This window comes from Pseudomonas sp. HTZ2, from assembly GCF_033173945.1.
In the GTDB taxonomy this organism is placed as follows: domain Bacteria; phylum Pseudomonadota; class Gammaproteobacteria; order Pseudomonadales; family Pseudomonadaceae; genus Aquipseudomonas; species Aquipseudomonas guariconensis.
Genome location: NZ_CP137332.1, coordinates 2731764 through 3185472 on the forward strand (window position 1 = coordinate 2731764; position 453709 = coordinate 3185472).

Here is a 453709-nt window from a genome sequence, read left to right on the forward strand (position 1 = left end):
GCCGATGCCACCTGGTTCCACAACGAGGCCCAGCAGCGCCTGCGGGACTTTCCCGACAACCTGCTGGCCACCGCCACCCACGACCACAAGCGCGGCGAGGACTGCCGCGCGCGCCTGGCGGTGCTGAGCGAACACGGCCCCTGGCTGGCCAGCCGGGTGGAGCACTGGCGCGAGCTCGCCACACCACTGCGCCAGTCATTGAACGACGGCCCGGCACCGAGCCCGGCGGACGAACTGCTGCTGTACCAGACGCTGCTCGGCAGCTGGCCGCTGGAGCTGGACCTGCAGGACCTCGGAGCCTTGGGCCGTTATGCCGAGCGGGTCCGCCAGTGGCAACAGAAGGCCCTGCGCGAGGCCAAGCTGCGCAGCAGCTGGAGCGCACCGAACGACGCCTACGAGCAAGCCTGCGCGACCTACGTTGACGAGCTGTTGCTGGGGCCGCAAAACCAACAGTTGCGCCGCTCGCTTCACGACGCCGCGCAGCACATCGCCTCTGCCGGCGCACTCAACGGCCTGGCTCAGTGCCTGCTGCGCATGACCAGCCCCGGCGTACCGGATCTCTACCAAGGCAACGAGTATTGGGACCTGAGCCTGGTCGACCCGGACAACCGTCGCCCGGTGGACTACGCCGCGCGCCGCGCGAGCCTGGACGACAGCGTGCCGCTGGCCGAGCTGCTGGCGCATTGGCGCGATGGGCGTGTCAAGCAGGCGCTGATCGCCCGGGTTCTAGATGCCCGCCAGGCCCATCCGCAGCTGTTCCAACGCGGCGCCTACCTGCCTTTGACCGTGCATGGCCGGCACGCCGACAAGGTGCTGGCGTTCGCACGCCTGGGCGAGGATGCCCGGGCCATCGTGGTAGTGCCGCGCCTGTGCGCCCCCCTGCTCGGCGACGCCCCTGTGCCCTTGATCCCAGCGCAGAACTGGGACGATACACGGCTGATCTTGCCGTTTGCCTTGTCGTCTGCCACTTGCTTGGGACTTTTTTCCAGTGCGGCTGTCAGCCCTTCAAAGGAGCTGTATTTGAATACTGTGCTGGCGGAGTTTCCGGTCAACCTGCTGATACAACAATCTTGAACACCAGGAGCGTCATGATGAGTGCCGATGAAAAACGTATTCGCGAATTCGCCTACCAGATCTGGGAGTCGGAGGGTAAACCCGTAGGTCAGGAAGAACGCCACTGGGAGATGGCGCGCAAACTGGCCGAGGCCGAGGCGCTGGCGCCCAAGGCGACCCCGCGCAAGAAGGCGGCGGCCAAGCCCAAGGCAGCGGCTGAACCCAAAGCGCCGGCCGAGCCGAAAGTGGCTGCCTTGCCGGGGGTCAAGCCGGCTGCGGCGAAAAAGCCAAAGGCTGTGAAGAAACCCACTGCAGGCTGAGCCTGTACCGAACCCTTTCGCGGGTTTGCCCGCGAAAGGGCTGGCATAGATGCATCGGTACATCCGTCCACCAGGCCAACGAGGACTGTCATGAGCCCCCGCACCCCGAAGAAAACCCGCTCCGTCGCTCCCTCACGCATCCGCGAAGGCTTGCCCTTCCCTCTTGGTGCCACCTGGGACGGTCTGGGCGTCAACTTCGCCCTGTTCTCGGCCAATGCCACCAAGGTCGAGCTGTGCCTGTTCGACTCCACCGGCGAACAGGAGATCGAACGCATCGAGCTCCCCGAATACACCGATGAGATCTACCACGGCTATCTGCCCGACGCGCATCCCGGGCTGGTCTACGGTTACCGGGTCCATGGCCCGTACGAACCGGAGAATGGTCACCGCTTCAACCCCAACAAGCTGCTGATCGACCCCTACGCCAAGCAACTGGTGGGGAATCTGAAATGGTCCGAGGCACTGTTCGGGTACACCATCGGCCATCCCGATGGCGACTTGTCCTTCGACGAGCGCGACAGTGCGCCCTTCGTACCCAAGTGCAAGGTCATCGACCCGGCCTTCACCTGGGGCCGCGACCAGCGGGTGCAGATCCCTTGGGAGCGCACCATTCTCTACGAAGCCCATACCCGTGGCATCAGCATGCGCCATCCGGCGGTACCGGAAGAACTGCGCGGCACCTTCGCGGGCCTGGCCAACGATGAGCTGCTCAAGCACATCAAGGACCTGGGCGTGTCCTCCATCGAGCTGCTGCCGATCCACGCCTTCGTCAACGACCAGCACCTGCTGCAGAAGGGCCTGAACAACTACTGGGGCTACAACAGCATCGCCTTCTTCGCGCCTCACCCCAAGTACCTGGCCAGCGGCAAGGTCGCCGAGTTCAAGGAGATGGTCGCGCACCTGCACGATGCTGGCCTGGAGCTGATCCTGGACGTGGTCTACAACCACACCGCCGAGGGCAACGAGCTGGGGCCGACGCTATCCATGCGCGGCATCGACAACGCCTCCTACTACCGGCTGATGCCCGACGACAAGCGCTACTACATCAACGACTCCGGCACCGGCAATACCCTCGACCTGAGCCATCCCTGCGTGTTGCAACTGGTCACCGACTCACTGCGCTACTGGGCCGGCGAGATGCATGTCGATGGTTTTCGCTTCGACCTGGCGACCATTCTGGGGCGCTATCACGATGGCTACAGCGAGCGTCACAGTTTCCTGGTGGCCTGCCGCCAAGACCCGCTGCTGAGCCAGGTCAAGCTGATCGCCGAGCCCTGGGACTGCGGCCCGGGTGGCTACCAGGTCGGCAACTTCGCCCCCGGCTGGGCAGAATGGAACGATCGCTTTCGCGACACCGTGCGCGCCTTCTGGAAAGGCGATGAAGGCCAGCTGGCGGACTTCGCCTCACGCATGACCGCCTCGGGCGACTTGTTCAACAACCGTGGCCGGCGGCCCTATGCCTCGGTCAACTTCGTCACCGCCCACGATGGCTTCACGCTGCGCGATCTGGTGTCGTACAACGACAAGCACAACGAGGACAACGACGAGAACAACCAGGACGGCACTGACAACAACCTGTCCTGGAACTGCGGTGTCGAAGGTCCTACGGACGACCCACAGATCAACGCCTTGCGCATGCGCCAGATGCGCAACTTCTTCGCCACCCTGCTGCTGGCCCAGGGCACGCCGATGATCGTCGCCGGCGACGAGTTCAGCCGCACCCAGCACGGCAACAACAATGCCTACTGCCAGGACAGCGAGATCGGCTGGATCAACTGGGATCTGGACCAGGAAGGCACCGAACTGCTGGCCTTCGTCAAACGCCTGACCCGCCTGCGCCTGGCCTACCCGGTGCTGCGCCGTTCGCGGTTCCTGGTGGGCGACTACAACGAGGCGATCGGGGTCAAGGACGTTACCTGGCTGGCGCCCGATGGCAATGAAATGAGCGTGGAGCAGTGGGAAGATCCCCATGGCCGCTGCCTGGGCATGCTCATGGACGGCCGCGCCCAGGTCAGTGGCATTGCCCGGCCCGGCGGCGAGGCGACCTTGCTGCTGATCGTCAACGCCTACCATGACACGGTGCCCTTCCAGCTGCCCTCGGTGCCCGAGGGCGACTACTGGAGCTGCCTGGTCGACACCGACCGGCCACAGATGCGCAAGCCTCAGCACCTGGCCTTCGATACGCTGTTCGAGGTCAAAGGGCGCTCATTGCTGCTGATGGCGCTACAGCGCGAAGAAGAGTGATAGGCCTGTCTCACTGGCTTGCGAAAAGAGCCGCATAAGTATGTACACCTGATGGCTCTTCGAGAGTGAACCCAGGCAAGCAAGATCTGTCGGAATCAGTGTCTGTTTGTGCGAGTGGCCCTGACGTCGGCATGCCTGCGATGGGGCATTCAACCCCGCAGTCCTTGAGGAGCCATCGTGAGCCCCGAAGCCGGTAGTCCAGGTTTCGCCAGCGTCAGCCAAGCCCCAGCCGTTCATCGGCTGCGGGTGCTGACGGTCAATACCCACAAGGGCTTCACCGCCTTCAACCGGCGCTTCATCCTGCCAGAGCTGCGCGAGGCTGTGCGCAGTACCCAGGCCGACATCGTGTTTCTCCAGGAAGTGCTCGGCAGCCATGACCGCCACGCCGCGCGCTACCCGGGCTGGCCACAGACGTCCCAATACGAGTTTCTTGCCGACAGCATGTGGAGCGACTTCGCCTACGGTCGCAACGCGGTCTATCCCGATGGCCACCACGGCAATGCCTTGCTGTCGAAGTACCCGATTCTCGAACACCGCAACCTCGACGTATCGATCACGGGCCCCGAGCGCAGGGGCCTGTTGCATTGCATCCTCGACGTGCCCGGCCAACGCCAGGTGCATGCCATTTGTGTGCACTTGTCGTTGCTGGAAAGCCATCGGCAAAAGCAACTTCACCTGTTGCGCCGTTTGCTCGACAGCCTACCGGCCGACGCCCCGGTGATCATCGCGGGCGACTTCAACGACTGGCAGCTGCGCGGCAATCGCACCCTGGGGGCTCAGCGTGATCTGCACGAAGCATTCGAGCGCCACCACGGCCTGCTGGCACGCACCTATCCGGCCCGCCTGCCGCTGCTGCGCCTGGACCGCATTTACCTGCGCAACGCCGAGAGTCATGCCCCGCGAATCCTTGGGCACAAGCCTTGGACGCATCTGTCCGATCACCTGCCCTTGGCAGTGGAGGTGCGTCTTTAGCAATGATTCGGCATAGTCCAACCACGGCAAAGAACCAACCTCGATATCGATAGCTGAATTTCCAGCTAAATCATTCGCTTACGCCCCTCATCGACATACCGACAAGTCTTTCACGCTTTCTTGACGCAGGCGGCGACGTCTCCTTAGCTGAACTCTACAACGTGTCGTAAAAAATTCGCGCCGGGCCTCTAGCGTGCACCTTTGTGCGTACCTGCGAGCCCAGGCGTGCTGGTTTGGGTCGCCCTCTGTTTTTGTGTCGTACAGCTCGTGACATCAGGCCAGATCCTTGGGCTGTACCAACACACAACAACACAACAGAGGAGATCCGCCATGAAAAGAACCTCGAACCCCTGGCGCTTCGACGCGATTTTCTGTGCGGTTTCCACGTCGCTGCTCCTGGCAACCCCGGTGGAAACCTTCGCGTTCGAACTGCAGGAACAGGCCTCCTTCGCTGGCCTGTTGCAGCCGCCGGCCGTGCCGCAGCTCTCCCTCGATCCGGTGACCGCCAGCGGCCTGAGCCTGGGCACCCTGAGTGCATTTTCCGAGCGCATGAGCGAACGCCACGGCCAAGCGGCCCCGGACCTGGTCGCCAGCCAGTGGTCGCAGTTCTTCCCGGATGCCACAAGACCCGGCGCCCAAGTGCCCGCGCAACTGGAGGCGCCCAGCCAACAATTGACGATCGGCCCGGACCTGTTCGTGCGTGAAACCAACGGCAATGTGCATCGGGCGGGGATTTTCGTGGGCCACAACAACCTGCAAAGCAGCTTCAACGGCATGCGCCGGTTGCTCGGCGACAAGCAGAAGAATGCCGTTAACCTTAGCGGCGAAAGCCTGGGGGTGTACTGGAGCATGACCCATGAGCAAGGCTGGCACGTCGATGCCGTGGCCATGGGCACCCGCATCGACGTCAATGGGCGTGGGGAGAGCGGCCAGCGATTGGACGACAGCGGCCATGCGATGACCTTTTCGGTTGAAGGTGGATACCCCATCGGCCTGGGCGGTGGCTGGGTCATCGAGCCCCAGGCGCAGTTGATCAACCAGCAGTTCTTCCCCGGCAACCGGGCACAGGAAGAAACCCTGCAGGCATTCGACAGCCAGCCGAGCTGGAGCGGCCGGGTCGGTGCCAAATTGTCGGGGCGCTACACCGTACGCGGGATGCCCATCGAACCCTACGTGCGGACCAACGTGTGGTACGACTTCACCGATTCGGACACCGTAAAGCTGGACCAGGTCGACAAGATCTCCAGCTCCCGGTACTCGACCACCGTGGACCTTGGCTTGGGATTGGTGGCGCGGGTCACGCCGAAAGTAGCGCTGTTCGTCAGTGCCGACTACAGCAGCGATGTGGACGGCAATGACCTCAATGGCCTGATTGGCAGCCTGGGCGTGAGAATGCGCTGGTGAGACTTCGGGGCTGCCTTGCAGCCCCATGTCCTCAATCGATGGAACACCTCAAGACTTAAGGGGCCGCTTTGCGGCCCCCGGTACAGCTCAGGCCGGTTTCATCACCAGAACCCCCAACGGCGGAAGGTTCAAGGCCAGCGATAGCGGCTGCCCATGGCTGGCCACCTGCTCACTGGCCACCGCTCCCAGATTGCCCACATTCGACCCGGCATACAGCTCGGCATCGCTGTTGAGCAACTCCTGCCAGCGCTCGCCGAACGGCACACCGATGCGGTACCCCTCACGTGGCACCGGGGTGAAGTTGGCCACTACCAGCAACGGCTCCCCGGCGCTGCTCCAGCGCAGCCAGGCATACACGCTGTTGTGCGCGTCATCGCCGATCAGCCACTGGAAGCCCTGGGGCTGGCAATCCTGTTCGTGCAGCGAGGGCAGCTCGCGGTACAGGCGGTTGAGGTCGCTCACCAGGCGCTGCACGCCTTGGTGCTCGGGGTACTGCAGCAGGTACCAATCCAGCTGGTGGTCGTGGTTCCACTCGCGCCACTGGCCGAACTCGCAGCCCATGAACAGCAGCTTCTTGCCGGGGTGGGTCCACATGAAGGTGAGGTAGGCGCGCAGGTTGGCGAACTTCTGCCAGCGATCGCCGGGCATCTTGTCGATCAGCGAATGCTTGCCATGGACCACTTCATCGTGGGAGATCGGCAAGATGAAATGCTCCGAGTACGCGTAGATCAGCCCGAAGCTCATCTCGTTGTGGTGATACGCGCGGTGCACCGGGTCGTTCTGGATGTAGTGCAGCGTGTCGTGCATCCAGCCCATGTTCCACTTGTAGGCAAAGCCCAACCCGCCCTGCTGCACCGGCTGGCTGACCCCGGGCCAGGCGGTGGACTCTTCGGCGATGATCAAGGCGCCCGGTGCCTCGACGGCGGCGACGCCGTTGAGGTGGCGGATGAAATCGATGGCTTCGAGGTTTTCACGGCCGCCGTGGCGATTAGGCACCCACTCGCCGGCCTTGCGCGAGTAGTCGCGATACAGCATCGAGGCCACGGCATCGACCCGCAGGCCATCGATGTGGAAGTGTTTGAGCCAGTGCAACGCCGAGGCCATCATGAAACCGCGCACCTCGTTGCGCCCCAAGTTGTAGATCAACGTGTTCCAGTCCTGGTGGTAGCCCTCCAGGGGGTTGTCGTATTCGTAGAGTGCGGTGCCGTCGAAGCGCGCCAGGCCATGTTCATCGGTGGGGAAATGCGCCGGAACCCAGTCCAGCAGCACGCCGATGCCACCTTGGTGGCAGGCATCGATGAACGCCGCGAAGTCCTCGGCGCTGCCGTAGCGCGAGGTGGGTGCGAACAGCGACAGTGGCTGGTAGCCCCAGGAGCCCCCGAACGGGTGCTCCATGATCGGCAGCAGCTCGATGTGGGTGAACCCTAAATCCTGCACATAGGGCACCAGGCGCTCGGCCAGTTCACGCCAGTTGTAAAAGCGCGACACCTCGCCGGCGTCGTCCAGCTCGCAGCGCCAGGAGCCGGCATGCAGCTCGTAGATCGACAGCGGCGCGTCGTAGGCGTGACGCGCGGCGCGCTGTTGCATCCAGTCGTGATCCTGCCAGGCGTGCTTCAGGGGGCCTGACACCTTGGACGCGGTGCTCGGCGGCAACTCGGTGGCGCGGGCCAGCGGGTCGGCCTTGAGCGGCAGCACACCGTCCTGGCCGAGCACCTCGAACTTGTAGGCCTCACCGATACCCAGGCGTGGCACGAACAGCTCCCACACGCCGGCGTCGTGGCGCAGGCGCATGGGATGGCGGCGCCCGTCCCAGTTGTTGAAATCGCCCACCACCGACACGCGCCGGGCATTGGGTGCCCACACCGAGAAGCACACCCCATCGATGCCATCGGCACACATCGGCTGGGCGCCGAAACGCCCGGAGAGATCGCGGTGGTTGCCTTCGGCGAATAGGTACAAGTCCATTTCGCCCAGTTGCGGGCCGAAACTGTAGGGGTCCTCGGTGATCTGCTCACCTCCGGCCCAACCGATGCGCAGCAGGTACGGATGGGCTTCGTCCAGGTGCGCGGTGAACAGCCCCGGCAGGCTGCCCTGCACCATTTCGGCCAGCACACGCCCATCATGGCGCGCCAGCACCTGGACGTTCAGCGCAGTGGGCAGGAAGGCCCGGACGAACAGCCCTCCTGCACCATCGGCGTGGGGCCCCAGCACCGCAAAGGGATTGGCGTGCTCGGCGCGGGCCAGGGCGTCCAGATCCCGTTGCCGAAGGCCGCCGTTATCACGCGTGGTTGCATTCATCTCACTGCCCCTATCCGTTGTTGTTTGAAGTAAATAACCCGCTCCCACAGAGGAGGCCTATCGCCTGTCATGAGGCCTAGCCCTCCCCCCACGTACTGATCAGCCCATGCAGTCCATGCAAGGGCACAGCCAACCAGCCTGGCCGGTTCTCGGCTTCGTAGATGATTTCGTAGGCGGCTTTTTCCAGGCAGAACAGCTCCAGTGCGGCGCGCTCGCCCTCGGCCTGCTCCCAGGCGTGGGGCATGGCGGCGGTGGCCAGGCCATAGGCTTCGACGAAGGCATGACGCGACTGATGCAGGTACTGCCGGGCAACTCGCTGCCGAGCCTGGCGTGCAGCGTCGGAGAGGTCTACCGCCGAGGCGCTGCGCAAGATCATCGCTGCAGCATAGTCGAAGGAGCGCAACACGCCGCTGACATCCTTGTACGGACTGTGCTTGGCCCGTCGCTCCTCCAGCGGCCGGGCAGGCTCGCCTTCGAAATCGATCAGGTACGCATCGCCCTGCACCACCAAGACCTGGCCCAGATGCAGGTCGCCGTGCACGCGCATCAGCAGACCGCCTTGGGCCTGGCGGGCCAGGGTGTCGATGTGCTGGGCCAAGCCCTCGCGTTGTTGCGCCAGGTCGTCGACCAGGGCCTGGCTGTCAGGGTCCAGGCTGTCGCGGTGCCGGGCCAACAGGTCCAGGGCGTGGTCCAGTTGCGCGCTGACTTGCGTGCTCCAGCGGGTGCTGTCCTCGGTGGCGCTGGGGCGCGGCGCGAAAGCCTCGTCATCACTGGGTGCGGCCAGCAACAGGTGCATCTCGCCCAGTCGCTGGCCCAGCAACGCGGCAAAGCCTGTGAGTTCCACCAAGGCGTCGGTGTGCGCCTCGGGCTCGACGCTGGCCGGCTCCATCTCGTCGCGCACGGCGCGCTCCAGGGTGTTCTGGGTCCAATCCCAGGCGTCGCCCTGGTTGTTCAGATAGCCTTGGGCAATCATCAGCAGATGCGGCGTGCCTTGATCATCGACCCGGCTGACCCAGCCGAGCAACGGCGAAATGTTGGCAAAGCCGGCGGCCGTCAAATACGCGCTCATCTCGAGCTCCGGATGAATGCCTGGATTGACCCGGCGGATCAGCTTGAGCACCAGGCTGCCGCCCACCACCACCGAGCTGTTGGACTGCTCGGCGCTCAGGTAACGCACTTCGCTTTCTTCATTGAGCGCAAGGCTGGCCAGTTGTTCGGTGCAGTCGAAACGCAGTTCGCCCGTACCACACGGCAGACGCGTGCGGGCCTGGCAGTTGCTGAGCACGGCGCGAATGAACGGTTCGAGCACGAAGGCGTCGGTGATCAGCCCCACCTGGCGGCCACGGCGCACCCGCGAAAGCGCCAGCTGCTGGGGCAAGGCGCTGTTGATCTGCTCTTCGGGCAGCAGGCCGAACGGCAGCTGGTAATGCTGCACCACACCCTCGCTGTGCACCTGCAGCTCACTGAGCAGCACCGGCGTGGTGGCGGTGGCCAGGCGCACGCCATAGCTCAGGCGCACCTGGTCGATCGGCCCCTGCTTGCCGGCGAACCAGCGCCGCTTGGGCAGGTACTGGGGCAAGATGGTGGTTTCCAGGGTCTCGCTCGAGGGTGCGTCGAGCAGTTCCTCCATGCGCTTGCGCAGCACGAGGGTGGTCAGCTCCGGCAAGCCTTCGCTCGGCTCGATGTGCCAGCTGGGCATGCGATCACGCGAAGCCAGCAGGAACCAGTAGAAACCATAGGGCGGCAGGGTGAGCAGGAACGGCAACTGGCCGATGGGCGGGAAGGCACTACCGCCGAGCATCTCCACCGGTACTTTGTCGGCGTAGGCCGACAGCTCCAGCTCGGCAGCCTGGGCCGCACGCGAAACGTTGGCCACGCACAGAACGATCTCGGTGTTGCCCTCACCATCGGTGTACTCGCGCAAGTAGGCGAGGATGCGTCGATTGCTGGGGGTGAGCATTTTCAGGGTGCCACGGCCAAAGGCTTTTTGCTGCTTGCGCACGGCGAGCAGGCGGCGGTTCCAGTTGAGCAGCGAATGCGGATCGTGGGACTGGGCCTCGACGTTGACGGTCTGGTAGCCATAGAGCGGGTCCATGATCGGCGGTAGCACCAGGCGCTGCGGGTCGGCGCGGGAGAATCCGCCGTTGCGGTCCGGCGACCACTGCATGGGCGTGCGCACGCCATCGCGGTCGCCCAGGTAGATGTTGTCGCCCATGCCCAATTCATCGCCGTAGTACAGGGTCGGAGTGCCAGGCATCGACAGCAACAGACTGGTGAGCAGTTCGATACGCCGACGGTCACGCTGCAGCAGCGGCGCCAGGCGACGGCGGATGCCAAGGTTGATGCGGGCGCGGCGGTCCTCGGCATAGTAGTTCCACAGGTAGTCACGTTCGCGGTCGGTGACCATTTCCAGGGTGAGTTCATCGTGGTTGCGCAGGAAGATCGCCCATTGGCAGTTGGCGGGGATTTCCGGGGTCTGGCGCAGGATGTCGGTGATCGGGAAGCGGTCTTCCATGGCCAGGGCCATGTACATGCGCGGCATCAGCGGGAAGTGGAACGCCATGTGGCATTCGTCGCCATCGCCCTCGCCGAAATAGGGGCGGGTGTCCTCGGGCCATTGGTTGGCCTCGGCCAGGAGCATGCGGTCGGGGTAGTTGGCGTCGATCTCGGCACGGATCGCCTTGAGTACCGCGTGGGTTTCGGGGAGGTTCTCGTTGTTGGTGCCGTCGCGCTCGATCAGGTAGGGGATCGCATCCAGGCGCAGGCCGTCGACGCCAAGATCGAGCCAAAAGCGCATGACGCCGATCACGGCCTTCATCACTTGCGGGTTGTCGAAGTTCAGGTCCGGCTGGTGCGAATAGAAACGGTGCCAGAAGTACTGGCCGGCGACCGGATCCCACGTCCAGTTGGACTTTTCGGTGTCCAGGAAGATGATCCGCGTACCGTCGTATTTCTGGTCGGTGTCCGACCACACGTAGAAGTCCCGCGCCTTGCTCCCAGGTTTGGCGTGGCGGGCGCGCTGGAACCAAGGGTGCTGGTCGCTGGTGTGGTTGATGACCAGCTCGGTGATCACCCGCAGGCCGCGTTTGTGAGCCTCGGCGATGAAGCGCCGGGCATCGGCCAGAGTGCCGTAGTCGCTGTGCACGGCCTTGTACTCGGCGATGTCGTAGCCGTCATCGCGCCGTGGCGAGGGGTAGAACGGCAACAGCCACAGTGTGTTGACGCCCAGCTCGGCGATGTAGTCGAGCTTGCCGATCAGCCCGGCGAAATCACCGATGCCGTCATTGTTCGAGTCGAAGAAGGACTTGATGTGCAGCTGGTAGATCACTGCGTCCTTGTACCACAGCGGGTCGTCGATGAAGGCTTGTGGGCGGGAACGCTTGGCCATGGGCGACTCCTTTCAATTCGATTTCAGCGTGCAACGGTGTTGTCCGGTAGCGCTAAGACCTGTGGGAGGGGTTTACCCCACTGACGCATTCGCGGGTAAACCCGCTCCCACAGGGGACGCCGTTCTAACGGGCTTTTTCGATTCGCCAGATGCCGAACGGCAGGTGCCAGGGTTCGATGCGCATCCACTGGGTCTTGCCGTGCCAGGTCCAACGGTGGCCATTCATCAGGTCTTCGCCGAGGGTGTCGGCGTTGTCGTCCAGGCCCAGCTCCCACAGCGGCAGTTCGAAGTGCGCCTCTTGAGCGTTGTGCGGATCGAGGCTGATCGCCACCAGGATGTAGTTGTCCCGTTCCGGCGTGCGTTTGGCGAAATACAGGATGTTGTCGTTCCAGCAGTTGAAGAATGCGACGCCCAGGTGGGTCTGCAGGGCGCGGTTCTGCCGGCGGATACGGTTGAGCTGGGCGATCTCGGCGATGATGTTGCCGGGTTGGGTGAAGTCCCGCGGGCGGATTTCGTACTTCTCCGAATCCAGGTATTCCTCTTTGCCCGGCAACGGCGTGCCCTCGCACAACTCGAAACCCGAATACATGCCCCACAGCCCGGACCCCATGGTCGCCAGGGCAGCGCGAATCAAGAACCCCGCGCGTCCAGAGGTCTGCAGGAAATAGGGGTTGATGTCCGGCGTGTTGACGAAGAAGTTCGGCCGGTAGCAGTGGCACCAGGGCGGCTGGTTGAGTTCGAGGAAGTATTCGCGCAGCTCCTGCTTGGTGTTGCGCCAGGTGAAATAGGTGTAGCTCTGGGCATAGCCGACCTTGCCCAGGCGGGCCATCATCGCCGGGCGGGTGAAGGCCTCGGCGAGAAAGATCACATCGGGGTAGCGGCTGCGAACATTGGCGATCAGCCATTGCCAGAACGGCAACGGCTTGGTGTGCGGGTTGTCGACACGGAAGGTGCGCACGCCTTCCTCGACCCAGCCGATCACCACGTCACGCAGGGCCAACCACAGGGAGGGCACGGCCTCGGCGGCATAGAAGTCGACGTTGACGATGTCCTGGTACTTTTTCGGTGGGTTCTCGGCGTAGCGGATGGTGCCATCCGGGCGCCAGCTGAACCAGCCGGGATGCTCGGTCAGCCAGGGGTGATCCTGGGAGCACTGGATGGCGAAATCCAAAGCGATTTCCAGCCCATGTTCTGCGGCGGCGGCGACCAGGCGGCGAAAATCCTCGCGGCTGCCCAACTGCGGATGGATGGCATCGTGGCCACCTTCGGGGCTACCGATGGCATAGGGACTGCCCGGATCTCCCGGCTCGGCCTGCAGGGCATTGTTGCGGCCTTTGCGGTGCTTGGTGCCGATGGGGTGGATCGGCGGAAAGTACAGCACGTCGAAGCCCATGTCGCGGATCATCGGCAGGCGCTGGTGCACGTCGTTGAAGGTGCCGTGACGCTCGGCGCTGTCGGTGATCGAACGCGGAAAGAGTTCGTACCAACTGGCGAACAGCGCCTGCTCGCGGTCCACATCCACCGGGAACTCTGCGCTGCGGGTGAGGTAACTGCGGTGCTCGGCATCGACCATGAGCGCCGCGGTGCCCGGCTCGAGCAACAGTGCCACCTGATCATCGGTGGCGAGCGTCGGCAGGCGTTGCTGGAGCTGCTCGAGTTGCCCACGCAGTTGGCCGTTGCTGCGCTCGGCGCCCTTGCCCAGCAGCAGCCTGCCCTCCTCCAGCTCGAGCGTGACGTCGACACCGGCGTGGTACTTCTTCTCGAGGTCGTGGCAGTAGGTGGCGAAGGGGTCGATCCAGGCCTCGATGCTGAACAGGTGAAGGCCCAGTTCGAGCGGCGTGAACTCGGCCAGCCACAGGTCGTTGCCAGGCGAGTGCATGGGCACGGTATGCCAGCGGCGGCTGTGGGCCTGGCGCCAGTGCAGGACCACCGCCAAGCGGTCATGGCCGTCGCTGTAGACTTTGCTGCTCACCGCCACGCGCTGGCCTCGTACCGCCTTGGTGGCGAAGGTGCCAGCGTCGAGCACCGGTTGCGTATCTTCGACCACGATCCGCGGCGCCAGCAACGCCTGGGACAGGCTGATGGCCTGGTCCGGGTGATCATTGGCCATGGGCACGCTGTCGAACGGCTCATTTCCTGACATCGAACCTTGCTCCCTTTTGCGGTGGCGGTAAGGGTTCAGAGCCGTGGGCGCTGCCTGGGGTTCAAAAAAAATGAGCGAACGGTGCAGGGCCAAGTCAAAGCCTGCAAAGACGCTTGAATCCCAAAGGAGGCCTGGCCATGAACATTCCCATTCCACCGGAGACGCCCGACCCGAACATCGACGACCCTACCCTGCCGCCGGGCGTGCCAGAGGAGGAGCCGGACGAGCTGCCGATCAAGCCGACCGTGCCGCCGACCGTGGGGGATCCGCCGAGCGAGGAGCCACCGGTGAAAGGCAAAGGATAGACAAGGACCGTGACAAGCACGGGATGGACAGTGGGAGCGGCAGCGAAACTGCCGCCCCTTTCGCAGGTAAGCCCGCTTGTGTCTTCGCAAGCGCGTTTTTTGTGGGAGCGGGTTTACACGCGAAGGTCACCGCAGCAAGACCATGACTCCCTCGCAACCAGGTGATACCGAGGACTGTTCAGAGATTGATCTCGGCGATGCTGATCTCGCGCATGCGGAACTTCTGCACCTTCCCGGTCACCGTCATCGGGAATTCCTCGACGAAGCGATAATGACGCGGCACCTTGAAATGCGCGATACGCGCCTTGCACCAACCCTGTAGCTCCTCGGCCGTGGCGCTGTGCCCGGGGTGCAGCTTGATCCAGGCCACTACCTCCTCGCCATAGCGGCTGCAGGGAATGCCGATCACCTGGGCATCGGCGACCGCCGGGTGGGTATAGAAGAACTCCTCCAGCTCGCGCGGGTAGATGTTCTCACCTCCGCGGATAATCATGTCTTTGTTGCGCCCGACGATGCGCACATAGCCCTGCTCATCCATTACCGCCAGATCACCCGAATGCATCCAGCCAGCCGGGTCGATGGCATCCTGAGTGGCTTGCGGGTTGTTCCAGTAGCCGAGCATCACGCTGTAGCCGCGAGTGCACAGCTCGCCGATTTCGCCACGCGGGACGATGTTGCCGTGCTCATCCACCAGCTTGCTTTCCAGTTGTGGCTGGGTACGCCCGACCGTGGTCACGCGCAGCTCCAGCTCGTCGTCAGGACCGGTCTGCAACGACACCGGGCTGGTCTCGGTCATGCCGTAGGCGATCTGCACCTGGGCCATGTGCATCTGCCCGATCACCCGGCGCATTACCTCGATCGGGCAGGTGGCCCCGGCCATGATGCCGCTGCGCAGGCTGGAGAGGTCCAGCTCGGAGCGACCGGGGTGGTCAAGCATGGCGATGAACATGGTCGGCACGCCGTAGAGAATGCTGGCGCGCTCCTCGGCCACGGCGTGCAGGGTCAGGCCCGGGTCGAAGGCATCGTTGGGATAGATCATGGTGCTGCCATGGGTAACGCAGCCCAGGTTGGCCATGACCATGCCGAAGCAGTGGTACAACGGCACCGGGATGACCATGCGGTCCTGTGCCGTCAGGCCCAGGCTTTCACCAACCATGTAGCCGTTGTTGAGGATGTTGTAGTGGCTGAGCGTGGCGCCTTTGGGCGCGCCGGTAGTGCCGGAGGTGTACTGGATGTTTACCGGCTGGTCGAATTGCAGGCTGCGCTGGCGGGCGTCGAAGGCCGCAAGGTCGGTTTGCCCTGCCCGCTCGATCAGCCGAGTCCAAGGCAGGAAACCGGCCGGCGGGTTGACGGCCAGGCTAATCACCCCGCGCAGCGCCGGCAGCCGCTCGCTGGCCAGTTGGCCGGGCGCGTCGGTGCGCAGTTCTGGGGCCAGGTCCAGCAGCATGGCGTGGTAGTCAGAGGTCTTGAAGGCGTCGGCGCACACCAGCCAGCTGCAGCCTGACTGGCGCAGTACGTATTCCAGTTCACCGACCCGGTAGGCCGGGTTGATGTTGACCAGGATCGCGCCGACTTTGGCGCTGGCCAGTTGCAGGATGCACCACTGGGCACAGTTGGGCGCCCAGATCCCGACCCGGTCGCCGACCTGCACACCCAACGCCATCAGTGCCCGGGCGTGCTCATCGACAGTCTCGGCCAGCTGCCGCCAGCTGTAGCGCTGTCCTTGGTGGCGAACGACCAGGGCTTCGCCGTCGGGATAGCGAGCCACAGTCGCATCGAAGGCCTGGCCGATGGTCAGGGTCAACAACGGGCGGTCCTGGCGACCGCGGGTGTAGCTTGGTTGACTCATGGATGTCCCTTCTTGTGTTTGTTCTGGGCATGACTGAAGCAAGCGACGCTACTCTGGCGCAGATTTACGTTAACGTAAAGGTCACTAGCTGATTGACACCCTCAGTCGGCAGGTTTACGTTAACGTAAAGGTGAAAAATGACAACCGGCTTGTCGGCGTGACACCCATCCCGAGGGAGCGGTGGATAGCCCTTGAGCTACGGTGTAACCCAACTTCAATAACAAGAAGGTGCCCCCGCATGCATTACCCCACCCTGAACTTCGCCCTGGGCGAAACCATCGACATGCTCCGCGACCAGGTGCGCACCTTCGTTGCCGCCGAACTGGCCCCCCGCGCGGCTCAGATCGACCAGGACAACCTGTTCCCCGCCGACATGTGGCGCAAGTTCGGCGACATGGGCCTGCTGGGCATCACCGTGCCAGAGGAATACGGCGGCGCCGGCCTGGGTTATCTGGCCCACGTGGTGTCGATGGAAGAAATCAGCCGCGGCTCGGCCTCGGTGGCCCTGTCCTATGGCGCCCACTCCAACCTGTGCGTCAACCAGATCAACCGCAACGGCACCCATGAGCAAAAGCTCAAGTACCTGCCTAAGCTGATCAGCGGCGAGCACATCGGCGCCCTGGCCATGAGCGAGCCCAACGCCGGCTCCGATGTGGTATCGATGAAGCTGCGTGCCGAGAAGCGCGGCGATCACTACGTACTCAATGGCAGCAAGACCTGGATCACCAACGGCCCTGACGCCAACACCTATGTGATCTACGCCAAGACCGACCTGGACAAGGGCCCCCATGGCATCACCGCGTTCATCGTCGAGCGCGACTGGAAAGGCTTCTCGCGCAGCAACAAGTTCGACAAGCTCGGCATGCGCGGCTCCAATACCTGCGAGCTGTTCTTCGATGGTGTGGAAGTCCCGGAGGAAAACATCCTCGGCCAGCTCAACGGCGGCGTGCGTGTGCTGATGAGCGGCCTGGACTACGAGCGCGTAGTCCTCTCCGGCGGCCCGACCGGCATCATGCAAGCCTGCATGGACCTGGTGGTGCCCTATATCCATGACCGCAAGCAGTTCGGCCAAAGCATCGGCGAGTTCCAGCTGATCCAGGGCAAGATCGCCGACATGTACACCCAGCTCAACGCCAGCCGCGCCTACCTGTATGCCGTGGCCCAGGCCTGCGACCGCGGCGAGACCACCCGCAAGGATGCCGCCGGGGTGATCCTCTATACCGCCGAACGCGCGACTCAGATGGCCCTGGAGGCGATCCAGATCCTCGGTGGCAATGGCTATATCAATGAATTCCCGGCAGGTCGACTGCTGCGCGACGCCAAGCTGTACGAAATCGGTGCTGGCACCAGCGAGATCCGCCGGATGCTCATCGGTCGCGAACTGTTCAACGAAACCCGCTGAAGCAGCTTCAAGCAGCAAGACAAACAGCGATGCGCGCTTGCAGTCACAACACTGAACATTCTTGCAGCTTGAAGCTTGAGGCTTGATTCTGCGCGAGGAGTCATGATGATCCTGAAGTCACAGTTGAACGTTAAATCACCAGAGTTCGCGCAGAACTGGAGCGCCATGGCGGCCCAGGTCCAGGCTCTGCGCACCCTGCTCGCCCAGGTCAACCAAGGCGGCGGCCCCAAGGCCCAGGAGCGGCATACTTCGCGAGGCAAACTGTTGCCACGCGAGCGCATCGATCGCCTGCTCGACCCAGGCTCGCCCTTCCTCGAGATCGGCCAGTTGGCTGCCCATGAGGTCTACGGCGAAGACGTACCCGCCGCGGGCGTGATCGCCGGCATCGGTCGTATCGAAGGGGTCGAGTGCATGATCGTAGCCAACGACGCCACGGTCAAAGGCGGCTCCTATTACCCGCTGACGGTGAAAAAACACCTGCGCGCCCAGACCATCGCACTGCAAAACCGCCTGCCCTGCATCTACCTGGTGGACTCCGGCGGCGCCAACCTGCCCCGCCAGGACGAGGTCTTCCCGGACCGCGAGCACTTCGGGCGGATTTTCTTCAACCAGGCCAACATGAGCGCGCAAGGTATCCCGCAGATCGCCGTGGTCATGGGCTCGTGCACCGCAGGCGGCGCCTATGTACCGGCCATGGCCGACGAAGCGATCATGGTGCGCCAGCAGGCGACGATCTTCCTCGCAGGCCCCCCTTTGGTGAAGGCTGCCACCGGTGAGGTGGTCAGCGCCGAAGACCTGGGAGGCGCCGACGTGCATTGCCGCACCAGCGGCGTGGCCGACCACTACGCCGACAACGATGAACATGCCCTGGCCTTGGCCCGGCGCAGCGTGGCCAATCTCAACTGGCGCAAGCTCGGCCACGTGCAGCGCCAGGCACCGATCGCCCCGCTGTACGACGCCCAGGAGCTGTACGGCGTTGTCCCCGCCGATGCCAAGCAACCATTCGACGTGCGCGAAGTTATCGCACGTCTGGTCGATGGTTCGGTGTTCGATGAGTTCAAGGCCTTGTTCGGTACCACACTTGTGTGCGGCTTCGCCCACCTGCATGGCTACCCGGTGGCGATCCTGGCCAACAACGGCATCCTCTTTGCCGAGGCCGCGCAAAAAGGTGCGCACTTCATCGAGCTGGCCTGCCAACGCGGCATCCCGCTGCTGTTCCTGCAGAACATCACAGGCTTCATGGTCGGCAAGAAGTATGAAGAAGGCGGCATCGCCAAGCATGGCGCCAAGCTGGTGACCGCGGTGGCCTGTGCCCAAGTGCCGAAGTTCACCGTGATCATTGGCGGCAGCTTCGGTGCCGGCAACTACGGCATGTGCGGTCGCGCCTACGACCCGCGCTTCTTGTGGATGTGGCCCAACGCACGCATCGGCGTGATGGGGGCCGAGCAAGCTGCTGGCGTACTGGCCCAGGTCAAGCGCGAACAGAGCGAACGCGCCGGTACGGCTTTCAGCGCCGAGGAAGAGGCCAAGCTCAAACAGCCGATCCTCGACCAGTACGAACGCCAGGGCCACCCCTACTACTCCAGCGCACGGCTATGGGACGACGGCGTCATCGACCCGGCGCAGACCCGCGATGTGCTCGGCCTGGCGTTGTCCGCCGCCCTGAACGCCCCGATCGAACAGAGCCGCTTCGGCATTTTCCGGATGTGACCATGAACGATTTCAGCACCCTGGAAGTCATCAAGGACCCTCGCGGCTTCGCCACCTTGTGGCTGAGCCGCGAAGACAAGAACAACGCCTTCAACGCGCAGATGATCCGCGAACTGATCGTCGCCCTGGACCAGCTCGCCGAGGACGCCAGCCTGCGCTTTGTGCTGCTGCGCGGCCGCGGCCGGCATTTCAGCGCAGGTGCCGATCTGGCCTGGATGCAACAATCGGCACAGCTGGACTTCAACACCAATCTGGACGACGCCCGTGAGCTGGGCGAGTTGATGTACGCCCTGCACCGGCTCAAGGCTCCAACCCTGGCGGTGGTGCAAGGCGCAGCTTTCGGTGGTGCCCTGGGCCTGATCAGTTGCTGCGACATGGCCATCGGCGCCGAGGACGCACAACTGTGCCTCTCGGAAGTGCGCATCGGCCTCGCGCCAGCGGTGATCAGCCCGTTCGTGGTCAAGGCCATCGGCGAGCGCGCCGCCCGCCGCTATGCCCTGACCGCCGAGCGCTTCAGCGGCGTGCGCGCCCGTGAGCTGGGTTTGCTGGCCGAGGTCTACCCGGCCAACGAGCTGGACGCTCAGGTCGAGGCCTGGGTCGACAACCTGCTGCTCAACAGCCCCCAGGCCCTGCGCGCCACCAAGGATCTGCTGCGCGAAGTCGACGACGGCGAGCTGAGCCCGGCCCTGCGCCGCTACTGCGAAAACACCATCGCCCGCATCCGCGTCAGCCCGGAAGGCCAGGAGGGCCTGCGCGCCTTCCTGGAAAAACGCCGCCCCGCCTGGCAAGCCAACGAGAAGGAACCGCGCCCATGAGCCGTCCCACCCTGACCACCCTGCTGGTCGCCAACCGCGGCGAGATCGCCTGCCGGATCATGCGCACCGCCAAAGCCATGGGCCTGACCACGGTCGCCGTGCACAGCGCCACCGACCGCGATGCCCGCCACAGTCGCGAGGCAGATATTCGCATCGACCTGGGCGGCACCAAGGCTGCCGAAAGCTACCTGGTGATCGACAAACTCATCGCCGCCGCCAAGGCCAGCGGCGCCCAGGCCATTCACCCGGGCTATGGCTTCCTCTCGGAGAACGCAGGCTTCGCCCGCGCCGTCGAACAGGCCGGCCTGATCTTCCTCGGCCCACCGGCCAGCGCTATCGATGCCATGGGCAGCAAGTCGGCGGCCAAGGCGCTGATGGAAAGCGCCGGCGTGCCGCTCGTGCCCGGCTACCACGGCGATGCCCAAGACCTGGAAACCTTCCGCGCCGCCGCCGAGCGCATCGGCTATCCGGTACTGCTCAAGGCCAGTGCCGGCGGTGGCGGCAAAGGCATGAAAGTGGTCGAGGAAGAAAGCCAACTGGCCGACGCCCTGGCCTCGGCGCAGCGCGAGGCGCAATCGTCGTTCGGCGATGCGCGCATGCTGGTGGAAAAGTACGTGCTCAAGCCGCGCCACGTGGAAATCCAGGTGTTCGCCGACCAGCACGGCAATTGCCTGTACCTCAACGAGCGCGACTGCTCGATCCAGCGCCGTCATCAGAAAGTGGTCGAAGAAGCCCCCGCCCCAGGCCTGTCGCCTGAGCTGCGTCGGGCCATGGGCGAGGCGGCGGTGCGCGCCGCTCAGGCCATCGGCTATGTCGGTGCCGGTACCGTGGAATTCCTGCTCGATGCCCGTGGCGAGTTCTTCTTCATGGAGATGAACACCCGCCTGCAAGTCGAGCACCCGGTCACCGAAGCCATCACCGGCCTGGACTTGGTGGCCTGGCAGATCCGCGTGGCCTGTGGCGAACCTCTGCCGATCACCCAGGCTCAGGTGCCACTGATCGGTCATGCCATCGAGGTGCGGCTGTATGCCGAAGACCCCGCCAACGAGTTCCTGCCGGCCACCGGCACCCTTGCGCTGTACCGCGAATCGGCCCCAGGCGAAGGCCGCCGAGTGGACAGCGGCGTGAGCGAGGGGGATGCCGTCTCGCCGTTCTACGACCCCATGCTGGGCAAGCTGATCGCCTGGGGCGAAGACCGCGAACAGGCCCGTCTGCGCCTGCTGGCCATGCTCGACGAGTTCGCCATTGGCGGATTGAAGACCAATATTGCCTTCCTTCGCCGCATCCTGGCGCACCCGTCCTTCGCCGCGGCCGAACTGGACACGGGCTTCATTCCACGCCACCAGGCCGAGCTGTTGCCGGCCCCCGCTGCCTTGCCTGCGGCGTTCTGGCAAGCCGCCGCCGAGGCCTGGTTGCAGGGCAGTCCCACGCACCAGCGTCAGGACGATCCCGGCTCGCCCTGGGCCCGGCATGACGGCCTGCGCCTGGGCCTGCCGGCGCGTAGCAGCCTGCATCTGAGCAGTGGCGGACAGGACCAGGCCGTGGCGCTGGAATCCAGCGCTCCGTCCGCCTGGCAACTTCAGGGCGAGCAACTGTGCCATGAGCAGGACGGCCTGCGTCGCCGCTACCTGGCCATACGCCAAGGTGACGCGCTGTATCTGCAATGGAATGGCGAAATGCATAGGGTCAACGCCTTCGACCCGATCGCCGAGGCCGAAGCCAGCCATAGCCATCAAGGCGGCCTGAGCGCCCCCATGAACGGCAGTATCGTACGTGTGCTGGTGGAGCCGGGCCAGGCCGTGGAGGCTGGCACCGCGCTGATGGTGCTCGAAGCGATGAAGATGGAACACAGCATCCGCGCACCGCATGACGGCACGGTCAAGGCGCTGTTTTGTCAGGAGGGTGACATGGTCAGCGAAGGGGCGGTGCTGGTGGAATTGGCTGAGTAAACACAAAGGGGCCGCTGCGCGATGAATTGCGCAGCGGCCCCTGCCGATCAGAACTTGCCGTGCACGCGAACCACGACGCCGAGAAACTCGCAGCCCTCTTCGCACAGCACTGTGGGATACCGGGTATTGAGCGGCCTGAGCATCCGCTCTCCGCCTTCTTCGATCAATTGCCTCAACACCGCGGCCTTGCCCGGCTGACGAGCGATCACCAGCTTTCCAGGCGCCACCTCAAGCCCCGTATCCACGAGGATGAGCATACCCTGGGGCACACTCATACCGCTTGCGGCATTCATCGAATCGTTTTCAACCGGCAGCCAGAATGCATTACCGGCTGGCATGTAGTCACTCTGCTCGTGCACTTCGGCGGTTTCGGGCAATTTGCCCTGTAGATCGCTCCAGGCCAGTACCGGAAGCCGAAAACTGGCATAGCGCAACGCTTCGCCCGATATTGGCCGCCCTGGCGCGTAGACCCCAGGTGCTTCACGCAACAGGTTGCGCTCCACCACCATGACTTGGGCTTGCAGATACACCAGCCCGAGTTTTTCCAATTTTTCGTTGATGGTCGCCAGCGTGGGTTTTCGGGTACCGCGCAACCAATGGCCTACGCCGCCCTGGGTCATGCCCAGACGTTCAGCGAGTTTGAGCTGGTTGAGCTTGTGTTCACGCTTGTAGCGCGCAAGAAATTCGTTCCAGTTTTCCATGGCGGAGAACAATACGGACTGCATCTGCCGCATCAATACACATCCTGAATTATCTTCAATGAGATAAATAATACACACTGACCTATGCTGCGTATTCACCACTCCCAAGTGAATATCAACAGGTATCAGGATGAAACCATCGAAAAACGACGAAACAGATCTCGACAGCGAAGCAGCCCGCCGCGCCCTGGACTACTACCTTAATCCCACGCCGCCCCGCCCCAATCTGGACAACAAGATCTGGACGCTACATGAAGGCGTAAGCGCCGCACAGGCCCGGGATCATGCCCTGGCGCTGTTGCGCTGCGCGGCGGCCACCGCGCACGAAACAGCCACTCACCAGCCCCAGGGCATGACCCGGGAGGTAATGTTCGCATTGATGCACATGATGAACATGGCCAGGGCGTTGCTGGAGCACGAGCAAGCGTCAGGAAAGACCGAGAGATGAGCAAGACGTGATGGCCGACGAGCGGTGAAGAGCCCGTATTCCGGCTATCAGGGAGCCGCCCGGTAATATTTTTTTACCAGGAAGGGGAAAATTCATTTGACTGGCAAATGATAACGATTATTATTGCACTCAGCTGGTCGCAAGACCTGCTGGATAACCTGGAAGCCCTTAGGTCGGACTCTCAGATTATCTCCTCATCAGGCTAATCACGGTTTTTGACCCGGCTTTTTGCCGGGTCATTTTTTTTGGCTCTTCAGGCTAATGAAGATCGGTACCGCTTGATGGCCGCGAGGATAGCAAAGGTATGTCAAATCGTGAACGGGTGTTGCAGCGTTTTACGGAATCAGCACTTGAGAATCAATATCGTTAAAATTAATCTATTCGCGCATCACGGAAGATGCCCCCTACTCCATTTTGAGCAAGGAGCTGTCCATGAACCGTCTATTGCTGCCTCTGGAACATGACACCGCCTTGCAGACGCCAACCGGCGACGCCCTGCTCCATGGCCTGCAGCGCTTGCCACGGCGCGTGCAACAGGTCTTTCTGCTCAACCGCCTCGACCAGCTGGACCTTGCGAACATCGCCCAGCGTCTCGACCTCCCGCTATTGGCCATCGAGCGCCACCTGAATCAGGCCTTGCAAACCACCTGCACTCCAGGCGACGCCCTCGCTCGCACTGCGGGGCAATGGTACATCCACTTGCAGAACCCCGAGGCCACCGCCTGCGAACGCATCGACTTTCGCCGCTGGCTCGACGCCGCCCCGGAACACCTGCACGCTTTTCACGAGACCGAACTGCGATGGCGCAGCCTGCTCGCCCCTGCGCGCCAATTGGGCCATGACGGCTGGTACCGCCATGGCCGGGCAGCACTGTCGCTGGGCGGTTGTACGATCGTGGTCGGGTTGGGTGTGGCAGCCTTGGCCTTGCTCGGCTTCTTGACTTGAATCCCAGGCCATTGGAAAGCAGTTCTTTCCTACAGGATTTAGTCGCCCAGCCTTCTGGCCAAGCGGTGTACAGTAACGCCACAACAAAGCCACAGGAGTCTGGCAATGACCGTGACGCTGTCCCCGCTGCAGATCGACTGCGATTTCGATTCCGGCAATATCCAGGTACTGGACACCCGCGACCCGAGCCGCGTGCGCTTGGCCATCCGCCCCGATACCAACAGTGGCCATTTCCAGTGGTTCCACTTCAAGGCCAGCGGCCTGACCCCGGGCCAGACCCACCGCTTCAGCCTCGATAACGCCAGCCAGTCCTCCTACAACAAGGCCTGGCACGGCTATCAGGCCGTGGCATCCTATGATCAACAGCACTGGTTTCGCATCCCCAGCCAGTTCGACGGCCAAGCCCTGGTGTTCGAACTTCAAGCCAAGGCTCCGCAGGCCTGGTTCGCCTATTTCGAACCCTACCCCCGCGCCCGCCACAACCAACTGATCGAACGAGCCAAGCAACTGCCGGCCGTCGAGCTGCTGGCCTGCGGTCGTAGCGTGCAAGGCCGCGATATCCCGCTGTTGCGCGCAGGCGACGGCGCACCAGGCAAGCGCAAGCTGTGGCTGATCGCTCAGCAGCACCCTGGCGAGCACATGGCGGAATGGTTCATGGAGGGCGTCATAGACCGTCTGCAAGCCAACGACAGCACCGTCCAGTCACTGCTCGCGGCCGCCGACCTGTACCTGATCCCGAACATGAACCCTGATGGCGCCTTCCTCGGCCATCTGCGCACCAACTTCAAGGGCAAGGACCTCAACCGCGCCTGGCAGGACGCCAGCGTCGAGCTCAGCCCCGAGGTCTTCTTCGCCCAGAGCCAGATGAAACAGCACGGGGTGGATGCGTTCATCGATGTGCATGGCGACGAGGAAATCCCACATGTCTTCATCGCCGCCTGCGAAGGCAACCCGGGCTACACGCCCCGCCTGGCGAAGCTAGAGGAGCAGTTCCGCTCCACACTGTGCAGCATCACGCGGGACTTCCAGACCGTGCACGGCTATACCCGCGACGAGCCCGGTCAGGCCAACATGACACTGGCCTGCAACGCCGTCGGCCAAGCCTATGATTGCCTTTCACTGACGCTGGAGATGCCGTTCAAGGATCACGACGATGCGCCCAACGCCATTACCGGCTGGTCGGGCGAGCGATCCAAAGCGCTGGCTGGCGCCGTGTTGGAAACCTTGGAGAAGATGGTCAAGGAATTGCGCTGAAGCATTCTGGCCCTATCGCGGGACGAGCCCGCTCCTACAGGGAGCAGCCTTGTGCTTGTTCCGCGATGGCAGCCGGATAAGCGCCACGAGCCTCAATCGCTATACGAGCGAAAGACACTAGAAGACAGTGCGCCAAGGCAAAGAGGAATATCGAGAAGAGATGTGAAGAAATGGCAGGGGCGGCTGGATTCGAACCAACGCATGGCAGGATCAAAACCTGCTGCCTTACCGCTTGGCGACGCCCCTGTATCGGATGCGACGAGTGCATGAGCACTGTCGTTCTGACGGTTCGCTGACAACGACGTTGAGCCGCTGTGCTGGAATGGCCGGCACTATACCAACACTCGATTCACCTGGGAACCCCCGGAATGAAAAAAATTGCCTTAAAACAGCAAGTTAGTATTCCCCGCTGATTCCTGCCCTGGCCATCCGTCGTATTTTTTGCGCCTCGCTTTAACAACCGCGTGTTCGCCCCTTCCAATCAGGTAAGAAAACCTGCGCATTACAAGGAGGGCCCCATGCCAGTTTCCCACGACCTGTACCAGGACCTGCACTATCCCCGCGAAATCGTCCAGCAGCGGCGCCAACAGGACAAAGAGCTGGACCGGCTGCTGGATGAATATGTGGATATCGACAATCAGGTTTTGGCGGCCGAATCGATCTCGGCAGGCATTGCCGATGACGACGACCTGCGGCGCCTCAAGGAAAGGCGCCTGGCGGTCAAATACATGATAGAGCGACAACTCGAGCGTAAGGCGTGAGCCCTGTGGGGCTGCTTCGCAGTCCCTGCCAGTTGAAGACGGTCGCACCGTGCTCCTTACACGATGCAGAGAGTTGTCAGGCCGCTCATATCCGGAAGCGGCTGAGCAGGCGGTCCTGTTGACTTACATGGTCGACCATCACCGAGCACTGGCTGACTTGCTGCCGCGCACCGCCGGACACTTCCAGGCCGATGTCGCGAATGTTGGTGGTGTTGCGGTTGATCTCTTCGCTGGTAGCACTCTGCTGCTCGGCAGCGGCGGCGATCTGCAGGTTCATGTCGTTGATGCGGTAGATCGCCTCGCGAATGCGGCCGAGGGTCTCATTGGCCGCATTGGCATCCTCGGCAGTCTTGCTGGCGGCATCACGACTTTGCTGCATGCGCATCTGGGCCTGGCGCACACCCGCTTGCAACTGGTCGATCATCAGGCGGATCTCCTGGGTCGATTGCTGGGTGCGCGAAGCCAGCGAACGCACCTCATCGGCCACCACGGCGAATCCGCGCCCGGACTCCCCGGCACGCGCGGCCTCGATCGCGGCGTTGAGTGCGAGCAGGTTGGTCTGGTCGGCAATGCTGGTGATGACCGAGAGGATCGACTCGATGCTGTGGCTTAGGGTGGACAACTCGTTGATGGCCTGCCCGGTGGTGTTCATTTCCTCGGCCAGGCCGTTGATGGCCCCGGTCGAGCGCAACACCAGCGCCACGCCGCTCTCAGTCTGATCGTGTGCGGCCACCGCGGCTTGGGCAGCGGCCTGGGCATTGCGCGCCACGTCCTCGGCGGTGGAGGCCATTTCGTTCATGGCGGCGGCGAGTTGATCGAGCTCCTGCAACTGCAATTGCACGCGGCTGGCCGCCTGGTTTGCCTCGTGGGAAGTAGCCGAGGTGCTCTCGCGCACCTGTTGCGAGGTCTGCTGCACATCGCCGATCAACGTCTTGAGGTTGCCCAAAAATTGATTGAACTCCACCGACACCAGCGCCACTTCATCGTTGCCGGACACCGGTAGTTGACGCGTCAGGTCGCCGTTACCACGGTTCATGTCGGCCAGCGAGGCCTTGAGCCGATCCAAGGGTAACAACAAGCGCCGCACTAACAGGCCCAGCACCAGCAGGCTCAGAAGCACACCCAATCCGGTGCCGACTGCCGCTCGCCAGGTCAGTTGATGACTGGCGGCCATGACGATGCCTTCATCCAGTACCACGCCGATGTACCAGTGCATGCCTTGGAGGTTGGACAACGGAATGAACGACACCAGCAAGGACTTGCCATCCACCTCGATCGACTGAAGCTGGCTTTCCAGAGGCGGCTGTGCGCCGCCGAACAACGCGCTGTAGGGCTTGCCGTTAAGCTGGGCATCGGGGTGGGAAATGATGTTGCCGTTCTGGTTCAGCAAGAAGGCATAGCCCGCGCCGCTGAAGTCCAGGGTATTGATGGCCTCGGTGACGGTGTCGAGATGGATATCGCCGCCCAGTACCCCGGCAAACCGCCCATCATCTGTGATTCTGCTGACAGCCGAAATCAACACTTTCCCCGTTGAGGAATCCTGATAGGGCTCGGTCAGCACTGCCTGGCTGCTCCCCTCCCCGGTCGCATACCAAGGACGCGTGCGACCGTCATAACCTGGCTTGGGTTTCCAAGTATCCAGGTCGCCAATGGGTTTGCCATCGACCTGCAGGGCACCGAACACCAGTGCGAACTCCTGCTTCAACAAAGGTGAATCGGTGATGCGCTGGACGGTTTGCTGGCTGACGAGGCTGGCGATGGATTGGACCGTCAAATCCATCAGGTGCAGCTTGCCGTTGAGCCAGTTCTCGATCTGCCTTGCAACGGCCGTGCTTGATTCGAGGATGCTTTCTCCCGCTTGCGTGCGCAGCACCGTGCGCACCTGGCTGACCTGGGCCAAGGACAACAGGCTGGTGGTGATCAACAACACACAGGCAGCGGCGAGGCTGACCTTGTACCGGATTTTCATCAAGACTCCACGAGAAATCGTTAAGGCGGTGATAACTTTTTCGCGGGTAAACCCAGCCCCACAGCACAAGCACTGCAGAAGCAGGTTCACCCGCGAAAAAGGCAACGCGATTTAGAAGAAGCCCAGCGGATTGATGTCGTAGCTCACCAGCAGGTTCTTGGTCTGCTGGTAGTGGTCGAGCATCATCTTGTGGGTTTCACGGCCGACACCGGACTTCTTGTAGCCCCCGAACGCAGCGTGAGCCGGGTACAGGTGGTAGCAGTTGGTCCATACGCGACCGGCCTTGATGCCGCGGCCCATGCGGTAGGCGCGGTTGATGTCGCGGGTCCATACGCCGGCGCCGAGGCCGAACTCGGTGTCGTTGGCGATCGCCAGGGCTTCGGCTTCGTCCTTGAAGGTGGTGACGCTGACCACCGGGCCGAAGATCTCTTCCTGGAACACGCGCATCTGGTTGTTGCCCTTGAGCAGGGTCGGCTGGATGTAATAGCCGGTGGCCAGGCTGCCTTCGAGTTTCTCCACCTTGCCGCCGGTCAGCAGCTCGGCGCCTTCCTTCTGGGCGATGTCCAGGTACGAGAGGATCTTCTCGAACTGCTGCTGGGAGGCCTGGGCGCCGACCATGGTGTCGGTGTCCAGCGGGTCGCCGCGCTTGATCTGCAGGACCTTTTTCATCACCACTTCCATGAACTGCGGGTAGATCGACTCCTGCACCAGGGCGCGCGATGGGCAGGTGCACACCTCGCCCTGGTTGAAGAACGCCAGCACCATGCCTTCGGCGGCCTTGTCGATGAAGGCAGGCTCGGCCTGCATGATGTCCTCGAAATAGACGTTCGGCGACTTGCCGCCCAGCTCCACGGTGGACGGGATGATGTTCTCGGCGGCGCATTTCATGATGTGCGAGCCGACCGGGGTGGAGCCGGTGAAGGCGATCTTGGCGATGCGCTTGCTGGTGGCCAGGGCTTCTGGCCAGCGTGACCCAGCGCATCGGCGAGATCGACGGCATGAACCAGTCGGTGGCCACCGCCACCGAGGAGCAGAGCGCAGTGGTCGAGAGCCTGAACCTGGACATCACCCAGATCAACAGCCTCAACCAGCAAGGGGTAGAAAACCTCAACGAAACCCTGCGCCATTGCGATGCCCTGAGCCAGCAGGCGGGGCGGTTGAAGCAACTGGTGGGCAGCTTCAGGATCTGAGGCGGATCCTTCGCGGGTAGACCCGCTCCCACAGGTATCGCGCCGTTCTCAGGCTCGGCGCAGTACCCGTGGGAGCCGGCGGCAGCCCTGGGGGCCGCAGGGATCAGAATGTCTTGCTGACCGCAGCCACCACCGTGGCCGAGCAGACATCCTTGAAACCCAGGTAACTGGCGCATTCGTTTTCGGAAAGGTCGGTGTCGATGTAGCTGACCGACCAATCGAGCGACAGCATCGTGCGGGTCAGCTTAACTTCCCACTCGTGATAGTCGTCCCGGCTGGTCCCGTCATTGGCGAACCAGCTTGGGTCCTTGTAGTCGTTGCGCCCGTAGCGCACCAGCAGGTCGGTGTCGAACGGCAGCAGGGTGGTGTAGCCCACATAGCTGTAGAGCATCGACTGGTCGCCGTTGAAGTTCTCCGAGTAGTTACCACCGAGCAGCACACCCCAGGCACGCAGTTCGGTGTGGTACTCGCCATAGTTGAAGTTGCCCTGACGCGGGTACACGTACTTGATGTACGAAGTATCGAGGGTGACATCGTCGTTGATCTGCCAGAAGTAGCCGGCATAGTAGTCCAGCTCCTGGCGTGTGCTGCTGCCGAAACCGAAGTCGACGTTCGAACTCCATACGCCTGCGTACAGGCCGCTGGCGTGCGCCAGGGTCAGCGACCCCTGCAGGGCTGGATCGTTCTGGGTCTGGGAGATGCCACGGGTGCGGTAGTCGCTGAACACGCCAGCCTTGGCCTCGAGGCTGAAATCGTCATTGAGGTCGATGGCATGGGCCAGCGGGGCACAGGCGAGCAGGCCGCCTGCGATGAGGTTGCGTAAGGTCATTCGATGCTTTCCGTTTATTGTTGTTGTGCACGGGTGACGCGGGGTGTGGCTTTTTGCGGATAAAACCCGCTCCACAGGCGTCGGTGTTGCGCCTGTGGAGCGGGTTGGCCCGCCAAGCGATCAGCGCTGGTAGATCTGCTTGCCGGCGAACCAGGTCTGCAACACCTGGGTATCTCGCAGCGCCTCGGGGTCGACGCTGAGCACATCGCGGTCCAAGACGATCATGTCCGCCTGCTTGCCGACTTTCAGCGAGCCCACCTGCTGCTCAAGACGCATGGCGCGGGCGGCATTGAGGGTGTAGGCCTGGAACATGGTTTGCCGGTCGATGGCCTCGTCAGCGTTGAGCACCCCCTTGGGGCCCTTGCGGCTCACTGCCTGGTAGATCGCCTTCCACGGCTCCGGGGTAGTGATCGGCCAGTCACTTGCCCCGGCGATGGTCGCCCCGGCCTTGTACAGCGAGTGGGCCGGATAGCTATGGGCGAAGGCGTGTTCATCGACATACGGCTTGACCAGATCGAGGTTGGTCTCGTCGGCACTGGCCCAGTACAACTGCATCGAGGCGATCACATCGAGCTGCTTGAAGCGCGGGTAGTCCTGGGCGCTGACCATCTGCAGGTGGGTGATCGAATGGGGGACGCCGCTGTGACGGGCTCGTCGGGCTTGTTCTACGCCATTGAGCGCCTCGCGCACGGCGCGGTCGCCGATGGCATGGACGTGCACTAGCCAGCCGCGTGCATCGGCGGCATCGACCAGCTCACCGAAGTGTTTCGGGTCCAGCAGCAGTTCGCCGCGTTGGCCGGAGTTCTTGTAGGGTTCGAGCATCGCTGCGCTCTGCGCCGGCATCTCGGCCACGCCGTCGGCGAAGACCTTGATGCCGGGCAGGGTGAGGTTGCGCACGCCGAGGAACTGCTGGCGTACCTTGTCCAGCTCATCCAGGTCGGCCGGGCGGGCCTTTGAGTCGGCCATCAGCAGCGCGGCAATGTGGGCCGTCAGCTCGCCGCGCTGGGAGAGGTCCTTATAGACCGGCAGCACGCCGAGCGAGTCGTTCTTCACGTCCGCCCCGGGCAGTTCGTTGGCCAGTGGGTCCATCCAGCCGGTAATGCCGAGCTGCTTGGAGTAATCCAGGGCCATGCGGCCGGCGGTCATCAGGGTGTCGTGGGAGAGCGGTGGCAGCAGGTCGGTCACCGGGTAGTAACTGGCATCGGCCAGGAACCCGTTGGGTGTGCCGTCCTCATGCTGGCCTATGGTGCTGCGCGCCTCGGCAGGCAATGCCGCGATGGTCTTGGCATCGATCTTGGCGCGCTTGAGCAGGGCCAGGTTGGCCCAGCCGGTGTGCATATCATTGGCGGCCAGAAGGATCGGCTGCTCGGCCCATTGCCCGTGGTTGAAGCGCTGCTCCAGGGCTGGGATGTCATCCCAATAGGTCCCTGGCACGCCGCCGACGACCAGGAATTCGCCTCGCACGGCCTTGCCATCCTTGCGCCACTCGAGCAGGCGTCGTTCCAGTTCATCGAGCGGGATCTGCTCGCCCATCAGGTTGGCCAGTTCCAGTTGCAGGCCGCCCTTGATGGCATGGGAGTGAGAATCGAGCATGCCCGGCATCAGCACCTTGCCACCCAGGTCGATGACGCGGGTGGCGGCGGCCTTCAGGCGCAGCACGGCCTGGTCGGATCCCACGGCAACGATCTTCTCTCCCTCGACCGCCACCGCTTGCTGCAGCGGTTGGCCTGGCTCGGCGGTGTAGACCTTGGCGTTGTGAAAGATCACGTCCACTGCCGCGAAGCTGTGCAGGGAGGTGCAGGCCAGGCCCGCGCTGATCGCCATCTTCAGGAGGTGCTTCATTCGGTGCCTCGTTCTTGTTGTGATTGCGCCGCAGCCTAGCCAACGCGCAAGGCCGGTTAAATGCGACGACAGGCACAACTTTTTTCGCGATCGGGAAACAATCCCTGGCCTATGATTGCCATGGCGCAAGCCACACGCCGCTCGACGCCTATTCAAATCCGCGCTGTTTGCGGGTTTGATGGAAAGGCGTGGATACCCGCACGCGCTCTTCATTGCCTCGCTTGTGCCGAACAGGAAGAAACCATGGACAAAATGACGGCCCTGACCATCTTCGTTGCCGCCGCCGAACACGGCAGCTTCAGTCGTGCGGCCGAGCAGTTGGGTAAAACGCCTTCGGCCATCACCAAGGCCGTCGCTCACCTGGAAGCCGAGCTCGGCGTGCGCCTGTTCGAGCGCACCACCCGGCGTATGGCCCTGACCGAGGCCGGGACGGTGTATCTGGAAGGTGCGCGCCAGGCCTTGATGCATCTGCAACTGGTGACCGAGGAGGTGGAGCAGTTGCAGCACGAACTGCGCGGCACTTTGCGCATCACCGCGCCGCCTTCGTTCGGCCCGGCGTTTCTCAACCAGGTCTGCTTTCGCTTCATGCGTGAACACCCGCAGGTGCGTCTGGAGGTGAACCTCAACGATGCCAATGAAGACCTGATCGACGGCGGTTACGATCTGTCGCTGCGCGATGGCCCCACCGACCAGCCCGAACTGATTGCCCAGCCGCTGATCGAGAACCGCGTGGTGCTGTGTGCCAGCCCCGACTACCTGGCCCGACGTGGTGAGGCCATCACCCTGGAGAACTACGCCCAGCACGACTGGCTGCTGTTGCGTCATCCGCTGCTAAACCGCAGCTTCTGGTGGGTCGAGCATGAAGGCCAGACGTTGCGTGTGCGCCAGCCCACGCCCCGGCTGGTGAGCGACAATTTCGACTTTTTGCTCGCCTGCCTGCTCGATGGCCATGGCCTGCAGTTCGTGCCCACCTGGTGCGCCGCGCCTTATCTGGCCAGCGGGCAACTGGTGGAAGTGTTGCCGGACTACTGGCGGGCCTTGAGTGCTTTCGGGCCCTGGGTCCACGTGCTGTACCTGCCCCATCGGCGCAACACGCGCAAGGTGCAGGCGTTCATCGCCTTGCTGCACGAGCAACTGCGCAGCCAGGGGCTGTGATCGGGCTGCGGGGTGCAATTGTTCCGCCTGGGCACAAAAGTTGTGCGGGTTGTGGCGATGATCCACCGCGGGCGGCTCGCTAGGCTAGCGGTGGTTGCCTGAACACAGCGGCCACTTCGTGCCCGGTCCAGTACCATCTGCCACCCCCAGGCAGGTGCATGCAGCGGAGGTGCGAGGCGGCCCCACTCTTTCCAGAACAGCAACGATGCCCCGAGCCTGCTGTACCAGGAGTTCCCCGCAGTGAAGATCCATACCCTAGTCACCGATATCCGCACGCCTGCCGAGCGTGGTCGCCAGATCGGCGAGCGCTTCGCCGGGCAGATCCGTCATACCACCCAGCTCTATCTGGACTTCTTCCCTCGGGTTGGCGTGTCCGTGCGCGAGGCGCAACGTATCGGCGAAAACAGTCTGGCCGCCTTGGAAGCCTGGAGCCCGAATCTGGCGGCCGAGGTGATCGGCATGGCCAGCGGCGCCGACCTGCCGGTGTGGCAGTTGGCAAGCCTCAACGCGCGCACCGAGGTGCTGGCTGCACGCACCCGCCACAGCGAATGCTCCACCACCGTGCATGCCCCGCGCGGTCCGCGGGCGCCGCAGACCCTGCAGACCTGGGACTGGCACGACAGCCTTTGCCCTCATGGCCTGATGCTGGCGTTGCACACCGAACGTGGCATGAACGTCAAGCTGTTCTGCGAATTCGGCATGCTTGCCAAGCTGGGCGTGAACAGCGCAGGTCTGGGGCTGCACTTCAACATTCTCCACCACACCAGTGACAACGACAGCGGCGGTGTGCCGGTGCACGCCATTGCCCGTCGTCTGCTCGAAGAGGCCAGCAGCGTCGAGGAGGCCATCGAGCTGGCCCGTTCGGCGCGGGTCAGTGCCTCCACCGTGCTCACCGTGTTCTCCCGCGAGGACAGCAGCCCGCGCGCCGTCAGCATCGAGCTCAGCCCTGAGCGCACGGCGCTGGTGCTGCCGCGTGAAGACGGCTGGTTGCTGCACACCAACCACTTCCTCGACCCGCAACTGAGCCTGGGCGAGCAGGTTGCCGACCGTGCCGATACCCAGTGCCGCCTGGACCACCTGGAGCAGGTAATCGGCCAGATGGGCAGTGCCGATCTGCGCGCCCGCGCCGAAGCCATGTGTGGCGCACAAGGTGACAGTGCGCCGATCTGCTTCCACCCGGACATGGCCATGCCCGACACCGAACGTTGGGAAACCCTGCTGAGCGTGGGGATCGATACCGAGCGCTGCGTACTGGAATACGTGGCGGGCACGCCGCTGCAACTGGCCAATGCTGGCTTCGAACGTTTCTGAGCCCCACCCGGTGCCGCCTGAGCAGGGCGGCACCCGCTGACAACGAGAACAACAACAATGCATGCGGAACAATCCAACCCTGCGTCGTCCCGGTCTGCGCTGCGGACCTTCTGCGTCTCCGGCATGGGCACTGCGCTGGAGTTCTATGACTTCATCATCTACGGCACCGCGGCTGCGCTGGTGTTTCCCCAAGTGTTCTTCCCGCAGATGGATCACCTGACCGCGACCTTGGTGGCCTTCAGCGCCTTTGGTGCCGGCTTCTTCGCCCGGCCGCTGGGCGGCTTGGTGTTCGGCCACTATGGCGATCGCATCGGCCGGCAGAAGGTGCTGGTCGCGACCTTGCTGCTCATGGGTTTGAGCACTTTCCTCATCGGCTGCTTGCCAAGCCATGCCAGTATCGGCGTCGTTGCGCCGATCCTGCTGGTGGTGTTGCGTCTGATCCAGGGCTTCGCCGCCGGTGGCGAGTGGGGCGGTGCCGCGCTGTTCGGCATCGAGTCGGCGCCGCCGGGCAGGCGAGGACTGTGGGGTAGCTTTACCAGCATGGGCATCGGCGTCGGTGGCATCCTCGGCGCTGTGGTGTTCACCATCGTCAGTGCCGCCTTCAACGACAACCTGGTGGATTTTGCCTGGCGCATCCCGTTCTGGCTCGGCGGCACCTTGGTGCTGATCGGCCTGTACGCACGCTTGAAAGCACCGGCACCGGTCGCAGCCCCGGCGGTCAAGCCGGTCCGTGCACCCTTGGCCGAAGCCTTGCGCCAGCGTCCGCGCCAGTTGTTGCTGTGCACCGGCATTGCCTTCGGCTATTGCACCATCGCCTACATCGGCAGCACGTTCTTCCTGACCTACGCCACCCAGGTGGGCTTCGGCAGCACCCAGGCATTGATGTTCGACCTGACCTTGTCGATCGCTATCGTGTTCTCCGCGCCGCTGTTCGGCTACCTGTCCGACCGTTTGGGCCGGCGCACGGTGATGGTGTTCGGTGCGGTGGTCATGGCGCTCGGGCTGTTCGCCTTCTTCGAACTGGTAGGCATGAAGAGTTTCGGCATCGCTTTGTTCGCCTACAGCCTCACGGGCTTGCTGATGGGCGCGACCCAGGGGCCGATCCCTGCATTTCTGGGTGAGCAGTTCCCGCGTAGCATGCGCTATTCCGGGATCTCGGCCAGCTATCAGATCGGTGCCGCGCTGGGCGGTGGGACAGCGTCGAGCATCGCCACGGCGATCCTCATCCTCACCGACCACAACCCGTTGGGCGTGGCCCTGTATGGAGCTGGGGCATTGGCGTTGGTAGCGGTGTGTTCGCTGATGCTGCGCGAGACTTCGCGCCTGAGCATGGCGCAGATCGACGAAGCGCCTGCTGGTGTGGCGGGTGAAGTGGTGCTGGCCCGGCACTAAGAAGGGATGGCGATAATCCTGTATCGCCAGATCGGGCCCATCGCGGGTGAACCCGCTCCCACAGATGCAGCGGTGTTCCTGATGACACTGCAGAACTCGCTCCAACAGGCACAGCAGTGTTTTTGATGACACTGCAGCACTTGTGGAGCGGGTTTACCCGCGAAGCAGGCGCCACGTAGTCGTGCGTGCGCCACCCGGGACTTAGCCGATGAGCAGTTCGCGCAGGCCGTTGGGATGCTCGATGCGCTCACCCGGCAGGGCGATGCGCTGGTTGGCGCGGTAGTCGTGGAAGGCACGGGCCTTGCCGATCAGCGACAGATCCAGGGTCACGGTATGCCGTGACTCGCCCCGGCCTGCCTCGAACAGCGTCCTGCCAAAGGGGTCGACCCCCAGACTGTTGCCGACGAACATGCAGTCGTCCGGCCCATTGCCCACCCGGTTGGCCACCACGGCGAACACCTGGTTCTCCATCGCCCGGGCCATCACCGACACACGATGCACGTCATCCTCGGGCTCGGCCAAGCCATCGGTGATCAGCATCACCTGTGCGTCGAGTGCCGTCAGTGCCCGGGCCGTCTCGGGGAACTCGCTGTCGTAACAGATCAGCAGGCCGATGCGCACCCCACGCCACTCCACGGTGGAGAAGCGATCCCCAGGCACCACGATGCCATGCTCCGGCACCCACAGGTGGGTCTTGCGGTAAGTGAGCAGAATGCCTTCTGGCGCGATGAACAGCGTGGTGTTGTAGAAGGTGCCATGGGCATTTTCATAAAGCCCCAGCACCACCGCCACATTGCGCTGGCGCGCCGCTTCGACCACCGCCTGCACGGCTTCGCCCTCGACAGATTCCGAGAGCATGCCGACGTCTTCCTGGCTGAGAAACCCGGTCAGGTGCGACTCGGGGAACAACACGACGTCGGTGTCCGGCGCACACTGGGCGATGTCCTTGAGGATGCAACTGAGGTTGTAGGGCGTGTCGCCATCGCGCGTCGTGGTTTGTATGACTTCGATCTTCATAGGGCGTCCGTCTCGTGGTGTCCGACCGCTTTGAGGTCGGGTGACTTTTGCAAAGGGTGATGCAAGTATGAAAACAACGACTGTCAAAACAATCACGCCGAGTGGTTAACCCGGGGGTAGGCATGGGCCTGAGTCTGCAGGATCTTTCGTGGCACCAGGGCATAGGCCAGTGCATCGAGCACCTCGATCGACCAAGCTTCTGGCGCACGCTGGCCACGTTGCTGGGCGACTTCGTCGAAGTGGATTCCTGGGTTGCCTTGTTGTTCAGCCAAGACAAGCCACTGATCTTCGACCAAAGCCCCTATGACCGGGAGGGCATCGACCCCTTGGTGAGCGAATACGCCAATGGTCTGTACCTGCTGGACCCGTTCTACCTCAACAGCCGGGAGCAGGCGCAGACCGGTCTGGTGCGCTTGGCCGACATCGCCCCGGAGCACTTCCAGCAGACTGATTACTACCGGCTGTATTTCACCCATAACGTGGTCGCCGACGAAGTCCAGTTCAACGTGGTGGTGGGGCAGGGGCGCACGCTGTGCCTGTCGCTGGGGGGCTGCCGACGGTTCAGTGCCGAGCAGCTCGCCATGCTGGAGCTGATCCGCCCATGGCTGATCGGCCTGATGCGCCAGCGCCTGCATTTCGAGAGCCTGCCGGAGCGGGCACCTGCGGGCAAACCGGCGCTGGACTTTGCCCAAGGTCGCGATGAAGCGCGCCGGCAGCTGGAGTCGGTGCTCACCGCACGGGAACTGGATGTGGTGCGCTTGATCCTCTCCGGCCACTCCAACAAGGAGGCCGCGGCCAAGCTCGCGCTTTCCGCCGAGACGGTGAAGGTCCATCGGCGCAACGTGTACCGCAAGCTGGACGTGAACTCCCAGAGCGAGCTGTTCTCGTTGTTGTTCCTGACGGGCGAGGAGCTGGGTAGCCTGCGCTCTGTTTCCTAGTTTTTTCCGAAACGCACCTGCTTCAGGGGATTCGGGGCCGCACAGCAGCCCCCGGTTCCTAACCCTGCCACCCCACCTGGCGCAGGGCCCCCAGCAGCCGCTCGCCACCGAGCCCCGGCACCAGCACGCCGTCGGCGGTGTGCATGTCGACGCCTGCCAGCAGGGCATTGACGATCGCCTCTTCCACCGCTTCGGCCGCCGCCATGAACAATGGCGTGATGTGGTCGTTGTTGAGCATCTGCACCGGCAGGCTGAACGGGGTGCCCTTGCGGCCGTACTCGGCGGCGGGTAAGTGTTGCTCAGCACAGGAGAACGCCAGGAACAGGTCGCCACTGGCATCTTCGGTACCGCCGCCGGTGCGGGCGATGCCGATGGAGGCCCGCTGGGCCAGGCGTTGGCACTGATGTGGCAATAGCGGAGCGTCGGTGGCGATGATCACCACGATCGAGCCCATGCCGGGCTCGCCGCGCTCGTCGAAGGGCGACGGGATGCCATCCAGTACCCGGCCCACCGGATAGCCATCGACGCGCAGCTCGCGGCGTTGACCGTGGTTAGCCTGGACCAGCGCACCGACCGTCCAGCCGCCCTGTTCGGTCGACAGCTTGCGCGAGGCGGTGCCGATGCCACCCTTGAACTCATGGCAGATCATGCCCGTGCCACCGCCCAGCGCACCCTCGGCGACCGGGCCGGATTCGGCACGGGCCAGGGCTTCGTTCACGTGGTCCGGGCCAATGTGCTGGCCCCAGATGTCGTTGAGCAGGCCGTCATAGGTTTCCATGACCACCGGCATGCACCAGTACACGGCCGGGTCCGCCAGGGCATCGCGCTCGGCGGCGACCAGCGCGTCACGCACCACGCCAACGCTGTGGGTATTGGTGATGGCCAGCGGTGTGGTCAACAGGCCCGCTTCGCGGATCCACTCAAGCCCAGTGGCGTCGCCGTTGCCATTGAGCACATGGACCCCGGCAAAGCAGGGCGCCAGGCGGGCTGCGCCAGGGCGCGGCTGGATCACGGTGACGCCGGTGCGCACCTGCTTGTCGTCGCTATCGGCCATGAGGGTGCTGTGACCGACGCGAACACCGGGCACATCGGTGATGGCGTTGAATTGGCCGGGGGTGCCCAGGCCCAGGGTGATGCCAAGTTGACGCGCGCGCATAGGGACTCCTGTTGTTCAGCGTTTCTGGAAAGTGGGGCTGAGCTTGCCGTAGGTGCTGTAAAGGATCACCGAGACAGCCAGTATGCCGAGAATGATCAAGGTGTCGCGGACCGAGGCGTCGAGCAGGCCATTGAGCAGCAGGTAACCAGCCCCGATGGTGGCCAGCAAGGCGGGTAGAGGCCACAGCGGCATGCGGTAGGGGTGCTCGCGGTCGCTGCGCAGTACCCGGCTGAACAGGGCGCATAACGCCACGGCCAGGTAGACCATGACCAGCAGCAAGACCGTGAAGGAGGTCAGCCCCTCCAGGTTGGAGCTGAAGGTCAGGGCCGCCGAGGGCACACCGAGGAACAAGGTGGCCAGCCAAGGCGATTCCCAACGGGGGTGGATGCGGGTGAACAGGCGATTCAACGCGGGCGTCCACAGCTGGTCGCGACCGCTGCTGAACACCACCCGGCCAGACTGGATGACGATGGCAATGATGGCGTTGAACACCGAGAGGAAGATCCCGGCACTGACCAGCCGCGACAGCGTTTCGTTGCCGTGGGCAGTGAGCAGATAGCCGATCGGGTCGGGGCTGGCGAGCATGTCTTGCAGCGACGGCGCGCCGAGCAGTAGGGCGCCGATCGGTATCAGCTCGATCGCCACCACCAGTGCCAGCGACCAGAGCACGGCGTGGTGGTTGCTGCGCCCGCCGTCTTTCATGTCCTCGGCCAGCACCACGGCGCCGCCGAAACCGTTGTAGGAGAACAGCGCGGTGCCCATGGCGGCTATCACCAGGGCCCAGGGCGCGGCGGTGAGCAGGCCGTGGTCGATGTGCTGGGGTTGGGTCAGCACGCTGAGCGGCTGGCTGATGTTGCCGAAACCGAGCACCACGATCACCAGCAGGGCGGCAACCTCACACAGCAGGAAGATACCCGTGACCCAGGCATTGACGCGGATGTTGAGAATACCCAGGCCGTAGCTGGCGGCGACAATGGCCAGGGCGACAGTCTGGGTGTCGAATTGCGTGCCCAGGGCGCTGTTGAGGTAGGTGGCTGCGCCCGTGGCCAGCACGGGCGGGATGAACAGCAGCATCACCATCACGGTCAGGAAGGTGGCGTAGCCGGCCATGCCACCGAATACCCGCTTGGCATAGACATACTCGCCACCCGCCGAGGTGTGCGCCCGACCGAGTTCGGCGTAGCACCAGGCGAACATCAAGGCCAGCAGCGCGGCCAGGACAAAGGCCAGGAAGGCACCACTGCCGGCCTGGGAGATGGCAAAAGGGGCGATGACGAACACGGAACTGGCCGGCGTGACCGCCGAGACCGTGATGGCGACCACATCGAGCATGCCCAGGCTGGGCTTGAGCGCACTGTCGTGCATGTCGTTCTCCTCGAATTGTTATTGGTGGTTGAGGCAGTGACGAAGAAAGGGAGCGTGCCCTCGACGCGGGGCGTGGCATGGGCTGCAATCTAGGCGTGACGGGGCGTGCGGCCAATTACCCTATTGGGGTACGCCCACTTGACGCGCAGGCGGGAAAGACGGCAAATCCCATCACCTATTCAGGGGAGCCTGCGGATGCAAAGCCTGTTTCATGAAGTCGGCATTCACGCCAACCTTGGTCGCACCATCGAACAGATCGGTCAGCCCCGCTTATGGAAGCAGTTGATCCTGCTCCTGCACCGCTGGCTGCCGTTCGACAATGCCCTGGCGGTCTTCTACCCCAGCAACGCAGCTCCCTTGGTGCTCGAGGAATACGACGCCGCGCCCCAGGACGGACCGGCGGCGATGCCGCTGTACCTCAGTGGCCTGTACCAGCTCGATCCGTTCTTCCAGGCCTGCCAGGATGGCGTGTCCAGCGGGTTGTACCGGCTCGATGAGGTGGCGCCGGACCAGTTCCACCAAAGTGAGTACTACCTCAACTACTTCCATGCCAACGTGCTGGAGGACGAGGTGCAGTTCATCCTGCAGTTGCCGGGCCAGGGGGCATTGTCGTTGTCGTTGGGCATGCGCCGGCCGTTCAGTTCGCAGCAGTGCGGACAATTGGCGATGTTCTGCCCCTGGGTGCTGGCCCTGATGCAACAGCATTGGCAGTTGCGCAGCCAACGCCTGATGCCGGCGGGCGAGCCGGTGGCGGCCCAGGTGCGCGATGCGCTGAGTCATTTCGGGGCGGGGGTGTTGTCCGAGCGCGAGCTCGAGATCGCCCGGTTGATCCTGCGTGGCTACTCATCCAAGGCCATGGCCGAGCGTCTGGCGATTTCTCCGGAAACCGTCAAGGTTCACCGCCGGCACCTGTATGCCAAGCTGGATATTTCCTCGCAGCCGGAGTTGTTCTCGCTGTTCTTGCAGTCGTTGGGGCACGATCCGGAGCATCCTTGAGATCTACCGGGACACGCTCAGGGTTGCTGGGCAAACAGCGCCTTGGCCTCGTCGAAGCACTGCTCGGCAATCGCCGAGCGCGGCTCGCTACGGCGCAGCAGCAAGCCTACCGGGCTGTGGATGCTGGCATCGGCGATGGGCAGGATGCGCAAGTGCTCGGACAACTCTTCCAGCCCGCAATCGAGCGGCATCACCGCGCAGCATAGGCCGGTGTTGATGGCCTGGATCAGCTGGAACGTGGAGTCGCTCTCCAGCACCGCAGCTGGCTCCAGGCCCCGGCTACGCAGGCTCAGGTCCAACGACTGGCGGTAGTGCATGCCCTTGCTCAGCAGGCCCAGCGGCAGGTTGGCCAAGGCTTCCCAGCGCAGTTGCGGTCCGTCGAAGGCGAAATGCCGGGTGTCATGCAGCAGGCCCATGGTGGTGGTGCCTAGTTCGATCACCTCGAAGAAGCTGGTATTGACCTGGTCCAGGTAGCAGATCCCCAGGTCCAGCTGGTTGCGGCTCAGGCCATCGATGATTTGCTCGGAGCTCAGCGAACTGACCTGAAAGTGCAGCTCCGGGTATTTCTCGCGCAACGGCAGCAGCAGGTGCATGGGATTGAAGCTGGCCAGCGGCACGGTGCCCAGGCGCAGGCTGCCGACCACCTGTCCACGGCAACTGGCGGCCTCGGCCTGCAGGCCGTCGTGAGCGGCGAGCAGGGTGCGGGCCCAGGCCAGGATGCGCTCGCCGGCTTCGGTGAAGCCCTCGAAGCGCTGGCCGCGCTTGACCAGTACCAGGTCCAGTTCGTCTTCGAGATTGCGCAGGCGCATGGACAAGGTTGGCTGGGTGATGTGGCACAACGCGGCGGCCTGCCCGAAGTGTCGGGTCTGGTCGAGGGCGATGAGGAATTTGAGCTGTTTGATGTCCATGGCGCGGTCTGGCAGGCAAGGAGTCGATTGCGCGACCTTAACCAAGTCTGCCGTGGCTGGCCATTGTTTCGTGATGATAGAGCCGGTTGATGGTTTGGTTCGTCATATCGATTGGACGTCGCCCAAGGGTTGGCCCTAGCGTGATGTGACCATGCCCCATGCAGAGGAAACCAAGGTGAGTGTGAAACCGGATGCAGTGTTCGTACCGCTCAATGTCGCCGTGCTGACCGTCAGCGATACCCGCACCTTCGATAACGACACGTCGGGCGAACTGCTCGCCACCCGAGCGGTGGAGGTCGGTCATCGCCTGGTGGCGCGCGCGCTGCTCAAGGACGACCTTTACAAGATCCGCGCCCAGGTCGCCCAGTGGATCGCCGATGAACAGGTGCAGGTGGTGATGATCACCGGTGGCACGGGTTTCACCGGTCGCGACAGTACCCCCGAAGCGGTGGAGTGCCTGCTTGACAAGCGTATCGATGGCTTCGGCGAGCTGTTCAGGGCACTGTCGATTCTCGATATCGGCACCTCGACCGTGCAGAGCCGGGCCCTGGCCGGGCTGGCCAACGGCACCTTGATCTGCTGCCTGCCGGGCTCGACCGGCGCCTGTCGCACGGCCTGGGAAGGCATTCTGGTGGAGCAGCTGGATGCGCGGCACCGGCCATGCAACTTCGTCCCGCACCTCAAGGCGGTGGGAGCCTGCGAAAGCCGCGGCTAGACAAGCGCTTGGCAGGCACCCGCGAATGCGCTGGTGGGCCCACTGATGTAGTCACGCATAAGCCCACTGCGACAGGCCGCGCGGCGGTTGCTCAGCTCAGCACATGATCGACCGGCATCAACGCCGGCGGCAGTGGCTCGTGTCCCAGGGCTGAGAGCACGTCGCGCTCGACGGTGCGTACCAGAGCATCGGTCGGCAGATCGTTTTCATCGCGCCCGAACGGGTCTTCCAGCTCGTTGCCGATGGCGTCCAGACCGAAAAAGGTGTAACTGATGATGGTGGTGAACGCCGGGGCCAGCCAGCCTAGGGGTTCGGCCAGGGCGAAGGGCAACAGCAGGCAGAAGATGTAGCTGGTGCGATGCAACAGCAACGTGTAAGGGAAGGGCATTGGTGTGCTCTTGATCCGCTCGCAGGTCGCCTGCACCTGCGACATCCCCACCAGGCGCTGTTCGAGCAGGGTGTAACGCCATTCGCTGATGTGCTTGTCTGCGGCCAGGCGCGAGCACTGCTCGCCGATCTCGCGCAGGATGGCGTCGCATGGGTTGTAAGAGCCTGCGCGGGGAGCCTCGGCCAGCCAGGGGCCGGCAGCCTGCAGTTCATCTTCGTTGCGCAGTCGCGCATTCAGGGCGTGGGCAAAGCCGCACAGCCCGCGAAGCAGCCGGGCGCGCAGGTGCTCATCGTTGATCACCTGGCTTTCGCGGATGAACGAGCGCGCTTCGATGATCAGTTGCCCCCAGGCCTTGCGACCCTCCCACCATCGGTCGTAACAGACGTTGTTGCGAAAGCTCATGAAGATCGACAGCGACAGGCCCAGCAGCGTGAATGGCGTAGCACTGACCGGGTAGAAGAACGCCGGAAAGTGATGCTCTATCAGCACGATCAAGGCGGCCAGCAAGGTCACCATCAGGCAGCGCAGGGCAATGCGTTTGACGATCGACCCCTTGAGGGTGAACAGCACGCGCAGCACATCGGGGCGGGGATGGACGATCATGGTGTTCCAGAGGCGGCCGGTCAGCCGCCGGTCATGTTCATGAAACGCAGGATCTGCACCTCGCCACCGACTTCGAAGTGATGGCGGTAGGGCTTGAGCTGCATGGCGTCGCGAATGGCCCGTTCCAGGCGCTCGGCGTCGCCTGGATGGGCGCGCAGGATCTGCTTGAGGTCCATCGAGTGCTCGTTGCCCAGGCACAGCAGCAGGCGGCCCTCGACGGTGAGGCGTACGCGGTTGCAGGTGGCGCAGAAGTTGTGACTGTGGGGCGAGATGAAACCGACCCGGGTGTGTGGTGCTTCGGCCAGGCGCCAGTAACGGGCCGGGCCCTGGGACGACTCGGCCGAGTCGACCAGGGTGAAATGCTCGGCGATGCGTGCGCGCACCTCATCGCTGGAGCAGTAGGACTCGCCGCGCTCATGCTCGTTGATCACGCCCAGGGGCATTTCTTCAATGAAGGAGATGTCCAGTTCCCGATCGACGGCAAAGCGCACCAAGTCGATGATTTCATGGTCGTTGCGGCCTTTTAGCACCACGCAATTGAGCTTGGTGCGCTGGAACCCGGCGCTGCGCGCGGCGTCGATACCGGCGATCACCTGGTTCAAGTCACCCGTGCGGGTCAGGCTGCGGAAACGCTCGGCATCGAGGCTGTCGAGGCTGATGTTCAGGCGTGATACGCCGGCATCGAACAGCGGCTGGGCCAGACGGCCCAATTGCGAGCCGTTGCTGGTCAGGCACAGCTCGCGCAGACCAGGCAGCGCGGCAATACGTGCGCACAGCTCGACGATGCCCTGGCGTACCAGAGGCTCGCCACCGGTCAGACGGATCTTGCGGGTCCCCAGGGCGACGAAACGCTCGGCCACCTGGTACAGCTCCTCGAGGCTGAGGATCTGCTGGCGCGGCAGGAACTGCATGTCTTCGGCCATGCAGTAGACGCAACGGAAATCGCAGCGGTCGGTCACCGACATCCGCAGATAGTCGATGCGCCGATTGAATCCGTCGATCAGTGCCCGGGTGTTTTCTTCCACGATCGTGCTCTGCAGGTTAGGTGAAGCGGCGGGGCGCCGCGGACTAGTTCCAAGCTATAACCTGTGCGCACCCCCGTCAAATTGCTTTCCCCGACTAAACGATCAGTCTCCTCTATCATGGCCGCAGGCCAAGAAATACGCGGCTTGCCGGTCTTGATCGAAACCGTTTATCACACTGTCAGGCATATCGATTGGACGCGTTGGGGCCGCTCTTCATAGGCTGGAAAAAAGCCGGAGATTCACTGCCGGTGCATTTTCAAGCGCCCGAGGACCCCCATGAGCGAAGACAACCACATCAGGGATTACAACGGCCCCGCCGCTGGCTGGGGTGCGCTCAAGAGTGTGACCAAGGCCTGGCTGGGCAGCGAGAACGCCTTCAAGAACCTGCGCATGATGCTCAAGACCAACCAGAACGGCGGCTTCGACTGCCCCGGTTGTGCCTGGGGCGAATCGCCGGGAAGCGACATGGTCAAGTTCTGCGAGAACGGTGCCAAGGCGGTCAACTGGGAGGCCACCGGCCGTTCGGTGGACCCGGCCTTCTTCGCCAAGTACAGCGTCAGTGCCCTGGCCGAGCAGAGCGACTATTGGCTCGAATACCAGGGCCGACTGACCCACCCGATGCGCTACGACGCGGCCACCGACCATTACGTGGAAACCTCCTGGGACGACGCCTTCGCGCTCATCGCACAGCACCTGCAGGCGCTCGAGTCGCCCAACCAGGCCGAGTTCTATACCTCTGGGCGGGCCAGCAACGAGGCGGCGTTCCTGTACCAGCTGTTCGTGCGGGCCTTCGGTACCAACAACTTCCCGGACTGCTCGAACATGTGCCACGAAGCCAGTGGCGTGGGCATGTCCAGCACCCTGGGTGTGGGCAAGGGCACTGTGGTGTTCGATGACCTGGAGGAAGCCGACGCGATCTTCGTCATCGGCCAGAACCCCGGCACCAACCACCCGCGCATGCTCGAACCGCTGCGCGAGGCGGTCAAGCGCGGTGCCCAGGTGGTGTGCTTCAACCCGCTCAAGGAGCGTGGCCTGGAGCGCTTCCAGCATCCGCAGCACCCCTTCGAAATGCTCAGCAACGGCTCGGAGCCGACCAACACTGCGTACTTCCGCCCGGCGTTGGGCGGCGACATGGCGGTCATGCGCGGCATCGCCAAGTTCTTGCTGCTGTGGGAACGCGAGGCCCAGGCCAAAGGCGAGCCGGCGGTGTTCGACCACGCCTTCATCGAGGCGCACACCTCGGGTGTGGACGCCTACCTGGCAGTCCTGGATGCCACATCCTGGGAGCATATCGTCGAGCAGTCCGGCCTGAGCCTGGCCGAAATCGAGCTGGCCGCACGCATGTACCGCAAGGCTGAGCGGGTGATCATGTGTTGGGCCATGGGCGTGACCCAGCATCGTCACTCGGTGCCGACCGTCCAGGAAATCGTCAACCTGCAACTGTTGCGCGGTAACGTCGGTAAGCCTGGCGCAGGCCTCTCGCCGGTACGCGGCCACAGCAACGTGCAGGGTGACCGCACCATGGGCATCGACGAGAAACCCCCGGCCCGCTTGCTCGATGCCCTGGAAAAACGCTTCCAGTTCAAGGTCCCCCGCGAGCATGGCGATAACGCCGTGCTGGCGATCAAGGCCATGGAAGAGAAGCGGGCCAAGGTGTTCATCGGCTTGGGGGGCAACTTCGCCCAGGCCACGCCCGATACACCGCGCACCCATGCGGCGATGCGCAACTGCGAACTGACGGTGCACATCGCCACCAAGCTCAACCGCTCGCACCTGGTGACCGGCCGTGATGCGTTGATCCTGCCGTGCCTGGGCCGCACCGAAATCGACCTGCAGGCCGAAGGCCCGCAAGGCGTCACGGTCGAAGACACGTTCAGCATGGTGCACATCTCCCACGGCCAGCTCAAACCCCGCTCGCCGCACCTGCGCTCGGAGCCGGCGATCATTGCCGGCATGGCCAAGGCGACCCTGGGTAACCATCCGATCGATTGGGAATGGGTGATCGGCGACTACGGACGCATCCGCGAACTGATTGCCGATGTGATCCCAGGCTTTGCCGATTTCAACACGCGCCTGGCGCAGCCGGGTGGTTTCCATTTGGGCAACGCGGCCGCCGATCGTACGTGGAACACGGCGACCGGCAAGGCTCAGTTCACGCCCAGCGAACTGCCTGAGCAACTGGTCAATGCCAAGGTCCTGGCCCGCGGCGACCAGCCGGACCTGATCCTGCAGACCCTGCGCTCGCACGATCAGTACAACACCACCCTGTACGGCCTGGACGACCGCTACCGGGGCGTGTTCGGCCTGCGCGAGGTGGTGTTCGTCAACGAGGCTGACATCCGCCGCCTGGGCTTCGAGCCCGGCGAGCAGGTGGACATGGTCTCGCTCTGGGAAGACGGCCGTGAGCGGCGCGTATCGGGCTTCCGCCTGGTGGCCTACGACCTGCCCGAGGGCCAGGCGGCTGCCTACTACCCGGAGACCAACCCGCTGGTGCCGCTGGAGAGCTACGGCGAAGGGACCTACACTCCAACGTCGAAGTTCGTGGCGATCAAGCTTCAGAAGGCGCGTGCGGACAACAGAATCGAAGTCAGCCACGCAGACTGACTGAAGGCCGGGGCTGCTTTGCGGCCCCAGCGTTCAGCGGTGAACCGGGTACGCCGTGGTGTACTTCATCTGCTCCATGGCAAAGCTCGAGGTAATGTTCGAAAGGCCGTCGGTGCGGGTAATCAGCTTCTTGTAGAAACGGTCATACGCGGCGATATCGCCCACCACTACCCGCAGCATGTAGTCCCAGTCGCCGGACATTCGATACACCTCCATCACTTCCTCGAACCCGGTCACGACCCTGGCGAATTGCTCGAGCCAGGCGCTGTCGTGACGCTGGGTCTTGAGCTGGACGAACACGGTCAGTCCCAAGCCCAGCTTTTCGGGGTCGAGCAGGGCGACGCGGCCGCGGATGAAACCCTCATCCTCCAGGCGCTTGACCCGCTTCCAGCAAGGCGTGGTCGAGAGATTGACGGCTTCGGCCAGGTCCTTGAGGGAGATGGAGGCATCGCGCTGGAGCAGGGTGAGGATGTGTTGATCGAAACTGTCCATACCGTTATCGGGCGCCCGTTGAGAAAAAGTTTCTCGAGATTAGCGTGCTTGAAGAATAACGAGAATAGCCAAACAGCCCTGGCAGCAGATTCATCCCTCGCTCGGCGAAGGGCAGTGGATATGCCATAGTGGCGCCTTCCTTCCTCATCATCGTCAATGGACCCGACCATGTCCGACAACAAGCCGCGCAATTTCGCCACCCGTACCATCCACGCCGGCGAGCAGACCAGCGTCGCCGACAACGCCATCTTCCCGGCCATCGTCACCACCAGCTCGTTCATCAAGCGCGGTCTGGATGACTACCCCGAATACGCCTACAGCCGGGTCAGCAACCCGACCCGCCATGCCTATGAAACCTGCGTCGCCGCCCTGGAAGAGGGCGTGGGCGCGGTCGCCACCGCTTCGGGTGTCGGCGCCACGGCCACCGTGCTGGAACTGCTGTCCAAAGACGCCCACGTCGTGGTGATGAACGGCGTGTATGGCGGTACCTTCCGCCTGCTGGAGGACTACCGCAGCCGCACCTCGGGCCTGACCACCACCTATGTCGATCTCAACGACTTGGACGCCGTCGCCGCCGCCATCCGCCCCGAGACCCAACTGATCTGGATCGAGTCGCCAACCAACCCGTTGCTGCACCTGGTGGACATCCAGGCAGTGTGCACGCTGGCCCGTGAGCGCGGCATCCTCACCTGCATCGACAATACCTTCTGCTCGCCCTGGAACCAGCGCCCGATCACCCTGGGGGTCGATCTGGTGATGCATTCGGCGAGCAAGTACATCGGGGGGCACTCCGACCTGATCGGTGGCGTGGTGGTGGCGGCCAACGACGAGCTGCTCAAGCGCCTGCGCCGCATCAGCATGGCCGTGGGCGCGATCCAGGGGCCGTTCGACTGCTACTTGGCCCTGCGCGGGCTCAAGACCCTCGATGTGCGTATGGAGCGCCAGTGCGCCAACGCCCTGCGCGTGGCCCAGTTCCTGGAGGGGCATCCGCAGGTCGAGCAGGTGTATTACCCGCAGCTCGAAAGCCATCCGCAGCATGAGCTGTGCAAGCGACAGATGCGCGGCGGCGGCGCGGTGGTGGCGATGAAGATCAAGGGCGACCGCGCTGCGGTCAACCGCCTGGTGCAAGCGCTGTCGATCTTTGTGCTGGCCGATTCGCTGGGAGGGGTGGAGAGCATGATCAACCACTCCTGGAGCATGTCGCACAACTCCCTGAGCCCCGAGCAGAAGGGGCAGATGGGCATCAGCGAGAACCTGCTGCGCCTGTCGGTGGGTATCGAAGACTACCGCGACCTGATCGAGGATCTGGAGACCGGGCTCAAGGCTTCGGCCGGGGCGTAACGACAGCCGCTTGGGTCGTATGTCTGGCTTTCGCGGGTGAACCCGCTCCCATTGGCTTTTGCAGAACCTGTGGGAGCGGGTTCATCCGCGAATGTTTTTGAAGAGGGAATGTTATCTGGCGGGATGAACGATCCGTTCGATCTTGTCCTTGATCAGCAGGCGCTCCTTGCGCAAGCGATTGACCGCGTCGTCAGCGGTACCGTTGCCTTCGGCGGCCACCACTTCCTTGTCCTTGGCGTTGTACTCCTTGTGCAGTTGATGGAGCGTCTGGTCCTTGTCGATCAGCGCCTGGAAATCGTCAGCGGAAATGTGCAGGTCAGCGAGCAGATCATGCGGGACTGGCATTTCTTCACCTCGGGTCAGGGGTTGGCAAAAAGTCCTGAACCTTGAGGATAGTCGCCTTTGCCCGGTTGCGGGACTGGAGTAGGCTGTGGCACTCCCGCCATGACCTGGAACCCGCGCCATGCCTCATCTGAACCTGGAATACAGCGACAACCTGGCCGATCTGAATGTCGATCTGCTGCTGATGCGCCTGAACCACACCCTGGTGGGCAGCGGGCAGTTCGCCGACGAGCTGGATATCAAGAGCCGTGCCCAGGCCTTCGCCCATTACCGGGTGGGCACCGCACCGCTCGAACGGGCGTTTGCCCATGTACGGCTGGCGATTCTCAGCGGGCGTTCGGCGCAGGTGAAGAAGCAGTTGTCCGCCAGCCTGCTGGAGGTGCTGAGCGAAGTAATCGCCGCTCGCGAGGGGCTGGATATCCAGCTGTGCGTAGAGGTGCAGGATATCGACCGCGAGCCTTACGCCAAGCTACATCTGCCCGCCGGGGAAAGATGAAATTCATTTAATGTTAAAAAGATATCAGCCAACCCTTTGTTGGCGTCTTTTTCACAAATTCTTGATGGTGCGCTTTCTAGAGTTCGGTCAACTTCCCCGGTGCCCTGCCAGGTGCGTGGGCCGATCTTAATTCTCGACTGCGAACATCATCTTGAACGTAAAAACACTGCGGGCCGAATGGGTCACGTTGCTGGCCAGTCTTTACCTGTTGATCGGGTTCAATACCGCGCTCTGGGAGCACCTGGAAACCGCTGTACCTCCAGGCATGGTGGGTATGTGGCTGTTACTGGCCTTCGCCGTGATGATGCTGTTCGCGTTCAACCTGCTGCTGACGCTGGTGGCGTTCAGGTATGTGCTCAAGCCATTGTTGATCGTGTTGTTCATGAGCGGCGCGGGGGTTGCCTATTTCATGAACCAGTACGGTGTGCTGATCGACACAGGCATGTTCCGCAACATGGCCGAGACCAACGTCGCCGAAGTCCGTGACCTGCTGTCGATCAAGTTTGCCCTTTACATCGGCCTGCTCGGCGTCCTGCCGTCGGTGCTGCTGTGGAAGGCCAGGATCGCCTATCGGCCCTGGCATCGCGAGCTGCTGGGCAAGCTGGTGGTCAGCGGTGCCTGCGTGGCGGCCCTGGGCTCAGTGGCGCTGGTCAACTACCAGGGGCTGTCTTCGCTGTTTCGCAACCACCATGAAATCCGCATGATGCTCACCCCGAGCAACATCGTCGGCGCCTCGTTCGGTTATGTCAGCGAGCGCCTGGGCAGTGCCGCGCGGCCGTTCCAGCACTACGGTGAGGACGCCAAGCGTGACACCCATGCCTGGCAGCGCCACGAACGCAAGTCGCTGACCGTGCTGGTGGTGGGGGAGAGCGCCCGGGCCGAGAACTTCGGGGTACTGGGTTATGGACGCGACACCACGCCTCGCCTGAACCAGGAGCAAGGCCTGCTGGCGTTCAGCGATGTGCATTCGTGCGGCACCGAAACTGCCGTGTCGGTGCCGTGCATGTTCTCTGGCATGCCACGCAAGGACTACGACGCTCGCGTTGCCAAGAACCGCGAAGGGCTCCTGGACATCCTCCAGCGCGCCGGCCTGAGCGTGCAGTGGCGCGACAACCAGTCCGGGTGCAAAGGCACCTGCGACCGGGTGCAGTTCGTCGATGTCAGCAACCTCAAGGACCCTAAGCTCTGCGCCGATGGTGAATGCCACGACGAGATCCTTCTGCAGGGCCTTGGCGAGCTGCTGGACAATCTGACTCAGGACACCGTGCTGGTACTGCACCAGATGGGCAGCCATGGCCCGGACTATTACAAGCGCTATCCGGCCAGCGCCGAGCGCTTCACCCCGGTGTGCCAGAGCAACGCCCTGAACCAGTGCGACCAGCAGGCCATCGTCAACAGCTATGACAACACCTTGGCTTACACTGACCAGGTGCTGGGCTCGCTGATCGATCTCCTGCGCAGCCGTCAGGACAAGGTCGACACCGCGATGATCTACCTCTCCGACCATGGCGAGTCGCTGGGCGAATACAACCTGTACCTGCATGGCACGCCCTACATGTTGGCGCCCGAGCAACAGCGTCATGTGCCGCTTTTGGTGTGGTTCTCCGACAGCTACCGCCAGGACTTCGCCCTCGACACCGACTGCCTGGGCCGTCTGCGCGACGCGCCGCTGAGCCAGGACAATCTGTTCCATTCGATGCTCGGCCTGTTGCAGGTGCGTACCGAGGTCTACCGGCAATCGATGGATATGTTCGCCAGCTGCCGGCCGTGGATGACCGCCGACCGTTGATCAAACCAAGGATGGCGCAGGTTTCACCCCCAATGCCCGCGCCGTATATACTGCCCGCCATTATTTGTGGGAGAGCCTCGTGGGCATCGAAATACACTGGATACGAGATGACCAGACCCTGGCCGAACACTGCCGGGCCTGGCGCGAGCTGCCCTTCGTGGCGCTCGACACCGAGTTCATGCGGGTCGACACGTTCTATCCCAAGGCCGGCCTGATCCAGGTCGGTGAAGGCAACCGGGCTTTTCTGATCGACCCATTGCTGATCCGCGACTGGCAGCCGCTGGCCGAGCTGCTCGAGGACAACGGCGTGGTCAAGGTGCTGCACGCCTGCAGCGAAGACCTGGAAGTGCTCCTGCGCCTGACCGGCAAGCTGCCGCAACCGCTGTTCGACACCCAGCTGGCTGCCGGCTATCTTAATATCGGCTTCTCCATGGGCTACTCGCGCCTGGTGCAAGAGGTCCTGGGCATCGAGCTGCCCAAGGGCGAAACCCGTTCGGACTGGCTGCAACGGCCATTGTCCGAAACCCAGGTCAGCTACGCCGCCGAGGATGCCGTGCACCTGGCCGAGCTGTTCAGTGCCCTGCGCCCGCGCCTGTCGGACGACAAGTATGCTTGGGTGCTCGAAGACGGCGCCGAGCTGGTTGCCCAGTTGCGCCGCGAAGTCGAGCCGGAGCTGCTTTATCGCGACGTGAAGCTCGCCTGGAAGCTCAGCCCCCAGCAACTGGCGGTGCTGCGCGAATTGTGCATCTGGCGCGAGCGTGAGGCCCGCAGCCGTGATGTACCGCGCAACCGCGTGCTGCGTGAGCACTCGCTTTGGCCCATGGCCAAAAGCCAGCCGGACAACCTGTCGGCCTTGGCCCGGATCGACGACATGCACCCGCGCACCATCCGCCAAGACGGCGAGTTCCTGCTTGGCTTGATCAAGCGCGCGGCGAGCCTGCCGGCCGAACAGTGGCCGCAAGCCTTGCCCGAGCCGCTGCCGATCGAGGCCTCCGGCATCCTCAAGCGTCTGCGCGCGGTCGGCCAGGCCGAAGGCGAGCGTCTGGGTATCGCCCCGGAACTGATGCTGCGCAAGAAAACCCTCGAAGCCTTGCTCAAGAGCGGCTTCCCCAACGGCCCCTATCAACTGCCCGATTCGCTGCGCGGCTGGCGCCGCGAGCGCATGGGCCAGGCCCTGCTGGACAGCCTGGCAGGCGCCGGAGACTCCTGATGAAACGTATTTGCTCGATCTACAAGAGCCCTCGCAAGAACGAAATGTACCTCTATGTGCTCAAGGCCGAGGGGCTGGCGCGAGTGCCCGAGGCCTTGCTGCCCTTCTTTGGCACCCCGGTGCATGCCTTCGACCTGGTGTTGACCCCCGAGCGCAAGCTGGCGCGTGAGGACATCGCCAAGGTGCTTGAGAACCTCGACAACCAGGGCTACCACCTGCAGATGCCACCGCCCGAGGACGACTACATCGAGCACCTGCCCGAAGAGCTGCTGCGCCGCAACGACCCGGCCTGACCTCGGCCCGGTCCCCATCGTTCGTCAAGCGACCCGCCTGCCGGGTCGTTTTCGTTGTTTGCCAAGGTTGTCTTCTACATGCGCGTTCTGATCGCTGAACAGGATCATGCCAACTATGCCCGCCTGCTGGGCGAGGCGGCGCCAGAGCTGGATATCGTGACCAGCGGCGATTCCGCCGAATTATCGCGTCTGGCGCCTGACTGCCCGGTATGGCTGGGCCAGCCCGACCTGCTTGCCAGTCTGCTGCGCCAGGGCCATGCGCCCCGGTGGATACAGTCCACCTGGGCCGGCATCACGCCGCTGCTGGCCAAAGGCCTGCCGCGTGATTACCGCCTGACCCGTGCGGTCGGTATCTTCGGCCAGGTGATGGCCGAATACATGCTTACCTACATGCTGATTCACGAGCGCGACGTGCTGGCGCGTCTGGTCAGTCAAGTCGAGCGCCGTTGGGATGATCGTCCGGGGCGCTCCCTCGAAGGTCGTCGGGTGCTCGTGGTGGGCACGGGCGATATCGGCCAGCGGGTCGCCGAGTTTCTCGTGCCGTTCGGCGTGACCTTGTATGGCATTGCCAGCAGTGCCCGCGAGCAGGCGCCATTCGTCGAGGTGGCCGGGCTCGAGGACTTGCCGCGCATGGTGGCGCAGGCCGACTACGTGCTCAACCTGCTGCCGGACACGCCGGCGACGCATGATCTCTACGATGCTGCTCTGTTCAAGTGCTTCAAGCCCAGCGCTCTGTTCATCAATGCCGGGCGCGGCGTGGCAGTGGTCGATGCCGACCTGGTGGAAGCCTTGAAGCAGGGCCATCTGGCCGGGGCAGTGATCGATGTCTGCCGGCAGGAGCCGCTGCCTCAGCGCCATCCGTTCTGGACGGCCTGGGGCCTGCTGTTGACCGGGCACAGCTCGGCGCCCACCTCGCCGGTGGCGATGGTGCGGTTGTTTGTCGAGAACATGCAGGCGTATCAGGCGGGGCAGGGGTTGCGCGGGGAAGTGGATTTCAAGCGCGGGTACTGAGTCGGTCGCAGTTCGCGGATGAACCCGCTCTCACAAAGACCGCACGGTCTCTTGCAGGAGCGGGTTCATCCGCGCATCAGGGCCGGGAGAGCCTCAGAGGCTGAAGTCGCCCTCGGCCGCCAGTTCGCTCAGCGGACGGCGTGGGCTTGGCTCTTCACGCGCTTGCAGGGCCTCGGCCAAGGTGGCCTTGTCGCCGAGCTTGCCGATCGCCACCATCGCGTGCAGCGCATAGCCTTCGGGGATTTTCAGCTCCTTGCGAGCCAGCTCCTGATCGAAACCGGCCATGCCGTGGGTGTGCCAGCCGCTGATGCTGGCTTGCAGCGCCAGGTGGCCCCAGGCGGAACCGGTGTCGAAGGTGTGCCACAGGGCCGGTTTTTCCTCGCTGGAGCTGGGGGCGGCGAAGGTGGTCTTGGACATCACCAGTACCAGCGCCGAGGCCTGTTGCGCCCAGCTGCGGTTGAACTCGTTGAGGATGCCCAGGTAGCGCTCCCAGTTCGCCGTGTCACGGCGGGCATACAGGAAGCGCCAAGGCTGTGAGTTGTAGGCCGAAGGCGCCCAGCGCGCGGCCTCCAGGAAACTCAGCAGGGTCTGCTCGCTGATCGGCTCGGCGGTGAACGCCCGTGGCGACCAGCGGTTGATGAACTGCTCATTGATGGCGTAGTCGGCGATGCGTGGGTTGGCGCTCATGCGTGCTCCTGCAAATGGACGGGAAAGCGCGCACGCTACTGCGTCTGGTCGGCACTGACAAGCGGTCTGGCTTTGGTTCGGGACAGGCTCTAGACTGGCGCCGCCATGGCGGCAGCTGCGCGTTTGAAGCTGCTAGCCACAAGAAAAAGCCGTTACGCCCGCTCTTGCTTGAAGCGTGTTGTTTCAAGCATGCCGCTGGCCCAAGCAGGAACACGTGTGATGATCGCCGATACCGCGCCCTTCTGGCGGCGCAAGACCCTCGAGCAACTCGACCCGCAAGAATGGGAGTCGCTGTGCGACGGCTGCGGCCTGTGTTGCCTGCAGAAGCTCGAGGACGAGGACGACAACAGCGTCTACTACACGCGCATCGCCTGCAAACTGCTAGACCTCACCACCTGCCAGTGCAGCGACTACCCGAACCGCTTCGCCCAGGTGCCCGACTGCATCCAGCTCACCCCGGGCAAGGCCGACCAGTTCAAGTGGTTGCCCACCACCTGCGGCTATCGCTTGGTCAGTGAAGGCAAGGACTTGCCTGCCTGGCATCACTTGGTCTGCGGGGATCGCAACCAAGTGCATGAACAGCGTATTTCCCAGTCTGGGCGCATGCTCAGTGAGCACGATGTCGACGAGGACGACTGGGAAGACCACCTCATCTTCCGCGCCGGCTGATCACGTCGCGCATTTTTGTCTTTCGCTTCTGGGAACAAGGAGTTTCTGCATGCGTTGCCATTTGTTGTGGGTTCTGGGCCTTCTGGCCTGTACGCCGGCCTGGGCCAAGAAAGTCGATCTGGATTACCAGGTGCGCCTGCTGCCGGCGAGCGGGCAGGCCGAGGTGCATCTGACCCTGGCCGATGGCAGTGTGGTGCGCAGCCTGGACTTCGACCTGGGCAAGCACAGCGCGTACAGCGATTTTCACGCCGATGGCCAATGGCAGGTGCAGGGCGAGCGGGGGATTTGGCGCCCGGCCTCGGGCAAGACCCAGCTCAGCTATCGCGTGCAGCTCGACCAAAAACCACGGGGCGGCGCCTATGAAAGCCGCATCACGCCGCACTGGGCGTTGTTTCGCGGGGACCAGCTGGTGCCGCCAGCGCGCCTGGACCAGCAGGACGGCACCGAGCTGGTGGCGCGCCTGATGTTCGAGTTGCCGACAGGCTGGAAGAGCGTAGAAACCGCTTGGCCACGTATCGGCAAGCAGAAGTTTCGCATCGACGATGTCTCGCGCCTGTTCGACCGTCCGACCGGCTGGATGCTTGCTGGCAACCTTGGCAGTCGCCGGGCGCGGTTGGGCGAGACGGAGGTCACCGTGGCCGCGCCGCAAGGCCAGGGCTTGCGGCGGATGGACACACTGACTTTGTTGACTTTCGTCTGGCCGCAGGTGCAGGCCGTGTTCCCGCGCAATCCGCCCAAACTGCTGTTGGTGGGGGCGCGGGATGAAATGTGGCGCGGGGCGCTGGCCGGGCGTAATTCCATCTATCTGCACAGCAACCGGCCATTGATCGGTGAAAGTGGCGCCAGCCCTTTGATGCGTGAGTTGGTTCAGGTGTTCGCCCAGATCAACGACCGTGAGGGCAGCGACTGGCTCGGGGAAAGCCTGGCTGACTACTACGCCACCGAGCTGCTGCGCCGGGCTGGGGGGCTCAGTGATGACCGTTACGAGGCCTGGCAGGCGCGCCTGCACAAACAGGCTGCCAAGGTCACCCGTCTGAGAGGGGAGAGGGCTGATGCCGCCCAGGTTGCCCGAGGTGTGCTGCTGCTCCAGGCCCTGGACCGCGAGATCCGCCTGCACACCCAGAACAAACGCTCGCTGGACGACGTCACCCGTGCGTTGATGCGCCTGCCCAGCGTCAGCACGGCAGAGTTCATCCAGCTCAGCGAAAGCGTGCTGGGACGATCTTCCGAGGTGCTGGACAGCAAGGTTCTGCGCTGAAGTTCCGAGGGTTTGTCCGCGGGTAAGCCCGCTCCACAGATGTTTCGATGTTCCCACTGTGAGGCGGCTTTACCCGCGAATGCGCCACGCAGGCGGCTCAGCCTTTGGCCTTGAGCGCCTTCAACTGCTCCGCACTGCGTTCGATATCGTCGCGCAGGCGCAGGTACTCCGCCCTGTGACGTTGCCACCATGCCTTGGTCGAGCAGTGTCCGCTGATCCCGCGGGCCAGGGCCATGCCGCCTACCACGATCTGCAGCAGCCCGAGCGCGCCGCCATGGCGCAGCCCCTTGCCGATCATCAGCGCGCCGCCTGCCAGGGAGCTGGCACGCTCCCAGCCGTGGACATTATGGGTATGCACAAGCAAAGGGGTATCACGCATGGCTTGGTCTCCGTGTGGGGTGTAAGTAACTGACCCGCTACGGCTGCTGGCCGTTCAGTTCGATTGCCAGGCGGAACCTGTTGGAGAGCGTTTCAACCGCGCGAAGGCCCCCTCGCGAAGGTGGTGTTCATTTGAATTTGGGCCCCGAGCGGGTATTGAGCCCCTTGGCCATGCGGTCATACAGCACCACATTCACCGTTGCCGCCAGGTTCATGCAGCCTTCGGTGGGGATGTAGATGGTTTCTTCGCACCAGGCCCGGACATCGGCGCTCAGGCTGCCGTCTTCGGGGCCGAAGATGTAGAGCGCGCGGTCGGGATGGGTGTACTCGGGCAGGGGGCGGGCGCCTTCGACCAGTTCCACGGCCACCGGGGTGCAGCCCAGGGGGATGATGCGCTGCAGATCGTCGATACCGATCAGCGGGATGTCGTAGTGCACGCGTTTGGTGTCGGTGACGAAGTCGCGGGCGCGCTCATAACGCTTGCCGGTGTAGAACACCGAATTGACGCCGTAGCAACCTGCTGCGCGCATCACCGAACCTACGTTCTCTGCCGACTTGGGATTGAACAGGCCGATGCAGCTGTACCGTTTGTTTGCCACGTGCCGGGGTCCTTCGCAAAAAAAGCGCGATTATACGGACTCGCCGGCGGCAGCGGAGGCGATTCGACGATCAGTCTTTCTTGAGCAGGCTCGCAAGGCCGGCGAACGGGTTGTGGGTTGCCTTGGCGATGCTCGGGGTACTGGTGGAACCTTCGCTGAAATACTGCTGGTCGGTGTAGCGCGAGTGCTCGTTGTCGTGGCAGTACAGGCACAGCAGCTCCCAGTTCGAACCATCCTGGGGGTTGTTGTCGTGGTTGTGGTCGCGGTGATGCACGGTCAGTTCGCTCAGGCGCTTGCCGGAGAACTCGCGGGCGCAGCGGCCGCAGACGTGCGGGTACATCTTCAGGGCCTTGTCGCGGTAGCCCATTTCCTTGTCGCGCTTGGCGTCGGCGAGGATGCGGTCGAGGCGGGCAGTAGCGGCGGAAGTAGAGGCCGAGCTCATAGGTGTTACCTTTCTAGTGTTCAGGCGGATGACGGTTTTACCGTTGAGTCTAGCGCGCCTGCGCTGTCCTCGGACAGGCGAAAACGCAGGAATGGGCATAGCCTGTAGGTAGGTTCCAGACAGGAGGTTGCTGATGTTTCCTGCGATCCTCGCCGTATCGATCCTTGCTCTTGCGCCGTGCGCCGAGGCTGCGGGCCAGCCGACGCCGCGGATCAACACGTCAGTGCCAGGGGCGCCGGGCACGCCGACGCCGACACCTTACCCACAGATCACCCCGAGCACGCCGCCCAAGGCCGGCGACAACCGGCCCGGTGCGCCGCTGCTGCCGCCGATGCCGCTGCCCGGGCCGCGCAAAGACCAGCCTCTGCCAGGGCTACAGCCGGAGCCGCCGAAGGCGCCGATCAAGCATTAGCGGCTGGGTGAAATGCGGATTACATCACCCCCAGCTCGTTGAGCACGAAGGCATACTCCAGCGCCACATCGCGCAGCCCCTGGTAACGGCCGCTCATGCCACCGTGGCCGGCGCCCATTTCGGTCTTGAGCAGCAGCAGGTTGTCGTCGGTCTTGCAGGTACGCAGACGTGCCACCCACTTGGCTGCCTCCCAATACTGCACGCGGCTGTCGTTGTAGCCGGCGACCACCAGCATGGCTGGGTAGGCCTGAGCCTTGAGGTTCTCGTAGGGGGCGTAGGCCTTGATCCGCTGGTACACGTCCGGCTCCTGCGGATTACCCCATTCGTCGTATTCAGTGACGGTCAGCGGCAGCTCTGGGTCGAGCATGGTGTTGAGCACGTCGACGAACGGCACCTCGGCAATGGCGCAACGGAAGAGCTCCGGGCGCTGGTTGAGCACCGCACCTATCAGCAAGCCGCCGGCGCTGCCGCCACTGATGGCCAGGTGCGCGGAGTCGGTCACACCTTCGGCGATCAGGTGTTCGGCGCAGGCGATGAAGTCATCGAAGCTGTTCTGCTTGTGTTCCTGCTTGCCAGCCCGGTACCAGGCCTCGCCCAGCTCGCCGCCGCCACGCACATGGGCGATGGCGAAGGCCACGCCCCGTTGCAGCAGGCTCAGACGGGCATGGGAGAACCAAGGATCGAGGCTTTCGCCATAGGCACCATAGCCGTACAGGTAGAGCGGCACGCATTTGCCCAGATCGTCACGGCGGCGCACCAGGCTGATCGGTACCCGGGTACCGTCCTTGGCCACCGCCCACAGGCGCTGGCTGACGTAGTCGTCGGCGTCGAACTCACCCAGCACCGGCGTCTGCTTGAGCACGGCCTGGGCGCCGCTGGCCAAGTCCAGCTGGCGCACTTGGGCCGGCCGATTGAGCGCTTCGTAGCGCAGGCGCACGCGGGGGCTGACGAACTCCAGGCTGTCTTGCACGTACAGGCTATAGGCGGCATCCGGCAGCTCGACGCGGTAGGGCGGCAGGTCGCGCGGGTGCACTTCGATGATCGGCAGGCCGCCTTCGCGCAGGCTCAGGGTCAGCGCGCTGGCATTGAGGCTCAGGCCTTCGAGCATGATGTCGTCACGATGGGGGACCAGCACTTGCCATTGATCACGGGTCGGCACCTGCTCGGCCGGGGCGTGGAACAGGGCGAAATTGATACCGTCCTGGTTACTGCGGATGAACCAGCGCCACTGGCCGTCGAGCTGGCCGTGGTCGGGGTAGTACTCGTGATCCTCGACCCGGGGCGCCAGGCACGTGAACGCGGCCTGTGGAGTCGCGGCGTCCAGTACCCAGGCTTCACTGGTGGTCTTGCTGTTGAGCAGCAGCACCAGCTGTCGCTCGGAGCTGGTGCGATAGCAATGCAGGAAAAACCGCCCATCGGCTTCCTCGAACACGCTCTGGGCGGTGTCCTCACCGAGGGTGTGACGGCGCAGGCGCCATGGGCGGTGGGTGTCGTCCAGCTCGGCGAAGAACAGCGTGCGGCTGTCGTTGGCCCAGGTCATGCTGCCGTCGCAGTCCTCGAAGGGCAGGGTGGTGACCGCGCCGCTGGTCAGGTCCTTGACGTACAGGGTATAGATTTCGTCGCCGCTGGTATCGAGGCTGTAGGCCAGCAGGCGATGGTCGGGGCTGACGTTGAAGGAGCCCAGCGCCAGGAAGCCGCCAGCAGCCAGCACGTTGGGGTCGAGCAGCAGTTCTTCGCGGCTTTCATCGACGGTGTTGCTGTCGTCCGCCGGACGCGGGCAGCGGTAGTGGCGCGGGTATTCATCGCCTGCTGTGGTGCGGGTGTAGTACAGGTACGGGCCCCAGGGGGAGGGCAGCGACAGGTCGGTTTCCAGGATACGGCCCTTGATTTCCTCGAACAGTTGCTCGCGCAAGGGAGCCTGGTCGGCCAGGCAGGCCTGCTGGTAGGCATTTTCCGCGTTCAGGTAAGCCAGCACCTGGGGCGTGTCGCGCTGTTGCAGCCAAGCGTACGGGTCGGGGGCGTTGTCGGCGTGGGCGATCGGCGGCTGGGGCGTGTTGGGCATTGGCAGTCTCATGGCAAGGGGTGGGCTGCATGGGCCTGTTCGCGGGTAAGCCTGCTCCTACGGGTCGTCTGCATGGCTTGCGACCTGTGGAATCGGGATTGCCCGTGAAGAGGGCGGCGCGGTCCAAAAGTGTTTATCATAGGCGTCTCTTTACCTGGCTTGCACGAACACCATGACCGAGAACGACTATACGCTCGCCTGGGGCTTGTACGCCCTTGCCGCCCTGGGCTGCCTGTGGGTGGGTTTCAAGCTCACTGGCTGGATGTGGCGCTGGCTGCGCGAACCGCTGCGGGTGGTCATGGCGGTGCTGTTGCTGACGCCCACCATCGTTGACCCGGTCAAGGAAAGCTTCGCGCCGGCCATCGCCATCACGGCGCTGGACGTGGCCTTCAAGGTCGGCAACAACGCCTGGCGCGCTGCTTCGGACCTGGCTATGTACGGTTTGATTGCGTTCATCCTGTACGGGGTGTTCGTGGTGGTGCGCTGGCCGCTGGAAAAACGCGCCCGCGAACGCCGGGCCAACGCCGATGCCGCCGCCAAGCGCCAGGCTGCCGAGGATGAGCAGGTGATGGTCGAGGCCCCGGTCGCCGCCGACCGTCGCGACCGCTACCGCGACGATCCGCTGCCGGCGGCGCCTGTCGGCACCGGCCGTGGCCGGGTCGAGCCACGTCTGTAGGCAAGGGGCATCGAACATGTGCGAACTGCTGGGCATGAGTGCCAACGTCCCCACTGACATCGTCTTCAGTTTCACCGGCCTGATGCAGCGCGGTGGGCGTACCGGCCCGCACCGCGACGGCTGGGGCATCGGTTTCTACGAAGGGCGTGGCCTGCGGGTGTTCCAGGACCCGGCCGCGAGCAGCGAGTCGGAAGTGGCCAATCTGGTGCAGCGCTATCCGATCAAGAGTGAAGTGGTCATCGGTCATATCCGACAGGCCAACGTCGGCAAGGTGTGCCTGTCCAATACCCACCCGTTCGTGCGTGAGCTCTGGGGCCGCAACTGGTGCTTTGCGCACAACGGCCAGCTGGGCGATTTCCGTGGCCAGACCACCTTCTACCGCCCGGTGGGCGATACCGACAGCGAGGCGGCGTTTTGCGACTTGCTCAACCGCGTGCGTGAAGCCTTCCCGGAACCGGTTGAAATCGAACAGCTGCTGCCGGTGCTGGTCGAAGCCTGTGCCGGCTATCGCGGCCAAGGCGTGTTCAATTGCCTGCTGAGCGACGGCGATTGGTTGTTCTGCTTCTGCTCGACCAAGCTTGTGCACATCACCCGCCGTGCGCCGTTCGGGCCGGCGCGCCTGAAGGACTTCGACCTGAACGTCGACTTCCAGGCTGAAACCACCCCCAACGATGTGGTCACGGTGATCGCCACCGAGGCCCTGACCGAAAACGAGACCTGGCACCGCTACGAGCCGGGTCAATGGGCCCTGTGGCGGCATGGCGAGTGCGTAGCCCAGGGGCAGAGCTAGGGAAGCCATTGCATGTTCAGAGGTTACCTGCGGTTGCTGTTGTTCACCTTCGGCTTGTTGGTCGGTCTTCAGGTTCCGGGGCTGATCAAGGATTACAGCCAACGGGTCGAAGCGCACCTGTTCGAGTCGCGTGAGGCGCTCTCAGGGTTCGAAGAGACGGCGCAACGCTTCTTCAAAGGCGACCTGCAAGCCCTCATACGCCATTACCGCAGCAGCGATGACCCGGTGTTCAACAGCGATGCCAACAGCATCGAAAGCCTGCTGATCCGCAACCAGTTGCTGGAAAACGAGTGGCAGGCGCTGCAAGGCCCGTGGCTGAGCCGCACCTGGCATGTGCTGGTGCAGGCCGATCCTCAGTTGCGTGAGGAAACCCTCAATGGCTACAGCTATCAGATCCTGCTGGTGCCCGAGGCGATCGGCTGGGGTTTGGGCGCCGGCTTCGTGCTGGCGTTGGTGATCGAAAGCCTGTTGCTGGGGCTTGGTTGGGTGGCGCTTGGCGGGCGTCGCACGGCCGTCAAAGAGAGCTGGCGCTAAGGCCCGCGGGAAACCCGCTCCCACAGGGCCGGGGCAAACTTCACGTTCAGCGGCGTGCCTGTGGGAGCGGGTTTGCCCTTGTAGATGACACCGCCGTCGATTCAGACCAGCACGATCCGCTGCTCCCCCGCATCCTGCGCGTAGCGCTCCAGCACTTGCCGACACAGGCTCACCACTTCTTCCACCAGCTCCACCCCGGTCTGCCAGGCCACCACCAGCTCAAGGCTCGGCGGTGGCTGCAAGCCACCCAGCAGCACCAACTCGCCGCGGGCAAGTTCGGCATCGACCAGCGCCGGGGGCAGGGCGCCGATGCCGAAGCCATCGCGCAGCAGGCGGGTGATGGCTGCCACTGAATTCACGCAATTCAAACGAGGTGTCTCGGCGCCGGCCGCCTGCAGCAGGCTGAGCACCTCCTGGTGCGGACGCGAGTTCTTCGAGAAGGTGATGATCCGTTCGCGGGCAAGCTCGGCCAGCGAGGCATAGTCATGCTGCTGGGTCGAGCCCGCGGCAACGATCCAGCCCATGGGGTAGCGTGCCAGGTCCAGGCTGCGGATCGACTCCTGGCGCAGCAGGTCGGTCTGCAGGATCACGTCGAGAAAGCCCTTCTGCAGCTGCTCGCGCAGGTTCAGGGCCGTGTCGGCCACCAGTTCGATCTCTACCTGCGGGTAGCGCTCGGTCAGTTCGGCCACCAGGGCACTCATCCAGGTGTGGATGACCGTATCCATCACGCCGATGCGGATCCGCCCGACCTTGGCCCGGTCAGTGTCCAGCGACTGTTTCATGGCCTTGGCGGTGTCGAGCATGCGCTCGGCATATTCGAGCACCTTGCTGCCCTCCGGTGTCAGGCTGACTCCGCGCGAATCGCGCAACAGCAGCTTCACGCCCAGGTCCGCCTCCAGCGCGGCGATGCGGCTGGACACTGAGGCCTGGGTGGTGAAGAGCTTCTCGGCGGTGAGGCGAAAGCTCTTGAGCCGGGCAACCCAGACGAAGGTTTCGAGGAAGCGAAGGTTCATGATCAGTTTTTCTTGTTCCAGACCGGCGGTTTTTATCGTTGGACGCCCAGCGCACGGCCTCTGAACAATGACGCCCAGGCCGCGACGCAACGCGTCGCCCAGAGAACAATACCAACAAGCCGAGGCAATCATGAACCCAACCGGCGTGCAGCAGCAGGCTTCCCCCCGGCCGTCCAACGGCCCCTTCGCCTGGTACCGCGACATCGACCGTCAGCAACGACGCACCTTCTGGAGCTGCAAGATCGGCTACGGCCTCGATGGCATGGACACCCAGATGCTGAGTTTCGTCATCCCGACGTTGATCCTGATGTGGGGCATCACCACCGCCGAGGCTGGGCTGATCCATACCAGCACCCTGATCGCTTCGGCCCTGGGCGGCTGGATTGCCGGCATTCTCTCCGACCGCATCGGCCGGGTGCGCACCCTGCAACTGACCGTGCTGTGGTTCGCCTTCTTCACTTTCCTGTGCGGCTTCGCCCAGAGCTATGAGCAACTGCTGATCGCCCGGACCCTGATGGGCTTCGGCTTTGGCGGCGAGTGGACGGCCGGCGCGGTGCTGATCGGTGAGGTGATCCGCGCCCAGGACCGTGGCAAGGCCGTGGGCATGGTGCAGTCCGGCTGGGCCATCGGCTGGGGATTGACGGCGATCCTCTATGCGTTGCTGTTCTCCTTCCTGCCGCCGGAGCAGGCCTGGCGGGCGCTGTTCCTGCTGGGCATCGTGCCGGCAGTGTTCGTGATCTTCGTCCGCCGCCTGGTCAAGGACCCGGAGGTCTACCGCCAAGCCAAGGCTGTGGAAAAGGCCCAGGCGCCGTCGCATTTTTATGAAATCTTCGCCCCAGGCATGCTCTGGACCACCCTGCGCGCCTCGCTGCTGACGACCGGCGCCTTGGGCGGTTACTACGCGATCACCTCCTGGCTGCCGACCTTCCTCAAGAACGAGCGTGGCCTGAGCGTGCTGGGCACCGGCGGCTACCTGGCCATGGTCATCGTCGGCTCCTACGTGGGTTATGTGATCAGCGCGTACCTGACCGATCTGCTGGGTCGCAAGAAGAACTTCATCCTGTTCGCTGTCGGCTCGTTCGTCATCGTGCTGCTTTATACCCAGATCCCGGTCAGTGACGGCGTCATGCTGTGGCTGGGTTTTCCGCTGGGGTTCTTCGCTTCGGGCATCTTCAGCGGCATGGGGGCCTTCCTGACCGAGCTGTTCCCCACCCGCATTCGCGGTTCGGGGCAGGGCTTTTGCTACAACGTGGGGCGCGCCATCGCTGCGTTCTTCCCGCTGCTGATCGGCATGCTCAGCCAGAAAGTGCCTTTGGGCCTGGGCATTGGTGGTTTTGCCGCGGTGTCCTACGGTGTGGTGATCCTCGCGGCCCTGAGCCTGCCTGAAACACGCGGCAAACAACTCCAGGCACGGTAAGGTAGGCACATGAACAACCACAAGAGAGTTCGACCGGTGAAACGCCTGCTTCTCAATTGCGACATGGGCGAGAGTTTCGGCAGTTGGCGCATGGGCCTGGACGCCGAGGTGATGCCTTACATCGATTGCGCCAACATCGCTTGCGGCTACCACGCAGGCGACCCTGGCACCATGCGCCGCACCGTGGCCCTGGCACTGGAGCACGGCGTGACCATCGGCGCGCACCCGGCTTACCCGGACCTGGTCGGTTTCGGCCGCCGCTCCATGGCGTGCAGCAACGAGGAGATCCGAGACCTGCTGCATTACCAGATCGGCGCGCTGGAGGGGATCTGTAAGGTGCTGGGCAGCCGCGTGGCCTACGTCAAACCCCATGGCGCGCTGTACAACGACATGATGGCCGACCCACTCAAGCTGCGCGCAGTACTCGAGGCCGTGGCCGCCTATGATACGGGACTGCCGGTGATGCTGATGGCCACCGCCGACGACAGCGCCGCACGCGCCCTGGGCGAGGCGATCGGTGTGCCGTTGTGGTTCGAGGCCTTTGCCGACCGGGCCTATACCGCTAGCGGTCATCTGGTTTCCCGGCGCCTGCCCGGCGCGGTGCATCACGACCCGGCCTTGGTGATCGAGCAGGCCTTGCGCCTGGCCCGTGGTGAGGCGCTGGTGGCCGATGACGGCAGTGCTGTGCAACTGGATGCCGGTACCCTCTGCGTGCATGGCGACAATGACAGCTCCGTGGCGGCCGTGCGGCAGATCCGCCAGGCCCTCGATGCCTTGGAGCAGCCATGAACCCATGCATCGAGGTGGTGGCCATCGACAGCTTGATGGTGCGCCTGTTCGACGTCATCGATGAGGCCAACATGCCGTGGATCCTGGCTGCCAGCCAGCGCCTGCGCACAGCCTTCGGGGCGGGGCTGGTGGATTTGGTCCCCTCCTATACCACCGTGATGGTGCAGTTCGAGCAGGCACCTGGGCAGGCGCGCGCGCTGATCGACCAGGCATTGGCGGATTTGCAGCCGGATGCGGGCAACACCGGGCGTCGCCATGAGATCCCGGTCTGGTACCACGCCAGCGTCGGGCCGGAGCTGCCGGTGCTGGCTGCCCGCAGCGGCCTGAGCGAGGCGGAGGTGATCGGCCTGCACAGCGAGCGGGAGTACCCGGTGTTTGCCCTGGGTTTCGCGCCGGGATTCGGTTTCATGGGCTTGGTGGATGAACGCCTGGCCAGCCCACGCCTGAGTACCCCGCGCAAGCGCGTGGCAGCGGGCAGCGTGGGCATCGCCGAGCGCCAGACCGCCGCCTACCCGGCGGTCTCGCCAGGCGGCTGGAACCTGATCGGCCGCACCCCGGTGCGCTTGTTCGACCACGCACGTGAGGGTTACAGCCTGCTGCAACCAGGTGATCGGGTGCGTTTCGTGGCGGTGTCTCACGAGCAGTTCATGGCATTGGGCGGCGACGACAGCCCGTTGGAGGCCCTGGCATGAAGCGATTGACGATCGAGTCCAGCACCGCGCTGTGTCAGTTGCAGGATGCCGGGCGTTTCGGCGTACGCCACCTAGGCGTGACCCAGGGTGGGGCGTTGGATTGGGTGGCGATGTACTGGGCCAACTGGCTACTGGGCAATGCGCTGGATGCGCCGGTGGTGGAGGTGACGCTGGGGGGCTTCACGCTGGTCGCCGAGGACGATTGCACCTTGGCCCTGGCCGGTGGAGATCTGGATGCGCGTGTCGACGATCAGCCTGTCCAGCCCTGGCGCAGCTTGCGTTTGGGCAAGGGCCAGCGCCTGAGTCTTCGCCAACCTCGGCAAGGCGCGCGGGCTTACGTGGCAGCGCCTGGCGGGTTCCAGGCCGAGACGGTATTGGGCAGTTGCGCGACCGTGGCACGCGAGGCGCTCGGCGGCCTCGATGGGCGAGGGAAGGCGCTGGCCAAAGGGCAAGTGTTGTCGTTCGCCAAGGGGGCGCCTGCCTTGCGTGAAGTGGCGCAGCATTTGCGTCCGACCTACCCGCAAAAGCCCGAACTGGAGCTGGTCATGGGCGCACAGATCGGCGCATTCAGCGGCACCAGCTTGTTCGAGGCGTTCAATCGTGAGTGGACCCTGGACAGCCGCGCCGACCGCATGGGTATGCGCCTGCTCGGGCCGCAGTTGGTCTACCAGGGCGCGCCGATGATTTCGGAGGGTATCCCCTTGGGCGCCGTGCAGGTGCCGCCGGACGGGCAGCCGATCGTGCTGCTCAATGACCGGCAGACCATTGGTGGGTATCCACGGCTTGGAGCGCTGACGCCCCTGGCGCTGGCGCAACTGGCGCAGTGCCTGCCCGGGGCGGTGGTGCGCTTCAGGGCGGTGGTGCAGGAGCTGGCCTGGCAGCAGCAGCAGGCTTATCTGCAACGTTGGCGGTGAGGCTGCCGGCCCTCTGGCGGGGCAATCGGAGCGCCGGACCCCGGCTTGCACAAGGTACGTGCTTAAGCCGGTAGGTGCGGGCTGGCCTGCGACGGGCCTATGCAGGGCAGTTGCTCAGGTGCAGCACAGTCCGCAATGGATGTGCTGCACCTGTGGGCGCGGGTTTACCCGCGAAACGGGCAACGCCATTACTTGGACAGGTAACGCATCCCGTCTTCCAGCCCCTGCAAGGTCAGCGGGTACATCTTGTCTTCGATCAGCTCGCGCACCAGATGGGTGGAGGCGGTGTAGTCCCAGGCCTGCTTGGGATACGGATTGATCCAGATGATCTTCCTGAACTTCTCCATGAAACGCTGCATCCACACGTACCCGGCTTCTTCGTTCCAATGCTCCACGCTACCGCCCGGCTGGGTGATCTCGTAAGGCGCCATGGCCGCATCGCCGACGAATACCACTTTGTAGTCGTCGCCATACTTGTGCAGCAGGTCGAAGGTGGAGAAACGCTCCGATGTACGGCGCAGGTTGTTCTTCCACACCGACTCGTAGACGAAGTTGTGGAAGTAGTAGTACTCCATGTGCTTGAACTCGGTCTTGCACGCGGAGAACAGCTCCTCGCAGACCTTGACGTGGGCGTCCATGGAGCCGCCGATGTCGAACAGCAACAGCAGCTTGACCGTGTTGCGCCGCTCCGGGCGCATCTGGATGTTCAGCAGCCCTGCATCCCGTGCGGTGTGGTCGATGGTGCCATCGATGTCCAGTTCCTCGGCAGCGCCTTCGCGGGCGAACTTGCGCAGGCGACGCAAAGCCAGCTTGATGTTGCGTGTGCCCAGTTCGACCTGGTCGTCGAGGTTCTTGTATTCGCGCTGGTCCCATACCTTGACCGCCTTGCCCTGGCGTTTGCCGGCCTCGCCCACGCGGATGCCTTCGGGGTTGTAGCCGCCGGAGCCGAATGGGCTGGTACCGCCGGTGCCGATCCATTTGTTGCCGCCGGCGTGACGTTCCTTCTGTTCTTCAAGGCGTTTCTTGAATTCCTCGATCAGCTTGTCCAGCCCGCCCAGGGACTGGATCTGCGCACGTTCCTCGTCACTGAGCGAGCGCTCGAACTCCTTGCGCAGCCAATCTTCGGGGATCAACGCCTCCAGGTGTCGGTCGAGATTTTCCAGGCCCTTGAAGTAGGCGGAGAAGGCCCGGTCGAACTTGTCGAAATGCCGCTCGTCCTTCACCAGGATGGCCCGCGCCAGGTAATAGAACTCGTCCATGTCGGCGAACACCACCCGCTGCTGCAAGGCATTGAGCAGGTCGAGCAGTTCGCGCACCGACACCGGCACCTTGGCCGCGCGCATTTCGTTGAACAGATTGAGCAGCATGGCCGGCTCCTGTCAGCGGTTGCCGCGCCGGCTCATGAAGGCCAGGCGCTCGAGCAGTTGCACGTCCTGCTCGTTCTTGACCAAGGCGCCGGCCAGCGGCGGAATGGCCTTGGTCGGGTCGCGCTCGCGCAGCACGGCTTCGCCGATGTTGTCGGCCATCAACAGTTTGAGCCAGTCGACCAGCTCGGAGGTGGATGGCTTTTTCTTGAGGCCCGGCACCTTGCGCACGTCGAAGAACACATCCAGCGCTTCACTGACCAGCGACTGCTTGATGTTGGGGAAGTGCACGTCGACGATGCGCTGCAGGGTGTCGCGGTCGGGGAAGGCGATGTAGTGGAAGAAGCAGCGGCGCAGGAAGGCGTCGGGCAGTTCCTTCTCGTTGTTGGAGGTGATGATGATGATCGGACGTTGCTTGGCCTTGATCGTCTCGTCGATCTCGTAGACGTAGAACTCCATCTTGTCGAGTTCCTGCAGCAGGTCGTTGGGGAACTCGATGTCAGCCTTGTCGATCTCGTCGATCAGCAAGATCACACGTTCTTCGGCCTCGAAAGCCTCCCAGAGCTTGCCCTTTTTCAGGTAGTTGCGCACGTCATGGACCTTGTCCACACCCAGTTGCGAATCGCGCAGGCGGCTGACCGCGTCGTATTCGTAGAGGCCTTGGTGGGCCTTGGTGGTGGATTTGATGTGCCAGGTGATCAGGCGGGCGCCGAAGGAGGCGGCGAGCTGTTCGGCGAGCATGGTCTTGCCGGTGCCCGGTTCACCCTTGACCAGCAGCGGGCGCTCCAGGGTGATGGCTGCGTTGACCGCCAGCTTCAGGTCGTCTGTGGCGACGTAGTCGCGGGTGCCTTCGAACTTCATGAACCGATCCTCTGCGGGGTGTCATTCAAGACCCTTTCGCGGGCAGACCACTCCCACAGGAAGCGGTGACGCTGGCCCTGTGGCAGCGGATTCACCCGCGAAAGAGGCGATACGTGTTTGTCATTGCCAGCGACTATAACGCGGGCCCAGGCGAGAGAAAACGCAGACTGGTCATTCAGTCTCTGAATGTTGCGTCGCGCCCCGCTTCAGTCGGAATCGGGCGGCGGTTGTTCGTAGCGTGCATTGAATGCCTGGATAAAGCCGTTGCGCAGGATCTGCAGGAACGCCTCGAAGGCGCTGATGTTGCGCTGGTGCACGCTACCGCTCAGCTCCACGCGGGTGGCGAACTGGTTCTTAGGCTGATTCTTGAGCACCGTTTCGCTGGCGCCGACCAGCGCTTCCCAGATCGAACGGAAGAAGCCTTTGTCCTTGTCTTCCACGTCCTGCTGCCAATTGAACACATCCACATCCCGCAGCAGAGGCTTGATGTACCCGTGCAGACGGCCTTTCTCGGCCTGGGCTTCGATCACCAGATCGCCATGGCCTGCATTGAAGTCGAACTTGCCGTAAGCACTGGCGAAATCATTGAGCCGGCGCAGCTGGATACCGGTCGCGCGCAGGCGAAACTCGAAATCGTCGAAATCGCTGAACGGGTCGAAAGTGGCACGGCTTTCAACCCGGGCATCGCCCAGCAGCCGCGCTGTGCCGTCGAAATGGGCGTCGCGGCGGCCTTTTTCGTCGCGTACGTTGGTCAGGTTGCGGATGCTCGCGTCCAACTGGGTGGCCTTCAGATCGACAGGCGGTTTGGAATTGAAGTTGCGAAAGGTCAGGGTGCCGTTTTCGATGCGCACCTCGTTGAGGGTGATGGGCAGCAGTTTTTCTAGCTGCCGGCGCCAGTCGGTACCCTGGCCGGTCTGGGAGTTCTGCTTGTTGCCACCGTCGACGAAATTGAGCTCTGGGTGCACGAAGACGACCTCGGCGACCACGGCATGGTCGTACCACAGCGAACGCCAGCTCACCGAGAGGTCGATCAGCGGGGCATCGAGAAACGGCACCGGTACCTTGCCGCTGGTCTTGACGATCTTCAGCTCGTTGATCTGGTAGGCCCCGCGCCACCAGGCCAAGTCCACGTCGGTGATGTGCCCGCGGTAGTCGCCCATGTCCGCGAGCCGGTCGTTGAGGTAGTCACGGACCAGGTAGGGCAGGGCCAGGTGCAGGGCCAGCAACAGCGCGACCAGGCTGGCCAGGCCTATCAGCGGCCAACGATAGCGAGCTTTCATCGAGGACTCTCCGGGGCAGGTTGTCCGGTTGACCGCTATGGCCTGTGGGGAGTTCGAACGGGCTTTACTGCCCCCCGGGGCAGGCTTACCCTTGAAGCTTTCCCTGCTCCTACAAAGTTCAAGGACTCCTGCCATGAGCCGCATCTACGCAGACAACGCCCACTCCATCGGCAATACGCCGTTGGTGCAGATCAACCGCATCGCTCCGCGTGGTGTGACCATCCTGGCCAAGATCGAAGGACGCAACCCAGGCTATTCGGTCAAGTGCCGGATCGGCGCGAGCATGGTCTGGGACGCCGAGAGCAGCGGCAAGCTCAAGCCGGGCATGACCATCGTCGAGCCCACCTCGGGCAACACCGGCATTGGCCTGGCCTTCGTCGCCGCTGCCCGTGGCTACAAGCTGGTATTGACGATGCCTGCATCCATGAGCCTGGAGCGGCGCAAGGTGCTCAAGGCGCTGGGGGCCGAACTGGTGCTGACCGACCCGGCCAAGGGCATGAAGGGCGCGATCGAGAAAGCCAACGAAATCGTCGCCTCCGACCCGGCCAACTACTTCCTGCCGGGCCAGTTCGATAACCCCGCCAACCCGGCGATTCACGAAAAGACCACCGGTCCGGAAATCTGGAACGACACCGATGGTGCGGTAGACGTCCTGGTGGCGGGCGTCGGCACCGGCGGTACCATTACCGGGGTTTCGCGTTACATCAAGCACACCCAGGGCAAGTCGATCCTGTCAGTGGCGGTGGAGCCGGTGGCCTCGCCGTTGATCAGCCAGACCCTGACGGGTGAAGAGCTCAAGCCAAGCCCGCACAAGATCCAGGGCATCGGCGCCGGTTTCGTGCCGAAGAACCTTGACCTGTCCATCGTCGACCAGGTCGAGACCGTCACCGACGACGAGGCCAAGGCCATGGCCCTGCGCCTGATGCAGGAAGAGGGCATTCTCTGCGGTATTTCCTGTGGCGCGGCGATGGCCGCCGCCGTGCGCCTGGCCGAGAAGCCCGAGATGCAGGGCAAGACGCTCGTGGTGATTCTGCCGGATTCAGGCGAGCGTTACCTGTCGAGCATGCTGTTCAGTGACTTGTTCACCGAACAGGAAAACCAGCAGTAACACGCGGTCCTGGCGATACCGGGGCCGTGTGGCGGCCCCGCTTTTCTGATGCACCGCTGATCCGGAGCAATGCCGGGCAGCACTCTTTGTTGCAAGATCCTGAAAACTGCACTGCGTCCCTGGAGGTTTTTACCAGGGGCAGATGGGTTTATGATGGCCGGATGATTTTGAATGGAGCAGGCCACGGCCTGGTTTCTTCTCCAAGGAGTGTTGCATGACCTTTTCCTTCGCCGCTAAGGCAGGTGTCCTGCTGGTGTTCTTCTCCAGTGTGCTGTTCGTGCACCTGCGCGGCAAGGCACGTCTTCCCGTGCTGCGCCAGTTCGTCAATCATTCGGCGCTGTTCGCACCTTATAACAGCCTGATGTACCTGTTTTCCGGCGTGCCGTCCAAGCCTTACCTGGACCGTCAGCGGTTTCCCGAGCTCGATGTGCTCAAGGACAACTGGGAAGTGATCCGCGAAGAGGCCATGCGCCTGTTCGACGAGGGCTACATTCGTGCCGCGGAAAAGGACAATGACGCAGGCTTCGGCTCGTTCTTCAAGAAGGGCTGGAAGCGCTTCTACCTGAAGTGGTACGACAAGCCGCTGCCCTCGGCCGAAATGCTCTGCCCCAAGACCGTCGAACTGGTCAGCCGCATCCCCAATGTCAAGGGCGCCATGTTCGCCTTGCTGCCCGGTGGCAGCCATCTGAACCCGCACCGCGATCCGTTTGCCGGCTCCCTGCGTTATCACCTGGGCCTGTCTACTCCGAATTCTGACAACTGCCGCATCTACGTCGACGGCCAGCCCTACGCCTGGCGCGACGGTGAGGACGTGATGTTCGACGAGACCTATGTGCACTGGGTGAAGAACGAAACCGACGTAACCCGCGTGATTCTGTTCTGTGACATCGAGCGCCCGCTCAGCAGCCCTTTGATGACCCGCATCAACCGCAAGGTCAGCGCCTTCCTGGGCCGCGCCACTGCGCCGCAGAACACCGATGACGAGCGCGTGGGCGGGATCAACCAGGCCTATGCCTGGAGCAAGCGCTTCAGCAACAAGATCAGCACCCGCGTGAAGCAGTTCAAGCGCGCAAATCCCAAGGCCTACCGCATCCTGCGGCCAGTGCTGGCGGTGGTGGTGGCGTATCTACTGTACCGTTGGCTGTTCTGAATCACCTGTCATCGCATTCGCCGGTAAACCCGCTCTCATAGGCTCAGCGCAAACCTTGAGAGCGGGTTTTTCACTCCCACCGGCTCAACCTGGAACGTGCGGAAGCGGGTTTACCGGCGAAAGGGCCTGATCTGCCAATCCAGAATGCAGCTATTGCCCGGCCCGGGATTCGCCGTTATATTCCGAAACATTCTCTTCTCCGAAGACCCGATCATGCCTGCCATCCCTTCCATCACAGCTGTCGTCCTCGCGCCTGTCGCGGGCGTGGTTGTGCGTGGCAGTCAGCAGCCGGCCATGATCAGTCATTACCCACCACCTGTCAGTGGCGTGGTAGGCGGCGTAGCTCCGCCTCCTTGCGCAGTGGTGCTGGGCTGATCGGCCTCTGGCCGCCTCCCATCACACTCGCAACCTACTGAACACGGTCGGCTACCTCCCTCGCTAACGCGACAGCCTGCCGTTCGGCTCATTTGCCCTATACAGGTGGCAATACATGTCTGTCTTTTCCAAAGCATCCGTGGCCTCGGCGGCCACGACCAGCCTGTTCGTCCTGCTGTGGAGCAGCGGGGCGATCGTCTCCAAGCTTGGCCTTGCCCAGGCCAGCCCCTTTGCCTTCCTCCTGCTACGCTCGGCCCTGGCGCTTGCCGGCCTGCTGATGGTCAGCCCACTGCTGGGGCTGCGCTGGCCGCGTGGTCGTGGTGCCGTGCTACGCGCCCTGGGTACCGGTTGCGTGTTGTTGGGCGCTTACCAGATCTTCTATCTGCTGGCGCTCAACACCCACGTCACCCCTGGCATCATGGCCACGGTCATGGGTGTTCAACCGATCCTTACCGTTGTGCTGATGGAGCGCCAGCGTTCCTGGAGCCGGCTGTTCGGGCTTGGCTTGGGGCTTGGGGGGCTGGTGATGGTGGTCTACCAAGGCCTCAACCTGGGCGGGGTATCCCTGGCTGGGATGCTGTTCGCCCTGCTGGCGCTGGCCAGCATGACGTTGGGCTCGATCCTGCAAAAGCGCATCACCGACAACCCCATGGGTACCTTGCCGTTACAGTACATAGCCGGCTTTGCCTTGTGCGCAGTGTTCGCGCCATTTCAGCCGCTCCAGGTGCAATGGAGTGCAAGCTTCATCGGTGCGCTGGCATGGATGGGGCTGGTGGTCTCGCTGTTGGCGACTTTGCTGCTGTATCGCCTGATCGCCCGTGGCAACCTGGTCAATGTCACAAGCCTGTTCTACCTGGTGCCTGCGGTGACTGCCGTGATGGATTATCTGATCTTCGGCAATCGTCTGGCACCGCTCAGCCTGATGGGCATGGGGTTGATCGTCGTCGGGCTGCTGTTCGTGTTCCGCAAGCCGGTGTTGCGTACGGCTGAAGCCTGATGCCCGAGGGCCGCTTTGCGGCCCTCTTCGCGAATGGGTGTACGCCATTGCCAAGACGCAGGGCCTTGTCCCGTGATAGGGCCATGGCCCTATTTTTTGGCCGGACGCAGCACCAGCCACAAGGCCACACCGATCAGCACTCCACCATATAGATGCGCCATCGACAGCGGCTCGTCCAGCAGCCAGGCGCCCCACAGGACGCCGAATACCGGAATCAGGAAGGTCACGGTACTGGCCTTGACCGGTCCGATCTCGGCCAGCAGGCGGAAGTACAGGATGTAGGCGAACGCCGTGCACAGCAGGCCCAGGCCCAGCAACGACAGCCACACCGACCAACCGCCCCAGCTGGCCGGTGGCTGGGTGAGGGCACTCCAGGCGAACACCGGCGTCAGCAGCAAGGTCGCGCCGAGCATGCTGCCCAAGGCCGACAACCGACTATCCAGATCGCTCACCCAACGTCGCGCAAGGAACCCGGCAAAGCCATAGCAGGTGGTCGCGGCCAGACAGGCCAGGGCACCTTGTAACAAGGCTAGATCCAACGCCACCGGGCCCGCACCGCTCAGGATGCCGACGCCGAACAGCCCCAGGAATATGCCGCACAGCTTGGCCAGGGTCATGGGCTCGCGGAAGCAAAGCACGCCGATCAGCACACCCATCAGCGGCGTGGTGGCGTTGAAAATGGCTGAGTAGCCGGCTGGCAGCACCTGCGCGGCCACTGAATAGAAGGTGGCCGGGATCCCGGAGTTGATCATCCCCAATACCAGACAGGCGCCAAGCTTGCCGTTGAAGTCCCAGCGCACCCGCGCCGCGGCGAGAATGGCGATCAGACCCAAACACGCGATCGAGACGCGAAAGAACGCTGTCGGCACGGTGCCGAGTTCCGGCGCGATGATGCGCATGAACAGGAAGCTCGCCCCCCAGACAGCGGCAAGGGTCAGCAGGCGGGCAAGGGCGATGGGGCTCACAGCGGTCTCCAGCAATCGGCAAGGGCGCGAGTGTACGCCATCGACTGAGCGCGGTTCTTGTCCTTTCTTGCTGTGTGAATTTGTCCGTGGCCTTTCATGGGTACCCGCTCACAGGGCGGCGATTGTCCTGCAAGAGCGGGTTTGCCTGTGAAAAGGGCACGACGAAAGCAGGGGCAACTAAGCTTGCGTGTTGAACCCCCGCATGGAGTCCCCTGCATGTCCCAGTCATGGCCGGCGGCCGAGATCGCCCGGATGATCCTCGATGGTTTCGACGACTACCGCGAACATTTCCGGCGCATCACCCTGGGCGCGCGCGAGCGCTTCGAACAGGCGCTGTGGCAGCAGATCCAGCAGGCTGCGGCGGCACGCATCAATCTCTATGAAGAAAAGGTCGCTCAGGTCAATGGTTGGCTGCGCGATGGCTTTGCCGAGGCGGTACTGCTCGATGTCGAGCAATGGCCGCTGGTGAAGAATGCCTATATCCGCCTGATCGACCCGCGCCTTGACGATGAGTTGGCCGAGACTTGGTACAACTCGATCTTCTGCAGCCTGTTCAGCCACGACCTGATCAGCGATGGCTGCATGTTCATCCATACCACCCGGCCGTCGATGCGCGGACATGAGCGGGCTGCACAGACTCGTATCTATCGGCCTGACGGCAGCGTCCGGAGCCTGTTGCGCTCGATCTTTGCCGACTACCCGTTCAATGTGCCCTATGGCGACCTGGACGGGGACGTAGCACGTCTGGAGCAGCAACTGCGCGAATGCTTGCCTGATTGGGTCTGCAAGGATCCCGCGCTGGCCGTCGAGCTGTTCTCACCGGTGCTCTACCGCAACAAGGGCGCCTACCTGGTGGGGCGGCTGTACACGCCGGATGAGCAGTGGCCGCTGGTGATTCCGCTGCTGCACCGCGAGGGCCATGGCATCGAGGCGGATGCGGTGATCACCGACGAAGCCGAGGTGTCGATCATCTTCTCCTTCACCCGCTCGTATTTCATGGTCGATGTGCCGGTGCCGGCGGAGTTCGTCAATTTCCTCAAGCGCATCCTGCCGGGCAAGCACATCGCGGAGCTGTACACCTCGATCGGCTTCTACAAACACGGCAAGTCCGAGTTCTACCGTGCGTTGATCAATCACTTGGCCAGTACCGAGGATCGCTTCGTCATGGCGCCTGGGGTGCGCGGTATGGTGATGAGCGTGTTCACCCTGACCGGGTTCAATACTGTGTTCAAGATCATCAAGGACCGCTTCTCGCCGTCCAAGACCGTGGACAGGGCCACGGTGATCGACAAGTACCGTCTGGTCAAAAGCGTCGATCGGGTCGGGCGCATGGCCGATACCCAGGAGTTCGCCGATTTCCGTTTCCCCAAGGCCAAGTTCGAAGCGCAGTGCCTGGCCGAGCTGCTGGAGGTGGCACCCTCGACCGTCAAGCTTGAGGGCGACACAGTGCTGATCCGTCACTGTTGGACCGAACGGCGCATGACGCCGCTCAATCTTTACCTGGAACAGGCCAGTGAAGCCCAAGTGCTGGAAGCGCTGGAGGACTACGGCCTGGCGATCAAGCAACTGGCGGCGGCGAACATCTTTCCTGGTGACATGCTGCTCAAGAATTTCGGCGTCACCCGTCATGGTCGGGTGGTGTTCTATGACTACGACGAGATCAGCTTCCTGACCGAGGTGAACTTCCGGCATATCCCGCCGCCGCGTTATCCGGAGGACGAGATGTCCGGCGAACCGTGGTATTCGATCGGGCCGCACGATGTGTTTCCGGAGGAGTTTCCGCCGTTTCTGTTCGCCGACATCGGCCAGCGACGGCTGTTCAGCCGGTTGCATGGCGAGCTGTATGACGCCGATTACTGGAAGGGGCTGCAGGCGACGATCCGTGACGGGAAGGTCATCGACGTGTTTCCGTATCGGCGCAAGGCGCGGTGAGCGTTTGAGGCTGGCTTAGAGCCCATCGCAGGTTGTCGCCAGGCGCTACAGCCTATCTGGAGGCGGCGACAGCGCAAAGGTGCTACCCCTTCATGCACTTGAGTTCGGTGAAGTCGTTGCGCACCTTGCTCAGCCGTTCCTGGAGGTACTGCCGTTGTACCGGGGTGCTCTGCTTCATCAGGTCCACCAGCAGGCTGCGGGCCTGTTGTTCGGAATGCTGGAAGGCAATGCGGTATTCCGGGCTCCATAGGCTCTCCTTGCGTTGCAGCAACTGCGCGATGCGGGGCTCGAAGGCGGGCGTGTCGCGCTGAGCCATGACCAGCACCAGTTGCTGCTGCCAGTGGGCGCGGTTGGCGATCCACTGACGATTCTGGTCGCCGAGGGCCTGGGACCAGGTCAGCACGCGCAGGCGTTGGGACGCGTTGAGTTCGCCCAGCCAGGGTTCGAGGCGCTTTTCCATGCGTTTGGCGCGGTCGTTGATCTGCTTGGGCAGGGGCGTCTCGACATAGTTGGCCTGGCGCTCGCGGATGTCATCAAGAAAGGCCTGGCGCATCTGCGCGACCTGCTCGTCGCTCATGCCACGCAACAGCTGGGTGGCGGAGGGGGTGATCGCCTCGGCGACCCGGCCGATGGCCTGGCGAGCTTCGGTGGTGCGCTGCAGTAGTGCCTGGTCGGTGACTTGGTCGGTGACGACCATCTGGCGGATCTGGTCGAGCCACTCCAGGTAGCCGGGCAATTGCGTCTTGCAATGCCAGGCCAGGTGCTGCTTGAGACGCTCATCGAGCCAGGTTTTCTGCTGGCGGTTCATGTTCAGGTAGTCATCCAGGGACCAGGGCACCAGCACGTCGAGGTTGCGGTAGGCCAGGTCGATGCGGCTGCAGGCGGCCACTGCCAGGGTCAGGCACAGGACGATGATGAACACAGGGCGTAGGGTGACGGGCATGGGCGAATCCTTGCTGGAGCTTGCCAGGCAGTAGACGCAAGGGAGCTCCGTCGGTTCCTGGGCACGGACGGCCAGGCGGCGAAGGCTGTTCAGGTGTAGAATAGCCGCCTTGTCTTGAGGATCTTCGTAAATGGCTTTGCTTGGGCGTTACAACAGTTTGCAAATCGTGAAATACACGGACTTCGGCCTGTACCTGGATGGCGGTGCGGATGGCGAGATCCTGCTGCCCAAGCGCTACATCCCCAAGGACGTCGACGCCGAGATCGACGACTGGCTCAATGTGTTCATCTACCTCGACAGCGAAGACCAGCTGATCGCCACCACCGAAAAGCCCAAGGTACAGGTCGGTGAGTTCGCCAGTCTCAAGGTCAAGGACATCAACGGCGCGGGCATCTTCCTCGACTGGGGGCTGTCCAAGGACCTGTTGATGCCCTATTCGGAAGAGTCGCGTCCGCTGAAGATCGGCGACTACTGCGTGGTGCACGTCTACCTGGACAAACGTACCCGTCGCATCACCGCCACCGCACGCCTGGACCGCTACCTCGATCGCACCCCGGCCGACTACCAGGCCGGCCAGCCGGTGGAACTGCTGGTGGCCGGGCAGACGCCCATGGGCTTCAAGGCGATCATCAACAACCGCCACTGGGGCTTGATCCACAAGAACGAGGTGTTCAAGTTCCTGCGTTCGGGCATGCATGAGAAGGGTTACATCAAGGAAGTGCGCCACGACGGCAAGATCGCCCTGAGCTTGCAGCCGGTGGGCAAGGTCCTGGTCGACAGCCTGCCCGAGCAGATCATGGCGCGCCTGGAGGCTGCGGGCGGGATGCTCGAGGTGTGCGACAAGAGCGACCCTGAAGTGATCAGCCGACTGTTCAATGTCAGCAAGGGCAACTTCAAGAAAGCGATCGGCGCCCTCTACAAGCAAGGCCGCATCGTCATCCTTGACGATCGCATCGAACGGGCCTGATCAACCCTGCAGGAAGGGCGTGAAGTCCAGCTGCTCGCCACCGGGGCGGGTGTCGCGCAGCAGCGAGTCACGGTCGGCGCTCAGGGCCAGGCTGATGGTCGAGCGCCGCTTGCCCGGATGACGGACTTCCATCTGCTCCTGGTGAGCGCGCAGGAAGTTGGTCGGCACTTTCAGGTGCTGCAGCTCATCGGTCTCGGGGGTGTGCAGCAGCAGGTTGACCCAGTCGGGCTGGCCTTTGCGCAGTAGCGCCGTCGGCACATCGAACCACCACAGGTTGCGTTTGCGGTCCAGGATCGCGAGCAGGGTGTTGTCGCGGTTGAGCACCGGCCGCTCCAGCGCTTGGTTACGGCGGGCGATGGCGGTGGGTTTGTCGAGTTTCATGCAGGTTCCTGCGGGTTGACGCGAGATAAGGCCTGGTATTGTGCGGGGCCGGCTGCGGGCAAACAAGCCTGGGAGCAGCGGCCCGGTCCAGCAGCAAGGCGCTTACGGTTCAGCCCCGGTCGGTCTACAGGCATTTGTAGCTGTTTTCTTTTGTTGGCCTGGCGTTGAGCTGCAACGTGTCTGATGTGGTCTATTAGACTTGCATCATTGAAACGTGCCTGCCCGATTGGCTGGCCTTCACCTGACACGATCCTGCAGCGAAAGGAGACGCTATGTTTTTCCCCAACCTGCGCGGTTTGCCCCTGCACCGCGTGCTGGTGCGCACCGTCCGCGAGTTTCTCGATGACGAGATGTCCACTTATGCGTCCGCGCTCGCCTACCAAATGCTGTTTTCGTTGTTTCCCTTCCTGTTGTTCCTCATCGCCCTGATCGGTTTCCTGCACCTGCCGGACTTCTTCTCCTGGCTGCGCCTGCAGTCGGAGCTGGTGCTGCCGCCCCAGGCCCTGGAGCAGGTCAATCCGGTGATCGACCAGCTGCAGCAGTCAAAGGGGGGGCTGCTCTCGGTGGGTATCGTCATCGCCCTGTGGACGGCTTCGGCCGGCGTGCGCCTGATGATGAGCGCGATGAACGCCGCCTACGACGTACCCGAAGGGCGGCCGGTCTGGAAGCGCATCCCGCTGTCGGTGGTTTACACCATCGGCATCGCCGGTATGCTCCTGGCGGCGGCGGCGCTGATGGTGCTAGGGCCGCAGGTGATGGAGTGGATCGCCGCCCAGGTGGGCATGCAGGAGGTCATCGTCACGGTCTGGACCATCCTGCGCTGGCCGGCGATCATCATTCTGATGATGGTGGCGGTGGCGCTGATCTACTACGTCATGCCCGATGTGAAGCAGGAGTTTCGCTTCATCACCCCAGGCTCGGTATTGGCGGTGGTCGTGTGGATCATTGCTTCGCTGGCATTCGGTTACTATGTGAAGACCTTCGCCGATTACAACGCCATGTACGGCAGTATCGGGGCAATCATCGTCCTGCTGCTGTACTTTTACATTTCCGCCGCCGTGCTGCTGCTCGGTGCCGAGATGAACGCGGTGATCGAGCACATGTCGGCCGAAGGCAAGAACCCTGGCGAGAAGGAAGCCGCAGGTCATACCTCCAAGGAGACATTGACAGTGCTCGGCCATGAACATCCTGTCGAGCCCCAGCCGAGTGAGCCGAACCCCCGATGATCCGTGACATCCTCAAGATGGGCGACGAACGCTTGTTGCGCATCGCCCCGCCGGTACCGGCGGACCTGATCGGCAGCGAGCAGTTGCAGGCGCTGATCGACGATATGTTCCAGACCATGCGCCATGTGGGCGGCGTGGGCCTGGCCGCACCGCAGATCGGCGTCGACCTGCAATTGGTGATCTTCGGCTTCGAGCGCAGCGAGCGTTATCCGGATGCCGAACCCGTACCCCAGACCATCCTGCTCAACCCGGTGATCACGCCCTTGTCCCCGGAGGTCGAGGACGGCTGGGAAGGCTGTCTGTCGGTGCCGGGGCTGCGCGGTGTGGTGCCGCGCTTCAAGCACATCCGTTACGAGGGCATCGACCCCGATGGCAATCCGATCAACCGCTTCGCCGACGGTTTCCACGCCCGTGTCGTGCAGCATGAATGCGACCATCTGATCGGCCGGCTGTACCCGTCGCGCATTCAGGACTTCAGCAAGTTAGGCTATACCGAGGTGCTATTCCCTGGGCTCGATGCACGTGACGACTGATCTCGCACCATTGCCACCAGACGCTTGCTGCGCTGGTAGCGCGCCAGCCGTGAGGCCAGTGCCTCGGGCAGCGTATCTGTCAGGGTGAAGGCCTGGCGCTGGTAGAAGGCCTCCAAATCAGGATGGCAGAACAACCAGGTCGGGCCGCAGGTGACCTGCAGTGCCGCTTCGATCAACTGGGACGCGACCTGTTGGCCACGCCACGCTGGCGCAACGAACAGGCCTGTGAGCCAGTGCCCTTGGGCCACGGGGCTCAGGCTCATGCCCGCGACGATACCTCCCGCCCGTGCCACCCACCATTGGCCATCGCCCGCGGCGCGCATGCGAGAGTCGTGCTGGCGGTAGAAATGATCGAGTAGCTTACGTTCAAGGGGCCCCAGAGGGCTGCAATGGAGCGGATTCATGGGCGTGGACAAGGGTTTTCGTGGAGGCGTTTTTTCGCAGATTGTTGCAGGGTTCGCAAGAGTGATTGTCCGAGTTCGGGGTTCAACTATTCCAGGCGGGGAGTAGACTTTCAGACATCCCCCGGCAGTACGAAACGGGATCGGTACTTCGTGTCATCTTCGGAGTGATGACAACTTCTCCGCGCCATTCACGGCATATGAAGTCAATCGAGTTGATTGCTTTTAAGGCCAACCTCTCATGAAAGCTTTACTGATTCTCGCACTGGTCGGTATGTCCTCGCTCGCCTTCGCCGATGAGGTCAAGACCGCCACCAACCAACCTGCAGTCGAGCAGTACGACTATTCCACCAACCTGGACATCAAGCGGGTGATCAGCCTGTCGACCATCCCCAACGTCTGCGAGGTGGTGCCTGCGACCATGACCTACGAAGACCACCAGGGCCAGGTACACACCATCCAGTACCGCGCCATGGGCGAGGGTTGCAGCCAGGGCTGAAACTGTCGGTGGGCAGATAAGGTTTACCTCGGCGTCGGGTCGGGCTTAGGATCAATCTCCCTTTGATGAAGGAATATCGTCCATGTTCGACCTGCCCGCCCTGCGTGAAGCCGCCGACTTCGTCCACCAGCACGTTCCCGACACACCGCAGCATGCCTGGCCGCTTTTGGCCGACCGTTTGGGTTGCAAGGTCTGGGTCAAGCACGAAAACCATGCACCGACCGGTGCCTTCAAGGTTCGTGGCGGGCTGGTCTATGTGCGGTCGCTGTTGGCCAATGGCAAACCACCGCGAGGGCTGGTCACCGCCACCCGTGGTAACCATGGCCAGAGCATGGCGCTGGCGGCGCGTCAGGCTGGGGTGCCGCTGGTGATCGTAGTGCCGGAAGGCAACTCGCGAGAAAAGAACGCCGCCATGCGTGCCTTGGGCGCCGAATTGGTGGAACACGGGGTCGATTTCGATGTGGCCCGCGAAGAAGCCGCCAGGCTTGCCGAGTCGCTGGGTTACGCCATGGCGCCTTCATTCCATCCGGAGCTGGTGCGCGGCGTGGCCACCTATGCGCTGGAGCTGTTCGATGCGGTGGCAGACCTGGATTGCGTCTACGTGCCGATCGGCATGGGTTCGGGTATTTGTGGTCTGATCCAGGCGCGCAACCTGCTGGGGTTGAAGACCCAGATCGTCGGCGTGGTCTCCAGTGCTGCCGATGCTTATGCCCAGAGCTTCGAGCAGGGACGCATCGTCACTACCGAGACCGCCGACACCTTCGCCGACGGCATGGCCTGCCGAGTTCCGCACCCTGATGCCTTCGCGCTGGTTCATGAACACGCCGCACGCATCGTGCGCGTCACCGACGATGAAGTCGCCCAGGCCATGCGCCTTTACCACGAAGCCACCCACAACACCGCCGAAGGTGCCGGCGCAGCGGCCCTGGCGGCGTTGATGCAAGAGCGCGCGCGTCAGGCCGGCAAGCGTGTGGCGGTGGTGCTGAGCGGGGCGAACATCGATCGAGAGCGCTATGCGCGGGTGCTGCTCGGTGCTTGAGGGTATTCAGGCGATGTTTCATGCGCGAAAGATCTGAACAGGGCATCACGCGCTCAGGCACAATCGCCTTCCCTTGAACCTGCATGACCGAGTCTCCCATGCCCTTTTCGAATGGATTCCTCCTCAGCTTGTCCCTGTGCCTGGACATCGGTGTCGCCAACATCGCCATGATCACCCTGGCCATGCAACGCGGTTTCATGCAAGGCGTGTGGCTGGGGCTGGGGACGTGCGTGGGTGATCTGATCTATGCCGTTGCCGCGCTCGCGGGCATGACCGTGCTGCTGCAGTTCGAAGCGGTGCGCTGGACGTTGTGGCTGGGCGGCTCGGCCCTGCTGGTGTGGTTCGCGCTGAAGATGTTGCTGGCGGCCTGGCGCGGTGGGCATCTGGAGGCCAGTGGACAGGCAGTGGTGGAGCCGGCCTGGCGCGAATTCTTGCGGGGGATGTTCCTGGCCATGTCTTCGCCCAGTGCCATCCTCTGGTTCGCGGCAGTGGGCGGGGTGCTGATTTCCCGCTCCGGTGCCGGTGGGCCGCTGGAGGCCGGACTGTTCCTGGGCGGCTTCTTTGCGGCCGGGGTGGTGTGGTGCCTGGGCCTGTGTGCTATCGCCAGTCACGGCGGGCGTTTGCTGGGGGATCGTCTGCTGACGTGGTCGTACCTGCTTTCGGCGGCGATCTTCTGTTACTTTGCCGGATACGTGGTGCTTTCAGGGTACCGTGAGTTCATCCTTGCGAGCCCTGCCATGTGATTTTCCGGGGCTGTGATTTGTCCGTGAGCAACGATTTGGTATTCGCGGGTAAACCCGCTCCTACACGTCAAAGCTGAAAAGTCGCAGTGTTTGCTGCTTTGTTTTTTTTTTCGCCTGCCTTGTCGATTTCCCCAATCACCATTCGACCAGTCATGAAGGCGCCGAAACTTGAGGCGCCAACCGCTCATGACCGATTGGAGGAAACACCGATGAACACCGCCGAAACCCAACTCAACCAATTGATCGACCGCTGGATGCAGGCCGTGCGCGACCGCGACCTGGACGCCATCTGCGCGCCGTACGCTGACGACATCGTCGCCTTCGATGCCATCAACGCATTGCAATTCAAGGGTAAGGCCGCCTACCGGGCGCACTGGGAAATGTGCATGAGCTTCTGCACCGGGCCCATGGTGTTCGAACTGGCGCAACTGACCGTGCATGCCGACGGTGACCTGGGCTTTGCCCATTGGCTCAATCGCTGCGGCCCTTCGGATGACGAGAGCCAATGCGGCTTCATGCGGGCCACCGTAGGCTATCGTCGTAGTGGCGGGCAATGGCAGGTCATTCACGAGCACTGGTCGGCACCGTTCGACATGCAAACCCAGAAAGCCCTGTTCAACCTCAAGCCTTAACGACCCTGCCGCTCATCGGCAAACGCACCTTTGCGCAGCATTGGAGACGACCATGAAATACCTGTGCCTGGTCTATTGTGACGAAGGGCTGCTGCACAGCCTGCCCGACAGCCCTGAAGATGCCGAATGCATGGCCTACGCTGAGTCGTTGCAGGGGGCCGGGCGAATGCTTGCGGCCGAGGCGCTCAAACCTGTGCAGACCGCCACCACAGTGCGTGTGCGGGGTGGGCGCATGAGCCTGACCGACGGGCCGTTTGCCGAGACCAAGGAGCAATTGGCGGGTTTCTACCTGGTCGAAGCGCGCGACCTGAACGAGGCACTGAACATCGCCAAAGGCATTCCGGCGGCGCGAGTCGGTAGCGTCGAGGTACGGCCTGTACGTGAGTTGCAACCCTGACGACGGAGAACGACCAGCATGAGCCTTGCACAGCCCGGCCCGCAACAGTCGCCACACGAGTTGTCCATCACACGCTTGATCGATGCTCCTGCGGCCAAGGTGTTTCGCGCCTGGACCGAGCCACAGTGGCTGACACAGTGGTGGGGCCCCCATGGCATGACCACCCCCGAGTGCGAGTTGCAACTCTGGGTGGGCGGGCTGTTCCGGACCTTGATGCGAGCGCCCGATGGCGCCGAGTATCCCAACCAGGGGGTGTTCCTGGAGATTGTCGCGCCGCGGCGGTTGGTGTTTACCGATGCCTTCGGGCCGGGCTGGGCACCTTCGGACAAAGCGTTCATGACGGCCGTGATCACCTTCGACGAGGAACAGGGCAAGACCCGCTACACCGCACGCGCCTTGCACTGGAACGCCGCCGACTGCCGTGCTCATGAGGAGATGGGTTTTTACCAGGGCTGGGGTGAAAGCCTGGATCGGCTGGTCGACGTGGTGACCCAGCGGATGCCGGACTGATGCTCGAGGCTCAACAGGTGCGGCGGGAGGTCGAGGCGGTCTATCGGCAGGACTCCCGGCGTATCCTGGCGACGCTGATCCGCCTGCTGGGCGACTTCGATCTCGCCGAAGAGGCCCTGCACGACGCCTTTTTCATTGCGGTCGAGCGTTGGCAACGCGATGGCATCCCAGACAACCCGCGTGCCTGGCTGGTGTCTGCGGGCCGCTTCAAGGCCATCGACGCCTTGCGCAGGCGCGCCCGCTTCGACCGATCCCAGGCGGATCTGGTCATGTTGCTCGAGGACCAACGGCAGGGTCCCGGCGAGGAGGAGGACTTGGTGGATGATCGCCTGCGGCTGATCTTCACCTGTTGCCACCCGGCGCTTTCAGCCGATGCCCAGGTGCCGCTCACCCTGCGTGAAGTCTGCGACCTGACCACCGAGCAGATCGCCCGAGCCTTCCTGCAGAGCCCGGCGACCATTGCCCAGCGCATCGTGCGCGCCAAGGCCAAGATCCGCGATGCGCGCATTCCCTATCAAGTACCGGCGCTGGCCGAACTGCCAGAGCGCCTGGAAAGTGTGCTGCGAGTGGTCTACCTGGTCTTCAACGAAGGTTATTCGGCCTCCACGGGTGATGACCTGATACAGCGTGAGCTGTGTGACGAAGCGATCCGGCTCGGACGGTTGCTTGCCCAGTTGTTGCCGGATGCCGAGGTGCTTGGGCTGTTGGCGTTGATGCTGCTGCAGGCCTCGCGATTGCAAGCGCGCAGCGATGCGGCGGGGGAGTTGGTGGTTCTGGACCGACAAGACCGCAGCCTGTGGGATCGTGCCCAGATCGCCGAAGGTTGCCAATTGGTGCAACAAGCACTGCGCAGCCGGCAGTTCGGTGCCTATAGCGTGCAGGCGGCCATTGCCGCGGTGCATGCCGAGGCTTCCAGTCCCGAGCAGACCGACTGGCAGGAAATCGTAGGGTTGTACGATGTGTTGCAACGGCACTGGCCGTCACCGGTGGTCGAGCTTAACCGGGCGGCGGCATTGGCCAGGCGTGACGGACCAAGGGCGGGGCTTGTGGCGATCGAGGCGATTCTGCAGCGTGGCGAGTTGCGCGACTATCATCTGGCCCATGCTGCCCGGGCGGAGTTGCACCGTCAGTTGGGTCAGGACGAGCAGGCCCGCACAGCCTGGCAGCAGGCGCTGGCGCTTACCCGGCAGGGGCCGGAGAGGCGGCACATCGAGCGGTGTCTGCGGGAGCTGGAACGCTAGGCGGCGCGAGTGAATCTTTCGCAGGTGAACCCGCGCCCACGGTTTTCAGGGCAGCGCTGGCCTGGTAGGAGCGGGTTCACCCGTGAAGGCGTACTGTCGACGGGCTCGATCAGCTGGCAACGAAGTTCGGTGGGCTGACCAATTCGACGGTCTGCTGTTTGCGCGGAGCCAGGATCTCGGCGACGCCTTCGACCACCAACTCGTCGTTCTGGTTGTACACATTCGTTGCGATGCGCACCTTGAACTTGGGCAGCTTCTCGAGAATCTCCAGGCGCACGGTCAGGGTGTCGCCGATCTTGACCGGCTTCTGGAAGCTCATCTGCTGACCCAGGTAGATGGTGCCTGGGCCTGGCAGGGTGCAGGCAACCGCGGCACTGATCAGTGCACCGCTGAACATGCCATGGGCGATACGCTCGCGGAACATGCTCTTGGCGGCGAATTCGGCATCCAGGTGTACCGGGTTGTGGTCACCGGACATCGCAGCGAACAGCTGGATGTCGCGCTCTTCCACGGACTTTTCATAGCTGGCTTTCTGCCCGACTTCGAGGGCTTCGTAGGGCGTGTTGGTGACCTGGGACATCTGGGCTTCCTTAAGGGGCGGACGAGCAAGTGTACATCATTCACTGCGGGCAGGGCGGCCAAGGGCCAGCGCCTGCTCCAGCCAGCCGAGGATGTCGGCGGTGACCTCGTCGCGATTGGTTTCGTTGAGCACTTCGTGTCGCGCTGCAGGGTACAGGCGCAGCTGCACATGGCGGTTGCCGGTCGCGCGCAGGGCGTCGGCCAGATGCTTCAGACGCTTGCCGTCGCTGACCGGATCACATTCGCCGCCCAGGACTAGGATCGGCAGGTTCGGGTCGATCTGCGCGAGGTTCTTCGGCTGGCTGATCTGCGCCAGGCCCTGGAGCAGGTCGATCCACAGCTGGTTGCAACAGCGAAAACCGCACAGGGGGTCGGCGATGTACTTGTCGACCTCCTCGGCATCGCGGCTGAGCCAGTCGAAGGCCGTGCGGTTGGGCTTGAACGCTTTGTTGAACGAACCAAAGGACAGCCATTCGATCAGTGCACTCTTGCCCAGATAGCCCTGGCGCCAGGCCTCCAGGCGTGCAATCAGCGCGGCGGTGCGGTAGAGCAGCGGCGGCTGGAAGTTCGAGCCGCTGAGCACGGCACCCTGGAGGCTGGCGCTGTGGTGCATGAGGTAGGCCTGGGCGATGTAGCTGCCCATGCTGTGGCCGAACAGAAACAGCGGTGTGCCGGGAAACTGCTGGCCGATGTGCTGGGCCACCAACCCAAGGTCGTTGACCACGGTGTTCCAGCCATGATGGCGGGCGAATAGGCCGAGATTGCCGAGTTCCGCGGTGCGGCCATGGCCGCGTAGATCGGGGGCGAACAGGGCGAAACCTGCATCGGCCAGGGCATGCCCCAGGCGCTGGTAGCGACCGGCGTGCTCGGCCATGCCGTGGGCCAGCAGCACCACGGCCTTGACCGGTGTTGTCGGCAACCACTGATGGACATACAAGCTGCAATGCTCGCTGGCGGGCAGCCAGAAGGCGTCATGGGGCATGGCGAGTCCTTGGCTCATGGGTTGCAGACAGTGTATGCCCAATGGGCCTGATTGCAGGAAGGGCACAAATAAGATTCACAATGTTAATGGCGGCACTTGGCGTATATGCCGTCTCCTGCTTACCTGCTAACGTCGATTCAACGCCTTCTTGCCCCTTCGTGAGCTTGGGCAGGCAGGTCAGGGACAGCGCATGGCAGAGGAACAACAATAAGATGCAAGCCGACTTCTGGAACGACAAACGCCCGGCGGGCGTGCCCTCCACCCTCGAGATCACTGCTTATCGATCGGTCGTCGACGTGTTCGAGCGCTCCTGCAAGCGCTTTGCGGACCGTCCGGCCTTCAGTAACCTGGGCGTGACCCTCAGCTACAGCGACCTCGAGCGTTATAGCGCTGCCTTCACCGCCTGGTTGCAGCAGCACACCGACCTCGTTCCGGGCGATCGCATCGCGGTGCAGATGCCCAATGTCCTGCAATACCCCATTGCCGTGTTCGGCGCGATGCGCGCCGGGCTGATCGTGGTGAACACCAACCCGCTCTACACCGAGCGAGAAATGCGCCATCAGTTCAAGGATTCCGGTGCCCGTGCCCTGGTCTACCTGAACATGTTCGGCAAGCGGGTCCAAGAGGTATTGGGCGACACCGATATCGAGTACCTGATCGAGGCGAAGATGGGCGATCTGCTGCCGTTCGCCAAGGGCTGGCTGGTCAATACCGTGGTCGACAAGGTCAAGAAGATGGTGCCGGCCTACCGGCTGCCCCAGGCCATATCGTTCAAGCAGGTGCTGCGCCAGGGCCGGTCGGGGGTGCCCAAGCCGGTGCCCCTGAGCCTCGATGATGTCGCGGTGCTGCAGTACACCGGTGGCACCACGGGGCTGGCCAAGGGGGCCATGCTCACTCATGGGAACCTGGTGGCCAACATGTTGCAAGTGCTGGCCTGTTTCTCCCAGCACGGCCCGGATGGGCAGAAGCTGATCAAGGATGGCCAGGAGGTGATGATCGCACCGCTGCCGCTGTACCACATTTATGCCTTCACCGCGAACTGCATGTGCATGATGGTCACCGGCAACCATAACGTGTTGATCACCAATCCCCGTGATATTCCCGGCTTCATCAAGGAGCTGGGCAAGTGGCGTTTCACTGCCTTGCTTGGCTTGAACACCTTGTTCGTCGCCTTGATGGATCACCCTGGCTTCAAGTCCCTGGACTTTTCCTCGCTCAAGGTCACCAACTCCGGAGGCACGGCTTTGGTCAAGGCCACGGCCGAACGCTGGGAGAGCCTGACGGGCTGTCGCATCGTCGAGGGCTACGGCCTGACCGAGACCTCTCCGGTCGCCAGCACCAATCCTTACGGCGCGCTGGCGCGTCTGGGGACGGTAGGTATTCCTGTGCCTGGCACAGCATTCAAGGTCATCGATGACGAGGGCAACGAGCTGCCTCTGGGCGAACGGGGCGAGTTGTGCATCAAAGGCCCGCAGGTCATGAAAGGCTACTGGCGCCAACCTGAGGCCACCGCACAGACGCTGGATGCCGACGGCTGGCTCAAGACTGGCGATATCGCCGTGATCGACCCGGACGGTTTCACCCGGATCGTCGATCGCAAGAAGGACATGATCATCGTCTCGGGTTTCAACGTGTACCCCAACGAGATCGAGGAAGTGGTCATGGGCCATCCCAAGGTTGCCAACTGCGCGGCCATCGGTGTGCCCGACGATCGCTCCGGCGAGGCGGTCAAGCTATTCGTGGTGCCGCGAGAAGCAGGCTTGAGCGTCGACGAGCTCAAGGCGTACTGCAAAGCCAACTTCACCGGTTACAAAGTGCCCAAATACATCGTATTGCGTGACTCGCTGCCCATGACCCCGGTGGGCAAGATTCTGCGTCGCGAGCTGCGGGATATCGCCTGATTTTCACGCAGGTTTCTTCGAGCGGCAGAATAGGGTGGTTGTAAACCGCTCTATCCTGCCGTTTTCGGCTTGAATTGCGACGTTTTGGATAAATACTCTAAAAATGACCGATACATTTCTTTGAGTCATTTTTGTGACCGATTGGGCCGATTTGGGCTCTAGTCGACCCCTGGCAAAGCTGTTACTCTCGGCGCGCTTCCAGATGATCCGGTTTGCAATGAGCCGTCATCCCATATCAATAATAAACGCGTAATGCGTGACGAATTCGCTGTTGCTGAAGGAGCGGGCTTCCATGATCGAAAATTTTTGGAAGGATAAGTACCCAGCCGGGATAACGGCGCAAATCAATCCTGACGAGTTCCCCAATATCCAGGCGGTGCTCAAGCAATCCTGCCAACGCTTTGCCGACAAACCGGCCTTTAGCAACCTGGGCAAAACCCTCACCTATGGTGAGCTGTACACCCTGTCGGGCGCCTTTGCCGCCTGGCTGCAACAGCATACCGACCTCAAACCGGGTGATCGGATTGCCGTACAACTGCCCAATGTCCTGCAATACCCCGTGGCCGTATTCGGTGCCATGCGCGCAGGTTTGATCGTGGTCAATACCAACCCGCTCTACACTGCGCGGGAGATGGAACACCAGTTCAACGACTCCGGCGCCAAGGCCTTGGTGTGCCTGGCCAACATGGCGCATCTGGCCGAGAAGGTGGTGCCGAAGACCCAGGTCAAGCACGTCATCGTCACTGAAGTGGCCGACTTGCTGCCACCGCTCAAGCGCCTGCTGATCAACAGCGTAATCAAGTACGTGAAGAAGATGGTGCCGGCCTACAACCTGCCGGGCGCCGTACGCTTCAACGATGCCTTGGCGCTGGGCAAGGGCGGCGCGGTGACCGAAGCCAACCCACAGCCGAACGACGTCGCGGTGCTGCAGTATACCGGCGGCACCACCGGGGTTGCCAAGGGGGCCATGCTGACCCACCGCAACCTGGTGGCCAACATGCTGCAATGTCGCGCCCTGATGGGGGCGAACCTGCACGAAGGCTGCGAGATCCTCATCACCCCGCTGCCGCTGTACCACATCTATGCTTTTACCTTCCATTGCATGGCCATGATGCTGATCGGCAACCACAATGTGCTGATCAGCAACCCCCGTGACCTGTCGGCGATGGTCAAGGAGCTGGGCAAATGGAAGTTCAGCGGCTTCGTCGGCCTCAATACCCTGTTCGTTGCCCTGTGCAATAACGACGCCTTCCGCGCCTTGGACTTCTCGGCGCTGAAGATCACTCTCTCCGGTGGCATGGCCTTGCAACTGAGCGTGGCCGAGCGCTGGAAGACCGTCACTGGCTGCGCAATTTGCGAAGGCTACGGCATGACCGAGACCAGCCCGGTCGCAGCGGTCAACCCGGCCGAGGCCAACCAGGTCGGGACCATCGGCATTCCTGTGCCTTCAACCCTGTGCAAGGTGATCGACGACAGCGGTCGCGAGTTGGGCCTGGGCGAGGTCGGTGAGCTGTGCGTCAAGGGCCCGCAGGTCATGAAGGGCTACTGGCAGCGCGAAGAGGCCACCGCTGAAATTCTCGACCAGGACGGTTGGCTGAAGACGGGCGATATCGCAGTCATCCAGCCCGATGGCTACATGCGCATCGTCGATCGCAAGAAGGACATGATCCTGGTCTCCGGTTTCAACGTCTATCCGAACGAGCTCGAAGACGTACTGGCCAGTCTGCCGGGCGTGCTGCAGTGCGCGGCGATCGGTGTGCCGGACGAAAAGTCGGGCGAAGTGATCAAGATGTTCATCGTGGTCAAGCCGGGCATGACCCTGACCAAGGAGCAGGTGATGGAGCACATGCGCGCCAACGTCACCGGCTACAAGGTCCCTCGTCACATCGAGTTCCGCGATGCGCTGCCGACCACCAACGTCGGCAAGATCCTGCGCCGTGAGCTGCGTGATGAAGAGCTCAAGAAGCAGGGCCTGAAGAAGATCGCCTGACGTTGCTCATGCAGGGCTGCATTGCAGCCCTGCGCAACCAAGGTTCGGATCCTGGGGCTGTCACGCAGCCCTCAGTGATCAGCGCAGTTTCTCGAGCATCTGGTAGTACCACATACCTGCCGCCAACAGCGGATTGCCCAGCAAGTCCCCCATCGGCACCTTGATGTGCTTGCACGCCGCGAAGGTGTCGAACTTCTCCAACGTCCCGGTCAGCGCCTCGGCCATGATCTCGCCCATGATGTGGCTGGTGGCGATACCGTGCCCGGAGTAACCCTGGCAGTACCAGACGTTGTCCGACAGCTTGCCCAATTGCGGAATGCGGTTGACCACGATACCCATCGCACAACTCCACTTGAACTCGATCGGCACACCCTTGAGCGCTGGGAAGGTGCGCTCGATGCACGGGCGCAGCTCGGCTTCGATGTCCCGCGAATCCTTGCCCGAATAGTTGGCGCCACCGCCGAACAGCAGGCGCTTGTCGGCCGTGAGACGGTAGTAGTCGAGAACGAAGCGGCAGTCGTATACCGCCAGATCCTGGGGGTTGATCTGGTCGGCCAGCTCACCGAGCGGCGCAGTGGTGACGATGCCGCCCATGGCCGGGAAGATCTTGCCCTTGAGCTGGCGCTTTTCCAGCTTGTGATAGACATCGCCGGCCAGCAGCACCTGGCGCGCCTCGATCCGGCCTCGGGCGGTGACCACCGCCGGGCGTGGCCCATGGACGATCTCCAGCACCTCGGAGTTCTCGAAAACCAGTGCGCCCAGGCCATGGGCTGCGCGCGCTTCGCCCAAGCATAGGTTGAGCGGGTGCAGGTGCAGGTTGCGACGGTTCTTGAGGGCGCCCAGGTACAGCGGGCTTTGCAGATGTTCGCTGACGGCATTGCGATCGAGCAGGTGCACCAGGTCGCCCATGCCACGGCGCTGGGCTTCGTCGTAGCTCGCTTGCAGTTCATCCATGTGCGAAGGCTTCATCGCTGCGTGCAGGTGCCCGCGCTTGAGATCGCAGTCGATGCCGTAGCGCTCCACGCGCCGCTCGATGATCTCGTGGCCCCGCCAGCGCAGGTGCCAGATGAAATCGTCCACGTCTTCACCCAGGCGCTTGCGCATCTGCGTGCGCATGGCCTCGTCACCCGACAGGCTGCCGGTGACCTGACCGCCGTTGCGTCCGCTAGCGCCCCAGCCGATGCGGTTGGTTTCGACAATGGCCACCTTCAGGCCGCGTTCGGCCAGTTCCACGGCGGTGGCGACGCCCGTGAAACCGCCGCCGATGATGGCCACGTCGACCTGCTCGGTGCCCGTCAGGGTGGGGTATTGGGTCGGGTCGTTGAGCGTGGCGGTGTAGTAGGACGGCGCCCGTTGGGCCGGCCCGTTGTTCACTGCTGAGTTCATGTTCGTTCCTTACTGTGAATGGGGCTCAGGCCTGGTGCAGGTACCAGCGCCAGTCCTGTTCGCCGACTTCGGCCATGAACTGGCGATACTCGGCGCGCTTGACCTTCAGATAGACGCCGAGGAAGGCTTCGCCGAGTGCTTCCCGGGCCCAGCTCGAATGCTCCAGCGCCTCGAGGGCGGTCAGCCATTCGGTGGGCAGGTGTTCGGTGGCCTGGGCGTAACCGTTGCCCTCGATCGGGGCACCCGGGTCGAGTTGTTCGCGTACGCCTTGATGAGTCGCGGCGAGGATCGCGGCGGCAGCCAGGTAAGGGTTGGCGTCGGCGCCGCAGATGCGGTGCTCTACATGCCGGCTGTTGGCAGGCCCGCCCGGCACGCGCAGGCTCACGGTGCGGTTGTCCACCCCCCAGGTGGGCGCCAGCGGCGCATAGCTGTTGGCCTGGAAGCGCCGGTAGGAGTTGGCGTTGGGGCAGAACAGCAACAGCGACTCGCGCAGGTGGCGCAACATCCCGCCCACGGCCTGACGCAGCAGCGGGGTGCCGGCGGGATCATCGCTGGCGAACAGGTTGCGGCCCTCGGCGTCGGCCAGGCTCAGGTGCATGTGCATGCCGGTGCCGGCCAGGTGGGCGAAAGGTTTGGCCATGAAGCAGGCCTGCATGCCGTGGGCATGGGCGATGCCCTTGACCAGGCGTTTGTAACGCACGGCCTGGTCCATGGCCTGCAGTGCATCGCCGTGTTCCAGGGTGATTTCCACCTGGCCGGGCGCATATTCGGAGATGGCGGTGCGCGCCGGGATGCCCTGGGCTTTGCAGGCGGCGTACAGGTCGGCGAGAAACGGCTCGATCTGCTCCAGCTCGCGCAGGCCATAGACCTGGGTGGTGCGGGGGCGACCACCGTCATTGTCCAGCGCCGGTTGCGGACGCCCCTGGGCGTCGCGCTGCTGGTCGAGCAGGTAGAACTCCAGTTCGCAGGCCATCACCGGGTAATAGCCGTCGGCCTTGAGCGCATCGAGCGTGCGGATCAGCACGTGGCGCGGGTCGGCGACGCTGGCGGGCAGCCCTTGGCTGGGGTGCATGCTGACCTGCACGGCAGCCGTCGGCACGCGCCGCCAGGGCAGGCGCACCAGGCTGCCTTCCAGAGGGTAGGCGCGGCAGTCGATGTCGCCGACATCCCAGACCAGGCCTGAGTTTTCCACATCGTCGCCATTCAAGGTCAGGCCCAGGATGGTGCTGGGCAGCGGGCGACCGCTTTCATAAACGGCCAGCAGTTCGTCGCGGTGAAGCAGCTTGCCGCGGGGCACGCCGTTGGCATCGAGGATGAACAGCTCGAACAGTTCGATATCGGGGTTGTCGGCCAGAAAGCGACGGGCTTGCTCGGGGTTGGCAAAATGCATGATGTTCGCTCGCGCCCGCAGGCGCACAGGACCGGCCGCAGGTGGGCGGCGAGTCGGGCTGATTGATGTCGGCCAGGGATGGCCGAGGCTGGATCAGTGAGACGCGAACGAAGTATCCGGTGGGCGAGCGTGGCGGCAGTGCCACAGGGCCCAGAAGGCGAGGATGACATGTACCAGCGGGTTTTCGCCGGCGCGGGCCCGGGCCTTGGGAAGGGTGGGGCGCGCATTGCTCGGTCGGCAGGTCATCGGTGGATACTCACACGGGGCATAAGGTTGATTAAAGCAGTGAATGGCAACCTTCATTCCGTGATTGGCTAAACATTCGTGCTGGCGTCTTCGCGGGTAAGCCCGCTCCTACAGGACCGGGCAGCCTCCAAGTTCTGTGCAATTGCTGGGAGCGGCTTTACCCGCGAAGAGTCCCGCATAGGCAGCAGAGAACCGGCAAATCTGCGACAATCGCCCGACTTTCCGAATGACGATCATGAAAATGCAGGCTCACCTGCATCATCAAAAAGCCCCATGACAGACCACGCCATCGATCAACTGCTGAAGAACCTCGACCACGCCATGATCGCCGACCGCCATCGGCTACGGCGGCAACTGCACGAGCTGCGCAAGCGCCCCGACGAGGCCAAGCTTGCCCAATGGGTGGAGCGGGTCCAGGCGTCCTGTGCCCAGGTTGTCGCACGCCAGAACAGCGTGCCGAGCATCCGCTACGACGACAGCCTGCCGATCGCCGCCAAGCGCGACGAGATCAAGAAGGCCCTGGCCGAGCATCAGGTTCTGGTGATTGCCGGCGAGACCGGTTCGGGCAAGACCACCCAGTTGCCGAAGATCTGCCTGGAAATGGGCCGCGGTCAGCATGGCCTGATCGCTCATACCCAGCCCCGCCGGATCGCCGCGCGCAGCGTCGCGGCACGGGTGGCCGAGGAGATCGGCACACCGCTGGGCGCTCTGGTGGGCTACCAGGTGCGTTTCGAGGACCAGAGCGATGCGGGCACCCTGGTCAAGCTGATGACCGACGGTATCCTGCTGGCCGAAACCCAGCATGACCGCTTCCTCGAGCGCTACGACACGATCATCGTCGACGAAGCCCACGAGCGCAGCCTGAACATCGACTTCCTGCTCGGCTACCTCAAGACGCTCCTGCACCGTCGCCCGGACCTGAAACTGATCATCACCTCGGCAACCATCGACCTGGAGCGGTTCTCCAAGCATTTCGACGGGGCGCCGATCATCGAGGTGTCCGGCCGTACCTTCCCGGTGGAAACCTGGTACCGCCCGCTGATCAGCGAACAGGACGAAGAGGGCAACCGGGTCGAGGACGACCTGACCGTCGACCAGGCGATCCTCGCTACCCTCGATGAGCTGGCCCATCACGAACGCAGCGAGGGCAAGGGCCCCGGCGATGTGCTGGTGTTCCTGCCGGGCGAGCGTGAGATCCGCGATGCCGCCGAGATCCTGCGCAAGGCCCAATTGCGCCATACCGAGATCCTGCCGTTGTACGCGCGCCTGACGCCGGCCGAGCAGCAGAAGATCTTCCAACCCCATACCGGACGCCGGGTGGTGCTGGCCACCAACGTTGCCGAAACCTCGCTGACCGTGCCGGGCATCCGCTATGTGATCGACAGCGGCACCGCGCGCATCAGCCGCTACAGCTACCGCGCCAAGGTCCAGCGTTTGCCGATCGAGGCGGTATCCCAGGCCAGCGCCAACCAGCGCAAGGGCCGTTGCGGTCGGGTCGAACCGGGCATCTGCGTACGTCTTTACAGCGAAGAGGACTTCAACGCACGGCCCGCGTTCACTGACCCAGAGATCCTGCGGACCAACCTGGCCGCGGTGATCCTGCAGATGCTGCACCTGCGCCTGGGCGCCATCGATGCGTTTCCGTTCATCGAGCCGCCGGATGGCAAAGCCATCAGCGACGGTTTCAACCTGTTGCAGGAGCTCTCGGCGGTCAACCGCGAGAACCAGCTGACACCCTTGGGCCGCCAACTGGCGCGTCTGCCGATCGACCCCCGATTGGGGCGCATGCTGCTCGAAGGCGCTCGCCAGGGCAGCCTGCAGGAGGTGCTCATCGTCGCCAGCGCCCTGTCGGTGCAGGACCCGCGCGAGCGTCCTCCGGAACGCCAGCAGGCCGCCGACCAGGCCCATGCCCTGTGGAAAGATCCTGACTCCGACTTCGCGGCTTTGGTCAACCTGTGGCGCGGGTTCGAGGAACAGCGCCAGGCGCTGACCGCCAACCCGCTGCGCAACTGGTGCCGCAAGCATTTTCTCAATTACCTGCGCCTGCGTGAGTGGCGCGACGCCCATCGCCAATTAGCGCTGATCTGCCGCGACCTGCAATTGTCGGTCAACAAAGAGCCTGCGGATTTCCCGCGTATGCACAAGGCCATTCTCAGTGGCCTGCTCAGCCAGATCGGCCACAAGACTGAAGAGGGCGACTATCAAGGCGCACGCCAGCGGCGCTTCTGGATCCACCCGTCCTCGGGCATCGGCCGCAAGCGTCCGCAATGGGTGATGACTGCCGAGCTTGTGGAAACCACCAAGCTCTATGCGCGCATGGTGGCCAAGATCGAACCGGACTGGATCGAGCCGCTGGCTACGCATCTGGTCAAGAAGAACCATTTCGAGCCGCACTGGGAGAAAAAGCGCGGCCAGGTGGTGGCCTACGAACAGATCACCCTGTACGGGCTGATCCTGGTCGGCCGCCGGCCTGTGCATTTCGGGCCTATCGATCCGGTGGCCTCGCGCGAGCTGTTCATCCGCGAAGGCCTGGTCGGCGGCGAGATCCAGTCGCGGGCCAAGTGCCTGACCGCCAACAAGCGCCTGCTCGAGCAGCTTGACGAGTTGGAAGCCAAGGCTCGTCGGCGCGACATCCTGGCCGACGAAGAAACGCTCTATGCCTTCTATGAGGCGCGTTTGCCTGCAGAAATCCACCAGACTGCGACCTTCGACAGCTGGTACCGGATGAACAGCCAGAAGGATCCGAACCTGCTGATCATGCGCGAAGAGGACGTGCTGGCCCGTGAGGCCAGCGAGGTTACGGCCGCGCAGTATCCCGACAGCCTTCAGGTCGGCGACCTGCGCCTGCCGCTGACTTACCACTTCGAGCCGGGTCATCCGCGAGACGGCGTCACCATACGGGTGCCGGCACCGCTGCTGCCGAACCTGCCGGGCGAGCGCTTGGAGTGGCTGGTGCCAGGCCTGCTGGAGGCCAAATGCGTGGCCTTGGTGCGCAACTTGCCCAAGGCCCTGCGCAAGAACTTCGTGCCGGTGCCGGACTTCGTCAAGGCCGCCCTGGCGCGCATGACATTTGGCCAGGGGGCCTTGCCTCAGTCGTTGGGTCAGGAGCTGTTGCGCATGACGGGCGCTCGGGTGTCCGACGAGGCCTGGACGGAAGCTGCCGGGCTGGTCGAAAGCCACCTGCGCATGAACATCGAAGTGGTCGATGGCCAAGGCAAGTTCCTTGGCGAAGGTCGTGACCTGGCCGAGCTGACAGCACGATTTGCCGCCGCGAGCCAGGCGGCATTGGCCATGCCGCGCAACGACAAGGCCGAGCAACCGGTGCAGGCCAAGGCGTTCTCTGAAGTGGCGCAGACGGCGCAGCAGAAGATCGCTGGCCTGTCGTTGACGGTCTACCCGGCCTTGGTGGAAGAGGCCGGCACCGTGCGTGAAGGGCGATTCTCGACCCAGGCCGAAGCCGAGTTCCAGCATCGCCGAGCTTTGCAACGGCTGTTGCTGCAACAGTTGGCCGAGCCTGCCAAGTTCCTGCGGGGCAAGCTTCCGGGGCTGACCGAACTGGGTTTGCTGTATCGCGAGTTGGGGCGTGTCGAGGCGTTGGTGGAGGACATTCTGCTGGCCAGCCTGGACAGCTGCATCCTTGAAGGCGAGGCGCCGCTGCCCCGAGATGGCGCTGCCCTGGCCGGCCTTGCCGAGCGTAAGCGTGGCAACTGGGCCGAGCACGCCGAACGCTTGGCCCGCCAGACCCTGGAGGTGCTCAAGCTGTGGCACGGTTTGCAGAAGCGCTTCAAGGGCAAGATCGACCTGAGCCAGGCAGTGGCCTTGAACGACATCAAGCAGCAGCTGGCCAACCTGGTCTATCCGGGCTTTGTCCGCGAGACACCGGCTGCGTGGTTCAAGGAGTTGCCGCGTTACCTCAAGGCGGTGGAACTTCGTCTGGAGAAGCTTGGCGCCCAGGTGCAGAAGGACCGTGTCTGGAGTGGCGAGCTGGCCAATCTGTGGGCGCAGTACAAGGCCCGGGCCGACAAGCATGCCCAAGAGGGCAAGCGTGACGAACAACTGACGGTCTACCGCTGGTGGCTGGAGGAATACCGGGTGTCGTTGTTTGCCCAGCAGTTGGGGACCAAGGTACCGGTTTCCGACAAGCGTTTGAGCAAACAGTGGGGGCAGGTGGAAGCCTAAAGCCCGGGAAATGTGGCAAACTTGTGGGAATTTGGGCCGCTGTGCGACCCATCGCGGGACACGCCCGCCCCCGCAGGTTCTGTGGGTGCAGGTTTGCTCCGTGACCGAGGGGCAAACCCTTGCCTACAAATTGGCACTAAAGTGCCATTATGTTGCCCTTTTCCGGCCAGCGCCGTGTGGTGGTGGCCTTTGACCAGAGGAACGACCGTGCATAACGTCGTGATCAGCGGCACCGGCCTGTACACCCCGGCCCAGAGCATTTCCAACGAAGAACTGGTGGCATCCTTCAACACGTGGGCCCAGCAGTTCAATCAAGACAACGCGGCCGCCATCGAGCGTGGCGAGATCGAAGCTGCGCCGCTGTCCGATGCGGCCTTCATCGAGAAGGCTTCCGGTATCAAGAGCCGCTTCGTCATGGACAAGGCGGGCATCCTCGATCCCCAGCGCATGAAGCCGCGCCTGCCGGAGCGCTCCAACGACGAACCGTCGATCCTCTGCGAGATGGCCGTGGCCGCTGCTCGCCAGGCCCTGGAGCGCGCGGGACGCACAGCGGCCGATGTCGACGGTGTGATCGTCGCCTGCTCCAACCTGCAGCGCCCGTACCCGGCCATTTCCATCGAGGTGCAGCAGGCACTGGGCATCCAGGGTTTTGCCTTCGACATGAACGTGGCTTGCTCTTCGGCCACCTTCGGCATCCAGACCGCCGCCAACAGCGTGCAACTGGGCCAGGCGCGTGCGGTGCTGATGGTCAACCCTGAGATCTGCACCGGCCACCTGAATTTCCGCGACCGCGACAGCCACTTCATCTTCGGTGACGCAGCGACTGCAGTGCTGATCGAACGTGCCGACCAAGCCACCTCCAAGCATCAGTTCGACATTGTCAGTACCAAGCTGCTGACCCAGTTCTCCAACAACATCCGCAACAACTTCGGCTTCCTCAACCGCGCGGCGGAGGAGGGCATCGGGGCGCCGGACAAACTGTTCGTCCAGGAAGGCCGCAAGGTGTTCCGCGAAGTGTGCCCGATGGTCGCCGAACTGATCGGCCAGCACCTGGGCGAGAACGGGTTGCAACCCACCGACGTCAAGCGCTTCTGGCTGCACCAGGCGAACCTGAGCATGAACCACCTGATCGTCAAGAAGCTGGTCGGCAGTGATGTGGCCGAGGAAGACGCGCCGGTGATTCTGGATCGCTATGCCAATACCAGCTCGGCAGGTTCGGTGATTGCCTTCCACCTGTATCAGGATGATCTGCCCAAAGGTGCGCTGGGTGTGCTGAGTTCGTTTGGCGCAGGCTATTCGATCGGTAGTGTGATCTTGCGCAAGCGCTGATTCCTGCCCTGGTCTTTTCGCGAGTAAACCCGCTTCCACAGGTAGAGTGGCGCCCTCGACGGGCAGCGCCCAATTGGTGAGGGCGGGTTTATCTGCCAATGGCCTATAAAAAAGGCGGGAAGCGCCGGATGGGGTCGGCACTTCCCGCCTGAGCAACGCAGGGGAGCTCGCGCTTAGAACTTGGCTTCCAGGTCGACCTGCAGGGTGTCGACATCGGCATCGCTGTTCGGCAGTTGCGACAGGTCGGTCTTGGCCATCAGGTAGGCCGCGCCCAGCGAGAAGTTCTTGTCGATTTCGTAACCGACCTTGAACTTGTGACCACGGGAACCGGTGTAGCCGGCACCGAAGTCGGAGTCGGTGAAGGCACTGACCACCGCGTTACGCTGCACGTCGCGGTAGTTGTAATCCAGGCTCCAGGCGCCAAGCTTGGTCTTCAGACCGGCCAGCCAGGCCTTGTCTTCGCCGTCGGTGCTGTCGGTGTTCTTCACGTACTGGCCATAGGCGGACAGCGGGATGGCGAAACCGGTGAAGTCGACCTGGCCGAAGCCTTCCACCAGGTTGAACTCGTTAGTGGTGTTGCCAAAGGCCTGCAGTGGGGCTGCGTCCTTGTCATTGTCATAGCCGTAGATGCTGGTGCCCACGGTGACCTTGACGGTGTCGGCGGCATTGAAGCGGGCGCCCAACTGGCCGTGATAGAGCTGCGCGTCGTGCTTGAACTGTACGCCTTCGCCGTCGACGTTGTCCTTGAGGTTGTAGTGACCGGCGCTGCCGAACAGCTCGGCCGCGCCCAGGTCGGTCTTGTAGGTGACGGCCACGCCTTCTGGGTTGATGTCGCTGTCCCAGATGATGTCGCCCATGCTCACCCAGGGCTGCATCATCTTACCGCCGATCAAGTGCAGGTTCGGCACGGCAGTGGGGTGCCAGTCGAGGTAGGCCAGGTCGACCCACAACGATTTCTTCTCGAAGTAATTGTCCAGGCTCTGGTTGGTGGAGCGGGCATCGGCGCTGCTGCCGGTGGCCACGCGCACGCCGGCATCGACCTGCGGGTTGATCTCGCTGTAGAAGCCGACACGGGCACGGACGCGCTCGCGGTCCTGGTTGGGGCTCTTGCGGTTGGGGTCGTCGACGTTGACGTCTTCGTAGCGCAGGCGCACGTCGCCTTTGATCTGGGTCTTGGCGGCCCAGGCCACTTTCTGTTCGAAGGAGCTCAGGCGCTCGGACTGGGCTTTCTGCTCTGCCTTTTCCTTGGTTTCCTTGGCCAGATCGGCCTGCAGTTCGTTGTACTGCGCCTGGTTGATCGAGCCGTTGGCGCGGAGCATTTCGAGCAGCTTGGCGTCGACTGCAGCACTGGCCGGAGCACTCAGTGCCAGCATCATGCCGGTGAGGCTGACTCCGGTAAGTGTAGAAACAAGACGCATAAGGTTCTCCCTGTTGGAAAAAAGTGGGGAGGCTTTGGCGCCCACCCCCAAGTTGGCATGTCTTCGGAAAGGGCCTGAATAGACAGGTTGCTGGGGTTCCGAAAAACAGGCGCAAGTATTGCGAGGGGGAATGACAGAATGATGTCTATTTGGTGGCACTGCGGTTAAGTGCGTGGGATCCAAGCGCCCCTTCATTTGAGTGCGGGGCCCCATATCCGGGATACTGGCCATCTCTTTGCAGCGAGTCGAAATCGTGACCAGCCTGTACAGCCTTGCTCATTTGCACGATCTGCCGGCGGCGACCTGGGACGCCTTGGTCCCCGAGGGCCAGCCGTTCTTGCGCCATGCGTTTCTAAGCGCTCTGGAAGACAGCGGCAGCGTCGCGCCTGCCACAGGCTGGGCCACCGAGCACCTGGTGCTGGAGCGTGATGAAAAGGTGCGCGCGGTGCTGCCGGCGTATCGCAAATGGCATTCGTTCGGCGAATACGTGTTCGACCAGGGGTGGGCCGATGCCTGCGAGCGAGCCCGCATTCCCTACTACCCCAAGCTGCTTGGCGCGGTGCCCTTCAGCCCTGTGAGTGGCCCCCGCCTGCTGGCGGCAGACTGCGCCGATGGCCTGCTGTTGCTCCAGGCCATCCCTGAGTACCTGGTCAAGGGAGGGCTCTCAGGCGCTCACATCAACTTCACCGACCATGCCCTGGATGAGCAGATCGCCGATGTGCCGGGCTGGATGGAGCGCCTGGGCTGCCAGTTTCATTGGCACAATCGTGGCTATCGGGACTTCCAGGATTTCCTCGACACCCTCAGCTCACGCAAGCGCAAGCAGATGCGCAAGGAGCGTGAACAAGTGGCGGGGCAGGGGATCGACTTCCACTGGTACCGTGGCGATGAGTTGAGCCAGGTGCAATGGGACTTCGTCTACCTGTGCTATGCCAACACCTACGCGGTGCGCCGCCGCACGCCCTATCTGACCCGCCACTTCTTCAGCCTGCTGGCAGAGCGCATGCCCGAGGCAGTGCGCGTGGTCATCGCGCGCCAGCAAGGGCGGGATGTGGCCATGGCCTTGAGCCTGGTCGGTGGCGACAGCCTCTTCGGCCGGTATTGGGGCTGCCTGGCCGAGTTCGACCGCCTGCATTTCGAGACCTGTTTTTACCAGGGTATGGACTTTGCCATCAGCCAAGGGATACAGCGGTTCGATGCTGGGGCCCAAGGGGAGCACAAGCTGATACGCGGATTCGAGCCGGTGCTGACGCGCTCCTGGCATTACCTGTTGCATCCGGGGTTGCGTCGGGCGGTCGAGGATTTTCTCGAGCAGGAGCGGGCAGGGGTCAAGGCCTATGCCGAAGAGGCGCTGGGGATGTTGCCTTACCGCAAGGATTGAAAGCCGCCGCCTGGCCCTTTGTTCGCGGGTAAGCCCGCGAACGGGCGCAGTTGCGGCGATCAATCCACCCCGACGAACCCTCCGGTCTGGTGATGCCAGAGCCGGGCATAAAGCCCATGCTGGGCCAACAGCTCGGCATGGGTGCCGCTCTCGACGATGTGCCCTTTGTCCAGCACCACCAACCGATCCATGCGGGCGATGGTGGACAGGCGGTGGGCGATGGCGATCACCGTCTTGCCCTGCATCAGGGTTTCCAGGCTTTCCTGGATCGCCGCCTCGACCTCCGAATCCAGCGCCGAGGTGGCTTCGTCCATGATCAGAATGGGCGCGTTCTTGAGCAGTACCCGGGCAATGGCGATCCGTTGCCGCTGCCCGCCTGAAAGCTTGACCCCACGCTCGCCGACATGGGCATCGAAGCCGGTGCGCCCCTGGGCATCTGAGAGTTGTGGGATGAACTCATCGGCCCGGGCCCGGCGCACGGCTTCCCAGACTTGCGCTTCGCTGGCATCCGGACGGCCATACAGCAGGTTGTCGCGGATCGAGCGGTGCAGCAGAGAGGTGTCCTGGGTGATCATGCCGATCTGCGCGCGCAGGCTGGCCTGGTTGACCTCGGCGATGTCCTGGCCATCGATTGTGATCCGCCCGCCCTGTACGTCGTACAGGCGCAGCAGCAGGTTGACCAGGGTCGACTTGCCGGCTCCGGACGGGCCGATCAGGCCGATCTTCTCGCCGGGACGAATATCCAGGCTCAGCCCGTCGATGACTTTGCTGCCCTTGCCATAGTGAAAGCTCACGTCATCGAAATGCACGGCCCCACGGCTGACCTTCAGCGCAGGGGCATTGGGCTTGTCGGTGACGCTGACCGGTTGGGCGATGGTCTGCAGGCCGTCCTGGACCATGCCGATGTTCTCGAAGATGCCGTTGACCACCCACATGATCCAGCCGGACATGTTGATGATGCGGATCACCAGGCCTGTGGCCAGGGCAATGGCACCGACGGTGATCAACGACTGGCTCCACAACCACAGGGCAAGGCCTGTGGTCCCCACCACCAGAAGCCCGTTCAGGCCGGTGATGACGACGTCCATGCTGGTGACGACCCGTGCGGCCAGCTGGGTTTTTTCGGTCTGTTCGCTGATCGCCTCGCGGGCATACTGTTGCTCGTAGTCGGTATGGGCGAACAGTTTGAGCGTGGCGATGTTGGTGTAGCCGTCGACGATCCGCCCCATCAGCTTGGAGCGGGCATCGGAGGAAATCACCGAGCGCTCCTTGACCCGCGGAACGAAGTAATAGAGCGCGCCGATGTAGCAGACGATCCAGGTCAGCAGCGGCAGCATCAGGCGCCAATCGGCCTCGGCAAACAGCACCAGCGAGCTGATTGCATAGATCAGCACGTGCCACAGGGCATCGACAGCCTGGACGGCAGAGTCGCGCAGGGAGTTGCCGGTCTGCATGATGCGCTGGGCGATACGCCCGGCGAAGTCGCTCTGGAAGAAATTCAGGCTCTGCTTGAGCACATAGGTGTGGTTCTGCCAGCGGATCAAGCTGGTCATGCCGGGGCTGATGGTCTGATGCACCAGCAGGTCGTGCAGGCCGAAGAACACGGGGCGCAGCACCAGGACCACCACCAGCATCCAGATCAGCTCGCCGCTGTGCAGGCTGAAGAACTCGCTGCCCGGGGTGGCCTGGGCCAGGTCGATGATGCGGCTCAGGTAACTGAACATGGCCACTTCGATCAGGGCCGCCACCAGCCCGACGACCAGCAGTGCAAGGAAGCTGGGCCAGACCTGGCGCAGGTAATAGAGGTAGAACGGCCATACCTGGCTAGGCGGTGCTTCGCTCGGTGCCTCGCGAAAGATGTCGATCAATTGTTCGAAACGACGGTACAGCATGATGGGCACACTCCTGTTCCATCCGACCCTGAGGCGGTTTCACGTCCTTGTGAGACCTTCGGTCAGTCGATGCGTTTGGCGGACTTGATGTACACAGGGTCCGCCGGCACGTCACGCATGCCTTGCTTGATGGTGGTGGGTGAGTTGACGATCTGGTCGACCACTTCCATGCCTTTGGTCACCTTGCCGAACACGGCATAGCCACGGTCGCGGCCTGGGTTGAGGAAGTCGTTGTCGGCCACGTTGATGAAGAACTGGCTGGTGGCCGAGTTCGGGTCCGAGGTGCGTGCCATGGCGAGGGTACCGCGGGTGTTGGCCAGGCCATTGCTGGCTTCGTTGCGGATCGGGTCGCGGGTCGGCTTTTGCACCATCCGGTCGGTGAAACCACCGCCCTGGGCCATGAAGCCCGGGATCACGCGGTGGAAGATGGTGTTGTTGTAGAAGCCGCTGTCGACGTACTCGAGGAAGTTCTTCGTGCTGATCGGCGCCTTCTCGGCATTGAGCTCGATTTCGACCGGGCCGAAGCTGGTGTCGAGCAGGACGTGAGGGGTCTTGTCGGAGGCCATGACGCTGGTGGCGAAGGCGACCGAACAGGCGGTGAGCAGAAGTTTTTTCAGCATGGGCTCAAAGATCCTTGAGGAGTGGAGGCGGCTGCGAGAAAACGCAGCAGGGTCTGGTTGAAGACCTCGGGTTGGTCCAGGGGCGTAGCGTGCCGCGAATCCTCGATGACCGCCAGTGTTGCCTGGGGCATCAGGGCGACATAGCGCTCCTTCAGTTGTATCGGGGTGTAATCATGGTCGGCGGCGATCACCAGGGTGGGACAGTGGATCTGCCCGATGCGTTCCTGCACCCCCCAGTCGACAATGGCATCGAAGCTCTTGAGGTAGGCGCGCTTGTCGTTGCGTGCCCAGCGTAGGGCCATCTTGTGACGCAGCTCGGTTTGTTCGGGCTTGGGAAACAGGCGTTCGGCCAGGCCCTTGCCGATGGTCTCGACGCTCAGGATGCGGGCCAGGCTCCAGCGCTTGATCCACCAGATCCAGTGGGCGACGGAGTTGCGCCTGACCTCAGGTGCGCTGTTCACGATGCACAGACTGCGCAGCCAGGCGGGGTGGTCGACGGCGAACTGGAAACCCACCATGCCCCCCATCGACAGGCCGACGAAGTGCACGGGGCCGGTGTGCAGGTGCTCCAGCAGCGCCAGCAGGTCAGCGCTGAAGGTCGCGATCTGGTAGCCGTCACCGGGTTTGTCGGAGCGCCCATGGCCGCGGATGTCCATGAGGATCACCCGGTAGTTTCGGCTCAGCGTCGGGACCTGCAGCTCCCAATCCTGGCAGCTTGAGCCCAGTCCGTGTAACAGCACCAGGGGTTCGCCCTGGCCGTATTCCTCGTAATGCAGCGTGCATCCTTCGTGTTCGAAATAGGCCATGGGCGCGGTCCTCTCAGGCTTGCGGGGGGGCTGCGAAGGGCACGTCCAGTGGCGCGGTGTCGAAGTTGCGCAGCAGCTCGATGAGGATCTGCGTGGCCGGACCCAAGGTCTTGTCCTTGTTCGAATAAAGGTAGAACAGCGGATGGCGGCTGCCACCCTGATCCAGCGGCAAAGGCTTGAGCACGCCCTCTTGCAGCTCGCGCTCGATCATGTGCCGTGGCAGCCAGGCAAAGCCCAGCCCGCTGCTGACGAAGGTGGCGGCGGTGCCCAGGCTGCCGACGGTCCAGCGTTGCTCGGCGCCGAGCCAGCCGACATCCCGGGGCTGGGCGCGACCGGAGTCGCGGATAACCACTTGCAGTTGGCTTTCCAGATCCTGGAAGGTGATTTCCCGTCCCAGGCGATGCAGGCTGTGATCGGGGTGGGCAACGGCGATGAGTTCCACCGAACTGAGCTCGGCGCCCAGATAGCCGCCAATGCTATAGCTGCTGATGGCCAGGTCTGCGATTCCCTCGTGCAGGACTTCCTCGACGCCCGACAGCACCTCCTCGCGCAGGCGTACGCGGCAACCGCGGCTCTGCGGCATGAAGGCGCTCAGGGCACGGACCAGCCGGGCGCTGGGGTAGGCGGCGTCGACCACTACGCGCACCTCGGCCTCCCAGCCTTGCTCCATGTGGTGGGCGAGGTCCTCGAGCTGGCTGGCCTGCTTGACCAGATGGCGTGAGCGGCGCAGCAGCACGTTGCCGGCTTCGGTCAGTACCGCCTTGCGACCATCGATGCGCAGCAGTGGTACGCCCAGTTGCTCCTGCATCCGTGCGACCGTATAGCTCACCGACGATTGCGAGCGGTGCAGGGCCTCGGCGGCCTGGGCGAATCCGCCATGATCGACCACTGCCTGGAGAGTTCGCCACTGATCCAGGGTTACGCGTGGCGCTTTCATCTTCGGCTCCTGTTGTCCTAAGCTGCGCTCTGTCAAGGAGAGCGCCCTATGAAGAAATGTTGTGCGGCATTGCTGATGTGCCTGCCCCTCGGGGCGATGGCCTATTACCCCATCGATGTCGAGAAGGACTTGGAAGGGGTCAAGCTCGACTACACCACCTACGACACCGCGCGCAATATCGGCTCGATCACCCTGAACAACTATGGGCAGGTCCCGGCGGCGTGCAAGGTAACCTTCCGCAATGGGCCTGAAGCGCCGCGGGTGCGACGGGTGAACGTGCCGGCGGGCAAGAGCCGCGATGTCACGGCCACCTTCAACCGGGAGATCATCAAGCTGCGCATCGCATTGAGCTGCAAAGCCGAATGAACTGATTAATCGATAGATTGCACCCACTTTTTACGCTTTTTTATCGATAGGTCAAGTCTTAATCTCACCTCCATCGAATCGCATCCCCTTGTTTGCCGATGGAGGCTCCCATGTCCCGCGTACTGATCATTGAAAGCAGCGCCCGCCAGCAGGATTCCGTTTCTCGTCAATTGACCCGCGACTTCATCCAGCAATGGCAGGCCGCTCATCCGAGCGATGAAATCAGTGTGCGCGACTTGGCGGTTACCCCTGTACCGCACCTGGACGCGGACCTGCTCGGTGGTTGGATGAAGCCACAGGAGCAGCGCTCGCCGACCGAGCTTCAGGCTCTGGCTCGCTCCAATGAATTGACCGATGAACTGCTGGCCGCTGACGTGCTGGTGATGGCTGCGCCCATGTACAACTTCACCATCCCCAGCACGCTTAAGGCTTGGCTGGACCATGTACTGCGTGCCGGCATCACCTTCAAGTACACCCCGACCGGCCCGCAGGGCCTGCTGACTGGCAAGCGCGCCATTGTGCTCACTGCCCGTGGCGGCATTCATGCCGGTGCCAGCACCGACCACCAGGAACCCTACCTGCGCCAGGTCATGGCCTTCATCGGCATCCACGACGTTGAGTTCATTCACGCCGAAGGTTTGAACATGAGCAGCGATTTCCACGAGAAGGGCCTGAATCAGGCCAAGGCCAAGCTGGCGGCAGTGGCCTGACACGCAACGCATTCCCAACCCCTGACACCTGTCGCTCCTTTGGGTGTATCCGCCCGGCCATATGATGGCCGGGCTTTTTTTTGCCGCGTCAGCCGAGGCCACTGCCTTGTGTTCCCGGCGCTAGCCGAAGCCTTGATAGTTGAACGACGGCAGGCCAACCGGCTAAGGTCGCCGCCTTGATTCACGAGAGGCAATCATGGGCTATCTGATAATCGTCGCGCTGATCCAGGCGTTCTCCTTCAACCTGATCGGGGTCTACCTGGCCGGCAACGTGGACAGCTACTTCGCGGTGCTGGCACGGGTGGTGCTGGCGCTGCTGGTGTTCCTGCCACTGACCCGCTGGCGCCAGGTAGAGCCGCGCTTCATGCGTGCGATGCTGTTGATCGGGGCGCTGCAGTACGGCATCACCTATGTCTGCCTGTACCTGAGCTTCCGCGTGCTGACGGTGCCGGAAGTGCTGCTGTTCACCATCCTCACACCGCTGCATGTGACCTTGATCGAAGATGCGCTCAACCGCCGCTTCAACGCTTGGGCCTTGCTGGCTGCGCTGGTGGCGGTGGCCGGTGCCGCGGTGATCCGCTTCGACAGCATCAGTGGTGAGTTCTTCATGGGCTTTTTGTTGCTGCAGTTGGCCAACTTCACTTATGCCGCCGGCCAGGTGCTCTACCGTCATCTGGTCGCCCGGCATCCCAGTGATCTGCCGCACTACCGGCGCTTTGGCTACTTCTACCTCGGGGCGTTGATCGTCGTGCTGCCGGCCTTTGCGTTGTTCGGCAACGCCCAGCACCTGCCAAGCACCGACGTGCAATGGCTGGTGTTGTTGTTCCTCGGTTTGTTCCCGACCGCCCTTGGACTGTACTGGTGGAACAAGGGGGCGTGCCTGGTCAGTGGTGGCACACTGGCGGTAATGAACAACCTGCATGTGCCCGTGGGCTTGTTGCTCAACTTGCTGATCTGGAATCAGGACGAGCCGCTGGGGCGGCTGTTCATAGGCGGGGCGGTGATTCTGGGGTCGGTCTGGATGAGCCGGCTGGGCCAGCAGCGCCCGGCAACAGCATCTGGCTGACAGTGTCAGGGCTCGTTGGGGCCGCAGCGCGGCCCCGTTCTGCCGGCTTCAAGCCTCGGTGAGTTCACTCAGCCGTTGTGCGGAATGAGGCCTGCCAGCAAGACCCACTCGCATGTCGTTGCCGCTTGGCTGCTGATACAAGCTCAGGCCGAACTCCGGCAACACGGCCAGCAAATAGTCGAAGATATCGCCCTGGATCCGCTCGTACTCGCCCCAGGCAGTGGTGCGCGTAAAGCAGTAGATCTCCAGCGGCACGCCCTCGGCAGTGGCCTGCATCTGGCGGACCATGCAGGTCATGCCTTGCTGCACGTCGGGGTGGTTCTGCAGATAGGCCAGGGCGAAGGCGCGGAAGGTACCGATATTGGTCAATTGGCGACGGTTGGCCGACAGAGCGGCCACCGGGCCCAGCGACTCGTTCCAGGTGCTCAACTCTTTGCGCTTTTGCGCCAGGTAATCACCCAGCAGGCGGACCTGGCTCAGGCGCTGCTCCTCTTCCGGGGTAAGGAAGCGTACGCCCACAGCGTCGATGAACAGGCTGCGCTTGATGCGGCGCCCACCTGATTGCTGCATGCCGCGCCAGTTGCGGAAGGACTCGCTCATCAGGCGCCAGGTGGGGATGGAGACGATGGTCTTGTCGAAGTTCTGCACCTTGACCGTGTGCAGGGTGATGTCCACCACGTCACCATCGGCGCCCACCTGAGGCATCTCGATCCAGTCTCCGACGTGGAGCATGTCGTTGCTCGTCAGCTGCACGCTGGCGACGAACGACAGCAGCGTGTCCTTGTACACCAACAGCAGCACCGCCGACATGGCACCCAGACCGGACAGCAGCAACAGCGGCGAGCGGTCGATGAGCGTGGCGACGATGACGATGGAGGCGAAGATCCACAGCATCATCTTGGCCAGTTGCACGTAACCTTTGATGGAGCGGGTGCGGGCGTGCTCGGTTCGGGCGTAGATGTCCAGCAGGGCATCGAGCAGGCAGGAGACGGCCATGGTCATGAACAGCAGGGTGAAGGCCAGGGCGACGTTGCCGAGGAAATGCTGGGCGGTGTCGCCCAGCTCCGGCACCAGCTTGAGGCCGAACTGGATCACCAGCGAGGGGGTGGTTTGGGCCAGGCGGTGGAAGACCTTGTTGTGACGCAGGTCATCGAGCCACTTGAGCGGTTGCTGCCGAGCGAGCAACCGGCTGGCGTGCAGCATCAGAAAGCGCGCGAGGCGGCCGATGATCAGGGAAATCAACAGCAGCACCGTCAGGCCTAGCGCCGCATGCAGCATGGGGTGTTGATCGAGGGTGCCCCAGAGGTCCAGGGCGTCGTTCCAGAGTCGTTGTATATCCATGAGGGTAATAGCAGGGTCTGTGTTGCGAAAACGAGGCCCATTAGAGCGCGGATCGGCAACAAGTTGCCAAAAGAAATTCGGCGCCAGCGATGGAAAACGTTACCCTATGCAACTGAATTTCCAGCGACTGCCCGAGGTACATCCGTGTTTTCCCAATTCGCCCTGCACGAACGCCTGCTCAAAGCTGTGGCCGAGCTGAACTTTGTCGAGCCGACTCCGGTGCAGGCAGCGGCCATTCCCCTGGCCCTGCAAGGGCGTGACCTGCGGGTGACCGCGCAGACCGGCAGCGGCAAGACCGCCGCCTTCGTGCTGCCATTGCTCAATCGCTTGGTCGATCTGCGCGAGCGCCGCGTCGAGATCCGCGCGCTGATCCTGCTGCCGACCCGTGAGCTGGCCCAGCAGACCCTCAAAGAGGTGCAGCGCTTCTCCCAGTTCACCTACGTCAAGTCGGGCCTGGTCACCGGTGGCGAGGACTTCAAGGAGCAGGCCGCACTGTTGCGCAAGGTCCCGGACGTGCTGATCGGTACCCCGGGTCGTCTACTGGAACATCTCAATGCCGGCAACCTGGACCTCTCCCATGTCCAGGTGCTGGTACTGGACGAGGCCGACCGCATGCTGGACATGGGCTTTGCCGAGGACATGGAGCGCCTGTGCAAAGAATGCGAAAACCGTGAGCAGACCCTGCTGTTCTCTGCCACAACCGGTGGTGCAGCCCTGCGCGACATCATCGGCAAGGTGCTGAAGGATCCTGAGCACCTGATGCTCAACAGCGTGTCGCAGCTCTCCGAGGGCACCCGTCAGCAGATCATCACCGCCGACCACGACCAGCACAAAGAGCAGATCGTCCAGTGGCTGCTGGCCAACGAGACCTACCAGAAGGCGATCATCTTCACCAACACCCGTGCCCTGGCCGACCGGATCTACGGTCACCTGGTGGCCAAGGATGTGAAGGCCTTCGTGTTGCACGGCGAGAAGGACCAGAAGGACCGCAAGCTGGCGATCGACCGTTTCAAACAAGGCGGTTCCAAGGTCCTGGTGGCGACTGACGTGGCCGCGCGTGGCCTGGACATCGATGGTCTGGACCTGGTGATCAACTTCGACATGCCGCGCAGTGGCGACGAGTATGTACACCGCATCGGTCGTACTGGGCGCGCAGGTGCCGAGGGCTTGGCGATCTCGCTGATCTGCCACAACGACTGGAACCTGATGTCGAGCATCGAGCGCTACCTCAAGCAGCAGTTCGAGCGCCGGGTCATCAAAGAGGTAAAAGGCACCTACAGCGGGCCGAAGAAGGTCAAGGCCTCGGGCAAGGCCGCCGGTACCAAGAAGAAAAAGATCGAGAAGAAGGCAGGCGAGAAGAAAGGCGCCACCGCCAAGCGCAAGCCGGCCGCCAAGCCCAAGTCCAAGGCGCCTTTGGCCAGTGCCGATGGCATGGCCCCGCTGAAGAAACGCGCGCCCAAGGCGGAGTAAGCTCATCAGGGCCGCTGCGCGGCCCTTTGAGGATCAACCCGCTCCCACCACCTGAAGGGGCGTCATCCTTGTGGAAGCGGGTTTGCCGTGAAAGGGCCTTCAGCGGGTTAGTCTGCCTTTTTCTCCGCTGCTTTGAGTTCCTGGATTCGCTTGTCGATCAGCTGGCACTTGTCCGGCAGGTCCTTGCTGGCCGTGCCCAGATCCATCCCCTGCAACTCCTCGTTGATTTCCTTGGCCTTCTGCGGATTCTGCTCCGTCAACTGGGTCACCAGCCCGGCCAGCTCCTCGCGTTTCTGAGTCGCTTCTTCCGGTGTGCAGGCCCAGCCGGGCAAGGCGTAGAGCAATGCACTCGCGCACATGAAGGGCAGTAAGCGTTTCATCCATTTTCCTCCCGAGTGGGGTGTACGCGGTTGAAAGACGGGAACTCTGGAAGTTCAACGAGATGGCATGGGTGGCATTGACCCTGACAGAGCGCTGTATGTCCCAGCGGCTTTTTAGCCATCCGATTTCGCCGGAACACCCATCACCACTCACCGGTCCCATGCTGTGTACCCCACACGTTCACAGCAGGAGGCCACCACATGAGCACCTATGACTGGGACCTGATCGAACGCTTGTTGCATGAAGTGCAGAACAGCGCAGGCCACAGCTTCACGCCACGTCCCTATGCCGAGCAGCATGCGGCTGCCCTGGCCGCCGCCGGTCAGCCGGTGGGCGATCTGGATCATCTCAAGACGCGGGCCTGCGAGTACGAGAAGATCCTCTTCGAGCGCGGTTACATCGAAAGCCGTCCGGAGGAGGACGGCGGTAATGGCGAGAATTTCGTTCTCACCGAGCGTGGCTCGCGCCTGCTCAGCCTGATCGATAGCAGCATCCCTGGGGTCGAGCATCCGCGTCAGGTGCTGGACGAACAGGACGACGCCCTCGATGAGGCGACTTTCGAACAGGTGGCCACCAAGGCGCAAATCGCTTGAGGTCGTTTTGAGACTGGCATGGGCACCCTGGCAAACCCGATAATCGGCACTCAGTTGCCAGAGACAGGACCTCGCCCATGCCATCGTTAGACCACGGGGGTCGCCCATGAGCGCGGCCCGCAAGAACCCCGATGCTTTTGCGTTGCAGGTCATGCTGGGCCTGTGCCTGATCTGGGGCAGCCAGCAGGTGATGATCAAATGGGCCGCCAGCGACATTGCGCCCGTGATGCAGGCGGCGTTGCGTTCCGGGATCGCCGCGGTGCTGGTGGGGCTGCTGGTCTGCTGGCGCGGCGGCTGGTCCATGGTGGGCAGCACCTGGCGGGCGGGCATGTTGGCCGGCGCCTTGTTTGGCCTGGAGTTCTTGTTCATCGCCGAGGGGCTGAAGCTGACATCGGCGGCGCACATGTCGGTGTTTCTCTACACTGCCCCGGTGTTCACAGCCCTGGGGTTGCATTTCACGCTGCCAAGCGAGCGCCTGCGGCTGCTGCAGTGGCTGGGCATCCTGTTGGCTTTCGCCGGGATCGCCACGGCGTTCGCCGGCGGAATGTCGCTGAGCCAACTGGATGGGCGAATGTTGCTCGGTGACGCGTTGGGCGTGCTGGCGGGCCTGGCCTGGGGCGCGACCACTGTGGTGGTGCGTGGGTCGCGACTGTCGGAAGCCCCGGCCGATCTGACCCTGTTCTATCAGTTGCTGGTGGGCTTTGTCGGGTTGCTGCTGATTGCGCTGGTCAGCGGCCAGATCGGCAGGGTTGCGTTCACACCGGTAGCCGTTGGCAGCGTGTTGTTCCAAGCGGTGGTGGTGTCCTTCATCAGTTACCTGACCTGGTTCTGGTTGCTGCGCAAGTACCTGGCCTCCAACCTGGCGGTGTTTTCCTTCATCACGCCGTTGTTCGGCGTGACCTTCGGCGTGCTGTTGCTGGGCGAGCCCTTGAGCCTGAACTTCGTGTTGGGCGCATTGATGGTCCTGGGCGGGGTCATCCTGGTCAGCGCCGAACCCTGGGTGCGTCAGCAGTTACGCAGATTCGTGGGCTGATGGAACGAACACGATCGGACTTCAGGAACTGGTGCAGGCCCTTGGCGTGCTGACCTGCGCGGCGCTGAGGCCGGTCAGCGCCAATACACCGGCCAACCCCAGCCCGCCTGCGGCGAGCATCAAGGCAGGCTGCAGCCCGCCCCAATAGTGAGTGCTCGCTGCTGCCAGCAAGGGGCCGCTGAGCTGCCCCAACGCGAAACAGGCGGTCAACAGGCCGGCATTCCGTTGGGTCGCATAGGGCGCCAACTCCCGCGAGCGCTGCATTACCAGCTGCATGCATGCCAGGAAGGGGGCGCCACACAGCAGCACGCCCAAGGCCAGGCCAAGACCGTCGCCCAGCAAGCACGCCAGCACACCCAGGCCCTGCAACCACAAAGTCGCGCTCAGCCAGGTGGATGTCCGGGTGGGGCGCCGCAGATTCACCAGCACCACGCCCAATGCTGCCGCCAGGCCGAACGCCGGCCAGAACAGATCGGCCGCCCAATGTCCCTGAAACTGATGGCTGGCCATTTGTGACAGAAAAGTCGCCGGCAGGATGTAGCCGATGCCATACAGGGCGTAGATCACGCCCAGCCGTCCGATCCCGGTGGTGGGTACAGCTGCGCTGTCGGTCATGTCCGAGGGCACCTTCGTGGCCTGCGGCTGCGGCAGCCAGGGCAATACGGCCAACAGCACGACCAGCGCCGCCACCGCATAGATCAGCCAAAGGGCGGCCGACCCCAGCCCCAGCAAGTGTGCGCCCAGGGCCAGCAGGCCGGTCAAGGCGATACCCACGCCTGGCCCGGCGAATACCAGGGCGCCGAGGCGAGGACGGCCGTATGCGGTGGCCACTTGCTGACTGAGACTGGTGATCATCACCAACACCCAGGCGCTGGCCACCCCTGTGCCGAAGCGCAGGAGCATATGACCCCAGAAGCCATCGGCAGCCCAGGAGGCGAGGGTCAGCAACACGCATAGCCAGAGGCCGGCATGCAGACGCAGGCGCACTTGGCCCGGCTGATGGGCGAACATGCTGTCGACCGCGCCGAGAAAATAGCCCAGGTAGTTGGCCGCTGCGACCAGGCCGCCTGCGGTCAGGTCGAGCTGACCTTCGGTGATCAGGCGTGGCAGTTGCGGGGTGAGGGCGAAGCGGCCGATGCCCATGGCCATCATCAAGGCCATGGCGCTGGCCAGCAGTTGCACGAAGGGTGACATGGCGGCGTCTCCTGCCAGACGAAAATGATGAGGGCAGGTTAGAGGGGATTGACTTTCAATAAAATTGAATAATGATGATCAAGTTATTCTGTTTTGGAGAATGCCATGGAGTTCAGCCAACTGCGCATCTTCCAGGCCGTGGCCGAGGAGGGGTCGGTCACGCGTGCTGCCGAGCGCTTGCATCGGGTGCCTTCGAACCTGTCGACGCGCCTGCGTCAGTTGGAAGAGCAACTGGGGGTGGAACTGTTCGTGCGCGAGCGCCAGCGTTTGCAGTTGTCTCCGGCAGGCAAGGTCCTGCTGGACTACGCCAATCGTCTGTCGACCCTGCGCGATGAGGCGGTCGCTGCGGTGCAGGGCGGTCAACCGGCAGGCGACTTCGTCCTCGGTACCATGTACAGCACCGCGGCGACGCATTTGCCGCCGTTGCTGGCGCGTTATCACCAAACCTACCCGGCGGTGAACCTGCAGGTGCAAGCCGCGCCCAGTGGTGAATTGTTGGAGGGGTTGCTGGCCCACCGGTTGGACGCAGCGCTGGTGGACGGCCCGCTGAGCCTGGCCGGGCTCGATGGCGTGCCGTTGTGCGAGGAGGTGCTGGTGCTGATCACCCGCCCGGAACATCCGCCGGTTCACAGCGCGCGGGACGTCGCGGGGCGTGCAGTGTTCGCGTTCCGGCAGGGCTGTTCCTACCGCATGCGCCTGGAAGCCTGGTACGCCCATGACCACACCCCCATGGGGCGGGTGATGGAGATCGAGTCATACCAGAGCATGCTGGCGTGCGTAATTGCCGGGGCAGGGGTGGCATTGATGGCCCAGTCCATGCTCGACACCCTACCTGGTCGCGACCAGGTGCAGGCGCACCGTTTGCAGGCGCCGTTCGATCATGCAGTCACCTGGCTGATGTGGCGCCAGGGCATGCTGGGGGCCAATCTGCAGGCGTGGATCGATGTGCAACAACGGGAAACAATTGACCGACGGTCGGCACGTGCCATTTCCGCTTGATCCGCGTCAAACTCGCCCCTATCTGTAGGATCAGAGGCATGCGCGATGTAGGACATCGGGCTATGATCTGTATGAAGCATCGAAGGACTGAATCGCCGTGAGGTTGACCCGTTAAGGGGGCATTTATGAACAATCGAATGTACAACTGGCTCCATGACCTTGCCGTCGCCCTGGGCTTGCTCCCACCTCCGCTGCAACCGGTGCCGATTCCTACCGACGAAGAGCAGCGCAAGCGCCAACCGCGTCGCCGCTGAAACGAAAAGGCCGCCGCATCTGACGATGCCGCGGCCTTTGCTTTTTCTTGCCTGGCGCCCGTCGGGGCGCCAAGCGTTCGCTTTACATCACGCCAGGTTGACGGTTGCCACCGGGCGGCGCGACAGCAGGCTGACCACCACGAAGCTCACCAGGCCGATCGCCAGGCTGTAGTAGATCGGCGAGTTGGCATCCAGACCGTCCTTGAACATGAAGAACAGTGCGGTGGCGAAGCCCAGCGCCATGCTGGTGATGGCGCCTGCGGTGGTGGCGCGCTTCCAGAAGATCGCCCCGATCAGCGGAATCAACATGCCGCCGACCAGCAGGTTGTAGGCCAGGGTCAAGGCGCTGATCACATCGTTCACCGCCAGGGCGATGCCCAGTACCACCAGACCGGTGAGGAGGGTGAACAGGCGGTTGACGCCCAGGCTCGATTGCTTGCCGCCACGCAGTTTAGGCAGCAGGTCTTCGGTCAGGGTGGTCGAGGCCGCCAACAGGCCTGCGCTGGCGGTGGACATCATCGCTGCGAGGGCAGCAGCCATCAGCAGGCCACGGACGCCTTCTGGCAGTTGGCCCTTGATCATTTCGGCGAAGGCATTGTTCGGGTTGGCCAGGTCAGGCAGCAACACGTGGGCAGCCATGCCGATCAGGGCGCAGGCCAGGCCGTACAGGACGCAGTAGATACCGGCGACAGTACCGGCGCGCTGGCAGACCTTTTCGTCACGGGCGGTGAACACACGTTGCCAGATGTCCTGGCCGATCAGGATGCCGAAGAAGTAGATCAGGAAGTAAGTGATGATGGTGTCCCAGCCGATGGTGGTCCAGCTGAAGCTGGCCGCCGGCAGCTTGGCTACCAGGGTGTCCCAGCCACCGGCCTTGTACAGGCAGATCGGCAGCAGAATGAACATCAGGCCCACGGTCTTGATGATGAACTGGACGATGTCGGTCAACGTCAGCGACCACATGCCGCCGATGGTCGAGTACACCACCACTACGCCACCGCCGAACAGCAGGGCCATCCAGAACGGTACATCCAGCAGCACTTGCAGCACGGTGCCCATGGCTAGGGTCGAAGTGACCGCGATCATCAAGGCATAGGCGAGCATGATCGCTGCGCTGGCCTGACGGGCCATCGGATTGTAGCGGCGCTCCAGAACCTGGGTGACGGTGAAGATCTTCAGGCGCAGCAGGGGTTTGGCGAGGAACAGGTTCAGGGCGATGATCCCCAGACCCAGGGCCGCACACAGCCAGAAGCCGGAAATGCCGTGGACGTAGCCCAGGCGAACGGTGCCGACAGTGGAAGCGCCGCCCAGCACGGTGGTGGCCATGGTGCCCATGTACAAGGTAGGGCCGAGGTTGCGCCCTGCCACCAGGTAGTCTTCATGGGTTTTCGCGCGTCGCATGCCATACCAGCCGAGGCCGAGCATGCCTGCGGCATAGATCAGTACAACGAAGATGTCCAAGGCCATTGGGGGTCTCCCGATTATCTTTATTATGGCGAGATCGACCGTCCGGGCGGTTCATGGCGCCCAGCGGTCTTGTCTTGTGTTGACGGGCCTCTATGGCCCTTCCTAATGGCTCCTGCCGCAGGTATTGCGTTCACGTCCTTCGTCGGTGCGGGCTGGCCCGGCGATCACGGTCGCGAGGACTGCATGGCCGGTCATGCCATCGTCATCGCAAGGCAGCCTGCGCCTACAAAGGTGTGTGACTACTCGCTCAGCGGCGTACCACGCCCGGCAGAACGCAGAGCATCTCGAACAGCAGGTTCGCGCCGAGCAGTGAGGTGTTACCGGTGGTGTCGTAGGGCGGCGAGACTTCGACCAGGTCGCAGCCGATCAGGTCCAGGCCGTGGCAGCCACGGATGATCTCCATCGCCTGGATGGTGGTCAGGCCACCGATTTCCGGGGTGCCGGTGCCAGGCGCCCAGGCTGGGTCGATGCCGTCGATGTCGAACGACAGGTACACCGGACCGCCACCGACCTTTTCACGTACTTCGGCCATCAGCGGCTCCAGCGACTTGTGCCAGCACTCTTCGGCCTGCACGACGCGGAAACCTTGGCGACGGCTCCAGTTGAAGTCATCGGCGGTATAGCCCTGGGCGCGCAGGCCGATCTGCACTACGCGGTCGCAGTCGAGCAGGCCTTCTTCCACGGCGCGGCGGAAGGTGGTGCCGTGGGCGATCTTCTCACCGAACATATGATCGTTGACGTCGGCGTGGGCGTCGATATGCACCAGGCCGATCTTGCCGTGCTTTTTGTGCAGCGCACGCAGGATCGGCAGCGTGATGGTGTGGTCGCCACCGAGGGTCAGGGGGATGATGTTGTGCTCGAGGATCTCGTCGTAGGCCTCTTCGATGATGCGCACGGCGTCGAGCAGGTTGAAGGTGTTGATCGCCACGTCACCGATGTCGGCGACCGACAGCGAATCGAACGGAGCGGCTCCGGTCGCCATGTTGTACGGACGAATCATCACCGACTCGGCGCGGATCTGACGCGGACCGAAACGAGTGCCCGAGCGCAGCGAAGTGCCGATGTCCAGCGGTACGCCAATGAACGCGGCGTCCAGGCCTTCGGCGCTTTGCAGGTGGGGGAGACGGAGCATGGTGGCGATGCCGCCGAAACGCGGCATTTCGTTGCCGCCCAGTGGTTGGTGGAGAATCTTTTCCACGGTGGGCCTCATCAGTCGGTCGATTGTTTTGTTTGTTCGAACCTGTGCCGCAGCGTGCCAGGCAGGCAAGGAGACGCCGGCGGGCAGGGACATTGGGAGCCAGTCTGCGCAAGGTAGTGGGCAGGAGGAATCGCTACAGACAAATACTTACTTCAGGATTTTCTAAACTATCCGTTCACAGCGGGTTAGACTCTGGTGATTTCCACCCTGCGGAACCGTTGCACCATGGCTTCTTCACTGCCCGACCTGAAACTGCTGCGTATCTTCGTCAGCGTGGTACGCCACCAGGGCTTCGCCAATGCCCAGCGCGAACTGAACCTCTCTACATCGGCCATCAGCACTTACATGAGCCAGTTGGAAAGCGCCTTGGGCATCGTCCTGTGTCACCGTGGCCGTGGCGGTTTCAGCCTGACCAGCAAAGGCGAGCTATTCCACCAGGAGACCTTGCGCCTGCTGGCCGAACTCGATGGCTTCGAGCAATACGCCGCGGCGCTCAAGGGCGAGCTGCGCGGTACCCTCAATCTCGGGGTGATCGACTCCACCGTGGGCGACCGCGCCCTGCCGCTGGCCGAGGCCATCGGGGCCTATAGCCAGGAGCATCCGGCGGTGCATCTGCACCTGTCGGTCTCCAGCCCCTATGAGTTGCAACTGGGGGTACAGGACAACCGCCTGGACCTGGCCATCGGCGCCTTCTCTTCGCGCATGAGCGGTCTGGTGTATCAGCCGTTGTACCGCGAGCAGCACTGGCTGTACTGCAGCAGCCGGCACCCGTTGTTCGGCGAGCGGCGGGTGCCGGAAGAAGTGATCACCCAACAACGCATGGTGGGGCGGGGCTACTGGAGCCAAGCGGAGCTGGCGCGCCACGGTTTCAAGCACAGCGCGGCGACGGTTGAGAGCATGGAGGCCCAGTTGATTCTCATCCTCTCCGGCGCCTATATCGGTTATCTGCCCGAACACTATGCCCAGGCCTGGGTCGACAAGGGAGACCTGCGCGTCCTGTCGCCTGCCACCTTTGGCTATCAGGCGCCGTTTTCGTTGATCATCCGCCGTGGGCGTAGCCGCGAGCCCTTGATCCAGACCTTCCGTGACCTGCTCAAGTCGCAACTGAATGTCAGTTAAAAAACGTCGCTTTTAGAACATTGCGTCAGGCTGTGTAAATTTCCTGGGAGGCATGCGACTGGAGTGATGGCGTTCTGCTAAATATCTATTTGCTTTGATGAAATTTCCCATCATCTAACAAAGCAAGGACTGCCCAGATGCGCATGAATTTGCCCGTCACAGAGCAAGAAAGAACCTTCCCGTCCGACCAGCGGCTCATTTCCACCACCGACCTGAACAGCCGCATTACCTATTGCAATGACGCGTTCGTGGCCATCAGCGGTTTTACCTACGACGAACTGGTGGGGCAGCCGCACAACCTGGTGCGGCACCCCGACATGCCACCGTCGGTGTTTGGCCACATGTGGGAAACCATCAAGCAGGGCAAACCTTGGATGGGGGTGGTCAAGAACCGCGCCAAGAACGGTGATTTCTATTGGGTCAGCGCCTACGTCACGGCCATCTATGAAAATGGCCGGATCAGCGGCTACGAGTCGGTACGTTCGGTCCCGACCCGTGACCAGATTCGCCGTGCCGAGGCGCTTTATGCGCGTTTGCGTGGCGGACGTTCGGCAGTGCCTTGGGCCGCACGCCTCGGGTCCGGGCTGCAACATGGCTTGCCGCTGATTGGCGCAGGTCTCGCGTCGGCCGCCGCTTATCTCTGGTTACCGCAGTACGCGGCGCTGGGCGTGCTGATGGCCAGCATGCTGGGGGCCTGGTACTGGATCGAACACCGGCAGAACCAAGCCATTCGCCGGACCTTGGCCGAGCACCCCAAAGCGTTCACCAGCCCGTTGGTGGCCCTGACCTACAGCGACAACCCTGGTCTGCAAGGGCAGTTGGACTTGGCCATCATCAGTGAAGAGGCTCGCCTGCAAACAGCCCTGACCCGTCTGGTGGATGCCGGCGTCGGGGTCAAGTCGCGGGCGGCGGAGTCGGCCGGTTTGTCCGATGCCCAGGCGCAGATGCTCGACCGCCAGCGCAGCGAGACCGACCAGTCGGCCACCGCCATCGCCCAGATGGCCGCAACCATCCAGCAAGTTACCCACAACGTGCAAAGCACCGCTCACGCCGCCAGCGATGCCGATCATCTGGCCCAGCAAGGCAGTGAGCTGGCGCAACAGAGCCTGAAGGCCATGGGCAGCATGAGCGATGCGGTCAACGACATCGGGCAGGCGGTCAATGCGCTGGCCGAACAGACCCAGTCGATCGGCAGCGTGGTGGATGTGATCACTTCCATTGCCGAGCAGACCAACCTGCTGGCGCTCAACGCAGCGATCGAGGCCGCGCGGGCGGGCGAGCAGGGGCGTGGGTTCGCGGTGGTGGCCGATGAAGTACGTTCCCTGGCCCAGCGCACCCGTGCTTCCACCGACGAAATCCATCACATCATCGCCTCGCTGCGTTCGGGCGCCGAGCGGGCGGTCACCACCGCCAACCGCGGCGAGCAGATTTCCCGAGACAGCGTGCACAGCGTCGAAGCGGTCCAGGAGGCGTTGTCCGGTATCGTCCAGGCGGTCAGCCGTATCACTGGCATGAGCCAGCAGATGGCAACGGCCTCGGAGCAGCAGAGCCATGTCGCCGAGGACATCAATCAGCAGATCGTGCGGATCGCCCACTTGTGCGACGAGAGCGCCGGGCAGGCCAAGCAGGGCGCGCAGATCAGCCAGGACCTCGAACGCATGGCCGAGTACCTGCACAGCCTGGCCGAACGATTCAATCGCTGAAAATTCACTTCTCCCACAGGGATGTGGGGCTTTTCCGAGCGGCTGTGGCACACTGCGCCGGGTAAGGAGAAGCCGATGTCCAGACCCCGCTGCGAACGCTGCCAGCGTCCGCTCGATCACTGCCTTTGCCCATTGATTCCCAGCCTCGACAGCAGGACCCGCGTGGTCCTGCTGCAGCATCCCAGCGAAGTGTCCCATGCTTTGAACACCGCACGCCTGGCCGCGCTTGGCCTGGTGAACGCCGAACTGCGGGTAGGCGAGGTATTCGATGACCTGCCGGCGCTGCTCGCCACACCCGGGTACCGGCCGGTGCTGTTGTTCCCAGGGGAGCAGGCGCAGGTGTTGTCGGCTTACGAAATCGCAGACGATACGCCGCTGTTGTTGATCGTGCCCGATGGCACTTGGCGCAAGGCACGCAAGCTGCTGTATCTCAATCCGCTGCTCGACGCGTTGCCACGGGTGACCCTGGGTCAGGTACCGCCCTCACGCTACCGGTTGCGCAAGGCGCCGGAGGCGGGCGCCTTGTCGACCATCGAGGCCGTGGTCGAAGCCTTGAATGCCCTGGAGGGGGCAGGGCGTTTCGATGCGCTGTGCCGGCCTTTCGATGCCTTGATCGAAGGGCAAATCAAGGCGATGGGGCGGGAGACGTTCGAGCGCAATCACGGCTAGGCGGCGATCAGATCTGTTCCAGCAACCACCCCCGGAACGCCCGCAGCGAGGGCAGCGCCTCGTTGCGCGGTGGATAGATCAGGTAATAGCTGCGCTGGCTGGCGAAGGCGCCCCCGGCGCTGACCAGCTCACCGCTGGCCAATTCTTCTTCCACTAGGATCCGCGGTACCAGGCCGATGCCGATTCCCGCCCGTACGGCCTGGATCAGATGCGATGTCAGCTCGAAGCTTGGCCCCAGGCGCATGCTGCGATGGGGCAGGCCGTGGTGGGAGAACCACTCGCCCCACGCATGCGGGTTGTTGGCGACGTTGAGCAGCACTTGTTCGCTGATGCGCGCAGGGTCCCAGCCTTGGACATCGTCCGCAGCCGTTGGTGGCAGGATGACGACCAGCTCTTCGGCATGCAGCCGATGGCAAATCAGTCCCGGCAGGTCATGGGTGGCGACACCGATGGCGGCGTCGATTTCGCTGGTGTCGAAGTTGATCGCTTCGATCCGTGAATGGATGTGCACCAGCATCCCGGGGTGCGCGGTATAGAACGCATGCAGGCGTGGCAGCAGCCATTTGGAGCCGAAGGTCGGCAAGGTGGCCAGGCGCAAGGTACCGACGCCCGACTGGTAAGCCAGGGCCTGCAAGGTGGCGCTGCGGATGCGCCCCAGGGCTTCGCTGAGCTCGCGCTGATACAGGCGGCCTACGTCGGTCAGCTGGACCTGGCGCCCTTCACGGCGAAACAGCGTCAAACCCAGCTGCTGCTCCAGCGCCTGCACCTGTCGGCTGACCGCGCTCTGGGTCAGGGACAGTTCGGCAGCAGCGCGGGTGTAGCTCTCATGTCGGGCGGCGGCCTCGAAGGCCAGCAGTAACGACATCGATGGGGTCAGGTGGCGGTAATTCATTCGCAAAACTCATCGATAGCGGCAGGAATATCCGTTTGCCCTTGGCTGGAAACTACAGGAACATTGGCGCATTCGTCATCCCTGCGCAGTCCATCCATGCCGGAGTGACAGTATTTCCGTGAATTTGCCTATATAGAGGCCATCCTTCGATGATCGCCCAGCTGTCGACCCGTGCGCCCGCCGCCCACTACCCAGAATTCCTCGAAGCGCTGCGCAACAGCGGCTTCCGTGGCCAGATCAGCGCCGACTACGGCACCCGTACCGTGCTTGCCACGGACAACTCCATCTACCAGCGCCTGCCCCAGGCGGCGGTGTTCCCGATGGACGCCGACGATGTCGCCCGGGTTGCCACATTGATGGCCGAGCCACGGTTCCGCCAGATCAAGCTGACCCCGCGTGGTGGCGGCACCGGCACCAACGGCCAGTCGCTCACCGACGGTATCGTTGTAGACCTGTCGCGGCACATGAACAAGATCCTTGAGATCAACGTCGAGGAGCGTTGGGTCCGGGTCCAGGCCGGCACCGTCAAGGACCAGCTCAACGCTGCGCTCAAACCCCATGGGCTGTTCTTCGCCCCGGAGCTGTCCACCTCCAACCGTGCCACCGTCGGTGGCATGATCAACACCGACGCCAGCGGCCAAGGCAGCTGCACCTACGGCAAGACCCGCGACCACGTGCTCGAACTGCACAGCATCCTGCTCGGCGGTGAGCGTCTGCACAGCCTGCCGATTGACGATGCCACGCTGGAGCAGGCCTGCGCTGCGCCCGGCCGGGTCGGTGAGGTGTACCGCATGGCCCGGGAGATCCAGCAAACCCAGGGCGAGCTGATCGAGAGCACTTTCCCCAAGCTAAACCGCTGCCTGACCGGATACGACCTGGCGCACCTGCGCGACGAACAGGGCCGTTTCAACCTCAACAGCGTGCTGTGCGGCGCTGAGGGCTCGCTGGGCTATGTGGTCGAGGCCAAGCTCAACGTGCTGCCGATTCCGAAGTACGCTGTGCTGGTGAACGTGCGCTATACCAGCTTCATGGATGCCCTGCGCGATGCCAACGCGCTGATGGCGCACAAGCCATTGTCGATCGAGACCGTCGATTCCAAGGTGCTGATGCTGGCGATGCAGGACATCGTCTGGCACAGCGTCGCTGAATACTTTCCGGCCGACCCCGAGCGTCCGACCCTGGGCATCAACCTGGTCGAGTTCTGCGGTGACGAGCCGGCCGAGGTCAACGCTCGGGTCGAGGCATTCATCGCTCACTTGAAAGCCGATACCAGCGTCGAGCGCCTGGGCCACACCTTGGCCGAAGGCGCCGAGGCGGTGACCAAGGTCTATACCATGCGCAAGCGCTCGGTGGGCTTGCTGGGCAATGTCGAGGGCGAGGTTCGCCCGCAGCCGTTCGTCGAAGACACTGCGGTACCGCCGGAGCGACTGGCCGATTACATCGCTGATTTCCGTGCATTGCTCGACAGCCATGGCCTGGCCTACGGCATGTTCGGTCACGTCGATGCCGGTGTGCTGCACGTGCGCCCAGCCCTGGACATGAAGGATCCGGCCCAGGCTGCGCTGGTCAAGCCGATCTCCGATGCCGTCGCCGCATTGACCCAACGCTATGGCGGCCTGTTGTGGGGCGAGCACGGCAAGGGCCTGCGCTCGGAATACGTGCCGGAATACTTCGGCGAGCTGTACCCGGCGCTACAACGCCTCAAGGGCGCTTTCGACCCGCATAACCAGCTCAACCCGGGCAAGATCTGCACCCCGCCGGACAGCAGCGAAGGCCTGACCCCGGTCGATGGCGTGACCCTGCGCGGCGACCTGGACCGCACCATCGACGAGCGTGTCTGGCAGAGCTTTGGCAGCGCGGTGCACTGTAACGGTAACGGCGCCTGCTACAACTACGACCCCAACGACGCCATGTGCCCCTCCTGGAAAGCCACCCGCGAGCGTCAGCATTCGCCCAAGGGCCGCGCTTCGCTGATTCGCGAATGGTTGCGCTTGCAGGGCGAGGCGGATATCGATGTGCTCGCTGCCGCACGTGGCAAGGTGTCCTGGCTCAAGGGTTTGCCGGCACGCCTGCGCAATGCCCGCGCCCGTCAGCAGGGGCAGGAGGATTTCTCCCACGAGGTCTATGACGCCATGGCCGGCTGCCTGGCCTGTAAATCCTGTGCCGGACAGTGCCCAATCAAAGTCAACGTGCCGGACTTCCGCTCGCGCTTCCTCGAGCTGTACCACGGCCGTTACCAGCGCCCGCTGCGCGACTACCTGATCGGTTCGCTGGAGTTCACCATCCCGTATCTGGCTCACGCGCCTGGCCTGTACAACGCCGTGATGGGCTCCAAATGGGTGAGCAAGCTATTGGCCGATAAGGTCGGCATGGTCGACAGCCCGTTGATCAGCCGCTTCAACTTCCAGTCGACCTTGACCCGCTGCCGCGTCGGTGTGGCGAGTGTGCCGGCTCTGCGCGAGCTGACCCCGGCCCAGCGCGAGCGCGCCATCGTGCTGGTTCAGGATGCCTTTACCCGTTACTTCGAGACGCCATTGCTGGCGGCCTTCATCGAGCTGGCGCATCGTCTGGGCCATCGGGTGTTCCTGGCGCCTTACAGCGCCAATGGCAAGCCGCTGCACGTGCAGGGCTTCTTGGGGGCCTTCGCCAAGGCGGCGATCCGCAATGCCACGCAGCTCAAGGCGCTGGCCGAATGCGGTGTACCGCTGGTAGGCCTGGACCCGGCCATGACCCTGGTGTATCGCCAGGAGTACCAGAAGGTCGATGGCTTGGACGGCTGTCCGAAGGTACTGTTGCCCCAGGAGTGGCTGATGGACGTGCTGCCGGAGCAGGCTGCCGTCGACGCTGGCAGCTTCCGCCTGATGGCCCACTGCACCGAGAAGACCAATGTGCCGGCCAGCACCCGGCAGTGGGAACAGGTGTTCGCGCGTCTGGGCCTGAAACTGGTCACTGAGGCTACCGGTTGCTGCGGCATGTCCGGCACCTATGGCCACGAGGCGCGCAACCAGCAGACCTCGCGGACCATCTTCGAGCAGTCCTGGGCCACCAAGCTGGACAAGGAGGGAGAGCCATTGGCCACGGGGTATTCGTGCCGCAGCCAGGTCAAGCGCATGACCGAGCGTCAGATGCGCCATCCACTGGAAGTGGTGTTGCAGTACGCGCAGCGTTAGTCGTTCTGGCCTCTTCGCAGGTAAACCCGCCCCCACAAGGATCATCGCCAACCCTTGTGGAAGCGGGCTTACCCGCGAAGAAGCGGATCAGGCAGTGCAGGGCTCTCAGGTTTCGTCGGCGTGCTGGCGCGGGCGTCGTGCCTGGCGGTACAGATAGAGACTCAACACCAGCCCGCAAGCCGCCGCGCCGGCGGCGAACAGAAAGATCGAAGCAAAGCCGAAGCCCGACGCCACCGCGCCCACCAAGGGCCCGGTGATGCCCAGCGACAGATCGATGAATAGCGAATAGGCGCCCACCGCAGCCCCGCGGTTGGCAGCTGAGACTTGATTGACCGCCTCTACGCCCAGCGCCGGAAACACCAGCGAAAAACCGAAACCACTGAGGGCGGCGCCCGCCAGGGCCAGCTCCGCGCTGGTCGCCTGCCATAGCATCAACAGGCCAAGGGCTTCGACGGCCAGGCAGGCGATGGCCACGCGGAACCCGCCGATACGATTGATCAAGTGGCCGAACAACAAGCGGGCCCCGATGAAGCAGGCCCCGAACACGCTCAGGCACAGCGCTGCGTTGTTCCAGTCGCGGCTGGCGTAATAGAGCGTGATGAAGGTGGCAATGGTGCCGAAACCGATCGAGCCCAGGGCCAGCCCCGAGCCATGCGGGAATACCTTGCCCAAGACCCGTAGGAACGGTAGCCGCACGCTGGCGACGATCGGCGCGGCACGCTTGGGCCAGGCCAGCAACAGGCCGATGATCCCCAGCAGGATGATGCTCACGCCCATGCTCCACAGCCCCAGGCTTTCCACCATCAGCACTCCAAGCGGCGCACCAACCGCCAGGGCGCCATAGCTGGCGATGCCGTTCCAGGAAATCACCTTGGCGGTGTGCTCGGCACCGACCCGGCCGATGCCCCAGCCGATGGCGCCTGAGCCGACCAGGCTTTCTGCGCTGCCCAGCACCAGGCGTCCAATGAGCAGGCACGCCAGGCTCAGCCAGGGCAGGTGGGGGAAGAAGCTGCTGGCCAGCATCAGCACGCCGCTCAGGCCGCAGCCGAGCAGGCCATACATCACGGCCTTCTTGCTGCCGAGATTGTCGATGATGCGCCCGGCATGGGGGCGGCTGAGCAGGGTGGCCAGGTACTGCACGCTGATCACCAACCCCGCAACAATTGCGCTGAAACCCAGGTCGTTGTGCACATAACTCGGCAGCACGGCCAAGGGAATGCCGATGTTCAGGTAGCCGATAAAGGTGAAAAGGACGATGGAGACGACTTGCAGGGTGACCGCAAGGGGACGCGGTGAGTCGGGCATGGAGGTCTTTGGCGGGTAGAGGGTTCTGGACGGTGTGAAAACGCGATGACGGGCAAGTTCCCGCGAGTCAGCCGTTTTCACACAGTCTGGGGGATGCGCGATTTATTCCTGGTCAGCGCTGGATTGATCGTCGCCATCCTGTTCGACGGCAGGCGTCGGTTCGGTGTGGGCGGCAACGGTTTGCTCTTCGGGGTTCAGGCTTGGGAAGGGAAGATTCGGGATTTCATGCATCTCGTCGTTCCTCGCAAGTGTGAGTGAAAAGACTGCGCCAGGCGCGTGTGTGGCTTCGAAAAGCTGGGGCAGGATACAGGAGTCCGGATGACAGTTTGAGTTTTTTCCGCCCTGCGGCGCGGTTTTGCGGGCGGCTATCGGACAATCGGGGAAGCTTTTTCGCGGGGGTAAGCCCGCTCCGGCAAAGGCCTCGTGCAAGCCTTGGCAGAGCGGTTTACCCGCGAATAGGCACTTACCGGCAGACGTCGGCGATGGCCGCTGCCAGTTGCTCCAGTCGCTGCGCATCGGCCCCGGCGATATTCGCCCGACCTGTGCCGACCATGTACACACTGTGCTTTTCACGCAGCAGGCGGACCTGCTCCGGGTTCAGCCCTGTGTAGGAGAACATCCCGCGTTGCGCGGCGATGTGGGCGAAGCGCTCGGCCAGACCATGGGGGGCCAAGGCCTTGACCAGTCCCTCGCGCAATTCGGCGATGCGCTGGCGCATGGCGTTGACCTCTTCGATCCAGAGCGCCTTGAGGGCCGGATCGCCGAGGATCTGTGCGACCACCGCGGCGCCATGGTCCGGTGGTGTGGACCACAGGTTGCGGGCCAGCAGCGCCAGTTGGCTACGTACATCCAGGAGCTTTTCGGCGTCATGGCTGCAGACCAGCAGTGCGCCGGTCCGGTCGCGGTACAAGCCAAAGTTTTTCGAGCAGCTACTGGTGATCAGCAGTTCAGGCAGTTGCGCAGCGAACAGGCGAACCGCCCAGGCGTCTTCTTCCAGACCATCACCGAAACCTTGGTAGGCAAAGTCGATCAGCGGCAGCAGGTTGCGCTTGCGCACGACTTCGAGCACGGCGCGCCAATCGTCCTGGCTCAGGTCGAAACCGGTGGGGTTGTGGCAGCAGGCGTGCAGCAGCACGACGTCGCCTTCCGGAGCCTGTTCCAAAGCGGCCAGCATGCCGGCGACATCCAGGCGGTTGTCCGCACCCACGTAGGGATAATGGGACACCTTAAGCTTGGCGCCAGCAAAAATGGTCTCGTGGATCGGCCAGGTGGGGTCGCTGAGCCAGATGCCACGCCCCGGCAGGCAATGGGCGATGAACTCCGCCGCCAGGCGCAGGGCGCCGGTGCCGCCAGGGGTCTGGGTGGCGCCGGCACGGTGGCTGTCGAGCAGCGGCGAGGCGCTGCCCAAGACCAGTTCGCTGACCAGGCGGCCGAACTCAGCATCGCCATGGCCGCCCACGTAGCTCTTGGTGGCTTGATGCTCCACCAGGCGCTGTTCGGCCTGCTTGACCGCCGCGGGAATCGGGGTCATGCCCTGGGCGTCCTTGAACACGCCCACGCCCAGGTCGAACTTGGCCGGGTTGGTGTCGCGGGCGTAGGCTTCCATCAGCCCGAGGATCGGGTCGCCTGGGACCCGGCCAATGGCCGCGAAATGCATCACTTGCGCCCTTCGGCGGTCTTGGCGACTTCGTCGGTGCGGGCGCACATGATGAAGTCGTTGCGGTGCAGGCCCTTGATCGAGTGGCTCCACCAGGTAACGGTGACCTTGCCCCACTCGGTCAGCAGACCAGGGTGGTGGCCTTCGGCTTCGGCGATTTCACCGATGGCGTTGGTAAAGGCCAGGGCATGCTTGAAGTTCTTGAACAGGAAGACACGCTCCAGCTCCATGTGGCCGTCACGCACTTCAATGTTCCAGTCCGGGATCTCACGGATCAGTTCGGCCAGTTCTTCGTCGGTGACTTTAGGGGCGTCGGCGCGGCAGGCTTCGCAATGGGCTTGGTTCAAGGCATTCATGGGTGTTTTTCCGATTTGAGTTGTTATCGACAAGGCAGCTCAGGCAGCCGCCTTGGGTGGAAACTTCGGCGCGTGCAGGCCCAGTTTCATGGCCTGGTGGACCATGCCCATGATGTCTTCGTGGGCCAGGTCGAACAAACGCTTGAGGTTAGGCAGGACAAAGTACAGAGGCTGCAGGATATCGATGCGATAGGGCGTACGCATGGCTTCGATCGGATCGAACGCCTGGTGCTCTGGCTCGTCGGACAGGCTGTAGACGGTTTCCTTGGGCGAGGAGAGGATGCCGCCGCCGTAGATCTTGCGACCTTGGGCAGTCTCCATCAGGCCGAACTCGATGGTCATCCAGTACAGGCGGGCCAGGTAGACGCGTTCTTCCTTGGTCGCCGCCAGGCCCAGCTTGCCGTAGGTGTGGGTGAACTCGGCGAACCAGGGGTTGGTCAGCAGCGGGCAATGGCCGAAGATCTCATGGAAGATGTCCGGTTCCTGCAGGTAGTCCAGCTCTTCGGGGGTACGGATGAACGTGGCCACCGGGAAGCGTTTGCTGGCCAGCAGCTCGAAGAAGGTCTGGAAAGGGATCAACGCAGGGACGCGGGCGACTTGCCAGCCGGTGGTGGCGCCCAGGACCTTGTTGATTTCGCCCAGTTGCGGGATGCGGTCGTAGGGCAGCTTGAGCTGCTCGATGCCGTCGAGGTATTCCTGGCAGGCGCGGCCTTCGATCACTTTCATCTGTCGGGTGATCAGGGTGTTCCACACCGCGTGTTCCTGTTGCGGGTAGTCGATAAAACCATGCGCATCGGGCTCGCGTGCCACGTATTGCGTCTGTTTCATGTGGCTCTCCTGGTGAGGGCTTTCTTGTTATGTGCAGGACATGCCTTAAGGAATATCCCCTTGCCTGAGCCTTTGCACGGGGTGTGGCGCGTGGGTGGGCCGAATCGCTACGTAGTTTCTGTAACGTTAATTTTACAAAAAGGCCGGGATGCCGGAAAATCACAGGCGTCGAGCTGGCCTTAGCTGGGTTTTTGTCAGCTTATCTTTACGACTTTTCCACGCGTCGCTGAAATTTCTGCGCGCCTCGGGGCTTTTCCATGCGTATCAAAGTGCATTGTCAGAACCGCATCGGCATCCTGCGGGACATCCTCAACCTGTTGGTGGAATACGGCATCAACGTGTTGCGTGGGGAGGTTGGCGGCGATCACGGCAATGCCATCTACCTGCACTGCCCGAACCTGATCAACCTGCAGTTCCAGGCGCTGCGGCCCAAGTTCGAGTCGATCGCCGGTGTGTTCGGGGTCAAACGCGTAGGCTTGATGCCCAGCGAACGCCGGCACATGGAACTCAACGCCTTGCTCGGTGCGCTGGATTTCCCGGTATTGTCGGTCGACATGGGCGGCAGCATCGTCGCGGCCAACCGCAGCGCCGCCCAGTTGCTGGGGGTGCGGGTCGACGAAGTGCCGGGGCTTCCGCTGGCGCGCTATGTCGAGGACTTTGACCTGCCGGAACTGGTACGGGCCAACAAGTCGCGGATCAACGGCTTGCGCGTCAAGGTCAAGGGCGATGTGTTTCTTGCCGATATCGCGCCGCTGCAATCGGAGCACGACGACAGCGAGGCGCTGGCGGGTGCGGTGCTGACGCTACACCGGGCAGATCGTATCGGTGAGCGTATCTACAACGTGCGCAAGCAGGAGCTGCGCGGCTTCGACAGTATTTTCCAGAGCTCTCGGGTGATGGCTGCGGTGGTACGCGAGGCGCGGCGCATGGCGCCTCTGGATGCACCGCTGCTGATCGAAGGCGAAACGGGTACCGGCAAGGAGCTGTTGGCGCGTGCCTGTCACCTGGCCAGCCCACGCGGCCAGGCGCCGCTGATGGCACTCAACTGCGCGGGCCTTCCGGAATCGATGGCTGAGACTGAGCTGTTCGGCTATGGCCCGGGGGCTTTTGAAGGCGCCCGGGCCGAAGGCAAGCTGGGCCTGCTGGAGCTGACCGCCGGTGGCACGTTGTTCCTCGACGGTGTGGGAGAGATGAGCCCGCGCCTGCAGGTCAAGCTGCTGCGGTTCCTGCAGGATGGCTGCTTCCGCCGGGTGGGCAGTGACGAGGAGGTGTATCTCGATGTGCGGGTCATTTGCGCCACCCAGGTCGATCTCTCCGAGTTGTGCGCCCGGGGCGAGTTCCGCCAGGACCTGTATCACCGCCTCAATGTGTTGTCGCTGCATATCCCGCCGCTGCGCGAGTGCATGGACGGGCTGGACGGGCTGGTGCAGCATTTTCTCGACCAGGCCAGTCGGCAGATTGGTTGCCCGATGCCGCGTCTGGCGCCAGCGGCGATGGACAAGCTCAGCCAGTACCACTGGCCAGGCAATGTGCGCCAGTTGGAGAACGTGCTGTTCCAGGCGGTGTCGTTGTGCGAGGGCGGGGTAGTGAAGGGCGAGCATATTCGCCTGCCGGACTATGGGGCGCGGCAACCATTGGGTGAGTTTTCGCTGGAAGGGGATCTTGCGCAAATTGTCGGACGATTTGAAAAGGCCGTGCTGGAATCCTTGATGACGGAATATTCCAGTAGTCGAGCGCTGGGCAAACGTCTGGGTGTTTCACATACGACAATAGCCAATAAGTTGCGCGATTACTCGCTCAACAAATCGGCGGAATGAAGTAAGAGATATGAATTACTCGGATATTGAGTAAACACAACTTTTGGCGCTGCGCCTCGGGATGTTCGAGGCGCAGCGGGCGTTACTGCCAATGTCAGCCGTTGGAGCAGCCGTTGCCCATCACGCGGTATTCGAGGATGTGCTTCTGGCCCTGGGAATCCTCATACGTCATGCGGGCTGGAACCACTTCACAGACGTTCGGGACTTCGCTCATGGAGAGCACCCGGGCGATGTCCAGATGCTGCGAGTAACTGTACTGCTCAACCGGAATCTGCTCGACATCCTTTGCAACTTCGTCGGCCATCGCCGCGCTGCAAAGACCGCCAAGTACCAATGCCAGTAACGCTTTCATTTTCAATTTACCTATTTTAGGTCGTGAGGGGGCACGCGGCGCTTTTGGCGCCGCGAGTACAGCCAGGTCTTAACTATCGGATCAAGAGAGGGATCAACTTGCCTTCGTGGGGGCTGTTACTTGAGTTAATCGCCTTGCCGTTGTTGGCGAGATGAATTTTATGGCGGGGCAGTGCACTGAAACAGATGGACTTTTGATAAAGTTTTTTTGCCTTTTGACAGAATCTGTAACAATCCCCAGGATCGGCTCCTCGTTTTTTTTCTTCACCGCCCTGTGAGTGCTGGGTTAGAGCGGTTGTGTAAGTTTTTGTAGGGAATTCAGCGTTTCGCTACTACCAACGTCGAATGGCTTTTCGCGCTCTGGTACAGTTACAAACGATTCCATACAAAAACAACTATTACACCGAGGTAAAACAGATGAGTGCGGCTCCCCTGTATCCCGTTCGTCCCGAGGTTGCGGCCAATACCCTGACCGACGAGGCCACCTACAAGGCCATGTACCAGCAGTCGGTGATCAACCCGGACGGCTTCTGGCGCGAGCAGGCCCAGCGCCTGGACTGGATCAAGCCCTTCACCAAGGTCAAGCAGACCTCCTTCGACGATCACCATGTCGACATCAAGTGGTTCGCTGATGGCACTCTGAACGTTTCCTACAACTGCCTCGACCGTCATCTGGCCGAGCGTGGCGATCAGGTCGCCATCATTTGGGAAGGCGACGACCCGGCTGACAGCCGTAACATCACCTATCGCGAGTTGCACGAGCAGGTCTGCAAGTTCGCCAACGCCCTGCGTGGCCAGGACGTGCACCGCGGTGACGTGGTGACTATCTATATGCCGATGATCCCTGAGGCCGTGGTGGCCATGCTGGCCTGCGCACGCATCGGCGCGATCCACTCGGTGGTGTTCGGTGGCTTCTCGCCCGAGGCGTTGGCTGGGCGCATCATCGACTGCCGCTCGAAGGTCGTCATCACCGCCGACGAAGGTGTGCGCGGTGGTCGTCGTACCCCGCTCAAGGCCAATGTCGACCTGGCTCTGACCAACCCTGAAACCAGCAGCGTTCAGAAGATCATCGTGTGCAAGCGCACTGGCGGTGACATTGCCTGGCACCAGCACCGTGACATCTGGTACGAGGACTTGATGAAGGTCGCCTCCAGCCACTGCGCCCCGAAGGAAATGGGTGCCGAGGAGCCGCTGTTCATCCTTTATACCTCCGGCTCGACCGGCAAGCCCAAGGGTGTGCTGCACACCACCGGTGGCTACCTGGTGTACGCCGCACTGACCCACGAGCGGGTGTTCGACTACCGTCCGGGCGAAGTCTACTGGTGCACCGCCGACGTGGGTTGGGTCACCGGTCACAGCTATATCGTCTACGGCCCTCTGGCCAACGGCGCGACCACGCTGTTGTTCGAAGGCGTGCCGAACTACCCGGACATCACCCGCGTGTCGAAGATCATCGACAAGCACAAGGTCAACATTCTCTACACCGCACCGACTGCCATTCGCGCCATGATGGCCGAAGGGCAGGCCGCAGTGGCCGGTGCCGACGGCTCCAGCCTGCGCCTGCTGGGTTCGGTGGGCGAGCCGATCAACCCTGAAGCCTGGAACTGGTACTACCAGACTGTGGGCAAGGAGCTTTGCCCGATCGTTGACACTTGGTGGCAAACCGAGACGGGCGGCATCCTGATCAGCCCGCTGCCAGGCGCCACGGGCCTGAAGCCTGGCTCGGCGACCCGTCCGTTCTTCGGCGTAGTGCCGGCGTTGGTGGACAACCTGGGCAATCTGATCGAGGGCGCTGCCGAGGGTAACCTGGTGATCCTCGACTCCTGGCCGGGCCAGTCGCGTTCGTTGTACGGCGACCACGACCGCTTCGTCGATACCTACTTCAAGACCTTCCGCGGCATGTATTTCACCGGTGACGGTGCCCGCCGTGACGAGGATGGCTACTACTGGATCACCGGCCGCGTCGATGACGTGCTCAACGTATCCGGTCACCGCATGGGCACGGCCGAGATCGAAAGCGCCATGGTGGCGCATGCCAAGGTCGCCGAAGCTGCGGTGGTGGGCGTGCCGCACGACATCAAGGGGCAGGGCATCTATGTGTACGTGACGCTCAATGCTGGCGAGCAACCGAGCGAGGCGCTGCGTCTGGAGCTTAAGAACTGGGTGCGCAAGGAGATCGGCCCGATCGCTTCGCCGGACGTGATCCAGTGGGCGCCGGGGCTGCCCAAGACTCGCTCGGGCAAGATCATGCGGCGCATCCTGCGCAAGATCGCCACGGGTGAATACGATGCGTTGGGGGACATCTCGACGCTGGCCGACCCTGGGGTGGTGCAGCATCTGATCGACACCCACAAGTCGATGGCGTTGGCGTCGGCGTGATGGTTGTGGGGCGCTTCGCGCCCCTTTCGCTCGCGTTTTTCGAAACAACGAAACCCCGCTCGGGCAACCGGCGGGGTTTTTGCTTTACTGGAGGGATGTTACCCGACATTCATCGGTAACCTTTCCTGTCACCGGATTCGCACAAAAGCGGGGCGAGTCGAAACAGTTAGATACCTTTGTGGTGCTGCGCGCGGGCTTTTCTTGCAAGCTGGCACGCTGGACTTGCCGGAGTACAAGGCTTTGCCAATAATAGGCCCGCTTATTGCTTGGCTTATAGGTTATTTTTCTTTTGCTCTTGCATATTGCGCGGGAGCTGTCAATATCGCCCGCCGCGGTTCAAGGCGCTTCTGTAAGTAGTTGTCGCTTTGAAGAAATATCGGCCACCGGGCTGTCGTTAAAATGCCACTCACTCGCTTGTGGTCTGCGACCTTGGTCGATACCCCCGCGGCTCGCGTTGTACCCATTCGCATGTCGGGCAGTCGTTACACCTGCCTTGTATTGCCCTGTACCGATGGAGTTACCTGATGAAGAAGCTCGCACTGCTTGGCGCCCTGGCGCTGTCCGTGTTGTCCCTGGTATCGCAGGCCGATGAGAAACCGTTGAAAATCGGTATCGAGGCTGCCTACCCACCCTTCGCCTTCAAGCAACCCGACGGCAGCATCGCCGGTTTCGACTACGACATCGGCAACGCCCTGTGCGAAGAGATGAAAGCCAAGTGCACCTGGGTCGAGCAAGAGTTCGACGGCCTGATCCCGGCGCTGAAAGTGCGCAAGATCGACGCCATTCTCTCGTCCATGTCCATCACCGAAGACCGCAAGAAGTCGGTCGACTTCACCAAGCGCTACTACCTGACCCCGGCTCGCCTGGTCATGAAGGATGGCACTCAGGTCAGCGAAGACCTGCATGAACTCAGCGGCAAGAAGATCGGCGTGCAGCGCGGTTCGATCCATGACCGCTTCGCCAAGGAAGTCCTGGCGCCCAAAGGGGCCACCGTCGTGCCTTACGGCACTCAGAACGAAATCTATCTCGACGTCGCAGCCGGTCGCCTGGACGGCACCGTTGCCGACGCCACCCTGCTCGAGGACGGCTTCCTCAAGACTGACGCCGGCAAGGGCTTTGCCTTCGTCGGTCCATCGTTCACCGACGTGAAGTACTTCGGTGACGGCGTCGGCATCGCCGTGCGCAAGGGCGACAACGCCAATCGTGAGCGCATCAATGCCGCGATCGACGCGATCCGCAAGAACGGTAAGTACAAGGCCATCGAAGCCAAGTACTTCAACTTCGACATCTATGGGCCTGAAGCTCAGTAAGACGTCGGGTTTCACCTGTGCAATGGTGCAAACAGCAGAGGCTCTGAGGTTTGCACCATTTTTCATTCCAAGTCCCGAGGAATCCCAATCATGTTGAAAGGCTACGGGGCAGTCATCCTCGATGGGGCATGGCTGACGCTGCAGCTCGCCCTGTCGTCGATGGCCCTGGCTATCGTGCTTGGCCTGATCGGCGTGGCGCTGCGTTTGTCGCCAGTACGCTGGTTGGCCTGGCTGGGTGATATGTACGCCACGGTGATCCGTGGCATTCCAGACCTGGTGCTGATCCTGCTGATCTTCTATGGCGGTCAGGATCTGATCAACCGCATTGCGCCGCTGGTCGGCTATGAAGACTACATTGACCTCAATCCGTTAGTGGCCGGTGTGGGCACCTTGGGCTTCATTTTCGGTGCGTACCTTTCCGAAACATTCCGCGGTGCCTTCCTGGGTATACCCAAAGGGCAGGCCGAGGCGGGCATGGCCTATGGCATGAGCGGCATGCAGGTTTTCTTCCGCATCATGGTGCCGCAAATGATCCGTCTGGCGATCCCGGGCTTCACCAACAACTGGTTGGTGCTGACCAAGGCCACGGCGCTGATCTCGGTGGTCGGCCTGCAGGACATGATGTTCAAGGCCAAGCAGGCGGCCGACGCCACACGCGAGCCTTTTACCTTCTTCCTGGCAGTAGCGGCACTGTACCTGGTGCTCACCAGCATCTCGCTGCTGGCCCTGAAGTACCTCGAGCGACGCTATTCGGTGGGCGTAAAGGTGGCTGAACTATGATCTTCGACTACAACGTCATCTGGGAGGCCATGCCCCTTTACCTGGGCGGCCTGCTGACCACCTTGAAGCTGCTGGCGCTGTCGCTGTTCTTCGGCTTGCTGACGGCCATTCCCCTGGGCCTGATGCGTGTCTCCAAGCAGCCGCTGGTGAGCCTGGTCGCCTGGCTCTATACCTATGTGATCCGTGGCACGCCGATGCTCGTGCAGCTGTTCCTGATCTACTACGGTCTGGCGCAGTTCGAAGCCGTGCGCGAAAGCTTCCTCTGGCCCTGGCTGTCGAGCGCGACCTTCTGCGCGTGCCTGGCCTTTGCGATCAATACCAGCGCCTACACGGCCGAGATCATCGCCGGCAGTCTGCGGGCCACCCCGCACGGTGAGATCGAAGCGGCCAAGGCCATGGGCATGTCGCGCATGATGATGTACCGCCGCATCCTGCTGCCGTCGGCCTTGCGCCGGGCGCTGCCGCAGTACAGCAACGAGGTGATCATGATGCTGCAGACCACCAGTCTGGCCTCGATCGTCACCCTGATCGACATCACGGGCGCGGCACGTACCGTCAATGCCCAGTACTACCTGCCTTTCGAGGCCTACATCACGGCGGGCGTGTTCTACCTGTGCCTGACCTTCATTCTGGTGCGCCTGTTCAAGATGGCCGAACGCCGCTGGCTCAGCTACCTGGCGCCACGCAAGCACTGATCGCTCTGTGAGAACCGACAGCATGTACAAACTTCAAGTCCAAGACCTGCATAAGCGCTACGGCAGCCACGAAGTGCTCAAGGGCATTTCGCTCGAAGCCAAGGCGGGCGACGTGATCAGCATCATCGGCTCCAGTGGTTCGGGCAAGTCGACCTTCCTGCGCTGCATCAACCTGCTCGAGCAGCCGCACGCCGGGAAGATCCTGCTCAACAATGAAGAGCTCAAGCTGGTCCCCGGCAAGGATGGCGCCCTCAAGGCCGCCGACCCCAAACAGTTGCAGCGCATGCGTTCGCGCCTGTCGATGGTGTTCCAGCACTTCAACCTCTGGTCGCACATGACGGCGCTGGAGAACGTGATCGAGGCTCCTGTGCATGTGCTGGGCGTGAGCCGCAAGCAAGCGCTGGAAAAAGCCGAGCACTACTTGAACAAGGTGGGCGTGGCCCATCGCAAGGATGCCTTCCCCGGGCACATGTCCGGTGGTGAGCAGCAGCGGGTCGCGATCGCCCGGGCCTTGGCCATGGAGCCTGAGGTGATGCTGTTCGACGAGCCGACCTCGGCCCTTGACCCGGAGCTGGTGGGCGATGTGCTCAAGGTCATGCAATCGCTGGCTCAGGAAGGCCGCACCATGGTCGTGGTGACTCACGAAATGGGCTTCGCCCGTGAGGTGTCCAACCAATTGGTGTTCCTGCACAAGGGGTTGGTGGAAGAGCGCGGCAACCCGCGTGAAGTGCTGGTCAATCCGCAGTCGGAGCGACTCAAGCAGTTTCTTTCCGGCAGCCTGAAGTAAAGGCTGCACCTTGCACCAGAATAGGGCATGCTGCGCAGCGAAGCGCAGCCTGACCCGGCGCCACAGACACGAACGATCCCAGGTTTCGGACCACGCCCTATGACCACCCAGCGAATCGGATTTCTCATCTGGCCCAGTACCCGGCCGCTGACCCTGGCGCTGGCCGAGGAAGTGCTGCAGGTCGCCCAGCGGGTGCATCCGGATGTGTCTTACGAGTTGGTGTTTCTCCAGGCTGAAGTAGCGCCCGACGGGGCCTGGCGCTTGCCGGGCGAGCCTTGGAGCGGTCGTCTGGAGGGCTGTCAGAAGCTCTTTCTTCTGGCGGATGAGCCGCCAGTGGCGGTGGGCTCGGCCCTGTCGTCCGCGCTCAAGCAATTGGCGCGCAGCGGTTGCCTGATCGGTGGTCTGTCGGCCGGTGTGTACCCGCTGGCGGCGCTGGGTCTGCTCGATGGTTATCGCGCCGCAGTGCACTGGCGTTGGCAGGATGACTTTGCCGAGCGCTTTCCCAAGGTCATCGCCACCAGTCACCTATTCGACTGGGACCGTGATCGCCTGACCGCATGCGGTGGCATGGCTGTCACCGACCTGCTGCTGGCGGTGCTGGCGCGTGATCACGGCGCCGAGCTTGCCGGAGCGGTGTCTGAGGAGCTGGTGGTCGAGCGCATCCGTGAAGGAGGCGAGCGCCAGCGTATTCCGCTGCAGAATCGGCTCGGCTCCAGCCATCCGAAGCTCACCCAGGCGGTGCTGCTGATGGAGGCCAACATCGAAGAGCCGCTGACCACCGACGAAATCGCCCAGCACGTGTGCGTGTCCCGTCGGCAACTCGAGCGAATCTTCAAGCAGTACCTCAATCGCGTACCCAGCCAGTATTACTTGGAGCTGCGCCTGAACAAGGCGCGGCAGATGCTGATGCAGACCAGCAAGTCGATCATCCAGATCGGGTTGTCGTGCGGGTTTTCCTCCGGGCCGCATTTCTCCAGTGCCTACCGTAACTTCTTTGGGGCCACCCCGCGCGAAGACCGCAATCAGCGGCGCAGCGCCAGCCCGTTCGAGCTCAGTTCGGCGCCTGCCGAAAAGGGCTGAGTCTGATCGTTCGAGTCGGCCTTTTTCGCAGGTGAACCTGCGCCTGCAGGTCCCCGTCGGCGTTGGTGCCCGGCGTGGCCTGTGGGGCGGGCTCACCTGCGAAAAGGCCACCGCTCTTCTTATGTGAACACCCGTTCACCCATCCCTTTCTCTCCCGTACACTGCGCGATTGCGACAGTGTTTGTCGCATTGCCGAAAACCTGCCTGAAACAGGGTTTTGCGCTGTAACAAGTTGTCGCCTGGCAGCAAGGACAGGCGCCGATCAGTCCTTACAATCCCCCCATCGCTCGCCACTTCCAGGCCAGCGTTCCTCTTCAGGAGACTCAGATGTCCGTTGAGCAAGCCCCGGTGCAACGTGCCGATTTCGACCAGGTCATGGTTCCCAACTATTCTCCGGCGGCCTTCATTCCTGTGCGAGGCGAGGGCTCCCGAGTCTGGGACCAGTCGGGTCGCGAACTGATCGACTTCGCCGGTGGTATCGCCGTGAACGCCTTGGGTCATTGCCATCCGGCGCTGGTCAAGGCCCTCACCGAGCAGGCCAATACCCTGTGGCATGTGTCCAACGTCTTCACCAACGAGCCGGCCCTGCGCCTGGCCCACAAGCTGGTGGACGCGACCTTCGCCGAGCGTGCCTTCTTCTGCAACTCTGGCGCCGAGTCCAACGAGGCCGCTTTCAAGCTGGCCCGTCGCGTGGCCCATGACCGCTTCGGCCCGGAGAAGCACGAGATCATCGCCACCGTGAACAGCTTCCACGGTCGCACCCTGTTCACCGTCAGTGTCGGTGGCCAGCCCAAGTACTCCGATGGCTTCGGTCCGAAGATCACCGGTATCAGCCATGTGCCATACAACGACCTCGAAGCGCTGAAAGCCCAGATTTCCGACAAGACCTGCGCTGTGGTGATCGAGCCGATCCAGGGCGAGAGTGGTGTGGTTCCGGCTGACAAGGCCTACCTGGAAGGCGCGCGCAAGCTGTGCGACGAATACAACGCGCTGCTGATCTTCGACGAAGTGCAGACCGGCGTGGGCCGTACCGGCTCGCTGTATGCCTACCAGCACTATGGCGTGACCCCGGATATCCTCACCAGCGCCAAGAGCCTGGGCGGCGGTTTCCCGATTGGCGCCATGCTGACCACCACCGACCTTGCCAAGCACCTGGCCGTCGGCACCCACGGCACCACCTATGGCGGTAACCCGCTGGCCTGCGCCGTGGCCTGCGCCGTGCTCGACGTGGTCAACACGCCTGAGACGCTGGCCGGCATCAAGGCCAAGCACGAGCGCTTCAAGTCTCGCCTGGAGAAGATCGGCCAGCAGTCCGGCCTGTTCACCCAGGTGCGTGGCGTCGGCCTGCTGATCGGTTGCGTGCTCAGCGATGCCTGGAAAGGCAAGGCCAAGGACATCCTCAATGCCGCCGAGAAAGAAGGCGTGATGGTCCTGCAAGCCGGCCCGGACGTGGTGCGCTTCGCCCCGAGCTTGGTGGTGGAAGATGCTGACATCGACGAAGGTCTGGCGCGCTTCGAGCGTGCTGTGGCCAAGCTGACCCAGGGCTGATAGCCCGCGGTCACCTTCGCCGGCCCTGACTGCGGTCGGGGCTGGCGATACCCGAATTTCTGAGCGGGCGCCCGCTTTCCAACGAAGTAGCGCGCCCGTTGTTTTTCCGTGCCGATGCGTCGGCCTGTTTTCCCAAAGGAGTGACACCATGCTGGTGATGCGCCCCGCGCAAATGGCGGATCTGAACGAAGTGCAGCGCATGGCTGCCGACAGCCCCATTGGTGTCACCTCGCTGCCCGACGACGCCGGTCGCCTGGGCGACAAGATCGCCGCCTCGGAAACGTCGTTTGCCGCCGAAGTGAGCTTCAACGGCGAAGAAAGCTACTTCTTTGTCCTTGAGGACAACGAAACCGGCAAGCTCGTCGGTTGCTCGGCGATCGTCGCCTCGGCGGGCTACTCCGAGCCGTTCTACAGTTTTCGTAACGAGACCTTCGTGCACGCCTCGCGCGAGCTGAAGATCCACAACAAGATCCACGTCCTGTCGTTGTGCCACGACCTGACCGGCAACAGCCTGCTGACCAGCTTCTACGTGCTGCCGGAGTTGGTGAACAGCGCCTTCGCCGAACTCAACTCCCGCGGTCGTCTGCTGTTCATGGCTTCGCATCCGGAGCGCTTTGCCGATTCGGTGGTCACCGAGATCGTCGGCTACAGCGACGAGCAGGGGGAGTCGCCGTTCTGGGACGCCATCGGTCGCAACTTCTTCGATCTCAACTACGCCGACGCCGAGCGCCTGTGTGGCCTGAAGAGCCGCACCTTCCTCGCCGAACTGATGCCGCACTACCCGATCTACGTGCCGCTGCTGGCCGATGAGGCCCAGGAGGCCATGGGCCAGGTCCATCCGCGAGCGCAGATCACCTTCGACATCCTCATGCGCGAAGGCTTCGAGACCGAGCACTACATCGACATCTTCGACGGTGGCCCGACATTGCACGCGCGCACTTCGGGCATCCGCTCGATCGCCCAGAGCCGGGTGGTGCCGGTAAAACTCGACGATAGCCCGATCAAGGGCGGGCGCGCCTATCTGGTCTGCAACGGCCAGTTGCAGGATTACCGCGCCGTGCTGCTGGAGCTGGACTGGGTGCCGGGTAAACCGGTCAGCCTCAGCCACGAAGCCGCTGATGCCCTGGGGGTCGGTGAGGGCGGCAGTGTCCGCCTGGTCGCCGTCTAAGCCTGCGCCCGGCCCGCCCGTGTCGGGGCGCCGGTTCAGAGAGATTCGCGGTAGGCACGAGCCGCCGCACAAGGAGATAGCATGATCGTTCGTCCCGTACGCAGCAGCGACTTACCCGCGCTGATCGAATTGGCACGCAGCACCGGCACCGGCCTGACCACCTTGCCGGCCAACGAAGGTCGCCTCGGACACCGTGTCGGCTGGGCCGAGAAGAGCTTCCGTGGCGAGGCCGAGCGCGCTGATACCGACTACCTGTTCGTGCTGGAGAACGACGAAGGCCTGGTGGTCGGCATCTGCGCCATCGCCGGCGCCGTGGGACTGCGCGAGCCTTGGTACAACTACCGCGTCGGCCTGACCGTCAGCGCCTCCCAGGAACTGAAGATCTATCGCGAGATCCCGACCCTGTTCCTGGCCAACGACCTGACGGGCAACTCCGAGCTGTGCTCCCTGTTCCTGCGGGGCGACTACCGCAGCGGCCTCAATGGCCGCCTGTTGTCCAAGGCGCGCATGCTGTTCATCGCCGAATTCCCAGAGCTGTTCGGCAACAAGATCATCGCCGAAATGCGTGGCATGTCCGACGAGAACGGTCGTTCGCCATTCTGGGAGAGCCTGGGGCGGCACTTCTTCAAGATGGAGTTCAGCCAGGCCGACTACCTTACCGGTGTAGGCAACAAGTCCTTCATCGCAGAACTGATGCCCAAGTTCCCGCTGTATACCTGCTTCCTGTCGGAGGCTGCGCGCAACATCATCGGTCGTGTGCACCCCGACACCGAGCCTGCGCTGGCCATGCTCAAGCGCGAAGGCTTCAGTTACCAGGGCTATGTCGACATCTTCGACGCCGGCCCGGCCATCGAATGCGAAACCTCGAAGATCCGTGCCGTGCGCGAAAGCCAGACCCTGGTGCTGGCGGTCGGGACGCCAGGCGACGATGCGACCCCTTATCTGATTCATAACCGCAAGCGCGAGGACTGCCGCATCACCGCGGCGCCGGCACGCCTGGCGGCTGGCACTTTGGTGGTCGATCCACAGACCGCCAAGCGCCTGCGCCTGGGGGCCGGCGACAGTGTGCGCGCCGTGACGCTGTCCGCTAGCCGGGAGGCCAATTAAATGACGACCCATTACATCGCCGGCCAATGGCAGGCCGGGCAGGGCCAGGCCCTGCAATCGCTCAACCCGGTGACCCAGGCCGTAGTCTGGGAGGGGCAGGGGGCCGACGAGGCGCAGGTGCAGGCAGCCGTGCAGGCCGCACGCCAGGCCTTTCCAGCCTGGGCGCAGTTGAGCCTGGATGCGCGCATCGGTGTGCTGGAAGCCTTTGCCGAAAAGCTCAAGGCCAATGGTGACGCCCTGGCCCGCTGCATCGGCGAGGAAACCGGCAAGCCTCTGTGGGAATCGGCCACCGAAGTCACCAGCATGGTCAACAAAGTGGCCATCTCGGTGCAGAGCTACCGTGAGCGTACGGGCGAGAAGAGTGGGCCACTGGCCGACGCCACTGCCGTGCTGCGACACAAACCCCACGGCGTGGTGGCGGTGTTCGGCCCTTACAACTTCCCTGGCCACCTGCCCAACGGCCACATCGTCCCGGCCTTGCTGGCGGGCAATTGCGTAGTGTTCAAACCCAGTGAGCTGACCCCCAAGGTGGCCGAGCTGACCGTCAAGTGTTGGATCGAGGCGGGGCTGCCGGCAGGCGTGCTCAACCTGGTGCAAGGCGCCCGTGAGACCGGTGTCGCGCTGGCCGCCAATCCCGGTATCGATGGTCTGTTCTTCACCGGCTCCAGCCGTACCGGCAACCTGTTGCACCAGCAGTTCGCTGGTCGTCCGGACAAGATCCTCGCCCTGGAGATGGGCGGCAACAACCCGTTGGTGGTGGACGAGGTCCAGGACCTGGACGCTGCCGTCTATACCATCATCCAGTCTGCCTTCATTTCCGCCGGCCAGCGCTGCACCTGCGCTCGCCGCCTGCTGGTGCCTCAAGGCGCCTGGGGTGACGCGCTGCTGGCGCGTCTGGTCGAAGTCAGCCGTGACATCAGTGTCGGCGCGTTCGACCAGCAACCGGCGCCGTTCATGGGGTCGGTGATTTCGCTGCAGGCCGCCCGCGCACTGCTGGATGCCCAGGCCGAGTTGCTGGGTAAAGGCGCCGTGGCGCTGCTGGAGATGACCCAGCCACAAGCCGGCGCTGCCCTGCTGACCCCCGGCATCATCGACGTCACTGCTGTGGCTGACCGCCCGGACGAAGAATTTTTCGGCCCCCTGCTGCAAGTGATCCGCTACAGCGACTTCGATGCCGCGATCGACGAGGCCAACAACACCCAGTACGGCCTGGCCGCAGGGCTGCTGTCGGACTCCCGGGCGCGCTACCAGTACTTCTGGCTGCGCAGTCGCGCCGGCATCGTCAACTGGAACAAACAACTGACCGGCGCCGCCAGCAGCGCGCCGTTCGGTGGCGTCGGGGCCAGCGGCAACCACCGCGCCAGCGCCTATTACGCGGCTGATTATTGCGCCTACCCAGTGGCTTCGCTGGAGACCGCGAGCCTCACTCTGCCGGCGACCCTGACGCCGGGCGTCACCCTATAACAACAGGTCTCGGAGCCTAGCCGATGAAATCCTACGAAGTGAATTTTGATGGCCTGGTGGGGCCTACCCACAACTATGGTGGTCTGTCCTACGGCAACGTGGCTTCGCAGAGCAACAGCCAGCAGCAGTCCAACCCGCGTGAAGCGGTGCGCCAAGGCTTGGCGAAGATGAAGGCTCTGGCCGACATGGGCTTCAAGCAAGGCGTGCTGGCCCCGCAGGAGCGTCCGGACGTCGCAGCCTTGCGTCGCCTGGGCTTCAGCGGCAGCGACGCCGAGGTGATCCGCCGCGCGGCGAAAGAGGCCATGCCTCTGCTGGTGGCAAGCTGCTCGGCCTCGAGCATGTGGGTGGCCAACGCCGCGACCGTCAGCCCCAGCGCCGACACCGCCGATGGCCGCGTGCATTTCACCGCTGCCAACCTGAACTGCAAGTACCACCGCAGTATCGAGCACCCCACCACCAGCCGTGTGCTGGGCGCCATGTTCGCGGACGAAAAGCACTTCGCCCACCACCAGGCCCTGCCGGCAGTCGCCCAATTCGGTGACGAAGGTGCGGCCAACCACACGCGCTTCTGCCGTACCTATGGCGAGCCAGGCGTTGAGTTCTTCGTCTACGGGCGCAGCGCCTTCGACAGCCGGTACCCGGCGCCGCAGAAGTACCCGGCGCGCCAGACCCTGGAAGCGTCCCAGGCTGTGGCACGGCTGCACGGGCTCGCCGATGACGGTGTGGTCTACGCTCAACAGAACCCGGCGGTGATCGATCAGGGTGTGTTCCACAACGACGTGATTTCGGTAGGCAATGGCGAAGTGCTGTTCTATCACGAGGATGCCTTCCTCGAGACCGATACGGTGCTTGGCCAGTTGCAGGCTAAACTGGCCAGCAAGGGCGGCAACTTCCAGGCGATCCGTGTGCCGCGGGCCGAGGTGACGGTGGAGGACGCGGTGCGCTCCTACCTGTTCAATAGCCAGCTGCTCAGCCGGAATGATGGCTCCATGTTGTTGGTGGTGCCGGAGGAGTGCCGTAACAACGAGCGGGTATGGTCCTACCTGGGGCAGTTGACCAGCCAGGGTGGCCCGGTGAAGGAAGTCAAGGTGTTCGACCTCAAGCAGAGCATGCAGAACGGCGGTGGCCCGGCTTGCCTGCGTCTGCGGGTCGCTTTGAAGGACAACGAACTGGCAGCGGTCAATCCAGGCGTTATCATGACCGCGCCGCTGTACGATACCTTGGTCCAGTGGGTCGACAAGCACTACCGCGATCGCCTGAGCGAAGCGGACCTGGCCGACCCGCAACTGCTGGACGAATGCCGTACGGCACTGGATGAGCTGACCCAAATCCTGAAACTGGGTTCGGTCTATCCGTTCCAACGCCAACCTTGAGAGAGAACTTGTAATGTCCGATGCCCTGCGGCTGATCCTTGAAGACAACGATGGTACCCAGCTGGAAACCTCCTGCACTCGCTTTGCTGTGGTCTGGCAGGGCAAGGAAGTCTGGATCCAGCAGGATGGCCGCGGCCAGCTGCTGATCGGCGTCGACGTGGAGGAAGGCGATACCGAATACGCCAACCTGCTGCTGCGCCCCATGGCGACCAACCTGGTCAGCCTGCAACTGGAAATGGAGCCGGCTGAAGTCGGTGACGACGATCACGTGCATGGCCCGGATTGCGGTCACCATCACTAAGGAAACGCCCTATGCTCGCCCTCGGAAAACTGCTTGACCTGACCCTGGCCGATCATGAACCGGCCGAGAAAACGCAAGTGACGGTCGAGGGCGTGCGCTTGCGCTGGCTGGGGGAGGGCGCCCTTGAGGTACGTCCGCCCGAAGGCAAGGACAATGGCCTGGACCTGCTGCTGTCGGCCGGCATCCACGGCAATGAAACCGCACCCATTGAACTGCTCGACGAGCTCCTCCACGGTGTGGCCCGTGGCGAGATCAAGCCACGGGCGCGTGTATTGTTCCTGTTCGGCAATCCCGAGGCGATCCGCAAGGGCGAGCGTTACGTCGAGCAAGACATCAACCGCCTGTTCAACGGTCGGCATGAACTCTCCAGTGGCCCCGAGGCCTTGCGCGCGGCAGAGCTGGAGCAGTTCGCCCGGGTGTTCTTCAGCCTGCCGGGGCGTACCCGCCTGCATTACGACCTGCACACGGCGATCCGGGGTTCGAAGATCGAGCAGTTCGCGCTGTATCCGTACAAGGAAGGGCGTCGCCATTCCCGTCGTGAGCTGGCTCGCCTGAACGCCGCGGGGATGGAAGCGGTGTTGCTGCAGAACAAGTCATCGATCACCTTCAGTGCTTTCACCTACGAGCAACTGGAAGCCGAGGCTTTCACGCTGGAGCTGGGCAAGGCGCGGCCGTTTGGTCATAACCAGCAAGTCAACCTGGACCGCTTGCAGGCTCGCCTGTTGCAGATCATCGAAGGCAACGAGCCTGAGCGCGAAGAGAGCCTCGATGGATTGCAGCTGTTCAGCGTCGCCCGCGAGATCATCAAGCACAGCGATAACTTCCACCTGCACCTGCCCGCTGACATCGAAAACTTCTCTGAGCTCAGCAAGGGCTACCTGCTGGCTGAAGACCTGGCTGAAATGCGCTGGGTCGTCGAGGAGGAGGGCGCGCGCATCATTTTCCCCAACCCCAAGGTCAGGAATGGGCTGCGCGCTGGCATCTTGATCGTGCCTGCGTTGGCCGGTGAGCTTGGCTGACGCGTTCGCAGACTCTCATACTTCCAGGCCTGGCGCGTCCGCGCCTTTCTTTGGCCAAGCTCATACCCAGATCCTGAACCTTGCCCCAAGGCTAAAAGCGGCCTCAGGGCAGGGGTTTTCATTGTGTCCGGCGCCGGTCTCAGCCGGCCTTGAGGTGGTCAGTCGCCCTGCGTTGGGGCTGGGAACAACATGCCGGACGCCAGGGTGTCGTATGCGTGTTGCAGCATCCGCAGGAGCGTGGTGAGCCCGTCGAGGCCTTCTGCATCGTAGGGATCATAGAGCACGACCGTGTAGTTTCCGCTCAACAGATGGGCGTACTTGTCCGGCATCGCCCTGTGCAGGTCGAAGCCGGGGCCCTGTTGGGGCGGGCCTGCATGGCATTGCATCAATACGATGTCAGGCACCGTGGCGTACTGCTTGCGCGCCGTATCCAATAGCCGGCTGAGCTGCGGATAGCCTGGCAGCAAGGCCAACTGCTCAAATACCCTTTCCTGGAACTGCGGTGTGCCGTAGAGATACAGATGGTCGATCGCCGTGACCTCGAATTGCGCCTGCGCGCCTGCGTTGCCGTCCACGCGCAGAGGAAGGGTGACGCCCTCGGTGAGATGCGCCGGGGCTTCCGTGCCCATGAACAGCAGATGAATGCGCTGCTTCGGCGAGGCTTGTTGGATGGTCAAAGGCTGGCCATCGGCTTGCAGGGTGAAGGCGCCTTCCTGGCGCAGTGTCACGTCGGTGGTGGTGAGCCAGACCAGGATTTCGTCGAGTGTGCCGGCCACAGTCCCGGCGTCGATCGCTTCGATGAGCCTGCGCTGAACATGGACATTGCTTGCCTTGTAGAGATCAAACAGCTCGTAGTTGAAATAGACCCGTGCTGCGGTGAGCTGTGACTCGGTCGGATTGTCGTAGGCGATGGCCTCGTCCATCTCGCCGATAGCGACTTCCTGAACTTTGCCGTTGCCATCGATGATCTGTGCGTTTGCTGTTTGGGTTGTCATCAGCGTGACCTCCTTTGAGTGGGGAGGGCAGGCTAAGCCGGTAGAGGGCGGACGCGTCGCTATACATGTAGGGCCGAAAGGGTGGCCCCTGTGCTAATGGGGGGACAGTCCGATTCTGGCCGCCAATCTCTGATAAAAACCTTTTCATCACCGTCTGTTCCATTTTCCATTCCCTTGGGCGGTAATGGGCTTGCCAGTGGCGAAAGGCTGCATTTAGCATCCGGCCATGTCTTTTTAATTTGCAAGCGCCTTAAAAGCCGTCGAAACGACGCTTTCTATCGCATAAACACACTGCACCTTGCTTGCAGGACCGATATAATGCGGCCCTTTGCCGTCGTTTCGTCGACGTGTTTGCCCCTTAGGGCCGCCGTTTCCGTGGAAGAACCTATGAAAAGCGCCGAAATCCGTGAAGCCTTCCTTCGCTTCTTCGAAGAGCAGGGACATACCCGAGTCGCCTCCAGTTCGCTGATCCCGAACAACGACCCGACCCTGCTGTTCACCAACGCAGGCATGAACCAGTTCAAGGACTGCTTCCTGGGTGCGGAGAAGCGCGCCTACACCCGTGCCGTGAGCAGCCAGAAGTGCGTACGCGCCGGCGGCAAGCACAACGACCTGGAAAACGTCGGTTATACCGCTCGTCACCACACGTTCTTCGAAATGCTGGGCAACTTCAGCTTCGGCGACTACTTCAAGCGCGATGCCATTACCTTCGCCTGGACCTTCCTGACCTCCGATAAGTGGCTGAACCTGCCGAAGGAAAAGCTCTGGGTCACCGTCTACGCCAGCGACGACGAAGCCTACGACATCTGGACCAAGGAAGTCGGCGTACCGGCCGAGCGCATGGTGCGCATCGGTGACAACAAGGGGGCGCCGTACGCTTCCGACAACTTCTGGACCATGGGCGACACCGGCCCATGCGGTCCATGCACCGAGATCTTCTACGATCACGGCCCGGACATCTGGGGCGGCCCACCCGGCTCGCCAGAAGAGGACGGCGACCGCTACATCGAGATCTGGAACAACGTCTTCATGCAGTTCAACCGCACCGCCGATGGCGTCCTGCACCCGCTGCCGGCCCCGTCGGTGGACACTGGGATGGGCCTGGAGCGCATCAGTGCGGTCATGCAGCACGTGCACTCGAACTACGAGATCGACCTGTTCCGCAGTCTGCTGGCCGCCGCGGCCAAGGCCATCGGTTGCAGCAACGACGATCAACCTTCGCTGAAAGTTGTCGCCGACCACATCCGTTCCTGCGGCTTCCTGATCGCCGATGGTGTACTGCCCTCCAACGAGGGCCGCGGCTATGTGCTGCGCCGCATCATCCGTCGTGCATGCCGTCACGGTAACAAGCTCGGCGCCAAGGGCAGCTTCTTCTACCAGATCGTCGCGGCCTTGGTGGCCGAAATGGGCGACGCCTTCCCTGAGCTCAAAGCCCAGCAGGTGCACATCGAGCGCGTTCTCAAGACCGAGGAAGAGCAGTTCGCCAAGACCCTGGAACAAGGCCTGCGCATCCTCGAACAGGACTTGGCCCAGCTCAAGGGTGACGTAGTGCCAGGTGACGTGGTGTTCAAACTGTACGACACCTACGGTTTCCCCATGGACCTCACTGCCGACATCGCCCGTGAGCGCGAACTGACCATCGACGAAGCCGGCTTCGAGCGCGAGATGGAGGCCCAGCGCGAGCGTGCCCGCTCCGCCAGCGCCTTCGGCATGGACTACAACAGCCTGGTGAAGGTCGATGTAGCCACTGACTTCCTCGGCTACAGCACCACCGAAGGCAAGGGCAAGGTCGTTGCCCTGTACAAGGATGGTCAGTCCGTCGAGCGACTGGGCGAAGGCGAGCAGGGCGTCGTGATCCTGGATCGCACCCCGTTCTACGCCGAGTCCGGCGGCCAGGTAGGTGACACCGGTTATCTGCAGGCCGGCGACATGCGTTTCGATGTGCGTGACACCACCAAGACCGGTGGCGCCTTCCTGCACCACGGCGTTGTCGCCAGTGGCGCGCTGAGCGTGGGTGCCGAGGTCGCGGCGCAGGTCGATGCCGACGTGCAGCACGCCACCTCGCTGAACCACTCCGCCACTCACCTGCTGCACGAAGCGCTGCGCCAAGTACTGGGCGAGCATGTCCAGCAGAAGGGTTCGTTGGTCGACAGCCAGCGCCTGCGTTTCGACTTCAGCCACTTCGAGGCGGTGAAGCCTGAACAGATCAAGGCGCTGGAAGACATCGTCAACCGCGAAGTGCGCAAGAATACTGCGGTGGAAACCGAGATCACCGACATCGAAACCGCCAAGCGCAAGGGCGCCATGGCCCTGTTCGGCGAGAAGTACGGCGATACCGTGCGCGTGCTGACCATGGGTGGCGACTTCTCGGTGGAGCTGTGCGGCGGTATCCATGCCAAGCGTACCGGTGATATCAGCCTGTTCAAGATCATCAGCGAGGGCGGCGTGGCCTCTGGCGTACGCCGTATCGAAGCGATCACCGGCGCCGCCGCGCTGGCCTACCTGAACGCTGCCGAAGAGCAGGTCAAGGAAGCCGCGCAGCTGGTCAAGGGCAATCGTGACAACCTGATCGACAAGCTGTCGGCTGTGCTCGAGCGCAACCGTCAGCTGGAAAAGCAGCTCGAGCAGCTGCAGGCCAAGGCCGCCAGCGCCGCCGGGGACGATCTCTCCAATGCGGCCGTTGAGGTCAAGGGCGCCAAGGTTCTCGCCGCTCGCCTGGATGGGCAGGACGGCAAGGCTCTGTTGGCCCTGGTCGATCAGCTGAAGAACAAGCTCGGCCACGCAGTGATCCTGCTGGGCAGCGAGCATGAGGGCAAGGTCGTGCTGGTGGCCGGCGTGACCAAGGACCTCTCCAGCCAACTCAAGGCTGGTGACCTGATGAAACAGGCCGCTGCGAAAGTCGGTGGCAAGGGCGGTGGCCGTCCGGACATGGCCCAGGGTGGTGGCGTCGACGTCGCTGCGCTGGACGATGCCCTGGCCCTGGCCGTGCCGTTCGCCGAGCAGGGGCTTTGAGATGACCGAGGCCCACTGTCTAGTAGTGGGCCTTGGCGTGATGGATTGTTTATTGGGTGCCCATCGTGGGCTGAGGCAGCTTTGAAATGGCGTTGATCGTACAGAAATTTGGCGGCACCTCTGTCGGTTCCATCGAGCGGATCGAGCAGGTTGCCGACAAGGTCAAGAAATTCCGCGACCAAGGCACCGACCTGGTGGTAGTGCTTTCGGCCATGAGCGGAGAAACCAATCGCCTGATCGACCTGGCCAAGCAGATTACCGATCATCCCGTCCCGCGTGAGCTGGATGTGATCGTATCGACTGGCGAACAGGTGACTATTGCCCTGTTGACCATGGCCCTGATCAAGCGTGGCGTGCCGGCAGTGTCCTACACCGGCAACCAGGTGCGAATCCTCACCGATAGTGCGCACAACAAGGCGCGCATCCTGCAGATCGACGACCAGAAGATTCGCGCCGACCTCAAGGCCGGTCGCGTAGTCGTGGTGGCAGGTTTCCAGGGGGTCGATGAGCACGGCAACATCACTACCCTCGGTCGTGGCGGCTCCGACACCACCGGCGTGGCCCTGGCGGCAGCGCTCAAGGCTGATGAGTGCCAGATCTACACCGATGTCGATGGTGTCTACACCACCGACCCGCGCGTGGTGCCACAGGCACAGCGCCTGGAGAAGATCACCTTCGAGGAGATGCTGGAAATGGCCAGCCTCGGCTCCAAGGTGCTGCAGATCCGCTCGGTCGAGTTCGCAGGCAAGTACAACGTTCCGCTGCGCGTGCTGCACAGCTTCAAGGAGGGTCCGGGTACCCTCATTACCATTGATGAAGAGGAATCCATGGAACAGCCGATCATTTCCGGTATCGCCTTCAACCGTGATGAAGCCAAGCTGACCATTCGCGGCGTGCCGGATACCCCCGGCGTTGCCTTCAAGATCCTCGGTCCGATCAGCGCGGCGAACATCGAAGTCGACATGATCGTGCAGAACGTCTCGCACGATAACACCACCGACTTCACCTTCACCGTGCACCGCAACGAGTACGAGAAGGCGCATAGCGTGCTGGAGAACACCGCCCGTGAAATCGGCGCCCGTGAAGTGATCGGCGACACCAACATCGCCAAGGTTTCCATCGTCGGCGTCGGCATGCGCTCCCACGCGGGTGTCGCCAGCCGCATGTTCGAAGCCCTGGCCAAGGAGAGCATCAACATCCAGATGATCTCCACCTCCGAGATCAAAGTCTCGGTCGTCATCGAAGAGAAGTATCTGGAGCTGGCTGTTCGCGCGCTGCACACCGCGTTCGAACTTGACGCTCCTGCCCGACAGGGCGAGTAAGACGCTGCCTGGAGGGGCGCGGCTTGCCGCGCCCTTCGCGTTTCTGGCTGTTGCGCAGGTACCTGTCCTGCCTCGCGCGATGGCTCACCTGGGCCTGCTGCTTTCCCGGCCTAGGCCCTGCCCATTACAGACTGTTGTCCCTGATTGAATTGCGTGAGGAGAAAGTTATGTTGATTCTGACTCGTCGGTGCGCCGAGAGCCTGATCATTGGAGACGGTGAGATCACCGTGACGGTCCTGGGTGTGAAAGGCAACCAGGTGCGCATTGGTGTGAGCGCCCCTAAAGAAGTGGCCGTTCACCGCGAAGAAATCTACCTGCGGATCAAGAAAGAGAAGGACGAAGAACCAACCCTTTAATTTTTATCGATTTTTTTTCAAAAAAGGGTTTGCAAACGGGGAAGGGTCTGGTTATTATACGCCCCGTGTTGCGGTGAGGTGGCCGAGTGGCCGAAGGCGCTCCCCTGCTAAGGGAGTATACCTCATAAGGGTATCGGGGGTTCGAATCCCCCCTTCACCGCCATTTTTCGTGTAGGGCGCTGTAATTGGCAGATCACTTAAGTCGTTGAAATTAAACGAAAAAGTGCTTGGCAAAGCGATTCAGCGAACTATAATGCACGGCAAGACACGGACTCATAGCTCAGCTGGATAGAGTACTCGGCTACGAACCGAGCGGTCGGAGGTTCGAATCCTCCTGAGTCCGCCATTTAATGGGCGGTTTTGTTAAGTCAAAGCAGTTCATTCACCAGTGGTAACCTGGTCTAAAAAATACCACCTACGGACTCATAGCTCAGCTGGATAGAGTACTCGGCTACGAACCGAGCGGTCGGAGGTTCGAATCCTCCTGAGTCCGCCATTTAATGGGCGGTTTTGTTAAGTCAAAGCAGTTCATTCACCAGTGGTAACCTGGTCTAAAAAATACCACCTACGGACTCATAGCTCAGCTGGATAGAGTACTCGGCTACGAACCGAGCGGTCGGAGGTTCGAATCCTCCTGAGTCCGCCACTTTTGAGGCGGTTTTGCCAGTCAAGGCAGCTTCAGCAACCAGTGGTAATCTGGTCTAAAAATACCACCCTACGGACTCATAGCTCAGCTGGATAGAGTACTCGGCTACGAACCGAGCGGTCGGAGGTTCGAATCCTCCTGAGTCCGCCACACACCAAGAAGCCCGCTCGATTAGAGCGGGCTTTTTGTTTTTCCGTGTCGCTGAATTGTCAGCAATGTCGAACTAAGCTCATTCCAGGTGCGATGCCCTCAAGAACAGGTGTTGCACAGGTCTGACACATTCTGTCGTATGTGCTTTTTTCTTTTTTGCCGCCGTCGCACTGTTGGTTTCGAGCGTTGTCGTAGCTTTATCGCGCAAACGATTGTTCTGGCCAAAATTTTAAGCGATCTGACAGCTGATGCAGTGTATGATTGCGCCCGTCAGCCCCGCCGGGGCTAGTGGAATACCACCATGGACTTACCCAGTAGTTACTCGATAACACGATTTACCAAGCTAGATCTGACCGATTGATTCTCCCGGCGTGCTCCGCTGCTGGGAGTGGAGTTCGCCTATGACCGAAGTAGAAGTAAAGAAAGCCCAAGAGAGCCTGCAGGATCGCCTGGCCCAGGTGATCGAACTGTTGCAGCGCCAGCGGGTGGTCGAGGACCTGACGCACCGTCAGGAAGGTCACCACCACGATCTGGTGGAAAACCTTGTCCACCGTCAGAACCTGGTCGAGCTGCAGCGCAAGCTCGACGACCTGCACCCCGCCGACATCGCCTATATTCTTGAAGCTCTTCCGCTGGAAGACCGTCTGACGGTATGGCAGTTGGTGCGCTCCGAGCGTGACGGCGACATCTTGCTCGAAGTCTCCGACGCCGTACGCCAGACCTTGATCGCCGACATGGACGATCACGAGTTGCTCGCGGCCGCCAAGGAGATGGATGCGGACGAACTGGCCGACTTGGCGCCGGAATTGCCGCGAGATGTTGTCCATGAGCTAATGGAAAGCCTCGATGCGCAGCAGCGTGAGCGCGTACGCTCGGCCCTGAGCTACGACGAGGAGCAGGTCGGTGCGCTGATGGACTTCGAGATGGTGACCATCCGCGAAGACGTCAGCCTGGAAGTGGTGTTGCGTTACTTGCGCCGGCTCAAGGAGCTGCCTGGCCATACCGACAAACTGTTCGTGGTCGACTACGACGGCATCCTCAAAGGCGTGCTGCCGATCAAGCGTCTGCTGGTCAACGACCCGGAAAAGAAAGTCGCGGAGGTCATGGCCAATGACCCGGTGACCTTCCATCCCGAGGAAGATGCCTATGATGCCGCCCAGGCCTTCGAACGATACGATTTGATTTCCGCGCCAGTCGTGGACAAAAGTGACCGTTTGATCGGTCGTCTGACCATCGATGAAATGGTCGACCTCATCCGCGAGGAGAGTGAGAGCGAAGTGCTCAACATGGCGGGTCTGCGCGAAGAAGAAGACATCTTCGCTTCGGTCTGGCGTTCGCTGCGTAACCGCTGGGCATGGCTGGCCATTAACCTGATCACCGCCTTCGTGGCTTCGCGGGTCATTGGCCTGTTCGAAGGCTCCATCGAGAAGCTGGTCGCCCTGGCCGCCTTGATGCCGATCGTTGCGGGTATTGGTGGCAACTCTGGTAACCAGACGATCACAATGATCGTACGTGCCATGGCACTGGACCAAGTCTCGCCGGGTAATACCGGTCGTCTGATGCGCAAGGAGCTGGCGGTTTCGCTGCTCAATGGCCTGATCTGGGGTGGGGTGATAGGTGCAGTGGCCTTCTGGCTTTATGGCAGTTGGTCGCTGGGGCTGGTGATGACCGGCGCGATGACGCTGAACCTGTTGCTGGCTGCGTTGATGGGGGTACTCATTCCGATGACCCTGACCCGTCTGGGGCGCGACCCAGCGATGGGGTCGAGTGTCATGATCACTGCCGTGACCGACAGTGGTGGTTTCTTCATCTTTTTAGGGTTGGCCACCTTGTTCCTGCTCTAAGCATCCGGACCAGATCTGCAATAAAAAAGCCAGCATTGAGCTGGCTTTTTTATGGGTGGTGCAAAACTCAGGAAGCGTCTGCAGCCATTTCCACATCGTGAGCGATGAGGGCGACCAGCGCGTTCTGCTGGCGGTGGGAGAGTTGGCGGAAGCGCTGCAGCAGCTCGCGCTCATGCAGGCTCAGCTCGGGACTGTCCAGGCGCATGCTCAGCTCGTCGCCCAGCGCACCTTCCTGGATAAGGCTTTGTTCCAGGCGTGCGATGATCTCGGAGTTCATGCTGCGGTGGTGGTTGCGCGCTACCTCGGCAATGCGCTCACGCATTCCGTCTGGCAGGCGGACGACGAACTTGTCAGCGGTGCGGCTTGAATAGATAGCCTGTTTCATTGGGCGCATATACATTGACCGGTTTTTCTGGTTCAGGGGAAGCGGTTCTCAAATTGGCCGCACGGTGGTGGCTACGACCGTGGCGGTGACAAAATGTTCAACCGTGTTCTCAAATCTGGGTGCTCATCTTGCCCTATGGCCGCCGTTTCATTGGCGTCAATTCTGTGACAAATAGTGATCCGAATAAAGGCTTTTTGCCAGTACCAATTATCAGAAATGAGTACTGGTTTGAAAAGTTTTGCTTTTTTCGACTCGTGAGGCTGTCAGTTTATTGCCGCCAAAATCTGTCAAAAATCAGCAATGGCTATAGAAAATCCTTAAAATATGCAGGTTCCCTCATTTGAGCATAGTGGCTATGCGACATGACGCAAGCGGGACGTCCCGGCTGGGAGGTCGCCTGATATTTCTGATAGGACCGTCTGGATCGGGAAAAGATTCCCTTATTGATGCTGCGCGCGTGCATTTACTCGAAAACGGCGTCGAAGTCGCCAGACGCGTCATTACCCGATCGGCCGAGTCCAGGGGGGAGGCTGCCCTTAGCGTCAGCCCCGAGGTGTTCGAGCAGATGTGCGAGGACGGGGAATTTGCCATGCACTGGCAGGCCAACGGCCTGCAGTATGGGATTCCGGTGCAGGTGAATGAATGGCTGTCCAGTGGTCGCCATGTCTTGGTCAATGGGTCTCGTGGTTATTTGCCAGAAGCGCGCCGGCGGTATCCAAACCTGCTGGCCATTCGCCTGGAAGTGGCGCCCCAGGTGCTTCGTGAGCGGCTGTTGACCAGGGGGCGGGAGTCAGTGGAGCAGGTCGAGCAGCGCCTGGCGCGCAGTGCCCTGTTGCAGGCCGGAGATGACCCTGACGTGCATGTGCTGGACAACTCGACTTCCCTGGCCGATACCGTCAAGGCCTTGCTGCGCTTGCTGGTCGAGGAGGGCGTGATCGCGCAGCCGGCTGTCTAGGCATGACCCGCTTGGAGGTACCGTTCCTGCGGGCCTGAGCAGTCTTGCTTTGCTGAAAAGGGCTACGGCTAAAAAGCCGATTCAGGCATGACAAACGGTTGAACGCTGGTTAAGATGCTCGCCGCCTTCGCACACCAGTCTGGCTGCTGCGAAGCATCTTGAATGGAGCTCCCCGTGTGGGAGTCCAGCTATCCGTCCTCGTAGTTTAATGGATAGAACGGGGCCCTCCTAAGGCCTTGATGCAGGTTCGATTCCTGCCGGGGACGCCATCTTTCGGTAATGCTGCATTACCTTTTCGTCCCCCATCACCGATCATCAAGCAATCAGTCCCCCTTGGGATTTTCGATTGACGGAATTCCGTATCCCTGATTTATTGAAACCGTTTTCATAACCCTGCCCATAAGTACAGACAAGAAGGTCATAGGGTGAACAAGAAGCATGCGCCTGCCCGCGGGCGGGTCACCATCAGCGAGGTAGCCCAGGCTGCCGGCGTTTCCAAGGCTACGGTTTCGCGCTACATCGGCGGCGACCGGCAATTGCTCGCCGATGCCACTGCCCAACGTATCGAGGCGGTGATCGAACGGCTCGGTTATCGCCCCAATCGTATGGCCAGCGCGCTCAAGCGAGGCCGTACCGGCCTGATCGGCATGCTGCTGGCCGATATCCGAAACCCTTATTCCGTGGCGGTGATGCATGGCGTCGAGCTGGCTTGCCGCCAGCATGGCTACAGCTTGGTGGTGTGCAACACCGACTGCGATGACGAACAGGAGTGCCTGCACTTGCAGGCGCTGCAGTCGTACAACGTCGATGGTCTGATCGTGAACACCCTTGGCCACCATGCGGGTGAGTTGGCCAGCTTGGGCCGCGAGCTGCCGATGGTGCTGGTGGACCGACAACTGGCTGAGCTGCAGACCGACCTGGTGGGGCTAGACAACACCGACGCCGTCGAACAAGCATTGGAGCACCTGCAGCGGCAAGGTTATCGCGACATCCTGGCGGTCACCGAGCCCCTCGATGGCACCAGTTCGCGTCAGGAGCGGGTGTCTGCGTTCCAGGCGTCCATCGCACGCAGGCCCGGCATGCGCGGTCAAGTCTTGGAAGTGAGCAGTCGCCTGCCGGAGCAGTTGGCAGGATTTTTGGCGGGCGCAGGTTATGGTCCGCAGGCGCTGTTCAGCTGCAACGGTGTGGCTACCCTTGAAGTCATGCGGCATCTGCACCGACGTGCCGAGCATCCGTTCCATAATCTGGGCCTGGTCGCCCTCGATGATCTGGATTGGTACCCGTTGGTCGGGGGCGGCATCACTGCCCTGGCACAACCCACTGAGCGCATCGGCGCGGCCGCGTTCCAGTGCCTGCTGGAGCGTATGCAAGGCAGTCGATTGCCCGCCCGGCGCCTGGACCTTCGTGCTGAACTCATCGTTCGAGGTTCCAGCCGACCCATTGACTGAAAAACAGCGCGGCCTGCGTGTCGCGCTGTTTTTTACCTGGAAATGAAACCGGTTTCATTCGACAAGAACAAGGACTACAACGATGCACGCGAACCCTGTTTCCATCAGCCTGTCGAGCTTCGGCGCCGATACCGTACGCCACCATGGTCAGCTCGCTTACCTGCCTCTGCTGGCTGCGGCCGGTGCGTGTCGCGTGGAGTGGCGCGAGGAGTTGTTCGAGGCATGGCCTGACGCCGCCGAACTTGCCAGTGCCAGTGCGGCGCTGGGCCTGGAAAGCCTGTTCTCCACACCGCTGGAGCTGTGGCGCGAGGATGGCAGTTTGGAGCCGCACGTGGCGGGACGGTTGCAATTGGCCAACGAGGTTGGCGCTGTAGCCTTGAAGGTCTCCCTCGGCCACTATCGCGAGAGTTGCGACCTTCAGGCCTTGCGCCCATTGCTGGGGCAGGGGACAGCCCTCTACGTGGAGAACGACCAGACCGTTCAAGGCGGGCGTCTGCAGCCGTTGCTGAGCTTCTTCCAGCGTGCTGCGAACCTAGGCCTGGCACCGGGCATGACCTTCGATATCGGTAACTGGTACTGGCAGGACGAGTGTCCCCTGCAGGCCGCGCGGGCCTTGGGACCCTGGGTGCGTTACGTGCACTGCAAGGCCGTCGAGCGCCGCACCGATGGCCGCAGGGCGGCGATCCCGCCGCAAGCGAGCGATTTGGCCGATTGGCGTGAGCTGATGGCCTGTTTTGCCCCAGGCGTGCCGCGGGCAATCGAGTACCCCCTGGTGAGTGACGATCTATTGACGTTCACGCGTGAGCAGGTTGTGCAGTTGGCCGCGCTCGAGGCGGAGGTGTGCCATGGCTGACTGGGACGTGCTCTGCTTCGGCGAAACCATGGCCATGTTCGTGGCCGAGCAGTGTGGCGATCTGGCCCAGGTCGAGGGATTCGCCAAGCGCATCGCCGGAGCCGACAGCAATGTGGCCATCGGCCTGGCCCGCCTGGGTCTGAAAGTGAACTGGCTGAGCCGGGTGGGCGCCGACTCTCTCGGCGCCTTCGTGCTCGCCAGCCTGCGCCGTGAGGGGCTGAGCTGTGACGACGTCGAAATCGACCCTGAACATCCGACAGGTTTTCAACTCAAGGCCCGCTGCGACGACGGGCGAGATCCGCAGGTCGAGTATTTTCGTCGTGGCTCTGCGGCCAGTCACCTGTCATCCGCTGTGCTACGGCCAAGCCTGCTCAAAGCGCGACACCTCCATGCCACGGGTATCCCACCAGCCTTGTCGGCATCTTGCCGTGAACTTTCCCACAGTTTGCTGGATGCCATGCGTGCCTGTGGGCGGAGTGTGTCCTTCGACCCGAACCTACGCCCGTCGCTGTGGCCGAACTTGCAGACCATGGTGCAGGAAATCAATGCCCTGGCGATCAAGGCCGACTGGGTGCTACCGGGCCTGGAGGAGGGGCGTCTGCTGACCGGCAGGCAGTCACCCGAGGCCATCGCCGGCTTCTACTTGGAGCGTGGTGTGCAGCAGGTGGCAATCAAGCTTGGGGCACAAGGCGCGTACTACCGCAATACCGCGGGCGCCGAGGGCATGGTAGCGCCGCAGCCGGTGGCCCAGGTGGTGGATACGGTGGGGGCGGGCGATGCCTTTGCCGTCGGCGTGATCAGCGCCTTGCTCGAAGGCCACGACCTGCGTCGCGCCGTGACGCGCGGCAACTGGTGTGGCAGCCGGGCTGTGCAATCGCGCGGAGACATGGAAGGGCTGCCGCAACGCTTTGAGCTGGACCATTTCGAGATGCGCGCGAGCGCATGACGACCGAACCTGCCGGCCTGGCCGGCACCTGTTGCAACAAGAACAAAAAGCTCAGGAGACACACCATGCAGATCGACCGAATTGCTCCACGGCGTTGGTGGTACATCATGCCGATCGTCTTCATCACCTACAGCCTCGCTTACCTCGACCGTGCCAACTACGGTTTCGCGGCGGCCTCAGGCATGGCCGATGACTTGCACATCACCCCGGCCCTGTCCTCGCTGCTGGGGGCGCTGTTCTTTCTCGGTTATTTCTTCTTCCAAGTTCCCGGCGCCATCTATGCCGAAAAGCGCAGCGTGAAGAAACTCATTTTCGTCAGCCTGATCCTTTGGGGTGGGCTGGCGACGCTCACGGGCATGGTCCAGGACGTCTACCTGTTGATCGGCATCCGCTTTTTGTTGGGGGTGGTCGAGGCGGCGGTGATGCCGGCCATGCTGATCTACCTGTGCCACTGGTTCACCCGGGCCGAGCGCTCGCGGGCCAATACCTTCCTGATCCTCGGCAACCCGGTGACCATCCTCTGGATGTCGGTGGTTTCCGGCTACCTGGTCAAGCACTTCGACTGGCGCTGGATGTTCATCATCGAAGGGTTGCCTGCCGTGCTCTGGGCCTTCATCTGGTGGCGCCTGGTGGATGACCGCCCAGAACAGGCCAAGTGGCTGGCCGCGCAAGACAAGGCAGCGCTGCGCGAGGCTCTGGCCGCAGAGCAGCAGGGCATCAAGCCGGTGAAGAACTACCGCGAAGCCTTCCGCTCGCCCAAGGTGATCATCCTGTCGTTGCAATACTTCTGCTGGAGCATTGGGGTCTACGGCTTCGTGCTCTGGCTGCCATCGATTCTCAAGCAGGCTGCCGCGCTGGACATCGTTACCGCTGGCTGGCTGTCGGCGGTCCCCTACCTGGGGGCGGTGCTGGCCATGCTGGGCGTGTCCTGGACCTCGGACCGGATGCAAAAGCGCAAACGCTTCGTCTGGCCGCCATTGCTGATTGCCGCCTTGGCGTTCTATGGCTCCTATGTTCTGGGCACCGAGCACTTCTGGTGGTCCTACACGTTGCTGGTGATTGCCGGTGCCTGCATGTACGCCCCCTATGGCCCGTTCTTCGCCATCGTCCCGGAGCTGCTGCCGAGCAATGTCGCCGGCGGTGCCATGGCCCTGATCAACAGCATGGGGGCCTTGGGCTCGTTTTCCGGCTCGTGGTTGGTGGGCTACCTCAATGGCGCCACGGGTGGCCCAGGTGCCTCCTACCTGTTCATGTGCGGCGCGCTGCTGGTGGCTGTGGCCCTGACCGCCGTTCTCAACCCTTCGCAACAGGTGCAGCGCCCGCGCCTGGCGCCCAGTCAATAGGATCCGACCATGAAGAAACGCATCGTTCTCTACAAACGCCTGTCCGATCAGCTCATGCAGCGTTTGCAGGCCCACACCGAAGTGACGCTGGTCGAGGCGCCCGCGGCCGACGGTCTGGCCCGCCTGCGCGCGGCACTGCCAGGCGCCCACGGCCTGCTGGGTGCGAGCCTGCGCCTGGGCGACGAACTGCTCGACCTGGCGCCGGAACTGGAGGTGGTCTCCAGCGTTTCGGTGGGGGTGGACAACTACGACATCGCTGAGCTGGACCGGCGCGGTGTCTTGCTGACCAACACCCCCGACGTGCTCACCGAGACCACAGCCGACACCGGGTTCGCCCTGCTGCTGGCCTGCGCAAGGCGGGTCGTGGAGCTGGACGGCTGGATCCGCGACGGCCATTGGCGCGCCGGGATAGGCCCTGCGCAGTTTGGTTGCGACGTGCATGGCAAGACCCTCGGTATCGTCGGCATGGGTCGTATCGGTGAGGCCTTGGCGCGCAGGGCCAACGCTGGTTTTGGCATGCAGGTGCTGTATCACACCCGCCAGCCGCGCCCCGAGGTGGAGGCGCGTTACGGGGCACGCCATCGCAGTCTTCAGGCCTTGTTGGCCGAGTCGGATTTCGTCTGCCTGTGCGTGCCCCTGAGCGCGCAAACCGAGAACCTCATCGGTGCCCCTGAGCTGGCCTTGATGAAGCCTTCGGCGATCTTGGTGAACATCTCCCGTGGTCGCGTGCTGGACGAGCCTGCCGTGTTGCAGGCCTTGCGTGAGCGGCGCATTCGCGGTGCCGGGCTGGATGTCTTCGTGCAGGAGCCGTTGCCGGCGAACTCGCCGCTGTTGCAACTGGACAACCTGGTGGTGACCCCGCACATCGGCTCGGCCACCGAAGAGACCCGTGAAGCCATGGCGCGCTGTGCGGTGGATAACCTGCTCGCGGCATTGGCAGGCGAGCGTCCGGCGAACCTGGTCAACCCCCAGGCCTGGGAGCGCCGGGCAGGGTAATCCCGCGTTCCCCCCTCGCAGGCTTGCCTGCGAGGGCGTCGCTACAACCCCGATGTCTATGCTTTACCCAAAACAACAGCCCCGACCAACGGAGCGTATGCCTTGCACGACCTGATTGACCTATTGAAGAAGAGACCTGAGCCATGTCCAACGACGAACCTGCCTTCGCACAACCGGCGCGGCGCGAGTTCTTGCGAAAATCCCTGACGCTCATCCCGGTGGCGACCCTCGCCAGCACCGGCATGGGTAGCGTGGTGCTCGCTGAAACCGCCAAGCCTGCCGATCCCTCACCTGCCGCTGCTCCTGAACAGGGAAGGGCGCGTGCCTATCAGCCGACCTTTTTCACTGCCGAGGAGTGGGCCTTCATCAGCGCCGCCGTGGCCGTGCTGATTCCATCCGACGCACTCGGCCCGGGCGCCGCCGAAGCCGGCGTGCCGGAGTTCATCGACCGTCAGCTCAATACGCGCTATGGCAGCGGCGGCCTGTGGTACATGCAGGGGCCGTTCCGCCCGGATGCCCCGGCCGAACTGGGCTACCAGCTCAAGCTCAGCCCACAGGAGATCTACCGCCTGGGCATCCAGGAGACCGATGCCTGGTGCCAGGCGCAATGGGGCAAACCGTTCGCCGAGCTGGGCCCGGCCCAACAGCAGCAAGCCCTGGAAGCGTTGGACAGCGGCCAGGCAGCACTTGCCTCGGTACCGGCGGTGACCTTCTTCGCCATGCTCTGGCTCAATACCCGCGAAGGCTTTTTCAGTGACCCACTGCACGGTGGCAACCAAGGGCTGGCCGGCTGGAAGCTGATTGGCTTCCCTGGCGCGCGCGCCGATTTCATGGATTGGGTGGAGCGCGATGAGCGTTACCCCTTCCCGCCGGTATCGATCAGTGGCGAGCGAGGTTGAGATGGCCCAAGTGATGAAGAAAGTCGATGCAGTCATCGTCGGGTTCGGCTGGACCGGCGCGATCATGGCCAAGGAGCTGACCGAGGCAGGCTTGCAAGTGGTGGCGCTGGAGCGAGGCCCTGCCCGTGACACCTACCCGGACGGGGTCTATCCGCAGACCATGGACGAGCTGACCTACAACTCGCGCAAGAAGCTGTTCATGGACATCTCTCGCGAAACCGTGACCTTGCGCCACAGCGTGAACGACCTTGCCGTCCCGTACCGCCAGTTCGGCGCTTTCCTGCCTGGCACAGGCACCGGAGGGGCAGGGCTGCACTGGTCAGGCGTGCACTTTCGGGTCGACCCGATGGAACTGCGCATGCGCAGCCATTACGAGGAACGTTATGGCAAGGCTTTCATCCCTGAGGGCATGACCATCCAGGACTTTGGTGTCAGCTACGAAGAGCTCGAGCCGTACTTCGATTTCGCCGAAAAAGTCTTTGGCACCTCCGGCACCGCCTGGACGATCAAGGGCCAGGTGGTGGGCCGCGACAAAGGTGGCAACCCGTTCGCTGCGGACCGCTCCGATGACTTCCCGCTGCCGGCGCAAAAGAACACCGTTTCGGCGCAGCTGTTCGAGAAGGCTGCCCGGGAAGTGGGCTACCACCCCTACAACCTGCCTTCGGCCAATACCTCCGGGCCTTACACCAACCCTTACGGTGCGCAGATGGGGCCGTGCAATTTCTGCGGATTCTGCAGTGGCTACGCCTGCTACATGTATTCCAAGGCATCGCCCAATGTGAACATTCTTCCGGCCCTGCGCCAGGTGTCGAACTTCGAGCTGCGCAACAATGCCCATGTGCTGCGGGTGAACCTCAATGCCGAGAAGAACCTCGCCACCGGCGTGACCTACGTCGATGCCCAGGGCCGTGAAGTGGAGCAACCGGCGGACCTGGTGATCCTCGGTGCGTTCCAGTTCAACAATGTGCGCCTGATGCTGCTCTCGGGCATCGGCAAGCCGTACGATCCGATCAGCAATGAAGGCGTCGTGGGCCGCAACTTCGCCTTCCAGAACCTCTCCACCGTGACGGCGTTCTTCGACAAGAACAGCCACCACACCAACCCGTTCATCGGCGCCGGGGGCAATGGCGTGGCGGTGGACGATTTCAATGCCGACAACTTCGACCACGGCCCCGAAGGGTTCGTGGGCGGCTCGCCGTTCTGGGTCAACCAGGCCGGGACCAAACCCATCTCCGGTACCAAGGTGCCGCCGGGCACGCCCAAATGGGGCAGCGCCTGGAAAGCCGCAGTGGCCGATAGCTACAGCCACATGCTGTCGATGGATGCCCATGGTGCGCATCAGTCCTATCGCGACAACTACCTGGATCTGGACCCGGTGTACAAGGACGCCTACGGCCAGCCGCTGTTGCGCATGACCTTCGACTGGAAGGACAACGACGTGAAGATGAATCGCTTCATGGTCGAGCGCATGCGCAAGATCGCCGAGGCCATGGGGCCCAAGGCGATCACCGCGTCGATGAAGGCGTTCGGTCAGCATTTCGACGCCACGGTGTACCAGACCACTCATTTGAATGGCGGGGCGATCATGGGCACCGATCCGAAGACCAGCGCGATCAATCGGTACCTGCAAAGCTGGGATGTCCACAACGTGTTCGTGCCAGGCGCTTCGGCCTTCCCACAAGGGCTGGGCTACAACCCCACCGGTCTGGTAGCGGCGCTGACGTACTGGTCGGCGCGGGCCATTCGCGAGCAGTACCTGAAAAATCCCGGCCCGCTGGTGCAGGCATAGGAGGCCGACCATGAAACGTATTCTGATCGCCGCCCTGAGCCTGGGCGCCAGCACCCTGTTGCACGCAGCCCAGATGAGCGACCCGGCCTTGATCAAGCAGGGCGAATACCTCGCCCGGGCTGGGGATTGCGTGGCCTGCCACACCGCCAAGGGGGGCAAGCCCTTCGCCGGTGGGCTGCCCATGCAGACGCCCATCGGCACGATCTATTCGACCAACATCACCCCGGATCCGACCGGCATTGGCGACTACAGCCTCGAAGACTTCGAGCGTGCCGTGCGCCAGGGCATCGGGCTGAACGGCAGCACGTTGTATCCGGCCATGCCCTATCCGTCCTATGCGCGGGTCAGCGATGACGACATCAAGGCCTTGTATGCCTATTTCATGCACGGCGTGCAGCCGGTTGAGCAGGCAAACAAAGAGAGCGATATCCCCTGGCCGCTGAGCATGCGCTGGCCGCTGGCGTTCTGGCGTGGTTTGTTCGCACCTGAGGTCAAACCGTTCGACGCAGCAGGACGTGACCCGGTACTGGCCCGTGGCGCCTACCTGGTCGAAGGCCTTGGCCACTGCGGCGCCTGCCATACGCCCCGGGCTTTAACCATGCAGGAAAAAGCCCTGGATGCTGCCGGTGGGGATGCCTACCTCTCCGGCAGCGCGCCGCTGGAAGGCTGGATCGCCAAGAACCTGCGAGGGGATCACAAGGATGGCCTGGGCAGTTGGAGCGAGGCGCAAATCGTCGCCTTCCTCAAGACCGGGCGAAACGAGCGTACCGCGGTATTCGGTGGCATGAGCGATGTGGTCGAGCACAGCATGCAGTACATGACCGAGGCCGACCTCACTGCCATTGCCCGCTACCTGAAGTCCTTGCCGCCGGTGAATCCGGACGACAAGCCATTCCAGGAAGATCGCCAGGTCGCCGAGGCATTGTGGAAAGGGGACGATACCAAGCCCGGCGCGGCTCTCTACGTGGACAACTGCGCTGCCTGTCATCGCACCGATGGCAAGGGCTATGCGAGGGTGTTCCCGGCGTTGGCGGGCAACCCGGTGTTGCAGAGCGCTGATGCCACCTCGTTGATCCACATCGTGCTCGACGGCTATACCCTGCCGGCCACGGCAACTGCGCCATCGACGTTCACCATGCCGGGTTTCGCCTGGCGCATGACGGACCAAGAGGTAGCCGATGTGGTCAACTTCATTCGCAGCAGTTGGGGTAACCAGGCAGCGTCGGTGACGGCCAGCCAGGTGGCTGATTTGCGCACCGCGCCTCGGCCTGCACTGAAGGCGCAGTCGCTGATCGGCGATACCACAGGAGTGAAGGAGCCGTGAGGTGACAGGGGGCTGCGTTGCGGCCCATCCCAGGCGTGGCCAGCTCCCACAAGCGCAGCGCTAGCCTTGTGGGAGGTGGCTGCGCGCTTACAGCTCCACGTCCTGGCGCCCGGCCATCTTCGCCTGGGTCTTGAGCTCTACGTCTTCTTGCATTCGCTGGGCGATCTGCTGGTCGATCTTTTCCTTCTGCTCAGGCGGCAAGGCGTTGTATTCCTCCTCGCTCAGGCCCAGCTCGGCGAGGTACTTCTCCTTGATCTTCTCTTCCGGTGATTTGGCCATGTAGTCGCGGAACGCCTCCAGGGCACCGCTGGTGTCCTGCTCGTTGACGCTGGCCTGCTGGCGCGCGGCGACGTCCGGGTTCTGCAGCATCACCATGAGTTTGGCGAAGGCTTCCTTGCGTGCATCCTCGGCGTTCTGCCCGGAGGTGCTGCTCTGGCCGTTCTGCTGTGGCGTGGCGGTGGCAGGGGCGACGGGCAGGCGCATCGGCAGCACTGCGGCCAACGGCTGCTCGGCGCCGGTGCGGTTGTACTGCTGAACGGCAGTCTGCCAGCCCAGGCCATTAAGGGTGATCATCAGGTTTGCTCCTTGCGAATCAATGACGCCACCGAAGGGGCAAAACCTGTGCCAGCGGCTTAAAAAGGCATGAAAGCGGCCGCATCGGCTATCTGGAACCAATCGAGTTTGGCGCTAAGCTTGCCATTCAGAGGCACAGGTTTGCCGCTCGGCGGCAATCACCATGACCATCAGCAGCCCAGAAAGGCGCAGTTGCTGGACACCAGGAGAGAGCGTCCATGAGTCAGCAGTCCAGGCCGATGCCTGCCGGCTTCAGCGAGCAGCAACTGCATACCTTGTTCGACCTGATCAGCGACGGCATCTGGGATTGGGATGCCAACTCCGGGTACGTGTACCGCAACCCTGGCTGGTACGCCATGCTCGGCTACGAGAGCCACTCGATGGCCAACACCGTGCTGACCTGGGAGAGCGTGATCCACCCCGAGGACTACCCACGGGTGATGGCCCACTTCGAGGCTTACATCAACCAGCGCAACGAGCGCTACCGCATCGAATACCGCTGCCGCTGCCAGGATGGCAGCTATCTGTGGATCGAAGACAGCGGCCACATTATCGCCCGCAACGAAGATGGCTCGGTGGCGCGCATGCTCGGCGCCCACCGCAACATCGACGCGGGCAAGCGCTTGGTGATCGAACTGCAGCAGAGGAACCAGTCGCTGGAAACCCAGGTAGCCGAGCGTACCCGCGAGCTGTCCTGGGTCAATCAGCAACTGCAGCGCCAGCTTGACGAGAATCTCGAGCTCGCCGAGCGCGACGCCCTGACCCGCACCGCCAATCGTTATCGGCTGGAAAAGACCCTACGCCAGGAGTGCGAGCGTGCCCGGCGCTTCCGCCAGCCGTTGTCGCTGATCGTCATGGATGTGGACGATTTCAAGCCGATCAACGACCGCTACGGCCATGCCCGAGGCGATGCAGCGCTGGTCGAGGCGGTGGAGCGCGTCCGGGCGTGTTTGCGCAAGCAGGACCTGCTGGCGCGCTGGGGAGGCGACGAATTTGTCGCCGTCTTGCCCCAGACCCCGGTGGAGCAAGCGGTGGAGCTGGCCACGCAGATCCGCCAGGCGCTGGACGACATGGAGCCGATCGGCGATTGTCGCCTGTCCATGAGTTTTGGCGTGGTGCGCTGGCAGGACGATGAGGACCAGCATGGTCTGTTGGCGCGCGCTGACCAAGCGCTGTACCGGGCCAAGGCTGCGGGCAAGAACACCATCTTCGAGTGAGGGCCACCCCCTGTTCTTGAGCGTCGTGCGCACCTTGTGGGAGCGGGATTACCCGCGAATGCGTCGGTGAGTGCGCTGCCCTAGTCGCGGGTAAACCCGCTTCTACAGACATCGGCGAAATCCGGGGAATGAGGACAAAAAAATGCCCGCCGCGCCTAGGGCACAGCGGGCCAAATCGGCTGTCGCCGCTTCAGTGTCAGATATGCAGTGCGTGGCCCAGGGCTCGCAATGCCGCTTCCTGGACTGTCTCGCCCAGGGTCGGGTGGGCGTGGATGGTGCCGGCGATGTCTTCCAGGCGGGCACCCATTTCCAGGGATTGGGCAAAGGCGGTGGACAGTTCCGAGACCGCCACCCCTACGGCCTGCCAGCCGAGGATCAGGTGGTTGTCACGGCGGGCGACCACCCGCACGAAGCCACTTTTCGATTCCAGGGTCATGGCCCGGCCGTTGGCGGCGAAGGGGAACTGCGCGACGATGCAATCCAGGCCTTGCTGGCTGGCTTGCTCGGGCGTCTTGCCAACCACCACCACTTCCGGGTCGGTGAAGCACACCGCCGCGATGGCGCTAGGCTCGAAGCGCCGTGACTTGCCCGCGATGATTTCCGCGACCATCTCGCCCTGGGCCATGGCCCGGTGGGCCAGCATCGGTTCGCCCGCCACATCGCCGATGGCCCAGACGTTGCGCATGCTGGTCTGGCAGCGCTCGTCGATGGCCACGGCCGCGCCGTTCATCTTCAGGTCCAGGCACTCGAGGTTGAAGCCCTGGGTGCGTGGTCGACGGCCCACAGCGACCAGCACCTGATCGGCCTCCAGGCGCAGTTGGCCGCCTTGGCCGTCGTTGGCGAGCAGGCAACCGTTCTCATAGCCTTCGACGCTGTGGCCCAGGTACAGGGCGATGCCCAGTTTCTTCACCGAGTCGGCCACCGGCTGGGTCAGTTCGCCGTCATAGGTCGGCAGGATGCGCTCGCGCGCTTCCACCACGCTGACTTGGACGCCCAGTTTGCGGTACGCAATGCCGAGCTCCAGGCCAATGTAGCCACCGCCGACCACCACCAGATGACGGGGCAGGGCTTTCGGGGCCAGGGCCTCGGTGGAGGAAATCACCGCGCCGCCCAGCGGCAGCATGGGCAATTCCACGCTGGTGGAGCCGGTTGCCAGCAGCAAGTGCTCGCAATGGATTTTCTGGCCGTCGACCTCGACGCTCTTGCCGTCTAGGATCTTCGCCCAGCCATGGATCACCTTGACCCCGTTCTTCTTGAGCAAGGCGGCAACGCCGGAGGTCAGGCGATCGACGATGCCGTCCTTCCAGGCGATGCTGCGGGTGATGTCCAGGCGCGGCGAAGATACGCTGATGCCCAGCGCCGATTGCTCATCGTGGTGACAGGCCTGGTGGAACTGCTCGGCCACATGGATCAGTGCTTTGGACGGAATGCAGCCGATGTTCAGGCAAGTGCCGCCAAGGGCCTGGCCTTCGACCAGTACCGTAGGGATGCCCAGTTGGCCGGCGCGAATGGCGGCGATGTAACCGCCAGGGCCGCCACCGATGATCAGCAGGGTCGTGTTGAGGATCGGTTGCATGCTTACTCCACGAACAGGCAGGCAGGTTGTTCCAGCAGGCCGCGCACGGCCTGAATGAACAAGGCGGCATCCATGCCATCGACCACCCGGTGGTCGAAGGAGCTGGACAGGTTCATCATCTTGCGCACGACGATCTGGCCATCGACCACGACCGGCCGTTCGACCATGCGGTTGACGCCCACGATGGCCACTTCCGGTGTGTTGACCACCGGCGTGCTGGCAATGCCGCCCAGTGCGCCGAGGCTGGTCAGGGTGATGGTCGAGCCGGAGAGTTCCTCGCGGCTGGCCTTGTTGCTGCGCGCGGCATTGGCCAGGCGAGCGATCTCGCTGGCGTTGCTCCACAGGCTGCCGGCTTCGGCATGGCGCAACACCGGCACCATCAGGCCGTTGTCGCCTTGGGTGGCGATACCCACGTGCACCGCGCCGTGGCGGGTGATGACCTGGGCTTCGTCGTCATAGGTGGCGTTGATCTGCGGGAAGTCGCGCAGGGCCACGACCATGGCGCGCACGATGAACGGCAGCAAGGTCAATTTGCCGCGGTCTTGGCCGTGCTTGGCGTTCAGTTGCTGGCGCAGGGCCTCGAGGGCCGTGACGTCAATTTCTTCGACATAGCTGAAGTGCGCGACGCGACGCTTGGCATCCTGCATGCGCTGGGCGATCTTGCGGCGCAGGCCGATCACTGGAATCTGCTCGCTGTCGGTGCGCTTGCCATAGCCACTTGACGCCTGGCCGGCCGTGCTGTGCGGCTTGCTGATGAAGGCGTCGAGGTCTTCGTGCAGGATGCGCCCGGCCGGGCCGCTGCCGTGCACGTAGCGCAGCTCGATACCGGCATCCAGCGCGCGCTTGCGCACCGCTGGGGAGGCCAGGGGTTTTTCGCCCGCCTGGCGTGGCACGATCGGCGCGGCGACGCTGGCGCTGGACACGGGGCTGGCGGTCGGCTGCGGTTCGAGGCGCGGTGCGGCAGCAACCGGGGCGGGTGCGGCTGGCGCGACGGTTTCGACCGGCTTGGCGTGGGGTTCGTCCACGTGGTTGCCGCTGCCTTCGACTTCGATACGGATCAGCTCGCTGCCGACCGCCATCACCTCACCGGGCTGGCCGCCCAGGGCCAATACCTTGCCGCTGACCGGCGAGGGGATCTCCACGGTGGCTTTGTCGGTCATGACATCGGCTACCACCTGGTCTTCGGCGATCACATCGCCGACCTTGACGAACCACTCCACCAACTCGACTTGTGCGATGCCTTCGCCGATGTCCGGCATCTTGATGACGTGCGTGCCCATTCAGACCTCCATGACCCGTTTCAATGCCGCACCTACCCGCGAAGGTCCTGGGAAGTAGGCCCATTCCTGTGCATGGGGATAGGGGGTGTCCCAACCGGTGACGCGCTCGATCGGCGCTTCGAGGTGATGGAAGCAGTGCTCCTGCACCAGCGACACCAGTTCGGCGCCGAAGCCGCAGGTGCGGGTCGCCTCATGGACCACCACGCAGCGGCCGGTCTTCTTCACCGATTCGACGATGGTTTCCAGGTCCAATGGCCACAGGCTGCGCAGGTCGATGACTTCGGCATCGACGCCGGTCTCTTCGGCGGCCACTTGGGACACATACACCGTGGTGCCATAGGTCAGTACGGTGACATCGTTACCTGGGCGGACGATGGCGGCTTTGTCCAGCGGTACCTGGTAGTAACCATCGGGCACTGCACTTTGCGGATGCTTGGACCACGGCGTTACCGGGCGGTCGTGGTGGCCGTCGAACGGGCCGTTGTACAGGCGCTTGGGCTCGAGGAAGATCACTGGGTCGTCGCACTCGATCGAGGCGATCAGCAGGCCTTTGGCGTCATAGGGGTTCGAGGGCATCACGGTGCGCAGGCCGCACACCTGGGTGAACATCGCCTCGGGGCTCTGGCTGTGGGTCTGGCCGCCATAGATGCCACCGCCGCACGGCATACGCAGGGTCAGTGGAGAGATGAACTGGCCGGCCGAGCGATAGCGCAGGCGGGCCATTTCCGAGACGATCTGGTCGGAGGCGGGGTAGAAGTAGTCGGCGAACTGGATCTCCACCACCGGACGCAGACCATAGGCGCCCATGCCCACGGCAGTGCCGACGATGCCGCTTTCGGAGATCGGTGCGTCGAACACGCGGGACTTGCCGTATTTGTTCTGCAGGCCTTCGGTGCAACGGAACACGCCGCCGAAGTAACCGACGTCCTGGCCGTAGATCACCACGTTGTCGTCGCGCTCGAGCATGATGTCCATGGCCGAGCGCAGGGCCTGGATCATGGTCATGGTGGTGGTGGACATGGCGGATTCCAGATGGATGCTGTTGTTGTGATCGTTCATCTCAGACCCCCAGTTCCTGGCGCTGGCGGCGCAGGTGGTCGGGCATTTCCTTGTACACGTCCTCGAACATCGAGGCGGCGCTAGGAATGTGGCCATTGCCCAGGGTGCCGTACTGCTCGGCTTCTTTCTGCGCCTTGATGATCTCGGCCTCGAGCTCGGCGGTGACGGCCTGGTGTTCTTCTTCGGACCAGTGGCCGATAGCGATCAGGTGCTGCTTGAGGCGAGCGATCGGATCGCCCAGCGGGAAGTGGCTCCAGTCATCGGCCGGGCGGTACTTGGATGGATCGTCCGAGGTGGAGTGTGGGCCTGCGCGGTAAGTGACCCATTCGATCAAGGTCGGGCCCATGCCGCGGCGGGCACGTTCGGCGGCCCAGCGCGAGGCGGCGTAGACCGCGATGAAGTCGTTGCCGTCGACCCGCAGGGAGGCGATGCCGCAGCCCACGCCACGGCCTGCGAAGGTGGTGGACTCACCGCCGGCGATGGCCTGGAAGGTCGAGATCGCCCACTGGTTGTTGACCACGTTGAGGATTACCGGGGCGCGGTAGACGTGGGCGAAGGTCAGGGCGGTATGGAAGTCGGACTCGGCCGTGGCGCCGTCGCCGATCCAGGCCGAGGCGATCTTGGTATCGCCCTTGATGGCCGAGGCCATGGCCCAGCCGACGGCCTGGACGAACTGAGTGGCCAGGTTGCCGCTGATAGTGAAGAAGCCTGCCTCGCGCACCGAATACATGATCGGCAGTTGGCGCCCCTTGAGCGGATCGCGCTCGTTGGACAGCAACTGGCAGATCATCTCGACCAGGGACACGTCCCGGGCCATCAGGATGCTCTGCTGGCGGTAGGTCGGGAAGCACATGTCGGTGTATTGCAAGGCCAGCGCCTGGGCGCTGCCGATGGCTTCCTCGCCCAGGCTCTGCATGTAGAAGGACATCTTCTTCTGGCGCTGGGCAACGACCATGCGGTTGTCGAAGATCCGCGTCTTGAGCATGGCGCGCATGCCCTGGCGCAGGACCTGCGGGTCGATGTCCTCGGCCCATGGACCGACGGCATTGCCTTGTTCGTCCAGCACACGGATGAGGCTGTAGGACAGATCCGCAGTGTCGGCGGGTTCTACATCGATCGGGGGTTTACGGACTAGGCCGGCGTCGTTCAGACGCAGGTAGGAGAAATCGGTCTGGCAGCCTGGCCGGCCGGTAGGCTCGGGCACATGCAGACGCAGGGGGGCGTACTCGTTCATGCTTTTTACGCTCGCTCGAATGTTGTTTTTGTGAGCTTTGAAGCGGTCGCCGCTGAGTACCGGCTTGTGACTGGTAGGTCAGCGCTAACTACATCATAGGGGGACCGCTGAAGAATTTTTCTCTCAAGTTGATTGCCTTTGCCTGACGGCGCAGATAAACATTCCGCATAAACACAAAAAACCGGTGAATTTGTCTCATGCGCAAACTCGATCGCACCGATATCGGCATTCTCAACAGCCTTCAGGAAAATGCCCGCATCACCAACGCAGAGCTGGCCCGCTCGGTGAACCTGTCGCCTACGCCCTGTTTCAACCGGGTCAAGGCAATGGAAGAGCTGGGCGTCATCCGTCAGCAGGTGACCTTGCTCGCACCCGAGGTGCTGGGGCTGGACGTCAACGTGTTCATCCACGTCAGCCTGGAGAAACAGGTGGAGCAGGCGTTGCACCGCTTCGAGGAGGAAATCGCCGAGCGGCCTGAGGTGATGGAGTGCTATTTGATGACCGGCGATCCGGACTACCTGCTGCGCGTACTGTTGCCCAGCATCCAGGCGCTGGAGCGCTTTCTCGACTACCTGACTCGCTTGCCCGGAGTGGCTAACATCCGTTCGAGTTTTGCCCTCAAGCAGGTGCGCTACAAGACCGCGCTGCCGTTGCCGGCCAATGGCATGACCTTGCGCGAATAGCGTCGTATCGGGCTGATGGGAGCCCGAGGTTGCGCCAATCCGGTGGCGAATACAGCGGCGCGACCGCGGTGTTAATAAATTTCCACACTGCCGCCCATCCTCGCTTGATATTTTCAACAGCGGACGCCTATGTTGTGCCTAACGCCATTTCCGGCCTGCAAAACAACAAGAAGGACAGCGTCATGACGACCGAAGCCCCGCGTTCCCTCAGCGAACGTCTGACCGGCATCGACGAGATCGAATGCGTCACCCCCGACCTCAATGGTGTACCCCGCGGCAAGGTGATGACTGCCGAGGGCTTTCTGGAAGGGCGCCGCTTGCAGATGGCTCGGGGTGTATTGCTGCAATGCATCATGGGCGGTTACCCGCCAGCCCGTTTCTATGGCAGCGATGATGGCGACCTGGCCCTGGTGGCCGAACCTGCCCAGATCCATCGCCTGCCCTGGAGCGACGAGCCGCGGGCGCTGGCCATCTGCGATGCAGTCGAGCTCGACGGTGTGGCGTCCGGACTTTCCACCCGGGGCCAGCTCAAGGCCGTGATCGCGCGCTATGCCGCGCTTGGCCTTGCGCCGGTGGTGGCCACGGAGCTGGAGTTCTTCGTCTTTGCACCGAATACCGATCCGCACCAGCCGTTCTTGCCGCCGGTGGGCAAGGATGGCCGTCGCGAGCTGGGGCACTCGGCGTTCAGCGTCAGTTCCAACAATGGCCTGCGGCCATTTTTCAGCGAGGTGTATCAGTGCATGGCCGCCCTAGGCTTGCCCCGTGACACCTTCATGCACGAGATGGGCGTCAGCCAGTTCGAGATCAATTTGCTTCACGGCGATCCGTTGCTGCTGGCCGACCAGACTTTCCTGTTCAAGCACCTGCTCAAGGAAGTCGCACTCAAGCATGGCCTGACCGTGGTGTGCATGGCCAAGCCCTTGGCCAGAACACCGGGCAGCTCGATGCATATCCACCAGAGCCTGGTGCGCATCGACAGTGGCCGCAACGTCTTCAGCGATGAGGGCGGGCAGCCGACCGATACCTTCCATCACTTCATCGGCGGTCTGCAGGCCTGCATGGCTGACTTCACCGCGTTGTTCGCGCCCAACGTCAACTCCTACCAACGCCTGTGCCACCCGTACGCCTCGCCCAACAATGCCTGTTGGTCCCATGACAACCGAGCCGCCGGCTTGCGCATCCCGGCCAGTTCGCCTGTGGCTCGACGGGTCGAGAACCGGCTACCTGGGGCCGACGCCAACCCGTACCTGGCCATCGCTGCGAGCTTGGCCGCTGGTCTGCACGGCATCGAGCAGCGCCTGGAACCTACGGCCGCGATCCAGGGCGAGTTCGAAGTGCCGGAGCACCTGAACCTGCCTTGCACCCTGCATGGCGCATTGGAACGCCTCAAGCGCAGCGCATTGGCGCGTCAGATGTTCGGGAACGAATTCATCGATGGGTATGTCGCAACCAAGACCTTGGAGCTGACGGATTTCCTCGACGAAATCACCCCTTGGGAGCGGCGGGTGCTAGCCGCACAGGCCTGATCGCGACACAACCGACACTGGACACGCCCCCTGGCTGGCTATTTAGCCGATGGGGGCCTGCGCTGCGGCGAATTTGCTTTTATGCTTGCCTGCAAGCTAACGCCACCTGACCAGGGAGCCCGACGGGACGTATGCGAAACATCTGGAAGCCGTTTCAGTCGCTGTATTTCGCTGCCTTGATGATGCTGATCGGCTCGGGCCTGCTCAGTACCTACCTGGCCTTGCGCCTGGCCGCCGACCATGTGGACAGCCTTTGGGTCGGTGCCCTGATGGCCGCCAACTATTTTGGCCTGGCCGTGGGCGGCAAGGTCGGCCACCGGCTGATCGGCCGGGTCGGGCACATCCGCGCCTACGCCACGTGCGCGGGCATCGTCTGCGCGGCGGTGCTCGGCCATGGCATGACCAATTGGCTCCCGGTGTGGGTAGGGCTGCGGATGATCGTGGGCCTGGGGATGATGTGCCAGTACATGGTCATCGAAAGCTGGCTCAACGAGCAGGCCGATGTGAAGCACCGCGGGGCGGTGTTCAGTGGATACATGATCGCCTCCTACCTGGGTTTGGTACTCGGCCAATTGATCCTGGTGGTGCATCCGGAGCTCGGCCCTGAACTGCTGATGCTGGTCGCCATGTGCTTTGCCCTGTGCCTGGTGCCGGTGGCGATGACCCGGCGCATCCACCCGGCACCGTTGCGCCCGGCGCCGATGGAGCCGAAGTTCTTCCTCAAACGGGTACCGCAGTCGTTGTCGACGGTGCTGGGTTCGGGCCTGATCGTAGGTTCTTTCTATGGTCTGGCGCCGCTGTATGCGGCCAAGCAGGGGCTTACCACCGAGCAGATCGGTCTGTTCATGGGGAGCTGCATCTTCGCGGGCTTGGTGGTGCAGTGGCCGCTGGGTTGGCTGTCGGACCGCTATGATCGTGCGGTGCTGATCCGTAGCGTCTCGATCGGTCTGGCGCTGGCTGCATTGCCGCTGGCGGTGCTGCCCAGCGTGCCGCTGGAGTTGCTGTTCGCCGTCGGTTTCGTGATTTCGCTGTTGCAATTTTGCCTCTATCCGCTGGCGGTCGCGTTTTCCAACGACCATGTCGAAAGCGAGCGCCGTGTCTCGCTGACGGCCATGTTGCTGGTGACCTACGGCGTGGGGGCCTGTATCGGTCCGCTGGCGGCGGGTGTGCTGATGAAGGTCCTGGGGCCGCAAATGCTCTATGCCTTCTTCCTGTTCTTCGCCTTGGTGCTGGTGTGGCGGATCCGGCCGAAGGCCGTCACCGGCCTGCATCAGGTGCAGGACGCGCCGCTGGGCCACGTGGCCATGCCAGCGGCGGGCTCACCCTTGTCGGCAGCGCTGGACCCTCGGGTCGATGAGCAGACCGTGCAGGACGTGATGCAAGCGCCGGTGGCGGCCGAAGACACCGAAGCCGAGGAGCAAAAGCCCCGGGAAGAGGCGGGTGCACCCCAGGCCGAGGTCGACAAGTCGGTGTGAGCCGGTCTTCAGGCAGGCTGCAAAGCAATGAAAAACGCCACCCGATGGGTGGCGTTTTTCATTGGACATTCGACACTCAATAGTCGTCTTTGTCGAAGCGTCGTGCCTCGCGCTGCAACTGGTAGACGAAACTCTCGATCTTGCGCTGCATCTGGCCATTGAGGTTGTGAAAGCGCACGCCAGCGAAGGTGGTGTTCAGGCGCTCTTCGAAGTGCAGGTGACGCAGTTCTACCATCGCCTGCGACATGCCCAGCGGATTGCTGGCGGCGAAGCGCTCATACACCTCACCCAGTTGCAGGCGCTCTTCGATGTTGCCTTCAAAGCGCAGCTTGCAGCCTGTGGCGGAGATGTCCAGCAACTTGCCACGCAGGGCGCCCTTGCCCTTGAGTCGTTCACCGTCGAGCACGATATCGACCAGCTGCGACAGCTTGAGCGCGGCGCGGAAGGCGTTGCGGCGCTGGTGGTAGGTCATTTCGGTCGGCAGGGGGGCACGGTAGCAGCGATGGCCATCGATCTCGGTGATGGTGGTCGCGGTGTTGCATTCCCAGGCGATGCGCACGCCATCATGGAAACCTTCGATGCGGAAGGGTTCGCCATTCTCGATGTACTTTTCACCGTCGCGAGGGATCATTTCGTCCAGCGCCAGGGTATTGGCGTCACGGTCCACATGCACGACGTAACTTTGGAACCGCTGGCTGCGCTCAGGGAAGGTGATGATCAGCGGATCGTGGCTATCCAGCAATTGACGCAGGTTGGCTGCGATTTCCAAGGGTGTGGTGAGCACCTTGGGCGGCTGGGGAGCATCGGATGCATTGAACACGGGTAATCAATCTCCAGGCAAAAACGACACACGCAAGTAACGGCATTTTGCCAGTATGTTCCGTGCCTTGATAGAAATAATCACACTTGGCTGATGGCGCGGGCCTTAGCCATGGGCGAGGTGGCGCCGCGGCTGTCATAGAGCGACGGGGAATCGCCACCCATGAGGATTCTGATCTGATTGGCCGTGGCGTGTTGCTGCAGCTGGATGATCCGGCCGTTGGTCTCGTTGACCTTTTGGCAGGCATCCATCAATTGGGTGAGTACGTCGAGTTGTTGCAGCATGACCTCGCCCAGGGAGGATTGCGCGGCCAGGGCCTGCACACCGGCCCGGTCGGCGGATAAGCCCAGGCCGACCAGCAGTTGGTTGCGCCGCATGCCTTGCTGCTCGAGCAGGACGATCAGGGACTGCTTGCGTGCCAGGATGTTCTCCAGCACCTGCATGTCCCGGCCATGCAGGGCGTCGGCTTCTTTCTGAAGCAGTTCGAGCAGTTCCTGCGTTGGCGCGATGTCGTCTTCGATCAGTTGCAGCAAAGTGGTGTCGTGCATGGCTGGCTCTTGGCTTTTGCGTCCTTGAAGTCAGCGCCCCGGAGGGTTAGCGCTGGGCTTCGAAATCAAGCAGTTTGCTGGCGACCCGGCCGGCATCGACCTGATAGCTGCCGTCGGCGATCGCCTGTTTCAACTGGGCCACGCGGGCGCTGTTGACTTCTGGCTGGTCGCGCAGCTTGTCGCTGATCTTCTGCAACTGCTGGGCCTCTTGGCTGAGGTGTACCGCTTCTCCGCTGGCAGTCTGTGGCGCTTCGCTGGTTTCGCCGGCTTTCGGGGCGCTACCGGTCGCGGTATTGCTGCGAACCCCGCCCGTGACGGCCGGAGAATTATTCAAACGACTGAAGTCGATGACCATGATCAGAAACCTCTGGGAATTTGGACGCTTGCCCTGTTTTCGGCCAACCCGAAAAAAACTTTAGGCACGAATGTATCGCCACCTGTCGGCAAGCGCGCATGACCCGTTTTCTGACACAGTTTAGGAAAACCCGTTCCCCGTCGCTAGTTTTTATCCTGTCCCGCCTCGCGGGCGCCGCAAATGCCTTACATGGCCACTTCTACCTGTCCAGGCCCAATCACCCGTGCCTTGACCACGCGCTTGGAGTTCAGGTTGCGCACGCGAATCTGCTCAGACAGCCCGCCTTTGCTCAAGGCCTCGCCAGGCATGCGCACGCTAAGGCTGCCACTGCGGGCCGTGATCACCACATGATCGCCCTTGCGTACCACCTCGGCCTGCTCCAGATGCTGGGGCGTCAGGACCTGGTCGAGCACCGTCGGGCGCAGCAGCTTCATGCCCACGGCCTGTTCCAGGCTTGTGAGAAAGCCTTGATTGAGCGTGCCCACGTCGCGCTCACGCAGGCTGACATCGGCTTCGCCAATCACGCTCTCGCGCCTGAGCGGGCGGGTCATCACCACCACCTCGCGAAACAGCTTCACCTGGGCCGGGACGAACACGGTCCAGGGGGCGCTGCCGTTGCAGCGTACCCGCACCGTGACCCTGCCCAGCGGCTGTGCTGGACTTTCAAGCGAAGCGTCCAGTTGCTGACTGCACAGCGGCATGCGTAGGCGCGGGTCGAGCGGGTTGACCTGGATCTCGTAGCGACCAGTGGTCTGGGTGGTGGCCAGATAATCCTCCACGGTGAATTCAAGAAACCCCTGGGTGACGCCGATAAGTTGTTCAGGCAAGGTAACCGCATCGGCCAGCGCGCGTGTGCCGGGTGCCAGCAGGCATAGCGCCATTATCAAGCCGGTCATCAGGCGCGTCAGGCGTCGGTAAAATGTCGTTTTCGTGTACATGGCGCTCAAAAAAGCAAAGCCCGTGCCGAGTCGGTAAATGGGCCAAAACTAGAGGAGTCTGGCATGGCTGGAGTCATGGATTCGGTCAACCAGCGCACGCAACTGGTGGGGCAGAATCGTCTGGAGCTGTTGCTGTTCCGCCTCAATGGCGAGCAGCTCTATGGCATTAACGTGTTCAAGGTCCGGGAGGTGTTGCAGTGCCCGGAGCTGACGTTGTTGCCCAAGTCCCACCCGGTGGTGCGTGGGGTGGCCAACATTCGCGGCGCGACCATCCCCATCCTCGACCTGTCGATGGCGACCGGCTTGCCGGGGCTGCAGGAAGAGACGCGCAACAGTTTCGTGATCATCACCGAGTACAACACCAAGACCCAAGGTTTCCTGGTGCATTCGGTCGAGCGCATCGTCAACATGAACTGGGAGGAGATCCATCCGCCACCCAAGGGGACCGGACGTGACCACTACCTAACCGCTGTCACTCGTGTGGACGGGCGGATGGTGGAGGTCATCGACGTAGAGAAAGTTCTTGCCGAAGTGTCGCCATCGTCCGAGGACGTGTCCGTGGGGGTGGTCGATGCCGAGGTGCAAGACAAGGCGATGATGCTGCGCGTGCTGACCGTCGATGATTCGTCGGTGGCGCGCAAGCAGGTCAGCCGTTGCCTGCAGTCGGTAGGGGTGGAGGTGGTAGCCCTCAACGATGGTCGCCAGGCCTTGGACTACCTGAACAAGTTGGTGGAAGAGGGCAAGCGTCCGGAAGAAGAATTCCTGATGATGATCTCCGACATCGAAATGCCGGAGATGGATGGCTACACCCTGACGGCGGAGATTCGCAGCGATCCGCGCATGCAAAAGCTGCACATCCTCCTGCATACTTCGCTGTCCGGGGTCTTCAACCAGGCCATGGTCAAGAAGGTCGGCGCCGACGACTTCCTGGCCAAGTTCAAGCCGGACGACCTCGCCCAGCGGGTGGTCGATCGGATCAAGGCGACGCATTGAAACGGCCGGGGGGGGGCAACCCCTGGCACCAGGGATTTGAAAGAGGCGGCAGCATTGTCTACGGGTAATTTGGATTTTGAACAGTTCCGGGTCTTCCTGGAGAAAGCCTGTGGCATCTTGCTGGGCGAGAATAAGCAATACCTGGTCTCCAGCCGTCTCAACAAGCTAATGGAGCAGCAGGGCATCAAGTCGCTCGGTGAGCTGGTGCAGCGAATTCAGAGCCAGCCGCGCAGCGGGTTGCGTGAGCAGGTGGTCGATGCGATGACGACCAATGAAACCCTGTGGTTCCGTGACACCTATCCGTTCGAGGTGCTCAAGAACAAGGTGATTCCGGAGTTCATCAAGAACAACCCGGGCCAGCGCCTGCGGATCTGGTCGGCGGCATGCTCCTCGGGGCAAGAGCCGTATTCGATCTCCATGGCCATCGATGAGTTCGAGCGCAGCAACCTGGGGCAACTGAAGATGGGGGCGCAGATCGTTGCCACCGACTTGTCCGGGTCGATGCTGACCAACTGCAAGACGGGTGAATACGACAGCCTGGCCATTGGTCGCGGCTTGTCCCAGGAGCGCCTGCAGCGCTACTTCGACACCAAGGGGCCGGGTCGTTGGGCGGTCAAAGCGCCGATCCGCAGCCGGGTCGAGTTCCGTTCCTTCAACCTGCTCGACAGCTATGCGGCGCTGGGCAAGTTCGACATCGTGTTCTGCCGCAACGTGCTGATCTACTTCTCGGCCCAGGTCAAGAAGGACATCCTCATGCGCATCCACAGCACGCTCAAGCCGGGCGGGTATCTGTTCCTGGGGGCGTCCGAGGCGCTCAACGGGTTGCCGGATCACTACCAGATGGTCCAGTGCAGCCCGGGGATCATCTACCAGGCAAAATAAACCCAGATAGGGGCCGCATCGCGGCCCCTTTTTTTGCCGGTGCCCATTGCCGCTTTGCTGACGCCAAGCGGTAATCCATTGCCGCTTTTCTGGCATTGCCGCCGGCAAGCAGGGCCTCAGTGCCCGGTTTTACTGGGGCTTTATCGCTTGGCACAAACCTTGCTCTAGCTTGCTCACGATTCTTCCGGTCAACCTTCGAAGGTTTCCCAGACATGAGCATCAGCTTCGACAAGGCGCTCGGCATCCATGAGCAGGCATTGAGCTTCCGCGCCCAGCGCGCCGAGGTTCTGGCCAACAACATCGCCAACGCCGACACGCCTAACTACAAGGCGCGTGACATGGATTTCTCGGCGGTGCTCGCCGCTGAAGCCGACAAGCAGCAGAAAGGGCGCATTGCCCTGGATCGCACCAATAACCGCCACATCGAGGCCGAAGGCCTGGCCATGGGGGACGATACCCTCAAGTACCGCACGCCGATGCAGCCGTCGATCGACCAGAACACCGTAGACGCCCAGATCGAGCAGTCCAACTACGCAGAGAACGCCATCGGCTTCCAGGCCAGCTTCACCCTGCTCAACAGCAAATTCAAAGGGCTGGTTTCGGCCCTGCGCGGAGAGTGATCATGTCCCTTGCCAGTGTCTTCAATATTGCCGGTAGCGGCATGAGCGCGCAGAACACCCGCCTCAATACCGTCGCTTCCAACATCGCCAACGCCGAGACTGTTTCCTCGAGCATCGACCAGACCTACCGCGCGCGTCATCCGGTGTTCGCCACTACCTTCCAGCAAGCCCAGAACGGCGCTGGCCAGTCGCTGTTCCAGGATCAGGGCGAAGCGGGGCAGGGTGTGCAGGTGATGGGCATCGTCGAGGATCAGAGCAACCTTGAGGCGCGCTACGAGCCCAATCACCCGGCGGCGAACAAGGACGGCTACGTCTACTACCCCAATGTCAATGTGGTGGAGGAGATGGCTGACATGATCTCCGCCAGCCGTGCGTTCCAGACCAACGCCGAGCTGATGAACACCGCCAAGACCATGATGCAGAAGGTGCTGACCCTCGGTCAGTGATAAGGAGTCAGGATCATGGCAGTCAACAGCACCGGCGGTGTGAACCTCAACGACGTCCTCGCGGCGTCGGGCGTCAGCACTGGCACCACCAAGAAGCCCGCACCCGAGAACACTGACAAGAACGCCCTGGGCAAGGATGCGTTCCTGCAGTTGCTGGTCACCCAGATGCAGCACCAGAACCCGCTCGATCCTCAGGATAACAGCGAGTTCGTCGCCCAGCTGGCGCAGTTCAGCAGTCTGGAAGGCATCACCACGCTCAACAGCACGGTCAATTCCATTGCCGGTGCCATGGGTTCGTCCCAGGCCCTGCAGGCTTCGTCGTTGGTGGGTCGTTCGGTGATCGTGCAGAACGATAAAGCGGTTGTCGACACCACCCAGAGTTTCAATGGCCAGTTCATCGTCCCGCAAGGTATCAGCGAGGCGAAGATCACCATCAAGGATAAAGACGGCAACACCATCAAGACCATCGAGTTGGGCCAGCAGAAAGCCGGTTACGCCGACTTCATCTGGGATGGCACCAATGACAAGGGTGAAAAGGTCGACCCGGGCACCTATAGCTTCTCGGCCACCACCATGGTCGATGGCAAGTCGACGCAGATGTACACCCTGCTGCCAGCCAAGGTCACCAGCGTCAGCATCAACCCCAATGGCGAGATGATGCTCAACCTTGCAGGGCTCGGGAAAGTTTCTCTGTCCAGCGTGCAAACCATTGGTATCTAAGGCCGGCTAGAGCGGCACAAGGAGCGAATTCATGTCTTTCAACATCGGTCTTAGTGGTCTGTACGCTGCCAACAAGCAGCTGGATGTCACCGGTAACAACATCGCCAACGTCAATACCGTTGGTTTCAAGTCGTCGCGCGCCGAGTTCGCGGACGTCTACGCAGGTGCCAACCGCCTGGGTGTCGGCAAGAACCAAGTGGGCAACGGTGTGCGTCTGGCGGCCGTCTCCCAGCAATTCAGCCAGGGTGACATCAACAACACCGGCAACGTACTGGACATGGGTATCCAGGGGCAGGGCTTCTTCGTGCTGTCGGACAACGGCTCGATGGTCTATACCCGTGCCGGTGCCTTCCAGACCAACAAAGACAACTATGTGGTCACCTCGGACGGCCTGCGCCTGCAAGGCTATGCCGCCGACTCGACCGGCAAGATCCAGAAGGGCGTGCTGACCGATCTGAAGATCGACACCTCCGCTCTGGCGCCCAAGGCCACGTCCCTGATCGACCAGGGCATCAACCTGAATTCCTCGGCCACCGACATTCCGCTGATGGTCGACGACGGTACCGGTACCATGGTGCCGAACAAGCCGTTCGATCCCTCTGACGAAACCACCTACACCAAGTCGTTCCCGACCAAGGTGTACGACAGTCAGGGCAACGAGCACACCATGGAGCAGTTCTATCGCAAGACCGGTACCAACCAGTGGACCATGTACACCCTGGTCGATGGACGCAATCCGTTCGACCCGGCCAGCACCACGCCGCTGAGCGGCACCATCAGCTTCAACAGCGACGGTTCGGTCAATGCGATGACGGCCAACAACACCGGCCTGCCGCCTGGTTCGTCGTTCACCGTGAACAACAACACCTTCACCATGACTGGCTGGATTCCGGCGTCCAAGGATGCTTCGGGTAACTGGGCTGCCAATGGCGCGGCGGGCAATGCCGGTGGCATGCGTCTGTCGATGAACAGCACCACCTCGTACAACACCGAGACCGCGCGTATGTCGCAGTCCCAGGATGGTTACGCCACCGGTATTCTGTCGAGCCTGAGCATCGATTCCACCGGTGTGATGTTCGCCAGCTTCAGCAACCAGCAGTCCCGTGCGATCGGTCAGGTGGCCGTTGCCAGCTTCGCCAACGAGCAGGGCCTGCAGCAGATCGGTGGCACCCGCTGGACCGAAACCTTCTCCTCCGGCATTCCAGGCATCGACGCACCCAAGACCGGTACCTTGGGTAGCGTGGAGTCCAACTCGCTGGAAGCCTCCAACGTCAACCTGACCCAGGAGTTGGTCGAGCTGATCAAGGCGCAGAGCAACTACCAGGCCAACGCCAAGACCATCTCCACCGAAAGCACCATCATGCAGACCATCATCCAGATGACCTGATGGTCGCTGGTCGGTCGAGTGCGCACGAACCCCTTTCCCGATAAAGGGGTTCGTCGTTTTCGAGGTAAGGCTCATGAAGAAATGGATCGTGACGCTCGCCGCAGCGCTGTGCCTGCTCCAGGTCCAGGCGGCTGCGGCGCCGTGGTGGCGCTGGGAGAGTCAGGCCGACGGCCGCCTGGTGTGCTCGCAGTGGTCGCCGGGGGAGGGGTGGAAGCGCTTTGCCGGACCCTACAACAACGCTGGTTGCCGCGAGCTGTAGCTGATTGCCGTCAGCGGCAAGATGGCGCCGGATATCCGGCGTTGCCCATTACAAATGGCTTCCCTCAAAGCCCGTATTCACGGGCTTTTTCATGCTTTTCAAAAGTTGGTTCGGAACTTGCTTTAGTGCCTGCACAGCAACGTCGGCGGCAATCGCTCGTCAGTGCAGTGGAGAATGCAAAATGCTTTACGTGGCCATGATCGGTGCCAGCCAGAACGCGCTGGCCCAGCGGGCCCACGCCAACAACCTGGCGAACGTTTCCACCAACGGTTTTCAGCGTGACCTGGAGCAGGCGCGTTCGATGCCGGTGTTCGGTGACAGCTTTCCGGCGCGTGCCTTCGCCATGAGCGAACGCCCGGCCACGGATTTCACTGCTGGCGCGATGGTCGAGACCGGTCGCGAACTGGACGTGGCAGTCACCGGTGATGGCTTTATCGCTGTGCAGGCGCCGGACGGCAGCGAGGCCTATGTGCGCACCGGCAGCCTCAACATCGATGCCCTGGGCGTGCTGCGTGCCGGTAATGGCATGCCCGTGATGGGTAACGGTGGCCCGATCGCAATTCCGCCGGAGCAGAAGGTGGAGATTGGCGAAGACGGCACCATCAGCATTCGCGCCATGGGCGAGGACCCGCGGGTCATGGCCGAGGTCGACCGCATCAAGCTGGTCAATCCGGATACCAAGACCCTGACCAAGGGGCTGGACGGCATGATCCACACCAAGAGCGGCCAGCCCGCCGACGCCGACGTCAACGTGCGGGTGGTGTCGGGCTTTTTGGAATCGAGCAACGTCAATGCCGTCGAGGAAATGACCTCGGTACTGGCGCTGTCCCGTCAGTTCGAACTGCACGTCAAGATGATGAACGCGGCCAAGGAAGGCGATGAAGCCATGGCGCGTGTTTTGCAAATCGGCTAATCACTTTTGAACGGGTGCCGTAAAACAGGCGCACGAGGAGAACACTAAATGCTTCCGGCTCTTTGGGTCGCTAAGACCGGCCTGTCCGCCCAGGACACCAACCTGACCGTCATCTCCAACAACCTGGCGAACGTTTCGACCACCGGTTTCAAACGTGATCGCGCCGAGTTCCAGGACCTTCTGTACCAGATCAAGCGTCAGCCGGGTGCCCAGTCGACCCAGGACAGCGAACTGCCTTCGGGCCTGCAGGTCGGTACCGGTGTGCGTATCGTCGGCACCCAGAAGAACTTCCAGACCGGCAGCCTGCAGACCACCGAGAACCCGCTGGACATGGCCGTCAACGGTCGCGGTTTCTTCCAGGTCCTGCAGCCTGACGGCACTGTTTCGTACACCCGTGACGGCACCTTCCACCTGAACTCCGACGGCCAGATCGTCACCGCCAACGGTTTCGCCCTGGAGCCTGCGATCGTCGTGCCGCCGGATGCTCAGACCTTCACCGTCGGCCAGGACGGCACCGTGTCGATCACCACCGCCGGTAACCCGGCCGCGCAGATCATCGGCAACATTCAGACCGCCGACTTCATCAACCCGGCAGGCCTGCAGGCCATCGGCAACAACCTGTTCCTCGAGACCGCCGCGAGCGGTGCGCCACAGGTCGGCACCCCGGGCCTGAACGGCTTCGGCACCACCCTGCAGCAGACCTTGGAGAACTCCAACGTCAGCACCGTGGAAGAGCTGGTGAACATGATCACCACCCAGCGCGCCTACGAGATGAACTCCAAGGTCATCTCCACCGCCGACCAGATGCTGTCGTTCGTCACCCAGCAGCTGTAAGACCCAAGCCCGTTACACGTGAGGTAAGCGTCATGAATCGTCTGTTGTCCGTCTTCGCCCTGGGGGGCGCGGTGTTGTTGGCCGGTTGCGTCGCCCCGACGCCCAAGCCGAACGACCCGTACTATGCGCCGGTTCTGCCGCGTACCCCGTTGCCGGCGTCGGCGGCCAACGGTTCGATCTACCAGGCCGGTTTCGAGCAGAACCTGTACACCGACCGCAAGGCGTTCCGGGTGGGTGACATCATCACCATCACCCTCAACGAGCGCACCTCGGCGAGCAAGAACGCAGGCTCCCAGATCCAGAAGAACAGCAACGCCAACATCGGCCTGACCTCGCTGTTCGGCACCACGCCGAACACCGATAACCCGTTCGGTGGCGGCGACCTGTCCCTGGAGGCTGGTTATAAAGGCGAGCGGGCGACCAAGGGTGACAGCAAGGCCACCCAGGGCAACACCCTGACCGGTTCGATCACCGTCACCGTGGCCGAAGTGCTGCCCAATGGCATCGTCGCCGTGCGTGGCGAGAAGTGGCTGACCCTGAACACTGGCGAGGAACTGGTGCGCATCGCCGGCCTGATCCGCGCCGATGATATCGCCACCGACAACACCGTGCCTTCCACGCGTGTGGCCGACGCGCGCATCACCTACTCGGGTACAGGCTCGTTCGCCGATGCCAGTCAGCCCGGTTGGCTGGACCGCTTCTTCATGAGCCCGCTTTGGCCCTTCTGAGTCCAATGACCATGTTCAACGTAAGGCAGCTGATTGCCGCGACCCTGCTCTTGTCCTGTGCGTTCGGTGCCCACGCCGAGCGCCTGAAGGACATCGCCAGCATTTCTGGCGTGCGTACCAACCAGTTGATCGGCTATGGCCTGGTGGTGGGGCTCAACGGTACGGGTGACCAGACCACCCAGACCCCGTTCACCCTGCAGACCTTCAACAACATGCTGTCGCAGTTCGGCATCAAGGTTCCGCCAGGGTCGGGCAACGTGCAGCTCAAGAACGTCGCAGCCGTGTCGGTGCACGCCGACCTGCCAGCGTTCGCCAAGCCTGGCCAGGTGGTGGACATCACCGTCTCCTCGATCGGTAACTCCAAGAGCCTGCGCGGCGGCAGCCTGTTGATGACGCCACTCAAGGGTATCGACGGCAATGTCTACGCCGTTGCCCAGGGCAACCTGGTGGTCGGGGGCTTCGATGCCGAAGGCCGCGACGGCTCCAAGATCACCGTCAACGTTCCGTCGGCTGGCCGAATTCCTGGCGGTGCCACCGTCGAGCGCGCCGTGCCGAGCGGTTTCAACCAAGGCAACAGCCTGACGCTGAACCTCAATCGTCCGGACTTCACCACTGCCAAGCACATTGTCGACAAGATAAACGACATGCTCGGCCCAGGCGTGGCCCAGGCCATCGATGGCGGCTCGGTGCGCGTCACCGCACCCATGGACCCGAGCCAACGCGTGGACTACCTGTCGATCCTGGAGAACCTGGAGATCGACCCGGGCCAGGCCGTGGCCAAGGTCATCATCAACTCGCGTACCGGCACCATCGTCATCGGCCAGAACGTCAAGGTCTCGCCGGCGGCGGTCACCCACGGCAGCCTGACCGTGACCATCACCGAAGACCCGATCGTCAGCCAGCCTGGACCGTTCTCCAATGGCCAGACCGCTGTAGTGCCGCGCTCGAAGGTCAATGCCCAGCAGGAAGCCAAGCCAATGTTCAAGTTCGGCCCGGGCACCACCCTGGACGAGATCGTGCGTGCGGTGAACCAGGTGGGCGCGGCGCCCAGCGACCTGATGGCGATCCTCGAAGCCCTGAAGCAGGCCGGCGCCTTGCAAGCCGACCTAATCGTGATCTGAGGACGCCAGCCCATGAATTCCAAGAGCCTGGTTTCCGGACACGCCGACAGCGGTGCCTACACCGACCTCAACCGCCTGAGCTCGCTCAAGCACGGTGACCGCGACAGCGATGCCAACGTGCGCAAGGTGGCCCAGGAGTTCGAGTCGTTGTTCATCAGCGAGATGCTCAAGGCCTCGCGCAAAGCCAGTGACGTGCTGGCCGACGACAACCCGATGAACAGCGAGACGGTCAAGCAGTACCGCGACATGTACGACCAGCAGTTGGCCGTGAGCATGTCCCGCGAGGGTGGCGGTATCGGTCTGCAGGATGTGCTGGTGCGTCAGCTGTCCAAGAACAAGCCTGCGCCGGTCAACACCAGCCCGTTCCCACGTATCGAAGGGCATGCCCCGGCGCTGTGGGGCAGCAAGGTGGCCGAGCCCATGCATTTCAGTGAGACGGCCGGCACCCGCAATGATGTGGCCGCGCTCAACTCGCGGCGCCTGGCGCTGCCAGGCAAGCTGACCGACCGTTTGCTGGCCGGCATCGTGCCGTCGGCGACCACTACCAATACCGCTGCTGTGCCGGCCCGTGAAGGTCAGCAGGTGGCCAGTGCTGCCCGTGCCTTCGCCGCGCCGGATGGCACGCGCATTCTTGGCCGCGCTGTGGCCCAGCCACCACTTGCGCCGAAGAAGGCCTTCACCGACAGCGACCAATTCGTCGCCACCATGCTGCCGATGGCCGAACAGGCCGCCAAGCGCATCGGTATCGACCCCCGTTACCTGGTGGCTCAGGCCGCCCTGGAGACCGGATGGGGCAAGTCGGTCATGCGCAATGCCGACGGCAGCAGCAGCCACAACCTGTTCGGCATCAAGGCCACCGGTAACTGGCAAGGTGGGCAGGCGAGGGCGATCACCAGTGAGTTTCGTGGCGGGCAGTTCGTCAAGGAGACTGCGGCGTTCCGTTCCTACGATTCCTACCAGGACAGCTTCCATGACCTGGTCAGCCTGTTGCAGAACAACGCGCGCTATCAAGATGCGGTGAAGTCGGCCGATAACCCGGAACAGTTCGTGCGAGAGCTGCAGAAGGCCGGGTACGCCACCGACCCGAACTACGCCAGCAAGATCTCGCAGATCGCAAGACAGATGAAGTCGTACGAGAGCTACGCGATGCTCGGTACCACAACGAAACTTTAAGGGTTTGGAACCATGGCGAGTTTGATCAATATTGGCATGTCGGGGCTGGGCGCCGCGCAGTCGGGGATGTACACCCTGGGTAACAACATCGCCAACGCCGATGTCGACAGTTATTCTCGCCAGCAGATCGTGCAGAAGACCAAGGGCTCGCAGCAGTATGGCCAGGTCTTCATCGGCAGTGGCACTACCTTGGCCGATGTGCGCCGGGTGTATAACGCCTTCCTGGAAAACCAGCTGCGCACCACCACGTCGCTGTCGAGCGACGCCGCTTCCTACCTGAACCAGATCACCCCGCTGGACACCGCCCTGTCGAGCGCCGATACCGGCATCACCGCTGCGCTCAAAAGCTTCTTCGGCGCCATGCAGGACGCCTCGGCCAAGCCCAACGAGGACGCCTCGCGCCAGCTGCTGCTGACCAGCGCCCAGACCCTGGCCAAGCGCTTCAATACCCTGTCGGCGCAGCTGAACCAGCAGAACACCAATATCAACACCAACATGGCCTCGATCGCCGACCAGGTGAACAAGCTCACCGCGACGATCGCCGAGTACAACGACCAGATCTCGCGGATCTCGGCCGTGCAAGGCCAACCCAACGACCTGCTCGACCAGCGCGATGGCGCCGTGCGCGAGCTGACCGCGTTGATCGGTGCCGAGGTGGTGGAGCGCGAAGGCAACTACGACATCTATCTGAAGAACGGCCAGGCGCTGGTGCTGGGCAAGACCACCCAGACCCTGGGCGTCGAGCCGAGCCAGACCGATCCGACCCGCATGAACCTGGTGCTCAATCGCGGCACCACCAAGATGGACATCACCAACAGCACCACCGGCGGCGAGCTCGGTGGCCTGCTGCGCTACCGCAAGGAGACCCTCGACCCTGCGCTCAACGAGCTGGGCCGCGTGGCGCTGGTGGTGGCCGATGCCATCAATAGCCAACTGGCCCAGGGCATCGACAAGAACGGCGAGTTCGGTGCGATTCTGTTCGGCGACATCAACAGCGCCAAGGCCATGAGCGAGCGCAGCGTGCCCAAGCTGGGCAACAGCGCAGGCTCCGGCAACCTGGATGTGAACATCAAGGACACCGGCAAGCTCACCACCAGCGACTACCAGGTGACCTTCACCAGTGCCACGGCCTATACCGTGCGCAAGCTGCCCGAAGGCACCGAGATGGGCTCGTACGACCTTACAGACGATCCAGCCCCGGTAATCGATGGCTTCACGCTGTCGCTCAAGGGCGGTGCGGTGAGCGCCGGTGACAGCTTCAAGATCACCCCCACCCGTAATGCTGCCGCGGGCATGGAATCGGTGCTGACCGACCCCAACCGCCTGGCCATGGCTGCCCCGCTGACCAGCACCAACGGTGCCGGCAACAAGGGCACAGGCGCAGTCACTCCGCCGACCCTGACCTCCGAGCTGGACATCTACGATGCAGCCCAGCGCGCCGACCTGCAGACGGGCCTTAAGTACTCCACCCCGGTCAAACTGGTGTTCGGCGACGACAGCACCTCGCCCCAGGCCTACACGATGTACGACGCCAAAGGCAACAACATCGGTAGCGGCACCATCATTCCGGGCCAGGAAAACAAGCTGCAGCTGTCGGTGCCGATGGTCGATGGCAGCGGCAACCCGATCATGGACGGCGCCACCCAGAAGACCTTCACTTTCGAGATGAGCGTCTCCGGTGCGCCGAAAAGCGGTGACAACTTCACCGTGTCGCTGACCGGCGCGGGCTCTGCCGACAACCGTAATGCCCAGTCGGTGCTCGGACTGCAGACCAAGGGCACCGTGGGCGTTGGCGCCGACGGCAAGGGCATCAGCTTCACCGATGCTTACGCCAAGCTGGTATCCAACGTCGGCGGCAAGACCGCCCAGGCCACCATGGACGGCAATGCCACCAACGCCCTGCAGCAGTCCGCGTTGGACGGCCGCAACTCGGTCTCGGGCGTGTCGGTCGACGAAGAGGTCGGCAACCTGGTCAAGTTCCAGCAGTACTACACCGCGTCGTCGCAGATCATCAAGGCGGCCCAGGAAACCTTCGCCACCTTGATCAACAGTCTTTAAGGAGCCGTAGACCGTGCGCATCTCCACTTCGCAGTTCTACAACACCAGCAGCGCCAACTACCAGCGCACCTTCTCCAACGTCAACAAGACGAGCCAGGAGGCCAGCGACTTCCTGCGCATCCGCACCGCCGCCGACGATCCGGTGGGCGCTGCGCGCCTGCTGCAGTTGGAGCAGCAGCAGAACATGCTGGAGCAGTACAGCGACAATATCGTCAACGTGCGCAACGCCTTGGGCACCAGCGAAAGCACGCTCAATGCCATTGGTACCATCCTGCAGCGCGTCAACGAGCTGGCGGTGAGCTCCGGTAATGGTGGTTTCACAGATGCTGACCGCAAGGCCAACGCCGATGAACTGGCGTCGCTTGAGGAGCAACTGTTCTCGCTGATGAACAGCAAGGATGAGAACGGCAAGTACCTGTTCTCCGGCTCCAAGGGCGACACCCCGCCCTATGTGCGCAATTCTGACGGCACCTACACCTACCAGGGTGACCAGGGCAAATTGAATCTGCAAGTGGGCGACATGCTCAGCCTGGCGGCCAACGAGACTGGTTACGACGCGTTCGAGCAGGCGCTGAATACCAGCCGCAGCGAGACCCACCTGACAGTTCCGGCGATCGACGATGGCCGTATCAGCCTGTCCAATGGCCAAGTCTCCGGTAGTGCGACGTACAACGACCGCTTCCGCAGTGGCGAGCCGTACAGCATCGAGTTCACCAGCAGCACCCAGTTCAAGATTCTCGATGCCAATGGGACGGATGTGACCCTGGAAGCCAGCCAGGGCGGGACCTTCAACCCTAATGGCGATAACAGCAGCATCAGCTTCCGTGGTGTCGACCTGCGCTTGAAGGTCACCTTCCAGCCAGGTGATGAGGCGAACCCGGATGCTGCCTTGGCCGGTCATACGTTCAGCCTGAGTTCCAAGGCTGACTCCATTGCCGGCACCCGTAGCCCTGGCAATACCTCCTCGGCCCAGGTCACCGATGCCACCATCAGCGATCCAACCCTCTACAAGGCCGCCTTCCCTGGGGGGGGCGCAGTGCTCAAGTTCACCAGCGCCACGGACTTCGAGCTGTACGCCGCGCCCATGACCAGCGATAGCCGGCCGATTTCCACCGGCACGCTGAGCGGTACCACCGCCACGGCTGCTGGCGTCAGCTTCGAGTTGTCCGGCACGCCGAATGCCGGGGACTCGTTTGGGGTCAAGGTCGATAACCACCAGACTCAGAATATCCTCGACACCATCGGGCAGTTGCGTAAAGCACTGACCACGCCGATGGACAACGACCCAGCGGCCCGTCAGACCTTCCTGGCCTCGTTGGATTCGGCAATCGGCAACGTTGCCAGTGCCACCAATCAGGTGTCCGCTTCGATTTCCTCGATTGGTGGACGCGGTCAGGCGCTCGACGTCCAGGCAGAGACCAATGAAGCGCTGAGCACCGAGAACAAGAAGACCCAGAGCTCGATCCGCGAAAGCGATCCGGGGGAAGTGATGCTTCGGTTGGAGATGCAGAAGAACATGCTGCAGGCTTCGATGCAGTCGTATGCCAAGATCGCTGGGCTGTCGTTGGTCAACTACATCTGAGTATTTCTGTCGCGTGCAAGGCGGTTCGTATAGTTGCGCCGCCTTGCCTTCCACCATGGCGCACCGTCATTTGCGCCGCACGCCAGGTTCGTGGCGCTGGGCTTTATGGCAGGGGCTGACCCTCCATAGGGTGCGGGCGGTCATGAACACAACGCCCCATCGTGTAAGTGAGCGCCCGTGAGCATACATCCCCTCGTCAGCATTGCCATTCCAGCGTTCAATCCTGATTTTTTCCGTAGTACGCTGACCAGTGCATTGGCGCAGGATTACCCAAATCTGGAAGTCGTCGTCTGTGATGACAGTGCGGGTGAGGATATCGAGGCGATCTGCGCGGAGCTGGGCAGTGCGTCCCGCCACCCGCTGAGGTACGTGCGTAACCCACAGCGGCTGGGTTTTGCCCGCAACCTCATGGCGTGCCTGGCGCAATCGTCCGGTGTGTACATCAAGTTCCTGTGTGACGACGATACGTTGCTGGGCCATTGCATCAGCCTCCAGGCAAACGCCATCGATGCTTGGCCCCAGGTCAGTATGGTCATTTGCCAGCGCCTGGTCTGTGCCGCCGATGATGTGCTGCTGCCATCGCGTCCTCTGAACTTTGTCATTTCGCCTGAAAGTGCGGTGCTCAAAGGTACCGACCTGTTGGACAGCATCGCGGATAATGCACCGAATCTGTTTGGCGGCATCAGCCATGCCTTGTTCCGTCGTGCTCAGGTGGAGGAGTATCTGGCCTCGCTGGTGCAGGACGGCCAAGGGTTCATTGCCCGCCTGGATTTGGCCTTGTATGCCTGCTTGTTGCGGCGCGGCGACCTGTGCAGTTTGCAGGAGATCCTGAGTCTCGAGCGGGTATATCCCGGTAGGCTCAGCCATCAGTCCTTCATGACCGAGGCGTTCAAGGTCGAAACCGAATGGTTGCTGCAAATGTTGGCTGCGCGCACCGGCGAATCAGCACCTTCCGCGGGCTGGGTTCGCTACCAACTGCTCGCGCTGTATTCAGGCGAGGAGGGCCAGGCCTGGAAAGAAATGGACATGCGTGCCGCATTTTCCAAGCAGATGGGCAACCTCAACCAGCAGGTGGGTACCGACAGCCTCGATTTCGCCGAAATGTATGCCCAATGGCTGGACTGTAGGGAGCTGTCGCCTGGGCAATTGCGCCTGTTGCCCAAACGCATAGAGCAATGGCCCAGCCTGCCACGCATCGTGCCAGTGATCTTCTGTGAAGCAGGCGATGAGCGCGCATTGCGCGCCACGATGGACAGCCTGGCGGTGCAATCCTATGCTGCAAGCCAGGTTTTGATCGTGGGGCCGGCCTCTGTCCGAGACTTGGGTTTCAATGCCCAGCTCCTCGTTCGAGAGGGTAATGATTTTGTCCAGCTCAACCGTTGGCTGACGCATCACGAGCCAGTCGATTGGATCTACCTGCTACGGGCAGGCGACCGCCTGCATGCCCACGCCCTGTTGATCATGGCCGAGCGCATGGCATTGCGCACCGATTGCACGTGCCTTTACAGCGATGAGGGTAGCCACGACACGCTTGCGCCTTCGAGCCCGATCTTCAAGCCTGACTTCAACCTCGACTTGATGCGCAGCATGCCCTATGTGGGGCGGCTGCTGGCCTTCAGGAAAGATGCGTTGTGTATCGCAGGTGGTTTCGACCCGGTATTCGACACGCTGGCGCCCCTGGATTTGCTCTGGCGCATGGTCGAAGCCCACGGCTTGCAAACCATAGAGCACATTGCCGAAGTGTTGGTGCACTGCGAGGGCACCTTCGCCCATTGGCAGGACGACCCGCGTGGCCAAGCGCAGGCGGTGCGCGTCGTGCAGGCGCATCTTCAGCGCTTGGGTGTGGACGCTCAGGTGGAGGGGGTGGACGGCAGTTTGATGACGCATGTCACTTATCGCCATGAGCGTGCAGCGAGTGTCTCGATCCTGATCCACGCCGGTGTGGAGCTGGCAGCGTTAATACGCTGCGTAGAATCGCTCCTGGCGAACACGGCATACCCGGATTTCGAGGTATTGCTGGTTGCCGATGAGGGCACCCCCGCCGACGTGATCGACTGGCTGGCGGTGATGGGTACGTTGGAGAGTGAACAGCTACGCGTTGTCCAGGTTGCAGCCCAGGGGCAGGCGCAAAGCCTGAATCAGGCCAGCCTTCAGGCGCGTGGTGAGTACCTATTGCTTCTCAATAGCGGGTGCGTGCTGTTCGATAACCAGTGGCTCCAGGCATTGATGGGGCATGCCCAGCGCCCGGAAGTGGGCTTGGTGGGGCCGAAACTGTTCTCCAGCGACGGCAGGGTGCTCTGTGCAGGGTTGGTGCTTGGCCTCAACGGGAGTGCTGGCAGTCCCTTCATCGGCTGTGCGGTCAACGCTGACAGTTACATGAACCGGCTGAGCCTGGTGCAGAACTGGACCGCGCTGAGCCTTGACTGCCTGGTAGTGCGCCATCAGTTGTTCAGTGAGCTGGGAGGGTTGGATACCACCAGCCTGAAGCAATCGCTTTTCGATGCAGACCTGTGCTTGCGCGCGCGCGCGCAAGGTTTCCTGTCTGTTTGGACGCCCGCTTCGAAAGTTGTCATGACCCCTGTCAAGGAGGCCCCGGCACTTAACAGTCACGTCGAGACAACTGACAGCGACGTGTTCTTCGAGCGTTGGTTGGCGTGGAGCGCATGGGACCCTGCGTACAATCGAAACCTCAGCCTGAAATTGGCCAACTTCAATTTCGAGCCCGGCTTGTGCGCAGGGTGGGACCCTTTCATTGCGCGAGCCATGCCGTCGGTACTTGCCTTGCCGAGCAATACCAATGCGGTCGGGCATTATCGGGTTGTTCAGCCGTTCACCGAGTTGGAACGTGCTGGCTGGATCCAGGGCCGGATCAACTACAGTACGCCGGGCATCATCGAGTTGGAGCGGGAGAAGCCGGATGTGATCATCCTGCAGTGTCGCTACATGCATCACAACATTCGAGAAATCAGTCAGGTCAAGCGTCTCTCCAACGCCAGGCGGATCTACGAGCTGGATGACTATGTCGTCGAGCCTTCGAAAAAGAACGACCACGTACGCAATATGCCAAGCAATATTCGCGAAGTGCTGGGCGCGTGCATTGGCCTCTGCGATCGTGTAGTGGTATCCACCGAGCCTTTGGCTGATGCATTGTCGAGTATGCATCACGATATTCGTGTCGTCCCCAACATGCTTTCGGCGCCGCTATGGACAGGGCTTTCCAGTCTGCGTCAGGTCAGCGCCAAACCCCGTGTAGGGTGGGCGGGGGGCACCAGTCACCGAGGCGACTTGGAGCTGTTGCAGGGCGTGATCAAGACGTTGGCCGATGAGGTTGACTGGGTGTTCTTTGGGATGTGCCCGGACGTATTGCGGCCCTATGTGAAGGAGTATCACCCGGGCATCTCATTTGCCGTGTACCCCCGCAAGCTGGCCAGTCTCAACCTCGACCTGGCATTGGCACCACTCGAGCAGAACCTGTTCAACGACTGCAAGAGCAATTTGCGGCTTCTGGAATATGGCGCCTGTGGTTATCCGGTCATCTGTACGGATACCAAGGCTTATGCCGGCTACCTGCCTTGTACGCGCGTGAAGAACAACACGACTGAGCAGTGGCTGGAGGCGATTCGTATGCACCTTGCCGACCCGCAGGCCAGCTACCGCCAGGGCGATGCCCTGCGCGAGGCGGTGCTGCGCGACTATGTACTGACACCGCATCACCTGCAGCACTGGGCCAATGCCTGGTTGGCGGATTGAATCTGGGTACCCGGTACGGCCGGGGTTGAACCGATATTTTTGAAGAGGGCGTTATGGCCGACATTGCAACTGCACCCCGTAATGAGGTGACCGTCGTTCTGCTGGGGCAGGGCAAGGCCGATTACCGTTCACGTGCGCTGCACTATTACCAGCAGGCTGGTGTGCCATGCCTAGTGCTGGATGCGCTGCCGGTTGAGCGTGCTGGTCAGGCTTATCGTGAGTCGCTGTGCCACTTGCTGAAGCAAGTCGTTACGCCGTTCGTAACGCTGGCGCTGGAAGCCGACTTCGTGCTCGCACCAGCGCTGCGCGGGGCAGCAGCTTGCCTGCACCAGCAGCCACAGGCGATAGCGGCACAGGGGCACGCGTTGGGCTTTGTCGTGGGTAATGCCCAAGTGATGTATCACAAGCTTGGCGCGGCAACGCCTGTGCAGGAAGGAGAGGATGCGCGTTCGCGTCTGGACCAGCATGGCCAGGCCGAGCGCCAGGCGTGGCGTGCAGTGATTCGGGTGGCGGCCTTGCAGGAGGCATTGGCCAGCATGCCTGTTGCACCTGACTTCGCGGCGTTCTGCCTGGGCGTGTCCTACGCATTGCTCACGCAGGGCGTGGTCACCCTGCTCGAGCAGACTGATGTGCTCTGCACTTACGAGCCTGCCCCAGCTAACCCGGTTGTGCGTGGTGAGCAAGTGAACCAAGCGCTGCGAGACTTGCGCCAATGGGATAGCGAGCATCAGGCTGTGTGTGTCGACGATGCGGGATATGCCGTACTCAATCGCTTCGTTCGAGCCACTTACGACCACGGCAATGCGCCATTGCTGTTCGTCTCCAACTGGACCAGCGTGAATGATGATCCGAAGCGCCTGTTCGAGCCTCGCCAGTACGTCGAAATGCCCTACTACAACGGCGCGGTGTTCGCTCAACTGACGGCGCTGGAGTTTCTATGCCACGCATGGCCGGCGGGAGCGGCACAGCACCACGCTCTGGAAGGGGGCTGGGTAAGGCAGCGTCACCTGATGCAGGTTCACCCGAACGACACCGCCGAGAGTTTGCAATTGCGTTACTGGCAGGCCCTGGCGTTGGGATTGTTCGATCCTCGGGTGTGCCAACAGTTGATGGCGACGCTTACCAATCCGGATGACGCTGGCCGTGCCCGCGAACTGAGCGACTGGCTCAACCGCCTGGAGCAGGTCCCAGGTATTGACCAGCAGCCACGGCTGCAGGCCACTGCGTCGGGGCAACTGCTCGCCGCGCTCGATGCCGCCACACCTGATGGTGCCGCGCGCAAGCGAGTCCAGGCGTACCTAGGCAAGCGTTCTCCCGGTCAGATCGCTTTCGTGACTCTGGACCTGACCAATGATGATGTCGGGCTCCAAGCGACCTTCGACAGCTTGCTGGCCAGCGGTGTGAGCGATTTCAAGCTGGTCGTGCTTAAGAATGGCAAGCCGCCGGTCATCACCACCGCGCGCGATACCTTGCATTTCGTTCAGGTCAACGACAGTAACTGGGTGGCGCACCTGAATCAGGTGGCGCGCCAGTTGCCGAGCGAGTGGTTGATGTTGCTGCAGGCGGGTGATGAACTACTTGCTGGCGGCCTTTTGCATCTATTGGTCGAACTGTCCGAGTCGCCCGGGTGCCACGCCATTTGTGCCAATGAAGTGCAGCGCGATGAAGAAGGGCGGTTGCATGAGGTCGCCCGTCCTGGCGCTGACCTGAACCTGCTGCGTAGCCAGCCGGGGTTGATGTCCGGGCATTGGTTGATGCGTCGCCAGCAGGTACTGGAGCTGGGGGGGTATAGCGAAACCTACCGTAAGGCGCTGGAGCTCGACCTGCTGCTGCGCCTGGTCGAGGCCCAGGGGGTGGGCAGCCTGGGGCATCTGGATGATTACCTGGTCATCGCCGATCAGCCGTCCCCAGCATTGACTGAAGAAGCCGTGAAAGTGCTCAGTCGCCACCTGACGCAATTGGGCTATCGCGCCCAGGTTCGGGAGCAGCAGGATGCGGGGCTCTTGATCGACTTCCGGCATGCCGCTACGCCACTGATCAGTATTCTTGTGGCCAGCGAGGGTGATCAGGCGCAACTGGAGGCGTGCATCACCAGCGTCCTGCAGCGTACCCGCTACCCGCGCTACGAAGTGCTGGTGGCTTGCGCCGATCATGAACTGGCGGCGTTGCAGCACCTGGGTGGACGCGTACGGCTGGTGGTTGGAGAGGTCGGGGCCTCGCGCAGTGCCTTGTTGAATCAGGCCGCCGAGCAAGCGCGAGGCGAATACTTCGTGCTGTTGTCCGAGCGTTGTCAGGTCATTTCTCCGGCCTGGATCGAGGCATTGCTCAATGAAGCGCAGCGTCCGGAAGTCGGTGTGGTAGGCGCTTTGTTGCAGACCGCCGATGGAGCCTTGGCGCATGCGGGCTATGCCCTCGTGCAGGGGCCTGAGGTTTCGGCGCCCTGGCTTGGGCTGTCGGCTGAGGCTCGAGTCCAAGTGCGTTGGCCATTGGCCGCTCGCACTTGTGCTGCCGTTTCCGGCGATTGCTTGATGGTGAGTGCTTCGGTGTTCGAGCATTGTGGCGGCTTGCACGACCAGAAGGGCGGCGATATCGAGTTGTGTCTGGCGGCCGCCAAGGCCGGGCAATTGGTGGTTTGGACGCCTCAGGCGCAATTGCAGGTCGGTGAAGCGGTCGTTCCAGACGTTGGTGTGGCGCTGTCTCTGTCGGCATGTTGGCCGTCTGCGTTTGTTGGGCGCGCCGATTCGACGCCCACATTGGCGTGGTTGGATCAGTTGGCGTAGCGCGTCGAGGCAAATTATTGACGGGGCATGATGCGAGGCATCGTGCCCGGCGGCCATGAAGCGTTCTGGCTCCGGCCCTAACTTGGGCAATCCGAGTTGGGGCGATCGCTTCGCGCCTTGCGCTGTATTCGTTGTTTCCAGAGCGGCATGCCGAATCCGGTTATCCCACGAGCGAATTTTCCGACAATGCCTCGCAGGGAGCCGCCATTCAAATCCCCCCGGTCCCTTCAATTATTCTTGTTTTGCCGTATGCGCCCGGTGCCATATTGGCAATCTTTTTGCTTTGAAAGGCCAAGTTGCTGAATTGGTCAGTATTTTGTCAGCCCGACATGGGGCATCGGCCTCTTAAGGTAAGTCGACAATGAAAACAGTCATCCTGGCCGGCGGCCTGGGTACGCGCATCAGCGAAGAGTCGCATCTTCGTCCCAAGCCCATGATCGAGATCGGTGGCAAGCCGATCATCTGGCACATCATGAAGATCTACTCCCACTATGGGATCAACGATTTCGTGATCTGCCTGGGCTACAAGGGCTACGTGATCAAGGAATACTTCGCCAACTACTTCCTGCACATGTCCGATGTCACTTTCGACATGTCGGAAAACCGCATGCATATCCATAACCGCAATGCCGAGCCCTGGCGCGTAACGTTGGTGGACACCGGAGAAAACACCGCCACGGGCGGTCGGATCAAGCGCATACGTGACTATGTTGGCGACGAGACCTTCTGCCTGACCTATGGCGACGGTGTGGCTGACGTCAATGTCCCTTCGTTGATCGACTTCCACAAGAGTCACGGCAAGCTGGCGACAGTTACTGCGGTTCAGCCCCCGGGACGCTATGGTGCATTGGATATCCGTGGCGAGCGGGTCCACGGCTTCCAGGAGAAACCGCTGGGCGACGGCGGCTGGATCAATGGCGGATTCTTCGTGCTCGAGCCCGGGATCTTCGACTACATCGACGGCGACGAGACCACCTGGGAATATGATCCGATGCGCTCCCTGGCGCAGAATGGCCAGTTGATGAGCCACACCCACCGCGGCTTCTGGCAGGCCATGGACACGCTGCGCGATCGCAGCTACCTGGAAGAACGCTGGAAGTCCGGAGAGGCGCAATGGCGAGTATGGCCGTAAGCCGCAGCTTTTGGGCCGGGCGCAGGGTCTTCCTGACCGGTCACAGCGGCTTCAAGGGCGGCTGGCTGGCGTTGTGGCTCAGCGAACTGGGCGCTGAGGTGTATGGCTATTCACTGGCGCCCCAGACCACACCCGCACTCCACGACCAGGCCCGGCTGGCCGAGCGGGTTTTAGGTGAGTTCGCCGACATCTGCGATGCCGACAGGCTCGCCAGCAGCCTGGTGGCGTTCCGCCCGGAGATCGTCCTGCACCTGGCGGCCCAGCCGTTGGTGCGCGAGTCGTATCGCACGCCTGCACAAACCTATGCCACCAATGTCATGGGCACGGTGAATGTGCTGGAGGCCGTGCGCCAGTGTGACTCGGTTCGCGCGGTCCTGGTGGTGACCACCGACAAGTGCTACGAGAACCGCGAGTGGTTGTGGCCCTATCGCGAGCAGGATGTCCTGGGTGGGCATGACCCCTATAGCAGCAGCAAGGCATGCGTCGAGTTGCTTTGCGCGTCCTGGCGCGAGTCCTTCTTGAAAGACCAAGGCGTGGCGCTGGCCACCGCTCGGGCCGGCAACGTGATCGGCGGTGGCGACTGGTCTGCCGATCGCTTGCTTCCGGACATCCTGCGTGCCTGGGACGCCGGCGAGTCGCTGACCTTGCGCTACCCAGGCGCGGTGCGCCCTTGGCAGCACGTGCTTGATCCCCTGCAGGGGTACCTGCTGCTGGCCCAGGCGCTGATCGAACAGGGGCAGGCGGTCGCCCAGGCCTGGAACTTCGGCCCCGACAGCGAAGGCACCGCAACAGTCGGCGAGGTGGTAGAGACTGTGGCCCGGCTTTGGCCTGGCGAGGCGCGCTGGGCGGTCGAGCCATCCGCGCAGCCCCATGAGGCAGGTCTTTTGACCCTCGACTCTTCCATGGCACGCCAGCGCTTGGCCTGGCGTCCGAGCTGGGGCCTGGAGCAGGCCTTGCAGCGAACCCTCCAATGGCATTGCGCCTGGCGAGAAGGCCAGGACATGCAGCAATTTTGCCGCGCGCAGATCGCGGACCATGAAGGCGAAAACCGATGACTGATCAGACGGCGCAGCAGTTGCGCCAGCAAATTGCTGAACTCGTAGGCCGTTATGCGGAGCTGGAGCTCGCCACGCCCGGGTTCGTACCCGGCCAGCATGCCGTACCACCGTCGGGCAAAGTCATCGGCGCGCCGGAACTGCAAGCCATGACCGAAGCCGTGCTTGACGGCTGGTTGACCACCGGACGTTTCAACCAGGCTTTCGAAAAGCGCCTGGCGCGCTATCTGGGGCGTCGTGGTGTGTTGACCGCCAACTCCGGGTCGTCGGCCAACCTGTTGGCCTTCTCTGCGCTGACCTCGCCGCGTCTGGGTGACCGTGCCATTGGCAAAGGCGACGAAGTCATCGGCGTGGCGGCGGGCTTTCCCACGACCGTCAACCCGATCCTGCAGTTCGGTGCGGTGCCGGTGTTCGTCGACATCGAGATGGGCACCTACAACATTGACGCGAGCTTGATCGAGGCCGCGATCGGCCCGCGCACCAAGGCCATCATGCTGGCGCATACCTTGGGCAACCCGTTCAACCTCAAGGTGGTACGCGAACTGTGCGACCGTTATGGGCTGTGGCTGATCGAAGACTGCTGCGATGCCTTGGGCTCCACCTACGATGGTCGTCAGGTCGGCAGCTTCGGCGACCTGGGCACCTTGAGCTTCTACCCCGCACACCACATCACCATGGGTGAGGGTGGCGCCGTGTTCACCGACTCTCCGTTGCTCAAGCGCATCGTGGAGTCTTTCCGTGATTGGGGGCGCGACTGCTACTGCGGCCCAGGCGAGGACGACACCTGCGGCAAGCGTTTTTGCTGGCAGTTGGGCGACCTTCCGCAGGGGTACGATCACAAGTACACCTACTCGCACCTGGGCTACAACCTCAAGATCACCGACATGCAGGCCGCCTGTGCATTGGCGCAGATGGACCGTGTCGATGACTTCATCGCCGCGCGCAAGCGCAACTTCACTTGGCTCAGCGAGCGCCTGGCCGGGTGCGCCGAGCAGTTGATCCTGCCGCAGGCCACCGCCAACAGCGATCCATCCTGGTTCGGCTACCCCCTGACCTTGCGCGATGGCTGTGGCGTCGAGCGCCTGGACCTGCTGCGTCATCTGGATGCGCAGAAGATCGGCACCCGCCTGCTGTTCGCCGGCAACCTGACGCGCCAGCCGTACATGAAGGATCAGCAGTACCGGGTAGCGAGCGACCTGAGCGTGACTGACAAGGTCATGAAGGACACCTTCTGGATCGGGTTGTGGCCAGGGCTGGGCGAAGAGCACCTCGAGCATGCCGCCCGCAATATCAAAGATTATGTGCGCAGGCTGCGTTGATGCGGGCCTGTCTCCACGTGTTGGCTCATCGCTCCGGAAGGTAACCAATGGTCACTCACGCCCATCCTCCCTTGTATGCGACATCGCCTCGACCGTACTACATCGTCGCGCCGGCCTATCGTCAGAACTCAGCCGGCATACGTGTGATGCACATGCTTTGCCACCTGCTGAACCGGTGTGGGCAGGATGCGTATCTGTACCCAACTCAGACCAACCCGCTTTGGCATACGCCGCTGCTGACAGACGAGTTGGAGCGGCAGCATGCACAGGCTGGCCGACAACCCATCGTTGTTTACCCGGAAGTGGTTCCAGGCAATCCGGCCAATAGTCCGTCGGTCGTGCGCTATCTTTTGAACGTACCGGGTTTGCTGGGGGGCGATACCGAGTTTCCGGACTCGGAGATGATCTTTGCCTATGGGCAGCATTTGCTACCGGAAGGGGTGGGTACGGAGCGGCTGCTGTTTCTGCCACCTATCGACACCTCGATATTCAATAATCGAGACAACCCTTATGACACCCACCGGAAAGGGTGTTTGATCTATCCGGGACGCTATGCAGATGCATTGAAGAATCACCCAGAGCTCGCGGCGCGTTGCACGGTCATTACACATGAATGGCCAGCAACGCGTCAGGAAATGGCTGATATGTTCCGGCGCAGCGAGCGTGTTTATTGCTTCGCTTCCACGTCCATTGCCATGGAAGCGATGCTGTGTGGTTGCCCCGTTGTCGTGTTGAGGTCACCTTTCTTCGATGGTGTCCCGTTGAGCGTTGATGAATTCGGCACTTACGGGTTGGCATTCGAAGACACGCCCCAGGCGATAGAACAGGCCAGGCAGGGGCTGATCACCGTTCAGGAAAAATACCTTGCCCTGCAGAATCGCTTCTGGGACCAGCTTGCCCGGTTCATCGAGCTAACACAGGCGATGCCGTGCAGTGCGCCGTCTGTAGGGGGCTCCACTGAGGTGAGCGCCGGCCCAGGCAGCTTGCAGGTGGACACTCAGGCCATTGAGCGCTGGTTGCGCCAGCGCTCTCCCAGCGATATTCAAGTGACCTTGATGGCTCGGCGCCTCGAAGAGCACCAGCACGATCTGCCGCGCTTTGATTTCATCATTCTGCCCGGCAGACAGCCAGGAGCCGCCGAGGTCACTCGGCAAAGCCTGTTGACGCAAAGCTATCAGCACATCGAAGTCCACCTGCCAGCGGATGGGGAAGCGGCGACACTCAATGACCTCGTCATGCAGCGAGGGGCAGGACAGTGGGTCTGTTTCGTGCGTGCTGGGACGACGTTCACCTCGTTTGGACTATTGATGCTGGCGCTGGAACTGCTCGGTGCCTCCGGTGTTCGTGCTGTATATGCCGATGAGGTCAGTGTGTCTTCAACTGGCGAGCTGAGCACCTTGCTTCGACCTGACTTCAACCTGGATATGTTCCTCTCCTGCCCAGGGAAGATGGCTCGCCACTGGTTCTATCGCCGAGATGTCTTCCTCGAAGCGGGTGGTTTCGATCCGGATTGTGTCGGGGCCATCGAATTGGGGTTGCTGTTACATCTAATCGAAGACGCCGATGGACTGGACGGGCTGGCACATGTCAGCGAGCCGGTTTTCATCAGCCCGCAACCCGATGCCCTTCACAGTCCGCAGGAGCAAGCAGTCCTGACAAGGCACCTGCATCGGCGTGGTTACTTCCAGGCCCGGGTGCAGATGCACCGGCCAGGCATCCATCGCATTCATTATGGCCATGGGGATACCCCACGGGTGACGGTAGCGATTGCGGTAGGTAGCGGCTTGGAGCGCACTCAGCGCTGCGTCACTTCCGTAATGGAAAAGACCATCTATCCGCACTTTGAAATCCTGCTGGTGGACAATGATTCTTCGGACCTTGCCACCCGCGCCTGGCTCGATGGCCTCAAGGCGCAGGAGGTGCCGGGCATTCGTGTGCTGCGTGATGCCGGTCGGCTTAATCGTGCCGCTGCCAGCAACCTGGCGGCCCGTCACGCCAGTGGCGATTACCTAGTGTTGCTGCACAGCGATGCCGTCATCGTCCAGGGGGATTGGCTGGAGGCCTTGCTCAACCATGCGCAGCGCCCGGAGGTTGGCGTTGTGGGCGCCAAACTGCTGCACCCCAATGGGACGGTTGAGCAGGCGGGCTTGGTACTGGGCTTGGAAGGGCCGGCACGCTCTGCATTCTCAAGCCTGGCCGACAATGAAGGGTACATGCAGCGCTTGGAAATGGACCAGAACTACAGTGCTGTGTCCGATGCCTGCCTGATGATTCGCCGGGAGCTTTACGAAGCACTGGGTGGCATGGACAGCCCGCAGTTCAAAGATTCCTACGCGGATATCGACCTTTGCCTGAAGTCGGGACAGGCCGGTTACCTCACTGTCTGGACACCCCATGCGGTGGTGGTATTTGAAGGTAAAGGCATCCCGTCGGCAGAAGTGGAGCAGGATGCACTGTACTCCAAGTGGCTGCCGCTCATTGCGAGTGACCCGGCCTATAACCGTAGCCTGTCGCTGCGAGGGGAGGGATTCACACTGGAAGCCGACCCAGGCTTGGCCTGGAACCCTCTCTCGTGGCGGCCGCTGCCAGTGGTTCTGGCCATGCCTGGCAATCTTGAGGGCAATGGCTTACGGCGCATCATCGATCCGGCATTGTCCATGAGTGTTGCGGGAATGGCGGATATTCGCCTTGGACTGCGCGATTACCTGCCGGCGGAGTTGGAGCGGCTTCAGCCTGATGCCTGGATCATGCAGCCGCCCACCGCTGGGGGGCAGCTCGATGTGTTACGCCGTAGCGCCCGGTTCACCAATGCCATAAAGGTGGCGGATGTGTCTGCCGCGGACTTTAGGGCCGAGCTGCAGGTTGGCGCAGGCGCATTGCAGCGTTTCATCGCACTGTCAGACCGATTAGTGGTACCCACCGACGCACTTGCCGAAGCGTTGCGAGGTTCGAGTCAACAGGTTTGCGTATTGCCTGATCGGCTACATCCATCCCGCTGGGGTGCGGTGGCAAACCAGCGCAATCCGGGCAGCCGGCCGCGTGTGGGTTGGGTCGGCGGCGCTGTTGATGAAGCCATGCAGGCTCTGATGATGGAGCTCATCCAGGTCTTGCACCTCGAAGTGGACTGGGTGTGCCTGGGCCATTGCCCAGAACCGATCCAGCCTTACATGCGAGAACTGCACAATGCGGTGCCGTTCGACGAATATCCCCAGAAACTGGCGTCGTTGGCGCTGGACGTGGCCCTCGCGCCGCTGGGGGAAGGGCTGTCCAATGAGTGCTACAGCAACCTCCGTCTGCTGGAGTTCGGGGCTTGCGGTTATCCGGTGATCTGCAGTGATGTGCCTTCTTACCAAGATTTGCCGGTGACGCGGGTGAAGAACGAAGTCGTGGCCTGGATAGAGGCGATACGCATGCACCTTGCCGAGCCAGGGATGACTGCCAGCAATGCGGCTAGCTTGCGTCAAACGGTTTTGGACCAGTGGATGCTGGATGAACACCACATGCAACAGTGGCTCAAGACATGGCTCGAGGGGTGAGCTTTGGGCAAAACGGCTAGCGGCTGTGTTCTGCCGGGCATCGAATCTGCGAAATCAGGGCGGCCTGCAGTGATGGCGGCTTGAAATAAGGACTTGCGGCAGCCAGCGGCAGCGTCTGGCGCCACTTTCAATTGAGCAAGGCAAATGGGGAGTACTCGATGAAAACCATCAGCCAACGTGACAAAGATTTATTCGAAAACCTGTTCGTTCTCGAACTTGCCAATAACCATTGGGGCAAGCTGGAGCGTGGGCTGAAAATCATCCGTGACCACGGCACGATCTCGCGCTTCAACAATGTCAAAGCCGCCATCAAGCTGCAGTTCCGAGATGTGGACGAGTTCATCCACCCTGATTTCAAGGGCTCGACTGAGCTGCGTTATGTCAAGAAGACCGAGGACACTCGCCTGAGCAGGGACGAGTTCTCCCGGATGGTTGAAGAGATCCGCAATCTGAGCTGCATTCCAATGGCTACGCCGTTCGATGAGGCCTCTGTCGATCTGTGCGTCGAGTTCGACATGCCGATCATCAAGATTGCCAGTTCCGACATGAACGACTGGCCGCTGATCGAGAAAATCGCATCCACTCGCCGTCCGACCATCATTTCGACCGGGGGCGCGTCGGAGAAGGATCTGGATGATATCGTCCGCTTCTTTGAAAAGCGTGACATTCCGTTAGCCATAAACCACTGCGTTTCGCTATACCCCAGCGAAGACGACGAACTTCATCTCGATCAGATCGACTACCTGCGCAACCGCTATCCAGGTCATGTCATCGGTTTGTCCACCCATGAATACCATGACTGGCATTCCTCCATGCTGATTTCCTACGGCAAGGGTGCCCGCACATGGGAGCGGCATATCGACATCGAGTACGAAGGTGTTCCTGTCTCCAACTACTGCTCGCTGCCCGAACAATGTGACGCCTGGTACAAGGCCTTCCATAAGGCCAAGGAAATGTGCGGCGGCATCAGTGCCAGCCGACGCATCATTTCGCGCAAGGAAACCGAATACCTCAATGCTCTGGTGCGCGGTGCCTATGCACGTCGGGACCTGGAGCCCGGTTACGTGCTGAATCACGATGAATTCGAGAAAGATTTCTACCTCGCCATCCCCTTGCACAAAGGACAGTTGTCCTGCCGCGAAGTCATGAACGGAGAAAGGCTGATGCAGCCGATCAGAGCCAACGAGCGTCTGACCATCGATCATATCGACGGCCCTTACAGCGAAACCCCAGCGCTCAAGAACCTCATCCTCAACCGGGGGCTTTGAAACATGCGTACTTCCGAGCGGATCGCACAATGGTTGGTGCAGCAGGGCGTTGAGCAAGTCTTCACCGTCACCGGCGGAGGCGCCATGTTCCTCAACCAGGCCTTGGGTGGGCATGAAGGCTTGCGCTGCACGTTCATGCATCACGAGCAGGCCTGTGCCATGGCGGCTGAAGGCTATGCACGCATTACGGGCAAACCCGCTGTCGTGATGCTGACCACCGGTCCGGGTTCGATCAACGCGCTCAACGGTGTACACGGTGCATTTACCGACTCCATCCCGATGATCGTGATTTCTGGCCAGATCAAGCGTGAGACCTGCGTTTCATTCCAGGATGTGCCAGGCCTGCGTCAGCTGGGCGATCAGGAAGGTCCAACGATCGCCATGGCCAGCCCCGTGTGCAAATACGCGCAGATCGTACGCTCGGAAAAGGACTTGGAAGTCATGTTGCCCAAGGCTTATGCCGAGGCGGTAAGCGGTCGTCCTGGTCCTGTGTGGCTGGATATCCCGCTGGATATCCAGCAGTCGACGGCACCTATCGATATTCCCCCGCCAGTACTGGTCCGGGCACAACCTGCCGAAGGGCTGCGAGCGGCGTGCGTTGACATCGCCAGGCGGCTCGTGCAATCGCATCGCCCGTTGATCCTGGGAGGGACGGGAGTCCGGCTTTCGGGCACCGAGAAGCGCCTGCTGGCGCTGATCGAGCGCTACCGTGTACCGCTGGCCACGGCCTGGACGCATGACCTGATTGCCTCCGACCATCCGCTGTTTGCGGGGCGGCCGGGGACCATCGGCACGCGTGCGGGCAACCTGTGCCTGCAGGCGGCTGATTTCGTGCTCGTGCTCGGGTCCCGCCTGAACGTTCGCCAGACAAGCTACAACTGGCAGGCCTTCGCCAAGCATGCCTGGGTTGCCCAGGTGGATATCGACGCCGCCGAGCTGAGCAAGCCCACCTATCGAGCGGACCTTGGGGTTGCCACCGACCTGAACGACTTCCTGGATGTCCTGGAGCTGGAGCTGGCGCGCGCAAGCCTTCCTGACTTCGGTGCCTGGGTGCAGTGGTGCCAGCGTATCGGGACCACTTACCGCGCCTCGGCAGAGCACCAGCAGCGTCCTGGCGATGTGCTCAACCCTTATGTCATGGTTTCGCGTATTTTCAGCCAACTGCGCCCTGACGATATCGTGGTGTGTGGCAACGCATCTGCCTGCATTCTGCCGTTCCAAGTGGGGGCTCTGCAGAAAGGGCAGCGCCTGTTCAGCAACTCCGGCTCCGCCTCCATGGGCTATGACCTGCCTGCGGCCATTGGCGCTGCGACAGCGGCAGCGCTCGAAGGCAAGCGGGTGATCTGCTTTGCCGGGGATGGCAGCTTGCAGATGAACATCCAGGAGCTTCAGACGCTGAAGACCTTGGGCGCCAATGTCATCGTCATCGTGCTCAACAATCGCGGTTATCTTTCGATCTGGCAGACCCACGAGAACTTCTTCGGTCGGGTCATCGGCGCCACGCCGGAGTCGGGTGTGGAGTTTCCTGATTTCACGGCGGTTGCCCGGGCGTACGGTCTGCGCGCGGAGTCCGTGGCTTCGGAGCAGGACCTGGATCGGTTCGATGCACTCCTGGAGACCAATGGCCCGCTGCTGATCGACCTGCATGTTGACCCGCGGCAGGAGTTCGTGCCGCGTATCAAGTCTCGTGTGGATGCGCAAGGCGCCTTCGTCACGCCGGAGCTGGATGACATGCACCCGTTCCTGGAGCAGGCGACGTTGCAGCAAATCCGCGACGAGGCGCTGGCAATACGCTCGGTGCCTGTTGCCGATGCGCATTCTGGAAGCCGCTGCGATGATTGATAAGACTGTACGTTCTGCCGACTTCCTCGCTTTGCGTGATCGCGCAAGCGACCTGCCACCTGCAGAAATAGACCCGCAGCGTCCCATCTGGATTTTCGGGGCAGGGAATTTTGGCCGTAGCCTCGCGCTTGCCATGAAGGACCAAGGCCTGGCGGTGGCCGGTTTCGTTGAAACCTCGCCTCGAGTCGATTCGGTACTGGGTTTGCCCGTGCTGAATTGGCAAGCGCTGGCACTTGAGGCCCCGAATGCACAGTTGGCTCTGGGTATCTTCAACCGCGATACGCCCTACGATGCGTTGATGAGCCTCGTCGCCGCAGCAGGTTTCGCTCCGCCTTTGATGCCGTGGGACCTTTATGGGGTGTTTCGCGAGGCCCTTGGGTGGCGTTTCTGGTTGAGCGACCGCTCGCTCTTGCTGGCTTCGATGGAAAGAATCGCCCGGGTAGGTGATGTGCTCGCAGATGACCAGAGCCGATATGTGCTCTATCGAATCTGCGCATTTCGTCTGGGTCTGGACATGGCATTTTCCAGTTGCGTGTCCAACGAGCCCCAGTACTTCAATGAATTGACCCTGCCTGCCTTACAGGGGCGAGACATCACCTTTGTGGATTGCGGTGCCTATGATGGCGATAGCTATCGGGAGCTGGTCAATTGCCCTGGAATTACCTGCAAACAGGCATTCCTTTTGGAGCCTGACCCGCAGAATTATTCCAGGCTGGTGCAGCAGGTAACATTGCAGGGCGGGCCAGCCATCTGCTTGCCAATGGCGGCGGCAGAAACCTATAGCATCCTGACCTTCAATGCCGGTCAGGGTGAGGCCTGCTCGATCAGTCAGGCGGGGGGCGATACTTCGATCGCGGCGGTGGCGCTGGAGCAATTGCTGCCGTGTACCCATGTCGATGTCGTCAAGCTCGATGTCGAGGGGGCCGAGGCACAGGTATTGCGTGGGGCCGAGCGCATCATCCGAAACAGCAGGCCGGTATTGATCGTGTCGTTGTACCACAACCCCCATGACCTCTGGGCATTGCCGGAGCTGTTGTTCGAATATTGTCCGAACTACAGATTCTATGTTCGGCAGCACTCATCCAACAGCTTCGATTCTGTTCTTTACGCGGTCCCCAACCCATGAATGTGCTGCTGACCGGAGGTACCGGCTTCTTCGGGCGCGCGCTGTTGCGTCACTGGCTTGCTCGTGCCCAATCAGGGGAGCAGGTGCCGAAGGTCACTGTGCTGAGTCGTTCCCCTCACAGCTTTTTGGCGCAGTATCCGGAGTTCGAAGGGCTGGCGTGGTTGAAGCTGTACCAGGGCGATGTCCTGGATCCTGCATCGTTGCCGGCCTATGAGGGGTTCACGCATCTGCTGCACGGGGCTGCGGACTCCACGGCCGGACCTCGTCTCAGCCCATTGCAGCGATATGACCAGATCGTCGACGGTACCCGTCATCTGCTGGACTATGCCGCCGCGCAGGGTATCCGCCGCTTTTTGCTCACCAGCTCCGGTGGGGTCTACGGGCCTCAACCGGCAGATGTGCAGACCATTGGCGAGTGTTACAACGGGATGCCGGATCCGCTCGAGGCCGGGCATGCCTACAGCGTCGCCAAACGTTGTGCGGAGCACTTGTGTGCCTTGTACCGGCAGCAATACGGTATCGAGGTGGTGATCGCCCGTTGTTTTGCCTTTGTGGGACGTGACTTGCCATTGGATGTGCATTTCGCTATCGGTAACTTCATTCGTGATGCGCTCCATGCGCCGGTCATCACAGTGAACGGCGATGGAACCCCGGTACGGTCCTACATGGACCAACGAGACTTGGCGCAGTGGCTGGAGGTACTGTTGCGCCACGGTCAGGCGGGAGAGGCCTACAACGTTGGATCGGATGTCGCGATCACGATTGGCGAGTTGGCACATTTGGTGCGCGATATCCTGGCACCGCACAAGGCCGTTTCCATCGCAGCCAGGGCTGTGGGAGACGCAAGCTTTCGCAACCGATATGTCCCGTCCATCGAGAAGGCGCGAAACCAGTTGGGATTGTACTTGCAGCACTCCCTCAGGGAGGCGATTCAATATGCCGCCTGGTCTGTGTGATGAGGCCGCGCCATGTTGTCTTCGCAGTCTCCGATAACCTTTCATTCGTCGGACGAAATCATGCTCAATGACTATCCGTTCTCACCCCAGCGTGAGCGAGTTGCCACGCAATGTGTTTGCTGTGGCGGAACGCAGTTGCAAAAGTCCCCGGCGGTCCTCATGCCTTTTGTTTCGCACCGGGCGTTGGACTGGCCGCCGGTGTCCATTGATGCGCAGTGGGGGTTGAACACGATTCCCCAGGGCATGGCCTATTGCATCTGCAATACGCTTCACTGCGCCGCGTGTGAATTTCTGTTTTTGGATATCCGATTCTCGGACCGTGAAATGGAGCGTTTGTACGAAGGCTATTACGGCGAGGCATATGCGCGCTTACGTGAGCATTACGAGCCAGGATTTGTCGAGCGTAATAAAGCGCTGGCGGCACCTAGCGCACTGATCGAGCTGACGCGAGCCTACATTCTTCAGTTCCTTGCACCGACCCGGATTCTGGACTGGGGAGGCGGGGATGGTACCAACACGCCATTCAAGGGCGATGGCTATCAGGCAGATATTTTCGATATCGATAGAAAGTCCACAGTTGCAGGTACGCGCAGCGTCTCGTCAGAGGAGATTCAGGAAAGCGACTATGATCTCATCGTTTGTCGTCATGTCCTTGAGCATATCCCTTACCCGGCAGACACACTGATGAAGATTCGCCAGTGCATGAGTGATGACACCTACCTCTATATCGAACTGCCTCATGAAGCGCTGATGGTCGGGAACGATAACGTATGCCCGGAGCAGAAGCGGCACTGGCATGAACACATCAACTTTTTCTCGACGACCGCACTCGGCAATCTGTTAGGTGCTTGCGGTTTCACTGTTCTAAGCGTGCACTCAACGCCTGTCGCGGCTGATCCACGCCTTAGTTCTGCGTCTCGTATCCTTCAGGCGATGGTGAGGAAGGCGTACCCTTGATGCTTTCGTAAATCAGCGAAAAGGGCTGAATGCAGATGGCCTAGGGCCGGCTCTCTATACTCTGCCCGCGTGGCGTCTCGTTTTTAAGGCCCCAGGGCCGGATAGTTGGGCCCTTCGGCGGTGGTTGGGCCTGGTTGCGTTGCAGCATACGGCGCTTTGGTCGTATAACCGTGACTTGGCAGTCGAAACGTGCATCTCTAATCTATTCAGTCTGCGGGCAGCCACGTCGACGAGGCTCGCAAGGCCTGCATTGCAGCGCCCAATCCCGCACTATCCGCCATGTTTACCGGGAAGCCACAATGATTGGCATTAAAAGCATCGCCAGTTACGTACCTGTGGAGGGCGTCGACAATTACGCCCAGGGTGCGAAATTCGGCAAAGATCAAGATTTCATTTTCGGCAAGATCGGCTCGACCTTCTTGCCACGCAAGGACGCCTCGCAGGAAACCTCCGATCTGTGTGTCGAGGCCGCCAAGGCGTTGTTTGCTGCCAATCCGAGGTTCGACCCCGCTAGCATCGAAGCGCTGATTGTCGTCACTCAGAACGGCGACGCTGAAGGGCTGCCGCACACCGCGGCTATCGTCCAGCAAAAGCTCGGACTGCCGACCCACATCGCAGCGTTCGACATTTCGCTGGGTTGCTCCGGCTATGTTTACGGCATCTATGCCCTGAAGGGGTTCATGGAGGCGGCAGGCCTTAAGAATGGACTGTTGATCACAGCCGACCCCTATTCGAAGATCGTCGACCCGGAAGACCGTAACACCACCATGCTGTTCGGTGATGCCGCCACGGCGACTTGGATGGGTGAAGATGCGACCTGGCAACTGGGCAAGTCGCTATTCGGCAGTGATGGGGCAGGGGCAGAGCATCTGCGTACGACTGACGGCAAGTTCTTCATGAACGGTCGCCAGGTCTATAACTTCGCGCTGGTTAAAGTCCCGGCGCATCTGCAGCAACTGCTCGAGGCGAGCGGGTTGCATGCCGACGATATCGATCTCTACTGTTTGCACCAGGGCAGCGCGGCGATCGTCGATGCCGTTTCCCAGCGCTTCAATGAGGGCAAGCAGCGCGAGAAGTTCGTCAAGGACATGGCCGAGACGGGTAACACAGTTTCTTCGAGCATCCCGCTCTTGCTGGAAAAGTACGTGCTGGATTCCCATTGCAAGCGTGTCGCACTCAGTGGTTTCGGCGTAGGCCTTTCGTGGGGGTCCGCCATCCTCGAGCGTACCGACTAAGAGGTAGTGGTATGAAAAAAGCGCTGACCGGATCCGGTCGGCGCTTTTTGTTTTTTACGGCGATTTTCTGGCGCCAACTACTTGATTTCATTGGGCTGGCATGGTGCCAGCAAAAAAAAACGAAAAAGGCCCTAAAGCAAACTGCCCTGACGACGATAAACATTACGAAGGTTCTCTAGGCCACACCCCCGGCGAATTGCCAAGGCCGGAAGCCGTAGTACCCAATCCAACGAGGAATTCGTCATGGCTTTGACTGTTAACACCAACACTACCTCTCTGGGCGTTCAGAAGAACCTGAACCGTGCTTCCGACGCACTGAGCACTTCGATGACCCGTCTGTCCTCCGGCCTGAAAATCAACAGCGCCAAAGACGACGCCGCCGGCCTGCAGATCGCTACCCGCATGACCTCGCAGATCCGCGGTCAGACCATGGCTATCAAGAACGCCAACGACGGTATCTCCATCGCCCAGACCGCTGAAGGCGCGATGCAAGAGCAGACCAACATGCTGCAGCGCATGCGTGAACTGGCTTTGCAGGCACGAAACGACTCCAACAGCTACCTGGACCGTCAGGCTCTGGACGCTGAGTTCCAGCAAATGCTGAGTGAAATCAACCGTGTTGCTTCCAGCACCGAGCTGAACGGCAAGAAGCTGCTCGATGGTAGCTCTGGTGTCATGACCTTCCAGGTAGGTTCTAATACTGGTAGCGACAACCAGATCACCATTACCCTCAGTGCCGCCATGAAGTCCACTGGCACTGGCGCTGCCCTGTCTGCTCTGAACACCCAGACCATTTCGGCTGCGTCCGGCACTACTTCTGCCGCTTATGAAACTCAGTTCAGCAACGCCATCACCGCAATCGATGACGCTCTGCAGAACATCAACACCACGCGTGCTGCTCTGGGTGCCGCCCAGAACCGTCTGACCAGCACCATCAACAACCTGCAAAACGTTAACGAAAACGCCGAAGCCGCTCGTGGCCGTGTGCAGGACACCGACTTCGCTGCTGAAACTGCCCAGCTGACCAAGCAGCAGACTCTGCAGCAAGCTTCGACTTCGGTTCTGGCCCAGGCCAACCAGCTGCCGTCGGCAGTTCTGAAGCTGCTGGGCTAATCTGCCTGACAGTTGTTGGCGGGGAAGTGCAGATGTTGCGCTTCCCCGCTTTTCCATTTTGAGGTGGTAGCGATGGACATGAGCCTCAAGTTGAACCTGTCCTATCAGGCCGCGCGTTCGGCCGAGCAGGTCGCCGAAAAGCCGGTAATCCGGCCGGCTGAAGTTTCCGACGAAGGCAAGAAAGACGATCCGCTCAAGGTGGGTGGGGTCGACGAAGTCAAAAGTGCCGTCGCCGAGATCGAAAAGTTTTTGAAAGAGACCCGACGCAACCTGGAATTCTCCACTGATGAGGAATCTGGCAAGATCGTGGTAAAGGTCATCGCCAGCGATAGCGGTGAGTTGATTCGGCAGATCCCTTCGGAAGAGGCCTTGCGAATTGCCCATAGCTTGAGCGATGTCAAGAGTATTCTGTTCGACGCCAAAGCCTGATCGGTGGCGAACACCAATGATGTGAATCGTTTCGGTCTTGCAGGAGCGGGACTGGTACGTAGATAAGAGGGACAACAGCATGGCAAGCCCGATTACTCCTTCCGTTGGCCTGGGGTCCGGTCTCAATATTTCCGAGATCGTCAAGGCGTTGGTAGAGTCCGACACTGCAGCCAAGCAGGCGCAGATCAATCGCCAGACCAGCAACAACAGTGCGATGATTTCGGGGATCGGCGCGTTGCGCAGTGCTCTCACGGCGTACCAGGACGCCATGAAAAAGCTCAACGACACGAATGCCCCGTCCTTCAACGCCTATGCGGCGAAGTCGGCCAATGAGGCAGTGGTCAAGGTCACCTCGAGCAACAGTGCGGTTGCGGGCAGCTACGACATCGCTGTCAAGCAGTTGGCGACCAGCTCCAAGGTGGCCAGTCAGCGGTTCGTGGGCGGTGCCGAGAGCAGCATTGCGCAAGGCAACCTGACCATCAGCCAGGGCACCAAGACCTATAATCTCAGCGTCCCTACGGGTGCGACACTGCAGAGTGTGCGCGATCAGATCAACAAGGAAATGTCCGTCAACGGTATTTCCGCCAACATCATCAATGAGCAGGGTGGTTCCCGCCTGGTGCTCAGCTCAACCACGACTGGCGCCAATACCGATATCAAGCTGGGCGGCATTCCGGAACTGACCATTGATGGCACCACCCCGATGGTGGGTACTGGGGCGGGCTATATTTCGGCGCGGCCTCAGGATGCCGAGTTGACCATTGACGGCCTTACGGTCAAGAGCTCGACCAATACCGTCAAGAACGCCATTAGCGGTATGACCCTTGAGTTGACAGGTGTCAGCGGGATGGCAGCTGATGGTGTAACCCGTACGCCTACAGCGCTGACGGTAACTGCCGACAATGATGGCTTGAAGAAGTCGGTCCAGAGTTTCGTCGATGCCTATAACACATTGCAGCGTGCGATCACGTCGCTGACGACGTCGAGCCGCGACAAGGATGACAATTTGATCCTTGGGCCGCTGACTAACGACCCTACGACTCGCTCGTTGCTCGGCGACCTTCGTAAGGTGATGGCTGAGGTAGGTGCTGGTGACAGGCTGACCACGCTGGGCCAGCTGGGTATCAATACCCAGAAAGACGGTACCCTCGAGTTCAATGCCATCAAGTTCACCGCGGCGATGAACGACAAGAAGCTCGGCCCGGAGCTGCAGGAGTTCTTCACAGGCACCAATGGTGTGTTCGAGCGGATGAACAAGGCGATCGAGCCTTACAACGGTGCTGAGGGTAGCGTGGCCTCACGCAAGTCCAACCTCGACAAGACAGCCAAGAACCTCAGTGATCAGCAGGCGGCGCTGGATCGGCGCACTGTTTCCCTGACCGAATCCCTGACCAAAAAGTATGTCGCCCTGGACACCGCCCTGGGCAAGATGAAAGCCCAGGCCGACCAGATCACCTCGATCTTCGAAGCGATCAACGCCCAGGCCAAGAAGTCCTAATTCCGGCGTGTAGCTGAGATGCAAAAAGCCCGGTAGCGTCCTCTTGATGCCCCGGGCTTTTGGCTTTGTAGCTAAAGTTCTTTGACGCCGCGACGATACACAGGTATACGCAACCTTTTTCGCTGCAACGAGGTAGATCCATGAACCCGATGTTGGCCCTCCGGCAATACCAGAAAGTCAATGGTGTGGCGCAGACCTCCGTGGCCAGTCCGCACCGTCTGGTACAAATGCTCATGCAGGGTGGTCTCGATCGTCTTGCCCAGGCCAAGGGCGCCATGGCGCGCAACGACGTCCCTCAGCGCGGCATTCTGATCGGCAAGGCCATCGACATCATCGGCGGGTTGCGCGAAGGTTTGGACCTTGAAAACCATGCCGACAGCCTCACCGATCTGGACAACCTGTACAGCTACATGAGCCGTCGCCTGGTCGAAGCCAACGTCAAGAACGATCCGGCGATCATTGATGAGGTGGCGCGTCTGCTCATCACGGTCAAGGAAGGCTGGGACGCGATCGGCGATCAGCAGCCGGCAGACTGATTCGGGAGAGGTTGCAATGAGCGAGGTGATCGAGCGTATCGAGCAGACCCGTGAGGCGCTGCTGGCGGCGTTGGACAGTCGTGATTGGGATGCGATTGGCGAGCTCGACCTGGAGTGCCGAATTTGCGTCGATGACGTGCTGGCGGAGGCCTCGCTCAACGAAGATGCGGTAAAGGGCAGCCTAGAGCAGTTGCTTGGCGTTTATCGGCAACTTATTGATATTGCAAGTGGCGAACGTCAATCGATAGTCGACGAGATGACGCAGATTCGTCAGGCGAAAAATGCCGCAAAGGTATACCATCTCTTCAGTTGACGCTGGAGGGGTGCAAAAAATCGCGCGCCATTAATTTGACTGTGTGCGTTTTTTTGACTTAACTAGTGACTGTTTTCGCAAAATCAGACGTCCGAGCACTGATCATTCAGTCGGAATGATGTCGAGCACGCCTGCGGGCGTCGAAATGACTAGGGAAGTTGCTAACGCATGTGGCGTGAAACCAAGATCCTCCTGATCGATGACGACAGCGAACGCCGCCGCGATCTAGCGGTGGTCCTGAATTTTCTAGGCGAAGAAAACCTCTCCTGCTCCAGCCATGATTGGCAGCAGGCGGTTGCTTCTTTGTCGTCGAGTCGCGATGTGCTGTGCGTACTGATCGGGACCGTGAATGCTCCGGCGGGTGTCCTTGGGCTGCTTAAGACAGTGGCTGCATGGGATGAGTTCCTTCCGGTTCTGCTTTTAGGTGAAATTTCTTCTGCGGACTTCCCGGAAGACCTACGCCGTCGCGTTCTGTTCAATCTCGAAATGCCGCCGAGCTACAGCCAGTTGCTCGATTCGCTGCACCGTGCCCAGGTCTACCGTGAAATGTACGACCAGGCCCGCGAGCGCGGCCGCCAGCGCGAACCCAATCTGTTCCGCAGCCTGGTCGGCACCAGCCGTGCCATCCAGCATGTGCGCCAGATGATGCAGCAAGTGGCCGATACCGATGCCAGCGTGCTGATTCTCGGTGAGTCCGGCACTGGCAAGGAGGTGGTGGCGCGCAACCTGCACTACCACTCCAAACGCCGCGAAGCGCCGTTCGTGCCGGTCAACTGCGGGGCGATTCCGGCCGAGTTGCTCGAGAGCGAGTTGTTCGGGCATGAGAAGGGCGCCTTCACCGGGGCCATCACCAGCCGCGCCGGGCGTTTCGAGCTGGCCAACGGCGGGACCTTGTTCCTCGACGAGATCGGCGACATGCCGCTGCCGATGCAGGTCAAGCTGCTGCGTGTGCTGCAAGAGCGCACCTTCGAGCGGGTCGGTAGCAACAAGACCCAGAGCATCGACGTACGCATCATTGCCGCGACCCACAAGAACCTCGAGACCATGATCGAGGAAGGGACCTTCCGCGAAGACCTGTACTACCGCTTGAATGTCTTCCCCATTGAAATGGCGCCGCTGCGTGAGCGAGTCGAGGATATTCCGCTGTTGATGAACGAGCTGATCTCGCGCATGGAGCACGAGAAGCGCGGCTCGATCCGTTTCAACTCAGCATCGATCATGTCCCTGTGCCGTCACGGTTGGCCGGGGAACGTCCGTGAGCTGGCCAATCTGGTCGAGCGCATGGCGATCATGCATCCATACGGGGTGATCGGGGTTTCCGAGTTGCCAAAGAAATTCCGTTACGTCGATGACGAAGACGAGCAGATGGTCGACAGCCTGCGCAGCGATCTGGAAGAACGTGCGGCGATCAACGGTCACGCGCCAAGCTTCTCCGGCAGCGCCATGCTCCCGCCAGAAGGGTTGGACCTGAAGGATTATCTGGGCAACCTCGAGCAGGGCCTGATCCAGCAGGCGTTGGACGACGCCAACGGTATCGTCGCGCGAGCCGCCGAGCGCTTGCGTATCCGCCGCACCACGCTGGTGGAAAAGATGCGCAAGTACGGCATGAGCCGTCGAGAAGGTGACGATCAGGCAGAAGGTTGACGCCTTCTGCTTTTCTACAAGCGGGGCTGCTTTGCAGCCTTCGCGCCGGCAAGCCCTCTGCAGCCGGGTGGTGCAACGCCGCCTTGCGATGAAGGTCGCGGCATTTCCTTATACCCGGCACGGCTATTGCTACACCGCTGGCAACACACCGTTTTTATGACGGTCAGCCACGCGAGAGAGCATGATGCCCCAGGTCGCCCACATCTCCCGAACCCCCGACGCGCACGGCCGCACCTCGGTCGAGCAGGAAAGCCGTCAGGGCCTGGAGCAGGCGTTCGCCCTGTTCAATCAGGTTTCTGATCAGCTCAGTGAGTCCTACAGCCTGCTCGAAGCTCGGGTCAGCCAGCTCAAGGGTGAACTGGCCGTGGTCAGTGCTCAGCGCATGGCCGAGCTGGATGAAAAAGAGCGCCTGGCCAATCGTTTGCAGAACCTGCTCGACCTGCTGCCCGGCGGGGTGATCGTCATCGACGATCAGGGGTATGTGCGCGAGGCCAACCCGGCGGCATGCGAGTTGCTGGGCGAGCCATTGGTCGGTGAGCTCTGGCGCCAAGTGATCGCCCGCAGCTTCGCCCCGCGCAAGGATGACGGCCATGAAATCTCGTTGCGTGACGGCCGGCGGCTGTCCATCGCCACGCGCTCGCTCGATGCCGAGCCCGGGCAACTGGTGCTGCTCAACGACCTGACCGAAACCCGCCGCCTGCAAGATCAACTGGCCCGCCATGAGCGACTGTCGTCGCTGGGGCGCATGGTCGCTTCACTCGCCCATCAGATCCGCACGCCATTGTCGGCGGCGATGCTCTATGCCGGCCATTTGGCCGACGCAGAAAAAGAATTGCCCAAAGAAACCCGCCAGCGCTTCGCCGGCAGCCTCAAGGAGCGCCTGCACGAGCTGGAGCATCAGGTCCGTGACATGCTGGTGTTCGCTCGCGGCGAGCTGCCGCTGGGCGACCGCATGAGCCCCAAGGCTTTGTTCCAGGCGTTGCAGCAGGCAGCCCAAACCCATGTCCAAGGCCATAGCGTGCGCTGGCAATGCGACAGCCATCTCGGTGAGCTGCTGTGCAATCGCGACACCTTGGTGGGCGCCTTGCTCAATCTGATCGAAAACGCCTTGCAAGCCAGCACCGGGCCGGCGCGCCTGAAGGTGCACCTGTACCGGCGCGATCAGGCCCTGCACTTGTGCATCAGCGATGCCGGCTGTGGCATCGAGGCCGATCTGCTAGCGCGCTTGGGCGAGCCCTTCCTGACTACCAAGTCCACCGGCACCGGCTTGGGGTTGGCGGTGGTCAAGGCTGTCGTGCGGGCGCACCAGGGTAGTCTGCGGCTGCGCTCGAAGGTCGGCCGAGGAACGTGTGTGGACGTGGTGCTGCCGTTGATCGGCGGGCCGGCGATGGGGGAGGCGTGATGACGATCAAGGTGTTGCTGGTCGAGGACGATCGTGTCCTGCGCCAGGCCTTGGGCGATACCCTGGAAATCGGCGGTTTCGCCTACCGTGCGGTGGGCAGTGGCGAGGAGGCGCTCGAGGCAGTGGCTGGCGAGTCCTTCAGCCTGGTGGTCAGCGATGTGAACATGCCGGGCATGGATGGGCACCAGTTGCTGGCTCAGCTGCGTACCCAGCATCCTCAATTGCCGGTGTTGCTGATGACTGCCCACGCCGCGGTGGAGCGTGCCGTGCAGGCCATGCGCCAGGGCGCTGTCGATTACCTGGTCAAGCCGTTCGAGCCCAAGGCGCTGCTGAGCCTGGTGGAGCGTCATGCCGCCGGGCGCGTGGGCGGTGCCGATGAAGAGGGGCCGGTCGCCTGTGAGCCTGCCAGCCGGCAATTGCTGGAGCTGGCCGCGCGTGTGGCGCGCAGTGATTCGACCGTGCTGATTTCCGGCGAGTCCGGGACCGGCAAGGAAGTGCTGGCGCGCTATATCCATCAGCAATCGCCGCGCGCGGCGCAGCCCTTCGTGGCGATCAATTGCGCAGCCATTCCCGACAATATGCTCGAAGCCACGTTGTTCGGCCATGAGAAAGGCGCCTTCACGGGGGCCATTGCCGCCCAGGCCGGCAAGTTCGAGCAGGCCGATGGCGGCACTTTGTTGCTCGACGAGATTTCCGAAATGCCCCTGGGCTTGCAGGCCAAGCTTCTGCGCGTGCTGCAGGAGCGTGAGGTGGAGCGGGTGGGTGGGCGCAAGCCGATCGCCCTGGACATCCGCGTGCTGGCGACCACCAACCGAGACTTGGCCGAGGAGGTCGCCGCCGGGCGCTTCCGTGAGGACCTCTACTATCGCCTGTCGGTGTTCCCGCTCGCCTGGCGCCCGCTGCGCGAGCGCAGCGCCGACATTCTGCCGCTGGCTGAGCGCCTGCTGGCGCGCCATGTGGCCAAGATGAAGCATGCCCCGGTGCGGCTGTCCGCCGAGGCGCGAGCCTGCCTGCAAGGGCATCCGTGGCCGGGTAATGTGCGCGAGCTGGACAACGCTTTGCAGCGCGCCTTGATCCTGCAGCAGGGTGGGGTGATCGAGGCGGCGGATTTCTGTCTGGCCGGTGCCATTGCCTTGTCGGTACCTGCGGTGGCCGTGAGCGAGGTACCTGCCGAATCCGGGGGGCTGGGCGATGACATGCGTCGCCATGAGTTCCAGATGATCATCGACACCCTGCGCGCCGAGCGTGGCCGCCGCAAGGAAGCCGCCGAGCGCTTGGGTATCAGTCCGCGGACACTGCGCTACAAGCTTGCGCAGATGCGTGATGCGGGGTTCGACGTCGAAGCCAGCCTGTACGGCTGAAACCAGTTTTAAAGGTCGCATGCAGGGCTGGCACTCTTGTTGCTAGTTCCAGCCCATTCGCTGCATGAGCGTCAAAAAAATGCGGCCGCCGGAGAGAAGAAGTCCATGACCCAAGGTGTTGAATTCAATCGTCTGATGCTGGATATGCGGGCCATGCAGGCCGAAGCCATGTCCCAGCCCAAGGTCGCTGCCGCGCCTGAACTGGCCCCTGGCCAGAGCAGCTTTGCCGACATGCTCGGCCAGGCCATCGGCAAGGTCAATGAGGTACAGCAGGCCTCGACCCAGCTGTCCAACGCCTTCGAGATCGGCAAGAGCGGTGTTGACCTGACTGACGTTATGATTGCTTCGCAAAAGGCTTCCGTGTCGTTCCAGGCCCTGACCCAGGTCCGTAACAAACTGGTCCAGGCGTACCAGGACATCATGCAGATGCCGGTTTGAGGACAGAGTGAGCCATGGCTGAAGCAGTCGTCGACAATCCCCCCGCCAAGAGTGGTCCGCCAGCGCCCAAGCCGCCGCTGTTCGGCATGTCGTTCCTGGAAAACATTTCGCAGATGCCCATGCTGCGTCAGGTCGGCCTGCTGGTCGGACTGGCCGCGAGCGTGGCGATCGGCTTCGCCGTGGTGCTTTGGTCGCAGCAACCGGACTACCGGCCGCTGTACGGCAGCCTGGCGGGCCTGGATGCCAAGCAGGTCATGGACACCCTGGCCTCCGCGGACATCGGCTACCGCGTGGAGCCCAACTCCGGCGCCTTGCTGGTCAAGGCCGACGATCTCTCCCGCGCGCGCCTTAAGCTGGCTGCTGCCGGTGTCGCGCCAAGCGATGGCAACATCGGCTTCGAGATTCTCGATAAAGAGCAGGGCCTGGGTACCAGCCAGTTCATGGAGGCCACCCGCTACCGTCGGGGCCTTGAAGGCGAACTGGCGCGTACCGTATCGAGCCTGAACAACGTCAAGGCCGCCCGTGTCCACCTGGCCATTCCCAAGAGCTCGGTGTTCGTGCGCGACGAGCGCAAGCCCAGCGCATCGGTACTGGTCGAGCTGTATCCGGGACGCGCCCTGGAGGCCGGCCAGGTCATGGCCATCGTCAACCTGGTGGCCACCAGCGTGCCGGAACTGGACAAGTCCCAGGTGACCGTGGTCGACCAGAAGGGCAACCTGCTCTCCGAGCAGTTGCAGGACACCGCCTTGACCATGGCCGGCAAGCAGTTCGACTACAGCCGCCGCATGGAAGGCCTGTTGACCCAGCGTGTGCACAACATCCTGCAGCCGGTGCTGGGCAACGACCGCTACAAGGCCGAGGTATCGGCCGACGTCGACTTCAGCGCGGTCGAGTCCACCTCCGAGCAGTTCAACCCAGATCAGCCAGCGCTTCGCAGCGAGCAGTCGGTCAATGAACAGCGCTCCAGCAGCCAGCCCCCGCAAGGCGTGCCCGGTGCCCTGAGCAACCAGCCGCCGGCCGGTGCCTCGGCGCCTGAAAATGCCACCGCCTCGGCGCCGCCTGCCGGTGCGATCCAGCCAGGCCAGCCACTGGTGGACGCCAATGGCCAACAGATCATGGACCCGGCCACTGGCCAGCCGATGTTGGCGCCTTACCCGGCTGACAAGCGTCAGCAGACCACCAAGAACTTCGAGCTCGATCGCTCCATCAGCCACACCCGTCAGCAGCAGGGCCGCCTGACGCGCCTGTCGGTGGCCGTGGTAGTGGACGACCAGGTCAAGGTCGACGCCGCCACCGGCGAAGCCACCCGTGCCCCATGGGGGGCCGAGGACCTGGCGCGCTTCACTCGCCTGGTGCAGGACGCAGTGGGCTTCGATGCCAGCCGTGGCGACAGCGTGACCGTGGTCAACGTGCCGTTCTCCGCTGACCGTGGCACGGAGCTGGAGGACATTCCGTTCTACTCGCAGCCTTGGTTCTGGGACATCGTCAAGCAGGTGCTGGGTGTCGTGTTCATCCTGGTGCTGGTATTCGGTGTGCTGCGTCCGGTGCTCAACAACATCACAGGTGGCGGCAAGCAGGCCGCCACCGACAGCGACATGGAGCTGGGCGGGATGATCGGTCTGGATGGCGAACTGGCCAACGACCGCGTCACCCTGGGTGGCCCGCAAAGCATTCTGTTGCCGAGCCCGAGCGAGGGCTATGAAGCACAGTTGAACGCAATCAAAGGCCTGGTGGCCGAAGACCCGGGTCGCGTGGCCCAGGTCGTGAAAGAGTGGATCAACGCCGATGAGTGACAACCGAGCCGTTACCGCCAAGCTGAGCCGCGTCGACAAGGCGGCGATCCTGCTGCTCTCCCTGGGCGAGACCGACGCCGCCCAGGTCCTGCGACACATGGGGCCCAAGGAAGTGCAGCGGGTCGGTGTGGCCATGGCGCAGATGGGCAACGTCCATCGCGAACAGGTCGAGCAGGTGATGAGCGAGTTCGTCGAAATCGTCGGCGACCAGACCAGCCTGGGCGTGGGCTCCGACGGCTATATCCGCAAGATGCTCAACCAGGCCTTGGGCGAGGACAAGGCCAACGGCCTGATCGACCGCATCCTGCTGGGTGGCAACACCAGTGGCCTGGACAGCCTCAAGTGGATGGAGCCGCGTGCCGTGGCCGATGTCATCCGCTACGAACACCCGCAGATCCAGGCCATCGTGGTGGCCTACCTGGACCCGGACCAAGCCGGTGAGGTGCTGAGTAACTTCGACCACAAGGTGCGCCTGGACATCATCCTGCGCGTCTCGTCGCTCAATACCGTGCAACCGGCGGCGCTCAAGGAGCTGAACCAGATCCTCGAGAAGCAGTTCTCCGGCAACTCCAATGCCGCGCGCACCACCCTGGGCGGCATCAAGCGCGCCGCGGACATCATGAACTTCCTCGACAGTTCGGTCGAAGGCCAGCTGATGGATGCGATCCGCGATATCGACGGCGACCTGTCCGAGCAGATCGAAGACTTGATGTTCGTCTTCAACAACCTGGCCGACGTCGACGATCGTGGCATCCAGGCGCTGCTGCGCGAGGTGTCCTCCGACGTGCTGGTCGTCTCGCTCAAGGGCGCTGACGAGAAGGTCAAGGACAAGATCTTCCGCAACATGTCCAAGCGCGCCTCGGAACTGCTGCGCGACGACCTGGAGGCCAAGGGGCCGGTGCGGGTCAGCGACGTGGAGACGGCGCAGAAGGAAATCCTCACCATCGCACGGCGTATGGCCGAGGCCGGCGAGATCGTGCTTGGCGGCAAAGGCGCCGAAGAAATGATTTAAGCCGCAAGTGGCACGCTTGGAGTGGCAAGAAAAGCGTATGGCCTTTTCTTGCCGCTGCAAGCGTGCAGCTCGTAGCCATGAGGTTTTGACATGTCCACCAATGAACACCTCAGCGATCTGATCCGCGCCCGCGATCTTGAGGGCGTCGATGTCTGGGCGTTGCCCAGCTTCGACCCGGAGCCAGAGCCGGAGCCTGAACCGGAACCTGAGATCGTCGAGGAAGAAATCGAGGAGGTGCCGCTGGAGGAAGTCCAGCCACTGACCCTCGAAGAGCTCGAAGCGATCCGTCAGGAGGCCTACAACGAAGGGTTCGCCACCGGTGAGCGCGAAGGTTTCCACAGTACCCAGCTGAAAGTGCGTCAGGAGGCCGAGGTGGCTTTGGCGGCCAAGCTGGCCAGCCTCGAACAACTGATGGGGCAACTGCTCGAACCTATCGCCGAACAGGACACCCAGATCGAGCGTGGCCTGGTGCAGTTGGTGGCGCACATGGCTCGTCAGGTGATCGGTCGCGAGCTGCGCAGCGATTCGAGCCAGATAACCCATGTGCTGCGCGAGGCGCTCAAGCTGCTGCCCATGGGCGCCGAGAATATCCGCATCCATCTGAACCCTCAGGATTTCGAGCTGGCCAAGGCCCTGCGCGAACGCCACGAAGAGCGTTGGAAGCTGCTCGAGGACGAGTCGCTGTTGCCTGGCGGTTGCCGGATCGAAACGCTGCACAGCCGCATCGATGCGACCATGGAAACGCGCCTGGAAAAGGCGCTGGCGCAATTGTTCGACCAATTGCACGACCAGTCCCTGCACCCGGCCGCGCCGGATCTTGCCCTTGAGCTGGAAACAAGCATCCCGGAGCATGGCGATGCGTCTTGAGCGCACCAGCTTCGGCAAGCGCCTGGGCGGTTATGCGGCGGCGGTTAAATTACCGGACCAACCGGTGGTGGAGGGGCGCTTGCTGCGCATGGTCGGCCTCACCCTGGAGGCCGAAGGCCTGCGCACCGCAGTCGGCAGTCGCTGTCTGGTGATCAACGACGACAGCTACCACCCGGTGCAGGTCGAGGCCGAGGTCATGGGCTTTTCCGGCGCCAAGGTCTTCCTCATGCCGGTGGGCAGTATCGCGGGTATCGCGCCCGGGGCGCGCGTCGTGCCCTTGGACGACAGCGGTCGGCTGCCCATGGGCATGAGCATGCTCGGGCGAGTGCTCGATGGTGCCGGGCGTGCCCTGGATGGCAAAGGTGGGATGAAAGCCGAAGACTGGGTGCCGATGGACGGCCCGATCATCAACCCGCTCAACCGCGACCCGATCAGCCAGCCGCTGGACGTGGGTATCCGCAGCATCAACGGGCTGCTCACGGTGGGGCGTGGGCAGCGTCTGGGCCTGTTCGCCGGTACCGGTGTGGGTAAATCGGTATTGCTGGGCATGATGACGCGCTTCACCGAGGCCGAGATCATCGTGGTCGGCCTGATCGGCGAGCGGGGCCGCGAGGTGAAGGAGTTCATCGAGCACATCCTCGGTGAGGAAGGGCTCAAGCGCTCGGTGGTGGTGGCCTCGCCTGCCGACGATGCGCCACTGATGCGCCTGCGCGCGGCGATGTACTGCACGCGAATTGCCGAATATTTCCGTGACAAAGGCAAGAACGTTCTGCTGCTGATGGATTCGCTGACCCGTTTCGCCCAGGCCCAGCGGGAAATCGCCCTGGCCATCGGCGAGCCGCCGGCGACCCGCGGCTATCCGCCTTCGGTGTTCGCCAAACTGCCCAAGCTGGTCGAGCGCGCGGGCAATGGCGAGCCAGGCGGTGGCTCGATCACTGCTTTCTACACGGTGCTGTCCGAAGGTGACGACCAGCAGGATCCTATCGCCGATGCGGCGCGCGGCGTGCTCGATGGCCACTTCGTACTGTCTCGGCGGTTGGCCGAGGAAGGGCATTACCCGGCCATCGATATCGAAGCGTCCATCAGCCGGGTCATGCCCCAGGTTGTCGATCCGGATCACCTGCGCCAAGCCCAGCACTTCAAGCAGTTGTGGTCGCGCCTGTCTCAAAGCCGCGACCTGATCAGCGTCGGTGCCTATGTACCAGGCGGAGACCCGGAGACCGACCAGGCCATTGCTCTGCAGTCGAGCCTGGTGGGCTTCTTGCGTCAGGGCCTTCAGGAAAACGTCGGCATGGCCCAGAGCCGCGAGCAGCTCGGCGCCATCTTCGCTTCGCCTGCAGGCGGCTGATAGGTCATGGCCTTGCCCAGTCGAGCCGCGCGCCTGGCGCCGGTGGTGGAGATGGCCGAGGAGGCCGAGCGCAAGGCCGCCCAGCGCCTTGGCCACTTCCAGCAGCAGTTGGCCCAGGCCCACGCCAAGCTGGCCGAGCTCGAGCGTTTTCGCGAAGACTATCAGTTGCAGTGGATCAACCGCGGCGGACAGGGGGTCAACGGCAACTGGCTGGTCAACTACCAACGCTTTCTCGGTCAGTTGGAAACGGCGATGACTCAGCAGCGCCAGAGCCTGGCCTGGCACCAGAACAACCTCAACAATGCCCGGGGCATCTGGCAGCAGGCCCATGCGCGGGTCGAGGGGTTGCGCAAGCTGGTGCAGCGATATCTCGACGAAGCCCGGCGGGCGGAAGACAAGCGTGAGCAAAAGCTGTTGGATGAATTATCCCAGCGTTTGCCGCGTCATCATCACCTGTAACCGTCTTGCTGGCGTCTGCGCCAATTTGCGATTGCCGGTAGCGCCTGCTAAACCTACTAGGATCGCATTCGCCATCATCATCGAAGGAATCGCTGGCATGGCTGTCGAATCCGATTTTTCACAGGACGAGAAAAAACTCACGATCACCGTCAAAGGGCGGTTTGACTTCGGCAGGCATCAAGAATTTCGCAATGCCTACGAACGACAACCCGTCCGCCCTGACTCAGTGGTCGTGGACCTCAAGGACGCCACTTACCTGGACAGCTCGGCATTGGGCATGCTGCTGTTGCTGCGCGACCATGAGGGCGGTGAAGACGCCTGCATCAGCGTGATCAACACCAGCCCTGACGTGCGCAAGATCCTCGCCATCTCCAATTTCGAAAAACTGTTCGATATCAGTTGAGCGTCGACATGCCGGCCGAACGGGCGCTGAGCGTGCTGGTCGCCGAAGACGGTGCGGCAGACCGGTTGTTGCTGGCGCAGATCGTCCGGCGCCAGGGTCATGAAGTGTTCACTGCGGAAAACGGCGAGCAGGCCGTGGCGCTGTTCGCCGAACGGCGGCCGCAGCTGGTGCTGCTCGATGCGCTGATGCCGGTGATGGACGGTTTCGAGGCGGCGCGTCGGATCAAGGCGCTGGCCGGCGAAGCGCTGGTGCCGATCATCTTTCTCACCTCGCTCAACGAGCAGGACGCCTTGGTGCGCTGCCTGGAAGCCGGCGGCGACGACTTCATGGCCAAGCCCTACAGCGCGGTGATCCTCGGCGCCAAGATCCGCGCCATGGATCGGCTGCGTCGGTTGCATGCCACGGTGCTCGAGCAGCGAGACCAGATCGCCCGGCATCATCATCACCTGCTCAACGAGCAACGGGTCGCCAAGGCGGTGTTCGACAAGGTGGCCCATGCCGGATGCCTACGCGCGCCCAACATTCGCTACCTGCAATCTCCCTACGCGTTGTTCAATGGCGACCTGTTGCTGGCGGCCTATACCCCCAACGGCAACCTGCATGTGCTGCTGGGCGACTTTACCGGCCATGGCTTGCCCGCCGCGATTGGCGCCATGCCTTTGGCCGAGGTGTTCTACGGCATGGCCGCCAAGGGTCATGGTGTCGCAGAAACGCTGCGGGAGATGAACGCCAAGCTCAAGCACATCCTGCCAGTGGACATGTTCTGCTGCGCCCTGATGCTCGACCTGAGCTATCAACGTGGCACGGTGGAGGTCTGGAGCGGCGGCATGCCGGATGGTTACCGTTTGTCCGCTACAGGAGAGGTGCTGGCCACGCTGCAATCGAGGCACCTGCCACTGGGCATCCTCTCGCCAGAGCGCTTCGATGACAGCACCGAGGTGTTGCCGCTGGCGGTGGGCGAGCGGCTTTTGCTGCTTTCCGATGGCGTGGTCGATACCTGCGATGACCAGGAGCGGTTATTCGGCGTGCAGCGCCTGGAGCAGGTGCTGCGCGCCAATCGCGATCCGGCGCAGTTGCTGCCGGAGCTGATGCAAGCACTGGAGCATTTTGGCGGGCGCCCCCGGGACGATATCAGCCTGTGTGACGTGTCCATGGTCGAGCCCCAGTGGCAGGCGCCAGCGGCCGTGCCCGACAGCGAGGCCAGCCGATCTGGTCCGTTGCATTGGTCGTTGCACTTCGAATTGCGTGGCGAAAGCTTGAAACGTTTCAATCCCGTGCCATACCTCGTTCAACTGCTGCAGGAGATCCATGGCCTGCGGCCAAACGGTGGCCTGTTGCACACGGTCCTGAGCGAGTTGTACGCCAATGCCCTGGAACATGGGGTGCTTGGCCTGGATTCGCGTCTCAAGCACGACGCCCAAGGATTTGCCGACTACTACCGCGAGCGTAGCCTTCGCTTGGCGCGACAGGATGACGGCTTCGTGCGAATCGATCTGGAAGTTGAACCCTGGGCCAGGGGCGGGCGTCTGAAGATCGACGTACGCGACAGCGGCCTGGGATTCGACGTTGCCCAGGTGCTGTCCGGCCAGCGGCAGGCCCAGGGGTTGAGCGGGCGCGGACTGAACCTGGTGCGCAGCCTCAGCCAGAGCGCCGAGTGGCTTGAGGGTGGACGTTGTGCGCGGGTGGTATTCTGTTGGTGAGCAGCTGGCGCCGGACCCTGCGCAAGCAGGCCCCATGGACTTGATCAAAGGAGTGAGCAAGTGGCTGACATGCATATCGACCCGAAGATCCTCAGTGACCTGCAAGAGGTCATGGAGGAGGGGTATCTGCAATTGCTCGAGACTTTTCTGGAAGACTCCGAGCGCCGCCTAGACCAATTGCACGGGGCCCGCAGCGCCGAGGAGCTGGGCTTGGCGGCCCACAGCTTCAAGGGCAGCAGCGGCAACATGGGCGCGGTGGGTCTGGCCGAGCTGTGTCGGCAGTTGGAGGAGCGTGTGCGAAAGCATTCTCTGTATGGCATCGAGGACCTGATCAACCGGATCGATCAGGAGTATCTCGAGGTTCAGCGCTTCTACCGCGCCGAGCGCGCGCGTATTTCCGCAGGTTGAAGCAACCTGGCGCGACTTTTGCCTGTCTTTGCCTGGACGATTCACGATTATTCGGCGCGGAGACCTTTCAATGCCTGTCGCATCCAATCCTTTGCTGCAAGCCAGTGTGGTGAGCAAGCCATCGCGCGCGGCTGCTCAGACGGCGGACAAGCCGCAGGCGGCGGGCTCCCAGACGGGGGGCTTCGATCAGGTCATGGCCCGCCAGGGGCGTGATGACAAGGCGACCCAAGCCAAGGCCAAGGACAAATCCGACAGTGCGATCGACGGCAAGACCGAGCCTGCCGATACGCAGCCGGTTGCCGATGGCGGCAAAACCTTGCCAGTGGTCGATCAAACCAGCGACAGCAGCGAATCGAGCTTGCTCGATGCCAGCCTCGTGGCCGGGCAGGTCACCGATGCCCAGCCTGGCGCGCAATTGATTCAGGCGCAGGCAGAGGCAGTGGCGCCTGTGCTGCAGGCCGCGGTGCAGCCTCAGGCCGCGCCTGTCGAGACGCCGTCGGAGCAGGCGCCGGCCGTGGAGGATTTCGACCCTGCGGCCGATCCGTTGGCCAACCTGCCGACCTTGCGCCTGGCCCTGGAACAAAGTGCACAGGCCAAAGGGACGACCTCCGCCCATGCGGCGCCCACCAGTCAAAGTGACAGCGGCCAGCCCGACGATGGGCAGGTAGCCGTCAATACCTTGGCGAGCCTGATCGACAAACCGCAAGCCGAAGGCGACACCTCGCAGCCAGGTGACAAAGCCTTCAGCGAGCTGCTCGATAACGGCTTGAAGGATACCAAGAGCGCCAGCAGCGACACGCGGGTCGACGACTTCGCCAATCGCCTTGCCAGCCTGACCCAGGCCGCAACGCCCAAGACCGCCAATGCCGTACCGCCCAGCCCACTGCATCAGCCGCTGCCGATGAACCAGAACGCCTGGGCCGAAGGATTGGTGAATCGCGTCATGTACCTGTCCAGCCAGAACCTCAAGTCCGCAGACATTCAACTCGAACCCGCCGAGTTGGGCCGCCTGGACATCCGCGTCAATGTCGCGGCGGATCAGTCTACCCAGGTCACCTTCATCAGTGGTCACGCCGGGGTGCGTGACGCTCTGGACAGTCAGGTGCATCGCCTGCGCGAACTGTTCGCCCAGCAGGGTCTGGCCCAGCCTGATGTCAACGTTGCCGATCAATCCCGCGGCCAGCAGCAACAGCAGGCTCAGCAGGAGGGTTCGAACCTGTCCGGGGTCGCGGCGCGGCGCGCCACGGCCGGTGGCGAGGACGATGGTGAACTGGCCGATGGTGCACAGCCGGTCGAACATCAGGTGGTGATCGGCGACAGCGCCGTCGATTACTACGCCTGAGGGCTGCGGCGCAGCCCATCTCAGGCCGTCACCAACTCCTACGCTTGTCGGTTGCTCCCGCTCGGCTCAAATCTGGCATAACACTTGCTCAAGCCACGTCATCCTTCTTTGAAACCCCGATGGACGACGGATTATTGGCATGGCGAAGAGCGAAGCAGTCAAAGACCCCGCCACTAAAGGCAAACTCAAGCTGATCCTCCTGCTGGTGCTCGCATTGCTGCTGGCCGTAGGCCTGTCGGTGGGCGCCACGTGGTTCGTCATGCACAAGAGCGAGTCGGCACCCGCTGTCGATCCTGCCCAGGCCAACGTCAAGGCGGCGGCGATCTATGAGCCGCTGGCGCCGGCTTTCGTGGTCAATTTCAACCAGAACGGCCGCCAGCGCTACATGCAGGTGAGCATCACCATGCAGGGGCGCAACCAGGCCGACCTGGACGCACTCAAGGTGCACATGCCTGTGATCCGCAACAACCTGGTCATGATGTTCTCGGGACAAGGTTTCGACACCCTGGCCAGCAGCCCGGTAGGCCAGGAGATGCTGCGCCAGAAGGCCACCGCGGTGGTCCAGGAAGTGGCGCAGAAGGAAGTCGGCAAGCCGGTCGTGGACCAGCTGCTGTTCACCAATTTCGTATTGCAGTAGGAGCCCGAAATGGCCGTGCAGGACCTGCTGTCCCAGGATGAGATCGACGCCCTGTTGCATGGCGTCGATGATGGTCTGGTACAAACCGAAAGCGCCGCCGAGCCCGGTGGCGTCAAAAGCTATGACCTGACCAGCCAGGATCGGATCGTCCGCGGACGCATGCCGACCCTGGAGATGATCAACGAACGCTTCGCCCGCTATACCCGCATCAGCATGTTCAACCTGCTGCGTCGCTCCGCCGACGTGGCGGTCGGCGGCGTGCAGGTGATGAAGTTCGGCGAGTACGTGCATTCGCTGTATGTCCCGACCAGTCTGAACCTGGTCAAGATCAAGCCGCTGCGCGGCACTTCGTTGTTCATCCTCGACGCCAAGCTGGTGTTCAAGCTGGTGGACAACTTCTTCGGTGGCGATGGCCGTCACGCCAAGATCGAAGGTCGTGAATTCACGCCCACCGAGCTGCGCGTGGTGCGCATGGTGCTCGACCAGGCCTTCGTCGACCTCAAGGAAGCCTGGCAGGCAATCATGCCGGTCAACTTCGAGTACATAAACTCCGAGGTCAACCCGGCCATGGCCAACATCGTCGGCCCGAGCGAGGCGGTGGTGGTCTCGACGTTCCATATCGAACTGGACGGCGGTGGCGGCGACCTGCACGTGACCATGCCGTACTCGATGATCGAACCGGTGCGCGAGATGCTCGATGCGGGCTTCCAGTCCGACCTGGACGACCAGGACGAGCGTTGGGTCAAGGCCCTGCGCGAAGACGTGCTCGATGTCAGCGTGCCGCTCTCGGCCACCGTGGCCCGCCGTCAGCTCAAGCTGCGCGACATCCTGCACATGCAGCCGGGCGATGTGATCCCCGTCGAGTTGCCCGAGCACCTGGTGCTGCGCGCCAACGGCGTGCCGTCGTTCAAGGCGCGCCTGGGCTCGCACAAGGGCACCTTGTCGCTGCAGATCATCGACCCGATCGAACGTCGCTGACGGCGTGCCGGTCGCTCCTTCCGAATTGAATGCCTGTCGAGGACATCATGGCTAACGAAAACGAAATCACCTCCCCGGAGGAACAGGCTCTGGCCGATGAGTGGGCTGCCGCCCTGCAGGAAACCGGCGACGCCGGCCAGGCCGACATCGATGCACTGCTGGCTGCCGACAGCGGCAAGTCCGGCGCCGGCCGCCTGCCGATGGAAGAGTTCGCAAGCTCCCCCAAGCCCAATGAAAACGTCAGCCTCGAGGGGCCGAACCTGGATGTGATCCTGGATATCCCGGTGAACATTTCCATGGAAGTGGGCAGCACCGAAATCAGCATCCGCAACTTGCTGCAGCTCAACCAGGGCTCGGTGATCGAGCTTGATCGCCTGGCGGGCGAGCCGTTGGACGTGCTGGTCAACGGCACCTTGATCGCCCACGGCGAGGTGGTGGTGGTCAACGAGAAGTTCGGCATCCGCCTGACCGACGTGATCAGCCCCAGCGAACGCATCAAGAAGCTGCGCTGAGTGAAGGGGTCGATGCGGGCCGTGATGGCCTTCGGCGCATTGCTCGTCAGCGAGACGGTGATCGCGGCCACCCAGGCAGCGGCACCCGCTGCGGCCGCACCCGGCAGCCTCATCGGGCAGTTGGCACAGATGGTCTTCGGCCTGTTGCTGGTGGTCGGCCTGATCTTCGCCCTTGCCTGGTTGCTGCGCCGCATGCAGGGCGCGACACCGCGCGGTGGGCAGGTGATCGATATCATCGGCAGCCGGACGATCGGCCCGCGTGACCGCCTGCTGCTGGTGCAGGTGGGCAAGGAGCAGATCCTCATCGGTCACTCGCCCGGCAACATCGAGGCATTGCATGTGTTGGCCGAGCCTGTGGAGGTGCCCGCCAGTGCCCGCCCGGCCACGCCGGAGTTCGCCCAGCGGCTGCTCGAGCTGATGGGCAAGGATCAGAAGGACAAGAAGTGATGACCGGCGCATTGCGCTCATTGTTGACCCTGGCGCTGCTGCTGGCTGCGCCGATGGCCTTGGCTGCCGACCCGCTGTCGATTCCGGCCATCACCCTGTCCAATGGGGCGGACGGCCAGCAGGAGTATTCGGTCAGCCTGCAAATCCTGCTGATCATGACGGCGCTGAGTTTCATTCCGGCGTTCGTCATCCTGATGACCAGCTTCACCCGCATCATCATTGTCTTTTCCATCCTGCGTCAGGCCCTGGGCCTGCAGCAGACGCCTTCGAACCAGGTGCTGACCGGCATGGCGTTGTTCCTGACGCTGTTCATCATGGCCCCGGTGTTCGACCGGGTGAACCAGGACGCCATCCAGCCCTACCTGAACGAGCAGATGACCGCCCAGCAAGCCATCGACAAGGCCCAGGGGCCGCTGAAGGACTTCATGCTGGCCCAGACCCGGCAAAGCGACCTGGACCTGTTCGTGCGCCTGTCCAAACGCACCGACATCGCCAGCCCTGAACAGGCGCCATTGACCATCCTGGTGCCGGCGTTCGTCACCTCGGAGCTCAAGACCGCGTTCCAGATCGGCTTCATGATCTTCATTCCGTTCTTGATCATCGACATGGTGGTGGCCAGCGTGCTGATGGCCATGGGCATGATGATGCTCTCGCCGCTGATCATCTCGCTGCCGTTCAAGATCATGCTGTTCGTCCTGGTCGATGGCTGGGCGTTGATCATGGGTACCCTGGCCGGCAGTTTCGGTGGCGTCTGAGGCCATCAAGGAGAGCCCTGTATGACACCTGAAGTAGCCTTGGATTTGTTCCGCGATGCCCTCTGGATGACGGCCATGATGGTGGCCATCCTGGTAGTGCCAAGCCTGCTGGTCGGTCTGGTGGTGGCGATGTTCCAGGCGGCGACCCAGATCAACGAACAGACGCTCAGTTTCCTGCCGCGCCTGCTGGTGATGCTGGTGACCCTGATTGTCGTCGGGCCTTGGCTCCTGCAGCGTTTCATGGAGTATTTCAATCGCCTGTACACCAGCATTCCGCAGCTGATTGGTTGATGCGGCCATGCTGGAGCTGACCGACAGTCAGATTGGCACTTGGGTCGCCACGTTCATCCTGCCGTTGTTCAGAGTGACGGCGGTTCTGATGACCATGCCGATTTTTGGCACACGGATGCTGCCCGCGCGCATCCGCCTCTACGCTGCCTTGGCTATCACGGTTGTTATCGTGCCGGGATTGCCGCCATTGCCAGAATTCGACCCGTTGAGCTTGCGTGGCATGTTGCTGTGTGGGGAACAGATCATCGTCGGTGCAGTGTTCGGGCTTGCCCTGCAAATGCTCTTTCAGGCATTCGTGGTAGCGGGGCAGATCATCGCTGTGCAGATGGGTATGGCATTTGCCTCTATGGTTGATCCTGCCAATGGTGTCAACGTGGCGGTCGTCAGCCAATTCATGACAATGTTGGTCAGCGTGTTGTTCCTGGTGATGAACGGACACTTGGTGGTGTTCGAAGTGCTGACCGAGAGCTTTACTACCTTGCCGGTGGGCAGTGCGTTGGTAGTCAATCATTTCTGGGAGATGGCCGGACGGTTGAGTTGGGTGCTGGGCGCCGCCTTGCTGTTGGTGTTGCCGGCGATTACCGCGCTGTTGGTCATCAATATCGCTTTTGGCGTAATGTCACGCGCGGCGCCCCAACTGAACATCTTCTCCATTGGCTTTCCGCTGACCTTGGTATTGGGCATGGTCATCTTTTGGATCGCCTTGGCCGACATGCTTTCCCATTATCAATTGTTGGCCAGCGAGGCGCTGCAATGGCTGCGTGAGCTGGCAAGGGCGCGCTGAGCATGGCAGAGAGCGAAAGCGGTCAGGACAAGACAGAAGAGCCCACCGACAAACGCCGGCGCGATGCGCGTGAAAAGGGCGAGGTGGCCCGTTCCAAGGAACTCAACACGGTAGCGGTGACCCTTGCCGGTGCGGGCAGTTTGTTGGCATTCGGTGGGTTTCTGGCGGAAACGCTCATGGATCTGATGCGTTTGAGTTTTAGTCTCACCCGGGAGATGGTGGTGGACGAAAGCGCCATGGGAGGGTTGCTCCTGGCCTCGGGCAAGATGGCGATCTGGGCGGTGCAGCCAGTGTTGATCCTGCTGTTCGTGATTTCCTTCATCGCGCCGATCGCTCTGGGCGGTTTTCTGTTCTCTGGAAGTTTGTTGCAGCCGAAGTTCAGTCGCATGAACCCGTTGTCGGGTATCAAACGTATGTTCTCCCTCAATGCGCTGACTGAGCTGCTCAAGGCCCTTGCCAAATTCTTCGTGATCCTGCTGGTGGCACTGGCGGTGTTGTCCAATGATCGTGAGGCGTTGTTGGCGATCGCCAATGAGCCGCTTGATCAAGCCATCATCCATAGCGTCCAGGTGGTCGGGTGGAGTGCATTGTGGATGGCTGCCGGGTTGTTGTTGATCGCGGTGGTGGATGTGCCGTTCCAAATTTGGCAGGCGCATAACAAGTTGAAGATGACCAAGCAGGAAGTGAAGGACGAATACAAGGATTCGGAAGGCAAGCCTGAGGTCAAGCAACGGATCCGTCAGTTGCAGCGCGAAGCCTCGCAGCGGCGCATGATGGCGGCGGTGCCCGATGCCGATGTGATCATCACCAACCCCACGCACTATGCCGTGGCGCTCAAGTACGACCCGGAGTCGGGTGGTGTGGCGCCTTTGCTGCTGGCCAAGGGGACGGACTTCATCGCGTTGAAGATCCGCGAGATCGGGGTTGAGCACCAGGTGCAGATCCTTGAGTCGCCGGCGTTGGCGCGGGCGATCTACTACTCCACCGAGCTTGAGCAGGAGATTCCGGCGGGGTTGTACCTGGCGGTGGCGCAGGTGCTGGCTTATGTGTTCCAGATCCGGCAATACCGGGCGGGGAAGGGCAAGGCGCCGGAGCCTTTGAAGCCTGATTTGCCGATTCCGCCGGATTTGCGGCGTGATCGGTGAGTTGCTTTAGGTTGCATTGGTTGGTGTTGGGGCTTGTGGGCATATCCGTTTGATGTGTCGACGCTGATTCACCTTTGCGCCCTTACGGCGGGTCACTTGGTCTTGGTCAAAGTAACCAAAGCCGCTGCGCCTCAGCATTCGCCCCGCTCGTGGCGGTGAGCTGTTGGGCCTATTCGCGGGTTTACCCGCGAAAGGGCCGGAGCAGGCGAAAAGCGCCACCCCCAGAAAACTGGATACACACACGATCCAGAAAACTCCCCCAAAAAAGGCCCAACTCAAAAGTTGGAAGGCTTCTTGCAAAGGCAGCGCCAAACGCCCATTCAGGCGTCAAAGTTTTGCTTGAAGAGGATTTGCGGTGGATCGCACTCAGTTAATCAACAGCGCCCGAAACAACCTGGCTGGTCTCGGCCGGGGCAACCTGGGCGTGCCGCTGTTGCTGCTGGTGATGATGGCAATGATGATGTTGCCGATTCCACCGTTCCTGCTCGACGTTTTCTTCACCTTCAACATCGCCCTGTCGATCGTCGTCCTGCTGGTCTGCGTATACGCCCTGCGCCCGCTGGACTTCGCTGCGTTTCCCACCATCCTGCTCGTGGCAACCTTGCTGCGTCTTGCCCTGAACGTGGCCTCGACGCGTGTGGTCATGCTCCACGGCCAGGAAGGCCACGGTGCTGCGGGCAAGGTGATCCAGGCCTTCGGCGAGGTGGTGATCGGCGGCAACTACGTGGTCGGTGCGGTGGTGTTCGCCATCCTCATGATCATCAACTTCGTCGTGGTCACCAAGGGCGCCGGGCGCATTTCCGAGGTGAGCGCACGTTTCACCCTTGACGCGATGCCTGGCAAGCAGATGGCGATCGACGCCGACCTCAATGCGGGCCTGATCGACCAGGCTCAGGCCAAGGCCCGACGCGCCGAAGTCGCCCAGGAAGCCGAGTTCTATGGCTCCATGGACGGTGCCAGCAAGTTCGTTCGCGGCGACGCCATCGCCGGGCTGCTGATCCTGTTCATCAACCTTATCGGCGGCATGCTCATCGGTATCCTGCAGCATGGCATGTCGGCCGGCGAGGCGGGCAAGGTCTACGCCTTGCTGACCATCGGTGACGGTTTGGTGGCGCAGTTGCCCTCGCTGCTGCTGTCCACCGCCGCCGCGATCATGGTGACCCGAGCCTCCAGTTCCGAGGACATGGGCAAGCTGATCAATCGGCAGATGTTCGACTCGCCCAAAGCGTTGGCTGTTTCGGCGGCGCTGATGATCGTCATGGGCTTGGTTCCGGGCATGCCGCATATCGCCTTCCTGGGGCTTGGCGCGGCGGCCGGGGGCGGTGCCTACCTGGTCTGGCGTCGTCAGCAACAGGCCAAGCTCAAGGCCCAGGAAGAAGCGCAGCGCCAGCAGGACCTGCTGCCATCGCCCCAGCGTGCCTTGGAAACCAAGGAGCTGGGTTGGGACGATGTGACGCCAATCGACATGATCGGCCTTGAGGTCGGTTATCGCCTGATTCCGCTGGTGGACCGCAACCAGGGTGGCCAGCTGTTGGCGCGGATCAAGGGGGTGCGCAAGAAGCTGTCCCAGGACCTGGGCTTTCTCATGCCCACTGTGCATATTCGCGACAACCTGGACCTGCAGCCGAGCGCCTATCGCCTCACCTTGATGGGGGTGATCCTGGCTGAGGCGGAGATCTATCCGGACCGGGAGCTGGCCATCAACCCGGGCCAGGTCTTCGGCACGCTCAACGGTATCGCTGCGCGCGACCCGGCGTTTGGTCTTGAGGCGGTGTGGATCGATGTCGGGCAGCGTGCCCAGGCCCAGTCGCTGGGCTACACCGTGGTCGATGCCAGCACGGTGGTGGCCACCCACCTCAACCAGATCCTGCAGAAACATTGCCATGAACTGATCGGCCATGAAGAGGTCCAGCAACTGTTGCAAGTATTGGCCAAAGGTTCGCCTAAACTTGCCGAGGAGCTGGTACCGGGTGTCATTTCGTTGTCAGGCTTGCTCAAGGTCCTGCAGGCATTGTTGGCCGAGCAGGTGCCGGTGCGGGACATCCGCAGTATCGCCGAGGCAATCGCCAACAATGCTGGCAAGAGTCAAGATACCGCCGCGCTGGTGGCGGCAGTGCGCGTCGGATTGTGTCGCGCCATCGTGCAAAGCATTGTCGGCGTTGAGTCCGAGCTGCCTGTGATCACCCTTGAGCCAAGGTTGGAACAGATTTTGCTCAATAGTCTGCAAAGGGCCGGGCAAGGCCAGGAAGACGGTGTTCTCCTGGAGCCGAGCATGGCCGAGAAGCTGCAGCGTTCGCTGATCGAAGCGGCCCAGCGCCAGGAGATGCAAGGCCTGCCGGCCATTCTTCTGGTCGCCGGCCCGATCCGCGCCATGCTGTCGCGCTTCGGTCGCCTGGCTGTACCGAATTTGCATGTTCTGGCGTATCAGGAAATACCTGACAACAAGCAAGTCACCATCGTTGCCACCGTGGGCCCCAACGGCTGAGGTAGTGGGTTATGCAAGTTAAGCGTTTTTTCGCCGCCGATATGCGTCAGGCCATGAAGCTGGTCCGGGATGAGCTTGGCTCCGACGCCGCCATCATCGGCAACCGGCGCATCGCCGGCGGTGTCGAGTTGACGGCCGCGCTGGACTACAAGCTGTCCGCCCTGGCCCCACGCGTGCCGAACATCGAACTCGAGGACGAGCTGCGCAAAACCCAGACGCGCATCGCCACCGCCCAGGCCGAACTGAGCACACGCAACGAAAGCGACGAGATCGGCAATCGCCAATTGTTCGCCGGATTGTCGTTGACCGCCTCCGAGCCACTGGTCGAGCCACAGGTTGACGCGCCGGCGCAGGTTGCGGCTCCAGCGCCGGCACCGGTCGATCCGCGTCTGTTCGATGCCATGCGCTCGGAGCTGTCGGGCCTGCGCGAATTGCTCGAAGTCCAGCTCGGATCCCTGGCCTGGAGCCAGCTGCAGGGCAACAAGCCGCAGCAGGCCAACCTTTGGCGTCGCTTGCAGCGTATCGGCCTGTCGGGCCCGATCGCTCGCGAAGCACTCGAGCTTGCTGGCGAGATCGAAGACCCGCGCCACGCCTGGCGCATGATCTTGGCCCACCTGGCACGGATGATCCAGGTCCCCGAGATCGAGCCGATCGAAGAGGGCGGTGTGATCGCCATGGTCGGTCCGGCTGGTATGGGCAAGACCACCACGTTGGCAAAGCTGGCGGCGCGCTACGTGCTCAAATACGGCGCCCAGCATCTGGCGCTGGTGAGCATGGACAGCTTCCGCATTGGCGCCCAAGAGCAGCTCAAGACATTGGGGCGCATCCTCAATGTGCCGGTGACCTATGTCGACCCGGGCCAGTCCTTGGCCCAGGCGCTCGATCCGCTGTTGCGCAAGCGCGTGGTGCTGATCGACACCGCAGGCCTGCAGGCCAGCGACCCGGCCCTGCGGCTGCAACTGGAGAGCCTGGCCGGACGCGGCATCGCCGCCAAGAACTACCTGGTCCTGGCCACCACCAGCCAGAAGCAGGTGCTGACCGCCGCCTACCACAGCTACAAGCGCTGTGGCCTGGCCGGCTGCATCCTGACCAAGCTTGATGAAACGGCCAGCCTCGGCGAAGTGCTGAGCCTTGCCATCAGTCACGAATTGCCCGTGGCCTATCTGACCGATGGACCGCGCATTCCTGACGACCTGCAACTGCCGCGCAAACATCAGTTGGTCAGCCGTGCGGTCAGTGTGCAGATGCAGGACGAGCCCAGCGAAGAGGCGATGGCCGACATGTTCGCTGATCTCTACCACAACCCAGGCAAGCGTGCGGGTTGACGAATGGACAGCGCAAAGTACCTGCATCCTGAGCGTCGTGTTCAGCTCCTGATGTGGCCTGGGCCCCGAGACAAGGTAAAGAACAAACATGGGTAGCATGCATCCCGTACAGGTGATCGCCGTGACCGGCGGTAAAGGTGGCGTGGGCAAGACCAACGTTTCAGTGAACCTGTCCCTGGCGCTGGCCGAGCTCGGCCGCCGGGTCATGTTGCTGGATGCCGACCTGGGCCTGGCCAACGTCGACGTCCTGCTGGGGCTGTCGCCCAAGCGCACCCTGGCCGATGTCATCGAAGGGCGCTGCGAGCTGCGCGATGTGCTGTTGCAGGGGCCAGGCGGTGTGCGCATCGTGCCGGCCGCCTCCGGCACCCAGAACATGGTGCACCTGGCGCCAGCCCAGCATGCCGGGCTGATCCAGGCGTTCAGCGAGATCGGCGACAACCTCGATGTGCTGGTGATCGATACCGCCGCGGGAATCGGGGACTCGGTGGTGAGCTTCGTGCGCGCCGCGCAGGAGGTGCTGTTGGTGGTCTGCGACGAGCCGACCTCGATCACCGATGCCTACGCCTTGATCAAGCTGCTCAACCGCGATTACGGCATGAACCGCTTCCGGGTCCTGGCCAACATGGCGCAGAGCCCGCAGGAAGGGCGCAACCTGTTTGCCAAGTTGACCAAGGTCACGGATCGCTTCCTGGACGTCGCCTTACAATACGTCGGTGCCGTGCCTTACGACGAATGTGTACGCAAGGCGGTGCAGAAGCAGCGGGCGGTCTATGAGGCCTTCCCTCGATCCAAGTGTGCGCTGGCCTTCAAGGCCATCGCGCAGAAGGTCGACAGCTGGCCGCTGCCTGCCAACCCGCGCGGGCACCTGGAGTTTTTCGTCGAGCGTCTGGTGCAGCCTACCAGCGCAGGACCGGTACTATGAATGCGAGCGGTTTCAAGATGTACAGCCGGGCGGCGCGTGATGCCCAGTACGAACTGGTCGAACGTTATGCCCCTCTGGTCAAGCGCATTGCCTATCACTTGCTGGCGCGCCTGCCGGCCAACGTACAGGTCGAGGACCTGATCCAGGCGGGCATGATCGGCTTGCTGGAAGTGGCCAACAAATACGATGCCAGCAAGGGCGCGAGCTTCGAAACCTACGCCGGCATCCGCATTCGTGGGGCCATGCTCGATGAGGTACGCAAGGGGGATTGGGCGCCGCGTTCGGTACACCGCAACACCCGCATGGTCAGCGACGCGATACGCGCCGTGGAGGCCAGAACCGGTCGCGACGCTAAAGATCATGAAGTTGCTGCCGAACTCCAATTGAGTCTCGATGATTATTACGGGATTCTGAACGACACCCTGGGCAGTCGCCTGTTCAGCTTCGACGACCTCCTGCAGGACGGCGAGCACGAAGGGCTGCACGAGGATGGCGCCAGTGGCCAGCTGGAACCTTCGCGGGACCTGGAAGACGAGCGCTTCCAGGCCGCGCTGACCGAAGCCATCGCCAACCTGCCGGAGCGTGAGCGTCTGGTGCTGGCGCTGTACTACGACGAAGAGCTGAACCTCAAGGAAATCGGTGAGGTGCTTGGGGTCAGCGAGTCGCGTGTCAGCCAGTTGCACAGCCAGTGCGCCGCGCGCCTGCGCAGCCGTCTCGGGGAATGGCGGGCACGTTGAGCCAGGGTTCGCCACCGTCGTTGGATGTTGTACCGAATTGATTGAATGCGCGTCCGGGGGCCGGGCGCGTTTAAGACTGCTTGGAGGTCTAATTGAACAAAGACATGAAAATCCTCATCGTTGACGACTTTTCGACGATGCGGCGGATCATCAAGAACCTGTTGCGTGACCTGGGCTTCACCAACACCGAGGAGGCCGACGACGGCACCACGGCGTTGCCGATGCTGGAAAACGGCCACTATGACTTTCTCGTGACCGACTGGAACATGCCTGGCATGTCCGGCATCGACCTGCTGCGCAAGGTCCGTGCCCATGACCGCCTCAAGGGTATGCCGGTGTTGATGGTGACCGCTGAAGCCAAGCGCGACCAGATCATCGAAGCGGCCCAGGCCGGGGTCAACGGCTATGTGGTCAAGCCCTTCACCGCCCAGGTGCTCAAGGAGAAGATCGAAAAGATCTTCGAACGCGTCAACGGCTGAGTCACGTCAGGGGGCGCCATGGAGCAAATGAACACATCGTTGGGGGAGTTCGAGTCGACCCTGAAGAAACACGCCCAGGAACTGGTCGAGAGCCTCGAGCACGGCCGGTTCGGCGAGGCGGTGCAGCTGATCCACCAGCTGAACCAGACCCGCGACCGCGGCCTGTACCAGGAAGTCGGCAAGCTCACCCGCGAGCTGCACAGTGCGATCGTCAGCTTCCAGATCGACCCGCGCATGCCGCAGGCCGAGGAAGTGTCGCAGATCACCGACGCCACCGAGCGCTTGTCCTACGTGGTCAAGCTCACCGAAGGCGCGGCCAACCGCACCATGGACCTGGTGGAAGCGAGCACGCCGCTGCTCAACGACCTGCAGGCCGAGGCCCAGAATCTGAGCACCGACTGGCAGCGCTTCATGCGCCGTGAAGTCGCAGCGCCGGAGTTTCGTGATCTGGTCAAGCGCGTCGACAGTTTCCTGACGCAAAGCGCCGAGGGGAACCGCAAGGTCGCTGGCCATCTCAACGACATTCTCCTGGCCCAGGACTACCAAGACCTCACCGGCCAGGTGATCAAACGGGTGACCGCGCTGGTCACCGAAGTCGAAAGCAATCTGCTCAAGCTCGTGCTGATGGCCAGCCAGGTCGACCGTTTTGCCGGTATCGAACATGACCACCAGCAGCTGCGTGCTGAAAAAGATCAAGAAAAACATCCGACTCGGGGTGAAGGTCCGCAGATTCATGCCGATAAGCGTGAAGATGTCGTGTCCGGTCAGGACGACGTCGACGATTTGCTGTCCAGCCTGGGTTTTTAGGGAGCACGTTCAATGAGCTTCGGCGCCGATGAAGAAATCCTCCAGGATTTCCTGGTAGAGGCCGGCGAAATCCTCGAGCAACTGTCCGAGCAATTGGTCGAGCTGGAAAGCCGACCGGAAGATGCGGACCTGCTCAATGCGATCTTCCGCGGTTTTCACACTGTAAAAGGGGGCGCCGGCTTCCTTCAGCTCAATGAGCTGGTGGAGTGCTGCCATATCGCCGAGAACGTGTTCGACATCCTGCGCAAAGGTGAGCGCCGGGTCGATGCGGAATTGATGGATGTGGTGCTCGAGGCACTGGATACGGTCAACAGCATGTTTGGCCAGGTGCGCGAGCGCAGCGACATTACCCCGGCCACGCCGGAGTTGCTGGCCGCACTGTCGCGTCTGGCCGAGCCGGCCGGTACCGAGGCCCCAGCGCCTGCGGCCCAGGCTCCAGCCGTCGCCGAAGCCGAGCCTGCGGTCGAGCCCGACATCACCGATAGCGAGTTCGAACAACTGCTCGACTCGCTCGATGCGGTGAAGGCCCAGGCCGAGGCTACCGAACAGCTGCAGGGTGAGGTCGCGGGAAGCGACAGCGACGAGATCACCGATGCCGAGTTCGAGTCGCTGCTCGATCAGTTGCACGGCAAAGGCCAGTTTTCTGCCCAGACGCCTGCGCCTGTGTCGGCTGACAGCGTCGCGGCGCCGAGCAGCGATGAAATCACCGACGATGAATTCGAAGCGTTGCTCGATCAGTTGCACGGCAAGGGCACCTTCGCCGCCGATGCACTGCCCGGCGCCACGGCCCAGGCACCTGCTTCGGTCGAGGCGGGCGCCCAAAGTGGTGACATCACCGAGCACGAATTCGAAGCTTTGCTGGATCAGCTACACGGCAAAGGCAAGTTCTCCAGTGACGCGGCCGTGGCTGCGCCTGAGGCCGTGGCGGCCTCTGCCGTGGCCAAGGCCGACAGCAAGCCTGTCGCCAAGCCTGAACGGGCGCCGGTGGCCAAGCCTGCGGCTGCCAAACCGGCCGCGCCGGCCCGCGCAGCAGCCCCAGCCGCCGAAAAGCCTACGGCCAGCGAAGCGGAAACCACTGTGCGGGTCGACACCGCGCGCCTGGACGAGATCATGAACATGGTCGGCGAACTGGTGCTGGTGCGTAACCGTCTGGTACGCCTGGGCCTGAACAGCGGCGATGAGGCCATGTCCAAGGCTGTGTCCAACCTCGACGTGGTCACCGCCGACCTGCAGACCGCGGTCATGAAGACCCGCATGCAGCCCATCAAGAAGGTCTTCGGCCGCTTCCCACGGCTGGTTCGCGACTTGGCCCGCCAGCTCAAGAAGGAAATCAACTTGGAGCTGGTCGGTGAGGACACCGACCTGGACAAGAACCTGGTCGAGGCCTTGGCCGACCCGCTGGTGCACTTGGTACGCAACGCCGTCGACCATGGCATCGAAATGCCCGAGGAGCGCGAAGGCGCCGGCAAGGCACGGACCGGCCACGTGGTGCTGTCGGCCGAGCAGGAAGGCGACCACATCCTGCTGTCGATCTCCGACGACGGCAAGGGCATGGACCCTAACATCCTGCGGGCCAAGGCTGTCGAAAAGGGCCTGATGGACAAGGATGCCGCCGATCGCCTGAGCGAATCCGATTGCTACAACCTGATCTTCGCGCCGGGCTTCTCCACCAAGACCGAGATCTCCGACGTGTCCGGTCGCGGTGTGGGCATGGACGTGGTCAAGACCAAGATCTCCCAGCTCAACGGCTCGATCAACATCTTCTCGGCCAAGGGCCAGGGTTCGAAAATCGTCATCAAGGTGCCCTTGACGCTGGCGATCATGCCGACCTTGATGGTGATGTTGGGCAACCAGGCGTTCGCCTTCCCGCTGGTCAACGTCAACGAGATCTTCCACCTGGACCTGTCGCGCACCAACGTGGTCGACGGCCAGGAAGTGGTGATCGTGCGCGACAAGGCGCTGCCACTGTTCTATCTCAAGCGGTGGCTGGTCCAGGACCAGGTGCATGAGGAGCAGCGCGAAGGCCATGTAGTGATCCTGTCGGTCGGCACCCAGCGTATCGGCTTCGTGGTCGATCAGCTGGTGGGCCAGGAAGAGGTGGTGATCAAGCCGCTGGGCAAGATGCTCCAGGGCACCCCGGGCATGTCCGGCGCGACCATCACCGGCGACGGTCGCATCGCGTTGATCCTCGATGTGCCGAGCATGCTCAAGCGTTACGCCGCCCGGCGAATTTGATTTCGGTGGCGCACCTTGGCGGTTGCGCCGCCTAATGGAGTGTTTATGGCAGTCAAGGTCCTGGTGGTGGATGATTCCGGTTTCTTCCGCCGCCGCGTCTCGGAAATTCTCTCGGCCGACCCGACTATCCAGGTCGTGGGTACCGCGACAAATGGCAAGGAAGCGATCGACCAGGCAATCGCCCTCAAGCCGGATGTCATCACCATGGACTATGAAATGCCCATGATGGATGGCATCACGGCAGTGCGGCACATCATGCAGCGCTGCCCGACGCCGGTATTGATGTTCTCCTCGCTGACCCACGAAGGCGCCCGGGTCACCCTCGACGCCCTGGATGCCGGCGCGGTGGACTACCTGCCGAAGAACTTCGAGGACATCTCGCGCAACCCGGACAAAGTCCGGCAGTTGCTGTGCGAGAAGGTCCACACCATTTCGCGCAGCAACCGCCGGTTCGGCGGTTTCGCGACGGCAAGCCCGGCGCCTGCGCCTGCCAGCCATGCACCGACCAGCAGCTTCGCAAGCCCTTCGACGGCTCGCGTTTCGACCCCGGCTGCGTCTGTGGCCCGTCCGGCGTCCAGCAGCCATTCGCCAGCACCCAAGCGCAAGCCCTACAAGTTGGTCGCCATTGGCACGTCCACCGGCGGCCCGGTGGCGCTGCAGCGGGTGCTGACGCAACTGCCGGCCAGCTTCCCGGCGCCGATCGTGCTGATCCAGCACATGCCGGCGGCCTTCACCAAGGCCTTTGCCGAGCGCCTGGACAAACTGTGCAAGATCAGTGTCAAGGAAGCCGAGGATGGCGACATGCTGCGCCCGGGGTTGGCCCTGCTGGCCCCTGGCGGCAAGCAGATGATGATCGACGGCCGTGGCGCGGTGAAGATCCTGCCGGGCGATGAGCGCCTGAACTACAAGCCCTGCGTGGATATCACGTTCGGCTCGGCGGCCAAGTCCTATGGAGACAAGGTCCTGTCTGTGGTTCTCACCGGCATGGGCGCTGACGGTCGCGAAGGGGCCCGCCTGCTCAAGCAGGGCGGCAGCACCGTCTGGGCCCAGGATGAGGCCAGCTGCGTGATCTATGGCATGCCGATGGCCATCGTCAAGGCCAACCTGGCCGATGCGGTTTACAGCCTGGACGAGATCGGCAAGCATCTGGTCGAGGCGTGCGTCTGATGGATGTCCTGAGCCTGATTGGCCTGATCCTCGCGTTCGTCGCCATCGTCGGCGGCAACTTCCTGGAAGGCGGCCATGTCGGTGCCTTGCTCAACGGCCCGGCGGCGTTGATCGTGCTGGGCGGTACCCTGGCGGCGGCGCTGCTGCAGTCGCCGCTGTCGGCCTTCAAGCGGGCATTGCAGATCCTGCGCTGGATTTTCTTCCCGCCGCGCGTTGACCTGCCCGGCGGTATCGATCGGGTCGTCAACTGGAGCCTGACCGCGCGCAAGGAAGGCCTGCTGGGTCTTGAAGGGGTGGCGGACGCCGAACCCGACCCGTATGCGCGCAAGGGCCTGCAACTGCTGGTGGACGGCGCGGAGCCCGAGTCGATCCGCAGCATCCTCGAGGTCGACTTCCTGACCCAGGAGAGTCGCGACATCCAAGCGGCCAAGGTGTTCGAGAGCATGGGCGGCTATGCGCCGACCATCGGCATCATCGGCGCGGTCATGGGCTTGATCCATGTGATGGGCAATCTGGCCGACCCATCTCAGCTGGGCAATGGCATTGCGGTGGCTTTCGTCGCCACCATCTACGGCGTGGCCAGCGCCAACCTGATCCTGCTGCCGATCGCCAACAAGCTCAAGGCCATCGCGCTGCGCCAGTCGCGCTACCGCGAAATGCTGCTCGAAGGCCTGCTGTCGATCGCAGAAGGGGAGAACCCACGCTCGATCGAGCTGAAGCTGCAAGGCTTCATGGAGTAAGCCATGGCCCGCCGTCGTCACACCGAGGAACACGAAAACCACGAACGCTGGCTGGTGTCGTACGCCGACTTCATCACCTTGCTGTTCGCCTTCTTCGTGGTCATGTATTCGATCTCCTCGATCAACGAGGGCAAGTACAAGGTCATCTCCCAGGCTCTGCTCGGCGTATTCAACGACCCTGAGCGCAGCATGAAGCCCATCCCGATCGGCGATGAGCGCCCGCTCAGCGTCAAACCCGCCGAGCCGCTGATCAAGGACAGCGAGCAAACCGACGCAGGCCTTGCCCAGAGCAATGCCGACCCGTTGAAGACCATTAGCGATGACGTGCGCGACGCCTTTGGCGACCTGATCAAATCCGACCAAATGACCGTGCGCGGCAACGAACTGTGGGTCGAGATCGAGCTCAACTCATCGCTGCTGTTCGGCAGCGGTGACGCCATGCCCAGCGACACAGCGTTCTCGATCATCGAGAAGGTGGCCAACATCCTCAAGCCTTACGCCAACCCGGTGCACGTCGAAGGGTTCACTGACAACCTGCCGATCCGTACCGCTCAATACCCGACCAATTGGGAGCTGTCCTCTGCCCGAGCGGCGAGCATCGTCCGCCTGCTGGCGATGAACGGTGTGAACCCGGCGCGCATGGCCTCGGTGGGGTATGGCGAGTACCAGCCGGTGGCCAGCAACGAGACGGCCGAAGGGCGGGCGCGTAACCGTCGAGTGGTGCTGGTGATTTCCCGCAACCTGGAAGTACGCCGCAGCCTGACCGGGTCCGGTAGCGCCAATGCCACGCCGGACGCGGCCTTGCGGCGGGCTGGCACACAAACTGCACCGACAACGCCTGCACCGGCGGTTGGGGGCTGAGCCCGTCAATTGTCCGTCACTGAATTCAAACCGTTCCCGGCAGGGCAGGCGGCCATTGCGGGGGGAAGCAACGCACGATGAGAGTCTGGGCAGTAGCCAATCAAAAAGGTGGCGTCGGCAAGACCACCACCACCATCGCCTTGGCCGGGTTGCTGGCCGAAGCGGGCAAGCGCGTGGTCGTCGTCGACCTCGACCCGCACGGCTCGATGACCAGCTACTTCGGGCACAACCCTGATGCCCTGGAGCACAGCTGCTACGACCTGTTCCTGCACAAGGGCACGGTGCCCGAGGGCTTGCCAGGGCAACTGTTGCTGCCCACCAGCGACGAGCGTATCTCGCTGCTGCCTTCGAGCACCGCATTGGCCGTGCTCGAACGCCAGTCGCCGGGGCAGAGTGGCCTGGGCCTGGTGATCGCCAAGAGTCTGGCGCAGCTGTGGCAGGATTTCGACTTCGCCCTGATCGACAGCCCTCCGCTTTTGGGGGTGCTGATGGTCAATGCCCTGGCTGCCAGCCAGCAGTTGGTGATCCCGGTGCAAACCGAGTTTCTCGCGGTCAAGGGCCTGGAGCGCATGGTCGGGACATTGGCCATGGTCAACCGCTCGCGGCGCCAGGCGCTGCCCTACCAGATCGTGCCGACCTTGTTCGACCGTCGCACCCAGGCGTCTCTTGGCACGCTCAAGGTCTTGCGTGACAGCTATGGTGAGCAGGTCTGGCAAGGCTACATCCCGGTCGACACGCGCCTGCGCGATGCCAGCCGGGCGGGGGTCACACCTTCGCAGTTCGATGGCAAGAGCCGGGGGCTGATCGCCTACCGGGCATTGCTCAAGCATCTGTTGACCTACAAACCCGCATTGCAGGTGGCCTGATGAACCCAGCACGGCAGACCACCACCAAGCCGCAATTGGCCTTGCAGTCCTACCTCGATGGCCTGTTGCAGGACGCCACCGAGGAGCTCGATGCGCCCCAAGCGCCGGCTGAAGAGGCGATCGTCGATGAATTCGCCGCCGCGGTGCGTGAGGAGCAAGCCAGGGACGCTGAGCGTCAGGCCGCCCCAGCAGCAGTTGTTGCGCGACCCTTCGCCGAGCCCAGTGCAGTGGCCGTGTTGCCAACGGTCCTGAAACCGGTCGAGGTGACGCCGGAGCCTGCGGCCGTCAACGTCGAACCCGAAACTCCAGCAGTCGAGGCCCAGGCAATCGAGCCGGTGGCGCCACTGGTGGATGTCTACCTGCCGGCCGCCAATCCTCCTGTGCCACCGGCGACGGTGGACGGTCGCCCGGCCTGGGCGGCAGAGCCCTTCGAGTGCTTGCTGTTCGATGTCGCAGGGCTGACCCTGGCGGTGCCGCTGGTCTGCCTGGGCTCGATCTACAGCCTGGCGGGTCAGGAGTTGACGCCGCTGTTCGGCCAGCCTGACTGGTTCCTGGGCATCCTTACGTGCCAGGCGGGCAATCTCAAGGTCCTGGATACCGCGCGCTGGGTCATGCCCGACCGCTATCGCGACGATTTCCGCCAGGGCCTGCAGTACGTGATTTCCGTTCAGGGCTATGAATGGGGGCTGGCCGTGCATCAGGTCAGCCGCTCCCTGCGCCTGGACCCGGCCGAGATCAAGTGGCGCAGCCAGCGTGGCCAGCGGCCCTGGCTGGCCGGCACCGTGATCGAACACATGTGCGCCTTGCTCGATGTCGCTGAACTGGCCGAGCTGATCGCCAGCGGCGCCGTCAAGCAAATGCATGCCAAACACCAATGACTGAAGGCCACAACTGCCGTGGCCATAGCGAGCACACCGCCAATGGCGGATTTTGAGGGGTAGGGGAATGAAAAAGTCGTCTGCACAAGGTTCCGAAGATCCGATCCTGCAATGGGTGACCTTCCGCCTGGACAATGAGTCCTATGGCATCAACGTCATGCAGGTGCAGGAAGTCCTGCGCTATACCGAGATCGCTCCGGTGCCTGGTGCGCCGAGCTACGTGCTGGGCATCATCAACCTGCGCGGCAACGTGGTCACGGTGATCGACACCCGTCAGCGTTTCGGTCTGATGCCGACCGAAGTCACTGACAACACCCGCATCGTCATCATCGAGGCGGACAAGCAAGTGGTGGGCATCTTGGTCGACAGCGTGGCCGAAGTGGTCTACCTGCGTCAGTCCGAGATCGAGACCGCGCCGAATGTCGGCAACGAAGAGTCGGCCAAGTTCATCCAGGGCGTGTGCAACAAGAACGGCGAGCTGCTGATTCTGGTCGAGCTGGACAAAATGATGACCGAGGAAGAGTGGTCCGAGCTGGAGAACATCTGAGTTGATTTTCGAGGCTGCTGTCGTTTTCCTGGCGCTGCTCTGGGCCCTGAGCCTGTGGTTCTTCCTCAACTACAGCAAGCGCCAGCGTGAGCTGGCGGCCCAGCAGGCCCAGGGCGATGCGCTGCGAGACCAGCGCATCAAGGACCTGGCCAAGCGTCTGGATGACTACCAGAACGGCACGGTGCGCATGGGCGAGGCGATCCATGAATTGCGCGCAGTGCTCGCGCCGTTGCCGGATAAACTCCAGCAACTGGAGCAGCGCGACCCCAACAGCGTGACGTTCACCCAGGCGGCCAAGCTGGTGGGCATGGGGGCCAGCATCGATGAGCTGACCCGCACCTGTGGCCTGACCCAAGCCGAGGCGGAGCTGATGAGCAAGCTGCACCGCGGCGAATGACGGGTCGCCTCGCGCTTCAGTCCCGCGCCCAGGATTTGTAGCTGCCGACCCGGGCAATTCGATTGAGCGGCAGCAGCGTGCGAAGTGCCTGCCGGTAGGCGTCCAGGTCGATGAAAGTGTCCGAATCCACGGGCATGCCATGCAGGTGCATGACTTGGCGCAGGGTGCGCAGCGCGGGTAGGCGCTGGTCGACCACCTCGGTGAGCAGCGCCGGCCCCGTGAGGTAACTGAGGCGCTCGGCATAGCGGTAGAAGCCGGCCGGGTCCTCGGCCAGGCTGGGCTTGCGGTCGTAGAAGTCCGGTTCGGCCAGGTAACGGGCACGCATTTCCTCGGAGATCGCCAGCAAGGTCGGATTGCCCGCGTGGCTGCCGATCAGGCTGTTGGCGTACAGGCAGTACATGCTCATCTTCTCATTGGCCATTGGCGGCGCGAGCAGCAGGCTTTCTCCTGTGGCCAGCAACTCCACCTGGTCGATCGACTCCCCAGGCTTGCCGTTGAGGGTGCGCGGTTCACCGGGCGCCAACAGGTAATCGTCCACGTCCATGTACAAGCCACCTTCCTGGTACAGCAACCAAAAGCGCAGGACGTCGCAGGCCGAGGCATAGTGGCGGGCCACGCCGGCGTTGCCGCCAATGGCCGCCTGGTACTGGGCGTAGTAGTTGCCCTGGCTGAACGTGTAGAAAAACGGCTGCTCTTCGAGGGGGACGACCTCAAGCCCTGGCGCGTGCTCGGCGAGCTGGCGCAGGTTCTGGGCATAGGCTGCGGGTGTCGCCTTCGACAGGTACAAGCGCAGTGTGTATCGGCTGTCGCGAAGACGGGCGGCGTTGCTCGCGAGGTTGGTCAACAGCATGGGCTCGATGACCTTGTCGCCTAGCCAGATGCACGAGACCTTCGCTGGTATGGGGCTGGCGCCGGCTCCAGGCCCCGATGGCAGCTCGACCGGCAGCGGCAGGTCGACACCAAGGGCGCGCAGGGTGGCGGTGCGCGTGGCGTTGCTGACTTCCCGCCCGGGGGCGACAGGCACCAGGTCCGTGCTGCCGGTGCGGGCGACATAGCGGACCGGATCGACCTCGTTGAGGCTGTCGAGCTTGACGAAGGCATCGTGCTTCATGTCATAGATCATCTGCGTGCGATGGCCGTCGATGCGTGCGCTCAACTGGTCTGGGCTGCTGCTGTAACGGGGTGTCCTGGTGACCGCTTCGATGATCGCCGGGTCGCCGTCGGGCAAGGCAGGGATCGGCGCGGGAATGTGAAAGTACGGCCCCACGTCCGTCTGCGGCAGGTGCGGTGGTTCGATCGGGCTCAGCGCGTAACCCCATCGCTCATTGATCCAGCTGGGGGTAACGAAGCCTTCACTTTTCACGCGAAACAGCTTCGCACCCCGGCTCAGCGCTTGCGAGGCCAGCGGCAATGCGTTGAACAGGCCATAGGTGAGGGTCTGCACGCCACTGGCCTGTTGCTCCTGGGTTCGGCCGTGGATGATCTGGTCAAGGCCCAGACCGAACTGGGCGACACCCCCCACGGCCAGCATTGGGGCAAGGCCTGGCATCACGAAGGTCAGCGGGGCCAGCAGGTTCATGGCGCAGGTCAGGTAGTCGCGCCAACGGGCTTTGCTCACCTCGTTATCGCTGGTGATGATGAAATCGGCATCGGCGTAGCTGCGTTGGCGCTGCTGTTCGCTGAGCGCGGTGAACAGGTCACCGGTGATGACGGGGCTGTAGTGGTCCGGGCGATAGTTGACGTATTCGCGCGGGGCCCAGTAGCCGCTGCGGGTGAAGCCGGCGCGTTGCGTCGAGAGGCGATACATCGAGGGGTAGGCGCCGAGGCCGGCGAGTGCTGTATCCAGGCCACTGAAACTGAGCCCATCCGGTGTGTCCTGGAGCGCGAAGAACTGCCTTAGCGCCTGGCGTTTGGCTGCGTCCTTGCACTGATCGGCGAACCAATCCTGCATCAGGCCTTCGCTGGCGAACTCGAGCAGGGGCGCGCTGTTGCCTGGCATGTAGAGCAGGGTGAGGCCGCTGCGTGTATCACGAATGCATGGCAAGTGGCTCGCCACGTAGCCATAGACGTTCAGCAATCGCACCTGGGTCGAGTCTTTGGCGCACGCCAGCCCTGCCGCCTGCCAGGCCAGTTGACGCGCAGCGTCCGACAGGCTGCCTTCGGCCGCCTGTTTGTTGCAGGCGGCGATGAAGGCGATTTTCGCCGAGGTCCGGTGGCCTTCCAGGTGCGCGGACCAGTACCTGTCCAGCATCGCCCGGTAGCTGGCGTGGAAGTCCAGCGCCCAGATAAAACGTTCGAACGCCTCGGCTGGCAGCTGGATATGGGTGTCGCGGGAGTATTTCTGTGGCGTGGTCTGGCGAAACAGGCCGTTGTAGATGCCGTAGCCTGGGCCATTGGCAAGGGCGGAAGGCGGGCCCAGGTGATCGACGAGGGTGATGCGCTTGTCATCGGGGAAGGCGCCGGCCCATGGCGCGCCAATGGCGGCGCCGATCAGGTCGTTCGCCGACTCGCCTTGCCAGTTCGACAGCACGGCCTGGGTGAGGGTCATTTTCTGGGTGACGACAGCGACCCGACCGATGCCCGGTCGCCATTGATGATGAAGCACCACCACATCGCAGCGATCGGGGTTCACATCCAGCCCGCGATCGCCAGCCCATTGGCGGATGGCTTGGGCTGCGGCGCGGTCGGGGCGCGGAACGTTGGCCAGGTGGTCGCGCACAAATTGCACGCCGGCATCGTTTACATAAGAAGGGGTCATCGTAATGGCTCGCGTGGTTAGTCGAGGGTGCACGATGGCGTGGATGCGGGTGCCGGAGGGGGTAGTTAAATAGCGCCTGTTCGCCAAGGCGCATCGCTTGGCAAACGGGCCAGGCGCGGGGCGTTCCTTCAAGGCCCGCGAGATGATTCGACACGTTGAAGGCCATGCACTGCCGGGGCGCGAGGTTGCGGTAGCGTCGCGCCTCGTCGAACCCTCACATCTGCCGTGCATCGTTGCTGTTGCAGTTCGTCATCTCGACGTTTTGCGTGCCGACGGCACTAATGCACTGGCCTTCGCCAAGCGCCGATTGCAGCAGCACCGGAATCTCCCGATTCAGGCTCGATTCGAGGGGGGGCGAGTTCGGCCTCATAGGCGACCAGCAGGGTGCCGACGTTGCTGGTTTGGGGGGCTGCGTTGCGGGCCGGGGATGACGGCCTCTGCCGATCTGCCAGATGAGTTACCCAGGACTTGGTCGTTTTCTGAGCACGTGTCGGTGAATGTGACTGCGCCACGCAGTGTGTGGCTCAGGCGCGCTCATTGGGCAGGCGCAAGCGCAAGGGCGTGATGTCGCGCTCGTCGGCGGGCTCGTCGTCAAAGCCCACCGGTACCTTGCCGCGCAATTGCCAGGCGAAGGCGATGATCTCGGCAATGGTCAGGTACAGCGCTTCGGGGATCTGTTCGCCCAGCTCCAGGCGCGCCAACAGGCGGACCAACTCGGCGTTCTCATAGATCGGCACCTCGTGTTCGCGAGCGATGGCGAGGATGGCCTCGGCCAGCTCGTCGTCACCTTTGGCGCTGAGGGTGGGAGCCTGCTGGCCGTCGTAGGTCAGGGCGATGGCCTGGCGCGGTTGCTTGTCGGTCATGCGTTTTCGTCCACCCAACGTTGTTCCAGGCGCGTGCGTGCCCCCTGGGGCGGAATGCCCGGGTGACACTGCAGTTCGCCCACATCCAGGCCTCGGGCCACCAGGCGTTCGCGCAACTCGCCCAATTGGCGTTCGATCAACTGCGCAGTCTGCTGCTGCTCTGCCCACAGCTGCCCTGACAACCGGCCCTGGCTCAGTTGCGCCTGGACCTGCAGCGGGCCCAAGGGTGGCAGGTCGAATGCCAGCTCGATTCGCCACAGCGACTCCAGCGGATCGCGCTGACTGCGCTGCGAATCGGCCTGTTGCTCCGGGGTCTGCTCCTGCTGCAGCTTGACCTGCAGTGGAATGAACTCCTGGCCATGGCGGATGGGAATCTCGGTCTGCCAGGTGGTCTGCAGGTTGCCGTTCTCGGTGACACCGGTCTGCTGCAGGCTGGCCAGCTGATGGCTTTGCAAGCGCGAGATGGCGGCGGCGGCCAGACGCAGCAATTGTTGCAGGTCGCCTTCGGCTTCCAGGCTCTGGAGCAGGCGCGAGGGCAGGGGAAAGGTGCCAGGCTGGGGCCGTGGGCTATTTCTGTCGAGCATGCCCAGGGCGCTGCGGGCGATGGCCGGAAACGCCTGAGCCAGGGTGGCGGCGGTGGCGGGGCTGCTCAGCGCGCTGCTGGGCAGGTCGGGAAACGTTTGGGCCACCAGCCGGACCAGCTGTGCCTTGAGGTCCGGCACCAGGCCTGCACCGCCACCGCCGAGTAGCTTGGCCTCGAGGAACGCGCCACTGTTGTTCAATGCCTGGGCGAGGGTCTTGGCGTCGCCGAGCTGGCGGGCCTCGGGCAGGCTGGCCAGCAGACGTTCGGCGCTGGTCTTGAGCTCGGCATTGGCGCCAGGGTCGCGGGCGATCTGCTGCAGCGCAGTGAGCAGGCCCGATAACGAGGCTTGGCGACTTTGCTGGGTGCCGAGCTGTTGGGCAATCGCCAACTGGTCCTGACGGCCGCTCAGCGGCACGAAGCGCAACGACTGATCGCCTTGGACCTGCGCGCTGAGCAAGCTGCCCACCGGCAGGGGGCGTGGGCTGTCCACCGTCAGGGTGGCCCCGGCCTGGGCGCTGTTGAGCAGGCTGACCAGAGAGCGGAAGCTCGCCGCCTCGCCAGGTGCCACGGCCTGCGCCTGGCTAGTCAGCACCTTGCCTTGCAGCAGGGTGCCGACCGGTACTTTGTCGGTGTCCAGGCGAGTGAGGGTGGCGATGTTGTTGGCGTTGGCTTGCTGCAGGAGCACCGTCAGGCGGTTGCTGTCAGTTTGGGCGACGGTCACTTGGCTGCCTTGGGGCAGGGGCTGGCTGGCGCTGGCCTGCAGTTGGGTCTGGGTGCCATTGGCCAAAGTCAGGCGCAGCAGCAACTGGAAATCCTGGCCCACCTGGCGCAGAGAGAGCACATCGGCCCGGGCCGTCTCGCCTGGGGCCAGCAGGCCGGGCTGTGATTGCAGCAGACGCAGCAGCTCGCCGGTCATCGCAGCCTTGCCCGCCTGGAGTCCGAGCGTGGATTGTGCGCCGAGACTATTGATTTCAGTCATGATTGTATACAACCTGTCGGACCCGCCCTCTTGGCAGCGAGACGTCCCATGTAATAATGCCCGCCGTCCGCCACTGCCACTATAACGGCAGTGACCGGGGCGACTTGAGACACTGGGGTTCAGCGCGGGTTCGCGCGGACTACGGCGCGCGGCGCTGAACCCAACATTGATAAGGCGAAACCGTGACCCTTCATCTCCAAGCCGCGGGCCTGGCCTGCGAGCGTGACTGGCGATTGCTCTTCGAGCATCTGGACTTCCAGTTGCGGCCCGGTGACATGCTGCAGATCAGTGGCCCCAACGGCAGCGGCAAGACCAGCCTGCTGCGGTTGCTGGCCGGCCTGATGCAGCCTACCGCGGGTCGGATTCTGCTCAATGGCCAACCGTTGGCCGAGCAGCGCCATGCGCTGGCCAGCATCTTGCTGTGGATCGGCCATGCCGCCGGGATCAAAGACCTGCTCACCGCCGAAGAGAATCTCGCCTGGCTGTGCGCACTGCATCAGCCGGCCAGCGCCCGGGCCATCTGGCAGGCGCTGGAGGCCGTGGGGCTTCGAGGATTCGAAGATGTGCCTTGCCATACGTTGTCCGCCGGCCAGCAGCGCCGCGTGGCCTTGGCGCGGCTGTATCTGGACAGCCCGCCGTTGTGGATCCTCGACGAACCCTTCACCGCTCTGGACAAGCAAGGTGTGGCGCAACTGGAGGCCCACCTGGCGGCCCATTGCGAGCAAGGTGGCACGGTGGTGCTGACCACCCATCACAACCTCGAGCGCAAGCCATCGGGTTATCGAGAACTGAACCTGGGGCAGTGGGCGGCATGAGTGTATTCATCCTGTTGTTGCGCCGCGAGGCGCGTCTGTTGTGCCGCCGCCCGGCGGAGCTGGCCAACCCGTTGGTGTTCTTTGCGATAGTCGTCGCCTTGTTCCCTCTGGCGGTCGGTCCTGAGACACAATTGTTGCAAACCTTGTCGCCAGGCTTGGTCTGGGTCGCGGCATTGCTGGCCGTATTGCTGTCGCTGGACGGGCTGTTTCGCAGCGACTTCGAGGACGGCTCGCTGGAGCAGTGGGTGCTGTCGCCGCATCCGCTGGCACTGCTGGTGTTGGCCAAGGTGCTGGCACACTGGATCTTTTCCGGGCTGGCGCTGGTATTGTTGGCGCCATTGCTTGCCTTGATGTTGGGGCTGCCAGCTGGCTGCCTGCCGGTGCTGCTGGGGTCGCTGCTACTGGGAACCCCGGTGCTGAGCCTGCTGGGCGCGGTGGGGGCGGCACTGACTGTGGGCCTCAAGCGTGGCGGCCTGCTGTTGGCATTGTTGATCCTGCCGCTGTATATCCCGGTATTGATCCTGGGCAGTGGCGCCTTGCAGGCAGCATTGCAGAATATGCCGGCGACCGGCCATCTGCTCTGGCTGGCCAGCCTGACGGCCCTGGCGGTGACACTGGCACCTTTTGCGATCGCGGCTGGCCTGAAGATCAGCGTCGGCGAATAACGAGTCCCGGGCTTCCAAGCCCGGCAAATACCGTGGATGTACCTTGATGAAGATAAGCTGGACGTGGTTCCACAAGCTGGGCTCCCCCAAATGGTTCTATGCCATCAGTGGCCGCATGCTGCCTTGGCTGAGCGGGTGCGCCATTCTCCTGCTGCTGGTCGGTGTCATCTGGGGCCTGGCCTTCGCCCCGCAGGATTACCAGCAGGGCAACAGCTTCCGGATCATCTACATCCACGTCCCCGCCGCCATGCTGGCCCAGTCCTGCTATGTACTGCTGGCGGTGGCTGGCGTGGTGGGGCTGGTGTGGAAGATGAAACTGGCTGATGTGGCCGTGCAGTGCGCAGCGCCCATCGGTGCCTGGATGACGGCCGTGGCGCTGGTCACCGGGGCGATCTGGGGCAAGCCGACCTGGGGCAGTTGGTGGGTCTGGGATGCCCGACTGACCTCCATGCTCATCCTGCTGTTTTTGTACTTCGGCATCATCGCCCTGGGCCAGGCGATCAGCAATCGTGACAGCGCGGCCAAGGCTTGCGCGGTTCTGGCGATCGTCGGTGTGGTGAACATCCCGATCATCAAGTACTCGGTGGAGTGGTGGAACACCCTGCACCAAGGCGCCACCTTCACCCTGACCGAGAAGCCGGCCATGCCTTCTGAAATGTGGCTGCCGCTGTTGCTCACGGCATTGGGTTTCTACTGCTTCTTTGGCGCTGTGCTGCTGCTGCGCATGCGCCTTGAAGTGCTCAAGCGCGAGGCGCGCGCCAGTTGGGTCAAGGAGGAAGTGTTGAACAGCCTGGGTCGGAGGGCCGCGTGATGAGCTTCGCTTCCTTCAATGATTTTTTGGCCATGGGGCACCATGGTCTGTACGTCTGGTCGGCTTACGGCATCTGCCTCGCGGTGCTGGCGCTCAATGTCGCCGCACCGCTGCTGGCTCGGCGTCGTTACCTGCAAGAAGAGGCGCGTCGTCTGCGCCGGGAGAACAACCAGTGAATCCTCAGCGCAAGAAACGCCTGTTCCTCATCCTGGGCCTGCTGGTCGGTGTCGCCATCGCCGTGGGCTTTGCGCTGAGCGCCCTGCAGCAGAACATCAACCTGTTCTACACCCCGACCCAGATCGCCAACGGCGAGGCGCCGCTGGACACGCGCATCCGTGCCGGCGGCATGGTCGAGAAAGGCTCGGTGCAGCGCTCCCCCGATTCGCTGGACGTGCGCTTCGTGGTCACCGACTTCAACAAGTCGGTGCCGATCACCTACCGTGGCATCCTGCCCGACCTGTTCCGTGAAGGCCAAGGCATTGTCGCCCTGGGCAAACTGAATGCCGACGGCGTGGTGGTGGCCGACGAGGTCCTGGCCAAGCATGACGAGAAATACATGCCGCCGGAGGTCACCAAGGCCCTGAAAGAAAGCGGCCAGGCCGCGACCGGCACGGAGCCCAAGCCATGAACGCGGCATTGGTCATCCCGGAGCTGGGGCAATTGTCGATGATCCTGGCGATTTGCTTCGCGGGGGTCCAGGCCAGCGTACCGCTGCTTGGCGCCTGGCGCGGCGACAGTCTGTGGATGAGCCTGGCGCGGCCTGCGGCCTGGGGGCAGTTCGCCTTCCTGGCTTTCGCCTTTGCCTGCCTGACTCACGCCTTCATGACCGACAACTTCTCGGTCGCCTATGTGGCCAGCAACTCCAACAGCGCCTTGCCCTGGTACTACAAGTTCAGTGCGGTGTGGGGCGCCCACGAAGGTTCGCTGTTGCTCTGGGCCCTGATCCTCGGCAGCTGGACCTTCGCCGTTTCGGTGTTCTCGCGCCAGTTGCCGCAAGTCATGCTGGCTCGGGTGCTCGCGGTGATGGGCATGATCAGCGTGGGCTTCCTGTCGTTCCTGATCGTCACCTCCAACCCATTCGAGCGCCTGCTGCCGCAGGTGCCCACGGACGGACGCGACCTCAACCCGTTGCTGCAGGACTTCGGCCTGATCGTTCACCCGCCGATGCTGTACATGGGTTACGTGGGCTTCTCGGTGGCCTTCGCCTTCGCCATCGCCGCACTGCTCGGTGGCCGCCTGGACGCGGCCTGGGCGCGCTGGTCGCGGCCTTGGACCATCGTCGCCTGGGCCTTCCTGGGCGTGGGGATCACCCTGGGCTCCTGGTGGGCCTACTACGAGTTGGGCTGGGGCGGCTGGTGGTTCTGGGATCCGGTGGAAAACGCCTCCTTCATGCCATGGCTGGTGGGCACGGCACTGATCCATTCGCTGGCCGTCACCGAAAAGCGTGGGGTGTTCAAGAGCTGGACGGTACTGCTGGCCATCGCCGCGTTCTCGCTCAGCCTGCTGGGTACTTTCCTGGTGCGCTCCGGGGTGCTGACCTCGGTGCATGCCTTCGCCGCCGACCCTTCGCGCGGTGTATTCATCCTCATCTTCCTGCTCTTCGTGGTAGGTGGTTCGCTGGCCCTGTTCGCGTTTCGAGCGCCTGTGGTCAAGAGCCAGGTGGGCTTTGCCCTGTGGTCGCGGGAAACCCTGTTGCTGGCCAACAACTTGGTGTTGGTCGTGGCCGCCTCGATGATTCTGCTCGGTACGCTCTACCCTCTGGTGCTCGATGCCTTGACCGGCGCCAAGCTGTCGGTCGGTCCGCCTTACTTCGATGCGTTGTTCCTGCCGCTGATGGCATTGCTGATGGTGGTGCTGGGCATCGGCGTGGTGGTGCGCTGGAAAGACACCCCCGGCAAGTGGCTTGTGGGCATGATGACTCCGGTGTTGATCGGCAGCGCTATCCTGGCACCGGTCGCGGGCTTGATCGTCGACGATTTCGAATGGCCTGCCTTGAGCGCCTTCGCCCTGGCCGCCTGGGTGGTGCTTGCCGGTGTTCGCGACATCTTCGACAAGACCCGCCACAAGGGCCTGGCCAAAGGGCTGCGCGGCCTCTCGCGCAGCTACTGGGGCATGCAGCTGGCGCACCTGGGCCTGGCGGTTTGCGCTTTGGGCGTGGTGCTGGCGAGCAGCAACAGTGCTGAGCGCGACCTGCGCATGGCCCCCGGCGAAAGCGTGGAACTGGGTGGCTATCACTTCCTGTTCGAGGGGGCCAAGCATTTCGAAGGGCCGAACTTCATTTCCGACAAGGGCACTGTCCGGGTAAGCCGTGATGGCCGCGAGGTGACCGTGCTGCATCCGGAGAAGCGCCTGTATACGGTGCAGCAATCGATGATGACCGAGGCCGGTATCGATGCCGGTTTCACCCGCGATCTGTATGTCGCCCTCGGCGAGCCCCTGGACAACGGGGCCTGGGCGGTGCGGGTGCATATCAAGCCTTATGTCCGCTGGATCTGGCTGGGCGGTCTGCTGACCGCGCTGGGCGGATTCCTGGCGGCTCTCGACCGACGCTATCGCGTCAAGGTCAAGGCCCGGGTGCGTGATGTCCTGGGCATGTCTGGAGCGACTGCATGAAGCGTTGGATCATGGTGTTGCCACTGGCGGTGTTCCTGCTGGTGGCGGTCTTTCTCTACAAGGGGCTGTTCCTCAAGCCCGACGAACTGCCTTCGGCGATGATCGGCAAGCCCTTCCCGGCGTTCTCCCTGGCTTCGGTGCAGGGCGATCGTACGCTGACCCCCGCGGACCTGCAGGGGCGCCCAGCGCTGGTCAACGTCTGGGCGACCTGGTGCCCCTCGTGCAAGGTCGAGCACCCGTACCTGAACCAGCTGGCCGAGCAGGGCGTGGTGATCCACGGCGTCAACTACAAGGACGACAACGCCGCGGCGTTGAAGTGGCTGGCGGATTTCCACAATCCCTACCAGTTGAACATCCGTGACGAGCAGGGCAGCCTCGGTCTGGACCTGGGCGTGTATGGCGCACCGGAAACCTTCCTGATCGATGCCAAGGGCATCATCCGCTACAAGCATGTGGGCGTGGTCGATGCCACCGTGTGGCGCGAGCAACTGGCGCCGCTGTACCAGGGGCTGGTCGATGAGGCTCAGCCATGAAGCGCTGGCTTGCTGCTGCCGTACTGGCGTTGAGTCTGACGGGCGTGGCCAAGGCTGCCATCGATACGTATCAGTTTCGTGATGACGCCGAACGTGAGCGTTACCAACAGCTGACCAAGGAACTGCGCTGCCCCAAGTGCCAGAACCAGGACATCGCCGATTCCAATGCACCGATTGCCGCCGACCTGCGCCGAGAAATCTTCCGCATGCTCGGCGAAGGCAAGAGCAACCAGCAGATCGTCGACTTCATGGTCGACCGCTACGGTGATTTCGTGCGCTACAAGCCAGCGCTCACCGGGCGTACCTGGCTGCTCTGGTTCGGCCCGGGGATTCTCCTGGTCGGTGGCTTCGTGGTGCTGGCGTTGATCGTGCGTCGTCGCCGAAATACTGTGGCAAACCCTTGCGCGCAGCTGTCCGCCGAGGAACGCGAGCGTCTCGCCAAACTGCTGGATAAAGAACAGACCCATGACTGAATTCTGGCTTAGCGCGGGCCTGCTGTTGCTCGCGGCCCTGGCTTTTCTGCTGATCCCTATCCTGCGTGGCCGGCGTCGGCAGCAGGAGGAAGACCGTACTGCCCTCAACGTCGCCTTATACCAGGAGCGTGTGGCAGAACTGGCTGCCCAGCAGCAAGCCGGAGTACTCGACAACGACCAGTTGGCCAAGGGCCGCGACGAGGCGGCCCGTGAGCTGTTGGCCGACACCGAGGGCGCCGAGGCGCCACGTCAGGGCCACTTGGGCAAGACCTTGCCGCTGCTTGCGGCGGTGCTGGTGCCGGTGCTGGGCCTGGGCCTCTATTTGCATTTCGGCGCTGCGGACAAGGTCGAGCTGACCCAGGAGTTCGCCCAGGCGCCGCAATCGATGGAAGAAATGACTGCGCGCCTGGAGCGCGCCGTGCAAGCCCAGCCGGACTCGGCCGAAGGTCTGTACTTCCTCGCTCGGGCCTACATGGCCGAGCAGCGTCCCGCCGATGCGGCTCGTACCTTCGAGCGAGCCGTGACGCTCGCAGGGCGACAGCCCGAGCTGCTCGGGCAGTGGGCACAGGCCCTGTATTTTGCCGCCAACAAACAATGGAGCCCGCAGGTACAGGCCCTGACCGACGAAGCGCTCCAGGCGGACCCCAAGGAGGTGACCAGCCTTGGACTGCGTGGCATCGCGGCGTTCGAGGGCGAGCGCTATCAGGAGGCGATCGATTACTGGCAACGTCTGTTGGCCCAACTGCCCGAAGGCGACGCGTCGCGCGCAGCCTTGCAGGGGGGGATCGACCGCGCCGCCGAACGCCTCAAGGCTGCAGGGGGCACCCTGGCCGCTGCGCCTGAGGCTGCACGCCTGAAGGTGCGGGTGGCCCTGGCGGATGCGCTCAAGGACAAGGTCAGGCCAGACGACACGGTGTTCATCTTCGCCCGGGCCAGCAATGGCCCACCCATGCCTTTGGCCGCCAAGCGCGTGACGGTTGCCCAGCTGCCAGTGGAAGTGGAGCTTTCCGACGCGGATGCGATGATGCCGCAGATGAAACTGTCGGACTTCGCGCAAGTCCAACTCGTTGCACGCGTATCGCGCGCCGGACAACCGACCCGAGGCGAGTGGATCGGCCAGAGCTCGCCGCTGCCCAACCGAACCCAGGGCACCCAACAACTGACCATCGACAGCCCAGATCCTTAAGAGAGCGATTCAAATGAACAGCACTGTGCGCTTGACCCTGATCACCCTGGCATTGGGTCTTTCCGCGTGTACGGTGCAGCCGCCGAGCCAGGAGCGCTTGCCGCCGATAGAGGCCCCTCATCCCCGCCAGGGGCCAGCGGTCAAACCGTTGCCAGGGGGGCAGCCGGGCACCCAGCCGAGCAAGCCCGCCGCCACGCCCAAAGCAATGCCGCGTACCTCTGCCAGCTTCGCCCCGCCACCAGGCGGGGCCAGCCATTGGGACCCGCGCATGGGTGTCTATGTCCTGGAGAACAAGACCAATACCTTCTATCGCCAGCGCACCTACTACCGCTGGAACAACGGCTGGAGCTGGTCGCTCAGCCCTGATGGACCCTGGCAGGAAACCGACAGCAGTGGTGTGCCAGGCGGTCTGGGACGCGCCTTCGCTCAGTAGTTCATCCGACCGTTACAGTACAGTTTTGATCCTATCTTTCCATTGACTGTACTGGTGGGTTGCCACGCATAATCCCAGCTCACCGTTGAGCTGGGGGGCGTTCGAGCCCGACTGTCCTGTCGGACGCGTGGCGCGGCTATCGCCATTTTCCTGCCCCCGCTTGCAAACATTCTTTGCCGCTCGGCACTCACTGGCGCTTTTGCGTTCCTGAACGTTTTCCAGAACTCGCCCAGCCAGGTGCTGGGCTTTAGGAGTCTTTGCATGCAATTCGAAATTTTCCAGGTCGACGCGTTCTCCGCCACGCCGTTCGGCGGCAACCCAGCGGCAGTCGTCCCGCTGGAAACCTGGCTGCCCGACGAAACACTCAAGCGTATCGCCGCGGAGAACAACCTTTCCGAAACCGCTTACTTCGTGCGTAACGGCGAGGCATTCGACCTGCGGTGGTTCACCCCGACCGTGGAGGTGAACCTATGCGGGCATGCGACCTTGGCAACGGCGTGGGTGTTGTTCGAGCAGTTGGGGGAGCAGGCCGAGGTGCTGCGGTTCAATACCCGCAGCGGCGAACTGCGCGTCAGTCGAGGTGCCGATGGGCTGCTGGCGATGGATTTTCCGGCCAAGCAGCCGGTAGCGGTTGATATTCCTCAAGCGTTGCTCGAGGCGTTAGGGCTGACCAGTGCCCGGGCGTTGTATCGCACTGATGACTATGTGCTGGTGATCGACGATGCCGAGCTGCTCGGCACGCTGACGCCGGATTTCGTTGCGCTTTCGGCGTTTGACGTGCGAGGAATTGCGGTGACAGCACCCGGAGGTGGGTTTGATTTCGTTACCCGTTGGTTCGGCCCTCGGGTTGGGGTCAATGAAGACCCGGTGACAGGGTCGGCGCATACATCGCTGGCGCCTTACTGGTCCGAGCGGCTGGGCAAGCGCCGGTTGGTGTGCGAGCAGGGCGGGGCGCGTAAGGGGCAACTGGAATGTGAAGTGCCAGGGAATGGGCGGGTGATCATCAGTGGGCGGGGGGCTTTGTACCTGCGTGGGGTCATCTTTGTCTGAGTGGGTTGTGGGGTGAGCCTTTAAGCCTATTCGCGGGTAAATCGGGACGCCGAATAGGCCGGAACAAACACCAAAACAATTAACTTGTTTGCCGTTGCCGTTGCCGTTGCTTTTGATGCGCGTCGGTTCAGTCACCACCCATCGCGACCTCAGAAGGCCGAGTGGAGGTGTCTGTAGGGGCAGGCGCGCAGCGCCCTTCGGCGGTAGCCGAAGACGCGAGATGGAGGCTGGCGTAGCCAGCCGGAGGCCGCGGAGCCCCGCAAGACACCGCAGCGAGGGGACCCCGGAGCGCAGCGCAGGGGCCGGATGTGGGAGCCAGCGGTTTTTGCCTACTTTTGCCCAAGAGCAAAAGTAGGTCGCCGTAAAGGCGAAAAGCGCCGACCGCAAGGACGACCGCCAGCAGACCACCCTGGGCCTGGGCGTGCGCCGTTTCAACGACGGCTACATGCTCGGCGCCAATAGCTTTTTGGACTACGACCTGTCCCGCCAACACGCCCGTCTGGGCCTTGGGGTCGAGTACTGGCGCGACTTTCTCAAAGTCAACGCCAACAGCTACACCCGTCTGACCGGCTGGAAGGATTCGCCCGACGTCGAGGACTACCAGGAACGCCCGGCCAACGGCTGGGACCTGCGCACCGAGGCCTGGCTGCCGTCGATGCCGCAGCTCGGCGGCAAGCTCAGCTACGAGCAGTATTACGGCGATGAAGTCGGCCTGTTCGGCAAGGACAACCGCAAGAAAGACCCCAGCGCCGTCACCGTCGGTCTCACCTACACGCCCATCCCTTTGCTGACCCTCAGCGCCGACCAACGCAAGGGCAACGGCGGCAACGAGACCACCGTCGGTGCCGAGTTCAGCTACCAGATCGGCGAGCCCTGGGCCAAGCAGGTCGACCCCGCCGGCGTCGGCGCCCTGCGCACCCTGGCTGGCAGCCGTTACGACCTGGTCGAACGCAACAACCACATCGTCCTCGAGTACCGCAAGAAGCAGGTCATCCAAATGGCCGCCGCCGCCCACGTCAGCGGCCAGGGCGGCGAGACCAAATCCCTGAGCGTGTGGGTCAACAGCAAGTACCCGCTGTCGCACATCGACTGGACAGCCCCGGCGCTGCTGCAGGCCGGCGGCCGGCTCGTGCACGACGGCGGCCCCCACTACAGCGTGGTGCTGCCCGACTACCAAACCCAGCAAACCAACGTCTACACTCTCCATGGCGTGGCCGTGGACAGCAAAGGCAACCGCTCCGGGCGCAGCGAGACCCGCGTGACCGTCAACGCCCCCGCGGTCAGCGCGCGCCACTCGACCTTCACCCCTGCCCATACCGTGCTGCCGGCCGATGGCAAGACTCAGCAAACCCTGACCCTCGCCATCCGCGACGAGCAGCAGCAGCCGGTGGACATCGCCTTGGCGGATATTCAGATCGCTGTCGCCGAGACGCAAATGCGCGCCGGCGGCATCGTGGTTTCGAAGCCTGAGCGTGTTTCGGCGGGCAACTATGAAGTACGGGTGACCGCGGGCAGCGCGCCGCAATCGATTACCTTGACCCCATCCGTTCAAGGGACTGCGCTGTCGCAAGCGCAGGTCAGCACGGTCAGCTCTGTGCCGGACGACGGCAAATCCGCCTTCGCCGCAGACCGCAGCTCACTCCCGGCGGACGACAAAACCCATGCTGTACTCACCTTCACCGCTCAGGACGCCAATGGCGCACCGGTGGAGGGCATCGCCAAGCATCTGAAGTTCGCGGTGCACAGCGACAAGGGCAGCGCGTCGCCTCCGGATGTGACGGTGAGCCCCATCGTGGAAAGCGCCCAAGGCCGCTACACCGCGACGTTCAAGGGCAAATTGGTCGGCCGTTACACCGTCACCCCCCAGCTGGGCGGTAAGCCCATCGGCCGCCTCAACGCCGAGGTTGAGCTGCAGGCGTTGCGGCCCGTGCCGTCCACTTCGAAATTGGAGGCCAAGCCAGACATCATCCCGGCCAACGGCTCCGATCCCTCGACACTGACCTTCGTGGCCAAGGACATCAACGGTAATCCCGTCACCGGCCTGGGCAACCGGCTGGCAGTGAATGCCACCAATAGCAGCGGCCTGCCACCGGCACCTGACGAGCTCACCCTCGAGCCGATCCAGGAGAGCGGCAATACCGGCATCTACGTCACCACAGTGCGCGGCCTGCAAGCAGACACTTACACCTTTGTCCCGACCATCGGGCGCCAGCCGGTCAATGGCTTGAGTGCCACCGTGCAACTGAAGGCCTTGCCGCCTGCACTAGGCCGCTCGACGTTCGAGGCCGCACCGCCCAAGATCCCGGCAAGTGGCACCGACCCATCGACGCTGACTTTCACCGCCAGGGACGCAAACGACAAGCCCGTGGGAGGTCTCGCCGATCAGCTGAAGTTCGAACTGGCCAACGGCCCGGTCCCGGGCATTACGCTCGGCGACATTTCAGAAGCCAAGACCGGTGAGTACCGTGCGACGCTCCAGGGCACTATCCCAGGCCACTACACCTTCATACCGCACTACAACGGCGCCCCGTTCGGCACGCTGAAAGCCGACGTCGAGCTGCTGCCTCTGCCGCCAGCTGCAAGCCAATCGAAGTTTCAGATCAAGCCGGACACGATCAAGGCCAATTTGAAGGAGTTCTCCACCCTGAACTTCACCGCCAAGGACATCAACGACAAGCCGGTGAGTGGGTTGGCCGATGCACTGACATTCATCGTCCGGGACGCCAGCAACCAACCACTGCCACCTGAGGGCTTCAAGTTGGACCCTGTGCAGGAAACCGTGGAGGGCAACTACCGCACCACGCTCAAAACGAAGATACCGGGCGACCTGACCATCACCCCTCGCGTTGAAAACGACTCGATGGATAGCCTGACAGCGGAGTTGACCGTATTGACGTTGCTGCCATCAGAGGCGCACTCCACGATCACGCTGTCGAACTCCAAAATACTCGCCGATGACGTGCACCAAGCCGCCATTACATTTGACGTGCGCAACGAGCTCGATCAATCGATAGCCGACCTGCTCGATCGGGTCTCGTTCCTCGTGACGGACAGCGCTGGAAAGCCCACGTCCGATGTCACGCTAAGCGCAGTCACATCAACGGCCAAGGGCTATCAGGTGCAACTGCAAGGGCCGAAGGTAGGCCGTTATGAAGTTGTCCCACGCCTGGATGGCATCAACATGAACTCATTGAAGCGCCCCATCGAGCTGATGAGTACCGAGATCGTAGCGCTGAATGCCGGCCGGCCCCGGCATCGATTTCCTGTAAGTACCGGGTTCCCGACCACCGCTCATTTGGAAGCCAGTTTTGTGGTGGAATTGGCAAACGGCGCCGACCCAGTGGATTACACATGGACTTCAACGGCAAGTTGGCTAACGCCCTCAAGCAATGGATACTTCGAGTTCACTGCGCAACCCAGTGATAGCGACTCGGGCACGATAACGATTACCGGCGCTCGCAAGGTCAGCGCAGTGACACACCGTTATACCTTCAAGGTAAGTAACTGGTTCCATATGGCGCACGACTATATGGAACCTTGGAAGGACGCGATGAAAATCTGTAGTTCCTTGGGACTTGTACAAGCATCAAAAGCCGAAGCGACAAAAGGCGATAATGTTCGCGCCCTGGGCACCCCGACCTCAGAATGGGGCTATATGCAAATCAACTGGCTAACATATGAGGTCTGGCTACCTGATGCAGCGGGGCCAGGCATGCGTTGGATGCTGACGCCACAATATGCCGGGTTTCCAGTCGGGGGGACCCAGACGCGGCCTGATCATTGGTTCCGAGGCACCATCTGTCGCCAGCCAATAAAGTAATCGCGCCGTGGTGAGCGCCGCTTTCTATTAGCCCATTCCCTCGCTTACAGCGTCACCGCCCACTGTAAGCGAGGGCCCGCGCCCATACCGCCACGCCTTCAGCGCATGGCGTGATGCCCCCAACGCACCCCCACAATGCATTTGCCCCCGGCGGCGAACCCATGGCATAGATGCAGGTCCACCTTACGATGTGCCTACCTCGAGCCTTCAGGAGACTTCGCCCATGAGCAAACCCTACGTCCCGCCCAAGGTCTGGACCCACGAGGCGCCGTCCGGCGGTCAGTTCGCCAACATCAACCGGCCTGTCGCCGGCCCCACCCACGAGCGGGCGCTGCCGGTGGGCAAGCACCCGCTGCAGTTGTACTCACTGGCCACGCCCAACGGGGTCAAGGTGACCATCTTGCTGGAGGAGCTGTTGGCTCTCGGCCATGCCGGCGCCGAGTACGACGCCTGGCTGATCCGCATCGGCGAAGGCGACCAGTTTTCCAGCGGGTTCGTGCAGGTCAACCCCAACTCGAAGATCCCCGCCCTGCTCGATCGCAGCGTCGAGCCGCCCGTGCGGGTGTTCGAGTCCGGTTCGATCTTGTTGTACCTGGCCGAGAAGTTCGACGCTTTCCTGCCCAAGGCCCCAGCTGCCCGGACCGAGTGCATGAACTGGCTGTTCTGGCAGATGGGCTCGGCGCCTTACCTGGGCGGTGGTTTTGGTCACTTCTATGTCTATGCACCCGAGAAGTTCGAATACGCCATCAATCGCTTCACCATGGAGGCCAAGCGCCAACTGGATGTGCTCGACCGACGTCTGGCCGAAAGCGACTACCTCGGCGGCGAGCAATACAGCATTGCCGACATCGCCGTATGGCCCTGGTATGGCCAGTTGGTGCGCGGCAACCTGTATGGCGCGGCAGAGTTTCTTGCTGTGCATGAATACCCCCATGTGCAGCGCTGGGCCGAGGCCATCGCCCAACGGCCGGCTGTGCAGCGAGGTACCCGGGTGAACCGGACCTGGGGGGATGAGCAAAGCCAGGTGCCGGAGCGGCATTCGGCGGCAGACTTGGTATGAAATGCCTGGGCTGCCTTGCAGCCCATCGCAGGCTTGCCAGCTTCCACCGAGCAAGTGCCTACGGAACCTGTAGACGCTGACGAAGCCTGCGGATGGGGCGCGTAGTGGCCTTCGCAAACCAGAAAGAACGCCATTCGAGGCGGTCTGAGCCTCGACCTCGACACATGCACTGACGCACGCATGCAGCGCACGAGACTGCCGCCGTGCAAATGACCATTGCCACGCTGCATGCCTGCGCCGGGCAAGGGCTTCTTGCTACACTCGCGCCACGAGTTTCCACCTGCATAACTGGTGACAGCATGATCGAGGTAACTGAGGTTTCCATTGCCGAGCTGCGCGACGCGCTCGAGTCCGGCCGCACGACGGCGGTTGAGCTGGTCAAGGCCTACCTGGCCCGCATCGACGCCTATGACGGAGCCGACACCGCCACTGCCCTGAACGCTGTGGTGGTACGCAATCCTGAAGCGCTCAAGGAGGCCGAGGCCTCCGACGCTCGCCGAGCCAAGGGCCAGACGTTGAGCCCGCTCGATGGCATCCCTTACACCGCCAAGGACAGCTACCTGGTCAAAGGCCTGACCGCCGCTTCCGGCAGCCCGGCTTTCAAGGACCTGGTGGCCCAGCGCGACGCCTTCACCATCGAGCGCCTGCGCGCCGCCGGTGCCATCTGCCTGGGCAAGACCAACATGCCACCGATGGCCAACGGCGGCATGCAGCGTGGCGTCTATGGCCGCGCCGAAAGCCCGTACAACGCCGCCTACCTGACCGCGCCGTTCGCCTCCGGCTCGTCCAACGGTGCCGGGACCGCCACCGCTGCCAGCTATTCGGCTTTCGGCCTGGCAGAAGAAACCTGGTCCAGCGGCCGTGGCCCTGCCTCGAACAACGGTCTGTGCGCCTATACCCCCTCGCGCGGGGTCATCTCGGTGCGCGGCAACTGGCCGCTGACGCCGACCATGGACGTCGTGGTGCCCTACGCCCGCACCATGGCCGATCTGCTGGAAATCCTCGATGTCGTCGTTGCCGATGACGCCGACAAGCGTGGCGATCTGTGGCGTCTACAGCCATGGGTGCCGATCCCGGCTGCGTCCTCGGTACGCCCGGCTTCCTACCTGGATCTGGCCGTCGACGCCAGCGCCCTCAAGGGCAAGCGTTTTGGCGTGCCGAAGATGTACATCAATGCCGACCCTGACGCCGGCACCTCGGAAAAACCCGGCATCGGTGGCCCGACCGGCCAACGCATCAATACCCGCGCCAGCGTCATCGACCTGTGGAAGCAGGCGCGTCAAGCCCTGGAAGCGGCCGGTGCCGAAGTGATCGAAGTGGACTTCCCGCTGGTGTCCAACTGCGAAGGCGACCGCCCGGGCGCTCCGACGGTGTACAACCGCGGCATCGTCTCCAAGGAATTCCTGCACGATGAACTGTGGGAACTGTCCGGCTGGGCCTTCGATGACTTCCTGCGCGCCAACAATGATCCGAAGCTCAACCGCCTGGCCGACGTCGACGGCCCGCAGATCTTCCCCCACGACCCGGGCACCCTGCCCAACCGTGAGGACGACCTGGCGGCCGGCATGGATGAGTACGTCAACATGGCCAAGCGCGGCCTGAAGACCTGGGATCAGATCGAGACCCTGCCGGACGGCCTGCGTGGGCTGGAAAAGACCCGCAAGATGGACCTGGAAGACTGGATGGACAACCTGGGCCTGGACGCGGTGCTGTTCCCGACCGTGGCCGACGTGGGCCCGGCCGATGCCGACGTCAACCCAGTATCGGCAGATATCGCCTGGAGCAACGGCGTCTGGGTCGCCAACGGCAACCTGGCCATCCGTCACCTGGGTGTGCCCACTGTCACCGTACCCATGGGCGTGATGGCCGACATCGGTATGCCGGTCGGTCTGACCTTCGCAGGCCGTGCCTACAGCGACAATGCACTGCTGAGCTTCGGTGCCGCCTTCGAGGCCACCGGCTCGCGTCGCATGATTCCGCCGCGCACCCCGCCACTGGGCTGATCCAACGCCTGGCTGGAAACAGGTTTATCCGCAAGCACTGAATCGGTTGCTTCGCGGATAAACCCGCTCCCACTACGATCATCGCCAACGCGCAAACGGGCACCCCCCGATACACCTGAAAAAACGCCCTTGCCCCGCGATTGCGTCTGCCGGAACAATGAAGCATCCCTTTGGAGAGCCCACATGTCCCTGCACATCCAGACGCCCCTGATCGAATCCCGTCCTCTCTCGCTGATCGCCGGCCGCTCGGTCTGGCTCAAGCTCGAAGCCCTGCAGCCGTGCGGCTCATTCAAGCTGCGTGGCGTTGGCCATGCCTGCCAGGTCCATCATGCCCGCGGTGCGCGCCACTTCGTCTCGTCCTCCGGTGGCAACGCGGGGTTGGCTGTGGCCTATGCCGGGCGCAAGCTCGGCGTGCCGGTGACCGTGGTGGTGCCAGAAACCACCACCGAACGCGCCAAGGCGCTGCTGCGCCTGGAAGACGCCAAGGTCGTGGTGCACGGCAGCTCCTGGCAGGAGGCCAACGAACTGGCGCAGACATTGGTCGGGCCAGACGATGCCTTCATCCACCCGTTCGACGATCCACTGTTGTGGGCCGGTCATGCCAGCATGATCGACGAAGTCGCCCGAGCCGGCATGAAGCCCGATGCCGTGATGCTCTCGGTGGGTGGCGGCGGCCTGCTCAGTGGCGTGGTCGAAGGACTCGAACGCAACGGTTGGCACGACGTGCCGGTGCTGGCGGTGGAAACCGACGGTGCGGCCTCGTTGCATGCAGCCCTTGAAGCCGGACAGACCGTGGAACTGCCACGCATCACTTCGGTGGCCACCTCCCTGGGCGCCAAGCGCGTCGCAGAACAGGCGCTGGCCTGTGCACAGCGTCACCCAGTCGAAAGTTGCCTGGTCAGCGACCGCGCCGCGCTGCAGGCCTGCGAGCGTTTTTTACTGGATCACCGCGTACTGGTCGAGCCGGCCTGCGGCGCGGCACTGGCCTTGGCCTACCAACCCGAGGCCCTGGCGGCGTACCGCAATGTCCTGGTGATCGTCTGCGGCGGGGCCACCGCCACGCTGGAGCAGATCCAGGCGTGGCTGGCGGCCCAGGGCTGAACGGCGCTCAGCGATCGCTGCGCCGCGGGGTACCGCCATGGCTGTGCTGGCCACCGACCCGGGCCTTTTCTGCCCGGTCGGTCTTCACATCCTGGTTGGTGCCGCCCTTGCGGCCGGCATCGTGGACTTTCTGTGGGTCGTCGGCAAAACCGTGGGAGCTTTCGTGATGCTTGGTCATGGGGTTCTCCTCATGGATCAGTTCTGAAGATTCGAGCCCCACGGCACATGCCCTGCTCCCTCCTTCCGACAGATGGCGGCGCAAACCCTGTGATCGCAACGGTCACATTTATCTGCTCAACTGGGTCTGCCACGAGGCTGCAGATATCCTGATGAGGCTCCTCTGACCGAAGCGACCGATGCCTTGATGGCAAAGGGATAACAAATACACGTGCAACTCGGACGAAATGCGCCTTCGACCCTTTCGATCCGGGGCAAGTGAAGGCACAATGCGTGTCCTTTTTTTGGCCGGCCTGGCCGGGGGCCTTTAAATGATCAAGACGCCGTACTACCTCATCGATAAACAAAAGCTGCTGGGCAACATGGAAAAGATTGCCTACGTGCGCGAACACTCCGGGGCCAAGGCCCTGCTGGCACTCAAGTGCTTCGCCACCTGGTCGGTGTTCGACCTGATGCAGCAGTACATGGATGGCACCACTTCTTCGTCGCTCTACGAGCTCAAGCTAGGTCGCCAGAAGTTTGCCGGCGAAACCCACGCCTACAGCGTGGCCTGGGCCGACGACGAGATCGAGGAGATGCTCGAGAACTGCGACAAGATCATCTTCAACTCCATCGGCCAGCTGCAACGCTATGCCGAACAGTCCCAGGGCAAGGTGCGCGGTCTGCGCGTCAACCCGCAGGTGAGCAGCTCCGACTACCTGCTGGCCGACCCGGCACGCCCGTTCAGCCGTCTGGGCGAATGGGACCCTGAGAAGATCGAGAAGGTGATCGAACAGATCTCCGGCTTCATGTTCCACAACAACTGCGAGAACGGCGATTTCGGCCTCTTCGACAAGATGCTCTCGCACATCGAGGAGCGCTTCGGTCACCTGCTGCACAAGGTCCAGTGGGTCAGCCTCGGTGGCGGGATCCACTTCACCGGCGAAGACTATGCCCTGGACGCATTCTGCGCGCGCCTGAAGGCCTTCTCCGAGAAGTACGGCGTGCAGGTCTACCTGGAGCCCGGCGAAGCAGCCATCACCCAGAGCGCCTCGCTGGAAGTCACCGTTCTCGACACCCTGTACAACGGCAAGCACCTGGCCGTGGTCGACAGCTCCATCGAAGCGCACATGCTCGACCTGTTGATCTATCGCCTCAACGCCAAGATGGCGCCCAACAACGGCGAGCACACCTACATGGTCTGCGGCAAGTCGTGCCTGGCCGGCGATATCTTCGGCGAGTATCAGTTCGACAAGCCTCTGGCTATCGGTGACCGCCTGTCGTTCGTCGATGCCGCCGGTTACACCATGGTCAAGAAAAACTGGTTCAACGGTCTGAAAATGCCGGCCATCGTGGTCAAGCAGCTCGACGGCAGCGTCGAGGTGGTGCGCGAGTTCGGTTTCGAAGACTACGTTTCCAGCCTGTCCTGAGGCAGGCCCTTTCAGTAAGGAGCAAAAGGTAAATTGAAGAAGAACGTTCTTATCATTGGTGCAGGAGGTGTCGCCAAGGTGGTGGCCCACAAGTGCGCACAGCATAACGACGAGCTCGGTCGTATTGCGATTGCGTCACGGAACATCTCCAAATGCCAGGCCATCATCGACAGCGTCAAGGCCAAGGGTAGCCTCAAGGTACCCGCCGACATCCAGGCCTTCTCGCTCAATGCCCTCGATGTCGAGGCAACCAAGGCGCTGATCCGCGAGACAGAATCGCAGATCGTGATCAACGTCGGGTCCGCCTTCCTCAACATGTCGGTGCTGCGTGCCTGCATCGATACCGGCGCCGCCTACCTGGACACCGCGATCCACGAAGAGCCGGGCAAGATCTGCGAAACGCCGCCTTGGTACGGCAACTACGAGTGGAAACACCTCGAAGAGTGCCAAGCAAAGAACATCACCGCCATTCTCGGCGTCGGCTTCGACCCGGGTGTGGTGAACAGCTACGCCAAACTTGCGCAGCAACAGTATTTCGACCGCATTGACTCGATCGACATTCTCGACGTCAATGCCGGCTCCCATGGCAAGTACTTCGCCACCAACTTCGACCCGGAAATCAACTTCCGCGAATTCACAGGTCAAGTCTGGAGCTGGCAGAACAGCCAATGGACCAGCAACAAAATGTTCGAGGTCAAGCGCACCGACGACCTGCCGGTGGTGGGCTCGCAGAACCTCTACCTGACCGGCCACGATGAAGTCCACTCGCTGTCGAAGAACCTCGACGTGCCGAACATCCGCTTCTGGATGAGCTTCGGCGAGCATTACATCAATGTGTTCACCGTCCTGAAGAACCTGGGCCTGCTCTCCGAGCAGCCGGTCAAGACCGCCGAAGGCCTGGAAGTGGTGCCACTCAAAGTGGTCAAGGCCGTGCTGCCTGACCCGTCCTCGCTGGCTCCGGGCTACACCGGCAAGACCTGCATCGGTGACCTGGTCAAGGGCACCAAGGATGGCCAGCCGCGTGAAGTGTTCATCTACAACGTGGCCGACCACGAAGAGGCGTTCGCCGAGACCGACAGCCAGGGTATTTCCTATACCGCTGGTGTGCCGCCAGTGGCCGCGGCCCTGCTGGTCGCCCGTGGCGAATGGGATGCCAAGCGCATGGTCAACGTCGAGGAGCTGCCGGCCGAGCCGTTCCTCAAGGCGCTGGACGTGATGGGCCTGCCGACCCGCATCAAAGACGAAAAAGGCGATCGTCCTTGGGACGCTGAAGCCTAAGCAGCAAACAGAAGGGGCGCCAGATGGCGCCCCTTCTGCGTGTGGCCAGTGCCCACAGACGCCACACTGCGCACGGTGCTCCTTTTGAAGTCGCAACGCTCTCACAGGCTCGCCCGCTACTTGCGCGCCTCCAGGATCAGGTTGAACGGTGTCTGCGTCGCCCGCCGGAACCGCGTGAACCCCGCCTCCTCGAACACCGCCCGCAGCCGCGCCTCGCCGGCCTGGGCCCCCAGCCCCAACCCTACCTCCTGAGACAGCGAGTTGGGGGTGCAAATGAATGTCGAGGCCGCGTAGAACAACCGCCCCACCGGGTTCAGGTTGCCTTCCAGCGAATCCTCCGCATAGGGCTCGACCAGCATCACCGTGCCGTCGTCCTTGAGTGCGTGGTAGGCATGCCTGGCCGCACCGACCGGATCCCCCATGTCGTGCAGGCAATCGAAAAAGCACACCAGGTCATGATCATGCCCCGGATAGTCCTTGGCCGAGGCCTGGGCAAAGCTGACCTGCCCGGCTACGCCCGCCTCCTCGGCACGCGCAGTGGCGGTCGTGATCGAGGGCCCATGGTAGTCGTAGCCGATAAAGCGAGACGCGGGAAAAGCCTGGGCCATGACGATGGTCGAGGCGCCGTGGCCGCATCCCACATCGGCCACCTTGGCTCCGGCCTGCAGCTTGGCGGTCACCCCCTCCAGCGCCGGTAGCCACTCAGCCACCAGGAAGGTGCGGTAACCGGGCCTGAAGAAACGCTCGGTGCCGCTGAACATGCACGGATGATGGTCACCCCAAGGCAGCCCTCCATCGCCACGCATGGCGGCGATCAGCTTGTCTTTGTCATGAAACAGTGCCGCTACCACCGACGCGCCGCCGGCCATGTAGGCTGGCGACTCCTCGATGGCCAGGGCCAGAGCCTGCTCTTCGGGAAGACTGAACGTACCGTCGTGGTGAACCATGTAGCCGGCTGCTACCTGGGCGCTGAGCCATTCTCGCAGCAGCCGTGGATGACAGCCGGTTCGCTGAGCCAGCACCTCGGGGGTCACGGGTTGGCTATCGGCCATGGCCCGATACAGCCCCAGCTCATCGCCCAGGATCACGTTGGCCAGTGTCGCCGCCGCGCCCATGTCGCCCACCAGCTTGCCCATGAACTCGTGAAGTCTTGCCTCGTCCATGACCTGCCCTCCTCTGCAAGAAGGCCACCGTCGGCGACGTCCGGGCCGGGAGGCGGTGGTCGGATGGATGATTGCCGGGCCTGCGCGAAACAGGCCCGGGCTTTAAGTCTAGACGAGCATGGCAAGTGCCACCGCCGGCACCGAAGGCTTGGCCTTACTGCCTGGCACCGTCCAGTTTCTCCACCAATGCCTTGGCCAGCGCCTTGTCGGAGAACGGGTTCTGTCCGGTGATCAGCTCACGGTCGATGACCACATGGGGCGCCCAGGCCTTCGCGTAGCTCATGTCGCCGCCCGCCGCAGCCATGGCCTTGGCCGGGTAGAACTGCAGGCGTTGATCTTTGAGCGAACTTTCGAACACTTGTTCTTCCGGATCCGAGAAGATCGTCATGCGATAGCCCTGGTACACCCAGTCACTGGCGGCCGGCGTCTCGCCGCGTGCCAAGGCCGCGCGGTAGGCAACCGGGTCCTGCTGGGCCGACAGCAGGGTGATCGGGCCATGGCAGATCGCGGCGGTCGGTTTGCCTGCCTGATGGAAGTGGCGCAGCAATGCCCCGACGTCAGGGTTGTTGGCAAGATCGATCAGCGGCGCATGGCCACCGGGGATGAACAGGCCGGCGTAACGGTCCAGGTCACCCGCTAACACCTCCTTGACCGACAAGGTGTCGTCGATGCCCGGCAGATTCTGCACAACCTTGTGAATACGCTGCATCTCGGCCGCATCGCCACCGAAATACTGCGGGTCGACCGAACGCTCATCGACGCTCGGCGCATTGCCCTTGGGCGTCACCAGCACCAGCGTGTAGCCGGCCTTGAGCAGTTGGTCGGCCGGCACGCCGAACTCGTTGAGGTAATAGCCGGTCGGGTACGGTTTGCCGTCCTTGAGCTGCAGTTGATGCTCGCTCGACAGCAAGACCAGCACCTCGCCTTTGGACGCGGCAGTGGCCTGGCCGGCCAGCAATGCGCCAGCCACCGTGAGCGCCAGGGTGGAAATCTTGTTCATGGTCAGGTTCCTGTTCAGGCGAAGGGGACAATGTCGAGTGGGTGGGCAACGCGGACCTGGGTCGGTGCAGCCACCCAGTCAGCGGTGGCAGCGCGATAGGCCTGGTAATGAGCACTGTTGCGGTGTGCATCGATGGCCGCCGAGTCGACATACAGCTCGAACAGGTCGAAGGCCAGTTCGTCTGCTTCACGAACGAACAGGTCATAGCGCAGGTTGCCGGGCTCGGCGCGGGAGTGCTCCACCATCACCCGCAGGGCCTGTTCCACCGCGTCGCGGTGTTCGGGCTTGGGGAAAATAGTGGCGAAGATGCTGATAGGCATGACTGGACTCCAAGGTCGGTATCGGTCAGTGAGGCCATGCTATCGACTGCGCTATGATTCGATAATTCTAAAGATCTAATTTCAGCGATCCAAAATATGAATATCGTAAACAAGGACCTGAACCTGCTGCTGGTCTTCCAGATGCTCTATCAGGAACGTAACGCGTCCCTGGCCGCCGAGCGCATGGCGCTCAGCCAGCCGGCGCTGAGCCACAAGCTGAACAAGCTGCGCCATCAATTCGGCGACCCGCTGTTCGTCCGGGCGCCTCGCGGGCTGACACCGACACCTCGCGCCCATGAGCTGGCGCCTCAGGTTCAGCACTTGGTGGAGCAGCTGGAGCTGTTCTACGAACGTTGCGACGGCGCGGACATGCTCACCCGCCCTGCCCGCCTGCACCTGTATAGCACCGACTATCTGGAGCAAACCCTGCTGCCCCGTCTGCTGCCGATACTGCGCAGCCAGGCCCCCAACCTGGTGCTGGTCACCCACAACACCCGTGGCCAGTTGCCGCGCGAAGCCCTGGAGAAAGGCACGTGCGACTTGGCCATCGCCGGATTCTTCACCGACCTGCCGGACACCTTCCACCAGCAGCGTCTGCTCGGCGAAGAGTTGGTGGTGCTGGCCGCAAGGAGCAACCCACACCTGACCGACGGCCTGGACCTGGAGGCGTTTCTGGCCTGCGAGCATGTGCTGACCACCCTCACCGGTGACCTCGATGGGCTAGTGGACCGCGCGCTGCGCGCCCAAGGCCATCGACGACGTGTGATTGCGGGGTTGTCGAGCTTTCTTGCCCCAGCCCGCCTGGTCAGTGGCACCGACCTGCTGCTCACCTGCCTGCGTTCGCTGGCCGAAGATGCGGCGGCACGGGACCCGGAGCTTGCGGTATACCCGCTGCCCCTGGCGCTACCGAGGGTCGAATTGATGCAGATCTGGCACGAGCGCACGCACGCCGATCCATTGCGCAGGTGGTTTCGCCAAAAAGTCTGGGAGGTGGCCAATCACGTGGAGTAGAAGCCGCCGGGAGGCGCAAGGCCACCCGGGGCATCGTGCACACTACGGCGCTGCGATTTCGGTCTGCCCTGCGTGGCTCGACGGCGGCGCCAACTGGAGCAACTCGTTGGTGTAGGCCCACTCCTGTTCGAGCTTGTCAGGATGATCGTTCAGGCGAATCCCGTAGGACGGAATGATCTGCCGGAACTTCTCCTGCCAGGGCGCAGAGGCAGCCTTGTCCTTGAACACCTTGTGCAGCAGGTCGAGCATGATCGGCGGCGCGGTCGAGGCCCCCGGCGATGCGCCCAGCAAGCCAGCGATGCTGCCGTCCTTGGCCATCACCACTTCGGTGCCGAGCTTGAGGACCCCGCCCAGCTCCGGGTCCTTCTTGATGATCTGCACCCGCTGCCCCGCCTGCCACAGGCGCCAGTCCTCTTTCTTGGCGTGGGGGAAGTAGGTCTGCAGCGCCTCGAAGCGGTCATCGTCGGATTGCATCAATTGCCCGATCAGGTACTGCACCAGGTCGAATTCACGTACCCCGACGCGCACCATGGGCCAGGTGTTGTGCACGGACATGCTGGCGAACAGGTCCAGCAGCGAGCCCTCTTTTAGAAAACGCGTGGAGAAGGTGGCGAATGGGCCGAACAGGATCATGCGCTTGCCATCGAGCACGCGGGTATCCAGATGGGGTACCGACATGGGCGGCGCGCCGGTCGCGGCGATGCCGTAGGCCTTGGCCATGTGCCGCTGGGCGATGGCCGGGTTGTCGGTCACCAGGAACGAGCCGCCCACCGGGAAGCCCGCATAGTCCTTGGCTTCAGGGATGCCCGACTTTTGCAGCAGCGGCAAGGCGGCGCCGCCGGCGCCGATGAACAGGAACTTGGCGTCGGTGGCGGACGTGGTACCGTCCTTGAGGTTCTTGTATTCGACGTGCCAGGAGCCGTCATCGTTGCGGGTGATGTCCTGGACTTCGCTCGAGAGCTTCAGGTCGAAGTTCGGTCGGCCTTGCAGGTAGCCCACGTACTGGCGGGTGATCTCACCAAAATTGACGTCGGTGCCGATGGGGGTCCAGGTCACCGCGAGCTTCTGCGCGGGGTCACGGCCCTCCATCATCAACGGCACCCACTGCTTGATCTGTTCCGGTTCCTCCGAATACTGCATGGGCTTGAACAGGGGGCTGGCCTGCAGGGCCTCGTAGCGTTTTTTCAGAAACCGAATGTTGTCGTCACCCCACACGAAACTCATGTGCGGTGTGGTGTTGATGAACGAATGCGGGTCCTTGAGCACGCCCTGCTTGACCTGCCAGGCGAGGAACTGCCGGGTGATCTGGAACGACTCGTTGATCTCGATGGCCTTGGCGATGTCGATCTTGCCGTTCTTCTCCGGTGTGTAGTTGAGCTCCGCCAGGGCCGAGTGCCCGGTGCCTGCGTTGTTCCAGCCGTTGGAGCTTTCCTCGGCGACTTTGTCCAGGCGTTCGACCATTTCCATCGACCAACCCGGCTCTAGCTCATTCAGCCAGACCGCCAGGGTCGAACTCATGATCCCGCCCCCGACCAGCAGTACGTCGACCCGTTTGGTCTCGGCGGCCTGGGCACTGAGCATGCCGCACGTGAGGCCTACCAAGGCCCATCGCAACGTCTTCGTGGTGTTCATGTTTCCTCCTGCGAGACGTGATGCCTCGTTGTGTACTCCCTGTCGTGCGCAAGGCTCGTGCGGCGTATCTGTCTGCCGCCCCTGCGCCTGATCGGCCTCGCAAGCGAAGTCAGCCCTCTAGATAGTTAGCGCAACTTTCCCCAAGCCACCAGTTGGATTCATTCAGCCTGTCAAATGAATCTGAACATCCGGCCCTGGGGGTCGTCGGAAGTTTCACTGCTGTGACGGTTTGCATGGAGGTAGGAACGATGGCGAGCACCGTAGGCGATTTTCTGGTTGAGCGCTTGAGCCAATGGGGCGTGAAGCGGGTATTCGGCTATCCGGGCGATGGCATCAATGGCGTGTTCGGTGCACTGCGTCGGGCCGGTACGATCGAATTCGTGCAGTGCCGCCATGAAGAAATGGCGGCATTCATGGCCAGCGCCCATGCCAAGTTCACAGGTGAGCTTGGCGTGTGCATCGCAACGTCCGGGCCTGGCGCTTCGCACTTGCTGACAGGCCTGTATGACGCCCGCCTGGACCACATGCCGGTGTTGGCCATCGTCGGCCAGCAGGCCCGCACCGCGCTGGGTGGGCATTACCAGCAGGAGCTGGACCTGGTCTCGATGTTCAAGGACGTGGCCGGTGCATTCGTCCAGCAGGCCACGGCCCCGGCCCAAGTGCGCCATTTGCTGGATCGCGCCGTACGCACGGCGCTGGGCGAACGCCGGGTCACCGCATTGGTGCTGCCCAACGATCTGCAGGAAATGCCCTACGAGTCGCCTGCACGGGCCCATGGCACCTTGCATTCGGGCACAGGCTTCAACCCACCGAGGATCGTGCCCCACCCCGACGCATTGCAGCAGGCTGCGCAGATACTCAACGCCGGCAAGAAAGTCGCGATCCTGGTGGGGGCCGGCGCGCTGCAGGCCCGTGAGCAGGTGAGCGCAATCGCCGAAAAGCTCGGTGCAGGCGTCGCCAAGGCCCTGCTGGGCAAGGCCGTATTGCCCGATGACCTGCCTTGGGTCACCGGTTGCATCGGTCTGTTGGGTACCGAACCCAGCCTGAAGCTGATGAACGAATGCGACACGCTGCTGATAATCGGTTCAGGCTTCCCCTACGCCGAGTTCCTACCAGAGGAAGGTCAGGCCCGCGGCGTACAGATCGACATCGCTGCCGACATGCTCGGCCTGCGCTATCCCATGGAAGTGAACTTGATGGGCGATGCCGCACAGACGCTGGACGCCCTGCTACCGCTGATCGAGCATAAGACCCGCCGCAGTTGGCGAACCAAGGTCGAAGGTTGGCGCAAGGCGTGGGACAAGAAGCTGACGCAACGCGCCCTGAGCAAGGCTGCGCCGATCAATCCGCAGCGGGTCGTCCATGAACTCTCGCCTCGCCTGCCGGACGCCGCCCTCATCACGTGCGACTCGGGCTCCTGCGCCAACTGGTTCGCCCGCGACCTGCGGATCCGCACGGGTATGGAATGTTCGTTGTCCGGGGGCTTGGCCTCGATGGGCGCGGCAGTGCCCTACGCCATCGCAGCCAAGTTCGCTCACCCCGAGCGCTGCGTGGTGGCCCTGGTAGGCGACGGTGCCATGCAGATGAACAACATGGCCGAACTGATCACCGTGGCCAAGTACTGGCGACAATGGGGCAACGGACGTTGGATTTGCGCGGTGTTCAACAATCAGGATCTCAACCAGGTCACCTGGGAGCAGCGGGTGATGGAGGGAGACCCCAAGTTTGCCGCCAGCCAGGACATTCCTGACGTGCCCTACCACCTGTTCGCCCTCTCGATCGGTCTGAAGGGCCTGTATGTCGAACGCGAGCAGGACGTGGCCGACACCTGGGAGCAGGCCTTGGCCAGCGAGGTGCCCGTGGTCATCGATTTTCGTACCGACCCCGATGTCCCGCCGCTGCCGCCGCACATCACCCTGGAGCAGGCGAAGAAGTTCGCCGGCGCCCTGCTGCAAGGCGACCCGGACCAAGCCGGCATCCTGCGCCAAACCGCGCGCCAGCTGATCAGCGGGCTATTGCCAGGGCACGGCAAAGCATGATGCCGCTAACCTTTGAGCGCCGCCTCGATCCCGGCGATGTCGATCTTGCCCATCTGCATCATGGCGTCGAATGCGCGCTTGGCGGCGGCCCGGTCTGGGTTGTCCATGGCCTCGAGCAGCACCCGGGGCGAGATCTGCCACGAGATGCCCCACTTGTCCTTGCACCAGCCGCAGACGCTTTCCTGGCCGCCGTTGCCGACGATGGCCTGCCACAGACGGTCGGTCTCGGCCTGATCCTCCGTGCAGATCTGGAACGAAAATGCCTCGCTGTGCTTGAACGCGGTCCCCCCGTTCAGGCCGACGCAGGGAATACCGGCCACGGTGAACTCGACAGTGATGACATCGCCGGCCCTGCCCGACGGGTAGTCGCCCGGTGCGTGATGCACTGCCCCTACTGCGCTGTCGGGGAAGGTCTTGGCGTAAAAAGTCGCCGCCTCCAGGGCATCGTCGTCGAACCAGAGGCAGATGGTGTTTTTGCTGGGCATTGGAGCCTCCACGATCACATCGCAAAGGTTAGAGTCTAGACCTTCACCCCTGGCAGGCGATGGCCTGGGCCAGCGCTTCGTCGGTTGCAGACGCTTGCGGATGGGCCAGGCGATAGTCGCGCAGTCAGAGCGTGGTTCACGGTGGTTTCCTACATAATTGAAACGGTATTTGGCCTAGTCTCGAGCGCTTGGCGCTGCTTCACCAGCATCGGCTGCACAACGAGCCGGCGCAGCACAACTCAAGGTAGCCGCGCTTGTCGAAGCTTCTTTTTTCACGAGATAGACGACACACCATGCATTTCGACCTGATCCAAAGTCTCAACCTGGCCGGCAGGGCCGATGTTCCCAATGACGACCGTATTGGCTGTGCAAGCCGTCATGCTTGGGTCATCGACGGCGCAACCGATCTGGGCCCGCCTGGTCTGCTGGGTGAACAAGGGGGCGCGGCCTGGTTGGCAGCGGCAGCGCAGGCTGCCTTTGTCAGCGCAAGCGGGCCGTTGCAGAGCCTGTGCGAACAGGTGTTCGCTACCGTGGCCGCAGCCTACGAACGAGACCGCCGACGTGAGCCGGTCGCCGGCTGGGAGCTGCCCCGCGCGGCCTTTGCGGCGGTGGCGCTGGAAGATGACGAAGTAGTCTGCGCCCATCTGGCGGACTGCGTCGTACTTCACCGCAGCGAGCACGGCATTGCCTTCCTGACACCTGAGCCGGACCGCGAAACCGAGCGCGCCGAGGCGCTCGCCCTGGGCCCTGGCACCGGCGCCCATGGCGTGCGCACACCTGCCGTGCAGGCAGATCGGCGCATCGCCCGGGAGCGTCCCAAGGCCGTGCTCAGCGTCGATGCCGAAGTGGCCAGGGCTGGTACCGTATACACCCGCGCACCGGTAAGGCGCGGCGACGACCTGGTGCTGATGAGCGATGGTTTCGCGGCCCTGTTCGATACCTACCGGGCCTGCACGCCCCACACCTTCATGACCCAGCTGCGCGAGCAGGGCCTGGCAGAACTTGCGCTGCGACTACGGCAGATCGAGCGCGACGATGCCGCCTGCGTTCGTTATCCACGGTTCAAGATGAGCGACGACGCATCGGCGCTCTGGTTGCGGGTGGGCTGAAGAAGAAAAACGCCGGGCCGATGCGGTTCCGATGCCAAGACGACCCTTCGCTATGCCTTAGGCTGGGTGCGATCGACCAGGCGGATGCTGTCACGCCCGCCTCGCTTGGATTCGTAGAGTGCAACGTCACCCTGTTCGATCAGTGCCGCCAGGCTGGCAGGCGCCCGATCGAACAGGTTGACGCCGATGCTGAGGGTGACCGCCGCAGGCGTAGGGAACGTCTGCGCGGTCATCCGATGGAACTGCTCGCGCAAAGCGCTCCCCAACCCTTCGACTTTTTCACGGGTCGCGTTACCCAGCAGGATGACGAACTCATCGCCGCCCAACCGGGCGGCCAAGCCACTGGCGGGGGTCGAGGCGCGAATCATCTCGCCCAATGCAACCAGCAGGCGATCACCGGCAGTATGGCCATGCAGGTCGTTGACCATCTTGAAGTTGTCGATGTCGATCAGCAAAAGCGCACCGGGGCGGTCCGTTGCCACGTCATCCAGCAGACGCGGGGCGCGTGCCTCCAAGGCGCGCCGGTTATACAGGGCGGTCAAGGGATCGCGCGCCGCCAGCCGGGCGATCTGCCGTTCGCGTCGGTGGCGCTCGGTGCCAGTCATGGACAAGGCGATGAGCATGATCGCCATCGTGCCCTCGACCAGCGACACCTGGATGATCGCGCCACGCAAGGCCGCCAGATCGATCAGCGTCCCAGGCACCAACGGCGGAATCATCTTGGCCAGGTAGAAGATGCCGTGGGCCAGCAGCACATAACGCAGCTGCACCGCCCCCACGCGCAACGACTTGCCATGGGGCCGCAGCAGCACGCAGGCCCACAGGGTGGGCAAGGCCACCAGCAGCGAGTTGGCCAGCAACATCACCTTCGACCACTGCGGGCTTTCAGGCAGCAGCAACAGCATCAGCCAGACAACCGGCAACAGGTACCAGCCACGGGAAAGCCGCATCTCGGTAAACCGCGCCACACCCACGAGAAAGAACCAATGCGCCAACACCAGCAAGCCATTGGCGAACCACACCCCGACGAGCATCAGCCCACTGACGCGCAACAATGCCAAGGTCGACCCCACACTGATGGTGGCGAACCCAGCGGCCCAGAACAGCAGCGAGGTGGCACGCACGGTGCGCCACTCGACCGCCAGGTACAAAGCAGCCGCAGCCGCGAGGGCAATGCTGATGGTCAACATCGTGAGGGGGTCTAGAGCCATGAGCGGACAGGCCTGAGCGATCGTATTGAAGGGCGTGGATTGTAAGCGTTCGGATGCACTTTTAGCAGGTCGCTACCGACTGGAGGGTCTTTTCAAAAGCGCCTCGCGGGCGGCGAAACATCAACATGTCAGTCGCCGATCCGGTGGGCTCACGCCGTCGAGAGATAGCTGACCAATTGCCGACCATGAGAACTCAGGCACTCCCAGTCACGAAAACAGATACGCAGCTCCAGGGTGGCCCAGCGCTCCTCCAGCATCACCCTGCGAACCGCCAGCTCCTGCTCGGCGCGCACAGCGGCGGTTTCCGGCAGCATGGCGATACCCGCGCGCTGGGCCACCAATTGAGCGATGGCCTCGAAGCTCGGCGCACGCACACGCACCTTCAACGGCATGGCCAGATTCATCGCCAGCTCCTCGACGAAGCGCTGCATCGCCCGCTCTGCCGGCAGACACACAAACGGGTAACCCAGGGCATCAACCAAGCGCAATTGTTCGCGCCCGGCCAAGGGATGATCCACTGGTACCAGCATTACCAGGCGCTCGTTGCGAAACGGCAGCGAGACGATGCCTTCGTCGATCAGGTTGCCGTCATACACCCCTAACTCGCATTCACCGGCCAGCACCACGCGCAATACATCGATGCTCTTGTGCTCGACCAGTTGCAGGTCGACCTCAGGGTAGTCGGCCAGAAACGGTCCGAGCACCGCCGGCAACAGCGTGCTGTTGCTGACGGTGGAAGCCGCCAGGTGCAGCGTGATGCGCCGCTGCCCTGCCAACTCCTTCAAGGTGTCCTGCAGCTTTTGCGCCTCCCCCAGCACACCACGGGCCGCCTCCAGTACCAGCCGGCCAGCGGGGGTCAGTTGCATGCCATCAGCCTTGCGAACGAACAGGGCAAAGCCACAGCGAGACTCGAACAGGCGCAGGCGGGTGCTGGCGGCGGACACCGCCACCGGAATGGTCGCCGCCGCCTTGCTCAGGCTGCCGGTAACGGCAATGGCGGCAAACAGGCGCAGATCGGGCAAGTCGAAGTGCATCCTTGTGCGTTCTCCAAAAGCGAAAGCCATGTTCGAGAAAAAGCGATTCTAGCCACAACCCGTTCTGTACAGAATAAGTCCTGCCTTCAATTGCCTGGACTTTGCCATGACGCGTTTGCACCTTCGCCTTCAGACTGCGATCCACAACGGCGGTGGATATGCCGTGCTGGCGGCCTTGGGATTCAGCTTCAAGGCCATCTTCGTCAAGCTGGCCTATGCCGCAGGTCCGGTGGACGCCATCACCCTGTTGGCCATGCGCATGGGGTTGGCACTGCCGCTGTTCGCCTGGCTGACCTGGCTCAGCCGTGGCCAGTCCGCTGCGAAGCTGGGGCTTGGGGACGGCCTGCGCGTGGCCGGGCTCGGGTTGCTGGGCTACTACCTGGCGAGCCTGTTCGACTTCTATGGTCTGCAGTACATCAGCGCCGGCCTCGAGCGGCTGATCCTGTTCACTTATCCCACGCTCGTGCTGGTGTTCCAGGCCATCGCCCTGCGCGAGCGCCCTACCCTGCGGACCCTGACGGCCATGGGCCTGTGTTACCTGGGCCTGGGCATCGCCTTCGTACACGATGTCAGTGTGGCCGGGGTCGGCGAGCAAGTGGTGCTGGGATCGTTGTGGGTGGTGGCCAGTGCGGTGAGCTACGCGCTCTATTACTCGGGTACGGGCATCATGCTCAAGCGCATGAGCTCGATGCGTCTGGCTGGGCTCTGCGGCATCGCCTCGTCATTGATGGTGCTGGCGCACTACCTGCTGGTGGCGGACATCGGCCAGCTGTGGCAGCAGCCACTGGCGATCTGGATACATGCGGGGCTGATGGCGGTGTTTTCCACGGTGTTGCCGATCTACTGGGTGGCCCTGGCGATCCAGCGCCTGGGCCCCACCCATACCGCAGCGGTGGGCAATCTGGGTCCGGTGCTGACGATGCTCGCGTCGTGGGCGATCCTCAGCGAGCAGATCTCGGGGTATCAGTTGGCGGGTCTGGCGCTGGTGTTGTACGGCGTGACACGCCTGAAGCCTGCGAAGAAACAGCAAGCTTCGACGCAGCCCAAGCAAGCCGAAGCGTAGGGGCATCTGCTCACGCAGGCAAGGCGCCAGGCCAACCGGCGCCTTGCTTGTATCGATCAGTCCTCGAGCGGCTTTGGCGGTGCCGCCGGTTTTGCCGGCTTGGCAGGCTTGCTGTCCTTGCCCTTGGACTTGGGCTCAGCAGGCGCGGAAGCCGCCACCGGCTCCGGCGCGCTCACAGCCTTCTCGCTGGCAGGTAGTTCGTCCACGGCCTTGATGATCACCTGCGGATCGATCTTCTCGCCGCTGTCGTCGTCCTTGAGCACATGCCGCTCGCCATCCTTGCCCACCAGGATCACCTTGGTGCCCTTGCTGGCGCCGAGCTTGAGTTCGCGAATCAACGCCATGGTGGTCTGCTGTTCGAGGTTCTTGTCCTCGCGCTTGCCCATCATGTTGGCAACGCTGTACAGCACCAGGCTGCGCTCTTTGAAGGCGGCTTGGGTAGCGGGGTCCTGGAGTGCCTCGTTCAACCCGCGCAAGGTCGGGTCGGCGCTGCTGGGTGCGATGATGACCAAGGGCCTTGCCTTGCCCAGTTCTTTGGCCAGCGGAGCATCGCTGTCCGCAGCGAACACAGGGCTTGCGAGGGCAAGCAGAGTGGCGAGGGTCAGTGACCGGACGAGCATGCGCATCTCCTTATTTCTCGATAACTCAAAGACTACAGATCATTGAGAAAGATCCGACGTGCGAGCCTAAACCACCTGACAAGTCAGGTGATAAGGCGAAAGGTAACTGGCCATTACCAGCAGCGCGTCGAACCAGGCTTGCGACCTCTGCAGAAACCGCGGGCCCCCGAACTGAGCATAGTCCAAAGCCCTCCAGCCAGCGCGGCACCTGCAGGCAATACTTGCATCAACGGACATCGATGCCAGCACCGGCCGGGGCCGTCCCCAGCACCCGGTTGGTCAATACACGCATCTCGTATCGCTCATCAGCTTTTTGCAGCTTCTGGATTTGTTTCATCTGGTCTTCGATGTTTTCCACCTGTTGCAGAACTTGGGCCGATAAGGCCTGCGCCTGGGTGTCGCCCTGCGTCAACGCATCCCGCTGCGCCGTCAATTGCTCAAGCTGTCGGTGATGCCGTGCGTTGCCTTGGTCGAAGTGTCCTGGGTTTTCCGCCAACAGATGCTCACGCCAGAAATCCTGATCCACCATCCAGCTGGCCAGCGCTTCATGCTGTTCTGCGGCGCGAACCTGTGTACGGATCCGGTCGACCCGGGCCGGATCCAGATGGGCATACTCGGGAAACGCCATTTCGCCCGCCTCGATGGGTAAATCGAGTGATCCACGCAATGCCAGCTGATAGCCCAGCATTACCTCGACCTCATCTAGGGGGGTGCCGGCTTCAGCCTGGGCACGTAGGAAGCTCAAGATATGATCCTGGACCTGCGCCAGGCGCCACAGGCGCCGTCCGAGCCTAAGCAATGCCTGCGTCGTAGCGCCCTGCTCGGTGCCGGCCTGGGCCTTGGCCTGGACCGCCAACATCCGCACCTCCAGATTGTGAAACCGCAACGCCACACTGTCCTGGCAAGTCAGGTCATCGTCAGCATGGGTAAACAACTCTGTAAGCAAATCAGTCTGCTCGTGCATGTTTTTCAGCATGGTCAGCACACGCTGGGCCAATACCTGCGGTTGTTTCTGGAAATCCGCGGTATCGAGCAACCTGCGCAGAAGAGTCATGAGCCCAGCCGAGCCCTCGACCGCCTCGATCGAGTGCCACAGTTCGAGCAGCCGGTCCCGGTCAGCGCTCGCAACGGCATTGCTCCAGGCTATGGCATGGGTATTGGCTCCCCTGACGGACTGGAACGCCACGCGCAAGGCCTGTACATCGTCCTCGGCCAGCGGATTGCCCATCAACAGCACGCGATGCCTGAGCCATAAGGGGGCCTGATGGAACATCGGCGGTATCCGGGTGATTCGATTGTCGCTCAGGTCCGCATAGTCCAGCTCCGTGCACTCTAGCAATCCCGGAGGCAGCACATCGATGAAAGTGTTGCGCAGCAGCAGTCGCCTGAGCCTGGAAAATCCGCTGACGGAAAACACCAGCCCCAGAGGGTTGTGCGAAAGATTGATGTATTCCAGGCGGGAGCAGCGAGTCAGCTCAGAGGCTTGGCTGTCATCCAGGGCGATTTGGTTGTCGTACAGGTTCAGTTCACGCAGGCGCGGCAGTCGATGCAGGCGTGCCGGCAGTCGAGACAGTCGGTTGCCGCTGACCCGCAGCGTCCGGAGGTTGGGAAACGCCTGCAGGAAACCGTCCGGCACATGCGCCAAGTCCATATCCAGAATCGCCAGCTCAGAAACATGGGAGAAGCTGCGGGTAGGCAGAGGAGGCAAGAATCCTGGCCTCAGGCCGTTAAGTTCCAAGCGATAGTCGATCGCCAACGAATTGAGCTGCGAAGGCTCGTCGGTGACTCGCTGCCAGCACGCCAGCAATTGCCCCGTGACCCGCCTGCGGTCTGACCTTTCCAACAGCGCAGTGGTGGCTGTGAGCCAAGTATTGAGCGATTGTTCCAGGGTCTTGAGTTCGTGACGAAGCTGACGCAGTTCCTGCGCCATGTCCCTGCCGGTACGCTGCATTTTCACTTGCCAGGCACTGACCTGGGCGTCGGAGTAAGTGGGATAGATCCGCCGCAGTTCCGCCTGGATCATCCAGGGCCCTCCTCGGCTCCGGCTGCTACCGGACAGGCGCCCACTCAAGGGATAACCGAGCCGGCCATCGTCCTGGCGCAGCGGGGCCAGCCAGCGGTCCTTGCCTTGCCCTTTGTTCAACAGCTCCCCGACCTCGCTGGGGCGTTCGATCGCCTGGCGCGCCAGCAGCACGCGCAGGTTGTGGGCAAAGGGATCGGCAATGCCCATGGCCGCTTGCTGGCCTTGATAGGCGGTGGCCATCGCGTCGAACAACTCATGTGGCTCACTTAACAGGTTCGTTTTGGGATCGACGACCAGGAACTTACCCTCGACGTGTATCAGATCGCAGGCGGTGGCCCCCTGCTCGCTCGCAACGAGCAAGAGGCCGCTCGCACTGCCCTCGAACAAACGCCAGCGGATACCCGTGGCAGCACTGGGCAAATAGCGCAGCATGCCGATGGCGACCCGGGCCACATCAGCGTTTTGCGGCGTGTCCAGGTGCAGCGCTTCATACACGCGTGTCACACGCATGTTTTGTACATACGCTCTGGACGATTCCGCCAATTGCAGCGGCACCCGTCCACTGTCGAGTAAGCGTTGCCGGTCCGTAGTCGTCGCCGCGTCCACCAACCCCTGCGCAGCACGCCAATGCAGACTGGGAAACACCCGACGCAACATCGTGCTGGCGAGGTTCTCGCCGTTGGGCATGTGTTCGTAGAGATCCTGCAGCAACTCGCGCCGAGCCTTCCATGCCACCTCGGCCAATGCCTGGTCAGGCAGCCCGCCAGCTCCGGGAAGACGTTGGGCGCCTTGCAATGCGAAGGCATCCTCCACCTGTTTGCCCGAGCGCAAGCGCTCGACCATGTCGCGGATGCGCAAGTCCAGGTGGGCACGGACCGTGCTGTCCAGCAACCCGGAAGCCGGCGCGCGACCATACACGTGCAACCCCCGCAGATCATCCGCCTTTAGCCCGTGGAAACTAAGGACCAGATCGATCCGCTCGTCATCCAGCTCGCGAAAGTGCCCTCCCAATCGACGGAACAAGTAATGGACGTCTTCCCACTGGGCCGGCTGCTCGAACCACAACCGCCAGGCACCCGCACCGTTGTGTCTCAACAACGGCCCATGCCCAGCCTGCGGCAGCAGTTGCCATTGCCCGTCCTGGGTTCGCTGACGCACGCGGTAGTAGTGTCCGTCCATCTCGATCCAGGCCTGCTCCCCCAACCGGAAGACCCCGGCTGTATCGCTCGTCGCGCCAGACGGTGGCACGTCACTGCGAAAGGCTTTGACGTCCGCAGCCCACAGCTTTGCCGAACCGTCTTCCAGATAGGCCGGCAGCAGGTTGTCCATGATGCTCGAGCGCGCCGAGAGGGCCTCTACCCCAGCGACCGCCGCGGTGGTGGCGCCGGCCACCGACACCGCGGTAACGACATTGAGCAGGTGCTTGCATGCCTGGCGGGTGTGGTTGTCTTGCCAGGCCTCGATGCCGTGGTAGACCTCTGTGAGCGTATCCCAGGCGCTGACGGCCAAAAGCACCTCGCCAAGCACCGGCACAAACAGGCCTGCGGCGGACAACAATGCCTGGCCATCGGCAGCGAGGCGCTCGTCGTATTCGCGCTGCAGGGTGCGGTCCAGTTCTTCAACCGGCGCCACGAGCACCTTCGCGTCATCTTTTATCTGCTCGATACGCGCATGGGCCAGGCGTTGAAAAAACGGCGTGCCATAGGGCACGAGGCTTTCATCCAGGCTGATGTTGGCCCAGATGACCAAGTCTTTGTACGCGGGGATCACGATTGAATAGAACGCATGACTGTCGCGTCTGCGCACGAAGCGGCGAAAGAATGTCTGGTACGCCTGGCTGCGTAGGCGCCTACCCAGTTCGTTGGCGAGCTTGCGAAGGCTGGAGAACGCGCTCCAGGCCCCGTTTGGATCGCCAGGCACATAGAGCAGCAACCTTCCGTCGTTGTGCGACTCATCGATGACTACGATCTGCTGCAGGTCGCGGTCCAGCAGACGCAGACGTTGCGCTGTCACGGTCGAAGCCTTGTTTTGCGCGACCTGTTTCGCGCAGAGTTCGGCAATCGTCTCGAGCTCACGCTCGCTCAGTCCAGCGCGGTCACGGGCCTGGTAGGCATCAAACAGCATGGCATGGCGGCTCCAGTCAGCCAGCAAGCATGGGACGGTCCATGCCGGTTTGTCGTCTGTCACAGGTCCGCTCAAAACCTCGGCCAGATGCGCTTGGTACGCGCTGCCAAGATCGAGTTCACGACACAGCTTGGCAAACTCGGTTGCAGACGGCGCCTTGATCCTGCCCTGCCTGGCGCTGGTCAAGCGATTGCCGCGCGGTTGCCCGCCCGCTACAGCTTCCTCAGCGGTGAAGTTGCGTACTGCCACCTCCAGAAGCGAACGCTGGTCGTACTGCTGCTTGGTCAGGTGGACGCCAACGGGCTGGGCATTGATCACAGGCTCCGGGTACCCGCCGATAAAGCTCCACTGATGAAGATTGAACTGAGCCGAATAGCGCGCTCGCAATGCAGCCTGCAGCTTGGATTTGATAAAGCCGTCCAGCGCCTCGATCCGCCCCAGCACGTGTTTGAGATGCGAACGCAGCACCACGCTTTCGTCCATCGCATCTGCAAACCGAGCCCGTTGCTGCGGCGTCGCCGACTTCATCCACAGCGGCAGGCGTTCGGCGATGAAGCCATCCTGATAGGCACGCTCCGCTGCCAGCTGCGTTGCTTCGTTCACTTGCGGTTCATTGCGCTCGCCGCCCATGTCCATCTCCTGGTTGACTGGAGCGACGAGGCTAGGCGCCTGGCTTGGCGAAGGAACGCTAGATAGCTACCACCTCAAAACAACTGCAGTTGCCGACCGGTCAATGTGCCGAAGTCATCACCGACGAAAGGCAGGATCGCGTCGGCCACTGGCTGCAACTGACGCGACAGGTAATGATCGTGATCGATCGGAGACTGCTGGTTTTCCAACGGCTCGGGACCGGCCGTGGTGATGACGTAGCTGATCCAGCCGCCGTTCTGGTACTGCTGCGCTCGCCCCAGGCGGCTGTTGTACTCATCGGCCAAGCGCGCGGCGCGCACATGCGGGGGCACGTTGCGTTGGTAGTCGGCCAGAGGACGCCTCAGGCGCTTGCGATAGACCAACAAGTCATCCTGCTCACCGGCCAAAGTGCGTCGCACGAAATCGCACACATAATCCCGATAGGGCTGGCCGCGGAAAATACGTCCATACAGCTCCTGCTGGAACTGCCGGGCCAGCGGTGACCAGTCGGTGCGCACCGACTCCAGCCCCTTGTAGACCATCTCCTCCTGGCCCTCGGCGCGGCGGACCAGGCCGGCGTAGCGCTTCTTGCTGCCCTCGTCGGTACCGCGGATGGTCGGCATGAGAAAGCGTCGATAGTGGGTTTCGAACTGCAGCTCCAAGGCGCTGTCCAGGCCCATGGTTGTCTCAAGGTGCTGGCGCCACCACTGGTTGACCTCGTTTACCAGCTCACGGCCGATACGCGCGGCGGCCTCTTCGCTGTGCGCCCCTTTGAGCCAGACGAATGTAGAGTCGGTGTCGCCATAGATCACATCGAAGCCACGGGCTTCGATCAGCGCCCGGGTCTGACGCATGATCTGATGACCGCGCATGGTGATCGACGATGCCAACCGGGGGTCGAAGAACCGGCAGCCACTGGAACCCAGCACACCATAGAAGGCGTTCATGATGATCTTCAGTGCTTGGGACAACGGCGCATTGCCTGCGCGCTTGGCCGCCTCCCTGCCCTGCCAGACCCGCTCGACGATCGCCGGCAGGCTGTGCCGGGTACGGGAGAACCGGGCCCCGCGAAATCCCTCCACCGAATGCGCATCGTCCGGCTGGGCCAGGCCTTCGACCAGCCCCACCGGATCGATCAGGAAGGTACGAATGATCGAGGGATACAGACTCTTGTAATCGAGCACCAGCACCGAGTCGTACAACCCAGGGCGCGAATCCATGACAAAGCCGCCGGGGCTGGCTTCGTCCGGGCGGCTGCCCAGGTTCGGCGCGACATACCCCAGCCGGTGCATGGGCGGGATGTACAAATGACAGAACGCTGCCACCGAACCACCGCTGCGATCGACCGGCAGGCCCGTGACTGTGGCGCGTTCCAGGAGAAACTCCAGCAGACGGGTATGGGCGAAAATGCGCGTGACCAGTTCGCAGTCCTTGAGGTTGTAGCGCGCCAGCGCAGGCTTGTCCTCGGCGAACATGCGGTTGATTTCGTCCATGCGCTGGTAGGGCGAGTCGATGGCCTTGCCCTCGCCCAGCAGGGTCTGGGCGACACTCTCGAGACTGAACGACGGAAAGCTCCAGGTGGCCGAGCGCAGTGATTCGATGCCGTCGATCAACAGCCGGCCTGGGGCATCGGCGAACACGTGGTTGCGGCTGCCATGGGCGCGCAAAGTCAGCGGCGCACCGTTGCGTCCCAGGGTCAGTGGCACCTGCAGACGCGCGGCATGCTCATGCAGCAGGCGTAGGTCGAATTGCACCAGGCTCCAGCCGATGATCGCGTCCGGGTCATGGCGTGCGAACCACTGGTTGAGGCGCTCAAGCAACTGGGCGCGGTCCTCGCAGTATTCGAGGTCGAAATCCACTTCGCCGGTATCGCCGTTGGCCGGCCCCAGCATATAGACCTGCCGCTGGCCGCAGCCTTCCAGGGCGATACTGTAGAGTTCGCCGCGCTCGCTGGTCTCGATGTCCAACGACACCAGGCGCAACGCAGGGCGGTAGTCAGGGTTGGGTTTGAGATGGGCATCGCAGATCACGCCCTGGGCATCGGCTTGACCGCTGAACAGCACCGGCGCGGTGATGAAACGCTCCATCAGGTAGCGCTCCGGTGGGCGGATGTCAGCCTCGAAAACCTCGATGCCGGCGCTGCGCAGGCGCTGCTCAAGTTGCATCAATTGACGGTGCTGCCGGCAATACAGGCCCAATACCGGATGCTGTTCGAAGTCGCGCAAGCCAAGCGGGCGCAGCTCGACCCCTTGCTCGTTCTCCAGCAACAGCCGCGCGTGCTCGCCTTGCCCGGCTGCGATGAACGCCACCGACACCTGCGGCGCCAGACGCAACTGCCGTGGGCCCTGGTCGGTGGCCAGCCAGAACTCCACGCAGGTGCCCTCGGGCGTGTCATGCCAATGGCGGGTGAGGACAAAGCCCTGCTGCAACTGCACCGCGTCGACCTCGATCATGTTCGTTGGCAAAGCGTCATTCTACCGCGCCGGGACGGGAGCGACTGTCTTGATTGCATGGGGCCATTCAATCCAGGGCGCGCCCGATCCGTGCGCTGGGCTTGTCATCAGCCGTAGAGGTAATCGATGTCCTTGTGAGCCAGTGGCGGCACCTGGCTGAGCAAGTAGTCCCGCAGGCGCTGCATGTGGCGCGCCTTGGGGCTGGACTTGAGCCACGTCATGTAATAGCCATCACCCGTGGCCACCGCGTGCTTGAACGGCGTCACCAGACGGCCCGCGGCCAGGTCGGCGCTGACCAGCACCAGGTCGACCACCGAGATGCCCAGGCCCTGCTGGGCCGCCGAAATACCTTGGTCGAGAGTGTCGAAAACCTGCCCCTGGTCGATGCTGATGTCCTGGGCGTCCATCCGCGCCAGCCAGCGCCGCCAGTCGCGCCGATCCGGCGAGGGGTGCAACAGGTCGCAATGCTGCAGCGCAGATAGCCCCGGCTCAGCGCCTTGAAGATACTCAGGATGGCACACCGGGATCAGCCACTCGTCGAACAGTTTCAGGCTCTCGACATCCGCGGCGAAGCGTCCATTGCCCAACAGGATGGCGCAGTCGTAGGGCTCGGAATAGAAGTCCACCGTGTCGATGTCCATCCAGACGCTCGACAACTGCACAGTGCAGCTATTGTCGATTTTCTTGAAGCCATCCAGCGCCTTGAGCAACCAGCGCACAGTGAGCGTCGAAGGCGCCTTCAGACGAAGGCCGTAGCGGTCCTGACGCAGTAAGGCGCAGGCGTTTTCGATGATCTTGAAACCCACCTTGAGCTCCTGGGCCAGCAACCGGCCGTGCTCGGTCAGGCGCAGCTTGGGTCCGCGCCGCTCGAACAGGTCGCAGCCGAACATGGCCTCTAGGGTCTTGACGTGATGGCTTACCGCTCCCTGGGTCAAGGCCAACTCCTGGGCTGCTCGGGTGAAGGAGCCGTAGCGCGAGGCCACTTCGAAGGCGCGTAAGGCGTGGAGTGCTTGAATCCGTTCTGACATGGTCCTGCCCAAAGCATGAGTGAGACTAATAGTAGGTCATAGTTCCACACGTTTTACAACGTCGGAGGGTTCTCAGAAAATGCTGTTAAATCACAAATTTACAATGGAAACCGCATACATCTTGCTTAGATGTCACTGAATCTCTGGGGACACCATGTTTACGGGTTATGGAAATTGCTATCGCCTGGATGCGCTAGAGCTGGCCGCTGAACATATCCAAAAATGCCAACATTGGGCGTATCAAACCCTCGCACAGTTTCGTACCTTGCTCGGCCATCCCGACTTTCCCTGCCTGTTCGGCCGCAAGGCGGTCGCCGCCGGCACCTGCCATCTGGTCTTCGCGCGCGCGACGCAACTGGCGACAGACATTGCCCGAGGGCTCGCCGATTACGTGAGCATCCTCGAACCCATCCCGCTCAGGCAGCGCATCGGCAACCCCTTGCTGGTGTTTCTCGAAACCGAGCCAGACAGCACGCTGGCCGAACAGCAGGCGCTGGCCTGGTCGGTGCTGCAACAAGTCCATGAACTGGACCCGCAACCCTGGCCTCGGACGCTACCCACAGACCCTCATGACAGCGGCTGGTCGTTCTGCTTCGCTGGCATGGCGCTATTCATCAACATGAATTTCCCGGCCCACCGGCAGATGAAAAGCCGCAACTTGGGCGCGCACATCGCCTTCGTCATCAACCCGCGGGAGAGCTTCGACGAGGTCGCCAGCGCCGCCACCGAAAGCGGCCGTCGCATCCGTGCACGCATTCGCGAGCGGGTACGCCATTACAACGATGGCGTCGTACCCGATACCCTGGGCTTCTTCGGCCAGGAGGACAATTTCGAATGGCGCCAGTATCAACTCCAGGAACCGGGCTCGCTCAACCCTTCGCGCTGCCCATTCCATGCGCATGCAACACCTGAAACCCTGATCGAGAACTGACCGTGAACACCGCACTCACCGCCACCTATGCCCTCACCGTGCTGCTGCTGATCGCCACCCCTGGCCCAGTGGTGGCACTGATCGTCAATACCGCGGCTACCTCAGGCTCGCGCAAGGCGCTGTCGACCGCCATCGGCACCAATTGGGCTTCGCTTGTCCTGATCGCCGCCGCTGCCTGGATCATCATGACCAGCGCTGCGGTCGACAAGACCTGGCTCAGCGGCATGAGCCTGCTGGGCTGCCTGTTCATCGCCTACATCGCCATCACTACCCTTCGGGAAGCGCTGCAAGCGCCAGCCCTCGACGTGCCAGCGCAGGCCCCTGAACAGCCTGGACGCGGCGGGCTGCTCCAGGGGTTCATGGTGGGCATCTCCAACCCCAAGGACATCATCTTTTTCATTTCCTTCTTCCCGCAGTTCATCCAGATCACCGAATCGTTCGGCAAGAGCATGGTGGTGCTGTCGCTATTGTGGATTGCCATCGATTTCGCCGTGCTCAGCCTGTACATATTCGCCATCGGCAAGATCGCCTCGCAACGCAGCAACCGCATCATCACACTTGCCTCGGGCATTGCCCTGTTGCTGATTGCCCTTGCCGGACTGGCCTACAACATCAAGGAGCTGGCCGGCTGAACCGCGCCACCCTCGACCTCGCGTGCCAAAGGAGCGCCCATGAGACCGATCGACCATGACACGAACGTCCAGGGCAGCCCTCTTCCCCTGCAGCAGGACTATCAGCGCTTCCTGCTACTGGGCAGCCGTCGCGCACCGCACACCCTTTACATGCATGAACGAGGCTATCGCTCCGGCACCATCAACACCGACAGCCATGGCATGCGCTACAGCCATTGTGCCGACAGACGCTGCTCGGTGACCGAGCACAGCGGCGTCAAGCGGGTCAATCTGCTGGTAGGTGGTTCGACCACCCTGGGGATCGGCGCCAGCTCCGACAAACACACGATCGCCTCCTACCTGTCGGCGCTGACCGGCGAGGTCTGGCTGAGCCTGGCCGGCTGCGGCCTCAATGCCACTCAGGAACTGCTGATGTTCCTGACCCACCAACATCGCTTCACAGAGGTCGGCCACGTAGTCGTACTCAGCGGCCTGAACACCTTGGCACACGAGGCGTTGGGCGAAGTGCTGGCGGGCGATCACGAACAAGGGCACGCCCTGGCTTACCAGGACCTGCTCAACAGCTTCAACGAAGGCGTGCACACCGCCCATCCACCACCCGGCGAGTCGCTCTGGCGCCGCCTGGGCCAAGCCCTGGCGCCTCGCAGACAATCGCCGGCCCCCGCCTGGAAGCTGTCGCCCCCCGACAAACGCCTGGCACGCGCCGCCGACACCATCGGCCGCAGCCTGCAGCAGTGGGACCGCCTGCTGGGCGGTGGCTATGCCACCCTCACCTTCATCCTTCAGCCCCTGTTGCCCTGGTGCCGGGAGGCCATTCCACAGGGCGAGCAGCTCATGCTGCAGCACCTGCAACGCCAGCCGACGAACTTCGACCGCCTGCTGGCCGACGTCTTCGACAGCCAGTTGCACACGGACTTCTTTCGACGCATCAAGCAACAGGCCGCGCAGGTGCCCTGCTATGACATGAACTGCATGCTCAGCAGTTGCGCGATGTTCGACCAACCGTTGTTCGTCGACCGCCTGCATTTCAACGACTTGGGCAACAGTGCACTGGCCAAGGTGATCACCGCCAAGCTCGGGCTGGCCCAGGAAAAGCACGCCAATTATCGACCACCGCCCGTCAGGCTAGTCTGACAAAACAGGATTGGCCTTTCGGCAGGCAGCGTTGGGTGGCTAGAATACGGCGTCGTCGCTCTTGATTCGCTTGAGGTACATGCGTAACTGCCATGATGATCGAAGCCGTCCTGCCGTATCTGGCCCACCCTGGCCAGTCCGCCTGCGAGGCCTACCTGTGAACCGCGCCTTCTTCTGGTCGCCGTTGTTCATGGCCGTGCTGGCGCTCGACGCCCAAGCGCTGGAAGTACAGATCGACCCCCATGCCGATCTGCTCTACCGCCAGGCCCTGCCCCTCTTGGAGCAGGCCGACCTCCAGGACGACAGCCCCAGCCCACTGCGCACCTCGATTGGCAGCGACCCGGAACTCAGCCGCCAAGGCCAGGCCCTGGCGCGAACCCTACCCACCGCCGTGGCCTTGCTGAAAAAATCGGTGGCACTCAACCATCCGGTCGCCCAGTACCGCCTGGCGCTGTACTACATGACCTACCTGCCGACGGCGCAAATTCCGGATGCGGCCTGCCCGCTGCTCGAAGCCAGCCTGCAACAAGGATTCGCGCCACCCGCCCCGGCGATCGCGACCTGGTGCCCGCCTTACAACGCAAGCCCCGCCTACCGTCAGGCGCTGGAAGCGATCCCCAGCATGGCCACCCGTTATGCCGCCTATTACCCTCAGCCTGCGATACGGCTGGCCTGCAACCGCAGTCAACCCCAAGGCCTGGAAATGCAGTGGGGGCGCCAGCGGGACTACCAGGCGGAGGTGTATCGTCTGCTCGGCGACCTCGATCCTCAACAACGCCAGACCTTGCTGCAAAAGGCAGTGGACATCAATGGCTGCGCCGCAGCCCAACGACACCTGACCAGCAAACGCTAGACTCGCTTAGCAAGGGGCAGGCAGCAAGAATGTTCAAGCCATGCCCCATCCGCTCTGGCATGCTGGACTGCCTTGCCGATTCAAGTCACCACCATGCCCTGCAGCCCACCTGTCGCCCGCCAAGCATTCCTCCATGGCGCCATCGCCATCATGCCCTTATCCCTGGCCGTAGCCCCCTGGGGCCTGCTCGCCGGTTCCATGGCCATCGAGGCCAACCTCAGCGCCTGGGAGGGCCAAGGGCTGTCGGCCATCGTTTTCGCAGGGGCCGCGCAATTGGTAGCGATCGGCATGCTCAAGGGCGGTGCCAACCTGTTCTCGATCCTGCTCACAACCTTGTTGCTGACTTCCCAACATTTGCTCTACGGCCTGAGCATGCGTCCGGTGCTGTCCGGCCAGCCGCTGCGCTGGCGCCTGGGGCTGGGCTTTCTGCTCACCGATGAATTCTTTGCCCTGACCAGCCGCTACGACCAACAGCAGTTCAACCGCTGGTACGCCCTGGGCGTCGGCCTGACGTTCTATGTGGCCTGGAATCTGTTCACCCTGGCCGGCATCCTGCTAGGCCAGAACATTCCACACCTGGACCAGCTGGGCCTGGACTTTTCCATCGTCCCACGTTCGTCGCGTTGATCGCACCGCTGGTGCGCAACCTGCCGACAGTGGTGTGCGTGGCGGTGTCGCTGTTGTGTTCGGTGCTGTTCAGCCACTGGCATTGGGAGACCGCTCTGGTCGCCGCCGGCCTGCTGGGCATGAGCGCCGGCTTCGCTTGCCAGAAACTCACCGGAGGCCGCTCATGACCTGGCTGCTGATCTTCGCCATGGGCCTTGTCGTGTTTCTTAACCGCTACGCTTTCCTGGAACCGCGCCTGCCCCTGCGCCTGAGCTCCAATGCCCGGCAATTCTTGGGCTTCGCCGTACCTGGCATGCTGACGGCCATCTGCGGGCCGATCATCTTCCTGCCTGGGCATCAACTGGACCTGAGCCTCACCAACCCCTACCTGCTCGGCTCACTGGTGGCCATCGCCCTGGTGCTGTTGACCCGCAGTGTGTTGCTGAGCATGCTGGTGAGCATGTTGATCTTCTTCCTCCTGCGCAGCTGGCTGGCATGAACACGCCCCCGCGCGAACAGACCCACCTCTGGCAAGCCCCGGCACTGGGCGATGTGGAAATGCTGCACGCGCGGTATTTCCAGCAACGCTTCGCCCCCCATGTGCATGAAGGCTACGTGTTCACTGTGATCGAGTCCGGCGCCCAGCGATTCTGGCATCGTGGCAGCGAGCACCTGGCACCGGTGGGCAGCATGGTGCTGATCAACCCGGACGAGTTGCACACCGGCGCCACGGCACACGAGGCAGGCTGGCGCTATCGTGGCTTCTACCCCGAGCACGAACGGGTCACCGGCGTGCTCGACGAGCTGGAGCTGGGTCGCCATGGCATGCCGCACTTCAAGGACAGCGTGATCCAGGACCCCGCCTTGGCCGCCCTGTTCAGCGAGTTGCATCGGCTGTCGGAGTCCGACGCAAGCGCCTTGGAACAACAGACCGCCTGGCGCCAGGCAGTCCTGGCGCTGGTACAACGCCATGGCCACGGCGCCGAGGCGCCCGCCCCCGGCAACGAACCGCGCGCTGTGGCCCGCGCCCGCGAACTGCTCGAAAGCCAGCTGGCCGACCCACCGTCGCTCGAAGCCTTGGCCGCAGCGGTCAACCTCTCCCCCTTCCACTTCGCCCGGGTGTTCCGCCAGGCCACCGGCCTGCCACCCCACGCCTGGCTCAAGCAGCGCCGCCTGTCCCGCGCCCGAGAGCTGCTCAAGAGCGGCCTCCCCGCCTCAGAAGTCGCCTTCACCCTGGGTTTTGCCGACCAGAGCCACCTCAGCAGGCAATTCAAGCAGGCCTATGGCGTGACGCCGGGGGCGTATCGGCAGGCGTGTCGGTTCGTTTAGCACCCGGTCACACAGTTCAAAAAGGCAGCTCCAATTGCAGGCGGGTCAATGCCTTGCGTCGCCCCCCAATAGCGCAACACAAGACGCACCGAGGTGTGTCGATTGAACCCTGGTGTAGAGCAGGCCGCCCAGCACGGTACCCGTGGCCAGCAGCGAGAAAACGTAGCCAACCGCCGCCTCCGAGGAGAACCACGCGCTCAAAACATTGTAAACAACATCTGCCCCACACCACTTCCTACAGACGCCTCGCACTCCGAACAAGACCCATATAGAGAGGATGAAGACCGTCTTACCCAAGCCGTGTATATATGCCATTCAATGGATAATGCAGTCGTTGTGCATCGCGCGAGACGTGAGGGTGATGCGCAGTGAGTACCTAGCCCCCACATCAGGCAGGAGCCCCACCCCCTGCTACACTGAAAGGGCTGAACGGAGGAACCTGCCATGTCCGATAGAGAGCTCACCACCCTCCTGACGCTGATGAACCAGCGCCAAGCCTGTCTGAGCAGTGCCTGCAAGGAGATTGCCGACTGGATCGACCGGCAGGGCGATGTGCCCGCGGCTGGCAAGATCCGCGCCAGCCTCAAGGCACTGGAGGCCGAAGACGCCCAGGTACGCAAGACCTTGACCTCGCTGACCATCGAGCGACCGTTGCCGAGGTTTCGTAGCTGAGCAGTATTTGTAATGTCGATCGGGGCGCTTTGGCGCCCCTTTTATGTAGCAAGGCCGCGCCCACACGGTGGGAGCGGCCTTGTGTCGCGTTGGGCTGCGCGACAGCCCATGCCACCGATCAGTGCATGTGCGCGTGATCATGCCCGGCTTCAGCCCCCAGCGGGCGAACCGGTGCCTGGATTTCCAGGGTCTGCTTTGTTCCCTTGGCATCTTCGATGGTCAGGGTCAGCGGCACCTGCTCGCCTTCCTTGACCTGCTGGGTCAGGCCCATGAGCATCACGTGGTAGCCGTTAGGATCGAGGGAGACCGCTTTACCGGCGGGCAGGTCGACGGCCTTGACCTCCCCCATGCTCATCACGTCGCCCTTCATGCTCATCTCGTGGATCTGCACGGTCTTGGCGACCGGCGAGGCCACGCTGAGCAGCTTGCTGTCGGTGTCGGCAGTCAGCGTCATGAACGCGCCAGTGGACTGCTGGTGCGGCACGCTGGCGCGAACCCAGGCATCACTCACGGTGGTCTGGGCCAGGGCCGGCAAGGCCAGGCCCATCATGGCCAGAACGGCCAGCGCACGTTTGGCAGGTTGCAGTGAAACAGCCATTAGCAAATCTCCATCAGGGTGACCAGGTCTTCGGCGCATTCCTTGGCGGTCAGGGAATGGCCAAGACTCAAGCGCAGAGTGCCACGCGTGTCATAGACGTAGCTGGTGGACGAATGAGAGACGGTGTAGGTATCGCCGGCGGGGACCTTCTCGTAGAACACCTTGAATTCCTTGGCCACCTCGGCGATTTCCTCGGGGCTGCCGGTCAGGGCGGTGAACGACGGGTCGAAGGCCTTGACGTAGGCATCGAGCACTTCTGGGGTATCACGCTCCGGGTCCAAGGTGATGAGCACCACCTGGAACAGGTCGCGGTCGCGGCCCCTGAGCAACTTCCTGATTTGCGCCGCGCGCGCCATGGCGGTCGGGCAGACAGCCGGGCACTGGGTGAAGCCGAAGAAGATCATCGGCATGGAGCCATAGAAGCTCGACAGGGTGCGCTCGTTGCCTTGGGTGTCCTTCAGGCGGAATTTGCGCCCGAGGATTTCGTTGCTCATGTTCTTGCCGTACTTGAACTCGAGCCCCCGGGCCGGGTTGCAACCGGCCAGCAGGCCAAGCCCCAGAACGCCCATCCCGGCGACGACAGCACGCCGGGTCAGTAAATCAGTCATGGAACCATCCTTTATAGGGAAGGTGCCGGCCCCTGGGATGGGCCGACGAAAAAACCGAGGCATTCTGGCATGACACCCCAGGGGCATCCACCCGACGAAGGAGGGATCGGCCTGCAGCCCTTGAAATCCGGGCTGCGGCCTGTTGTCGCAGGGCTTGATTCCGTAACACTTTGTTGCTAGGTGCAACATCTTGCAAAGAGAACGCTGAATGAACCCACGCCAGGCAGCATGGATCAGTAGTAGGCGTTTTCCTTGTTGCTGTGGTCGGTCACGTCACGCACACCCTTGAGCTCCGGGATACGCTCGAGCAGGGTGCGCTCGATGCCGTCCTTGAGGGTGACGTCGGCCTGGCCGCAGCCTTGGCAGCCGCCGCCGAACTGCAACACGGCGATGCCGTCATCGACCACATCCACCAGGCTCACGGCGCCGCCGTGGCTGGCCAGTCCCGGGTTGATCTCGGTCTGCAGGTAATAGTTGATGCGCTCGTTGAGCGGGCTGTCCTCGTTGACCATCGGCACCTTGGCGTTGGGTGCCTTGATGGTGAGCTGACCACCCATGCGATCGGTGGCGTAGTCGACCAGCGCGTCCTCCAGGAACGGCTCGCTGACCGCATCGATGTACGCGGTGAAGCTCTTCAGGCCCACGGCCGTGTCGTCGGGCTTCTCCTCGCCTGGTTTGCAGTAGGCAATGCAGGTTTCAGCGTACTGGGTACCCGGCTGGGTGATGAAAATGCGGATGCCGATGCCCGGGGTGTTCTGCTTGGACAGCAGATCGGCCAGGTAATCATGGGCGGCGTCGGTAATGGTTATAGCGCTCATGGAAGTTCCTCACAGACTTGTCGGCAAGTGTACGCCAACCTGGCCCCCGAACAAAGTCCTAGTATTTGACTCGGGAAAGCGCCAGCACCTGGGCTGGCTCCCTGTCTTCACGCAACCAGGCCTGCATACGCCGGTACAGGCCGCGCTCCAGCCAGTGGAAGCTGAGCCACGACATTAGTCCAATGGACAGCACGCAGACGGCAAACACCGCATAGGGATTCAAGCCCAGGCGCTGACTGGCGAACCAGCCGCCATAGAGCACCAGCACGTGAATCAAGTACACCGAATAGGAGCAGTCGCCCAGTGCCTTGAGCACCCGGTTGCCATGGAAATACGGCTCCAGTGCGACAAACGCCAACACTACCAACGCACTCGGCACGCCCCAGTGCAGCAGGCGCACGGAGGCATCCAGCTGATACAAGGCATACCCCGCCAACCCCAGTACCATCAGCGGCAACCACAGCCCTTCGCGCACCAGCCCGCGGCGGTACAGCACGCCAATGCCGATGCCCAGCAAGAACTCGTAGATGATGCCGTTGCTGTAGAAGCGGCTCAGTACGCCCATGCGTCCAAGCACCTCACTGACTATCAACAGAGCTGCGCTCACCAGCAACAGATGGTGTCGCCGTCGCACCAGGAAGGCCAGGCCGAACAACAGGTAGAAGAACATCTCGAAGTTCAGCGTCCAGCCGACGTTGAGTGTCGGATACAAGCCGTAGCCGCCGGGGTTCTCCGCCGGGATGAACAACAGTGACAGCAGCAGATGCTGCCCGTCGAACACTTGGTGCGGCATCCAGCGACTGGCCACCAGCAACAGCAAGGCCATCAGCAATGTGTAGAACCAATAGGCAGGAACGATGCGCAGCACCCGATTGAGCAGGAACTGCCCGGGCGCGATAGGTTTGTCGCGGGTCGAGAGGTATATCACCAGCCCGCTGATGACGAAGAAGATATCCACGCCCACGGCGCCTCGTTCGGCGAGCAGTCGGCCGATCGGCCCGGTAGCGTGGAAGTCGAAGAAGATCTGCATGAAGTGGTGGCAGACCACCACCCAGGCGGCGAATGCCCGGAGAGCCTGAAGCGAATACAGCATGCCGGTTCCTGCGGTTTTCGGTGCATTGAGGCCCCGATCGAACGCAGCGGCGCGCACTGCGCGCTCGTCGAAGCTAAACCCGCTTGCGCACGGCTTGCGGCGAAACCGTGGGAGCGGGTTTACCCGCCAAGGGCTGCCACGCAGCCCCCGCGATGGATCAGGACCACCCGGCAGGTCCGACCGCAACGTATCCGAAAAGGTCAGCCCGACCCGATCAAAGGTTCTCGTAGCGGTTCATGTCCAGCACACCCGCTTCCACAGGCTCGGTCTCCTTGATGAACGTGTTCAGGTCATGGAAGTAGCGCCAGAACTCAGGGTGGCTGCGGCGCACGCCCCAGCGCATGACGATCCGCTCGAACTTGGCCGTATCGTCGCGGGCAGCCTCCATATCCTCGACGAACTCCGGTACATCCTGGGTCGGGATGTTGAAGATGAAGTTCGGGTAGCTGCTGAGCACGCCCGGGTACAGGGTCAGCGTGTCCAGGCCTGGCTGGTAGCGATAGGCCTCGCCGAGCAGGAAGGCGACGTTGCTGTGGGCGCGGTTGCGCAACAGGCTGTAGACCTGGCGCTGGCCGCCCTGCCCTTCGATGCGCAGCAGGGTCGCCTCGGGCAACTGGTTGATCACCTTGAGCCCGGCAGCCGGGCGTGAGACCAGGCGGCTAAGACTCTGCTCGGCATCTTGGAACTCGGCGCTCATCTGCGGACGCGAGCAATGGGCACCAGTGCAGCGGTTGATCGGATCGGGCGCCGCGTTGAGGCTACCAGTGCGTTGCAGCAATTTGAGGCCGAAATCACGCTTGGGATTTGCCTCGTCCAGCTTCAGCGCACTTGGTGTACTGGTGTCGATGTCCTCGTAGTCGAGCCACATCTTTACCTTGCCGCTGTTCTGGTACCAGTCGCTCAGGATCGCGCCGCGCTGGTCGGCCGGCATCAGGCGCAGGAAGTTGATCTCGGCACCATTGCGGATCAGGTCGAAGTACAGGCGGGTCTGCAACTGGTGCGAGACGTTGCCGAATACATCGAAGTTCACCGCCAATTGATAGTAGGTGCGCTCGAACAGCGGGTAGTCGAACAACCAGGTGGTCAGCGGCACGTCGCCGATCAGGCCCTTGCTCACCGAAGCGCTGTCGAAGTGGCGGAAGATGGTCAGCAGCGCATTGTCATTGCCCGCCCACAGGGTCGACCAGCTCGGTGCAGGCATCTGGGCATAAGCTTCGCGACGCAGCTTCTCGTACTCGTTGCGCTTGTCGCGATAGGCATGCCACAGACTCAGCACACTGCCCACGTCGTCGATCTGCCCAGGCATCGCCAGCAGCGGTGTCGCCTTGCCGCGGTACTCGGCATCGGTGATGTAGCGGTCATGGGCCGGCTCCTGGAACAGCGCCCAGAAGTTGTCGCGAATCACATCGGTGGCGATCTGCCCACGACACACCGGGCCACGGATGAAGGTGCGCACGAAGTATTCGGCGTTGTCCAGCATGAACTGGTAGCGCGCCACCGCCGGGATCGCCTCGAAGGTCTCGAACGGGTTGGAGCGGTGGCGCGGGCCGTACCCCGGCAGTGACGTGGCGTGCCAGTCGCCGCTGTAGAACAGTTGCTTGACGCGCTTGAGCTTCTGCGGGCCCATCGGGTAGGTGATGTGTGTCTTGTGCACGATCACACCCTGTACCGGGATCAGGCGGTAATAGAAGTCAGTGCCGGGCGGGTCGTTGGGCCTGCGGGTGGCGATGATGTCCACCGGCTTGCCGCTTGGGGTGCGCGAACGCACCCACTGGAAGAAGTGCCCCGGCTCGCCCCCGGTGAAATAGACATGCGCCAGGAACAGATGCTCGTACAGCCAGCGGCCCACCAGGGCCTCGGTGGAACCCGGACGGTTGAGCAGCTCTTCCCATTCGGCGATCTGCCGGGACTCGATGGCGCTGGGCTGGATCGGCTGGTATTCGACCGGCGCACCGGCCGCCAGCCAGCGCTGCAGGGTCTGGTACTCGGCATCGGTGAGCCCGGTGACAGCTAGCGGCATCCCCTCCTTGGGGTGGGCACCGGCGTAGGCGTCGAACTCATGGGGCAATGGGCACATGTTGTTACGGTTGAGCCCCAAGACGATCTCCTCGGGCAGCTTGGCGTTGGGCGTCAGCGGCGTCTTGTGACCCAGCTCGAGCATACGTGCCATCAACGCGGCCTGGCTGCCCTGGTTGTCGAGCACCGAATAAAAGCCCATCTTGCGCCAGGCCTGCTCGTCGTGGGCGTCATAGAACAGCCGCGTGGTGGGCACCGCCTTGCTGCGCTCCCCCTGGTACACCGGCGTCTTGGAAGCACCGCGCACCGCACCTTCTGGGCTTTCCAGCTTGAGCTGGCAGGCCGCGTCGTTGCATGCATGGCAGGCCACGCACTTCTCAGTGAAGATCGGTTGAATGTCCCGGGTGTACGAAATCGCCGGGCTCGATTGAGGGGCTTGCCCGAACGCCACGCCGCTGATGAGCAGGGCGAAAGCGCCAGCAAGTAAACGATGCACCATGTGCCGAATGTCCTGATTCCTGAAAGCCATCACGATTGCCTGACCGGTCCTTGGGTGCTTTGGCGCGCTCACCAACATGAAGGAAATTCATGCAAATGGCCGGCACGCCTAAAATCCGTGCAGCTTTGTTATTATTCAGCACCTTCCGAAATTCGCCCGACCAGGTAGTTCCTATGTCCGACCGCAGCGCTCGTTTCCAAGCACTCCAGCAAGCACTCAAGGAGCGCATACTGATCCTCGACGGCGGCATGGGTACTATGATCCAAAGCTACCGCCTCGAGGAACACGACTATCGTGGCACGCGCTTCGCCGATTGGCCAAGCGACGTCAAGGGCAACAACGATTTACTGCTGCTCACCCGCCCCGATGTCATCGCCTCGATCGAGAAAGCCTACCTCGACGCCGGCGCCGACATCCTCGAGACCAACACCTTCAACGCCACGCAGATTTCCCAGGCCGACTACGGCATGGAAGCGCTGGTGTACGAGCTCAACGTCGAAGGCGCGCGCATCGCCCGCCAGGTGGCCGACGCCAAGACACTGGAAACCCCGGACAAGCCTCGCTTCGTCGCTGGCGTGCTCGGCCCTACCAGCCGCACCTGCTCGATCTCCCCGGACGTCAACGACCCGGGCTATCGCAACGTCACCTTCGACGAGCTGGTCGAAAACTACACCGAGGCCACCCGCGGCCTGATCGAAGGCGGCGCCGACCTGCTGCTGATCGAGACCATCTTCGACACCCTCAACGCCAAAGCGGCGATCTTCGCCGTGCAGCAAGTGTTCGAGGAAGACGGCGTCGAATTGCCGATCATGATCTCCGGCACCATCACCGACGCCTCCGGCCGTACCCTGTCGGGCCAGACCACCGAGGCGTTCTGGAACTCGGTGCGCCACGCCAAGCCAATCTCCGTAGGCCTGAACTGCGCCCTGGGCGCCAAGGACCTGCGCCCCTACCTTGAAGAGCTGGCCACCAAGGCCGACACCCACGTCTCGGCCCACCCCAACGCCGGCCTGCCCAACGCCTTCGGCGAGTACGACGAAACCCCGGCTGAAATGGCCGCGGTGGTCGAGGAATTCGCCGCCAGTGGTTTTCTCAACATCATCGGCGGTTGCTGCGGCACCACCCCGCCGCACATCCAGGCCATCGCCGAGGCCGTGGCCAAGTACAAACCACGCGAAATTCCGGACATCCCCAAGGCCTGCCGCCTGTCGGGTCTGGAGCCGTTCACCATCGATCGCCAGTCGCTGTTCGTCAACGTGGGCGAACGCACCAACATCACCGGTTCCGCCAAGTTCGCCCGCCTGATCCGCGAGGAGAACTACACCGAAGCACTGGAAGTGGCCCTGCAGCAGGTCGAGGCCGGCGCGCAGGTGATCGACATCAACATGGACGAAGGCATGCTCGATTCGAAGGCTGCCATGGTCCGCTTCCTCAACCTGATCGCGGGCGAGCCGGATATCTCCCGGGTGCCGATCATGATCGACTCCTCCAAGTGGGAGGTAATCGAAGCGGGCCTCAAGTGCATCCAGGGCAAGGGCATCGTCAACTCGATCTCCATGAAAGAAGGCGTCGAGCAATTCAAGCACCATGCCCGCCTGTGCAAGCGCTACGGCGCCGCCGTGGTGGTGATGGCCTTCGACGAGGTCGGCCAGGCCGACACCGCCGCGCGCAAGAAGGAAATCTGCCAGCGCAGCTACGACATCCTGGTCAATGAAGTGGGCTTCCCGCCGGAAGACATCATCTTCGACCCGAACATCTTTGCCGTGGCCACCGGCATCGAGGAACACAACAACTATGCCGTGGACTTCATCGAAGCCTGCGCCTACATCCGCGACCATCTGCCATTCGCCCTGTCGAGCGGCGGCGTGTCCAACGTGTCGTTCTCCTTCCGCGGCAACAACCCGGTGCGCGAGGCGATCCACTCGGTATTCCTCTACCACGCCATCAAGAACGGCCTGACCATGGGCATCGTCAACGCCGGCCAACTGGAAATCTACGACGAGATCCCGGCGGCGCTGCGCGAGAAGGTCGAGGACGTGGTGCTCAACCGCACCCCGCACGGCACCGACGCACTGCTGGCGATTGCCGACGACTACAAGGGCGGCGGCGCGACCAAGGAAGTGGAAAACGAACAGTGGCGCACGCTGCCGGTGGAAAAACGCCTGGAGCACGCGCTGGTCAAAGGCATCACCGCCTTCATCGTCGAGGATACCGAGGAGTGCCGCCAACAGTGCGCGCGCCCCATCGAGGTCATCGAAGGGCCGCTGATGAGCGGCATGAACGTAGTTGGCGACCTGTTCGGTGCCGGCAAGATGTTCCTGCCTCAGGTGGTCAAGTCCGCCCGAGTGATGAAGCAAGCCGTGGCCCACCTGATCCCGTTCATCGAAGCCGAGAAAGGCGATACCCCCGAGGCCAAGGGCAAGATCCTCATGGCCACGGTCAAGGGCGACGTGCACGACATCGGCAAGAACATCGTCGGCGTGGTGCTTGGCTGCAACGGTTATGACATCGTCGACCTGGGCGTGATGGTGCCAGCGGAGAAGATCCTGCAGACCGCCCGAGAGCAGAAATGCGACATCATCGGCCTCTCCGGCCTGATCACCCCGTCGCTGGACGAAATGGTCCACGTCGCCCGCGAAATGCAGCGCCAAGGCTTCGAGCTGCCGCTGATGATCGGCGGTGCCACCACCTCCAAGGCCCATACGGCGGTCAAGATCGAACCCAAGTACTCCAACGACGCGGTGGTCTACGTCACCGACGCCTCGCGTGCGGTGGGCGTGGCCACTCAGCTACTGTCGAAGGAACTAAAGCCGGCCTTCGTCGAGAAGACCCGCCAAGAATACGTGGAAGTCCGTGAGCGCACCGCCAACCGCAGCGCCCGCACCGAGCGCCTGGGCTACGACCAGGCCATCGCCGCCAAGCCTCAGTATGACTGGGCCGGCTACACCCCAGCGGTGCCCTCCTTCACGGGCGTCAAGGTGCTCGAGGACATCGACCTGCGCGTACTGGCCGAATACATCGACTGGACGCCGTTCTTCATTTCCTGGGACCTGGCCGGCAAATTCCCGCGTATCCTCACCGACGAAGTGGTCGGCGAGGCCGCTACCTCGCTGTACAACGATGCCCGCGAGATGCTCGACAAGCTGATCGACGAAAAGCTCATCAGTGCCCGTGCGGTCTTCGGCTTCTGGCCGGCCAACCAGGTCGAGCATGACGACATCGAGGTCTACGGCGACAACGGCGAGAAGCTCGCCACTCTGCACCACCTGCGTCAGCAGACCATCAAGCCGGACGGCAAGCCGAACTTCTCCCTGGCCGACTTCGTCGCGCCCAAGGACAGTGGCGTGACCGATTACGTCGGCGGTTTCATCACCACCGCCGGTATCGGTGCCGAGGAAGTGGCCAAGGCCTACCAGGACAAAGGCGACGACTACAACTCGATCATGGTCAAGGCCCTGGCCGATCGCCTGGCCGAAGCCTGCGCCGAGTGGCTGCACGAGCAGGTCCGCAAGCAGTACTGGGGTTATGCCAAGGACGAACACCTGGACAACGAAGCGCTGATCAAGGAGCAGTACAGCGGTATTCGCCCTGCTCCGGGTTATCCGGCCTGTCCGGACCACACCGAGAAAGCCACGCTGTTCCGTCTGCTCGACGGCACAGCCATCGGCGAGACCGGGCCGAGCGGTGTGTTCCTTACCGAACACTTCGCCATGTTCCCGGCAGCGGCGGTCAGCGGCTGGTACTTCGCTCACCCGCAGGCGCAGTACTTCGCCGTGGGCAAGGTGGACAAAGACCAGATCGAGCGCTACAGCGCGCGCAAGGGCCAGGACATCAGCGTCAGCGAGCGCTGGTTGGCACCGAACCTCGGTTACGAGAGCTGATCTGCTAGGCGGCCGCGCTGCGGCACTCTCGCGGGTAAACCCGCTCCCATAGGGTTCACAGTGATCCTTGTGGGAGCGGGTTTACCCGCGAAGACCTGCGCAGCGTCCACAGGCCTGTCTACACTGTCGTGTGATTGTCTCTGTTTTCAGGAGCCCTTCATGGATGACAACGACCCCGGCAAACCGCCCACCTTCTGGCAGATGCTTCACAGCATCCTCGCCGCCGCCTTCGGCGTGCAGAGCGGCAAGAACCGCGCGCGCGACTTCACCCATGGCAAGGCCAGTCACTTCATCGCACTGGGCACCTTGTTCACCCTGGTGTTCATCCTCGCACTGATCGGCCTGGTGCAATTGGCCATGCACCTGACCGCCCGCTAGAACGCAAGCCGCCCGCGGATATCCCTTCCGCGGGCGGTTCCGGTTTGCTCAAGGTCTGAAGATCGGCGCTATTGGTGGCTGACCCAATACACGGCGGCCACGACGACCAGGACGATCAGGCAGAGGATCGCCCAGGCGTCGACAGTGCTGTCAGCTTTGCGCAACTTGGTCGAGTTTCCCATTGCATTGCCTCTTGTAGTGGTTATGGGAATGCACTTCAACCAGCAGTTAAGCCCAGCAATGGCCTTCTCTCAAGCAAGGTCTTTCAATAGTCGACAGGCTTGGCCAAAAACGGATAACGAAAACCTTCCGGTCGCCCTTCTGCGCTGTAGCGCAGAAAATCCACCCCCATGTCGTCGCAGCTTTCAAGCAACTTGAGCCAGCGGCGGGCCTTGGCCTGGTCGAAGGACTGCAACACCGGCATCGTGTGCGCTTGCAGACCATCACGATTGATCGCCAGCCCCAAGGCATCGTCATGCAACATCACCATGGCCCAGCCGCCCAAAGTGAAATGCCCGCCCATCAGCACACTCAGACGCCCATCGATTCGCGCGCGCAGCGCTTCGGGAGAGCTGTTGATGGCGCCGAAGATCACATCACGCCCAGGCGTGCGTCCCTTCTCTTCAAATGCCTGCATGGCACCGAAAGCCATCTCGTCGTTGGCAGACCACACCAACTGCGTATCCGGATAGCGCTCTGCCAGCAACTGGGCCTGTTCATAGGCGCGCTTGCGACTCCAGCCGCCATAGACCACCTGGCGCAGGCGCACCTGGGGGAAGTCCGCCAGGGCTTGGCGCATGCCTTGCTCGCGCAATTGGGAGGCCGGGGTGGTCTTGACCCCGGCGAACGCCACCAGGTCCACCGGTCCCGGACCTGGCGGCAGCATGGCAACCATCAGCCGCAGCATCTGGTAGCCCGTCTGCTCGTCGTTGGCAGTCAGGGTGCCCAGCACCTGCGCATAGCGGTCCGGCTGAGCCTGAATGCTGCGCGCCTGGGTTTCGGTCAGGCCGTTGTTGACCAGGAACAACTTGACGCCAAGCCCCTGTGCCAGGCGGATGATTTCCGGGGCCAGGTATTGCTCGTTGACCAAGACCAGGTAGTCCGGGCGCTGGGGCCCGGTCAGCACCGCGCGGGCCTGGGCCAGCGCCAGGTCCGTGCGCCGCTCGCTGTATTCGATGCGCAAGTCCATGCCGAGCTCCTGCGCGGCCGCCTGCATGAAGCGCGAGTAGCCGACCCAGAAAGCCTCATGGGAAAAGCCCGGGTTGAGGAACACCACGGAGGCGGCCTGCGCGTTCGCTGCTGCCAGGAGCAAGCTCAGCGACAGGGCCTGGCACAAGGCCTTGAGCATTCGATGACATCCGTTGCGAAACAAACGCGCGAGTATAAACGGACGGGGCCTGAAGGCGGGCAAATGCCAGTGGATCTCACTTAGTCCTATTGGTTCTTTTCATATGCAAAAACATCACTTTAGCGCATAAACACAACCTGATATCGTGCTCCGGCTCCGAAGCGGAGTGCGCGGCCGTGCGCGCGAATAGCTGCCTGCAGCCTGAGACAGGACTTATATGTACGTATACGACGAGTACGACCAGCGGATCATCGAGGACCGCGTCAAGCAGTTCCGGGATCAGACCCGCCGCTACCTGGCCGGTGAGCTGAGCGAAGAAGAATTCCGCCCTCTGCGCCTGCAGAACGGCCTGTATATCCAACGTTTTGCGCCCATGCTGCGTGTCGCAGTGCCCTATGGCCAGCTGAACGCACGCCAAGTCCGCGTACTGGCGAAGATCGCCCGTGACTACGACAAGGGCTACGCCCACATCAGTACCCGCCAGAACGTCCAGTACAACTGGCCGGCACTCGAGGACATTCCGGACATCCTGGCAGAGCTGGCCACCGTGCAGATGCACGCGATCCAGACCAGCGGCAACTGCCTGCGCAACACCACCACCGACCAATTCGCCGGCGTCGCCGCCGATGAAGTGATCGACCCACGCCCGTGGTGCGAAATCGTCCGCCAGTGGACCACCTTCCACCCGGAATTCGCCTACCTGCCGCGCAAGTTCAAGATCGCCATCAACGGCTCGAAGGAAGACCGCGCCGCCATCGAAGTCCACGATATCGGCCTGGAGCCGGTGTACAACGAGGCCGGTGAGCTGGGCTTCCGTGTACTGGTCGGCGGCGGCCTGGGCCGTACTCCTGTGGTCGGCTCGTTCATCAATGAATTCCTGCCCTGGCAAGACCTGATCAGCTACCTGGACGCCATCCTGCGCGTGTACAACCGTTACGGCCGCCGTGACAACAAGTACAAGGCGCGGATCAAGATCCTGGTCAAGGCCCTGACCCCGGAAGTGTTCGCCGAGAAGGTCGAGGCCGAGATGGCCCACCTGCGTGGCGGCCCGACCACCCTGACCGAAGCCGAGTTGCAGCGCGTGTCGCGCCACTTCGTCGACCCGGCCTACCTGGCCCTGGACAACGTCGACTACGCCTCGCTGGACGAGCAATACCCAGGCTTCGCCCGCTGGCGCTCACGCAACACCCGCGCCCACAAGAAGCCCGGCTATGTCGCTGTCACCCTGTCGCTCAAGCCCACCGGCGTTGCCCCGGGCGATATCAGCGACAAGCAGCTCGACGCCGTGGCCGACCTTGCCGAGCGTTACAGCTTCGGCTTCCTGCGCACCTCCCACGAGCAGAACATCATCCTGGCCGACGTCGAGCAGCGCCAACTGCACGCCCTCTGGCTGGAGCTGCGCGAACAGGGCTTCGCCACGCCGAACGTCGGCCTTTTGACCGACATCATCTGCTGCCCGGGCGGCGACTACTGCTCGCTGGCCAACGCCAAGTCGATCCCGATCGCCGAATCCATCCAGCGCCGCTTCGACGACCTGGACTACCTGTTCGACATCGGCGAGATCGACCTGAACATCTCCGGTTGCATGAACGCCTGTGGTCACCACCACGTTGGCCACATCGGCATCCTCGGTGTGGACAAGAAAGGCGAAGAGTTCTACCAGGTCTCCCTGGGTGGAAACGCCGCGCGCGATGCGAGCCTGGGCAAGATCCTCGGTCCCTCCTTCGCCCAGGACGAAATGGCCGATGTGATCGAGAAGCTGATCGACGTGTACGTGGAACAGCGTACCGAAGACGAGCGCTTCATCGACACCTACCAGCGTATTGGCATCGACCCCTTCAAGGAACGCGTCTATGCAGCGAATCATTAAAAACAACCAACTGGTCGACGAAACCTGGCACCTGCTGCCCAAAGGCACCTCGTTCGACGAGCTGACCAACTGCGACGACTACATCGTCCCGCTGCAAATGTGGCGTGACCACGCCCATGCCCTCAAGGCACGCGACGGCGGCCTGGGTGTATGGCTGGACAGCGACGAAGAAGCCGAAGAGATCGGCGAAGACGTGGATGCCTTCCAGGTCATCGCCTTGAACTTCCCGGCCTTCACCGACGGGCGCAACTACTCCAACGCGCGCCTGCTACGGGACCGCTACAAGTTCAAAGGCGAGCTGCGCGCCATTGGCGACGTGCTGCGCGACCAGCTGTTCTATATGGCCCGCTGCGGTTTCGACGCCTTCGCCATCCGCGCGGACAAGGACCCAGAAGACGCGCTGCAGAGCCTGAAGGACTTCTCGGTGACCTACCAGGGCGCCACCGACGAGCCGCTGCCGCTGTTCCGCCGCCGCTGATCGTCACAGCCAGCACCGACCGGCCCGCCCTTTGGCGGGCCGTGTCGTTTTCGCCCATTGCCCCTGCCTCACGCACGCGCCACCGGCCATTGATGATTTGAAGTCAAATGACCTTGGTTCACCGGCGTCTTAATCAATCTTCGGTAAATCCGCACACTGGTCTCACTCGATCGATTCCGGGCCACACTATCTCTGGGTTCGATCCTTGCCACACTTACCAGGAGCAGATCAATGAGCATTCCCTCTTTCGGCCTCGGCACCTTCCGCCTCACCGGTCAAGCCGTCATCGACTCGGTCAAGTCCGCCCTCGAGCTGGGCTACCGCGTCATCGATACCGCGCAGATCTACGGCAACGAAGCCGACGTGGGCCAGGCGATCTTCGAGAGCGGCGTACCGCGTGACGAGCTGTTCATCACCACCAAGATCTGGGTCGACAACTATGCCGCCGACAAGCTGATCCCGAGCCTGCGCGAGAGCCTGGCGAAGCTGCGCACCGATCATGTCGACCTGCTGCTGATCCACTGGCCAGCCCCCGGCAACGGCGTCGAACTGCGCGAATACATGACCGCCCTGGCCGACGCCAAGAAGCAAGGCCTGACGCGTCAGATCGGCGTCTCCAACTTCAACATCGAACTGACCCGCCAGGCCATCGAGGTGGTCGGCAAGGGCGAGATCGCCACCAACCAGATCGAACTCAGCCCGTACCTGCAGAACACCAAGCTCGCAGCATTCCTCAAGGAGCAAGGCATCACCGTCACGTCCTACATGACCCTGGCCTACGGCAAGGTGCTCAAGGACCCTGTGCTGGCCGACATCGCCGCCAAGCACAAGGCGACCGTCGCACAAGTCGCGCTGGCCTGGGCGATGCAGCTGGGCTATGCGGTCATCCCCTCCTCCACCAAGCCCGAGAACCTGGCCAGCAACCTGCTTGCCCGAGACCTGCGCCTGGACGACGAGGACATGGCGCGCATCGCCAAGCTCGAGCGCAACGGACGCGAGGTCAGCCCTGACGGCCTGGCGCCGATCTGGGACTGAGCCACGGCAAACGTCTACCGATGCAAAAACAAAGGGCTGTTACGCAGCCCTTTCGTTCATCCCGCGCAAGAGTTTCTACTGAAGACGCGCCGAATAGGCCGTACGCAGGTCACCCGCCCAGCCATCGAGCACTGCCTTGACGTTGTGCGCGGTCAAGACCTGCTTGTCATTGTCCAGCGGTACACCCGTGCCCTTGCGCACCAGCTCGGCGACGACCGCGCCGGTTTCGCCGTCCTCGAAGGACACCTCGGTGGCGATCTCGCTGTCCTGGTCGCGTATCCCCGTCGCCGCACTCACGCCAGCGGCCACCAGCGTGACCGGCAGCCACTCATAGAAGCGCAGGCCTTGGGTGGAGGTGGCGATCCGGGTGATGGCAGGCCTGACGACCAACGTGTCCGGGCCAGGCTTGGAGGCCAGGGGGACGACTTTTCCCAACTCCAGCCTCAGCGCCGCATCGTAGTAGCCGGTGACGTTGATCAAAGTGCTGCGGGGGATCCGCTCGGTCGGCTCAGGCCGCGGATAGAACTGGCTCGGTTCCAGGTACACCTGTTTGTAGCGACCGGTCTTGAGCGCCGGGCTGACCCAGCTCGACACCTGCTGGCCCGAGGGTGATTGGTGCGGCGCCAACTGGCTGTAGTCCTTCAGAAACCCTGTGTACATCTTGGGGCTGACGGTCTTGCTGCTGCATGCCGACAAGCTCAGGGTGGCCGCCAGCACCAGCGGCAGCGAGCGATGCTTTTTCATCAATCAAAGGTCCTTGTTCTGCTCGATGGCCGGCGCCGCTCAGGCGTGGCCGTGGGTGTCCGGGGTGTTGTCCGAGCATTCGATGTGCAACTGGCCATGGGTCATGATCCAGTGGATGAAATCGGCCGTGGGGATCGAGTGGACGTATTGCACCCAATGTCCGCTGTCCGGGCTGTAGCGCTCGAAATAGCGACGCAGGACGATGCGCTCTTGATCCTCGGCCACGCCCAGGCAGGACTGCTGGAACAGAATCGGTGCATCCTGCCCTGGCGCGGTGGTGCGTTGGGCCAGGATCAACGGGCGTGCAGCCGCGCCCTGATCGGTGGTGTACCTGTTGCTCAAATCCTTCATGCAAGCCCCCAAAAACGAAGGCGTGCAAAGTACCCAAGGCGTTTTGCCAGAGGATGTCCGCTTGATGTCAGGCCTGAAGGAATGTTGCTCGATTGAAATAAATGACCCAAGCAGCAGAATGGTTTTAGATACCGCCCTTTCTAGCCCTGGACCCTGTGAACGTGAGCCGATTGCTGATCGTCGACGACGACGTGGAAATCCTGACCCTGCTGAAGAAATTCTTCGTTCAGCACGCCTATGAGGTGGACGTCGCAGCCGACGGCGAGGCCATGTGGGCGGCGATTGCGGCGCAGCGGCCCGACACCGTGATCCTCGACCTGATGCTGCCCGGGGAAAACGGCCTGAGCCTGTGCCAGAAGGTCCATGCCCAGACCGGTATTCCGATCATCATGCTCACCGCCATGGCCGAGCTGAGCGATCGCATCGTGGGCCTGGAGCTCGGTGCGGACGACTACCTGACCAAACCCTTTGCACCGCGCGAGTTGCTCGCCCGGGTTCGCGCGCTGCAGCGACGCATCGGCCAGCCAAACCTCCCGGCAGGCGAACCGACACGGCCGGTCATCCACTTTGCAGGTTGGCACCTGGATATCACCTGCCGCGAATTGCGCTCCTCCGAGGGCGTGATGGTGCCCTTGTCCGGTGGCGAGTTCGACTTGCTGGTGGTGTTTCTCGAACACCCCCAGCGCATCCTCACCCGCGAGCAGTTGATCGACCTGGCCCACGGCCAGGGCCATGAGGCGTTCGACCGCAGCATCGACGTGCAGGTCAGCCGCCTGCGGCGCAAGATCGAGCCGGACAGCAAACGCCCCGAACTGATCCGCACGGTGCGCAACGGTGGCTACCTGTTCACGGCCAAGGTCACCCGCTCATGATCGAGCCACTGCTGCGTCGCGACACCCTCAGGCGCCGCATCGCCCTGACCATCGTCGCCGCGATGCTCGCCTCGCTGGCCCTCAACGCCCTGTTCGTCCAGGTCGCCGGCACCTGGGCGCGCCCGCCCATCGAACGCACCGGCCTGCTGGAGCAGATCGCCTCGACCACCCGGGTGATCGAAGCTGCGCCTGCGCCGCTGCGAGCGCAATTGGCAAGCGCCGCCAGCAACCCCATGCTGCGGGTGGCCTGGAATGCGCAGCGCGCCGACTTCCAGCTGCCCAGCGACGGCGCACGGCTCGATGCAGGCCAGGTGCCGGTGCTGCACCGATTGCTGGGCGATGGCCGGGAAATCGACATCTTCACCCCCGACGACTGGCCCGGCGATAGCCCTCAGGCCCGTTACGTGGCGCTGGTTCAGCTTCAGGACCGCAGCTGGCTGTCCTTCACCCCGCCCGAACGCAGCTGGGGCTTGCGCGCTAACGTGCGCATCGCCGTGATCATCGCCCTCGGCCTGGTGGCCACCCTGCTGGTGGCCTGGATCGCCACGCGCCAGCTGGCAGGTCCCTTGCAGCGCTTCGCCAGCGCGGCGCGGCGCTTCGGCGATGACCTGCGCGCCCCGCCCATCGAGGTGCAAGGCCCCGAGGAAATCCGCCAGGCGATCATCGCCTTCAATACCATGCAGGCGCAGATCCAGCATTTCGTCGCAGAACGCACCCACATGCTCGCCTCGATCTCCCACGACCTGCGCGCCCCGCTCACACGCATGCGCCTGCGCAGCGAGTTCATGGAAGACCTGGATCACCAGCGCAAGCTCATTCGCGATGTCGAGGAAATGCAGTCGATGATCAACGCCGCTTTGGCGTTCTTTCGCGAAGACACCCAGCGCGAGCCCAGCACCGCGTTCGATCTCTCCGAGCTTTTGCACACCATCGTCGACGACTACCGCGACCAGGACATCGCCGTCGACTTCACGGGCCCCGCCCACCTGGTGCACTTGGGGCGTCCGCTGGGCATCAAGCGGGTGGTCGTCAACCTGCTGGAAAACGCCCTCAAGTACGGACGAAACCCGGCCATTACCCTGACCCAGGACGATCAGGCGGTGCGCATCGATGTCAGCGACGAAGGGCCAGGGATTCCCGAGGCCGCGCTGGAGCAGGTGTTCGCCCCGTTCTTTCGCCTGGAGGCCTCGCGCAACCGTGACACCGGTGGCGTTGGCCTGGGGCTTTCGGCGGCGCGGGCGATCGTTCGCGAACAGGGCGGCGAGCTGACCCTGCGCAATCGCGACAGCGGCGGATTGCTGGCGCAGGTGGTGCTTCCCGTGCGCCGCTGAACTGCGTGCTGCTCAGCGCCTGCTCAAGGCCAGACGCGCGGCGAAGGCAACGAAGATCAGCCCGGTGGTGCGGTCCATCCATTGGATCACCGGGCCCCGGCGCAGCACCGTCGCCAGCGGCTGGGTCGCGGCGATCAGGGCGCTCGCCCAGAGCAGCCCCAGCACCACATGGATCCCGACCAGGCCGAAGGTCCAGGCCACCAGCGGCTCGCCTTGGGGGATGAACTGAGGCAAGAAGGACACATAGAAGATGCCGACCTTGGGGTTGAGCAGGTTGCCCATCATGCCCTTGAGAAACCAGTTGGCCACAGGCCTGGCCTGTTCGCCGGCAGCCGAAAAGGCCTGGCGCGGGCGCAACAGCATGTTCAGCCCCAGGTAAGCCAGGTAGGCCGCGCCGCAGTATTTCAGCAGGTTGTAGGCCAGCTCCGAGACCGCAATCAGGGCCCCGAGCCCGAATGCCACCGCAGCGCCCCAAAGCAGGCAGCCTGCGTTGATGCCCAAGGCGGCGCGCATGGCTTGGGTGCGGCTCTCCACCGTGGCTGTACGCAAAATCAATGCGGTGTCCAGGCCCGGCGTGAGGGTCAGCACCGTGGCGGCGAAGGTGAAGGCGATCAGGTTGTCGACGACGGGCATGGGGCGAGGCCTGTGCAGGTGCAAGTGGGCACGTTAGCAGGCCAGTCAGCCCCCGCACAGCCCCGTCACAGGACGCGCTCGAACTTTTCCGCGCTGCGCTTGGCGCCGCCACTCCAGCGCATCGAGACGAAGCGGACGGCTTTGTTCCAGGCATAAGCCACAGCGATCCCGCCGACGATGGCCAGAACCACATCGAGCCCCGGCACATCGCCCAGACGGCGCGCGACGGACTGGAACTGGTAGTGGGTCAGGTAGATGAACAGCGTCGAGGATGCGATCAAGGCAGCCCCACGGGCAATGAGGTCAGGCAGGGGAACGGCGCGCCACCAAATCATCGTCAGCACCGCCGGGATGGCCACATCGACGTATTGGCTGAAGTCCACCCCATGCGCCAGCACATCCACCACACGCTGCCCGCCCAGCACGAGCACCACCACCGCGCTGGCCAGCCATTTCTGCGGCGTGGTCCGGGCAAAATGAATCGCCATGCCCAGCACCAGGACCGCAAGGTAATGCTGGGGCACGCGGTTGTAGAGCGCACTTGCATCGAAGATATAGGCATCGATCAACAGGCCCGCCACGGCCGCCGCGCAGGCACCGGCCAGCAGCACGCGAAACGGCGCCGCCATGATCAGCGCCCTGACCCGGGCGAACGACAGCACCACCGCCATGATCGCCAGCATCTGCACCAGCAGCTCGATGTACCAATACGAAAAACCTCCGGTGACCGCTGGCGGGTACCAGTTCGCGATCAGCAAGAAAGCCTGCCAGTGCACGTTGCCGAACACGACCTGGGTCAACAGCGTATAGAGCAGGGTCGGCACCACGATGACGGCGATCGAGCGAATCAGCGTGCGCACGCTGCCATAGTCGTCGATGGCCTTGAGTTGAAACCGCGCCAGGGCAAGCCCGGACACCGCGAACAACACCGACGTTTCGCCCACGATCGGCCAACCCGAGCCACCGTGAAAATGCCCGATGACGATCAGCAGGATCGACAGCACCCGCAAAAGCACCGGGATCTCCACGGCGCGGATCATAGGCCTGGCCGCTGGCCGCGTGGCACTTAGCTGACACAGCTCATGGATCGGCTTGAGCTCCCATTGCGCCGGTAGCGGGCCGATAAGCGTCTCCAGCACCATCGAGGCCTGGACGAACGACAGTGAATCGCCGCCCAGTTCGACGAATGACAGGTTCGGGTCGATCTCAGGCGTCTGCAGGATTTCTGACCAGGCGCTGACCAGCTTTTGCGCCACCGGCGACAGCACCTGGTTTGCCTGCACGGTGCTCGCCTCGATGTCGCCGCGCAGCGCCTGCAAGGCACGCTTGTCGACCTTGCCGTTCGGCGTGATCGGAATCGCCTGGAGCATCACGAACAACGCCGGCACCATGTAGTCCGGCAATTGGCTGGCAGCGTACTCGCGCAGCGCCTGGGAGGACGTCGCATCGTTGGCAACACAATAGGCCACCAGCTTGGTGCTGGGGCCTTCGGTGTCGGCCAGCACCACGCATTGCCTGAGCTGCGGGTGCTGGGCCAACACCGCTTCGATCTCCGCCAGTTCGATCCGGTGCCCACGTATCTTGACCTGGCTGTCTCCACGGCCAAGGAACGTGACGCTGCCGTCGGCACCGTAACTGCCCAGGTCACCGGTGCGGTAGCACAGGTCGTCTTCGGCCTGGGTGAAGGGGTTGGGCACATAGCGTTGGCGGGTCTGGACCGTATCGCCCCAGTACCCCTGGGACAGATAGGGGCTGCGGATCAGGATCTCGCCAACCTGCCCTTGCCCGGCCAGTTGGTTAGCGTCATCCACGACCAGCAGCTGCGCGCCATCGATGCCTTTGCCCAGGGGGATCCTGCTGTGGTCGGCGCCCGGATCGATCCGGTGGTACGCCATGGCCTGGGGCGTTTCGGTGGTGCCGTAGAAGTTGACGCAGCAGGCGTTGGGCGCGATTTCGCGTATTTGCCCATACAGGGCGCTGCCCAGCGCTTCGCCGCCCCAGAACAGGTAGCGCAGCGCATCGAGCCTGATGCCGCCGAGCCTGGCGCCGGTCTCGATCAGCTTGCCCAGGGGCGGTGTGAGGTGAACCACCGAGACCGCCTGGGCCTGCAGCCAGGCCGCCAGTGCAGTCGGGTCGATCACTGTGGTCTGTGCAGGGATCGCAACCCTGGCACCGATGGACAGCGGCGTGAACACATCCCGGTACACCGGGTCATGGCCCAGCCCGGAGAGCAGCGAGAAGCAGTCTTCTTGGGAAAATCCATGCTGGCGAACATGCCAGCCGATGAAGTGCACCAATGGCGCGTGGGTCGTCACCACGCCCTTGGGCTCGCCAGTGCTGCCGGACGTAAAGGTGATATAGGCCGGTTGATCAGGATCGACCAACGGCAACTGCTGTTGATGATGATGGGCAAAGCGCGCCAGGGCCTCACCTGCCGGCTCAGGCACCCGTTCCACCCGAATGGACGCGTCGTCGAGTTCAAGCTGCGCCGCCCCGGCCAACAAGACGAAGGCAGGTTGCAGCGTATGCAGGATCTGAGCGATACGCGCCTTCGGGTAGGCCGTGTCGGCCACCGTGAAGATCGCGCCCGCCCGCGAGGCACCGAGCATGGCGTAGACCAGCCCCGCGCACCGGCTCGAAACGATCACGACGCGATCGCCTTGATGCACCCCGCTTTCGATCAGCAACGCTGCAATACCCCGGCTGATCGCCTCAAGCTCAAGAAAAGTACAGATGCCATGCTCGGAAACAATGGCAGGCGCCTGCGGCGAGCGCTGAGCCTGCTGCAAAAAGTCCATGAAGATCGGCTGCCCAGCATCGTGGGCCAAGGGAAGACGCGGGTTCGGACGGACATCCTGCATTTGCTTGTCTACTCCGTAAGCCAAACGAGTGACGTCGTCCTGACAACGTTGATTCGTGGTCTGGGCATCAAAGAAAGCGATAAATGGCGCAGGCCCCGTTGCTTGAACGGTAGTGCACAGTGGCCATAGATGCCAACCAGAGGCTTGCAGGTCGTGCATTCGCTTTGGGCCGTGCCCTGTAAAGCTGTTAGCCTTGGCGGGCGAAGGTTGCAATGGACAGGCTATGACCAACCACAAGATCGAGATCCGTCGACGCAACGTCGAAAAGATCCTGCAGGCCGCCGAAAAGGTATTTGCCGAAAAAGGCTACGCCGGCACCTCCATGGGCGATATCGCCGAGCAAGCCGAACTGCCCCGCTCCAACCTGCACTACTACTTCAGCACCAAGGACGAGCTGTACCAGGCAGTGCTGCGCGATCTGCTGGAAGTGTGGAAGCAGGACGCCCTGTGCTTCGAGCGCTTCGAGGATCCGCGGGTGGTACTGACCAGCTACATTCGCGCAAAGATGGGTCATTCGCGCTCGCGGCCGCTGGGCTCGAAAGTCTGGGCCGAAGAGATCCTGCATGGCGCGCCCCTGCTCGGCGCCAGCCTGGACGACGACTTGGTGCCCTGGGCGCTGATGAAGGAAGCCAAGATCCGACGCTGGGTGGAGGAAAAACGTATCCTGCCGGTGGAGCCTTCGGCACTGCTGTACATGATCTGGGCCGCGACCCAGCACTACGCCGACTTCGGCTATCAGGTGACGCTGCTCAATGGCGGCGAGCCGCTGTCAGACCCGGCCTTCGAGCGGGCCGTGCAGACCGTGACCTGCGTGATCCTGCGCGGCATCGGCCTGGAGCCCTGATCCCATTGCTGCCCCTGGTGCCGATACGCGCCCCATCGCAGGCTGTCGCCAGCGCCCACAGATCTTGCTGTTTAACCGTGGGAACTGGCGACAGCCTGCGATGGGCTGCGCAGCAGCCCCAAGCTCACGTCCGGCCGGCCAGGGATCAACTGGCCTCGCGATAGGGATTGCGCGGATCCTGGGTCCAGTTGAGGTAGGGCTTGCCGGTGTCCTGCGCCACCATGTCGATGCAGCCCTCCACCGGGCAAGTGATCTGGCACAGGTTGCAGCCTACGCATTCCTTGTCGATCACGCTGTAGGCATGGGTGCCGTCGGCCTTGAGGGTGCTGGCGATGGCCTGGTGCGAGGTGTCCTCGCAGGCGATGTGGCAGCGACCGCAGCCGATGCAGGCCTGCTGGTCGATGTGGGCCACAACCTGGTAATTCATGTCCAGGTACTTCCAGTCGGTCGTGTGCCCCACCGCCAGACCGCGGAAGGCCTCCAGGCTGTGATGGCCGTGCTGATCCATCCAACGCGACAGGCCATCTTTCATGTCCTCGACAATACGGAAACCGTGCAGCATCGCTGCCGTGCACACCTGCACCGCGCCACAGCCCAAGGCGACGAACTCCGCGGCGTCCCGCCAGTTGCCGATACCGCCGATGCCGCAGATCGGCAGGCCGCGCGTCTGCGGATCCCGCGCGATCTCGGCCACCATGTTCAACGCAATCGGCTTGACCGCCGAACCGCAGTAACCGCCATGGGTGCTCTGCTCGCCCACGATCGGATGCGCGACCATCCGATCAAGGTCGACACTGGTGATGGAGTTGATGGTGTTGATCAGCGACACCGCGTCCGCTCCGCCACGATGGGCGGCGCGGGCTGACTGGCGTATGTCGGTGATGTTGGGCGTGAGCTTGACGATCACCGGCAGCGAGCAATGGGTCTTGCACCAGCGGGTGACCATCTCCACGTACTCCGGCACTTGGCCGACCGCCGCACCCATGCCCCGTTCCGGCATGCCATGGGGGCAACCGAAGTTCAGCTCGATACCGTCGGCGCCCGTGGCCTCCACCAGCGGCAGGATGAATTTCCAGGACTCCTCCACGCAGGGCACCATCAGCGACACGATCAATGCGCGGTCAGGCCAGTCTTTCTTCACCTGAGTGATCTCGCGCAAGTTGATCTCCAGCGAGCGGTCGGTGATCAGCTCGATGTTATTGATGCCCTGCACCTGGCGGTTGGGGCCGTAGTGCGCGGAGTAGCGCGACGACACGTTGACCGCCGCAGGGTCCTCGCCGAGGGTCTTCCATACCACCCCGCCCCAACCGGCCTCGAAGGCGCGCACCACGTTGTAGGCCTTGTCGGTGGGCGGCGCGGAGGCCAGCCAGAAAGGATTAGGCGCCTTGATGCCGGCGAAGACGATAGACAAGTCGGCCATTTACGCAGCCTCCACGTTGAGCATGAGTTCGGCATGGATGGCTTGGGCAGCCAGTTTGCCATGTTGCACGGCCTGGACAGTCAAGTCCTGGCCCAGCGCGGTGCAGTCGCCACCGGCATAGACGCCTGGCAGGCTGGTGCGCATCTGCGCATCGACGCGGATGCGCTCGCCGTCGCGCTCCAGCTGCGCCGCCAGCGGATCGGCCAGGCTTGCATCGTCGAAGCGTTGGCCAATGGCCTTGAAGATGGCATCGGCGGCCAGTTCGAATGTCTCGCCCGTGTCGGTCAGTCGCCCATCGACCAGCGCCGTGCGGGCAAAGCGCATGCCGCGCACCCGGCCGCAGTCATCGAGCAGCACCACGTCGGGGCGGGCCCAGGTGTGCAGGCGCACCTGGTTGGCCTTGGCGATGTCCTGCTCATGCCCGGTCGCGCCCATGTCGGCCTGGCCGCGGCGATACACCAGATTCACGTCCCGCGCGCCCAGGCGGCTCATCTGCACCGCCATGTCGATGGCGGTGTTGCCTGCACCGATGACCAGGCAGCGGTCGGCCACGGGCAGTTGCGTCAGATCGCTGGCCTGGCGCAACTCGCGGATGTATGCAGTAGCGCCAAGCACGCCTGGGGCCTCTTCATCCTGCAAGCCCAGTTGGCGCACGGCCCCAAGGCCCAGGCCGAGGAACACTGCATCGTACTGCCCACGCAGCTCCGTCAAGGTGAGGTTGGCTCCCAGCGCCTGGCCATGGCGGATTTCGATACCGCCGATACCGAGCAGGAACTCGACCTCGCGCTGGGCGTAGTCATCCACCAGCTTGTAGCGGGCGATGCCGTACTCATTGAGGCCACCGGCCTTCTCCCGCGCTTCGAAGATCACCACATCGTGGCCCTGCATGGCCAGGCGATGGGCGCAGGAAAGCCCGGCCGGCCCTGCGCCGACCACGGCAATGCGCTTGCCGGTAGCCGGTGAGCGCTGGAACGGATGCCCGGTGAAGCCTGCATTGTCCAGCGCGTAGCGCTGCAACTGGCCGATCAGCACTGGCGCGCACTCCTGGGCGTTGTTGCGTACGCAGGCCTGCTGGCAGAGGATCTCGGTCGGACAGACCCGGGCGCAGCTGCCACCGAGGATGTTGGCCGAAAGGATGCGCTCGGCAGCGCCCTGCAGGTTCTCGTCGGCAATGCGACGGATGAACGAGGGGATGTCGATCTCGCTGGGACAGGCATTGACGCAAGGCGCGTCGTAGCAGTAAAGGCAGCGTGCGCTTTCCACGGCAGCCTGGCGCGCCGTCAGCGCAGGTGCAAGATCGGTGAACGCCTCGGCCAGCTGCTCACGGCTGGCCCGGGGCTTGGGCAAGTGGTTCAGGGCATCGATCACGGTTGTAGCCTCTCTTTCTTATTGGCCGGGCGGCGGTCACCCGCCCGGCGTTCTCGGGATGGCAGTCAACGGCAGTTCGTGGTGTCTGAAGGGCTGCCAGCGCAGCCCTCAGGCTCAGCGGCTGACGGGCGTCGGCCGCTGCTGCTCGGCACGTCGGCCCAGCACTTCGTACACCGCTGGGTAGGCCGGACGCTCCACATAGCGCCCTGCCCCGGGCTCGGCGCGCAAATCGCCATCGGCCCAGCACACGCGGCCCTGGCTGATGGTGTGGCTGGGCACGCCACGGACCGTGCGCCCCTCGAAGATGTTGAAGTCCACTCGCTGGTGATGGGTCTGGGCGGAAATCGTGCGTGTGCCTTGGGGGTCCCAGAGCACCAGGTCGGCATCGGCCCCAACGCGAATGGCGCCCTTGCGCGGGAACAGGTTGAAGATCTTCGCGGTGTTGGTGGAGGTCAGCGCGACGAACTCGTGCATCGACAGGCGCCCGCTGTTCACGCCGGCGTCCCACAGCACCGCCATGCGGTCCTCGATGCCGGCGGTGCCATTGGGAATGCGGCTGAAGTCGTTGCGGCCCATGGCCTTCTGCTCGGCGCAGAAGCAGCAATGGTCTGTCGCGGTGGTATGCAGACTGCCCGATTGCAGCCCACGCCACAGCGCTTGCTGATGTTCGCGCGGGCGGAACGGCGGGCTCATCACGTAGCCTGCGGCCGTGGCCCAGTCAGGGTCGCGGTAGACGCTGTCGTCGATCAGCAAATGGCCCGGCAGCACCTCGCCGTACACCGGCTGGCCCTTGGCCCGGGCGTAGGTGATCTCATCCAGGGCTTCGCGGCTGGAGACATGCACCAGGTACAGCGGTGTCCCGAGCGTCTCGGCGATGCGAATGGCGCGGCTGGCGGCTTCGCCCTCGACCTGGGAGGGACGCGACAGCGGATGCGCTTCTGGCCCGGTCAGGCCTTGGGCAAGCAACTTCTGCTGCAAGTGGAACACCAGCTCGCCGTTCTCGGCATGCACCGTGGGCACCGCCCCCAGTTGCAGGCAACGTTCGAAGCTGGCCACCAGGGTGTCGTCGGCCGCCATGATGGCGTTCTTGTAGGCCATGAAGTGCTTGAAGCTGTTCACCCCGTGGTGGGCGACCAGTTCGCCCATTTCTTCGGCCACCTGCTCGCTCCACCAGGTAATGGCGACATGAAAACCATAGTCGGCGGCGGATTTCTGCGCCCAGCCACGCCAGGTGTGGAAAGCCTCCAGCAGCGATTGCTGCGGGTTGGGGATGACGAAGTCGATGATCGACGTGGTGCCACCGGCAAGGCCTGCGGCCGTGCCGCTGAAGAAGTCCTCGCTGGCTACCGTGCCCATGAACGGCAACTGCATGTGGGTGTGGGGGTCGATGCCGCCTGGCATCAGGTATTGGCCGCTGCCGTCGAGAATCTCGCAGTCGGCCGGTGGGTCGAGGTTTTCCCCGATGGCGCGGATCAGGCCATCGGCGCACAGGACATCTGCGCGATAGTGTTCTTCATGCGTAACCACGGTGGCGCCACGGATCAACAGGGACATGCCGTTTTCCTCGCAGGCTGACCGGTCAGGGCCGGTTCTTGAAATTGTTATGTGGCCTAGGCCTGGAAAGGAACATGCAATCCTGTCAGACCTGACAAGATTGGAATCTAGTTGCTGATCCGGGTTTGGTCAAAAAATTAATTGGCAAAACCGTCAATCATTAACATCTTGTTTTTATTAGTTTTTTATAAAAAACAGGAAAAACAGCGGACCTCGAACCAGCTTGACTCACTTGACAAGAAGCGAAATTGGTCGAGATTTTCCATGCAAATTCAGCTGTTTGAAATCTGGTCCGTACAACACGAAAACAGCGGGCGCGGCAGGTGCCGCGCCCGCTGTTGTTGTCGAGAAATGCTTTGCAGCGCATTACCTTCGGTCGGCGGCGGCCATCCGGGAAGGTCCAGGGCCAACCCGGCACGTTTGTTGAGTGCGGCCCCAACCGCCTGGCCGGACCGAAGGTGCAGTACTGGTGGTGTGTGTACTCCGGCCATCGCATCAGCCCGATGAGCGAACAACTACAAGAAAAACCTGGAGAGCCCCATGCAACAGAGCAGATCGCAAGTGATCGAGCAGGACGGGCTGTTTGAGCTGTCCGCCGGCAGCGATGTCCTGGACAGCCCGCGCTACAACCACGACATCGCACCGACCAAGGTGCATCAACGGACCTGGAACAAATGGCACATCACCGCCCTGTGGGTGGGGATGTCCATCTGTGTACCCACCTACACACTCGGTGGCGTGCTCACCGCCTATTTCGGTCTGAGCGTCGGCGAGGCGTTGCTGGCGATCCTGCTGGCCAACCTGATCGTGTTGATTCCCTTGACGCTCAATGCCTTTCCCGGCACCCAGTACGGCATCCCCTTCCCCGTCCTGCTACGCGCCTCCTTCGGCATCCTGGGCTCCAACGTGCCCTGCCTGATCCGCGCAGTGGTCGCCTGCGGCTGGTTCGGTATCCAGACAATGTTCGGTGGCCTGGCCATTCACCTGTTCCTCGGGTCGCTGTTCGAGGGCTGGAAGTCGTTGGGCGGCACCGGCGAGGTGATCGGTTTCATGGTGTTCTGGTCGCTCAACTTGTGGGTGGTGCTGCGCGGTGCGGAGTCGATCAAATGGCTCGAAACCCTGTCGGCCCCACTGCTCGTGGCGGTGGGCTTCGGCCTGCTGATGTGGGCGCTGCCGCACATGTCGATGACCGAGTTGCTGGCCCAGCCGCCCAAGCGTCCGGAAGGCGCCAGCGTGGTGGGCTACTTCTGCGCGGGTCTCACGGCCATGGTGGGGTTCTGGGCGACGCTGTCGCTGAACATCCCGGATTTCAGCCGTTACGCCAGGAGCCAGAAAGACCAGATCCTCGGGCAGATCTTCGGCTTGCCGCTGACCATGTTCCTGTTCGCCTCCCTGGGCGTGATCATGACGGCGGCCTCGGCGTCCCTGGTCGGTGAGACTGTGTCGGACCCTGTCAGCCTGATCGGTCACATCCAGAGCCCAGGCTGGGTGGCACTGGCCATGGCGCTGATCATCATTGCCACGCTGTCGACCAACACGGCGGCGAACATCGTCTCGCCCACCAACGACTTCCAGAACATCGCCCCACGGCTGATCGGCCGTAGCCGCGCCGTGTGGCTCACCGGTTTCATCGGCCTGGCCCTGATGGCTCACGAGCTGTTGAAAAAGCTTGGCTGGATCGTCTCGGACCTGAGCCTTGAGAGTGTCTATTCCAATTGGCTGCTGGGCTACTCCAGCCTGCTCGGGCCGATTGCCGGAATCATGGTGGTGGACTACTTCCTGGTCCGCCGGCAACGCCTGGACCTGGCTGGTCTGTACCGTGACGACGTTTACCCCGCCTGGAACTGGGCGGGCTTCGCCGCCTTCGCCCTGCCCGTGGCGCTGACGATCATGGCCATCGGCAACGACCGCTTCAGCTGGTTCTACGACTACGGCTGGTTCACAGGCTCGGTGCTCGGCGGCACGCTCTATTACGCCCTGGGCAGCGTGGCGCTGCGCAAACCCAGCCGACTGGTCAAACCAATACCGTGACGCAAGACCTGCGCCCAACCGGATAACAACAGCCTGAGGAGATACCCATGAGCACTCCCGCCCAGCATGTCCTGCAATCGAGCGAGCGCCATATCGACAGTGCGCGCCTGTGGCAATCCCTGATGGACCTGGCGCGCCTCGGCGCCACCGCCAAGGGTGGCGTCTGCCGCCTGGCCCTGACCGACCTCGACCGCCAGGCGCGCGACCTGTTCGTGCAATGGAGCGAGGCCGCCGGTTGCGACGTCAGCATCGATGCAGTCGGTAACATTTTCGCCCGCCGGCCAGGACGCAATCCGAAGCTGCCACCGGTGATGACCGGTAGCCACATCGACACCCAGCCCACCGGGGGCAAGTTCGATGGCTGCTTCGGGGTCATGGCCGGCCTGGAAGTGATCCGCACCCTCAATGACTTGGGTGTGGAGACGGAGGCGCCATTGGAAGTGGTGGTATGGACCAACGAGGAGGGCTCGCGCTTTGCCCCGTGCATGATGGGCTCAGGCGTGTTCGCCGGTAAGTTCACCCTCGAAGAAACTTTGGCCAAAGTCGATGCCCAGGGAGTGACCGTCGGCGAGGCGCTCGATGCTATCGGCTATGCCGGTCAACGGGCCGTGCTCGGTCACCCGGTGGGTGCCTACTTCGAGGCGCACATCGAGCAAGGGCCGATCCTCGAGGACCAAGCCAAGACCATCGGCGTGGTGCTGGGCGCCTTGGGCCAGAAGTGGTTCGACCTGACCCTGCGCGGCGTCGAGGCCCATGCCGGTCCAACGCCGATGCACCTGCGCAAGGACGCCCTGGTGGGCGCCGCCGACGTGGTGGCCGCGGTCAACCGCGCCGCACTGAGCCATCAACCGCACGCCTGCGGCACCGTGGGCTGCCTGCAGGCCTACCCTGGCTCGCGCAACGTCATCCCCGGCGAAGTGCGCATGACTCTCGATTTTCGTCACCTGGAGGGTGAGCAGCTGGATGCGATGATCGCTGAGGTCCGCCAGGTGATCGACAGCACCTGCCAGCGGCATGGCCTGAGCTACACGCTGACACCGACCGCGGACTTCCCTGCCCTGTACTTCGACACAGGTTGCGTCGAAGCCGTGCGCGACTCGGCGCGCAACCTGGGCCTGGCGCACATGGACATCGTCAGCGGTGCGGGGCACGACGCGATCTTCCTCGCCGAGCTTGGCCCTGCAGGGATGATCTTCGTACCCTGCGAAGGCGGCATCAGCCACAACGAAATCGAGAATGCCACGCCAGAGGACCTGGCGGCCGGCTGCGCGGTGTTGCTGCGCGCCATGCTGGCGGCTTCGCAGGCGATTGCCAGTGGGCGCCTGGCGGCCTAGCCAGACGGAAGACCATCGAGGCTGCTGCGCAGCCCGGCGCAGGACAAGCCCCCTACCCACAAGGACAGCACCACTGAGCCTGTGGATGGGGGGTTATCTAAGCGTCGAACCGCCGCGAAGCAGACCGTGCAGCGGTGGCCGGTATTCGCGAGTGAACCCGCTCTTACAGGGGCGAGGCCCTTGCCGCCAACGCGTCCGGCGTATCCACATCACGCAATACGCCGGCGTCGTCCACCTCGAGCAGCACGCAGCAATCCCGGTGTGAGCGCAGCACCGAGCGCGCACCTTCGTCGCCAGTAAGGCGCATCAGTTCCGGCCAAAAGGTACGGCCGAACACCACAGGATGCCCCTGTCGCCCCCCATGCGAGGGCAACAGGATGCTGGATGCCGAAGCGGCCTGCGCCATTCGCCGCAAGGTGTCCGGCAAGATCCAGGGCATGTCCCCCAACAAGATGGCGACCGCGTGGGCATTGCCGTCCTGAAGCGAGGCCACGCCCGCCGCGAGGCTGTGGCCCATGCCCAAGGCAGCATCCGGGCTGGGGACCACGCGGCAGCCGGCAGGCAGTCCCAACTCCTGCATGCCTTCCCCCTCACGCAGCACCACCCGCACCTCGTCGAACACGGCCAAGGCCTGCTCGACACTGTGCGCCAACAGGCTACGCCCGTCAGCCAGAGGCGCACGGCGCTTGTCGCTGCCGAAACGCGCACTGCGTCCGGCGGCCAGTACCAGCGCAACGACCGTCACAGCGCCTCGCGGGCGATGCCGCTGCGGGTACGCAGCACATCCGCAAGCACTGCCAAGGCGATTTCCGCAGGTGTCTTGCTGCCCAGGTTCAGGCCGATGGGAGCGTGAATCCGCCCCAGCGCCTGCTCATCCAGCTTGCCGATGCGCTGGAGGCGTTCGCGGCGTTTCTCTGAGGTGGTGCGCGAACCCATCACCCCAATGTAGAACGCCTCGGTGCGTACCGCTTCGAGCATGGCCAGATCATCAATCTTGGGATCGTGGGTCAGGGCCACGACCGCCGTGTCGCGGTGGCAGCCGCCATTGGCAATGAACACCGACGGCAGCTCGCGACGAATCTCGATGCCGTCGAGCTCCACGCCGTCGAGCACCTCCTCGCGGGGTTCGCAGAGGATGACTTCAAAACCAAGCCCCTTGCCAAACTCCGCACAGAAGTGCGCGACGCTGGAATACCCTGCCAGCAGCAAACGCTGGGCCGCGCCCACCCGCAGATGGACGGCGGCCTCGTCGTAGGCCACCCGAGGCCCCTGCTCGATATCGTCGCTCAACCGGCGCTGGCCATCGTGCAGGCTCACCTGGCGTAACAGCCGACGCTGGCCGAGCAAGGCCGACTCCAGCTCGCGCAAGTGCGCCTGCACGTCGCAATCCGCTGGCAGGTTCTCCACCAGGACATCGAGCACACCGCCGCACGGAAGCCGAATATTCGAGCGGCTGTCGCTACCATCGCCATAGCGCACAACCGCGACCGGCCCTGCAAACTCGCCTTCGCCGACCCGCGCCAGGAAGTCTTCCTCGACGCAGCCGCCAGAAAGCGACCCCACCCACTGCCCACCCTCATTGACCGCCAACAGCGAGCCCGGCGCACGGGGCGCCGAGCCGTAGGTGAAGAGCACGGTGCACAGCCACACACGCTGGCCCTGGCAGGACCATTGCAGCGCCTGTCGTACCACTTGCAGATCAAGATGCTGCACGGCTCACTCCGTCTTCAGGTTCGCCAGCTGCTGGGTACTCAAGTCCCCCGGCAGCCCGCCCCATGCTTCACGCAGGTAGTTGACCAGGTCGGTGACTTGCCCGTCGTCGAGCTTGTCGGCAAAGCCCGGCATGGGCTGCATGCGCTCGAAACCGGTGAACTGCTGCTCGCGGATGCCTTCGAGGATCACCTTGGCCAGGTTGCGCGAGTCGGCCTGGCGCAGCACGGTGTTGCCCTGCATGGCGACCGCGATGTGCGGCTTGCCCTCGCCCTCGACGCCATGACAGCCGGCGCAGACGTTGAGGTACTGCTGGCGGCCACGCTGGGCGCTCTCGCCGAGCTGGTCCACCGGCACGGCCTGCACGACCTTGGCCTTCGGTGGCTGGTCACCCAGCAGATAGGTCGCCATCGCGGCCAGGTCGGCGTCTTCCAGATGCTGGGTGCTGTGGTGCACCACCGGGAACATCTCGTTGAACATGCTGCCCTGGGCACTGATGCCGTGCTTGAGGAACGTGGTCAGGTCCGGCTGGGTCCAGCCGCGCTCGGCCAGGTCCTGGGCCAGCAGGCTGGGTGCCAGGTAGCCGGCCAACAGGCCGCCGGTCAAGCGCTTGTCCTGCTCCAGGGCGCCGATACGGTTACGCGGGGTGTGGCATTCGCCGCAGTGGCCGAGTACCTCCACCAGGTACTGCCCGCGCTGCCAAGCCTCGCTCTTGCCCTCGGTGGCCTGCAGCTGCACGCTCTTGCCATACAGCATGTTCCAGCCGGCCAGGCCCATGCGCACGTTGAACGGGAAGCTCAAGCTGGTTTCAGGCGCGGGCCGGTTGATCGGCGGCACGGTCATCAAGTACGCGTGGATGGCGTCGGCATCCTCGCGCTTGATCAAGTGGTACGAGGTGTAGGGCATCGCCGGATACAGGTTGGCGCCGTCCTTGCGCTTGCCCTCGGTGAGGGCGGCGAAGAATTCGTCGCGGCTGTAGTCACCGATACCGAACTGCTTGTCCGAGGTGATGTTGGTGCCGTAGATGGTGCCGAACGGAGAATGGATCGGCAGGCCGCCGGCGAACGGCGCACCGCCTTCGGCCGTGTGGCAGGCCATGCAGTCGGCCGCGCGGGCCAGGTATTCGCCACGCTTGACCTGCGCCTGGTCGGCTGCCTGTACACCGAGCGACAGCGCCGCACCCATGGCCAGCGCCAGGCCCGAAAGAACGTGCCTCATGCTCAACCCTCCTTGACCAGGCCGAGGTCACTGAGCACTTCGCGAGTGGCGTCGTAGTAACGCACATACCCGGTGCAGCGGCAGATGTGATGGCCGAGACTGGCCTCGATGGCCCCTTCGAGCTCGCTCTTTTTCAGCGGCTGGCGCTGGGCCTTTTCCACCAGCACGGTGGCGGCATTGACGAAGCCGGGTGCGCAGTAGCTGCACTGGAAGGCGAAGCGGTCGACGAACTTCTGCTGGATCGGGTTCAGCTCACTGAGGTTGCCCGCCTCGTCATGCTTGGCATGGCCCTCGATGGTGCGCACCTTCTTGCCTTCGAAGTAATGCGCGCCGGTGATGCAGGTGCGCACTTCCTCGCTGGTGCCGTCAGGGTTGTCGACGATCACCACGCAGGCGTGGCAGATGCCCTGGCCACAGCCCAGGCGGGAGCCGGTGAGGTTCTGGTATTCGTGCAGGTAGTCGATCATTGCCAGGTCTTCAGGCACTTCGGCCGGACCGACGGTTTGACCATTCAAGGTCATTTGAAGCGGGCGGTTAGCCATTGAGGGCCTCCTTGACGCGGGCGGGGGTGATAGGCAGGTCGCGAACACGCTTGCCGATGGCATGGGCCACGGCGTTACCGATCGCGCCGACCACCGGGATCATCACCACTTCGGCGATGCCCTTGGAGGGGTCGGTCGGTGACAGTGGCGGCAGGATCTCCGATGTCTGCTGCCACACTGCCACGTCCTTGGCCATCGGCAGGCGATAGCGGTTGAAGTTCCAGTCGCCCTCGCCCGGGCCACCTTCGTACAGCGGCATTTCTTCGGTCAGTGCATGGCCGATGCCCATGGCGATACCGCCTTCGAGCTGGCCCTTGACCAGTTCCGGTACCAGTACACGGCCACACTCCACCCAGCTGTGGTGGTTGAGTACCTGCACCTGGCCGCTGCCTTTGTTCACTTTCACCTGCACCAGGGTCGCCACCGGGCTGTAGTAAGTCACCATGGCGTTGTTCAGCTGGGTGGCCGGATAGGCGGCGTTCTGGCGGTCCAGCAGGTGGTAGCTGGCGCTGTTCATCTGCGCTTTCTTGACGTTCGGCGCACCGTCGCCGTACTTGACCGCCATCGCATCGAGCGGCAGGCGCTCACGCACGCCATCGATGACGAAATCGGATTCAGCCCAGCTCCAGCGGTTGAATGCGTGGACGCTGACGCCGGTCACCAGCCCCATCTCATGGGCTTTCTTGGCCAGCTCGGCGAACGGGATCGGGGCCAGGCCATTGCCGGTGAGTTCACCGTTGACCCAGACCGCGTTCTCGCGGCGCACCACCAGCGGGTTGGCCTGCCCTCCGAACGGGCCCTGGCGCCACAGCGACAACGCCGCCGGCCACAGGCCATGGTTGAACAGCACCCGAGCGGCTTCGCGCGTGGCGTGGCTAAAGTAGAAGGCCGAGTTGGTCGCCGAGGATGGCGAGGCCAGCTTGCCGACCCAGCGCGGGTCACGCAGGGCAGCGTCCTGCTCGGCCTGGCTCATCAGATAGGGGTTGCCGTGGGTGGCCAGTTGCAGCTCCGGCCACTCGGTCTCGGCGGTTTTCACTTCATCGGCCGGACGCCCCAGGAAGTCGCTGACCACGAACGCCTGGGAGGTCGACATGCCAGTGCCCAGTTCGGTGCCGATATGACGCAGGCTGATACGCCCGTCGGCCGTGAATTCGATGCTCGCCATGGGCGCTTCGGCACCCGTGCCAAAGTCCTTCTGGCAGATGGCAAAGCCCACGCCGTACCAGTTGTCGGCGTCCTTGGCTTCCATAGCCTTCTTGTAGGCGTCGCGGTTCTTCCACAGTTCGTGGGCGCTGGCCTTGTCGAGGATCTCATGCAGGCGCAAGGCCCCGGCGGGTACGGCGCCCTGGGTGTTCTTCATGCCCGACTTCAGGGCATTGACCCGGCGCAGCTCGATGGCATCCACACCCAGGCGACCGGCGATCTCGTCGACCATCATCTCGGTCGCGGCCATGGTCTGCAGGGTGCCATAACCCCGCATGGAACCGGCCTCGACACCGCGGGAGTGGTAGGCGGTCACGGCCAGATCGCTCTGAGGCATGTAGTAGATCGACTGCGCCGCGGTCGCGCCCACGGCGGCCACCGAGGAGCTGTAGTTGGCGCGTCCGCCACCGTCGACACTCATGTCGGCACGGAAGATCTTGAACGACATGTCTTTCTTGTCCACCGCCAGTTGGTAGTGGATGTCGAACGGATGGCGCTTGATGCCGCTCTGGAACTGCTCGTAGCGGTCGTTGGCCAGGCGCACGGGCACACCGTTGCCGTACAGGGCCGCGACGGCAGCGTAGAACACGAAGATGTTGTTGTCCTTGGAGCCGTAGCCGACCGTGTAGCCGGGGTGCATGTTCAGCGTCTTGAGGGCAAAGCGCGACGGTTTGATCATGTGCACGCATTCCTGTGCCACCTCGAAGGGGCACTGCGTCGCCACCACGAAATGCAAGGTGCCGCTTTGCGGGTCGTACCAGCCGTTGCCGCTGTCCGGCTCGAGCGCTGCCGGTTCGATCGAGGGCGTCTTGTAGCGCTCGTCGAACACCAACCAGTCCTCAGGGGCCTGCTTGAGCTGCTCGGCCATGCGATTGGCATAGAACAACCCTTGCTCGGTGAGGGTGCCGTGCTGCTTGGGCTCGTTGGTCCAGACCGGTTTGCGGTTGAGGATGGTGGGGAACAGCATGGAGTTCTTCAGGCTGGAGAACTCGTCCTCCTCGAACGGCGTCTTGCCCGCCACCCGCACGAAACGGAAGCTGCCATAGGGGTCGCCTTGATACAGCGGCGCCTGGGCGCCGTAGCGGATGGCCTTGTCGTTGAATTGCAGCTTGAGCTTGGCCTGGCGGTAACGCTCGAAGTCATTCCAGATCAGGATCGCCACCGGGTGGCCGATAAACATCGGCACCTTGCCAGGTGGCAGCAGCGGGTCCGGCGAGTGGGCCTCAGGCCAGGCGATGCCATCCTTGTGCAGGTCCTCGGCGGTGACGACGCGGTCCGGCTGCAGGTCGGCGCCCAGCCAGGCAAGGTCCAGGCCTGCATAGATGCGGTCGGCCTTGATGGTCTTGAGCAACAGGGCGTGGCCTTGCTGCTGCGGCCAGCCGGGCATGTCCTTGGCGCGGATGTCGCGGGCGAACACCTTGTTGCCGCACACCTTGGACAGCGCATCGTTGCGAAAACGTGTCTTGCCGTCATGGCTCATCCACTTCTGCGGGGAAGTGGTGACACTGTTTTCCATCAGGGCGGCGAAGGCCGGGCTGCCGAGCGGTGCGAGGGTCACCCCTACGCCCGCAATCACGCCGCCTTGCAGGAAGGCGCGCCGGGAAATATCACGGTGGGTCATGCTTCATCCTCTGGGCAGAGCGCGCCTGCCCATGACGTATTCTGGTACTTGATAGCTCGGAGGGCGGAATCACTGACGTTCCGAAAGCAAGGTCGGAGTGGAAATCACAAAAACTGACCTTGGCGTCAAGTTTAGCGCAACGACCGCGCCCCTGGCAAAGTCAAGCAGACAACTTGTCGCGCCGATGTACGAACTTTCGCCACAGGCATTAAAGATGAAGGTTTTTCGGTCACAGGGCTCGGGCCATCAGCGCTTGCACTTGGCCAACACCACCTGACAGGTATGCGGTGTACCGCCGGAGCGGCTTGCGTAGCGCATGCAGTTGTGAAGGGACTTTTGCCGGGCAATGCTCATGCTCGCCCCCCAGGCCAGACCGCCCTCGCCCGCTGTCGGCAAGGCCTTGGCATAGCAGTTAGACCCCGCCGTCGCTGCGGCATACTGAGCCGTGCTGGCTTTGCTGCTGCAGCCGGCGGCCAGGGCGAGATTGATGGCGAGCAAGGTGCACAAGGCCCATGGCGGGCTCTGGCGCGCAGGTTTTCCCCACATTTGGAGGACTCCAGAATCAAAAGCTGCAGAGCCTGGCCGGTCTGCCTGAAGATTTCAACCGCGACTATTGGCCCGTGAAACTCCAGACGATTTCGACCACCCGTAAAGCCAGAACCAGTTAAAGCACGCACAACACCACCTGCAGCACCGTGTGCTAAGGCAACTTGGCCAAGCGGTGCAGCGTATCGCTGACATTGAGCAACAGCAGCACCGCCGAGACCAGGATCAGGCTCCCGACAGAGCGGTGCCCGCATTAGCGAAATTCTAGAAGAACTTGAACGACTTGCCGGCCATCGCCAGCGAGGGTTTTCTTGCCCGCCCCAGTAGTGACGCAGGCATGAGCCTTGTATGCTGTCCTGCGCCGCGAACGCCCTTCTGCACCGGACTCCGCTGACCTATGGCCGTCGACCTCCAAGCGCTTTACCCCAAGTTGATCCACCTGATGCTGGACACGGTCTTTGTGGTCGACCGGGACAACGAAATCGTCTTCGTGAGTGACGCCTGCGAAACCCTGCTCGGCTATCGAGCCAGCGAGTTGGTCGGCACCCCGATCACCCACTACATGCACCCCGACGACCTGGAAGCCACCCGCGCCTCGATCATCCGCATCATGAATGGCCAGCCCCATGTGGATTTTCGCAACCGTTACATCCGCAAGGATGGCGGCGTGGTGCACATCCTGTGGGCGGCCTTCTGGTCCGATGAGGTCGGGGCTCGCATCGGCGTGGCGCGCAACGTCACGGCCCTGGCCCAGGCCGAGAAGGAGCTGCGCTTCCTCGCCCACCACGACCCGCTGACCCAGCTGGCCAACCGCTCGCTGTTCAATGACCGGCTGGAATCGGCCCTGCGCACGGCGCACCGCCAACAGAGCGCACTGGCGCTGCTGTTCGTGGACATCAACGACTTCAAGGGCATCAATGATGTCCATGGCCATGCGGCGGGCGACCGCGTGCTGTGCACGGTCGCCCGACGGCTCGAAGCCTGCGTGGGCAAGACCGACACCGTGGCACGCATGGGCGGTGATGAGTTCATCGTGCTGTTGACCGACATCCCGTCGCACAGCGCGGTGGCCGAAAAGATCGCGCAGATCCTCGCGGCCATGGCCGAGCCGTTGGGCGCCGAGTTCGGCGAGGTCGAGATGCCTTCTTGCAGCATCGGCGTGGCCTGCTACCCGGCGGACGGCGAGGATGCCGACGCGCTGCTCAGCCATGCCGATCACGACATGTACCGGATCAAGCGACAGCGTTCGGGCACACGCTGATACGCGCCTGAAATCAAGCGTTTGAGACAACCTGGCGCGATTGCGCGATACTATTGTGCCACCACTTTTTTTCTGGAAAAGGACTTCACCCCATGAAGCGTCTGTTTGCCTGCACCCTGGTCGCACTGGCCCTGGCCGGTTGTGACAAAACCGAGCAGAACAACGCCCAGGCCACCGTACCCGCCGGACAATGCGCCAAGGACATCGACTGCAAAGGCGATCGCATCTGCGAAAGCGGCCAGTGCGTCAGCCCGCAGACCCCGCAAGCCCTCGCCGCCAAGCCCCCGGTGGCGCCGGAACTGGCCCCCGCTGCACCGACCATGGCCTACGAAACGCTGCTGGTCAGCGGCGACAGCGCAGGTCCCTTCAGCATCCAGCGCATGGAACTGGGGACCGCGCTGATGTACCCGTCGCGGGCCGGCGTCGTGAACGTCATGGAGTCGGTCGTCGAAGATGTCGAAGCCACCGGCTATGTCACCATCGAGAAGGCCTATTCGTTCGGTCCCAGCAAGTACGTCGTGGTGGTGTCCACCGGTGAAGGTGGTAACGCCTGCCCCGCGTCCACCTATGTTTTCAGCTTCGACGCCAAGGGCGAGTACGTGGACGGCAAACAGGAAGTCGATGGCTGCTCCGAAGTGGTCAAGTCGCTGGCCGAGGGCAACAAGCTGACGATCAAGAAGGATGGCGTCGCGACGGTGGTGTACAACGGCGTCGTGCAGTAAGGAGAGGCCCAAGCCCAGCGCCAGCGCTGGGCTTTTTTTACGCTCGATTTTCGGGCCATGGCGGTGGATCATCAGTCGGTCGGATGTGTGGAGATGACTTCGATGGTAATGCCGGCCCTGATCAATGCCGACCTGCGGCAAACGGTGATCGTGCAGGGACATGCCCTGCCCTGGATTCCCAGCCCGCAAGCCGGGGTGGAGCGACGCCTGTTGTTCCGCATCGGACAGGAGCAGGCCCGCGCCACTTCGCTGGTGCGCTATGCGCCTGGCAGTCGGTTCAATGCCCACGCCCATCCGGGGGGTGAGGAGTTCTTGGTGCTGGAGGGGGTCTTCGAGGACGAACAGGGTCAGTATCCAGTTGGCAGCTACATACGCAACCCACCCGGCAGCCAGCACTCGCCGGGGTCTGCCCAGGGCTGCGTCATCTTCGTGCACTTGCGCCAGTTCCATCCCGAGGACCATGAACGCGTGGTCGCACAGGTGCCCGAGCAGGGTGACCAGCTACTGTGGCAAAGCATCCATGAACGGGTTTGGGTGCAGCAGGCCCAGCCCGGACAGACACTGAACATTGCCAACCCGCGAGGTCTGGAGCTGTTCGTACTCGACGGCCAGTTACAAGGTGACGACTTCGCGTTGCGGCCTTGGAGCTGGATGCGCCGACCGCCGGGGGCTGCGGTTCAGGCGGTGGCAGGCGATGCCGGGGCGCGGATCTGGATCAAGGATGCCGCGCTGGACCTCACGGCCTGTTGATTCAGCGCAAATCGCTACTTTTGGTATCACCGTATTACGGTATACCTAGAAACACGCCCCCGCTAAGCACCCCAAATGCCCCTGCAATGCGCCTTACGGCCAAAACGCCAATAATGGCCCGACGTTTGCTTTGCTCCTGCTCAACCGTTCCAAGGCGCACCTCACATGGGCACTTTTTTCACTCTCACAGGCAATCGTCGTCACGCTGCCCTCTGCAGGGCAGGCGTTGACAGACATGACCTGCCCAGTGCCATGCAAGGCTTCCTTCGCCATGGGCGCGCGCCCGCCCAGGTCACCCTGCCACGCCTGCCTGCCTGCGTGGCAGCCAAACAGAACGGGTTCTGGCAAATAGTCGCGTAAGTTCCCTTCGAGCGTCGTCTCGACCTTCCCACAAGCGCCCGGCTCGCCTGGACGCTGCGACTGTTCGTTCGCCCTCAAGGCGCCTCCTGCGACGGCGCCAGGGGCACTGTACCCGAGTGATTTACCATGACCTGTACCAGCGCACTTCTCGTGATCGACCTGCAACAGGAGGACGGCTTCCCCCTGGAGCGTTTCGACCAAGTCGTCGGCAACGCCGGCGCCCTCATCGGCGCAGCCCGCCGCCTTGCCATCCCCGTGATCTACACCCGCCACGTGAACAACGCCCAAGGCCACGACCTGGCGCACGGGGAGCCGGTGGACGAGCATGGCCAACCGACCAGCTACCGCGCCGGCACCTCGGCGGTGGAGGTCCTCGACGCCCTGGCGCCACACGCCGGCGACCAGGTGTTGGACAAGCACCGTTACAGCGCCTTCCATGGCACCGACCTGGCGCAGCGGCTTCGAAGCCAGGGGATCGAGCATCTGGTGGTGTTCGGCGTGCTGACCGATGTGTGCGTCATGACCAGCGTGTTCGATGCCTACCAGCACGGCTTCACCCTGAGCCTGGTCGCCGATGCCTGCACGGCCACGACGCTGGGTGCGCACTATTCAGCCCTGATGATCCTCTCCAACTGGATCTACGGGCTGGAGATCTTCTCCACGTCACAGCTGCTGCGCCATTGGCAGCAGCAGCCGGCAGGCTCGGTGCGCACCGATACGCCCGACCACCTCGCCTTCCACCCCGAGGCATTCGTCGACGCGATCCAACGCTTCGAACACCGCCTTGCCCATGATTGCTGAGTGTGGAGAGATCCTGATGAAAGTTGAAAATCGCAGCATCGATTTCATCCCTGAGGGCGAGCGCTACGGCCAGGCGCGTTCGCTGTTCTTCGTGTGGTTCGGCGCCAATGCCAACATCACCACGGTCGCGGCCGGCGTCTTGCCCATCAGCCTGGGCCTCAACCTGTTCTGGAGTGCGCTGTCGATTCTTTTGGGCTCGATGATCGGTGCCCTCTTCATGGCGTCACATTCTGCCCAAGGGCCCAAGCTGGGCATCCCACAGATGATCCAGAGTCGGGCCCAGTTCGGCGTCTATGGCGCGATCGTGCCGTTGTTGTTCGTCATGCTCATCTACCTGGGCTTCTTCGTCAGCAATACCTTGCTCGCCGCCCAGGCCGTCGCCAGCGCCAGCCCGATCGGCAATGGCGGCAACATCGTGGTGCTGGGTGCGGTGTGCTTCCTGGTCGCGCTGTTCGGCTACCAACTGATCCATCGCCTGCAAAAGCTGCTGACGCTGGCTTCGCTCGCGGTGTTCGGCATCGCGACCTGGCTGGCACTGAGCCTGCCGGTGCCCGCCGGGCAATGGTCGCTCGAGGGCTTCAGCCTGCCGACCTTCCTCGCCTCGGTGAGCATCGCGGTCACCTGGCAACTTTCCTATGCGCCCTACGTGGCCGACTACTCCCGCTACTTGCCTACCCAAACCCCGACGCAGCAGGTGTTCTGGTACAGCTACCTGGGCACGGTGATCGGCGGGAGCTGGATGATGCTGCTGGGTGCGGTGCTGGCCAAGGCGATGGCCGGGTTCGGAGACAACGTTGGCTTGAACCTGGTGGGATTGCTCGGCGGCAGCACGGTGTTGATGTTCGCCTTCGTGCTCTACGGTCAGATCGCCATCAACGTCTTCAACCTGTACGGAGCATTCATGTCGACAGTGACCGTGATCGAACCCTTCACCGCACTCAAGGTCACCGCGTGGGTGCGGGCAGGGTTGCTGCTGGTGATTGCCGCTGCGGCTACAGGGTTGTGCACGCTTGCCCAGGATGACTTCATTGCGTTCTTCCTGAACTTCATCTTCTTCATGAGCTACTTCCTGATCCCGTGGACGGCCATCAACCTGGTCGACTACTACGTCGTGCGCAAAGGGGTATACCGCATCGAAGACATCTTCCGGCCGAGCGGGATCTATGGACGGGTGAATGGCGTGGCGATCGGCGTATTCCTGGTCACCGTCGTGCTCGAGGTGCCGTTCATGAACACTTCGATGTACGCCGGGCCCATCGCCACCCACCTGCAAGGGGTTGACCTGGCCTGGGCAGTCGGCCTGATTTTCCCAGCGCTGACCTATTACTGGCTGATGGGCAGACGCAAGGCGCTGGCCGGCGCCTGCGCATAAGACCAGGCCCTTCTGCGGCGCGTTCTTCGCGGATGAACCCGCTCCTACAGGATCGGCGCCGATCCGGTGGGAGCAGGTTCATCCGCGAAAAAAAGCTGCGTGAGAGGGGCTACGGAGTTTGAGGGAGCGGCCGAAGGGCCGCGAAAGGGGCGCACCGCGCCCCCCGATAGCCGCCAAGGCTGGCGACTGGCTCAGCGCAGGGTCACCTTGGCCCGTGCGCTGTGCAGCTTCTTGTAGCTGTCGATCAAGCGCAGGTGGCGGTCGAGGCCTTCGAGCTTCATGCTCGTCGGTGTCAGGCCATGGAAACGCACGCTGCCGTCAACCGAACCCAGTACCGCATCCATGCGCGCATCGCCAAACATGCGGCGGAAGTTGGCTTCGTAGTCGGCCAGCTCCAAGTCCTGGTCCAGTTCCACTTCCAGCACCACGTTCAAGGCCTGGTAGAACAGCCCGCGCTCGACGGTGTTGTCGTTGAACTGCAGGAAAGTCTCCACCAGTTCCTTGGCCGCCTCGAACTGCTCCAGGGCGAGGTAGATCAGCAGCTTGAGCTCCAGGATGGTCAACTGCCCCCAGACCGTGTTGTCGTCGAACTCGACGCCGATCAAGGTGGTGATGTCGGTGTAGTCGTCCAGCTCGCTCTCTTCCAGCCGCTCGACCAGCGCCGCCAGGGCGTCATCGTCCAGGCTGTGCAAGTTGAGGATGTCGGCACGGAACAACAGGGCCTTGTTGGTGTTGTCCCAGATCAGGTCATCCACCGGATAGATTTCCGAGTAGCCCGGCACCAGGATGCGGCAGGCAGTTGCACCGAGGTGCTCGTACACCGCCATGTACACCTCTTTGCCCATGCCCTCGAGAATGCCGAACAACGTGGCGGCCTCCTCGGCGTTGGAATCCTCGCCGTGGCCGGAGAAGTCCCACTCGACGAATTCGAAGTCGGCCTTGGCGCTGAAGAAGCGCCAGGACACCACGCCGCTCGAATCGATGAAGTGCTCGACGAAGTTGTTCGGCTCGGTCACCGCATGGCTGGAGAAGGTCGGTTGAGGCAGGTCGTTCAGGCCCTCGAAGCTGCGCCCCTGCAACAGCTCGGTCAGACTGCGCTCCAGCGCCACTTCGAAGCTTGGGTGTGCACCGAAGGACGCGAACACACCGCCAGTACGCGGGTTCATCAAGGTGACGCACATCACCGGGAATTCACCGCCGAGCGAGGCGTCCTTGACCAGCACCGGGAAACCCTGCTCCTCGAGCCCCTGGATACCGGCCAGGATAGCGGGGTATTTGGCCAGTACCTCCTGCGGCACATCCGGCAATGCAAGCTCGCCTTCGAGGATTTCGCGCTTGACCGCCCGCTCGAAGATTTCCGACAGGCACTGCACCTGCGCTTCAGCCAGGGTATTGCCGGCGCTCATGCCGTTGCTCAGGAACAGGTTCTCGACCAGGTTGGACGGGAAATACACCACCTGGCCGTCGGACTGACGCACATAGGACACCGAGCAAATGCCACGCTCGACGTTGCCAGAGTTGGTGTCGTAAAGGTGCGAGCCACGCAGCTCGCCTTCAGGGTTGTAGATTTCCAGGCAGTACGGGTCGAGGATCTCCGCTGGCAGCGCGTCTTTGCGGCCCGGCTTGAACCAGCGCTCGTCCGGGTAATGCACGAACGGCGCGTTGGCGATGTCCTCGCCCCAGAACTGATCGTTGTAGAAGAAGTTGCAGTTCAGGCGTTCGATGAACTCGCCCAGGGCCGACGCCAGGGCGCTCTCCTTGGTCGCGCCCTTGCCGTTGGTGAAGCACATCGGCGAGTGGGCATCGCGGATGTGCAGCGACCATACGTTGGGCACGATGTTGCGCCAGGAGGCGATCTCGATCTTCATGCCCAGACCGGCCAGGATCTGCGACATGTTGGCGATGGTCTGCTCCAGTGGCAGGTCCTTGCCTGGGATATAGGTGCTCGCGCTCGGGTCGGTGTCCACCATCAGCAATGCCTGGGCATCGGCATCGAGGTTCTCCACCTCTTCGATGACAAACTCAGGACCGGTCTGCACGACCTTCTTCACCGTGCATCGCTCGATCGAACGCAAGATGCCCTGGCGGTCTTTTTCGCTGATGTCCGCCGGCAGTTCCACTTGGATCTTGAAGATCTGTTTATAGCGGTTTTCCGGATCGACAATATTATTCTGAGACAGACGAATATTATCGGTCGGAATGTTTCGTGTATTGCAGTACAACTTTACAAAGTACGCCGCACACAAGGCCGAAGAGGCCAGGAAATAATCGAACGGCCCCGGTGCCGAACCATCGCCCTTATAGCGAATCGGCTGGTCGGCCACGACCGTGAAGTCATCAAACTTGGCTTCAAGTCGAAGGTTGTCGAGAAAGTTGACCTTGATTTCCATGCGGGGGATACCGTGATAACGAGCAAAACGAAAATGGCGGCCATTATCCGGTTTTTCCCCGCGAAAGTCTTGTGCTTTTCGGCCGTGGGCGCGGCGCCCGGCAGGCCAGGCGCAGGGCGCCTCCCGGCTTGTTCAGGCTCGCTCCCGGGCCTGCATGCACCGTGCTTGGTCACCTGCGCAAACCCGACCAACCGGCCCGGCATAATGCTTTCCCGAAGAATTAACAGATTGTTTAAAAATACTTTTTCCCGAGAGTACGCCATCCGTGAGCTTATTCTTGCGACATTAACGACAGCCCCACCCATAGCGAATTTAATAACTTTCCGCACATTGGCAAACTGCCACGCTGGCGCTTAACATGGCAAAACTGATGGACCTGCCGCCGAGCCCAAAGGACTTCCCGTGCTCTTGAGTATTCCCACCCTCATTCTCGTCACCGTCTTCCTGCTCGGTCTGATGGGCACACTCACCCTGCACACCTGGGCGCGTGGCAAACGTGAGCGGCCGCTGGGTTATCTGGGCGCGATGTTGTTGCTGGCCTCGGTGGGCGTCGCCTTGATCAGCCTGCGCGAGCGCGGCTACGACCTCGTTCCCCTGGTGCTGGGCAATATCGTGCTGTTGTTGTCAGCCGCACTGGGCTGGACAGCCATGCGCACCCTGGCCGGGCGCGCGCCCTACTTGCCCGGCATTGCCATGGGTGTGGTGGTGTGGCTGCTGTTCTGCTTCACGCCGGTGTTCTACGACTCGCTGTCACTGCGCATCACGGTGTATTCGACCCTTGCCGCGGCCTACTCGGGCCTGGGCATCGTCGAGCTGTGGCGCAGCCGCAATCGCCTGGACATGGCGTACATGCCGGCCCTGTTGATCCTGGGCATGCACACCATCTTCTACATCGTGCGCCTCATCGTCGATGAAGGCCTCTCGCTGGAAAACGCCTTGTCCGGCAGTGGCGATGGCGCACGGTTCTTTGCCGTCATGCTGTTCGAGTCGATGCTCTATGCCACCGGCATCGCTTATATCACCCTGGCAATGGTCAAGGAGCAGGCCGAGAAGAAGTACAAGACGGCCGCCAACACCGACGAGTTGACGGGCATCGGCAACCGCCGGGCATTCATCACCCAAGGTGAGCAGATCCTGGCCGAGGCCAAACGCACCCACACCCCCATCACCCTGCTGCTGTTCGACCTGGACCATTTCAAACGCCTCAATGACAGCCTCGGTCACCAGGCAGGCGACCAGGCGTTGATCGCCTTCAGTCAGCTGGCGACCCGCAACCTGCGCCACGGCGATGTGTTCGGCCGGATCGGCGGCGAGGAATTCGCCTGCCTTCTGCCCGGTGCGGGGGAGCAGATCGCGACCCTGGTCGCGCAGAACATTCGTCAGCGCTTTCACAGCGCTGCGCTGCCCACGCCAGGGAGTCTGAGCGTCAGCATCGGCGTCGTCACCAGCGAGGCCGCAGGCTACGAACTCTCGCGCCTGCTGGCGCTGGCGGACGACGCGCTGTATGCGGCCAAGGCCGCGGGACGCAACCGTGTCCATGTGTTCGAGCACAGCGCAGCCAACGAGCCGGCCATCGAAGGCTAGGCCAACCCCGTGCGCTCCAGGTATGCCGCCAGGTACTCGATGAACGCCAGCACCTTCCCCGTCGCTCGCCGATGGCTGGGGTACACCGCCAGGATCTTCGGCCCGAAGGCGTCGGGGTCGATCGCGTAGTCTTCCATCAAGCGCACCAGGCGCCCATCGGCCAGATAGGGCGCGCCACTCCACAGCGGCACATGAAACAACCCGCCACCGGCCAGCGCGCTGGCCAGCAGCAGGTCGTAGTTGTCGCTTTCCAGTCGAGCATGGGTGGGCTGCAGCAGGCTCAGACGTTCGCCGTCCTTCTCTACCCACCAGTAGGTGCGGCTCAGGGCGGCATGGCGATACAACAGCCAGTCGTGCTGATCGAGGGTCTGGGGTGTGACCGGTATCGGGTTGCGCGCCAGGTAGTCGGGGCTCGCGCACAGCGTCAGGCGGTTGCGGCCGACCTCCCTGGCGATCAACCCGGGCAAGTCGTTGTGCCCTTCGCGCAGGGCCAGGTCGTAGCCGCTTTCCACCAGGTCGACGAAGTCATCGGAGAGGTCCACGCGCAGGCGGATCTGCGGATAGTCGCGCAGAAACTGTGAGCACACCTGGTCCAGAAAGGCCCGCCCATAGGCCAGCGGCGCCGTCAGCCGCAGGATCCCATGCAAGCCATGTTGCATCTGCCCCACCACTTCGCCGACTTCATGCATGCGCATGAGCACCTGGCGCGCGGTTTCCAGGTAGACCTTGCCGGCTTCGGTCAGCACCGTGCGCCGCGTGCTGCGCTCGAACAGCCGCACGCCCAGGTCATCCTCCAGATGGCTCACGGCTTTGGTCAGGGCCGACGGGGTCTTGCCCAATTGCTCGGCGGCGCGGCTGAAACTGCCGTGCTCGGCAGTGGCGACGAACATGGTGATGGCGGCGAACTTGTCCATGGTTTTTCCATTCAGGAAAAAAGCTTTTGCGCATTTCGGGCGTTCTGCCTGCCCGGGCCAGCCGTTAGTCTCGCCAACAGCCCCCAAAAAACAAGAGGTTTTGCAATGAGACGTTTCACGCCTACGTTGCTGTCCGTGGCGCTGGCCTTTGCCTCGATGGATTCGATGGCCGCTGTGGATCTGGTGCTGCTCAATGGCAAGCTGTACACCGCCGACCCCGCCCACCCGTCTGCACAGGCCATGGCCGTACAGGACGGCAAAGTGCTCAAAGTAGGCACCGATGCCCAGATCAAGGCTCTGGCCGGCAGCACGACCCAAGTCATCGACCTGGGCGGAAAGCGGGTCATGCCGGGGATGATCGACAGCCACTCCCACGCCATCTTCGGTGGCCTGGAGCTGTCGGCAGCCAGCCTGGCCGATGAGGAGAACGTGCCCACCGCGGAGCTGGAAAAACGCTTGCGCGCCTGGCGTGACGACGGCACAGCCCGCCAAGGCGATGTGCTGACCGTGGTCGGGGTGAGCTCCACCTACTGGGCCAAGGCCGAGGAGCTGGGCGCGACCTTCAACCACGGCGAGTGGGCAAAGGTCCCGGTGGTGTTCATTGGCAGCGACCACCACACCGCCTGGGCCAACCAGGCCATGCTCGACCGCGCCGGTATCGACGCCAGGCTCCTGGCCACCCTGCCCGCCGCCGAACGCGACACCCTGGGCAAGAAACAAGACGGCACACCCAATGGCTTTGCCGTGGATGCAGGCTGGGACCGCATCAGCGCCGCCATGCCCTCCCCCAGCGCCGACGCCCTGCTGCACGCCGCCGACGCTGCGGTGAAATACAACAACGCCTTCGGCATCACCGCCTGGATGGACCCGGCCGCCAACGCCGCACCTGGGGAGTCGGTGTTCAGCCTCCAGCCCACGGAAAAATCCATCGGCGTACTGCCGGCCTACAAGGCCCTGGCCGAGAAAGGCCAGTTGAATGCCCATGTCGCTGCGCTGCTGGTGGCCAACCCCAAGAGCCTGCCGGCCGATCTCGACACCTTGGACAAAGTTCGCCAGCAGTTCCAGGGCATCCCCAACCTGACACTGCCCGGCATCAAGATATTCGCCGACGGCGTGGTGGAATACCCGGCGCAAAGCGCGGCGATGCTCGAGCCCTACAGCAATTCCCACAAAACCGGAGAGCTCTTGATCGACCCGACGCATTTCGGCGAGCTGGTCAGCGCCGCCGACGCCCGAGGCTGGCTGGTACATATCCACGCCATCGGTGACCGGGCGGTACGCGAATCGCTCAACGGCATCGCCCAAGCGCGCAAGGACCGCCAGAGTGGCGTCACCCACTCCATCACTCATCTGCAACTGGTGAACCCCACCGAGTTCGCACGCTTCAAGCCCTTGAACGTGATCGCCTCGATGCAGCTGCTCTGGGCCTCGGGCGACGAATACACCTTGGACATGGTCAAGCCCTACGTCAGCCCCCATGTCTTCCCCTACCAGTACCCTGCCCATTCGCTGCTCAGCCACGGCGCCACCATCGCCGGGGCCAGCGACTGGTCGGTTTCCTCGCCCAACCCGTGGCTGGCCATTCACCAGGCCATCACCCGCGAAGGCCCCAAGGGCGTGCTTAACCCAAAGGAGCGCATCGACCGCCAGACCATGTTCCAGGCCTACACCCTCAACGCCGCACGCACCATTGGCCTGGACAAGCAGATCGGCTCGCTCACGCCCGGCAAGCAAGCCGACTTCATCGTGCTCGACCGCGATGTGCTCACCGTCGCCGACAATGACCTGGCCGACACCCGCGTCCTGCAGACCTGGTTCGGCGGCCGCGAAGTCTACAAAGCCGAACACTGACTCCCTCTGCACCACGCCAAGCTCCCGGGCTACCCGGGAGCCAGGCCGCGCTTTGCCCGCACCTGCCAGAACAATCACAACAAACAGGTACCTTCATGCGCCGCATCCTGCTCATTGCCTCGACCCTGGCCCCCTTGACCAGCCAAGCCGTATCCCTGAGTGATGACTTCTACCTGGAGATCGAACCCGCTCTGGTCAGCGATTACCGTACCCGCGGCATCTCCCAGACCCAGAACGACCCCGCCGCCCAACTCGCCATCACCCTGCAGCACACCAGCGGCCTCTACCTCGGCGCCTGGACCTCCAATGTGGACTTTGGCTTCGGCACCCAGACCCGCCAGGAGGTGGACTACTACGCCGGCTGGTACTGGCAGGCCACCGATGAAGTCAGCCTGGATGTGGGCTACCTCAAGTACACCTACCCCAAGTCGAGCCTGTACAACCTCAGCGACTACTACGCCGCCCTCACCGTCTACGGCGTGACCCTGGGAGCGAACTACTCCAACGACACCGGCAGCGCCCTGGGCGATGACCAGGACACCCTCTACAGCTACGTGGCCTACGAAACCGCCCTGCCGCTGGAGATCGGCTTGCAGCTGCGTTACGGGCGCATGGACTTCAAGGATCCGATGTACACGGCCGGCGATGGCAAGACATCGTCCGACCACCACGAATGGGAAGTGAAGCTGACCCGTGAACTGGCTGGGCTGACCTGGAGTTTGTCGTACATCGACACCGACCTGTCCAAGACCGAGTGCGCCAGCAGCTATGGGTTCGATGACCTGTGTTCGGCGACCTGGGTAGGAAGTGCGAGCAAGAAGTTCTGAATCAGGACTGCACAGGCAGCCCCGGCACCCTGTCGTTGCGTTGCCTGTAGCGACACTTTCGCCGGTGAGCCCGCAGCCGCACAGAGGCCTGCCTCTCGCCTGCGACTGTAGATACGCCGGCGCTTCGAAAAAAATAGCCAGGCCAAGAAGTGGGCTTCGGCAATTGCCGACGTATCGCTGCACAGCTCGGCCCAGGGCTCAGCCTGCGCTTTCGGTGCCAGCCCTCACTCGGCTGGGTCTACCTTCACCACCTGCCAGCTGTCGTCCGGGTCGAAGCGCTTCATCGCCTTGGCGACCTTCTCGCCATCAGGCCCCAGGTCCTTGTCGAACACCTGGCCGTCATGGCTGATCATGAAGCTCATCACCCCCGTCTCGTTGTACTTGGCAGGCCAGGCGATAAGCGCAAAGCCTCGGCTCATCTGGTCGCCGATCAGGTAGCTGTACGCGCCGCCAGGTGCCGACGGGCCCTGGCCATCGAGAATGCGAAAGTGGTAGCCATACCAGTCATCGCCGACTACGTCCTGACCGAACAGCGGGCCCAGCGGGCTGATCTGGCCGTCGCCTTCGTCCGCCCAGTAGAGGCCGTCGTGCTTGCCTGGGCTGCTGAAGATTTTCTGGGCGTACTCGAGCGCACCGTTGCCGTTGCGATCCTGGGTGGCGTAGTCCATCTGCGCGTCGTGATACGCCAGCACCGACTGCAAAGCCGCCAGCTCATTGCGGCCAATGCGCCGCGCACGGATCTCGGCGCTGCCGGCCTTCAGATCGAAGCGCCAACCGCCATTGCCTTTGACCAGCGGGATCGGCAAGGTCCAGGGGGCGTTGCCCACTGCCAGAATCGCCTTGCGCTCGCCGTCTGGCTCGATGCGGTGTCGTTCGCGGTACTGCTGCAAGAACGCATCCACGTCGCTGCGCTGCACGCCCCCGCGGGGAATGTAGTTACGCCAGTCTTCGCCGAGCAGCTGCGCCAGGCGCGCTTCGTCGGGGTGCTCCACACCCAGGGCCTGGACGAAGGCCTCGACGGCTTTTTCCGGCGTCGGGAAGGCCTGCTGGGCCGAGGCGATGCACGACCAGGCAAGGCCTGTGGCCCATAGTCCCATAAGCAACTTGAGGTTCATCGCCGCCCTCCTCCCCTGCGCATCGGCGCACTGACCGGTCTGGACACCGGACGTCCCGCCGCCCGCGCGGAACCGGGCCGCTGGGCGAACGACTGGCTCAACCGTCCACGGTTGGCCTGCACGTTGGCTCGCGACGGCGAGCGAACGCCATCGAAGGCATTGTTGCGGGCCCGCCCGGCCGAGGCCGTAGGCCGCTTGTGCGCAGCCTGGCGGAGCTGGCCATCGCCTTGGCGACGGTCGGCTACCCGGGGTGCGTTCGTCGCACCTTGCAGGCGATGGCCAGCCTGGGCTTCGCGTGCCCGTTCACGGGCCTCGCGGTTGGTGGTGGCCGGACGTTCGATGCCGTGCCGGTCCATCGAAGCCCGGGCGCGTTCTCGGGCCTCGGCGCGCTGGGCATCGTCACCCCGATACGCGGCGCGCTGGCGGGCGCCGTCCAGTTGCCGGCCGTATTGCTCGCGGCTCCTGGCATCGCGATAGGGCACACCATCGCGATGCACGGCGTTGTGCTGCCACTTGTTCTGGCTGTTGTCGATGCGGTTTTCGATGTTGTTGATGTTGTTGTAGCGATCGACATCGATATCGATGTCGTGATCGTCCCAGTCGCAGTCGCCCCACAGCGAATTGATGATCGCCACGCCAGTGCCGAAGGCCAACCCCGCCACAAGCGCTGAACCTGCGTAATAGGCCGGCGGCGGTGGGTAGTACACCGGCGCAGAGGCGGGGTACTGCCACGTGCCGTAGGTGGTGTTGGGGTTGTAGCTGGGCACGTAGACCACTTGCGGGTCGGCCGGCTCGATGATGATGGTGGTGTTGCCGGCCGCTGCGCTCTGGCCGGTACCGCCGGCGGAGGACGGCGCGGGCGCGGCCTGCACGGTCACGTTCTGGTACTGGTTGCTCTGCAGGTTGCCGGCTGCCTGAGCTTGGTGACGCAGGCGCTGCACGCTGTTCATGACGTCGTCGGGCTGGGCCAGGAAGGCATCTCCCAGACGCTGCACCCAGACCGGGTCTTGGCCCAAGGTCACCAGCACCTGCGGAAAGGCCACCAGCGCCTGCACGCTGGGGTCCCAGGTCTGCCCGGCCACCTGCTTGACCGCCTCGTCGCCCTTGAGCGTGCTGTTGGCCTTGGACCAGGTCACCGCCTCGGCGACCTCGCCCGGGTAGGTGGCCGCCATGAGCACCTGTGCCAGCAGCGCATCGGGGTACAGCGCGATGGGCGCGAGCATCTGATCCAACTGCTCCTGGGTGAACACGGCCGCCTTGGCGGCGCCCGTGCTCGGCGCCGGCTCGCCAGCCGGGGCAGGCGCTGTCGTCGCCGTCTGGGCGAGGCTCGCCGTGCCGCCTAGGCACAACATCATTGTGATGACGCCTAGCATTGGAACGCGCATTGCACCTCCCGCAAAGGCCTATCGCCTGAAATGACTGTGCGTTAAGGGTAGCGCTGCACCTGCGATTTACCACGTCGCGCACGCCGGCTGTCGATCCACACCAGCATGGCGCTGGCATACAGCGAAACCGCCAGGAACAACGCCATGCGCACCGCGAACGCACGGTACACGTCCTGGCCTGCCACGCTGTCCTGCACCGACTGCCCGAGCAAGATCAGCATGGTCGTCAGGCAACTGACCCAGAACGCCGGTCCATGCCGGCTGCCGATCACCGCATACAGCCGCCGGGCCTGCCACAGGGCAAACAGCAGCCCCCACAGAAAGAACATCCACAGATGGACGAACAAGCTGAGCGCACCCCACAGCACAATCGCCAGCAGCCCGGCCAGCAACGTCGAGCCAATCAGTTCGCGGGCGGCCTGGCGGGCATCGGTCTGGTCTGCCTGTTGGCCGAGGCTGACCGCCTTCATGATCAGCGGCATGAAGCGGTCCGGTGCGATCAGCGCCAGCACGAACGCCGGCATGACAATCAGCGTCGCGCGCAGGGCGATCCAGCTCGCCTCATCGGGGCCCAAGCGCGGCGGCACTGGCGCAGCCGCCACGTCGGCCGGCTCGGGGAACAGCACATGGGCCACCGCACAGCCGATGACCGCCAGCAGCATGCCCTTGGCCAGTGCCTCGACCACCGACAACGCCAGGGTGAAATCGCTGGCCCCTGCCGCGGCGATCATGGTCAAGCCGATCACCAGCAGGTTCGCCAACAGCCCGTTGCCGCCGCGCAAGGCGTAGCGGAACACCGCGAACAAACCAACACCCACCAGCAGGACGCCGCTCAGCGGCGCATGGCGCAGCAGCGGAATCAGCAACAGGCCACTTCCACAGCTGAGCAACACCATCAGCGCCAGCACCGGCGCCGCACGCAGCCCCAGTGCCTGGCTGCGCATGGCCAGCAACAGCACGGCGAACACCGGCGCCAGGATCGGCACCGGCATGTCCAGGCCGAAGCTCGCCGCCAGGCACAGTGCCGTGCCCCAGGCCAGGCGCAGCGCCCGCAGGCGACGCAGTTCAATAGGCATAGGACAACCAGCTCATCACCCACATGAACACCCGGCCCAGCAGGTTGAGTGGGTTGCCCTCCCCTGGCAGCGCCATGATCTCGGCCTGGCCACCGACCCGCAGGTTGCTCACGTTCAGCCGCCCATCGCGCTCCAGCTCGACGATCACCGGGAAGCGCTGCGCCGAACGCAGCCACTCGCGGCTGTTCTGCACCTGGGGCAGCGAACCTGGCGGCGGGCTCTGGCCGACGCTTACGCCATAGCCGATGCTGCGTACCCGTCCGTGCAGCAACTCGCCGGACAAGGCATCGAGCACCACCAGCACCGGGGTGCCCGGGCGCAGGTGGCCCAGGTTGTTCTCGGTCATGTCGGCGCTGATCCACAGGTCGTGGATGGCGATCAAGGTCATCACCGGGCTGCCGGCGCCGACATAATGGCCGACATCGGTGCGCAGGTCGGTGATCAATCCATCGGAGTCGGCCCGCACTGCGGTGCGTGCCAGGTCCAACCGAGCCTTTTCGACGTTGGCCACCGCGCTGCGCACCTGAGCGTTGTCCGCCTCTTGTCCGCCCTGCTGCTCGCGGGCGCGCTCGACTTCGGCGCGGGCTGCGGCCACTTGGCTGCTGGCCTGCTCGCGGCTGGCCTGGGCGCCCTCCAGGCGTCGCACGGACACCGTGCCCGGGTCTTCCCGATACAGGCGTGCCAGGCGCTCGGCGTCCTGGCGGGCCTTGCGCTCGTTGGCCTGGGCGGCAGCCAGCGAAGCCTGGGCGGCGTCGATGCCGGCCGTATGGGCGCCGATCTGCCGGCGCACCGTGTCGAGCTCGGCCTCGGCCCGCGCCAGGGCGATGCGGTATTGCGCCTGGTCCAGTTCGAACAGCACCTCGCCCTTGCGCACTTCCTGGTTGTTGCCCACCGCCACCCGCTTCACCTGCCCGGCCACCTCGGCACTGACCGGCACCACATAGGCCTGCAGCCGTGCCTGCTGGGTATAGGGTGTGAAACGGTCGGCGAGCACATACCAGAGTAGGCTCACGAGAATCAGCAGCAAGACCCAGCGCATGCCCCGGTCGGGCTTGGCGGGTGTCGGCGAAGGGGCTGGGGCATCGCTCATTTCGGCTCACCTGTGTCGTTGCGCGCTGGGGCGGGGTTGTCGAGCAGATCCCCCCAGTCGGTGCGTTGCTGCATGTGTTGGCGGGTGTCGGGGGCGATGGGCGCACGGTGCGGATCCCAGCCGCCACCGAGGGCTTTGTACAGGGCCACCAGGCTGCCGACCGCATTGCCACGGCTCACCAGGTAGCTGTCCTGCTGTTGCAGCAACAGTTGCTGGGCATCGAGCACCCGCTGGAAATCGGCAAAGCCCTCACGGTACCGGGACGTGGCCAGTTCCAACGAGCGTTGCGCGGCCTGGGAGGCCTGCTGGCGAACCTCGGCACTTTGCAGCGAGCGCACCAGCCCGCTGGCCGCATCGTCGGCCTCGCGAGCGGCCTCGCGCACATCGCGCTGGTACAACTCGATCAACTGCTGAAGGCGCGCATCTTCCACGCGCACGGCGTTCTTGCGCCGGCCATAGTCGAACGGGTTCCAGATCAGGCTGGGGCCGGCGGCGAGCTGGAAGCTGTCGGGCAGATGGCTGGCCGAGACGAACGTCCAGCCAATGCTGCCCAACAAGCTCAGCGATGGGTACAAGTCGGCCTCGGCCACGCCCACCAGCGCCGATTGCGCCGCCACCGCCTGTTCGGCAGCGCGGATGTCCGGGCGGCGCTGCAGTAGGCTCGCCGGCACGTCCTGCAGGATCGCCCGGTCAGGCAGCGGCAACTGCCCGTGGCCGCTCGCCAATTCAGGCAATGGCCCAGGTGGTCGGCCCAGCAATGCGCACAGCACGTTACGCAGGGCGTTGAGCTGGTTTTCCAGCTCCGGAATGCTGGCCTGGGTGGCCAGGAACTGGGTGCGGGCTTGCTGCCAGTCGAGTTCGTCGTTCTCGCCATGGCGGAACAGCCGTTCGGTGATCTGCAAGCTGCGCGCCTGGCGCTGGGCGTTCTCCTGGGCGATGTCCAGGCGGGCCTCGACGGTACGCAGGCTGAAATAGGTATCGGCCACCTGCGCCCGCAACAGCACCATGGCATCGGCGTAGTTGGCCTGGGAGGCAAAATACAGCGCGTCGGCCGACTCGATGGCGCGGCTGAAGCGCCCCCAGAAGTCCACTTCCCAGGCAATGTCGAAGCCCAGGCTGGATTGCCAGAACACCGAGTCCCGGGCCGTGGGGGTACCGGACTGGTCCTGTTTGAGGTAAAGGCTCTCGCCACGCAGCTGCTGCACCTGGGGGTAGCGCCCGGTCTGGGCGATGGCCAACTGCGCGCGCGCCTCAGCGATGCGCAGGCCGGCCACGCGCAGGTCGGTGTTATGTGCATCGGCTTCGGCGATCAGCGCATCGAGCATCGGGTCGGCGAATACCGCCCACCACTGGCGCAGGTCCGGCGATGCCGCCGGGTGGGTGGCCTGCTCCAGCAAGGGGGTATTCCAGGTGTCCAGCCAGGGTGTCGGCACGGGTTTGAAATCCGGGCCGACCTGGGTGCAACCGCCCAAGGCGGCCAGGCTCAGTGCACAGCAAAAGACACGTTTGACCATGGCAAGCCCTGGTTCAATACGTCTTGTCGACGGGCGTTTCGGGCACTTGCTGCGCGACCCACTGCCAGAACAGGTTGTAGGTCACAGCCAGGATCACCGGGCCGATGAACAGGCCAATGATGCCCTTGACCACCATGCCACCCAGCGCACCGATCAGCACCACCGGCATCGGCACGTCCACGCCACGCCCCAGCAACAAGGGCTTGAGCACGTTGTCGGCAAGGCCGGCGACGAAGGTGTAGATGGCGAACACGATGGTGCCGACCGTGAAACCTTCGGTGCTCAAGACGTAGGCGATCACCGGCAGCGTGATCAGCGTCGCAGGCGCCTGGGCAATACCCAGCATGAGGATGGCGATGGCCAGGATGCCTGCGCCTGGCACCCCCTTGATCACGAAGCCGACACCGATCAGCAGCATCTGGATGAACGCGATGCCGATCACGCCTTGGGCCACCGCACGGATGGTGGCGGTGCACAGCTTGGCGATGGGCTTGCCCTGAGCTTCGCCTGAGACCCGCATGGCGATGCGTTGCGCCGCCCATTCACCGCGCTCGCCAAAGGCCATGATCACCCCTGAGATGATGATCGCCGCAATAAACAGCAAGAACGCGCCGCCAGCACTGGCGATGGCCCCGAGCAGCAACCGGCCGGCATCCTTGAGGTACGGCATCAGGTTGTTCAGCACCCCGCTCAGGCTTTCGGAGGCCGACAGCCAGAGGGCATACACCCGTGGCCCCACCAACGGCCAGGTGGCGACCGACTCTGGCGGCGCCGGCACGCTCCAGGCGCCGCTCTTGAGCAGTGTCACCAGGCTCTCGACCGACTCGCCGAGGGACACCACCACCAAGTAAATCGGCACCAGGAGCACCAGCAGGACCAACAGCACCACCAGTGTCGCCGCATGGCCGTCCTTCAAGCCGCTGGCACGCTTGATCCGTTGCTGCAACGGGTACAGCGTGACCGCCAGGATCACTGCCCAGAGCATCAGTTCGAGAAATGGCTGGAACACCTGGAAGGCGAAAATCACCAAGCCTGCCACCAACCCCGCCTTGATGAGCACATCCAGCAATCCCCGCGACAGGGCGCTGTCCAGTTTGAAACTCGGCTGCATGAATCACCTCCGGGCCGCCGTGGGCGGGTCGAACAGTCGGTGCGCCGATTGGCGCGATGTTGGTCGTCAATCCTGCGGTCGGTGGTCGTCTGCCGAACCGTCATCGTCCTCGAGCCTTTCACTGGACGCGCGTCGTTGGTACAGCTCCAGCAGCCATCGCTGCTCCTGGTGCTGGTAGCGCCGCACCCAGGCAGCGGCCTGGGCTTCGTCCTGGCCCAGGGCGATGAAGGCGCGACGCGCCATTTCAAGGCTGGAATGGAAGGTTTCGCGGACCGGGCTCGCGCCCAACTCGAGCAGATGCAGGACATCCCGATGATCGCGTACAGAGGCGATGACTGGGGTATGCGGGTACTGCTGGGCGAGCAGGTCCACGGTCTTGAGATTGACCTGCGGATCGTCGGTGGCGACGATCACCAGTTCGGCCTCGCCGACCTTGGCCGCGCGCAGGATCTGCGAGCGCGACGGGTCGCCATAGAACACCGGCGGGCCTTGTTTGTCGGCTTGGCGTCCGAAGGTTTCGACCGAGGTATCCAGGGCTACCAGGCGTACACCTTCGGCGTGCAGCATCCTGGCGATGGCGCGCCCCATGCGGCCCATGCCGGCCACCACCACCTGCGGCGCTTCATCCACTGCCGGCAGCGTGTCCGGGGCCTCCAATACCGGCCGCTCTTCACGCAACTGACGCGCCAGCGCCATCATCACCAGCGGCACCACCGCCATCGACAAGGTGATGGCCAGCACCAGCAGGTCGTGCACCTGTTGCGCCAGCAATTGATGATCCAGCGCCAGCTTGAACACCACGAAGGCGAACTCGCCCCCCGATGCCAGCACCACCGCCAGGCACAGCGCCTGGGCACGGCTCAGGCCGCCGGCCCAACGTCCCAGGCCAAACAGCACAGGCAGCTTGATGCCCACCAGCAACAGGGTCAGCCCCAGCACTTGCAGGGGGAAACCCAGCAGCAATCGCAGGTCGGCGGTCATGCCGACGCCGACGAAGAACAGCCCCAGCAGCAGCCCCTTGAGCGGCTCGATCTGGGATTCGAGCTCGTGACGAAAGGGAGACTCAGCCATCAGCACACCGGCCAAAAATGCACCCAGCGCCATCGATACGCCCACGTGCTCCATCACCCAGGCCGTCCCCAACACCACCAGCAGCGCCGTGGCGGTGGAAAGCTCGTGCAGCCCCGACTTGGCCACCCAGAGAAACACCGGCCGCAGCAGGTAACGCCCTCCGATGATCACGATGCCGATACCAATCGCCACCGCCAGCAATGGCCGGGTGCCCTCGGCCGTAGTCGTCGCGCCACCGGCGAGCAACGGCACCACGGCAATCAAGGGGATGGCGGCGATGTCTTGGAACAACAGGATCCCCACGGCCAAGCGCCCATGTGGCTTGTTCAGGTCCTTGCGCTCGGCCAGTACCTGAAGGCCGAACGCGGTGGACGACAATGCAAGGCCCACGCCGAGTACCACCGCCGCCGCAGGCGACTGGTCGAACAGCACAAAGGCGAGCCCTCCCAGAACCAGCGCAGTGAGGCCCACCTGCAACGAGCCGACGCCGAACAGCGACTTGCGCATCGTCCACAATTTACGCGGCGACAATTCAAGGCCGATGATGAACAACAGCATCACCACGCCCATCTCCGAGAGCCGTGCGACGTTGTGGGGATTGTCGATCAACCCCAACACCGAAGGGCCGATCACGATACCTGCGAGCAGATAACCAGGTACGGCGCCCAACTTAAGGCGCTGGAGCAGAGGAACCAGAAGCACCACAGCCAACAGAAAGACTACCGTCGCCTGCAACAGGCTGCCGTCATGAGGCATTTCCCTCCCCCTTGCTCGAATGCCAGGCAATCGCCCGCGCGAAGTCGATTGCCTGAGTCCCGCCAGTCAAGATGGAATTGAGTATGGGTGATTAATGGCCGTTTGCTTGTCGCAGGTTTTTATTTTCCGCGCAGGGTTTACAGACGCGCATCGCCCCCCTGCCGCTGTCTGCTCGGGGCAGTCGATATGTAAGGCCACACGGCCTGTTGCGACGCGTCATCGACCTCAAGGGCTGACCTGATAGCCACGTCCCTGCAGGCAGCTGCTGTAGGCGCTGGCGTGGGCGGAGTCCTGGGCTTGGTTCTGGCTGCGGCGGTCCTGCCGGCGCTCCTGACGCTGGCGCATTCCACCGACTGCCGCCCCCGCTGCGGCCACTTCGCCGGCGCGGTTCTGTCGGTATTGCGCTTTGGCATCGTCACCGGCCCGGTCATAGAGTTCCTCGTGCTGCCGGCCACGGACCTCGGCACCCACCGCCCCTGCCGCCGCCCCGGCTGCCGCGCCACGCACGCGGCCCCCGACATGGGCCTCGGACGAGGTGCCGGCGCTGTTGGCCGCGTTGTTGGCCACACCATTGCAGTAGTCCATGTCCTGTTGCATCTGCTGGCTGCTCTGGCCATTGAGCGGCACGACGCTCTGGGCGCTGACGGGCCCTGCGAGCAACATCAACCCCAGGCAACACCCTGTGAACGCACGCATGACACACCTCCTCGAAAGAAAGCCCCAACGTTTCAGAATAGTGCCCGCGCGAGTTCACTGGGTTCGTGGGCAAAATCATTCGGGCCCTCGCCTAGAACTTTTTGCTATTTATCGGTCTATGTGAGGGAGCTCAGCTCAATAAACGCGGCCCACCGCTGTTTAAGCCCCATGGCCGCGATCCCAATGTCATTCAGAGGTTGTCTTTGCTCATGAAAATCAACGTCCCACGAATGGTGCTCCTTGGCCTGTTCGCGTTCGCGTCGATGGGCTCGGCATCTGCTTCACCGATGAAAGCGGCAAGCCCAGCGCCCGCCGCCCCGATCACGACCCCTCGGGTGGTCGAGAACCCTTGGCCGAGCCTGGCCAGCCTGACCGATAAGCAACAAGGCCCGATGCTCGCCCACGACGACCGCTACTGGCGAGACGGCCGCTGGCACGACAGACGGGACGATTGGCGCCGTGCCCAATGGCGCCGCGAGCAGGCCCGCCGGGAGGCCGAGCGTCGTCACGAGTGGGAACGCCGTCACTACCGCGCCCGTTACGAACACGATCACCGTTACTACGATCACGACCGACGTTATTACGGGCGTGATCAGCGCTATTACCGTCGTTAAGCGCCTCACGCCCTGATATCAGGGCGTGTCCTGGCTCCAGCGTCCGGCGTAGTCCCGGGCAAACTGCGCGGCGATGCGCCCGGAACGCGAGCCGCGCTGAGTGGCCCAGCGAACCGCGTGCACATGGGCCTGCTCGATGGCATGCGCAGGCACACCGTAGAACGCCAGCCACTGGTTCACCGCGTTCAGGTATTCGTCCGGCGAGAAGCCGTAGAACGAAATCCACAGCCCGAAGCGCTCGGACAGCGACACTTTCTCTTCTATCTCTTCCCCTGGGTGCAGTGCACCGTTCTCGCCGCGGGTCATGGACAGGTTGTCCGAGGCGCGTTCGGCAATCAGGTGCCGGCGGTTGGACGTGGCGTAGATCAGCACGTTCGACGAATGCTCGGCCACCGAACCGTCCAGGGCGGTCTTCAGACGTTTGTAACCGATATCCCCTTCCTCGAACGACAAGTCATCGCAGAACAGGATGAAGTATCCAGGCTGGTGACTGACGATCTCGATGACCTCGGGCAGGTCCCCGATATTTTCCTTGTCGATCTCCACCAGCTTGAGCCCACGCGAGTGGAACTCGTTGAGGCACGCCTTGACCAGCGAGGACTTGCCCGTGCCCCTGGAGCCGGTCAGCAACACATTGTTGGCTGGCTTGCCGTCGAGAAACTGCTGGGTATTCTGGCGGATCAGCGCCTTTTGCCGGTCGACGTTCTGCAGTTGATCGAAGCCGATGAGCATGGGCCGCCTGACCGGTACCAAGGTGGCGCGATGGCCGCCCTGGCTGGCCCGGTACTGCCATTGGTAGGCGATGGCAGCGGGGTCCAGGACGGGCACGGGTGGAGGCGCGAATGCGCGTTCCAGGGAATCGGCGATGCGCTTGAGCTGCGCAAGGACCTGCTGGGAGAAATCGGCCGGGTCAGGCAAAGGCGTGTTCATGAGCGAAGGCACACAGGGCGAGGGTATGAGGCGCCATGATGCTAAGCTGGCGCGCTCCCGTCTAACGACTGATGGACACAAATCGTCGAATAATGGACAACAAGACCCCGATCGCGACCCAGCATTTCCTCCCACCTGACCAGGAAGTGGCCACGCTGGCTCTGGACCTGGCGGACGGCACCTGCATCGAAACCCACCGACACCCCCATGGGCAGTTGCTCTATACCACCCAGGGCACATTGATGGTCAACACCCATCAGGGGTGCTGGGTGGTGCCTTGCAATTACGGATTGTGGATTCCCGCCGAGGTCGCCCACTGGACACGCAGCCTCGGTGCCACCTGTATCCGCACGCTTTATTTCGCGCCACAGCGCACCCCGGGCATGCCTGGCGAGTGCGCGGTCTACGCCATCTCCAATCTGGTGCGCGAATTGATCATCGAGACCTCGGGCATGGACCTGGAGATTGCCAAAGGTAGCCGGCATGCCCGCCTGGTCGGGTTGCTGCTCGATGAACTGGCGCTCGCCAGAGTCTCGGCGATCTACCTGCCGCGCCCCAAGGGGCAGCGCCTTCAAGCGCTGTGCCAGCACCTTGTCCAGAACAGGACGCTGGATTGGGGGCTGGCCGAGTGCGCCGCCTTCCTTGGCTTGAACATCAAGACTGTGCAGCGCTGGTTCCATGAGGATGTGGGCATGAGTTTCGGTACATGGCGCAAACAGGCGCGGCTGTTGATCGCGCTGGACAGGCTTGCCCAAGGCCACAACATTCTCGACGTCTCGCTGGATGCCGGCTATTCCACGCCTAGCGCGTTCACGGCGATGTTCAAACGGGAATTCGGGCAGCCCCCGCGCACCTTCCAGCAGCCACGCCGCTGAGCTTGCAAGGCGGCGTGGCAGCGCCAGGGCGGATCAATCCAGCACGTTGGTCAGCACTTCATAGATCAGGCCCGTGGCGATCGTGACCAGCAGCAAGTCGGTGCCCGCCTGGCGCCACTCATAGCCGTCATAGTGAGGCAGCCGGCCAATCAGGCGCCCATCGAGCTTCTTGGCGATGCCTGGCGGAAGCGGCTTGCCGCGTGCCAGATTCTTCCGCACGCCAGGCGGCAGGTCTGCTCCCGGGCTCCAGTAGCCGCGATTATCGTCGAGGATGACCCGAATGCCCCCGATGTCTATCTGCGGGCCACCGCGCCAGTCGTTGCCGCCGCCCGGATTCTGATGACCTTGATTACCGTGCTGCATGTTTTTGCCGTGGCCATTGCCCTTGCCTGGGTCGGCCAGCACTGGGGGCGCGCCCAGCAAGGCCAGCCCCAGCGTGGCGGCGAGCAGTGTGTTGAGTCTGGACATTGCATCTGTCTCCTTACTTGAGAATGCCGCTACTGAGCGTAGCGCCCACCAACAGAACCCGACAGCGAAAACTTGGCACCGGCGTGCCTGCATTTCGTCGCCAGGCCGCGAACTCAGTGGCCTGGACGATGTCATATCGGCATCCCAATCCCGCCCCTGGAGGCGATTCGATCATGAAGAAAACCCTGGTAGTTGCAGCAGTGTGCGCGTTCGCGCTTGGTGCTACAGCCATACTGCCCGCTGACCTTTCCCCGATTGGTTCGGTTTATGCCAAGGGTGGCGGCGGCGGCGGCGGCGGCGGTCATGGTGGTGGCGGCGGTCATGGCGGCGGCGGTCACGGCGGTGGCCATGGCGGCGGCAAGGGCGGGCTGGGCGGCAACCATGGCAGCAACAGCAATGGCGCCAACGAGGGTGGTCTGCATGCCGGCAAAGCCACCCGCGACCACGGCGTGAGCGGCAAGCATTACGGCCAGGACAGAAATGACAGCGAAGGGCATGGCTCGGTGACCTCCGGAGTCGCACACTCCAAGGAAACCCGCGGCCTGGACAAGGCCCGAGCGATCTCCGACACCACGCCGGGTAGTCACAACACCAAAGGCTTGGACAACGCAGTCCACTCCTCCACCAAGAACGATCGCTGATCAGGCTCGCTCCGCGACGAGCGCCTGGCTCACCGAGGTACCTGGACATCGCCCGATGCCCAGGTACCTGGCGCCACCTTTGCCCTCATTCATCGCAGATCGCGATGGACCTGCCGAAACACACCGTCAGTCGTGCGTTTGTGCCTCCGCTATGATGCGGACCGGGCACCAAATAGCACTGACTGCCGGGAGATCAGGTCATGAAGCAGCACCAGACGGGTATCGATTTCACTCAGCCACCGCAGCGCCGCCCTCGCCTGGGCTTGATCGCGCTGGCGTCGGATGTGCTGGTCGAGCGTGACTTCTGGTGCATGGGCCTGGCGGCCGGCGTCGATATCGTGACCACGCGGATCGCGCAATCGATGCCACTGACGCCCACCACGCTCGCGCGGCTCGAAGACGGCATCCCGGACGCCATGGGTTTGCTGCTGCCTGAAGCACAACTCGATGCCATCGTCTTCGCCTGTACTTCCGGCTCCGCGATCATCGGACCCGCGAAAATCGCCGGGCAAATCGCTGCCTTGCGTCCCGGCGTGCCGGTCATCAATCCAGCGACCGCCGCCGTGGAAGCTTTGAAGTACCTGGGATGCAGCAAGATCGCATTCATCGCGCCCTATACCGAGGATGTCGCCGAGATCACCAGCGGGGTATTCGCTGAGGCCGGTATCGGTTTTTCCGATCGTCTGTGCTTTGGCCTGACCAGCGACGTGCAGATCGCCACTCCGGGGCTGGCGCATTATCGACGTGCCATCGCTCAGATGGATATCGCCACCGCCGATGCACTTTTCCTCTCCTGCACCACCGCTGCCACGCTGGACTTGATCGCACCGCTGGAGGCGCAAACAGGGCTGCCGGTGATCACCTCGAACCAGGCAGCCTTCTGGCATGCACTGCGTTGCATGGGCCGTACGCCCTCCATGACCGGCTTCGGCAAGCTGCTTTGCTAGTTTCCATCGGCCTGCAAGGCCTCGCGCAGGGTCGCGAGCAACTGCTGCACGATGACCGGCGGTTCGCGGTGGGCAGTCTTGAACTGCCCATGCACGATGGGCAGCCTGGGCAACCGCGGATGATGCAGCTTCACAAGATCATCAGGGCAGTCTTCCTCGGGGATGGCAGCAATGGCAAGGCCACTGCGCACCGCCGTGCGAATGCCTTCGAGCGTATTGCAGTCATACACCGAACGCCACGGCACACCCGCCTGGTCCAGCGCCGTGAAAGCCTCGCGAAAGTACAGGCAATGCCCTGAAATATGCGCCAGCGGCAGGACCTCGGCCTGGTCCAGGTCAAAGCCCGGCAGGCCGATCCACACCAGCTGGGAGGGGCATAGATCTGCCACCTGCCCTTCCTGCAACGGCTCGCGCATCAGCGCAGCATCGAGAAAGCCATCGGCGAGCGCCCGGCTGTGCTCGTAGGACAACCCCGAGGTGACCTTGATGGTCACCTTCGGGCGCATGGCCATGAAGGTTTGCAGCACCGGCGCCAGGCGCGAGAACAGGTGATATTCATCCGGCAGCCCGAGCTTGATCGTGCCGCCCATACGCGCGGGGCAGAACTCTTCCTCGATCCGGTCGATGACCTGCAGCAAGGTGGTGACATGGGTGAGCAGCACGTCACCGGCCGTGGTCAGCTGGCAACTGCGGGTGGTACGCCGGAAAAGCTGGGTCTGCAGGTAGTCCTCGAGCTTGGCGATATGCCCGCTGACCGTGGACTGGCTGGCATTGAGCAGACGCGCTGCCTCACTGAAGCTCCCCACCGAGGCCACTTTGTAGAAACTGCGCAGCAGGACGGTATCCATCGGAGTGTTTCCTCTACAGGCTTGAGGCCGTTGGGCGCAGGGTCGATCGCGCGCCTGATTTATTGCAAATCGCGATCAAACTATCAGATAAATCCGTTACCAGCCAATAAGTGCTGCTGGGTATAGTGCCGACACATACCCATAAGAACTCCAGCAAAGGAGAAGCAGCATGAGTGACAAGCCAGGTGACCGTCCGGCATCCGCCACCGACGGCGAGATCGGCATCCTTGCCCGGCGCCGTATCGAAGCCGGTGTCATCGCACCGATCTACCAGGAACTCTGCGCCCGCCTGGGCGAGGACATGGCCCAATCGATCATCGATGCCGCGATCCGCAAGGCCGCCGTCGAGGCCGGCCAGGCCTTCGCCGCCAAGACCCCGGGTGGCACCAGCCTGCGTACCTTCCAGGAGCTACAGTCGCTGTGGACCCAGGACGATGCGCTGATCATCGCCGTCGACACGGCCACCGACGAGCACTTCAACTACACCGTCCACCGCTGCCGCTACGCCGAGATGTACCGGGAAATGGGCCTGGGCCACATCGGGCACCTGCTGTCGTGCAACCGCGACTACATGTTCCCGCAAGGCTACGACCCGAACATCGAACTCGAACGTACCCAGACCTTGATGGAAGGCGCGCCCTGCTGCGACTTCAAATACCGTTACGTGAAAAAACAGGACGGCCAGCAATGAGCGTATCGACCAGCAAGGCGCGCAAAGTGCTCATCCAGCAAGACCGTCTCTGGGCGGACTTGATGTCGACCGCCAGGTTCGGCGCCTTGGGCGAAACCGGCATGCGTCGCCTGGCCCTCAGCGAGGAGGACCGTCAGGTTCGGGACTGGTTCGTGGCCGCGTGCCGTGCCCTGGGCTGCACGATCGACATCGACCGGATCGGCAATATCTTCGCGACCTACCCAGGCCGCTACCCAAACCTGGCCCCCATTGCCATGGGCAGCCATTTGGACACGCAGCCTGCCGGTGGCCGCTTCGACGGCATCCTCGGGGTGCTGGCCGGTGTCGAGCTGTTGCGCGCATTGCAGGATGCCGGGATGCGCCCTGCCCATCCGATCACCGTCATTGTCTGGACCAACGAAGAGGGTTCTCGCTTTGCCCCGGCCATGATGGGCTCGGGCGTGTATTGCGGCGCCCATTCGCTGGAAACCGTTGCTGCGACCTGCGACAAGTCCGGTGTTTCAGTGGCACAGGCCCTGGACGCCATCGGTTATGCCGGTGATCGTGAGCCTGGCTTCCTGCCGTTTGCCGCCTACCTGGAACTGCATATCGAGCAAGGGCCGGTACTGGAAGCGCAGAACCTGGAGATCGGTGTCGTCGAAGCGGTACAGGGGGTCTGCTGGCTGGACATCAAAGTGCCCGGCGTCGAAGCCCATGCCGGTGGCCGTCCCATGACGATGCGCGAGGATGCCCTGGTCGCGGCCTCCAAGATCGTGTTGGCGGTCGAGGCCGTGGCAGCCCGCCATAGCCCGGGCGTGGGCACGGTCGGCTACATCAGTGCCGGGCCCAATTCACGCAATGTCATACCGGGCTCGGTGTCGCTGGAGGTGGACCTGCGCCACCCCACCGATACAGGGCTCACGGCCCTGGAAACCGAACTGACCGCCGAAATCCGGCGCATCTCCCCCGAGGCGCAGGTGCGCAGGGTATGGCTCAAACCACCGGTCAGGTTCGACGCACGCATCGTCGATGTCGTGGCCGCCTGCACCGAGGCCCTGGGCTTTTCGGCACGACGCATGGTCTCCGGCGCCGGGCACGACGCTGCGCACGTGGCCGGCCTGGCTCCGAGCGCAATGATCTTCATTCCGTCGTACCTAGGGCTCTCGCACAACGTGCGCGAATACTCCTCACCCGAGCAATGCGCCAAGGGCGCCACGGTACTGCTCGATGCGGTGCTTGACCTGGACGAGCGCCTGTCGGCCGACGCCTCCAGCAACTGACGCACTGCCCCACGGCAATTGATTGCACCCCGGACGGCCCTCGAGGCTGTCCGCGCAGGGTCGTGGGCGCAATTCATAACGATCGGCATAACTTGGAACATTGATATGGGCACTGATACCACGCAATCCGTAGCGATCGATTGGTCACGCAACGCGGTCAGGTTGTTGGAGGGCGACGGTCATCGCTCGGCCGACACCCATCTGATCAAGCCGACCTTCCCAGGCCTGGGCAAGCTCTCGGTCTACCTCAAGGACGAGAGTACCCATCCCACCGGCAGCCTGAAGCACCGGTTGGCCCGCTCGCTGTTTCTCTATGGGATCTGCAACGGGCGAATCAACCAGGGCACCACCTTGGTGGAAGCCTCCTCCGGTTCCACGGCCGTGTCGGAAGCCTACTTCGCCAACCTGCTGGGCTTGCCATTCATTGCCGTGATGCCCAGAAGCACCAGCGAAGCGAAGATCGGCGCCATCCGGCGTTTCGGTGGGGTCTGCGAATTCGTCGATCACCCCGGCGAGGTCTATCGCGTGGCCGCCGAGATCGCGGCACAAAAAGGCGGCTACTACCTGGACCAGTTCACCTATGCCGAACGGGCAACCGACTGGCGCGGCAACAACAACATCGCACAAAGCATATTCAACCAGATGGAGTGCGAGGAGCAGTCGTGCCCAGCGTGGGTGGTGATGAGCGCCGGCACCGGCGGCACCTCGGCCACCCTCGGCCGCTACATCCGTTATCGCGGTTTCGACACCCGCCTGTGCGTCGTGGACGTGGAGAACTCCGCCTTCTGCCAAGCCTGGCAGACCGGGGATCTGTCAACGACCTGTGCACACCCTTCGCGGATCGAAGGCATCGGTCGCCCGCGTGTGGAGCCGTCGTTCATTCCGGGCGTGATCGACCGCATGTTCAAGGTGCCGGACGCCGCCTCGATCGCCGCCGCCCATGTGCTGTCGGAGCGTCTGTTCCGCCGCGTCGGCGGCTCGACCGGCACGAACTTCTTCGGACTGCTGTGCATTGCCAGCGAAATGAAACGCCGTGGCGAAGAGGGCTCGCTGGTGACCTTGATCTGCGACAGCGGCGATCGCTACGCAGATACCTATTTCAACGCCCAATGGCTGGCGTGCAACAACCTCGACATCGCGCCCTGGTACGCGCGCATCGAAGCCTTCCTGGACGGCGCAACGGATCACTTGAGCACCGACTGATCGCACTACAGCAACGCACCTTTCCCACGACAACGGATATCGACATGATCACCCAGGTTTCCAGCACCCACGCCCCGCTTGCCATAGGCCCTTACTCCCAGGCCATCCGGATCGGCAACTTGTTGTTCGTTTCGGGCCAGTTGCCCATCGTGCCGGCCACCGGCGAGTTCTGTTCCGATGACGTCGTCGCGCAGACGCGCCAGTGCCTGGAGAACATTGCCGCCATCGCGCACGAGGCCGGCACCTCCTTGAAGTACACGGTCAAGACGACGCTGCTTGTCACCGACCTGAGTGCGTTCGCCTTGGTCAATGGGGCCTATGCCGAGTTCTTCTCAGCGCCTTGTCCAGCGCGCGCCTGTTATGAGGTCAAGGCCCTGCCCAAAGGCGCCCAGGTCGAGATCGAGGCGGTGATCGCCCTTCCCTAGTCCCACTGCCGGGGCCTGAGGTCTTTGCTTCCGACGGCCCCGGTATCGCACCGCCACATAGACCCAGCACGCGTCATGCAGGCGCCCGCCACGGCGGGGGGACCGTCTGCGCACATCAATAATTACAACGAGAGATTGCGGAGGCTTTTATGGGTATGCCAATCGCTTCGAGTCCACGCGAAGCAAGCAGCACGTCCGGTCAACGTTTGCTGGATGAGGCGCGCCTGATGCCCATCCATGTCATCGCCGCGCTCGCCTGTCTGGGCGGCGCTGCGCTGGATGGCTACATCCTGGGAATCGTCGGCCCTGCGCTGGCGCTGGCCAAGAACGAACTGCTGCTGACCGCAACGAGCCAAGGCCTGATTGCCTGCAGTGCGTTGATCGGTGTATTCATCGGCGGTCTGGTGTTCGGCAACTTCGCCGACCGTTACGGACGTCGACCAGTGTTCTCCTGGAACCTGGCGGCGTTCATTGTCCTGTCGGTGTGCCAGTTCTTCGTGCAGGACATCTGGCAACTGGTGGTCATCCGCTTGCTTCTAGGGCTGGCAATCGGCGTCGAGTACGCCGTCGGCTCCACGGTCCTGGCCGAGTTTTCCCGACGCAAGAACCGCGGGGCCTTGCTTGGCTGCTTCACCATCGCCTGGCAAATCGGCTTTACCGCCGCCTTCATCATCGGCGCCTTCTACGACGGTGATAACTGGCGAATGCTGTTGGGTTCGAGTGTGATTCCAGCGGTCATCATCTACCTGCTTCGCCTGCTGCTGCCGGAAACACCAATGTGGCTCAAGGCACAGGGACGGGACGCCGAGGCCCGGGCCATCGTCGATCGGCACTTCGGCGCCGAGTACGCGATTCCCGATGTCGATGTCAGCCCCAAGGGCGCCTCGCTGGGCGAGCTGTTCAAGCGCGACACCTGGAAACACACCTTGTTCTCCGGCCTGTTCTGGTTCTGTCAGGTCGGCCCCTTCTTCGCCATCTTCACCTTCATGGTGCCGGTGCTGGAAACGCTGGGGCTGCAAGGCGATCACCGGGTCGACCTGTCGCTGAACGCCATTCAGATCGCCGGGGTGGTCTTTGGGGTGTTTCTGGTGCACTGGATGAGCCGTCGCGGATTCGTCATCTGGACCTTCGTCGCGGTATTGGCGATCTTCTTGGCACTGGGTCTGTTCGCCCATGCGCCGACCTGGGTCGTCGTAGGCTTGTTCGCGACGTACATGTTCATCGGGCCTGCGATCAACAACATTCAGTTCGTCTATCCGCCTGAGATTTTCGACACCCATGTCCGTGCGACCGGGATCGGCTTCTCGGCGGCTTTCTCGCGGATATCGGCAGCAGGCGTGACCTACCTGCTGCCCTCGTTGCTGCAGGCGTTCGGCTTCTCGGCGACCTTGATCATGATGGCGCTCTTCCCGCTGCTGGGCCTGCTGGTGACGGTGGCCTGGGCGCCGGAGACCAAAGGCAAGGCGTTGCGATAAAGGCTCAAGTGCGCTGGCGATACCCTTGGGGCTGCCCTGAGCAGCCCTCAAGGGTATTCACCGGTCAGTCACGCGCCTGACGCTTGGCGCCCTTCTTGACGATGGCCTTCAACCGCGTCGCCGCACGCTGCACCGTCGCCATCTTCTCCGGCCGCTTCATGCCGCGCCATTTGCGGATCTCTTCGCGGGTTCTGCCACAGCTCACGCACAGCTCGCCATTGAGCTGGCAAAGCGAGACGCAGGGGTTGTCGATGTCTTTGGCCATGGGCTGCTCCGAACGCGGGCGCGCATGATACTGCAAACACGCCGGCATTCGGTGTTCCCACCAAGGCACTTTTAAGACTCATCTTCTTGGCCGCCTGGCCCTGTCATGGTCCCATCGTGAATCGATGACCCATCACCGTGACAGGCTCTGGATACCTGATGGAAAAGTATTTTGGCATTGCGCTTTGCAGCCTGTCTTCGGTGTTCAGCGGATTCACCGTTGCCTCGCCAGCGAACGTCACCCCCGAGCAGGAGCAGCAAATCGCTCGGGTGAGCGATCTCGCCCACCAACTGGCTGATGAGCTTGAGCAAAAGAAGGTACTTGTGGATGCACTGAACCACTTGGAGCAACAGGTGGCGAACCTGTTCACGGCCAACCAGCAGCTCTCGGATCGACAGACCGCGCTCGTGGATGCCCAGGCGAAAAGCGCGGCCATCAGCCACTTGAACGATGAGGCCTCGAACGATGCGCGCACCAGTTATGCCGTGGGCGCCTGGCCCTTCTCGCCTTGACAGCACCCACAAAATCCGCAAAATCGCCGCCCCTCATTTGGCGACTGGAAGTCTTCCCATGCAACGGATTGTGATACTCGGTAACGCCGGCAGCGGCAAATCGACATTGGCCCGGGCGCTGGGCAAACGCCTCGGTGCTTGCGTCGTGCACCTGGATACGTTGTTCTGGGAACCAAACTGGGAAGAACCCGACGCCGACCAGTTTCGCGAACGGGTACGCCATGCCGTTGCCGCGCCCGCCTGGGTCTGTGAAGGCAACTATGCACGGCGCACCTTCGACCTGCGCCTGCCCCAAGCCGACCTGGTCATCTGGCTTGATACCCCGCGACTCACCTGCCTCGCCCGGGTGATCGTTCGCAGCCTGCTGGACAGGCCCCGGGCCGACCGGCCGGTTGGCTGCAAGGAACGCCTGGACAAAGCGTTTCTGGAGTTCTTGAAATTCGTCTGGCAGTTCGATAACAGCTACCGCGCAGAGATTGAAGCCATCCGCCTGACTGTGGCGCCGCAGGTTCCAACCGTGCATCTGTGCGGCAAGACGCAGATCGACCGCTTTTTGGAAAGGTTCGACGACACGACCCTGCAGAGAGCGATGGAGCCAACGCGACACGGTCGTCCCTAGTGTGCTTGCAGGGCTCAGGTTCGGCGCATTTGCCGTGCAATTGATAGTCGCTGCGGTGTGGTGCTGGGCCCTGATCAATCTGTATCTCCTGTGACCGTATCTGCCCAGCGCCAACTCACACAAAAGGGTGATGGTGGCCTCCGCACAGCCATGGAAAAATAGCCAAGCACGGACGATATGAAGAATTGACACTCCAGGGGTGGAGTGACAGGCCATGAGAGGTGGATCAAAACCGTCTGAAGCTTGAGTCCTGGTTGGACAACGGACTCGTTCAATCCCCAAGTCGAAAACAGGATCGTCGTTGGGCCAACAGGGATTGTCTTGTCATGCTTTCTTGATCAAGGCATTTAGTGGTCATCGAGCAATATTGCCGCTGTTGTCATTCGAAATCCGTTCGATGGCAATATAAATGCCTTGAAAGTATTAAGTAGTTACACCTACTTAATGAACTACAGGAATTGACCTGCGTTGTTACGGCTCTTCTCGTTCCGAAGGCCCGGTTTTATATCGCTGCCATGGCCTGGCGCCATTCGAGCCCGCAGGTCGCCCCACTCATGCCGTAAAACGCTTGTGAAGCTGCAAGTTTCAACGTAGCGACTCTTGGACGTGCTCAATGCGTTATTTCAACGCAGGTCATCACGTGCCCGCACCGAGGTTTTTCAAAGAGAACAAACGTACCCACAAAGTCACGATCGACCCAAATACCGCCAGTGCCTTGCCTCTGAACTTTCAGGAGTCAGTAATGAATATAACAACAAATGCGGCCGATACCTCCTCCCACCATTCACCGTCGCAAAGCACCTCATCAAGTCGTTTCCGCCAGTCCATGAGCCTGACCGCCCTAGTGCTGTTCGGTTTAGCCTACATGGTGCCGCTGGCGGTATTCACCACTTACGGACTGGTCACCCAAATGACCCGAGGGCATCTGCCCACCGCCTACATACTGACGCTCGTCGCCATGCTGTTCACCGCCTACAGCTATGGACGAATGGTCCAGGCCCACCCCTATTCCGGCTCGGTGTACACCTACACCCGCAAGGCCTTCGGCACCTACTTCGGCTTCATGGCCGGATGGACCCTACTGCTTGACTACATCTTCCTGCCGCTGCTGAGCTATCTGTTGATCGGCATCTACATGTCCGAATACTTCCCCGAAGTCCCCGCGTGGGTATGGGCGCTCGGCTCCATCGCTCTGGTGACGTTCCTCAACCTGATCGGCATCGAGTCCATCACCCGTGTCAACTGGGTGCTGATCGTTGCCCAGTTGGTGTTCATCGTGGTCTTCATCGCGCTGTCGATCAGTCACCTGAACCAGCAAGCGGGGCCTGTTTCGCTGCTGGCGCCCTTCCACCATGAAGGCTTCAGCGTGCCGCTGATCATGACCGGCGCAGCCGTACTTTGCTTGTCGTTCCTGGGCTTCGACGCGGTGTCGACCATGGCCGAGGAAACCCCCAACCCACAACGTCGCATCCCCCAGGCGATCATGGCGGTGACAATGATCGGTGGCCTGCTGTTTCTGGTGGTGTCCTGGTGTGCCCAGATGGTGTTTCCGCAGTGGAGCACTTTCCACGACCCCGACTCCGCATCGGTGGACGTCATGCGCCGGGTGGGCGGTGAACTGCTGGTGAGCGCCTTCACGGCCACCTACGTGGCAGGTTGCTTCGCCTCAGCGATGGTGTCCCAGGCGAGCGTGTCACGGGTGCTGTTCGCCATGGGCCGGGACGGCGTGCTGCCGCGCGCATTTGGCCAGTTGGTGTCCAAGAAGCGGGTGCCGGCCACAGCCATCATGGTGGTCAGCCTTCTGTCGCTGATCGCGCTGTTCATCACCCTTGATACCGTCGCCAACATGATCAGCTTCGGTGCACTGTTCGCCTTCTCGGCGGTGAACCTGGCGGTGGTCAAGCACTACTTGGTCGGCCAGAAGCTGCGTGGCCTGCGCAACTACCTGTTGTACGGCATGCTTCCGGGGCTGGGGTTCCTGAGCACGATCTGGCTGTGGACCAGCCTGTCGAGCATGTCGTTCATGATTGGCCTGGGCTGGATGGGGCTTGGATTCATCTGCCTGCTGGGGGTCACCCGGGCGTTTCGTGTCAAGCTGCCGGAACTGCAAATCGCGGCTGATTGATTCGGCAGACATGGAGGCACAGGGGCTATGGATGCCCCTTTGCCTGCAGGAGGCGTGCCTTTCGAACAGGTCCAGCCATAAGGAAGTACACTGCGTCGCCTTGAACACCTGGCTCGCCATCAGCAGCGGTCGGTGGCGCCGCTGCGAAGATAGGAAGCGCCGGCGGTGATCAATGCGCGCCTTGCTCGATCTCTGCGCTTGATTCACTCGCCGTCTGCGCGGCTAGCTTCTCCCGCTCGGCCTTGCTGATGTACTTGGGCTTGTTGCTGCGCGGTGCGAGCTTGGCGCTGGCTTTCTTGGCATGGGCCTTGAGCAACTGCTTGATTTTTTTCTGACGGTTCATGATTCACTCTGGCGGGATCGCGTTGCGCCTATCATACCGTGGCGTAGCGCCCACAAACCCACGGTTGATGCTTCATATAAAGACGCTTAAGTAAATCAATCTGATTTACAATGCCGTTTCTTTCGCCGAGGCCGCCGTTTCGTGGATGCACTGTCGCTTGCCTTCGAACATCTGACCGAGTGGGTGATCGCGCCCGTCACCGAGCAGTTTCTCGGCATATTCAACCTGAACGGCCGTTTCGGGGTCCTGTTCCTTTGCATCTCCTATGGCGTCGCCTATGGCCTGTTCCGCTTCAGAAAGCATCACGGCCTGACCGACGCCCCTTCGTTCTGGCAGTTCATCGGCGCTGGCCGAGTACACCTGCATCCCTCGGCGCTGCTGGATTACCGCTACTACTTCGTGCGAGCCGTCCTCAAAGTCGCGCTGGTGCTGCCTATCGTCAACTGGGTCGATCCCTACATCCTGCATTCAGGCGACTACCAGGCCTTTTTCGTCAATCTCTGGGGCGAACGCCCGCGCGTGGGTGAAAACCTCGGGCTCTCACTGCTGTACGGGTTGGGGGTGTTCCTGGTCAAAGACTTCATTCATTACTGGGCGCATCGGGCGTTTCATTCCCGCTGGCTCTGGGCTTTTCACAAGGTTCATCATTCAGCGCCCGTGCTGGTACCCGTGACGGCAAGCCGGGTGCACTTCGTGGAAAAGATCGTCGAAAAACTGAGCACCAGTCTATTCATCGGCCTGTACGCCGGTTGCTTCTGGTACGCCTGCGGCGGCGAAATCAGCCGCTACACCTTGTTCGGGGTGACCTACCTGGTGTTCATCTTCAATGGCCTGGCGGCCAACCTTCGCCATAGCCATGTCTGGCTGTCGTTCGGTCCGCGGCTTGAGCATGTATTGAACAGTCCGGCCCAGCACCAGATCCACCACAGTGACGCCCCGCGCCATTTCAACCGCAACTTCGGCACCAACCTGTCCCTCTGGGACTGGATGTTCGGCACGCTCTATGTCACCACCTCAACGCCTGAAGACATCCGCTTCGGCACCGCAGAACAAGACCAGCAGCGTTACCTGACGCTGTACAGCCTGGTGGTCACGCCCTTTATAGAGACAGCCCGCAAGCTTCTGGCAAAGGACAAGGGCACGCCAGAGTACATGCACACCAGACTCAACACCCAACGCCCTCAAGACACCCAGGGGTAGGCGCCGAGGCCCGACAACGGCTACCGTAACCCTTTTGCCAGCCGCCGAGCCGCCGCCCCATGACACGCACCCCCTCCCCGACCGACCGTGCCCACCTCGAGACCGAAGACGGCTATGTGGTGGTGCGCGGCGCGCGCGAACACAACCTCAAGGATGTGGATGTCGCCATCCCCCGCGATGCGCTGGTGGTGTTTTCCGGCGTTTCCGGCTCCGGCAAGTCATCGCTGGCCTTCGGCACTCTGTATGCCGAAGCGCAGCGCCGCTACTTCGAATCCGTAGCGCCTTACGCCCGGCGACTGATCGACCAGGTGGGCGTGCCGGATGTCGACGCGATCGATGGATTGCCCCCGGCTGTGGCGCTGCAACAACAACGCGGTGCGAGCAATGCCCGTTCCTCGGTCGGCAGCGTGACCAACCTGTCCAGCCTGGTGCGCATGCTGTACTCGCGCGCTGGCACCTACCCCAGCGGCCAGCCGATGCTGTATGCCGAAGACTTCTCGGCCAATACACCGCAAGGGGCCTGCCCGGCGTGCCATGGCCTGGGGCACGTCTATGAGGTCAGCGAGGCGAGCCTGGTCCCCGACCCGACCTTGAGCATCCGCGACCGGGCCATCGCCGCCTGGCCACCGGCCTGGCATGGGCAGAACCTGCGCGACATCCTGGTCACCCTGGGCTATGACGTCGACAGGCCCTGGAAAGACCTGCCGCAGGCAGACCGCGACTGGATCCTGTTCACCGAAGAAGCGCCCACCGTGCCGGTCTATGCGGGCCTCACGCCGGCCGAAACCCGCACCGCCCTCAAGCGCAAACTCGAGCCCAGCTACATGGGGACGTTCACCGGTGCCCGGCGTTACGTACTGCACACATTCGCCAACACTCAGAGCGCGCTGATGCGCAAGCGTGTGTCGCGCTTCATGGAGGGTCGCCCCTGCCCAGCGTGCGACGGCAAGCGTCTGAAGCCAGAGGCATTGTCAGTGACGTTCTGCGGGGTGGACATCGGCACCCTGGCCCAGATGCCGCTGGACCAGGTCGTGGCCTTGCTCGAACCGGTCAGCCGAGGCCAAGTCTCTGCCCAGGACACCCGCTCGAGCGAAAAACAACTGGCCGCGCAGCGCCTGGCCGAAGGGGTGTTGGCGCGCCTGCGCACGCTGCAGCAGCTGGGCCTTGGCTATCTCACCCTGGAACGCGCCACACCGACACTGTCGACCGGCGAGCTTCAGCGACTGCGCCTGGCCACGCAACTGAGCGCCCTGCTGTTCGGCGTGGTCTATGTGCTCGACGAGCCTTCAGCCGGCCTGCACCCTTCCGACAGCCAGGCGCTTTACGACGCCCTCGACCGCCTGCGCGACGCCGGCAACTCGGTGTTCGTGGTCGAGCATGATCTGGAACTGATGCGCCGCGCCCAATGGCTGGTGGATGTCGGTCCCGATGCCGGTGAGCGCGGCGGCCGCGTGCTCTACAGCGGGGCCCCGGCGGGCCTGCGCGAAGTGGCCGAATCGCACACCGCCCGCTACCTGTTCGACCAACTGCCCGCCCCCAGCACTCGCGCCCGCACACCCACCGGCTGGCTGGAGCTGAAGGCCATCCGACGTCATAACCTGCACGGCGTGGACGCACGCGTGCCGCTGGGTGTGCTCACGGCGGTGACCGGCATCTCCGGCTCCGGCAAGTCGAGCCTGATCGCCCAGGCATTGCCCGAGTTGATGCTGCTGCACCTGGGGCACGAACCTGAGGAGCAAGACAGCGAAGCCAGCACCGAAGGCCCGACGATCATCGAGCGCACCGGCGGTCACCTGGGCGGCGATGTACAGGCCGTGCAACGGGTCGTGCAGGTGGACCAGAAGCCGATCGGTCGCACGCCTCGCTCCAACCTGGCGACCTATACCGGGCTGTTCGACCCTGTGCGCAAACTGTTCGCCGCGACCGACGAAGCCCGCAAGCGCCGCTATGACGCGGGGCGTTTCTCGTTCAACGTGGCCAAGGGGCGTTGCGACACCTGTGAAGGCGAAGGCTTCGTCAGCGTCGAGCTGCTGTTCATGCCCAGCGTCTATGCCCCCTGCCCCACCTGTCACGGCGCCCGCTACAACGCGGACACCCTTGCGGTGCAATGGAATGGCCGCAACATCGCCGACGTGCTGCGCATGACGGTAGAAGAAGCCTGCGATTTCTTCGTCGACGAGCAAGCGGTATCGCGCTCGCTGCAGGTGCTGCGCGAGATCGGCCTGGGTTACCTGCGCCTGGGCCAGCCGGCCACCGAGCTGTCCGGCGGCGAGGCGCAGCGCATCAAGCTGGCCACCGAGCTGCAGCGCAGCCAGCGAGGGCGCACGCTGTACGTGCTCGACGAGCCGACCACCGGCCTGCATGTGGCCGATGCCGACCGGCTGATGGCGCAGTTGCAACAGCTGGTCGATGCCGGCAACAGCGTGGTGATGATCGAGCACGACATGCGCATGGTGGCCCAGGCCGACTGGGTGATCGACATTGGACCCGGGGCAGGCCAAGCCGGTGGCCTGGTCGTCGCGACCGGCACCGCCGCCGAGGTTGCCCAGGTTCAGGGCAGCCGCACTGCGCCCTATCTCGCGCAGGCGTTGGCCCGCGGGCACGCCTGAGGGGCGCTGCGGCTGAACCCGCGCCCTACAGGCTCACAGCGCTTTCATTTCGCCGATGTCACGCGCCACCTGGTCGGCTGAGTGGTCGAACATCGATTGCTCCTGCGCATCCAGGGGCAGTTCGACGATCCGCGTCAGCCCTTGCTCTCCCAGCACGCAAGGCACCCCCATGGCAATGTCCCGGCGCCCGTACTCGCCCTCGAGGATCGCGACCGCAGGCAGAATGCGGTTTCGACCGTTGGCGATCGCATCCACCATCTGGGCGATTGCCACGCCCGGTGCATCGCATGCGCTCCCCACCTTCTTCAGGCCCAGGATTTCGCCGCCTCCCTGACGGGTACGCTGCACGATCCGCTCGATCTGCTCAGAGGTCAAAAAGTGCGAAAGCGGTACAGAGCCGACCGTGCAGTAGCGCATCAACGGCACCATGCTGTCGCCATGGCCTCCGAGCACCAGCGCCGCGATATCCCGGGCAGAAAAGCCTGTCTGTTCGGCAATGAAGCACTTCATCCGCGCGGTATCCAACACCCCGGCCTGCCCGAACACCTTGTCGCGGCCCAGCTCACTGAGGCTCCAGGCCCGGTAAGTGAGCACATCGACCGGGTTCGACACCACCAGTACGATCGCCGACGGGGCATGCCGATTGATGTCCCGCATGATGCCGTCGAGTATCGGCAGGTTGATGCTCAGTACATCCTGGCGCGACTGACCCGGCTTGCGCGGCACGCCCGCGGTGATCACCACCAACTCGGAATCCTGCAGCAACTGAGCATCGCCCCCTCCGTAGACCCGGGTATCGGAACCGGACTCGACGGCTGCCTGCCAGACATCCAGTGCCTTGCCCTGCGCCATGTCCCCTTGCACATCGATCAACGTCAGCTCACGGCAGAACTCCTCCCGGGCGATGATTTGCGCCGCCGCCTCACCCACCATTCCGGCACCCACAATGGACAATTTGTTCACTTCACACCTCCTCGCGGCCCGCGCCACCAGCCAGACGCCGCCGATACCAGCAGTATCGGCCCTGGCGAAGGCCTCGCAGTGCTTTCACGACGCAAGGCCGCCTGGGGTGTTGTCGACAGCGAGAGTGGACTTCGAGTCAGGTCAAGGTTTCGCTTGGCGCTTTCCAGCGCCGCGACCTCTCGCTACAAGTGTCGGCCTACTTGAACAAGGCCCCACGATCGCGTTTGATGAGCCGAGCGCAGCGTGCCGCTCCCGGCCTCTGCCCCGTGAGGAGCCTGACATGACCGACCCGATCTATCTGGAGGACCTGGCCGTAGGTGATACCTTCACCAGCGGTGAGCATTGCCTGGATGTTGAACAGATCATTCGCTTTGCCCGTGAGTACGATCCGCAGCCGTTTCACCTGGACGAAAGCCTTGCCAAGGACACGTTCTTCGAAGGGTTGGCCGCCAGCGGCTGGCAGACCAGTGCGCTGACCATGAAACTGTTGGTGAGCAGCCTGCCCCTGGCCCGCGGCGTGATCGGTGCCACTGCCGAGGTTTCCTGGCCGCAGCCCACCCGAGCAGGCGACCGGCTGCGTGTGCAGAGCACCATCGTGAGCATCACGCCCTCGCGCACGCGCCGCGACCGCGGCATGGTGGTGGTCGAATGCATCACGTCCAACCAGCGGGGCGAAACCTTGCAGCGCATGACGAGCAAGGTGCTGTGCTTTGCCCGTGAGGCCTAGGCGCCCTGCCGGGGTCAGTAGCGGATGAGTTGTTCGGCGGTGATCATGCCGCTGGCATCGCCGCCGGCCCGCTCGGAGTCCTTGATCGCCGCAGGCATTGCACCTGAGCGCTGAGCGTTGCGGGCCGCCGTTATCAGCTGAAGATTGCGAGCGTACAGCGCACGATTGGCGCCGACACGAAGGTTGGAGCGGGCCGCCAGCGTCTCGGCCTGCTGGTATTGCCCCTGCTGCAGGCGCAACACACCCAGGTAATGCAAGGTGGCGGGATTGTTCGGCTGTATGTGCAGCGCGCGTTCCAATGTCGCCGCCGCCTGGTCCAGATGACCTTCTGCATATTGCTGCGAGGCGGCTTCGATCAACGCGGTGGAGGCGTTGTTGCTACGGGCTTGAGTGGCACGGCCGCCAGCCATGGCACACTGGGATACGATCACCGTCAGACACAGGCATAAAGCCAACCATACAGGCGTGCTTGGCATCGGAAACGAACTCGACAAGACCGGGTGGACTGCCACACGATGGGCAGGTTTGCAGCCGTCCAGGTTGGCTGAGCCCTTGTTCGGAAGGCAAGGGATGCTATCGACCGGGCCCGCCGCTTGAAGTTCCGCGTCGCCCGGCCTGATCCGCCGCTTTCGCCTCCCCCAAGGCTGGCCTCGGTCGGGATGAGGTTTCCAGCCCTGCAACGGCCAGCGGCCATCAGGGCCGAGCACGCGGACAGGACCAATCGGCCAATTCCGATGGAAAGCCTGCCGTCTGCCAAAAACCAGGCTGCATCCTGGGATCCAAAGGCGTTATGGTTAGCACCATCCCCACGTCAATTGCCATGGAGGCAGTCATGACCACCCTCTTTCGCGCCAGCCTGCTGCTGTTGATCGTCGGCATGATCCTGGGCGACATCGTGCTCGCCAGCGTTGGCTTGTGCGGTGTGTGTGGCATTGCCGTGCATGGCACGATCCAGCAGGATGCCCGGGCAGAGCCGCCCGCCGAATCGGATTTCATTGCATAGCTGGCGCATGGCCATAGCTGGGCGCCTATCATCTACACTGCTCGTTGTCGCCGGGCAGTGACGTGCCCTGCGCTTTTCCCGGACGACAGCACCACGGTTGTCAAGGATCGGTACTCAATAGGCCTTAGCAGTGGCGAAACCCAGGATGCTCGAAACCGTCGTGTGGCGCCTCGGCCTCGCCGTCCTGTTGGCGCTTGTGCTGCTGGGCAGCCTGCGCGCCGATTGGGATTTCTCGCAGATCAGCCGACGGGCCCAGGCCCTCTATGGCCCTCTGGGCCCAGGCCAGGCGCGCATCGATGCCTGGCAGCAGTTGCTCGCCACCCAGCAACAAGGCAGCGAGCTGGAACGGCTGCGGCAGGTCAATCTCTTCTTCAACCAGCAGTTGCGCTACGTCGAAGATATCGACCTGTGGCGCGACGTCGATTACTGGGCGACACCGATCCAGTCACTGATCAAGGGCGCAGGCGATTGCGAGGACTACGCTATCGCCAAGTACTTCAGCCTGCGGCGCATGGGCATACCCAGCGAGAAGCTACGCATCACCTATGTCAAGGCCCTGCGCCAGAATCGGGCGCACATGGTCCTGACCTATTATTCGACCCCACAGGCCCAGCCGCTGGTGCTCGACAGCCTGATGGACGCGATCAAGCCGGCGGGCGAGCGCACCGACCTGTTGCCGGTCTACGCCTTCAACGGTGAGGGTCTCTGGCTGACCGGCGCCTCGGGGAACAAGAAAGTCGGCGATACCAAACGGCTGTCGCGCTGGCAGGACGTGCTGAAAAAGATGCAGGCCGAAGGCTTCCCGGCCGAATCGGTCTACTAAGGAGCGCAGATGTCACTGTTCAAACAATTGCTGTTCGCCATTTGCCTGTTCCTGGTGGTTGCCTTCACCGGCAGCTTCATGGTCAGCCTGGAAAGCTCGCGTAGCCAGTACGTGAACCAGCTGCGCTCGCATGCCCAGGACGGTGCCACTGCATTGGCCCTGTCGCTGACGCCGAACATCGACGATCCAGCCATGGTCGAGCTGATGGTGAGCTCGCTGTTCGACAGCGGGTACTACGCCAGCATCAAGGTCATCGACCTGGCCTCCAACGCCGTGCTCGTGGAGCGCCACGCCGAACCCGACAGCAACGGCGTGCCCGCCTGGTTCATTCGCCTGGCGGGACTGCAGGCCGCCGGCGCGGACGCCATCGTCAGCCGCGGCTGGCAGCAGGCGGCACGGGTCGAGGTGGTCAGCCACCCGATGTTCGCCCTGGCCAAGCTCTGGCAAGGCGCCTTGGGCAGCCTGGGCTGGCTGCTGCTGTGCGGGGCCTTGAGCGCCGTGTTGGGCGCCTTGCTGCTGCGCCGCCAATTGCGCCCGCTCGATTACATGGTTGCCCAGTCCCATGCCATCGCCCGCCGGGAATTCCTCAGCCTTCCGGATCTTCCCCGCACGCCCGAACTGCGCCGCGTCGTCCAGGCCATGAACCAGATGGTCGAGAAGCTCAAGGCGCTGTTCCACGAACAGGCCGAGCGCAGCGAGCAGCTGCGTGCCGAATCGTATCAGGACAGCCTCACTGGCCTGGCCAACCGGCGTTACTTCCAGATGCAGCTCAACGACCAAGTCAGCAACGTCGAGGACGCCCGGGCTGGCTACCTGCTGCTGCTGCGCATTCAGGACCTGGCCGGCCTCAACGCGCGCCTGGGCGGGCAACGTACCGATCAGTTGATCCAGGCGGTGGCCGAACAGCTACGCCGCGCTTGCGCCTCCCATCCCCAGACCCGCGACCTGATCGCGCGCAGCCGTGGCGGCGAGTTCGCCGTGCTGGCCCCTGGCCTGGACTCCGAGCAAGCCGTACACCTGGCCCAGGCATTGGAGCAGGCCTTGCACAGCCTGCACCAGACCGAGGCCAGCGATGTCAGCCCGGTGGCCCGCATGGGCCTTGCCCCCTATACGCCAGGCGATCAGCCCGACGCACTGCTCAAGCTGGCCGATGAAGCCCTGGCGCGCGCCGAGCACCAGGGAGCACCGAGCTGGGTGTGCCTGGAACGCAGCGCCGCGACACAGGCACCCGACAGTCAAAATGCCTGGCACTCGCGGCTCGACCGGGCCTTGGACCGGGGGCTGTTCGAGCTGTTCTTCCAGCCGGTGGTCGATTGCCAGGTGCCGAGCCGGATCCTGCATTACAAGGTCATTTCCCGTCTGCACGATGATCAGGGCGAGCCGTTGGCGGCGGGTCGCTTCCTGCCGTGGCTCGAGCGTTTCGGTTGGATGCCGCGCCTGGACCTGTTGATGCTGGATAAGGTCCTCAGGCATCTGGAAGGCCACGATGCCTCCCTGGCACTGAACCTCTCGGCCGCCACCCTGGCCGATGACGGCGCGATGCGCCAGATCTACGAACAGCTCGGCCATCATCGCGCATTGGCCGCACGCTTGACCCTGGAAATCGGCGAAGAGCAACTGCCCCGGCAGGCCTCGCTAGAGCACTTGACCCGACGCCTGCGCGAGTTGGGCGTTGGCCTGGCGCTGCAGCGCTTCGGCGGGCGCTTCAGCATGATCGGTAACCTGGAAAACCTGGGACTTGCCTACTTGAAGATCGACGGTAGCTACATTCGCCACATCGATCAGGAGCAGCATAAACGCCTGTTCATCGAAGCCATTCAACGGGCAGCGCACAGCATCGACCTGCCGCTGATTGCCGAGCGGGTCGAGTCCGAAGGGGAATCGAACGTTCTGCGCGAAATGGGCGTGCAAGGGATGCAAGGGCGGCGGGTGGGCGAGCCTGCACCCTGGCGCTGACGTCAGCGCTGCCGCCCCCGGACGGGGTCAGATCAGACCACCGCCCTCGTCTTCCTCGATCAGGTTGTTCAGGCTGCCGAGCGCCTTGCGCGCCGAAGAGCGGTTGAGCAGTTTGGACTGCGCATCCGGCGGCAGGTCGGTGATGCTGATCACGCCCTTGGTGGTCAGCACGTCGATCAGGTCTTCGAGCACACGGATCATGTCCAGGTCACTCTGCTTGAGCTGGCGAAGGCTGTTTTCCACCACATCGTCCGCGAACCAGGCCTGGATTTCGCCATGGTCGGCGGGGAGTATCTCCGTGTACTCGGCGTAAGGAGCGGCTTCGACCCGCAGCAGTTGGCCTGCGGCATCGCGTTGCACGTAATACATGGTATCGACCCTCGTGACGTGTTGGTTTCGCCTTGTCTGGCCTTTGCGCGAATACATTTCATACTGCCCCTCGCTACGCAGCATAGGCAAAGATCGCCCGGCAACAAGTAAGGCGAGCCTGCTCATCGGCGCGGGATAGTCCGTTTGGAGGATTCCTCTGCAGCGACGGCGATCAACCATGGTCACGGTCATCTCTCAACCATGCCTTGTGTCAAGGAGCGCTCCGTGCAGAAAGTCATCTACCTGCTTTGGCAACCCGAGCACGACACGTTCGATTCGTTCTCCCAGCAATTGAGCGGCCCCCTCGCCGACCGCCTGCACACCCTCGGCGCCCAGCACCTGCAGCTGAACCTGGCCGACGCCGACGTGAGCGCCGCCAACGGCTTGCGCCAGACACAGGCAGGCCCCCTGCCCCAGGCCGTACTGAGCTTCTGGCTGGACAGCGCCGTCGGCGAATTCCGCCGCCCATTCGACGAGGCCTTGCAGGTGATCTGTTCGCGCATTGCGGGGTACCTGGTCTGCGAGTCGGTGCCCATCCGCAACACGCGATTCCCCGCCAGCCCCGGCCAGCGCACCCACGGCTTTTCGCAACTGGCCTTCCTGCAACGGCCGACGCGCTTGAGCCACGAGGCCTGGCTCGAGGTCTGGCAAAACCACCACACACGGATAGCCATCGATACCCAGGACAATTTCCAGTACGTGCAAAACCTGGTGGTGCAGGTGCTCACCCCTGGCGCCACCGCGTTGGCGGCCATCGTCGAGGAATGCTTCCCGCCGGCAGCCATGGACGATCCGCAGGCGTTCTTCGATGCGCCGGGCGATGAGGCGAAGTTCCAGCACAACCTGGCGCTGATGATGGACAGCTGCCAGCGCTTCATCGATTTCGACCAGCTGGGCGTACTGCCCACCAGCCAATACCCCCTGTCACTGGAATTTCTCGCATGAACCGTCTTACCGGCAAGACAGCCCTGGTCACCGGCGGGGGTCAGGGCGTAGGCCAAGGCATTGCCCTGGCGTTGTGCGCCGAGGGCGCGCGGGTGGCCGTCGCAGGACGCACACTGGCCCCCTTGGAAGCGACCTGCGCGCAAATCCGCGCGCGCGGTGGCGAGGCACTGGCGGTGGTCTGCGACGTCACCCAGGCGCAGGCCATCGAGCAGTGCGTGGCCCAGGTGCTGGAAGCGTTCGGCACGATCGACATCCTGGTCAACAACGCCCAGATCGTACCCCTGGGCCGATTGCTGGAGGTCAGCGACGAGGCCTTCGCCCAAGGCATGGACTCAGGCCCCCTGGCCACCCTGCGCTTGATGCGTACATGCCACCCGTATCTGCGGGGCGGCGGCGTGGTGGTCAACCTGGCCTCCTCTGCCGCAGTGCGCTGGGACGCCTGCGGCTATGGTGCCTATGCGGCGGCCAAGGAAGCCATCCGCTGCCTCAGCCGCGCAGCCGCATGCGAATGGGGGCCTGATGGCATACGCGTCAACGTGATCGCGCCCCACGCCTTGTCTCCAGGGCTCGAAGGCTGGATGCAAGCCCACCCGCAAGAAGCCGAAGCGTTCCTGCAGGGCATTCCGCTGCGCAGGGTCGGGGATTGCGAAAGCGACATCGGCCGAACGGTCGCGTGGTTGGCCAGCGACGAAGCAGGCTATCTGACCGGCGCCACCCTGCCGCTCGATGGCGGCCAGGCGTTCTGGGGTTGAGCATGCAGTAGCGCCAGCCTCCTGGGACGCTCCGGAGGCTGGCGGCCATTACCGGCAGATCAAGGTGGAAAACCCAACCCTGCGGAAAGATCGGCCCCCTTGGCATCACGCGCCGTGCCAGGCGCCTGCTGCCCCGAGGTATCGTCGACGGCGTGTTTCACCGAGGCCTTGAGCCCCTCGCCCTTGGCCTTGAGCGCGTCGGTGACCCGATCGCTGCTGGGCCCCATGAGCCGATCCTCCTGACGCGTGCCGGGCAGCGCAGCGCCCAGCGCCGCTCCCAGCAGTACGCCCAGCGCTGCCAGCACCAGCGGCTGCTCCTTGAGCAGGTGGTCCATCTGGCCCTTCAGGGCGGTGGCCTGGTCGCCTACCTGATGTGCCCGGCTGCCCAAGGATTGGGCAGATTCGCTCACCGAGGCGCGTGCGCCCTGGCCGAGCTCGCTGGCGCGGTCCCTCGCATCGTGGGCTTTGCTGCGCACCTTGTGGCTGGCATCGTGCACCGTCTGTGCGGCTTGGGCGAATGCACCTTTCACGGAATCGACCGCATCACCCAGTTTTTCGCCCAGCCCAGGCCCTGTGGATGCAGGGCCTGGATTAAAGGGCCGGTGCTGGTTAAGGCCCAGCCAAGCCAGGCCAAGGACCGTCAGGGTCGCAGGTACCGGGTTGTTCTTGAGGGTGGTGCCCAGGTTGTGCAGGAACTCGCCACCATTGCCTTTGCCATAGGCAAGCAGCCTGTCGACCAATTGCCCAGGGCTCAGTCGTTGCTCCAGTGCATCGACCAGTTCGTTGATGTGCTCGCGCTTGGCGTTGATTTCCTGCTCGAGCAAGTCGGGGTCTTTTTGTGCGTCGCGTTCGAAGGTGCTGGTCATGGCAGTTTCCTCTTCAAGGTGTCCTTGTCCTGCTCCATGGCATGCAACGTACGGTCAGGTCTGAGGTGCGAAGGCTCGAACTGCTTCTTGCCCGATTGCACCATGATCAAGCCGACGATGACGGTGACGGCACCCACGATCAGCGCAGCCAGCCACGGCTCCAGCACCATCGCCAGGGCATAGACCGCCGCCAGCAGGAGGATGACAAAACCTGCCAGCAACACGATCGCGCCGGTCGCTACGGCCGCCGTGCCGGCCTTGAGCGTGGCCAGGTTCTGTTGCAGTTCGGCCTTGGCCAGTGCCAGCTCCTTGGCGAACAGTTCCGGGACTTCGCGCATCAATTGGCGCAGCAGGCCCGTCACGCCCACGGGATCGTCGACCGTCGAATGTGCAGTTGGGGTGTGTTGCAAAGGGTCCTTGTTCATCACTCGCCTCCTTTGAGTGGATCGCGATCCAGTGGGCTGTCACTCACCGGCCTTCCGGCGCCGAGCCCCACAGGGTCGACGGGGGTGTAGGGTTTGTGGGTGGACACATCGCTCGCCCGATCGGGCACGGCTGGTAGGGTGTGATCGGGCTCAGGGCGCGCGTGCGTCCTAGGTTGAGGGGGTTCGGCGGTTGCGTGGCGGTTGCTGGCACTGGCGAAACGCGACAAGGCAAATCCCACCGCCACGCTGCCTGCGAGAAAGAGCGCAGGATTGTCCCGCGCCAGCTGTGCACCTCGCTGTAGCAGGCTTTCGGCACTTTCATGACGAACCTGCTCGGCGAAGCTGCCGATGCAGGCGGCCGCCTCGTTCAGATAGTGGGAAAGCCCTAGGCTGTCATGGCCCTCAAGCTCCGAAGCCGCCGAACGCGCGCCTTCCTTGAGAGCGTCGAGCTGCTCCGCCGCACGGTCGCGGTATTGCTCGTACTGGTGGGTACCTTGGATTTTCGCATCATCGAGCAAAGCTCCGGCTTCATCGGCAATGGCGTGGAGGTGATCCTGTGTACTGCCCGGCCTGGAGGTGGCGCTGGGGTCGTTTTTTTCCATCATGACGTCCTCGAAGTTGACGATTGGGTGAATGCCGGAACTTGCGACATTCATTCGAGGGACGTGGGCGCAACACAGGGAGTTCAGTCCAAGCGATCGGCAACGGTTCGCCGGGGTGCCAATGGCTCGTGCACCATCCATTAGGGCCGTGCTTTAGCGCGCACCTGCCTGCGTCGATTTCCCAAACCGCCTGCATACGCAGTTTGAACGTTCGGGACAGGGCGGCATCCTTTGCCAAGACACAGGTTGTTTTCTCTCGATAACCAATAGGCCTGAAGGTATGGCACGTCTTCCTGTAATCGGCATAGTGGCAAGCTCCTGGAAAATCGGCCCCCATGCCGTGCAGATCATGGACGACAAATACGGGCGCGCCGTTGCCTTGGCTGCCAATGGCCTGCCTGTCGTGATTCCTGTGTTCGCCGAGCTTCTGATGCCCCGCGACATCATAGAGCGTGTCGACGGCCTGCTGTTTACCGGGTCGCCCTCGAACATCGAGCCACATCACTACCAAGGTCCTCCCAGCCCACCCGACACCCCGCATGATGCGGCCCGTGACCATCTGGCCCTGCCGCTGTGGCGCGAAGCCGTCGACGCCGGCCTGCCGGTATTGGGCATCTGTCGAGGGTTCCAGGAAATGAACGTCGCCTTCGCCGGCACCCTTGAACAGCGGTTGCCAGAAACCGGCACCGAACATCAACCGCCGAGCAACGAGCCGGTGGAAGACCAATATGCGCGCACACACAACCTGACCGTGTTGCCAGGCGGTGTGCTTTATCGTCTGGGCCTGGCGGGCCGTATCGAAGTCAACTCGGTCCATGGCCAGGGTATCGCCGAGGTGGGCAAAGGCTTGCGTGTCGAGGCCGTCGCTGAGGACGGCCTTGTGGAAGCGCTTTCGGTAGAAGGCAGCCAGAGCTTTGCCCTGGGCGTGCAATGGCATCCTGAGTGGCAGGTCATGTTCAACCCGGATTACCTGGCCATTTTCAAAGTCTTCGGCGACGCCTGTCGACAACGCGCTCAGCAGCGTTGCGCACGCCGTTGAGGGCTCGGGCCACTGGAGGAAGACCATGCACATTCATCATTTGAACTGCGGTTGCATGTGCCCTTGGGGCGGTGCGCTGTTCGACGGCTACAGTCCAGGCCTGACGGCGACCGTGCCGTGCCATTGCCTGTTGGTCGAAACCGAGCGTGACGGGCTGGTACTGGTCGACACGGGTTTTGGCTACAACGATATCCAGCACCCACAGCGCTTGAGCCGCTTCTTTCGGCTGTTCAACAACATCCGCCTCGACCACCGCCTGACAGCCTTGGATCAGATCAGGCGGCTGGGCTTCGATCCGCGGGATGTCAGGCACATCGTGCTGACGCACCTGGATTTCGACCACGCCGGCGGGCTGGAAGACTTCCCTCAGGCCCGGGTACATGTGATGGGCGAGGAAATATCGCATGCCACCCAGGCCGGTGGCTGGATCGGATCACGGCGTTACCGCGCCCGCCAGTGGCAAGCCGTGGCGGATTGGGAGTTCTATCCCGAGCTGGGCGAACAATGGTTCGGCTTCGATGCCGTGCGTGCGCTGATCGATGTCCAGGACGACATTCTGTTGGTACCCCTGGGCGGCCATACCCATGGCCATGCCGGGATCGCATTGCGCACCGGACAGGGCTGGCTGCTGCATGCCGGCGATGCGTATTTCCACCACCTGGAGGTGCACAGCCCCCAACGTCGCTGCCCGCCAGGCATGCGTCTGTATCAGCGCATGATGGACACCGACCACAAATTGCGCCTGGCCAACCAGCGTCGCCTGCGCGACCTGGTCCTGACCCAGGGGCCGGGACTGGAGGTGTTCTGCAGCCATGACCGATGGGAGATGCAGTATGCCTTGACCAACCAGCAGGAAAAGGATGCCCGGTGTCAGCGGGCCTGACCATCGAGCGTTTGGCCTGAACTTCCTCAGGCTGTCCAGCTTCCTCTACTTAAACCACCACCGGCCCAACAGGCGGTTCCGTTTGCATGTTGGCCTTGATCATTCACGGCGATGGCTGCCTGAGAGAGGGTTGATCATGATTGATCCGGCAACGGGAATGAAACCGGGTGAACGCTACCGGGTAAGCGATCCCGACGAGGTCCAGCAGTTTCCGGGATTTTTCCTGGACGGCAAGTATTACCTGGAACCTGAGCTGCTGACGGCCGTCGGCTGGCTGGAAGGTCGGCGGTTCATCTATGACAACCTTACGCCCACAGGCGAGCCGGTGTTCGCGGATCGCTTCGCCGGGACGGTCGAGGACCTGACGCTTCATGTGGTGGAGGGTCCGGCCCTTAAGCTGTCGAGGGTCGATGCCGGCGCTGGCGAAGCGGCTGCGTCGCACACCGAACGACCCAGTCCTACGCCGCACCACCCCTCGGCCCAGCGCCGGCTGCAGGGCCAACTGGTGGTCATCACCGGCGCATCCAGTGGCATCGGTCGGGCCACGGCCAAGGCCTTTGCTTGCCAAGGTGCCCGCCTCGTGCTGGCCGCCCGCGACGAACAGGCGCTGTTCGAGGTGCTGGATGAGTGCACCGAGTGCGGCACCGATGCCTTGGTCGTGGTTACCGACGTCACCCGTAGCGAACAGGTCGAAGCGCTGGCCGTACGGGCGGCGGAGTTCGGCCACGGACGCATCGACATCTGGATCAACAATGCCGGTGTCGGAGCCGTGGGCAGCTTCGACCAGACGCCGCTCCCCGCCCATGAGCAAGTCATCCAGACCGACCTGCTCGGCTACTTGCGTGGCGCTCACGCGGCGCTGCCGTACTTCAAGGCCCAGGGGCGCGGGATATTGATCAACACTTTGTCGGTCGGCAGTTGGGTAGCCCAACCCTATGCAGCGGCCTATTCGGCCAGCAAGTTCGGCTTGCGTGGCCTGACCGAAGCGCTCAGGGGCGAGTTGACGGAATATCCGGATATCCATGTGTGCGATATCTATCCGGCGGTGATGGACACGCCGGGTTTCAGGGACGGCGGCAACTACACAGGCCATGCGCTCAAACCGCCGGGGCCCGTCTACGATCCGGCGTTGGTGGCCAAGGCCATGGTGGCCTGCGCAGTATCGCCCCGTGCTCACACCACTGTGGGCTCAGCGGCGCGGCTCGCGCACCTGGCCAGTCATCTGGTGCCTCGCCTTGCCCAGTTCACCGGCTGGCTGACCCGTCTGGGCATCGAGCGTAGCCCGAAGGCGGCGGTGTCGGACGGCAATCTGTTCCAGCCCCCTGTTGGCACCCGTGGCGTGCAAGGGGGTTGGCGCACCGCTGGACACCCTGCACCTGCGTTGCTGGTCACTGCGGCGGTGCTGATACTGGGGAGCTGCGCGCTGGCCACGCTTCGACGCAAACGGCGCTGAGTGCTCTGGAAGGTGTGGTCCGACGACACCCTTGCAGGACCCGGCACCACCTGTCGCGTCATCGGACCCTCGCCACCAACTTCCAATCCCCGGACCCGGTCTTTGTCCTGCTCGGCTCCGACGAGGGCAGCTACATCTCCGGGTCACGCTATGGTGAGACAGGGGCAAGCCGATGCTGTGAGGCGGCCCCGGGGTTTTGCGCAGCACGCACAAGTTCGTTGCGGCGAGTGGGTATACCGCCTTCCCGACCGCAGCCCTAGGCTTGTCGCTGACCTGTCAACCCATTTGGAGTGTCCACCATGTCAGCGAGCAGCCCTGAGATTGTTGCTTCACCGTCGGCGTCCGCCGTCGTCACGCCTGCCCTGTCCAAGGCGCTGGTTGTGTTTCTGGCGTTCTGTTGCGGCGCCGTCGTTGCCAACCTGTATTACGCCCAGCCGATCGTTGAACTCATCGCGCCCAGCATCGGGCTTTCGCCGCAGCATGCCAGCCTGATCGTGTCGCTGACCCAGTTGGGATATGCCGTCGGCTTGCTGTTGCTGGTGCCGCTGGCAGATCTGATGGAAAACAAACGCCTGGTCATCGGCTTTACCTTGGTAGTGGGGGTGTGCCTGGCGGCGGCAGGTTTTGCCGGTTCGCCTTCGCTGTTTCTGGCCGCCTCGCTGATGATCGGCCTGACTTCCGTCGCCGTGCAGATCCTCGTGCCCCTGGCCGCACACCTGGCGCCAGAAAGCAGCCGGGGTCGCGTCGTGGGCAACATCATGAGTGGCCTGTTGCTCGGCATCTTGCTCGCCCGCCCGGTCTCGAGCCTACTGTCGGAGTACGTTGGCTGGAGGGGCGTGTTCTTCAGTGCCGCCCTGCTGATGGTGGCCATCGCAGCCCTGGTAGCGGTGCTGTTGCCTGAACGGATCCCGAACCATCACACCACCTATGGCCGCTTGATCGGATCGGTGTTCGCATTGGCCAGACGCTATGCAGTGCTGCGCGAGCGCTCGCTGTACCAAGGGCTGCTGTTCGCAAGCTTCAGCTGCTTCTGGACCCTGGCGCCCATCGAGCTGATCCGTCATTACGGCCTCAGCCAGAACGGCGTCGCGCTCTTTGCCTTGGTCGGTGCGGTCGGGGCGGTTGCAGCCCCCATCGCCGGGCGCCTTGCCGATGCAGGTCACGGGCAGGTCAGCACTTTGGCTGCCTTGCTGTTGGCGCCCGCTTCGCTACTGATCGGTGCCATTTCCGGGCTTGGCTACCTGGGCCTGGTAGTGGCAGCTGTCGCCTTGGACTTTGCCGTGCAGTTGAACATGGTCCTGGGGCAACGTGAGGTCTACGCGCTGGACCCTCATAGCCGCGCTCGCCTCAACGCCGTGTTCATGACCAGCATCTTCGTCGGCGGCGCAGTGGGCTCGATGATGGCAAGCCCGCTGTACGAGCGTTTCGGATGGAGTACCGCGCTCTATACCGCTGCCCTGCTCCCGGTCTTGGCATTGCTGGTGTTCGTGGTCAAACACAGGAAAGCTCGTTGAGCCGGCATCGCGCTATCTCGATGACCCTTGACATGGCTATCATCCGTGCAGCCGTTACCTTCGGGCTGGCGCTCCCGGTCCTCTTCGACAAGGTTGTACGTATGGATAAATTTCTGGCATTGAGCATGTTCGTCGAGACGGTACGCTGCGGCGGCTACTCCGCAGCGGCACGGAAGCTCGGCGTGGCCACCTCGTCGGTGGCCCGTCAGGTTGCAGCGTTGGAGGCAGACCTTGGGGCCACGCTCATCACCCGCAGCACGCGGCGAAACAGCCCGACCGACCTGGGCCAGGCCTACTTTGCGAACGCGGTGGCCATCCTCGATGCGTTGACTGCGGCCGACAGCCTGGTGATGGACCGGGGGAGCGAGGCCAAAGGCACGCTCAGGATCAGCGTGCCGGTGGAGTTCGGCCGTCACTTGATTTCACCGCATCTGGGGCGTTTTCTCGACAGCCACCCGGGGTTGGAAGTCACCCTCAACCTCAGCGATGAGCGGGTGGACCTTTTCAAGGAGCGCATCGATTTGTCCGTGCGTTTAGGGTCAACGGTTTCCAGCGATGAAGTCATTTGCACCCCGCTCGGCCATTTCCAGCGTTGGCTGGTGGCAAGCCCTGCCTACCTCGAGCAGCACGCGGCCCCCGCCCATCCCCTCGAGCTACCCCGTCACAGATGCCTGCGCTTCGATTACGGCGGGCCCATGCGCGCCTGGCAGTTCCAGATTGACGACCAGACGGTGCCGGTCCAAGTGCACGGCCAGATGCAGAGCAACAACGCCGACGTTCTCCGCCAGGCTGCCGTCGCCGGTCAAGGCATCGCGCTGCTGGCCGACTGGCTGGTCGCCGAAGACGTGCGGCACGGCCGGCTGATCCGCTTGCTGCCAATGTTCGAAGTCAATCCAACCTCGGTCGACACGAGTATCAACATGGTGTATCTGCCGGCCAATCGCGAGTCCACGCGTATCAAGGCATTTGCTCGGTTCATGAAAACGCTGCTCGACCGTTGACGGGCAACATCATCCTTCGCGGATAAACCCTACGACTTCACCATCGTGATCATCGGTGAATTCCAAGCCATATAGCGCGTCGTTGCAAAAGCGTGACAGAAGTTAACGCACTGGTTGTTATACCCCTACAGTTCGATGATCTAGTCTATTGGGACGCCGTTTGAGGACAGTGCCAGGGACCGTTATGAGACTGTACGAATTCATCGAGGGCAACATGGAGCCGATTCTCCAAGCCTGGGAGGATTTCGCGCGTTCGGTGGAGACGCAGCAGCCAAATCTGGATGCGACCGGTTTGAGGAATCACGCCGAGAAGATCCTGCACACGGTCGCCCAGGACATGCGAACGACTCAGACAGCCCATCAACAGTCTGAAAAAGCGCAAGGAAGGGGGCCGCAAATATCCAGCGAGACAGCGGCCCAGACACATGCGGTGGTACGTCTGATGGCAGGCTTCTCCATGGATCAGATGGTCTCCGAATATCGAGCGCTGCGCTCCAGTGTGCTCTCCCTCTGGCTTAAGCACGAAGCATTCGACCAATACCAGGTCCAAGACATGATTCGGTTCAACGAGGCAATAGACCAAGCCTTGGTAGAGTCGATCGCAGCTTATGGGGTGGCAGTGGAGTCGACACGAAAAAAGGTGCTTGCCGTGTTAGGCCATGACCTGCGGTCACCGTTGGGGGCGGTACACATGGCTGGCGATCTGCTTTTGCGCCAGAAAGGGCTGGATGAAAAAGGCAAGGCACTGGCATCCCAGGTTTGTACAAGCGCTCGCCGCGCTACGGCCATTGTTAATGACCTGCTCGACCTGGCGCGCTGCAATCTGGGTACCGGCATCCCGGTCTATCCAGAGGAGGTCGAACTGAACCCGATATGCCGCACCGTGATCGAGGAGTTGCAAACCGCTTTCCCGGTGGCCGACATCGTCTTTGACGAAGTCGCGCAGGTGACCGGCCCGTTTGATTCGGCCCGTATCGCCCAGGTCTTTTCCAATTTGATAGGCAATGCCATCCGCCACGGCGATATAGCCTGCCCTATCAAGGTCACGGTGGAGAACGACGCTATCGGTCCGCGTGTGACAGTCCATAACTGGGGAGAACCCATTCCTGCTGACGTGATCCCCTACCTCTTCAAGCCGGAGGGGCGTTATTCCAGTTATGCAGCCGGAGAAAAGGGTTCAGCTGCAGGTCTTGGGCTAGGGTTGTTCATCGCGGCGGAAATCGTTGCCAGTCACGGCGGCAGGATTGAAGTCATGTCGAATGAAGAGCAAGGGACGACGTTTGCGGTGTTGCTCAAGGGGTAAGGGTGAAGTCGAAATCGTATCGACAGTTGCTGTCCACCGTTTTCGTCGAAGAAGGAGCGGACGACCTACCTCGTGTAGCTGGCAATCAGCGGCAGCCCTTGGGCAATGGCACTGGCTTCAAGCTTGGCACGCTCGGCGTCGAGAAAGGCATACGCGGCCTGCAAGGTGGAGATCTTCGCTTGAATCTCGGCCATCTTGCCGGCAACCAAGGCTGCGCCTTGGGCGCAATTGATCGAGTTACCGCGCCTGGCCGCCAGGATGTCCCCGATCTCGGCGAGTGAAAATCCCGCCCCCTGGGCACTTTGAATGAATGCCAGGTCACTAACGGTCTGATCGCTGTAGCTGCGGTAGTTGTTGGCCTGTCGATGGGCCACGATCAACCCGAGCTTTTCGTAATAGCGCAATGCGTGGCGGCCGAGTCCACTTCGGCGCTCCAACTCTCCAATGTTCACCTAAAGAAACTCCTTGACTGTAGAGCACGCTCTACACCTTAGCCTGCACCCATCATCCAAACAAGGAATCAGGCATGAGCGTGGAATGCTTCGTCACGGGCGGGAGCGGATTTATAGGCCAACACCTACTGGCCCGTCTTACTGCGACAGGGCACAAGACCTGGGTGCTCATGCGCAATCCTGGAAACATCGAACGGCTCAGAGAACAGGTAAGCCGGCTGGGCGGTGACCCTGCACATGTCCACGCGGTTGAAGGCGACATCAGCACAGAGGGGCTTGGTCTGAGCGAGGCGGACCAGGCGTGCGTGTCTTCGGCTTCGGTGGTTTTCCACCTTGCGGCGGATTTTTCCTGGGGGCTGACGATGGAGCACGCCCGCGCCGTCAATGTGCAAGGGGCGCTCAGAGTCGCCAGGCTTGCGGCGAGCCAGGACATCCGCTTGCTCATGGTAGGTGGCTTCATGCTGCAAAACCTGGCCCACCTTGCCAGGATCGGCGTCGATAACGAGCGCCCTGAAAACACAGATTGGCCTGCAGTCTACGCCCGTGCTGGGGGCTACGAAGGCAGCAAGATCGAGTCCCATTTCGCAGTCATGCGTTACATGCACGATGCCGGTGCGGATTACACCGTTGTCCATCCTGCTACGGTGTGTGGCCACAGCGAGACTGGGCACATCCCGCAAGGACAACCTCTGGCCGAGCTCATTCGAAACCTGGCACAAGGCCGGTTCAAAGCGATTCCCGGCTCTGCCAGGCACTGGTTGCCATTGGTCAGCGTCGATTACCTGGTGAAGATGATGACCTGCGTGGCGCTCGACCCTTCGATGGCCAACCGGCAGGTCCTGGCGCTCTGCGCGCACACACCGAACCTGCAAGGGATGCTCGAGCAGATCGCAGGAACGCTGCAGGTCAAGGCACCCCGCTACCATGTACCGATAGGTTTGCTCAGGTGGATTTTGACGATTCCGGGCCTGGCGGCCCGACTGGCGGTCAGCGCCGAATCATTGGACTTCATTCAGACCCAGCGCTTCGACATGCGTCAAAGCGAGCTTCTGGAGCACAAGTATCAATTCACACACCCCGACATGGCGCGCACGCTGGAAAATACGGTGCGCTACGTCAAAGGCGACTTGGCCCACTGAGGCAACCCGGTTGAGCGGACTCGAACAATACCTGTGACAGCGGGCCCGCTCCAGACGCAACGAGCTGATCCGGCTGGGCAAAAAAGCGCCACAGCCGTCCGGCGTGTAGTTCGTCTTCGAGAAAGTCCGACACAGCGCGAGCCGGCGCACCGAAGTGCGCCGGCTCGCGTCGCTGCATTACCAGAGCGCGATGTCGTAGGTCAGGTAGATCCGGTTGCTGTCACGACCGCGGGAGAAATCAGAGCGGTAGACATAGTTGCGCAGCTTCACGCCCAACCCTTTGACCGGACCGGACTGCACCACGTAGGCAAGTTCCACATCACGTTCCCATTCGTTGAGTTCAGCGTCAGCGGAGCGACCGTTGTCCCCGCTCAAGTAGCGCGCCATGAAGGTGAGCCCAGGGACACCGGCCGCTGCAAAGTTGTAGGCATAGCTTGCCATCCAGGTTTTCTCTTCCTCCTCGATGAACTTACCGATGCCGACGTTGCTGAACGAGTAGACCGTCGCGCCGCTGATGTACGGCAGCCCAGCATCGCCATCAAGCACTTGGTAGCCGGCGCCGACGGTGTGCCCCGAGTGGGTATACGACACCTGCCCACTGAACATGTCGTTGTCGATCTTGCCACCGTAAGCGGCTCCGCTGTCACGACTCTTGAAGTAACGCACGTCGGTGGTGAACACCCCGCCGGCCAATGGCAAGTCGTGTACCAGCCCCATATAGTCCTGGCGGTAAAAGTGTTCGAGCTGGCCATGGAAATAACTCAAACGCAGCTGTTTGCTCACGGCATAGTCCGCGCCGGCAAAACTGAAATCGCCAGACTCGCTACCGCCGTAGCCATCCAGAAATAGGCCAGTGCTGTCGGAGGAATCACGCTGCTTGAAGCGATCCAGGTGGCCGGCGGTCAGGGTCAGCCCTTCGACATCGGTACTGATCAGCTGTGTGCCTTGGTAGGTCTGAGGCAGCAGCCGCGCATCGTTGTAGACCAACACCGGCGTCTTGGGCAGCAAAGTGCCGTGCTTGACCACGGTCTGCCCCACGCGCGCCTTGGCCGTCACCCCGGCGCTGGAGAATTCGTCTGCGGCGCGGCCATCGTCGTGGACCGGCAGCAAGCCGGTACCGCTGCGCCCACGGCCCGAATCGAGCCGGACACCGACCAAGCCAAGGGCATCGAGGCCCACACCCAGCGGGCCTTGAGTAAACCCTGATTGGTAATCGAGCAGGAAACCTTGCGCCCATTCCACCCGCTCACTCTTGGCGTTCGCGGCAGTGCGGGGGCTCATGCCCTGTTCGTCACGGAAGTTTTCGTTGAAATAGACATTGCGCAGTTGCAGCTTGAGCTTGCCGTCATCGATGAATCCGGCAGCGCCGGCCACAGGCAGCCAGCCGCAGAGCAGGCCACAGGTGGCCCCACGGAAAACAGCTCGGGACATGTTCGGTACTCTAGTTGTTGTTCTTGGATAGAGGTGGGCGCCAGGAGCGCCCCATGCAGATCAGACGAAGAAGGACAGCGCCCCCGTGAGCAACGCCAGTGCCGTGATCACCAGCGAGGTGAGTACCGCCCATTTGACGGTGGCTTTCTGGAAGTCGCCGATATCGCGATCGACCATGCCCACCAGCAGCAAGGTCGAAGCTACCAGCGGGCTCATCAGGTGCACCGGCTGGCCTAGCACCGAGGCGCGTGCAATTTCGACCGGGTCGATGCCGTAGGCGGCAGCCGCGTTGGCCAGGATCGGCACCACGCCAAAGTAGTAGGCATCGTTGGACAGCACGAAGGTCAGCGGCATGCTGGTCAGCGCCACCACCAGCGGGAACCAGTGGCTCCAGGCCTCGGGAATCCAGTCGACCAGGGTCTGCGCCAGGGCATCGACCATCTTGGTGCCGGAGAAGATCCCCGCGAAGATGCCGGCGGCGAACACCAGCAGCACCACGGTCATGGCATTGCCCGAATGGGCGAGGATGCGCTCCTTCTGCAACTCCAACTGCGGGTAGTTGATCATCAGCGCCGCGACGAAACCGATCATGAACAGCAGCGCGGAGTGCATCACACCCATCACCAAGGCCGTCATGACGGCAATCACCAGCACCAGATTCACGTACGCCAGCCGTGGGCGCTTGTGCGGGTTGTCGCCAAGGATTTCCTTGATGTAGCAATTGCCCCCGCCGGACTCCAGGGCGATGTTGCCGATGCGTCGACGCTCGGCACGGCCCAGCAGGTAGGCGGTGAACACCACCCAGGCCGCCCCCCCGATCACGGTCGGCAGCATCGGAATGAAGTACTCGGTCGCATCCAGCCCGAGCGCGGCGATAGCCCGGGTGGCCGGCCCGCCCCAGGGGCTCATGCCGCTCATGATGCTCAGCGACAGCATGGACACCGTGGCCAGGATCATCGGGTTCATGCCAATGCGCTTGTACAGCGGCAGCATGGCCGCACAGGTGATCATGTAGGTGGTGGTGCCGTCACCGTCCAGTGCCACCAGCAGCGACAGAAGCGCCGTACCGATGGCGATCTTGATCGGGTCGCCATTGACGCGCTTGAGAATCTTGCGGATCAGCGGGTCGAACAGGCCAGCATCGATCATCAGGCCGAAGAACAGGATGGCGAACAGCAACAGTGCCGCCGAGGGCGCCACCATCTTCAAGCCATCGAGCATCATCTTGCCCAGCTCGGGGGCAAAACCACCGATCACCGCGAAGACGATGGGTACCACGGTGAGCGCAACGATCGGCGACAGGCGTTTACTCATGATCAGGTAGGTGAAGGTCACCACCATGATCAGGCCCAGGAGTGCGAGCATGGTCTTTTCTCTTGTTTTTATTGTGTTGCGGCCATCGGCAAGGCAGACGGCCCCCTACCCCACTCGGCATCGCCGGGATGTCGAGTGGGATTTTACGTCAACGATGGGAGGTGGAAGAGGCTTTCAGCCGTGATGCCGAGGCTCGGCAGACCAGTCGGCCTGCGCAGTCTGCGTCTCGGCCGGTGCAGCCGGGGTGCCGTTCAGACGACGCAGCAAGGTTTCCCGTTCACAGGCGTTCTCCGACAGCGAGATGATCACGGTGGCCACGGCGTTGCTGGCCAGGCTGGTCAGGGCCCGCGCTTCGGACATGAAACGATCGATGCCGATCAGCAAGGCCAGCCCTGCCAACGGGATGTCGTGGATGACGGTCAAGGTCGAGGCCAGCGCCACGAAACCACTGCCGGTCACACCTGCAGCGCCCTTGGACGACAACAGCATGATCGCCAGCATCGTCACCGTCTGCCCGAGGCTCAGGTCGATGTTGCAGGCCTGGGCGATGAACACCGCCGCCAGCGACAGGTAGATGGCGGTGCCGTCGAGGTTGAAGGAATAGCCGGTCGGCAGCACCAGCCCCACCACACCTTTCTTGCACCCCAGCTTCTCGAGTTTTTCCAGCATGCGCGGCAGCACCGGCTCGGTGGACGATGTGCCGAGCACCACCAGAAACTCCTCGCGGAAGTAACGCAGCAGCTTCCACAGGCTGAAGCCGTGCGCGCGGCAGATGCCACCGAGCACCACCAGCACGAAGAATGCGCAGGCGATGTAGAGCGTGCCGACCAGCTTGGCCAATGCGCCCAAGGAGGTCACCCCGTACTGCCCAACCGTGAAGGCCAGCGCCCCGAAGGCACCGACCGGGGCGAAGCGCATCAGGTAGCCGAAGATGCGAAACACCATGGTCGAGGCCGACTCCAGCACATCGAGTACCGGCTTGCCCTTCTCGCCCATGGACGACAGGGCAAAACCGCTGAGCACCGCGATGAACAGCACCGGCAGCACTTCACCCTTGTTGAACGCCCCGATGAAGGTGTCCGGAATGATGTGCATGAAGAAATCGACCACGCTGAGCTTCGCCGCAGAGGCGGCGTACTGGCCAAGGCCCTCGGTGCTGAGGGTGGCCGGATCGATGTTCATCCCCACACCCGGGCGGAACAGGTACACCGCAGCCAGGCCGATGATCAGGCTGACGATCGTCAGCCCCAGGAACAACAGCAAGGTCTTGCTCATCAACCGACCCAGCGAGCGCTTGTCGGTCATGCCGGCGATGCCGGTCACGATGGTGCAGAAAACGACCGGGGCGATCATCATCTTGATCAGTTTGATGAACGCGTCGCCCAGTGGTTTGAGCGCAACGGCCTGTTGCGCCCAGAAGTGACCGACCACCACGCCCAGCAGGACGGCGCAGAGGATCTGGAAATACAGTGATTTCGCGAGTTTCATGAGGCATCACCCATTGTTGAAATTGTGCGGATGTGCGGGTTGCGATGTGATGCAAGCAGCTGCCTACCCCGCCAGCCTGCGCAAGGTTGGGGCGTAGACGAAGCCTGAAAACAGCCGGCGGGCAGTTCTAACCACAGAGGCCTGGAGTGTCTTGCCATCGGCGCCGCTGCGCGAAAGCGCGACGTCGATGCCACCGCTCGGGTGCTCCAGGCGCACTTCATCCAGGTGCTGTGCTTGTTCGCCAAGCATGTCCATGATCACGGTGCCCGGGCTGACGCAGGCAGTCGCCAGCCCGATCGCACCGGTGATGGCCAAGGCGCGATGGCAGTTGTGAGGCATGAAGTAGCGCACTTGCAGCGTGCCGTCATGGCGGGGCGGAGAAACCAGTACGGGCTTGGGGATCACCATGCCGCTGACATCGCCCAGCCCCATGGCCTTGCCGGCCTTCAGGCGCAAGGCCTCCAGACGTTGCAGCAGGCGGGTGTCGGCATCCAGCTGTGCGGGGGTCTCGGAGCCGGTCACGCCCAGCTGGCTGGCCTCGACGATCATCATCGGCATGGCCATGTCGATGCAGGTCACCGGCACGCCGTCGATCACATCCTGGGCTTGGCCGGTGGGGAACAGCTTGCCAGTCTTGCTGCCCACCGCGTCGAGGAAGGTCAGGTGCACCGGGGCGGCAGTGCCAGGTACGCCGTCGATTGCCGTGCGGCCTTCGTAACGCACGATGCCACCGGGCGTTTCCACCAGCGAATTGACGAAGGTGTTGGTGTTCAAGTTACGGATGCGTACCAAGGTCTTGCCATCCTGGGCCTTGACCAGTCCTTGCTCAATGGCGAACGGGCCAACGGCGCAGAGCATATTGCCGCAGTTGGGTGCGGTATCGACCCGGCGCTGGGCGACCATGACCTGCACGAACAGGTAATCGACATCGGCGTCGGCATGCAGCGAGGGGCTGACGATCGCCACCTTGCTGGTCTGCGGGCTACCGCCGCCGATTCCGTCGATTTCCAGCTCATGCCCGGAACCCATCAGGTTGATCAGCAATTCGTCGCGTTCGACCACATTGGCAGGAAGATCCCATGCATGGAAAAAGGGCCCCTTGGAGGTGCCGCCGCGCATGAGTACGCAAGGAATTCGTTGCATGATTTCGCACTCTTGTTGATCAATGGACATCATTGATGTTGTGGACACAAGATTGACAGGGATGGATAAATCAATCCAATGCAAATATCGTAGCCATTATTGCGATTGATGAATCAATCCAGAGCCAGGGCCAAAGAGCGATCCGAGATGGAATACGAGCTGCAAGACATACGATCTTTCGTGAAAATCGCCGAACTTGGCAGTTTCCATGAAGCAGCGGAAGCGCTGCACCTGTCCCAACCCGCCCTGAGTCGGCGGATAAAAAAGCTCGAGGAAGGATTGGGCACCTCCCTGCTGGAGCGCACGACCCGCCGAGTCAGCTTGACCAGTGTCGGGCGGGACTTTCTGCCCAAAGCCAGGCGCCTGCTGGATGACTTCGAGGATTCGATCCTGAGCATTCGCGAACTCGCCGAACGACAGACCGGCCAGGTCACCCTCGCCTGCATCCCGACTGCGGCGTTTTATTTCCTGCCGTCGGTGATCCGCGACTACAACGAGCAGTACCCCAAGATCCGCATCCGCCTGCTCGACCTCAGCGCCAACGACGGGCTCGAGGCCGTGCTGCGCGGCGAGGCCGACTTCGGCATCAACATGATGAGCGGCCAGCACCCGGACATCGAATTCGTCTCCCTGGTGCAGGAGCATTTTGTCCTGGCCTGCCGTCGGGACCACAAGCTGGCGAACCGCGACGCGGTGACCTGGACGGAACTGGCCGACTACCGACTGATCGGCGTGGGCCGGCTGAGCGGCAACCGGATGCTGCTGGACCATGCCCTGTCCGGGCTCAACCTGCGGCCCAAGTGGTTCTATGAGGTCCAGCACCTGTCCACCTCGCTGGGCATGGTCGAGGCCGGGCTGGGTGTTTCGGCCATGCCCAGCCTGGCCATGCCCAGCGCCGATCATCCGACGCTGGTCAGCGTGCCGCTGATCGAACCCCAGGTGACCCGCACCCTGGGGCTGGTCTACCGACGCGGGGCATCGCTGTCGCCGGCGGCGGAGAAGTTCGTGTCGATCCTGTTGGACAAATGGCCCAACCGGTGAGCGAGACGCGCAAAACGGTGCAGATGAGAAACCGGCTGCATCCATGGCTCACTCCCCTCCCAGACCCAGGTCATTGGGGCGGCGCTTTTCGATCGCGAACTTGAGCAGTGCCGCGCTTCGGAACAGGCCATGGGCGAACTTGCCGTAAGGCAGCGTGATGAACAGCGCCATGACCGTGCCCAAATGGATCGCCAGCAGGATCGCCATCGCGGCGGTGTCGCGCAGGCCCAGCAGGGCAAGGCCCGTGACGCTGACCAGCAAGAGCAGCAGGATGAACGCCCGGTCCATGGGCCGCTGGGCCACATCGCCCTGCTCCGGCGCCCGGCGCAGGTTCAGCGCCAGTAACCCGGCTGGCCCGACGACCAAGCCAAGCCCACCCAAGGTCCCCAGCAACACCGGTGCGCTCAGCAGCGGATACGGCGCCGGGTAGCCCCACAGGTAGTGGTAGCCGGTGGCGACCGCTGTGGCAGCGAAGCACAACAGGAAGCCGTAGAAGGTGAAGTGATGGAAGCGCCGGCGCCAGAGGGTGTAGCGATCATCGGCGTTGTTGCAGCCCTGGCCATGCCCACCGTCCAGATACTTCAGGGTCAGCGCCGCGCTCGAGGCCTCGAGCACCGCTCCCTTGGCCGGTTGCGCCTGGGCCTGGGCAGGCGAGACCGAGCGCCAGAAACGACGCACCGCCACCGCCAGCGCCACACCTGCGGCGGCAAAGACACTGCCGAACATCAACGCCAAGGTGTTGTGCGGGAAGACCGCATAGAAATTCCCCGCCAACCGCCCGGGCAACAGCGTGCCGTTGGCCCACAATGCCAGCAGCAAAAACAGCGACAAGGCCACTGCCAAGGCACTGGCGACATAGGTGCCGTTGTGCCGATACAGCCGCCCGAAGAGGCTCGGCCAGGCGTATTCGGCGTAGGTCTGCCCGCGCACCTTGGCCATGGCTTGGGGCACGTTGACGGCGAATTCGTGGGGCTGGGCATACTGACAGGCGTGCAGGCAAGCGCCGCAGTTGTGGCACAGGTTGGCCAGGTAATGGATATCGGCCTTGCCGAACTCCAGCCTGCGGGTCATGGCCGGGAACACGGCGCAGAAGCCCTCGCAGTATCGGCAGGCATTGCAGATCCGCATCTGCCGGTCCACTTCCTGCTCCTCAAGGTTCAACACCGGGATCAGGGCGAGGGCTGGCTGCTCGGCATCAGGTTGGCGGGGTTCAGGCAGTTGTGCGGTCATGGCGATTCTCTTGTTCTGGATATACATGGCCGGCAGCCGCCGCGGCGCTGGTCCCGGCGATGCGGCCGAAGGCAGTGCCGATGGACATGCCGACACCCGCGGTGTAGCCCTTGCCGAGCACATTGCCCGCCATCATTTCGCCAGCGACGAACAGGTTCGGGCTGGGCTGTCCAGCGAAATGGACCGCGGCGGTTTCGTCGGTGCGCAGCCCCAAGTAGGTGAAAGTGACGCCAGGACGCAGCGGGTAGCCGTAGTAAGGAGGGGTATCGATCGGTCGTGCCCAGTGGCTCTTCACAGGCTCCAGGCCCAGGGTGTGGCAGTCGTCCAACCGGGTGTGGTCGAAGGTGCCCGCCTGGCAGGCTCGGTTGTAGGCCCGCACGGTGTCGACGAAGGGCTGCACGGGCAAGCCGAGCAGGCCGGCCAGGGCTTCCAGGCTATCGGCGGTAGCCCCCGGGAAGACCGGGGGCATGAAGCGGCCAAGGGCTTTCTGGTCGATGATCGAGAAGCCCACTTGCCCGGGCTGTTGGGCCACCAGCCGTCCCCAGATGGCATAACGCTTGGGCCAGAAGTCTTCGCCTTCATCATAGAAACGCTGGCCGTCGCGATTGACCACCACGCCCAGCGATACACAATCGATGCGCGTACAGATGCCGCCGTCGTACAGCGGCGCACGGGCATCGATCGCCACCATGTGCGCCTGTGTCGGGTCGCCGATCGTGTCGGCGCCGTGTTCGATCATGCGGCGCAACAGCACCCCATCGTTGAAACGCGTACCGCGAATCAGGAAATTGTCCGAAGGCCACTCCCCTCGTTCGTTCTGTCCCCAGACCTCGCGCAACCACTGGCGGTTGGACTCGAAACCTCCGGCGGCGAGCACACAACTGCGCGCCTCGATGCGTTCGGCGGGCAAGTGTCGGCCTTGGACTTCACGCGCCGGCACGTGCGCGGCAACGAAGCGTCCGTTGTGCAGTTCGATGTCGGCGACGGGGGTGTCGTAGCGAATCTGTACGCCCAGATGCTCGGCACTGCGAAAGTACGCATTGACCAGCGCCTTGCCACCGCCCATGAAGAACGCGTTGGTTCGAGCGGTATGCAGCGCACCGGATAACGACGGCTGGAAGTGCACACCATGGCGGCGCATCCAGTCGCGGCAATTGGAGGACGCGCGAATCACCAAACGCGCGAGCGTTTCGTCGGTCTGGCCACCGGTGACCTTGAGCAGGTCCTGCCAGAACTCTTCTTCCGGGTAAGACTCGACCAGCACGTCCTGCGGCTCATCATGCATGCAGCGCAGGTTGCGGGTATGTTGGGAATTGCCGCCCCGCCAGGCACGTGGGGCCGCTTCGAGCAGCATCACGCTGGCTCCGGCCTCCCGCGCCATCAGCGCGGCACAGAGGGCGGCATTGCCCCCTCCGATGACAAGCACATCGATCATTTCGCCTCCAGATCACGAGGAGCCGACTGTTCGGGTGCTCCTCGTGACCGGGGACTCTAATGAGCGGGCATGGACGGCGAAACGCGATCGCCGAGGGGAGGCATTCAGTTTTGCTAAACGGTCCTGGGCGGCAATGGCGTGCCCAGGCTCAAAGTAACCGGGCGCCCGGCCATCGCCCCTGCTCCACCAGCTCCCGTGCGAGCTCCTGCAGAACGATCCGGGTCGCCAACGCCGCTGGCGAAAGTTCGTCATCGGTGAGGCTGACGATCACGTTGCGCCGCTGCGCCTGAGCCTCATCGATGGCGAACACTCGCAAGCCCGCCTGGTGCGCCCGGGCCACCGTCGCGCCGGGCTGGATGGTGGCGGCATGACCTGCACAGACACAATCCATCAACAGCGACAGGCCATCGATTTCCATGACGATGTTGGCCTCCAGCCCGGCCCCCTCGAAGATCGAACGCAGTGTCGTGCGCAGGCCATGCTGTGTGCTGGGCATCACCAATGCAAGCGTCGCGATCTGTTCCAGCGTGAGGGACTCGCCCCAATCGGCCTTGACCAACGGGGCGGGAACCAGAACGAACAGCCGCTCGTTCAGAAGCGGCCGGACATCCAGGCGTGGCCCCGACTCCGCTTGGAACAGTACTGCCAAGTCGAGGTGTCTGGCATTGAGTTGGTTCATCAGGTAGCCAGAGAGCATTTCCACCAGATGCAGACGGATATCGGGATAGCGTTCGCGCATCCTGTCGATCAAGGCCAGACCGAGAATCGAGGCGGTGGTCGGCGCCAGCCCCACGCTGGCATAGCCACTCATGCGCCCGCTTTGCGCGGCAAGAACGGCATGCTCGGCCTGGCGAAGCGCCAGGCGTGCATGGTACTCGAAGGCCAGGCCCGCCGCCGTCGGCGAGACGCCCGTGCTCGAACGTGTCAAAAGCCGGGTACTCACCTCGCTCTCCAGCTTCGACAGTTGCTGGCTCAAGGCGGAGGCGCCGACCCCGAGCTCGATTGCAGCCCTGCCCAGGCTGCCGTACTCCAGGACACTCAGGAAATAGCGAAGCTGACGTAACTCCATACAGGTCTCTTTCAACGAAGGGGCCGATCCGCAACCATGTTAAAGGCATTTGGATCGGTTGCGCTTGATCGCTGCGGGAGCGGGCTCACCTGCGACTGAGGCTTCGCTCCTTGACCCGTACGCAAAAGTCATTGTCCCGCCCGCTGCTTTTTCTCCCCCCTGCACCCGCCCAGAATCCGTCCCTGACATCACTTCCCGATCAGGAGAATCCGGATGAACTACTTCAAGCCCCTGCTTCTGGCCGCCGCCCTGGCCACCACCGCCCAGGCCACCCTGGCAGCCGACTGGCAGGATTCGCCTAATGGCAAGCAGGACGAAATCGGCGCCGCCAACCTGCTGACCCCCGAGGTGGTCAAACAGGCCGTGGGTCTGGTCAAGACCGGCAAGACTTACCCCTTGGCCGTGCCTGTGAGCAAGGACCTGCCCGCCTTCCGCCATCGCAGCTTCCACCTCTACAACATCCAGCCCGGCGAACAGGCCGGCCAGACGCTGGGCAAGAACAAGTTCAGCTTCAACGATGAACTGGTCAACGGCTGGACCGGCGTCGGCACCCAGCTCAACGGCATCGGCCATATCGGTATCGACAACGTCTACTACAACGGCAACAAGGCAGCGGACTTCGTCACCGTCGAGGGCGTCACCAAGCTCGGCGTGGAGAAAGTACCGCCCATGGTGACCCGCGGCGTGGTGCTGGACATGACCGCCTACTACGGCAAGGCCATCGTGCCGGGTGGCACATCGTTCACCGTGAACGACATCAAGGCTGTGCTGAAGAAACAAGGCATCACCCTGCGCAAGGGCGATGTGGTGCTGTTCAACACCGGCTGGCTGGAGCTGATCGGCAAGGACAACCAGCAGTTCCTCGCTACCGAGCCCGGCATCGACCTGCCAGCAGCCCAGTGGCTCGCCGACCAGGGCATCGTCGCCTTTGGCGGTGACACCTGGGCCTCGGAGGTCTACCCCAACCCCACAGGCGAAGAGTTTCCGGTCAACCAGTTCATGCTGGCCAAGCGCGGTATCTACAACCTGGAGCTGATCGACACCCGCGCCTTGGTGCGCGACAAGGCCTTCGAGTTCCTCTTCGTGCTGGGCCAGCCGCTGTACAAGGGCTCGACCCAGGTCAACATCAATCCGGTGGCCATCCACTGATCGCCGCCCAGGCGATCGTTGATTTCAAATCAAAAGTCCTTGGCGCAGTCGTGACTTAATCGGCCTGCCGGCCGTTGCCATACTGCGCCTCACCTTCACACACTTCGCCCCCAGGAGCCTTTGCAATGAAACCCGGACACGTCCTGTTCGCCCTGGCCATCGGGGCCTTTGGTATCGGTACCACCGAATTCACCCCCATGGGCCTGCTGCCGGTGATCGCCGAAGGCATCGATGTCAGCATCCCCAGCGCCGGCATGCTGGTGACCGCCTACGCCGTCGGCGTGATGGTCGGCGCACCGATCATGACCTTGCTGTTCAGCCGCTTTGGCAAGCGCGGCGCACTGATCGCGCTGATGGCCATCTTCACCGTGGGCAACCTGCTGTCGGCCCTGGCGCCGGGCTACGGCACGCTGCTCGCCTCGCGCCTGGTCACCAGCCTCAACCACGGCGCCTTCTTCGGCCTGGGTGCGGTGGTGGCCGCCAGCGTCGTGCCTCGCGACAAGCAGGCCAGCGCCATCGCCACCATGTTCATGGGTCTGACCATCGCCAATATCGGCGGCGTCCCCGCCGCCACCTGGATCGGCCAGCAGGTCGGCTGGCGTCTAGCCTTCGCCGGCACTGCGCTGCTTGGCATCCTGGCCATGACCGCCCTGTGGTGGGCCCTGCCCAAGGGCGAGCGCGGCAGCGTGCCCGATGTGCGTCGGGAGCTCGCAGTGATCGCCCGGCCGAACGTGCTGCTGGCCATGGCCACCACGGTGCTCGGTGCTGGCGCGATGTTCACCCTGTACACCTACGTCGCCCCGGTGCTGGCGGACCTCACTGGCGCTTCGGACCGCTTCGTCACCCTGGGCCTGGTGCTGATCGGTGTGGGCTTCACCCTGGGCAACAGCCTCGGCGGTCGCCTGGCCGACTGGTCGCTGGACGGCTCGGCACGTCTCTTCCTCGGCGTACTGGCGCTGATCATGGTGCTGATGCCGTTCGTGCTGGGTTCCCACGTCGGCGCGGCGCTGGCCTTGCTGGTCTGGGGCATATTCACCTTCGCCGTGGTACCGCCGCTGCAAATGCGCGTGATGATCGCCGCCAGCGAGGCTCCGGGCCTGGCCTCGTCGATCAACGTGGGCGCCTTCAACCTCGGCAATGCGGTGGGGGCAGCGCTGGGTGGCGCGGTCATCAGCCTGGACCTGGGCTACGCCGCGGTACCGGTCGCCGGCGGCATGCTGGCGGCAGGCGGCCTGCTGCTGGTCTGGCTGGGCGGACGCGGCAAGGTTACCGCCAGGGCCGTGGGCGAGACCGTGTAGTTCCCCCACCTGAGGAGGCTAGCCAAGGCAGAGCTGTCCGCGTAAAACTTTGGGCAGTTCCCTTGGAGGTCTCATGCAAGATCTACGTCAGTTGCGCTACTTCGTCGCTGTCGCCGAATGCGAGAACGTTGGACGCGCGGCCGAGCAGCTACACATTTCACAATCCCCCCTTAGCCGGCAGATCGCCCAGCTCGAAGACAACCTGGGCCTTGCCCTGTTCGAGCGGCGCAATCAGCGCCTGTACCTGACCGCCGACGGCCGCACCTTCCTGTCCGAAGCCCGCGGCCTGCTCAAGCACGCCGAACGCCTGGAGTCGCTGGGCAAGCGACTGGGCCGGGGCGAGGAAGGCGGCTTGTGCATCGGCTACGTCAACCACGCCATCCATGCCGGCGTGCTGCCCGGCGCGGTGCGGGCCATCCGCAGCGAACGTCCGAACATCCATATCGCCCTGTACAACATGACCCCGCGCGAGCAGTTCGAAGGCCTGCGCCAGCGCAGCCTGGACATCGCCTTGGTCTGCGAGCCCCCGCCCAGCACCGACCCCGACCTGCGTGGCCACCCCGTGCTGGACGACCCTCTGCTGCTGGCCATCCCCGCCGGGCACCCCTTGGCCATCAAGGTCGAACTCACGCCCGCCGACCTGCATGAGCAGGAATGGATCATCACCGGCGGCCAGCCTGACCAGATCAACAAACGCGACGATTTCATCGCCCGCTGCGCCGACGCAGGCTTCACCCCGCGCCTGTCGCTGGAGGCCAACGACCCGCTGAGCGTGCTCGGGCTGGTGTCCGCCGGGCTGGGCCTGGCGATGGTCCAGAGCAGCCTGTCCGCCAGCGCAGGCTCCACCGTCGTGCTGCGCAAGCTGCCGTGGTTCAGCCCCTGCGTGCAGTTGTGGGCAGCCTGGCACCAGGTAGACCTGCGGCCAATCGTGGGCGTGTTCCGCGAGCGGGTGCTGGCGCTGGCAGAAGAGACCGCATAGGTCTTAACTCAGTCGAATTAAGTCTTTTACAGTCTTACCAGACCGCCCTAGCATGGCTCCCATCGATGCAACTCATCCACAGGAGCCATTCCATGAACATCGACCTTGGCGGACGTACCGCCATCATCAGCGGCTCGACCGGCGGTATTGGTCTGGCCATCGCCCGCGGCCTGGCCCGCGCCCACGCCGACGTAGTCATCGCCGGCCGTAGCCAGAAGTCGGTCGACGCCGCCCTGGCCGAGCTGCACGCCCAAGGTGGCCGCGGCAAGGTCCACGGCGTGGTGGCCGACCTGGGCACCGCCGAAGGCGCCCAGACGCTGTTCGACGCCCACCCGAGCGCCGACATCCTGGTCAACAACTTGGGCATCTACGATGACGTCGACTTCTTCGATGTCCCCGACAGCGAGTGGAGCCGCTTCTACGACACCAACGTGCTGTCCGGCGTGCGCCTGGCTCGCCACTACGCACCGGGCATGGTCGACAAAGGCTGGGGGTGGATCCTGTTCATCTCCTCCGAATCCGGCATTGCCATCCCGGCCGACATGATCAACTACGGCGTGACCAAGGCCGCCAACCTCGCCGTCTCCCACGGCCTGGCCAAGCGCCTGGCCGGCACGGGCGTCACCGTCAACGCGGTATTGCCTGGCCCGACGCTCACCGACGGCGTTGCCACCTTGGTGGCTGAAGCAGCCAAGGTGTCCGGCCGCAGCATTCGCGAAGAGGCGGACAACTTCGTGCGCACCGCTCGCCCGAGCTCGATCATTCAACGCGCCGCCGAAGTGGACGAAGTCGCCCACCTGGTGGTGTACCTCGCATCCCCCTACTCCTCCGCCACCACCGGTGCGGCCCTGCGGGTCGACGGCGGTGTGGTCGACAGCCTCGCTATCTGAATTCAACTGGAGAATCCCATCATGGCCAACGCCTACGCATCCTTGAAAACCCAACACAGCCCTGATCACGTCTGGGCCCTGATCGGCGGCTTCGACAGCCTGCCCGACTGGCTGCCATTCATCCCTGAAAGCCTCTCCAGCGAAGGCGGCCGCGTACGCTCGCTGAAAGATCCGGAGGGCAATGCCATCATCGAGCGTCTGATGGCCTTCGATGAACACCAGCGCAGCTACAGCTACTCGATCCTCACCAGCCCGTTCCCGGTAACCGACTACCTGTCGACCCTGCGGGTCAAGGCCGACGGCCAGGGCAGCCTGGTGGAATGGCTCGGCGAGTTCACCCCGGTTGGCGTGAGCGACGAGGAAGCCATCGCCCTGTTCACCGGCATCTACGAAGGTGGCCTGCAAGCCCTGGCCAAGACCCTGGGCTGAGATGAACACAAGGGGCCGCCACGCAGCGGCCCCTCGTCATTGTTGACCGCAGGTCAACAGGCCTTTGCGCCAACACTGCTGTTTCCCCTCGCAACACCTCGCTACCCTCCCCCTTCTTCCCCCAAGAGGACTCCCCATGTCCACCACGCATCGAGCCTGGGGCTGGACCCCGGGCGCCGGCCTGGACGGCCTTGAGCTCATCGACAAACCCCTCCCCAAACCCGGCCCCGGTCAAGTATTGGTGGCCAACCGTGCCATCGCCCTGAACCCGGTGGACTGGAAGATCTGCGAATGGGGCCATGCCGATTGGCGCCAGGGCACCGTGCCCGGCGTCGACGGTGCCGGCCTCGTTGCCGCCGTCGGCGAAGGTGTCGACCTGCCCTTGGGCACCCGTGTCGCCTATCACCAGTCGCTGTCCCGTGATGGCAGCTTTGCCCAGTACTGCCTGCTCGACGCAACGCTGGTGATGCACATCCCCGCTAACCTCGACGATGCCGCTGCAGCCGCCATCCCCTGCCCGGCGCTCACTGCCTGGCAGGCCTTGGCCAAAGTCGCCGACGGCGCCTCACGTGATGTACTGGTGGTGGGCGCGGGTGGTGCGGTGGGCTTCTACCTTGTTCAGCTCGCCGTGCAGCGCGGTCTGCGCGTATGGGCCACCGCTGGCGAGAAACACCATGACCGCCTCAGGCAACTGGGCGTGATAGGTGTATTCGACTACCGCGCCGAGGACTGGCAGGCACACCTGCAAACCGCCCTGGGCGAACGCCCGCTGCATGCACTGTTCGATACCGTCAGCGGCGCGCATGCGGCGAGCCTGGCCTGCCTGCTTGGCTACAACGGCCATCTGGTATGCATCCAGGACCGCCAGGAAACCGCGCCGCTGCCTGCCTTCAGCACAGCGATCTCGTTGCATGAAGTCGCGCTCAACAGCATCCACGCCCACGGTCGACTGCTCGATCGCCAGGCGTTGAAGGTCGAAGGGGAGCATTTGCTGCAAATGGTCGCCGAGGGCCGACTGGTAATGCCACAGCGCCTGGACTTTGCCTTTGATGCGCTACCGAGGGCGTTGCGCCAACTCAAGGAAGGCCATGCATCGGGCAAGTGGGTGACGCGGCTGGGGTGATCCAGCCGCCTCGCCCAGGCGTGCTAGGTCAGAAAGTGCCCGGGTAGGCACCGCCGTCGATCAGCAGGTTCTGCCCGGTGATATAGCCACCATGGACGCTGCACAGGAAGGCGCAGTACGCCCCGAACTCCTTGGCATCGCCGAACCGCGCCGCCGGGATTGCCTGGCGACGTGCCTGGGTGGTTGCCTGCAGGTCGCCGCTGACCTGGCTGGCCGCCTGCAAGGTCTTTTGCAGGCGAGCGGTGTCGAAGGCGCCTGGCAGCAGGTTGTTCAGGGTCACGTTGCGCCCGGCCAGACGTTGCTGGCGGGCGAGCCCTGCGATGAAACCGGTCAGGCCGCTGCGCGCACCATTGGACAGCCCCAGGATATCGATCGGCGCTTTCACCGCGCCCGAGGTGATGTTCACCACCCGTCCAAAACCGCGCTCGGCCATGCCATCGACCACGGCCTTGATCAGCTCGATGGGCATGAGCATGTTGGCGTCCAAGGCCTTGAGCCAGTCTTCCCGATCCCAGTTCCGGAAATCGCCTGGTGGTGGGCCACCGGCGTTGTTGACCAGGATATCGACCTGCGGGCAGGCGCTGAGCAGGGCTTCGCGCACCGCAGGCTCGGCCACATCGCCAGCGACCGTGCGGACTTCGATGCCCGGGAAGCGGCTACGCAGTTCGGCAGCCGCCTGCTCCAGGGTGGTGGCAGTGCGGGCGTTGATCACCAGGTTGACGCCCTCGCCGCCCAGGGCCTCGGCGCAGCCCTTGCCCAACCCTTGACTGGCGGCGCAGACGATGGCCCAGCGGCCCTTGATACCTAGATCCATGTTGGCTCCTCGTTGATTGATGCGTTGGACCTTACCACGCGCGCAAGCACGCTTTCCCCTGTGAAAGAAGCGCCTGCACGGGCCATCCTGGCATTACAACGCTCCACACCGAGAGGACGACGAGTTACAACGCGCGGCACGCTCAACGCATGAAAACGCCGCGCGTGCCCCATCGGCCACGCGCGGCGCGGATGTTGACAGGGCTGCGGCGCAGCCCTGCCCCGTCATGCTCAGGCGGCCGGAACCGGTGCCAGGGCGTTGATCAGGCCTTGTTGGCGCAGGTCGTTCCAGAACGCCGCCGGGATCACTGCGCTCAGCGCGGCATGGTCTTCGTTGGCGTGCGCCACGCGGGTAGAGCCAGGAATGGCCGCGACCACAGCCGGGTGAGCCAGGGCGAACTGCAAGGCGGCGGCCTTGACCTCGACGCCATGGGCACGCGCCACAGCACGGATACGCTCGAGCTTGGCCAGTACCGCTGGGGTGGCTTTCTGGTACTCGAAGTGCTCGCCACCGGCGGTCACGCCAGAGCTGTAGGGGCCGCCGACGACGATGCCGACGCCCTGCTCGACCGCCTGCGGCATGACACGTTGCAGAGCGCGGTCATGATCGAGCAGCGAGTAACGGCCGGCGAGCAGGAAGCCATCGGGTTGCGGCTCGTCAAGATCCAGGGTCAGTTCGATCGGTTCGACGCGGTTCACACCCAGGCCCCAGGCCTTGATCACGCCCTCTTCACGCAGGCGGGTGAGGACGCGGAAGGCGCCTTTGCGGGCCGTCTCGAAACGCTCCAGCCACTCGTCACCGTAGAAGTCCTGGGCGATGTCGTGAATCCAGACGATGTCCAGGCGGTCGGTCTTCAGGCGGCGCAGGCTGTCTTCGATCGAACGCAGGGTGGCATCGGCACTGTAGTCGTTGACGATGCGGTTGCGGTTGCCGTGTTCGAACAGGCCGCTCTTCTCGCCCAGCTCGCGGCTGGTGGGGTCTTCCAGTTCGTCGAGGATGATCCGGCCGACCTTGCTGCTGAGCACGTACTCGTCACGTGGACGACCGACCAGGGCATCGCCCAGACGCGACTCGGAGAGACCAGCGCCGTAGAACGGCGCGGTATCGAAGTAACGCACGCCGTTGTTCCAGGCGGCATCGACGGTGGCTTGCACCTCGTCTTGGGGTACGTCGCGGAACATGTTGCCAAGCGGTGCGGTGCCGAAGCCCAGTGGGTTGGCGATAAGCGATTTGAGGCTCATTGATGTCTTTCCTGATGAGGGGAGTCAGTTGTGAACTCCAGTGGCCGTCATCCTATGCCTCCCCCACCAAGACCGTCCAAGTCATAATTCGACAGACTTCAGACCTCTAAAGCAACACCCGTGTGGAGGCAAGAGCGGTGCCCCAGCAAAGCGACCTCTTGCCCTTTTCATTAACGCACGAGGAAGCCGTGCTTCTGCGGATCGCGATCATCGATGATCCAGTTGCAAAACCCACAGATGTAAGCGTTGCCCGATACTTCAGGAATCACCGCTGGAATGTCGCCCACGGTGGTTTCCTGGATGACCTTGGCGGTGAAGACCGAACCGATCACCGACTCGTTGACCAACACCTCGTCCTTGCCCAGCAGCCCGCGCAGATAGAGCTGCGCGACCCGGCCACTGGTGCCTGAACCGGTCGGCGAGCGGTCCACTTCGCGATCGGCGAAGATGCAACAGTTGGCCTGGGTGGACTCAGCGAAACGCGGCGCGCCATCGATGATGGTGCCGTAGATATGGTTGATTTCCGGGATGTCCGGATGCACCACAGCGAATGCAGCGTTGGCCGCCTGCTTCACTTGCGCGCCGAACTGCTTCAGTGTCTCCACCGCGGACTCGCGGATCTCCAGGCCATGCGGCGCGCCGCTGGTGTAGAAATAGAAGGCGCCACCGTAGGCGATGTCCCCTGTGACCTCACCGAAGCTTGGGGTCGTGACGGTCACATCGCGCTTGTAGATGAACGACGGCACGTTGATGAAGCGTACGCCGTTGGCGTGCTTGCCATCCCATTTCACGAACGCTTCGATGAAGCCACAAGGGGCATCGATACCCACACGCGTTTCCGGCTCGGTACGCTCGACCCAGCCCAGTTCGACCGCTGCCGTCGCCAGTGCGATAGTGCCGTGACCACAGTGGTCGCTGTAACCCTCGTTGTGCAGAAAGATGATGCCGAAGTCCGCCGTGGGCGAAACCGGTTCGGTAAGGTAGCCGCCATACATGTCGGCGTGACCGCGAGGCTCGAACATCAGGGCCTGGCGGATGTCATCGGCGTTTTCCCGCAACCAGGCACGGCGCTCGACGATGGTTTTGCCCGGCATGCGCGGCAGCCCGGATGTCACGATACGGAACGGCTCGCCACCGGTGTGGACTTCGACGGTACTGATGCTGCGGGTGATTTGCATGGATGCGTCTCCTTGAATGCGCTGCGGATCGATCCTATGCCTGCAAAATTACCGATAACAACAGGACTCTCGGCACAAGATGTAAGGAAAGGCCCATTAGCGCGCTTCAGACCCCATGCCATCGAGCATGCGCCACAGGGTTGGCCGATTCGAATTCTCACTGCCCAGGATGCCGATATTTAATTTCAAGCGCCGGGTGACATTTCCTAGTATGTGCCAGGCGCCTTGCCGCCTCCCTCGTTCAGTCCCTGCCATGAGTCTCGCCGTGTTCGCCTTCAAGCAGACCACCCTGCCGCCCCCCGGCGAAGGGGTGCCCAAACCTCAAAGGCTCATCGCCGTCATCGCGATCATGCTCAACATCGCCATGGCCAACCTGGAAACGGCGATCGCCAACACGGCCTTGCCGACCATCGCCGCCGACCTGGGCACCACCGACGCCCAATCGATCTGGGTGGTGAGCATTTATCACCTGGCGATGATCGCCGCCCTGCTGCCACTGGCTTCGCTGGGAGACATCGTCGGCTACCGGCGCATCTCCATGGCGGGCCTGGTGCTGTTCATCCTGGCCTCGCTGCTGTGTGGCCTGGCCCCGTCGTTCGAGTGGCTGCTGGTCGGTCGCCTGGTACAAGGTTTGAGCGCCGCCGGGATCCTGGGTGTGGGTGTGGCGATGACGCGTTTCGTCTTTCCCAATCACATGCTGGGGCGCGGCATGGGGGTCAATGCGCTGGTCGTGGGCGCCTCGCTGGCTGCCGGACCGAGCGCGGCTTCACTGATCCTGAGCCTTGCCAGCTGGCACTGGCTGTTCCTGATCAATGTCCCGGTGGGCTTGGTCGGCGTGTTTCTCGGCCTGCGCTCGCTGCCGCCCACCCCTACCAGCGCGCGGGCATTCGATGCCATGGCCGCAGGGCTCTGCGCGCTGTTTCTTGCTGCCCTGGTGTATGCCGTGAATGGCCTTGCCCAAGGCGGGCCATGGAGCGTCACGCTGGGCAGCGCGGTGCTCGCCGGGCTTTGCCTGTGCCTATTGCTGCGGCGCCAGGCCGGTCATCCCGTGCCGATCCTTGCTCTTGACCTGCTGCGCCAGCCGCTCTACGCGCTGTCTGCCGCCAGCGCTGCGGCGTCGCTCACGGCGCAGAGCCTGGCGTTCGTCGCCCTGCCCTTCATGTTGCAGCACCAGTGGGGGCTCTCCCAGGTCGAGACCGGATTTCTGATCACGCCTTGGCCTGCCATGGCCGCGCTCATGGCCCCCATCGCTGGAAGGCTCTCGGACCGCTACGCGACCGGCACCCTCACCGCCATGGGCATGGGCATACTGGGGATCGGCCTGGTACTGCTCTGCACCCTACCGTCTTCGCCCGCACCATGGGACATCGCCTTGCGCATGGCCGTATGTGGCGCGGGGTTCGGGTTCTTCCAGTCGCCGAACATGCGCGACATGATTTCGTCGATCGCACCGCAGCGCAGCGGTGGGGCGGGCGGCCTGTCGAGCACGATGCGAATGCTCGGGCAGGTATTGGGCGCGGCGTTGGTGGCGGGGTTCTTCCAGGTGTACTCCGCCCAGGGCGCTTTTCTGGCGCTGTGGGCCGGCGTTGCGTTTGCGGCCTTGGCTTGCGTGGCGAGCGTGTGCAAGTCCCTTGTCTGCGACAAACAGCTGCGAATAAGCGCCTTGCAGGGCCGCTAGGCTCTGCAGGAAATCTATCTGCACCTGTCCGTACGATGTTGCACTGGTGCTCGAAATGCGATTCCCAGTGTTCTCCACACAACCTCCTCGATGAGTAAGACGCGACAGTCTTAGGCGTGCGCTTTGCGCAATCAGGCACTGATACTTTTATTTTCACGATCGTTGATTTGTGAAATTAAACGTGTCATTTTCTCTTCGCACCGAGCCGCACCCCGCAAAGAGGCAGGCCGGTAACGCCCTATCCACCGGAGACAAGAATATGAACAAGACCGGACTTCTAGGCGCATTGGCGCTGTGTGCCTGCAGCGCCTTGGCTCAGGCCGATGAAGGAAGCCTGCGCATCGGCATCGAGGCGGCTTATCCGCCCTTCGCTTACCGCACGCCCGAAGGCGAGCTGGCGGGCTTTGACTACGATATCGGCAACGCCCTGTGCGCGCAGATGCAGGTCAAATGTCAGTGGGTGATCCAAGAGTTCGACGGGATGATTCCGTCATTGAAGGTACGCAAGATCGACGCCGTGTTGTCGTCGATGTCGATCACTGAAGATCGGCTCAAGTCGGTCGACTTCACCGACAAGTACTACCACACCCCCGGCAAGTTCGCGATGAAGGCCGGCAGCCAGATAACCGATCCGGTCCACGACCTCAAAGGCAAAAAGCTCGGCGTGCAGCGTGCCTCTACCTATGACCGCTTCGCCACCGAGCAACTGGAAAGCGCGGGTGTGGAGGTGTTGCGCTACGCCTCGCAAAACGAAGCCTTCCTCGATCTGGTGGCCGGCCGGCTGGACGCCACCCTGGCGGACATCGTCAATACCGAAGAGAGCTTCATCAAGACGCCCGCTGGCCAAGGCTTCGCACTGGTCGGCCCGGACATCAGCGACCCACGCTACTTCGGTCGGGGCGCGGGGATCGCCGTGCGCAAAGGCGATCACGCCAATCTGGCGCGATTGAATGCCGCCATCGCAGCCATTCGTGCCAATGGGACCTACCAGCAGGTGCAAAGCAAGTACTTCCCATTCGACATCTATGGCCAATAGCGCCGGCTAACGAGGACTTACATCATGCTTCACGGCTATGGATCGAGCATTCTCGATGGCGCGTGGTTGAGCATCAGCCTGGCCCTGATGGCGATGGCACTGGCCATCGGCCTTGGTCTGATCGGCGCCGCCTGCCGGCTGTCGCCGCTGCGCTGGCTGGCAGCACTGGGCGAGGTCTACACCACGGTGGTGCGCGGCATTCCTGACCTGGTCTTGATTCTGCTGGTGTTTTATGGCGGCCAGGACTTGGTCAACCGCTTGGCGCTGGTCCTGGGCTACGAGCAGTACATCGACATCAACCCATTCATAGCCGGGGTTTGCACCATGGGCTTCATTTTTGGGGCCTATCTCTCAGAGACTTTTCGCGGGGCCTTTCTCGCCATACCCAAGGGCCAGGCCGAAGCGGGTGCCGCTTATGGCATGGGCAGCCTGCAGGTGTTCTGGCGAATCAGCGTACCGCAGTTGGTGCGCCTGGCGCTGCCGGGCTTCACCAACAACTGGCTGGTGCTGACCAAGTCCACCGCGCTGATCTCCGTGATCGGCCTGCAGGACATGATGTTCAAGGCCAAGAACGCGGCCGATGCGACCCATGAACCGTTCACGTTCTTTCTCACCGTGGCAGGGCTCTACCTGCTGCTGACCAGCCTGTCGCTGTGGATCCTGCGCAGCGTGGAAAACCGTTACTCGTTCGGCTTCAAAGCCGCGGACCTGTGAAGGGAAGGTTTGCATCATGCTTGACTATCACCTGATCTGGCAGAACCTACCGTTGTACCTAAGCGGCATCGCGCTGACCCTGAAAGTGCTGCTGGTTTCCCTGGCCTGCGGCCTGGCGCTAGCGATCCCACTGGCGCTGATGCGCGTGTCGAACTTATATCTGCTGCGCTTCCCGGCCTGGCTCTTCACCTACGTGATTCGCGGCACACCGATGCTGGTGCAGTTGTTCCTGGTCTACTACGGCCTGGCTCAGTTCGAGCTTGTGCGTCAGAGCCTGCTCTGGCCATACCTGTCCAGCGCGACTTTCTGCACCTGCCTGGCGTTCGCCATCAACACAAGCGCCTACAGCGCCGAGTTGTTGGCCGGTAGCCTGAGGGCCACCCCACGGGGCGAAGTCGAAGCCGCACGTGCCATGGGCATGTCGCGTCTCGCCCTGTACCGGCACATCCTGCTGCCCTCGGCCCTGCGCCGTTCCCTGCCGCAATACAGTAACGAAGTGCTGATGATGCTGCAGACCACCAGCTGGCGTCGATCGTCACGCTGGTAGACATCACCGGCGCGGCCAAGACCTTCAATGCGCGCTACTACCTGCCGTTCGAGGCTTTCATTACCGCGGGGCTGATCTACCTAGCCCTGACCTTTCTACTGGTGCGCCTGTTCAAGCTGGCCGAACGCCGCTGGTTGACCTACCTGGCCCCACGCAAGCACTGAGGAGCATCCATGCAGCAAATCGACCATATCCTACCTTGGAGTGCCTGCGGTACCCAACGCACCCTGAGCCTGTTCCGCTTCGGTAACGGCCCGCGCAAAGCCTATATCCAGGCCTCGCTGCACGCGGACGAACTGCCGGGTATGCGCGTGGCGGTAGCCTTGAAGTCCCGCCTGGCCGAGCTGGAAGCCCAAGGCCGGCTCAAGGGCGTGATCGAACTGGTGCCACTGGCCAATCCGATCGGAATCGGCCAGATGTTCCAGGCCACACACCAAGGCCGTTTCGAGTTCAACAGCGGCAAGAACTTCAACCGCGATTTTCCAGAACTGACCACAGCACTGGTCGAACGTCTGGAGGGCCTGCTGGGCGAGGACGGCGAGGCCAACGTAGCCATCATTCGCCGCACCATGCTCGATATTCTCGAGCACATGCCCCCCGCGCAGTCGGAGCTCGACGGTCTTCGTCGCTTGCTCCTGCAACACGCGTGCGACGCCGATGTGGTGCTGGACCTGCACTGCGATTTCGAGTCGGTGATGTTGCTGTATGCATTGCCGCAGAACTGGCCACGTCTGCGCGCTCTGGCGGCACGCCTGGAGGTGCAGGTGGCGCTGTTGGCCGAAGACGCCGGCGGCAACGCCTTCGACGAAGCCTGCGCGGTGCCTTGGACGAAGCTGTCCAAGCACTTCGAGCAGGCCAACATCCCGTTGGCCTGTATCGCCACCACCGTGGAGTTGCGCGGCATGGCCGATACCGAACGTGAACTCTGCCAGGCCAACGCCGAGCACATCCTTGCCTACCTCGCCGATCAGGGACTGATCAGCGGCCAATGGCCCGATGCGCCAAGCCACTGCTGCCAAGCCACACCCTTTGCCGGCGCTCAATACGCCTATGCCGAACATCCCGGCGTGATCAGCTATCTGCAACCACTGGGGGCGCAGGTGAAGGTCGGGGACCCGTTGTTCGAAGTGATCGATCCGCTCAGCGATCGTCACAGCGTGGTCAGGGCCACCACTGACGGCATTCTCTATGCCCGCGAACGCCTGCGCTTCGCCCAACCAGGTCTGTGGCTGGCCAAAGTCGCCGGTAGCACGCCTATTCGCCAAGGTCGCTTGCTCAGCGACTGACACAACGAGTACCCATCGATGAACAAACTGGAAATTCAGGACCTGCATAAAAGCTACGGCAGCCATCAGGTGCTCAAAGGCGTCTCGCTGCAGGCCAAGGCGGGCGATGTGATCAGCATCATCGGCTCCAGCGGCTCCGGCAAGAGCACCTTCCTACGCTGCATAAACTTGCTCGAGCAACCCAATGCCGGGCAGATCCTGGTCAATGGCGAACAACTGAGATTGCGCAACTGCCCCCGTGGCGGTCTGCGCGCCGCCGACCCTCGCCAACTGCAGCGCCTGCGCTCACGGCTGAGCATGGTCTTTCAGCATTTCAACCTCTGGTCGCACATGAGCACCCTGGACAACGTCATGCAAGCCCCTGTGCATGTCCTGGGCATGAACCGCAAGCAAGCCCGCGAAAAAGCCGAGTACTACCTGCACAAGGTCGGCGTCAGCCATCGCCGTGACGCCTACCCAGCACACATGTCCGGAGGCGAGCAGCAGCGCGTGGCGATCGCACGGGCCCTGGCCATGGAGCCGGAGGTCATGCTGTTCGACGAGCCGACCTCGGCGCTCGACCCGGAGCTGGTCGGCGAGGTGCTAAAGGTCATGCAGGACCTGGCTCAGGAAGGCCGCACCATGGTCGTGGTCACCCATGAGATGGGCTTTGCCAGGGAGGTCTCCAACCAAGTGCTGTTCTTGCATCAGGGGGTGGCCTTGGAACGCGGCGCCCCTCAGGAGGTGCTCGCACGTCCCCAGTCCCAACGCTTGCAGCAGTTTCTTGCCGGCAGCCTCAAGTAAGTCCGCACGAGCGCCCCGGCTGTGGCCGGGGAATGCCTTGAGATAGACTACGGCCAATCACTCAGGGAGCTTGCGCCGGATGCCGAGCAAATCGAAGAACAATACCGTCTATGCCTCGCCGGTCATGCGCAAGTTGTCGCAGCAACTGCTCGACCTACCACCGTCGTTGCGCAAGGTCGCCGACTACATTCTGCGCCACCCGCTGAAAGCGGCGACCCTGACCATCGAAGACATGGCCCAGGCCACCGCGACCTCGCCTGCTGCGGTCAATCGCCTGGCCAAGGCCCTGGACCTGGGCGGCTACACTGGCATGAAAGCCGAGCTGGTGGCCACCTTGCAGCAAATGGTCTCGCCCGTAGACAAACTCCGCAACGAGCTGGCCCAGCGGCCCAGCGGCGACTTCGGCCTGCATGAGCAGATCCAAAGTGCCGGCAGCAACTTGGCCAGCACCGATAGCAACAATCCAGCCGATGCGTTCGAAGCCTTCGTCAGCCGGCTGATCTCGGCACGCAAAATCTATGTGCTGGGCTTCGGAAACAGCGCCTACATGGCCGGACTCGCAGCTTCGACGCTAGTGCCGTTCTGCAAGGATGCCTGCGCCATCAGCATGGAAGGCGGTAACGAGAACGCCGCCTACCGCCTGGCAGCAATCACCGAGCAAGACGTGCTGCTGGCGATTTCCATGCCGCGCTACTCCCAGGACACCCTCCAGCTTTCTCGCTTTGCTCGCGAGCGCAACGCCACGGTGCTGGCAATTACCGACTCGCCCGCCTCCCCTCTCACCGCCATCGCTGACCATGTATTGTTCGCGCCCGCCGATCATCCGGTATTGACCAGCTCCAACATTGCCGTGCTGGCATTGATCGAGGGGCTGGTGGCCGGCGTCATGGCGCGCAACAAGGAAGCGGTGAAGCTGGCGACAGAGTTGACCGAAAGCGTGATGGCTTACTTGCACATGCCCGCTGCCAAGACGCCCCGCAAGGGATGAAAAGCCCGCTTCCTGCGGGCGTGTTGGGTTTTCAGCCTATCGAAATAGCCGACTAGCCAGTTACTCCGGCACCGAGGACGGGAACTGACCTTGCCTGACCGAGGATGGGCTGTTGACCATGCAATACAGCGCCCCCGCCAGTACCAGGCCCACCACCCAGCTGATGTCCGCGTCCAGCCAGCTCGCGACGAAGCCTGTGTAGAACGACAGCTTCATGAACGGAATGGTGCCGATGATCGAGACGGCGTACACCGCCAGGGTCCGGCGATTGAAGCGTCCGTAGCGGCCCTTGACGTTGTACAGCTCAGCGACGTCGTAGTGACCGCGGCACACCCAGTAGTAGTCCGCCAGGTTGATCGCACTCCAGGGGATCAACAGGTAGAGCTGCCCGATCAGGATGTCGGCAAAGAAGGTGTCGAAATGGTACTGGGTGGCAATGGCGATCAGCGTGGCGGCGAGCGTCAGCACCGCCATCACCACTGCCTTGGCGGTGGGGGTGACATATCGCAGCCCACCGAAAGCGCCGAAAATCGTCACCGACGACATGTAGGCGCTGTACAGGCAGAGCACGTTGTACTGGATGACGCCAAGCGCAATCACGCCCAGCGCCATCGGCGCCGAAGGCCCGAACAGCGTGGCGATCGCGGTGGCCGGGTTCAGGCCAAGGGCTGTCGGAATCGCGACGGCCAGCAACGCGCCCAGGGCCATCATGGCGAAGGAGCCTAGCGCGCAACCCGAATAGGTTGTCCAGAATGTGGTGCGGGTGTTCACGTTGGCCGGCAGATAGCGTGAGTAATCGGCCACGTAGGGGCCATATCCCAGCGTCCATGACGCCGCCTGCGCTACCACCAGGTTGAAAGCGGTCCACGAGAACGCGCCAGTGGCCGAGGCATTCGCCGACGCCTGGCCGGGATGCAGCAGGATCAGCACCAGGGCGCCACCGAACACCAGCGTGGACAGCAAGCTCATCCAGGCGCCCAGTCGGTGGATCAGCTCATAGCCGACGAAGCCGATGACGAAGGTCAACACACCGACCAGGACGATGGCTTGGTCGTCGCTGATCGGTAGCAGCGCTTTCAAGGCATCGCGCATCAGTACGCCGCTGGCGGCCAGGAACAGCACAGCGGCCACCACCATCACCAGCAACGGAATCGCCGCGCCGTAGACACCGAACTGTGCCCGGCTCTGGATCATCTGCGGCACGCCCAGATGCGGCCCTTGGGCCGAATGCGCGGCCATGAAGATAGTGCCGACGAGATTGCCGATCAGCAGGCCGAGCAGCGTCCAGGCAAAGCTCAAGCCTGCGGCGATGCCCAACGTACCGACCATCAGGGCGGTCACCTGGAAATTGGAGCTGAACCAGATGGTGAACAACCGCCTGGGTGTGCCATAGCGTTCAGCGTGAGGGACAAACTCGATACTTCGCGTTTCCAGCTTCACGACCGTCTCCTGAGTGAATTTCGGGATTATCGAGTGGTGCGGGGAGCCTGCCCGACCTGGCGACGAACATCCCATAGCTGCCAACGACGCCTGCGTGCACTTTGTCGGCGCTGGCAAAGCGGCGGTCGCTGGCTGGATAGACCACCGGTCGTCAGCTGCATCGACCTCCCGGGCCCGCACCCGGTCAACCTTGCATTCCCCTGGCAGCGATGGTGAACGAATGGACGTGCTTGCTGACAATGGCCTGTCGCCCCGTAGTCATGTGGTCCGCCAACTGATCGTGGTGTTTTCCTCCGTCTTGCTGCTGGCTTTGGTGCTGGGGCTGTTCTCGCTGTACCGCCTCGCCGGGGCCTTGGATGCGCGTGAGGTGGAGCAAAGCCGCTTCCACGCCGAGTCCGCCATGACCCAGTTGCAAAAGAACGACAGAACGTTTTTGCTGACGCACGCCAACTGGCAAGCCGCCTACGACCACCTGGCCGGGCCGGTCGATAGCCATTGGGCCTACGATGAAGACAATGTCGGCGCCACGCTCTACACCGCCGATGGCTATGACGGCGTATTCGTACTCAACGATGACGGCACCCACTACGCTATGGTCGACGGACGCTTGAGCGATGCGGGATTCGAGCAGCACAGCGCCAGTGCCGGCAAGGTCCTGCTCCTGGCCCGCCAGGCTGCGCAGACCGAGCAGGCAGCCTCGGGCTATTTGCTGTTCCGCGGCCAGCCTGCGGTGTTCGCAGCCTCGTTGATCCGCCCGCAGGCGTTGCCCCATCACGTGCCGGAGCCCACCACCGTGATGGTGTTCGTCCGCATCCTCACCCCCGCGGTACTCGCCCCGCTGGGTCGATCGGTAGGGCTGACCGGCCTTGCCGTGAGCGACACGGCCAGCGACCCTACCGGGCGAGGCCTGCTGCCGCTCGAAGGCAGCGGCCATGTCTTGACCTGGCAGATTCCCCAACCCGGCACCGAACTGATCAAGACCGTGATCGTCCCGCTGGCCATCGCGGTGCTGCTCATCGCCCTGGCCATGGCCCTGTTTGCCCGCCATGCGATGCGCGCAAGCGCCGGCATCGACCGCAGCCATCGCGACCTGGCGGCCTCCAAGCACGCATTGCAGACCAGCGAAGAGCGCTTCAAGGCCGTAGCCGAAGCCGCCTCGGACTGGATCTGGGAAACCGACGCGCACCTGCGCCTGACCTACCTCTCGGCGCGCTTCGCCGAACTGACCGGGCATACCGTCGAGGCCTGGTTGCAGCGCCCGATCACCGAGCTGCTGTCCTGTGACACCAGCGAGCTCGCAACCTGGCTGCACGGCCTGGCGGCGACCGGCGCTTCCGGCACCTTGCGCTGCCAGTACCAGGATCACCTGGGCCAGCAACGCATCTGCCGCATCGCCGCGCGAGCGACCATGGCCCAGGCCGCTTGTACCGGTTTTCGCGGGACCTGCAGCGACATCACCGATGAAGTGGCTGCCCACGCTCAGATCCAACACCTGTCGTTGCACGACGCACTCACCGGTCTGCCCAACCGCAACAAGCTGTTCCGCTTCCTCGAGCCCTCAGGTCCGGGCGGAGAGACGCGCCAGGTCGCGGTGCTGATGCTGGATCTGGACAACTTCAAGCCGATCAACGACAGCCTGGGCCATCCTGCCGGGGATGCGGTGCTGATCGAGGTCGCTGCGCGCCTTGGCCAGGCCACCCGGGACAGTGACCTGGTGGCCCGGCTGGGGGGCGATGAGTTCATCGTCGTGCTGACGCACCCCGGAGATCGAGAGGACATGGACCGCTTCTGCCTGCGGGTGATCGAAGCGCTCAAGCGCCCCATGCAGGTCGAAGGCCATGTGGTTCATGTCGGCGTCAGCCTAGGCGTGGTGCTGTCAGCCGAATACCCCGGCAACCCTAGCGACCTGATCCGCTACGCTGATGTGGCCTTGTACAGCGCCAAACAGGCAGGCAAGAACACTTGGCGCTATTTCTCGGCGCAGATGAATGCGGCGCTGCTGGACAAACGTGTGCTGGAAAGCGAGCTGCGCGAGGGCATACCACGCGGGGAACTGGTGCTGCATTTCCAGCCGCGCTTCAAGGTCGACGGGATATCGGTCGCCTCGGTCGAGGCGCTGGTGCGCTGGCAACACCCCCGGCTCGGCCTGTTGCGACCGGATCGTTTCATTGCCCTGGCCGAGGAATCGGACCTGATCGTGCTGCTGGGCAATTGGGTGCTGCACGAGGCGTGCACCAAGGCCAGGGAATGGCCGCAGGCAGTGATGGTCTCGGTGAACATGTCACCGGCCCAGTTCAGCCGCTCCGATGTGGTCCAGGACGTCGGCGATGCCCTGCGGGCCACTGGCCTGCCTGCCCACCGCCTGGAGCTGGAGATCACCGAGAACGTCATGCTCAATGACGTCGAAGGCGCTCTGCACACCATGCATGCGCTCAAGGAGCTGGGGGTGCGGCTGAACATGGACGACTTCGGCACCGGCTACTCCTCGCTGGGCTACCTGCGCACCTACCCGTTCGACAGCATCAAGATCGACAAGCGCTTCGTTCAGTCCCTGGGCAAGAGCGGCAGCGACCGCAGTGTGGTCCAGGCCATCATCAACCTCGGCAACGCCATGGGCATGACAGTGACCGCTGAAGGCGTCGAGACCGCCGAGCAACTGGCCTTGCTCAGCGATGACCAGTGCCATGAAGTGCAAGGGTTCTTGCTCAGTGAACCCGTGGAGAACGTGGTATTGGTCCGCATGATGGAGGAGAAGGTGGCGGTGATGCAGTAAGGCCGCGTTGGGTCGGGTGGCGCACGATGGAGCGTACCCATTATCGGCCCACCCGATAGCTACCTGCGATCAATCGATTGGAACGAAAACCGCAAGCCGCCGAGCATGGGCGCACCGTTCAACAACAAAAACAAGGAACTGTCCATGCCCGCTCTCTTCCACAACCCTGTCGCCACCGTGTTCGGCAGTGGCAGCCTGGAACGCCTGCCCGCGCTCTGCCCGGGCAAAGTCGCACTGGTGACCTTCCCCGAAGCCGCGCAACTGGGCTTGGTCGAACGCGTGCGCGGCCTGCTCGGCGAGCGGCTGGTGTGCGTGATCGACGACGTCCAGCCCAACCCCGATGTCGCCTGGCTGCGCACGGTCCATGAGCGCTTCTGGCAGGTCAACGCCGAGTGCGACACCGTGCTTGCCTTGGGTGGCGGTAGCGCGATCGACACAGCCAAGGCGTTGATCGTGGGGACCGCCTCTGGGCGCTTCGACGAATTGCTGGAACTGCTGGCCAGTGGCAAACCGTTCACCCCTGCGCGCTGCAAGACCCTGGTCGCCGCGCCCACCACCGCCGGCACCGGAAGCGAAGTGACCCCTTGGGCGACTTTGTGGGATGCCGCGCAGCAGAAGAAATATTCCCTGCACCTGGCGTGCACCTGGCCCAAGGTGGCGCTGATCGACCCTGACCTGATGCTCAGCGTGCCTGCGGCGGTGACGGTTTCCACCGGACTGGATGCGCTGTCCCACGCACTGGAATCGATCTGGAACCACAACGCCAATCCGATTTCCGACACTTTCGCCATTTCGGCCATCGAAGACATCCTCGAATGCCTGCCGCGTCTTGAGCAGGATCTGGGCAACCGCGAACTTCGTGCGCGCATGGCGTTGGCTGCGCTCAAGGCCGGCATGGCCTTCTCCAACACCAAGACTGCCCTGGCCCATTCCATCTCCTACGAAATGACCCTGCGCCACGGTCTGCCTCACGGCATCGCCTGCTCCTTCACCCTGCCCTTGGTGCTGGGCCTTGCCTGGGGGCGCGACGCCGGACGTGACCAAGCCCTGAAGAAGGTGTTCGGCAATGACCTGGCCGATGCGCAGCATCAGCTGCGTGGGTTTCTTCACCGGCTGGGGGTCAAGACCGAGTTCGAGGACTACGGCGTGACGGATGCCGAGGCCGAAGCGATGATCGACTTCGCCATGCAGGGCGCACGCGGCCGTAACTTCATCGGCTCGCACGCCGCCTGATACGCGTCCAGACCCCGGTGGCCAGCGCCGCCGCCCTTTCCTGTTGCACCGAACAAGCGTGCCGCCCCGCCGTGCCTCACGGCGGCGCCTACGAACAAGAAGGAAAACCGTCATGAACCGTACACAAACCCTGTCTGGCCCATTGACCGGAACCTCGCCTTTTCGCGTCGCCCAATGGCGCATGCTGCTGGCGGCGATGTTCTGCTACCTGTTCTTCTACACCGGTCGCCAGACCTTTGGATTCGCCATCCCCGGCATCCAGGCCGAGTTCGGCCTGAGCAAGGAAACCCTCGGCTGGGCCTCCAGCGCCATGCTGTGGATGTACGCCATCGGTCAGGCGATCAATGGCAACCTCGCCGACAAGTTCGGCGGGCGCCGCATCATGACCCTGGGGGCCGTGCTGTCTTGCGGTGCAAACTGGGTCACCAGTTTTGCCGGAGGCTTGTTCAGCCTGGTCCTGCCCTGGGGCGTCAATGGCTACTTCCAGGCCTTGGGCTGGGCACCGGGAAGCCGCCTGCTGTCGAACTGGTGGGGCGCAGGAGAACGCGGCAAGGTCTATGGCTTCTACGTGTTCGCCGCAGGCTGCGCCTCGGTGCTGTCGTATGTGACCTCGGTGGTGGTCATCGATGTGCTGCACCTGGAGTGGCGGTGGATCTTCCGCCTGCCGGTGCTGCTGATGCTCGCCGGTGGCATCGTGTTCTACCTGGTGGCGCGCGAGCGGCCACAGGACATGGGCTTCGAGCCCTTGTCAGACACAGGTGTGGCCAATGCGGCGGACCGTGCGAACGAAGCCGACCACGCCGACCAGGAAACCTCCCGGCAACGCTACCTGGCCGTGCTGAAGAACCCGCGCCTGCTGGTGGCCGCTGTTTCGCTGGGCTTCCAGAACGCTGCGCGCTACGGGCTGATCGTCTGGGTGCCCGTGCACTTCTTGGGCGCCAACTGGCAGAAAGGTGACAGCTTCATCGATCCGAAGTGGATCACCGTCGCTCTGCCGGTAGGCATGGCTGTCGGGGCATTGAGCAACGGCTGGGTCTCGGACCGGCTGTTCGGCAGCAAGCGCTACCTGGCGATCATGCTCTACATGGTACTGGGCGCCCTGACCAGCCTGTGGATGTGGAGCCTGCCGGCGCACAGCGCGATGGGGTTGTTGGCGCTGTTCCTGTGCGGGTTCTTCGTCTACGGGCCGGCGTCGAGTTTCTGGGCGCTGTGCCCGGACCTTGTCGGCGCACGCCGGGCCGGCACCGCCACCGGCATCATGAATTTCTCGTCTTATCTGTTTGCAGGCCTGGCCGAACCCTTGATTGGACGTATGCTGGACACGACCGGCAACACGTCGTTGATCTTCATCGTCGTCACCACGGCCTGCGCCTGCAGTGCCCTGGTCGCCCTGTTCGTCCGGCGCTGAGGGTGTGAAGATGCCCGTCATTGCCCGCGCGCCCCTGACCGAGAGGCTCCATGTACCAGTACCACAAGTGGTTGCGTTCGTTTCATGCCGTTGCCCGGAGCGGGAGCTTCACCCAGGCCGCCACGCTGCTCAACATCGGCCAGCCGACCATCAGCGAGCAGGTCAGCGGCCTGGAAAAACGCTTCTCGGTGGAGCTGTTTCATCGTCGCGGTCGCTTCATCGAGCTCAGCCCTGCCGGACAGCAGTTGTACGAGATCACGCAAGGGTTGTTCGGCCAGGAGGACGAAGCCCTGCAGTTGCTGCAGAGCTTTGCCCAGCGCAAGCAGGGTATGTTGCGCATCGGCGCCGTCTCGCCGCCGATCGCCATGAGCCTGACCTATTCGTTGATGCAGCAGTATCCGGACATCGAGCTGGAAACCTCGTTCACCAGCGAAGCTGGCACGCTGGAGCGGCTGTACAACTTCGATATCGACGTGGCGATTCTCGCTCTGTCGGAATTCGACCATCGCCTGAGCACCCAGCTGTATCGCACCTGCCCGATCCTCGCGGTGGTGCGCGACGACCATCCGTGGGCCCAGCGCGAGCGGATCAGCGTCCAGGAGATCGCCGATCAGCGTGTGGTGTTGCGCGAGCCGGCATCGCGCACACGCCAGCTGGTGGAGGAAGGTTGCCAGGCGCACGGCGTGACACTCGACTGCGCGATGCAACTCAACAGCCGCGAGGCGATCGTGCATGCAGTGGTCCATGGCATCGGGATTGGCTTCGTCTCTGCGGTGGAGTATGCCGATCGCCCCGGCACGCGCTCGATCGCCTTCGCCGAAGACCCGTTCCACATCAGCTACTACCTGTGCTGTCTGGGCATTCGTCGCAACCGGCCGATCATCTGCGAGCTGTTCGACGCCAGCACCGCTCCCAACGCCCCGCACTGATGCTTCGCCTTGCCTGCCGCCCGCCGCGTGCGGGCTGGCTTCGTACGCCCTGAATTTCACTCACCGGAGAACACCATGAACTATCACACCCCCAGCAAACTGCAGGCTGTCGTGCTCGACTGGGCCGGCACCGTCGTCGATTTCGGCTCCTTCGCGCCGACCCAGATCTTCGTCGAGGCGTTCGCCGAATTCGGCGTCGAGGTCAGCCTGGAAGAAGCACGCGGCCCGATGGGCATGGGCAAGTGGGACCACATCCGCACCCTGTGCGACCTGCCGCAGATCGCCGAGCGCTATCACGCGGCCTTTGGCCGCTACCCCACCGACCAGGACGTGACGGCGATCTACAACCGCTTCATGCCGTTGCAGATCGAGAAGATCGCCGAGCATTCGGCGCTGATTCCAGGCGCCTTGGAAGCCATCATGCAACTGCGTGCGCAAGGCCTGAAGATCGGCTCGTGCTCCGGTTATCCGGCGGTGGTGATGGAAAAGGTCGTTGCCCTGGCCAAGACCAACGGCTATGAAGCCGACCATGTAGTGGCCACCGATGAAGTCCCCAATGGCCGCCCTCACCCGGCCCAGGCATTGGCCAACGTGATTGCGCTGGGCATCGAGGACGTCGCGGCATGCGTCAAGGTCGACGACACCTGGCCGGGCATTCTCGAGGGCCGGCGCGCCGGCATGTGGACTGTCGCCCTCACCTGCTCGGGCAATGCCTTGGGCTTGACCTACGCCCAGTACAAGGCCTTGCCGGCGGACCGGCTGGCGCAGGAGCGCCTGCGCATCGGTCGATTGTTCGAAGGCTCGCGTCCACATTATCTGATCGACACCATCGCCGAGCTGCCTGAGGTCATCGCCGACATCAATGCACGCCTGGCGAAGGGAGAGATGCCGCAAGGGCGGTGAACTCAAACGCCCCCAAGCACGCCCGCCTCGCGCGGGCTTGCTTGGAGTCCCGATCAACCAGGCGATAGCCACGGCATGAATTTACGTTATAAGATAACGTTTCATTCATACTGATTATCTCCTCGCCCATGACCAGTGCCACTCCCGCCCTTACCCAAACCACCCTGCGCCTGCAGAGCATCGATGCCCTGCGTGGCCTGGTGATCCTGTTCATGCTGCTCGACCACGTGCGCGAGACGTTCTTCCTGCATCACCAGGTCGGCGATCCGATGAACATCGACACGACCGAACCCGGCCTGTTCGCCAGCCGCACCCTGGCCCATCTGTGCGCACCGGTGTTCGTGCTGCTCACGGGGCTTTCGGCCTGGCTCTACGGCGAAAAGCACCAGGGCCAAGGCGCTGCGGCGGTGTTCTTGTTCAAGCGAGGGCTGTTCCTGGTGGCGCTCGAGTTCACCCTGGTCAACTTCGCCTGGACCTTCCAACTGCCGCCGAGCGTGATCTACCTGCAAGTGATCTGGGCCATCGGCCTGAGCATGATCGCCCTGTCGCTGCTGGTATGGCTGCCGCGGCCTGCGCTGGTGGCGCTGGGCCTGGTGATCGTCGCCGGGCACAACCTGCTCGATGGCCTGCACTTCGGGCCAGAGTCGGCCCTGCACGTGCCGTGGGCGATCCTGCATGACCGTGGTTGGCTGGTGGTCTCCGAGGACTTGCGTCTGCGCACTTCATATCCTGTGCTGCCGTGGATCGGCGTGATCGCCCTGGGCTATGGCTTGGGCCCATGGTTCGGCCGTGGCAGCGATGCCCGTGAGCGCCAGCAGCGACTGCTGCTCACAGGTGCCGCTGCCCTGCTCGGCTTCGCCGTGCTGCGTATGATCAATGGCTACGGCGAGGCGCCCTGGAGTGGCTACCCCACCGCCACGCAGACGCTGATGAGTGTCTTCAACATCACCAAGTACCCACCATCGCTGCTGTTCCTGGCATTGACCCTGGGCATCGGCCTGCTGGTGCTGCGTGGCTTCGAACGCGCGGGCAGCGCCCGTTGGATCAGTACGTTGGCGGTGTTCGGCGCCGCGCCGATGTTCTTCTACCTGCTGCACCTGTATGTGTTGAAGCTGCTGTACCTCGCTTGCGTCGCGCTGTTTGGGCTGAACCAGGGTGACTACTTCGGCTTCGACGGCATCGGCGCGGTTTGGCTGGTCGCCCCGCTGTTGGCCATTGCGCTGTACCTGCCGGTGCGCAGCTTCGCCCGCCTCAAGGCGCGGCGACGTGACATTGCCTGGCTCAAGTATTTGTAGAAGTCACAGCGATGACCCTGTTCAATCGCATCGCCCTGCTGCTGCCGCTGGCAGGCGCCTCGTCTGCGGCAATGGCCGACGCCGCGCAATCGCACGCCGAAGGGTTCCTCGACGGCAGCACCTGGATCGTGCTCAACCGCAGCGTGCTCGACCAGCGCGACTATCGCCATGGCTCACGCAACAGCAGTGCCCGCAACGCCTTCAAGCCGCGCCGCGAACGCAGCGACCAGGCCGGAGAATGGGCCTACGGCCTGATGGGTAGTCTTCAGTCCGGTTTCACCCAAGGGCGAGTCGGTGTCGGCCTGGACGCGCACGCCTACCTCGGCGTGCAACTCGACAGCGGTGGCGGCCGCGCCGGCAAGGCGCGCTTGCTCGCGCTGGACAACGACGGCCATCCGAAAACGCAATACGGCCGTGGCGGTGCGGCGGTGAAACTGCGTTTCTCCAACACTGTGTTGTCGTATGGCGAACAACGGATCAAGACGCCCGTGTTCAGTTCATCCGACAGCCGCCTGCTGCCTGAGACCGCCACCGGGTGGTTTCTCGACAGTAAAGAGATCCCGACGCTCAGGCTGGTCGCAGGTCACTTCAACGAAAACACCGACCGCAATGCGTCGAGCCACGACCAAGGCTTCGTGGTGAACTACACCAATGCCCGTCAAGGCAACACGTTCGACCTGGCCGGCATGGTGTGGGCTCCCAATGCCCGGGTCAGCGCCAGCCTCTATACCTCGCGCTACGAAGACACCTGGAACCAGCACTACTTCGGCAGCACCTTGAGCCATGCTCTGGATGATCGACGCAGCCTGGGCCTGGACCTGAACCTGTACCGCACCACCGATACCGCAGACGCCTTGTCAGGCCGTATCAACAACACCACCTGGAGCCTGGTGTCCCGCTACAGCGACGGCCCGCATACGTTCAGCCTCGGCTGGCAACAGGTCGATGGGAGCACCCCGTTCGACTACGTGACCCGGGGTGCGATCTACCTCGGCAATGCGGTGCAGTTGTCCGACTTCAACGCACCGAACGAAAAATCCTGGCAGGCGCGGTATGACCTGGACCTGGGCCCCTACGGCGTGCCCGGCTTGGACCTGACGGCGTTGTATGTGCGCGGGTTCGATATCGACGGCACCCATGCCGACCCGGACGGCGGCTACGCCTACCTCGGCTACGGCAAAGGCGGCAAGCATTGGGAGCGGGACCTACAGGTGCGGTATGTGGTGCAGAGCGGCAATGCCAAGGGCATGGTGTTTTCGCTGCGGCACAACGTGCACCGGGGCAACGCCGCACAGGCAGAACTGGATGCCGACCAGATACGCCTGGCGGTGGAATATCCGATAGGAGGGAAGCTCTAGGCGCTGGACGAGCCCTCAGTTGAACACCCAGAGCACGCGGGTCGGCTTGTCCGTCAGGTTGGCATAACGGAAACGCGCGTGAGGTTGGAGCTGGAAACTGTCATTGGGGTGGAGCGTCACCGGATCGCCGTCATCCAGCCAGACAGTCAGTTCGCCTTCGAGCACGAAACAGCCCTGCTCCGAACTGTCGTCCAGATACTCTTCCCCGCTCGAGGCCCCAGGTTCGAGGTGGCTGTCGAGCATCGAGAAACCACCGGCGATGGTGGGCGACACGAGCACATCGGTAATCCCCCCTCCCAGATGTAGCGTACGGCGCTCATCCGGTCGCGTGACCCAGTCGAGCGCGCGGGGTTTTTCCAGGCTATAGAAGTAGGCCGTCGAGACCCCCAGCGTCTCGCTGATCGCCGTCAGGTCCGCCACGGTTGGGCGTGACACGCCCCGCTCGACCTGGGATAGAAAGCCCACCGAACGACCGATGCGTTGCGCGAGTTCGCCCAGAGTCAAGCCCTTGAACTTGCGCAGATCGCGAATGAGTATGGCGAGCCCTTCAATTTCTTCGTGCACTTTCATCGTGTGGTCTTGGCGGTGGGAGCGATGGTGTCGACGGAGGGTATTGGAGTGGGCCGTGCAAGGCAAGATCAAGGATCGAAGGGGACGGACTGGGCGGGCACAATGCCTGAAGAGCACCTCGGCAGGGAGCCTGCCGAGGTGCCGCAGGCTTACTGGACAGCCTGGTAAGTCAGGTCCAGGCACTTGCGGGCCTTTTCCACCAGCTCGTCGATCTCTTCGGTGCTGATCACCAGAGGTGGTGCGATGATCATGGTGTCGCCCACGGCGCGCATGATCAAGCCATTGTCGAAGCAGTGCTGGCGGCAGATCATGCCGATGCCCTTGCCTTCGTAGCGGGCCCGTGTGGCCTTGTCCTTGACCAGCTCGATCGCGCCGAGCATGCCCAGGCCACGCACTTCACCCACCAGCGGGTGATCGGCCAGCTCACGCAGACGTTTTTGCAAGTACGGTGCAGTGACGTCACGCACCTGCTCGATGATCTTCTCGTCGCGCAGGATACGCAGGTTTTCCAGGCCCACCGCCGCTGCCACCGGGTGGCCGGAATAGGTAAAGCCATGGTTGAAGTCGCCGCCTTCGCTGATCACTTTGGCCACGTCGTCCCGCACGATCACACCGCCCATGGGGATGTAGCCGGAGGTCAGGCCCTTGGCGATAGTCATCAGGTCGGGCTTGAGGTCGTAGTAGTCGGTGCCGAACCACTGACCGGTACGGCCAAAGCCACAGATCACTTCGTCAGCCACGAACAGGATGTCGTACTTGGCCAGGATCTGCTTGATCTTCGGCCAGTAGGTCTGCGGCGCAATGATCACGCCGCCTGCGCCCTGGATCGGCTCGGCGATGAAGGCGGCGACATTGTCCTCGCCTACTTCCAGGATCTTCTTCTCCAGTTGTTCAGCCGCCCACACGCCGAACTCGGCCTCGGACATGTCGCCGCCTTCACCGAACCAGTACGGCTGGGGGATATGCACGATATCCGGCAGCGAACCGCCCTGCTGGTGCATGCCGCTCATGCCGCCCAGGCCGGCACCCGCCACGGTGGAGCCGTGGTAACCGTTGATGCGGCCGATGATGACCTTCTTGTCCTTCTTGCCCTTGATCGCCCAGTAATGGCGAACCATGCGCAGCACGGTGTCGTTGCCTTCGGAGCCGGAGCCGGTGAAGAACACATGGTTCATGCCCTGCGGGGCCACATCGGCGATTGCTTTGGCCAGCTCCAGCGCCGGCGGGTGCGCGGTCTGGAAGAACAGGTTGTAGTACGGCAGTTCTTTCATCTGCCGGGCAGCTACGTCGGCCAGTTCGTCACGACCGTAGCCGACGGCCACGCACCACAGGCCCGCCATGCCGTCGAGGATCTTGTGGCCTTCGCTGTCCCAAAGATAAACGCCCTTGGCCGAGGTGATGATGCGCGGGCCTTTCTCGGCCAGTTGCTTGACGTCGCTGAACGGCGCCAGATGATGGTCTCGGCTCATGGCTTGCCAGGCAAGCGTCTGGGAATTCTTTTCACTCATTTATTACTCTCCTTAACGAGGCGCAGCCGGGCTGCGTAATAACATTCAACGTTTCAATAGCGTTCACGGCTCAGGCGGTTTTCAACATCAACTGACGCAATACCGAGCGTTGCCGGCAGGCTTTGCCAAAGGTCTGGAAGATCGTCAGGTAATGCGGGTTTTCAAGTACCCGGAACTCCGGATGCCACTGAACGGCCAGGGCAAAGCTCTTGCTGCCTTCAACCGAGATCGCTTCCACAAGCCCATCCGGTGCCAACGCCTCCACCCTCAGCCCCGGCGCCAGCACATCGATGCCCTGGCCATGGATGGAGTTGACGTCGATGACCGCGGGCAAGCCCATACGGTCCATCAGGCCGCCTGGCTGGATATGCATTGCGTGGCGCGGGCCATACTGCTGGTCCACAGGCTCGTCCTTGCCTTCGCGGTGATCCATGAACAGACCGGTCTCATGGACCTTCTGGTGCAGGGTGCCCCCGAGCGCCACATTCATTTCCTGGAAACCCCGGCAGATGCCGAGCACCGGCACACCAGCGGCGATGGCCGCACGCATCAGCGGCAACGTCGTGGCATCGCGCAACGGATCGTGATGGGTGCCCGGCTCACTGGCCGGGCCGTTGTAGTGGAATGGTTCGATGTTGGACGGCGAGCCGGTGAAGATCAGCCCATCCACTGTGTCGACGATGTCGGCGGTATCCATCAGTTCACCGAGACTGGGAATCACGATGGGCAAGCCACACGCCGCCTTGGCCGCGGCGCGCGCATACTTCTCACTGATCGTCTGGGTCGCATGCTGTTCAATCATGCGAGTGCATGCAGTGATGCCGATAACGGGCACGCGTGGCATATCATCCTCCGGCAAATCAATATTGCGAGTTATTCAAACTGATTAAGAAAGTGGGGCGCAGTTGGGTGAAACGGATGCTCACAAGAACCAGCGATATTCACGCGCGTTGATGGCGTTCATGAAATCCAGTTGTTCCTGGCGTTTGTTTTCGCAATAGACCATCACGAACTCACTGCCCAGCCCCTCGTTGACCACCGGATGGTTGCGCATCGCAGCCACCGCGCTCAGGGCATCCTTGGGGAAATCGATACCGCTCGTGCGATCGTCATTGAGCGGTGCGATGGGCTCCACGCCGCGATCAAGGCCATGCTCCATGCCAGTGAGAATGGCCGCCAGCACCAGGTACGGGTTGGCATCGGCGCCGGCCAGGCGGTGTTCGATGCGCAGGTTGCGTGGATCGGACTCGGGAATGCGAATGCACGCATCCCGGTCCTCGAAGCCCCAGCTGGCCACACTCGCGGCGTTGACCATGGCGCCGTAGCGGCGGTAGGCGTTGTGATTAGGGGCGAAGATCGGCATGCAGTGGGGCAGCAGCTCCAGGCAACCGGCGACGGCATGGCGCAGGTTGCGTTGTCCGTAACCGGCCAACAGGTTGTTGCCGGCCTCATCGTAGAGACTGACATGCACATGCATGCCGCTGCCCGGTGCGTCCAGGTAAGGTTTGCTCATGAAGCTGGCGCGATAGCCATGTTTCATGGCGACACCGCGCGTACTGCGGCAGAACAAGGCTGACCAGTCCGCCGCGCTCAGCGCGTCGTCACTGTGGGAGAAGTTGATCTCGAACTGGCCAGGGCCCAGTTCCGCGGTGATGACGTTCGCCGGCACACCCTGCTCGTTGGCGACATCCACCATCTCATGCAGCACGGACGAGAACCGCGACAGCCGTTCGATGTGCATGTTCGGCTGGTCGTCCTGGTCGCCGGTAGCGACATCGCGTGGGTACTGCGGCAGGCCGTCCTTGAGCGCGCGGTCGAACAGGTAGAACTCAAGCTCAAAGGCAACCACCGGGCGAATGCCACGACTGGCCAGACGTCGCAGCACCCGGGCCAGCACTTCGCGGGGCTCGAACTCGATGGGCTTGGCGGTGCCATCGGAGGTGATCATCATCTGGGCGATCGCCTCCTTTTCCCAGCGCACCGGTTTCAGGGTGCCAGGCACCAGGCGCCGCGGTGCATCCGGGTCACCATCGGCAAAGCAATAGTCGCCAATCTTGTAGAGGCCACCCTGGGTCCCCAGCAACACACAGTTCTGCGGCAACTTCAAAGGCGCGCCTGCAGCCACTTTCTCCAGCATGTCCATGGGGTAGCGCTTGCCATAGAAATGCCCGGGAATATCCAGCGCAATCAGGTCGACGTAACGCACGTCTGGGTGTTGGGCGCGAAAAGCGCGCACTTCAGTCAGCAGATCCGGAAAGATGACACTCATCTTCTTGTCCTTGTGAGGTGAAACGAATTCAGTTGAAGACCCAGAGCACGCGGGTGAGCCTGTCCGTGAGGTTGGCGTAACGCAAACGCGCATGAGGTTGCAGCTGGAAGCTGTCGTTGGCGTGCAGGGTCACGGCATCGCCGTCGTCCAGCCAGACCGTCAGTTCGCCTTCGAGCACAAAGCAGCCCTGCTCCGAGCGATCACTCAGGTGTTCGGGGCCACTGCTCGCACCAGGCTCGAGGCGGCTGTCGAGCATCGAGAAGGCGCCCGAGATCGTCGGTGAGGCCAGCACATCGGTGATACCCGAACCGAAGTACAACGTGCGCCGCTCATGAGGGCGGGTCACCCAGCTGACGGCGCGGGGCTTGCTCAGGTTGTAGAAATACGCGGTCGAGACGCCGAGTGTTTCGCTGATGGCGGTGAGGTCGGCCACGGTCGGGCGCGAAACACCCCGTTCAACTTGGGAAAGAAAACCAACCGAACGGTCGATGCGTTCAGCCAGCTCGCCCAGCGTCAGATTCTTGAACTTGCGCAGGTCATGAATGAGGATCGCCAAGGCTTCAACTTCTTCGTCCATCTTCATCGCTCAGAGGCAGCCGTGAAATTATTGGATTTATTTTTCATGAAAAAATACATGAAAAATTTCACGCGTCAAGCCAGGCGCAGCAAACGGCTGCCACCCATAGCCAGGGATTCAGATGAGGTCGGGGACGTCAGGCGCGCGGCCATCGTAGGCTTCGCCAGCGCCTACAAGAGAGGACCAAGCTTTCGCCGGGGAGACTGAGGCCAGCTCCTATCCAGTGAGGCGGTTTTACACTGGGGACGCTGCGCCAGGGTTCGTGGACGCTGGCGCAGCCTGTGATCGAGTGCGAAGCACTCGCCTGCTGTTTGGCTACAAGATGTCGGATTCGCGTTCGATGATCTGCGTGATGATCGGCACCGGCGTCATCAAATGCTCCAGCATCATCTTGCTGGCCTTGGCGGCATCGCGCCCCAGGATGGTACTGACCAGCTCGGCGTGCTCTTCGCGCTTGAGCCGCAACGCCGCTTCGGACAACACCGTGCGCTTGAGCCAGATCTGCCGGTAGCGTTCGGCCTGATCCTGCAGGAAGGCACGCGCCTGCAGGAGGCTCTTGGAGCCGCAACCACTGGCAATGGCATTGTGGAAAGCTTTGTGCCGGGCATCCCAGATATCGACCATTTCCTGCGGACTGTGCAACTCGACCACCTTCGACAGTGTGTGCGAACACGCCACGATGGACGCCTCCCAGGCTTCATCGCCCTTCTCTACCGCCAACCCCACGATCAAGGCCTCCAGGTGAGCCCGGGCGGTGTAGACATCGAGCATCTCGTCCAACGACATCGGTGCCACCCGGTAGCCCTTCTGGTTGATCGCGCTGACCAACCGCTCCGCCACAAGCCGCGCCAACACCTCGCGCATCGGCCCCACACCGACGGCGTAACGGTCTTTCAAGGCGCTCATCAAGAGTTTTTCACCGGGGCGGAAGACGCCACGGAGAATGTCGGATTTCAAGCGCGAATAGGCAGCATCTGATGCGGTTTCAGCGAGGTCTGTGTGGTCCATCCAGAGGGCTCTCTTGCTAGGCGCACCTATCATACCGGACTCCGTTCAGACACGCAGATCGTGTACAAAACACAATAATTACGACGATATTTAAAAATGTAGACATTTTTTAATTTCGGCGATATTTTTGCCCCACGACCTGACCCGTCCTCTCAACCGCCCGGTTAACAAGGAGTCGCCATGAACGCCCTCACCCACATCGATATGCCTGTCCTCGAGCAACCTGCCCTGCTGCACGGTTTCACCTTGCAGTCGACCTCCCAGTCCGAGCGCCTGTTGGAACTGCGCTTTGCCAAGGAGACCGTCGACGCCTTCGTCGCCGCGGTCGCCCAATGGCCGGTCCAGGCCTTGGAGTACAAATCGTTCCTGCGTTTCCAGTTCGGCAAGATCCTCGATGACCTGTGCCAGGGCACTTTGCGCCCGGTCATCGTCAACACCCTGCTCGATCGCAGCACTGGCGGCCTGCTGGTCACCCCTGAGGGCCTGGACAACGTCTCCCAGGCTGAAGACATGGTGAAACTCTCTACCGCTGTGGCCCATCTGCTGGGCCGATCGAATTTCGATGCCATGAGCGGCCAGTTCTACGCGCGCTTCGTGGTCGAGAACGTCGATAACTCCGACAGCTACCTGCGCCAGCCACACCGGGTGATGGAGCTGCACAACGACGGCACCTTCGTGAACCAGATCACCGACTATGTATTGATGATGAAAATCGACGAGCAGAACATGGAAGGCGGCAATTCCCTGTTGCTGCACCTGGACGACTGGGCTGACCTGGACCGTTTCTACAAGCACCCGCTCGCCCGTCGGGTGATGCGCTGGACCGCGCCACCGAGCAAGAACACCCGGGAGGATGTATTCCATGCCGTGTTCGATACCGACTCGGTGGGTCGCCCGACCATGCGCTACATCGACCAGTTCGTGCAGCCAGAGAACTACGAGGAAGGCACCTGGCTGTTCCAGTTGGGCGAGTCACTCGAAGGCAGTGCGCACAAGGTGTCGATTCCGGTTCCGGTCGGCTCGTTCCTGCTGATCAACAACCTGTTCTGGCTGCACGGCCGTGACCGCTTCGTCGCTCACCCGGGCCTGCGCCGCGAGTTGATGCGTCAGCGCGGCTACTTCAGCTTCCCGAAAATGGAACACCACCGGGGCCAGACCTCCAACTGATGCTCAGCATGGCCTCGGCACCTGTGGGCCGGGGCCATCTGCAAGGAACAGACTCATGTACGATTTCGTGATCATCGGCGGCGGTATCGTCGGCATGTCGACAGCGATGCAGCTGGCTGACCAGTACCCCGAGGCGCGCCTGCTGCTGCTCGAGAAAGAGAGCAGCCCAGCCCAGCACCAGACCGGCCACAACAGTGGTGTGATCCATGCGGGTGTCTACTACACGCCCGGCAGCCTGAAAGCAAAGTTCTGCCTTGAAGGCAACAAGGCCACCAAACGCTTCTGCGATGAGCACGCCATCCCCTACGACAACTGCGGAAAACTGCTCGTCGCCACCAACGAGCTGGAGATGCAGCGTATGCGCGCCCTGTGGGAGCGCACTGCGGCCAATGGCCTGGAGCGTCACTGGCTGTCGGCCGGCGAACTTCGCGAACGCGAGCCCAACATCGTCGGCCTGGGCGGGATCTTCGTGCCCTCCAGCGCCATCGTGAACTACGCTGCGGTGACCGCTCAGATGGCCAAGCAGTTCGAGAAAAAAGGCGGCACCCTGCAGTTCGATACCGAAGTCACCGGGCTGGTCGAACAGGCAGACTCGATCGTCGTCCAGACCGACCGGGGCACTTACACGACCCGCTACCTGGTGTCGTGCTCGGGCCTGATGGCTGACCGAGTCGTACGCATGCTCGGTGTCGAGCCAGGTTTTACCATCTGCCCGTTCCGTGGCGAGTATTACCTGCTGCCACCGGAGCACAACCGGATCGTCAATCACCTGATCTACCCGATCCCGGACCCGTCCATGCCGTTCCTGGGTGTACACCTGACCCGGATGATCGATGGCACCGTCACCGTCGGGCCGAATGCAGTGCTGGCCATGAAGCGCGAGGGCTATCGCAAATCCGATGTCTCCCTGAGCGACCTGGGCAACATGCTGGGGCACCGTGGTATCCGCAAAGTGCTCAAGGACAATCTTCGCCCAGGGCTGATCGAGATGAAGAACTCGCTGTTCAAGGGGGCCTACCTCAAGACCGTGCAAAAGTACTGCCCGAGCCTCGAGAAGAAACACCTCAAGCCCTACCCGGCCGGCGTGCGCGCCCAGGCGGTGTCCAATGACGGGAAGCTCATCGATGACTTCCTGTTCGTCAACACCGCCCGTAGCGTCAACGTCTGCAATGCGCCTTCCCCGGCGGCCACCTCAGCCATTCCGATCGGGGCCTACATAGTGTCCAAGGTCCAGGAAATCGTCGGCGATGAATTCAAGAAAACGTCCGTGCCGGCACTTCAGGCCCAAGCCATCTGAACATAGGCTGTTGCCTTCGCAAGGTGGTGCGACCTTCCACTGGCTGGCAAGGCTGACCCAGGGCCACCGACTCGAGCTGCTCGCCCTGGCCAGTCTATTGATCGCCGTTTTCATGCTTTGATCCCCGCCGGGCTGCCTGCTGGAAGCAATGATTCAGCAGGCAGTCATCTGACGTATTCTTCATAATATCTGTCAGACACTCCGACATAAGCAGTGTTATATTTCGCCAATTGGACCACCTGGTTACTTCTTGACCGCTAGGTTAGCCACCCGTGGCAGTGTCAGTCTGCTTGATGTGTGGCACAGGGCCGGGAGTGCCCGTTGCGAATCCCCCACGCATTCGCGACCCGCAAGAGAAATCGGAATTCCCATCAGGTATCTATGTGAAGCGTGACATCCACCTCGTCGTTCTGCTGCTGTCGATCATCGGTTGTTCGCTCGCATCGTTGACACTGTGGAAGGTCATGGCCTCTCGCGAGCGGGCACTGGAAGACATCAATACCCACGCCTTGAACCTCACCCAGGCACTGTCCACCTATTCTGAGGGCATCGTGCGACAGAGCTCGCTGCTGTTGCTCGGCCTCATCGAGCGGCTGGAAACCGAAGGCAGCGGGCCTTCGCAGATCGAACGCCTGAGCCAGCTGGTGAGCCGTCAGCACCCGTTGATGCCGCAGTTGAGCGGCATCACCATCTATGACAAGGATGGCCGCGGGCTCATGTCCTCCAACAGCCCCATGCCCGTCGGTGCCAACAGCAGCGACCGCGCCTACTTCATCCATCACCGCGACGATCCTTCCCGCGAGCCGTTCATCGGCCTTCCTATCCGCAGCCGCACCAACCAGGAATGGGTCATCACCATCAGCCGCCGCTTCAACGACGCCCATGGCGATTTCGCCGGCGTCGTTGCCGTGACGCTGGGCGTGGAGAACTTCCTGCACCTGTTCGGACAGCTGGATGTGGGCCAGGACGGCGCCATCGGGCTGTCGTACACCGACGGGGCGATACTGGTGCGTTACCCGTTTCGTGAACAGGACATGGGGCGCAACTTCTCCAAATCGCCCATCTATGCCAAGTACCTCGTCGATCAGTCAGTGGGCACGGCCTCGTTCACCTCCAGCCTGGACGGCGTGGAGCGCCTGTATGCATTTCGCAAGAGCGACACCCTCCCCCTGGTGACAACCGTCGCCCTGGGCAAACGCGAGGCGCTCGCGGCCTGGCGCTTCGAGGCGCAACTGTCGGCGTTGGTGGTCTGCGGTCTGCTCGCCCTCACCGGCGCCATCGGCTGGCTGCTGATTCGCGCCATGGGCCGACGGATCGCCGCAGAGCGTGAACTCAGAGAGACCCAACAACAGTTGCTCGACAGCAATCAACAGCTCGAACGCCAGGCGATGCTCGATGCTCTGACCGGACTCGCCAACCGACGCCGCTTCGACGAGGTGCTGGACGAGGAGATTCGAAGAGCCCGTCGAAGTGGGACGCCATTGTCCCTGCTGATGATCGATATCGACCACTTCAAACGCTACAACGACACCTACGGCCATCCGGCCGGCGATGCCTGCCTGCAGCGAATCGCCGGCCTGCTCACCGGCTGCATCCGTCGCCCGTGCGACCTGCTGGCACGTTACGGAGGCGAAGAAATGACAGTGGTCCTGCCCGACACCGACTGCGACGGTGCCGTCGTCGTGGCGCGGCTGATGCTGGAGTGCCTGGCCATGGCGTCCATCGCCCACCAAGGCAGCCCTTTTGGCCAGGTGACCGCCAGTATCGGCATCGCCTGCGCGGCCGGTGCCTCCCTCAACAGCAGCCAATCGCTGCTCGAACGCGCCGACCAGGCGCTCTATACCGCCAAGCAGGCGGGCCGCAATCGCCTGCATGTCGCCACGACGACCGGTATTTCCTTACCCGCTGGATCCTGAATCGAGCATGACACTCTCCAACCCCTCACTCCTCATCTGGACCGTGGCCGCCCTGGCCACCTGTGGCGTCATCCTGCGCCCCTGGCGCATCCCTGAATACGTCTGGGCCATGGGAGGCGCGCTGCTGCTGACAGGCCTGGGGCTGATTCCATTGCACCGTGCCATGGCCGCTATCGCCGAAGGCGGTGATGTCTATCTGTTTCTCATCGGCATGATGGTATTGGCCGAACTGGCACGACAGGAAGGTTTGTTCGACTGGCTCGCCCGGTACGCGGTGGGCCACGCCCGTGGCTCCGGGCAGCGGTTGTTCGACTTGGTGTTCTTGGTAGGCACGCTGGTTACCGTGTTCCTCTCCAACGATGCGACTGCCGTGGTGCTGACCCCGGCGGTCTACGCCGCCTGCCGGGCGGCCAAGGCCGAACCGCTGCCGTACCTGTTCATCTGCGCGTTCATCGCCAACGCCGCCAGCTTCGTGTTACCGATTTCCAACCCCGCCAACCTGGTCGTATTCGGCAGCCAGATGCCGCCGCTGCTGGAATGGCTCAGGCAGTTCACTTTGCCGTCGCTGGCGGCCATCGGCCTGACCTACGCGGTCCTGCGGATCACCCAGCGTCGGCAGATTCGCCAACCCTTGGCCTTGGAAATCGACCCGCAGCCCTTGTCCCAAGGGGCCAGGCTGAGCGCCGTGGGGATTGTGCTGACCGGTACCCTGTTGCTGACGGCGTCGGCACTGGACATGCCCTTGGGCCTGCCCACCTTTTGCGCAGGTCTGGCCACCACCGGGCTGATCCACCTGCGTCAGCGACGTAGCCCGATGCCGGTGCTCAGGCACGTGGCCTGGGGCGTGCTGCCGCTGGTGGCAGGTTTGTTCGTGCTCGTCGAAGCCGTGGCCCAGACCGGCGTCATCGACCGGCTGGCTCAGGCCCTGGCGGCACGGGCCCAGGTCTCGCCCACCCAGGCCAGCTGGGCCGCAGGCGTGGGTGTCGCCCTTGCCAGCAACCTGATGAACAACCTGCCCACCGGGCTGATCGCCGGGGCCATGGGGCATCTGGTCGAGTTACCCGGACAGACGACGGCCGCACTGCTGATTGGTGTAGACCTGGGCCCTAACCTGTCGATCACAGGCTGCCTGGCGACCTTGCTATGGCTGGTGGCAATCCGTCGCGAAGGCGAGCATGTCAGTGCCTGGCGCTTCCTGCGCCTGGGCTTGCTGGTGATGCCGCCAGCGCTGACTGCTGCATTGTTGGCATTGATGCTCTGAGCGCAAAACCAGGGCACTTAGCTCGACCTTGAGCAAGATCCTGATGCTGCCCGCCAACACCTGACAGATCTGTAATGTTGCACTCAGTTTTCTGACAGCGCTGCCTGCCTATCGTAAGCCTGGAAAGTGCGAGTGCTCTCGGGACCCAGGACGCTGACCCGATAGCCCGTACATCAGCCACTATATGACTGACTGGACGCAACGGCATGCAAAGCAAAACCACAAGACGATCCTTCGTCAAAGGCCTGGCCGCGACCGGACTACTGGGTGGATTGGGCATGTGGCGCACACCGGTCTGGGCCGTGACCAGCCCTGGCCAACCCAGCGTGCTGACGGGCACCGAGTTCGATCTGTATATCGCAGACCTGCCGGTCAACTTCACCGGTGCCGCGCGTACGGCCATGGCCATCAACGGCTCGCTGCCAGGCCCCATTCTTCGCTGGCGCGAGGGCGACACCGTCACGCTGCGTGTGCGCAACCGCTTGAAGCAGGACACCTCTATCCATTGGCACGGCATTATCCTTCCGGCGAACATGGACGGGGTGCCTGGGCTGAGCTTTCACGGCATCGCCCCCGACGGGATATACGAGTACAGGTTCAAGGTCCAGCAGAACGGTACCTACTGGTACCACAGTCACTCTGGCCTTCAGGAACAGGTCGGGGTGTATGGCGCGCTGGTCATCGATGCCAAGGAGCCCGAGCCATTCACCTATGATCGCGATTACGTGGTCATGCTCAGCGACTGGACCGATGAGGATCCTGCCCGGGTTCTGTCCAAGCTCAAGAAACAGTCCGACTACTACAACTTCCACAAGCGCACCGTTGGCGACTTCGTCGACGATGTCAGCGAAATGGGCTGGTCGGCGGCCATGGCCGATCGCAAGATGTGGGCCCAGATGAAGATGAGCCCCACCGACCTCGCCGACGTCAGTGGCTATACCTACACCTATCTGATGAATGGCCAGGCCCCCGATGGAAACTGGACCGGCCTTTTCAAACCCGGCGAGAAAATTCGGCTGCGCTTCATCAACGGCTCGGCCATGACTTATTTCGATGTACGAATCCCCGGCTTGAAGATGACTGTCGTCGCAGCGGATGGTCAGCATGTCGATCCCGTCTCGGTCGATGAATTCCGAATCGCCGTGGCGGAAACCTACGATGTCATCGTCGAGCCCGAGGACGCGCAGGCGTACACCATTTTCGCTCAGTCCATGGACCGTACCGGGTATTCCAGGGGCACCTTGGCAGTACGCGAAGGCCTGCAGGCGCCCGTCCCCGCGGTCGATCCACGCCCGCTCATCTCGATGAGCGACATGGGTATGGATCACGGCAGCATGACTGGCATGGACCACAGCCAGATGGCTGGAATGGACCACGGCAGCATGGCGGGTATGGACCACAGCCAGATGGCCGGGATGGATCACGGCAGCATGGCTGGCATGGACGGTGCCATGCAGACCCATCCTGCGTCGGAAACCAACAACCCTCTGGTCGACATGCAGACCATGACCCCGACGCCCAAGCTCAATGATCCTGGAATTGGCCTGCGCAAAAACGGCCGCCGTGTGCTGACCTACGCGGACCTGCGAAGCACCTTCGCTGACCCGGACGGCCGTGAGCCGGGGCGGACCGTGAAACTGCACCTGACCGGTCACATGGAAAAGTTCGCCTGGTCCTTCGACGGCATCAAGTTCTCCGATGCCGAGCCGCTGCGCCTGAAGTATGGCGAGCGTCTTCGCATCACGCTGGTCAACGACACCATGATGACTCACCCCATCCACCTGCATGGCATGTGGAGCGATCTGGAGGATGAACACGGCAACTTCATGGTCCGAAAACATACGATCGATATCCCCCCAGGCTCCAAACGAAGCTACCGCGTGACGGCGGATGCCTTGGGTCGTTGGGCCTATCACTGCCACCTGCTGTTCCACATGGAAATGGGCATGTTCCGAGAAGTTCGTGTGGACGAATGAACTGGAGATCTGAAATGAGCAAAACCATGAAACGAAACGCCTATGTCTTCTCTGCCGCATTGGCAGGCCTGCTGGCGGTCTACACGCCGTCCTCGTGGTCCAGCGATGATCATGAGCAACACGTTCAGAAATCTACCCAGGCTGCCGGCCAGCCCGATGCCATGAAGGGGATGGACCACGGCTCGATGAAAGGCATGGATCACAGCAAGATGAAAGGCATGGACCATGACGCGATGAAGGGCATGGATCACGGCAAGATGAAGGGCATGGATCACCGCAAGATGATGGAATCCCAGGGCGGCGACAAAGCCAAGGCAGGGAAAGATGACCAATAGGCGGGTGCGACCCTCGCTCATGGCATTGGCCATTTCCCTCGGCACACTGGGCGGGACGCCGAGCTTCGCGGCTGAAAAAATGGAGCACTCGTCGATGGACCACGGCGCCATGCAGGGCATGGACCACGGCAAGATGGGTCATGGCAGCATGGAGGGGATGGACCACGGTGCCATGGATCATTCAATGATGAACCCTGGCACCGACGATGCCCCCCGAACGACCAGTCGAACGCCCATTCCGATCCTCACGGACGCCGATCGCAAGGCCGCGTTTCCCCCGCTGGACGGTCACAAG

At 62.9% G+C, this 453709-nt stretch carries 398 protein-coding genes, 7 tRNA genes and 10 pseudogenes (2 of these 415 only partly in view); 277 read left to right on the forward strand and 138 right to left on the reverse strand.

The window, feature by feature from the left end; all coding sequences use genetic code 11:
* The 5 genes from R6G97_RS12670 to R6G97_RS12690 form a co-directional block, all read left to right on the forward strand.
* Positions 1 to 1074: the end of a malto-oligosyltrehalose synthase gene (locus R6G97_RS12670; protein WP_317847056.1), read on the forward strand. Its footprint begins 1701 nt before the window's first position; the window shows 1074 of its 2775 coding nt (coding positions 1702–2775); its start codon lies off the left edge, out of view; its stop codon occupies positions 1072 to 1074.
* A gap of 14 nt (positions 1075 to 1088) precedes the next feature.
* Positions 1089 to 1373, forward strand: a complete 285-nt coding sequence (locus tag R6G97_RS12675; RefSeq protein ID WP_043212056.1) for a DUF2934 domain-containing protein — start codon at positions 1089 to 1091, stop codon at positions 1371 to 1373.
* A gap of 90 nt (positions 1374 to 1463) precedes the next feature.
* Positions 1464 to 3617 (forward strand): glycogen debranching protein GlgX, encoded by a 2154-nt coding sequence (glgX, locus tag R6G97_RS12680; protein WP_043212058.1) that lies wholly within the window; start codon positions 1464 to 1466, stop codon positions 3615 to 3617.
* 177 nt (positions 3618 to 3794) lie between these two features.
* On the forward strand, positions 3795 to 4589 hold the full coding sequence (locus tag R6G97_RS12685) for an endonuclease/exonuclease/phosphatase family protein (protein WP_043212059.1): 795 nt from the start codon (positions 3795 to 3797) through the stop codon (positions 4587 to 4589).
* A gap of 330 nt (positions 4590 to 4919) precedes the next feature.
* Complete coding sequence (locus R6G97_RS12690; RefSeq protein ID WP_043212060.1) at positions 4920 to 5993, forward strand: autotransporter domain-containing protein; 1074 nt, start codon at positions 4920 to 4922, stop codon at positions 5991 to 5993.
* An 87-nt stretch (positions 5994 to 6080) separates the two neighbouring features.
* Here the strand turns inward: R6G97_RS12690 and glgB are convergent, their stop codons facing one another.
* From glgB to R6G97_RS12705, 3 genes are all read right to left on the reverse strand, one after another.
* Positions 6081 to 8291, reverse strand: a complete 2211-nt coding sequence (gene glgB, locus R6G97_RS12695; RefSeq protein ID WP_197852948.1) for a 1,4-alpha-glucan branching protein GlgB — start codon at positions 8289 to 8291, stop codon at positions 6081 to 6083.
* A 76-nt stretch (positions 8292 to 8367) separates the two neighbouring features.
* Positions 8368 to 11679: a maltose alpha-D-glucosyltransferase gene (gene treS / locus R6G97_RS12700; protein ID WP_043212063.1), complete on the reverse strand. Its 3312-nt coding sequence runs from the start codon at positions 11677 to 11679 to the stop codon at positions 8368 to 8370.
* 124 nt (positions 11680 to 11803) lie between these two features.
* Positions 11804 to 13822 carry an alpha-1,4-glucan--maltose-1-phosphate maltosyltransferase gene (locus R6G97_RS12705; protein ID WP_090344423.1) on the reverse strand — a complete coding sequence of 673 codons (2019 nt, stop codon included), beginning with the start codon at positions 13820 to 13822 and terminating at the stop codon, positions 11804 to 11806.
* A gap of 137 nt (positions 13823 to 13959) precedes the next feature.
* On the opposite strand from R6G97_RS12705, the gene R6G97_RS12710 reads away from it, so the two are divergent.
* Complete coding sequence (locus R6G97_RS12710) at positions 13960 to 14127, forward strand: hypothetical protein (protein ID WP_167358084.1); 168 nt, start codon at positions 13960 to 13962, stop codon at positions 14125 to 14127.
* A gap of 178 nt (positions 14128 to 14305) precedes the next feature.
* Here R6G97_RS12710 and R6G97_RS12715 read toward each other — a convergent pair whose 3' ends face one another.
* On the reverse strand, positions 14306 to 15976 hold the full coding sequence (locus tag R6G97_RS12715) for an AMP-binding protein (RefSeq protein ID WP_253132594.1): 1671 nt from the start codon (positions 15974 to 15976) through the stop codon (positions 14306 to 14308).
* A 238-nt stretch (positions 15977 to 16214) separates the two neighbouring features.
* On the opposite strand from R6G97_RS12715, the gene R6G97_RS12720 reads away from it, so the two are divergent.
* The 4 genes from R6G97_RS12720 (at position 16215) to R6G97_RS12735 (ending at position 21852) form a co-directional block, all read left to right on the forward strand.
* Entirely contained in the window at positions 16215 to 17378 is a 1164-nt protein-coding gene (locus R6G97_RS12720; protein WP_102082443.1) for an isovaleryl-CoA dehydrogenase, read from the forward strand.
* A 102-nt stretch (positions 17379 to 17480) separates the two neighbouring features.
* Positions 17481 to 19088 (forward strand): carboxyl transferase domain-containing protein, encoded by a 1608-nt coding sequence (locus tag R6G97_RS12725; protein WP_043212068.1) that lies wholly within the window; start codon positions 17481 to 17483, stop codon positions 19086 to 19088.
* 2 nt (positions 19089 to 19090) lie between these two features.
* Entirely contained in the window at positions 19091 to 19903 is an 813-nt protein-coding gene (locus R6G97_RS12730; RefSeq protein WP_043212070.1) for a gamma-carboxygeranoyl-CoA hydratase, read from the forward strand.
* Positions 19900 to 21852: an acetyl/propionyl/methylcrotonyl-CoA carboxylase subunit alpha gene (locus R6G97_RS12735; protein ID WP_317847058.1), complete on the forward strand. Its 1953-nt coding sequence runs from the start codon at positions 19900 to 19902 to the stop codon at positions 21850 to 21852. Before R6G97_RS12730 ends, R6G97_RS12735 begins: the two co-directional genes overlap by 4 nt.
* Before the next feature lie 47 nt (positions 21853 to 21899).
* On the opposite strand, the gene R6G97_RS12740 is transcribed toward R6G97_RS12735, so the two are convergent.
* On the reverse strand, positions 21900 to 22553 hold the full coding sequence (locus R6G97_RS12740; RefSeq protein WP_182943294.1) for a LexA family protein: 654 nt from the start codon (positions 22551 to 22553) through the stop codon (positions 21900 to 21902).
* Between the two features lie 130 nt (positions 22554 to 22683).
* Here R6G97_RS12740 and R6G97_RS12745 point away from each other — a divergent pair, with 130 nt between their 5' ends.
* The 3 genes from R6G97_RS12745 to R6G97_RS12755 all read left to right on the forward strand — a co-directional run bounded on the left by R6G97_RS12745 (position 22684) and on the right by R6G97_RS12755 (position 25200).
* Entirely contained in the window at positions 22684 to 23001 is a 318-nt protein-coding gene (locus R6G97_RS12745) for a hypothetical protein (RefSeq protein WP_043212074.1), read from the forward strand.
* Positions 23002 to 23433: 432 nt separating this feature from the next.
* Positions 23434 to 23946 (forward strand): DUF4880 domain-containing protein, encoded by a 513-nt coding sequence (locus R6G97_RS12750; RefSeq protein ID WP_043212075.1) that lies wholly within the window; start codon positions 23434 to 23436, stop codon positions 23944 to 23946.
* A 105-nt stretch (positions 23947 to 24051) separates the two neighbouring features.
* Positions 24052 to 25200 carry a M14 family metallopeptidase gene (locus tag R6G97_RS12755; protein ID WP_317847060.1) on the forward strand — a complete coding sequence of 383 codons (1149 nt, stop codon included), beginning with the start codon at positions 24052 to 24054 and terminating at the stop codon, positions 25198 to 25200.
* A 171-nt stretch (positions 25201 to 25371) separates the two neighbouring features.
* On the opposite strand, the gene R6G97_RS12760 is transcribed toward R6G97_RS12755, so the two are convergent.
* Positions 25372 to 25446, reverse strand: a tRNA-Gln gene (locus R6G97_RS12760).
* Between the two features lie 272 nt (positions 25447 to 25718).
* Between R6G97_RS12760 and R6G97_RS12765 the strand changes: the two genes are divergently transcribed.
* Positions 25719 to 25961, forward strand: a complete 243-nt coding sequence (locus tag R6G97_RS12765; RefSeq protein ID WP_043212077.1) for a DUF465 domain-containing protein — start codon at positions 25719 to 25721, stop codon at positions 25959 to 25961.
* 85 nt (positions 25962 to 26046) lie between these two features.
* On the opposite strand, the pseudogene R6G97_RS24965 reads toward R6G97_RS12765, so the two are convergent.
* From R6G97_RS24965 to R6G97_RS12775, 3 pseudogenes are all read right to left on the reverse strand, one after another.
* Positions 26047 to 26565 (reverse strand): annotated as a pseudogene (locus tag R6G97_RS24965) (methyl-accepting chemotaxis protein); the annotation flags it as partial.
* Between the two features lie 339 nt (positions 26566 to 26904).
* Positions 26905 to 27930: pseudogene (locus tag R6G97_RS24970) on the reverse strand (HAMP domain-containing protein); the annotation flags it as partial.
* Between the two features lie 111 nt (positions 27931 to 28041).
* Positions 28042 to 28890, reverse strand: a pseudogene (locus R6G97_RS12775) (aldehyde dehydrogenase family protein); the annotation flags it as partial.
* Here R6G97_RS12775 and R6G97_RS12780 point away from each other — a divergent pair.
* Positions 28890 to 29120: pseudogene (locus R6G97_RS12780) on the forward strand (chemotaxis protein); the annotation flags it as partial. The pseudogenes R6G97_RS12775 and R6G97_RS12780 sit on opposite strands and share 1 nt — an antisense overlap.
* Before the next feature lie 103 nt (positions 29121 to 29223).
* Here R6G97_RS12780 and R6G97_RS12785 read toward each other — a convergent pair.
* Together R6G97_RS12785 and R6G97_RS12790 are read right to left on the reverse strand one after the other, a co-directional pair.
* Complete coding sequence (locus R6G97_RS12785; protein WP_102081378.1) at positions 29224 to 29949, reverse strand: TorF family putative porin; 726 nt, start codon at positions 29947 to 29949, stop codon at positions 29224 to 29226.
* Positions 29950 to 30069: 120 nt separating this feature from the next.
* The gene (locus R6G97_RS12790; RefSeq protein ID WP_317847062.1) at positions 30070 to 31791 is read right to left on the reverse strand and encodes an amidohydrolase; all 1722 of its coding nucleotides are present in this window, start codon (positions 31789 to 31791) and stop codon (positions 30070 to 30072) included.
* A gap of 243 nt (positions 31792 to 32034) precedes the next feature.
* Between R6G97_RS12790 and R6G97_RS12795 the strand changes: the two genes are divergently transcribed.
* The 3 genes from R6G97_RS12795 to R6G97_RS12805 all read left to right on the forward strand — a co-directional run bounded on the left by R6G97_RS12795 (position 32035) and on the right by R6G97_RS12805 (position 35649).
* Positions 32035 to 32946: a LysR family transcriptional regulator gene (locus R6G97_RS12795; RefSeq protein ID WP_043215275.1), complete on the forward strand. Its 912-nt coding sequence runs from the start codon at positions 32035 to 32037 to the stop codon at positions 32944 to 32946.
* 240 nt (positions 32947 to 33186) lie between these two features.
* A complete protein-coding gene (locus R6G97_RS12800) occupies positions 33187 to 34257 on the forward strand; it encodes a C45 family peptidase (protein WP_317847063.1) in 1071 nt (356 codons plus the stop codon).
* Positions 34258 to 34314: 57 nt separating this feature from the next.
* On the forward strand, positions 34315 to 35649 hold the full coding sequence (locus R6G97_RS12805) for an MFS transporter (protein ID WP_317847064.1): 1335 nt from the start codon (positions 34315 to 34317) through the stop codon (positions 35647 to 35649).
* 201 nt (positions 35650 to 35850) lie between these two features.
* On the opposite strand, the gene R6G97_RS12810 is transcribed toward R6G97_RS12805, so the two are convergent.
* Positions 35851 to 36666 (reverse strand): carbon-nitrogen hydrolase family protein, encoded by an 816-nt coding sequence (locus R6G97_RS12810; RefSeq protein ID WP_182941575.1) that lies wholly within the window; start codon positions 36664 to 36666, stop codon positions 35851 to 35853.
* A gap of 122 nt (positions 36667 to 36788) precedes the next feature.
* On the opposite strand from R6G97_RS12810, the gene R6G97_RS12815 reads away from it, so the two are divergent.
* Entirely contained in the window at positions 36789 to 37604 is an 816-nt protein-coding gene (locus tag R6G97_RS12815; protein WP_043215284.1) for a helix-turn-helix domain-containing protein, read from the forward strand.
* 58 nt (positions 37605 to 37662) lie between these two features.
* Here the strand turns inward: R6G97_RS12815 and R6G97_RS12820 are convergent, their stop codons facing one another.
* Together R6G97_RS12820 and R6G97_RS12825 are read right to left on the reverse strand one after the other, a co-directional pair.
* Positions 37663 to 38760 carry a DmpA family aminopeptidase gene (locus tag R6G97_RS12820; protein ID WP_317847065.1) on the reverse strand — a complete coding sequence of 366 codons (1098 nt, stop codon included), beginning with the start codon at positions 38758 to 38760 and terminating at the stop codon, positions 37663 to 37665.
* Positions 38761 to 38775: 15 nt separating this feature from the next.
* Positions 38776 to 40125 carry an APC family permease gene (locus R6G97_RS12825; RefSeq protein WP_289717021.1) on the reverse strand — a complete coding sequence of 450 codons (1350 nt, stop codon included), beginning with the start codon at positions 40123 to 40125 and terminating at the stop codon, positions 38776 to 38778.
* Between the two features lie 195 nt (positions 40126 to 40320).
* Between R6G97_RS12825 and R6G97_RS12830 the strand changes: the two genes are divergently transcribed.
* Entirely contained in the window at positions 40321 to 41121 is an 801-nt protein-coding gene (locus tag R6G97_RS12830; protein ID WP_043215291.1) for a helix-turn-helix transcriptional regulator, read from the forward strand.
* Between the two features lie 17 nt (positions 41122 to 41138).
* Here the strand turns inward: R6G97_RS12830 and R6G97_RS12835 are convergent, their stop codons facing one another.
* Complete coding sequence (locus R6G97_RS12835; RefSeq protein WP_043215294.1) at positions 41139 to 42029, reverse strand: LysR family transcriptional regulator; 891 nt, start codon at positions 42027 to 42029, stop codon at positions 41139 to 41141.
* A 151-nt stretch (positions 42030 to 42180) separates the two neighbouring features.
* Between R6G97_RS12835 and moaB the strand changes: the two genes are divergently transcribed.
* Positions 42181 to 42744: a molybdenum cofactor biosynthesis protein B gene (gene moaB / locus R6G97_RS12840; protein WP_290446833.1), complete on the forward strand. Its 564-nt coding sequence runs from the start codon at positions 42181 to 42183 to the stop codon at positions 42742 to 42744.
* Between the two features lie 91 nt (positions 42745 to 42835).
* Here the strand turns inward: moaB and R6G97_RS12845 are convergent, their stop codons facing one another.
* Entirely contained in the window at positions 42836 to 43735 is a 900-nt protein-coding gene (locus R6G97_RS12845) for a bestrophin family protein (protein ID WP_043215296.1), read from the reverse strand.
* 20 nt (positions 43736 to 43755) lie between these two features.
* Complete coding sequence (moaA, locus tag R6G97_RS12850; RefSeq protein ID WP_043215298.1) at positions 43756 to 44760, reverse strand: GTP 3',8-cyclase MoaA; 1005 nt, start codon at positions 44758 to 44760, stop codon at positions 43756 to 43758.
* 276 nt (positions 44761 to 45036) lie between these two features.
* Between moaA and R6G97_RS12855 the strand changes: the two genes are divergently transcribed.
* Positions 45037 to 47364 carry an FdhF/YdeP family oxidoreductase gene (locus tag R6G97_RS12855; RefSeq protein WP_317847066.1) on the forward strand — a complete coding sequence of 776 codons (2328 nt, stop codon included), beginning with the start codon at positions 45037 to 45039 and terminating at the stop codon, positions 47362 to 47364.
* A 33-nt stretch (positions 47365 to 47397) separates the two neighbouring features.
* Here R6G97_RS12855 and R6G97_RS12860 read toward each other — a convergent pair whose 3' ends face one another.
* Positions 47398 to 47856: an Lrp/AsnC family transcriptional regulator gene (locus R6G97_RS12860; RefSeq protein WP_317847067.1), complete on the reverse strand. Its 459-nt coding sequence runs from the start codon at positions 47854 to 47856 to the stop codon at positions 47398 to 47400.
* Between the two features lie 156 nt (positions 47857 to 48012).
* Between R6G97_RS12860 and R6G97_RS12865 the strand changes: the two genes are divergently transcribed.
* On the forward strand, positions 48013 to 49197 hold the full coding sequence (locus R6G97_RS12865) for a trans-sulfuration enzyme family protein (protein ID WP_317847068.1): 1185 nt from the start codon (positions 48013 to 48015) through the stop codon (positions 49195 to 49197).
* A 111-nt stretch (positions 49198 to 49308) separates the two neighbouring features.
* Here R6G97_RS12865 and R6G97_RS12870 read toward each other — a convergent pair whose 3' ends face one another.
* On the reverse strand, positions 49309 to 49542 hold the full coding sequence (locus tag R6G97_RS12870; protein ID WP_043215824.1) for a YdcH family protein: 234 nt from the start codon (positions 49540 to 49542) through the stop codon (positions 49309 to 49311).
* Between the two features lie 118 nt (positions 49543 to 49660).
* Between R6G97_RS12870 and R6G97_RS12875 the strand changes: the two genes are divergently transcribed.
* The 5 genes from R6G97_RS12875 (at position 49661) to R6G97_RS12895 (ending at position 54338) form a co-directional block, all read left to right on the forward strand.
* Positions 49661 to 50035 carry a 5-carboxymethyl-2-hydroxymuconate Delta-isomerase gene (locus R6G97_RS12875; protein WP_043215822.1) on the forward strand — a complete coding sequence of 125 codons (375 nt, stop codon included), beginning with the start codon at positions 49661 to 49663 and terminating at the stop codon, positions 50033 to 50035.
* Between the two features lie 148 nt (positions 50036 to 50183).
* The gene (locus R6G97_RS12880; protein ID WP_317848153.1) at positions 50184 to 51824 is read left to right on the forward strand and encodes a phosphoethanolamine transferase; all 1641 of its coding nucleotides are present in this window, start codon (positions 50184 to 50186) and stop codon (positions 51822 to 51824) included.
* A 79-nt stretch (positions 51825 to 51903) separates the two neighbouring features.
* Positions 51904 to 53034, forward strand: coding sequence for a ribonuclease D (rnd, locus tag R6G97_RS12885; protein ID WP_070571426.1), 1131 nt, complete (start codon positions 51904 to 51906; stop codon positions 53032 to 53034).
* Positions 53034 to 53327: a YcgL domain-containing protein gene (locus R6G97_RS12890; protein ID WP_043215465.1), complete on the forward strand. Its 294-nt coding sequence runs from the start codon at positions 53034 to 53036 to the stop codon at positions 53325 to 53327. The genes rnd and R6G97_RS12890 overlap by 1 nt, the downstream gene beginning before the upstream one ends.
* A gap of 78 nt (positions 53328 to 53405) precedes the next feature.
* Positions 53406 to 54338 (forward strand): D-2-hydroxyacid dehydrogenase, encoded by a 933-nt coding sequence (locus R6G97_RS12895; RefSeq protein WP_043215467.1) that lies wholly within the window; start codon positions 53406 to 53408, stop codon positions 54336 to 54338.
* A 93-nt stretch (positions 54339 to 54431) separates the two neighbouring features.
* Here the strand turns inward: R6G97_RS12895 and R6G97_RS12900 are convergent, their stop codons facing one another.
* Positions 54432 to 55025: a nitroreductase family protein gene (locus tag R6G97_RS12900; protein WP_317847069.1), complete on the reverse strand. Its 594-nt coding sequence runs from the start codon at positions 55023 to 55025 to the stop codon at positions 54432 to 54434.
* A gap of 219 nt (positions 55026 to 55244) precedes the next feature.
* On the opposite strand from R6G97_RS12900, the gene R6G97_RS12905 reads away from it, so the two are divergent.
* Together R6G97_RS12905 and R6G97_RS12910 are read left to right on the forward strand one after the other, a co-directional pair.
* Positions 55245 to 55694: a YcgN family cysteine cluster protein gene (locus tag R6G97_RS12905; protein ID WP_043215470.1), complete on the forward strand. Its 450-nt coding sequence runs from the start codon at positions 55245 to 55247 to the stop codon at positions 55692 to 55694.
* A gap of 49 nt (positions 55695 to 55743) precedes the next feature.
* A complete protein-coding gene (locus R6G97_RS12910) occupies positions 55744 to 56952 on the forward strand; it encodes a hypothetical protein (protein ID WP_102081369.1) in 1209 nt (402 codons plus the stop codon).
* 97 nt (positions 56953 to 57049) lie between these two features.
* Here the strand turns inward: R6G97_RS12910 and R6G97_RS12915 are convergent, their stop codons facing one another.
* From R6G97_RS12915 to R6G97_RS12925, 3 genes are all read right to left on the reverse strand, one after another.
* Entirely contained in the window at positions 57050 to 57331 is a 282-nt protein-coding gene (locus R6G97_RS12915; protein ID WP_043215502.1) for a YgaP family membrane protein, read from the reverse strand.
* A gap of 127 nt (positions 57332 to 57458) precedes the next feature.
* Complete coding sequence (locus tag R6G97_RS12920) at positions 57459 to 57929, reverse strand: RNA methyltransferase (RefSeq protein ID WP_043215476.1); 471 nt, start codon at positions 57927 to 57929, stop codon at positions 57459 to 57461.
* Positions 57930 to 57999: 70 nt separating this feature from the next.
* A complete protein-coding gene (locus R6G97_RS12925) occupies positions 58000 to 58371 on the reverse strand; it encodes a YajD family HNH nuclease (protein WP_043215477.1) in 372 nt (123 codons plus the stop codon).
* A 133-nt stretch (positions 58372 to 58504) separates the two neighbouring features.
* Between R6G97_RS12925 and R6G97_RS12930 the strand changes: the two genes are divergently transcribed.
* Complete coding sequence (locus R6G97_RS12930; RefSeq protein ID WP_043215479.1) at positions 58505 to 58783, forward strand: hypothetical protein; 279 nt, start codon at positions 58505 to 58507, stop codon at positions 58781 to 58783.
* Positions 58784 to 58802: 19 nt separating this feature from the next.
* Here the strand turns inward: R6G97_RS12930 and R6G97_RS12935 are convergent, their stop codons facing one another.
* Positions 58803 to 60845 carry a S9 family peptidase gene (locus R6G97_RS12935; protein WP_090345340.1) on the reverse strand — a complete coding sequence of 681 codons (2043 nt, stop codon included), beginning with the start codon at positions 60843 to 60845 and terminating at the stop codon, positions 58803 to 58805.
* 172 nt (positions 60846 to 61017) lie between these two features.
* Here R6G97_RS12935 and R6G97_RS12940 point away from each other — a divergent pair, with 172 nt between their 5' ends.
* The 3 genes from R6G97_RS12940 to R6G97_RS12950 are packed head-to-tail and all read left to right on the forward strand — an operon-like array spanning position 61018 to position 62845.
* A complete protein-coding gene (locus tag R6G97_RS12940; RefSeq protein ID WP_043215483.1) occupies positions 61018 to 61521 on the forward strand; it encodes a hypothetical protein in 504 nt (167 codons plus the stop codon).
* Positions 61522 to 61537: 16 nt separating this feature from the next.
* Positions 61538 to 62311 (forward strand): class II glutamine amidotransferase, encoded by a 774-nt coding sequence (locus R6G97_RS12945; RefSeq protein WP_043215485.1) that lies wholly within the window; start codon positions 61538 to 61540, stop codon positions 62309 to 62311.
* Positions 62312 to 62323: 12 nt separating this feature from the next.
* A complete protein-coding gene (locus R6G97_RS12950) occupies positions 62324 to 62845 on the forward strand; it encodes a DUF2937 family protein (protein WP_043215487.1) in 522 nt (173 codons plus the stop codon).
* Positions 62846 to 62946: 101 nt separating this feature from the next.
* Here R6G97_RS12950 and R6G97_RS12955 read toward each other — a convergent pair whose 3' ends face one another.
* Complete coding sequence (locus tag R6G97_RS12955; protein WP_043215489.1) at positions 62947 to 63858, reverse strand: LysR family transcriptional regulator; 912 nt, start codon at positions 63856 to 63858, stop codon at positions 62947 to 62949.
* 130 nt (positions 63859 to 63988) lie between these two features.
* Between R6G97_RS12955 and R6G97_RS12960 the strand changes: the two genes are divergently transcribed.
* From R6G97_RS12960 to R6G97_RS12975, 4 genes are read left to right on the forward strand one after another with little or no spacing between them, the layout of a single operon-like run.
* On the forward strand, positions 63989 to 65275 hold the full coding sequence (locus R6G97_RS12960) for an MFS transporter (RefSeq protein WP_197853212.1): 1287 nt from the start codon (positions 63989 to 63991) through the stop codon (positions 65273 to 65275).
* A 9-nt stretch (positions 65276 to 65284) separates the two neighbouring features.
* Positions 65285 to 66064, forward strand: coding sequence for a 5-oxoprolinase subunit PxpA (locus R6G97_RS12965; RefSeq protein ID WP_090345344.1), 780 nt, complete (start codon positions 65285 to 65287; stop codon positions 66062 to 66064).
* Complete coding sequence (gene pxpB / locus R6G97_RS12970) at positions 66061 to 66756, forward strand: 5-oxoprolinase subunit PxpB (RefSeq protein WP_090345346.1); 696 nt, start codon at positions 66061 to 66063, stop codon at positions 66754 to 66756. Before R6G97_RS12965 ends, pxpB begins: the two co-directional genes overlap by 4 nt.
* Complete coding sequence (locus R6G97_RS12975; RefSeq protein WP_102081366.1) at positions 66753 to 67670, forward strand: biotin-dependent carboxyltransferase family protein; 918 nt, start codon at positions 66753 to 66755, stop codon at positions 67668 to 67670. The genes pxpB and R6G97_RS12975 overlap by 4 nt, the downstream gene beginning before the upstream one ends.
* A 188-nt stretch (positions 67671 to 67858) precedes the next feature.
* Here the strand turns inward: R6G97_RS12975 and R6G97_RS12980 are convergent, their stop codons facing one another.
* The 3 genes from R6G97_RS12980 to R6G97_RS12990 all read right to left on the reverse strand — a co-directional run bounded on the left by R6G97_RS12980 (position 67859) and on the right by R6G97_RS12990 (position 71175).
* Positions 67859 to 69037, reverse strand: coding sequence for a vWA domain-containing protein (locus tag R6G97_RS12980; protein ID WP_043209273.1), 1179 nt, complete (start codon positions 69035 to 69037; stop codon positions 67859 to 67861).
* 12 nt (positions 69038 to 69049) lie between these two features.
* Entirely contained in the window at positions 69050 to 69895 is an 846-nt protein-coding gene (locus tag R6G97_RS12985; protein ID WP_043209275.1) for an AAA family ATPase, read from the reverse strand.
* A gap of 206 nt (positions 69896 to 70101) precedes the next feature.
* Positions 70102 to 71175 carry a DUF748 domain-containing protein gene (locus R6G97_RS12990; protein ID WP_102081365.1) on the reverse strand — a complete coding sequence of 358 codons (1074 nt, stop codon included), beginning with the start codon at positions 71173 to 71175 and terminating at the stop codon, positions 70102 to 70104.
* A gap of 133 nt (positions 71176 to 71308) precedes the next feature.
* Between R6G97_RS12990 and cysK the strand changes: the two genes are divergently transcribed.
* The 3 genes from cysK to R6G97_RS13005 all read left to right on the forward strand — a co-directional run bounded on the left by cysK (position 71309) and on the right by R6G97_RS13005 (position 74805).
* Entirely contained in the window at positions 71309 to 72283 is a 975-nt protein-coding gene (cysK, locus tag R6G97_RS12995) for a cysteine synthase A (RefSeq protein WP_317847070.1), read from the forward strand.
* A 214-nt stretch (positions 72284 to 72497) separates the two neighbouring features.
* Positions 72498 to 73433: an aspartyl/asparaginyl beta-hydroxylase domain-containing protein gene (locus tag R6G97_RS13000; protein WP_043209281.1), complete on the forward strand. Its 936-nt coding sequence runs from the start codon at positions 72498 to 72500 to the stop codon at positions 73431 to 73433.
* 490 nt (positions 73434 to 73923) lie between these two features.
* Entirely contained in the window at positions 73924 to 74805 is an 882-nt protein-coding gene (locus tag R6G97_RS13005; RefSeq protein WP_043209282.1) for a DMT family transporter, read from the forward strand.
* A gap of 89 nt (positions 74806 to 74894) precedes the next feature.
* Here R6G97_RS13005 and R6G97_RS13010 read toward each other — a convergent pair whose 3' ends face one another.
* Entirely contained in the window at positions 74895 to 75770 is an 876-nt protein-coding gene (locus tag R6G97_RS13010; RefSeq protein ID WP_317847071.1) for a DMT family transporter, read from the reverse strand.
* 216 nt (positions 75771 to 75986) lie between these two features.
* Here R6G97_RS13010 and aceK point away from each other — a divergent pair, with 216 nt between their 5' ends.
* Positions 75987 to 77702 carry a bifunctional isocitrate dehydrogenase kinase/phosphatase gene (gene aceK, locus R6G97_RS13015; RefSeq protein ID WP_043209285.1) on the forward strand — a complete coding sequence of 572 codons (1716 nt, stop codon included), beginning with the start codon at positions 75987 to 75989 and terminating at the stop codon, positions 77700 to 77702.
* An 82-nt stretch (positions 77703 to 77784) separates the two neighbouring features.
* Here aceK and R6G97_RS13020 read toward each other — a convergent pair whose 3' ends face one another.
* Entirely contained in the window at positions 77785 to 78645 is an 861-nt protein-coding gene (locus R6G97_RS13020; RefSeq protein ID WP_090345357.1) for a DUF6279 family lipoprotein, read from the reverse strand.
* A 130-nt stretch (positions 78646 to 78775) separates the two neighbouring features.
* Here R6G97_RS13020 and R6G97_RS13025 point away from each other — a divergent pair, with 130 nt between their 5' ends.
* Entirely contained in the window at positions 78776 to 79612 is an 837-nt protein-coding gene (locus R6G97_RS13025; protein WP_043209290.1) for a CvfB family protein, read from the forward strand.
* Here R6G97_RS13025 and R6G97_RS13030 read toward each other — a convergent pair whose 3' ends face one another.
* A complete protein-coding gene (locus R6G97_RS13030) occupies positions 79613 to 79993 on the reverse strand; it encodes a hypothetical protein (protein ID WP_043209291.1) in 381 nt (126 codons plus the stop codon).
* Positions 79994 to 80265: 272 nt separating this feature from the next.
* Between R6G97_RS13030 and R6G97_RS13035 the strand changes: the two genes are divergently transcribed.
* Positions 80266 to 81219 carry a YihY/virulence factor BrkB family protein gene (locus R6G97_RS13035; RefSeq protein ID WP_043209293.1) on the forward strand — a complete coding sequence of 318 codons (954 nt, stop codon included), beginning with the start codon at positions 80266 to 80268 and terminating at the stop codon, positions 81217 to 81219.
* On the forward strand, positions 81216 to 81752 hold the full coding sequence (gene def, locus R6G97_RS13040) for a peptide deformylase (protein WP_317847072.1): 537 nt from the start codon (positions 81216 to 81218) through the stop codon (positions 81750 to 81752). The genes R6G97_RS13035 and def overlap by 4 nt, the downstream gene beginning before the upstream one ends.
* Here the strand turns inward: def and R6G97_RS13045 are convergent.
* The gene (locus R6G97_RS13045; protein ID WP_090345359.1) at positions 81707 to 82156 is read right to left on the reverse strand and encodes a GNAT family N-acetyltransferase; all 450 of its coding nucleotides are present in this window, start codon (positions 82154 to 82156) and stop codon (positions 81707 to 81709) included. The two genes, def and R6G97_RS13045, sit on opposite strands and share 46 nt — an antisense overlap.
* A 238-nt stretch (positions 82157 to 82394) precedes the next feature.
* On the opposite strand from R6G97_RS13045, the gene R6G97_RS13050 reads away from it, so the two are divergent.
* The 7 genes from R6G97_RS13050 to R6G97_RS13080 all read left to right on the forward strand — a co-directional run bounded on the left by R6G97_RS13050 (position 82395) and on the right by R6G97_RS13080 (position 87214).
* Complete coding sequence (locus tag R6G97_RS13050) at positions 82395 to 82652, forward strand: DUF2790 domain-containing protein (RefSeq protein WP_043209299.1); 258 nt, start codon at positions 82395 to 82397, stop codon at positions 82650 to 82652.
* Between the two features lie 82 nt (positions 82653 to 82734).
* A complete protein-coding gene (locus R6G97_RS13055) occupies positions 82735 to 83691 on the forward strand; it encodes a threonine dehydratase (protein ID WP_317847073.1) in 957 nt (318 codons plus the stop codon).
* A gap of 98 nt (positions 83692 to 83789) precedes the next feature.
* Positions 83790 to 84434, forward strand: a complete 645-nt coding sequence (locus R6G97_RS13060; protein ID WP_043209304.1) for a LysE family translocator — start codon at positions 83790 to 83792, stop codon at positions 84432 to 84434.
* Between the two features lie 209 nt (positions 84435 to 84643).
* A complete protein-coding gene (locus R6G97_RS13065; RefSeq protein ID WP_090345365.1) occupies positions 84644 to 85066 on the forward strand; it encodes a YybH family protein in 423 nt (140 codons plus the stop codon).
* Between the two features lie 52 nt (positions 85067 to 85118).
* Complete coding sequence (locus R6G97_RS13070; RefSeq protein WP_317847074.1) at positions 85119 to 85463, forward strand: YciI family protein; 345 nt, start codon at positions 85119 to 85121, stop codon at positions 85461 to 85463.
* 18 nt (positions 85464 to 85481) lie between these two features.
* Entirely contained in the window at positions 85482 to 85973 is a 492-nt protein-coding gene (locus tag R6G97_RS13075; protein WP_317847075.1) for an SRPBCC family protein, read from the forward strand.
* A complete protein-coding gene (locus R6G97_RS13080) occupies positions 85973 to 87214 on the forward strand; it encodes an RNA polymerase sigma factor (RefSeq protein WP_102081357.1) in 1242 nt (413 codons plus the stop codon). The genes R6G97_RS13075 and R6G97_RS13080 overlap by 1 nt, the downstream gene beginning before the upstream one ends.
* 109 nt (positions 87215 to 87323) lie before the next feature.
* Here R6G97_RS13080 and R6G97_RS13085 read toward each other — a convergent pair whose 3' ends face one another.
* Positions 87324 to 87794, reverse strand: a complete 471-nt coding sequence (locus R6G97_RS13085) for a MaoC family dehydratase (RefSeq protein ID WP_043209315.1) — start codon at positions 87792 to 87794, stop codon at positions 87324 to 87326.
* A 36-nt stretch (positions 87795 to 87830) separates the two neighbouring features.
* Complete coding sequence (locus R6G97_RS13090) at positions 87831 to 88775, reverse strand: alpha/beta hydrolase (RefSeq protein WP_070571450.1); 945 nt, start codon at positions 88773 to 88775, stop codon at positions 87831 to 87833.
* 212 nt (positions 88776 to 88987) lie between these two features.
* Between R6G97_RS13090 and fadD2 the strand changes: the two genes are divergently transcribed.
* Both fadD2 and fadD1 read left to right on the forward strand, forming a co-directional pair.
* A complete protein-coding gene (gene fadD2, locus R6G97_RS13095; protein ID WP_043209319.1) occupies positions 88988 to 90676 on the forward strand; it encodes a long-chain-fatty-acid--CoA ligase FadD2 in 1689 nt (562 codons plus the stop codon).
* Between the two features lie 292 nt (positions 90677 to 90968).
* Positions 90969 to 92666 (forward strand): long-chain-fatty-acid--CoA ligase FadD1, encoded by a 1698-nt coding sequence (gene fadD1, locus R6G97_RS13100; protein WP_043209321.1) that lies wholly within the window; start codon positions 90969 to 90971, stop codon positions 92664 to 92666.
* A 78-nt stretch (positions 92667 to 92744) separates the two neighbouring features.
* Here fadD1 and R6G97_RS13105 read toward each other — a convergent pair whose 3' ends face one another.
* Positions 92745 to 94052, reverse strand: a complete 1308-nt coding sequence (locus R6G97_RS13105; RefSeq protein WP_043209323.1) for an NAD(P)/FAD-dependent oxidoreductase — start codon at positions 94050 to 94052, stop codon at positions 92745 to 92747.
* A gap of 25 nt (positions 94053 to 94077) precedes the next feature.
* Positions 94078 to 95442, reverse strand: coding sequence for a glutamine synthetase family protein (locus R6G97_RS13110; RefSeq protein ID WP_043209325.1), 1365 nt, complete (start codon positions 95440 to 95442; stop codon positions 94078 to 94080).
* Positions 95443 to 95961: 519 nt separating this feature from the next.
* Between R6G97_RS13110 and hrpA the strand changes: the two genes are divergently transcribed.
* The gene (hrpA, locus tag R6G97_RS13115; protein ID WP_317847076.1) at positions 95962 to 99867 is read left to right on the forward strand and encodes an ATP-dependent RNA helicase HrpA; all 3906 of its coding nucleotides are present in this window, start codon (positions 95962 to 95964) and stop codon (positions 99865 to 99867) included.
* A gap of 207 nt (positions 99868 to 100074) precedes the next feature.
* Complete coding sequence (locus R6G97_RS13120) at positions 100075 to 101196, forward strand: beta-ketoacyl-ACP synthase III (RefSeq protein WP_102081355.1); 1122 nt, start codon at positions 100075 to 100077, stop codon at positions 101194 to 101196.
* A gap of 173 nt (positions 101197 to 101369) precedes the next feature.
* Here R6G97_RS13120 and R6G97_RS13125 read toward each other — a convergent pair whose 3' ends face one another.
* The gene (locus R6G97_RS13125) at positions 101370 to 102614 is read right to left on the reverse strand and encodes a putative porin (RefSeq protein WP_102081354.1); all 1245 of its coding nucleotides are present in this window, start codon (positions 102612 to 102614) and stop codon (positions 101370 to 101372) included.
* 253 nt (positions 102615 to 102867) lie between these two features.
* Between R6G97_RS13125 and R6G97_RS13130 the strand changes: the two genes are divergently transcribed.
* The gene (locus tag R6G97_RS13130) at positions 102868 to 103995 is read left to right on the forward strand and encodes a GNAT family N-acetyltransferase (protein WP_090345529.1); all 1128 of its coding nucleotides are present in this window, start codon (positions 102868 to 102870) and stop codon (positions 103993 to 103995) included.
* A gap of 59 nt (positions 103996 to 104054) precedes the next feature.
* Here R6G97_RS13130 and R6G97_RS13135 read toward each other — a convergent pair whose 3' ends face one another.
* The 4 genes from R6G97_RS13135 to R6G97_RS13150 form a co-directional block, all read right to left on the reverse strand.
* A complete protein-coding gene (locus R6G97_RS13135) occupies positions 104055 to 105887 on the reverse strand; it encodes an ABC transporter ATP-binding protein (RefSeq protein ID WP_043209332.1) in 1833 nt (610 codons plus the stop codon).
* A 62-nt stretch (positions 105888 to 105949) separates the two neighbouring features.
* Entirely contained in the window at positions 105950 to 106507 is a 558-nt protein-coding gene (locus R6G97_RS13140; RefSeq protein WP_070571455.1) for a peptidylprolyl isomerase, read from the reverse strand.
* Positions 106501 to 107313 carry an alpha/beta fold hydrolase gene (locus R6G97_RS13145; RefSeq protein WP_317847077.1) on the reverse strand — a complete coding sequence of 271 codons (813 nt, stop codon included), beginning with the start codon at positions 107311 to 107313 and terminating at the stop codon, positions 106501 to 106503. The genes R6G97_RS13140 and R6G97_RS13145 overlap by 7 nt, the downstream gene beginning before the upstream one ends.
* Before the next feature lie 13 nt (positions 107314 to 107326).
* Entirely contained in the window at positions 107327 to 108250 is a 924-nt protein-coding gene (locus R6G97_RS13150; RefSeq protein ID WP_317847078.1) for a LysR family transcriptional regulator, read from the reverse strand.
* 48 nt (positions 108251 to 108298) lie between these two features.
* Here R6G97_RS13150 and R6G97_RS13155 point away from each other — a divergent pair, with 48 nt between their 5' ends.
* From R6G97_RS13155 to R6G97_RS13165, 3 genes are all read left to right on the forward strand, one after another.
* Positions 108299 to 108616, forward strand: a complete 318-nt coding sequence (locus R6G97_RS13155) for a 3-phosphoglycerate kinase (RefSeq protein WP_182818030.1) — start codon at positions 108299 to 108301, stop codon at positions 108614 to 108616.
* Positions 108617 to 108726: 110 nt separating this feature from the next.
* Positions 108727 to 109326, forward strand: a complete 600-nt coding sequence (locus tag R6G97_RS13160) for an FMN-dependent NADH-azoreductase (protein ID WP_090345378.1) — start codon at positions 108727 to 108729, stop codon at positions 109324 to 109326.
* A gap of 196 nt (positions 109327 to 109522) precedes the next feature.
* A complete protein-coding gene (locus R6G97_RS13165; RefSeq protein ID WP_317847079.1) occupies positions 109523 to 110392 on the forward strand; it encodes a carboxylate/amino acid/amine transporter in 870 nt (289 codons plus the stop codon).
* Between the two features lie 48 nt (positions 110393 to 110440).
* Here the strand turns inward: R6G97_RS13165 and R6G97_RS13170 are convergent, their stop codons facing one another.
* Positions 110441 to 111733, reverse strand: a complete 1293-nt coding sequence (locus tag R6G97_RS13170) for a mechanosensitive ion channel family protein (protein ID WP_250034579.1) — start codon at positions 111731 to 111733, stop codon at positions 110441 to 110443.
* Between the two features lie 144 nt (positions 111734 to 111877).
* Between R6G97_RS13170 and R6G97_RS13175 the strand changes: the two genes are divergently transcribed.
* Positions 111878 to 113203, forward strand: coding sequence for a DEAD/DEAH box helicase (locus R6G97_RS13175; RefSeq protein ID WP_043209349.1), 1326 nt, complete (start codon positions 111878 to 111880; stop codon positions 113201 to 113203).
* A 107-nt stretch (positions 113204 to 113310) separates the two neighbouring features.
* Here R6G97_RS13175 and R6G97_RS13180 read toward each other — a convergent pair whose 3' ends face one another.
* On the reverse strand, positions 113311 to 113583 hold the full coding sequence (locus R6G97_RS13180; RefSeq protein ID WP_043209351.1) for a hypothetical protein: 273 nt from the start codon (positions 113581 to 113583) through the stop codon (positions 113311 to 113313).
* Between the two features lie 201 nt (positions 113584 to 113784).
* On the opposite strand from R6G97_RS13180, the gene R6G97_RS13185 reads away from it, so the two are divergent.
* A complete protein-coding gene (locus R6G97_RS13185; protein WP_317847080.1) occupies positions 113785 to 114177 on the forward strand; it encodes a transcriptional regulator in 393 nt (130 codons plus the stop codon).
* A gap of 106 nt (positions 114178 to 114283) precedes the next feature.
* A complete protein-coding gene (locus R6G97_RS13190; protein ID WP_043209356.1) occupies positions 114284 to 115210 on the forward strand; it encodes a DMT family transporter in 927 nt (308 codons plus the stop codon).
* Positions 115211 to 115231: 21 nt separating this feature from the next.
* Here the strand turns inward: R6G97_RS13190 and R6G97_RS13195 are convergent, their stop codons facing one another.
* Positions 115232 to 116404, reverse strand: coding sequence for a YbfB/YjiJ family MFS transporter (locus tag R6G97_RS13195; RefSeq protein WP_317847081.1), 1173 nt, complete (start codon positions 116402 to 116404; stop codon positions 115232 to 115234).
* Positions 116405 to 116509: 105 nt separating this feature from the next.
* On the opposite strand from R6G97_RS13195, the gene ptrR reads away from it, so the two are divergent.
* Entirely contained in the window at positions 116510 to 117403 is an 894-nt protein-coding gene (gene ptrR / locus R6G97_RS13200; RefSeq protein ID WP_250034585.1) for a putrescine utilization regulator PtrR, read from the forward strand.
* A 125-nt stretch (positions 117404 to 117528) separates the two neighbouring features.
* Positions 117529 to 117657, forward strand: coding sequence for a PA1414 family protein (locus tag R6G97_RS13205; RefSeq protein ID WP_256543834.1), 129 nt, complete (start codon positions 117529 to 117531; stop codon positions 117655 to 117657).
* A gap of 87 nt (positions 117658 to 117744) precedes the next feature.
* On the opposite strand, the gene R6G97_RS13210 is transcribed toward R6G97_RS13205, so the two are convergent.
* Both R6G97_RS13210 and speB read right to left on the reverse strand, forming a co-directional pair.
* The gene (locus R6G97_RS13210; protein WP_043209362.1) at positions 117745 to 119124 is read right to left on the reverse strand and encodes a sodium:solute symporter; all 1380 of its coding nucleotides are present in this window, start codon (positions 119122 to 119124) and stop codon (positions 117745 to 117747) included.
* Between the two features lie 247 nt (positions 119125 to 119371).
* On the reverse strand, positions 119372 to 120322 hold the full coding sequence (speB, locus tag R6G97_RS13215; RefSeq protein ID WP_043209365.1) for an agmatinase: 951 nt from the start codon (positions 120320 to 120322) through the stop codon (positions 119372 to 119374).
* A 225-nt stretch (positions 120323 to 120547) separates the two neighbouring features.
* Between speB and R6G97_RS13220 the strand changes: the two genes are divergently transcribed.
* From R6G97_RS13220 to R6G97_RS13230, 4 genes and pseudogenes are all read left to right on the forward strand, one after another.
* Entirely contained in the window at positions 120548 to 121441 is an 894-nt protein-coding gene (locus tag R6G97_RS13220) for a LysR family transcriptional regulator (RefSeq protein ID WP_043209367.1), read from the forward strand.
* A gap of 143 nt (positions 121442 to 121584) precedes the next feature.
* Positions 121585 to 121860, forward strand: a pseudogene (locus R6G97_RS24975) (PAS domain-containing protein); the annotation flags it as partial.
* A 303-nt stretch (positions 121861 to 122163) separates the two neighbouring features.
* Positions 122164 to 123144 (forward strand): annotated as a pseudogene (locus R6G97_RS24980) (methyl-accepting chemotaxis protein); the annotation flags it as partial.
* Between the two features lie 75 nt (positions 123145 to 123219).
* Entirely contained in the window at positions 123220 to 123813 is a 594-nt protein-coding gene (locus R6G97_RS13230; protein WP_317847082.1) for a tRNA-uridine aminocarboxypropyltransferase, read from the forward strand.
* A 7-nt stretch (positions 123814 to 123820) separates the two neighbouring features.
* Here the strand turns inward: R6G97_RS13230 and R6G97_RS13235 are convergent, their stop codons facing one another.
* Positions 123821 to 124705, reverse strand: a complete 885-nt coding sequence (locus R6G97_RS13235; protein ID WP_043209372.1) for a LysR substrate-binding domain-containing protein — start codon at positions 124703 to 124705, stop codon at positions 123821 to 123823.
* 149 nt (positions 124706 to 124854) lie between these two features.
* Here R6G97_RS13235 and ydiJ point away from each other — a divergent pair, with 149 nt between their 5' ends.
* Positions 124855 to 127875, forward strand: coding sequence for a D-2-hydroxyglutarate dehydrogenase YdiJ (gene ydiJ / locus R6G97_RS13240; protein WP_102081350.1), 3021 nt, complete (start codon positions 124855 to 124857; stop codon positions 127873 to 127875).
* A gap of 105 nt (positions 127876 to 127980) precedes the next feature.
* Here ydiJ and R6G97_RS13245 read toward each other — a convergent pair whose 3' ends face one another.
* The 5 genes from R6G97_RS13245 to phhA all read right to left on the reverse strand — a co-directional run bounded on the left by R6G97_RS13245 (position 127981) and on the right by phhA (position 132021).
* Positions 127981 to 129180 (reverse strand): MFS transporter, encoded by a 1200-nt coding sequence (locus tag R6G97_RS13245; protein ID WP_317847083.1) that lies wholly within the window; start codon positions 129178 to 129180, stop codon positions 127981 to 127983.
* A gap of 102 nt (positions 129181 to 129282) precedes the next feature.
* A complete protein-coding gene (locus R6G97_RS13250; RefSeq protein ID WP_256543836.1) occupies positions 129283 to 129411 on the reverse strand; it encodes a hypothetical protein in 129 nt (42 codons plus the stop codon).
* A 232-nt stretch (positions 129412 to 129643) separates the two neighbouring features.
* Positions 129644 to 130840, reverse strand: a complete 1197-nt coding sequence (locus R6G97_RS13255; RefSeq protein ID WP_167358103.1) for an amino acid aminotransferase — start codon at positions 130838 to 130840, stop codon at positions 129644 to 129646.
* Positions 130837 to 131193, reverse strand: a complete 357-nt coding sequence (locus tag R6G97_RS13260; protein WP_028691075.1) for a 4a-hydroxytetrahydrobiopterin dehydratase — start codon at positions 131191 to 131193, stop codon at positions 130837 to 130839. Before R6G97_RS13260 ends, R6G97_RS13255 begins: the two co-directional genes overlap by 4 nt.
* Positions 131194 to 131232: 39 nt before the next feature.
* Positions 131233 to 132021: a phenylalanine 4-monooxygenase gene (gene phhA / locus R6G97_RS13265; protein ID WP_043209381.1), complete on the reverse strand. Its 789-nt coding sequence runs from the start codon at positions 132019 to 132021 to the stop codon at positions 131233 to 131235.
* Between the two features lie 257 nt (positions 132022 to 132278).
* Here phhA and R6G97_RS13270 point away from each other — a divergent pair, with 257 nt between their 5' ends.
* Positions 132279 to 133838 (forward strand): sigma-54-dependent phenylalanine hydroxylase transcriptional regulator PhhR, encoded by a 1560-nt coding sequence (locus R6G97_RS13270; RefSeq protein WP_043209382.1) that lies wholly within the window; start codon positions 132279 to 132281, stop codon positions 133836 to 133838.
* A gap of 94 nt (positions 133839 to 133932) precedes the next feature.
* Here R6G97_RS13270 and R6G97_RS13275 read toward each other — a convergent pair whose 3' ends face one another.
* Positions 133933 to 134190 carry a DUF2790 domain-containing protein gene (locus R6G97_RS13275; RefSeq protein WP_043209383.1) on the reverse strand — a complete coding sequence of 86 codons (258 nt, stop codon included), beginning with the start codon at positions 134188 to 134190 and terminating at the stop codon, positions 133933 to 133935.
* Positions 134191 to 134606: 416 nt separating this feature from the next.
* On the opposite strand from R6G97_RS13275, the gene acs reads away from it, so the two are divergent.
* From acs to astE, 13 genes are all read left to right on the forward strand, one after another.
* Positions 134607 to 136568 (forward strand): acetate--CoA ligase, encoded by a 1962-nt coding sequence (gene acs, locus R6G97_RS13280; RefSeq protein ID WP_317847084.1) that lies wholly within the window; start codon positions 134607 to 134609, stop codon positions 136566 to 136568.
* A gap of 524 nt (positions 136569 to 137092) precedes the next feature.
* Positions 137093 to 137878, forward strand: coding sequence for an ABC transporter substrate-binding protein (locus R6G97_RS13285; protein ID WP_043209388.1), 786 nt, complete (start codon positions 137093 to 137095; stop codon positions 137876 to 137878).
* Between the two features lie 90 nt (positions 137879 to 137968).
* Positions 137969 to 138658 (forward strand): ABC transporter permease, encoded by a 690-nt coding sequence (locus R6G97_RS13290; protein ID WP_043209390.1) that lies wholly within the window; start codon positions 137969 to 137971, stop codon positions 138656 to 138658.
* Positions 138655 to 139353, forward strand: coding sequence for an ABC transporter permease (locus tag R6G97_RS13295; protein WP_043209392.1), 699 nt, complete (start codon positions 138655 to 138657; stop codon positions 139351 to 139353). Before R6G97_RS13290 ends, R6G97_RS13295 begins: the two co-directional genes overlap by 4 nt.
* 22 nt (positions 139354 to 139375) lie before the next feature.
* On the forward strand, positions 139376 to 140140 hold the full coding sequence (locus tag R6G97_RS13300; protein ID WP_043209394.1) for an ABC transporter ATP-binding protein: 765 nt from the start codon (positions 139376 to 139378) through the stop codon (positions 140138 to 140140).
* Between the two features lie 99 nt (positions 140141 to 140239).
* Positions 140240 to 141220 (forward strand): transcriptional regulator ArgR, encoded by a 981-nt coding sequence (gene argR, locus R6G97_RS13305; protein ID WP_043209396.1) that lies wholly within the window; start codon positions 140240 to 140242, stop codon positions 141218 to 141220.
* 327 nt (positions 141221 to 141547) lie between these two features.
* Positions 141548 to 142768 (forward strand): aspartate aminotransferase family protein, encoded by a 1221-nt coding sequence (locus R6G97_RS13310; protein ID WP_182941534.1) that lies wholly within the window; start codon positions 141548 to 141550, stop codon positions 142766 to 142768.
* A gap of 148 nt (positions 142769 to 142916) precedes the next feature.
* Positions 142917 to 143936, forward strand: coding sequence for an arginine/ornithine succinyltransferase subunit alpha (gene aruF / locus R6G97_RS13315; RefSeq protein WP_043209401.1), 1020 nt, complete (start codon positions 142917 to 142919; stop codon positions 143934 to 143936).
* An 81-nt stretch (positions 143937 to 144017) separates the two neighbouring features.
* A complete protein-coding gene (astA, locus tag R6G97_RS13320) occupies positions 144018 to 145043 on the forward strand; it encodes an arginine N-succinyltransferase (protein WP_043209403.1) in 1026 nt (341 codons plus the stop codon).
* Positions 145044 to 146507, forward strand: coding sequence for a succinylglutamate-semialdehyde dehydrogenase (gene astD / locus R6G97_RS13325; protein WP_289717030.1), 1464 nt, complete (start codon positions 145044 to 145046; stop codon positions 146505 to 146507).
* Positions 146508 to 146530: 23 nt separating this feature from the next.
* Positions 146531 to 147880 (forward strand): N-succinylarginine dihydrolase, encoded by a 1350-nt coding sequence (gene astB, locus R6G97_RS13330; protein WP_317847085.1) that lies wholly within the window; start codon positions 146531 to 146533, stop codon positions 147878 to 147880.
* Between the two features lie 13 nt (positions 147881 to 147893).
* The gene (locus R6G97_RS13335) at positions 147894 to 148181 is read left to right on the forward strand and encodes a hypothetical protein (protein ID WP_043209409.1); all 288 of its coding nucleotides are present in this window, start codon (positions 147894 to 147896) and stop codon (positions 148179 to 148181) included.
* Between the two features lie 11 nt (positions 148182 to 148192).
* Complete coding sequence (gene astE, locus R6G97_RS13340; protein ID WP_102081344.1) at positions 148193 to 149200, forward strand: succinylglutamate desuccinylase; 1008 nt, start codon at positions 148193 to 148195, stop codon at positions 149198 to 149200.
* A gap of 158 nt (positions 149201 to 149358) precedes the next feature.
* Here the strand turns inward: astE and R6G97_RS13345 are convergent, their stop codons facing one another.
* Positions 149359 to 150195, reverse strand: coding sequence for a hypothetical protein (locus R6G97_RS13345; protein ID WP_102081343.1), 837 nt, complete (start codon positions 150193 to 150195; stop codon positions 149359 to 149361).
* Between the two features lie 387 nt (positions 150196 to 150582).
* Here R6G97_RS13345 and alaS point away from each other — a divergent pair, with 387 nt between their 5' ends.
* From alaS to mgtE, 9 genes are all read left to right on the forward strand, one after another.
* Entirely contained in the window at positions 150583 to 153207 is a 2625-nt protein-coding gene (gene alaS, locus R6G97_RS13350; RefSeq protein WP_289717031.1) for an alanine--tRNA ligase, read from the forward strand.
* An 86-nt stretch (positions 153208 to 153293) separates the two neighbouring features.
* Positions 153294 to 154529: an aspartate kinase gene (locus R6G97_RS13355; RefSeq protein ID WP_043209416.1), complete on the forward strand. Its 1236-nt coding sequence runs from the start codon at positions 153294 to 153296 to the stop codon at positions 154527 to 154529.
* A gap of 167 nt (positions 154530 to 154696) precedes the next feature.
* Positions 154697 to 154885, forward strand: a complete 189-nt coding sequence (csrA, locus tag R6G97_RS13360; protein WP_043209419.1) for a carbon storage regulator CsrA — start codon at positions 154697 to 154699, stop codon at positions 154883 to 154885.
* 72 nt (positions 154886 to 154957) lie between these two features.
* A tRNA-Ser gene (locus R6G97_RS13365) sits at positions 154958 to 155048 on the forward strand.
* Positions 155049 to 155154: 106 nt separating this feature from the next.
* Positions 155155 to 155231: transfer RNA gene (locus tag R6G97_RS13370), tRNA-Arg, on the forward strand.
* Positions 155232 to 155304: 73 nt separating this feature from the next.
* Positions 155305 to 155381 (forward strand) — tRNA-Arg (locus R6G97_RS13375).
* Between the two features lie 73 nt (positions 155382 to 155454).
* Positions 155455 to 155531 (forward strand) — tRNA-Arg (locus R6G97_RS13380).
* Between the two features lie 73 nt (positions 155532 to 155604).
* A tRNA-Arg gene (locus R6G97_RS13385) sits at positions 155605 to 155681 on the forward strand.
* Positions 155682 to 156082: 401 nt separating this feature from the next.
* Complete coding sequence (gene mgtE, locus R6G97_RS13390) at positions 156083 to 157525, forward strand: magnesium transporter (RefSeq protein WP_043210979.1); 1443 nt, start codon at positions 156083 to 156085, stop codon at positions 157523 to 157525.
* A gap of 67 nt (positions 157526 to 157592) precedes the next feature.
* On the opposite strand, the gene R6G97_RS13395 is transcribed toward mgtE, so the two are convergent.
* A complete protein-coding gene (locus R6G97_RS13395) occupies positions 157593 to 157919 on the reverse strand; it encodes an Arc family DNA-binding protein (RefSeq protein WP_003254499.1) in 327 nt (108 codons plus the stop codon).
* A 346-nt stretch (positions 157920 to 158265) separates the two neighbouring features.
* On the opposite strand from R6G97_RS13395, the gene phnN reads away from it, so the two are divergent.
* The 10 genes from phnN to R6G97_RS13445 all read left to right on the forward strand — a co-directional run bounded on the left by phnN (position 158266) and on the right by R6G97_RS13445 (position 168463).
* Entirely contained in the window at positions 158266 to 158865 is a 600-nt protein-coding gene (phnN, locus tag R6G97_RS13400; protein WP_043210976.1) for a phosphonate metabolism protein/1,5-bisphosphokinase (PRPP-forming) PhnN, read from the forward strand.
* Positions 158866 to 159059: 194 nt separating this feature from the next.
* A tRNA-Arg gene (locus tag R6G97_RS13405) sits at positions 159060 to 159134 on the forward strand.
* Between the two features lie 156 nt (positions 159135 to 159290).
* Positions 159291 to 160313, forward strand: coding sequence for a LacI family DNA-binding transcriptional regulator (locus R6G97_RS13410; protein ID WP_317847086.1), 1023 nt, complete (start codon positions 159291 to 159293; stop codon positions 160311 to 160313).
* An 82-nt stretch (positions 160314 to 160395) separates the two neighbouring features.
* Complete coding sequence (locus tag R6G97_RS13415; protein ID WP_043210974.1) at positions 160396 to 161166, forward strand: AP endonuclease; 771 nt, start codon at positions 160396 to 160398, stop codon at positions 161164 to 161166.
* Complete coding sequence (locus R6G97_RS13420) at positions 161159 to 162112, forward strand: sugar kinase (protein ID WP_090345415.1); 954 nt, start codon at positions 161159 to 161161, stop codon at positions 162110 to 162112. Before R6G97_RS13415 ends, R6G97_RS13420 begins: the two co-directional genes overlap by 8 nt.
* Before the next feature lie 65 nt (positions 162113 to 162177).
* Positions 162178 to 163455 carry an MFS transporter gene (locus R6G97_RS13425; protein ID WP_317847087.1) on the forward strand — a complete coding sequence of 426 codons (1278 nt, stop codon included), beginning with the start codon at positions 162178 to 162180 and terminating at the stop codon, positions 163453 to 163455.
* Positions 163456 to 163464: 9 nt separating this feature from the next.
* Positions 163465 to 164451, forward strand: coding sequence for a 2-hydroxyacid dehydrogenase (locus R6G97_RS13430; protein WP_043210968.1), 987 nt, complete (start codon positions 163465 to 163467; stop codon positions 164449 to 164451).
* 143 nt (positions 164452 to 164594) lie between these two features.
* The gene (locus R6G97_RS13435; RefSeq protein WP_043210965.1) at positions 164595 to 165350 is read left to right on the forward strand and encodes a gluconate 2-dehydrogenase subunit 3 family protein; all 756 of its coding nucleotides are present in this window, start codon (positions 164595 to 164597) and stop codon (positions 165348 to 165350) included.
* 1 nt (position 165351) lies between these two features.
* On the forward strand, positions 165352 to 167139 hold the full coding sequence (locus R6G97_RS13440; protein WP_043210963.1) for a GMC family oxidoreductase: 1788 nt from the start codon (positions 165352 to 165354) through the stop codon (positions 167137 to 167139).
* Positions 167140 to 167149: 10 nt separating this feature from the next.
* Positions 167150 to 168463, forward strand: coding sequence for a cytochrome c (locus R6G97_RS13445; protein WP_090345418.1), 1314 nt, complete (start codon positions 167150 to 167152; stop codon positions 168461 to 168463).
* Between the two features lie 87 nt (positions 168464 to 168550).
* Here R6G97_RS13445 and R6G97_RS13450 read toward each other — a convergent pair whose 3' ends face one another.
* Positions 168551 to 169036 carry a hypothetical protein gene (locus tag R6G97_RS13450; protein WP_232092049.1) on the reverse strand — a complete coding sequence of 162 codons (486 nt, stop codon included), beginning with the start codon at positions 169034 to 169036 and terminating at the stop codon, positions 168551 to 168553.
* Positions 169037 to 169254: 218 nt separating this feature from the next.
* On the opposite strand from R6G97_RS13450, the gene R6G97_RS13455 reads away from it, so the two are divergent.
* Entirely contained in the window at positions 169255 to 170253 is a 999-nt protein-coding gene (locus tag R6G97_RS13455; protein WP_043210958.1) for a diguanylate cyclase, read from the forward strand.
* Between the two features lie 196 nt (positions 170254 to 170449).
* On the opposite strand, the gene lpdA is transcribed toward R6G97_RS13455, so the two are convergent.
* From lpdA to R6G97_RS13475, 4 genes are read right to left on the reverse strand one after another with little or no spacing between them, the layout of a single operon-like run.
* Positions 170450 to 171829 carry a dihydrolipoyl dehydrogenase gene (lpdA, locus tag R6G97_RS13460; protein ID WP_253131543.1) on the reverse strand — a complete coding sequence of 460 codons (1380 nt, stop codon included), beginning with the start codon at positions 171827 to 171829 and terminating at the stop codon, positions 170450 to 170452.
* A 2-nt stretch (positions 171830 to 171831) separates the two neighbouring features.
* Positions 171832 to 173109 carry a dihydrolipoamide acetyltransferase family protein gene (locus R6G97_RS13465; protein ID WP_289717034.1) on the reverse strand — a complete coding sequence of 426 codons (1278 nt, stop codon included), beginning with the start codon at positions 173107 to 173109 and terminating at the stop codon, positions 171832 to 171834.
* Positions 173110 to 174168 (reverse strand): alpha-ketoacid dehydrogenase subunit beta, encoded by a 1059-nt coding sequence (locus tag R6G97_RS13470; RefSeq protein ID WP_043210951.1) that lies wholly within the window; start codon positions 174166 to 174168, stop codon positions 173110 to 173112.
* A gap of 1 nt (position 174169) precedes the next feature.
* A complete protein-coding gene (locus tag R6G97_RS13475; protein ID WP_043210948.1) occupies positions 174170 to 175402 on the reverse strand; it encodes a 3-methyl-2-oxobutanoate dehydrogenase (2-methylpropanoyl-transferring) subunit alpha in 1233 nt (410 codons plus the stop codon).
* 197 nt (positions 175403 to 175599) lie between these two features.
* On the opposite strand from R6G97_RS13475, the gene bkdR reads away from it, so the two are divergent.
* The 3 genes from bkdR to R6G97_RS13490 all read left to right on the forward strand — a co-directional run bounded on the left by bkdR (position 175600) and on the right by R6G97_RS13490 (position 179086).
* Positions 175600 to 176085 (forward strand): Bkd operon transcriptional regulator BkdR, encoded by a 486-nt coding sequence (gene bkdR, locus R6G97_RS13480; protein WP_043210945.1) that lies wholly within the window; start codon positions 175600 to 175602, stop codon positions 176083 to 176085.
* Between the two features lie 284 nt (positions 176086 to 176369).
* Positions 176370 to 177611 carry a glutamine synthetase family protein gene (locus R6G97_RS13485; RefSeq protein ID WP_253131577.1) on the forward strand — a complete coding sequence of 414 codons (1242 nt, stop codon included), beginning with the start codon at positions 176370 to 176372 and terminating at the stop codon, positions 177609 to 177611.
* Between the two features lie 131 nt (positions 177612 to 177742).
* Positions 177743 to 179086, forward strand: coding sequence for an MFS transporter (locus R6G97_RS13490; RefSeq protein WP_043210941.1), 1344 nt, complete (start codon positions 177743 to 177745; stop codon positions 179084 to 179086).
* Between the two features lie 76 nt (positions 179087 to 179162).
* On the opposite strand, the gene R6G97_RS13495 is transcribed toward R6G97_RS13490, so the two are convergent.
* The 4 genes from R6G97_RS13495 to flgA all read right to left on the reverse strand — a co-directional run bounded on the left by R6G97_RS13495 (position 179163) and on the right by flgA (position 181747).
* The gene (locus R6G97_RS13495) at positions 179163 to 179906 is read right to left on the reverse strand and encodes a flagellar brake protein (RefSeq protein ID WP_102081339.1); all 744 of its coding nucleotides are present in this window, start codon (positions 179904 to 179906) and stop codon (positions 179163 to 179165) included.
* Between the two features lie 80 nt (positions 179907 to 179986).
* Positions 179987 to 180454 carry a flagella synthesis protein FlgN gene (locus tag R6G97_RS13500; protein WP_317847088.1) on the reverse strand — a complete coding sequence of 156 codons (468 nt, stop codon included), beginning with the start codon at positions 180452 to 180454 and terminating at the stop codon, positions 179987 to 179989.
* A 46-nt stretch (positions 180455 to 180500) separates the two neighbouring features.
* The gene (gene flgM / locus R6G97_RS13505) at positions 180501 to 180809 is read right to left on the reverse strand and encodes a flagellar biosynthesis anti-sigma factor FlgM (protein WP_043210935.1); all 309 of its coding nucleotides are present in this window, start codon (positions 180807 to 180809) and stop codon (positions 180501 to 180503) included.
* Positions 180810 to 180994: 185 nt separating this feature from the next.
* Positions 180995 to 181747 carry a flagellar basal body P-ring formation chaperone FlgA gene (gene flgA / locus R6G97_RS13510; protein ID WP_102081338.1) on the reverse strand — a complete coding sequence of 251 codons (753 nt, stop codon included), beginning with the start codon at positions 181745 to 181747 and terminating at the stop codon, positions 180995 to 180997.
* A gap of 63 nt (positions 181748 to 181810) precedes the next feature.
* On the opposite strand from flgA, the gene R6G97_RS13515 reads away from it, so the two are divergent.
* The 67 genes from R6G97_RS13515 to R6G97_RS13845 all read left to right on the forward strand — a co-directional run bounded on the left by R6G97_RS13515 (position 181811) and on the right by R6G97_RS13845 (position 254480).
* Complete coding sequence (locus tag R6G97_RS13515; protein WP_043210931.1) at positions 181811 to 182740, forward strand: chemotaxis protein CheV; 930 nt, start codon at positions 181811 to 181813, stop codon at positions 182738 to 182740.
* A 54-nt stretch (positions 182741 to 182794) separates the two neighbouring features.
* Positions 182795 to 183622 carry a protein-glutamate O-methyltransferase CheR gene (gene cheR, locus R6G97_RS13520; RefSeq protein ID WP_043210928.1) on the forward strand — a complete coding sequence of 276 codons (828 nt, stop codon included), beginning with the start codon at positions 182795 to 182797 and terminating at the stop codon, positions 183620 to 183622.
* A 212-nt stretch (positions 183623 to 183834) separates the two neighbouring features.
* The gene (gene flgB / locus R6G97_RS13525) at positions 183835 to 184242 is read left to right on the forward strand and encodes a flagellar basal body rod protein FlgB (protein WP_043210926.1); all 408 of its coding nucleotides are present in this window, start codon (positions 183835 to 183837) and stop codon (positions 184240 to 184242) included.
* A gap of 2 nt (positions 184243 to 184244) precedes the next feature.
* The gene (gene flgC, locus R6G97_RS13530; RefSeq protein WP_043210925.1) at positions 184245 to 184688 is read left to right on the forward strand and encodes a flagellar basal body rod protein FlgC; all 444 of its coding nucleotides are present in this window, start codon (positions 184245 to 184247) and stop codon (positions 184686 to 184688) included.
* 15 nt (positions 184689 to 184703) lie between these two features.
* Complete coding sequence (gene flgD, locus R6G97_RS13535) at positions 184704 to 185408, forward strand: flagellar hook assembly protein FlgD (protein WP_043210921.1); 705 nt, start codon at positions 184704 to 184706, stop codon at positions 185406 to 185408.
* Between the two features lie 31 nt (positions 185409 to 185439).
* Positions 185440 to 186795 (forward strand): flagellar hook protein FlgE, encoded by a 1356-nt coding sequence (gene flgE, locus R6G97_RS13540; RefSeq protein ID WP_043210920.1) that lies wholly within the window; start codon positions 185440 to 185442, stop codon positions 186793 to 186795.
* A gap of 73 nt (positions 186796 to 186868) precedes the next feature.
* On the forward strand, positions 186869 to 187054 hold the full coding sequence (locus tag R6G97_RS13545) for a hypothetical protein (protein ID WP_043210917.1): 186 nt from the start codon (positions 186869 to 186871) through the stop codon (positions 187052 to 187054).
* A gap of 181 nt (positions 187055 to 187235) precedes the next feature.
* Positions 187236 to 187967 (forward strand): flagellar basal-body rod protein FlgF, encoded by a 732-nt coding sequence (gene flgF, locus R6G97_RS13550; RefSeq protein ID WP_317847089.1) that lies wholly within the window; start codon positions 187236 to 187238, stop codon positions 187965 to 187967.
* 48 nt (positions 187968 to 188015) lie between these two features.
* On the forward strand, positions 188016 to 188801 hold the full coding sequence (gene flgG / locus R6G97_RS13555) for a flagellar basal-body rod protein FlgG (protein WP_043210912.1): 786 nt from the start codon (positions 188016 to 188018) through the stop codon (positions 188799 to 188801).
* A 32-nt stretch (positions 188802 to 188833) separates the two neighbouring features.
* On the forward strand, positions 188834 to 189529 hold the full coding sequence (gene flgH, locus R6G97_RS13560; protein ID WP_070092462.1) for a flagellar basal body L-ring protein FlgH: 696 nt from the start codon (positions 188834 to 188836) through the stop codon (positions 189527 to 189529).
* An 11-nt stretch (positions 189530 to 189540) separates the two neighbouring features.
* On the forward strand, positions 189541 to 190650 hold the full coding sequence (locus R6G97_RS13565) for a flagellar basal body P-ring protein FlgI (protein ID WP_070571560.1): 1110 nt from the start codon (positions 189541 to 189543) through the stop codon (positions 190648 to 190650).
* Between the two features lie 12 nt (positions 190651 to 190662).
* The gene (gene flgJ, locus R6G97_RS13570; protein ID WP_317847090.1) at positions 190663 to 191823 is read left to right on the forward strand and encodes a flagellar assembly peptidoglycan hydrolase FlgJ; all 1161 of its coding nucleotides are present in this window, start codon (positions 190663 to 190665) and stop codon (positions 191821 to 191823) included.
* Between the two features lie 12 nt (positions 191824 to 191835).
* On the forward strand, positions 191836 to 193881 hold the full coding sequence (gene flgK / locus R6G97_RS13575; RefSeq protein WP_317847091.1) for a flagellar hook-associated protein FlgK: 2046 nt from the start codon (positions 191836 to 191838) through the stop codon (positions 193879 to 193881).
* 13 nt (positions 193882 to 193894) lie between these two features.
* The gene (locus R6G97_RS13580; protein ID WP_317847092.1) at positions 193895 to 195463 is read left to right on the forward strand and encodes a flagellar hook-associated protein 3; all 1569 of its coding nucleotides are present in this window, start codon (positions 193895 to 193897) and stop codon (positions 195461 to 195463) included.
* 177 nt (positions 195464 to 195640) lie between these two features.
* Positions 195641 to 199213, forward strand: a complete 3573-nt coding sequence (locus R6G97_RS13585) for a glycosyltransferase (protein ID WP_317847093.1) — start codon at positions 195641 to 195643, stop codon at positions 199211 to 199213.
* Between the two features lie 53 nt (positions 199214 to 199266).
* Positions 199267 to 201993 carry a glycosyltransferase gene (locus R6G97_RS13590; RefSeq protein WP_317847094.1) on the forward strand — a complete coding sequence of 909 codons (2727 nt, stop codon included), beginning with the start codon at positions 199267 to 199269 and terminating at the stop codon, positions 201991 to 201993.
* A 361-nt stretch (positions 201994 to 202354) separates the two neighbouring features.
* Entirely contained in the window at positions 202355 to 203125 is a 771-nt protein-coding gene (rfbF, locus tag R6G97_RS13595) for a glucose-1-phosphate cytidylyltransferase (protein ID WP_070571533.1), read from the forward strand.
* Positions 203107 to 204180, forward strand: coding sequence for a CDP-glucose 4,6-dehydratase (rfbG, locus tag R6G97_RS13600; RefSeq protein WP_317847095.1), 1074 nt, complete (start codon positions 203107 to 203109; stop codon positions 204178 to 204180). Before rfbF ends, rfbG begins: the two co-directional genes overlap by 19 nt.
* Positions 204177 to 205499, forward strand: a complete 1323-nt coding sequence (rfbH, locus tag R6G97_RS13605) for a lipopolysaccharide biosynthesis protein RfbH (protein WP_317847096.1) — start codon at positions 204177 to 204179, stop codon at positions 205497 to 205499. The genes rfbG and rfbH overlap by 4 nt, the downstream gene beginning before the upstream one ends.
* 47 nt (positions 205500 to 205546) lie before the next feature.
* Positions 205547 to 209035 carry a glycosyltransferase gene (locus R6G97_RS13610; RefSeq protein ID WP_317847097.1) on the forward strand — a complete coding sequence of 1163 codons (3489 nt, stop codon included), beginning with the start codon at positions 205547 to 205549 and terminating at the stop codon, positions 209033 to 209035.
* 158 nt (positions 209036 to 209193) lie between these two features.
* Positions 209194 to 210303, forward strand: coding sequence for an N-acetylneuraminate synthase family protein (locus tag R6G97_RS13615; protein WP_317847098.1), 1110 nt, complete (start codon positions 209194 to 209196; stop codon positions 210301 to 210303).
* A gap of 3 nt (positions 210304 to 210306) precedes the next feature.
* Positions 210307 to 212145, forward strand: a complete 1839-nt coding sequence (locus tag R6G97_RS13620; RefSeq protein ID WP_317847099.1) for a thiamine pyrophosphate-binding protein — start codon at positions 210307 to 210309, stop codon at positions 212143 to 212145.
* Positions 212114 to 213271, forward strand: a complete 1158-nt coding sequence (locus R6G97_RS13625) for an FkbM family methyltransferase (protein WP_317847100.1) — start codon at positions 212114 to 212116, stop codon at positions 213269 to 213271. The genes R6G97_RS13620 and R6G97_RS13625 overlap by 32 nt, the downstream gene beginning before the upstream one ends.
* Positions 213268 to 214227, forward strand: coding sequence for an NAD-dependent epimerase/dehydratase family protein (locus tag R6G97_RS13630; protein WP_196164918.1), 960 nt, complete (start codon positions 213268 to 213270; stop codon positions 214225 to 214227). Before R6G97_RS13625 ends, R6G97_RS13630 begins: the two co-directional genes overlap by 4 nt.
* A 60-nt stretch (positions 214228 to 214287) precedes the next feature.
* The gene (locus R6G97_RS13635; RefSeq protein WP_196164919.1) at positions 214288 to 215184 is read left to right on the forward strand and encodes a class I SAM-dependent methyltransferase; all 897 of its coding nucleotides are present in this window, start codon (positions 214288 to 214290) and stop codon (positions 215182 to 215184) included.
* A 299-nt stretch (positions 215185 to 215483) separates the two neighbouring features.
* Positions 215484 to 216419 carry a ketoacyl-ACP synthase III gene (locus R6G97_RS13640; RefSeq protein WP_317847101.1) on the forward strand — a complete coding sequence of 312 codons (936 nt, stop codon included), beginning with the start codon at positions 215484 to 215486 and terminating at the stop codon, positions 216417 to 216419.
* Between the two features lie 11 nt (positions 216420 to 216430).
* The gene (locus R6G97_RS13645; RefSeq protein WP_196164921.1) at positions 216431 to 216598 is read left to right on the forward strand and encodes a hypothetical protein; all 168 of its coding nucleotides are present in this window, start codon (positions 216431 to 216433) and stop codon (positions 216596 to 216598) included.
* Between the two features lie 64 nt (positions 216599 to 216662).
* Positions 216663 to 217532: a flagellin domain-containing protein gene (locus R6G97_RS13650; RefSeq protein ID WP_317847102.1), complete on the forward strand. Its 870-nt coding sequence runs from the start codon at positions 216663 to 216665 to the stop codon at positions 217530 to 217532.
* 72 nt (positions 217533 to 217604) lie between these two features.
* Positions 217605 to 217961, forward strand: a complete 357-nt coding sequence (locus R6G97_RS13655) for a flagellar protein FlaG (RefSeq protein ID WP_317847103.1) — start codon at positions 217605 to 217607, stop codon at positions 217959 to 217961.
* 79 nt (positions 217962 to 218040) lie between these two features.
* Complete coding sequence (fliD, locus tag R6G97_RS13660) at positions 218041 to 219459, forward strand: flagellar filament capping protein FliD (protein WP_317847104.1); 1419 nt, start codon at positions 218041 to 218043, stop codon at positions 219457 to 219459.
* A 140-nt stretch (positions 219460 to 219599) separates the two neighbouring features.
* The gene (fliS, locus tag R6G97_RS13665) at positions 219600 to 219995 is read left to right on the forward strand and encodes a flagellar export chaperone FliS (RefSeq protein WP_043210879.1); all 396 of its coding nucleotides are present in this window, start codon (positions 219600 to 219602) and stop codon (positions 219993 to 219995) included.
* Between the two features lie 16 nt (positions 219996 to 220011).
* Positions 220012 to 220308 carry a flagellar protein FliT gene (locus R6G97_RS13670; protein ID WP_043210877.1) on the forward strand — a complete coding sequence of 99 codons (297 nt, stop codon included), beginning with the start codon at positions 220012 to 220014 and terminating at the stop codon, positions 220306 to 220308.
* 168 nt (positions 220309 to 220476) lie between these two features.
* On the forward strand, positions 220477 to 221952 hold the full coding sequence (gene fleQ / locus R6G97_RS13675; protein ID WP_070571546.1) for a transcriptional regulator FleQ: 1476 nt from the start codon (positions 220477 to 220479) through the stop codon (positions 221950 to 221952).
* A 184-nt stretch (positions 221953 to 222136) separates the two neighbouring features.
* Entirely contained in the window at positions 222137 to 223354 is a 1218-nt protein-coding gene (locus tag R6G97_RS13680) for a sensor histidine kinase (RefSeq protein ID WP_182943357.1), read from the forward strand.
* Positions 223354 to 224715: a sigma-54-dependent transcriptional regulator gene (locus R6G97_RS13685; RefSeq protein ID WP_090345482.1), complete on the forward strand. Its 1362-nt coding sequence runs from the start codon at positions 223354 to 223356 to the stop codon at positions 224713 to 224715. The genes R6G97_RS13680 and R6G97_RS13685 overlap by 1 nt, the downstream gene beginning before the upstream one ends.
* 105 nt (positions 224716 to 224820) lie before the next feature.
* The gene (fliE, locus tag R6G97_RS13690; protein ID WP_043212757.1) at positions 224821 to 225153 is read left to right on the forward strand and encodes a flagellar hook-basal body complex protein FliE; all 333 of its coding nucleotides are present in this window, start codon (positions 224821 to 224823) and stop codon (positions 225151 to 225153) included.
* 14 nt (positions 225154 to 225167) lie between these two features.
* On the forward strand, positions 225168 to 226946 hold the full coding sequence (gene fliF, locus R6G97_RS13695; protein ID WP_070571548.1) for a flagellar basal-body MS-ring/collar protein FliF: 1779 nt from the start codon (positions 225168 to 225170) through the stop codon (positions 226944 to 226946).
* Positions 226939 to 227958 (forward strand): flagellar motor switch protein FliG, encoded by a 1020-nt coding sequence (gene fliG / locus R6G97_RS13700; RefSeq protein WP_043212764.1) that lies wholly within the window; start codon positions 226939 to 226941, stop codon positions 227956 to 227958. The genes fliF and fliG overlap by 8 nt, the downstream gene beginning before the upstream one ends.
* Positions 227959 to 228048: 90 nt before the next feature.
* A complete protein-coding gene (fliH, locus tag R6G97_RS13705) occupies positions 228049 to 228825 on the forward strand; it encodes a flagellar assembly protein FliH (protein ID WP_043212766.1) in 777 nt (258 codons plus the stop codon).
* Complete coding sequence (gene fliI / locus R6G97_RS13710; protein ID WP_070571550.1) at positions 228815 to 230173, forward strand: flagellar protein export ATPase FliI; 1359 nt, start codon at positions 228815 to 228817, stop codon at positions 230171 to 230173. The genes fliH and fliI overlap by 11 nt, the downstream gene beginning before the upstream one ends.
* Positions 230174 to 230179: 6 nt before the next feature.
* Entirely contained in the window at positions 230180 to 230632 is a 453-nt protein-coding gene (gene fliJ, locus R6G97_RS13715) for a flagellar export protein FliJ (protein WP_043212772.1), read from the forward strand.
* Between the two features lie 97 nt (positions 230633 to 230729).
* Complete coding sequence (locus R6G97_RS13720) at positions 230730 to 231035, forward strand: STAS domain-containing protein (protein ID WP_043212774.1); 306 nt, start codon at positions 230730 to 230732, stop codon at positions 231033 to 231035.
* 8 nt (positions 231036 to 231043) lie between these two features.
* Entirely contained in the window at positions 231044 to 232735 is a 1692-nt protein-coding gene (locus R6G97_RS13725) for an ATP-binding SpoIIE family protein phosphatase (RefSeq protein WP_317847105.1), read from the forward strand.
* Positions 232736 to 232795: 60 nt separating this feature from the next.
* The gene (locus R6G97_RS13730) at positions 232796 to 233143 is read left to right on the forward strand and encodes an Hpt domain-containing protein (protein ID WP_043212781.1); all 348 of its coding nucleotides are present in this window, start codon (positions 232796 to 232798) and stop codon (positions 233141 to 233143) included.
* Between the two features lie 70 nt (positions 233144 to 233213).
* Complete coding sequence (locus R6G97_RS13735) at positions 233214 to 234485, forward strand: flagellar hook-length control protein FliK (protein ID WP_043212784.1); 1272 nt, start codon at positions 233214 to 233216, stop codon at positions 234483 to 234485.
* Positions 234486 to 234624: 139 nt separating this feature from the next.
* A complete protein-coding gene (fliL, locus tag R6G97_RS13740) occupies positions 234625 to 235122 on the forward strand; it encodes a flagellar basal body-associated protein FliL (protein ID WP_043212786.1) in 498 nt (165 codons plus the stop codon).
* A 9-nt stretch (positions 235123 to 235131) separates the two neighbouring features.
* A complete protein-coding gene (fliM, locus tag R6G97_RS13745) occupies positions 235132 to 236100 on the forward strand; it encodes a flagellar motor switch protein FliM (protein ID WP_043212789.1) in 969 nt (322 codons plus the stop codon).
* 47 nt (positions 236101 to 236147) lie between these two features.
* On the forward strand, positions 236148 to 236612 hold the full coding sequence (gene fliN / locus R6G97_RS13750) for a flagellar motor switch protein FliN (RefSeq protein WP_043212852.1): 465 nt from the start codon (positions 236148 to 236150) through the stop codon (positions 236610 to 236612).
* Positions 236613 to 236624: 12 nt separating this feature from the next.
* Positions 236625 to 237059, forward strand: a complete 435-nt coding sequence (fliO, locus tag R6G97_RS13755) for a flagellar biosynthetic protein FliO (protein ID WP_289717069.1) — start codon at positions 236625 to 236627, stop codon at positions 237057 to 237059.
* The gene (fliP, locus tag R6G97_RS13760) at positions 237059 to 237814 is read left to right on the forward strand and encodes a flagellar type III secretion system pore protein FliP (protein ID WP_043212790.1); all 756 of its coding nucleotides are present in this window, start codon (positions 237059 to 237061) and stop codon (positions 237812 to 237814) included. The genes fliO and fliP overlap by 1 nt, the downstream gene beginning before the upstream one ends.
* Before the next feature lie 21 nt (positions 237815 to 237835).
* Positions 237836 to 238105, forward strand: coding sequence for a flagellar biosynthesis protein FliQ (gene fliQ, locus R6G97_RS13765; RefSeq protein ID WP_090345491.1), 270 nt, complete (start codon positions 237836 to 237838; stop codon positions 238103 to 238105).
* A gap of 7 nt (positions 238106 to 238112) precedes the next feature.
* On the forward strand, positions 238113 to 238889 hold the full coding sequence (gene fliR / locus R6G97_RS13770) for a flagellar biosynthetic protein FliR (RefSeq protein ID WP_090345493.1): 777 nt from the start codon (positions 238113 to 238115) through the stop codon (positions 238887 to 238889).
* A 2-nt stretch (positions 238890 to 238891) separates the two neighbouring features.
* Complete coding sequence (gene flhB / locus R6G97_RS13775) at positions 238892 to 240034, forward strand: flagellar biosynthesis protein FlhB (RefSeq protein ID WP_090345495.1); 1143 nt, start codon at positions 238892 to 238894, stop codon at positions 240032 to 240034.
* A gap of 355 nt (positions 240035 to 240389) precedes the next feature.
* Positions 240390 to 242519, forward strand: a complete 2130-nt coding sequence (gene flhA / locus R6G97_RS13780; protein WP_043212797.1) for a flagellar biosynthesis protein FlhA — start codon at positions 240390 to 240392, stop codon at positions 242517 to 242519.
* A gap of 11 nt (positions 242520 to 242530) precedes the next feature.
* The gene (gene flhF, locus R6G97_RS13785; protein ID WP_043212799.1) at positions 242531 to 243844 is read left to right on the forward strand and encodes a flagellar biosynthesis protein FlhF; all 1314 of its coding nucleotides are present in this window, start codon (positions 242531 to 242533) and stop codon (positions 243842 to 243844) included.
* Between the two features lie 88 nt (positions 243845 to 243932).
* Positions 243933 to 244766, forward strand: a complete 834-nt coding sequence (gene fleN, locus R6G97_RS13790; protein WP_043212801.1) for a flagellar synthesis regulator FleN — start codon at positions 243933 to 243935, stop codon at positions 244764 to 244766.
* Entirely contained in the window at positions 244763 to 245503 is a 741-nt protein-coding gene (gene fliA / locus R6G97_RS13795) for an RNA polymerase sigma factor FliA (RefSeq protein WP_043212803.1), read from the forward strand. Before fleN ends, fliA begins: the two co-directional genes overlap by 4 nt.
* A 104-nt stretch (positions 245504 to 245607) precedes the next feature.
* Complete coding sequence (locus R6G97_RS13800; protein WP_011534888.1) at positions 245608 to 245982, forward strand: chemotaxis response regulator CheY; 375 nt, start codon at positions 245608 to 245610, stop codon at positions 245980 to 245982.
* A gap of 18 nt (positions 245983 to 246000) precedes the next feature.
* Positions 246001 to 246789, forward strand: coding sequence for a protein phosphatase CheZ (locus tag R6G97_RS13805; protein ID WP_043212807.1), 789 nt, complete (start codon positions 246001 to 246003; stop codon positions 246787 to 246789).
* Positions 246790 to 246801: 12 nt separating this feature from the next.
* On the forward strand, positions 246802 to 249024 hold the full coding sequence (locus R6G97_RS13810; protein ID WP_317847106.1) for a chemotaxis protein CheA: 2223 nt from the start codon (positions 246802 to 246804) through the stop codon (positions 249022 to 249024).
* A gap of 45 nt (positions 249025 to 249069) precedes the next feature.
* Positions 249070 to 250191: a protein-glutamate methylesterase/protein-glutamine glutaminase gene (locus tag R6G97_RS13815; RefSeq protein ID WP_090345499.1), complete on the forward strand. Its 1122-nt coding sequence runs from the start codon at positions 249070 to 249072 to the stop codon at positions 250189 to 250191.
* A complete protein-coding gene (locus R6G97_RS13820; RefSeq protein WP_043212813.1) occupies positions 250191 to 250931 on the forward strand; it encodes a flagellar motor protein in 741 nt (246 codons plus the stop codon). The genes R6G97_RS13815 and R6G97_RS13820 overlap by 1 nt, the downstream gene beginning before the upstream one ends.
* Before the next feature lie 3 nt (positions 250932 to 250934).
* Positions 250935 to 251792, forward strand: coding sequence for a flagellar motor protein MotD (gene motD, locus R6G97_RS13825; RefSeq protein WP_043212815.1), 858 nt, complete (start codon positions 250935 to 250937; stop codon positions 251790 to 251792).
* A 77-nt stretch (positions 251793 to 251869) separates the two neighbouring features.
* Positions 251870 to 252658 carry a ParA family protein gene (locus R6G97_RS13830; protein ID WP_043212817.1) on the forward strand — a complete coding sequence of 263 codons (789 nt, stop codon included), beginning with the start codon at positions 251870 to 251872 and terminating at the stop codon, positions 252656 to 252658.
* Positions 252658 to 253536 carry a CheW domain-containing protein gene (locus R6G97_RS13835; RefSeq protein WP_043212820.1) on the forward strand — a complete coding sequence of 293 codons (879 nt, stop codon included), beginning with the start codon at positions 252658 to 252660 and terminating at the stop codon, positions 253534 to 253536. Before R6G97_RS13830 ends, R6G97_RS13835 begins: the two co-directional genes overlap by 1 nt.
* 67 nt (positions 253537 to 253603) lie before the next feature.
* Complete coding sequence (locus R6G97_RS13840) at positions 253604 to 254083, forward strand: chemotaxis protein CheW (RefSeq protein WP_003254393.1); 480 nt, start codon at positions 253604 to 253606, stop codon at positions 254081 to 254083.
* A 1-nt stretch (position 254084) separates the two neighbouring features.
* Positions 254085 to 254480, forward strand: coding sequence for a DUF2802 domain-containing protein (locus R6G97_RS13845; RefSeq protein WP_070577156.1), 396 nt, complete (start codon positions 254085 to 254087; stop codon positions 254478 to 254480).
* A gap of 16 nt (positions 254481 to 254496) precedes the next feature.
* On the opposite strand, the gene R6G97_RS13850 is transcribed toward R6G97_RS13845, so the two are convergent.
* The 3 genes from R6G97_RS13850 to fliK form a co-directional block, all read right to left on the reverse strand.
* Positions 254497 to 257238, reverse strand: coding sequence for a dermonecrotic toxin domain-containing protein (locus R6G97_RS13850; RefSeq protein ID WP_289717072.1), 2742 nt, complete (start codon positions 257236 to 257238; stop codon positions 254497 to 254499).
* A gap of 524 nt (positions 257239 to 257762) precedes the next feature.
* Positions 257763 to 258101: an EscU/YscU/HrcU family type III secretion system export apparatus switch protein gene (locus R6G97_RS13855; protein WP_090345503.1), complete on the reverse strand. Its 339-nt coding sequence runs from the start codon at positions 258099 to 258101 to the stop codon at positions 257763 to 257765.
* A complete protein-coding gene (gene fliK, locus R6G97_RS13860; RefSeq protein ID WP_289717073.1) occupies positions 258098 to 259663 on the reverse strand; it encodes a flagellar hook-length control protein FliK in 1566 nt (521 codons plus the stop codon). The genes R6G97_RS13855 and fliK overlap by 4 nt, the downstream gene beginning before the upstream one ends.
* Before the next feature lie 182 nt (positions 259664 to 259845).
* Here fliK and ccmA point away from each other — a divergent pair, with 182 nt between their 5' ends.
* The 16 genes and pseudogenes from ccmA (at position 259846) to R6G97_RS13940 (ending at position 276226) form a co-directional block, all read left to right on the forward strand.
* A complete protein-coding gene (ccmA, locus tag R6G97_RS13865) occupies positions 259846 to 260478 on the forward strand; it encodes a cytochrome c biogenesis heme-transporting ATPase CcmA (protein WP_090345506.1) in 633 nt (210 codons plus the stop codon).
* The gene (gene ccmB, locus R6G97_RS13870; RefSeq protein WP_043212857.1) at positions 260475 to 261143 is read left to right on the forward strand and encodes a heme exporter protein CcmB; all 669 of its coding nucleotides are present in this window, start codon (positions 260475 to 260477) and stop codon (positions 261141 to 261143) included. Before ccmA ends, ccmB begins: the two co-directional genes overlap by 4 nt.
* A gap of 46 nt (positions 261144 to 261189) precedes the next feature.
* Complete coding sequence (locus R6G97_RS13875; RefSeq protein WP_043212831.1) at positions 261190 to 261954, forward strand: heme ABC transporter permease; 765 nt, start codon at positions 261190 to 261192, stop codon at positions 261952 to 261954.
* Positions 261954 to 262130 (forward strand): heme exporter protein CcmD, encoded by a 177-nt coding sequence (ccmD, locus tag R6G97_RS13880; RefSeq protein WP_043212833.1) that lies wholly within the window; start codon positions 261954 to 261956, stop codon positions 262128 to 262130. Before R6G97_RS13875 ends, ccmD begins: the two co-directional genes overlap by 1 nt.
* On the forward strand, positions 262127 to 262582 hold the full coding sequence (gene ccmE / locus R6G97_RS13885; RefSeq protein ID WP_090345508.1) for a cytochrome c maturation protein CcmE: 456 nt from the start codon (positions 262127 to 262129) through the stop codon (positions 262580 to 262582). The genes ccmD and ccmE overlap by 4 nt, the downstream gene beginning before the upstream one ends.
* Positions 262579 to 264567 (forward strand): heme lyase CcmF/NrfE family subunit, encoded by a 1989-nt coding sequence (locus tag R6G97_RS13890; RefSeq protein ID WP_317847107.1) that lies wholly within the window; start codon positions 262579 to 262581, stop codon positions 264565 to 264567. The genes ccmE and R6G97_RS13890 overlap by 4 nt, the downstream gene beginning before the upstream one ends.
* Positions 264564 to 265100 carry a DsbE family thiol:disulfide interchange protein gene (locus tag R6G97_RS13895; RefSeq protein WP_043212840.1) on the forward strand — a complete coding sequence of 179 codons (537 nt, stop codon included), beginning with the start codon at positions 264564 to 264566 and terminating at the stop codon, positions 265098 to 265100. The genes R6G97_RS13890 and R6G97_RS13895 overlap by 4 nt, the downstream gene beginning before the upstream one ends.
* Complete coding sequence (locus R6G97_RS13900) at positions 265097 to 265573, forward strand: cytochrome c-type biogenesis protein (protein ID WP_090345510.1); 477 nt, start codon at positions 265097 to 265099, stop codon at positions 265571 to 265573. Before R6G97_RS13895 ends, R6G97_RS13900 begins: the two co-directional genes overlap by 4 nt.
* Positions 265566 to 266759, forward strand: a complete 1194-nt coding sequence (gene ccmI, locus R6G97_RS13905; protein ID WP_043212845.1) for a c-type cytochrome biogenesis protein CcmI — start codon at positions 265566 to 265568, stop codon at positions 266757 to 266759. Before R6G97_RS13900 ends, ccmI begins: the two co-directional genes overlap by 8 nt.
* Positions 266760 to 266772: 13 nt before the next feature.
* A complete protein-coding gene (locus R6G97_RS13910; RefSeq protein ID WP_043212847.1) occupies positions 266773 to 267192 on the forward strand; it encodes a hypothetical protein in 420 nt (139 codons plus the stop codon).
* Between the two features lie 261 nt (positions 267193 to 267453).
* Positions 267454 to 268242 (forward strand): PhzF family phenazine biosynthesis protein, encoded by a 789-nt coding sequence (locus R6G97_RS13915; RefSeq protein WP_090345513.1) that lies wholly within the window; start codon positions 267454 to 267456, stop codon positions 268240 to 268242.
* Positions 268243 to 268630: 388 nt separating this feature from the next.
* Positions 268631 to 269188, forward strand: a pseudogene (locus tag R6G97_RS24835) (inverse autotransporter beta domain-containing protein); the annotation flags it as partial.
* 51 nt (positions 269189 to 269239) lie between these two features.
* The gene (locus tag R6G97_RS24840) at positions 269240 to 272062 is read left to right on the forward strand and encodes an invasin domain 3-containing protein (protein WP_327151604.1); all 2823 of its coding nucleotides are present in this window, start codon (positions 269240 to 269242) and stop codon (positions 272060 to 272062) included.
* Positions 272063 to 272285: 223 nt separating this feature from the next.
* Complete coding sequence (yghU, locus tag R6G97_RS13930) at positions 272286 to 273122, forward strand: glutathione-dependent disulfide-bond oxidoreductase (RefSeq protein ID WP_317847108.1); 837 nt, start codon at positions 272286 to 272288, stop codon at positions 273120 to 273122.
* A 299-nt stretch (positions 273123 to 273421) separates the two neighbouring features.
* Complete coding sequence (locus R6G97_RS13935) at positions 273422 to 275125, forward strand: amidase (protein ID WP_043215839.1); 1704 nt, start codon at positions 273422 to 273424, stop codon at positions 275123 to 275125.
* A 183-nt stretch (positions 275126 to 275308) separates the two neighbouring features.
* A complete protein-coding gene (locus R6G97_RS13940; RefSeq protein ID WP_317847109.1) occupies positions 275309 to 276226 on the forward strand; it encodes a pyridoxal-phosphate dependent enzyme in 918 nt (305 codons plus the stop codon).
* A gap of 7 nt (positions 276227 to 276233) precedes the next feature.
* Here the strand turns inward: R6G97_RS13940 and R6G97_RS13945 are convergent, their stop codons facing one another.
* Positions 276234 to 276404, reverse strand: coding sequence for a KGG domain-containing protein (locus R6G97_RS13945; RefSeq protein ID WP_070571654.1), 171 nt, complete (start codon positions 276402 to 276404; stop codon positions 276234 to 276236).
* Positions 276405 to 276714: 310 nt separating this feature from the next.
* Between R6G97_RS13945 and nspC the strand changes: the two genes are divergently transcribed.
* Both nspC and R6G97_RS13955 read left to right on the forward strand, forming a co-directional pair.
* Positions 276715 to 277812 carry a carboxynorspermidine decarboxylase gene (gene nspC, locus R6G97_RS13950; protein ID WP_043206869.1) on the forward strand — a complete coding sequence of 366 codons (1098 nt, stop codon included), beginning with the start codon at positions 276715 to 276717 and terminating at the stop codon, positions 277810 to 277812.
* A gap of 33 nt (positions 277813 to 277845) precedes the next feature.
* Positions 277846 to 279090, forward strand: coding sequence for a saccharopine dehydrogenase family protein (locus tag R6G97_RS13955; protein ID WP_043206871.1), 1245 nt, complete (start codon positions 277846 to 277848; stop codon positions 279088 to 279090).
* A gap of 116 nt (positions 279091 to 279206) precedes the next feature.
* Here R6G97_RS13955 and R6G97_RS13960 read toward each other — a convergent pair whose 3' ends face one another.
* The 3 genes from R6G97_RS13960 to R6G97_RS13970 form a co-directional block, all read right to left on the reverse strand.
* The gene (locus R6G97_RS13960) at positions 279207 to 280253 is read right to left on the reverse strand and encodes a class I SAM-dependent methyltransferase (RefSeq protein ID WP_090344841.1); all 1047 of its coding nucleotides are present in this window, start codon (positions 280251 to 280253) and stop codon (positions 279207 to 279209) included.
* 154 nt (positions 280254 to 280407) lie between these two features.
* On the reverse strand, positions 280408 to 281253 hold the full coding sequence (locus R6G97_RS13965; protein WP_317847110.1) for a type 1 glutamine amidotransferase domain-containing protein: 846 nt from the start codon (positions 281251 to 281253) through the stop codon (positions 280408 to 280410).
* Positions 281254 to 281267: 14 nt separating this feature from the next.
* A complete protein-coding gene (locus R6G97_RS13970; RefSeq protein WP_090344839.1) occupies positions 281268 to 281573 on the reverse strand; it encodes a putative quinol monooxygenase in 306 nt (101 codons plus the stop codon).
* 96 nt (positions 281574 to 281669) lie between these two features.
* On the opposite strand from R6G97_RS13970, the gene R6G97_RS13975 reads away from it, so the two are divergent.
* A complete protein-coding gene (locus R6G97_RS13975) occupies positions 281670 to 282584 on the forward strand; it encodes a LysR family transcriptional regulator (protein ID WP_274093251.1) in 915 nt (304 codons plus the stop codon).
* Between the two features lie 42 nt (positions 282585 to 282626).
* Here the strand turns inward: R6G97_RS13975 and mqo are convergent, their stop codons facing one another.
* Positions 282627 to 284216: a malate dehydrogenase (quinone) gene (gene mqo, locus R6G97_RS13980; RefSeq protein WP_317847111.1), complete on the reverse strand. Its 1590-nt coding sequence runs from the start codon at positions 284214 to 284216 to the stop codon at positions 282627 to 282629.
* Positions 284217 to 284464: 248 nt separating this feature from the next.
* Between mqo and R6G97_RS13985 the strand changes: the two genes are divergently transcribed.
* On the forward strand, positions 284465 to 286255 hold the full coding sequence (locus R6G97_RS13985; RefSeq protein ID WP_317847112.1) for a thiamine pyrophosphate-requiring protein: 1791 nt from the start codon (positions 284465 to 284467) through the stop codon (positions 286253 to 286255).
* 5 nt (positions 286256 to 286260) lie between these two features.
* On the opposite strand, the gene R6G97_RS13990 is transcribed toward R6G97_RS13985, so the two are convergent.
* A complete protein-coding gene (locus tag R6G97_RS13990) occupies positions 286261 to 286740 on the reverse strand; it encodes a VOC family protein (RefSeq protein ID WP_043206885.1) in 480 nt (159 codons plus the stop codon).
* A 293-nt stretch (positions 286741 to 287033) separates the two neighbouring features.
* Here R6G97_RS13990 and R6G97_RS13995 point away from each other — a divergent pair, with 293 nt between their 5' ends.
* Positions 287034 to 287849, forward strand: a complete 816-nt coding sequence (locus tag R6G97_RS13995) for a protein phosphatase 2C domain-containing protein (RefSeq protein ID WP_102081553.1) — start codon at positions 287034 to 287036, stop codon at positions 287847 to 287849.
* A gap of 50 nt (positions 287850 to 287899) precedes the next feature.
* Here R6G97_RS13995 and R6G97_RS14000 read toward each other — a convergent pair whose 3' ends face one another.
* Complete coding sequence (locus R6G97_RS14000) at positions 287900 to 289060, reverse strand: GGDEF domain-containing protein (RefSeq protein ID WP_090344828.1); 1161 nt, start codon at positions 289058 to 289060, stop codon at positions 287900 to 287902.
* A gap of 149 nt (positions 289061 to 289209) precedes the next feature.
* Positions 289210 to 290094, reverse strand: coding sequence for a LysR substrate-binding domain-containing protein (locus tag R6G97_RS14005; protein WP_317847113.1), 885 nt, complete (start codon positions 290092 to 290094; stop codon positions 289210 to 289212).
* Between the two features lie 106 nt (positions 290095 to 290200).
* On the opposite strand from R6G97_RS14005, the gene R6G97_RS14010 reads away from it, so the two are divergent.
* Positions 290201 to 291157, forward strand: coding sequence for a DMT family transporter (locus tag R6G97_RS14010; protein ID WP_090344823.1), 957 nt, complete (start codon positions 290201 to 290203; stop codon positions 291155 to 291157).
* Positions 291158 to 291213: 56 nt separating this feature from the next.
* Here the strand turns inward: R6G97_RS14010 and R6G97_RS14015 are convergent, their stop codons facing one another.
* From R6G97_RS14015 to R6G97_RS14030, 4 genes are all read right to left on the reverse strand, one after another.
* Positions 291214 to 291777 (reverse strand): DUF4174 domain-containing protein, encoded by a 564-nt coding sequence (locus R6G97_RS14015; RefSeq protein WP_043206895.1) that lies wholly within the window; start codon positions 291775 to 291777, stop codon positions 291214 to 291216.
* A 226-nt stretch (positions 291778 to 292003) separates the two neighbouring features.
* Positions 292004 to 296527: an NEL-type E3 ubiquitin ligase domain-containing protein gene (locus R6G97_RS14020; RefSeq protein WP_317847114.1), complete on the reverse strand. Its 4524-nt coding sequence runs from the start codon at positions 296525 to 296527 to the stop codon at positions 292004 to 292006.
* Positions 296528 to 296628: 101 nt separating this feature from the next.
* Complete coding sequence (locus tag R6G97_RS14025) at positions 296629 to 298989, reverse strand: DNA polymerase II (protein WP_317848155.1); 2361 nt, start codon at positions 298987 to 298989, stop codon at positions 296629 to 296631.
* Positions 298990 to 299114: 125 nt separating this feature from the next.
* A complete protein-coding gene (locus R6G97_RS14030; protein ID WP_070571588.1) occupies positions 299115 to 300035 on the reverse strand; it encodes a LysR substrate-binding domain-containing protein in 921 nt (306 codons plus the stop codon).
* A gap of 154 nt (positions 300036 to 300189) precedes the next feature.
* Here R6G97_RS14030 and R6G97_RS14035 point away from each other — a divergent pair, with 154 nt between their 5' ends.
* From R6G97_RS14035 to R6G97_RS14065, 7 genes and pseudogenes are all read left to right on the forward strand, one after another.
* Positions 300190 to 300966, forward strand: a complete 777-nt coding sequence (locus R6G97_RS14035) for a YqcI/YcgG family protein (protein WP_043206900.1) — start codon at positions 300190 to 300192, stop codon at positions 300964 to 300966.
* A gap of 2 nt (positions 300967 to 300968) precedes the next feature.
* Positions 300969 to 301598 carry a LysE family translocator gene (locus R6G97_RS14040; protein WP_043206902.1) on the forward strand — a complete coding sequence of 210 codons (630 nt, stop codon included), beginning with the start codon at positions 300969 to 300971 and terminating at the stop codon, positions 301596 to 301598.
* 39 nt (positions 301599 to 301637) lie between these two features.
* The gene (locus tag R6G97_RS14045) at positions 301638 to 302732 is read left to right on the forward strand and encodes a hypothetical protein (RefSeq protein ID WP_090344819.1); all 1095 of its coding nucleotides are present in this window, start codon (positions 301638 to 301640) and stop codon (positions 302730 to 302732) included.
* 190 nt (positions 302733 to 302922) lie between these two features.
* Positions 302923 to 303585, forward strand: coding sequence for a hypothetical protein (locus tag R6G97_RS14050; protein WP_043207070.1), 663 nt, complete (start codon positions 302923 to 302925; stop codon positions 303583 to 303585).
* A 93-nt stretch (positions 303586 to 303678) separates the two neighbouring features.
* Positions 303679 to 304379 (forward strand): annotated as a pseudogene (locus R6G97_RS14055) (AzlC family ABC transporter permease).
* A complete protein-coding gene (locus R6G97_RS14060) occupies positions 304376 to 304690 on the forward strand; it encodes an AzlD domain-containing protein (RefSeq protein WP_043206906.1) in 315 nt (104 codons plus the stop codon). Before R6G97_RS14055 ends, R6G97_RS14060 begins: the two are co-directional and overlap by 4 nt.
* Positions 304687 to 305520 (forward strand): AraC family transcriptional regulator, encoded by an 834-nt coding sequence (locus R6G97_RS14065; RefSeq protein ID WP_317847115.1) that lies wholly within the window; start codon positions 304687 to 304689, stop codon positions 305518 to 305520. The genes R6G97_RS14060 and R6G97_RS14065 overlap by 4 nt, the downstream gene beginning before the upstream one ends.
* Positions 305521 to 305585: 65 nt before the next feature.
* On the opposite strand, the pseudogene R6G97_RS14070 reads toward R6G97_RS14065, so the two are convergent.
* Positions 305586 to 305709: pseudogene (locus tag R6G97_RS14070) on the reverse strand (MFS transporter); the annotation flags it as partial.
* Positions 305710 to 305964: 255 nt separating this feature from the next.
* On the opposite strand from R6G97_RS14070, the gene R6G97_RS14075 reads away from it, so the two are divergent.
* Positions 305965 to 306192 (forward strand): hypothetical protein, encoded by a 228-nt coding sequence (locus R6G97_RS14075; protein WP_043206911.1) that lies wholly within the window; start codon positions 305965 to 305967, stop codon positions 306190 to 306192.
* A 118-nt stretch (positions 306193 to 306310) separates the two neighbouring features.
* Here R6G97_RS14075 and R6G97_RS14080 read toward each other — a convergent pair whose 3' ends face one another.
* The 5 genes from R6G97_RS14080 to R6G97_RS14100 all read right to left on the reverse strand — a co-directional run bounded on the left by R6G97_RS14080 (position 306311) and on the right by R6G97_RS14100 (position 311824).
* Positions 306311 to 306790: a copper chaperone PCu(A)C gene (locus tag R6G97_RS14080; protein ID WP_070571594.1), complete on the reverse strand. Its 480-nt coding sequence runs from the start codon at positions 306788 to 306790 to the stop codon at positions 306311 to 306313.
* Positions 306790 to 307398 carry an SCO family protein gene (locus R6G97_RS14085; protein WP_317847116.1) on the reverse strand — a complete coding sequence of 203 codons (609 nt, stop codon included), beginning with the start codon at positions 307396 to 307398 and terminating at the stop codon, positions 306790 to 306792. The genes R6G97_RS14080 and R6G97_RS14085 overlap by 1 nt, the downstream gene beginning before the upstream one ends.
* A 233-nt stretch (positions 307399 to 307631) precedes the next feature.
* Positions 307632 to 308216, reverse strand: a complete 585-nt coding sequence (gene nfuA, locus R6G97_RS14090; protein WP_043206916.1) for a Fe-S biogenesis protein NfuA — start codon at positions 308214 to 308216, stop codon at positions 307632 to 307634.
* Between the two features lie 58 nt (positions 308217 to 308274).
* Positions 308275 to 309309 carry an acyltransferase family protein gene (locus R6G97_RS14095; RefSeq protein ID WP_182815340.1) on the reverse strand — a complete coding sequence of 345 codons (1035 nt, stop codon included), beginning with the start codon at positions 309307 to 309309 and terminating at the stop codon, positions 308275 to 308277.
* Between the two features lie 214 nt (positions 309310 to 309523).
* Entirely contained in the window at positions 309524 to 311824 is a 2301-nt protein-coding gene (locus R6G97_RS14100; RefSeq protein WP_043206919.1) for a fatty acid cis/trans isomerase, read from the reverse strand.
* A 173-nt stretch (positions 311825 to 311997) separates the two neighbouring features.
* On the opposite strand from R6G97_RS14100, the gene metH reads away from it, so the two are divergent.
* Both metH and R6G97_RS14110 read left to right on the forward strand, forming a co-directional pair.
* A complete protein-coding gene (gene metH / locus R6G97_RS14105; protein WP_090344815.1) occupies positions 311998 to 315705 on the forward strand; it encodes a methionine synthase in 3708 nt (1235 codons plus the stop codon).
* A 159-nt stretch (positions 315706 to 315864) separates the two neighbouring features.
* The gene (locus tag R6G97_RS14110) at positions 315865 to 316083 is read left to right on the forward strand and encodes a DUF2970 domain-containing protein (RefSeq protein WP_043206924.1); all 219 of its coding nucleotides are present in this window, start codon (positions 315865 to 315867) and stop codon (positions 316081 to 316083) included.
* Positions 316084 to 316348: 265 nt separating this feature from the next.
* Here the strand turns inward: R6G97_RS14110 and R6G97_RS14115 are convergent, their stop codons facing one another.
* On the reverse strand, positions 316349 to 317431 hold the full coding sequence (locus R6G97_RS14115; RefSeq protein ID WP_317847117.1) for an ABC transporter substrate-binding protein: 1083 nt from the start codon (positions 317429 to 317431) through the stop codon (positions 316349 to 316351).
* Between the two features lie 217 nt (positions 317432 to 317648).
* Here R6G97_RS14115 and R6G97_RS14120 point away from each other — a divergent pair, with 217 nt between their 5' ends.
* From R6G97_RS14120 to dkgB, 3 genes are all read left to right on the forward strand, one after another.
* Positions 317649 to 319301: a nitrite/sulfite reductase gene (locus R6G97_RS14120; RefSeq protein ID WP_043206929.1), complete on the forward strand. Its 1653-nt coding sequence runs from the start codon at positions 317649 to 317651 to the stop codon at positions 319299 to 319301.
* A complete protein-coding gene (locus tag R6G97_RS14125; protein ID WP_070571600.1) occupies positions 319285 to 319779 on the forward strand; it encodes a DUF934 domain-containing protein in 495 nt (164 codons plus the stop codon). The genes R6G97_RS14120 and R6G97_RS14125 overlap by 17 nt, the downstream gene beginning before the upstream one ends.
* Before the next feature lie 231 nt (positions 319780 to 320010).
* A complete protein-coding gene (gene dkgB / locus R6G97_RS14130) occupies positions 320011 to 320814 on the forward strand; it encodes a 2,5-didehydrogluconate reductase DkgB (protein WP_043206934.1) in 804 nt (267 codons plus the stop codon).
* 75 nt (positions 320815 to 320889) lie between these two features.
* On the opposite strand, the gene R6G97_RS14135 is transcribed toward dkgB, so the two are convergent.
* Both R6G97_RS14135 and R6G97_RS14140 read right to left on the reverse strand, forming a co-directional pair.
* Complete coding sequence (locus tag R6G97_RS14135) at positions 320890 to 321558, reverse strand: DUF3313 domain-containing protein (protein ID WP_043206936.1); 669 nt, start codon at positions 321556 to 321558, stop codon at positions 320890 to 320892.
* Between the two features lie 39 nt (positions 321559 to 321597).
* Positions 321598 to 321909 carry a hypothetical protein gene (locus R6G97_RS14140; RefSeq protein WP_090344813.1) on the reverse strand — a complete coding sequence of 104 codons (312 nt, stop codon included), beginning with the start codon at positions 321907 to 321909 and terminating at the stop codon, positions 321598 to 321600.
* A 146-nt stretch (positions 321910 to 322055) separates the two neighbouring features.
* Here R6G97_RS14140 and R6G97_RS14145 point away from each other — a divergent pair, with 146 nt between their 5' ends.
* Both R6G97_RS14145 and R6G97_RS14150 read left to right on the forward strand, forming a co-directional pair.
* Positions 322056 to 322781, forward strand: a complete 726-nt coding sequence (locus R6G97_RS14145) for a response regulator (RefSeq protein WP_043206941.1) — start codon at positions 322056 to 322058, stop codon at positions 322779 to 322781.
* A complete protein-coding gene (locus R6G97_RS14150; protein WP_148921643.1) occupies positions 322778 to 324112 on the forward strand; it encodes an ATP-binding protein in 1335 nt (444 codons plus the stop codon). The genes R6G97_RS14145 and R6G97_RS14150 overlap by 4 nt, the downstream gene beginning before the upstream one ends.
* Before the next feature lie 12 nt (positions 324113 to 324124).
* Here the strand turns inward: R6G97_RS14150 and R6G97_RS14155 are convergent, their stop codons facing one another.
* Together R6G97_RS14155 and R6G97_RS14160 are read right to left on the reverse strand one after the other, a co-directional pair.
* The gene (locus R6G97_RS14155; RefSeq protein WP_182815346.1) at positions 324125 to 324745 is read right to left on the reverse strand and encodes a LysE family translocator; all 621 of its coding nucleotides are present in this window, start codon (positions 324743 to 324745) and stop codon (positions 324125 to 324127) included.
* Between the two features lie 65 nt (positions 324746 to 324810).
* Positions 324811 to 327606, reverse strand: coding sequence for an amino acid adenylation domain-containing protein (locus R6G97_RS14160; RefSeq protein WP_317847118.1), 2796 nt, complete (start codon positions 327604 to 327606; stop codon positions 324811 to 324813).
* A gap of 223 nt (positions 327607 to 327829) precedes the next feature.
* Here R6G97_RS14160 and R6G97_RS14165 point away from each other — a divergent pair, with 223 nt between their 5' ends.
* The gene (locus R6G97_RS14165) at positions 327830 to 328450 is read left to right on the forward strand and encodes a TetR/AcrR family transcriptional regulator (protein WP_043206947.1); all 621 of its coding nucleotides are present in this window, start codon (positions 327830 to 327832) and stop codon (positions 328448 to 328450) included.
* Between the two features lie 145 nt (positions 328451 to 328595).
* Here the strand turns inward: R6G97_RS14165 and preA are convergent, their stop codons facing one another.
* From preA to hydA, 3 genes are all read right to left on the reverse strand, one after another.
* Positions 328596 to 329870 (reverse strand): NAD-dependent dihydropyrimidine dehydrogenase subunit PreA, encoded by a 1275-nt coding sequence (gene preA / locus R6G97_RS14170; RefSeq protein WP_043206949.1) that lies wholly within the window; start codon positions 329868 to 329870, stop codon positions 328596 to 328598.
* Positions 329871 to 331238 carry an NAD(P)-dependent oxidoreductase gene (locus R6G97_RS14175; RefSeq protein ID WP_090344802.1) on the reverse strand — a complete coding sequence of 456 codons (1368 nt, stop codon included), beginning with the start codon at positions 331236 to 331238 and terminating at the stop codon, positions 329871 to 329873.
* A 114-nt stretch (positions 331239 to 331352) separates the two neighbouring features.
* Positions 331353 to 332792 carry a dihydropyrimidinase gene (gene hydA / locus R6G97_RS14180; RefSeq protein WP_043206953.1) on the reverse strand — a complete coding sequence of 480 codons (1440 nt, stop codon included), beginning with the start codon at positions 332790 to 332792 and terminating at the stop codon, positions 331353 to 331355.
* 540 nt (positions 332793 to 333332) lie between these two features.
* Between hydA and R6G97_RS14185 the strand changes: the two genes are divergently transcribed.
* Together R6G97_RS14185 and R6G97_RS14190 are read left to right on the forward strand one after the other, a co-directional pair.
* Entirely contained in the window at positions 333333 to 334823 is a 1491-nt protein-coding gene (locus tag R6G97_RS14185) for an NCS1 family nucleobase:cation symporter-1 (RefSeq protein ID WP_182942958.1), read from the forward strand.
* A 47-nt stretch (positions 334824 to 334870) separates the two neighbouring features.
* Complete coding sequence (locus R6G97_RS14190) at positions 334871 to 336157, forward strand: Zn-dependent hydrolase (protein WP_090344798.1); 1287 nt, start codon at positions 334871 to 334873, stop codon at positions 336155 to 336157.
* A 163-nt stretch (positions 336158 to 336320) separates the two neighbouring features.
* Here the strand turns inward: R6G97_RS14190 and R6G97_RS14195 are convergent, their stop codons facing one another.
* From R6G97_RS14195 to R6G97_RS14220, 6 genes are all read right to left on the reverse strand, one after another.
* Complete coding sequence (locus tag R6G97_RS14195; RefSeq protein ID WP_090344796.1) at positions 336321 to 336902, reverse strand: nucleotidyltransferase family protein; 582 nt, start codon at positions 336900 to 336902, stop codon at positions 336321 to 336323.
* Positions 336899 to 337870 (reverse strand): XdhC family protein, encoded by a 972-nt coding sequence (locus tag R6G97_RS14200; protein ID WP_317847119.1) that lies wholly within the window; start codon positions 337868 to 337870, stop codon positions 336899 to 336901. Before R6G97_RS14200 ends, R6G97_RS14195 begins: the two co-directional genes overlap by 4 nt.
* A 3-nt stretch (positions 337871 to 337873) precedes the next feature.
* Complete coding sequence (locus tag R6G97_RS14205) at positions 337874 to 339085, reverse strand: cytochrome c (RefSeq protein ID WP_317847120.1); 1212 nt, start codon at positions 339083 to 339085, stop codon at positions 337874 to 337876.
* Between the two features lie 2 nt (positions 339086 to 339087).
* Positions 339088 to 339627 (reverse strand): (2Fe-2S)-binding protein, encoded by a 540-nt coding sequence (locus R6G97_RS14210; protein ID WP_043206967.1) that lies wholly within the window; start codon positions 339625 to 339627, stop codon positions 339088 to 339090.
* The gene (locus R6G97_RS14215; RefSeq protein WP_317847121.1) at positions 339620 to 342451 is read right to left on the reverse strand and encodes a xanthine dehydrogenase family protein molybdopterin-binding subunit; all 2832 of its coding nucleotides are present in this window, start codon (positions 342449 to 342451) and stop codon (positions 339620 to 339622) included. The genes R6G97_RS14210 and R6G97_RS14215 overlap by 8 nt, the downstream gene beginning before the upstream one ends.
* A gap of 246 nt (positions 342452 to 342697) precedes the next feature.
* Positions 342698 to 342997, reverse strand: a complete 300-nt coding sequence (locus R6G97_RS14220; protein WP_090344789.1) for a hypothetical protein — start codon at positions 342995 to 342997, stop codon at positions 342698 to 342700.
* Between the two features lie 397 nt (positions 342998 to 343394).
* Here R6G97_RS14220 and R6G97_RS14225 point away from each other — a divergent pair, with 397 nt between their 5' ends.
* The 5 genes from R6G97_RS14225 to R6G97_RS14245 all read left to right on the forward strand — a co-directional run bounded on the left by R6G97_RS14225 (position 343395) and on the right by R6G97_RS14245 (position 348263).
* Positions 343395 to 344258, forward strand: coding sequence for a sensor domain-containing diguanylate cyclase (locus tag R6G97_RS14225; RefSeq protein ID WP_043206975.1), 864 nt, complete (start codon positions 343395 to 343397; stop codon positions 344256 to 344258).
* A gap of 92 nt (positions 344259 to 344350) precedes the next feature.
* Positions 344351 to 344980, forward strand: coding sequence for a hypothetical protein (locus R6G97_RS14230; RefSeq protein ID WP_317847122.1), 630 nt, complete (start codon positions 344351 to 344353; stop codon positions 344978 to 344980).
* 93 nt (positions 344981 to 345073) lie between these two features.
* On the forward strand, positions 345074 to 345730 hold the full coding sequence (locus R6G97_RS14235) for a cupin domain-containing protein (RefSeq protein WP_232092083.1): 657 nt from the start codon (positions 345074 to 345076) through the stop codon (positions 345728 to 345730).
* A gap of 486 nt (positions 345731 to 346216) precedes the next feature.
* On the forward strand, positions 346217 to 346891 hold the full coding sequence (locus R6G97_RS14240) for a cysteine hydrolase family protein (RefSeq protein ID WP_070571620.1): 675 nt from the start codon (positions 346217 to 346219) through the stop codon (positions 346889 to 346891).
* 16 nt (positions 346892 to 346907) lie between these two features.
* Entirely contained in the window at positions 346908 to 348263 is a 1356-nt protein-coding gene (locus R6G97_RS14245) for a purine-cytosine permease family protein (RefSeq protein WP_317847123.1), read from the forward strand.
* Between the two features lie 191 nt (positions 348264 to 348454).
* Here the strand turns inward: R6G97_RS14245 and R6G97_RS14250 are convergent, their stop codons facing one another.
* Positions 348455 to 350653 (reverse strand): OsmC domain/YcaO domain-containing protein, encoded by a 2199-nt coding sequence (locus tag R6G97_RS14250; protein ID WP_317847124.1) that lies wholly within the window; start codon positions 350651 to 350653, stop codon positions 348455 to 348457.
* 402 nt (positions 350654 to 351055) lie between these two features.
* Here R6G97_RS14250 and R6G97_RS14255 point away from each other — a divergent pair, with 402 nt between their 5' ends.
* Complete coding sequence (locus tag R6G97_RS14255) at positions 351056 to 352237, forward strand: GGDEF domain-containing protein (protein WP_317847125.1); 1182 nt, start codon at positions 351056 to 351058, stop codon at positions 352235 to 352237.
* Here the strand turns inward: R6G97_RS14255 and R6G97_RS14260 are convergent.
* Positions 352234 to 353151 (reverse strand): LysR family transcriptional regulator, encoded by a 918-nt coding sequence (locus tag R6G97_RS14260; protein ID WP_090344775.1) that lies wholly within the window; start codon positions 353149 to 353151, stop codon positions 352234 to 352236. The genes R6G97_RS14255 and R6G97_RS14260 overlap by 4 nt on opposite strands.
* A 105-nt stretch (positions 353152 to 353256) precedes the next feature.
* Between R6G97_RS14260 and R6G97_RS14265 the strand changes: the two genes are divergently transcribed.
* On the forward strand, positions 353257 to 355002 hold the full coding sequence (locus R6G97_RS14265) for an amidohydrolase (protein WP_043206992.1): 1746 nt from the start codon (positions 353257 to 353259) through the stop codon (positions 355000 to 355002).
* A gap of 95 nt (positions 355003 to 355097) precedes the next feature.
* The gene (locus R6G97_RS14270) at positions 355098 to 355829 is read left to right on the forward strand and encodes a TorF family putative porin (RefSeq protein ID WP_043206993.1); all 732 of its coding nucleotides are present in this window, start codon (positions 355098 to 355100) and stop codon (positions 355827 to 355829) included.
* 224 nt (positions 355830 to 356053) lie between these two features.
* Here the strand turns inward: R6G97_RS14270 and R6G97_RS14275 are convergent, their stop codons facing one another.
* The 8 genes from R6G97_RS14275 to R6G97_RS14310 form a co-directional block, all read right to left on the reverse strand.
* Positions 356054 to 356944, reverse strand: coding sequence for a DUF2950 domain-containing protein (locus tag R6G97_RS14275; protein WP_043206996.1), 891 nt, complete (start codon positions 356942 to 356944; stop codon positions 356054 to 356056).
* Positions 356941 to 358329, reverse strand: a complete 1389-nt coding sequence (locus R6G97_RS14280; RefSeq protein ID WP_317847126.1) for a DUF3300 domain-containing protein — start codon at positions 358327 to 358329, stop codon at positions 356941 to 356943. The genes R6G97_RS14275 and R6G97_RS14280 overlap by 4 nt, the downstream gene beginning before the upstream one ends.
* Positions 358330 to 358370: 41 nt before the next feature.
* Complete coding sequence (locus R6G97_RS14285) at positions 358371 to 359405, reverse strand: DUF2955 domain-containing protein (protein ID WP_317847127.1); 1035 nt, start codon at positions 359403 to 359405, stop codon at positions 358371 to 358373.
* Positions 359395 to 360495, reverse strand: a complete 1101-nt coding sequence (locus tag R6G97_RS14290; protein WP_317847128.1) for an HlyD family secretion protein — start codon at positions 360493 to 360495, stop codon at positions 359395 to 359397. Before R6G97_RS14290 ends, R6G97_RS14285 begins: the two co-directional genes overlap by 11 nt.
* Positions 360492 to 362009, reverse strand: coding sequence for a TolC family protein (locus R6G97_RS14295; protein ID WP_317847129.1), 1518 nt, complete (start codon positions 362007 to 362009; stop codon positions 360492 to 360494). Before R6G97_RS14295 ends, R6G97_RS14290 begins: the two co-directional genes overlap by 4 nt.
* Positions 362010 to 362022: 13 nt before the next feature.
* The gene (locus R6G97_RS14300) at positions 362023 to 363120 is read right to left on the reverse strand and encodes an AI-2E family transporter (RefSeq protein ID WP_043207007.1); all 1098 of its coding nucleotides are present in this window, start codon (positions 363118 to 363120) and stop codon (positions 362023 to 362025) included.
* Between the two features lie 66 nt (positions 363121 to 363186).
* Positions 363187 to 364947, reverse strand: a complete 1761-nt coding sequence (locus tag R6G97_RS14305; protein ID WP_090344763.1) for a monovalent cation:proton antiporter-2 (CPA2) family protein — start codon at positions 364945 to 364947, stop codon at positions 363187 to 363189.
* A gap of 225 nt (positions 364948 to 365172) precedes the next feature.
* Entirely contained in the window at positions 365173 to 365643 is a 471-nt protein-coding gene (locus R6G97_RS14310) for a YMGG-like glycine zipper-containing protein (protein WP_090344761.1), read from the reverse strand.
* A gap of 209 nt (positions 365644 to 365852) precedes the next feature.
* Between R6G97_RS14310 and R6G97_RS14315 the strand changes: the two genes are divergently transcribed.
* Positions 365853 to 366257 carry a hypothetical protein gene (locus R6G97_RS14315; RefSeq protein WP_043207010.1) on the forward strand — a complete coding sequence of 135 codons (405 nt, stop codon included), beginning with the start codon at positions 365853 to 365855 and terminating at the stop codon, positions 366255 to 366257.
* An 18-nt stretch (positions 366258 to 366275) separates the two neighbouring features.
* On the opposite strand, the gene R6G97_RS14320 is transcribed toward R6G97_RS14315, so the two are convergent.
* Positions 366276 to 367187, reverse strand: a complete 912-nt coding sequence (locus R6G97_RS14320; RefSeq protein WP_317847130.1) for an ATP-binding protein — start codon at positions 367185 to 367187, stop codon at positions 366276 to 366278.
* 92 nt (positions 367188 to 367279) lie between these two features.
* Between R6G97_RS14320 and R6G97_RS14325 the strand changes: the two genes are divergently transcribed.
* A complete protein-coding gene (locus R6G97_RS14325; protein ID WP_182942938.1) occupies positions 367280 to 368062 on the forward strand; it encodes an AraC family transcriptional regulator in 783 nt (260 codons plus the stop codon).
* A gap of 33 nt (positions 368063 to 368095) precedes the next feature.
* Here R6G97_RS14325 and R6G97_RS14330 read toward each other — a convergent pair whose 3' ends face one another.
* The gene (locus R6G97_RS14330) at positions 368096 to 368530 is read right to left on the reverse strand and encodes an anti-virulence regulator CigR family protein (RefSeq protein ID WP_090344755.1); all 435 of its coding nucleotides are present in this window, start codon (positions 368528 to 368530) and stop codon (positions 368096 to 368098) included.
* Positions 368531 to 368703: 173 nt separating this feature from the next.
* Between R6G97_RS14330 and R6G97_RS14335 the strand changes: the two genes are divergently transcribed.
* Both R6G97_RS14335 and R6G97_RS14340 read left to right on the forward strand, forming a co-directional pair.
* The gene (locus R6G97_RS14335; RefSeq protein WP_317847131.1) at positions 368704 to 369171 is read left to right on the forward strand and encodes a hypothetical protein; all 468 of its coding nucleotides are present in this window, start codon (positions 368704 to 368706) and stop codon (positions 369169 to 369171) included.
* A 200-nt stretch (positions 369172 to 369371) separates the two neighbouring features.
* A complete protein-coding gene (locus R6G97_RS14340) occupies positions 369372 to 370118 on the forward strand; it encodes a maleate cis-trans isomerase family protein (RefSeq protein WP_317847132.1) in 747 nt (248 codons plus the stop codon).
* On the opposite strand, the gene R6G97_RS14345 is transcribed toward R6G97_RS14340, so the two are convergent.
* Complete coding sequence (locus R6G97_RS14345; protein WP_052352375.1) at positions 370115 to 370966, reverse strand: LysR family transcriptional regulator; 852 nt, start codon at positions 370964 to 370966, stop codon at positions 370115 to 370117. The genes R6G97_RS14340 and R6G97_RS14345 overlap by 4 nt on opposite strands.
* A gap of 169 nt (positions 370967 to 371135) precedes the next feature.
* On the opposite strand from R6G97_RS14345, the gene R6G97_RS14350 reads away from it, so the two are divergent.
* The 5 genes from R6G97_RS14350 (at position 371136) to R6G97_RS14370 (ending at position 376019) form a co-directional block, all read left to right on the forward strand.
* Entirely contained in the window at positions 371136 to 371657 is a 522-nt protein-coding gene (locus R6G97_RS14350; protein WP_043207015.1) for an L-2-amino-thiazoline-4-carboxylic acid hydrolase, read from the forward strand.
* Positions 371654 to 372916, forward strand: a complete 1263-nt coding sequence (locus R6G97_RS14355) for a hydantoinase/carbamoylase family amidase (protein WP_317847133.1) — start codon at positions 371654 to 371656, stop codon at positions 372914 to 372916. The genes R6G97_RS14350 and R6G97_RS14355 overlap by 4 nt, the downstream gene beginning before the upstream one ends.
* A gap of 105 nt (positions 372917 to 373021) precedes the next feature.
* On the forward strand, positions 373022 to 374119 hold the full coding sequence (locus R6G97_RS14360; RefSeq protein ID WP_289717422.1) for a PLP-dependent cysteine synthase family protein: 1098 nt from the start codon (positions 373022 to 373024) through the stop codon (positions 374117 to 374119).
* 44 nt (positions 374120 to 374163) lie between these two features.
* Positions 374164 to 374544 (forward strand): RidA family protein, encoded by a 381-nt coding sequence (locus R6G97_RS14365; protein ID WP_043207021.1) that lies wholly within the window; start codon positions 374164 to 374166, stop codon positions 374542 to 374544.
* 149 nt (positions 374545 to 374693) lie between these two features.
* A complete protein-coding gene (locus R6G97_RS14370; RefSeq protein ID WP_052352377.1) occupies positions 374694 to 376019 on the forward strand; it encodes an MFS transporter in 1326 nt (441 codons plus the stop codon).
* Between the two features lie 64 nt (positions 376020 to 376083).
* Here the strand turns inward: R6G97_RS14370 and R6G97_RS14375 are convergent, their stop codons facing one another.
* Positions 376084 to 376284, reverse strand: a complete 201-nt coding sequence (locus tag R6G97_RS14375; protein WP_043207024.1) for a DUF1289 domain-containing protein — start codon at positions 376282 to 376284, stop codon at positions 376084 to 376086.
* Positions 376285 to 376442: 158 nt separating this feature from the next.
* On the opposite strand from R6G97_RS14375, the gene R6G97_RS14380 reads away from it, so the two are divergent.
* The 3 genes from R6G97_RS14380 to R6G97_RS14390 all read left to right on the forward strand — a co-directional run bounded on the left by R6G97_RS14380 (position 376443) and on the right by R6G97_RS14390 (position 379540).
* The gene (locus R6G97_RS14380; protein ID WP_090344744.1) at positions 376443 to 376796 is read left to right on the forward strand and encodes a hypothetical protein; all 354 of its coding nucleotides are present in this window, start codon (positions 376443 to 376445) and stop codon (positions 376794 to 376796) included.
* Positions 376797 to 376854: 58 nt separating this feature from the next.
* Entirely contained in the window at positions 376855 to 377415 is a 561-nt protein-coding gene (locus tag R6G97_RS14385; protein ID WP_317847134.1) for an AAA family ATPase, read from the forward strand.
* 742 nt (positions 377416 to 378157) lie between these two features.
* Positions 378158 to 379540, forward strand: a complete 1383-nt coding sequence (locus R6G97_RS14390) for an APC family permease (protein ID WP_317847135.1) — start codon at positions 378158 to 378160, stop codon at positions 379538 to 379540.
* Positions 379541 to 379709: 169 nt separating this feature from the next.
* On the opposite strand, the gene R6G97_RS14395 is transcribed toward R6G97_RS14390, so the two are convergent.
* Positions 379710 to 379883: a DUF2986 domain-containing protein gene (locus R6G97_RS14395; protein ID WP_102081520.1), complete on the reverse strand. Its 174-nt coding sequence runs from the start codon at positions 379881 to 379883 to the stop codon at positions 379710 to 379712.
* A 141-nt stretch (positions 379884 to 380024) separates the two neighbouring features.
* Here R6G97_RS14395 and R6G97_RS14400 point away from each other — a divergent pair, with 141 nt between their 5' ends.
* Together R6G97_RS14400 and R6G97_RS14405 are read left to right on the forward strand one after the other, a co-directional pair.
* Positions 380025 to 381083: a sterol desaturase family protein gene (locus tag R6G97_RS14400; protein ID WP_182815385.1), complete on the forward strand. Its 1059-nt coding sequence runs from the start codon at positions 380025 to 380027 to the stop codon at positions 381081 to 381083.
* Positions 381084 to 381142: 59 nt separating this feature from the next.
* Positions 381143 to 383692 (forward strand): excinuclease ABC subunit UvrA, encoded by a 2550-nt coding sequence (locus R6G97_RS14405; RefSeq protein ID WP_180962703.1) that lies wholly within the window; start codon positions 381143 to 381145, stop codon positions 383690 to 383692.
* Between the two features lie 33 nt (positions 383693 to 383725).
* Here the strand turns inward: R6G97_RS14405 and R6G97_RS14410 are convergent, their stop codons facing one another.
* On the reverse strand, positions 383726 to 384655 hold the full coding sequence (locus R6G97_RS14410; RefSeq protein WP_182942919.1) for a malate dehydrogenase: 930 nt from the start codon (positions 384653 to 384655) through the stop codon (positions 383726 to 383728).
* Between the two features lie 280 nt (positions 384656 to 384935).
* Between R6G97_RS14410 and R6G97_RS14415 the strand changes: the two genes are divergently transcribed.
* Positions 384936 to 385382 (forward strand): MaoC family dehydratase, encoded by a 447-nt coding sequence (locus R6G97_RS14415; protein ID WP_043207036.1) that lies wholly within the window; start codon positions 384936 to 384938, stop codon positions 385380 to 385382.
* Positions 385383 to 385396: 14 nt separating this feature from the next.
* On the opposite strand, the gene R6G97_RS14420 is transcribed toward R6G97_RS14415, so the two are convergent.
* Positions 385397 to 385813 (reverse strand): tetratricopeptide repeat protein, encoded by a 417-nt coding sequence (locus R6G97_RS14420; RefSeq protein ID WP_232095182.1) that lies wholly within the window; start codon positions 385811 to 385813, stop codon positions 385397 to 385399.
* A 401-nt stretch (positions 385814 to 386214) separates the two neighbouring features.
* Between R6G97_RS14420 and R6G97_RS14425 the strand changes: the two genes are divergently transcribed.
* From R6G97_RS14425 to lapD, 3 genes are all read left to right on the forward strand, one after another.
* Positions 386215 to 386385 carry a hypothetical protein gene (locus R6G97_RS14425; protein WP_167358089.1) on the forward strand — a complete coding sequence of 57 codons (171 nt, stop codon included), beginning with the start codon at positions 386215 to 386217 and terminating at the stop codon, positions 386383 to 386385.
* A 145-nt stretch (positions 386386 to 386530) separates the two neighbouring features.
* Positions 386531 to 387208: a cysteine protease LapG gene (gene lapG / locus R6G97_RS14430; RefSeq protein WP_317847136.1), complete on the forward strand. Its 678-nt coding sequence runs from the start codon at positions 386531 to 386533 to the stop codon at positions 387206 to 387208.
* Positions 387209 to 387217: 9 nt separating this feature from the next.
* Positions 387218 to 389164, forward strand: coding sequence for a cyclic di-GMP receptor LapD (gene lapD / locus R6G97_RS14435; RefSeq protein ID WP_317847137.1), 1947 nt, complete (start codon positions 387218 to 387220; stop codon positions 389162 to 389164).
* Between the two features lie 27 nt (positions 389165 to 389191).
* Here lapD and R6G97_RS14440 read toward each other — a convergent pair whose 3' ends face one another.
* Positions 389192 to 389533, reverse strand: coding sequence for a tryptophan synthase subunit beta (locus tag R6G97_RS14440; protein WP_070571167.1), 342 nt, complete (start codon positions 389531 to 389533; stop codon positions 389192 to 389194).
* Positions 389534 to 389758: 225 nt separating this feature from the next.
* On the opposite strand from R6G97_RS14440, the gene R6G97_RS14445 reads away from it, so the two are divergent.
* Together R6G97_RS14445 and R6G97_RS14450 are read left to right on the forward strand one after the other, a co-directional pair.
* Positions 389759 to 390478: an EthD domain-containing protein gene (locus tag R6G97_RS14445; RefSeq protein WP_182815392.1), complete on the forward strand. Its 720-nt coding sequence runs from the start codon at positions 389759 to 389761 to the stop codon at positions 390476 to 390478.
* The gene (locus R6G97_RS14450) at positions 390475 to 391230 is read left to right on the forward strand and encodes an SDR family NAD(P)-dependent oxidoreductase (protein WP_317847138.1); all 756 of its coding nucleotides are present in this window, start codon (positions 390475 to 390477) and stop codon (positions 391228 to 391230) included. The genes R6G97_RS14445 and R6G97_RS14450 overlap by 4 nt, the downstream gene beginning before the upstream one ends.
* 59 nt (positions 391231 to 391289) lie before the next feature.
* On the opposite strand, the gene R6G97_RS14455 is transcribed toward R6G97_RS14450, so the two are convergent.
* Genes R6G97_RS14455 through R6G97_RS14465 form a run of 3 tightly spaced genes read right to left on the reverse strand, consistent with a single transcriptional unit; the run spans position 391290 to position 393177 of the window.
* A complete protein-coding gene (locus R6G97_RS14455; protein WP_317847139.1) occupies positions 391290 to 392096 on the reverse strand; it encodes a DUF3618 domain-containing protein in 807 nt (268 codons plus the stop codon).
* Positions 392093 to 392521, reverse strand: coding sequence for a phage holin family protein (locus tag R6G97_RS14460; protein WP_043207053.1), 429 nt, complete (start codon positions 392519 to 392521; stop codon positions 392093 to 392095). Before R6G97_RS14460 ends, R6G97_RS14455 begins: the two co-directional genes overlap by 4 nt.
* The gene (locus R6G97_RS14465) at positions 392521 to 393177 is read right to left on the reverse strand and encodes a hypothetical protein (protein WP_317847140.1); all 657 of its coding nucleotides are present in this window, start codon (positions 393175 to 393177) and stop codon (positions 392521 to 392523) included. The genes R6G97_RS14460 and R6G97_RS14465 overlap by 1 nt, the downstream gene beginning before the upstream one ends.
* A 226-nt stretch (positions 393178 to 393403) precedes the next feature.
* Between R6G97_RS14465 and R6G97_RS14470 the strand changes: the two genes are divergently transcribed.
* The 6 genes from R6G97_RS14470 to R6G97_RS14495 all read left to right on the forward strand — a co-directional run bounded on the left by R6G97_RS14470 (position 393404) and on the right by R6G97_RS14495 (position 400316).
* Positions 393404 to 394162 (forward strand): gamma-glutamyl-gamma-aminobutyrate hydrolase family protein, encoded by a 759-nt coding sequence (locus tag R6G97_RS14470; protein WP_043207055.1) that lies wholly within the window; start codon positions 393404 to 393406, stop codon positions 394160 to 394162.
* A 25-nt stretch (positions 394163 to 394187) separates the two neighbouring features.
* The gene (locus R6G97_RS14475; protein ID WP_043207057.1) at positions 394188 to 395045 is read left to right on the forward strand and encodes an MBL fold metallo-hydrolase; all 858 of its coding nucleotides are present in this window, start codon (positions 394188 to 394190) and stop codon (positions 395043 to 395045) included.
* 136 nt (positions 395046 to 395181) lie between these two features.
* Positions 395182 to 396498, forward strand: a complete 1317-nt coding sequence (locus R6G97_RS14480) for an SDR family oxidoreductase (RefSeq protein ID WP_197853033.1) — start codon at positions 395182 to 395184, stop codon at positions 396496 to 396498.
* A gap of 299 nt (positions 396499 to 396797) precedes the next feature.
* A complete protein-coding gene (locus tag R6G97_RS14485; RefSeq protein WP_317847141.1) occupies positions 396798 to 398012 on the forward strand; it encodes an MFS transporter in 1215 nt (404 codons plus the stop codon).
* A gap of 101 nt (positions 398013 to 398113) precedes the next feature.
* A complete protein-coding gene (locus R6G97_RS14490; protein WP_317848156.1) occupies positions 398114 to 399013 on the forward strand; it encodes a LysR family transcriptional regulator in 900 nt (299 codons plus the stop codon).
* A gap of 184 nt (positions 399014 to 399197) precedes the next feature.
* Positions 399198 to 400316 carry a sensor histidine kinase gene (locus R6G97_RS14495; RefSeq protein ID WP_090344721.1) on the forward strand — a complete coding sequence of 373 codons (1119 nt, stop codon included), beginning with the start codon at positions 399198 to 399200 and terminating at the stop codon, positions 400314 to 400316.
* Between the two features lie 65 nt (positions 400317 to 400381).
* On the opposite strand, the gene R6G97_RS14500 is transcribed toward R6G97_RS14495, so the two are convergent.
* On the reverse strand, positions 400382 to 400768 hold the full coding sequence (locus R6G97_RS14500; RefSeq protein WP_090344719.1) for a MerR family transcriptional regulator: 387 nt from the start codon (positions 400766 to 400768) through the stop codon (positions 400382 to 400384).
* 74 nt (positions 400769 to 400842) lie between these two features.
* Between R6G97_RS14500 and R6G97_RS14505 the strand changes: the two genes are divergently transcribed.
* Complete coding sequence (locus tag R6G97_RS14505; RefSeq protein ID WP_090344717.1) at positions 400843 to 401907, forward strand: SDR family oxidoreductase; 1065 nt, start codon at positions 400843 to 400845, stop codon at positions 401905 to 401907.
* Positions 401908 to 402084: 177 nt separating this feature from the next.
* On the opposite strand, the gene R6G97_RS14510 is transcribed toward R6G97_RS14505, so the two are convergent.
* From R6G97_RS14510 to R6G97_RS14525, 4 genes are all read right to left on the reverse strand, one after another.
* Complete coding sequence (locus R6G97_RS14510) at positions 402085 to 403338, reverse strand: OprD family porin (protein ID WP_317847142.1); 1254 nt, start codon at positions 403336 to 403338, stop codon at positions 402085 to 402087.
* A gap of 60 nt (positions 403339 to 403398) precedes the next feature.
* Positions 403399 to 404703: a CitMHS family transporter gene (locus R6G97_RS14515; protein WP_043215617.1), complete on the reverse strand. Its 1305-nt coding sequence runs from the start codon at positions 404701 to 404703 to the stop codon at positions 403399 to 403401.
* Positions 404704 to 404826: 123 nt separating this feature from the next.
* Complete coding sequence (locus R6G97_RS14520; protein ID WP_317847143.1) at positions 404827 to 406140, reverse strand: dicarboxylate/amino acid:cation symporter; 1314 nt, start codon at positions 406138 to 406140, stop codon at positions 404827 to 404829.
* A 63-nt stretch (positions 406141 to 406203) separates the two neighbouring features.
* Positions 406204 to 407283 carry a 4-oxalomesaconate tautomerase gene (locus R6G97_RS14525; RefSeq protein ID WP_102081509.1) on the reverse strand — a complete coding sequence of 360 codons (1080 nt, stop codon included), beginning with the start codon at positions 407281 to 407283 and terminating at the stop codon, positions 406204 to 406206.
* Between the two features lie 147 nt (positions 407284 to 407430).
* Between R6G97_RS14525 and R6G97_RS14530 the strand changes: the two genes are divergently transcribed.
* A complete protein-coding gene (locus R6G97_RS14530; RefSeq protein WP_043215830.1) occupies positions 407431 to 408324 on the forward strand; it encodes a LysR family transcriptional regulator in 894 nt (297 codons plus the stop codon).
* A 48-nt stretch (positions 408325 to 408372) separates the two neighbouring features.
* Here R6G97_RS14530 and tcuB read toward each other — a convergent pair whose 3' ends face one another.
* From tcuB to R6G97_RS14545, 3 genes are all read right to left on the reverse strand, one after another.
* On the reverse strand, positions 408373 to 409554 hold the full coding sequence (gene tcuB, locus R6G97_RS14535; RefSeq protein ID WP_232092081.1) for a tricarballylate utilization 4Fe-4S protein TcuB: 1182 nt from the start codon (positions 409552 to 409554) through the stop codon (positions 408373 to 408375).
* Positions 409535 to 410989 (reverse strand): FAD-dependent tricarballylate dehydrogenase TcuA, encoded by a 1455-nt coding sequence (gene tcuA, locus R6G97_RS14540; RefSeq protein ID WP_090344706.1) that lies wholly within the window; start codon positions 410987 to 410989, stop codon positions 409535 to 409537. The genes tcuB and tcuA overlap by 20 nt, the downstream gene beginning before the upstream one ends.
* 148 nt (positions 410990 to 411137) lie before the next feature.
* Entirely contained in the window at positions 411138 to 412058 is a 921-nt protein-coding gene (locus tag R6G97_RS14545) for a LysR family transcriptional regulator (protein ID WP_043215834.1), read from the reverse strand.
* Positions 412059 to 412271: 213 nt separating this feature from the next.
* Here R6G97_RS14545 and R6G97_RS14550 point away from each other — a divergent pair, with 213 nt between their 5' ends.
* The 6 genes from R6G97_RS14550 to R6G97_RS14575 all read left to right on the forward strand — a co-directional run bounded on the left by R6G97_RS14550 (position 412272) and on the right by R6G97_RS14575 (position 417926).
* Complete coding sequence (locus R6G97_RS14550) at positions 412272 to 413207, forward strand: cyclase family protein (RefSeq protein ID WP_317847144.1); 936 nt, start codon at positions 412272 to 412274, stop codon at positions 413205 to 413207.
* 125 nt (positions 413208 to 413332) lie between these two features.
* A complete protein-coding gene (locus R6G97_RS14555; RefSeq protein WP_317847145.1) occupies positions 413333 to 414505 on the forward strand; it encodes an MFS transporter in 1173 nt (390 codons plus the stop codon).
* Between the two features lie 73 nt (positions 414506 to 414578).
* Complete coding sequence (locus tag R6G97_RS14560; protein ID WP_317847146.1) at positions 414579 to 415484, forward strand: LysR family transcriptional regulator; 906 nt, start codon at positions 414579 to 414581, stop codon at positions 415482 to 415484.
* 92 nt (positions 415485 to 415576) lie between these two features.
* Positions 415577 to 416374, forward strand: coding sequence for an SDR family NAD(P)-dependent oxidoreductase (locus tag R6G97_RS14565; protein WP_317847147.1), 798 nt, complete (start codon positions 415577 to 415579; stop codon positions 416372 to 416374).
* Positions 416375 to 416395: 21 nt separating this feature from the next.
* Complete coding sequence (locus R6G97_RS14570; protein WP_043208925.1) at positions 416396 to 416803, forward strand: SRPBCC family protein; 408 nt, start codon at positions 416396 to 416398, stop codon at positions 416801 to 416803.
* Between the two features lie 136 nt (positions 416804 to 416939).
* Positions 416940 to 417926, forward strand: coding sequence for a zinc-binding dehydrogenase (locus R6G97_RS14575; RefSeq protein WP_102081502.1), 987 nt, complete (start codon positions 416940 to 416942; stop codon positions 417924 to 417926).
* A gap of 28 nt (positions 417927 to 417954) precedes the next feature.
* Here the strand turns inward: R6G97_RS14575 and R6G97_RS14580 are convergent, their stop codons facing one another.
* The 3 genes from R6G97_RS14580 to lhpH form a co-directional block, all read right to left on the reverse strand.
* Complete coding sequence (locus R6G97_RS14580; protein ID WP_317847148.1) at positions 417955 to 418740, reverse strand: SDR family oxidoreductase; 786 nt, start codon at positions 418738 to 418740, stop codon at positions 417955 to 417957.
* Between the two features lie 230 nt (positions 418741 to 418970).
* Positions 418971 to 419981, reverse strand: coding sequence for an aldo/keto reductase (locus R6G97_RS14585; RefSeq protein ID WP_090344693.1), 1011 nt, complete (start codon positions 419979 to 419981; stop codon positions 418971 to 418973).
* A 170-nt stretch (positions 419982 to 420151) separates the two neighbouring features.
* A complete protein-coding gene (gene lhpH / locus R6G97_RS14590) occupies positions 420152 to 421159 on the reverse strand; it encodes a trans-3-hydroxy-L-proline dehydratase (protein WP_182815410.1) in 1008 nt (335 codons plus the stop codon).
* A 253-nt stretch (positions 421160 to 421412) separates the two neighbouring features.
* On the opposite strand from lhpH, the gene R6G97_RS14595 reads away from it, so the two are divergent.
* The 7 genes and pseudogenes from R6G97_RS14595 (at position 421413) to R6G97_RS14625 (ending at position 428191) form a co-directional block, all read left to right on the forward strand.
* The gene (locus R6G97_RS14595) at positions 421413 to 422837 is read left to right on the forward strand and encodes an MFS transporter (RefSeq protein WP_317847149.1); all 1425 of its coding nucleotides are present in this window, start codon (positions 421413 to 421415) and stop codon (positions 422835 to 422837) included.
* Between the two features lie 259 nt (positions 422838 to 423096).
* Positions 423097 to 423873, forward strand: a complete 777-nt coding sequence (locus R6G97_RS14600) for an ABC transporter substrate-binding protein (protein ID WP_070571191.1) — start codon at positions 423097 to 423099, stop codon at positions 423871 to 423873.
* Positions 423874 to 423897: 24 nt separating this feature from the next.
* Positions 423898 to 424587 carry an ABC transporter permease gene (locus R6G97_RS14605; protein ID WP_043208939.1) on the forward strand — a complete coding sequence of 230 codons (690 nt, stop codon included), beginning with the start codon at positions 423898 to 423900 and terminating at the stop codon, positions 424585 to 424587.
* 16 nt (positions 424588 to 424603) lie between these two features.
* Positions 424604 to 425298 (forward strand): annotated as a pseudogene (locus R6G97_RS14610) (ABC transporter permease).
* A 9-nt stretch (positions 425299 to 425307) separates the two neighbouring features.
* Complete coding sequence (locus tag R6G97_RS14615; protein ID WP_182942898.1) at positions 425308 to 426420, forward strand: succinylglutamate desuccinylase/aspartoacylase family protein; 1113 nt, start codon at positions 425308 to 425310, stop codon at positions 426418 to 426420.
* Between the two features lie 18 nt (positions 426421 to 426438).
* Positions 426439 to 427203, forward strand: coding sequence for an ABC transporter ATP-binding protein (locus R6G97_RS14620; protein ID WP_043208946.1), 765 nt, complete (start codon positions 426439 to 426441; stop codon positions 427201 to 427203).
* A gap of 79 nt (positions 427204 to 427282) precedes the next feature.
* Entirely contained in the window at positions 427283 to 428191 is a 909-nt protein-coding gene (locus tag R6G97_RS14625; RefSeq protein WP_043208948.1) for a MurR/RpiR family transcriptional regulator, read from the forward strand.
* A 60-nt stretch (positions 428192 to 428251) separates the two neighbouring features.
* On the opposite strand, the gene R6G97_RS14630 is transcribed toward R6G97_RS14625, so the two are convergent.
* Positions 428252 to 429631 (reverse strand): purine-cytosine permease family protein, encoded by a 1380-nt coding sequence (locus R6G97_RS14630; RefSeq protein WP_317847150.1) that lies wholly within the window; start codon positions 429629 to 429631, stop codon positions 428252 to 428254.
* 220 nt (positions 429632 to 429851) lie between these two features.
* On the opposite strand from R6G97_RS14630, the gene R6G97_RS14635 reads away from it, so the two are divergent.
* The 7 genes from R6G97_RS14635 (at position 429852) to R6G97_RS14665 (ending at position 439530) form a co-directional block, all read left to right on the forward strand.
* The gene (locus R6G97_RS14635; RefSeq protein WP_317847151.1) at positions 429852 to 432404 is read left to right on the forward strand and encodes a bifunctional diguanylate cyclase/phosphodiesterase; all 2553 of its coding nucleotides are present in this window, start codon (positions 429852 to 429854) and stop codon (positions 432402 to 432404) included.
* A 144-nt stretch (positions 432405 to 432548) separates the two neighbouring features.
* Positions 432549 to 433637, forward strand: a complete 1089-nt coding sequence (gene psrA, locus R6G97_RS14640; RefSeq protein WP_090344861.1) for an iron-containing alcohol dehydrogenase PsrA — start codon at positions 432549 to 432551, stop codon at positions 433635 to 433637.
* A 112-nt stretch (positions 433638 to 433749) separates the two neighbouring features.
* Positions 433750 to 435045 (forward strand): MFS transporter, encoded by a 1296-nt coding sequence (locus tag R6G97_RS14645; protein WP_317847152.1) that lies wholly within the window; start codon positions 433750 to 433752, stop codon positions 435043 to 435045.
* A gap of 50 nt (positions 435046 to 435095) precedes the next feature.
* Positions 435096 to 435974 carry a LysR substrate-binding domain-containing protein gene (locus tag R6G97_RS14650; protein WP_070571198.1) on the forward strand — a complete coding sequence of 293 codons (879 nt, stop codon included), beginning with the start codon at positions 435096 to 435098 and terminating at the stop codon, positions 435972 to 435974.
* Between the two features lie 75 nt (positions 435975 to 436049).
* Positions 436050 to 436877, forward strand: a complete 828-nt coding sequence (gene phnX, locus R6G97_RS14655; protein ID WP_102081495.1) for a phosphonoacetaldehyde hydrolase — start codon at positions 436050 to 436052, stop codon at positions 436875 to 436877.
* Between the two features lie 128 nt (positions 436878 to 437005).
* A complete protein-coding gene (locus tag R6G97_RS14660; RefSeq protein ID WP_317847153.1) occupies positions 437006 to 438172 on the forward strand; it encodes a DUF1624 domain-containing protein in 1167 nt (388 codons plus the stop codon).
* 11 nt (positions 438173 to 438183) lie between these two features.
* The gene (locus tag R6G97_RS14665) at positions 438184 to 439530 is read left to right on the forward strand and encodes an OprD family porin (RefSeq protein WP_317847154.1); all 1347 of its coding nucleotides are present in this window, start codon (positions 438184 to 438186) and stop codon (positions 439528 to 439530) included.
* A gap of 15 nt (positions 439531 to 439545) precedes the next feature.
* Here the strand turns inward: R6G97_RS14665 and R6G97_RS14670 are convergent, their stop codons facing one another.
* The 6 genes from R6G97_RS14670 to csiR form a co-directional block, all read right to left on the reverse strand.
* Complete coding sequence (locus tag R6G97_RS14670) at positions 439546 to 440100, reverse strand: helix-turn-helix domain-containing protein (RefSeq protein ID WP_043208966.1); 555 nt, start codon at positions 440098 to 440100, stop codon at positions 439546 to 439548.
* Positions 440101 to 440249: 149 nt separating this feature from the next.
* Positions 440250 to 441608 (reverse strand): aspartate aminotransferase family protein, encoded by a 1359-nt coding sequence (locus tag R6G97_RS14675; RefSeq protein ID WP_043208969.1) that lies wholly within the window; start codon positions 441606 to 441608, stop codon positions 440250 to 440252.
* A 70-nt stretch (positions 441609 to 441678) separates the two neighbouring features.
* A complete protein-coding gene (locus tag R6G97_RS14680) occupies positions 441679 to 442452 on the reverse strand; it encodes a gamma-glutamyl-gamma-aminobutyrate hydrolase family protein (protein ID WP_043208971.1) in 774 nt (257 codons plus the stop codon).
* Between the two features lie 78 nt (positions 442453 to 442530).
* Entirely contained in the window at positions 442531 to 443877 is a 1347-nt protein-coding gene (locus tag R6G97_RS14685; protein WP_090344672.1) for a glutamine synthetase family protein, read from the reverse strand.
* Positions 443878 to 443905: 28 nt separating this feature from the next.
* Positions 443906 to 444460, reverse strand: coding sequence for a helix-turn-helix domain-containing protein (locus tag R6G97_RS14690; RefSeq protein WP_043208973.1), 555 nt, complete (start codon positions 444458 to 444460; stop codon positions 443906 to 443908).
* Positions 444461 to 444769: 309 nt separating this feature from the next.
* Positions 444770 to 445462, reverse strand: coding sequence for a DNA-binding transcriptional regulator CsiR (csiR, locus tag R6G97_RS14695; RefSeq protein WP_043208975.1), 693 nt, complete (start codon positions 445460 to 445462; stop codon positions 444770 to 444772).
* 180 nt (positions 445463 to 445642) lie between these two features.
* On the opposite strand from csiR, the gene glaH reads away from it, so the two are divergent.
* The 7 genes from glaH to R6G97_RS14730 form a co-directional block, all read left to right on the forward strand.
* Positions 445643 to 446629, forward strand: a complete 987-nt coding sequence (gene glaH, locus R6G97_RS14700) for a glutarate dioxygenase GlaH (protein WP_043208977.1) — start codon at positions 445643 to 445645, stop codon at positions 446627 to 446629.
* 55 nt (positions 446630 to 446684) lie between these two features.
* On the forward strand, positions 446685 to 447926 hold the full coding sequence (gene lhgO / locus R6G97_RS14705) for an L-2-hydroxyglutarate oxidase (RefSeq protein WP_317847155.1): 1242 nt from the start codon (positions 446685 to 446687) through the stop codon (positions 447924 to 447926).
* 383 nt (positions 447927 to 448309) lie between these two features.
* Positions 448310 to 449842 (forward strand): sensor domain-containing diguanylate cyclase, encoded by a 1533-nt coding sequence (locus tag R6G97_RS14710; RefSeq protein WP_102081491.1) that lies wholly within the window; start codon positions 448310 to 448312, stop codon positions 449840 to 449842.
* A gap of 7 nt (positions 449843 to 449849) precedes the next feature.
* Positions 449850 to 451103, forward strand: coding sequence for an arsenic transporter (locus tag R6G97_RS14715; RefSeq protein WP_317847156.1), 1254 nt, complete (start codon positions 449850 to 449852; stop codon positions 451101 to 451103).
* Between the two features lie 206 nt (positions 451104 to 451309).
* On the forward strand, positions 451310 to 453079 hold the full coding sequence (locus R6G97_RS14720; protein WP_317847157.1) for a copper resistance system multicopper oxidase: 1770 nt from the start codon (positions 451310 to 451312) through the stop codon (positions 453077 to 453079).
* 14 nt (positions 453080 to 453093) lie between these two features.
* Complete coding sequence (locus R6G97_RS14725; RefSeq protein WP_043208987.1) at positions 453094 to 453414, forward strand: hypothetical protein; 321 nt, start codon at positions 453094 to 453096, stop codon at positions 453412 to 453414.
* Positions 453404 to 453709: the beginning of a copper resistance protein B gene (locus R6G97_RS14730; protein WP_102081489.1), read on the forward strand. 639 nt of this gene lie beyond the right edge of the window; only the first 306 of its 945 coding nucleotides appear in the window; the start codon lies at positions 453404 to 453406; its stop codon lies off the right edge, out of view. The genes R6G97_RS14725 and R6G97_RS14730 overlap by 11 nt, the downstream gene beginning before the upstream one ends.

What these genes read in the sequence shown, in the direction of transcription:
- R6G97_RS12675 (WP_043212056.1), top strand. Translation starts at nt 1,089, where the DNA reads ATGATGAGTGCCGATGAAAAACGTATTCGCGAATTCGCCTACCAGATC.
- glgX (WP_043212058.1), top strand. Translation starts at nt 1,464, where the DNA reads ATGAGCCCCCGCACCCCGAAGAAAACCCGCTCCGTCGCTCCCTCACGC.
- R6G97_RS12690 (WP_043212060.1), top strand. Translation starts at nt 4,920, where the DNA reads ATGAAAAGAACCTCGAACCCCTGGCGCTTCGACGCGATTTTCTGTGCG.
- glgB (WP_197852948.1), bottom strand. Translation starts at nt 8,291, where the DNA reads ATGAATGCAACCACGCGTGATAACGGCGGCCTTCGGCAACGGGATCTG.
- treS (WP_043212063.1), bottom strand. Translation starts at nt 11,679, where the DNA reads ATGGCCAAGCGTTCCCGCCCACAAGCCTTCATCGACGACCCGCTGTGG.
- R6G97_RS12705 (WP_090344423.1), bottom strand. Translation starts at nt 13,822, where the DNA reads ATGTCAGGAAATGAGCCGTTCGACAGCGTGCCCATGGCCAATGATCAC.
- R6G97_RS12710 (WP_167358084.1), top strand. Translation starts at nt 13,960, where the DNA reads ATGAACATTCCCATTCCACCGGAGACGCCCGACCCGAACATCGACGAC.
- R6G97_RS12715 (WP_253132594.1), bottom strand. Translation starts at nt 15,976, where the DNA reads ATGAGTCAACCAAGCTACACCCGCGGTCGCCAGGACCGCCCGTTGTTG.
- R6G97_RS12720 (WP_102082443.1), top strand. Translation starts at nt 16,215, where the DNA reads ATGCATTACCCCACCCTGAACTTCGCCCTGGGCGAAACCATCGACATG.
- R6G97_RS12725 (WP_043212068.1), top strand. Translation starts at nt 17,481, where the DNA reads ATGATGATCCTGAAGTCACAGTTGAACGTTAAATCACCAGAGTTCGCG.
- R6G97_RS12730 (WP_043212070.1), top strand. Translation starts at nt 19,091, where the DNA reads ATGAACGATTTCAGCACCCTGGAAGTCATCAAGGACCCTCGCGGCTTC.
- R6G97_RS12735 (WP_317847058.1), top strand. Translation starts at nt 19,900, where the DNA reads ATGAGCCGTCCCACCCTGACCACCCTGCTGGTCGCCAACCGCGGCGAG.
- R6G97_RS12740 (WP_182943294.1), bottom strand. Translation starts at nt 22,553, where the DNA reads ATGGAAAACTGGAACGAATTTCTTGCGCGCTACAAGCGTGAACACAAG.
- R6G97_RS12745 (WP_043212074.1), top strand. Translation starts at nt 22,684, where the DNA reads ATGAAACCATCGAAAAACGACGAAACAGATCTCGACAGCGAAGCAGCC.
- R6G97_RS12750 (WP_043212075.1), top strand. Translation starts at nt 23,434, where the DNA reads ATGAACCGTCTATTGCTGCCTCTGGAACATGACACCGCCTTGCAGACG.
- R6G97_RS12755 (WP_317847060.1), top strand. Translation starts at nt 24,052, where the DNA reads ATGACCGTGACGCTGTCCCCGCTGCAGATCGACTGCGATTTCGATTCC.
- R6G97_RS12765 (WP_043212077.1), top strand. Translation starts at nt 25,719, where the DNA reads ATGCCAGTTTCCCACGACCTGTACCAGGACCTGCACTATCCCCGCGAA.
- R6G97_RS12785 (WP_102081378.1), bottom strand. Translation starts at nt 29,949, where the DNA reads ATGACCTTACGCAACCTCATCGCAGGCGGCCTGCTCGCCTGTGCCCCG.
- R6G97_RS12790 (WP_317847062.1), bottom strand. Translation starts at nt 31,791, where the DNA reads ATGAAGCACCTCCTGAAGATGGCGATCAGCGCGGGCCTGGCCTGCACC.
- R6G97_RS12795 (WP_043215275.1), top strand. Translation starts at nt 32,035, where the DNA reads ATGGACAAAATGACGGCCCTGACCATCTTCGTTGCCGCCGCCGAACAC.
- R6G97_RS12805 (WP_317847064.1), top strand. Translation starts at nt 34,315, where the DNA reads ATGCATGCGGAACAATCCAACCCTGCGTCGTCCCGGTCTGCGCTGCGG.
- R6G97_RS12810 (WP_182941575.1), bottom strand. Translation starts at nt 36,666, where the DNA reads ATGAAGATCGAAGTCATACAAACCACGACGCGCGATGGCGACACGCCC.
- R6G97_RS12815 (WP_043215284.1), top strand. Translation starts at nt 36,789, where the DNA reads ATGGGCCTGAGTCTGCAGGATCTTTCGTGGCACCAGGGCATAGGCCAG.
- R6G97_RS12820 (WP_317847065.1), bottom strand. Translation starts at nt 38,760, where the DNA reads ATGCGCGCGCGTCAACTTGGCATCACCCTGGGCCTGGGCACCCCCGGC.
- R6G97_RS12825 (WP_289717021.1), bottom strand. Translation starts at nt 40,125, where the DNA reads ATGCACGACAGTGCGCTCAAGCCCAGCCTGGGCATGCTCGATGTGGTC.
- R6G97_RS12830 (WP_043215291.1), top strand. Translation starts at nt 40,321, where the DNA reads ATGCAAAGCCTGTTTCATGAAGTCGGCATTCACGCCAACCTTGGTCGC.
- R6G97_RS12835 (WP_043215294.1), bottom strand. Translation starts at nt 42,029, where the DNA reads ATGGACATCAAACAGCTCAAATTCCTCATCGCCCTCGACCAGACCCGA.
- moaB (WP_290446833.1), top strand. Translation starts at nt 42,181, where the DNA reads ATGCCCCATGCAGAGGAAACCAAGGTGAGTGTGAAACCGGATGCAGTG.
- R6G97_RS12845 (WP_043215296.1), bottom strand. Translation starts at nt 43,735, where the DNA reads ATGATCGTCCATCCCCGCCCCGATGTGCTGCGCGTGCTGTTCACCCTC.
- R6G97_RS12855 (WP_317847066.1), top strand. Translation starts at nt 45,037, where the DNA reads ATGAGCGAAGACAACCACATCAGGGATTACAACGGCCCCGCCGCTGGC.
- R6G97_RS12860 (WP_317847067.1), bottom strand. Translation starts at nt 47,856, where the DNA reads ATGGACAGTTTCGATCAACACATCCTCACCCTGCTCCAGCGCGATGCC.
- R6G97_RS12865 (WP_317847068.1), top strand. Translation starts at nt 48,013, where the DNA reads ATGGACCCGACCATGTCCGACAACAAGCCGCGCAATTTCGCCACCCGT.
- R6G97_RS12870 (WP_043215824.1), bottom strand. Translation starts at nt 49,542, where the DNA reads ATGCCAGTCCCGCATGATCTGCTCGCTGACCTGCACATTTCCGCTGAC.
- R6G97_RS12875 (WP_043215822.1), top strand. Translation starts at nt 49,661, where the DNA reads ATGCCTCATCTGAACCTGGAATACAGCGACAACCTGGCCGATCTGAAT.
- R6G97_RS12890 (WP_043215465.1), top strand. Translation starts at nt 53,034, where the DNA reads ATGAAACGTATTTGCTCGATCTACAAGAGCCCTCGCAAGAACGAAATG.
- R6G97_RS12895 (WP_043215467.1), top strand. Translation starts at nt 53,406, where the DNA reads ATGCGCGTTCTGATCGCTGAACAGGATCATGCCAACTATGCCCGCCTG.
- R6G97_RS12900 (WP_317847069.1), bottom strand. Translation starts at nt 55,025, where the DNA reads ATGAGCGCCAACCCACGCATCGCCGACTACGCCATCAATGAGCAGTTC.
- R6G97_RS12905 (WP_043215470.1), top strand. Translation starts at nt 55,245, where the DNA reads ATGATCGCCGATACCGCGCCCTTCTGGCGGCGCAAGACCCTCGAGCAA.
- R6G97_RS12910 (WP_102081369.1), top strand. Translation starts at nt 55,744, where the DNA reads ATGCGTTGCCATTTGTTGTGGGTTCTGGGCCTTCTGGCCTGTACGCCG.
- R6G97_RS12915 (WP_043215502.1), bottom strand. Translation starts at nt 57,331, where the DNA reads ATGCGTGATACCCCTTTGCTTGTGCATACCCATAATGTCCACGGCTGG.
- R6G97_RS12925 (WP_043215477.1), bottom strand. Translation starts at nt 58,371, where the DNA reads ATGAGCTCGGCCTCTACTTCCGCCGCTACTGCCCGCCTCGACCGCATC.
- R6G97_RS12930 (WP_043215479.1), top strand. Translation starts at nt 58,505, where the DNA reads ATGTTTCCTGCGATCCTCGCCGTATCGATCCTTGCTCTTGCGCCGTGC.
- R6G97_RS12935 (WP_090345340.1), bottom strand. Translation starts at nt 60,845, where the DNA reads ATGCCCAACACGCCCCAGCCGCCGATCGCCCACGCCGACAACGCCCCC.
- R6G97_RS12940 (WP_043215483.1), top strand. Translation starts at nt 61,018, where the DNA reads ATGACCGAGAACGACTATACGCTCGCCTGGGGCTTGTACGCCCTTGCC.
- R6G97_RS12945 (WP_043215485.1), top strand. Translation starts at nt 61,538, where the DNA reads ATGTGCGAACTGCTGGGCATGAGTGCCAACGTCCCCACTGACATCGTC.
- R6G97_RS12950 (WP_043215487.1), top strand. Translation starts at nt 62,324, where the DNA reads ATGTTCAGAGGTTACCTGCGGTTGCTGTTGTTCACCTTCGGCTTGTTG.
- R6G97_RS12955 (WP_043215489.1), bottom strand. Translation starts at nt 63,858, where the DNA reads ATGAACCTTCGCTTCCTCGAAACCTTCGTCTGGGTTGCCCGGCTCAAG.
- R6G97_RS12960 (WP_197853212.1), top strand. Translation starts at nt 63,989, where the DNA reads ATGAACCCAACCGGCGTGCAGCAGCAGGCTTCCCCCCGGCCGTCCAAC.
- R6G97_RS12965 (WP_090345344.1), top strand. Translation starts at nt 65,285, where the DNA reads ATGAACAACCACAAGAGAGTTCGACCGGTGAAACGCCTGCTTCTCAAT.
- pxpB (WP_090345346.1), top strand. Translation starts at nt 66,061, where the DNA reads ATGAACCCATGCATCGAGGTGGTGGCCATCGACAGCTTGATGGTGCGC.
- R6G97_RS12975 (WP_102081366.1), top strand. Translation starts at nt 66,753, where the DNA reads ATGAAGCGATTGACGATCGAGTCCAGCACCGCGCTGTGTCAGTTGCAG.
- R6G97_RS12980 (WP_043209273.1), bottom strand. Translation starts at nt 69,037, where the DNA reads ATGCTGCTCAATCTGTTCAACGAAATGCGCGCGGCCAAGGTGCCGGTG.
- R6G97_RS12985 (WP_043209275.1), bottom strand. Translation starts at nt 69,895, where the DNA reads ATGAAGTTCGAAGGCACCCGCGACTACGTCGCCACAGACGACCTGAAG.
- R6G97_RS12990 (WP_102081365.1), bottom strand. Translation starts at nt 71,175, where the DNA reads ATGAAAGCTCGCTATCGTTGGCCGCTGATAGGCCTGGCCAGCCTGGTC.
- cysK (WP_317847070.1), top strand. Translation starts at nt 71,309, where the DNA reads ATGAGCCGCATCTACGCAGACAACGCCCACTCCATCGGCAATACGCCG.
- R6G97_RS13000 (WP_043209281.1), top strand. Translation starts at nt 72,498, where the DNA reads ATGACCTTTTCCTTCGCCGCTAAGGCAGGTGTCCTGCTGGTGTTCTTC.
- R6G97_RS13005 (WP_043209282.1), top strand. Translation starts at nt 73,924, where the DNA reads ATGTCTGTCTTTTCCAAAGCATCCGTGGCCTCGGCGGCCACGACCAGC.
- aceK (WP_043209285.1), top strand. Translation starts at nt 75,987, where the DNA reads ATGTCCCAGTCATGGCCGGCGGCCGAGATCGCCCGGATGATCCTCGAT.
- R6G97_RS13020 (WP_090345357.1), bottom strand. Translation starts at nt 78,645, where the DNA reads ATGCCCGTCACCCTACGCCCTGTGTTCATCATCGTCCTGTGCCTGACC.
- R6G97_RS13025 (WP_043209290.1), top strand. Translation starts at nt 78,776, where the DNA reads ATGGCTTTGCTTGGGCGTTACAACAGTTTGCAAATCGTGAAATACACG.
- R6G97_RS13030 (WP_043209291.1), bottom strand. Translation starts at nt 79,993, where the DNA reads ATGAAACTCGACAAACCCACCGCCATCGCCCGCCGTAACCAAGCGCTG.
- R6G97_RS13035 (WP_043209293.1), top strand. Translation starts at nt 80,266, where the DNA reads ATGTTTTTCCCCAACCTGCGCGGTTTGCCCCTGCACCGCGTGCTGGTG.
- def (WP_317847072.1), top strand. Translation starts at nt 81,216, where the DNA reads ATGATCCGTGACATCCTCAAGATGGGCGACGAACGCTTGTTGCGCATC.
- R6G97_RS13045 (WP_090345359.1), bottom strand. Translation starts at nt 82,156, where the DNA reads ATGAATCCGCTCCATTGCAGCCCTCTGGGGCCCCTTGAACGTAAGCTA.
- R6G97_RS13050 (WP_043209299.1), top strand. Translation starts at nt 82,395, where the DNA reads ATGAAAGCTTTACTGATTCTCGCACTGGTCGGTATGTCCTCGCTCGCC.
- R6G97_RS13055 (WP_317847073.1), top strand. Translation starts at nt 82,735, where the DNA reads ATGTTCGACCTGCCCGCCCTGCGTGAAGCCGCCGACTTCGTCCACCAG.
- R6G97_RS13060 (WP_043209304.1), top strand. Translation starts at nt 83,790, where the DNA reads ATGCCCTTTTCGAATGGATTCCTCCTCAGCTTGTCCCTGTGCCTGGAC.
- R6G97_RS13065 (WP_090345365.1), top strand. Translation starts at nt 84,644, where the DNA reads ATGAACACCGCCGAAACCCAACTCAACCAATTGATCGACCGCTGGATG.
- R6G97_RS13070 (WP_317847074.1), top strand. Translation starts at nt 85,119, where the DNA reads ATGAAATACCTGTGCCTGGTCTATTGTGACGAAGGGCTGCTGCACAGC.
- R6G97_RS13075 (WP_317847075.1), top strand. Translation starts at nt 85,482, where the DNA reads ATGAGCCTTGCACAGCCCGGCCCGCAACAGTCGCCACACGAGTTGTCC.
- R6G97_RS13080 (WP_102081357.1), top strand. Translation starts at nt 85,973, where the DNA reads ATGCTCGAGGCTCAACAGGTGCGGCGGGAGGTCGAGGCGGTCTATCGG.
- R6G97_RS13085 (WP_043209315.1), bottom strand. Translation starts at nt 87,794, where the DNA reads ATGTCCCAGGTCACCAACACGCCCTACGAAGCCCTCGAAGTCGGGCAG.
- R6G97_RS13090 (WP_070571450.1), bottom strand. Translation starts at nt 88,775, where the DNA reads ATGCCCCATGACGCCTTCTGGCTGCCCGCCAGCGAGCATTGCAGCTTG.
- fadD2 (WP_043209319.1), top strand. Translation starts at nt 88,988, where the DNA reads ATGCAAGCCGACTTCTGGAACGACAAACGCCCGGCGGGCGTGCCCTCC.
- fadD1 (WP_043209321.1), top strand. Translation starts at nt 90,969, where the DNA reads ATGATCGAAAATTTTTGGAAGGATAAGTACCCAGCCGGGATAACGGCG.
- R6G97_RS13105 (WP_043209323.1), bottom strand. Translation starts at nt 94,052, where the DNA reads ATGAACTCAGCAGTGAACAACGGGCCGGCCCAACGGGCGCCGTCCTAC.
- R6G97_RS13110 (WP_043209325.1), bottom strand. Translation starts at nt 95,442, where the DNA reads ATGCATTTTGCCAACCCCGAGCAAGCCCGTCGCTTTCTGGCCGACAAC.
- hrpA (WP_317847076.1), top strand. Translation starts at nt 95,962, where the DNA reads ATGACAGACCACGCCATCGATCAACTGCTGAAGAACCTCGACCACGCC.
- R6G97_RS13125 (WP_102081354.1), bottom strand. Translation starts at nt 102,614, where the DNA reads ATGCGTCTTGTTTCTACACTTACCGGAGTCAGCCTCACCGGCATGATG.
- R6G97_RS13135 (WP_043209332.1), bottom strand. Translation starts at nt 105,887, where the DNA reads ATGCTGTACCGTCGTTTCGAACAATTGATCGACATCTTTCGCGAGGCA.
- R6G97_RS13140 (WP_070571455.1), bottom strand. Translation starts at nt 106,507, where the DNA reads ATGCTGAAAAAACTTCTGCTCACCGCCTGTTCGGTCGCCTTCGCCACC.
- R6G97_RS13145 (WP_317847077.1), bottom strand. Translation starts at nt 107,313, where the DNA reads ATGGCCTATTTCGAACACGAAGGATGCACGCTGCATTACGAGGAATAC.
- R6G97_RS13150 (WP_317847078.1), bottom strand. Translation starts at nt 108,250, where the DNA reads ATGAAAGCGCCACGCGTAACCCTGGATCAGTGGCGAACTCTCCAGGCA.
- R6G97_RS13155 (WP_182818030.1), top strand. Translation starts at nt 108,299, where the DNA reads ATGAAGAAATGTTGTGCGGCATTGCTGATGTGCCTGCCCCTCGGGGCG.
- R6G97_RS13160 (WP_090345378.1), top strand. Translation starts at nt 108,727, where the DNA reads ATGTCCCGCGTACTGATCATTGAAAGCAGCGCCCGCCAGCAGGATTCC.
- R6G97_RS13165 (WP_317847079.1), top strand. Translation starts at nt 109,523, where the DNA reads ATGGGCTATCTGATAATCGTCGCGCTGATCCAGGCGTTCTCCTTCAAC.
- R6G97_RS13170 (WP_250034579.1), bottom strand. Translation starts at nt 111,733, where the DNA reads ATGGATATACAACGACTCTGGAACGACGCCCTGGACCTCTGGGGCACC.
- R6G97_RS13180 (WP_043209351.1), bottom strand. Translation starts at nt 113,583, where the DNA reads ATGAAACGCTTACTGCCCTTCATGTGCGCGAGTGCATTGCTCTACGCC.
- R6G97_RS13185 (WP_317847080.1), top strand. Translation starts at nt 113,785, where the DNA reads ATGAGCACCTATGACTGGGACCTGATCGAACGCTTGTTGCATGAAGTG.
- R6G97_RS13190 (WP_043209356.1), top strand. Translation starts at nt 114,284, where the DNA reads ATGAGCGCGGCCCGCAAGAACCCCGATGCTTTTGCGTTGCAGGTCATG.
- R6G97_RS13195 (WP_317847081.1), bottom strand. Translation starts at nt 116,404, where the DNA reads ATGTCACCCTTCGTGCAACTGCTGGCCAGCGCCATGGCCTTGATGATG.
- ptrR (WP_250034585.1), top strand. Translation starts at nt 116,510, where the DNA reads ATGGAGTTCAGCCAACTGCGCATCTTCCAGGCCGTGGCCGAGGAGGGG.
- R6G97_RS13205 (WP_256543834.1), top strand. Translation starts at nt 117,529, where the DNA reads ATGAACAATCGAATGTACAACTGGCTCCATGACCTTGCCGTCGCCCTG.
- R6G97_RS13210 (WP_043209362.1), bottom strand. Translation starts at nt 119,124, where the DNA reads ATGGCCTTGGACATCTTCGTTGTACTGATCTATGCCGCAGGCATGCTC.
- R6G97_RS13220 (WP_043209367.1), top strand. Translation starts at nt 120,548, where the DNA reads ATGGCTTCTTCACTGCCCGACCTGAAACTGCTGCGTATCTTCGTCAGC.
- R6G97_RS13230 (WP_317847082.1), top strand. Translation starts at nt 123,220, where the DNA reads ATGTCCAGACCCCGCTGCGAACGCTGCCAGCGTCCGCTCGATCACTGC.
- R6G97_RS13235 (WP_043209372.1), bottom strand. Translation starts at nt 124,705, where the DNA reads ATGAATTACCGCCACCTGACCCCATCGATGTCGTTACTGCTGGCCTTC.
- ydiJ (WP_102081350.1), top strand. Translation starts at nt 124,855, where the DNA reads ATGATCGCCCAGCTGTCGACCCGTGCGCCCGCCGCCCACTACCCAGAA.
- R6G97_RS13245 (WP_317847083.1), bottom strand. Translation starts at nt 129,180, where the DNA reads ATGCCCGACTCACCGCGTCCCCTTGCGGTCACCCTGCAAGTCGTCTCC.
- R6G97_RS13250 (WP_256543836.1), bottom strand. Translation starts at nt 129,411, where the DNA reads ATGCATGAAATCCCGAATCTTCCCTTCCCAAGCCTGAACCCCGAAGAG.
- R6G97_RS13260 (WP_028691075.1), bottom strand. Translation starts at nt 131,193, where the DNA reads ATGAATGCCTTGAACCAAGCCCATTGCGAAGCCTGCCGCGCCGACGCC.
- phhA (WP_043209381.1), bottom strand. Translation starts at nt 132,021, where the DNA reads ATGAAACAGACGCAATACGTGGCACGCGAGCCCGATGCGCATGGTTTT.
- R6G97_RS13270 (WP_043209382.1), top strand. Translation starts at nt 132,279, where the DNA reads ATGCGTATCAAAGTGCATTGTCAGAACCGCATCGGCATCCTGCGGGAC.
- R6G97_RS13275 (WP_043209383.1), bottom strand. Translation starts at nt 134,190, where the DNA reads ATGAAAGCGTTACTGGCATTGGTACTTGGCGGTCTTTGCAGCGCGGCG.
- acs (WP_317847084.1), top strand. Translation starts at nt 134,607, where the DNA reads ATGAGTGCGGCTCCCCTGTATCCCGTTCGTCCCGAGGTTGCGGCCAAT.
- R6G97_RS13285 (WP_043209388.1), top strand. Translation starts at nt 137,093, where the DNA reads ATGAAGAAGCTCGCACTGCTTGGCGCCCTGGCGCTGTCCGTGTTGTCC.
- R6G97_RS13290 (WP_043209390.1), top strand. Translation starts at nt 137,969, where the DNA reads ATGTTGAAAGGCTACGGGGCAGTCATCCTCGATGGGGCATGGCTGACG.
- R6G97_RS13295 (WP_043209392.1), top strand. Translation starts at nt 138,655, where the DNA reads ATGATCTTCGACTACAACGTCATCTGGGAGGCCATGCCCCTTTACCTG.
- R6G97_RS13300 (WP_043209394.1), top strand. Translation starts at nt 139,376, where the DNA reads ATGTACAAACTTCAAGTCCAAGACCTGCATAAGCGCTACGGCAGCCAC.
- argR (WP_043209396.1), top strand. Translation starts at nt 140,240, where the DNA reads ATGACCACCCAGCGAATCGGATTTCTCATCTGGCCCAGTACCCGGCCG.
- R6G97_RS13310 (WP_182941534.1), top strand. Translation starts at nt 141,548, where the DNA reads ATGTCCGTTGAGCAAGCCCCGGTGCAACGTGCCGATTTCGACCAGGTC.
- aruF (WP_043209401.1), top strand. Translation starts at nt 142,917, where the DNA reads ATGCTGGTGATGCGCCCCGCGCAAATGGCGGATCTGAACGAAGTGCAG.
- astA (WP_043209403.1), top strand. Translation starts at nt 144,018, where the DNA reads ATGATCGTTCGTCCCGTACGCAGCAGCGACTTACCCGCGCTGATCGAA.
- astD (WP_289717030.1), top strand. Translation starts at nt 145,044, where the DNA reads ATGACGACCCATTACATCGCCGGCCAATGGCAGGCCGGGCAGGGCCAG.
- astB (WP_317847085.1), top strand. Translation starts at nt 146,531, where the DNA reads ATGAAATCCTACGAAGTGAATTTTGATGGCCTGGTGGGGCCTACCCAC.
- R6G97_RS13335 (WP_043209409.1), top strand. Translation starts at nt 147,894, where the DNA reads ATGTCCGATGCCCTGCGGCTGATCCTTGAAGACAACGATGGTACCCAG.
- astE (WP_102081344.1), top strand. Translation starts at nt 148,193, where the DNA reads ATGCTCGCCCTCGGAAAACTGCTTGACCTGACCCTGGCCGATCATGAA.
- R6G97_RS13345 (WP_102081343.1), bottom strand. Translation starts at nt 150,195, where the DNA reads ATGACAACCCAAACAGCAAACGCACAGATCATCGATGGCAACGGCAAA.
- alaS (WP_289717031.1), top strand. Translation starts at nt 150,583, where the DNA reads ATGAAAAGCGCCGAAATCCGTGAAGCCTTCCTTCGCTTCTTCGAAGAG.
- R6G97_RS13355 (WP_043209416.1), top strand. Translation starts at nt 153,294, where the DNA reads ATGGCGTTGATCGTACAGAAATTTGGCGGCACCTCTGTCGGTTCCATC.
- csrA (WP_043209419.1), top strand. Translation starts at nt 154,697, where the DNA reads ATGTTGATTCTGACTCGTCGGTGCGCCGAGAGCCTGATCATTGGAGAC.
- mgtE (WP_043210979.1), top strand. Translation starts at nt 156,083, where the DNA reads ATGACCGAAGTAGAAGTAAAGAAAGCCCAAGAGAGCCTGCAGGATCGC.
- R6G97_RS13395 (WP_003254499.1), bottom strand. Translation starts at nt 157,919, where the DNA reads ATGCGCCCAATGAAACAGGCTATCTATTCAAGCCGCACCGCTGACAAG.
- phnN (WP_043210976.1), top strand. Translation starts at nt 158,266, where the DNA reads ATGCGACATGACGCAAGCGGGACGTCCCGGCTGGGAGGTCGCCTGATA.
- R6G97_RS13415 (WP_043210974.1), top strand. Translation starts at nt 160,396, where the DNA reads ATGCACGCGAACCCTGTTTCCATCAGCCTGTCGAGCTTCGGCGCCGAT.
- R6G97_RS13420 (WP_090345415.1), top strand. Translation starts at nt 161,159, where the DNA reads ATGGCTGACTGGGACGTGCTCTGCTTCGGCGAAACCATGGCCATGTTC.
- R6G97_RS13425 (WP_317847087.1), top strand. Translation starts at nt 162,178, where the DNA reads ATGCAGATCGACCGAATTGCTCCACGGCGTTGGTGGTACATCATGCCG.
- R6G97_RS13430 (WP_043210968.1), top strand. Translation starts at nt 163,465, where the DNA reads ATGAAGAAACGCATCGTTCTCTACAAACGCCTGTCCGATCAGCTCATG.
- R6G97_RS13435 (WP_043210965.1), top strand. Translation starts at nt 164,595, where the DNA reads ATGTCCAACGACGAACCTGCCTTCGCACAACCGGCGCGGCGCGAGTTC.
- R6G97_RS13440 (WP_043210963.1), top strand. Translation starts at nt 165,352, where the DNA reads ATGGCCCAAGTGATGAAGAAAGTCGATGCAGTCATCGTCGGGTTCGGC.
- R6G97_RS13445 (WP_090345418.1), top strand. Translation starts at nt 167,150, where the DNA reads ATGAAACGTATTCTGATCGCCGCCCTGAGCCTGGGCGCCAGCACCCTG.
- R6G97_RS13450 (WP_232092049.1), bottom strand. Translation starts at nt 169,036, where the DNA reads ATGATCACCCTTAATGGCCTGGGCTGGCAGACTGCCGTTCAGCAGTAC.
- R6G97_RS13455 (WP_043210958.1), top strand. Translation starts at nt 169,255, where the DNA reads ATGAGTCAGCAGTCCAGGCCGATGCCTGCCGGCTTCAGCGAGCAGCAA.
- lpdA (WP_253131543.1), bottom strand. Translation starts at nt 171,829, where the DNA reads ATGCAACCGATCCTCAACACGACCCTGCTGATCATCGGTGGCGGCCCT.
- R6G97_RS13465 (WP_289717034.1), bottom strand. Translation starts at nt 173,109, where the DNA reads ATGGGCACGCACGTCATCAAGATGCCGGACATCGGCGAAGGCATCGCA.
- R6G97_RS13470 (WP_043210951.1), bottom strand. Translation starts at nt 174,168, where the DNA reads ATGAACGATCACAACAACAGCATCCATCTGGAATCCGCCATGTCCACC.
- R6G97_RS13475 (WP_043210948.1), bottom strand. Translation starts at nt 175,402, where the DNA reads ATGAACGAGTACGCCCCCCTGCGTCTGCATGTGCCCGAGCCTACCGGC.
- bkdR (WP_043210945.1), top strand. Translation starts at nt 175,600, where the DNA reads ATGCGCAAACTCGATCGCACCGATATCGGCATTCTCAACAGCCTTCAG.
- R6G97_RS13485 (WP_253131577.1), top strand. Translation starts at nt 176,370, where the DNA reads ATGACTGCCGAGGGCTTTCTGGAAGGGCGCCGCTTGCAGATGGCTCGG.
- R6G97_RS13490 (WP_043210941.1), top strand. Translation starts at nt 177,743, where the DNA reads ATGCGAAACATCTGGAAGCCGTTTCAGTCGCTGTATTTCGCTGCCTTG.
- R6G97_RS13500 (WP_317847088.1), bottom strand. Translation starts at nt 180,454, where the DNA reads ATGCACGACACCACTTTGCTGCAACTGATCGAAGACGACATCGCGCCA.
- flgM (WP_043210935.1), bottom strand. Translation starts at nt 180,809, where the DNA reads ATGGTCATCGACTTCAGTCGTTTGAATAATTCTCCGGCCGTCACGGGC.
- flgA (WP_102081338.1), bottom strand. Translation starts at nt 181,747, where the DNA reads ATGTACACGAAAACGACATTTTACCGACGCCTGACGCGCCTGATGACC.
- R6G97_RS13515 (WP_043210931.1), top strand. Translation starts at nt 181,811, where the DNA reads ATGGCTGGAGTCATGGATTCGGTCAACCAGCGCACGCAACTGGTGGGG.
- flgB (WP_043210926.1), top strand. Translation starts at nt 183,835, where the DNA reads ATGAGCATCAGCTTCGACAAGGCGCTCGGCATCCATGAGCAGGCATTG.
- flgC (WP_043210925.1), top strand. Translation starts at nt 184,245, where the DNA reads ATGTCCCTTGCCAGTGTCTTCAATATTGCCGGTAGCGGCATGAGCGCG.
- flgD (WP_043210921.1), top strand. Translation starts at nt 184,704, where the DNA reads ATGGCAGTCAACAGCACCGGCGGTGTGAACCTCAACGACGTCCTCGCG.
- flgE (WP_043210920.1), top strand. Translation starts at nt 185,440, where the DNA reads ATGTCTTTCAACATCGGTCTTAGTGGTCTGTACGCTGCCAACAAGCAG.
- R6G97_RS13545 (WP_043210917.1), top strand. Translation starts at nt 186,869, where the DNA reads ATGAAGAAATGGATCGTGACGCTCGCCGCAGCGCTGTGCCTGCTCCAG.
- flgF (WP_317847089.1), top strand. Translation starts at nt 187,236, where the DNA reads ATGCTTTACGTGGCCATGATCGGTGCCAGCCAGAACGCGCTGGCCCAG.
- flgG (WP_043210912.1), top strand. Translation starts at nt 188,016, where the DNA reads ATGCTTCCGGCTCTTTGGGTCGCTAAGACCGGCCTGTCCGCCCAGGAC.
- flgH (WP_070092462.1), top strand. Translation starts at nt 188,834, where the DNA reads ATGAATCGTCTGTTGTCCGTCTTCGCCCTGGGGGGCGCGGTGTTGTTG.
- R6G97_RS13565 (WP_070571560.1), top strand. Translation starts at nt 189,541, where the DNA reads ATGTTCAACGTAAGGCAGCTGATTGCCGCGACCCTGCTCTTGTCCTGT.
- flgJ (WP_317847090.1), top strand. Translation starts at nt 190,663, where the DNA reads ATGAATTCCAAGAGCCTGGTTTCCGGACACGCCGACAGCGGTGCCTAC.
- flgK (WP_317847091.1), top strand. Translation starts at nt 191,836, where the DNA reads ATGGCGAGTTTGATCAATATTGGCATGTCGGGGCTGGGCGCCGCGCAG.
- R6G97_RS13590 (WP_317847094.1), top strand. Translation starts at nt 199,267, where the DNA reads ATGGCCGACATTGCAACTGCACCCCGTAATGAGGTGACCGTCGTTCTG.
- rfbF (WP_070571533.1), top strand. Translation starts at nt 202,355, where the DNA reads ATGAAAACAGTCATCCTGGCCGGCGGCCTGGGTACGCGCATCAGCGAA.
- rfbG (WP_317847095.1), top strand. Translation starts at nt 203,107, where the DNA reads ATGGCGAGTATGGCCGTAAGCCGCAGCTTTTGGGCCGGGCGCAGGGTC.
- rfbH (WP_317847096.1), top strand. Translation starts at nt 204,177, where the DNA reads ATGACTGATCAGACGGCGCAGCAGTTGCGCCAGCAAATTGCTGAACTC.
- R6G97_RS13610 (WP_317847097.1), top strand. Translation starts at nt 205,547, where the DNA reads ATGGTCACTCACGCCCATCCTCCCTTGTATGCGACATCGCCTCGACCG.
- R6G97_RS13615 (WP_317847098.1), top strand. Translation starts at nt 209,194, where the DNA reads ATGAAAACCATCAGCCAACGTGACAAAGATTTATTCGAAAACCTGTTC.
- R6G97_RS13620 (WP_317847099.1), top strand. Translation starts at nt 210,307, where the DNA reads ATGCGTACTTCCGAGCGGATCGCACAATGGTTGGTGCAGCAGGGCGTT.
- R6G97_RS13625 (WP_317847100.1), top strand. Translation starts at nt 212,114, where the DNA reads ATGCGCATTCTGGAAGCCGCTGCGATGATTGATAAGACTGTACGTTCT.
- R6G97_RS13630 (WP_196164918.1), top strand. Translation starts at nt 213,268, where the DNA reads ATGAATGTGCTGCTGACCGGAGGTACCGGCTTCTTCGGGCGCGCGCTG.
- R6G97_RS13635 (WP_196164919.1), top strand. Translation starts at nt 214,288, where the DNA reads ATGCTCAATGACTATCCGTTCTCACCCCAGCGTGAGCGAGTTGCCACG.
- R6G97_RS13640 (WP_317847101.1), top strand. Translation starts at nt 215,484, where the DNA reads ATGATTGGCATTAAAAGCATCGCCAGTTACGTACCTGTGGAGGGCGTC.
- R6G97_RS13645 (WP_196164921.1), top strand. Translation starts at nt 216,431, where the DNA reads ATGAAAAAAGCGCTGACCGGATCCGGTCGGCGCTTTTTGTTTTTTACG.
- R6G97_RS13650 (WP_317847102.1), top strand. Translation starts at nt 216,663, where the DNA reads ATGGCTTTGACTGTTAACACCAACACTACCTCTCTGGGCGTTCAGAAG.
- R6G97_RS13655 (WP_317847103.1), top strand. Translation starts at nt 217,605, where the DNA reads ATGGACATGAGCCTCAAGTTGAACCTGTCCTATCAGGCCGCGCGTTCG.
- fliD (WP_317847104.1), top strand. Translation starts at nt 218,041, where the DNA reads ATGGCAAGCCCGATTACTCCTTCCGTTGGCCTGGGGTCCGGTCTCAAT.
- fliS (WP_043210879.1), top strand. Translation starts at nt 219,600, where the DNA reads ATGAACCCGATGTTGGCCCTCCGGCAATACCAGAAAGTCAATGGTGTG.
- R6G97_RS13670 (WP_043210877.1), top strand. Translation starts at nt 220,012, where the DNA reads ATGAGCGAGGTGATCGAGCGTATCGAGCAGACCCGTGAGGCGCTGCTG.
- fleQ (WP_070571546.1), top strand. Translation starts at nt 220,477, where the DNA reads ATGTGGCGTGAAACCAAGATCCTCCTGATCGATGACGACAGCGAACGC.
- R6G97_RS13680 (WP_182943357.1), top strand. Translation starts at nt 222,137, where the DNA reads ATGCCCCAGGTCGCCCACATCTCCCGAACCCCCGACGCGCACGGCCGC.
- R6G97_RS13685 (WP_090345482.1), top strand. Translation starts at nt 223,354, where the DNA reads ATGACGATCAAGGTGTTGCTGGTCGAGGACGATCGTGTCCTGCGCCAG.
- fliE (WP_043212757.1), top strand. Translation starts at nt 224,821, where the DNA reads ATGACCCAAGGTGTTGAATTCAATCGTCTGATGCTGGATATGCGGGCC.
- fliF (WP_070571548.1), top strand. Translation starts at nt 225,168, where the DNA reads ATGGCTGAAGCAGTCGTCGACAATCCCCCCGCCAAGAGTGGTCCGCCA.
- fliG (WP_043212764.1), top strand. Translation starts at nt 226,939, where the DNA reads ATGAGTGACAACCGAGCCGTTACCGCCAAGCTGAGCCGCGTCGACAAG.
- fliH (WP_043212766.1), top strand. Translation starts at nt 228,049, where the DNA reads ATGTCCACCAATGAACACCTCAGCGATCTGATCCGCGCCCGCGATCTT.
- fliI (WP_070571550.1), top strand. Translation starts at nt 228,815, where the DNA reads ATGCGTCTTGAGCGCACCAGCTTCGGCAAGCGCCTGGGCGGTTATGCG.
- fliJ (WP_043212772.1), top strand. Translation starts at nt 230,180, where the DNA reads ATGGCCTTGCCCAGTCGAGCCGCGCGCCTGGCGCCGGTGGTGGAGATG.
- R6G97_RS13720 (WP_043212774.1), top strand. Translation starts at nt 230,730, where the DNA reads ATGGCTGTCGAATCCGATTTTTCACAGGACGAGAAAAAACTCACGATC.
- R6G97_RS13725 (WP_317847105.1), top strand. Translation starts at nt 231,044, where the DNA reads ATGCCGGCCGAACGGGCGCTGAGCGTGCTGGTCGCCGAAGACGGTGCG.
- R6G97_RS13735 (WP_043212784.1), top strand. Translation starts at nt 233,214, where the DNA reads ATGCCTGTCGCATCCAATCCTTTGCTGCAAGCCAGTGTGGTGAGCAAG.
- fliL (WP_043212786.1), top strand. Translation starts at nt 234,625, where the DNA reads ATGGCGAAGAGCGAAGCAGTCAAAGACCCCGCCACTAAAGGCAAACTC.
- fliM (WP_043212789.1), top strand. Translation starts at nt 235,132, where the DNA reads ATGGCCGTGCAGGACCTGCTGTCCCAGGATGAGATCGACGCCCTGTTG.
- fliN (WP_043212852.1), top strand. Translation starts at nt 236,148, where the DNA reads ATGGCTAACGAAAACGAAATCACCTCCCCGGAGGAACAGGCTCTGGCC.
- fliO (WP_289717069.1), top strand. Translation starts at nt 236,625, where the DNA reads ATGCGGGCCGTGATGGCCTTCGGCGCATTGCTCGTCAGCGAGACGGTG.
- fliP (WP_043212790.1), top strand. Translation starts at nt 237,059, where the DNA reads ATGACCGGCGCATTGCGCTCATTGTTGACCCTGGCGCTGCTGCTGGCT.
- fliQ (WP_090345491.1), top strand. Translation starts at nt 237,836, where the DNA reads ATGACACCTGAAGTAGCCTTGGATTTGTTCCGCGATGCCCTCTGGATG.
- fliR (WP_090345493.1), top strand. Translation starts at nt 238,113, where the DNA reads ATGCTGGAGCTGACCGACAGTCAGATTGGCACTTGGGTCGCCACGTTC.
- flhB (WP_090345495.1), top strand. Translation starts at nt 238,892, where the DNA reads ATGGCAGAGAGCGAAAGCGGTCAGGACAAGACAGAAGAGCCCACCGAC.
- flhF (WP_043212799.1), top strand. Translation starts at nt 242,531, where the DNA reads ATGCAAGTTAAGCGTTTTTTCGCCGCCGATATGCGTCAGGCCATGAAG.
- fleN (WP_043212801.1), top strand. Translation starts at nt 243,933, where the DNA reads ATGGGTAGCATGCATCCCGTACAGGTGATCGCCGTGACCGGCGGTAAA.
- fliA (WP_043212803.1), top strand. Translation starts at nt 244,763, where the DNA reads ATGAATGCGAGCGGTTTCAAGATGTACAGCCGGGCGGCGCGTGATGCC.
- R6G97_RS13800 (WP_011534888.1), top strand. Translation starts at nt 245,608, where the DNA reads ATGAAAATCCTCATCGTTGACGACTTTTCGACGATGCGGCGGATCATC.
- R6G97_RS13805 (WP_043212807.1), top strand. Translation starts at nt 246,001, where the DNA reads ATGGAGCAAATGAACACATCGTTGGGGGAGTTCGAGTCGACCCTGAAG.
- R6G97_RS13810 (WP_317847106.1), top strand. Translation starts at nt 246,802, where the DNA reads ATGAGCTTCGGCGCCGATGAAGAAATCCTCCAGGATTTCCTGGTAGAG.
- R6G97_RS13815 (WP_090345499.1), top strand. Translation starts at nt 249,070, where the DNA reads ATGGCAGTCAAGGTCCTGGTGGTGGATGATTCCGGTTTCTTCCGCCGC.
- R6G97_RS13820 (WP_043212813.1), top strand. Translation starts at nt 250,191, where the DNA reads ATGGATGTCCTGAGCCTGATTGGCCTGATCCTCGCGTTCGTCGCCATC.
- motD (WP_043212815.1), top strand. Translation starts at nt 250,935, where the DNA reads ATGGCCCGCCGTCGTCACACCGAGGAACACGAAAACCACGAACGCTGG.
- R6G97_RS13830 (WP_043212817.1), top strand. Translation starts at nt 251,870, where the DNA reads ATGAGAGTCTGGGCAGTAGCCAATCAAAAAGGTGGCGTCGGCAAGACC.
- R6G97_RS13835 (WP_043212820.1), top strand. Translation starts at nt 252,658, where the DNA reads ATGAACCCAGCACGGCAGACCACCACCAAGCCGCAATTGGCCTTGCAG.
- R6G97_RS13840 (WP_003254393.1), top strand. Translation starts at nt 253,604, where the DNA reads ATGAAAAAGTCGTCTGCACAAGGTTCCGAAGATCCGATCCTGCAATGG.
- R6G97_RS13850 (WP_289717072.1), bottom strand. Translation starts at nt 257,238, where the DNA reads ATGACCCCTTCTTATGTAAACGATGCCGGCGTGCAATTTGTGCGCGAC.
- R6G97_RS13855 (WP_090345503.1), bottom strand. Translation starts at nt 258,101, where the DNA reads ATGACCGACAAGCAACCGCGCCAGGCCATCGCCCTGACCTACGACGGC.
- fliK (WP_289717073.1), bottom strand. Translation starts at nt 259,663, where the DNA reads ATGACTGAAATCAATAGTCTCGGCGCACAATCCACGCTCGGACTCCAG.
- ccmB (WP_043212857.1), top strand. Translation starts at nt 260,475, where the DNA reads ATGAGTGTATTCATCCTGTTGTTGCGCCGCGAGGCGCGTCTGTTGTGC.
- R6G97_RS13875 (WP_043212831.1), top strand. Translation starts at nt 261,190, where the DNA reads ATGAAGATAAGCTGGACGTGGTTCCACAAGCTGGGCTCCCCCAAATGG.
- ccmD (WP_043212833.1), top strand. Translation starts at nt 261,954, where the DNA reads ATGAGCTTCGCTTCCTTCAATGATTTTTTGGCCATGGGGCACCATGGT.
- R6G97_RS13890 (WP_317847107.1), top strand. Translation starts at nt 262,579, where the DNA reads ATGAACGCGGCATTGGTCATCCCGGAGCTGGGGCAATTGTCGATGATC.
- R6G97_RS13895 (WP_043212840.1), top strand. Translation starts at nt 264,564, where the DNA reads ATGAAGCGTTGGATCATGGTGTTGCCACTGGCGGTGTTCCTGCTGGTG.
- R6G97_RS13900 (WP_090345510.1), top strand. Translation starts at nt 265,097, where the DNA reads ATGAAGCGCTGGCTTGCTGCTGCCGTACTGGCGTTGAGTCTGACGGGC.
- ccmI (WP_043212845.1), top strand. Translation starts at nt 265,566, where the DNA reads ATGACTGAATTCTGGCTTAGCGCGGGCCTGCTGTTGCTCGCGGCCCTG.
- R6G97_RS13910 (WP_043212847.1), top strand. Translation starts at nt 266,773, where the DNA reads ATGAACAGCACTGTGCGCTTGACCCTGATCACCCTGGCATTGGGTCTT.
- R6G97_RS13915 (WP_090345513.1), top strand. Translation starts at nt 267,454, where the DNA reads ATGCAATTCGAAATTTTCCAGGTCGACGCGTTCTCCGCCACGCCGTTC.
- R6G97_RS24840 (WP_327151604.1), top strand. Translation starts at nt 269,240, where the DNA reads ATGGCCGCCGCCGCCCACGTCAGCGGCCAGGGCGGCGAGACCAAATCC.
- yghU (WP_317847108.1), top strand. Translation starts at nt 272,286, where the DNA reads ATGAGCAAACCCTACGTCCCGCCCAAGGTCTGGACCCACGAGGCGCCG.
- R6G97_RS13935 (WP_043215839.1), top strand. Translation starts at nt 273,422, where the DNA reads ATGATCGAGGTAACTGAGGTTTCCATTGCCGAGCTGCGCGACGCGCTC.
- R6G97_RS13940 (WP_317847109.1), top strand. Translation starts at nt 275,309, where the DNA reads ATGTCCCTGCACATCCAGACGCCCCTGATCGAATCCCGTCCTCTCTCG.
- R6G97_RS13945 (WP_070571654.1), bottom strand. Translation starts at nt 276,404, where the DNA reads ATGACCAAGCATCACGAAAGCTCCCACGGTTTTGCCGACGACCCACAG.
- nspC (WP_043206869.1), top strand. Translation starts at nt 276,715, where the DNA reads ATGATCAAGACGCCGTACTACCTCATCGATAAACAAAAGCTGCTGGGC.
- R6G97_RS13960 (WP_090344841.1), bottom strand. Translation starts at nt 280,253, where the DNA reads ATGGACGAGGCAAGACTTCACGAGTTCATGGGCAAGCTGGTGGGCGAC.
- R6G97_RS13965 (WP_317847110.1), bottom strand. Translation starts at nt 281,253, where the DNA reads ATGAACAAGATTTCCACCCTGGCGCTCACGGTGGCTGGCGCATTGCTG.
- R6G97_RS13970 (WP_090344839.1), bottom strand. Translation starts at nt 281,573, where the DNA reads ATGCCTATCAGCATCTTCGCCACTATTTTCCCCAAGCCCGAACACCGC.
- R6G97_RS13975 (WP_274093251.1), top strand. Translation starts at nt 281,670, where the DNA reads ATGAATATCGTAAACAAGGACCTGAACCTGCTGCTGGTCTTCCAGATG.
- mqo (WP_317847111.1), bottom strand. Translation starts at nt 284,216, where the DNA reads ATGAACACCACGAAGACGTTGCGATGGGCCTTGGTAGGCCTCACGTGC.
- R6G97_RS13985 (WP_317847112.1), top strand. Translation starts at nt 284,465, where the DNA reads ATGGCGAGCACCGTAGGCGATTTTCTGGTTGAGCGCTTGAGCCAATGG.
- R6G97_RS13990 (WP_043206885.1), bottom strand. Translation starts at nt 286,740, where the DNA reads ATGCCCAGCAAAAACACCATCTGCCTCTGGTTCGACGACGATGCCCTG.
- R6G97_RS13995 (WP_102081553.1), top strand. Translation starts at nt 287,034, where the DNA reads ATGCATTTCGACCTGATCCAAAGTCTCAACCTGGCCGGCAGGGCCGAT.
- R6G97_RS14000 (WP_090344828.1), bottom strand. Translation starts at nt 289,060, where the DNA reads ATGGCTCTAGACCCCCTCACGATGTTGACCATCAGCATTGCCCTCGCG.
- R6G97_RS14005 (WP_317847113.1), bottom strand. Translation starts at nt 290,094, where the DNA reads ATGCACTTCGACTTGCCCGATCTGCGCCTGTTTGCCGCCATTGCCGTT.
- R6G97_RS14010 (WP_090344823.1), top strand. Translation starts at nt 290,201, where the DNA reads ATGACGCGTTTGCACCTTCGCCTTCAGACTGCGATCCACAACGGCGGT.
- R6G97_RS14015 (WP_043206895.1), bottom strand. Translation starts at nt 291,777, where the DNA reads ATGCTCGTCCGGTCACTGACCCTCGCCACTCTGCTTGCCCTCGCAAGC.
- R6G97_RS14030 (WP_070571588.1), bottom strand. Translation starts at nt 300,035, where the DNA reads ATGTCAGAACGGATTCAAGCACTCCACGCCTTACGCGCCTTCGAAGTG.
- R6G97_RS14035 (WP_043206900.1), top strand. Translation starts at nt 300,190, where the DNA reads ATGTTTACGGGTTATGGAAATTGCTATCGCCTGGATGCGCTAGAGCTG.
- R6G97_RS14045 (WP_090344819.1), top strand. Translation starts at nt 301,638, where the DNA reads ATGAGACCGATCGACCATGACACGAACGTCCAGGGCAGCCCTCTTCCC.
- R6G97_RS14050 (WP_043207070.1), top strand. Translation starts at nt 302,923, where the DNA reads ATGGCCGTGCTGGCGCTCGACGCCCAAGCGCTGGAAGTACAGATCGAC.
- R6G97_RS14060 (WP_043206906.1), top strand. Translation starts at nt 304,376, where the DNA reads ATGACCTGGCTGCTGATCTTCGCCATGGGCCTTGTCGTGTTTCTTAAC.
- R6G97_RS14065 (WP_317847115.1), top strand. Translation starts at nt 304,687, where the DNA reads ATGAACACGCCCCCGCGCGAACAGACCCACCTCTGGCAAGCCCCGGCA.
- R6G97_RS14075 (WP_043206911.1), top strand. Translation starts at nt 305,965, where the DNA reads ATGTCCGATAGAGAGCTCACCACCCTCCTGACGCTGATGAACCAGCGC.
- R6G97_RS14080 (WP_070571594.1), bottom strand. Translation starts at nt 306,790, where the DNA reads ATGGCTGTTTCACTGCAACCTGCCAAACGTGCGCTGGCCGTTCTGGCC.
- R6G97_RS14085 (WP_317847116.1), bottom strand. Translation starts at nt 307,398, where the DNA reads ATGACTGATTTACTGACCCGGCGTGCTGTCGTCGCCGGGATGGGCGTT.
- nfuA (WP_043206916.1), bottom strand. Translation starts at nt 308,216, where the DNA reads ATGAGCGCTATAACCATTACCGACGCCGCCCATGATTACCTGGCCGAT.
- R6G97_RS14095 (WP_182815340.1), bottom strand. Translation starts at nt 309,309, where the DNA reads ATGCTGTATTCGCTTCAGGCTCTCCGGGCATTCGCCGCCTGGGTGGTG.
- R6G97_RS14100 (WP_043206919.1), bottom strand. Translation starts at nt 311,824, where the DNA reads ATGGTGCATCGTTTACTTGCTGGCGCTTTCGCCCTGCTCATCAGCGGC.
- metH (WP_090344815.1), top strand. Translation starts at nt 311,998, where the DNA reads ATGTCCGACCGCAGCGCTCGTTTCCAAGCACTCCAGCAAGCACTCAAG.
- R6G97_RS14110 (WP_043206924.1), top strand. Translation starts at nt 315,865, where the DNA reads ATGGATGACAACGACCCCGGCAAACCGCCCACCTTCTGGCAGATGCTT.
- R6G97_RS14115 (WP_317847117.1), bottom strand. Translation starts at nt 317,431, where the DNA reads ATGCTCAAGGCCTTGTGCCAGGCCCTGTCGCTGAGCTTGCTCCTGGCA.
- R6G97_RS14120 (WP_043206929.1), top strand. Translation starts at nt 317,649, where the DNA reads ATGTACGTATACGACGAGTACGACCAGCGGATCATCGAGGACCGCGTC.
- R6G97_RS14125 (WP_070571600.1), top strand. Translation starts at nt 319,285, where the DNA reads ATGCAGCGAATCATTAAAAACAACCAACTGGTCGACGAAACCTGGCAC.
- dkgB (WP_043206934.1), top strand. Translation starts at nt 320,011, where the DNA reads ATGAGCATTCCCTCTTTCGGCCTCGGCACCTTCCGCCTCACCGGTCAA.
- R6G97_RS14135 (WP_043206936.1), bottom strand. Translation starts at nt 321,558, where the DNA reads ATGAAAAAGCATCGCTCGCTGCCGCTGGTGCTGGCGGCCACCCTGAGC.
- R6G97_RS14140 (WP_090344813.1), bottom strand. Translation starts at nt 321,909, where the DNA reads ATGAAGGATTTGAGCAACAGGTACACCACCGATCAGGGCGCGGCTGCA.
- R6G97_RS14150 (WP_148921643.1), top strand. Translation starts at nt 322,778, where the DNA reads ATGATCGAGCCACTGCTGCGTCGCGACACCCTCAGGCGCCGCATCGCC.
- R6G97_RS14155 (WP_182815346.1), bottom strand. Translation starts at nt 324,745, where the DNA reads ATGCCCGTCGTCGACAACCTGATCGCCTTCACCTTCGCCGCCACGGTG.
- R6G97_RS14160 (WP_317847118.1), bottom strand. Translation starts at nt 327,606, where the DNA reads ATGCAGGATGTCCGTCCGAACCCGCGTCTTCCCTTGGCCCACGATGCT.
- R6G97_RS14165 (WP_043206947.1), top strand. Translation starts at nt 327,830, where the DNA reads ATGACCAACCACAAGATCGAGATCCGTCGACGCAACGTCGAAAAGATC.
- preA (WP_043206949.1), bottom strand. Translation starts at nt 329,870, where the DNA reads ATGGCCGACTTGTCTATCGTCTTCGCCGGCATCAAGGCGCCTAATCCT.
- hydA (WP_043206953.1), bottom strand. Translation starts at nt 332,792, where the DNA reads ATGTCCCTGTTGATCCGTGGCGCCACCGTGGTTACGCATGAAGAACAC.
- R6G97_RS14185 (WP_182942958.1), top strand. Translation starts at nt 333,333, where the DNA reads ATGCAACAGAGCAGATCGCAAGTGATCGAGCAGGACGGGCTGTTTGAG.
- R6G97_RS14190 (WP_090344798.1), top strand. Translation starts at nt 334,871, where the DNA reads ATGAGCACTCCCGCCCAGCATGTCCTGCAATCGAGCGAGCGCCATATC.
- R6G97_RS14205 (WP_317847120.1), bottom strand. Translation starts at nt 339,085, where the DNA reads ATGAGGCACGTTCTTTCGGGCCTGGCGCTGGCCATGGGTGCGGCGCTG.
- R6G97_RS14210 (WP_043206967.1), bottom strand. Translation starts at nt 339,627, where the DNA reads ATGGCTAACCGCCCGCTTCAAATGACCTTGAATGGTCAAACCGTCGGT.
- R6G97_RS14215 (WP_317847121.1), bottom strand. Translation starts at nt 342,451, where the DNA reads ATGACCCACCGTGATATTTCCCGGCGCGCCTTCCTGCAAGGCGGCGTG.
- R6G97_RS14220 (WP_090344789.1), bottom strand. Translation starts at nt 342,997, where the DNA reads ATGTGGGGAAAACCTGCGCGCCAGAGCCCGCCATGGGCCTTGTGCACC.
- R6G97_RS14225 (WP_043206975.1), top strand. Translation starts at nt 343,395, where the DNA reads ATGGCCGTCGACCTCCAAGCGCTTTACCCCAAGTTGATCCACCTGATG.
- R6G97_RS14230 (WP_317847122.1), top strand. Translation starts at nt 344,351, where the DNA reads ATGAAGCGTCTGTTTGCCTGCACCCTGGTCGCACTGGCCCTGGCCGGT.
- R6G97_RS14235 (WP_232092083.1), top strand. Translation starts at nt 345,074, where the DNA reads ATGACTTCGATGGTAATGCCGGCCCTGATCAATGCCGACCTGCGGCAA.
- R6G97_RS14240 (WP_070571620.1), top strand. Translation starts at nt 346,217, where the DNA reads ATGACCTGTACCAGCGCACTTCTCGTGATCGACCTGCAACAGGAGGAC.
- R6G97_RS14245 (WP_317847123.1), top strand. Translation starts at nt 346,908, where the DNA reads ATGAAAGTTGAAAATCGCAGCATCGATTTCATCCCTGAGGGCGAGCGC.
- R6G97_RS14250 (WP_317847124.1), bottom strand. Translation starts at nt 350,653, where the DNA reads ATGGAAATCAAGGTCAACTTTCTCGACAACCTTCGACTTGAAGCCAAG.
- R6G97_RS14260 (WP_090344775.1), bottom strand. Translation starts at nt 353,151, where the DNA reads ATGGACAAGTTCGCCGCCATCACCATGTTCGTCGCCACTGCCGAGCAC.
- R6G97_RS14265 (WP_043206992.1), top strand. Translation starts at nt 353,257, where the DNA reads ATGAGACGTTTCACGCCTACGTTGCTGTCCGTGGCGCTGGCCTTTGCC.
- R6G97_RS14270 (WP_043206993.1), top strand. Translation starts at nt 355,098, where the DNA reads ATGCGCCGCATCCTGCTCATTGCCTCGACCCTGGCCCCCTTGACCAGC.
- R6G97_RS14275 (WP_043206996.1), bottom strand. Translation starts at nt 356,944, where the DNA reads ATGAACCTCAAGTTGCTTATGGGACTATGGGCCACAGGCCTTGCCTGG.
- R6G97_RS14280 (WP_317847126.1), bottom strand. Translation starts at nt 358,329, where the DNA reads ATGCGCGTTCCAATGCTAGGCGTCATCACAATGATGTTGTGCCTAGGC.
- R6G97_RS14285 (WP_317847127.1), bottom strand. Translation starts at nt 359,405, where the DNA reads ATGCCTATTGAACTGCGTCGCCTGCGGGCGCTGCGCCTGGCCTGGGGC.
- R6G97_RS14290 (WP_317847128.1), bottom strand. Translation starts at nt 360,495, where the DNA reads ATGAGCGATGCCCCAGCCCCTTCGCCGACACCCGCCAAGCCCGACCGG.
- R6G97_RS14295 (WP_317847129.1), bottom strand. Translation starts at nt 362,009, where the DNA reads ATGGTCAAACGTGTCTTTTGCTGTGCACTGAGCCTGGCCGCCTTGGGC.
- R6G97_RS14300 (WP_043207007.1), bottom strand. Translation starts at nt 363,120, where the DNA reads ATGCAGCCGAGTTTCAAACTGGACAGCGCCCTGTCGCGGGGATTGCTG.
- R6G97_RS14305 (WP_090344763.1), bottom strand. Translation starts at nt 364,947, where the DNA reads ATGCCTCATGACGGCAGCCTGTTGCAGGCGACGGTAGTCTTTCTGTTG.
- R6G97_RS14310 (WP_090344761.1), bottom strand. Translation starts at nt 365,643, where the DNA reads ATGCGTGCGTTCACAGGGTGTTGCCTGGGGTTGATGTTGCTCGCAGGG.
- R6G97_RS14315 (WP_043207010.1), top strand. Translation starts at nt 365,853, where the DNA reads ATGAAAATCAACGTCCCACGAATGGTGCTCCTTGGCCTGTTCGCGTTC.
- R6G97_RS14320 (WP_317847130.1), bottom strand. Translation starts at nt 367,187, where the DNA reads ATGAACACGCCTTTGCCTGACCCGGCCGATTTCTCCCAGCAGGTCCTT.
- R6G97_RS14325 (WP_182942938.1), top strand. Translation starts at nt 367,280, where the DNA reads ATGGACAACAAGACCCCGATCGCGACCCAGCATTTCCTCCCACCTGAC.
- R6G97_RS14330 (WP_090344755.1), bottom strand. Translation starts at nt 368,530, where the DNA reads ATGTCCAGACTCAACACACTGCTCGCCGCCACGCTGGGGCTGGCCTTG.
- R6G97_RS14335 (WP_317847131.1), top strand. Translation starts at nt 368,704, where the DNA reads ATGAAGAAAACCCTGGTAGTTGCAGCAGTGTGCGCGTTCGCGCTTGGT.
- R6G97_RS14340 (WP_317847132.1), top strand. Translation starts at nt 369,372, where the DNA reads ATGAAGCAGCACCAGACGGGTATCGATTTCACTCAGCCACCGCAGCGC.
- R6G97_RS14345 (WP_052352375.1), bottom strand. Translation starts at nt 370,966, where the DNA reads ATGGATACCGTCCTGCTGCGCAGTTTCTACAAAGTGGCCTCGGTGGGG.
- R6G97_RS14350 (WP_043207015.1), top strand. Translation starts at nt 371,136, where the DNA reads ATGAGTGACAAGCCAGGTGACCGTCCGGCATCCGCCACCGACGGCGAG.
- R6G97_RS14355 (WP_317847133.1), top strand. Translation starts at nt 371,654, where the DNA reads ATGAGCGTATCGACCAGCAAGGCGCGCAAAGTGCTCATCCAGCAAGAC.
- R6G97_RS14360 (WP_289717422.1), top strand. Translation starts at nt 373,022, where the DNA reads ATGGGCACTGATACCACGCAATCCGTAGCGATCGATTGGTCACGCAAC.
- R6G97_RS14365 (WP_043207021.1), top strand. Translation starts at nt 374,164, where the DNA reads ATGATCACCCAGGTTTCCAGCACCCACGCCCCGCTTGCCATAGGCCCT.
- R6G97_RS14370 (WP_052352377.1), top strand. Translation starts at nt 374,694, where the DNA reads ATGGGTATGCCAATCGCTTCGAGTCCACGCGAAGCAAGCAGCACGTCC.
- R6G97_RS14375 (WP_043207024.1), bottom strand. Translation starts at nt 376,284, where the DNA reads ATGGCCAAAGACATCGACAACCCCTGCGTCTCGCTTTGCCAGCTCAAT.
- R6G97_RS14380 (WP_090344744.1), top strand. Translation starts at nt 376,443, where the DNA reads ATGGAAAAGTATTTTGGCATTGCGCTTTGCAGCCTGTCTTCGGTGTTC.
- R6G97_RS14385 (WP_317847134.1), top strand. Translation starts at nt 376,855, where the DNA reads ATGCAACGGATTGTGATACTCGGTAACGCCGGCAGCGGCAAATCGACA.
- R6G97_RS14390 (WP_317847135.1), top strand. Translation starts at nt 378,158, where the DNA reads ATGAATATAACAACAAATGCGGCCGATACCTCCTCCCACCATTCACCG.
- R6G97_RS14395 (WP_102081520.1), bottom strand. Translation starts at nt 379,883, where the DNA reads ATGAACCGTCAGAAAAAAATCAAGCAGTTGCTCAAGGCCCATGCCAAG.
- R6G97_RS14405 (WP_180962703.1), top strand. Translation starts at nt 381,143, where the DNA reads ATGACACGCACCCCCTCCCCGACCGACCGTGCCCACCTCGAGACCGAA.
- R6G97_RS14415 (WP_043207036.1), top strand. Translation starts at nt 384,936, where the DNA reads ATGACCGACCCGATCTATCTGGAGGACCTGGCCGTAGGTGATACCTTC.
- R6G97_RS14425 (WP_167358089.1), top strand. Translation starts at nt 386,215, where the DNA reads ATGACCACCCTCTTTCGCGCCAGCCTGCTGCTGTTGATCGTCGGCATG.
- lapG (WP_317847136.1), top strand. Translation starts at nt 386,531, where the DNA reads ATGCTCGAAACCGTCGTGTGGCGCCTCGGCCTCGCCGTCCTGTTGGCG.
- lapD (WP_317847137.1), top strand. Translation starts at nt 387,218, where the DNA reads ATGTCACTGTTCAAACAATTGCTGTTCGCCATTTGCCTGTTCCTGGTG.
- R6G97_RS14440 (WP_070571167.1), bottom strand. Translation starts at nt 389,533, where the DNA reads ATGTATTACGTGCAACGCGATGCCGCAGGCCAACTGCTGCGGGTCGAA.
- R6G97_RS14450 (WP_317847138.1), top strand. Translation starts at nt 390,475, where the DNA reads ATGAACCGTCTTACCGGCAAGACAGCCCTGGTCACCGGCGGGGGTCAG.
- R6G97_RS14455 (WP_317847139.1), bottom strand. Translation starts at nt 392,096, where the DNA reads ATGACCAGCACCTTCGAACGCGACGCACAAAAAGACCCCGACTTGCTC.
- R6G97_RS14460 (WP_043207053.1), bottom strand. Translation starts at nt 392,521, where the DNA reads ATGAACAAGGACCCTTTGCAACACACCCCAACTGCACATTCGACGGTC.
- R6G97_RS14465 (WP_317847140.1), bottom strand. Translation starts at nt 393,177, where the DNA reads ATGAATGTCGCAAGTTCCGGCATTCACCCAATCGTCAACTTCGAGGAC.
- R6G97_RS14470 (WP_043207055.1), top strand. Translation starts at nt 393,404, where the DNA reads ATGGCACGTCTTCCTGTAATCGGCATAGTGGCAAGCTCCTGGAAAATC.
- R6G97_RS14475 (WP_043207057.1), top strand. Translation starts at nt 394,188, where the DNA reads ATGCACATTCATCATTTGAACTGCGGTTGCATGTGCCCTTGGGGCGGT.
- R6G97_RS14480 (WP_197853033.1), top strand. Translation starts at nt 395,182, where the DNA reads ATGATTGATCCGGCAACGGGAATGAAACCGGGTGAACGCTACCGGGTA.
- R6G97_RS14485 (WP_317847141.1), top strand. Translation starts at nt 396,798, where the DNA reads ATGTCAGCGAGCAGCCCTGAGATTGTTGCTTCACCGTCGGCGTCCGCC.
- R6G97_RS14490 (WP_317848156.1), top strand. Translation starts at nt 398,114, where the DNA reads ATGGATAAATTTCTGGCATTGAGCATGTTCGTCGAGACGGTACGCTGC.
- R6G97_RS14495 (WP_090344721.1), top strand. Translation starts at nt 399,198, where the DNA reads ATGAGACTGTACGAATTCATCGAGGGCAACATGGAGCCGATTCTCCAA.
- R6G97_RS14505 (WP_090344717.1), top strand. Translation starts at nt 400,843, where the DNA reads ATGAGCGTGGAATGCTTCGTCACGGGCGGGAGCGGATTTATAGGCCAA.
- R6G97_RS14510 (WP_317847142.1), bottom strand. Translation starts at nt 403,338, where the DNA reads ATGTCCCGAGCTGTTTTCCGTGGGGCCACCTGTGGCCTGCTCTGCGGC.
- R6G97_RS14515 (WP_043215617.1), bottom strand. Translation starts at nt 404,703, where the DNA reads ATGCTCGCACTCCTGGGCCTGATCATGGTGGTGACCTTCACCTACCTG.
- R6G97_RS14520 (WP_317847143.1), bottom strand. Translation starts at nt 406,140, where the DNA reads ATGAAACTCGCGAAATCACTGTATTTCCAGATCCTCTGCGCCGTCCTG.
- R6G97_RS14525 (WP_102081509.1), bottom strand. Translation starts at nt 407,283, where the DNA reads ATGCAACGAATTCCTTGCGTACTCATGCGCGGCGGCACCTCCAAGGGG.
- R6G97_RS14530 (WP_043215830.1), top strand. Translation starts at nt 407,431, where the DNA reads ATGGAATACGAGCTGCAAGACATACGATCTTTCGTGAAAATCGCCGAA.
- tcuB (WP_232092081.1), bottom strand. Translation starts at nt 409,554, where the DNA reads ATGACCGCACAACTGCCTGAACCCCGCCAACCTGATGCCGAGCAGCCA.
- tcuA (WP_090344706.1), bottom strand. Translation starts at nt 410,989, where the DNA reads ATGATCGATGTGCTTGTCATCGGAGGGGGCAATGCCGCCCTCTGTGCC.
- R6G97_RS14545 (WP_043215834.1), bottom strand. Translation starts at nt 412,058, where the DNA reads ATGGAGTTACGTCAGCTTCGCTATTTCCTGAGTGTCCTGGAGTACGGC.
- R6G97_RS14550 (WP_317847144.1), top strand. Translation starts at nt 412,272, where the DNA reads ATGAACTACTTCAAGCCCCTGCTTCTGGCCGCCGCCCTGGCCACCACC.
- R6G97_RS14555 (WP_317847145.1), top strand. Translation starts at nt 413,333, where the DNA reads ATGAAACCCGGACACGTCCTGTTCGCCCTGGCCATCGGGGCCTTTGGT.
- R6G97_RS14560 (WP_317847146.1), top strand. Translation starts at nt 414,579, where the DNA reads ATGCAAGATCTACGTCAGTTGCGCTACTTCGTCGCTGTCGCCGAATGC.
- R6G97_RS14565 (WP_317847147.1), top strand. Translation starts at nt 415,577, where the DNA reads ATGAACATCGACCTTGGCGGACGTACCGCCATCATCAGCGGCTCGACC.
- R6G97_RS14570 (WP_043208925.1), top strand. Translation starts at nt 416,396, where the DNA reads ATGGCCAACGCCTACGCATCCTTGAAAACCCAACACAGCCCTGATCAC.
- R6G97_RS14575 (WP_102081502.1), top strand. Translation starts at nt 416,940, where the DNA reads ATGTCCACCACGCATCGAGCCTGGGGCTGGACCCCGGGCGCCGGCCTG.
- R6G97_RS14580 (WP_317847148.1), bottom strand. Translation starts at nt 418,740, where the DNA reads ATGGATCTAGGTATCAAGGGCCGCTGGGCCATCGTCTGCGCCGCCAGT.
- R6G97_RS14585 (WP_090344693.1), bottom strand. Translation starts at nt 419,981, where the DNA reads ATGAGCCTCAAATCGCTTATCGCCAACCCACTGGGCTTCGGCACCGCA.
- lhpH (WP_182815410.1), bottom strand. Translation starts at nt 421,159, where the DNA reads ATGCAAATCACCCGCAGCATCAGTACCGTCGAAGTCCACACCGGTGGC.
- R6G97_RS14595 (WP_317847149.1), top strand. Translation starts at nt 421,413, where the DNA reads ATGAGTCTCGCCGTGTTCGCCTTCAAGCAGACCACCCTGCCGCCCCCC.
- R6G97_RS14600 (WP_070571191.1), top strand. Translation starts at nt 423,097, where the DNA reads ATGAACAAGACCGGACTTCTAGGCGCATTGGCGCTGTGTGCCTGCAGC.
- R6G97_RS14605 (WP_043208939.1), top strand. Translation starts at nt 423,898, where the DNA reads ATGCTTCACGGCTATGGATCGAGCATTCTCGATGGCGCGTGGTTGAGC.
- R6G97_RS14615 (WP_182942898.1), top strand. Translation starts at nt 425,308, where the DNA reads ATGCAGCAAATCGACCATATCCTACCTTGGAGTGCCTGCGGTACCCAA.
- R6G97_RS14620 (WP_043208946.1), top strand. Translation starts at nt 426,439, where the DNA reads ATGAACAAACTGGAAATTCAGGACCTGCATAAAAGCTACGGCAGCCAT.
- R6G97_RS14625 (WP_043208948.1), top strand. Translation starts at nt 427,283, where the DNA reads ATGCCGAGCAAATCGAAGAACAATACCGTCTATGCCTCGCCGGTCATG.
- R6G97_RS14635 (WP_317847151.1), top strand. Translation starts at nt 429,852, where the DNA reads ATGGACGTGCTTGCTGACAATGGCCTGTCGCCCCGTAGTCATGTGGTC.
- psrA (WP_090344861.1), top strand. Translation starts at nt 432,549, where the DNA reads ATGCCCGCTCTCTTCCACAACCCTGTCGCCACCGTGTTCGGCAGTGGC.
- R6G97_RS14645 (WP_317847152.1), top strand. Translation starts at nt 433,750, where the DNA reads ATGAACCGTACACAAACCCTGTCTGGCCCATTGACCGGAACCTCGCCT.
- R6G97_RS14650 (WP_070571198.1), top strand. Translation starts at nt 435,096, where the DNA reads ATGTACCAGTACCACAAGTGGTTGCGTTCGTTTCATGCCGTTGCCCGG.
- phnX (WP_102081495.1), top strand. Translation starts at nt 436,050, where the DNA reads ATGAACTATCACACCCCCAGCAAACTGCAGGCTGTCGTGCTCGACTGG.
- R6G97_RS14660 (WP_317847153.1), top strand. Translation starts at nt 437,006, where the DNA reads ATGACCAGTGCCACTCCCGCCCTTACCCAAACCACCCTGCGCCTGCAG.
- R6G97_RS14665 (WP_317847154.1), top strand. Translation starts at nt 438,184, where the DNA reads ATGACCCTGTTCAATCGCATCGCCCTGCTGCTGCCGCTGGCAGGCGCC.
- R6G97_RS14670 (WP_043208966.1), bottom strand. Translation starts at nt 440,100, where the DNA reads ATGAAAGTGCACGAAGAAATTGAAGGGCTCGCCATACTCATTCGCGAT.
- R6G97_RS14675 (WP_043208969.1), bottom strand. Translation starts at nt 441,608, where the DNA reads ATGAGTGAAAAGAATTCCCAGACGCTTGCCTGGCAAGCCATGAGCCGA.
- R6G97_RS14680 (WP_043208971.1), bottom strand. Translation starts at nt 442,452, where the DNA reads ATGCCACGCGTGCCCGTTATCGGCATCACTGCATGCACTCGCATGATT.
- R6G97_RS14685 (WP_090344672.1), bottom strand. Translation starts at nt 443,877, where the DNA reads ATGAGTGTCATCTTTCCGGATCTGCTGACTGAAGTGCGCGCTTTTCGC.
- R6G97_RS14690 (WP_043208973.1), bottom strand. Translation starts at nt 444,460, where the DNA reads ATGAAGATGGACGAAGAAGTTGAAGCCTTGGCGATCCTCATTCATGAC.
- csiR (WP_043208975.1), bottom strand. Translation starts at nt 445,462, where the DNA reads ATGGACCACACAGACCTCGCTGAAACCGCATCAGATGCTGCCTATTCG.
- glaH (WP_043208977.1), top strand. Translation starts at nt 445,643, where the DNA reads ATGAACGCCCTCACCCACATCGATATGCCTGTCCTCGAGCAACCTGCC.
- lhgO (WP_317847155.1), top strand. Translation starts at nt 446,685, where the DNA reads ATGTACGATTTCGTGATCATCGGCGGCGGTATCGTCGGCATGTCGACA.
- R6G97_RS14715 (WP_317847156.1), top strand. Translation starts at nt 449,850, where the DNA reads ATGACACTCTCCAACCCCTCACTCCTCATCTGGACCGTGGCCGCCCTG.
- R6G97_RS14720 (WP_317847157.1), top strand. Translation starts at nt 451,310, where the DNA reads ATGCAAAGCAAAACCACAAGACGATCCTTCGTCAAAGGCCTGGCCGCG.
- R6G97_RS14725 (WP_043208987.1), top strand. Translation starts at nt 453,094, where the DNA reads ATGAGCAAAACCATGAAACGAAACGCCTATGTCTTCTCTGCCGCATTG.